Below are 461,373 nucleotides of genomic sequence, written 5' to 3' on the forward strand. Positions count from 1 at the left end.
TTGAACCTCATGATATTGCAGGTCTACACCACTTAAGTTTAAGATATCCTTAGTTTTTCTTAGCTCACTTATATGGAAAAGTGCATCTGAAGAAACTGAAGCAAGTAAAACCTTAGCTTTTATACTACTAAGAGCTTTTTCATAGGAACCATATTCTCTTCTTAAATCAAATAAATCCATCGCTCTAGTAATATATAAATAAGTATTTGCATCAAACCTATTTACGAGTTTATTCCCTTGGTAGTTTAGGTAACTATCTATTTCAAACTCTGCATCAAAGCCTTGATAAAAATCCCTTATATTACTTTTCGTTTTTCTACCGAATTTTTTATTCATTAAGTCTTTTGTTTGATAAGTCAGCATAGCAACCATTCTTGCTATTGATAAACCATTATAAGGAGCAGTGGTATCGTAGTAATTTCCATTATTCCAGTTAGGATCACACATAATTGATTTTCTCATGATATGATTTATACCTATAGATTCTGTGCTTAGGTTAAGAGGTGATGCTAAGTTTATAACTCCATCCATAAAATCAGGATAAGATACTGCCCACTGAAGCGTTTGCAATCCGCCCATGGAACCACCAACTACAGCTAAAATGTGATGTATGTTAAAATAATCAAGTATTTTCTTTTGAGCATTAACCATGTCTTTTATAGTGATGATTGGAAAAGTAGTTCCGTAAGGTTTACCTGTTTCAGGATTTATTGATGATGGGCCTGTTGATCCGCTGCATCCTCCTAAAACATTTGAACAAATCAAGAAATATTTATTAGTATCAAAGATTTTGCAAGGACCTACAAAGTCTTCCCACCAACCAGCAATATCATTTAAATCATGTCTAGCTGGATGTGAATCGCCAGTTAGAGCATGTGTTATAAATATACAGTTATTCTTATCCTCATTTAGCTTACCATAAGTTTCGAAGCATAGAGTTACTGGGCCAAAGTTTTTACCACTTTCAAGTAGAAAGTCTTTATTTTCAGCAAAGGTTAAATACTCTTTAAAACCCTCTTTCTTGTAACTAAATTTATTCAAGATATACACCTCCAAAATTTAAGAACTAGCACAAGTAGTAAGTATTAGGATAACTTTACACATTGGAACTATATATAGATAACCAAATATAGAGCTCGACTTATATGCCGGGATATATTAGCAATTCTTCTGCACTATAAATACTTTTAATTCGTCTAAGGCTCGAATTTGAGAAAAGCTAAGAAGCTTTGATAACTCGCTTACGCTCAGACAATCAAATCTTCTAATCTTTTCTCAAATTCTGCGCCAAGACTCATAAAAAAGTATTTAAATGTGCTTCAGAATTACTAATATATCCCTATGTATAAGTCTAAAATGAAATTGATTTATCTATATAGATACCCAAATTAGAAAGTCGACTTATTCGGAGAGACGTAATACCAATTTGAGGATAGATTTAAATATTTTTTAGTAGTCTTAGCGAAGGATTTATGAAAAACTTAGAATCTTAGATTGTCTGAGCGTCGGCGAGTTATCGAAGATTCTTAGTTTTTCGTAAATCCTGAGCTTTAGACTTCTTAAAAATATTTAACGTACCGAAAATTGGTATTATTTCTCGGAGGGTAAGTCTACTTTCGGTGTTGCTTATCTATAAAAAGGACAATTGGCAATATGTTTTTACCATTACTTTCATTTTAGGAGTAAACAATGCTAATTGCCAATTGCCTAATACACAGTATTAACTTATTAAAGTATTGAGGGCTAAATTTGATCTAATGCAGCAGAAAGATCCTCAATTAAATCATTAGCATCTTCGATACCAATAGAAATTCTTATAAGTTCAGGTCTAACTCCTGCCTGAATTAGTTGTTCTTCATTAAGCTGGGAGTGAGTTGTAGAGGCTGGATGAATTATTAATGATTTAGCATCTCCAACGTTAGCAAGGTGTGAAAATATTTCTACCCCTTCTATTATCTTTTTACCAGCATCAACTCCACCTTTTACTCCGAAGGTGAATATAGAACCAGCTCCTAGAGGAAGGTATTTTTTTGATAAATTGAAGTACTTATTTCCTTCTAGCTCTGGATAGCTAACCCATTCAATCTTAGGATGATTGTTTAAGAACTCTACAATTTTTCTAGTGTTATCAACATGTTTTTGTACTCTAAGTGATAGGGTTTCAAGGCCTAATATTAGTAAGAAGGAGTTAAATGGTGATATACAAGCGCCTAAGTCTCTTAAAAGGGATACTCTTAGTTTAGTGATGTAAGCAGCAGCACCAACAGCTTCTACAAATTTAAGGCCGTGATAGCTTTCATCAGGTTCTACAAGTCCAGGGAATTTTCCATTATCCCAGTTGAATTTTCCTGAGTCTACAACTATGCCGCCTATAGATGTACCGTGTCCTCCAATAAACTTTGTAAGAGAATGAACTACTATATCTGCACCAAATTCAATTGGTCTGCAAAGATAAGGTGATGCAAAAGTGTTATCTACTATTAGAGGAATTCCATGCTTATGTGCAATATCTGCAACGGCTTGGATATCAACAAGGTTTATCCCTGGATTTCCTATGGTTTCTATATATACTGCCTTTGTCTTTTCAGTTATAGCAGCCTCAAAGTTTTCAGGTTCATCTGGGTCTACAAGATTAACTTTAATTCCAAAGTTTTTAAAAGTGTGGGAAAATAAAGTATATGTTCCTCCATAAAGTGTAGCAGCAGCCACTATTTCATCTCCAGCACCTGCAATGTTTGTTATTGCATAAGTAATTGCGGCCATTCCTGACGCAGTAGCCACGGCACCAACTCCACCCTCAAGCTGAGAAACTCTTTCTTCTAATACAGCTGTGGTCGGGTTCGTTAACCTTGTATAGATATTTCCAACTTCTGAAAGACCAAATAAGTTAGCAGCATGTTCCACGCTATCAAAAACATAAGATGATGTTTGATAAATTGGAACCGCTCTTGATTTGCTGCTTGCATCTGGTGTATGTCCTCCATGTGCTTGAATAGTGTCAAATCTTAATTTTCTTGTCATAATAAATTCCTCCTTAAATAATTAAAGTTTAATATTTGAACGGAACTTCTATGTTGAGAATTCGATATAAGTTATTAGATTCTAATATTTGGTAAAATAAAAAACTTCTCGTGCAAATGAGACACAAGAAGTTTTAATCTTCATGCTTCTCATCTTTCAGGTTTTCACCTGCTGGAATTAGCACCGTTGAATATATATTCAGGTTGCCGGGCATCGTAGGGCCAGTCCCTCCGCCTCTCTGGATAAGAAGTTCCGTATTCGATTGAGATTATGATACCAAATATTAGAATATGATGTCAATACCCTAAAAAAAGTTTTTGAAATTATATTGAAATCAACTTGCATAGAAGTGCGGATAATTCTAAAGTTTCAGTCATAAAAGTTTTTTATACTACTTTCAGGCTAAGAATACCATGAGGAATAATATGGACTAGTGATTAATATAATTATTTTATATGTTCGACTATAAAAAAGTTCAAGGATTCTCTAATTACTTGAATTATAGTTATTTTAAGCGGTTTAAAAAATTTAATAAGCTAAGTAATTATATATTGACAAGCTTTTTAAAAAGTATTATGATTACATAAAATGTAATTGAATATAGTTTTCTTATCAAGAGTGGTGGAGGGACTGGCCCTATGAAACCCGACAACCGGCATTTTATTTTGAATGTATCGGTGTCAATTCCTGCAGAATAATGGTTATTCTGACAGATAAGAAGAACGGCCTAAGAATATTTGAGAGAATTTCTAGAGCTGCTTTTCTTATGGAAAAGCAGCTCTTTTAAATTATAGATAAAACAACACAAAGATAGACGTACACTCCGGGATATATTAGCGATTCTTCTGCACCATAAATACTTTTTAATTCGTCTAAAGCTTGGCTACAAGGAAAAGCCAAGAACTTCGATAAACTCGCTGTCGCTCAGACATATCGAAGTTCTAAGCTTTTCCTTGTAACCTCGCTAAGACTCACAAAAAAGTATTTAAATGTGCTTCAGAATCACTAATATATCCCTCTGTATAGGTCAAACTTCTAATTTGTATATCTATATAGATATCGCAATTCAAACTTTGACTTATGAATGTGCTAGAACCGAGTAAATTGAGGGAATTGTTTATGTTCATAAGTCTAGATTTGAAGTTGTTCATCTATATGAAGAGATTGAGAAAAAATGTATATTTATTGTATGATCGGAGGTAGTAAATGTTTATAAAAGATATATTGTCGAATAAGAAATTAACCTTATCATTTGAAATATTCCCACCTAAAAAGGATAAATCGTTAGATGGTATGTATAGAACTATTGAGGAGCTAAAAGAACTAAATCCAGATTTCATAAGTGTAACTTATGGAGCTGGGGGAAGTAGTAAGGATAGGACAATTAAGTTAGTTTCAGATATAAAAAATAAATTTGATATAGAATCAGTAGTCCACTTGACCTGTGTAACTTCTACGAGAGAGGAGATTAAAAGCATTTTAGGAGAACTTAAAAATAATAATATCAACAATGTTCTCGCTCTAAGAGGAGATATACCAAAAAAATTTATAGCAAAAGATAATTTAGATTATAAGAATTCTAAAGATTTAATCTGTGAATTGAAAGAAAGGAGAGATTTCTGTATATCTGCAGCGGTTTATCCAGAAGGACATTTAGAGTACAAAGACATAGATGGTGAAATAAAGCATCTTAAAGAAAAGGTGGACTGTGGAGCGGAAGTCTTAATTACTCAGCTTTTCTTTGATAATAATAAATTTTACGAATTCAAAGAAAAGCTATATAAGTATAATATTAATGTTCCTATTATTGTAGGTATCATGCCAGCTGTGGATAAAGCTTTAATAGACCGAATAGCATTGCTTTCGGGTGCAAATATACCTGATAAGATAAAGAGAATTATGTATAAATATGAAAATTCAAAGGAGGCTTTAGCTGAAGCAGGAATAGCTTATGCTACAGAACAAATATCAGATTTAGTTGCAAATGGTATTCAGGGAATACACTTATATTCAATGAATAAACCAGATATTGCGAGAAGAATTGTAAAAAATATAGAAGGTATTCGTAAAGCTGTAAATACAATCTAAAAAAACTTATAATAGACTTATTAGTATGGTGAGAGGATGTGCTTAAGGTGATATTAAAAAATTTATTTAAGAATAAGTTTATTTTCTTTGATGGAGCTATGGGAACTATGCTTCAACGAGAAGGACTTAAGGTAGGAGAATTACCAGAAACTCTTAATATAACTAATCCAGAGATTATATTTAAAATACATAAGCAGTATATAGATGCGGGATCAGATGTTATAATTACAAATACTTTTGGAGCAAATGAATTAAAGTATAGTAGTTCAAGTTATTCTGTAGAAGAAGTTATCACTGCTGGAATCAAGGTTTCTAGGAAAGCGGCAGGTGATAAGCTTGTAGCTCTTGACATTGGGCCAACAGGACAAATTATGGAGCCAACAGGGACCTTAAGTTTTGAAAGTGCTTATGAATTATTTAAGAAACAGGTTATTGTAGGAGAAAAAGCTGGAGCTGATTTAATTTTGATAGAAACAATGTCAGATTTGTATGAGGCAAAAGCGGCAATACTTGCAGCAAAAGAAAATAGTTCTCTTCCGGTATTTTGTACTATGACCTTCCAAGAAAACGGAAGAACATTAATGGGAACAGATCCAAAGACTATGGTATTTGTACTAGAGGGGCTTGGAGTAGATGCTATTGGAGTTAACTGCTCACTAGGGCCGAAGGAATTAATGCCTATAGTCGAGGAAATTCTTAAATATTCCTCAATCCCTGTAATGGTACAGCCAAATGCTGGACTTCCAAGATATGACGGTGAAAAGACTGTTTATGATATAACTCAAAAAGAATTCGCAGACTATATAAAGATTATGGCTAAAAGGGGTGTGCAAATCTTTGGAGGATGCTGCGGTACAGATCCTAATTATATTGAATTATCCATAAAAGCGCTAGCAGAGTTGACACCTGTAGAGGTCAAACCTAAAAACTATACTGCAATTTGTTCTGCTACTGAAACTTTAATTTTAGATGGTAAAGTAACAATCATAGGTGAAAGAATCAATCCTACTGGTAAGAAGAGATATAAACAAGAGTTAAAAGAAAAAAGTGTAAATTATATTCAAGAAGAAGCAATTAAACAGAAGGAAGAAGGAGCAGTTATATTAGGACTAAATGTAGGGCTTCCTGAAATAGATGAAAAAGAAATGATGATAAAAGCAGTAAAAGCAGTACAAAAGGTTGTACAGTTACCTATAGATATTGACAGTCCAACACCTTCAGTTTTAGAGGCTGGTGCCAGAGTTTATAATGGTAAGCCTATAATAAATTCAGTAAACGGAAAAGAAGAAAATATGAAAAAGGTATTTCCTATAGTTAAAAAGTATGGTGGTTGTGTTATTGCTCTTACTATTGATGAAAAAGGACTACCTGATAGCTTTGAAGAAAGAGTCAAAATAGCTGAAAAGATAATAGATACAGCTAAAACTTATGGAATAGACAAAAAAGATATAATTATTGATTGTCTTGCACTTACGGCTTCGGCGCAACAGAAAGATGTTTTAGAAACCATAAAGGCTATAAAGATTATAAAAGAAAAGTTTGAAGTTAATACTGTTCTTGGTGTGAGCAATGTATCTTATGGTATGCCGGAAAGAGGACTTTTAAATAGAACTTTCCTTACTATGGCACTTCAAGCAGGACTTACTATGCCAATTATAAATACTGCTGATGAAGGAATGAAATCGACTATCTATGCTTTTGAAGTTCTCGCAAATATAGATAGAGAAGGTAAGAATTATATTAGTAAATATGGTGTGAATGCTGTAGATAAAAATAAGGATAATTATATAAAAGAAAGTAACACCGCAGCAAAAAATTTAAAACAAATAATAATAGACGGGATGGAAGAAGAAGCAATTTTAAGTACAGAAAGATTATTAAGTACTAAAGAACCTATAGAAATAGTAAATTCATATATTATACCTGCACTAGATATTGTAGGAGAAATGTACGAAACTAAAGAAATTTTCCTTCCACAGCTTATACAATCTGCAGAAACAGTAAAAAAGTCATTCGAAGTTATAAAAAAGAGTATGTTGTCTAGTGGAGAAAGTAGTATAGAAAAAGGAAAGATAGTAGTTGCAACGGTTAAAGGAGATATACACGATATAGGGAAAAATATTGTAAAGGTATTGCTAGAAAACTACGGCTTTGAGGTTATAGATTTAGGTAAAGATGTGCCAATAGAGAAAGTAGTAGATGCGGTAAAAGAATATAATATTAAACTTGTAGGGTTAAGTGCTCTTATGACTACAACTGTAGCGAATATGAAAAAGACAATTGAAGCTTTAAGAAAAAATAATTTAGATTGTAAGGTTATGGTTGGAGGCGCAGTGCTCAATGAGGAATATGCAAAAATGATAGGCGCAGATTTCTATGCTAGAGATGCTAGAGATGCAGTTAAGATTGCTGAAGAAATTTTTAGCTAAAGCTATGAAATGCAGCTACTACATGATTTTTAGTCGACAGGTAATTGATCGGAGTTAAACCAAACGTGTAAGGGGCTGTTCACAGTTTTTATGTATTATAATACATAAAGATGTGAACTGTTCCATACTAATTAATAAAAATATTTATATGGAATATTTTTATTAATTAGTATAAAATAATATAATAATTGGGTTTTTTGGAGGTAGAAATGAAGGAGAAGATAAGTAAATTTGTTCCAGAAATAAAGGGAACTCTTAGAGATAAAATAATAGTTGTTCCGGAAGCAATAAGAGGTGCAAGTGGTATAAAGATTTTTGGTAAAAGATTAAAATCTTTTTTATTTACAACTGATGTTGCAGTTATAAAAAACACTAATGCCGATGCAATAATAGCTGTATACCCATTTACTCCACAACCTGTAATTACAGAAGCAATACTAGCTGCATCAGATGTACCTGTTTTTTGTGGCGTAGGCGGTGGACTTACTATGGGTAAGAGAGTAGTTAACCTAGCGCTAGATGCGGAGTTTAAGGGTGCAATGGGTGTTGTTGTAAATGCTCCAACTTCTAACGAGGTAGTATCAGCTGTGAGGGACACAATAGATATACCAATTGTGGTTACAGTGGTGTCGGAAAATGAAAATTTTGAAGAAAGAATAAAAGCAGGAGTTACCATATTTAATGTATCTGCCGGTAAAGAAACAGCACAAGTAGTAAGAAAAATAAGAGAAGCTTATCCTAATTTTCCCATAATGGCTACTGGTGGAAAGACAGAAGAGAGCGTAAAGGAAACAATTGAGGCGGGAGCTAATGCTATATCATATACGCCACCTACGACTGCAGAGTTGTTTAGGGAAATAATGATTAAACATAGAAATAATAAATAATAAGAAATTGAGAATGAGTAAATTTTAAGCATTCTCAATTTTTTTTATTCTTTTTTGTAATAAGTTATTGCATAATTATAATAATAGATGTATAATTATTACATGATAAAGATAAGGAGCTAAGGAGTTAAAAAATTGAAAGGTCGTGATTTTGTTGGATATGGTTGCAATAAAGAATACATTGCCTATCCTATTAAAGGGGAGTGTAATGACGGTTGAGCTAACAGTTATTACTCTAATTATGGGAACAATACTTGGGATTTTTCTAGCGCTTTTAAAGCTTTCTAAAAATAGAGCATTAAGATGGATTTCGAGTTTTTATACATGGATATTCAGGGGAACACCATTACTATTACAATTATTCTTTTTCTATTATGGACTACCCTTCATAGGAATTAAGCTAACACCTTTTGAAGCAGCTGTTATTGGACTAGGATTGAACTGTGCTGCATATATGGGGGAAATAATAAGAGGGGGAATACAATCCATTGATAAGGGGCAGTTTGAAGCATCAAAGGCTTTAGGTTTTACTTACACAGATACAATGAGAAGAATAATACTTCCTCAGACTTTTAAAGTTATAATACCACCTGTAGGAAATGAATTTATAGCAATGCTTAAGGATACTTCATTAGTGTCAACAATAGCTATGGTGGAACTTATGAGATCAGCACAGCAAATGTATGCTACAACTTTTAAACCTATCGAAGTGTTTTTAACAGCTGGCTTGTTGTATCTAGTAATGACAACCATATTTACAGGAGTATTCTCGCTATTTGAAAGAAAGTTATCAGTTTATTAATATATTCTAAGAAAAGGAGGAACAAGCTTATGGAAAGTGCAATTCAAAATAATTATATAGATTTTTCACCTAAGAGTTATATGATAGAGGCCACTAATTTAACCAAGAAATTTAATAATCTTACTGTATTTGAGAACTTAAATGTCAAAGTTAAAAAAGGGGAAGTTTTAGTTGTTATTGGCCCTTCAGGTTCAGGTAAAAGTACCTTTTTAAGATGTCTTAATCATTTGGAAGATATAGATGGTGGAAAGGTAGTTATTGAAGGGGAAGAATTAAATCCAAAGGATAAGAAGTCTATTAGAAGCATAACTACAAAGATGGGAATGGTTTTTCAAAATTTCAATTTGTTTCCACATATGACGTCTCTCCAAAATGTTTCAGAGGCACCAATCATTGTTAAGAAGGAAAATAAGTCTGCAGTTTTAGAAAGAGCAAAAAAGCTTTTAGCAAAGGTGGGGCTTGAAGATAAAGTTGATTATTATCCGTCCAAGCTTTCAGGTGGACAAAAGCAGAGGGTTGCTATAGCAAGAGCACTTGCCATGAACCCAGATATAATGCTCTTTGATGAACCTACATCAGCATTAGATCCTGAGCTTGTTGGAGAAGTTTTAAATGTAATGAAAGACCTTGCAAAAGAAGGCATGACCATGGTAGTTGTTACTCACGAAATGGGATTTGCAAAAGAAGTTGCAGATAGAGTTATATTTATGGATGGAGGAAAAATTGTAGAACAAGGAACTCCAGAACAGATATTTTCTCGTCCGAGAGAAGCGAGAACGAAAGCATTTTTGGAGAAGGTACTTTAGGAAGAAATATAGCACTTTAATGTGGGTGTGTGTTTAAATATGCATTTTTAGGGACTAAAATATTAAAAAAGTTGATAGTGGAAAAATATCAACTTAAAAAATTGGAGGGTTTATAAATGAAAGATAAAGTTGTTTTAGCATATTCAGGAGGACTAGACACATCAATAATAATTCCTTGGTTAAAGGAAAACTATGATCTTGATGTTATTGCAGTTTGCATAAATGTAGGCCAAGGAGATGACATGGAGGAAGTAAGGGAGAAGGCAATAAGAACGGGAGCTTCTAAAATATATGTTGAAGATTTAACTGAAGAGTTTGTAACTGATTATTTATTTAAAGGTATAAAAGCAGGAGCTTTGTATGAAGAGAAATATATGCTAGGAACTTCATATGCAAGACCACTAATGGCTAAGAGATTAGTAGAGATAGCACATGCTGAAGGAGCAACTTATATTGCTCATGGATGTACTGGAAAAGGAAATGATCAAGTACGTTTTGAGCTTGGAGTAGCAGCTTTTGATCCTACAATTAAAATAATTGCACCTTGGAGAATATGGGATATAGCTTCAAGAGAAGATGCTATAGATTATGCTAAGGCTAAAGGCGTAGATGTACCAGTAACTAAGGAAAAGATATATTCAAGAGATAGAAACCTATGGCACTTAAGTCATGAAGGTGGAGAGCTTGAAAAACCACAAAACGAGCATAAGCAAGATATGTATCTTATGACAACTCCTCCTGAAAAGGCAAAGGACGAAGTTACTTATGTAGAAGTATATTTTGAACAAGGAGTACCTAAAAAGTTAAATGGAGAGGACATAGCTCCAGTTGAACTTATAGAAGTTCTAAACAAAATAGGTGGAGAAAATGGAATAGGAATAATTGATATAATTGAAAATAGATTAGTTGGAATGAAATCAAGAGGAGTTTATGAGACTCCAGGTGGAACAATCCTTTATGCAGCACATAAAGAGCTTGAAAGATTAACTCTTGATAAGCAAACTTTCCACTTTAAACAAATGGTATCTCAAAAATACGGAGAATTAGTATATGAAGGACTATGGTTTACACCATTAAAAGAATCATTAGACGCTTTCGTAGATGTTACTCAGAAAAATGTAACTGGTTCAGTAAAATTAAAATTATATAAAGGTAATATAATGGTAGCTGGTGTAGATACACCATATGCTCTTTATGATGAAAGTATATCTTCCTTTGGTGCAAGTGCATACAGCCACAAAGATGCAGAAGGCTTTATAAATTTATTTGGTCTTCCATATAAGATTAAAGCTATGATGGAAAAGAATAAGGAAGTTTAATTATGAAACTTTGGGGTGGAAGATTTAAGAAGGCTGAAAATAAGCTTATGGAGGACTTTAATAGTTCTCTAAGCTTTGACAGAACTCTTTATTATGAAGATATACAAGGAAGCATAGCACATGTTAAGATGCTTACCAAGTGTAGCATTTTAACGAAGGAAGAATGTGAAACCATAATAAATGGACTAAACTCTATACTTTCGGATATAGAGAATGAAACTCTCTTAATCGAAGGAGATTATGAAGATATTCATAGCTTTATAGAAACTAATTTAATAGAAAGAATTGGTCAGGTAGGTAAAAAGCTTCATACAGCTAGAAGTAGAAATGACCAGGTAGCGGTAGATTTAAGGCTTTATGCCAAGAAAAAAGCTTTTGAGGTAGTGGATAATATAGAAATTCTTCAAGAAGTCATAGTAAAGCTTGGCGAAGAAAATAATTTCTTAATGCCAGGATATACTCATCTTCAAAGAGCACAGGTTGTGACTTTCAAACATCACATTATGGCTTATCACAACATGCTTGTAAGAGATAGAAAGAGAGTATTAAATGCTATTGTAATATTAGATGAAAGCCCGCTAGGTTGTTGTGCATTAGCAGGAACAACTTATAATACAGACAGGGATTTTACCGCTAAGGAGTTAGGTTTTAAAAAACCTGTAGATAACTTTTTAGATGGAGTAAGCGATAGAGACTATGTTATAGAATTACTGTCTTGTTTTTCAATAATAATGATGCATTTAAGTCGTTTAAGCGAAGAGTTGATTCTTTGGAGTACAAAGGAATTTGATTTTATTCAAATAGATGATGAGTTTTCAACAGGAAGCAGTATCATGCCTCAAAAGAAGAATCCGGATGCTGCAGAACTTATAAGAGGAAAAACGGGGAGAGTATACGGGGGACTCATGTCACTGCTGACGACAATGAAAGGCATTCCCCTTGCCTACAACAAGGATATGCAGGAAGATAAAGAACAGTTTTTTAACTCCTTAGACACCGTTTTAAGCTGTTTAAAGATAATGAGTGGTATGCTCTCCTCTCTAAAAGTTAAAAAAGAAAACACATTTAATGCTGTTAAAAAAGGATTTTTAAATGCTACAGAGGCTGCAGATTACCTAGTAAACAAAGGAATGCCATTTAGGGATGCACATAAAGTAATAGGGGAAATAGTACTTTATTGTGAAGATAAGAATAAGGCTATAGAAGATATTTCTTTAGAAGAATTAAAGGGATTTAGTGAACTCTTTGGAGAAGACGTATATGAGTTCATTGATTATAATAACACCTTAAGCAGAGGAATAAAGAAGGAACTTAAATAAAACGTAACTTCTATAAAAAAGAGGAGAACCATAAAAGGCTTTCCTCTTTTTTATCTTATAAACTAATACTATCTAACATCACCTGTATCTCTATGCCTATCTCTTCCAAAGAATGAAAGAGCATATAGACCAGCTATACCAACAAGAGCATATATAATTCTAGTAAGAGCTGTTCCAGTACCAAATAGTGAATCTACTAGATTAAAACGAAAGAATCCTATTAATCCCCAATTGATAGCTCCTATAACAACTAATAGTAATGATATTCCATCTAGTGCTCTCATATTAAACATCTCCTTTATTATTTTATACAAAACTATTATTTGCATATTTTAAAAAAATATAAGCAAAAAAATAAAAAGGGAAGCTTTTTCCCTTTTTACTTATTATTCACTAAAAATTGATGAAGGACATTACATATATATTAAAAATATATGATAAAAGTAATATATGTATTCTTAATTATTTGCAATGATAACTTAAGTTTTAATTTATAAAGGATTAATTTAAAAATTTAGCTTTGAGAATCTAGAATATTAATCTCTATATTTCTGTCAATAGGCTGGAATAAGGATATAAAAGTATCTGTTCTTTGAATACCTTCGATAGCTTGAATCTTTTTCATAAGCAGATTCTGAAGATCAGATATATTTTTACATATAACTTTAGCAAATATGGAGTATTCACCAGTAGTGTAGTGAAGTTCTACAATTTCCTTTACTAATCTTAGCTGTTCTAATGCGTCACCAAAGGTTTTAGCTCTATCAAGATAAATACCAATAAAACAACACACATCGTATCCAAGCTTTGAATTATCTATTATAAGTTTTGTTCCTTTTATTATTCCCATGTCTTCCATCTTTTTCATTCTTACATGGATAGTTCCGCCACTAACATGGCATTTTCTAGCTATTTCTAGAAACGGAGTTCTAGAATCCTTAATTAGAATATCTAATATTTGAAGATCTAAATCGTCTAAATCATTTAACTTTAAACCCATATTAATCACTCCTTAGCAATATTTAAAAAAATCAAGTACATATCTTAAGTAATAATTTACTAGTATTACACTGGTATTTTTTATCAAATTAATAAATAAAACGTTATCAGTGATATTAATTTTATCAAATGTTAATATAAATGACAACTTAATCATGAGATGTTAAGAAAAAATAATATTTCATTAAAGTAACTTTAAGTTAAAAAAGAAGTAGTTATATACTTTAGTAGAAAAATTAAATAGGTATGGTATATAATTTATAAGATAAGGATTGTTTTTTTAGGTATCCATTGGTTGTAAATTAGCGGTGTAAAAAAGGTATTGATATAAAAGAAAAAGTATATGATAATAGAGTTAATATACATAATTTAAGGGGGAACGATATTATGCCATTGTGGTTAACGGTAGTTTTACAAATTTTGTTTTTCGTTGTAATATTTTTAGTTGTTTATAATCAATTGAAAATCCGTGTTTTATCAAAGCTTCATCCAAATAAGTGGGTTATTTTAGCATTAGCTATAATATCATTTTTTTTACCAACAATGATAGCTTCTTATTATAAATATAATTTAAATGGCACTGTATGGCAGTATGTTCAATCTGCGGTATTTATAGTATTCTTCTTATGGTTTGTAGATCTAAGATCTGGAGCAATATATAAAACTACAAATGGAAGATCAAACTATGGAAAAAAAGATATTGCAATTAAACCAAAAGCTAAACCAAATAGAGTAAATAAAAAATAGAATTAGGCGCTATAGATAAGCAACACCGAAAGTAGACTTATCCTCCGAGACATAATACCAATTTTCGGTACGTTAAATATTTTTAAGAAGTCTAAAGCTCAGGATTTACGAAAAACTAAGAATCTTCGATAACTCGCTAACGCTCAGACAATCTAAGATTCTAAGTTTTTCATAAATCCTTCGCTAAGACTACTAAAAAATATTTAAATCTATCCTCAAATTGGTATTATTTCTCTCCGAATAAGTCTACTTTCTAATTTTGATATCTATAGATATATTTCTAAGCATCGGATGAAGTTTAAGCTCATCTGATGCTTAGAAATCATTATCCAAGGTTTAATCTCTATTTTGGGAAAAGATTGGGTAGTCCTTAGATAAGTTTTGACGGTACTTGTTTTAAAGTATAGATATGGAATTAAAAGCTTATGGTAGCTTTGAGTATGACAACGACTTCTAGTCGATATAATTATCAAAAAATGTCGATAAAAATCGAAAAATGTTTTTTTGACAAATATGTTGACTAATTATGTTAATAATGATATTATTATATTGTAAGCGAAGTCGAAATTTATCAATAAAGCCACTCATTTGGTAGAGCTTTAGATAAATGAGCTTTTTATTAATAAATATCCCCTATTTAAGCCGCATGCTCCCCCATGTTGGCTTTTTTTCTTTTTTGCTAAATATTCATATAAATACTGGTATTGTCCGGACTACAATAAGATATATTTTAAGTATATAATTAAAACATAGCTCGTAAAGCCTAAGAGTAGAATTATTATTTTACTTTTAGGTTTTCTATTTTTTGGTATAAATTTTGCTAATATTTATATAATCATAATAGAAAGTTTATACAGGGGGATGATTTTAATGCCATTAATGACAGGAGAACAATATGAAGAGAGTCTTCGTAAACTAAATTTAAAGGTCTACGCATTTGGAGAATTAATTGAAAATCCAGTAGATAATCCTATTATTCGCCCATCAATGAATTCTGTAAAAATGACTTATGACTTAGCTCAAATGCCGGAGCATGAGGATCTTATGACTACTACCTCAAATCTTACAGGAGAAAAAATTAATCGTTTCACTACAATTCACATGAGTTCAGATGACTTAGTAAAGAAGGTTAAAATGCAAAGATTATGTGGTCAAAAAACTGCTTCGTGTTTTCAAAGATGTGTTGGTATGGACGCATTTAATGCAGAATATAGTACTACATTTGAAGTGGACAAGGCTCACGGTACCAACTATCATGAAAGATTTAAAAACTTCATGGAATATGTTCAAGAAAATGACCTGACTGTTGATGGAGCTATGACTGACCCAAAAGGAGATAGAGGACTAGGTCCAAGCAAGCAGGCTGATCTAGATTTATATTTAAGAGTCGTTGAAAGAAGACCAGATGGTGTTGTAGTTAGAGGAGCTAAGGTTCATCAAACTGGAATATGTAATTCTCATGAGGTTTTAGTTATGCCAACTATTGCAATGAGACCAGAAGACAAGGATTTTGCTATATCTTTTGCTGTACCTACAGATTCTGAAGGTATATTTATGGTTCTAGGGCGTCAATCATGCGATACAAGAAAAGGTGAAGATGGCGCAGATATTGATGTGGGGAATAAGCAATTTGGAGGAGTAGAAGCCTTAACTATATTTGATAACGTATTTGTTCCAAATGAAAGAATATTCCTTGACGGAGAAACTGAGTTTGCAGGTATGTTAGTTGAAAGATTTGCAGGGTATCACCGCCAAAGTTATGGTGGATGTAAGGTTGGAGTTGGTGACGTCTTAATAGGAGCTACCGCTGTGGCGGCAGACTATAATGGGGCGAGCAAAGCATCACATGTTAAGGATAAAATTATAGAAATGACTCACCTTAATGAGACATTATATGCTTGTGGAATTGCATGTTCATCAGAAGGTTATAAAACTGAATCCGGAAATTACTTAATAGACCTATTACTTGCCAATGTTTGTAAGCAAAACGTTACAAGATTCCCGTATGAAATAGCAAGGCTTGCAGAGGATATAGCCGGTGGACTTATGGTAACTATGCCTTCAGAAAAAGACTTTAGAGACTCAAAGATAGGACCTTATGTTGAAAAATACTTAAGAGGAACTCAATCAGTTTCTACAGAAAACAGAATGAGAATATTAAGAGTTATAGAAAATTTAACTCTTGGAACAGCTGCGGTTGGATACAGAACAGAGTCAATGCATGGAGCAGGATCTCCTCAGGCACAAAGAATAATGATATCTAGACAAAGTAATTTAGCTCATAAAAAAGCACTAGCAAAAGACATAGCTAGAATAGAAGAATAAAGATTTTATTAAAAAAACATTAGTTACTTCACAAAGTGATTATGAAAAGGTTAAAAATGTAATTTCTAACTCAAATGTAGACATTACTTAATTACTTTGAGGAATTGAGATCAATATATCAAATTGTATAGAGTCATAAATACACAAAGTTATTTATATATTTATCATTAAAATAAGGTTTAGTTTGATGGGGGGAAGTAATATGGCAGTTATCAAAAGTGTAGAAGATGCTATTAAAGAAATCCAAGATGGTACGTCATTGATGATTGGAGGTTTTTTAGGAATTGGAGCACCAATAAAATTAATTGATACAATAGCAGAAGAGAATATAAGAGAATTAACAGTTATTAGTGTAGTAGGTGCTAACCCTTTAGGAAATTTTGACATAAGTAAATTGACAGCAAATAAGCAAATTAAAAAATTTATAGGGGCTCATATAGGGACAGACCCTCAGCTTGTAAAACAATATATTAATGGGGATATAGAAGTAGAGTTTAACCCTATGGGAACATGGATTGAAAGAATAAGAGCTGCTGGATCAGGTCTTGGTGGGGTCTTAACACCTACTGGTATTGGTACGGAAATGGAGGAAGGTAGGGAAAAAGTAATTGTAGACGGTAAAGAATTTTTATTATACTCACCACTAAAAGCAGATGTAGCTATTATTAAAGCCCACAGAGCGGATAAGACTGGAAATCTAGAGTATAGAGGGACATCACTAAATTCAAATCCTGTAATAGCTACTGCAGCAGACTTAGTTATAGCAGAAGTGGATGAAATAGTGGAAGTAGGAGAGATTGAATATAACCGTGTAGGGACACCAGGAATTTTTGTAGATATTATAGTAAAAGGTTATGGTATGGAGGAAAGAAAACAGATATTTGAAGATTTGTGGATAAGAGGCAAAAAGATTTAGGGAGGGTTAAAAGATGAATGATAGAGAAATTATAGCTAGAAGAATAGCAAAGGAATTCACTGATGGGATGGTTGTAAACTTAGGATTTGGGATGCCAACAGCATCAGCAAACTATATTCCTGAAGGAGTTAATGTAATACTTCAGACAGAAAATGGAGGACTAGTCTTTGGACCAAAACCTAAAAGAGGAGAATCAGATCCAGACTTAGGAAACTCAGGTGGAGAGCCAATAACAATGTTACAGGGTGCTGCAGCTTTTGATTTATCACTATCTTTCACTATAATAAGAGGCGGGCACGTAGATGCTACAGTCCTTGGAGCTTTAGAAGTAGACGAAAAAGGCAACATAGCAAACTGGAAAATACCAGGTAAATTTGTTCCTGGAATGGGTGGGGCTATGGATCTTTTGGTAGGTGCCAAAAAAGTAATAGTAGCTATGAACCATGCGGATAAGGATGGAAACTCAAAAATTTTAAAGAAATGTACATTACCTCTATCTGCATCGGGAGTAGTAAATTTAATTATAACAGAGAAAGCAGTTCTTCAGAAAACGGAAAAGGGTTTAGTTCTAAAGGAAGTAGCGCCAGGTATTACTGTAGATGAAGTAGTGAAATTCACTGAGGCCGAATTAATTATTCCAGAAAAGGTAGAAGTAATGTATTAACTAAAATAAAGTCCAACCAGTATCTAAATATACTTATTACTTGACATATATCAAAATAGACCTAGAAGAGTTAATCTTCTAGGTCTTAACAGTATCTAATAGTCTTGAATTTCATATGCAGTACTAGTCATCTTTTGACAATTCTCTGAACTAAAATCAGGCACTAGCCAATTTATTTCAGAAGCATGAAATATACCATCATTATGTTCTTCCTTTTCTAAATATTGATCTCTATTACTTGTAATTGTAACAACCTTTGGTGCTGAATATCTAACAGCTGCTGGTCCTTGTATGGTTTCACCATTTTCTTGTTGAAACTTTCTATCCTTCGGTACAAACAAACCTTGAAATTCCCCGTTTCTTGGAGTAGTTTTACCAGGATGTAAAATGTACCATGACTTATCGTAATTTCCGGAATCTGTTGCTCTTGTAGGACCGTATACTATAATATTTTCAGATGTAGAATTTGTAATTACAGCACCTTCACCATCGTTTTCTACTTGCTTATTATACTCTTGTTCAGTCATTACACCTTGATTATTCATCTTATGACCTCCTTATAGAATTATTATTTTATCCTACCTAAATAATTTCTCCATAATTCCAATAAGTAATACTATTTTTAAGATAAATTAAGTAGAAGTACAATTATGTTGTATACTTATTTTTCTCGACCTAATAAATAGGGAAAATACAATTTTATCTGCACTGAGCTTATGCGTGGAATTGTATTTAGTAAGAAACGCAGTATACTTTACAAATTGATATAATAATCATAAAAGTAATATATTTATATGGTTGGTGCTAATTGTATATAAAGTGATGTATGTCAAAAGTAGTGAAATTTATACTATATATTTTAGTGGAAAGGGGGAACTTTAAATGACTATTTTTCCATTTATTTGTTTAGGAATTGGCTTAATCTTAGGATTTCAAAAAATTACAAGTAAGTTTCTAAAAATAACAGATTTTATCATCAATGTAACTCTAATAGTTCTTATGATAACAATCGGGATAAATATAGGTGTGAATAATTTCATTATGCCGAGTATTGGTAATATTGGAATAAATTGCTTTATTATCGCTTTATCTGCAATTATACTTAGTGTTATTTTCACATTGATTGTGGAAAAGACAGTATTGCCTTTAGAGAAAATCAGAGAAAATTTAAATTCTAAAAACATTAGCTTAAGCAATGAGGTAAATATTTCGGAAGATGAAAAGAAAAAGATGACACCATTAGTTTTAATTATGCCGATCAGCATAGTTACAGGTGTGATATTAGGTTATTTTGCAATGCCAAAGGAAAAAACTTATCTACTTGAATATATTTTGACTGCATCATTAATTTTACTTTATATAGGGGTTGGAATAAGTTTGGGAAATAACCGTAAAGTATTTAAATATGTTAGGCTTTTAGGAGTGAGGATTATTTCTCTTTCACTGGCTATTTTTTAAGTAGTTTAGCAGGAGGATTTATAGCAGGGAGTATTCTGAACTTACCACCCGAGATTTCGGTAATGTCTTCCAGTGGTATGAGCTACTACAGTTTAACGGGAGCCTATATGGCAAAAACATATGGCATTGAAATAGGAACCTATGGATTTGTTAGTAATGTTATGCGAGAGTTTTTTACAGTTTTGCTACTTCTTTTATTAATTAAAATCAGTAAAGGAAGTCATATTGCTGGGGGAGCCGCAGGCAATATGAACACTATGCTAATGCCTATAACAAAGTTTGTCGGCCCAGAATTAGGCTTGGTTACATTAATAACTGGAGCAATTTTAACATTTGCTGTTCCATTTATACTTCCTATTTTATATAGAATTTTTCAGTAGATACCACATGTATTTGTATTGTGAGTTTTATAAGAAATTATAAATGTGAAAAACAAATAATGAAGCTATTATACAAAATATAGACATAACTTTTAATTAAATTTTTAATTATTCATCCTATTGAAAAATATTGAACTATTAATGCAATATTGATATAATACATTAAGTAAAGTTTATTATAGACTTGCTTTGATTGTTATAATTTTGGGATAATTTTATTTTTAAGTTAAAGATCAACTAATTCATTCATATCTTAAATATCTTTTAAAATAGGAGATTATGTATATGAAAGAATTTAGTATTAGCACAAAAGTTTATTTTGGAGAAGGCTCATTAGACAGACTAAGCGAAATTAAAAATAAAAGAGTATTAATTGTATGTGATAAATTTATGGAGACTTCAGGTATGGCTGCAAAAGTGCAAGGAAAGCTTGTTGATTGCGAAGTAGCTATATATAGTGATATCATACCTGATCCATCTGTAGAGGTTATTGCGAGTGGTATTCAAAAGTTAAAAGGTTGTAATGCTGAAATTATGATAGCTCTTGGTGGAGGCTCGTCAATTGATGGAGCTAAGGCAATAAGAGAATATGCAAAAAAAGTTACTGGAGGAGTTTCCTCTATAGAAGAGTTTTATGCTATACCTACTACAAGTGGTACAGGTTCAGAAGTAACAGAATATGCAGTAATTACAAATAAACAAGAAGGATTAAAATATGCTCTTGCAGATAAATCCCTTCTTCCAACAGTTGCCATTCTTGATCCTGAATTGGTAAAATCTGTTCCTAAGGCTATAACTGCTGATACAGGAATGGATGTAATAACGCATGCTATGGAGGCTTATGTTTCAAAGAATGCTACTGATTTTTCAGATGCTCTTGCAGAAAAAGCTTTTACTTTAGCTTTTAGATTCTTACCACAGGCTTATGCTGATGGAAATGACTTAGTAGCAAGAGAAAAGCTTCACAATGCATCTTGTCTTGCTGGTATAGCTTTTAACTCAGCGGGGCTTGGAATTACCCATAGTTTAGCTCATGCTGTAGGTGGTAAATTACACATTGCTCATGGAAGAAGTAATGCTATTATACTTCCTTATGTAATTGAATATAATGCTAATCTAAATAAAGGTGCTTTTAATGTTGAATATGGAGTAGCGGCTAAGAAATATCTAAGACTTGCAAAACTATTAAAGTTACATGCGCCAAATGTAAATATTGGAGTTAACAACCTAATTAGAAGCGTTATAGAGCTTCAAAAGACATTGATGATTCCGAGAACATTAAAAGAACAGGGCGCTGATATGGAGTTAGCTAAGGTATATAGAGAAGAAATTGTTAGTGCAGCTTATAAGGATATATGCACAATGGCGAACCCTAGAGAAGCAACAAATGAAGATTTGTTAAATATTTTAGATAAAGTTTTTGGATAAAATGATGTATTTTAAAACCGCTCATTAGTGAGTGGTTTTTTGTAATACAAAAGAATTGAGAAAAAAGTTTAAAATATAATGTAATTTAAAATATAACTAAAAAGGGAGAGTAGCTATGGCTAGTGAGTTATATTCAATAGGGAAAGTTGAAGAAATATGTAAGATAACAAAAAAAGCACTAAGATATTATGATAGAATGAACATACTATCGCCTGATAAAGTATGCAATGAGAATGGCTACAGATATTACAGTAAGGAAAACTTATTGTCTGTGCCAGTTATAAGGTATTATAAGCAGAGTGGGTTTAAATTGGAGGAAATGAGGGCTTTTTTAGAAGGGACAACCTATGATTTCGTCGATAAAAGCTTCAGAAAAAAGATTGATGAATTAGAAGAACTTGATAAGGAGATAAATTTAAAAATAAGATCAGTCAAAGATTGGCGTGATCTTATAGTTGAGGCACAGATGGTACTTGAAAATAATGTTTGTGATGTGGCAATAAAATATATAGATAACAAAAGGTTAATATTTTTAAATCAAGATTTTCAATATGATTATATGGATTCTATAATTAATATAGAGTTTAATAATTATATAGATAGTATAAATAATGCAGTAACAGGTCCTGTAATTATATGTTTCTCATCTTATAAGAACAAAATGAGTAGAAAATGCAATAAGATGAAGATAATGCAGCAGACCATTCTAAAGTGTAAAGAGGAAGAAACTGTTGAATATGGTGGCTGGATGGCAGCTTCTTGTTATCATATAGGAGCTCACGAAAACATTGATGAAACATATAAAAAGATAGAAGAGTGGACTAAAGAACATGGTTATATATGCTCGGAGGAATGTTATGAAAGATATGTAACAGATTATTGGACAACTAAAAACACTGATAGATTTGTAACAGAGGTTATGATTAAAATTAAGAGATAAAAGGCATAAGCGGTAAGTAATCATTATTCAAGATGATTATTTACCGCTTATGTTTTTTTGTTGACCTTATCTGATACCCTATAGAATATATTTACAATTGTTGGAGGAATAAATATTTTTTAACGAGCCTTCAATCTAAAATATATGTTATTAAACTGAAAACATTGACCGTAGGGGAAAGTATTCTAGAAAATATAATTTACATTGTGAAAAAAATGATGATATTGTGACCCCAAAATTTTTAACAATTACCTAATAAAGTATTTGTAATCGATTAAAAAACATAATATAACGCTGAATATAGCGCTGAATATAGCGATAAATGTAAAAAAATAGATTTTATTTGAATATTCTTGTGAAATATATATTGACCTTACCCCATAGGGAAGGGGATATAATTTAGTTGAAAGAAAAACAACTAAAAGATATAAATGAAAAGTTGTTTAATAATTTAACAATGAGATATCCCAAATCATAACAATCTTAAAACATTCCCATTACGAAGTTTTATTCAAAAACACAATCTAAAAAGTCATTAATTGTATAAGTGAAAGGGGTTCAATTTTATGGAGAAAGTTTCAAAGGCTATAGCCTCAGAAACGATCGTTGCAAAGAATAAGTTAAAAACTAATTTTCTCAAAAAAGGTATTTCAATCGCTCTTTTCTCAGGTCTTATGTACGGATTCTACTCAGCGTTTTTAACATTGGGAATGACAAAAGGAGTATGGGGCGACTGGTATGGTGCTAATGTAGCAGGTTTATCAGCAATTGTTGTAACATACGTATTAGGTGCTCTTGGTAGTGCTGTAAACGACACCTGTAGCGCGGTTTGGGCAATAGGCTATGCAACTTTCAAAGGCAAACTCGTAGATTTCTTTAGATGTCTTAAAACTAAGCCAGGTGCTGTAATGATATTAGCGGCCCTCATAGGCGGACCTATTTCAAGTACAGCTTATGTGGTAGCTTTACAAATGGCAGGTTCAATTGTTATTCCGATTACTGCTCTTTGTCCTGCTATTGGTGCTATTTTAGGAAGAATATTATTTAAGCAAAAGTTAAACAGACGTATGATGTTTGGTATTGGTATTTGTGTTTTATCTAGCTTTATGATCGGTAGTACTAGTATTGGTGGCGATGCTCCAAAGAGAATGCTCCTTGGAATTTGCATTGCATTCATAGCAGCTATTGGATGGGGATTTGAAGGTTGTGTAGCTGGATATGGTACATCTATGATTGACTCGGAAATTGGTATTACAATCCGTCAAGCGATATCTGGATTTTCAAATTTATTAATATTAGTACCTTTATTTGGTTTACTGCTTGGTGATGGAATTAAATTTTCAACTGACTTAACTATTCAGGCATTTACAAGTGGACCTGCAATGATATGGTTTGCATTAAGTGGTCTTTGCGCTTTCATCTCTTACATGAGCTGGTATAACGGTAACAGTATGTGTGGTGCTGCTCTTGGTATGGCATGTAATGGTACGTATTCTTTCTGGGGACCATTTTGCTGCTGGATAGTTCTTGGAGTAATAGGTGGTATGAAAGGATGGACTTTACCTACGGTTGTTTGGATTGCTGCTTTATTAATGATGTTTGGTATTCTCATAATAGCTATGAACCCAATGGATCTATTTATAAAGAAGGATGAAGCAGGCAACAAGATTGCTTAACTTTGCAATTTTAAAATACTTTACAAAAGTAACTAATATACAAAAGAATAGGTTAATTGAAAGGAGTTTTATTGTATGAAAGAAATTTCAACGTCAGTAAGTGCTAAGGCAATTGCTGCTAAGAAGAAATTATCAAGTGATTTCTTCAAAAAAGGTGTATCACTAGCTTTATTTTCAGGACTTACCTATGGGATGTATACAGCGTTGTTAACTATGGGTATGACTAAGGGGGTCTGGGGTGACTGGTATGGCGCTAACACAGCAGGGTTATCAGCATTTACAATAGCATACTTACTCGCAGCACTTGGTAATGCAATAAACGACACATGCAGTGCTGTTTGGGCAATCTTATATTCAGTAGTTAAAGGTAAATTTGGAGATTTCCTAAGATGTATCAACACCGCTCCAGGACGTATTATGATATTAGCAGCTCTTATCGGAGGACCTATAGCTGGTACAGCTTATGTTATAGCTCTTCAAATGGCTGGTTCAATAGTTGTTCCAATATCAGCTCTTTGTCCTGCTATTGCTGCCATATTAGGTAAGATCTTATTTAAGCAGAAATTAGATAAACGTATGGCTTTTGGTATTGCAATATGTGTATTTGCCAGCTTCTTGATTGGTAGTACAGGCTTTAGCGGTACTGCTTCAACAAAAACTCTTATTGGCTTTTTTATAGCTATTATTGCAGCTCTTGCATGGGGCTTTGAAGGTTGTGTAGCTGGATATGGTACAGCAATGATTGACTATGAAATTGGTATTTGTATTCGTCAAGTAACATCGGGTATAGCAAATCTATTCATCTTAGTTCCGGTTTTCTCAATTATGGCTGGTAAAATTGGCCTCTCTGTTAATCTTGCAATGCAAGCATTTACAAGTGGCCCTGCAATGATATGGTTTGCATTAAGTGGTCTTTTATCAGTTATTACATTTATGACATGGTATGCTGGAAACAGTATGTGTGGAGCAGGACTTGGTACTGCATGTAATGGTACATATTCATTCTTTGGACCATTATTCTGTCTATTGCTTTTAGGAGTGTATGGAGGCATGGGGGGATGGTCATTACCTTCAGTTGCTTGGATTGGAGCTGTAATAATGATGTTTGGTATCCTTACAATATCTATGAATCCACTTGATTTATTTAAAAGAAAAAAAGATATGGGAGGTTTAATGGATGAAGCCGCTTAATTATGCTATTTTAAAATACTTTACTACAGTTAAGGAAGCTTCTGCTGATAATGTTATAGAAGCATTAAAAGGAGAATATGGAAGCTTTAAAGCTTTACAAAAGAGTGCTGTAATCAATGCCTTAATGACAGCAGAAGCAAATGGGCTTATTGAAGAAACAAGATTTGAATTGGGTAAAGATGATGAATTAACTGTTTATTACCACGCTCATGAAGAGGGTGCTGCTACAATTAATAAATATATTAAAGATTAGTTTTTAACATAATTCACAATAAAAGTTACTTAAGGATTTTGTTGTAATAATATATTGACTTTCCCCTAAAGGGGAAGAGATATAATTAGCATACAGTAAGTGAGAAAATTACATGAAACAAACACATATAGCATAGTTGCTTAATTAATTTAAAACATATTAATCGAAAAATAGGAAGGAGAAAATATCGATGAGATATTATGGAAATGAGGCTTTAGGTCTTGTAGAAACAATAGGATTAGTTCCTGCACTTGAGGCTGCAGATAAAATGCTTAAAGCAGCTAACGTTGAACTGATTTCATATGAAAATGTTGGTTCGACTCTTGTAACTATAATGGTAAAAGGTGATGTGGGCGCAGTTAAATCTGCTGTAGAAGCAGGTGCAGAGGCAGCAGCTGCTGTTGGAACATTAACAGCACACAATGTTATGCCACGTCCTATTAGAGAAGTTGGAGATATTGTTTCAGTACACGATATTGATGCATAAATATAGAAAGGAAATGATACAAGTATGGCAAGATATGAAGCTTTAGGATTAATTGAAACTTTTGGTCTAGTTTTTGTTTTAGAAGCAGCAGATGCTATGTGCAAAGCAGCGGATGTTGAACTTATAGGATATGCAAACGTTGCTTCAGGATATATATCTGTATTAGTTCAAGGTGATGTTGGTGCTTGCAAAACAGCAGTAGAAGCTGGTGTTGCAGCAGTTAAAGCAATGGAGGGTGGAAACCTTTATAGTTCAATAGTTATTCCAAGACCACATCAGGATCTTGGAAAAATAATAAAACGTTATTCCATTACAAATCTTGTAACAGAATAAAAATATGAAATTTTTTCTAAAAAGGGAGAGAGAGAAATGAATATTATTGATAATGATTTACTCTCCATGCAAGAAGCGAGAATTCTTGTTGAAAATGCTCGTGAGGCACAAAATAAATTAGCAACCTTCCCACAAGAAAAACTTGATGAGATAGTTGAACGTATGGCCGAAGAAATTGAAAAACATTCAAAGGAACTTGCCAAGATGTCTAATGAAGAAACTGAATACGGAAAGTGGGAAGATAAATATATCAAAAACCGCTTTGCATGCAGATACCTGAAAGATAGACTAAAAGGCATGAGATGTGTAGGCATAATTGATGAAGATAATGTGAGAAACACAATGGATGTTGGAGTGCCAATGGGTGTCATCATAGCCTTTTGTCCATCCACTAGTCCTGTTTCTACAACTATATATAAAGCGCTGATTGCAATTAAATCAGGAAACGCAATTATATTTTCACCTCATCAAAGAGCTAAAAATACAATCGGTAAAACCATTGATATTTTGATTAGAGCTGCGGAGGGGGTAGGACTTCCAGAAGGTGCCCTTGCATATTTACATACAGTAACTCCAAGCGGTTCATTAGAGCTCATGAATCATAAAGATGCTTCACTTATAATGAATACGGGAGTTCCAGAAATGCTTGATGCAGCTTATAAATCTGGTAAACCAGTAATTTATGGCGGTAATGGAAATGGTCCAGCCTTTATAGAGCGTACAGCGGATATAAAGCAAGCCGTTAAAGATATTATTGATAGCAAGAATTTTGATTATGGAGTTGTATCCAGCGCAGAACAATCAATTGTCGTTGATAGTTGTGTTGCAGTCGAAGTAAAAGAAGAACTTCAAAAAAACGGTGCATACTTTATGACAGAAGAGGAAGCTGGAAAGTTGGCATCCATATTCTTGAATAAGGATGGAAGTGACAACTTAGAGATAATTGGTAAATCACCACAATTCTTGGCTAAGAATGCTGGCTTTAGTGTTTCTGAAGATACAAAGGTTCTCATCTCTAAGCAAAAGTTTGTTTACCCAAGAAACCCTTATTCAAGGGAAAAGCTTTGCCCAGTGCTAGCTTTCTATATAGAGGATGACTGGATGCATGCTTGTGAAAAGTGTATAGAATTGTTGCTTAGCGAGAGACAGGGACATACACTTGTTATACATTCGAAGGATGAGGAAGTTATTCGCCAATTTGCACTGAAAAAACCTGTTGGGAGAGTGCTTGTTAACACTCCAGGAACTTTTGGAAGCATGGGAGCAACTACAAATTTATTTCCATCAATGACCTTAGGCAGCGGTTCCGCAGGTGATGGAATGACTTCAGATAACGTTTCACCTATGAACTTAATATATGTACGTAAAGTTGGATATGGAGTTCGCAAGGTAGATGAACTTGATAAAACAATAAATAGTGAAGATAAATTAAATTCAAATGAAACAGATAACATTAAGTTATTGGAGAGCATTTTGAAGAAAGTTCTAGAAAACGTAAAATAAAAATCATATTTAAAATATGAAATATATTAAAGAATGCGAGGTAATAAATTGGATATTCATGAATTTTCAAATAAGTTTATGGAAGCTACTAAAAACATGTCCGATGAAGAACGTGATAGTTTAATGAAGATGTTTTCAAGTGTTTCTAAAGAAATAACAAAAGAAGAACCAGCTTGCACAGCTGCTATAGGTGACAACAATGGTCAAATTCCAGAGGGAATAACAGAACGTTTAGTTAAGTTAAAGGAAACTTACTTAAAACATGTTCCAACTATAACAACTCACCGTGCAAGAGCTATTACTAAGATAGCTAAGGAAAACCCTGGTATTCCTAAATCTGTTTTACGTGGTAAGTGTTTTAAACACTGCTGTGAAACTGCACCACTCGTGATTCAAGACAATGAACTTATTGTTGGAGCACCAAATGGTAAGCCTCGTGCAGGAGCATTTTCTCCCGATATAGCTTGGAGATGGATGGAAGCCGAAATTGATACAATAGGAAATCGTCCACAAGACCCATTCTATATCTCAGAAGAAGATAAGAGAATTATGCGTGAGGAGCTGTTCCCATATTGGCAAGGCAAATCCGTTGATGAATACTGTGAAGATCAGTATCGTGAAGCTGGAGTATGGGAACTTTCAGGAGAGTCCTTTGTTTCAGATTGTTCATATCACGCAGTAAATGGTGGAGGAGACTCTAACCCAGGATATGACGTTATATTAATGAAAAAAGGTATGCTTGACATAGTGAGAGAATCAGAAGAAAAATTAGCTAATCTTAATTATGAAAACCCAGGAGATATAGATAAAATCTATTTTTATAAATCATTAATCGATACTGCTGAAGGTGTTATGATATATGCTAAACGTATGTCAGACTATGCAGCTGAGCTTGCTGCAAAGGAAACTAACCCTAAGCGTAAAGCAGAACTTCAAAAGATTTCTGAAGTAAATGCTAGGGTTCCAGCACATAAACCAAGTACTTTCTGGGAAGCAATTCAAGCAGTTTGGACTATAGAATCATTACTTGTAGTTGAAGAAAATCAAACAGGGATGTCTATAGGACGTGTTGACCAATACATGTATCCATTCTATAAAGCTGATATTGAAGCTGGACGTATGACTGATTTTGAAGCATTTGAACTAGCAGGTTGTATGCTTGTAAAGATGTCTGAAATGATGTGGATAACAAGTGAAGGCGGTTCTAAATTCTTTGCTGGTTACCAACCATTCGTTAACATGTGTTTAGGTGGTGTTACTAGAGAAGGACGTGATGCTACAAACGAATTAACTTACCTTTTAATGGATGCAGTTCGTCATGTAAAAATATATCAACCATCTTTAGCATGTCGTATACATAAAGGCTCACCACAGAAATACCTTAAGAAGATAGTTGAAGTTATCCGTGCAGGTATGGGATTCCCAGCATGTCACTTTGATGATGTTCATATAAAAATGATGTTAGCTAAGGGGACTTCTATAGAAGATGCAAGAGATTACTGCTTAATGGGATGTGTTGAGCCACAGAAGTCAGGAAGATTATATCAATGGACTTCTACAGGATATACTCAATGGCCTATATGTATAGAACTTGTTCTTAACCATGGTGTACCACTATGGTATGGTAAGCAAGTATGCCCAGACATGGGGGATTTAAGTAAATTTAAAACTTACGAGCAGTTTGAAGCAGCTGTTAAAGAGCAAATTAAATACATTACTAAATGGACAAGTGTTGCTACAGTAATTTCTCAACGTGTTCACAGAGATCTTGCACCAAAACCACTTATGTCTATGATGTACGAAGGTTGCATGGAAAATGCTAGAGGAGTAGAAGCAGGCGGAGCTATGTATAATTTCGGACCTGGAGTAGTATGGAGTGGTCTTGCTACTTATACAGATTCTATGGCAGCTATAAAGAAATTAGTATTCGATGAGAAAAAATATACATTAGAAGAGATGAATGAAGCCTTAAAAGTTGATTTCGCTGGATATGAAAAACTAAGAAAAGATTGTTTAGAAGCACCTAAGTATGGTAACGATGATGATTACGCAGATTTAATTGCTGCTGATTTAATCAACTTTACTGAACAAGAGCACCGTAAATATAAGACATTATATTCAGTGCTTAGCCATGGTACTTTATCAATCTCAAACAATACTCCATTTGGACAGCTTACTGGGGCTACAGCAAACGGACGTAAAGCATGGACACCTTTATCAGATGGTATAAGTCCGACTCAAGGAGCAGATTATAAAGGACCTACTGCTATAATTAAATCTGTTTCTAAAATGAGTTGTGAAGATATGAATATAGGTATGGTTCATAACTTTAAGTTAATAGCTGGTCTTCTCGATACACCAGAAGGTGAACAGGGAATCATCACACTATTACGTAGTGCGTGTGCTCTTCAACTTGGAGAAATGCAATTTAACTATCTAGATAACAAAACTCTACTTGAGGCACAAAAGCATCCAGAACAATATCGTGATTTAATAGTTCGTGTTGCTGGATATAGTGCATTCTTTGTTGAGTTATGTAAAGATGTTCAAGATGAAATCATCAGCAGAACTGTACTTACACATTTCTAAGCAGATAAGCAGACATCCAAAATCTGTGATTTTGTGATGGTCGCTTACTCATTCGACTAAAAGGAGAAGGAGTTTCATCTAAATATATTAAAAATCAATGTGAATAAAATTGGAGAATGAAAAATATGAGTAATGGAAATTTAGGCATAATTGAACGAAAAGCGACGATTTTTAATATACAAAAATACAACATGTATGATGGAGATGGAGTAAGAACTCTAATATTTTTTCAGGGCTGCCCACTTCGCTGTAAATGGTGTGCAAATCCTGAAGGACTGATTAAAAAGAATAAAGTTATGTTTAAAAGTGATTTATGTATTGACTGCGGGGCTTGCGTTTCTGTATGCCCTGTAGGCATACACACTATGAATAGCAAAACTTTAAAGCATGAAGTTAATCGTGATATTGATTGTATTGGATGCGGTAAGTGTAAAAGTGCCTGCATTAAATCTGCTATATCAATAGTTGGAGAAGTAAAAACCATCTCTGAACTTTTAGAAATCGTAGAAGAAGATAGAACTTTTTATGAAGTTTCTGGTGGCGGAGTTACACTAGGTGGCGGAGAAGTTTTAATGCAGCCTGAAGCTGCAAGCAGTTTATTAATGGCATGTAAGCAAGCAGGGATAAATACTGCAATTGAAACTTGTGGTTACGCAAAACTGGAATCAGTACTTAAAGTCGCGGAGTTCACAGATTTATTCCTATTTGACATTAAGCATATTGATTCAGATAAACATTTTCAGTTTACAGGCGTTAGAAACGAACAGATTTTGGAAAACCTTAAAGAATTACTTCGCCGTAAATATAATGTGAAAATTCGTATGCCATTACTTAAAGGCGTAAATGATCAAAAAGAAGATATTGAAAAAACAATGGAGCTTTTGAAACCTTATAAAGATTATAGGAACTTTAAGGGAATTGATTTACTTCCATATCATAAAATGGGCGTAAATAAATATAAGCAATTGGGAATGGAATATCCTATAAAGGACGATCCAAGTTTGACTAATGAGGATTTAAACAGAATAGAAAAATGGATTAAACAGTACGATTTATCTGCAAAAGTAATTCGTCACTAAATAATTTTCAAATAGATAATTAAGATGGAAGGTAAGATTTATGGGAGATTTTTCTGATAGGAATATACAGCGTATCATACAAGAATCCGTTCCAGGAAAGCAGATTACTATAGCACATGTTATCGCATCGCCAATGCATGATATATATGAACGGCTTGGAATTGATGAAAAAGGAGCAATAGGTATTTTGACTCTTTCACCATATGAAACTGCTATTATTGCAGCAGATATTGCCACAAAGGCTTCTAATGTTGAAATTGGATTTCTTGATCGTTTCACAGGCTCCGTTGTAATAAATGGTGATGTTCAAAGCGTGGAAACAGCACTTTGTGCAGTAAATGATACGCTTAAAGATATGCTTGGATTTACTCCTGCTCCCATTACAAGAACATGAGAAAAAAGCGCATAATGGTAATTGGTCCTTCAAGGTGTGGTAAAACTACATTAGTTAACGCATTAAACGATTATGATGGTCCATTAAGGCGAACGCCAGATTTGATTTATGGTAAGAACACTATTGATGTTCCAGGCTCTTATATAGAAAATGCATGGATGTATAAACATATAATAGCAGCAGCTCAGGATGCATCCTATGTGCTTATACTGGTTGATCAGTCTAATTGCACTGAAATATACTCCCATGGGTTTGCAAAAGCTTTTAGATGTCCGGTAATTGGAGTTATAACAAAATGCGATCTGATGCCCGAAAATGAAGAAAAGTGTTTAAGGCAGCTAAAAAACATAGGAGTATTGAAACCATATTTTCATACTAGTTTTAAAGTGGGAACAGGAATTGATGCCTTAAAGAAGTATTTATCCAATAACTATCCGCTCTAATACTTCCATCCTTCAAGGTAGCAGTAAAGAGCGGCTACGTCCCTAGATAACGCCTTCTAATCTTCAGATGGGGTTAAAACCTTATATGAAGATAAGAATTCTGTTTATTTGAAAAAGGTAAGGAGTAAAGGTCGATGATCAGATTTATTACTGAAGAGTATTTGAGAGATTTATATAGAAAAGAACCTTTTAATACCTACAAGTTACAACAGGGACAACGTGTTACGCCTGGAGCGGCTCAATATTTATCTGATAAAAGAATAAAAATGATTAATGATGATTCAATAGAAAATGGAAAAAATCAGGTAAAGGCTGTAAAACAGGTAGAAACCATAAAACAAGAAGAAACTAATAATTTGGATTTAAATTCTAATTTGAAAAAGAAGCTTTGTTGTAAGTTGAAATCTATAGAGGCAACATTTCTTGTTACTAGCAGTGAAATATTAAGAGAAGATATTCTTTTGGCACAAAATATTATAAGTTTGGGTAGGAAAATATCAAATATAAGAAATGTTGTGGAAGGAAAAGGTACACTTGACCCTATTTACTGCAAAGAGTGTACTGGGATGAATTCGTTAAATTTCACAACTGAGCTTGAGGATTGCTTTGAAATAACAGAATTTCATATGCAGCTTAATAAAAGCGATGCAATATTGAAAATCCATGTACTGCGTTGTGCTTTAAGGGAGTTACACTTTGAAATAATTGATGCCTATAAAAATGATGATGACGACTTAAAAGATAGGATTACCAAGAATATTAATTCAATAATTAATTCGCTGTCTCAATTGATTTGTTCAGCAGTAGGAGGAAAACAATGTCAGAGGAAAGGTTAACTTTTGAATATTGTGATCAGATGGTTCAGAAGTTTGAAGAAGTTATAGAGAAACCAATTGTTAGCAACTCTTCTGTTTATTATACAGGTGTGGATCTGGGTACTGCATGTGTGGTACTAGCGGTTTTAGATGAAAACTATGAACCTGTTGCAGGTGCATACAGGTATGCAGATGTAGTGCGTGATGGTATGGTTGTTGACTATATTGGAGCAGTAAAGATTGTTAGAGAACTTAAACAGGAAATTGAGGCAAAACTTAATACTGAGCTTCTTTATGCGGCTGCTGCAATTCCACCTGGAACTGACGCCTTAGATTCTGGAGCAATTAAAAATGTAGTCCAAGCTGCAGGATTTGAACTTACATGTCTTTTAGATGAGCCTACTGCTGCTAATGCCGTACTTAAAATTGAAAATGGTGCGGTTGTAGATGTTGGTGGCGGAACAACAGGGATATCAATTTTAAAAGATGGAAAGGTTGTTCATGTTGTTGATGAACCTACAGGTGGTACTCATTTCTCATTAGTTATTTCAGGTGCATATAGAATGCCTTTCAAGGAGGCAGATATATTCAAAAGAGATAACAAGAATCATAAAGAAATTTTGCCAGTTCTCAAGCCAGTAGTTGAAAAGGTGGCATCAATTATTAATTATAATACCAAGAATTATGATGTGAAGGAAATTTCTTTAGTAGGTGGTACTTGTTGCTTGACAGGAATCGAAGAAATTATTGCAAAACAGACAGGAGTTTATACGCATAAACCTAAAAACCCTATGTTTGTCACACCACTTGGTATAGCATTAAGCTGCACTCAAGATATTATTGAGTAATGAGGAGAGTGTTTAAAAGTGGATTTTAGAATCATAAAATCACCTTCCCAAAGCACTAAAGATATTCTAAGAAGACGGATGGGCGGAAACTGTAAAACAGACTTAGATAGTAGTGATGCGATAGGACTTGTTCAAGGTAAGCTTATTGATATGATTTATGCTGCAGATATTGCTGAGAAGGCTGTTGGAGTCACCGTTGAAGACATTAGAGGAACATGCCCTCAGCATATGGTCCTAATTGGAATTTTTGGTGACACGGCATCAGTTGAATCTGCATTAGATGAGATTAAATTAAAAATGAAAGAGGTAAAGGCAATATGATAGCAGCAAGACTTATTGATAATGTATGGGCAACTAGAAAAGCAGAATCACTTAACGGACTTAAATTTATGCTTGCAGAGGAAATTGGTGGGACAGATGCAGGAAGAAGATTTATTGTTGCGGATAACATTGGGGCAGGTATTGGTGATAGGGTTATAGTTAGTACTGGATCCTCTGCTCGCAGAATGCTAGGAGATGACAATATTCCTGTGGATGCAGTTGTTATTGGAATGATTGATGAAGATTGCAATTTTGGTTAAAAAACAATTACCTTAAGAATAATAATAGGATTTTTAGACTTATATATGAATTGCAATATTATTTGAAAGGAAGTGATAAAATGAAAAGATTAATATGTGCAAAGGATATTGAGGCATTGATATTAAATGGTGAGAAAATATTTTACTTAGATGGAAGTGAGATAATTACACCATCTGCTCAAGATCTTGCAAAAAATAGCGGAATAATATTTACTACAGAAGCTCCTGTAGCTAAAGTGCAGCATTCAGTACAAAATTCAGTACAGTATTCAGAAGTTAAAAAGGCTCCAAGCATAGAGAATATGGATAGTGAAATGATGCTTAACTTATTTAGACAAATGATGGATAGAGGTCTTTTACAAGAAATGCTTAAATGCTTGCAGGCAAAAAATCTTCCATTTGAAGCAGAGAGCCATCCTAATGGACTTAAAGTTGTTAGAGGAAACACAGTAAAAATGGACGTATTTGACACTGGTAATCCAAATGCAAAAGTTTATTTCCAAGAGTTAATAAATAAAGAAGAATCAAAAATGAGTGCTGGATTTTTAGTTATCGAGAATTCAAAATTTGATTGGGAGTTAACCTATGAGGAGATTGACTTTGTTATTGAAGGAACCTTAACAGTTGAAATCGATGGAAAGACGTATGTAGCTTATCCTGGAGATGTGTTGTTTGTACCGTCAGGTTCTAAAGTAGTTTGGGGTTCCCCAGACAAAGCTAGGGTATTTTACACAACATATCCAGCAAACTGGGCGGATCTTTTATCCGATGACTAGGAGGATTGATCTATGCAAGCGCTTGGTTTAATAGAAACAAAAGGATTACTTGCAGCTGTTGAGGCAGCTGATACAATGGTGAAATCCGCAGATGTAAGTATTATTGAAAAGACCTATGTAGGTGGCGGTCTTGTTACAATTGCAGTTACAGGTGATGTAGGTGCAGTAAAAGCAGCTGTAGAAGCTGGGGTAGCAGCGGTTAAAAAACTTGATGAAGAATTTTTAGTTTCAGAGCATGTAATTCCACGTCCTCATGAGGAACTGAAAAATATAATTGGGCCTAATAATCCTGAAGATGATCAAGTATCTAATGAAGAAGTAGAAAATGAAGATACTGAGGATAGTGTAGAGGAAACAGAAAAGGCAGAAGTTATAGAAGTAAAAGCTGTTGAAGCAGAGAGCGTGGAAACAGAGGTTATAAAAGAAGAAGCTTTAGAAGAAGCAAAAGCTTTAGAAAAGACTGAAGAGAACTTTGAAAAAAATCAAGATGTTTTAGATTCAGGTAAGATACATAAGGTTAACTTAGAGAATCTGCGTAAAGATGATGTAGATATGCTAGTAAGCAAAAATGGTATAGAGAAAACAATTTCTATGTTATCTAAGTTAAAGGTTGTTAAACTTAGAAATCTAGCTCGTGAATACAAAGATTTTGTAATCACAGGTAGAGCAATTTCAAAGGCAGATAAAAATTTATTAATTGCTAAATTTAAGCTATATTATGAGAAAAATAGCTATTGTTAAGGCTAAGAAGGGAAGTATGAAATAATGGAAAACTTTGATAAAGATTTGCGCTCAATACAAGATGCTAGAAATCTTGCTAGACTTGGAAAAGTAGCAGCTGATAAAATTGCTGATTACACTGAAGAGCAAATCGATAAAATTTTACGTAATATGGTTAGAGTTGCAGAAGAAAATGCTGTTTGTTTAGCACAGATGGCAGTTGAAGAAACAGGTTTTGGTAAAGTTAACGATAAAACTTTCAAAAATCATTTAGCAGCTTCTATACTATATAATTCAATAAAAGATATGAAGACTATAGGTGTAATTAAAGAAGATTCTATAAATAAGCTTATAGAGATTGCTGAGCCAGTTGGTTTAGTTATGGGGATAGTTCCTTCAACAAACCCAACATCTACAGCTATTTTTAAAGCTATGATCGCTATTAAATCTCGTAATGCTATAGTGTTCTCACCACATCCATCTGCTGCAAAATGTACAGCTAAAGCAGTTCAATTAATGCATGATGCTGCTGTTGCAGCTGGTGCTCCAGAAAATGTTATAAGTGCAGTAAGTATTCCAACAATTGGAGCTACAAATGAATTAATGAAGTGCAAGGAAGTTTCTATAATAATAGCTACAGGTGGTCCGGGAATGGTTAAAGCTGCTTACAGCTCAGGAAAACCAGCTCTTGGTGTTGGTGCAGGAAACTCTCCAGCATACATCGAAAGAACTGCTGATGTAGAAAAAGCTGTTATAAACATTATGGCAAGTAAGACTTTCGATTATGGTACAATTTGTGCCTCAGAGCAATCAATAATCTGTGAAGAATGTAATGAAGCTAGAGTTATTGAAGAGTTCAAAAAACAAGGTGGATATTTTATGACGGCAGAAGAAACTGATAAAGTTTGCAAACTGTTATTCAAAAATGGACATGCTATGAATGCTAAGTTTGTTGGAAGAAGTCCACAAGTTATTGCTAGTGCTGCAGGAATTACAATTCCAGAAGGAACAAAAGTACTTATAGGAAGACAAAATGGAGTAGGCGAAGGTTACCCACTATCCTTTGAAAAACTTACAACAGTTCTTGGATTCTATACAGTAAAAGACTGGCATGAAGCATGTGAACTAAGTATTGAATTACTTCAAAATGGAATTGGTCATACAATGAGCATCCATACAGAAGATAGAGATATAGTTATGAAGTTTGCTAAGAAGCCAGCTTCACGTATTCTTGTTAATACTGCTGGAACCCAAGGTGGAACAGGTGTAACTACAGCACTTATTCCTTCATTCACTTTAGGATGCGGTACATGGGGAGGAAGCTCAGTATCTGAGAATGTTACTCCAGAGCACCTTGTAAACATTAAGAGAGTTGCTTATGGTATAAAAGATTGTACAACATTAGCAGTCGATGACCCAACTTTTAGTTGTGTAAAAGCTACCGAAAGTTGTGATGAAATTCAAAATGCATTTATGAACATGAGTCCAGCTCAAATTGCAGCGGCTGCAGCAGCTTTAAACAAAGCTAATGAATGTGCTGAAACTGCTAACACTTGCACTAGCAATGAAGGTGCAAAAAATGAAGGGCTTTTAGACTTAGTTAACCAAATAGTTGCTGCAATTAAGGGGGCAAACTGATGGATAACTTTGAATCAGTATTAAAGCTTTTGTTAGAAACAGTTAAAGCTAATGGAAAAACTGTAGTTCAAGAAAATTTATCTGAAATTCCGGTGGGCATTTCCAACAGACATGTTCATATTTCCCAAAAGGATTTAGAATGTTTATTTGGTAGAGACTATCAACTTGTGAAACTTAAAGATTTATCTCAACCTGGACAATATGCTTGCAATGAAGTTGTAACACTTTGTGGACCAAAGGGTGCAATTGAGAAAGTTAGAATTCTTGGACCTGTAAGAAGCAAGACTCAAGTTGAAGTATTAACTGGAGACTGCATCAAACTTGGAGCAGCGCCACATGTAAGACTATCAGGAGATTTGAGCAGAACACCTGGAATCACAATAGTTGGACCAAAAGGATCTGTTCAAATTGAAGAAGGATTAGTAGTTGCTCAAAGACATATTCACATGACACCTGAAGATGCTAAAAACTTAGGAGTTTGTGATGGAGATGTAGTATCAATAAAGTTTGATGACTTAAGAGGTGGAGTATATAGCAATGTAGCTATTAGAGCTAACGATGCTTCAAGTCTTGAATGTCATCTTGACATTGAAGAAGCTAATGCAATGGGCATTAACTCAAAATCAAAAATAGCAATAGTAAAATAAAAAATTAATGAAAATAAAAGTCTATAATTAAAAATTTAAATATAAAAATAAAAGATATTTAGGAGGATTTTAAAATGAAATATGATGCATTAGGAATGATAGAAACTAAAGGATTAGTAGGAGCAGTAGAGGCAGCTGACGCTATGGTTAAGGCAGCAAATGTATATTTAATAGGTAAAGAATATGTTGGAGGCGGACTTGTAACTGTTATGGTTAGAGGAGATGTTGGAGCTGTTAAAGCTGCTACAGATGCTGGTGCTGCAGCTGCACAACGTGTTGGAGAGTTAATATCAGTTCACGTTATCCCACGTCCACATTCAGAGGTTGAAGTAATTCTTCCATCAAATAAAGAAGCTGTAAAATAAGAGTTTAATTAAAGTGTAAAATGTGAGAACGCCGCTAAATCTGATTTAGCGGCGTTTTAATTTGTATGATGAATACTACAGGTAGAACCTATGTATTGATGTAAGTAGGGATTAGGATATTTTAGTAATTATGTAAAGTTTTTAGGATACTATAATTAAGATCAGAGAAAATAGAACACGGTTAACTTAGGATTCTCCAAAGAGAAGGTTTTCTATTAGATCAAAATTCGAATCAAAGATTATTGCTACCAATGACATTATAATAAGAAGAAACTGCCAGTGATTGGGTGATTAAGATCTCTTTATTAATAAAGTATGGACGAAAAAGTTCACAAATAGTCCTAATGTAGTTCAAATTTACTCCTTAAAATAAAAACATACCCAATGAGATATTAATGTAATAACCTAGTATATTTTAAGGAGGAAATTTTTTATGAAAAAATTAGGAAAACCAGCTAAATTTATTGGAATGTCTTTGGCAGCTCTTGCTATCGTAGCAGCAGTACCTACAATGGCAAGTGCTCATTGTGACACGATGGATGGCCCTCTTGTTTCAGATGCAAAGAAAGCACTTCAGAACAATAATGTTAATTATGTATTAAAATGGGTTCAGCCACAAAATGAAAAAGAAATAATGCAGGTATTTGAACAAGCTGAGGAAGCTGAGAAACTAAATACTGAAGCAAAGGATATTGCTGATAAGAAGTTCTTTGAGGAGCTAGTGAAAGTTCACAGAGAAGGAGAAGGTGCACCGTTTACAGGTGTGAAACCTTTAGGAACTCCTATTGATGAAAAAATAGCAGCAGCAGATAAAGCTATTGAAGTTGGAAATTTATCTCCATTAGAAGGAATGATGCCTGAAGAAAAAATGCCTGAATTAAAAGAAAGATTTGAAAAAGTAATGGCTTTAAAGAATTTTGATGTAAATAATGTTGATGCTGGAAGAGAATATATCGAAGCATATGTTAGTTTCTTCAAGTTTGCTGAAGGTGAAGAAGAAGGACATGCTGCTCATGGTGAAGCTAAAGAGGGTACACATGCTGAAGCTAAAGAAGGTGTACACGCAGAAGCTGGAGTAAGCCAAGAAGCTAGCAATCCCAAAACTGCTGATATGGGAACAATACCTTTTGTTGCTACCTCTGCAATAACAGGACTTGCAGTTCTTACTCTAGGATTAAAGAAAAAATCTAAATAAAGTGAAACTTGAATCGGATAAACATAACTGCATCAATTGCAGAAACCTATTCTAGTAGGATTTTTAAAACATAATCCGAATAGATACTACTATATTTTCCTTCCTCGATTTTCATTCGGGGAGGGTAATTTTTTTATAACTAATAATACACAATAGTAAGAGGTAAGGCTATGAATTTAAAATTAAAAGTTTTAAAAAAAATCATTTTCATTATACTACTTATAGTGTTTAGTTATTCTACTATTATGACGGGGTATAGATTGGTAGATAAATACCGTAACGATAAATTAAATAAAAGTATAACTACAATTTATAATGAAATCAAAGTAGATAAAAATGAGGATAAAGGGCAACAGTTTATGGAACCTCTTTTAAAAGTCAACAAAGATGCTGTAGGTTGGATTAATATAAACAATACTAAAATTAACTATCCTGTAGTTCAAGGTAAGAATAATGAGTATTACCTTGATCATAATTTTGAAAAAGAATCCAGCAATTATGGAAGTATTTTTGTAGATTACCGTAACAAGAATCTTGCAAATTTTATTAGCGGTGAAAAAAATATAGTTATATATGGTCATCATATGAAGGATGGAACCATGTTCGGTGATTTAAAGCTGTATAAAGATGAAAAATTCTTTAAGAACAATCAAATTATCAGCTTTAACATATTAGGTAAACAATATAAATGGCAGATTTTTTCTGCTTACGTAACAGGTACAGATTTTAACTATATAAAAACTAATTTTAAAGATGATGTTGAGTTCAATGAATTTATAAAAAGTATAAAAGAAAAGTCTTTGTATATGAATGATACAACTCCAAATTCAAAGGATGTAATTCTTACGATGTCAACATGTAGTTACGAGTTCGAAAATGCTAGATTTGTAATACATTTCAAATTAATTAAATAGATTGAAATTAATAACCGTAACATAAGTTACAGATGTTTTTATGAAATATGATATTATAGTAAAGATAACAGATGGAAATTGTTATGGCACGATACTATCATCATAGAAGGTTTCTAAGTCTAACTTTAGTGAAGCTAAAAATCTAAAAGCTGATAAGGTAAGGGTAATAATTTAAATGCTTCCTATTTAAGTTTTTCTCTTATGGAAATTAATTATATAAAGAGTAAAATATTTATTTAATCATGGAGGTTTTTATATGGAAAATAAAAAAGTTCTTGTTGTAGATGATGAAGAGAATGTATCGGAACTTCTTAAGTTATACTTAGAGGCTGAGGGTTTTGTAGTAGAGATAGCAGATGACGGGTTGAAAGCTCTAGAGTTAGCTAGGAAATTCAAACCAGATTTAATTATATTAGATATTATGCTTCCCTTTAAGGATGGATGGCAGGTGGCTAGGGAATTAAGAAAAGATATGGATACACCTATAATTATGCTTTCTGCAAAGGGAGAAGAATCAGATAAAATTCTTGGACTTAATTTGGGTGGTGATGATTATGTAACTAAGCCTTTTTCACCAGGAGAAGTAGCAGCAAGAGTTAAGGCTATTTTAAGAAGAGTGAGGAATGAAGAACAAGAAAAAGATATTTTAAAATTTTCACATCTTATAATTGACTTTTCTAAATATGAAATTATTGTTGATGGGGCAAAAATAGTAAGTACTCCAAAAGAAGTTGAAATGCTGTGGTTATTGGCAAGTAATGTGGGTAAAGTTTTTACAAGAGATCAGCTACTAAATAGAATTTGGGGTTATGATTATCTAGGTGATTCACGAACTGTTGATACTCATGTAAAAAGGTTGCGTCGAAAAATCGAAAAAGATCATCCATGCACCTATATACAAACAGTTTGGGGAGTAGGGTATAAATTTGAGGTGGTGAAAAATGAAGAAAAATCTATTTAGTAAACTTTTTTTAACTTATCTTTTATTAATATTACTTGCTATTGGAATAGTAAGTTCACTATTTTATATTTTCTTTAATAACTATTATTATGGAATTAGAGAACAACAACTTCTTACTCAAGGAAAAGAAATATCCCAAGTTGTAAGTACTAACATAAAAAATAAGGACTTTGCTCAAATGGATGAGACAATAAAGGTTTATAATAAAATGAATATTTCACGTATGTGGATTGTTAACAAAGAAGGAAATATTATTAGCGGCCCAAGTAAGGCTGATAACCCTGATAATGAATGTCCAGAAAGTGAACAGATAAGAAGAGCACTTAATGGAGAAGTAGTTACAAATCGTGGAAATATAACATATTCAGCTGATCCAGTACTTTCTGTAGCTTTGCCAATATATGTTGAAGGTAATATAGAAGGAGCGGCGTTTGTTTGTAATCCACTTTCAGACATTAATCACAGTATTTCTCAAGCTCTAAAAATTGTGATTCTTGCCGGTGTTATAGCTATTATTGTTTTAGCCTCAGTAAGTTTTTTTATATCGAGAAATATTACGAGACCTATTAAGGAAATAACAGAAATATCTTTGGAAATGGCTAAAGGTAATTTTACTCAAAGAGTTAAAGTTACTTCTAATGATGAAATAGGAAAGTTAGCTGAAACATTTAACTATATGACAGTAAAACTAGATAAAACCTTGAGAGATTTAGAACATGAAAAAGATAAAATGATTGAAATGGAAAGAATACAAAGAGAGTTTGTTGCAAATGCATCTCATGAACTTCGTACTCCTCTCACTTCTGTTAGAGGATATATTGAGGCAATTCTTGATGGAGTTATAAAAGAAAAAGAACAGGAAAAGAAATATCTCAGAATTGTTCTTAAAGAAACATTAAGGTTACACAGATTGGTAAATAGTCTTTTAGACTTATCTAGAATGGAAGCCGGACATGTTAAAATAAGCAAAAGAGAGTTGTCTATTGATGAAGTTATTCAAAGAACTGTCAATAGATTGAAACCATTAGCCGAGGAGAATAATATACTTTTAGAAACAGATAAATCAAAAGATTTACCTAAAGTAATAGGAGATGAAGATTTAATAGAACAAGTAATTATTAACTATGTTACCAATGCTGTAAGATTTACTCCCAAGGGAGGAAAAATATTGGTTAAATCAGATACAAGTGAGGATAAGGTTAATGTACATGTTATAGATACAGGTATAGGAATTTTTTCGGAGGAATTACCTAATGTTTGGAAAAGATTTTATAAGATCAATGATGCAAGACCTTTATCTAAAGAAGGGTCAGGTTTAGGACTATCTTTAGTAAAAGAAATAATGGAGCTTTTAGGAGGTAGAGCATGGGTGGAAAGTTTCCCTGGTAAAGGTTCTACTTTTAGTTTTAGTTTACCTGCTAAAGAAAGATAGCGGATGAAAAAGTTCACAAATAGTTCCTATGTAGTTCAAAATGAGTCTTTAAAATAAAAGTATACTTAATCAAACATAAAATTAAAACTTTGAGTTAATTATCAAATTATTTTTAAGGAGAGATTTGAAAAGGCAATGAGTTTAAAGAATTTTGATATAAATGATGTTGAGGCTAGAAGAGAATATATAGAAGCATATGTTAGTTACTTCAAGTTTGCTGAAGGTGAAGAAGAAGAACATGCTGTTGAATCAGGAGATACTACTGAAAGCAAACAATCAGTACAAAATGAAAACATATGGAAGGTTCAAGATCTAAAGGGACTTTTCCGTTAAATAAATAAATTTTAACAGCAGTATTTTGTTTAATCATATAATATTGGTTGAGCAAAATACTGCTATTATAATATAAAATTAAAGAAATAAAAGTAACAGATAAAACTAGTTAAATATAAAGATAAAGTAAAACTTGAATCAGATGGGGTTTTAAAATCCCATCTGATTCTTAGTTGAACGAATCCAGGGACGTAGCCGCTCTTTACTCCCTCTTTGGGAAAAGCAGAGAACCAAAATTTCTGATTTTGTGTGAATCGCTTTCACACAGTGTGAGGGAGAATTAGAGCGGGTAGTCATCGGATAAATTACGTAAAGGTCGTGTAAAACTGTGAATATAATAAAAAATGCGGGTGGTGACATGTATAGTGCAAAAAGTTTAGGTGAAACACGTGTAAGCTAAGTACCAAGGTTTTACTGTTCTAGAATAGTGAACTACATTACCATTTCTCCTAGTGGCAATGAGAAAAGCTGTAGTCATAATAATAGGCTTACTATTAAAATTGGTATATTCTATGCTGGCTTCGTCTGCTATACTTTGCAAAACTTCTAAATGTAAAAGTGGGTGTTGTTCGTATAAATAGGAATTATATAGCATTAAGTGTTTAATGTGGCTATTTTCTATTGCTAAGCTGAATTTTCACATAACTATATGCTTGTTTTTAGTACTACTTAATAGAACTTTGTTCTTTTAACAAAATTAAAAATGAAACTTGAAAAATAATAATAGAAAATATTATAAACCATTGAAAATAAAAATATTATTGTTATCTGAGTTATTATTGCACCTGGAATGTTTTTGCCAAAAACAGGTATACCTATACCATAGTTCATTATGCTTAAGGTAATTGTTAGCATGGCAGAACTTAGAAACCAAGTAACAGACTTCATTTTTGTATAATAGCTGCATACACCTAGTGAAACACCAACAATTCCATTAGTTAATAAAAAAAATAGTCCTTCATGTACACTTAAAAACATAATAAGCATACTGGATACAAAATATGATAAAACACCTGATTTGGGATTTATCCTTGAAACAATATAAATAGGTACTGCACTAAATACAGTTAGAAATACAAATACTTCAGAAAATAGAGCAGGTATTAATTGAAATAAAGCTGCTATTACTGCAAATAATGCTCCAGTTGCCATAGTCTTTGTATTTATCATAGTATTCCTCCAATAGTTTAGTCTACATAATGTAGTATTATTATATGACTTCAAACTATTGTCTGTTACAAATATTCATTTATATGTTCTAGTTTAATAAGGAATGAATGACCTATCTCAAAAATATAGTATTATGTGTATATTACTATCGACTCTCATTCTTTTACCATTCAGATATTCTTATAAAAGAGAATAATTGGTGCTAATAGAACATTTTTAGTCATATAGTTATAAAAGAATAGAATATAAAGGAGCGTAAAGTTAGTTGTTAGAAAAAGTTAAAGTTAGTTTACGGCCCATTGTTAGTAAGGTAAATTTACCTACTGTTTTGAAAACAGCTATGCTTCCGGGTGACCCAATGGAGAGATTATTTATTGCAACCCAAGTAGGAGAGATCTTTTACATTGGAAACGGAGTTGTAAGAACCTTTTTAGATATTCGTCCGCAAATTTTAAAACTAGGTTTTTCTGGTGGAAGATATGATGAACGTGGATTGATAGGGCTGGCGTTTCATCCTCAATTTAATTATAATGGTTTGTTTTATCTTCATTATTCAGTAGCTGGAACACAAGGGCCAGGTGCTCTTCCTAGTTCAGAAGTTTCAAGACAAGGTCTTCCTGAATTTTTTAAACCTAATCCCTGTGAACCTAGAACCTTAAACCAAAAGTGGATAAATAGAGAAGTTAATTATGATCATATTGATACTGTTGAAGAATGGATTTTGCAATCCACTGGTCAGCCTCAAAAACGGCGGACATTACTTAATTTAAGAAGACCATTTTTTAATCATAATGGTGTCAATAGCTTAAACTTTTCACCTGAAACAGGCAAGCTTGTTTTAACAACGGGAGATGGTGGATCAGGCTATGATCCTTTTAATTCAAGCCAGAATGATATGGAAATTGCCGGTAAAGTAATTGAAATTGATGTAGCTAAGGATACATTTATCAATAATCCGCCGGTAGTCACACGTTTTAATGAACTACCTGTACCTATTCAGGAAACGCTTACGGTAATTGCCAAAGGGGTTCGCAATATACCTGGAATTTCATTTCAAAGGTTTTATAACCAGTATATCAAGTATGTAGGAATTGTAGGACAGGATCTGGTAGAGTCAATTTTTTCATTCGTTCATTACAAACCGATACCGGTTACTCAGCTTATTCAAGCTTATTTAATGAAATCTGAACCTGACCAAGAAGGATTTATTAACTTTGGCTGGCGAGGGTGGGAAGGTGCTTTTCCTACCTCGATTATAAGGGGTTGCTCTGCAAATCCGACTCTGGATGAGGAAACACTTGCTTATTACAATGATGCAGTAAAAACTTCAACACAGCGTATTCCGCCTCTAATCAGCTATTTTCATAAAGATTCTAGGCCGGATAAGTTTGGAGGAACTGCACTTACAGGAGTGCAGTCATATATGGGGAATGGAATTTCTAATTTAACTGGAAGCGTTGTGTTTACCGATTTTGCACGTAATGAAGGATCTAAACCTCCAATTAGAGGGGTTTTAGCTTATACTAGGGTAAGGGCAGATTGTAAACTAAATGATTTTAGTGTTATTGAAACAGATTATAATTTTGGGTCTCAATCAGCTTATTATACTAGTTTGGGAACAAATCTGAATCAAACCAGACTATATTTAGGGGTTTATGGCTCTATGAATGTGACTGATTTTAACCAAGGTACTATATTTGAAATTGTTCCATGATTCATAACTATAAAATCAGACTTAATACCAGATAAATCCCTTTCCTGGATTTATTGAATCGAAATATAAAACAACTAACCGTCAAGGTTATGGAGAATACGTAAGTGATTCAAGCTACTATTTATAGAGATAAATGTTTAACATTTGATAAGGTATGTTTTAGAACAATTAGGCAACATGTTTAGGAAAATCATAAGGATGAAGTTTTTCGTTTTGTAAAAAGTGATAAAGGTAAAAGTATCTATAAAAATACATCTTATGAATACTGCCGTATTAAATAAAGGCATAATTTTACCCAACACCTAAAAAGGTGCTGGGTTTTTGAACAATCTAACTATTTATAACTTTAAAATTATAAATAGTGTTTTTAAATTTTGTTTGAATAAATATTCATTTTAGAGAACACAACTTATTTGTGCTGGGATATAAGTTACTTGTATTAGAACATAACTTAATTGACATAGAATACAACTTAATTGTATTTCTACTTAAACTTAGTGTAACGCTTATTTCTTTAGCTACACCCCGTAGTAGATCCGCAGTCTAAGCATACCATACAAGTTCCGTTCCTAACCATTCTAGTACTTGAGCAAGTAGAACAAGTAGAGCCATAAACTCTTTCTCCATCTACCTTTTTACTCTTAACTTCACCATCATTTAATTTTGAAGAATCAGCTGCAGCCTCATTTGCACTACCTACTGTATCTTCACCGTAATTTTCTGGCTTAACTTGACATCTTGAGTAGTCACCAAGCTCAATGTCAATTACCTTACTAATTAAATCAGATATAGAGGACACATATTTAATGTAAGGATGCTTTTGTACAAATCCATAAGGCTCATACTTTTGACCTCTTAACATTCTAGCTATATCCTGAGGTGCTACATGATACTGAAGCATTACAGAAATTGATTTAGAAAGTGAATTTAAAAGTCCTGTAATGATAGTACCTTCTCTATCAGTTGTTATATATATTTCTGATATCTCTCCACTTTGACGCCTGTTAACAGTAGTATATATCTTAACATCGTCAATTTGTGCTGGATGCGTTGTGCCTTGACGAATTCCTACAGGTTTATCACGTTTTGAATATTTCACTCCTTTTTGAAGCTCTTTAGCTTTTGCAAGAAGTTGTTGATAAGTTAGGTTTTCAAGCTTTGTGTCTGTAGTATCACTTAAGCTAGTATTTAAAGGCTGGGCTGCCTTTGATGAATCTCTATACAAAGTAATACCTTTTACTCCAAGCTTCCAAGAGGATAAAACTACATTCTTGAAATCATCTACAGTAGCAGTTTTAGGTAAGTTTACAGTTTTTGATATAGCTCCAGATATTAGTGGAGTTATAGCAGCCACCATAAGAACGTGACCCATTGCGTCGATATACCTCTCACCACTTCCGCAGCGATTTGAAGTATCAAATATAGGAAGATGTTCTTCTTTTAAATGGGGAGCACCCTCTATTTTACCATCTAAAATCTTTTCGTAACTAAATCCATTTTCAGTTACAGTTTCTTTTTCAACCACATAATTTAAAATATCCTCAATCTGTTCTTTAGAGTAACCAAGCCTCTTTAAAGCCATAGTGATAACAGGATTTATCATTGTCATAAATCCGCCACCGGAAAGTTTTTTATAAACAATATGACTGAAGAATGGTTCTATAGATGTAGCGCCGCAATCCATTGCGAAAGATATAGTTCCTGTTGGAGCAATAACGGAAACTTGAGAGTTTCTATATCCAAATTCTCCACCAGACTGAAGAGCCTTAATCCAACATTCTTTTAGGGAATCACTTATATATTCTAACCCCTCTTTGTTTAAGTTATCATGATTTACCTTTAGAGGTTCATAATTCAAGCCTTCAAACTTAGAATCGAAGTTATCTTCTCCTAATTCATTTAAGAGACTTAAGTTAACCCCAGAAGTTCTAGCATGATTTCTTATAACTCTCATCATATAAGGCTTATTTATTTCAAACTTTTCAAAAGAACCAACCTCTTTAGCCATTAATGAGGATACATAGTAAGAATAACCTGTAAGAGTACCAATTAAAGCAGCTGCTAAAGTTCTAGCTTCTTCTGAATCATAAGGATAACCCATAACCATAAATAGCGAAGCTATATTTGCAACTCCAAGTCCTGTTGCTCTAAACATGTATGTTTTTCTTGCAATATCTTCAGTAGGAAACTGACCCCAGTGTATTGAGGCTTCTAATATTAACTGGGTTAAACCTATAACGTGTAGGTATCCATCTATATCAAATTTATTATCATTAAAGTTATAAAATTTATATATATTAATAGAAGCTAAGTTACAAGAAGAGTCATCTAAAAATGCGTACTCTCCACAAGGATTTGTTGAATTAATTCTATTATAGTCTGCATTGTAAACTCCATCTTCACCTGCAGGACATGTGTGCCAAGCATTAAAGGTATCATCAAACTGCGGTGCTGGGTCAGCACAATTCCAAGCAGAGGAATTGAAAGCTTCCCATATATCAGAAACCTTAGCTGTTTTAGTTAACTTTGAATCAACTCTACCTTTTAGTTCTATTATATCATCATGATTCTTACTTAAGTTTTCTACTTTTTTCATAAAAAGATCTGATAATCTTATTGAGTTATTGCTATTTTGTCCTGAAACAGTTTCATAAGCTTCTCCATCAATATCCATGTCATAACCCATTTTTCCTAGAGCTCTTACCTTATTTTCTTCTTTAGCTTTCCAAGTTATAAAATCCATAATTTCAGGATGATCTACATCAAGACATACCATTTTTGCAGCTCTTCTCGTAGTACCACCAGACTTTATAGCACCAGCATTCCTATCCAAACCTTTTAAGAAGCTCATTAGACCAGAGGATACTCCACCACCAGAAAGCTTTTCTCCCTTTGCTCTTATGCGAGAGAAGTTAGTACCAGTACCGGAGCCACCCTTAAATAGCTTAGTTTCTGTTATGTATTGCTCTGATATTGAGTGAGATCCTAGAAGTTTATCTTCTATTGATAATATGAAACAAGCAGAAGCTTGAGTTCTTGAATAATTATCGTAACTTTCAACTATTTTACCTTGCTTTTCATCAAAGTAAAAATGCCCTTGCTTTGCTCCTTTTATACCATATGATTGAGAAAGACCTGTGTTAAACCACTGAGGAGAATTAGGTGCATACATTTGATTTAATAAAGTATAAACAGCTTCATCATAAAAAATAGAAGCTTCTTCCTCAGTTTTAATAATTCTTTCATCCTTAAGAGATTCGCACCAAAAGTTAACCATTCTATCTGCAACAGCTCTCATACTACTTTCATAACCAGTTCCACTCGGAACACCAGCTTTTCTAAAATATTTTGAAGCTATAATGTCACAAGCATTTTGTGAATAATGTTCTGGAAACTCTAAATCCTTCATATCAACTAATACTTTATCTGTTTTATGGTCTTTTAAAAACACATCAACCTTTTTCCACTTAAATAAATCAAAAACAGTTTTATTACTGTCTGTTTCCAAATCTTTTGTATAATACCTTTTAAATAAATTTTTTATAGAATCCAATATAAGTCTACCTCCTTGTATGTAAGTAATAGAAATAAACACTATATATAGTAGTGCTGTTAATTGTTACCCACTATATATAGGGTCTTTTTTATTATAAAGCACATTCAACATAAATTCAATGAGAACTATTTGCCTAAATTTTATTTTATCCAAATTTAACAGAAAACCTATCACCTAATACAAAGTTAAAGTATAGAATAATACTAGTAATCAATATTAGGTGGTTAAGATATGCCAATATTTAAGTTAGGTTCTAGAGGAACTGAGGTAATGAAGATACAGGCAACCTTAAAAAAAGTAGGATATAATCCGGGTATAATTGACGGCGTGTTTGGAAGCCAAACTGAAGAAGCTGTTAGACAATTTCAAAGAAACAATGGATTAACGGTTGATGGAATTGTAGGTGCTAATAGTTATAGAATTTTAGAGAGATTTATGCTAGGTTATGATGCTTATATTATAAAACCAGGTGATACCTTATATTCCATAGCTAGAAACTATTATACGCAGCCTTATAAAATTATAGTTGCAAACCCCGGTATTGAGCCTTTTGATCTGATTCCAGGAAGGAGTATTATAGTACCATATGGAGTTGATGTAGTGGATACAAATATAAACTATACTTATGACATTTTAAGAAGAGATTTAGAAGGTTTGAAGGCAAGGTATCCGTTTTTAACTATTGGCAATGCAGGGAAAAGCGTTCTTGGAAGAAATCTTTATTATGTAAAGCTTGGTACAGGACCAAATCAGGTTTTCTATAATGGTTCTCATCACGCACTAGAGTGGATTACAACTCCACTGCTTATGAAATTTATAGAGAATTTTGCTAAAGCATACACAGAAGGGCGAAGTATAAGAGGTTATAATATAGGTGATATATGGAGTAGAAGCAGTATATATATAATGCCTATGGTAAATCCCGATGGAATTGATTTAGTTCTCAATGGTTTAAAGAGAGATAACCCATATTATAATGATTTAATAAAATGGAATAAGGGTAGCACAGATTTTTCAAGAAACTGGGAAGCTAATAATAGAGGAGTCGACTTAAACCATAATTACAATGCAGGTTGGGAGCTTTCAAAGCAAGCGGAAGCCAGTTACGGTGTATTTGGACCAGGGCCAACAAGGTATTCTGGACCTTCGCCTGAATCAGAGCCTGAAACTAAAGCAGTGATTAACTTCACTAGAAGTCACAATTTTAGATTAGTACTTGCTTACCATAGTCAAGGAGAAGTTATTTACTGGCAATATGATGGAATAACTCCTCCAGAGTCTGAAAAAATAGGTAACTTATTCTCTCGAGTAAGTGGATATGTTTTATCACAGACTTCTGGAATAACATCTTATTCAGGATACAAGGATTGGTTTATTCAAGAATATAGAAGACCGGGATATACTATAGAGGTAGGCAGAGGAACAAATCCTCTTCCAATAAGCCAATTTAATAAGATATACAATGATAATGAAGAATTATTACTGCTAGCCTCTGTAATTTAGAACTTATCTATATTAAAGATTATTATAGGTGATGGGTTTTAAAGAGTTGTTTATTTAGAGTGATTAGATCATTAAAGATACTAAAAGAATAAAAAGCATATAAAGAGCTAGATAGAGTAAAATCTCAATCTAGCTCTTTACTATGTAAAATAAGCTTCAGAATATAGATTATGTATAATTATTCAGGGTGCCTTCAAAGAATACATGACATACTGACTACTAATATTATGACAGACACTTAGTTTTCTGTAGAAAGAAGCCCTAATATAGTAGATTTGTTATGAATAACTAATTCTTTGTGTCTATTAGAAGAAATCTCTCCAATAGATAAAGCGCCTTCCACAGAATACTTTAATTTATTTTGGATATTTGCAAGTTCTTCTTCAAAAAGGTTTTCCAAGAACATAGCACGAGAAATACAATTAAATAATAAAGGAGTATATTTTTCAGGTGCATTTGAGGCACATTTTGTGGCTATGTCTAGGGAGGAGCTTAGTAAAGAGTTTACATCACCTTTAAGTATATAAAGCTCTCTATCTTGGGGGATATCTGCTACGCAGACTATTTCATTATTTTCATTTAAAGAGATTGGATCCCTCACTACTAAATCAGTTTGTCCATTTTTAACAATACCAAAAGGATGATCTTTTGCATAAACAAAAAAATCTGATTTATAAAGTGTGATTTTTTCTTCATCTTCAATTACGTCTCTATAAACATCGAAGGCATTATAGCTATCAAGCTTAGATAGTATATTGTTTTTGGACTCGGTTATATAGAATGGTCCCTCAAGTTTATTCCAACCATGGCTTACTGCAAGTTTAACCGGTGATTTAATAATACATACGTATGAAACATCTTTAAATATACCATCCTTGGTAAATATACAAGGCCTTTGGATTAGATCATAGTACCCTGCACCACCGCCAATATAACTCACGTTATTTCCAAGTTTATTGTAAATTGTATCTGTTAAGTCTTTCATTTTACTTGATAAACCATCAACTAAAACCAGTGCAGTACAATTTTGCATAGTTTCAGGATTAAGTTTGAATCTCATTAAGAAAGGAAGAACAATGGATGAGTATAGAGGTTCATATTTTTGAACAATAAAACCCTCTTTCAAACTTTGGTTACCTACAAGAAGTCTTGAGTATATGCCACCAAAGAATTTTATGTCACCTTTATTTAGATAAGATATTAGTTCCTCAACATCTGATGAAGAATTTTCTGCAGTTAGTATCATTAATTCTTCATTGTCTTTTACATTTAGATCTTTAACATAAATCTTTAATTCGTTTAATGATTTTAAGTACAACTATGACCCCTCCAACACTTAACTTTTTAAGTCTATAAAATTAGCTTAAAGTATTAACTTAGTAATTATACCAATTATACTAAAGAGTTATCATAATTGATATATTATTTTGTAGAATAAAGGTTAAATTTAGCATAGTTTAGTTATAATTAAGACTAATTTTTATAAATAGTATAAGGCTTTTGCTAAAACTACCTTTATAAATAGTAGTAACTGTGGTAATAATAGTATATAATAAGGGACGGTAATTACTTATCGTAGTTAAATAGAAGGAGTGATAGATTCAATGATAAACATAGGAGAATTTAATATTCTAAAGGTAGTTAGAAATGCTGATTTCGGATATTATTTAGATGCTGGTACAGGAAGAACTGGGGATGATATACTCTTACCTAATAAAAGTGCATTAGACAGAGAACTATCTATTGGAGAAGAAGTTAAAGCTTTTATATATAGAGATTCAAAGGATAGAATAATAGCAACTTTAAAAGAACCTTTAGCAGAAGTTGGAGATGTGGCATACCTTAAAGTGGTTGAAAAGAGTAGGGTTGGTGTTTTTGTTAACTTTGGATTAGAAAGAGACGTGCTCATACCTTTTAAGGAGCAGCAATACGATTTAGAAGTTAACAATAGTTATTTATTCTACATATACTTAGATAAAACGGGGAGAATTGCTGGAACGACAAACATAGATAGATATTTAGATAATTTAGACCTTGAAGAGGAAGATGGAACTGAGAAAGAAAAGTACAGGATAGGAGATGAAGTTACTGGCATAGTATATGGTTTTCAAACTAATGGAAGTGCTATGATTGCTGTTGATAAGACCTATAGAGGAGTAATATTGCAGAACGAATACTTTTCTGATCTTAAAGAAGGAAATGAGTTAAACCTCACAATAAAAAAGATATATGAGGACGGAAAATTAGGGCTTACTCCAAGAAAGAGACCTGTAGATGAAAGATTGGCTCTTCAAGAAGAAATATTGGATTATTTAAAGAAAAATGGTGGTTTTATGCCTTTTAATGATAAGAGTTCTCCTGAAGATATAAAGAAAGTTTTTCATCAGAGCAAAAATTACTTCAAAAATGCATTAGGTGGATTAATGAAAAGAGGGCTTATCGTTCAGGATGAAGAGGGAACGAGATTAAAGTAATACTTGGCATAAGTTTACAAGGATATAAAGTTAGATAATAGAAAAAATAAATGTAATATACTTTCTGGAGGTGAGTCCATGAGAAAGAAGGTTGTTATATTTATTTTTTTTATAATAATATTTATTGAAGGGACTGCTTTTGCAGGATACAGTAGATATGAGGTTCACTTCATTGACACAGGTCAAAGTGATTGTATTTTAATAAAAAGTATTAGTAAGAATTATTTAATAGATACAGGAGCGCCATACTATACAAATAGTATTTTAGAATATCTAAGTTCAAATGGGGTAAATAATATAGAAGCGATTATCATTACACATTATCACGACGATCACTATGGTGGACTTCTCAGGATTGCTGAAAGTAAAAAGGTTAATACAGTGTTTATACCTACTCATTATAGCGAAATAAGATATGATTTATTTAAAACCTTAATGGAAAAAGGTATAAATGTAAAATATATAAATAAAGGATGGGTACTTAAACAAGGTAAGATTAAGTTAGAAGCTATAGCTCCTACTAGGGAAGATAGAAAAATAGAAAATAATAATTCAATAGTTCTACAAGGAAAGATAGATGGAATAAAGTATTTATTTGCAGCAGACTGTGAAAAACAAGAGGAAAAAGATATAATTAATGGTGGAGAGCTTGAACAGTGTGATATTCTAAAAATACCACATCATTCATTAAATACTAGCAGTACAGACGAGTTTTTAGAATCAGTGAAGCCTCAGGTTGCAATAGTCACTTGCAATGGAGTGGAAACTCCAGATGATAAAATAATAAAAAGGATAAGTAAAAAAGTAGAAGTACTCTTGAGAACAGATATTCATGGGAATATAATAGTTAAGAATGGATTTACTGTAGGAACAAAAAATAGAACCGTCGTGAAAATTAATGGAAAATAAGCTATAAATAATACAGAAAAGGTGTAACATTTTAGAAACTAGTATCTAAAATGCTACACCTTTTCTATATAAAAGCCAGACCTATTAACGATTTCTACCTCTAAGAAATACCTTAACAATTTCATTAAGAATTAAAGGAACAAGAGATAGTAGTATTACAAAAATCCAGTCGTTCAAGGTTAAGCGATAAACTTTAAACACTTCTGCAAGTGCTGGCACTGTTATAACTATATTTTGAAGCACTATTCCAAATACAATTGCACCAAGTAGCTTAGTATTTGTAAAAAGCCCTAATTGGAATATGGACTTTTTGGAGTGTCTCATATTAAGAGAGAAGAATAGTTGAGATACACTTAGTACTACAAAAGCCATAGTTTGAGCGTGCATTAGGGAGTTTGGATAAATTATAGTTCCAATGTGGAAAGCGCCCAAAGTTAAAAGTCCTATCAATAGACCATTTAGAATTAAAAATATACCAGAGCCACCAGCGAATAATCCTTCTTTAGGGTCACGAGGCTTTTGGTTCATTACATCAGGGTCACCAGGGTCGACGCCTAGAGCTAGTGCCGGCAAACTATCTGTTATTAGGTTAACCCAAAGTAAGTGTATTGGTCTTAAAGGAGCAGGCCAACCTAAGAGTATGCCGATAAATAGGGCAATAATTTCTCCTATATTACAGGATAATAAGAAAATTATGGACTTTTTAATGTTGTTATATATATTTCTGCCTTCTTTAATTGCTGCCACTATTGTTGAAAAGTTATCATCGGTTAAAATCATGTCTGATGCACCCTTAGCGACATCAGTCCCGGTGATTCCCATTGCCACACCAATGTCTGCAATTTTTAAAGAAGGAGCATCATTTACTCCATCACCAGTCATAGATACTATATTTCCTTTTTGTTTTAATGCTTTAACTATTTTAACTTTGTGCTCAGGAGATACTCTTGCAAAAACTCTCAGGTTTTCAATTCTACTTAAGAGTTCACCATCAGGCATTTTGTCAAGTTCTGCACCAAATATAGCTTGAGATTCATTGTCTGCTATTCCAAGTTCTTTAGCTATTGCAAAGGCAGTATTTTTATGATCACCTGTAATCATTACTGTTCTTATACCAGATTTTTTACACTCTGCTATAGAATCTTTAACATTTTCGCGAGGAGGGTCAATCATCCCCACAAGTCCTATGAAAGTCAAGTCTTTTTCTAAAGAGTCAATTTCAATATGTGGAGAGTTTAATGTCTTGTAAGCGCCTGCAAGTACTCTTAAAGCGTCATTTGACATTGAGTTTGAAGCTTTCATTATATTAGATTTCAATTCATCTGTTAAAGGTACTACTTTGCCATCGATATAAATATTTGTGCATAGTTTAATTAGGTTATCTACGGCTCCTTTGGTCATTACATAAAATTCATTATTATATTTATTTACAGTAGTCATAAGTTTTCTGTCAGAGTCAAAAGGTAGTTCATTTATCCTAGGGTGTAACTCAGACATATTATTTCTAAAAATGTTAAATTTTCCACCGGCTTCTAAAAGAGCAATTTCCGTTGGATCACCTGTTTTGGAAGTCTCAGAGTAAGTGGCATCGTTACATAGTACCATATTTTCTAGAAGAAGCTTGTGCACTGGATTATCTGACTTTAAGCTAGAAATTATATCTAGGCTATTGTCTGCGTAAAACTTAGTAACTGTCATTTTGTTTTGAGTCAAAGTACCAGTTTTATCGGAACAGATTATGTTTACAGCACCTAAGGTTTCTACTGCTGGAAGCTTTCTTACTATAGCATTTTCTTTTATCATTCTCTGAACGCCCATGGCAAGCACTATGGTAACTATAGCTGGAAGACCTTCTGGAATTGCAGCTACAGCTAAGCTTATGGCAGTTAAGAACATTTCAAATATATCCCTTTTTTGAAATAGAGCCACTAGAAACATAAGAGCACATATACCGAGTGCAATTATACCTAGTATTTTTCCGAGTTCAGCAAGTCTTTTTTGCAGTGGAGTTAGTTCTCTCTCTCCTGTATCTAGCATTTTTGCAATTTTACCTATTTGAGTATCCATACCAGTGCCAACTGCTATACCTACGCCTCTTCCATAAGTAGAAAGGGTAGATGCAAAAGCCATATTAATTTGGTCTCCAAGTGCAGTATCTTCTCCACTTAAAACTACATTTGCATCCTTATCTACAGGTACAGACTCACCAGTAAGGGCAGATTCTTCGATCTTTAAATTAGCAGTCTCTATAAGCCTTAGGTCACAAGGGATGTATCTTCCTGCATCAATTATTATTATGTCTCCTGGAACTAATTCTTCAGAATCAATTTCTTTAAGTTCACCATCTCTTCTAACAACAGCTTTAGGAGTAGAAAGTTTTTTTAGAGCATCAAGAGCTTTTTCTGCTTTGGATTCTTGAACTACACCTATAACTGCATTAATAATTATTACTAGCGCTATAATTATTGAGTCACTTATTTCTCCTAGAATACCAGAAACTACTGCAGCCGCTATAAGTATATAAATGAGTGGATCATTTAATTGTTCGATTATAAGCATGAAGAGGGATTTTTGCTTTTTTTCTGTTAACTTATTAAGCCCATACTTTTCAGTTCTTATTTTTACCTCTTCAGAAGTTAATCCATTCATAGGATCTGAACTTAGCTCTTGTATAACTTCTTGGACATTTTTTCTAAACCACATAACATCACCTCATTTATATTATTTGTATATATGTTTAAGATTATCAAAAAAAGACCTTTGCCCTATAAAAATAGAACAAAGGTCTTGCAATCTCTTTAAGAGAGAAAACTATCCGGGCATTAAGCCGGGATGACGAATAGTTTAAAGCTTATAGCTTTTGCTACTCCCCTTTACATTAATTGTATCACATGATAAAATAATCCACAATACAAAATTATTTATAATGCATAAAACAGTATAGATAAACTTATTTGACTTTGCTTATTAAATTATAAAAATTAGAAGTGTCATTTATTTTGTACATTATCAATTTCACTCTATCTATAAAATACTACTCCAATAACACCTGAAATAACTATTGTTAAAATAGGATGTACCTTTTTAGATAAAAGTATGCCTAATATAAAAACTCCGATAATAATGCTCTTTACATCATGATAAGATTCTTTTGCAAGAGACAAAAAAGCAGATATTATAAGTCCAATAAGTGCAGGACGCATTCCGAGTAATACTGCCTTCATAGCCTTGGATTCTTTAAATTTCATTATATAATGAGTGGCTATGGAGACAAGTATAAAAGAGAAAGTTACTACGCCAGTAGTACCAGCAACACTTCCTAAAAATCCTGATACCTTATATCCAACAAAAGTAGCAGAATTTATAGCTATAGGTCCAGGAGTCATTTGAGAAATACCTATTATATCTATGAATTCTTTATAGTTTATCCAGCGATGACTATTAACAATTTCATGTTCAATTAGAGGTAGCATAGCATAACCACCACCAAAGCTAAATGCACCAATTTTAAAGAATGACCAAAATATTTGGAGGATTGTGTGCATTTAATTCACCTTCTTTCTTAAAAATAGGTAACCATATATTCCTGACAAAATTATAACTAGTACCGGGTGAAGTTTTACAATACTAATAAGAATAACGGTTATAATTACGATTAGTAGATTTTTAATATTTTTATCTACAGATTTAGAAAGGCTTACCACTGCTATTAAAACTAGCATAGGTACAGCAGCTGCAATACCCTTAAATACTAAGTCAACATAATAATTAGTTCTAAACTGCATAAAAAAAGAAACTATAATAAGGATTATAAAGAATGAAGGAAGAATAGTGCCTAGTAAAGCTATAATGGCTCCAAGTGAACCACCTATTTTATAACCTATAAAGATAGATGTATTAACTGCAAGAGCACCAGGAAAGGATTGTGCTATAACTAAAATATCTAAAAATTCTTCATTCTCGATCCATTTTTGGTTATCAACAACTTCAGTTTGGATTAGCGGAATCATAGCATATCCACCACCAAAGGTAAATGCACCTATTTTAAAGAAACTTATGAACATGGAAAAAATTTTTTTCAAATCAATCACCTCAATTTGTTCAATTTATAGCCATGAATTAAGTGGTATAATTCATAACTTATTATAAATTATACCATATTAATTAAAAAATAAAGAAGACTGATATAGACATTCAGCCTTCTTTATTGAATCACTAGGTTTATATACGATTTTCTCTAGCTTGAATTGAACCTTTATAAAGTGTAAATTTAGCATCATATTCTTCTTTTTTTCTATAAAGCTCTTCCTCAAAAGATATGTTGTTTCCTAAAGTAGCACCATTAGATATATCCTGTTCTGTAGCGAATTCTTCGTTATACTTATTTTTATTTGTCTCTGAATTTTTCATTAGCAATCACCTCAGTATCTATAATGTACAAATAAGATAAAAAGTATAACAGTTATTTCTATACTCATAGAATAAAGATTGGCAAATTTGCCTCAAATTTAAAGGAGTATTAATTCTAAAACTGAGCAAACTTATATCATAAAGTTAAGTTATGAAAGCAACATCGTAATTTGACTTTACAAAATAGATTAAATGGATTAAATATTAAATGGATTAAAGGAGGAATATTATTATGTCAAATAGAAGCAATAGAGTATTAGTACCACAAGCTAAAGCAGGATTAGACAGGTTTAAAATGGAGTCAGCTAGAGAAGTTGGAGTAGACTTAAAAGAAGGATATAATGGAGATATAACTGCAAGAGAAGCTGGATCAGTAGGTGGTAACATGGTTAAGAAAATGATTGAAGCATATGAAAAAGGTTTAGTATAGCAGGTCATTAATTAATAGTAAGGCCAGATAGATTAAGTTCTATCTGGCTTTCGTCTTTATAGATAAACTAAAAGGCAAATTTCAGATATAATAGTAAATGTAAATAGTAAGTTTATTTAAGCTTCGATGGTTATTAGCCGAATATATTAAGTAGAAAAGTAATTAAAGTAGTATGGATGTCTATGTGTCGTCCTTTTGAGGGGTTAAGCAGTATAAACAAGTTCTCTTATGAAAATAGGATTGATGTATATATTAGATTAGTGGAGGTTATATCATGGAGATATCGAGAGTTAATAGAAGTTCTTCTGTTACTTCTGAAAAGAAGGGAGTGTCTGTTAAGAAGGATTTTTCTCAGAGTTTTAATTCACAAATGCAGAAAAAGTCCGAAGAACAACTTAAGGAGATGCTTGATAGCATTAAGAAAAAAGGAAATAGATTAGCTATAACTAAATCTTATGTTGATGTGAAGGCTTATAAAAAGATGATAAAGGAGTACCTTGAATCAGTTCTTCAATATATGTACGGAATAAAAAAAGATATAAGTTTTTGGCAGACTCAGTATTTTATAACTGTGGATACTATCGACCAAAAACTTGAGGAGTTAACTCAAATGTTAGTAAACGACCAAAAAGAAAATTTAAACGTAGCAGCTACAATTGATGATATATCAGGATTACTTGTGGATATTTATAAGTAACATATTAGGTAAGTTCTAAGTAATGCTTGAAATAAGTTTGATTGGATGACTAACTACCACTAATATCATATTTGGCAGTTAGTCATTGGATTTTTAATACAATTCTAGCTTAGAACTGGAAGGAGCATATTTATTAGCTTCCATATCTGAAGTCCATTTTATCTGAAGATCCTTCTACAGTTACGTTAACTTCTACTTCTAGCTGGCTTATTTTTAAAGGATCTTCAACTTTTTGTTTAGGATACTTTCTATTAAAATTCTCACCTATATCAAATATATCTAAGTCTTTTTTCTTATACTCTTCAAATATTCTTATACATTCCCTCTTTATGTTTGATTCAGCATTATTTTCTATCTCATTTTGTGTTTTCTTTTGAAATACAAGCTTTTTCTGAGCTTCACCTACGCTAACCTTTGTATTAATTATTTTCTTTATATGTATTTTTTCACCATCATAACTTAGTTCTGTGTTTGTTTTGCTTTTTAATATTTCAAGGGTTACAAATTTGTCGGGAGCGCTTGGATTGCTTACTTCTAATGTTCCACCTTTTATATTATCAATAAGGAAGTTATAACCTTCCCCTTGACGTCTATCTAGCGTACCTACTAGCTTAAAGTCTTTAATAATAGCTGCATCGGAGACTTCTATTTTATCTTCTGGTTGATCACTCTTCATAGCTAATGTAGTAATTACGGCAACATTATTGTGGGTGGCACTTCGATTTAAGAAATCATTGAGACTTAAAATTACGCCTCTAGATGAAGCTTTTATATTATAAATGAGATCGAAAACGAATAGTCCTACATAATCTTGCTCTTTTAACTTAGCATTAAGTAGTTTTTGAGGATCGCCTTTATAGACAGCAATACGTGCTCTTACCACGGTTTCTTGATCCCTATCAAAAAAATCTATAAAATCTTCTAACCCTTTTTCAGCAGCTTTTTGGGTAAATATAATTCCTCTATTTTGAGTATAGTTAAGCTTGTAACTCGAAGATAAGTTAAGATCTCTTGCTATTTCGAATATAGTCTTTCCTGTACCTTGGAATAAAACCCTATCTCCTTTGCCAGAGGCACCATTGCTACCTCTTGTTGGCTTAAAAGCCTCTACATAAAGTATAGGGTTACCGTTTCCGTCTATATCTATGATAACAGCAGTTACAAATATAACTTTATCTATGTCTTTATAATTAAAACATCCATTAAATAAAATCGTGCATATTATACTAAAACATAATATAGCTTTTCTCATTTTATATCATCCTTATTTAGAATATTCTTGGATATATCTTTTAGTTCTTTTCTTATGAATAGGTCCTTATACTTGAAGTCATTAGTTGTAGTAAGAGGCATAAAATAAGGATAACCACAACTATCTAGTGATGATAAATGAGCAATAAGTATAAAAAAGCTTGCAAAAAAACCCATTAACCCAAGAAGTGATGATAAGATTATGACCAAAAGAGTCCACAAGTACAGTGAAGAATAAAGTTTAGGAACTAAAAAGGAGGATATAGCTGAAAGTGCTACAACGATAACAGTACTTTGTGAAGCAAGTCCTGACCCAACAGCTGCATCTCCAAGTATTAAAGCACCAACTATACTCATTGCTTGACCTATCGGTTGAGGAAGTCTTATTCCAGCTTCCCTTAAAAGCTGAAAGAAAAAAAGCATCAATAAGACCTCTAATATTAAAGGAAAAGGAACATCTGCTCTTGAAGCCGCCAATCTAAATATGAACACTATTGGAATCAAGGCAAAATGGTATGCGTTTAATGCTATATAAAGACCAGGAAGCAACACTGCCAGGCAGAAAGAAATTAACCTTAGTATCCTAGTGGCATTAGTAAAATATCTATTCAAGTAATAATCGTCTGCCATTTGGAAGTTTTCTATAAAGAAATAAGGTACTGTTAGTACAAAGGGAGTTCCGTCTACCAGGATTGCAATTCTTCCTTCAAGTATTTTAGATGCAGCGATATCAGGTTTTTCAGTGTATCCTACAGTATCAAAAAGAGTTCCTCTAGATTTGATTTGTTCTTCTATATAGTTAGTATCTAGAATGAAGTCTATATCTATATCACTAAGTTTTTCCTTTACATGTTTAATTAGCCTTTCAGGAGCTGTATCTTTAATGTAAGCAATCATAACTATGGTATTAGATTTTCTACCAACGTTTAAATTCTCAATTGTTAAATTATGATTTTTTATTTTTCTTCGTATTAATGCGATATTATCTACAATTGCTTCATTAAATCCTTCTCTAGGGCCTTTTATTACCGCTTCAGTTATCGGTGTTGTTATGCTTCTTTTACTAAATCCTTTTGCCTCACAATAAATTGCACCATCTACAAAGTCAAAGAGAATAACTACATCTCCAGATAGAATATGGATAAGGGTTTCTTCTTTTTCTTTTATACTTTCAGCAGAAGCACTATATAGTACTTCTTTTTTTATAAGTTCTATATCCGGTTGTATGTCATCGCTCCTTATAAGAGGCTCAATTATATATTGGCTAACATATTTTGAATCACAAAGGTTATCAATAAAGAACATGTGTATAGTACCTTGGTTGCATAACAGTTGTCTATGCTTTAAGTCAACGCTTTGACTCAATCTTTCTTCAATATAATCAATATATTCATCCATAATTATCACCCTCTCCCTTAGTATCTGTTTTTTTTAGGATAACATTCATTATTATGCAAATAATATTAATGTTACAATATTTAGAAGGTGGGGTGGAGATTACCATATGGATAAACTAAGTCATAAACACTTATTCTTCATAATGTGTGCAGTTTCAATAGTATCATTAAAAACTTATCCAGGTATATTTATGAGGAATGCAGGAAGGGACAGTTCAGTTGCAGTTGCAATCTCCTCTTTAATCATAGTTATTTGTTTTTATCATATTATAAGAATATGGGTAAATAATAATTGCAGCACTTTGAGGCAGGTATTTGAAGAGGCATTAGGTAAGTTTTTAGGAAAGACTTTTTTGATTATATTTGCATTTATGATATTTTTAACTGTGATAGAATGTGCAGCAGTAGAAACTAGTGTTATACATACAAATTTATTTATTGAAAGTCCTCAGTGGTATATCTTATTCTTTATAGTTCTTCCTGGTCTCTATACTATAAAAAAGGGAAAAAATGCAGTTATAATAGTTATTATATTTTGCATGCTTATCTCAATCATAAATGGAATTAATTTGTATATATTAACGGCTCCATTTAAGAAATATAGACGGATGCTACCTTTATTTGAGAAGGGGATTGATTTTAACTTTTTTATTGCCATAATTGAATCTCTTGGGCTTTATGGTTCTTTAATAATATCGTTAGCTTATTTAAAATATATTAAGAGCACTAAAAGCTTAAAAAGGTGTGCGTTAGTGAGTATAATTTTTATAGTACAGATGATTATTGTATCGACAAATGGGATTATTACTACCTTTAGCATTGAAAGAGCTAACTCACTTTGGTATCCTAAGCTTATTCAAACTCAATTAATTTCCTATTTTGGATTTATAGCTAGCGGTGAATTTTACGTAATATTCCAAGTTTTGGCAGGATGGTTTGCAAAGTACATAGCAACTTTTTTTGCACTTATGGCTATTTTAGAAGAACTGAAAATAGATAAGTTGTTTAACATGAATATTTTACCTTATTCCATAACGGGACTGGTATATGTATTAGCTTTTGGGGCAAGTAGTAATTTGTTAAATACAATCAAACTACTAGGCATCTATAGTTATATAAGCCTTGTAGGATTTATAATAATACCACTAATAATTTTTAGTATATTTGCTATCAGAGCTAAAATAAAAAATAAAAAATTGAATGACAAATGTTAAAAGTTCACAAAATGTTATTAGAAAATAAACACTTATTACACAATTCTATTATATTATAAATATATAACACCATTACAAAGAGGTTTCATATAAAGTTCTCCCTTTTAAATAAAGCACTAGTTTCGAACTAGTGCTTTGCATTTATTACTGCCAAAGTTTTGGGCTTGCATCTGATGGCATTCTCCAGTCTCCTCTAGGGGAAAGACTTACAGTACCGACCTTTGGACCATCAGGAACAGCAGAACGTTTAAATTGTTGTGAGAAAAATCTTCTTATAAAGGTGTCTAACCATTTCTTAATTGTTTCTTCATCATAGTCATTTTTAAAAGCGTATTTAGCCAAAAATAATATTTTTTCAGGAGTTTCACTTTGTCGTACAAAATGATATAGGAAAAAGTCATGAAGTTCATAAGGTCCAACAATATCCTCGGTTTTTTGAGTAATATTACCTTCACTATCCTTTGGTAACAGTTCTGGACTTACAGGAGTATCAAGTATATCCAGTAATATTTCAGAAACATCTCCTTGAACCTCTTTTTGAGCTACGTATCGAACCAGGTATCTTACTAAGGTTTTAGGAATTGAGCAATTTACACTATACATTGACATATGGTCACCATTATAAGTACACCAACCCAGTGCAAGCTCTGATAAGTCACCAGTGCCTATTAATAGGCCACCTTCTTTATTGGCTATATCCATTAATATTTGCGTTCTTTCTCTAGCCTGAACATTTTCATAGGTTACATCATGTTTTTCTACAGGATGATTTATATCTTTAAAATGCTGAAGGCAAGCATCAACTATGCTAATTTCTCTAAATTCTGTGCCAAGGTGCTTACACAGGTTAACTGCATTATTATAAGTTCGGTCAGTGGTTCCAAAGCCAGGCATAGTAACAGTTATAATGTTTTCTCTTGGTATATTTAACATATCAAAGGTTTTTACAATAACTAAAAGTGCTAAAGTAGAATCCAGGCCACCAGAAATACCAATTACCGCCCTTTTGGCTCCTGTATGACTCATTCGTTTCGCAAGGGCTGCAGTTTGTATATGAAATATCTCTCTACAGCGGATTTCTCTTTGAGCTTTGTCAGAAGGTACAAAAGGATGTTTATCTATGTATCTATCAAAGTCTTTAATATCAGTGTTATCAAATTTAAAGGATATTTCTAGAGCTTCAAAAGGTATTAATTTAACACTATCTCTAAAGCTTACGTTTTTTAACCTCTGATTATTTAATCTACTTACATCCACGACAGAAGTTACAACTTCATTTTCTCTTTGAAATCTATCATTGTGAGTAAGAAGGGCTCCATTTTCTCCTATTAGAAGATCACCACTAAATACTAAGTCAGTAGAAGATTCGAAGACTCCAGAGGAAGCATATATATATGAAGATATACATCTAGCACTTTGAGAAGAAACTAAATCTTTTCTGTAGTCTGCCTTACTAACGATTTCGTTGGAAGCGGATAGATTTCCTATTATAGTAGCTCCAGCTAAGCTTAAGTAACTACTAGGAGGAATAACTACCCATAAATCCTCACAGATTTCAAAACCAAATTTAAAGATTCCGCTAGAAAAAATTAAATTAGTTCCAAAAGGAATACTGTCTTGGAAATATAAGTTCACTTTTTTGCTTACAATATCTATTCCTTCAGTAAACCATCTTTTTTCGTAAAACTCAGTATAATTTGGTATATAACTTTTAGGAACAATTCCAAGAATTTTTCCTTCAAAAATTATGTAGGCACAATTATAAAGAGAGTAATTATAGATAAGGGGAGCACCTACAGCTATAAGTAAATCTTTCCCTATAGAATAATTACATAACGATTCTATAGCTTCTGTAGATTTATCCAGTAAAAGCTTTTGAGTAAAAAGATCTGCACAAGTATACGAAGTAATACAAAGCTCAGGAAAAACTACAAGCTTAGCTCCTTGCTCTATGGAATTATCTATGCATTCTTTTATGTTTTTTACATTAAACTCTATGTCTGCTACATTTGTTATAGGACAGGCAGCAGCGACTCGGATAAAGCCGTTGTTTGACACGAAATCATCTCCTTATTATATGATGTACGCTGAAGTATCAGCAGAACCTTATCAAGATTATTCCAATATAATTATTGATTATAAATTATTAATTGTCAAATTATACATAAAGGAAATTAAAGTTCTTACACAAGTTATTGTTACATTTAGAACTTTCGCATATACATAGAATAAGTAGTGTTTATCCGATACCAAGAACTCTATTTATATTAACTTGATATGTTGCTTATGTTAGATATTTTGAGATTAAGAATATATAACTACTCCTAAGTTAGAGATAATGAATGATAGTTACTTTAAAAGTATAATAAGTAACGCAAAACAGTATTAAATAACTCTTTTCGACGTAAAATTAAACTTTATTAATTCTAAGACATGCTGTATTATTAATGTACAACTTAATTTAGTAAAAGATTTACAGTAATTATTACAGGGGAGAGTACATTATGGAATACTTAAAAAGCATATTGACTTCTATGCCATTTATAGTTGTAGGAGGAATCTTACTTATTATACTTACAGGATATATAATGATTAATTATAATGATGCTTATTGGGGAAACAAGGATAGTAATGGAAATTATAAAAAATAATAAGTTTTTGTAGTTAACTACATTGAAGGTACTAATATGATTTATTTAAAAGGGAGGGATATTATGACAGATTCTGTGGTTTTATGGTTAGTCATTGGAGCGATAGCTTTAGTAGTAGATATTGCAACAAGTTCTTTCTTGTTTGTTTGGTTTACTGTAGGAGCTATAGCAGCAATTATTGCTCAAATGCTGAATTATTCATTTATTACCCAAATCATAACTTTTGTATGTATAAGTGGGATATCAATGGCTGTAGGTTATCCAATAGTTAAAAGAACTATAAAAAGCTCAGTTAAAAGAACGCCAATTAGAGAAGAAACCTATATAGGGAAGATTCTAACTGTTGATGAGGATATAGTAAAAGAAGGAAAAGCAAAGGTTGATGGAGTTTACTGGCAAATATTGAATGTAGGAGAAACGATAGAAGAGGGAGATAGGGTTAAAATTATTGAGGTTAAGGGAAATAAAATAGTCATCACTAAGGAAAAACATAATTCTATGGAAGAAGATGGTGATTAGAAACAAATAACTGCTAAGTTAATCAGCATAGTATATGATTACATTAAATATTTAAAGGAGAGATTGATAATGGGAAAAATTTTTATGTTGGTAGTTTTAATAATTATAATTGTTACGTTTGTATCATCTATTAAAATTGTAAATACGGGGTATGTAAATATTGTTGAAAGATTTGGACAGTTTCACAGGGTGTTAGAACCAGGTTGGCATCTAATAATTCCTTTTGCTGACTTTGTTAGAAGAAAAGTTTCTACTAAGCAGCAAATACTGGATATTGAACCACAAAGTGTTATAACAAAGGATAACGTAAAGATATCAGTAGATAATGTTATATTCTATAAGGTTATGGCGCCAAGAGATGCTATATATAATATAGAAGATTATCAATCAGGTATAATTTATTCAGCTATAACAAATATGAGAAACATTGTAGGTAACATGAGCTTAGATGAGGTTTTATCAGGTAGAGATAAAATAAATTCAGAACTTTTAAGGGTAGTAGATGATATTACAGATGCTTATGGAATAAAGATTTTATCTGTTGAAATAAAGAATATAATTCCGCCAGGAGAAATTCAACAAGCTATGGAAAAACAAATGAGAGCTGAAAGAGATAAGAGAGCTACAATACTTCAAGCGGAAGGTCAAAAACAGAGCGAGATTGCTAGAGCTGAGGGTGAAAAACAGGCTAAGATTTTACAAGCTGAGGCAGAAAAAGAGGCTAATATAAGACGTGCAGAAGGATTAAAGGAGTCACAACTTCTGGAAGCTGAAGGTAAGGCGAGAGCTATAGAAGAAGTGGCAAAAGCACAAGCAAAAGCTATAGAGGTAGTGAATAAGTCTATTATAGATTCAGGTACAAATGAAACAGTTATAGCTTTAAAACAGGTAGAAGCTCTTCAAGAAATGGCTAAGAATCCTGCTAATAAGCTTATACTGCCAAATGAAATAGTGTCTTCTTTAGGAAGTATTTCAGCGGTAGCAGAAATGCTTAAAAGTAAAAAATAATGAAAAGGAGATTAAGTTGAGAAGGTGAAGTTCACTTAATTCCTATCAAAAATCTAAAAGACACTTTGGAATTAAAACCAGAGTGTCTTTTCTAAATTATAATTTTAGAGTAAAGGTGAAATATTAGTTTTGTTTTAAAACGCACAAGTTAATTTCTAGTATCAAAATAGTAATTAATTGCATATTGTATAGTGTATTTATTAAATAACATAGCTTATATACTAATTAATAATATTACATGGGAGGTAGAGTTATAATGACAGCAGGTTTAGTAACTGATAAAAAACCAAATGTTATAAGAATTACAAAGGAAATGTATCAGGATTTTTTTGTATTATCAGAGTTTTATAACGTTTCAGTAAATCAGCTAATAAGAAATATTGTTGGCGAAGATATAGTACTAAGTATTGAGTAGTAAAATATTCTTATTTATTAAAAATTAAAGAGTCATGAACCTGGAAAACAACTCATATTATATAAAGTATTAAGTTAAATATTGGGGGTATTATGCCAGGAGATATATCCAAACACACCAAGTTGAAGGTAGATGCACCTTATCCAGAACCAAAGGTGGAAGGAAAAAATATTTATAATGCAAACATCCTTCTTCAAGATTATGCTGGTACAGTTAGTGAATTTACAGCAGTTTCTCTCTACTCCTATCAACATTTTGTAAGTGATGATAGATATAAAGGATATGCTAAAGTAATAGGTCAAATTTCGATGGTAGAGATGAAGCATTTAGAACTCTTAGGTGAGACAATTAATCTTTTGGGAGTCAAGCCAGCATATGTAGATTCAGTTTGTCCTTGTGCTAGAGTTTGGAACGCGAGTTATGTAAACTTTACAGATAAAATTAAAGAAATGCTTTTAGAGGATATTAAGGCTGAGCAACAAGCAATAAACACTTATAAATATCATATAAGTTTAATTAAAGATAAGTACATTAAAAGGCTTTTAGAGAGAATCATACTAGATGAGCAATTGCATTTGAAAATATTTAAACAATTGTATCAAAAGTATAGCAAATAATATAAAGTTGTAGGGCTTCTATCAGTGTAGAAACCCTACAACTTTTATATTCAGGGTTTAAAAGTTTATTTGTTTTTATTTGGTAGATGTTTATCACAAAAGCAATTTATCATAAGAGCAAGTGCTCCAATAATAGTTACAAGTATCCACATTATTAATATTAGATGCCATCCGTATCTTTCAACAATAAACCCGGTTATATAAGTGAATAGACCTGCCGCTGCATACGTACAAAAATCTAAAAAACCCGCTATTGAGGACACCCTATTATATTTATCAAATTTCATAGGTATTGCTCCTACGAGCATTGTATGAGCACCATACATCATTGCCGAAGATAGCCCTAAAAATATTATTGAAGGAATAGGGGTTAGATGTCCTACTTTAACAAGAACCAAAAGAAGTATAATGGTCAATATAAAGAGCACAACAGTAGAGAGTTTTTCATTTAACTTTAATCCTTTATTTAAGTATCCGGCTAATATCATGCCAGCAAAATTCATAAAGGGTATGGCAATAATTAGCTTTGCTGTAGAGGTAATATTTAAGTTACAGGTTTCCATTATGAATGTTGGTCCCCAAAGAGCAATACTATCTTTTACAATACCTTGAGTAAAGCAGGCTATTATAACAAAATAAAGTTTTGTGCGTTTGAGGATTTCTATAAAGCTTAAATCTATATACTTAGTGCTATTTTCTAGTACTAATGGCGTGTCTTCATTAGGAGAAGGAAGGTCAATATCTTTTGGATGGTTTTTCATTTTTACAAGCCAAATAATAGAGAATAATACTAGACTTCCACCAGGAATCCAAAATGTCCACTGCCAACTTCCATAGAGAAGAATTTTACCTGAAAGTCCCCATGCCAGAAGATATCCTCCAACCATAGAAGTAGAAATTCCTATGGCCACTTGACTGTGTTCTTTTTTCGGGAACCAAAGAGATAAAGTTCTTATTATAGGCCCCCAAAGCATAGATTGAAAATACCCATTTAAAGACCAAATTAAAATCATTGTAAAAAGAGTGGTGGAAAATCCGAATAGAATATTTGATACTCCAGAAGCAAGTATGCCCATGAATATAAATACTTTTATATATACTTTATCTCCAATGTATCCATTTATAATTTGACCAATTCCATAAATCCCAAAAAACATACTTCCAATAATGCCTATTTGTTCTTTGGTGAAACTAAAAAAAGTTTGTATATCTGGGATAGCTACTGACAGGTTAACTCTACCGAAGTAAGTAATTGCATAAGCGAACCAACATAATAAAAAGGTTTTTACTTGCCATGTTTTAAGAAGTTTGTTATTCATACTAATCACCAATTCTTATTAATTATGAAGAATATAAGTTTTTATACCTTTAATAATTACTATTCAGTATATTAATCTAATATTAAGTGATTATTTTATAATATGAAGCTTACATAGAAAAGGTTATAGTAAATCAGAAATATATTATTAAATTTGAGTGCTTTATTTTAAGATATAAATAAAGATTAAGAAGAGAGTATCTATAGTTATAAAAGTTATTCTTTAGAAATATTTCTCTATGATGGAGTAATGATAACAATATTGTAGGTTAATATAAGAATTGTAGCTAAAATGTAACCTTTTGTAATTTTTTAGAGTAGCATTGAAGATTTATACCTGATAGAATAGAGTTATAGATAAGAACTCTAAGGGGATGGACAATATGAAAAGGAACAAAAAAGGTAAAAAAGGAATTATTAGAATTATACTAGGAATTATTATACTATTTTCTTTATCATCTGCTGCTGGATTCAAGTTTGCTAAGAAGTCAGATAAGAAGGTAAATATTGTTTCTACCGCAAATAAGCAACAAGAAACAAATGATAATGATAAGAATAAAATAGATAAAAATAAAGTAGAGGTATCTAACGATACTAATAAATCAGATAAATCAGAGGGTGAGGCAAAGGTTGCTTATTTAACTTTTGATGATGGGCCAACCACTACCATAACTCCAAAAATATTGGATGTATTAAAGAGCAATAATATTAAAGCTACTTTTTTTGTAGTTGGCAAAATGGCAGAAAGTAACCCTGAGTTGCTGATACGAGAAAAAAATGAAGGACATGTTATTGCTAACCACACATATTCACATAATTACAAATACCTTTATTCGTCACCAAATAATTTTATTCAAGACTTAAAAAAAGGAAATGAGGTTGTAACATCTATAGTAGGAGAGCATAATAAAACTCTAATAAGATTTCCAGGTGGATCTTTTGGTAGACAAGCCTATAAGAAGGCTGCTGAGAGTGAAGGTTATCACTATGTAGATTGGAATGCTTTAAGTGGGGACGCAGAAGTAGCATCAGCCACCGTAGATAGATTGATGTCAAGAATACACGAAACTGTTCAAGATCAAAAACATTTAGTTATTTTGATGCATGATGCTAGTGGCAAAGAAACTACGGTACAAGCATTGCCTCAAATAATAGAATATCTAAAATCAAAAGGATACGTGTTTAAAACATTGGAGTAATGTATATAGATAAACAACACCGAAAGTTAACTTATCCTACGAGACATAATACCTATTTTCAGTACGTTAAATATTTTTAAGTAGTCTAAAGCGAAGGATTAATGAAAAACCAAGAATCTTAGAAAACTCGCTACACTCAAACAATCTAAGATTCTAAGCTTTTCATAAATCCTTCGCTAAGACTACTAAAAAAATATTTAAATCTACCTTCAAATTGGTATTATGCCTCTTCGGATAAGTCAACTTTCTAGTTTGGTTATCTATATTCATGTTAAAGTGTGTTACTGATCTATGAAATATAAACCTTATATGTAGAAAAAGGAAAGTTAGAAGCTTATAAAGCCTATGACTTTCCTTTTTTTATATATAAGGTTTGTTTTTAAAACAGATATTTCATATTAGTATTTTTAGTGAAATTAAACTTGCAATATTTAGCAAAAATGAACAAGATAAAAACAATATAAAGTAATAATTTAGCATAAGCTGTATTACTATGAGGTAATTTTCAAAAAAATGAATGAAGTGAATCTGAAACAATTATTTTTCGCAAAATATAGTTACCGTTTACATGATAAGAAAGTATATTATATACCAGTAAAAAACAGAAAATACTGAAAGAATGGGTCGTATACTGTAAATATTAATCGTTATAAATAGAAGCAATTAAGAGAAAAATGAAGTAATCAATATATATGAAGTCTTAATTTTAATTTAACTTATGTTTTTGGTTAATTTTACTAAAATTATGATTAAAATGGTTGATTTTATAAATAAAATCTTTATAATTAGTTATATAGTTAAAAAAATATGGAATTAAATCCTAAAAATGGTTACATGAGGAGTGGTTGTAGGAATGCAAAATGGTAACTCGACAGTTGCATATTTTTCGATGGAATTTGGATTGAATTCAGATTTTAAAATCTATGCAGGAGGGCTAGGTATACTTGCTGGGGATTATTTAAAAGCTGCTAAAGAAAATAACTTACCTGTCATAGGAATTGGTATTAAGTGGAAACAAGGTTATGTTGAACAACACATCGATAAAGATGGAAGAATAGTTGATTCTTTTTATAATAATGACTACGATTTTTTACAAGACACTGGAGTTAAAGTAAATGTTAAAATAAGGGAAAGAGATGTTTGGTGCAAAGTATGGAAGGTTGATTGCTATGGAAACTCTGAACTCTATCTACTAGACACAGATTTGCCAGAGAACTCTGATAGATGGATAACTGGTCAATTATACGGTTGGTTTGAAGAGGAGAGAATTGCCCAGGAGATGGTGCTAGGAATAGGCGGGGTAAGAGCACTTAGAGCATTAAATAAAAATATAGATATTTTTCATTTTAACGAAGGTCATGCAGTCTTTGCTGGATTTGAGTTAATCAGAGAAAAAAAAGAAAGAGGATATAATCCATACGATGCATGGAATGAATCTAGAAATCAAATCGTATTTACAACTCATACACCTGTTATAGAAGGAAATGAACTTCATGGACTTAATATACTAGAATACATGGGTGCTTTTAATGGACTTGATAGGTATTTAGTTAGAGAAATAGGTGGAGATCCTTTCAATATGACCGCTGCCGGTCTTAGGTTGTCAAAAAAGTCCAATGCTGTTTCAGTTTTGCATGGTAGAATTGCAAATGATATGTGGAAATCTATTGATAGAAGAAGCGAAATAATAAGTATAACTAATGGTATCCATTTGGGGACCTGGGGAGATAAAAGATTGATTGAAGCTTGCAAAAGAGGAGAAGATTTATGGGATTATCATATTAATAATAAGCAAAAACTTATAGATTTCATATATGAGAAGAAGGGTATTAGACTAGATAAGGATAAATTGTTAATCGGATTTGCAAGAAGGGCAGCACCTTATAAAAGAGGAGATTTGATATTTTCTGATGAAGAAAAGATTGCGCCTTTGTTGAAAAATGGAGATGTACAGATAATAATATCTACGAAGGCACATCCTTTAGACTTTACTGGGAAAGAAATAATAAAGCATATTTTAAGCATAGAAAATAAGTACCCAAATTCAGTAGTATTTTTAGACAACTATAACATGGAAAAAGGGGCTCTACTAACAAGAGGAGTAGATGTATGGCTTAACAACCCAAGAGTAACTAAGGAAGCTTGTGGAACGTCAGGCATGAAAGCCGCAGTTAATGGCGTATTAAATTTAAGTACGTTAGACGGTTGGTGGCCAGAAGCCTGTTGGGACGAAGTAACTGGCTGGCAAATAGGCGGAGGTTTTGTTTCTGAAGATATAAAATTACAAGATAGACATGACGCTGATAGCCTTTATGATGTTCTCTTTAATAAAGTGGTAAAGACATATTATTCTGATCGTAAAAGATGGAATGAAATGATGTCTGCAAGTGTAAATGGAATAGTTGATAGATATTCTGCTGATAGAATGATTAAAGAATATTATGCAAAGCTTTATAGATAGGGTAACAAAAATCATATATAGTGAATACAATATTGAGGGTAAAGAGTGGGGAATAAACCTACTCTTTGTACCCATACTAAACTTGGTTTGACTACATAAAAACATGATTTTATATAATTAGGGGGATTAGACAATGAAAATACTCATGCTTTCATGGGAGTATCCACCAAAGAATGTAGGTGGATTATCTAACCATGTCTATTATTTATCGCATGCCTTAAGTAAAACCGGACATGAAGTGCATGTAATTACCTGTGAGGAAGGAACAGCTCCAGTACAAGAAAATGATAAGGGAGTATTCGTACACAGGGTTACTCCGTATAAGATAGATACAAATGATTTTACAAAGTGGGTTATGCAACTCAATTTTGCAATGGTTGAGGAAGCTGTAAGGCTTATTACGACTTGTGGCAAATTTGATATTATACATGCACATGATTGGTTATCAGCTTATAGTGCTAAAACACTAAAGTGGTCCTTTAGGATTCCAACTGTATCTACCATTCATGCTACTGAGCATGGTAGAAACGGTGGAGTAAGAACAGACATGCAAAGGTATATATCTTCAACTGAATGGCTTTTAACTTATGAATCTTGGAAAGTAGTGGCTTGTAGCAATTATATGAGACATCAGATAAGTGATGTATTCTCAGTACCTTGGGAAAAAATATGGGTAATTCCTAATGGAGTAGAGCCAGAAAACTTTAATTTTGATTTTGATAGTCAACCATTCAGAAGAAAATATGCTAGGGATGAAGAAAAAATAGTTTTTTATATAGGAAGACATGTATTTGAAAAAGGAATACATCTTCTTATAGAAGCTGCACCAGAAATAATTAGCAGATATAACAATACTAAATTTGTTATAGCGGGAACAGGCCCAATGACTGAAGAATTAAAAAACAGAGTAAGAAAGATGGGAATTGAAGAAAAAGTTTTATTTACCGGATATATGAGTGATGGGGACAGAGATAGATTGTATAAGGTTTCAAACGTGGCAGTATTCCCTTCACTTTATGAACCCTTCGGAATAGTAGCCTTAGAAGCTATGGCAGCAGGTTGTCCTGTAGTTGTTTCGGATACTGGTGGGCTAGGTGAAATTGTTCAACATGAGGAGAATGGCTTAAAGACTATAAATGGTTCTTCTCATAGTATAGTAGATAATATAATAAAGCTTTTATATGATAGTAATCTAGCAACGAATATTAAAAACAATGCGCTAAAGACTGTATACGAAAATTATACATGGGATAGGGTATCAGAATTAACAGTATCTATGTATAACTGGGTAAAAGAAGAGGCCAAAGGTACCGAATGGGAAGTAAAAATTGATGGACAATTAGAATCTGTTTCTGAGGTTATAAAGGACTCATTGGAAAATATAACTTTTAAAACTATAGAAACAAAAAATAATTTTTCAATTGACTATGTAACTGAAGCCGCAATGGGGATAAAAGATGCAGTTTCAAAGGCAACATTCGATAAAGAGGGGAAGTAAAAAGTCGACAATTCTATAATTGATATTATATAAAAAGCAGTTTAAAGAGGGGATGAGAGTTATGAAAGCAATAATAATGGCTGGGGGAGAAGGAACTAGATTAAGACCGCTTACTTGCAATATACCAAAACCGATGATGCCTATTATGGACAAGCCAGTTATGGAGTATGCTGTAGAACTTCTAAAGGAAAGTGGAATAAATGACATAGGCGTTACGCTTCAATATTTACCTGATGAAGTAATGCATTATTTTGGTGATGGAAAAGACTTTGGTGTAAATATGAGATATTTTATAGAAGAAACACCATTAGGTACTGCAGGTAGTGTTAAAAATGCTGAATGTTTTCTTGATGACACTTTCATAGTTATAAGTGGAGATGCTCTAACAGATATAGACTTATCCAAAGCAATTGATTTCCACAAGAAAAACAAGTCTATAGCTACATTGGTATTAAAAGAAGTAGCAGTACCACTTGAGTTTGGTGTAGTTGTAACAGATAATGATGGAAGAATTAAGGGCTTCCTTGAGAAACCAAGTTGGAGCGAAGTTTTTAGCGATAAGGTCAATACTGGGATATATATACTAGAGCCAGAAATATTTAATTATTTTGAACAGAATCAGAAATTTGACTTTAGCAATGATTTATTTCCATTGCTTTTAAATGATAAAAGGCCAATGTTTGGGTATGTGGCCGAAGGATATTGGTGTGATATTGGTAACATTGAGCAATATATAAGGTGTCATTTTGATATACTTAAGGAATTAGTAAAAGTAAAGGTAAAAGGGGAAAAGTATAAAGACGGTATATGGGTTGGACAAAATTGTGAAGTTAGCCCTGAAGCAGTAATATCATCACCTGTCTATATAGGAAGTGGCACAAAGATATATGAGGGAGCCAAAATTGGCCCTTATACCATATTAGGAAAAAATAATATAATATCAAACAGCGCTACTATTAAAAGAAGTGTTATTTTTGATAATTGTTATATAGGTGAGAATGCTCAGGTTAGAGGGGCTGTTCTTTGTAAAAAAGTTCAACTAGAAGCAAAGGTATCGGTGTTTGAAGAAGCCACAGTAGGGGATGATACTCTTGTTAAAGAAAGAGCATTAGTTAAACCGGGGATTAAAATATGGCCAAACAAAGTTATTGAAGCAAGTACTGTAGTAAAAGAAAATGTCATTTGGGGAGGAAAGCTTTCAAAATCTTTATTTGGTAAGATGGGTATAACTGGAGAAGTTAATGTAGATATATCTCCCGAATTCATATCAAAACTTGGTTCTGCATTCGGATCAACTTTAAAGTCAGATTCAAAGGTTGCATTAGCCTGTAGTGATAACGGAGCAGCTCAAATGTTTAAATACTCACTTGCTACTGGGCTTCAGTCAATGGGAGTAGAGGTTTTAGATTTAAAGAGAATGCCTAGGGCTATAACAAGACAGTCTACCATGTTCTTTGGCGCACAGGCTGGTATTCATGTTTCAGTAGATAGCGATGATGTTGAAAAAGTAAATATAGTATTTATGGATCAAAACGGTCTTGATATAGACAAGAATTTAGAGCGAAAAATAGAAAATAACTTCATTAGAGAAGACTTTAGAAGAGTTAAAACTGATTCATTTAAACAAATAACTCATATATACAATTGTTTGGATTACTATGAAAGACAACTCATAAATGCATTAGGCGTGCATAATATAAGAAGTCAGAAGTATAAAGTTGTTTTAAGTATTAAAAATCCTATGGTGTTAAGCATTGTTCAGAATTTGTTCCAGGAACTTAAGGTGAACATTAAGATTTATGGAGAATTTAATAATCTCTTAGGATTAAAGAAATCAGTAATTGAGAACAGTGCTAATTTGGGAATAAGGATTGACGATGAATGTGAAGAAGCTATTTTGATAGATGAAAAAGGAAATGTTATAAGAGATGAAATTTTTGATGCAATAAATGCACTTGTTATGTTAAAGTCTTCAAATATTAAGACTTTAGTTGTACCAGTAACTGCATCATCTACAATGGAACAAATAGCAGAAATGTGTGGATGTAAGTTTATAAGAACTAAAACTTCACAAAAATCTATACTTGATGCATATGTAAAAAATGAAACTAATGTAACTAGAAGAGAAATTGTTAATGCTTATTTAATGACACTAGATTGTGTAAGTGTATGTATGTTAACATTAAATCTAATGGCTGGGAATAATCTTCCACTCTCAAGTATCCTTGCACAAGTACCTAAATATTATATAACTAAAAAAGAAGTAAAATGCCCATGGAATATGAAGGGAAAATTGATGAGAAATCTAATAGAAGAAAATGATTCTAAGTCTGTAGATTTAATAGAAGGCGTAAAATTAAACTATGAAGATGGATGGGCATTAGTTTTACCTGATGCAGATGAACCAGTTTGTAGAGTTTATGCGGAATCAAAAGATTCAGATGAGTTAAGAAAACTTACTGATGGACTTCTTGAGAGAATCGAAATAATAACGGAGGAAGAAAAAAGTAGTATTTAAATTTGAGAAAGCAGAGCATAAATCAGGTGCTCTGCTTTTTTTTCTGTGTGGTGGTATAATATAAGAAAAGGGCTTAAAAAAGGAGAAATGACTATGGGGTTGAAGTTCATATTTGGAAGAGCAGGTAGTGGTAAGAGTTACTACTGTTTAAATAGCATCAAAAAGAAAATAGAAGAAGGATGCACGCACCCACTAATACTATTGGTACCTGAGCAGTTTTCTTTTCAGGCGGAAAAAAATCTTATAAGTATGGTTGGTGAAGCTGGGATGCTTAAGGCTCAAGTTTTGAGTTTTAAGAGGATGGCTCATGTTGTTTTTAATGAGGTTGGAGGACTTACTAGGAAGTATATAAATAATGCAGGTAAGAGTATGCTTATTCACAGAATAATGGAAGAGAATAAGGAGAAACTTACGGTCTTTGGCAAGGCCGCTAAAAAGCAGGGCTTTGTCACTACTGTGTCTGATATTATAACTGAATTCAAAAGACATAATATCACTATTGAAGACTTAAATAGTACTTTGGATAGAATAGAAAATGAGTATTTAAAAAATAAGGTTAAGGATATAACTTTAATTTTTTCAGAGTTTGAAAGAAGACTTCATGAAAGATATATCGATGAAGAAGATGAACTTAGTATGCTTATAGAAAAATTACATAAATCACATATATTTGATGAATCAGAAATTTGGATAGATGAATTTTCAAGCTTTACACCACAGCAATATGAAATTTTGAAAGAGCTTTTAGTTAAGGGAAAAAGAGTAAATATAACTCTATGCACCAATGAGATAGGTGAAGAAAGTACTATAGATAATACAGACTTATTTATGACTACTAAGGCCACAGAAAGAAAATTGTTAGAGATTATACAAAATAATAATATAAAATATGACAAACCACTAGCTTTAAAATGTAATCCTTGTTATAGATTTAAAGATAGCGAAGAACTTCAGCATTTAGAAAGACATTTATATTCCTATCCTTATAAAGCGTATAAGGGCGTGACCTCAGATATACATATTTCTAAGGCATTAAACAAGTATGTAGAGATAGAGGAAACCGCAAGGGACATAATTAGTATATGTAGAGATAAGGGATTTAGATTCAAGGATATTGCTGTTGTGAGTGGAGATTTAGAGAGCTATGAAAGCTTGGTTAGAGCTATATTTGCAGAGTATAATATACCGTATTTTATAGATAAAAAGAGAGAAATAGATAATAATCCAATTGTAGTTTTAATAGTGTCAGTGATAGAGATTCTAGCAAGGAGCTGGTCTTATGAGTCTGTGTTTAGATATTTAAAAACAGGTTTGTCAGGGGTAGACTCTGAACAGATAGATTCCTTGGAGAATTATGTAATTGCAAATGGTATTAGAGGCAACAAGTGGATTAATGAAGAACCTTGGAACTTTAGACTAAGCTATGGGTTTGAGGATGAAGAGTTATCGGAATATGAAAAAGAGTTATTAATTAGTATAAATGAGACAAGAAATAGAGTTAGAACTCCTATTATGAATTTAGCCTCTGTTATCAAGGGGAGAAAAAAAGGAAGACAAATGTGTGAAGGTTTATATAGCTTTTTGTGCGACATTGGTATTCCAGAAAGAATGGAAAAGTGGATAGATGAATTTAAAGAATTAGGAAACCTTGATAAGGCAAATGAATATAGTCAAATTTGGGATATTATAATAGAGGTATTAGATCAAATTGTAGAAGTTGTAGGTGATGAAATTCTAAGTGTAGATACATTTGCTAAGATACTTTCTACTGGATTTAAGGAGTATGAGGTTGGGGTAATTCCACCAGCGCTTGACCAGGTACTTGTGGGAAGTGTAACGAGGCTAAAAAGTCACGATGTAAGTGCACTTTATATAATTGGAAGTAATGATGGGGTTTTTCCAGCAATTATTCCGGAAGAAGGTATACTTACAGACACTGACAGGGAAAGCTTAAAAGAGCGTGGTATGGAGATTGCAAAAGATACAAAAAGTCGGGCTTTTGAGGAACAATTTTTGGTATATACTACACTAACTATAGTAAGTAAGTACCTAAGACTAAGTTATCCAATGGGAGATGAGGAAGGGAAAACGAGAAGACCCTCTATTGTAATATCAAAACTAAAGAAGATATTTCCGAGCTTAAAAGAAGAGAGTAATTTAACAGGAGTAAATGGAGAAGAGAAAAAACTAAAAGCCGTAACAGGTCCAAGAGCCACTTTTAGTGAGTTCATTGCTAGTATTAGAAAAAATGATGAGGGAAGTTATATAAGTCCTTTATGGCTTGATGTTTATAGGTGGTATAGAGATAGCAATGAATGGAATGAAAAACTTCAGACGGTGCTAAGTGGATTTGATTATACAAATGAAGCGGAAATTTCAGACACTCAAAGAGTTAGGAAGCTCTATGGCAAACATATGAATATAAGTGTTTCAAGACTTGAAAAATTTGTAGAGTGCCCTTTTGCATACTTTGTTCAATATGGTCTTAGAGCTAAAGAGAGAAAAGTATATAATTTGACATCACCAGATTTGGGAAGCTTTATGCATAACATTATTCAAAACTTTTCAATAAGATTGAAAGAAGAAAATTTAAATTGGAGAGATATAGATAAGCAGTGGTGTGAAGAGGAAGTATCAAAAATCATAGATGAAAGTTTAAGTAAAATACCAGGTTCTATACTTAATAGTTCGAAAAGATATGGTCACATAGCTAGCAACATAAAAAGAATACTTGCAAGATCAGTTTGGCTTATAACAGAACATGTAAAAAGAGGTGATTTCACACCAACTGGATATGAATTATCTTTTGGAAATTCAGGAGATTTTCCTCCAATATCTGTAAAACTTCATTCAGGAGAACAAGTAAGCCTCATAGGTAGAGTTGATAGAGTGGATGGTATGGAGGAGGAGAATGCCACATATTTGAGGATAATAGACTATAAATCTGGTGCCAAAGAATTTAAGCTATCAGATGTATACTATGGTTTTCAAATGCAGCTTTTAATATATTTAGATGCTATACTTACTGAACTCGAGAATAGAATGGATAAAGAAGCACTTCCAGGTGGCATTCTTTACTTTAAACTAGATGATCCAATTGTGAAAGTAAATGGAGAGCTGTCTGATGAACAAATAGAAAAAGAAATAATGAAAAAGTTAAAAATGAATGGCCTTTTGCTGGATGATCCAGAGGTTATAAAAAGTATGGATAAAGATATTGATAAGGCTTCAGATATTATTCCAGTAAAACTTAAAAAGGATGGCGAACTGTCAAAAGAATCTTCAGTTGCAACTTTAGAACAGTTTCAACTTTTAAGAAGGTATGTTAAGAATACTATCGCTAGTCTTTGTGAGGAAATTTTAGAAGGCAATATTAGCTTAAGTCCATGCAAGAGTAAAAACCGAGATTCATGTGAATATTGTGTTTATTCATCTATATGTCAATTCGATACTTCGATGAAAAACAATAAGTATAGGATCTTGAAAGATAAGAAAGAAGAAGAGATTTGGAGAGAAATACAAAATAAGGTGAAAGAGAATTATAATTAGTTTGTATTTAAATATTCATATTAAAATATAATATTTTTAATAAAAAAATTTAGCCTGTATTCTGTTGAGGGATACAGGCTAAATCATTAAAATAGGGTTTTAAGTACTAATAGTACTTAAAAAATTGGAGGTGATAGGGAAAATTAAGAAAAGCTATGTGGGGGTAATATATAACAAAATATTGAAACTTGCTAAGATAATTATTAGATATTTATAAGCTAAAGTATGGGCAAATTTGTATCAACTAGTGATTAAACTAGAATTTCTAATTTTAATACTCCTATATATTTATTATATGAAAAACATAATTTTGTGTGATTAAATTTTGAAAAAATTTACTAAGTTATATAGTATATTTAAACAGACTTATTTTAACATTTACTTGTTCTAATATAAGTCTGTTGTTTATTTATAAAAATAATAGATTAGAAACAAAATCTTAAATATTCCTAGTACTATGAGGGATATTTGAATGAAGAGTAGAATTAATATCAAAGATGATGTGTAATATTCTGGTAAATTAAGAATATATAATAATGATTAAATATAGGGGGGATTTTAATGAAAAAGAATATATTAAAGGTAATTGCAGCTTTAGCAATCACTGGTATGGTAAGTGCTTTTGCTGGATGCTCTAGTAGTACTGGTACAAGTTCTTCAGCTGGGGGTGGGGATAATGAAATAAAGATAGGTACTTTTGGACCATACACTGGTGATGCTGCCACTGACGGAACTCAAGCTAGAGATGGTGCTCTTCTTGCAGTAGAACAAATAAATAAAAATGGTGGAGTACTCGGAAAACAAATAAAATTAGTAACTATGGATGATCAAGCTAAGGCTCCAGAGGCAATGAATGTAGTTCAAAAGATGATACAACAAGAAAAGGTAACAGCTTTAGTTAGTGGATCTTATAGCACTCCAACTAAAACTGTAGCATCAGTAGTGCAGCAGGCTAAAATACCGATGGTAGTATCCTATGCAGTAAATCCAGCTATAACTCAAGGTGGAAATTATGTATTTAGGGCTATCTATGCAGGTCCAGCTCAAGGGGCTGCAATGGCAGAGTATGCAGTAAAAGAAAAGAATTTAAAGAAGATAGCAGTACTTAACGTAAATAATGACTATGGTAATACAAATGCAGAGGGATTTGTTAATCAGGTTAAAAAGCTTGGTGGAGAAATAGTTATTAGCAGAAATTTTGTAGATGGAACTAAGGATTTTAAAGCACTACTTACTGCAGTAAAAGAAAAGAGTCCAGAAGCGATATATATAGGCTCATATTATAATGAGGCTGCACAAATTTGCTCGCAGGCAAAACAATTAGGTATCACAGTTCCTATCTTAGGCGATGACGGATTTGACTCACCAAAGCTAACTGAACTTGGTGGAAAAAGTGTAGAAGGCGTAGTATTTACAACTCCATTCTTTAGAGAAGAACCAAGAGCAATGGTGCAAGATTTTATAAAGGCTTACAAAGAAAAATATAATAAAGAGCCAGATATGCTTTCAGCTCAATCTTATGACTCTGTGCTTGTATTAGCTGATGCTATAAAAAGAGCAAACAGTACAGATAAAGAGGCTATAAGAAAGGCCCTTTCAGAAACAAAAGGATTTGAAGGTGTTACAGGAAAGTTCTCTTTTGATGATAAAAATGAAGTTGTTAAGCCAGTTATAATAACTAAAGTTGAAAATGGTAAGTTTGTATTTGTAAAGAGTCAAGAGTATAGCAAGTAAGACAATATAAGGGTTTACTTCTAACAGTTAGTTTACACACCGGGATATATTGCTAATTCTTCTGCACTGTAAATACTTTTTAATGTGCGTCAGAATCAGCAATATATCCCTATATGTAAACTAACTGTTAGAATCAGAAACTTATGGAACAAAAGAGAGTGTAAATGGAATCGTTAAGAGTCAAGAATGAGTGGTGCTTATGTCAACTCTTAACTCATAATTCCTAACTCTTAACTATAAAAAGGGGGGATTTGATGTTTTTCCAGCAGCTTTTTAATGGGATAACTATAGGAAGTGTTTATGTGCTTATTGCTATAGGGCTTACTATGATTTATGGGGTTTTGGAGCTATTGCACTTTGCACATGGAGTTGTGTATATGGCTGGGGCTTTTGCGGCTATAAGTTGTATGACATTATTTCATACTAATATATTCGTAGCAATAATTACAGCGATGGTTGTTTCGGCATTTTTGGGATGGATAATCGAGTATTTTGCTTATAAACCAGTAAGAAATGCACCTAAGATTACAGCATTAATTAGTGGTATCGGTATGGCTATAGTTTTAGAAAATGTATATAGAATTAGTTATGGTTCTCAAACTAGAGCATTTCCACAAGAAGGAGTAACAGCTGTGCAGACTTTTAACCTTTCGAAGATAGTTTCAGTTACAAACTATCAGCTCTACATAATGTTAGTAGCGGCAGTGCTTGTTATCATTCTCCACTTATATCTAAAAAAGACTAAAACCGGAATGGCTATGAGGGCCGTATCTATGGATTTCGACGCTTCAAGCTTAATGGGCATAAATGTAAATAAAATCATATCATTTACCTTTATAATTGGATCTGCTTTGGCTGGAGTTGCTGGAACTTTGGTAGCACTTTATTTTAATGCTATTTATCCATCTATGGGTTCCATGCCTGGGATGAAGGCATTTGCTATTGTAGTACTTGGTGGCCTTGGAAGTATCCCGGGGACAATAATTGGAGGATTATTTCTTGGAATAGTAGAGTCTTTTGCAGATGGATATTTAGGTAACTTTATTGTAGGTAAAGATGCTTTTGCATTTATAATTCTAATTCTTGTACTTCTTATCAAACCATCAGGGCTATTTGGTAAGAAAATAGAGAAAGTGTAGGTGATACAGCATGGATATACTTAATTCTTATTTTATTAATATTTTAGTTGTAGCAGGTATATATGTAATTCTGTCTCTTGGATTAAACCTAACAATAGGTTTTGCTGGACAGGTTTCACTTGGGCATGCAGCCTTTTATGCTATAGGAGCTTATACTGCTGCAATTTTATCAGTAAAGTTTGGAATCTCCATATGGTTGACCCTACCGATAGCAGCACTAGTTACTTGGGTTATAGGCGCATTACTTGGATTACCGAGTCTAAGGGTAAAGGAGGATTTTTTAGCTGTAGTAACTATGGGTCTAGGTTTAATTATTCAATCGCTTATGCTTAATTTAAATATAACTGGCGGCCCTATGGGAATTGGTAATATAAAACCAGTATCATTATTCGGCCATAATTTTGGGGTGTTTGAGTTTTTTGTCTTTGAATTATTAGTTATAGTAATACTCACTTTCTCAATGAGAAGAATGATTAACTCTAGGTTTGGACGTGCCTTAGTTGCAATTAGAGAGGATGAAATAGTAGCAAATACTCTTGGTATTAATGCTACTAAGTATAAGGTGTTAGCTTTTGCCATTGGAGCTATGTACGCTGGAATTGCAGGTACACTTTTTGCACATTACTTCACATATGTAAGCCCTGATAGCTTCGGATTTATGGAATCTGCAATAATATTAAGTATGGTTGTAATAGGTGGGCTTGGAAGCATAAGAGGTTCAATAATTGGAGCTATAATTTTAAGTATAGCGCCAGAGCTTTTGAGAGATTTAAAGGACTATAGAATACTTATTTACGGCTTGCTGATGGTTTTAATGATGAGATTTAAACCACAAGGATTATTTGGAACTAGTTCAATATTAAAATTTAAAATTAAAAAGGATAGTGCTGATATTAGTAAGGAAGCTTAGGTTTGAATTATGAACTAAAAATTTGGAAGAAGTAAAATCCTAAAGTTCAATTTTTAATTCAGTTATGGGGGTGATTAAATGACCATATTAGAAACAAAAAAGGTTACAAAAACCTTTGGGGGTCTTTGTGCTGTATCTGAGGTGAATTTTCATATAGATGAAAAAGAAATTGTTGGGCTTATAGGACCAAATGGAGCAGGTAAAACTACTTTTTTTAATATTATTTCAGGATTATATACACCTACTTCTGGAGAAGTTTTCATTAATAATGAAAGAACTGACGGTATAAGATCTCATAAAATTGCCTATAAAGGTGTTTCTAGAACTTTTCAGAACATAAGACTTTTCGGCAATGTATCAGTTTTAGAAAATATAAAAATGGCACGTTATATAAGGTCAAAAGCTGGAGTATGGAGTTCTATTTTTAAACCGAGATGGGTTGTTAAGGAAGAAAAAGAGATTACTGAAAAAGGTATAGAACTTTTAAATTTTGTGGGACTTGAAAATTATAAGGATGAAGTAGCAAAAAATCTTTCCTATGGGAATCAGAGAAAACTTGAAATAGCAAGGGCTTTAGCAAGTGAACCAAAACTATTACTATTAGATGAACCGACTGCTGGAATGAATATGGAAGAAACTAATGCGATGATGAAATTAATTCATACTATAAGAGATATGGGTATTTCTGTATTAGTTATCGAGCATAATATGAGTCTAGTTATGAATGTTTCTGATAGGGTAGTAGTTTTAGATCACGGAGTGAAAATTGCAGATGGTAAGCCAGAAGAAGTATCAAGTAATCCACAGGTTATCGAGGCTTATCTTGGTAAGGAGGTGGATGAAAATGCTTTCAGTGCAGAATATTAAAACTTATTATGGAAATATTCAAGCATTAAAAGATATTTCCTTAGAAATTAGAGATGGAGAGATTGTAACTTTAATAGGTGGAAATGGGGCTGGAAAGACGACCACTTTAAAAACAATATCGGGGCTATTAAAACCTAGAAGTGGGAAGGTAATCTTTGATTCAAAGGATATTACAGGACTTCCAGCGCACAAAGTAGTATCTGAGTCAATTGTTTTAGTCCCAGAGGGAAGACGAGTTTTTTCTAAGCTTACTGTAGAAGAAAATTTACAGATAGGTGCTTATTCTAGAAGTGTAAAGAAGGACCAAATAATTAAAGAAACTAAAGATATTTATGATATATTCCCTAGACTTGAGGAAAGAAAAAAGCAATTTGCAGGAACTTTAAGCGGGGGGGAGCAGCAAATGCTTGCGATAGGCAGGGGGTTAATGGCAAAACCAAAGCTTTTGCTTTTAGATGAACCTTCCATGGGGGTTGCACCTATTGTAGTGAAAGAAATATTTCAGGTAATAAAAGATATAAATAGAAAACTAGGTACAACAATTTTTCTAGTAGAACAGAACGCAAAAATGGCACTAGCAATAGCTAATAGAGGTTATGTTTTAGAAACAGGAAGGGTTATACTTGGAGGAACAACAGAGGAGTTAAAGCTAAGCAATGAAGTAAAAAAGGCATATTTAGGATCGTAGTGTATAGATATGCCAACACAAAGCTAGACTTATACGCCGGTATATATTAGTAATTCCTCTGCACTATAAATACTTTTAATTCGTCTAAAGCTCGAATACAGAGAAAAGCTAAGAACTTTGACAAACTCGCTATCACTCAGACATGTCTAAAGTTCCAAGCTTTTTCCTGTATACTCGCTAAGACTCATAAAGAAGTATTTAAATGTGCTTCAGAATTACTAATATATACCTCTGTGTAAGTCTAAGTTGAAACTAGGCTGCCTACAGATTTTTAAGTATTAAAAACTGCTCATACTTAAGAGAGATTTAAGTATGAGCAGTTTTTTGCATGTTCTAGTAGAAAATCTATTCTTCGTTTTAATACCTTATAAACATCCTCGCACTCATCATTTATATCATAAACTAAATGTATGGTATCTTTAATTTTTGAGTGTTTTGCACAAACAATAGGAGAAACTGCTAGTGTATTAGAAGAACTAGCCAGGTCATAGGAAGTTGTAGCAAGCTGGACTAAAATAGTTAGTAATGGATTAATACTATAATTAAAGTATACAGATTCCCAAGGATCCATTTCTAACTTTGCCAGTTGTTCTCTGATATTATTGACATTTTGAAGTGTTGTTGAAGCTTTGTCAATAGCATCGCTAATATTCTGGTTAGAAGTATCTGAGGGATTATTTGTAGATGTAGAGCTATTATTTGATGTATTTGTTTGTGATAGTTGATTTTGAACAGCTTTTGCACTTTCGATTCCAGACAGAATAATAGTATTTATATTTTGAAGGTTAGCATTTGTATTACTAACATTGTTTTCATTATTAATATTTATATTATCATTAGAATTCGAAGCATTTTGATTTTCAGAACCCTGTGAAGAATCTTGTCTTTTATTGTTAGATTCATTAGGGTTAGTCGCTATAATATTATTTATATTTTGTATATTTTTTTTAGTATTATTGATGGTATTATTCATGTTGGTGTTGTTGCCACTATCCTTTTTACGATTATTTGATTCCAAGTTTTTTTTCATAGTACTCACCCTATTTATATATTTATATATTTATTTTATAACTTAATAGAAAATATGTTACAACAAAACGTATTATCCATTTAAATTAATAAAATTAAATAAAAATTTATAGTCAAAATGGCAGGAAGCATTTTTTACAAGCTTCTTGCCATTTTTAAATTGGATGCCAGTAAATAAAGCATAATTATTTATATCTTTCTGGGTAGCAAGCGTTAATATAGTCATTAAGTGGAGAGTCTTTAAAATAAAACTAGTGAGTTAGGGAGTAAAAGATTATGAAAGTAGTTATTGCACGAGATTCCTATAAAGGAAGTTTATCGGCAAAGGAAGTATCGGAAGTAATTGAAAAAGGTATTAAAAAAGTAGAAAAAATATTGATGTAATAAAAGTTCAAATGGCAGATGGTGGAGAAGGTATGATTGATAATCAAAATCTCTATGGAAAGACACCATTTGGCATAGCAGAAATTGCTTTAAAATACGAAGTTCCGGTGATTGCAATAGTAGGAGGGATTGGCAAGCAGAGATATTATATAGTAATGGGTTTACTAGTATTTTTTCTATAGTTGATAAACCAATGAAGTTAGAAGAGTCAATAAAGAACTGTGATATATTACTTCAAAATACTGCTGAACGAATTATGAGGATATTTAAGATTAAATTTTAGTGTTTTATTACAATGTTTTAATATATTGCTTACCAAGTCAAAAATAGGGGAGATTGATTATAACTTTCTCCTTTCTTTTCACTGCTTAGATATGACAAATTATAACATGAAATTTATTGAAATAACTTTAAAATAAGATTTTTGATTGTATAATGACATAAACTGAGTCAGGAGTGTCAGTATAACAAAATTAAAGTAATTATGAGAAAAAGTTAATATCATGTGTATAATTTAAAATATAAAAGCACATGATATTTGTGTAGTAAAAATAATAGTGATATCATAACACATGTTGCTGAGTGAGGCAGCAAAAAGTTGTTCAGGCAAAAAGTGTTGACAACTAGAAAGTGTATGTGTTATTATTACAGAGCTGTCAGGAATAAGAACTTAAGTAAAAAAATTAAAGAAGTTCTTGACATTGTAAAATATACATGATAAACTTTAAAAGTCGCTGAGTTGAGTGACATGATCCTTGAAAATTAAACAGAGTGAAAATAAGTTAAAACTTATTTTTAAATAAACCAGCAATTCTTTGAGTTACTTTAAAGTAACAAAACAGTAATGAGCAAGCAAACTTTTAAATTGAGAGTTTGATCCTGGCTCAGGACGAACGCTGGCGGCGTGCCTAACACATGCAAGTCGAGCGATGAAACCCTTCGGGGTGGATTAGCGGCGGACGGGTGAGTAACACGTGGGTAACCTGCCTCAAAGAGGGGGATAGCCTCCCGAAAGGGAGATTAATACCGCATAACATTGGTTTTTCGCATGAAGAACTAATTAAAGGAGTAATCCGCTTTGAGATGGACCCGCGGCGCATTAGCTAGTTGGTGAGGTAAAGGCTCACCAAGGCGACGATGCGTAGCCGACCTGAGAGGGTGATCGGCCACATTGGAACTGAGATACGGTCCAGACTCCTACGGGAGGCAGCAGTGGGGAATATTGCACAATGGGCGAAAGCCTGATGCAGCAACGCCGCGTGAGTGATGAAGGCCTTCGGGTTGTAAAGCTCTGTCTTTGGGGACGATAATGACGGTACCCAAGGAGGAAGCCACGGCTAACTACGTGCCAGCAGCCGCGGTAATACGTAGGTGGCAAGCGTTGTCCGGATTTACTGGGCGTAAAGGATGCGTAGGCGGATATTTAAGTGAGATGTGAAATTCCCGGGCTTAACTTGGGAGCTGCATTTCAAACTGGATATCTAGAGTGTGGGAGAGGAGAATGGAATTCCTAGTGTAGCGGTGAAATGCGTAGAGATTAGGAAGAACACCAGTGGCGAAGGCGATTCTCTGGACCATAACTGACGCTGAGGCATGAAAGCGTGGGTAGCAAACAGGATTAGATACCCTGGTAGTCCACGCCGTAAACGATGAGTACTAGGTGTAGGAGGGTCCAACCTTCTGTGCCGCAGTTAACACAATAAGTACTCCGCCTGGGAAGTACGATCGCAAGATTAAAACTCAAAGGAATTGACGGGGGCCCGCACAAGCAGCGGAGCATGTGGTTTAATTCGAAGCAACGCGAAGAACCTTACCTGGACTTGACATCCCCTGAATTACTCGTAATGGAGGAAGCCCTTCGGGGCAGGGAGACAGGTGGTGCATGGTTGTCGTCAGCTCGTGTCGTGAGATGTTAGGTTAAGTCCTGCAACGAGCGCAACCCTTATCATTAGTTGCTACCATTAAGTTGAGCACTCTAGTGAGACTGCCCGGGTTAACCGGGAGGAAGGTGGGGATGACGTCAAATCATCATGCCCCTTATGTCCAGGGCTACACACGTGCTACAATGGTGAGTACAATTAGATGCAAACCCGCGAGGGGGAGCCAAACTAAAAAACTCATCCCAGTTCGGATTGTAGGCTGAAACTCGCCTACATGAAGCTGGAGTTGCTAGTAATCGCGAATCAGAATGTCGCGGTGAATACGTTCCCGGGCCTTGTACACACCGCCCGTCACACCATGAGAGCTGGCAACACCCGAAGTCCGTGAGGTAACCGTAAGGAGCCAGCGGCCGAAGGTGGGGTCAGTGATTGGGGTGAAGTCGTAACAAGGTAGCCGTAGGAGAACCTGCGGCTGGATCACCTCCTTTCTAAGGAATAATAACTAGAAGCTTAGGTTTTTAGTTACATTGGAATTCTGGTTTACACTCTGTTTAATTTTGAGGGATTAAAACCTCAAATAAAGCTAACACTAAGGTGGTAGCAAAATGTTCTTTGAAAATTGCACAGTGATAAGCGTTGAATAATGAGAATTATTTGACATAAACAAAGTAAAGCTAAAGGTATATATACCTTTGTAGAATTATGATTTAAGGTCAAGCTACAAAGGGCGCATGGTGAATGCCTTGGCACCAGTAGCCGATGAAGGACGCGATAAGCTGCGATAAGCTTCGGGTAGGCGCAAATAGCCTGCGATCCGGAGATTTCCGAATGGGGCAACCCACATAGCTAACGCTATGTACTGTAAACTGAATTCATAGGTTTATAGAGGTAGACCCGGGGAACTGAAACATCTAAGTACCCGGAGGAAGAGAAAGAAAAATCGATTTCCTAAGTAGCGGCGAGCGAAAGGGAAAGAGCCCAAACCAGGAACTTGTTCCTGGGGTTGCGGACAGATCATTAAATACTGTGATTTCTTAATTGAAGAGAGCTGGAAGGCTCCGCCATAGAAGGTAACAGCCCTGTAGGTAAAAAGAATAACAGTCAGATCTGATCCAGAGTACCACGAGACACGTGAAACCTTGTGGGAAGCAGGGAGGACCACCTCCCAAGGCTAAATACTAACTGGTGACCGATAGTGAAGCAGTACCGTGAGGGAAAGGTGAAAAGAACCCCGGAAGGGGAGTGAAATAGAACCTGAAACCGTGTGTCCACAATCAGTCGAAGCAGTTTTACCTGCGACGACGTGCTTTTTGTAGAACGAGCCAGCGAGTTACGATGTGTAGCAAGGTTAAGTATTTAAGATACGTAGCCGAAGGGAAACCGAGTCTGAATAGGGCAAAAAGTTGCATGTCGTAGACCCGAAACCGGGTGACCTATCCATGGACAGGTTGAAGCGGAAGTAAAATTCCGTGGAGGACCGAACCACATTGGTGTTGAAAAACCATGGGATGAGCTGTGGATAGCGGAGAAATTCCAATCGAACTCGGAGATAGCTGGTTCTCCTCGAAATAGCTTTAGGGCTAGCGTTTTGAATGAGTAGTGGAGGTAGAGCACTGAATGGGCTAGGGGCTGACAACAGTTACTGAACCCTATCAAACTCCGAATGCCATATACTTGAATCAAAGCAGTCAGACTACGAATGATAAGATCCGTGGTCAAAAGGGAAACAGCCCAGACCATCAGCTAAGGTCCCAAAGTGTAAGTTAAGTGGAAAAGGATGTGGGATTTCTAAGACAACTAGGATGTTGGCTTAGAAGCAGCCACTCATTTAAAGAGTGCGTAATAGCTCACTAGTCGAGAGATCCTGCGCCGAAGATGTTCGGGGCTAAAACTTACCACCGAAGCTATGGATTCACCGTAAGGTGAGTGGTAGAGGAGCTTCCTGTATGGGTTGAAGTCGTACCGTAAGGAGCGGTGGACTGTACAGGAGTGAGTATGCTGGCATAAGTAGCGAGAAATAAGTGAGAATCTTATTGGTCGAAAACCTAAGGTTTCCTGAGGAAGGCTCGTCCGCTCAGGGTTAGTCGGGACCTAAGCCGAGGCCGAAAGGCGTAGGTGATGGACAATCGGTTGATATTCCGATACCACCAGTTTGCGTTATTACAAATGGGATGACGCAGGAGGATAAGATGTGCGCACTATTGGATGTGCGTCTAAGCACTTAGGCAGACTAGATAGGCAAATCCGTCTAGTTAATGCTGAGGTGTTACGGGGAGCCCTTTTGGGCGAAGTATCTGATTCCACGCTGCCAAGAAAAGTCTCTATGGAGTGAACTGGTGCCCGTACCGCAAACCGACACAGGTAGGTGAGGAGAGAATCCTAAGACCAGCGGAAGAATTGTTGTCAAGGAACTCGGCAAATTGACCCCGTAACTTCGGGAGAAGGGGTGCCACCGCAAGGTGGTCGCAGAGAATAGGCCCAAGCAACTGTTTAGCAAAAACACAGGTCTCTGCTAAAGCGAAAGCTGATGTATAGGGGCTGACGCCTGCCCGGTGCTGGAAGGTTAAGGGGAACACTTAGCGCAAGCGAAGGTGTGAACTTAAGCCCCAGTAAACGGCGGCCGTAACTATAACGGTCCTAAGGTAGCGAAATTCCTTGTCGGGTAAGTTCCGACCCGCACGAATGGCGTAATGACTTGGGCACTGTCTCGACAACAAATCCGGCGAAATTGTATTGCGAGTGAAGATGCTCGCTACCCGCGATTGGACGGAAAGACCCCGTAGAGCTTTACTGTAGCTTAGCATTGAGTCTCGGTATTGTCTGTACAGGATAGGTGGGAGACTGCGAAGCAGAGGCGTCAGCCTTTGTGGAGTCGTCCTTGGGATACCACCCTGACAGTACTGGGATTCTAACCGGTGGCCATGAATCTGGTCACGGGACATTGTTAGGTGGGCAGTTTGACTGGGGCGGTCGCCTCCTAAAAAGTAACGGAGGCGCCCAAAGGTTCCCTCAGAACGGTTGGAAATCGTTCGTAGAGTGCAAAGGCAGAAGGGAGCCTGACTGCGACACAAACAAGTGGAGCAGGGACGAAAGTCGGGCTTAGTGATCCGGTGGTACCTCGTGGGAGGGCCATCGCTCAACGGATAAAAGCTACCTCGGGGATAACAGGCTGATCTCCCCCAAGAGTCCACATCGACGGGGAGGTTTGGCACCTCGATGTCGGCTCGTCGCATCCTGGGGCTGAAGTAGGTCCCAAGGGTTGGGCTGTTCGCCCATTAAAGCGGCACGCGAGCTGGGTTCAGAACGTCGTGAGACAGTTCGGTCCCTATCCGTCGCGGGCGTAGGAAATTTGAGAGGAGCTGTCCTTAGTACGAGAGGACCGGGATGGACTGACCTCTGGTGCACCAGTTGTTCCGCCAGGAGCACAGCTGGGTAGCTATGTCGGGACGGGATAAACGCTGAAAGCATCTAAGCGTGAAGCCCACCTCAAGATAAGATTTCCCATAGCGTAAGCTAGTAAGACCCCTTGAAGAACACAAGGTTGATAGGTCAGAGGTGTAAGCATGGTAACATGTTCAGCTGACTGATACTAATAGGTCGAGGGCTTGACCTAAAAAATATCACTGTGCAATTTTGAAAGAATAATTCTTTCAATCTGGTAATTATGACGTAAAGGCTACACCCGTTCCCATTCCGAACACGAAGGTTAAGCTTTACAGTGCCGATGGTACTGCACGGGAGACTGTGTGGAAGAGTAGGTCGTTGCCAGGTCAAAATATTCCGCGATAGCTCAATGGTAGAGCACTCGGCTGTTAACCGAGTTGTTGGAGGTTCGAGCCCTCTTCGCGGAGCCATTTTTATTTTTGAATAATAAAATATGTTTATATAAAGGACTACTTTTAAATAAGTAGTCTTTTTTTATTTCTTTAAATATATTATTATTTAGTAAATGGTAATAATATATTTTGTGCGAAAATATAAATTGGAGGTTTTTGATTATGTCAAAGCTATTCTCAACAATCCAAATAAAGGACATGGAATTAAAAAATAGAATTGTAATGCCACCTATGTGTATGTATAGTGCTGATAGTGAAGGAAATCCCAACTCCTGGCATTTTGTACACTATGCCACAAGGGCTATTGGTGGGGTTGGATTAATAATATTGGAGGCAACTGGAATTGAACCCCGTGGAAGAATAACAGACAAGGATTTAGGAATATGGAGTGATTCTCATGTAGATGGCTTAAAGGAAATTGTAGATGAGGTTAAAAAGCATGGTGCAAAAATAGGAATACAACTAGGTCATGCAGGAAGAAAATGTGAAGCACCGTCAGAGCAAATAATTGCTCCAAGTGCTATAGCGTATAGTGATAACTATAGAGTTCCTGTCGAGATGACACAGGAAGATATAAAAACAGTAGTCAACGCATTCAAGAAAGGTGCTGAGAGAGCAGACTCTGCAGGATTTGATGTTATAGAGATACATGCAGCACATGGATACTTAATAAATGAATTTTTATCTCCACTTTCTAATAAAAGAAATGATGAATACGGCGGAAGTCTAGAGAATAGAGCAAAGTTCTTAATAGAGACAATTAGAGCTGTTAGAGAAGTTTGGCCTGAAGAAAAACCTTTGATAGTGAGAGTTTCTGCAGAAGATTACGTAGAAGAAGGAAATCATGACATGGATTTAGCTAAGATTATAAATTTAGTTAAAGATGAAGGTGTTGATTTAATAAATGTAAGTTCAGGAGCAGTAGTATCAACTAGAATAAATGTTTACCCAGGATACCAAATTAAATATGCGGAAACAATTAGACAAGAAACTAAAATACCTGTAATAGCAGGTGGACTAATTACAAGTGCAACAATGTGTGAGGAAATTTTACAGAATTATAGAGCTGACTTGGTGTTTTTAGGAAGGGAGCTTCTTAGAAATCCTTATTGGGCGCTAGAAGCATCTGAAGAGTTAGGGGATAAGGTTAACTGGCCTATTCAATATGAAAGAAGTAAAAAATAGACTGTAAGTAAACCCAATTGGCAATAATTAATGGAAATCTCTCAATTAATATGAGAGATTTCCAAGAATATTTGAAAAGTCTGTTCTAGTAGTTTTATTTATTTTTATACTTTTCTGCTAAATTTTTTTCGAAGATTTGTACAGCTGATTTAGTAAAATTACCTCCTATTGCACCACCTACAGTACCACATACTTTAGAAGGCATATCACCCCAATACCCACTTTTAGGTATAGGAATTCCCAATTCATTTGCAAGTTCTGTTTTCGTTTTAGCTGTTTCTTTTGCTACAATGGAAGTCTTACTTTCGAATTTATTATTCATATTATATTAGCCACCTCTCATAAATTAAGATTACGAATAAACTATTTAAAGAATAATATAATACATTAACTTAGGTTTCTAAACTTAAAGAAAGTTAACCTATATAAGTATTTTTCGTACTAGTACTATTTATATTCTATTATACTTTTTACAGTTTTTAATTAAGAATGAATTTAAGTAAGTGTTTTGATATATAGTAATTAAGTGTAAACTTTATTTTTTAAATAATAAATTTATAAAATAAAGCTATAATAATACTAAGTTAGAAAATGTAATAATGTAATAATGGAGGATTGGCATGAAACTATTACTGACAAACGACGATGGAATAGATGCTAAAGGCTTACATGCTTTAGCTAAAGAACTTGAAAAAGAGTATGAATTAGTTATTGCAGCCCCAAGCAACCAAAGAAGTGCTTGTGGACACTCAATAACTATTTATGAACCTCTTCTGGTTAAGGAGGTACAAATTGCTGGTATAAAATCAAAGGCATACAGCGTTAGTGGAACACCTGCAGATTGTGTAAGAGTAGGAATTGATAAATTAGCAGAAGGGAAAGTAGATATGGTGATATCAGGAGTAAATAATGGATTTAACTTAGGCATAGATGTTATTTACTCTGGAACTGTATCAGCTGCTATTGAGGCTGCAATTTACAAGATACCATCTATGGCTGTATCAACAGATGTGACAGAAGACTTTGAAGAGTATACTATATCGGCAAGATATGCATCAAAGGTATTATCTATAGCTAAAGATAAATATGATAAAGATGATGTGGTGTTAAATTTGAATGTTCCATTAATTCCTGAGGATAAAATAAAAGGAATTAGAGTTTGTAAGATAGGAAGCAAAATGTATGATAACTACTTTGTAGAAAAAATTGGAGAGAATAATGATAAAACTTATGAATTAAAAGGAACGATGAATGAATTAGATTATGAGGATACGGACATCTATTATATAAAGAGAGATTACGTTACCCTAACCCCATTACACTATGACTTAACTAATTTTAAGATATTAAATGATGTAAGTAAGATATTTAACACATGATTATAGAATATATTAGAAATTAGTTAAATACATATGATTAAATGAAAATAAAATGCTGTGTATTAGAAAAAATAATATACACTTAAGCAAATCGGTATTAGGATGTGGAGAATTTGAAAGAAAAGATTATTGTTGTAGGAAATGGTATAACATCAATAAGTGCGATAAAGGCAATTAGAGAGTTTGATAAAGATAGTGAAATTAAATTATTTGGTGATGAGAAGTTCTATCCCTATAATAGAATAAGATTATCAAAGGGATTGCTAGGAACATTAGAAGAAGATAAGCTACTTCTTCAGAAAAAAGACTGGTATAAGGAAAATAATATACACCTTTTAATAGATACAAAAGTTTCTTTAATAGATACTGAGAAAAGAGAAGTAGAGGTTTCAAGTGGGGAGAGATTTTCATATACAAAACTATTACTGGCCAATGGAGCAAGTAACTTTACTCCAGATATAAATGGAATTAATAAGAGTGGAGTATTTACTTTGAGAACGTTGCAAGATGCTAAAAATATAGTAGAAGCCGCTGGTGGAAGTAATAATGTACTTTGTATAGGTGGAGGAATTTTAGGCTTAGAGCTAGCTTGGGTTCTATCACAAGCAGGAAAAAAAGTAATTATTACAGAACTAGCTCCAAGGCTAATGCCAAGTCAATTAGATTTAAGAGCTTCAGAAATATTAGAAAAAGCAGTTAAAGCTAATGGTATAGAGATAATGCTTAGTAGCCAAGTTAGCGAAATATCTGTGAGAGAAGATGGCGTAGAAGGCGTTATTACAAACGAGGGAAAATTCTTGAACTGTGATATGGTGACTTACTCAATAGGAGTTAGACCTAATACTGATATAGTTAAACAAACAAATATTAAAATAAATAAGGGTATTGTGGTAAACGAAAAAATGGAGACTAGTGTGCAAGATATTTATGCTGCAGGAGATATAGCAGAAGTTGATGGTAGGGTATATGGACTGTGGAATATCGCAATCGGTCAGGGAATGACTGCAGGGTACAATATAGTAGGGAAAGAAACTAGGTATAAGTATGTAGCACCAGTAATAACAATGAGTGCATTTGGGGTTTCATTGTTTTCCATGGGAATTATAGATGAAAATGAGGATACAGATGTACTAGTAGAAGATAAAGAAGGTAACAACTATAGAAAGATTTTTATAAAAGATAATAAGATTATTGGAGCAATAGTAATTGGTGACACTAAAATCTCACCAATTTTAAAAAGAGCCATAGAAAATGAAGTTAATATAGGTGTCATTGATTATAAAAATGTATATATAGACGAGATTATTGAAACAATAAAAAATAGTAAGTGATGAACTACTAAGCTTCAAAATAGTTATGATTATCATCTAAATAATAAAAGCTTGATAGGAGGAGATTTAGTAATGACAGAAGTAAGACTTTGTGAAAATAATTTCTCACATGGAACAGAAATGTTAATTGATAGAATAAAAGAAGAGTTAGAGGATGTTAGCGTGGATGTGGAGCCATGTTTAGGATATTGTGGGGATTGTGCTACTGGTCCGTTTGCTTTGGTTAATGATGAACTTGTTAAGGCTGAAAGTGCAGAAGAATTATTTCATATGATTGAGGATATCGTAAATGAATAATTAAAAACATAACTAATATAAATTTAAAAACCTTATGTGCAATTTTTATTAATAAAATTCATATAAGGTTTTTAAATTTATTTAATCACCCACCCCCTTAATTTTAGATTTTTAAACGTATATAAAATATGTACTGGAAAACTACTGTCTATAATGAAAATTTAATTGTGGTTGAGAGGGGGATTTTATGTTAAGTAATGGACAGCTTTTAGATGGAAAATATGAAGTAATCAGAACGCTTGGGCAAGGTGGAATGAGTACTGTTTATTTATGTAAAAATAAAAGATTAGAAAATCTTTGGGCTATAAAAGAAGTGAAAAAGGAAATGAAGGGACAAATGGATTTTTTAGCAGAACCCAATATATTAAAAAATTTGAGTCATCCTGGTATTCCTCGAGTAGTTGATATATTTTATGAAGAAGACAATCTATATATAGTTGAAGATTATATTAATGGAGAAACACTTCAAGATTATATAAATAATTGTAATGTTAAGGAATCAGAGCAAATATGCAGAATTGCACTAAATATATGTGAGATTATAGAGTATTTGCATAGCTTTAATCCTCCAATAATATATAGAGATTTAAAACCATCTAATATTATGGTATCGCCTAATGGGAAAGTTGTTCTAATAGACTTTGGTATTTCTAGAGTATATAAGCATGGTGAAGAAAAAGATACTATATATATGGGATCAAAGGGATATGCTGCACCAGAACAGTATGGAACAGAGCAAACTTGTAGTCAAACAGATATATATGGTCTGGGTGCAGTGATGTATTTTATGGTGGTAGGAAAAGCACCATCTGCTATATTAGAGCCACTAAAAGATGCAAGTTATGATAGTGAAGTGAAAATTGGATTAAAGAGAATAATACAAAGATCTATGCAGATTGATATTAAAGATAGATATCCTTCAGTGAAAGAATTGAAGAATGACATACTCGAATTTTTAAATTGTAAAGATGATACAAAAACTTTAATTATGTCGGCGGAAGTAAACTACCCTAATACATTATTTAAAGATAATAATGTACAAAAAAATAGCATTTTAGGAAGAATGGTTGATAGCAAAAATCAACAGTTAAATAATAGAAGTCACGAATTTGAAACTAGAATGGTAAATGACTCTAAAATTAAAGATTTATATAAAACTGAAAATAAAGAGCAAAATATAGGAACAGATAATGTTAAAACAACAGAAGCTAATAATTTAGGTAGCATAAATTTTTATAAATTAAAATCAAATGATAGTGTTAATATAGAGAAAGATAGTGCTAGGAAGATAACAGATGATAAATTTAAAACTAATAAAATTGATGTAGATGGAATTAAAAAAATAATTGATAAAAGTCTAAAAGATAACAAAAATATAAAAGCGAATAAAAAAATATATATTAAGGTAAAAGAAAAGCTTAAAACTTGTGTTAATAAAAAGATAATAGTACCACTATGTATTATAGTTATTGTTGCATTAGGTTATCTTGTTACTGATCATGGAAGAAAAGAACAAATAATAAAGACTAATCAAACTACAGATAGTGGCGTCATAAATAACACTGAAACAGGTAGTGAAGATAAATCTGATGTAAAAAATGAGGATAATAGCAAGCTTGAGCAAACTGAAGAAGAAGGATCTAATGCTGATAAACCAGTGGAGAATAAGAATTCAATACAAAACAATGGGGACACTAATCAACCGTTGATACAAAATCAGAATTTAAAAGACAAAAAAGAAAGTAAAACCAAGGGGAATGGCAAAGGAAAGGGAAAGAATAAGGAGGATTAGAATAAGCAGCTATTTAAGTAAAATATACTATATAATATTTGGTCGTGAATAAGTAAATTAGGCTGTTAAAATAAATTTTAACAGCCTAAAGAATAATCTATCTTATTTCATAAAGTCAGGTTTTGGCATTATAAATAAATGAGGTTCTTGTAGATAGTCTTGAACTATCCTAAGTGCTTCTCCAAATCTTTGATAATGTACTACTTCTCTTTCTCTGAGGAATTTTAAAGGCTCTATAACATCTGGATCGTCAGCAAAATTTAAAAGATATTCATAGGTTGCTCTTGCTTTTTGCTCAGCAGCTAAATCCTCGGTCAAATCTACTATAGGATCTCCTTTTGATTGAATATATGCAGCAGTAAATGGCACGCCAGAAGCATTTACTGGGTAAATACCTTTACCGTGATCAGAATAGTAAGCATCTAATCCTGCTGCTTTAAGCTCTTCAAGGCTTAAGTCTCTTGTCAATTGATGAACCATTGATCCAACCATTTCCAAGTGTGCTAATTCTTCTGTACCAATGTCATTTAATGTTGCTATAGCCTGAGGAGTAACCATTGAAAATCTTTGACTAAGATATCTAAGTGATGCTGCTAGCTCCCCGTCAGGTCCACCATATTGTGTTATGATTATTTTTGCCATTTCTGCATTAGGGGTTTTAATTTTAACTGGATACTCTAATTTTTTTTCATACAACCACATATACTTTTTCTCCTCCCATTAAAGCTTAAAGTTAGCTTCATACTCCCAAGGCCATGGTTCATTTATCCATTGCCATGGATAAGAACTGCAGGAGCCATAAGATAAAGGTCCAAAACATCTCTCATAGTTCTGTTTTAGCATATTTGCTTGCATAACTAACGAGTTATACTTTGCAAGAGCATTACGGTCATTTGGATGAGTGTTGAGATATAAATGGAGGTCTATCATCATGAAGTCTACAGCAGTAATTTGTTTTAAAAGTTCTTTTTTGTTCATTTGATCATTCATAATATAGTACCTCCTCTATTTTTTGCAAACCGGGTTGTTTTTTTTCTCTTTTCCTTCATAAGGACTGTAAAGCTCAGGGAAAGCAGTTCCGTGTTTAAGAGCTTCAATAGGAGATAGCAGTGTACATAGTTGTTGATAAGGTACATATGCAGCTGCTAATCTAACATTTCTTATTACCATTTCTTGTGGAATACATTTTTCCTGTGGTGAGCAGTTATTATTAGCCATGTTTGAGCCTAATTTTGTGTCTTTTGCCATTGTTGAGTTTATCCTCCTTGTTTGTTGCTTACATAATTCCATCTTATGATTAGCTGTATAAAAATGTTACCTTATTATCATAAATTTTATTTCTTATTAATATATTAATAAGTTAAAGTATTTTAGTAGAGTGTGTTGAATCTTATGAGTTAATTAAGCAATATAATTCGAAAAGAAATGATAAGTTGAATATACAAACGTACTGATTAGTTATTTCTGAAGATGGTTATCTCTAGAGTATATAAATATGTGTAATATTATCAGTTTGTGATGGATATAGTTGAGAAACTTTGAAATATTATAGTATAATGTTTTAATAGAATAGTTATTAAAAACTTAAACACATATTTTTAATGAATTAGATTAGTTGTGCGAGAAAATATATATTATTTTATGGATGGGGTGATTTTCAATAGTATGGAAAAAAGTATAGACGTAATGTGTGGATGTGAAAAATGTACAGGTAAATATTGTGCAAGGAAGGTATCTATATTTTCAACACTGCAAGATGAGCAGCTAAAAGAAATTGCAGATATGGTTATTCATAGGAAATATAAAAAAGGGCAGACAATATTTTTTGAAGGAGATATTTCTGATAGGTTATTCATAGTCAATAAAGGGAAGCTTAAGATATTTAGATATACAAAGGAAGGTAAAGAGCAAATCTTATACATATTAACAGACGGAGATTTTATTGGTGATTTAAGTCTTCTGAAAAAAGGTAAACTTGAATTTAATGCTGAGGCTTTAGAGGATACTGCTATTTGCACTTTGTCTAAAGAAGACTTTGACAAGATATTAGCAGAAAACCCTGAGATAGCATTAAAAATATTAGAGGTAGTGCATGACAGGGTAGTTAACCTTGAAAACTTAGTTCAAAGGTTAAGTACAAAGGATGTAGAGTCAAGAATTATTGGAGTTCTTTTAAGTCTTGTAAATGATTTTGGAAAAGATGTTAATGGAGCTGTAGAACTAGAGCTACCATTAAGCAGGGAAGAGATAGGAAATTATTCAGGTCTTACAAGAGAGACTGTAAGTAGAACTTTAACGAGTATGCAAGATGCAGGACTAATAGGGCTGGTAGGTAATAAGAAAATTATTATAAAAGATATAGAGCACTTAAAAGACATGGCATAGAAATGCGTAATGTTTATACTCATGTAATGATAAGACATTTAATTGGTAGCCAAGGTCAATTTTAATTAAAAATATTAAAGTTTTTGTTAAGGTATTTGCTGGTAATCAGAATGAATCTATTTTTAGTATCTTAGCCGCATATTAAATAAACTTAGGACTATATATGTTTTTTATTAGAGAAAAAACACATATAGTCCTAAGTTTATTTATAAGTCACATTAAATTATTTAAGATTTACTTACTTAATACTAATTCTCCAATCGCCATTGCTGTCTCTATTGCTGCTTCCTTTGTTTCTTCTTCATCATAATAGTTTACTTTAAAAGGTAATTGAATATCGTTGGCACCAGTAGCTTTGACAATATAAGAAGTATCCACTAAAGTCATTCCACTTTGTTTTATATAATCATTAATAATTTCTACAGCTTCACCGCTCCATCCAAAGGAGCCGAAAGCTGACCCAAACTTACCTGACAAATCTAGAGTTATTAATTCTTTTAGAATATCTTCTATATTACCTATCATATCTCCATACTTTGTTGAGCTTCCTACAAGTATTGTATCTGCTTCTAGTGCTGATTGTTTAATACTATTTATGTCAGCATTTTTTGCATTGAATATATCACTCTTTATTCCAAGATTGTTAAAGCCATCTGCAAGATCTTTAGCAATCTTACCTGTATTTCCAGTCATAGAACTGAATAATATCAATGCTTTCTTACTTTGTGCATTAGGATCAATTTTGCTTAAGTCATCGTAAATATTAATATATTTTTGAACATCATTTCTTAATACAAATCCATGAGCAGGGGCTATCATCTGTATATCAAGGTCTTTTATTTTAGCTATCATGTCTCTTACATAAGCCCTATGAGGACTCATTATAAGTTTATAGTAAACAGTGAAATCTTCAGTAATATCTTCTTTTGCTAAATCATTGAAAAGTTCAAAGTTTGCAATATGAGTACTAAATATATCACAAGGGTATAGAATTTTATCTTCTACGCAGTAAGTTATCATAGTTTCTTCTGTATGAAGATAAGGAGTTTCAAAGAATTTTAATGTTTTTCCGCCAATATCTAAGCTGTCTCCATCTTTGATTACTAAATAATTTCTATTTTGAAGCTTAAACATTCCATTTAAAAACTTTCTTCCTTTTTCAGTAGTCACTATAGTTGCATTTTTAGCTTTATTTAATAATGCAGGAAGTGCTCCAGCATGATCTGGTTCTACGTGATTAATTACCACATAGTAAATTCTATCTAAATCTATTATTTGTTGAAGGTTTTTAGCGTATTCTCCACCGTACATTAAATCAACAGTATCTATTATAGTAGGCTTTTCTGTATCTAATAAATAAGAGTTATAAGTTGTTCCTTTTTCTAATATTAATCTATGAAAAGGAACCTTTCTATCATCAACTTTACCAACCCAATAAGTGTTTTCTGCAATTTTATTATTCATCATAATCAATCTCTCCTTCGTGTTTTGTTCAACGTTATGGCTTTATTATACGATCATTTATATCTATAGGCAGTGATTACAATCAATTTTAAATTTGATTATAATCACATAATGATTTTTAATACTTATGTATAATTAAGCCATGAAGTAAAACAATAAAATGAGAGTTAATAATGAAGTTTATTTAATTTTCAACTGTTAATTATATAATTCGATAAATGAAACACTAACACTAAATAGTTATAATGAAATGATAACAATAATTAAAAAAATAAAATTTTGGAGGAATAAATATGAAAAAGTTTATGTTTAAAAGTTCTGATAGTATAGGACATATTGCAGCGAGTTTTCCTAAATCTATGGAAGTATTCAAAGAATATAATATTGATTTCTGCTGTGGAGGAGATGTACCTTTAATAGAGGAAATAAAGGAACATAATTTAAGTGAAGAGGAAGTTATGAATAAGCTTGAGGAAGCTTATAATAAAGCTATGAGTATGGGAATTGAAGAAGTTGATTTTAACAAGTTATCCTATAGTGATTTAATAGATCATATAGTTAATGTTCACCATGCTTATTTGCAAAGAGAAATGCCTGGAATAGCAGAGTTAATAGCTAAGATACTCAGGGTTCATGGTGGAGGACACAGTGAACTAGCAGAAGTGCATAGACTATTCTCTAGTTTAAGAATGGAATTGGAACAACATACAATTAAAGAGGAAACTAGTGAATTTCCAACAATCAAAGAATATGAAAAAACTCATTCTAAAGAGTTATTAGATAAAATAGTTGCTGGAATTAAAAATTTAGAGGAGGAGCATGAAGGGGCTGGAGATATTCTAAAAGCGCTTAGAAAAGTTACAAATGGCTTTACAGTTCCTGAAGATGGTTGTAATACTTATAGATTAACTTACGATAAGTTAAAGGAATTAGAATCAGAAACCTTTGTGCATATTCATCTGGAAAATAATATTTTATTTCCAAGATTGGTAGAAGAAAAGAATAATAATTAAATTGCTGTCTTAAAAGCAAAATATATATAACTGCATTAGTGATATAAAAATAAGGCTTAACACTGAAATAAATTTTATTTCAGTGTTAAGCCTTTCATTTCGAAAGTTGCTGAAAAATATTTAATAAGAAACTGTTTTAATACAGCATCTTTTTTATTAATAAGAAGCATATTGTTGAGTTTAAGGTTCTGTGTTAAAATTTCATTGGGTAGCATCCTTTTGGAGCTGCACCTAATTGTTTATTAACTTTTTTAATATTAAAGGTAAAATTCTATGCCACACCAGTGGTTCTTTATCTTCTAAAATTTTTTCGAATAAAAACAATTCAGGTGCTTTCACATATTCTATTCATCCTATGTTTCCTTTTTCTAATAAGTTTACTACCTATAAGCATTTAAAAAACTGTTATTTTTCCGTTGAAGGTGATGAAAAATACCTTTGTGGGGATTATGAAAAAGTTTTAGGAGGTCTAAAATAATGAAAAATACAGTGGAGAGTTTTAAACAGGCAAAAACTAAAGGTAATAAGCTTACTATGCTTACTGCTTATGATTATTCAACAGCTAAGCTTATGGACAGCGCTGGTGTTAATGGCATATTGGTGGGAGATTCTTTAGCAATGGTCTGTCTAGGACAGGAAAATACATTAAGTGTAACTATGGAAGAAATGCTTCATCATACTCGTGCAGTAACTCGTGGGGTAGAAAGTGCTCTAGTAGTTGGTGATATGCCATTTATGTCCTATCAGACTTCTGTATATGATGCAGTTAAAAATGCAGGAAGATTTATAAAAGAGGCTCATGCTGATGCAATAAAACTTGAGGGTGGAGTTGCTGTTTATGAGCAAGTAAGGGCAATAGTTAATGCTCAAATTCCAGTTATGGGACACTTGGGGCTTACACCTCAATCTGTAAATATGTTTGGAGGATTCAAAGTTCAAGGTAAAGCGTTAGAAACTGCTAAGCAAATAATAGAAGATGCCAAGAGATTAGAGGATGCAGGAGCTTTTGCAATAGTACTAGAAGGAATACCTTCTGTTTTAGGAAAGATCGTTACAGAAGCAGTATCAATTCCAACTATCGGTATTGGAGCGGGTAAGGATTGCGATGGTCAAATACTTGTTTATCAAGATATGCTGGGAATGTTTTCAGACTTTACACCTAAGTTTGTAAAAAGATTTGCAAATATAGGAGATGTTATGAAGGAAGGTATAAAGGATTATATTAAAGAAGTAAATGAGGGTACTTTTCCTGCAAAAGAACAGAGCTTCAGCATGGATGAAGATGTGATAAGTAAGTTGTATTAGAAAATATCAATAGTAAGAAGGAATGTAAGATGATGAAAATTATTCATAGCACAAAAGAGTTGAAAAATTTTATAAGGACTTGGAAAATGGAAGGTTTTGAAATAGGGTTTGTACCAACTATGGGATATTTACATGAAGGTCATAAAAGTTTAATTGATAGGGCCTCTAGTGAAAATGATAAAGTTGTGGTTTCTATATTTGTAAATCCTACTCAATTTGGACCGAATGAAGATTTAGATAAATATCCGAGAGATCTTGAAGGAGATTCTAAATTATGTGAAATAGCTGGTGCTGATTTAATATTTAATCCTTCTGCTCAAGAGATGTATGGAACAGATTTTTCTACCTATGTAGATGTGGAAGGACTTACCGAAGGTTTATGTGGAGCTAAACGTGAAGGACACTTTAGAGGTGTATGCACTGTTGTTTCTAAGTTTTTTAACCTAGTTAATCCTACAAGAACTTATTTTGGTGAAAAAGATGCTCAACAGCTTGCTGTTATTAAAAGAATGGTAAAGGATTTAAACTTTGATATAGAAATAGTAGGCTGCCCAATTATAAGAGAAAAGGATGGACTTGCAAAAAGCTCGAGAAATACTTATCTTTCAGAGGAAGAAAGAAAAGCAGCACTTATTTTAAGTGCTAGCCTTAATAAAGCAAAATACGCTCTACAAGAAGGGGTTAAAGATATAGGTAAGCTAACAGAAATTATATCAGAAGAAATAAATAAAGAACCTTTGGCAAAAATAGATTATATAGAAATAGTGGATAGTGAGACTTTAAAACCAGTAACACATATTGAGGATTCCATACTTGTTGCTATAGCTGTGTATATAGGCAAAACAAGACTTATAGATAATTTTAGTTTTTCATAATTTAAAATCCAGCGATGCAGCTAAATTTTTTGCTAGGAACTTTAGAATTGATGATTATCAAAAAGATACAATAAAATAATTAATGAAACGTAACAATTGTTACCGATAAAATTGTCATATAATGTTATGATTTAACTATCAACTAACTAATTCAAATCTAACACGTACCAAAATAAGCTTCTTGATATTTATATCGAGGAGCTTATTTTGGTTTATTTATTCTTTAAATAAAATCTGTTTTAAAAATCATAGGATAAGTATTTAAGCTAATATTATTATATTTTATTGAAGTTACTAAATATGCTGTTTATTTTTCTAAGTGTATGTAATAAAGAAACTTCGAAACAAAGAATAAGGTTAGATCTAATCTTGTCTAAATGAAAAGTTTAGCTGTGGAATATATTACTAAAACAATTTTTAAAAAACTTCTAATTTGGTAACAAGGGTTACCGAATTAAGTTGAGTAATTTAGTAAGATATAAATGTAGAAACAAGATAGAACAAAAGACAATTTATAAATAAAAAACTTAATTTAGTTTATAAGTAAAATTAATTGAATAAAACTATTATATGGAGGTTATTTTAAATGAGTATGTTTTGTTATCAATGCCAGGAAGCAGCAGGCGGAAAAGGCTGTACTATAAAAGGTGTATGTGGAAAAACTGAAGATTTAGCAAAAGCACAAGATTTATTGATATATGTGTTAAAGGGAATATCAGTTTACAGCACAAAAGCAAGAGAATTAGGTGTAATTAATAAAGAAGTAGATAAGTTTGTAATGGAAAGTTTATTTGCAACTATAACAAATGCAAACTTTGATAAGAAAGTATTTACAGATAGAGTTAAAAAAGGTTTAGAGTTAAGAGAACAAGTAAAACAGCAATATGTAAATGCTGGTGGTAAACTTGCAGAAGCAAAAGAAAATACTTCATGGCTAAAGAGAATATTAGGTCTTGGTGGAGTAAAGAAGGAAGAAGATTTAAAATTACCAGAAGCAGCTACTTGGTTTGCTGATAATGTAAATGCTTTTGAAGAAAAAGCATCAAAAGTAGGTGTACTAGCTACTGAAAATGAAGATGTAAGATCTTTAAGAGAGCTTATAATGTATGGATTAAAGGGATTATCTGCATATATGAAGCATGCTAATCACTTAAATTACAATGATGAAAAAGTTCATGGTTTCATGCAAAAAGCATTAGCTGCAACTCTAGATGATAGTTTAACAGCAGATGATTTAGTAGCTTTAACTCTTGAAGCTGGTAAATTTGGAGTAGATGCTATGGCATTACTTGACAAAGCTAATACTCAAACTTATGGACACCCAGAAATAACAAAAGTAAACATAGGTGTTAGAAATAACCCAGGTATATTAATAAGTGGACACGACTTAAAGGATATGGAATGGTTACTTCAGCAAACAGAAGGAACTGGAGTAGATGTATACACTCACAGTGAGATGTTACCAGCGAACTACTATCCAGCATTCAAGAAGTATAAGCATTTTGCAGGAAACTACGGAAATGCTTGGTGGTTACAAGATAAAGAATTTGAAAGCTTCAATGGACCAATACTTATGACTACAAACTGTATTGTACCTCCAAAAGCTTCTTATAAGGATAGAATGTACACAACTGGTGTAACAGGAGTACCAGGAGTTAAGCATATACCAGATGGAAAGAATGGACAACCAAAAGATTTCTCAGCTATTATTGCAATGGCTAAGAAATGTAAGGCTCCAAAAGAAATAGAAAAAGGTGAAATAGTTGGAGGTTTTGCTCACAACCAAGTTCTAGCACTAGCTGACAAAGTTGTAGATGCTGTTAAGACTGGAGCTATAAAGAGATTCTTCGTTATGGCTGGTTGTGATGGAAGAATGAAGAGCAGAAACTACTATACAGATTTTGCGAAAGCTATTCCACAAGATACAGTTATTCTTACTGCAGGTTGTGCAAAATACAAATACAACAAGCTTGATTTAGGAGATATTGGAGGAATTCCAAGAGTATTAGACGCTGGACAATGTAACGACTCTTACTCATTAGTTGTAATAGCTCTTAAATTAAAAGAAGTATTTGGTTTAGACGATGTAAATAAGCTTCCTATATCATACAACATAGCATGGTATGAGCAGAAAGCTGTTATAGTATTATTAGCATTACTTCACTTAGGAGTAAAGAATATTCACTTAGGACCAACTCTACCAGCATTCCTATCTCCAAATGTTGCTAAGGTTTTAGTAGAAGCATTTGGAATTGGTGGAATAACAAATGTAGATGATGACATAAAAATGTTCATGGGACAATAATACTGATAACTGAATATCCTTACAAATATCCCCTCAATCATAAAAATAAGACTCTATCCATTTTAGGATAGAGTCTTATTTTTATTTAAATAATTAATTTATGCAATACTGAAGCTTTTCCCATACACTTCATAGGAATCTTGTACAAGGACTAGCGCATTATTATCTATACTACCAATAAGCTGTTTTAGTTTAATTAGATCTTTACTTGTTATAACGCACATTAAGATTACTTGTCTAGAATCAGAGTATCCACCTCTTGCTTCAAGTTTTGTTGTTCTTCCATTGAGTTCCGTTAAGAAAAGTGTATTAATTTCTTCGATTTTATCTGAGATAACTAATACTGATTTGGAATCCCTAAAGCCTTTAATGTAAATATCAATAACCCTGCCAATTAGATAAACTGTAGCAATTCCATACAGAGTCTTCTCTATCCCAAATACATAAAGTGCCACTAAAGTTATTGATGAATCTATAATAATTAAGACTTTTCCAACAGGTTTATGTATATATTTAGATATAATCTTCGCTATTGTATCAGTACCACCAAGGGAAGCTTGTTTACTTAAAAGCATGCCTATACCTATTCCTGTTGTAACGCCACCAAATAATGCGGATAATAATACATCATGGGTGAAGGGAGGAATATTACTAGTTAATTCAACAAATACCGGAACCAAAAAAGCCCCAAGCAATGTATTGAGAACAAATTTTTTGCCAAGAAAAACTAGGCCAAGTAGAAATATTGGTATATTTAAAATACTTAAAACAATTGATTTTTTAATGTGAAATATATTCTCAATTACAATTGATAATCCTGAAATCCCTCCAGGGATAATGTGATGAGGAGCAAAAAATACGTTTAAAGCAAAAGAAAACAAAAAAATCCCCAGAACAATGTTAAGTAAATCAAGTATCTTGTTTTTCATAGCCCTACCCCCTTTTTCATAATAAAAACCCCTCATCTAGATAAGATGAAAGGTTAGCCTTTTGGTATAATACAGCCTATTATACACTTTATTCTAAGCTTGTCAATGCTGTGTTAAATAAAATTTTGGTATACAATTTTAAACTTTACACAAAATAAGATTGGAGGTGTTTTAATTATGCAAATAAATTTAACACAAAAGGAAAGAACACTATTAGAGGATCAAAAAAGTCATGAGCAGCTTTGCGTAGATAAATATTCTAGCTATGCAAGTCAAGCTCAAGATCAACAACTAAAACAATTATTTACTAACCACGCATCAATAGAACAACAACACTTAAATACTATTAATCAATTACTAAGCGGTCAGGTTCCACAAATGAACTCACAGCAGGGTGGTAATCAAAATCAGCAACAAAATATGAACAGTAATGCTAATGTAGGGGCTGTAGGTATGAAGGGAGCATCTGATGCAGAGCTTTGTCAAGATATGTTAATGACGGAAAAATACGTTTCAGGAACTTATAATATTGCTATTTTTGAATTTAAAGACACTGAAGTACGCGATGTATTAAATCATCTACAAAAAGAAGAACAAAAACACGGTGAAGCAATATATAAGTATATGGAAAGTAAGGGAATGTATAAAGTTCAATAGTTATACATAGCAAAAGGTAGAAGGAAATAACTTCTACCTTTTTAAATTTATTAAGTATACGTATAAGAAGAGCATCTTGTAAACCTAGTATGTTACATATATATTTACTAATAAACTATGAATAAGTCAAAAGTAATAGGGTGTGGTTTACTTGACAGTAAAAAAGTAAAATAATATAATCAAAATATTACCAATTTAAAAAATGGTATTTTGGTATCTTATAGTGATTAATTATTTTAGTATAAATATTAAAAGATAGCAGAAGTTATGCTAATATAGATTGATTTTAAAAGGGGGAAATTTATTATGATCAAAATAGTATCAAGAAACACAATAAAAGAAGGTAAAAAAGAAGAGTTCCTGTTATTAGTAAAAGAGCTAGTAGAAAAAAGCTGTGCAGAAGAAGGTAATATATCATATGGTTTGTGGCAGGATACAAAGGATTGCAATGTTCTAACATTCATTGAAGAATGGAAAGATCAAGCTACTATAGATGTACATAATGCTACTGAACACTTTAAAAGAATAGTACCACAAATGCGTGAGTTAACAATACCTGAAGGTAAAGAATTGCGACTTTATACTCAAGTTCTTTAGTAGACGAAGATAAAAATTTAAACTTTATTGCAAAACAGTTTAAAATTTATTTTTGTAGCAAAATCACTGATGTTTATTTTAAATGGAGTCTTAATATATATTAGAAAAGTAAGCTACTTTCCTGGCTTACTTTTTTTATTTTAAAATAACATATGAGTTAAGAGTATATTATAAAGTATAATTTTTTTTTATATCAAAATAATACATCATATTCAAATCTATATAATACAAAAACAAGTCAAAATAGTCAAAAAAAACATGCTCATTTAGTAATAGAATTTAATCATAAACAAATAAACAAAGTCAATAAAACTTTATAAATAAATTGAGGGGGTCTTCTAAGTGAACGAAATTTTAAACAAAACTTACAATGTGGCTCAAAGTGAAAGAATAGAAAAATTAATCGAGGGTTTATATTCAGTAACTCCTGAAATCGAAGCACAAAGAGCAGTTTTAATAACTGAATCTTTTAAAGAAACTGAAGCTTATCCTATGGTTATTAGAAAAGCTAAGGCTTTAGAAAAAATATTAAGAGAAATGGATATCGTTATTCGTAAAGAAGAACTTATCGTAGGAAACTTAACTAAGAATCCAAGGGCAGCTTCAATATTTCCGGAATTCTCAAATAAGTGGCTTTTAGCTGAGTTTGAAACTTTAGCTAAGAGAAAAGGGGATGTATTCCTTATCAGCGAAGATGTAAAGGTAAAACTTCGTGAAGTATTTGAATACTGGAATGGAAGAACCACAAATGAGCTTGCTACAGAATACATGTTTGAAGAGACTAAAGAAGCAATGAATGCTGGTGTATTCACTGTTGGAAACTACTATTTTAATGGAGTAGGCCATATTTCTGTAGACTATGCTAAAGTGTTATCAAAAGGTTTTAATGGCATAATTGCTGAGGCAGAATGTGCAAAGGCTAAAGCAGACAAGGAAGATCCAAATTACATAAAGAAGGGTCACTTCCTTAATGCTGTAATTATAAGTGCAAAAGCTGCTATCAGCTTTGCTAAACGTTTTGCAGACTTAGCAAGAAAATTAGCTAGTGAAACCATCGATTCTCGTAGACGCGAAGAATTGTTACAAATAGCTCAAAATTGTGAATGGGTACCTGCAAATCCTGCTAGAACATTCCATGAAGCGTTACAATCATTTTGGTTTGTACAAGCTATTATTCAAATAGAATCTAACGGACATTCAATATCACCTATGCGTTTTGATCAATATATGTATCCTTATTTCAAGAAGGATGTAGCAAATGGTTTTGTTTCAGTGGAAAAAGCTCAAGAACTTCTTGATTGTCTATGGGTTAAATTTAATGATGTTAATAAAGTACGTGATGAAGGCTCAACTAAAGCTTTCGGCGGCTACCCAATGTTCCAAAACCTAATAGTAGGTGGACAAACTATAGAGGGAAAAGATGCAACAAATGAACTTTCATTTATGTGTCTCGAAGCTACTGCTCATACTAAATTGCCACAACCATCAATTTCAATAAGAGGATGGAATAAGACTCCTGATGAATTACTAATAAAGGCTGGTGAAGTAACTCGTCTAGGATTAGGTATGCCTGCTTATTATAATGATGAAGTTATTATTCCTTCATTAGCAAGTCGTGGAGTTACATTAGAGGATGCTAGAGATTATGGTATCATAGGTTGCGTTGAGCCTCAAAAAGGCGGAAAAACTGAAGGTTGGCATGATGCTGCATTCTTTAACATGGCAAAAGTGTTAGAGATAACTATTAATAACGGTATGGAAAAAGGAAAACAACTAGGATTAAGAACTGGTGAATTCACTTCCATTACATCGTTTGAACAATTTATGACTGCGTATAGAATGCAAATGGAACACTTTGTAAAGTTACTAATCAATGCCGATAATAGTGTAGATTTAGCACATGGAGAGAGAGCACCTCTACCATTCTTATCATCAATGGTAGATGATTGTATAGGGAGAGGAAAGTCACTTCAGGAAGGCGGAGCTCACTATAACTTTACAGGTCCACAGGGAGTTGGAGTTGCAAACGTAGCTGACTCATTAGCAGCTATTAAAAAACTTGTATTTGAAGAGAAAAAAGTAAGTCTACAGGATTTAAAAGATGCTCTTGATACTAACTTTGGTGAAACTAAAGAAGTAAGAAATCCTGTTGCTGAGATTGTGAATACTATAAGTGGAGTTAATGGAGTAGAAAACTTATCACGTGAAACTATTATGGCAGTAATTGAAAAGTTAATATTTGAAGAGAAGAAAATTTCATTAGATTCATTAAAGCCTAGCAAAGATGTTAATCTAGGAAGCTATGGAGATAAAGAGAGTCTTCGTCAAATGCTTTTAAATAGAGCACCTAAGTTTGGTAATGATATAGATGAAGTTGATGACTTGGCACGTGAAGCAGCATTAATTTACTGCAGCGAAGTTGAAAAATACAAGAACCCACGTAATGGTCAATTCCAACCTGGTCTTTATCCTGTTTCTGCAAACGTTCCAATGGGATCACAAACAGGGGCAACACCAGACGGAAGAAAAGCTGGAGAAGCACTAGCTGATGGTGTATCACCAGTTTCAGGAAGAGATGTTACAGGACCTACCGCAGCAGTTAACTCAGTTGCAAAAATAGATCATCATAAAGCTTCAAATGGTACATTATTTAATCAAAAGTTCCATCCATCAGCTTTAGAAGGTCAAACCGGTTTACAGAATTTATCTTCTTTAGTAAGAAGCTTCTTTGATCAAAAAGGTTTACACGTACAATTTAACGTAGTAAGTCGTGATACTCTGTTAAAGGCTCAAAAGAATCCTGATAAGTATAAAAATCTAGTAGTACGTGTAGCTGGATACAGTGCTCACTTTACATCATTAGACAAAACAATTCAAGATGATATAATACAAAGAACTGAACACGCTCTATAATAGATTAGAGTATAGTATTATATATTGAGGAAGAGTTATTTAACTACTTCCTCATTTTCAACTAAAATTATTATTTATAGCCAATTATATGTATAACTTAAGTAGTAAGGCTAAGGTTTACGTAAATTCTCAAGAAAGACACTAAGTGCGAATCACTTTATTACAGGAGGTAAAATTATGTTAAATAATCAAGTAAATTTAGATGCAAAAGGTGTTGTTTTTGATATACAAAGATTTTCTGTTCATGATGGTCCAGGAATTCGTACAATAGTTTTTTTAAAAGGATGTCCACTATCCTGTCGTTGGTGCAGTAACCCAGAATCACAGTGTACGGAACCTCAGGTAATGTTTATTCCACGTAACTGTGTAGGCTGTAAAAAATGCTATGAGGTTTGCAGTGTGGGAGCGATAGATTTTAATCTTCCATCTAGAGTTAATCAGGACAAATGTACTAAATGCGGTAAGTGTGTTGAAGTTTGCTATGCTGGAGCTTTAAACATGTCAGGAAGAGTAAGAACAGTACAAGATTTATTAACGGAATTAAAAAAGGATAATATATATTATAGACGCTCTGGGGGAGGAATCACCTTGTCAGGAGGGGAAGCGCTTGCACAGCCAGAGTTTGCTGGGGAGTTATTAAAAGCCTGCAAGAAAAATGGGTTGCACACAGCTATCGAAACCACAGCCTTCGCAACTCAAGGTGTTTTAGAAAGACTACTGCCTTGGCTTGACCTAGTTATGCTTGACATTAAACACATGGATTCAGATAAACACTTAGCATACATAGGACAACCAAATGATCTAATATTACAAAATGCAAAGCTAATATCACAATCTGGAGTTACTTTAATAATCAGAGTACCTGTTATTCCAGGAGTTAATAGTGATGAGGAAAATATCAAGGCCACAGCTAATTTTGCGAAAAATCTCGGAAATGTAAAAGAGATACATATCCTACCTTATCATCGTCTTGGACAAAATAAATATGAATACTTAGGATATGAATATGGCATGAAAGATATACAACCACCTACTAAGGATGAGATAAGTAATCTTAAAAAGGTAGTAGAAGAATACGGACTAGTATGTAAGGTTGGTGGCATCGACTAAATAGAGGCATTAAAATATATAGTGATATAAATTAAAAAACTAGCTTATAAAGAGGGATAGGTTAATAGCTCTGAAAGCACATTTAAATACTTTTTTATGATTCTTAGCGAGGATACAAGGAGAAGCTTAGAATTTTAGATTTGCTTGAGCAAAGTGAGTTTATCGAAGTTCTTAGCTTTTTCTTGTAACTGAGCTTTAGAATCATTAAAAGTATTTATAGTTAAGAAGAGTTATTAACATATCTCGGTGTGTAAGCTAGTTTTTATGGCTAAAACTCTATGTTTTAACTGTTTCCAGAGTAACTCATTTTAAATTTATAAGGTGATTGATTTTCATTCTTGAAAAACACTTTGCTAAAATACGCAACATCAGTATATCCTACTTCCATAGCAATTTGCGTTATAGATTTATCTGTTTTAACTAAAAGCTTCTTAGCGCTTTCAAGTCTTAAATTAGTAACATATTGAGTAAAAGTCACGCCCATTTTTTGTTTAAAGTATCTACTTAAATACTGAGGATTTAAGTGTACATAATCTGCAACAGTGTTTAAGTTTAGTTCTTGAGAATAGTTGTTATTTATATATTTCAGCGCAGTTTTTATAGTATTTTCAGATACTTCCTTAGACTTTAAATTAGATATTTTCATCGAATCAACTTTTTCTATGGATTTTAGAGCTTTGCTCACAGAAACCTTTAAGTCAACAGGTCTTACGGGTTTTAGAAGATAATCTATAACCCCATATTTTATAGCAGTTTGTGCGTAGTCAAATTCTCCATAGGCTGTCATTATAATTGTCTTTACATTTGGTAAAAAGCTAATAATTTCTTTTTGTGCATCCAAACCAGTTTTTTCTGGCATTTTTATGTCCATAAGAATTATGTCAGGCTTATGGATTTTAGCATTTAATATTGCTTCTTCACCATTTCTTGAATCTTCTTTAATGTCGATATTAAAGAACTCTCTTTGAAGTATTATTCTTAATGCTTTTCTTTCAAGAGGTTCATCCTCTACTATCATAAGTTTATACATTTTAATCACCTACTAATTCAAAATGTTATTTGATTTTAGGAATAAGAATAGATATCGTTGTACCAACCCCATGTTCACTTTCAATCTTGAGAGCATAACCTTTACCAAAATAATGTTTAAGTCTGCTAGAGGTATTTTGAATTCCTATGCCAAAACCACTATCGGACAAGTCTTGCACAGTGTTAAGCAGATTAAGAGTACCACTATCAATTCCTTTTCCGTTATCGGTTACCTCTATTAACATATCTTTTTCTGAAACAGAATATCCCTTTATGACTATATTCCCACCATCTTTTTTTGTTTCAAGGCCGTGAACAAGAGAATTTTCAACGATAGGTTGAAGTATCATAGTTGGAATTCTGCAATCCTTAAGTGATTCTTCTATGTGGATTTCATGAGTTATTCTATCGCTATATCTTAATGTTTGTATAAAAAGATATCTTTTTATATTTTCAACTTCTGCTTGAAGTTTAGGGAATTCTTCTGTGTTTCTTAAATTGTATCTTAATAAATCAGATAGATTGTATATTAGTTCTTCTGTTGTAGGGGCATCTTCTACTAAGGCCATTCTTGCTATTGTATTTAAAGTGTTAAATAAAAAGTGAGGATTGATTTGAGCTTGTATTGTCCTTAGTTGCATTTTTTTTGCTTGTTGTTCAAGCTTGATTTTTTCTTCGCTTTCTTTTAATAACTTTGCTTGAGTTAGAGTGTGAATACCCATCTGAGCTATATAGCTTGCAAGAAAGTTATAAAATTCTGTGCAATTTTGGAGATAATTACTTTCAACTATTGGTATACAATTTGCAGCTTCTTTTAATTCGTCTAGTGGAATTTCATATTCTTTTGAGATTTTTTCCAAGTCAATACAATCTTGAGTTTTTTGACCTTTCAACAAAACTTGTCCACCTAAAACAGAACCCAAATATATATCGTTTACTATAATTGGTGCAGCACAATCTATAAGTCCTGTATGACAATTGTATACTCTTGTTTTTTTATCTCGCATAGCAAGGAAGCCCGCCTGAGCATCACAGGAGATACAGTTCTTAAGCCCCTTTGAGGAGGAACGAATAAGCTTACAAAAAGGAGTGAAATTATTTTCATTACATACTGGCACACCATTGATATCTACAGTTATTGCAGAAAAGTGAACTATTTTTGCTAATTTATCTTGAATATCCCTCAATGTATTTATATCAATAATGTCACTGAATCTAAGATTTTTTAATGAGTTCATTTGAAAATCCTCCATGAAAAGAGATTTGGTAAATGTTTATATGATTTAAAAGCTTATTTATGTCAATTCCTAAACTATGAAAATTGTGCAAAATATTAAAATATATGAATGTTTATCAATAATTAAGTCAATTACATCTATTTTCAGAATCAAGTATTTGTGTTTTTCTTATCTAGATACATTGTTAATAGAATTATAATATATTGGCATACCCGTTTACAAGGGAATAATTAATGTGAAAATATAACTAATTCCTAATAAGTCGAAATAGTACAATATTTTCTTATATATATAATACAAAATAGAGTCGAATTTATCAAAAAAATTTTAACTATTTAGTAATAAAATTAAGGTACAAACTTGATTAAAAAAATATTTGAATATTATGGAGGTGCAATTTCATGGGACAAGAAGCATTAGGAATGATAGAAACTAAAGGATTAGTGGCTGCTGTAGAGGCTGCAGACTCAATGGTTAAAGCAGCAAATGTTGCTTTAATAGGATATGACAAAATAGGTTCGGGATTGGTAACAGTTATGGTGAGAGGCGATGTTGGAGCTGTTAAGGCTGCTACTGATGCTGGTGTAGCTTCAGCAAAAAGAGTAGGAGAAGTTATTTCAGTACATGTAATTCCAAGACCACATACAGATGTGGAAAAAATATTACCTTCATTGTCAAAATAAATTAGAGGTTTTGAGGTGGGATGATGGATCAAGCTATAATCAACATGGTTTTGGAAGAGCTTAAAAAGAAAATGAATATAGAAAGTTTAAATAGTGATTTATTAAGTGATGAGGCTGTAAGTACTGTGCAAAATGCAGAAAGTATTAAGCTAGAGCTACATGAAGAAAAGTTAGTAGAAAAAGAGGAAAAGAGGGGCGTTAACATGATAAATGATATACCTACAATAACTGAATATGTTGGAAGTGCTCTTGGGGATACAGTTGGACTAGTTATAGCTAACATAGATGGATATCTTCATGAAAAAATGAAATTAGACCCTAAATATCGCTCTTTAGGAATTGTAAGTGCAAGAACTGGAGCAGGCCCACATATTATGGCAGCAGACGAGGCTGTAAAAGCAACAAATACTGAAATTGTGTCAATAGAGCTTGCAAGAGATACTAAAGGAGGAGCAGGGCACGGATCACTTATAATCTTTGCTTCAGAGGATGTATCAGATGCAAGAAGAGCTGTTGAAGTAACATTAAAAGACGTAGAAAGAACTTTTGGTGATGTATATGGTTGTGATGCAGGCCATGTAGAGCTTCATTATACGGCTAGAGCAAGTCTTGCACTTGAAAAAGCATTTGGAGCACCACTTGGAAAGTCATTTGGAATAATCGTAGGAGCACCAGCAGCAGTAGGTTTAGTTATGGCAGATACAGCTATGAAAACCGCTAATGTAGACCTAGTAACTTATGCAAGTCCTAATGATGGTACTGCTCACTCAAATGAAATTATTATAACAATAACAGGGGATTCAGGTGCTGTTAGACAGTCAGTAATAGCAGCTAGAGAAGTAGGATTAGGGATATTAAAAGCTATGGGACAAAATCCAGTTTCAACTACAAAGCCTTATATTTAAAATACATTTAAGATATGGGCAGCGAAATCGTTTAGTAGGAATTATAGAATAAAAGGTTTAATTTAAATTTAAACATCCTTTTGTAACGAGATTTATAATAATTTAGTGAAAAAGGATGTTTTAAAATATATAATGCAAAAATAATTGTAGCATTAAGCTTGGTCTTTAGAGAAAGTTAAGTTTAGCTATGAAGTAGATAAAGGTGGTGTCGATAAAATGCAGGCACTTGGATTTATAGAAGTTATGGGAAAGATTGCAGCCATTGAAGCTGCGGACATATGCGTTAAATCTGCCAATGTCAAGTTAATTGGTTATGAACTTACAAATGGAGCTCTTGTAACGGTAAAGGTAATGGGGGACGTAGGAGCTGTGAAATCAGCAGTTGATGCTGCAAAGGCAAGTGTTGTTGTTCAAGGTAAATTGGTGGCTACTTTAGTTATTCCTAGACCAGCCAATGGGATTAGTTTTATGGTTGAATCTAAATACATTAAAGAAGTAGTATGTAAAGATGATATGGAGAGTAAGAAAGGTTCTGAAAAAGAGAAGCCTTACGAAAAAGCAGAAAATGATGAGCAAGTTATAGAGATTGTGGAAGCAAATAGCGAAGAGGTAAGGGATAACCAAAACTTGGAAGGTGGAACAAGTAGCACAAAAGAAGTTATTCAAGATATGAATAATAGTATTAAAGCGGTTGAAAATGCAAAAGAGATAAGCACTGTCATAGATATAAATAGTATTAAAAGTGATAAGGTTAGGGTTGAAGTTTCGAAGAATGGAGAAATCAATAATTCAGAGAGCGAATTAGTTGAAGAAAATCATCAGTTAACAGATAAGAAGGATATTAGCTGCAACCTATGTCATGATCCAAAATGCTTAAGGAAACGAGGACAACCTAAAAATTTATGTATTTATTATGAAGAAAAATCACAAACTCAATAGATTATCGAATGTATAAATTAAATAAAAAGTATGAAGGTGATGCAAGACATGAAATTAAGCGATGAGCTTGTTAAAGATATCGTATTGGAAGTAGTGAAAAAATCAGAGATTAAAGATAGAAGTTTATGTATACCAGCTGGTGTATCTAATAGGCACATCCATGTAACTCAAGAAGACTTGGAAATTCTATTTGGCACTGGATATAAACTTACAGTGAAAAAGGAATTAAGTCAACCAGGACAATTTGCAGCGGAAGAAACTGTATGTATTGCAGGTCCAAAGGGCTGCTTTACTAATGTAAGAATTCTTGGACCGGTAAGAAAGTACAGCCAAGTTGAGATATCTAAAACAGATGCCTTTTCTTTAGGAATAAAGGCACCAGTTAGAAACTCAGGAAATATAGCAGGGTCAGCTTCTTTATGCGTAATTGGACCAAAGGGAATGAAGGTGTTCAATGAAAATGTTATATGTGCAAAAAGACATATACACATAACAGAGAAACAAGCAGATGTGTTTGGAGTTAAAGATGAGGATCTAGTGGACGTGGAAACTATAGGAGAGAGAAAAGTTGTGTTCAATAATGTACTTATAAGAATAACTGGAAATTCTGATCTTGAAATGCATGTAGATACTGATGAGGCAAATGCAGCAGAATTAAAAAATGGAGATTTAGTCAGAATTACAGGTAAAAATAGGTGGTAGCTATGTTAGAGAGTGCAAATAAAACTATAAAGGATATGGAAGACAGAATTATAGATGAGAACCTAAACTTCAAAAACGGTAGAGATATCGTTGAAAAATTAACTGAAGATGATATAAAAGTTGGTGTAGATCTAGGAACATCTAATATAGTTATAACGGTTTTAGATAAAGAGGATAAACCAATAGCTTGTGCTTTGAAATCTGCTAGAGTAGTAAAGGATGGAATAGTAGTAGACTACATTGGTGCAGTAAATATTGTTAGGGAACTTAAAGAAAGGGTGGAGAAAAAGCTTAATTTACAGCTTAATTATGCAGCAACTGCGATACCACCGGGGATACTTAAAGGAAATGTTAAGGTTATTACAAATGTCGTTGAGGCATCAGGTTTTCAGGTTACTAATGTTATAGACGAACCAGAAGCAGCTGCTAAGGTCCTTAATATTAAAAATGGAGCGGTAGTTGATATTGGCGGCGGTACAACAGGTATATCAGTATTAGAAGATGGAAAAGTTGCCTTTTCGGCAGATGAACCAACAGGAGGGACTCATCTTACTCTTGTTACTGCAGGAAACTTCGGTATTCCATTTGAGAATGCCGAGAAATATAAAGTGGATCCAGATAACTATAATATGGTTTTTCCACTTGTTACACCAGTAATTGAAAAAATGGCGGACATAGCTTTAAGAAGTATAAATGGGTTTAAGGTAGAATGCATTTACCTAGTTGGAGGAACTTGCTGTCTTAAAGGATTAGAAAATGTTTTTCAGAAGTATACTTCAATAAAATCAATAAAGCCATATAATCCTTTACTTGTAACACCGATTGGAATTGCCATGAGTGATACCTAGAATGGGGTGTTAACATGAATATTGAAGAAATAATAAAAAGCATAATTAAAGAAATATTACCTTTAATTAATAAAAAAATATTAATTTTTATTAGTGGAGGAAAGGTTAATGCAGAAAGCACACTAAGGATGTTAGCAGAGTTCGAACTAATAGACTATAGCATAGTGATGTCCGAGGCAGCGAAGTTAGTTATTGACAAAGCTCTGGTTGAAAAGTTTAAAGGAAATATTATAGATTCTATGGATAAGTTAAAGGATGCCATAAACAGCTCAGAAATAATTTTAGCACCAATACTCACAAGAAATACCTTAAGTAAAGTCGCCCTTGGAATAGAGGATAACCTTGTTACAACTGGTATGGCGAGAGCAATAATGAAGAGTAAGGAAATTATTGCTGTGAGAGATAGCTATGATCCGAAAAATTCTGTTAACATTTCTGAAGGACTTTCAAGCAATTCAGCTTACAATTCAATGATTTTAAATTATGAAAACACATTAAACACTTTTGGTGTTAAATTTATTGAGGCTAATGAGTTTAGAGGAACCATGAAGCATAGACTATACAATTCATTTTCACAAATTTCTAGCGAAAAAGAAGTAAATGAGCTGTCTATACACACTGAAAGTAGAGCTGCTTTAAATAAGAACACTAAGAATGAGGTTATTTTAAATAAGTCTCAAGAGGAAAAAGTTATTTTTAATTCATCTATTTTAACAGTAAAAGATATTAATCAAATCTTAGATGATGATGTGATTGTGTTAAAAGAAGGTACAATAATTACTCCTCTTGCTAAAGATTATATTTACACTAATAAAATTAAAGTTCAATTTTGTTAGTATAATCAAGCTGGTTAAAAACCTAACCTAGTATTACATTTGTGTAGAAACAAACTATAGTATATTAAGTATGTTTAGTGACTATGAGCTTTAAATGTAATTTCAGGTATTGTTAATAGGTAACTGTAGTAAATGGTTTTAATGTTAACTTTAAAATATGGAGGTAAGACAATGCAAATGTTAGATAAAGACTTACAATCAGTACAAGAAGCTAGAAATCTTATTTTAAAATCCAAAAAAGCTCAAGAAGAGCTAAAGAGTTTTTCTCAAGAACAGATAGATAGAATAGTTAATGCGATGGTTGAAGCTGTAGAGAAAGAGGCAGTGAGACTTGCAAAAATGGCTAATGAGGAAACTGGATTTGGTAGATGGGAAGATAAAGTATTAAAAAATAAATTTGCAGCTAGTGTAGTATATAACTACATAAAAGATATGAAAACTGTTGGAATTATTAATGATGATAAGGAAAAAGGAATAATGGAAGTAGCTGTTCCAGTAGGGGTCATAGCAGGACTCATACCTTCAACAAACCCTACTTCAACTACAATTTATAAGGCCATAATAGCATTAAAAGCAGGAAACGGTATAGTATTCTCACCACACCCGACTGCTAAAAAATGTATTGTAGAAACAGCAGAAATATTAAGCAATGCCGCGGTAGAAGCAGGTGCACCAGAAGGAATAATTGGATGTATGACAATTCTTTCAATGGAAGGTACAAATGAATTAATGAGACATAATGATATTGCTCTAATACTAGCTACTGGTGGAGAAGCAATGGTTAAAGCTGCTTATAGTTCGGGAAATCCAGCAATTGGAGTTGGGCCAGGAAATGGACCAGCTTTTATTGAAAAATCTGCAGATATACAGCTTGCTGTTAAAAGAATAATTGATAGTAAAACCTTTGATAATGGTGTAATCTGTGCATCAGAACAATCAATAGTTGTAGAAGAGATCAGTAAAGAAAAGGTTATTACTGAACTAAAGAAACAGGGGGCGTATTTCTTAAACAAAGAAGAGTCAGATAAATTAGGTAAGTTTATTTTAAGAGGAAATGGAACAATGAACCCTCAAATAGTAGGAAAAAGCGTACAAGCATTAGCTGAATTATCAGGTTTAAATATTCCGGCTGGTACAAGAATTTTAATTTCTGAACAAACAACAGTAGGTAAGAATAATCCTTACTCAAGAGAAAAACTTACTCCAATACTTGCCTTCTATTCTGAAGAAAATTGGGAAAAGGCTTGTGATAGATGCATCGAGATACTGATGCTTGAAGGTAAAGGGCATACTCTTATAATTCACTCAAATAACGAAGAGATAATTAGAGAATTTGCTCTTAGAAAACCAGTATCAAGATTGCTTGTAAACACTCCAGGAGCACTTGGTGGAATTGGTGGAACAACTAATCTTGTACCTGCACTGACATTAGGTTGTGGAGCAGTAGGTGGAAGCGCAACTTCAGACAATGTTGGACCTATGAACTTATTGAATGTTAGAAGATTAGCTTATGGAGTTAGAGAGTTGGAAGACTTAAGAGGTGAAGAACCCAAAAAAGAAATAGAGAGTATATCAGAAAGTGATCTTGAAAATATTGTTAGAAGTCTTTTATTAAAATTAAATTCTTAAAGGAGCATTAAGATATGTTTTTAGCAAAAGTCGTTGGTAAAGTTGTATCTACTCAGAAAAATGAGAAACTCATAGGTGCTAAACTGCTAATTGTAAAAGAGATTGGAGAAAATGAAGAAATTATTGGAGCTGAGTCAGTAGTTGCTGTTGATACTGCAGGAGCGGGTATTGGAGATGTTGTTCTTGTGATAAAAGGAAGCTCAGCTAGTTCCGTATATGAAGAAAAAAGGATACCAACGGATGCTTCTATAGTAGGTATTGTAGATTCAGTAGAGATTGATGAAAGATATAAGAAATAATTATAATGACGACTTAAGAAGAGCTTATTAGCTAGGTGAACTATTTATTTTCACTGTACAGTTAAGTATTGGAGCAGTTAGTCATCGGATAAGAATAGTAACAGATCTGCTAATCAAATAAGCCTTATAGTCACAGTCTTTTAGAAAGAAGGTAAGGTACAAGATGAAGGTATTTAGCATTAAACCTAAGATTTGTTTTGATAAAGGATCACTGGAGTATTTAAGTACTTTAAAAGGTAAAAGAACATTCATTATAACAGACCCTTTTATGGTTAGGTCTGGATTAATAGACAGAGTAACAGAAATTTTACAAAAAAATAATATCCAATATGAAATGTTTTCAGAGATAAAACCTGATCCACCAGTGGAAACGATAGCATCAGGAGTAAGCAAAATGAAGGATTTTAAGCCTGATGCAGTAATTGCTATGGGAGGAGGGTCTTCAATAGATGCGGCTAAAAGTATTTTAGTATTTACTATTGAACTATTAAATAAAAATGAATGTAGGTACGATAGACCAATATTTATTGCTATTCCAACCACTAGTGGAACTGGTTCAGAAGTAACAGCATTTTCAGTAATTTCCATGGGAAATAGAAAATTTCCCTTAGTAGAAGATGATTTAATTCCTGATATCGCTATACTTGATGCAGACCTCGTTAAAACAGTGCCATCACAAATAACGGTTGATACGGCATTGGATGTTTTGACACATGCTATAGAAGCTTATATTTCACTAAATGCTTCGGATTGTACAGATGCTCTTGCTGAAAAATCTATTAAATTAGTATTTGATTATCTGCTAAGGGCATATAAAAATGGAGATGATTTAGTAGCTAGAGAAAAGCTGCATAATGCTTCTTGTATAGCAGGTATGGCATTTACTAATGCATCTCTTGGAATTAATCACAGCATGGCACATGCACTCGGAGGAAGCCTTCATATACCACATGGAAGAGCGAATGCAATTCTACTTACTAGTGTTATTAAGTATAATGCCAACTTAGAGTTAAAAGAAAAAACCGAAGCAGCAAAAAAGTATGCTGAGATATCTAGAATTTTAGGATTACCTTGTTCTTCAGTAGAAGAAGGCGTAAATAGTCTCATTTTTGCAATAAAGATATTAATGAAGGAAACTAATACTCCTATGAGCTTAAGAGAAGCAAATATAAACAAAATGGATTTAGTAAGTAATTTACAGAATATGATAGATGCTTCATTAAATGATAAATGTACTGCTACAAATCCAAGAATGCCTAACAAATTAGAATTGGCACAATTATTTGTAGAAGTCTATGAAGGATAAGAGTACTTAAATAATTAAAAAATATGAACTGAAGGCAAGTGGAGATTTAAATTGAATTCTAATAATCAACTTCAATGATTGCATCTATTATTGAAATTAATTATAAAACACCTTTATTAATGTTAGAAACTTAGAAATAATAATTTTATAAATATACTATAAGGGGGACTAAATAGTGAAGAACAATTTATTTGGTGAATGTATAGCTGAATTTATAGGTACGTTTATTTTGATATTTATCGGAACAGCAGTAGTAGCATCCTTAGTACTAGCAGGAGCAGATGTAACGTTTTGGGGGTTGTCTATTTGTTGGGGACTAGCTGTAACTATACCGATATTGGTAGTAGGATCTATATCAGGAGCTCATATAAATCCAGCAGTTACAATAGCTTTAACAATATGGAAGGGATTTGATAAAAAGAAGGTAGTTCCATATATTGTATCACAGTTTTTAGGAGCTTTTGCGGCAGCTGCTGTTGTCTATGGATTATATGGTAGTACAATAAAAGCATTTGAGAGTAGCAAAAATATCATTAGAGCATCTGATGCTGGATGGGCTTCAGCAGGAGTATTCAGTACTTTTCCAAGAGCAGGTTTATCAATGACCGGTGCCTTCATGGTAGAGGTATGTATAACAGCAATTCTAGTATTAGTTATTTTTGCAGTAACTGACGGAGATAATGCTAGTTGCCCTAAGGCTGGTATGCCAGCTATAGCAATAGGATTAACTGTTGCAATTTTAGGGGTATCTTTTGGACCTTTAACTGGCTTCGCAATGAATCCAGCTCGTGATTTTGGACCAAGAGTTTTAGCGGTACTTGCAGGATGGGGAACTTATGCCTTTGGACCTAATAACTATGGGCTTATTGTGCCAATATTTGCACCAATTATAGGCGGTATTATTGGTGGTGGTATTTATGAAAAGTTAGTTTCACCTTATTTACCTACAAAAGTACAGATTGAAGTTACAAAAAGTCAGAAAGTATAATAGAACACTTGAATTTAGGAATTCTATGTTGAGTTTTATATAGGAAAAAGCATGTAGTAAAAATTAAAGTTAACTACATGCTTTTGTATATCCAACATACTTATTGAATTAATATGACAAAATTATTTTATGAAAATGATATAAAATAAAAACCATAATTAAACAATATATTTGTATTTCATCGTAGATTACGTAAGAGTGTTCTAATTCTTTTAAAATAGTTTAAGTAAGAAGGATGTGTTATTGTGAATTTACTTGAAAAAATTAGGGAAGCAGGTATCATAGGTGCAGGTGGAGCAGGATTTCCTACTCATATTAAGTTAAATTGCAAGGTTGAGTATTTTATAATAAATGGACTAGAGTGTGAGCCGTTACTCCAATCAGACAAATATATAATGAGAAACAAGAGTGATGAAATAATACAAGCAATAGAAGAAATAGGAAAAGTTATTGAAGCAAAGCATATAATAATAGGCTTGAAAGAAGAATATCATGAAGAAATAAAAGCATTAAAGAGTTCTATAGATAAGTTTAATTCTAGAGTAAAGCTTCACTTAAGTAGAGTTTTCTATCCAGCAGGAGATGAACAAATTTTAGTTTATGAGGTTACAGGAAGAACAATACCACCAGGAGGAATTCCATTAAATGTTGGTGCAGTGGTATCAAACGCAGGTACTATACTTAATATATTCGAGGCTCTTGAAGATAAGCCAGTTACTTATAAGTTTGTTACAGTTATTGGAGAAGTAGCTAAACCTTCAATAATTAAGACACCTATTGGCACAAATGTTAAAGATATTTTAGAAGAGTGTGGTGGAGTAAGAATTGAAGATTACGTCATAATAATGGGTGGTCCTATGATGGGAAAGCAAATCTCAAAGAAGCAGATAGAAAGTAGGGTTATTACCAAAACTGATGGTGCGATTATTGTGATACCTGAAGAGCATTATTTAGCTGAAAGAGAAAAAACAACTATTGAGCATATGAAAAATCAAGCAAAATCAGCTTGCGTGCAATGTCGGTTTTGTACTGACATGTGTCCTAGAAACTTAATTGGACATCCTATAAATCCACATAAAATTATGAGAAGTATTTCTTTAGGTGAGTCAGATACTGAAGTACTAAAACAGGCAATAGTATGCTGTGAATGTGGTGTTTGTGAAATGTATGCCTGCCAAATGAAACTATCACCTAAGAGGATAAATGTATATTTAAAAGGGAAGTTAAGAGAACAGGGAATTAAGTGGGAAAATACAAAAAATACTTTCACTGCAGATATATTAAGGGAGTATAGAAAGATACCTACAGGTAGATTAATAGCAAGGCTGCAATTAGACAGATATAGGAAACAAAGATTGGAAGAGGGGCAGGAAGTAAATCCAATTGAAGTAAGAATTCCTTTAAGACAAGGAATCGGTGTTGGAGGAAATCCAGTTGTTAATGTTGGTGATACTGTAGAAAGGGGACAACTTATAGGCTTAGTAGAAGAAGGAAAAATGGGATCAAATGTCCATTCAAGCATTAGTGGTGTAATTTATGAAATAAATGATAGCATAGCGATAAAAAGCGTCTAGTGGAGGTGATAAAATGATAAGGAGTATAGGGTTAATAGAATTAAATAGTATAGCAAAAGGAATTGAGGTTGCAGATGCAATGATTAAGTCTGCGGAAGTAAATTTACTTTTAGCTAAAACGGTATGTCCTGGTAAATATATCATTTTAGTTACAGGGAATGTAGGTGCTGTACAAGCATCGATTAATCATGGAGTGGCTTCTGGTCAGCAGTATGTAGTGAATAGCCTACTTCTACCTAATGTTCATCCACAGGTAATTCCTGCAATTAATGCATCTAGTAATGTTGAAAAGCTCCGAGATATAGGAGTATTAGAATTTTTCAGTATTGCATCTGCCATTGTCGCTGCTGATGCTGCTGTAAAATCAGCAAATATAGATTTAATAGAAGTCAGATTAGGAGTAGGAATTGGAGGCAAAGCCTTTGTAACTCTTACTGGTGATGTGAGTTCAGTTAATAATGCCGTTACTGTAGGAGCGAATACTGCACTTGAAAGTGGAATGCTTGTAAATAAAGCTGTAATATCAGCTCCTAGTAAAGAATTGTTGCAGTATTTAATATAGATGGACAATTGATTGATATTTCAATACACAAATTTGTGTTATTGCAAATAGAATGACGAAGGAGGTTTGTGTGTAAGAATCTAGGAACATTAGAAAGGCAAATCCGTCTAGTAAATGCTGGGATGTGATAGAGAGAACTCATGGGTGAAGCTTCTGATTCCACGCTGTCAGGTAAGTGGCAAAAAGGCATTAAGTTCATACTTAGTGTCTTCTTTGTGTTACAATGGAAAAAGCGAGCAGGAACTCCAAATTCCTGAATCGTTAATATTTGTTAAGGGGAGTATTGTTATATGAAAAAAGTAATATTTGATTGTGATAATACTATGGGAGTGCCAGGTAAAGATGTGGATGACGGACTAGCACTTTTATATCTTCTTGGAAGAGATGATGTTGAGCTAAAAGGAGTAACAACAACTTATGGTAATAGTACTCTCGATGAGGTATTTGAAAATACGAAAAACATGTTTGACGTATTAAATATAAAAAATATACCTTTGCTAAAAGGTGCTGAATCGGTGGAGTATAGAAAAAGTGATGCGGCAGAATTTTTAGTAAATGAAGCAGCTGAGAATCTTGGAGAAATTACTTTACTAGCAACAGGATCACTTACTAATTTATATGGTGCATATGAGTTAGATAACAACTTTTTTAATAATCTAAAAAGCATTGTACTTATGGGAGGAATAACAAAGCCTCTTATAATAAACGGAGTAAATTTAGATGAACTGAATTTTTCTTGTGACCCTTTAGCTACATATAAAGTATTAAACTCTAGTTGTGATTTAACTATACTAACAGGACACACATGTCTTCAGGCTTTTTTTGGAGGAGAAGAGCTAGCTAGGCTAAGCCTAGAAAAAGGCAATCTAATATATGAATACATAACTAAAAATATAGAACCATGGTATGATTTTGTGGAGAAAAACTTTGGGGTTTGGGGGTTCTATAACTGGGATATTGTATCAGCAGTTTATGTTACAAATCCAGAACTGTTTGAGGATAAGCATGAATATGTAATTTCTAGTGAACAAGACTTAAGGAAAGGGTGCCTTAAAATTGATAAAACTAATGATAGTTCAGCAAAAATAAACATTCCAGTTAAGATAAAAAATAGAGAAAAATTTAATAACACTATATTTGAAGCCTGGCAGAGATTAAGATAACAAGTATAAACAGAATTCTTGGCTTTAGGTGGAGTTTTAACTCCATCTGAAGCTTAGAAGTCGTTATCCAGGGACGTAGCCGTTCTAATACTCCACCTTGGAGAAGGGGGAGTATTAGAACGGGTAGTCATCGGATAAATCGATTATATAGGGTTATGACTAGGAAATCTATCTCATATATGGTGTCTATAAGTAGAATTTGAAAGTACAAGTTTATAATTAGAGTATATTTAAATATTTATAATAATAATTTATAATGAAGCGTCCAACTATAAGTAATACTTATAGTTGGACGCTATTTATTTGTAATATGATATAATAATATAGGTTTTTACAAAAATCGATGTATAGTAATAGGGGGATAAAAGAATGAAAAAGATATTAGCCTTATTCATAGTTTTCATGCTATCTTTAAGTGCCTTTGGATGTAGTGCGAAGAATAAGACTACAACGGATAATATAATGAATAAAGACTGGGATACCATATTAAAGGATGCTAAAGGCTCAACAGTTAATTTTTATGGTTGGGGCGGAAGTGAAACAACGAATAAATGGATTGATGGATATTTAACTACAACGTTGAAGAATCAATATGATATAACACTTAAAAGAGTTCCTATGAATATTGAAGACATATTAAACAAGCTACTTGCTGATAAGCAAGCTAATAGTAAAAATGGGACTATAGATGTTGTGTGGATCAATGGTGAAAACTTTTATACTGCAAAGCAAGCAGAAATACTTTACGGACCTTTTGCAGAAAAACTCCCAAACTTTAATAAATACATGAACAAAGATTCAGTAGAAGTAAAGTCTGATTTTGGGTATTCAGTAGATGGATACGAAGTACCTTATGGAAAAGCACAATTCGTAATGGTGTATAATGGAGATAAGGTGTCAAAAACACCTTCGAGTGCAGAGGGATTATTACAGTTTGTAAAAGAAAATCCAGGTAAGTTTACATATCCTGCACCTCCTGATTTTACTGCAAGTGCTTTCGTAAGAAATGTTATATATGAGACTGTTGGATATGATAAAATAGCTAGTGCTAAGCCGGATAAAGAATCAGTAGAGAAAGTAATTCAACCAGCGATGGACTATTTAAAGCAGCTAAAGCCTTATCTATGGAATAATGGAAAGACTTATCCAGCTACCATAGCTCAACTAGATAACATGTACGCAGATAATCAGGTATTAATGACTATGTCTTACAATCCAAATTCAATCCCTGGTAAGGTGAAAAATGGTGAGTATCCAAAGGGAACAAAAAGCTTTATTTTTGATAAGGGAACTGTAGGAAATACTCATTTTCTAGCAATACCATTTAATTCTCCTAATAAAGCAGGAGCGATGGCGGTTATAAATGCAATAATTACTGTTGAAGCACAGGCAACAAAATATAATCCAGAAGGCTGGGGAGATTTACCGGTTTTAGATAACAGTAAACTTTCAGCAGATGAAAAGAAGAAATTTGAAGAAATTAAACTTGGCGAGGGAGTAATACCTCAGGAAAAGTTATTAAATCATAGAGTTCCTGAAGTACCATCACAATTAGTACCAATTATAGAAAAAATTTGGTCAGAGCAAATTCCTGGAGATAAATAAGAGTAAATTATATATAGGAAGTAATCTTGTTCGATGGCTAAACTACCGCTAAGTGGATGGATTCGTTCAATTAAAAATCAGGTGGGGTCTAAGCCTATCTGATTTTTATTTTCTTAATAAATATTAAAAGGAGAGGGTAGATAGTGAAAAGAGAAATTAAACCATATATATTACTCCTTCCTGCTGCAATTGTTTTATTAGGAATACTAACATCCGGTATAGTGATTGCTTTATCACAAAGTTTAGGCTATATGCCTATTATAGGGCTTAAAGAGATTACCCTTAAGTACTATGTTTCTATAATTACTGATAAGGGTTTCTTAGAATCTTTAAGATTTAGTTTAAAGATTTCATTATTTTCATCAATAATTGCAGTGATAGTTGGTGTAGCACTAGCCTACTCTATGCTTATTAATAAACATAAAAAAAGCATAGATAGATTACTGTATTTACTTCCTATAATAGTACCTCATATGGTCGCTGCTTTTTTGATGTTTAATATTTTGTCTCAAAGCGGGTTACTTCCAAGAATACTATATCAGCTTGGTGCATTAAAAGAACAGTCTTATTTTCCAAGTTTAATTTTTGATAGTTATGGGGTCGGAATAATAATATCTTATCTTTGGAAGGAAATACCTTTTGTAGCTATAGTAGTATACACGTTTATAAGCAATATAAATACAAGTCTTGAGGAAGTGGCCGTGAATTTAGGTGCTAATAGGAGGCAGTTTTTCTGGCATGTGATACTTCCATTATCATGGCCTTCAATTGTATCTTCATTTATTATTATATTTGCATTTTCATTTGGTGCATTTGAAGTTCCATACCTGCTTGGGCCGACTACTCCTAAAACTTTGCCGGTAAAAGCTTTTATAGAGTATTCAAATCCAGATATTTTTAACAGGCCATATGCTATGGCAATAAATATTGTGCTGGCACTTATGTCTATAATAATAGTATGGATTTATGATAAAACTCTTAGTTTAGTATGTAGGGATGTGTAGATGAAATTTATGAAAAAAAACCTTGTTTTTAATATCATTATATACTTAGCTGTTTTTCTAATTATACTTCCACTGGTTGTTTTGCTTTTATGGTGTTTTAGCAAAAGATGGCCTTGGCCTTATGTTTTACCAATTGAGTATAGTTTAAGGGGATTAGCTCATTTTTTAACCGGAACTAATAATTCATTTAAAGTACTCTTATATAGCATTTGTCTATCTTTTGTGGTTACTATAGTTACTTTAATTATAAGTGTGCCAGCTGCCCGGGCCTTAGGATTATATGAATTTAAAGGAAAAGGCTTTTTTAAATTACTTGTGCTTCTGCCTCTTATTATTTCACCAGTAGCTGTGGGAATTGGTATTCAGGTGTTTTTCATAAAAATTGGACTTGCTAATACTTTCCTAGGAGTAGTGTTAGTACATTTAATACCATGCTTACCTTATGGTATAAGGATACTTACTAATGTGTTTGAGATTATAGGGGAATCTATGGAGTTTCAAGCAAGGACTTTAGGAGCAAATAAAATACAAACCTTTTTTTATGTAACATTACCTTTAATATCGACTGGCTTAATATCTGCAGCGGGCTTAATATTTATAGTATCTTTTAGCCAGTATTTTTTAACCTTTATAGTAGGCGGAGGAAATATTGTAACACTTTCAATGGTTATGTTTCCATTTATTCAAAGTGGAGATAGAATGATAGCAGCTTGTTATAGTGTGATATTTATAGTTTCTACTTTAATACTTTTAGCTGTGATAGAGAAAAAGGTTAAAGCTTATTATTCCATAGAAAATCATTTTTACATTTAGATATGTTAATGTATAGATGTTAAGATAATATAGAAAGTAGAATAAGGTTGATATATCTAGATAACAAATTTGAACTATATTTAGGAGTGAATATATGACTAAGATACAACTAAAAAATATAAATAAGAATTTTAATGGTGTAAAAATATTAAATAATATAAGCTTTTCTATGGAGGATGGAGAAATAATATCACTACTTGGTCCCTCCGGTTGCGGAAAAAGTACTACATTAAAAATTATTGCAGGGCTTATGGAACCAGATGACGGAGATGTAATCCTAGATGGAATGTCAATTTTAAAGGTGCCTGCAGAAAAACGAAAGACAGTAATTGTTTTTCAGGATCATCTATTATTTCCTCATCTTACAATAGGGAATAATATTGGATTTGGATTAAAAATGGCTGGAATTGAAAAGTCTATTATAGAAGAGAAGGTTAAAGAAATAATAGATTTATTGGAGTTGCAAGGATTAGAAAAAAGATATCCTAAAGAGTTATCAGGAGGTCAAAAACAAAGAGTTGCATTAGGAAGAGCACTTGCTATTGAACCTAAGATTCTTTTACTAGATGAGCCTTTTTCAAATTTGGATATTAGATTAAGAGATGTAATGAGAGAATTAGTTTTAGATATACAAAAGAAACTTAAAATAACTACTATTTTAGTTACTCATGATAAAGAGGAAGCCTTAATGATGTCAGATAGAATCGCAGTAATGGTAAATGGATCAATAGCTCAGTTTGATAGGCCAGAAAATATTTATGAAAAACCTATCAATCCATTAGTTGCAGATTTTTTGGGAGAAAAAAATTATATAAAAGGTCTTTTAAACAATAGTATATTTGATTCTGAAGTCGGAAGGTTTCAATTAAATTATTCTTTTCAGGGAAATGGAAAACTCATGATAAAGCCAGAAGATATAAAGATCTTATCTAAAGCTAAGAGCCATAATAATGAGGATATTATGTTGCAAGAGGTACATTTAGATAATGAAGATAACTATAAACTAAGTGGTATTATAAGGAAGAAAAAGTACTTGGGTGATAAGGTCCATTATGTAGTAAATGTTGGAGATAAGGAATTAAAAGTAACATCTAATCAACAGGTAAAACTCAATGTGGATGATAAGGTAAGATTAAGTATAGATTTTTCAAAAGGTATCTTTTATCCCGAAACTAGTTACTAATAACTTATCTAATTTATAATTTAAAGATATTAAAACATTTTTGTATTTTTAAATTAGACTTTTTATTAATTTTAGTAAGAAATTTTTTATTGATGGTGAGAATATGGTATCGATAATAATTCCTGTTTTAAATGAAGAAAAAAATATTGAAAGAATTCTAACTCAATTTAATAAATTGAAGGGGAATAAGGAAATCATTATAGTAGATGGAGGCAGCAATGATAACACAAAAAAGATTGCAACTAGATTTTCTAAAGTGATTTCATGTGAAAGAGGCAGAGCGAATCAGATGAATAAAGGTGCAGAAGAAGCTAACGGAGATATATTATGGTTTATTCACTCAGATTCAATTGTCGCAGAGAATTCTATTAATGAAATTCAATTGGCTATAGATGAAGGGCATATTGGTGGAGGATTTTCACTGAAGTTTTACGACTATGATACTTTATTTATGAAGTATATTTCAACAACTTCAAACATAAGAGCCAAGTATTTTGGTCTGTATTTTGGGGATCAAGGGATTTTTGTTAGAAGAGATGTATTTGAAAGACTTAAGGGATATCCTAAACAAGAGATAATGGAAGACTGGGAGTTTTCTCTTGCAATGAAGAAGGTTGGCAAGCTTAAGCTTATAAACATCCCAATAAAGACTTCTGCTAGAAGATTTAAGACTGGTGGCCAATTAAGAACGCATCTTCTTATGCATAAAATTAAGTTGTTATATCTATTAGGAACTCCAACGGATAAGCTATGCAGGATTTATAGAGATATAAGATAGAACAAACTTAAGAAAATGTGCTTGATACTAAAAAATGCACAGTATTTAACTTTTAGATTATTAGGCTAGTAGATAGTCAAAGTAATTCGTAAAAAATAAGTATACATTTAAATATAGAAACATAATGACTAGAAATTTATTAGGGGGAGGAGGTAAAGCTATGAATGCGCTAATACTTATGACCAGAATTCCAATTGCAGGTAAGACTAAAACTCGATTAATGAAAATGCTTACAGGAGAAGAGTGTGCAGAAATACATATATGCTTCCTTTTAGATTTATTTAATATGTTTAGTGAACTTAGTGAAACAGTCGATATATATGTAACTTATACTCCAGAAAATTCTCTACATTTAATTAAGGACATACTGCCAAGATATACTGAAGCTTTTCCTCAAGAGGGAGATAATTTAGGAGATAGGATGAATAATGCAATAGTAAAGCTTTTAGATAAAGGTTATTCAAAGGTTGTATTAATTGGTTCAGATGTACCCTCCCTTCAGCCGGAAGATGTTAAGAATGCTTATAAAGTGTTAGATAATAATGATATTTGTTTTGGACCTACTAACGATGGTGGTTATTATCTAGTTGGCATGAAGAAAGAATGCAAAAAAATTTTTGGTAATAATTTGAAATGGGGAAACAAGTCTGTATTTGAATCCACTGTTTCGATAGCAAATGAGTTAGGGCTTATTGTAGGACTTACAACAAAACTTAATGATATAGATGAAAAAGAAGATATTGAAGATTTAATTAAGAAAATAAATAAAGGAGAATTTAAAGAAAAGTTATTACCTATTAATACAGTGAAATTCATACAAAAACTAGTTACTAATGATCTTCAAGCTTATATTAGGTAGTAAATTGATTCTAAAAATTCTGTGAAAGTGATTTGAAGTTTTTTACTTAGCAAGTTTATTTAGTGATAGACTTGTAGACCAGAAAAATTAATCATTAAATTAGGAAGTGTAATTTATGTTAAAAGATTTATTTGTTAATAAAATTGATGATTATATAAAATATAATAAATTAAATAGAGAATTAAACCTAGGAGATAATTTTGAGATAAACTTCTTGGCACAGGGAGAATATAATATTAACTTTACTATCGAAGGATCTAATAAGAAATATGTTTTTAGAGTAAATACTGGAAGCCAACTAAACTTAGAAAATCAAATTATATATGAGTATGAAGCTTTAAAGCAATTAGAGGTAAGTGAGGTAACACCAAAGGTTTATTATGTAGATGATACTAAAAAGTACATAGATTATGGTGTTTTAGTAATGGAGTTTCTTGAAGGTAAACCTTTAGAATATAATAAAGATTTGAGTTCTGCAGCGGAAATATTCTCGAAGATACATTCTATAGATACATCAGGAAACAACTTGAAAAACTTTATCATAGAAGAAAATATATTTTCGGCGCGAATAAATGAATCAAGGAGGCTTTTATCAGAGTTTTTTATTTCGTCAAAAGTATCTTTACAGCTTAAAGATTATTTTTATTCATTTATTGACTGGGCTGAAAGGAATAAGAGTTCAGAAAAGTATTTCTTAGAGAATAAGTGGCATGTTATTAACAATACGGAAGTAAATTCTCATAATTTTATTATAGGAAGGGAAAAGTCTTATCTTATAGATTGGGAAAAACCTGTGATAAGTGATCCATGTCAGGATTTAACTCAATTTTTATCTCCAACTACAACATTATGGAAGACTGATTATGTTTTAAGTAATAAAGAAAAAGAAGACTTCTTTAAAAACTATGTAAGTGGATTAAATATTAAGGACAATAGTATAATAGAAAGAGTAGAACTTTACACTCCATATCTTTATCTAAGAGCTTTGTCTTGGTGTGCATATGCATACTTAGAATACCAAAGAGAAGATAAGGAAATTAAAAATATGGATACATACAAAAAAATAAATCAATATTTGAATTTTGATTTTATGAGAAATTTATTAAAGAACTATTTTTAGTAAATAAACTATCAGCTTATTGAAGGGCACTTACTTTAATATTCTCTCACGTTTTGTGAAAACAATTTATATAAAAATATTTTAAATTTGGAGGGGCTATGGAGCGATTTACTTACTCAAAGGAATTAAATGATAAGGCTCAGGAGTTTTCAAATAGTTGCACTAGTTGTAGACAATGTGTTAGAGAATGCGAAATGCTTAGTAACTTTAAAATTGAGCCTAAAAAGTTCTTTAATACAGACCCAGGGCAAATAAATACTGATTCTAATATACCATTCTCATGTAATACCTGTGGAACTTGTACGAAGGTGTGCCCAAAGGGGTTAAGTATTGAAGGGCTATTTGTCAACATGAGAAGAGAACATATAAAAAATAATAATGGCAAGTCTCCAATGAGAGGTCATAAAAGTATAGAATTTCATCAGACTTTCAGCTTTTCACAAATATTTAATACAACAGTACCAGATACAAAGGCCGGATATACGAAAAGAGTATTTATACCAGGATGCAGTCTTGCCTCATATAGTCCAAATCTTGTAGGAAAAACATTAGAGTACTTGCAGGAGAAATTGCCAGGGACTGGAGCTATATTAAAATGTTGCGGTAAGCCAACGTTGTCACTTGGACAAGAGCAAAAGTTTCATGAAAGATATTCAGAACTTCAAGCAGAGATTGATAAGCTTGGCGTGGAAGAAGTTATAACTGCTTGCGAAAATTGTTACATTACAATGTCCAAGTTTAGTCCAAAGCAAAAGGTAAGGTCATTATGGACTGTTATTCCTGAAATAGGTCTATTAGATGAAATGAAAAACAAGGGTATTAATAGTGATATTATATTTGGAATACATGATGCCTGCCCTACAAGGAATAATTCTGATATACATGAAGGGGCAAGATGGATTATAAATGAATTAGGGTATAAAGTTAAAGAAACAGAATATTCTAGGGAAAATACTAGGTGCTGTGGCTTTGGTGGTATGGTTGTACCTGCAAATCCGGAACTTTCCCAAAAGGTGATAAAAAGAAGTGCAGAAAAATTAGAAGAAGATTATATAATAACATATTGTGCAAGCTGTAGAGAAGCGATGGCTATTGGTGGGAAGAAGGCTTTTCATATATTAGACTTGATGTTTAATAATACTTATAATATCACTTCAGAGACACCAGCATTAAATAAAAGCTTTATACAAAATTGGACAACAAGATATAAGTCCAAACAAGTTTTGAAAGGTAAAAGCACAAAATAATTTCCTTTTCAGGTATAGGAAATATTAGTAAATTCAATGTTTATAAAAGATGAAAATCACTTAATTACATGATTATGTAACTAAGCGATTTAAAAAATGTTAGTTTTTATGGAAAAAGGGATGTGCTTCCAAAAGACAGAACAAAGTTAACTGTAATATTTAGATTAGCAAAGTAATATTATTAGAAGTACGGAAGAATAAATACGTACTTTCTGTGTTTAAGGATACGTGTAATATAGTTGTTATTTTATTAATTAAGCAAAGCTTTTTTAGTAAAGATTATGAACATGTTATTAGTTAATTTAGTATTATTTAGGGGGAGGCAATATGAAAGTATTTAGATTGTTATATAATAGCTTCATATGGGGATTACTGATTTCTGTTTTAGCATTTCAGGGTGCATGGCTTGACATAAGGACTAATGAAGGTATTTTAATTCCAATAGTTATGATTTTATCTGTAGCTATTGGAGTATTACTAAGAAAAAAAGGAAAAATAAACTTTTTGGAGTTAAACATAAACGGTACTATTATAAATCTTTTAATATGTTCTATTATATCATTAGTAGTTTTAGGAATAGAAAGAGTACAGGTAGTTCCTGCATCTATTGTAGGGGAAGCTATGAAGGTAACTAATATAAGTTTTGATACTATAAACATAGTATTACTTCTTCTATTAATAGTCGGACTTATTCTATGTTTTTTTGAAAATTAACAGATACAGTGAAGACTTTTGCAATGGACTTTCTAATGTTATTTGCAGTAGTTGTATTGCTAAAAAAGTATGGAATGATAAGAAAGGTATAAAGAATAAAGTTAAACATATATAGGATATGATGAAACATGAAAAAATAGAGCTAATAATAAATGAATTAAAGAACATATAGTGTAAGTTAATTTAGACATATATGTTCTTTTTACTTTCTTTATTCAGTTCACTTGTTATTTTAATCAATTTTAGGTTGTAATATACAGTTTAGGATGAAAATGGGAACGATAAGTTTTTGTTATAGTTCGACAAATATCTATAGATTTTTCCTATTTGAAAGTAAACTAAATTTACCTTAAAATGAAGTGGGACAACTTATGGGGATTGGAAAATATAAAAATCTAACGGCTAAAAGGTTAGGCAAATCAACGCTTGCAGAATTCAGCAAGGGATCAATATTATATTTTAATAGGGAGGAATGGGTAATGAACTTTAAGAAAAAAGCAATTATTGCAGCAGTATTATGTGTGAGTATGATGGGATTTGTTGGATGTAGCTCTAAAAACACTGGAGGAGACTCAACTAGCTCTCAAAAACAGGAAGAGAAAGCAAAAGCACCTGATGAAGTAGCTGGCGTATCACTAAAAAATCCTATAAAAGTTGATAAAGAAGCTGGGACTGTAACTGTACTTAGTCAAGTAAATGGTAAGTATTTTACAGAGGCAACTCGTCACGCTTCAGTATTTAAGGATGGAAGTAATGGAGCTAAGTCTGTATTTACTGCTTATGCAGATCCAACTGCATTCTATAATGCACTTGTAGAGATAGGAGCTAAGCCAGGAAATAATATGACTCCTGATAACGCTACAACTACTAAAGTTGAAGGTACAGCACTTAATATGAAGGTTACCTGGAATGGTGCCGGCAAGGAATATGATGTTAATGAAGTTATTAAAGATAGCAATGGAAACAAAATCGCCTTCAAATTCGGAGGGAATTTAGACAGAGCTAAAGCTAAGAATACTGGATGTCTATCTTGTCTTGACAGTTGCCCAGTTGGTATAATATCTAACACTGCTTATAGTTATGGTGCAGTAGAAAAAACTAAAGAAGTTAAATTTACTGGAAATCAAGACATACTTCCAAAAGACGGAACTTATGTAGCTACAGTATATTCAATTGCAAAATAATTTAGTTTTAAGTTTTAGATTTATAGGGGGGTTATACAGAATAATTTAGGAGGTTAATTGATGAGAAAACTGAGATTGCTGTTTTACTATACTACTACAGGTATAGCACTAGGCTTTCTTATAAATATGTTACTGTTCTTTAGCGTAGCATATGAAATGATGATAGGGCTAGGGTTAGTAATGTATATTTTTACAGGCTTTGGACTTATGGTCGGTATTGCTAAGAAAAGACTAGATTGGAAGCATTCATTTTATATCATTGAATTGGCAGCTATACTGATAGCTTTATTGACAGGAAGACTACAACAATTCCTTTATATTACGAAAGAAACACTATTACTTACAAATCCTGTGTCACAGATACAGCCTGTTTTCATTGTATTTGCAATAATAGTGAATCTAATAAATTTATATATTATCCTTACTGTTAACAAATATCAGAAGGAATACACTAAGGAAGAAAGAAAAGCTTTAAAAGAAAAAGAATTAAAGTTAAAAGACTTGAGAGAACAGCTAGATGAAGAGCAAATTGCAGAAATTAAGAAAAATAGAAGAATAGGGAGAATCATTGCAATTGCTTCCATAGCAATTTTTATGGTTTGCTACTTTACCATTCCTTCTCTTTATAATGGCTTAAATAAAGCCTTTAGTACAATATCTAGGCTAGATACAGCAGTAGTAATTGAGTATTTGAGATCATATGGTAAATTAGCTATCGTAGTGTCATTTACTCTTATGGTTCTTCAATCAATTGCTGCACCAATTCCAGCTTTCTTAATTACCCTTTCAAATGCAGCTATATTTGGATGGTGGCAAGGAGCAATACTATCTTGGTCATCTGCTATGGCAGGAGCTGCACTATGCTTCTTTATAGCGAGAGTACTTGGTAGAGATGCTGTTGAAAAGCTTACCAGCAAAGGTGCAATGGAAAGTATAGATGTTTTCTTCGAAAGATACGGAAAGTTTGCAATACTAATCTGTAGACTTTTACCCTTTGTTTCCTTTGACTTTGTAAGTTATGCTGCAGGTCTTACTAATATGAGGTTTTGGGCATTCTTCATAGCAACAGGTTTAGGGCAATTACCAGCTACAATCGTGTATTCATACGTTGGAGGAACACTTACAGGTGGGGCTCAGAAATTATTTGTTGGATTATTAACACTATTTGCTTTATCAATAGTAATAGGTATTGCAAAGAAAGTATATAATGATAAGCGTAAAGGTAACAAAAAAGAAGAAATAAATGAACAACAAAAAAGAGACCTGATGTAATATACATCAGGTTTCTATTTTAAGAAAGGACATGGAATATATGTCAAAAAGAGTAAAACAGGTTCTTATTATTGTATTAGTAATAGCCTTTTTTCTAATCTATAAGACGTTTTTATCCAATATTACTGCACAATCCATTCGTGATTGGATAACTGGATTTGGCACACTAGCACCGATTGCATATATTCTCGTGTGGGTTATACTGCCAATATTTTTCTTTCCAGTTCCAATATTGGCATTGGCAGGAGGTCTTTCGTTTGGCCTTTGGACAGGCACGCTATACACTTTGATTGGTGCAGCGCTTAATAGTTCATTGATGTTTTGGTTGGCTAAGGTATTGGCAAGAGATATGGTAAATGAGTATCTTAAAGAGAAGATGCCAAAAAAATGGTGGGATAAGTTTATGAGAGCAGAAGGAAGAGAAAGCTTTCTAATTGTATTTATATGTAGGCTAATACCAGCAATGCCCTACAATGTAATTAACTATGCATCTGGACTCACTAATATCCCTTTTAGCAAATATACTATTGCCACAATTATAGGGATTTTGCCAGGGACAGTAATATTCCTAAATGTAGGGGATAAGATATTAGATATACACTCGCCAGAGTTTATAATGTCTATAGTACTAGTGATACTACTTACTTTAGGATCAATACTGTTAGGGAAGATGGTGTCTAAAAAGAAAGAAAATATAATGAAGAATGATAAAGGTAGCCAATCCTTTTGAATTGGCTAAACAACATTATAATATAAAAGGTAAGGATAAAATTGTAAGGACTATCTGAGAATGTATATATTGGGATGGACTAACAAAAAAATAGCACAGTTTTTTCAATCTGTGCTATTTTTTTATTTATACAATTTTAGTGTCTTTATCTTTTAAAAAGAAGGTTGCACATCCACTGATTATAAGTAGTACGCTTATTCCCTTTATCCATGCTGCTGTCTGATGACAATCCATTGGCTTCATGCAAACACCAATACTAAGTGGTGTATTCATAGGTACTAAGAAAAGTAATATACCGATTATAATGAAAGCGATTGGAAGATAAGTCTTTCTGTAATACAACTCTAATGCTAGTACTATAATTGCAATTGCAATTACCATAGCAGCTATACTTGTGTAGTGACATCTCATAGGCATTTTTTGGCCACTTTGAAGCACAACACTGCCGGCACAGACTGGGCTTATAAATTTAACAGAAATTAACAATAATGCCCCTAAAAAAGCGTTAAAAATATTGATGTATTTTTTCATTTTATGGCTCCTTATCTTTAGGTTCAAATAGATTATAACATGATAGATAATGCAATAGTTATAAATAATATTAATACACTTTTTAAGATAAATAAAAATTATTTATAGAATATAAATTAAACGTAGTTATAAAGAATGATAGACTGAATTTTAGGAGGTGCGATATTGAATATAAATAAGCTAGGTTTTTATAACGTTTTGAGGAGGAGAAATAAGGCTATACTAATAAGCCTACTTTCTGCAATAACCATTTGTGTTTTTGTAATAATATTTTCTCTATACTTTTCTTCTAACAAAGCTGTTGAAATAAGCGCTAACAGAATGGGGGCTGACATTGTAATTTTGCCTAATAATGCAAAAGGAGATGCAAAGGAGTTAATGTATACAGGTTCTCCAGTGATGGGCTTTATGGATAAAAAAGTTCTCAATGAGATACCAAAGGATAATATTGAAGAATATACTGCTCAGTTTTTTCTAAGAACGCTAACTGAATACGGATGTTGTACATTTGGAGAATCCTATAGAATACTTGGAATAGACTATGATTCAGACTTTCTTGTAAAGCCTTGGTTAGATAAAAACAACATAAAGGAGCTCAAAGACAAAGAAGTTATTTTAGGATATAAAGTAATGCCGGATGCAGAGAAAACTATAGATATTATGGGACAGGAATTTAAGCTTGCAGGAAATTTAATGCCTACTGGAACTACGCTAGACAATACGATTATAATGAACATGAATGAGACGATTAGACTATCTAATATGTTTTTTGATAAAGATGCAGGGGATTATTTTCTTAAGCAAAAGCCTAAAGAACTTATCTCAGCTGTAATGATTAAAGTGAAGGATGGCAAAAATGTTGACGATGTTGTAATGGAGATTAAAAAGTCAAAGATAGATGCACGGGTGATATCGCTAGATGCTGACAAGAAAGAGCTTAAAGCAAGTATTGGAAAAGTATCTAAAATACTTGCTATATTTGGCGGCGCTACACTTTTAATTACAATAATATCTTTATTCGGAATATTTAACGTTATGTCTCAGCAAAGAGAAAAAGAAATAGGCTATCTAAGAGCCATGGGATTTACCAAATCAGAACTCACAAAAATGTATATGATAGAGGTTATGTTAATTATAGTGTTTGGTGGAATAATAGGGAGTATAGCAGGTATTTTATTGAGTGGTACAATGCACAATATGGTAAATGAAATAGTATTGATGCCTCAAGGTTCATTTACGATCCTAGATAGGATAATACCTGGCTTTGTGGGAATAGGAATATCTATTATAATAGGGGTTGTGGTTTCTATTATACCTATTGCTAAAATTAATAAAAATGAACCAAAGGATGCATTTAGTTCTGGAGGTGTGAGATGAGTTCATTAATGGAGATAAAAAATATAGTAAAAAAATATAAAGATATGGAAGATATTTTTGCAGCAAAGGATGTGTCTATAAATATAAATGCAGGTGAATTCATTTTAATTAATGGAGAGTCAGGCGCTGGAAAATCAACTCTTTTGTATATAATGGGATTGATGCTAAGTCCAGATGAAGGAGAAGTATATTATAACGGAGAGCTTATAGACTTATCTAATGAAAGGATTTTAAACGAATATAGAAGAAAGAATATGGGATTTGTATTTCAAGAAACACAGCTGGTGGAAGCTCTTACTATATACGAGAACCTTTCTTTAATGAAGCGAATAAACTCTAGTGAGTTAGATATAGAAACTCTTCTGTGCGAATTTGGACTTGAGAGATTAAAGGACAGGCTACCAAATACATTAAGTGGAGGTCAAAGGCGAAGAGCCATGATATTAATGGCTATAATTAAAAATCCTGAGATTATATTCCTTGATGAACCTACTAATGATTTAGATGAGAAATGGTCGGAGAGGGTTTTAAATAATCTAAAGGAATTAAGTAATACAGGTACAGCGATTGTTATGGTAAGTCACGATGAACAATGTAGAAAATATGCAAATAGGGTATTGTGTATGAAGTCTGGTGTAATAAGTTAGAAAAACAGAGGGATTTCTATAACTATCTGAGGTTCTTATTTTTACAATTCCAAATGGGAACAAATAGAAAATACTTGAAAATGATTTTTTATAAGAGTAAAATTAAATTGTTATGTCTATATATGTTTGGGGGGCAAATAAATGGATAAATCAAAAGTATATTTTACAGATTTAAAAACGAAACCAGGTCTAAATTTACTAGACAAGCTTGAAAGATTAGTCAAAGCAGCTGGTATAGGATCTATAGATTTCAAAAATAAGTTTGTAGCAATAAAAATTCACTTTGGAGAACCAGGAAACTTAGCTTATATTAGACCAAATTATGCTGCAAAGATAGTAAAGGTAATCAAGGAATTAGGTGGAATTCCCTTTTTAACAGACTCTAATACACTTTATACTGGTAGAAGATCAAATGCAGTAGATCATTTGGACGCTGCCTTCGAAAATGGATTTAATCCACTATCAGTAGGTTGTAATGTTATAATCGCAGATGGTTTAAAGGGAACAGATTATAGAGAAATAGAAATTAACTCAAAGCACTGTAAAACTGCTAAAATTGGAACAGCTATTGCAGATGCGGATATAATTATATCTATGAATCATTTTAAAGGTCATGAAATGACGGGTTTTGGTGGAGCATTAAAGAATTTAGGAATGGGTTCTGGGTCAAGAGGAGGAAAGCTAGAAATGCATTCAGCTTCTCAGCCTAAAATTAAGAAGAAAAATTGCGTGTCTTGTGGACAATGTATAAAAGCTTGTTCCCAAAATGCAATAAGCTTAGATGCAGACAAAAAAGCAGACATAGATTATGATAAGTGCGTAGGATGTGGACAATGTGTTGCCATATGTCAATTTAATGCTGCACAGGTTATTTGGAATGAGTCTGCAGATACAGCAAATGAGAAAATTGCTGAATATACGTATGCAGTTATAAAAGATAAACCTAATTTCCATATTAGTTTTATTATGAATGTTTCTCCTAACTGTGATTGTTGGAACTCAAATGATATTGCTATTGTGCCTGATTTAGGAATGGCTGCATCCTTTGATCCAGTTGCACTTGATAAAGCTTGTGTGGATTTAGTAAATAAAGCTCCAATTATAAGCGGATCAGTACTTGAAGATACACATTATCATGATGGTAATGATAAGTTTAATCATATACACGTAAATACAAACTGGGAAACTGGTCTAAAACATGCTGAACAAATAGGAATCGGTACTGAAGAGTATGAACTAGTTGTAGTAAAGTAAATGTTTTAAGAAGGTTCTTAATATTGATATCCTAATTTTGTAATTACAAAGAAGAGTCTTTTTGCGAGGGCTCTTTTTTTGAATATATTAGTATTATTAGGGACAGGCAATCAATATAGTGTTAAACACATTTAAGGTAATAGCATGGTTTAAATTGTGTAAATCTCGTAGGGGGGAATATATGAGTATTACAAAGCGATATTATGGAACTACACCTAGTGGAACAAAGGTAGATATTTTTACTTTTAAAAATTCTAGGGGCATGGAAGCAGAGATAACAAATTACGGAGGAATAATTGTTTCTCTTTCAGTACCTGATAAACGAGGAAAAGTAGATGACGTGGTATTAGGGTACGATAAGTTAGAGAGTTATTTTAAGAAAGGGCTCTATTTTGGAGCACTTATAGGAAGATTCGCAAATAGAATTGAAAATGCCAATTTTGTACTTAATGGTATAGAGTATAAGTTGGCTAAAAATGACGGAGAAAATCACCTGCATGGTGGCCTGACAGGCTTTGATAAGAAAGTTTGGAAGGCTGAAATAGTAATTCAAGATGAAATAGAATATCTAGAGTTATCATATCTAAGTAAAGATAGTGAGGAAGGCTATCCAGGTAATCTTCAGGTAAAGGTTAGATATAGCCTTACAAATGATAATAGTATTAAAATCGACTATTTTGCAGTATCAGATAAAGATACGGTAATAAATCTTACAAATCATTCTTACTTTAATTTAGCTGGACATAATTCTGGTGACATATTAAATCATTTAGTCATGTTAAATGCTGATAGATTTACTGTAAATGATAAACATTTTATTCCAACAGGAGAAATAAAGTATGTAGCTGGAACACCTATGGATTTTACAAAGTTAACAGCAATAAGAGATAATATTTATAGTGATTATGAACAAATAATCTTTGCGAATGGTTTTGATCATAACTGGATAATTAATGTAAGCGGGAAGAGTTTTGAGAAAGCGGCAGAAGTATTTGAAGAAGAAAGTGGAAGAGCTATGGAAGTTTATACAACTAAACCTGGGATACAGTTTTATACTGGAAATTTTTTAGATGGTTCAGATATTGGCAAAGGTGGTACTGTATATAAAAAGAGAAGTGGGTTATGTCTTGAAACGCAGTATTTCCCTAATTCTATGAAACACAAAAACTTTACTTCTCCAATACTTAGAGTGGGAGAGGAGTATAGGCATACTACTATTTATAGGTTTTCTACTAGGTAAATAATTTTTCTAAATATATTAAAATGGATTAATATAAAAGCTTGAGGAGGACTTACATAGATGGGAAAAGCAAATAAAATAACTATTGTCGGTACTGGTGTTATTGGTTCCACAGTATCTTATACTTTGATGATAAAAGAACTTTCATCAGAAATAGTTTTGGTTAATAGAAACAAAGCAAGAGGTAAAGCTAAGGCTTATGACTTGGCTCACTGCACGCCTTTTACCAAGGAAGTAAATATTAGAAATGGTAATTTTGAAGATTCATTTGGTTCAGATATTGTAGTTATTACTGCTGGTACTCTACCTAAGGAAGATGGCACAAGGATGGATGTTCTCGCAAAGAACATTAATATATATAAAGATATAATTCCTGAAATCGTAAAATATAGTCCTGAGGCCGTTATTATAGTTGTAACAAACCCTATGGATATTATGACATATGTCGCATATAGACTTTCAGGGCTTCCTTCCTCGCGAGTAATAGGTTCTGGAACTGTGTTAGATAATATAAGATTTAAATATTTATTAGGTAAAAAATTAAATATTCAAGCATCAAATATCGAATCTGCAATAATAGGAGAGCATGGGGATTCGATGGTACCAGTATGGAGTTGTACAAAGTATTTAGGGATAGATATTCAAGAATATGTAAATAATCATGGGCTAATTCTGGACACTAGAACAAGAGAAGAAATTATAGAGGAAACAAGAAGAGCAGGATGGAACATTAGGCTTGGTAATGAACATAGTTGTTATGGAATATCTCTTTCTATTGTTAAGATTATAGAAAGTATTCTTGGATTCTCTAAGGAAGCGATATCTATTTCAACGCTTTTAAATAGTGAATACGGCATAAAGGATATATTTTTAAGTGTACCAGCCTTTCTAGGAAGAAAAGGAGTAACTAAAATAGAGACAATTAACTTGCGTACTGAAGAATTAAGGGAATTGATAAAATCTGCAGAGGTATTAAAAAAATATAAGAATGAAGCAGATGAATTATTGAAGGAACAATTATTGTAGGGTATTAATAAATATTTAAAAAATAGATGGGATTATGTTTTGCTTCTAATTTAATGGTTTATTATTAATAATAAACCATTTTGATATATTCTATTTTTAATTGAATAATATAAAAAACTATTAAAGATAGTTAATTTTTTAAAAAAATACAGAACACTATATCAGGCGTATCTATACGTGAAATAATCTGCTTTTTAGTGATACATGAAGAATGATTAATATAAACTAAGATAAACAGCTTATTTAATTAAATAACTGATATATAATCGTGATAAGATAACATTCGTCGCTTGATGAGCGGCAGATAAGTGAACAAAATTCAATAACTAAAAAGTTATTGACACTAAGTATTTGTTTGTGATATTATGTAAAAGCTGTCAAGAAAGATTGAAAATAAAAAACATTAAAAACATTCTTGACAAAGCAAAGTAGAAATGATAAGATATACAAGCAGTCGAGTTAAATCGACATGATCCTTGAAAATTAAACAGAGTGAAACACAAGATAAAACTTGTTTTTAAAATAAACCAGCAATTCTTTGAGTTACTTTTAAAGTAACAAAACAGTAATGAGCAAGCAAACTTTTAAATTGAGAGTTTGATCCTGGCTCAGGACGAACGCTGGCGGCGTGCCTAACACATGCAAGTCGAGCGATGAAACCCTTCGGGGTGGATTAGCGGCGGACGGGTGAGTAACACGTGGGTAACCTGCCTCAAAGAGGGGGATAGCCTCCCGAAAGGGAGATTAATACCGCATAACATTAGTTTTTCGCATGAAGAACTAATTAAAGGAGTAATCCGCTTTGAGATGGACCCGCGGCGCATTAGCTAGTTGGTGAGGTAAAGGCTCACCAAGGCGACGATGCGTAGCCGACCTGAGAGGGTGATCGGCCACATTGGAACTGAGATACGGTCCAGACTCCTACGGGAGGCAGCAGTGGGGAATATTGCACAATGGGCGAAAGCCTGATGCAGCAACGCCGCGTGAGTGATGAAGGCCTTCGGGTTGTAAAGCTCTGTCTTTGGGGACGATAATGACGGTACCCAAGGAGGAAGCCACGGCTAACTACGTGCCAGCAGCCGCGGTAATACGTAGGTGGCAAGCGTTGTCCGGATTTACTGGGCGTAAAGGATGCGTAGGCGGATATTTAAGTGAGATGTGAAATTCCCGGGCTTAACTTGGGAGCTGCATTTCAAACTGGATATCTAGAGTGTGGGAGAGGAGAATGGAATTCCTAGTGTAGCGGTGAAATGCGTAGAGATTAGGAAGAACACCAGTGGCGAAGGCGATTCTCTGGACCATAACTGACGCTGAGGCATGAAAGCGTGGGTAGCAAACAGGATTAGATACCCTGGTAGTCCACGCCGTAAACGATGAGTACTAGGTGTAGGGGGGTCCAACCCTCTGTGCCGCAGTTAACACAATAAGTACTCCGCCTGGGAAGTACGATCGCAAGATTAAAACTCAAAGGAATTGACGGGGGCCCGCACAAGCAGCGGAGCATGTGGTTTAATTCGAAGCAACGCGAAGAACCTTACCTGGACTTGACATCCCCTGAATTACTCGTAATGGAGGAAGCCCTTCGGGGCAGGGAGACAGGTGGTGCATGGTTGTCGTCAGCTCGTGTCGTGAGATGTTAGGTTAAGTCCTGCAACGAGCGCAACCCTTATCATTAGTTGCTACCATTAAGTTGAGCACTCTAGTGAGACTGCCCGGGTTAACCGGGAGGAAGGTGGGGATGACGTCAAATCATCATGCCCCTTATGTCCAGGGCTACACACGTGCTACAATGGTGAGTACAATTAGATGCAAACCCGCGAGGGGGAGCCAAACTAAAAAACTCATCCCAGTTCGGATTGTAGGCTGAAACTCGCCTACATGAAGCTGGAGTTGCTAGTAATCGCGAATCAGAATGTCGCGGTGAATACGTTCCCGGGCCTTGTACACACCGCCCGTCACACCATGAGAGCTGGCAACACCCGAAGTCCGTGAGGTAACCGTAAGGAGCCAGCGGCCGAAGGTGGGGTCAGTGATTGGGGTGAAGTCGTAACAAGGTAGCCGTAGGAGAACCTGCGGCTGGATCACCTCCTTTCTAAGGAATAATAACTAGAAACTTAGGTTTTTAGTTACATTGGAATTCTGGTTTACACTCTGTTTAATTTTGAGGGATCATTTTCCTGTTGACTCGATTAGAGTTAGCATGATAAGGTGTATCTCCAATATTGTTCTTTGAAAATTGCACAGTGATAAGCGTTAAATAATGAAAGTTATTTAACATAAACAAAGTAAAGCTAAAGGTATATATACCTTTGTAGAATTATGATTTAAGGTCAAGCTACAAAGGGCGCATGGTGAATGCCTTGGCACCAGTAGCCGATGAAGGACGCGATAAGCTGCGATAAGCTTCGGGTAGGCGCAAATAGCCTGCGATCCGGAGATTTCCGAATGGGGCAACCCACATAGCTAACGCTATGTACTGTAAACTGAATTCATAGGTTTATAGAGGTAGACCCGGGGAACTGAAACATCTAAGTACCCGGAGGAAGAGAAAGAAAAATCGATTTCCTAAGTAGCGGCGAGCGAAAGGGAAAGAGCCCAAACCAGGAACTTGTTCCTGGGGTTGCGGACAGATCATAAAAGGAAGTAGGAATTAATTGAAGAGAGCTGGAAGGCTCCGCCATAGAAGGTAACAGCCCTGTAGATGAAAATGAAAACTTCTAGATCTGATCCAGAGTACCACGAGACACGTGAAACCTTGTGGGAAGCAGGGAGGACCACCTCCCAAGGCTAAATACTAACTGGTGACCGATAGTGAAGCAGTACCGTGAGGGAAAGGTGAAAAGAACCCCGGAAGGGGAGTGAAATAGAACCTGAAACCGTGTGTCCACAATCAGTCGAAGCAGTTTTACCTGCGACGACGTGCTTTTTGTAGAACGAGCCAGCGAGTTACGATGTGTAGCAAGGTTAAGTATTTAAGATACGCAGCCGAAGGGAAACCGAGTCTGAATAGGGCAAAAAGTTGCATGTCGTAGACCCGAAACCGGGTGACCTATCCATGGACAGGTTGAAGCGGAAGTAAAATTCCGTGGAGGACCGAACCACATTGGTGTTGAAAAACCATGGGATGAGCTGTGGATAGCGGAGAAATTCCAATCGAACTCGGAGATAGCTGGTTCTCCTCGAAATAGCTTTAGGGCTAGCGTTTTGAATGAGTAGTGGAGGTAGAGCACTGAATGGGCTAGGGGCTGACAACAGTTACTGAACCCTATCAAACTCCGAATGCCATATACTTGAATCAAAGCAGTCAGACTACGAATGATAAGATCCGTGGTCAAAAGGGAAACAGCCCAGACCATCAGCTAAGGTCCCAAAGTGTAAGTTAAGTGGAAAAGGATGTGGGATTTCCAAGACAACTAGGATGTTGGCTTAGAAGCAGCCACTCATTTAAAGAGTGCGTAATAGCTCACTAGTCGAGAGATCCTGCGCCGAAGATGTTCGGGGCTAAAACTTACCACCGAAGCTATGGATTGATACGTAAGTATCAGTGGTAGAGGAGCTTCCTGTATGGGTTGAAGTCGTACCGTAAGGAGCGGTGGACTGTACAGGAGTGAGTATGCTGGCATAAGTAGCGAGAAATAAGTGAGAATCTTATTGGTCGAAAACCTAAGGTTTCCTGAGGAAGGCTCGTCCGCTCAGGGTTAGTCGGGACCTAAGCCGAGGCCGAAAGGCGTAGGTGATGGACAATCGGTTGATATTCCGATACCACCAGTTTGCGTTATTACAAATGGGATGACGCAGGAGGATAAGATGTGCGCACTATTGGATGTGCGTCTAAGCACTTAGGCAGACTAGATAGGCAAATCCGTCTAGTCAATGCTGAGGTGTTACGGGGAGCCCTTTTGGGCGAAGTATCTGATTCCACGCTGCCAAGAAAAGTCTCTATGGAGTGAACTGGTGCCCGTACCGCAAACCGACACAGGTAGGTGAGGAGAGAATCCTAAGACCAGCGGAAGAATTGTTGTCAAGGAACTCGGCAAATTGACCCCGTAACTTCGGGAGAAGGGGTGCCACCGCAAGGTGGTCGCAGAGAATAGGCCCAAGCAACTGTTTAGCAAAAACACAGGTCTCTGCTAAAGCGAAAGCTGATGTATAGGGGCTGACGCCTGCCCGGTGCTGGAAGGTTAAGGGGAACACTTAGCGCAAGCGAAGGTGTGAACTTAAGCCCCAGTAAACGGCGGCCGTAACTATAACGGTCCTAAGGTAGCGAAATTCCTTGTCGGGTAAGTTCCGACCCGCACGAATGGCGTAATGACTTGGGCACTGTCTCGACAACAAATCCGGCGAAATTGTATTGCGAGTGAAGATGCTCGCTACCCGCGATTGGACGGAAAGACCCCGTAGAGCTTTACTGCAGCTTAGCATTGAGTCTCGGTATTGTCTGTACAGGATAGGTGGGAGACTGCGAAGCAGAGGCGTCAGCCTTTGTGGAGTCGTCCTTGGGATACCACCCTGACAGTACTGGGATTCTAACCGGCGGCCATGAATCTGGTCACGGGACATTGTTAGGTGGGCAGTTTGACTGGGGCGGTCGCCTCCTAAAAAGTAACGGAGGCGCCCAAAGGTTCCCTCAGAACGGTTGGAAATCGTTCGTAGAGTGCAAAGGCAGAAGGGAGCCTGACTGCGACACAAACAAGTGGAGCAGGGACGAAAGTCGGGCTTAGTGATCCGGTGGTACCTCGTGGGAGGGCCATCGCTCAACGGATAAAAGCTACCTCGGGGATAACAGGCTGATCTCCCCCAAGAGTCCACATCGACGGGGAGGTTTGGCACCTCGATGTCGGCTCGTCGCATCCTGGGGCTGAAGTAGGTCCCAAGGGTTGGGCTGTTCGCCCATTAAAGCGGCACGCGAGCTGGGTTCAGAACGTCGTGAGACAGTTCGGTCCCTATCCGTCGCGGGCGTAGGAAATTTGAGAGGAGCTGTCCTTAGTACGAGAGGACCGGGATGGACTGACCTCTGGTGCACCAGTTGTTCCGCCAGGAGCACAGCTGGGTAGCTATGTCGGGACGGGATAAACGCTGAAAGCATCTAAGCGTGAAGCCCACCTCAAGATAAGATTTCCCATAGCGTAAGCTAGTAAGACCCCTTGAAGAACACAAGGTTGATAGGTCAGAGGTGTAAGCATGGTAACATGTTCAGCTGACTGATACTAATAGGTCGAGGGCTTGACCTAATATATCACTGTGCAATTTTGAGAGAACAACATATTAAAAAATAATAAAAATATGTTGACAAATTAAGTTTAGTATAGTATAATTCATAACTGTAATGAACTTGAGATATCTGGTGGTTATGACGTGAAGGTAACACCCGTTCCCATTCCGAACACGATGGTTAAGCTTCATAGTGCCGATGGTACTGCACGGGAGACTGTGTGGAAGAGTAGGTCGCTGCTAGGTAATTAGAAAAAACACTAAGTTAAAAACTTAGTGTTTTTTTATATTCTGTATTATTATTTAAATCACTGAACAATTCCTGTATTGATGCAAAGGGAATTTTTCTAAAAAATGTGTCATCAGGTAGTTTATTTATTTCTGGGTCTGAAATAAATATGTTTGTAAACTCTGTGATTGGATTTCTGTTTTCATCCTTAATTATATCTGTAATAACAACACCTCCACTAACATTATTAAGAGGAAGTGTTGTTATTACAAGAGGTCATATTACTTTTCGATATTCTCTTCTTTAGACTTTCCACCACCCAACCAACACTTATCACATCTCAAACAAATTACAGAGGAGTAATCATTACAGTGAATAGTCTTCTTTTCCTTAATAGGTCTGTTTCCTTTTATAAATTTTGTTATTAAATTTGTCCAATCCTTTTCTTTAGTATTGTCTTCAACTTTAGATAAATTTACATTACTCATAGGGACACCTTTCCTTAAAGTGAATTTTATATTTTATAAGAGCTAAATAGATTTTATTTTTATTATATATACTAATAATTCTATCAAAAATTATTAGTATATTCTATGATAATTATCACAAATTCAAACCTAATCCATTTTTAGGATTTGAACCAAATGATCTTGTAGCACTAAGTCATTAACGTTAATCACCGAGAATTAATTGCTACCATTCATAGAATTTTGGAAATCATGGGAACCCACTCCTTTATCTGAATTCGCTTTCATGTTTCTATTATGATAAAAAAGACTGTAAACAGCATACATCTTTGGACTTTGTCTACAGTCTTAACCACCTGTTATACAGGTGGTTAAGGGAAACTTTCATCGGGGTATTAAAAAACCTCCAAAACTGTTAGGATATGGAAGGTTTTCCGACCAACACATCAACAATTTAGGAGGTATAATTTTATGAAGAAGAACAATGAAAGTTTATCCGATGATTACCCGCTCTAATACTCCCTCTATAATCAAAAATTAAGTTTGATACTTACCTAAAGAAAGTAGGTAGCTTACATATTTACATGCGTTCTCTTATATAAAACTGGTATTGCCGCTGCTATAAGAATCATACCCATAAAAGCGGGTGCGGCATGGCCAAGTGATACATAGATTTGACCTCCAATGATAGGCCCAATCATTCTTGCTAAAGCCTGAATAGATTGACTACCTCCTTGAATCCTTCCTTGTTCACTAGAGTGGACAGACTTGGAGAGCATCCCATTGAATGAAGGGCCAAAGATAGAATCACCAAAACCAAATATAAACATTCCAACAATAAAAGGAGGATAGAATGAGAATAAAGCCGATGCTGCAATAAGACTGTAGCCTATAATCTCTGAAACCATTCCAAGAATTACTATCTGTTTATCACTAAGCTTTGTCAAAAGCTTTGGCATTATGAAACCTTGCGAAATGATGTCTTGGATGCCCATTATTGAAAACATAAGTCCGATTAGTGCAGGCTGAAAGCTGAAAGTATCTATTGTAAATTGTGAAAAAACTGCCTGTAAAGATCCGTTAGGTATCCAAAGTAAGAACCCTGACACAAGTAGTCTTTTTAAGCTTTTCATGGAAAGTATGCTTGCAAGCTGCGTAAATGGATTCAGTCTTACAAAAGTAATCTTTTCCAGTCTATTATTCTTGTCAAGGCTCTCAGGCATATATAGGATTCCATAAACAACATTTAATAAAGTTATTATTGCTCCAAAATACATGGGTACAGAATAACCAAACTTAGCTAGTAATCCGCCTAGAGTAGGGCCAATGACGGTGCCTACACCTACAACCGCACTCACCCATCCAAAGTATTTGGTTCGCTGTTCTGGAGGAATGATGTCTGCAAAATATGCGAAGATAGTGCTTATGGTGCCGCCTGTTATACCATCTATTATACGCCCAGCAAATAGTACCCATAGAGCTCCTCCTATGCCAAAAACTAAGTACCCGATTGCAGAACCCAAAAGGCATACTAAGAGTACTGGACGACGGCCATATCTGTCGCTCAAAGCTCCGAGTCCGGGAGCCGCAAAAAATACGCAAACTGCATAAACAGAGGTAAGCAGCGTAACAATTATAGCTTGATCTCCTGGATTGCTTATATAAGGCTGCACTAAGAAAGGGACGACAGGTGCTATGATAGTGAAGCCTATTCCACAAAGAAACACAGAGATAAGACCGAATATTAAAGCGTGTTTATCTACGGTTTGTTCTGTGTTCTGTACATTATGTGATCTAAATTTGAACATTTAAATTCTCCTCTCAAAAGTGATATTTTGTTTCCTTGTCAACAAAAGTATAATATCATTACTTTGTTTCCTTGTCAACAAAACAATACCGATAAAAATGCAGCCCCTTCTCAATAGAGTTGGACTGCTTGTAGTTTCATTTTCATTATTCAAATTTATCCGATGACTACCCGCTCTAATACGCTCTCTTATGAAAGCGTATTAGAGCGGCTACGTCCCTGGATAACGATTTCTAAGTGTCGAAGCCACTAAGAACTCTGTTTATTCCGACTTAATATCTACACCCAGCTTCTTTATTTCTGCATCCAAATGCCTACTATACTTTTCCACGAAGCTAAGCATACTGTCAAATTGCTCCTCAGTTACCTGCTCAAAAACGGCTTTATCCCGCTCCTGAAACTCTTTGTGCAGCTCATCATGGACTTTATAAATTCTTTGCCCTTTTTCAGTAAGCCGAAAATAGATTTCTTTCTTATTATCTGGCTTCTGATAGCTTTCAATGACACCCTTTTCTATGAGCTTCTTGGTGATTTTGCTTATGGCTCCCCTAGTCATATAAAGGGACTCTGCAAGTTTTGTCACGTTAGGATCTACATTTCTTCCAATGCATTCGATATAATGTACTTCAGAAGGCTTATAATCCTTAAGACTATCTTCCATCTTAAGCTTATTAAGCCAAGCCATCTTGTTAAATAGTTCCCTGAAAGCCATCATGACCTGTTCTTCTTTGTTCATATCCTGTCCTCCAATCCGTTGGTGCATTAACAATATTATATTAAGTTTTTGTTTCTATTTCAACAATATTTATCAACTACCTTGGTATAGGTGTCATGATATTAAACCTTTGATCTATGGTATCTTGTAGAGATAAAAATGTATACCACTTATTAATATCCCCATCTACCATTATCTTTGAAATATCCGGCTTTTCATTAGTTGTTGCCAGTTGATATAGTATCTTCTTTGGCATAGTAACAGTAACAGCTGCATCTTCTGCTAATTCGTTATTTAAATATCTAAATATTCCTCGTTTAACTTCTGTTGAAGCTATGTCTCCTCTATCTGGTATAACAAAATTAATTTTATAATCTAAATTCCCAGCTTTTAATCCATCTATTCGTATACTAAGTAAATACATAACATCTCCTAGAGGTAAATTGTCTAATACATCATCCGAAATAAAGGAGCCACTAATTGGAATAACTCCATAGCGTAATTCCTGAGCACCCATTAAATATTCGTTTCTCCAAGGACCTGACTCGGCAATATATGCCAATTGATCTAAAGCATCAGCACAAAGCAATTTTGCTTCCCTATTATTTGGGTTAGCATATATAACTTGTTTTGTAACCTCTGCAACCCATTGATATTCTCCGCTCATGAATGATTTTCGAGCTTTCTCTAAAACACAATCCTCGCCACCCATATATTCCATATATTTCTTTGCTGACTCTTCTGGAAATAATTTATTCAGATCAACTGGGTTTCCGTTATACCAGCCAAGATACCTCTGGTAAACTGCTTTTGCATTATGAATAACAGTTCCATAAAATTCACTATTGTACCATTCATCTGAAATACTATTAGGAAGTTTGACCATTCTTCCAACTTCTTCAATTGTATGTCCTTTATTGATTAACCTCAAAGTTTGGTCATTTATATATTGATATACATCCCTTTGTTTCTCCAAATATTCAATACAGGATTGATTTCCAAAGCGAGGCCAGTTGTGAACTCCAAATACTGAAGTTAGGGTGGCGCCCCACAAATCCATTGCTTTTTGAATACCCTTTGCCCAAGCTGCTGCATCCCTAACTTTGGCACCTCTTAAAGTTAATAAATTATGAAGGGTTGCATTACAATCCTCCGCAATACATAAAGAATGTTCACTTGGTATATATACAAACATTTCTGATGGGGCCTCAGTATCTAAAGCTAATTGAAACTCCATTTTGACCCCATCAACTACTTTTTCTACATATTGATCATTAATCTCATGAATGTTTTTTGTAAAAGTTACTGTTCCAATTGATGGACCTTTTCCAATGCCGTTATCTATCTGTCCTTTCTCACCTTTAGGTAATTCTACACCGTACATATATATACCACGTCGAGACATTGCAACACCTACATTTACATTCTCTTCTAAAGCAGAATTAATAAAATTTTTGGGTGCATAAATAATAATATCTTCTTTAGCAAAGTTATCAAGAACACCTAAAACTCCTCCATAATGATCTTCATGAGAATGGGTGATGATAATTGTACTAACAGGAATCTCTCCAAAATAATTATTAACAAACTGTATAGCCGCCTCTGCTGTTTCTTTTGAACCCAAACAATCAATTATAATCCAGCCAGTATTCCCTTTAATAAAGGTCATATTGGCAAAATCAAAACCTCTAACCTGATATATATTATCTGTAACCTTAAACAGTCCTGCATTTAAATTTAAGTTTCCTTGTATCCAAAGCTTTGGATTAACCGTATAAGGTATATAGTTATTTAGTAAAAAAGTATATTGTCTTAAATCCCATACAGGAATCAAAGAATTCTCACTTCTAATTACGGGCAAGTATGCATTAACAAGCATTCCCTCTTTGGCCAAGTTGTTTTCATTTTGTATTTTACTCCAGTCCATTTTTTTATATATCTCTTCGTTTATTAACGCAGTTCCATATGTGGCATTTTTTCTTAAATCACTAGCTGTCTCTTGATCTTTTTTATAATTGGAACTCATAATTAACCCTCCCGATCTTTACTACTTATAATAATTTATGACTATCTCCACGCGATTAGTACGTGAGAACATCTTAAAAAAGCGCCGTTACTTGGGGGACGGTTCATCGTTCCTAATTCTAATACTTTGACATAGTTAAGTCATTCTATTATTAATATCGAAGATTTACTCCCATAGAAATAAGCATTCGTAATTGATTTACTTGTTGTGGAGATAGATTGTCTATTTGATAAGATTTACTATTATCAGTTTTACACCAAAAAACAAAATGTTCACAATTATTTTGTAAAAGATCATAACTTTTTTCACCAAGTCTCTCCTTAGCCCTTTTTACTGATTCCTCTGGTGTAAGTTTTGGTGATCCATTCAAATCTAAAACAAAAAAACTCCCAGTTCTAAAATAAGGGGCTATATCCGTTTCTTGTATCATTGCATCTTCAACTTTTCCAGTAGTACTTATATAGTGAATTACCTTATTATTACCAATGTAAATGCCGTAATGGTCATATTTATAACCCATAAATTCATCGGATATACCAACTATGTCGCCATATTCTGCTTTTTTCTTAACTTTTGCTGGGGGACGAAGAGTGTCCTTTGTTACAATAAATGGTATATACTTTTTAGTATTTAGTTTATAATCTTCAAAATGGATTTCTGGAGAAATAGTTAAGTCATATTTTTTATCCGGAACAAATCCACCGACAGGAGGATTTATTATAATACTCTTTCTATCAGAACTTAAAAAAGTATAAACATCTATTAAGTTTTTTTCGTTATCTTCAACAGTAATACTTTTTATCGTAGTATCATCTAAGATTATAGGATGTTCAAAATTAATTTTAAACTCCATGTGTTGGGATACATTTATAGGTTTAGCAGTATTAAAATAACTTTTGTATAAAAAGTAGAAGCCTACTATAATTAGTGATAAAAATATAATTAATATAAATTTCTTCTTTTTCATAAAAAACATTATATACCTCAATCATTTATAGTTATTATAAAATCCAATAGTAGTTTATCACAAAATATAATTTAAAAACAACTGGAAGGCATCTATCTAATAATAAGTGGGAGAAGTATATTATAGAAAGCTGCAAAAGTGATGTATTGAAATTAATAACACAAATAAAGATCTTGTAGGGTGTGATTTCCTATCGACTTGAACTTGACAATGTTCATCAACTGAGTCTAGTGTATCAATATAAGAAACATTAATGTATTCGTAATAAGATTGAGTATAAGTGAGCTAAGTTAAATCAAATGGAATATTATTTAATAAAGTTTTTTACTAGAGATGATAAGATATTCCTTGTCGCTTGATGAGTGGCAAACATAGTGCTGGAGTGGCGGAACTGGCAGACGCACAGGACTTAAAATCCTGCGGGTGTTAAAACCCGTACCGGTTCGATTCCGGTCTTCAGCACCAAAAAATATCGCGGGATGGAGCAGTTGGTAGCTCGTCGGGCTCATAACCCGAAGGTCGTAGGTTCAAGTCCTGCTCCCGCAACCAAAATAATATTGACGATGATCAAAGTTGTATGATATTATGTAAAAGCTATCAACGACACCACATTATAATGTGTGATGTTACAGATAACTAAGTATAAATTACTAGTTGACGAGTTGAAGGAAACATGATAAGATATACAAGCAGTCGAGTTAAATCGACATGATCCTTGAAAATTAAACAGAGTGAAACACAAGATAAAACTTGTTTTTAAAATAAACCAGCAATTCTTTGAGTTACTTTAAAGTAACAAACAGTAATGAGTCACAAACTTTTAAATTGAGAGTTTGATCCTGGCTCAGGACGAACGCTGGCGGCGTGCCTAACACATGCAAGTCGAGCGATGAAACCTTTCGGGGTGGATTAGCGGCGGACGGGTGAGTAACACGTGGGTAACCTGCCTCAAAGAGGGGGATAGCCTCCCGAAAGGGAGATTAATACCGCATAACATTAGTTTTTCGCATGAAGAACTAATTAAAGGAGTAATCCGCTTTGAGATGGACCCGCGGCGCATTAGCTAGTTGGTGAGGTAAAGGCTCACCAAGGCGACGATGCGTAGCCGACCTGAGAGGGTGATCGGCCACATTGGAACTGAGATACGGTCCAGACTCCTACGGGAGGCAGCAGTGGGGAATATTGCACAATGGGCGAAAGCCTGATGCAGCAACGCCGCGTGAGTGATGAAGGCCTTCGGGTTGTAAAGCTCTGTCTTTGGGGACGATAATGACGGTACCCAAGGAGGAAGCCACGGCTAACTACGTGCCAGCAGCCGCGGTAATACGTAGGTGGCAAGCGTTGTCCGGATTTACTGGGCGTAAAGGATGCGTAGGCGGATATTTAAGTGAGATGTGAAATTCCCGGGCTTAACTTGGGAGCTGCATTTCAAACTGGATATCTAGAGTGTGGGAGAGGAGAATGGAATTCCTAGTGTAGCGGTGAAATGCGTAGAGATTAGGAAGAACACCAGTGGCGAAGGCGATTCTCTGGACCATAACTGACGCTGAGGCATGAAAGCGTGGGTAGCAAACAGGATTAGATACCCTGGTAGTCCACGCCGTAAACGATGAGTACTAGGTGTAGGGGGGTCCAACCCTCTGTGCCGCAGTTAACACAATAAGTACTCCGCCTGGGAAGTACGATCGCAAGATTAAAACTCAAAGGAATTGACGGGGGCCCGCACAAGCAGCGGAGCATGTGGTTTAATTCGAAGCAACGCGAAGAACCTTACCTGGACTTGACATCCCCTGAATTACTCGTAATGGAGGAAGCCCTTCGGGGCAGGGAGACAGGTGGTGCATGGTTGTCGTCAGCTCGTGTCGTGAGATGTTAGGTTAAGTCCTGCAACGAGCGCAACCCTTATCATTAGTTGCTACCATTAAGTTGAGCACTCTAGTGAGACTGCCCGGGTTAACCGGGAGGAAGGTGGGGATGACGTCAAATCATCATGCCCCTTATGTCCAGGGCTACACACGTGCTACAATGGTGAGTACAATTAGATGCAAACCCGCGAGGGGGAGCCAAACTAAAAAACTCATCCCAGTTCGGATTGTAGGCTGAAACTCGCCTACATGAAGCTGGAGTTGCTAGTAATCGCGAATCAGAATGTCGCGGTGAATACGTTCCCGGGCCTTGTACACACCGCCCGTCACACCATGAGAGCTGGCAACACCCGAAGTCCGTGAGGTAACCGTAAGGAGCCAGCGGCCGAAGGTGGGGTCAGTGATTGGGGTGAAGTCGTAACAAGGTAGCCGTAGGAGAACCTGCGGCTGGATCACCTCCTTTCTAAGGAATAATAACTAGAAACTTAGGTTTTTAGTTACATTGGAATTCTGGTTTACACTCTGTTTAATTTTGAGGGATCATTTTCCTGTTGACTCGATTAGAGTTAGCATGATAAGGTGTATCTCCAATATTGTTCTTTGAAAATTGCACAGTGATAAGCGTTAAATAATGAAAGTTATTTAACATAAACAAAGTAAAGCTAAAGGTATATATACCTTTGTAGAATTATGATTTAAGGTCAAGCTACAAAGGGCGCATGGTGAATGCCTTGGCACCAGTAGCCGATGAAGGACGCGATAAGCTGCGATAAGCTTCGGGTAGGCGCAAATAGCCTGCGATCCGGAGATTTCCGAATGGGGCAACCCACATAGCTAACGCTATGTACTGTAAACTGAATTCATAGGTTTATAGAGGTAGACCCGGGGAACTGAAACATCTAAGTACCCGGAGGAAGAGAAAGAAAAATCGATTTCCTAAGTAGCGGCGAGCGAAAGGGAAAGAGCCCAAACCAGGAACTTGTTCCTGGGGTTGCGGACAGATCATAAAAGGAAGTAGGAATTAATTGAAGAGAGCTGGAAGGCTCCGCCATAGAAGGTAACAGCCCTGTAGATGAAAATGAAAACTTCTAGATCTGATCCAGAGTACCACGAGACACGTGAAACCTTGTGGGAAGCAGGGAGGACCACCTCCCAAGGCTAAATACTAACTGGTGACCGATAGTGAAGCAGTACCGTGAGGGAAAGGTGAAAAGAACCCCGGAAGGGGAGTGAAATAGAACCTGAAACCGTGTGTCCACAATCAGTCGAAGCAGTTTTACCTGCGACGACGTGCTTTTTGTAGAACGAGCCAGCGAGTTACGATGTGTAGCAAGGTTAAGTATTTAAGATACGTAGCCGAAGGGAAACCGAGTCTGAATAGGGCAAAAAGTTGCATGTCGTAGACCCGAAACCGGGTGACCTATCCATGGACAGGTTGAAGCGGAAGTAAAATTCCGTGGAGGACCGAACCACATTGGTGTTGAAAAACCATGGGATGAGCTGTGGATAGCGGAGAAATTCCAATCGAACTCGGAGATAGCTGGTTCTCCTCGAAATAGCTTTAGGGCTAGCGTTTTGAATGAGTAGTGGAGGTAGAGCACTGAATGGGCTAGGGGCTGACAACAGTTACTGAACCCTATCAAACTCCGAATGCCATATACTTGAATCAAAGCAGTCAGACTACGAATGATAAGATCCGTGGTCAAAAGGGAAACAGCCCAGACCATCAGCTAAGGTCCCAAAGTGTAAGTTAAGTGGAAAAGGATGTGGGATTTCTAAGACAACTAGGATGTTGGCTTAGAAGCAGCCACTCATTTAAAGAGTGCGTAATAGCTCACTAGTCGAGAGATCCTGCGCCGAAGATGTTCGGGGCTAAAACTTACCACCGAAGCTATGGATTCACCGTAAGGTGAGTGGTAGAGGAGCTTCCTGTATGGGTTGAAGTCGTACCGTAAGGAGCGGTGGACTGTACAGGAGTGAGTATGCTGGCATAAGTAGCGAGAAATAAGTGAGAATCTTATTGGTCGAAAACCTAAGGTTTCCTGAGGAAGGCTCGTCCGCTCAGGGTTAGTCGGGACCTAAGCCGAGGCCGAAAGGCGTAGGTGATGGACAATCGGTTGATATTCCGATACCACCAGTTTGCGTTATTACAAATGGGATGACGCAGGAGGATAAGATGTGCGCACTATTGGATGTGCGTCTAAGCACTTAGGCAGACTAGATAGGCAAATCCGTCTAGTCAATGCTGAGGTGTTACGGGGAGCCCTTTTGGGCGAAGTATCTGATTCCACGCTGCCAAGAAAAGTCTCTATGGAGTGAACTGGTGCCCGTACCGCAAACCGACACAGGTAGGTGAGGAGAGAATCCTAAGACCAGCGGAAGAATTGTTGTCAAGGAACTCGGCAAATTGACCCCGTAACTTCGGGAGAAGGGGTGCCACCGCAAGGTGGTCGCAGAGAATAGGCCCAAGCAACTGTTTAGCAAAAACACAGGTCTCTGCTAAAGCGAAAGCTGATGTATAGGGGCTGACGCCTGCCCGGTGCTGGAAGGTTAAGGGGAACACTTAGCGCAAGCGAAGGTGTGAACTTAAGCCCCAGTAAACGGCGGCCGTAACTATAACGGTCCTAAGGTAGCGAAATTCCTTGTCGGGTAAGTTCCGACCCGCACGAATGGCGTAATGACTTGGGCACTGTCTCGACAACAAATCCGGCGAAATTGTATTGCGAGTGAAGATGCTCGCTACCCGCGATTGGACGGAAAGACCCCGTAGAGCTTTACTGTAGCTTAGCATTGAGTCTCGGTATTGTCTGTACAGGATAGGTGGGAGACTGCGAAGCAGAGGCGTCAGCCTTTGTGGAGTCGTCCTTGGGATACCACCCTGACAGTACTGGGATTCTAACCGGCGGCCATGAATCTGGTCACGGGACATTGTTAGGTGGGCAGTTTGACTGGGGCGGTCGCCTCCTAAAAAGTAACGGAGGCGCCCAAAGGTTCCCTCAGAACGGTTGGAAATCGTTCGTAGAGTGCAAAGGCAGAAGGGAGCCTGACTGCGACACAAACAAGTGGAGCAGGGACGAAAGTCGGGCTTAGTGATCCGGTGGTACCTCGTGGGAGGGCCATCGCTCAACGGATAAAAGCTACCTCGGGGATAACAGGCTGATCTCCCCCAAGAGTCCACATCGACGGGGAGGTTTGGCACCTCGATGTCGGCTCGTCGCATCCTGGGGCTGAAGTAGGTCCCAAGGGTTGGGCTGTTCGCCCATTAAAGCGGCACGCGAGCTGGGTTCAGAACGTCGTGAGACAGTTCGGTCCCTATCCGTCGCGGGCGTAGGAAATTTGAGAGGAGCTGTCCTTAGTACGAGAGGACCGGGATGGACTGACCTCTGGTGCACCAGTTGTTCCGCCAGGAGCACAGCTGGGTAGCTATGTCGGGACGGGATAAACGCTGAAAGCATCTAAGCGTGAAGCCCACCTCAAGATAAGATTTCCCATAGCGTAAGCTAGTAAGACCCCTTGAAGAACACAAGGTTGATAGGTCAGAGGTGTAAGCATGGTAACATGTTCAGCTGACTGATACTAATAGGTCGAGGGCTTGACCTAATATATCACTGTGCAATTTTGAGAGAACAATTCTTTCAAATAAAAAGTAACAATAAAAATTGATAGAAGCGAGCAGTTCAAGGAAAAGCTTGAGCGAGGAGCAGAGTTTACTTCAGTAAATGAGCACCACAGCGAAGGATTTGACGCAGAAATGCGAAGCTTATAGCAATTTTTGCGAATCTAGTGGTTATGACGTGAAGGCTACACCCGTTCCCATTCCGAACACGATGGTTAAGCTTCACAGTGCCGATGGTACTGCACGGGAGACTGTGTGGAAGAGTAGGTCGCTGCTAGGTAATATGGCCCCTTGGTCAAGCGGTCAAGACACCACCCTTTCACGGTGGTAACAGGGGTTCGATTCCCCTAGGGGTCACCAAAAACCTTGTAAACAATAATATGTTTATAAGGTTTTTTTATTTGCAAAAGTCTGTGTTAATAGTTGAGGTAGGTATTTCTAATTAAGTACCTATCTTGCTTCATTTTTAGGATATGTTTTAAAACCTTGTTGAAAATAGATATTTATTTAAAAAATTAGAACAGAAACATGTAAAAAGAGGTAAACATAAAGAAGGCATATATCATATTCGACATATTAATGCCCTACATATCAATTTAAAAAAATGGATGAAAAGGTTTAATAGTGTTGCGGCAAAATACATAAGCAACTATGTTAAATGGCTTAAATTATTTAATACAGAAGAAAAAATAATCAAGGCTAAAAATTTTATTATTTAAAGTAATATAACGAATTCCTATATCAAAGTAAAAGAGAGCCGGTATACATATAATGCGCTATATATTATGATTATTATGTTATAATAAACAAGTATAACTATCTACAATGATTAGATTAGACAAATAAAAATAAAATGAATTTAAGGTGAAAGAAATGATTATCATAATAACAATTGTAATATCTTTTTTGTGTGGTTCAATCCCAACAGGATATCTACTTACTAAAAAACTATGTAAAGTTGATATAAGAACTAAAGGTAGTGGAAATATAGGTTCAACAAATGTTAAAAGAATTGCAGGAACTAAGATATCTATTATTACTCAGATAATTGATATTTTAAAAGGAGTAATTCCTGTAGTTTTAGGGATGTATTTGGTTAAAACTATAAGTTTACCAATATCATCTAATACATTTATCGCTATTATTGCAATAGCAGTAGTTTTGGGACATGATTATACTCCATTTCTCAAATTTAATGGTGGCAAAGGTGTAAATACAACTCTTGGTGCATTTATTTTGGTTGCACCAGTTCCAACATTAATTGGTGTCGCAGTTCACTTTATATTGCGTCTATTTACGAGTATAGTTTCTGTTAGGTCAATTGCAATAGGAGTAACAATACCTATTATGTGTTTTATTATGAAATTCCCCATTTCAATAGTTGTTTCTACTACAATAGCCTGTGCTTTAATGATAGTTAGACACAAAGATAATCTAATAAGAATTATAAATAACGAAGAAAAATAATAGTTAAATTATATATACAATCATATTTTTATTCGTATTTCTTTTGAAACTAACGACTTCAGGTAGTTTTGATATGGGATAGATTATAGGATCAAATCATTAATTTTAATGTAACAATACTTTGTAAAATTTGAGTATTATAGATATATCATTAGAAATATTGTTAAAGTTATCATATAGTGATAGTGTAGATTCATAGCACCATAGAGATACTTTTACGGTGGTAGTGCAGATGAATTTAACATAGCTTTAAACTGATGATAAAGTTCAAATAGATATTTATATATTTATTCACATGATTATATGAAATATTCAAATTTTAATTATTAAAATATTATAAGGGGGATTTTAGCATGTTCTTTGTTTTAGTTTCTATAATATTATTGATTTTTCCTGTAATTATGATTCATATGATAAAGAGGGAGCGTAGAGGAATAAAAGATAAAGGAACCCCAGATATTAGTTCAAATGATTTTAATGATAGTACTTTACATGATTATAATTATAATATGTTAAGTAGTAGCTTCGACAGTGATAACAGCGGTTGTAACTATAATGATAGCTGTGAATGTAGTGATTGCGGTTGTGACAGTGGAAGCTGTGATTCAGGGGGAAGTTGTGATTAAAGAGTGATGATATAGAAAGGTATAGTAAAAAAACTCAACAATTTTGTTGAGTTTTTTTATTATTGGTGGCTCACCGGGGAATCGAACCCCGGACACCATGATTAAAAGTCATGTGCTCTACCGACTGAGCTAGTGAACCAAATGGCTGGGATAGCAGGATTCGAACCTACGAATACCAGAGTCAAAGTCTGGTGCCTTACCGCTTGGCGATATCCCAATATTTTTAGTGGTCGGGGTGACAGGGATTGAACCTGCGACCTCATGGTCCCAAACCACGCGCGCTCCCATCTGCGCCACACCCCGATACATGGTGCGTCTTAAGGGATTCGAACCCCTGGCACACGCCTTAGAAGGGCGTTGCTCTATCCAACTGAGCTAAAGACGCGTATAATGGAGCGGGTGAAGGGAATCGAACCCTCGTAACTAGCTTGGAAGGCTAGCACTCTACCATTGAGTTACACCCGCATATATAAATCTAGGAAACAAAATAAACATTCTCTAATCCTGTTTAATTGTTTTGTGTATAATTCCTTAACACAATTATATATTATAAGATAAGTGTAGTATTTTGTCAACTATTGTTTTAAAAATAATTTTTTAGCAATCATTGATAAATTTATGTTTTTTTTGATATAATAAATAACAATAATAAAAAGGGGGATTGTTTTATGCAATTTGTACTTACTGGTTATGATGGGAATGATGAGAGGGCACTTGAAAGAAGATTAGCGGCTCGTGAAAAGCACTTAAGTCTTGCTGAATCAATGGCTAATGAAGGAAAGCTTTTATATGCCACTGCACTAATCGATGAAAATGAAAAAATGGTAGGATCAGTTATGGTTATGGAGTTTCCTACAAGAGAGAAGCTTGACGAGTATCTAAAGAATGAACCATATGTTATAGGCAATGTGTGGGAGAAAATTGATATTAAACCTTGTAAGGTTGCTCCGATATTTGCAGGAATGCATAGGTAAGTAGAATAAGAGTTTATTAAGTTTTTAAAATGAATATTGATATAAATTATGAGAAGATGATCTTTTAGGTTGTCACCCTATAATTTATATCTTTTTAATTTTAAAAAGTATATCATTATGCCCTTTAAAAGTAAAAGGATATAAAGAAATAAAATGTGCATACAAAACATGTAACATAATATATATATTTAATAAAATAGAAAATAATTTAAGATTTGGACCAATAAGAAACTAATGAATTTTATAATATGATAATAAGTAGAGTACCATACTTTATTATTTTTGATTCCTAAGTATTTAAGCTAAAAAACTTACATAAAGCAATGATGAAAAACATTACTAATTTAGGTTAAATAATACCATTGATAACTTCCACTTTATAGTGTATCATAATAACTGTCAGGTAGATAAATGTACCTGATATTGAGAGTTTAAAATTAAATAATTTAACAAAAATGCGTTTATAGATTTTTTAGATACACTTATAACTCTAGTGTTATATTTGATAATATGGGGGCGTATTTGGTTTCGACGGGGGTATGTTGTATCTGGGAAGCGAGTCGAGGGAACCTGTGGACCCGCGTTAAAAAACTATGGGATTAAAGATAAACGCAAACGATAATTTTGCATTAGCAGCTTAGTCTGCTACGTTCTACCTTTGAGTACCGCGGCTTAGGATAGGGCGTCGACAGCGGTGAACCGAGTCCAGCAAAGCTTTGAGCTGGAAACGGAATTTATGAAGCTACTAAAATCAGAAGCCTGTCCTTAGGCGCCTGGTAGAGGGAATATTAAACTAAGGACTGCACTCGGAGATGCTCAGGTATTACGGCTTTCGGACAGGGGTTCGACACCCCTCGCCTCCACTCTACATAACAGTATTTTCAGCATGTAACAGCAACTTTAACAGTAATGAATTACAGTCCGATACGGAAGAAATTTTCTGTGTCCGAACTGTAATTTTTTTATTTTAGAGGTGTTGAAATGGCTAAAAGACTAATGTTAAACAACAGTTTCAGTCCGATAGGGGATGAAACAGAAATAAAAGCAACCTATTTTACAGTACAAGATTTCATGGATAAACAGAAGGATTTCTTAATATATAAGAGGTCGCAAAACCTTTCCCCACGCAGTTTATACGATTATGACAGATGTTTCCTGTACATGAATAACTATGTTAATGAAGTCTATTCGGATAAGTCAGTTCGATATGGTATAAACTTGATTAGAAGTTATATTTCGTTCATGTTGGAGAATGTCAGCCCCAATACTGTTAATATCCGTATTAGGTATTTAAAAGTATATTTGCAGTTCTTGGAGCAAGAAGGATATGTAAAGGATAGGATTAATGAGAGGGTTAAGAAGGTAAGGGAAGTTAGGAACGAAAAAGAACCCTTAACCAATTCAGATATAAAGGAGTTATTAAAAGTAATCAATATGAAGTCATACGCAGGATTAAGAGATTATACGCTAATACTTTTAATGCTGTCAGTAGGTACAAGAATAAACGAAACAATTAATATCAGAGTTAAGGACATCAATTTAAAAGATAAATTTATAATCATCAATGGCGAAACAGCAAAGAACAGAACACAGAGAGCAGTTCCATTGAATAGCAAGCTTATAGTCTATTTAAAGAAGCTTATAGAGATTTCAAATGATATAGGCAGTGAATATGTGTTTCTATCCAGCGTATCACATGATAGGATAAATTTAAGCCACATTAAAGGGCAGTTAATTGACTATGGCAAAAAGGCAGGATTAGACAAGAGCTCTTCCGCTCATAAACTACGACATACCGCAATAACTAATTTAATTAAGAATGGCAGTAATCCGCTTGATGTAAAGTCAATAGCAGGACATAGTTCTCTGGAAATTACAATGGGATATTACCACAATAATTTGCAAGACTTGCAGAAAGCAATGCAGAAGGATACTTTATCAGACTTGTAGAACACATGAGGGCAGTTTAACTACTGCTCTTTTTTACTGTTCAAGTTTTAATTTCATCAGAAAAAATTCTATAGGCAAAAGCAAGTATTATTAGATAGTGCTTCCAGTGGTGGGGGTACTGTCTTTTTATTATCATAACTGTCACCAAAAGTTTCAATTCACTGCAAATATTTTCTGTAGTCTTGTCCCAGCCATATTTCCCACATGTCACCGTTGTGGGGGTCATTCAGCATTCGAGGTATGGTTTTCATATTGCTGAAGTTACAGGAATATAATGCTGTTGTTAATTACTGTTAAAGTAATTGTAAACAAATGTATGAAATACAGCAGAATATGCTGGTATACCTTCTTCCATATGATGGGATAAGCCTGCTCGGATATAGTATCCGATAGCTGAAAATACAGAAAATGGTATATGTAAAAAATCGGATATCAAAGGAGTATCTATATTATATATAAGGGACTTCTGCAATATCCGAAATAATTACACTTTGTATCAACTACCTAACCAGTAGAGTAGCAGGAAGTCTACGAAGTACAGGAGGGCAGAGATTAAACTGCGCGCTACTGTTTTTTTATATATTTTATGGTAGAATATTATAGTATAAGTATTGAAAAGGTTAATTCGCATGTGTAAGATTATGCGAAATAGTGAAGTGTTTATATCAGAAGCAGGCACTTTAAATATTTCATTTTCATAAACTAACTAATGTAATATTATTTAAAGGTGATGAATGTGCGTTTTAGCCTAAAAGAAACCATGTATCTTCTTACAGGGTGGCTTACCTTATTTATTATTGGCACTGATTTATTTGTTACATCTCCTTTGTTACCATTTATTGCTAAAGAATATAAAATAACTCCTGCTGTTGCAGGGTGGATAGTTACCGTGTTTTCACTTATGTATGCTATTAGTGCGCCACTTTTTGGGTGGCTTTCAGATCACAAAGGCCGCCGTCTTTTCATTGTTTTTGGTTTATTATCGTTTTGCTTATCTAATTTTTTAACAGCTATTTCTTCTACATTCACCATGTTAATAATCAGTCGTATTTTTGCTGGTTTATCTGTTGCGTCTATAACCCCGTTAGTCTACGCAATTATTGGCGATATAGCATTACCTGAACGTAGGGGTACATGGCTTTCTGTAGTAGTATCTGGACATCTTATGGCTTTATGGGCAGGAGCACCTATCGGGACTCTGTTAGAACAATTTCTTGGGTGGCGTTCTGTTTTTATATCTTTAGCTATAATTGCTTTTTTTCTATCAATCTTAAACCTTAGGGTTTGGGCATCAATAAATAAAGCACATTTAGCAGAAAAATTGACAAAAGGCAGTCCAATAAAAATTATATTTGCAGTTAGTGCAACTACTTTTTGGGCCATTGCAATGTATGCTCTTTATGTATTTCTTGGAACAGGATTGGTTTTATATAATCATTTTTCTTCAGGTGAACTTACAACTTCAATTACTGCCTATGGTATGGGGGCTGTAATTGGTAGTTTATCCAGTGGGAGAGTTACTGATAGAATTGGTGCAAGAATGTTATCAATATTCAGTACAGCCATGCTTATCGGCATACTTGTACTATTAGGCATTTTCTTTTCATCAAGAACTTTGGTTTATTTTTTGTTGTTTTTGTGGGCACTTGTTGGATATTCCTCCTTTACTTCATATCAAGCTCGTTTAGCAGAAGAATTCCCAGAAACTCGTGGAATGGCACTTGCCTTAAACAACACAGCATTATATATTGGGATTACGCTTGGTTCTATGTTGGGAAGTTTTGTGATTGCAAAGTTTGGGTTTTATATCTTGCCATTTATCTGCAGTGGAATAGCATTAATCGGTAGTTTAATATGTTCCATAAGGAAATAAAATCGTAGTATAAACTATTTGAAAAGATTAAGTTGTATTTAAAGCTTCAAAATAGCACTTTATATCTCATTTTTTAAGACATATTATTCTTTTTAAACGAATTAAACAGTACAGCAAGCAGGGGGAGCAGTTATCCCCTGTCTTTTTCTGCACATCTTACTAATAATTATTGTATATGACAAAGTTCTTTTTTATGCTATCAGTGTTATTATATTTTATAAATGTTCATTCTTCCTTATTTACAACATATAGATAAGAGATATTGTTATTACTGTTATATATTCCTTTAAGGGAAAAAGCCTGCAAACCCTGATACTACTATATTCATTTTCAATTTTAGCACTTTTGTATATTAAAAAGAAGTAATTTCAGAAGTGTACAATGATAGCATGTTAGTCTTCTGTTAGGTTAACATAGTCTTTGCTGAAATATAATTCATTGTCCAGCCACATTTCCAGTAAGCTTCTCATTCTTTCGCTTGGAATGTATAGATAAATATATTGCTTATTTCTAATGGAACTTCTGAATATCCACTGTACTAACTCCGCAAGGGCTATCATATCACTGTCAGTTTCTATGCCATTATTGGTGAAGAAGTTCTTAATGTGGGGCAATTCAAATCTGTTCATCAAATACACTAATGATGTCTTATTGCTGTACATATTAGTAGCACGGCAGTTAAAAGCAACCCAGCCCTTGGTGTATCCCTTTCCTCCTAATTCCTTCTCAAGGTCACTGTGACATGTCCACATATTTTCATCTGATTTAGTTCTTGCTACATTTCTAAAGAAGTTATATGCGTTGGCTTTCAATTCTTCCTTAACTTCCTGTGAGTAATTAGGATTATATTTAGTGGCTATCTTTGACTTGCCTTCTATATCTGTTTTGGAAAGAGTATACCAGCCTTCTCCCACAATATTCATTTTACCTTCGTATATGACCAGTAGTTTCCTAATTTCTTCTGTTACTTGATTAGGATTATGTTCTGTAATCACACCATCTTCCACAGACTTCCTTTCATATTGCAATCCCATTAAATCGAAGTAATACTTCTGATAACTACCATCAAACATGTAAGTTAATAGATAGGTTTCCTCAAAAGCTTCAAACAGCGACTTGGGGAATGTCCACAGATAGAACTCTTTGCCATACTTGTAAATATTGTTAAACTGGCACTTCTGCTGTAGGTGGCGAAGTGTACGGCTCTTGTAATCTGTTTTTTTCCACTGTAGCCAGTTATTTTCTACAGCTAGAACCTTTGCTTCTGTAAGAATTTCTTCATCTTCTTCGCTAAACTCAAACTTTTCAACAACCTCTATTACTTCATCTAAAATAAGAGTGTAACTGTGTTTCCTTAATAGTTCTAATACTTCCAAATCAAACATTTGGAACAGTTTATGGGTAGTTGCTATGTTTTCTCTTGCACGAAGAAGCGTCTTTATTCCTTCAATCTTGCTTCCTTTGCTGTTTTTAGCTAGCGGTTGCTTAAAGTCCAGTTCTGGGAGTGATTGCTGTATGCGGTCTATTTCTGTTAGATAGGGGGCAATATAAATAAATGACTTGTGAAGATTATCCATCTCGCTTCTCATATACTGAATAGCCCATGTTGTTTTACCACTGCCCATAATGCTGTCAATTACTATTATATTTCTCATTTCCTCTGTTCCTCTCTTCCTTTGTGTTTTCGTTTATTATTTTATTTCCTACCTTGTGTGTTATCATAAATGATGAGTATTAAAAAGCTTATATATGACATGGTAAGTAACGGTAGATAGAGGTACTTAAATCCTTACCTATCGTGTTCTTAACACCCTTACATAATATATGTAGGCACTAAAAGGCGATTGTGACATGGGAATTACAGGCGGTGTAGAGGTGGATGTTAAGTTATGACAACATAGGGAAAGTTATTTTTGATTTGTATACGGTAGATAGGCAAGGTGATAGTATAAATGGGATATGTTACCCGTTGTAGGGGTGGGAGTAACTTTATCTTATTTGATGATTTTATATATAGTTTTGAAAGAATATATGGTGAATTGATATATGATAGTTCAAGCTAATTCTGATAACAAAATATGATAACTGCGGAGGTCACATAAACTCGTCAATACAATACTGTTATCAAATATTAAAAGATATGATAATGTGCCATCGAATGTTTTATCTGTAGACAATATTGTTCATAAATAATTGCAACACACTGTTATGAAAAAATTGGTAAAACACAGTACTATCAACTGGTTATCAATTTTTAAAAATATTATTAGTTGCGTTTTGTTTCATTATATTATTTTGTGGTAAAGGTAATAGGAAAATAAATAGTCTGTGGAAAACACCATGGAAATACAGTGTTAGGGGCAGGGACTTATTTTCTTGTTCCTTCTTTTTTACAACTGTACAAACGGAGATGACTGTAAATGTTTTCTGTCATGTACTTTCAACTTTCTGTATGGTAAAATAATAATAACAGGAAAAGACACAAAAACGGACGCTCCAAATAGGACTGTAGTAAATAAACTGTGAAACACACTGATAATACTGGGTTGAGGACGGTTATAACCTGCTTTCGGACAGGGGTTCGACACCCCTCGCCTCCACCATAAAATCCACGACAGAAATGTCGTGGATTTTTTTATAACTATTTTACCTCATCAATTGCTGATCTTAATCCGGAAATCATAAAAGGAAGGTAAGCGCTGGAACACATAACGTACCCAAAAAAATCCTTCTCTCAATGGTATCATCTGGGATATCATGACTATCTTTACTTACTCTTAACCTAACCATATCTTTTGGAATCTGAGAGTTTTTTCTTGATTAGATGAGATTTTTTCTGAAATATAAACATTTATAAGTTTAACAACTTCTCTTCCACATTTCATTTGAAGGTTAGTATCCTTCTAAGAACCGATTCGGGATACCATTTCGTCAGTATTTATTCTTTTTTCATCTTTATTTTCGCTATAATAGATTGAATTAAATAATAAACGTAATGGCTGGAACGAAACAATATCTTTAAATTATCATTTGAAACTGTGTAAAGTTAGATTATTGTTAGGTTCTTTAATTATATAAATATTTTTACCCAACCAAGGTTTCCTAGCAAGCATGTAAATTCAAAAACAAACAATATATTGATGAAAAAGAAAAGTCTAAAACATATAACCGAAGATAAAGCATTCATAAAATCAACTTATAGGTATATTCTCACAGAGCGACATATGGAATTTAAGTTTATTTATTGTTATAATAAAACTAACCTTCTCCTAACTTTTATTTTGATATACTAGGTGCATAGATTGCAATCTTACAAAATAAAAATTATAGCAGGAGGTTATATTATGAATATAACAAAAAAAATGAAAACAATCGGTTTTACTTCACTAGCAGCATTAATATTGGTAGCAGCAACGTCTACGGTATCATTTGCATCAACAGAATCTGATAAACCAGCTAAGACTTCAGCAGCAGTTACAACAGTTAAGCCTGACCAGATATTTATAAGCAAATCTGAAGACGGTATTAATATAAAAACAACTACAACAGATAAGATTGACAATGCTAATCTTAGCAAAGCTGAACCTGCAAAGGCTGATACAGATAAAGTAAAATAGTTTTGAGGCAGTAGCTATATTTGCTGCTGCTTCATTTTTTTATACTATGCAGAGGAGAGTACAACAAGATGAAATTACTTTTAGTTGAGGATGAAGAAGAGTTAGCCGCAATTATATCAAAAGGTTTGAAAAAAACTGGATATGCAATAGATAATGCTTACGATGGTGAAGAAGCAGTATATCTGTATGAAATCAATGAATATGATTTAATTATTCTAGACCTAAATCTGCCTAAGCTGGATGGATTAGAGGTTTTAAAAGTAATACGGGAAAAGGACATGAGTTCTAAAGTACTTATTTTATCTGCCCGTAGCGATATAGAAGATAGGGTAATAGGTTTAGATATGGGAGCCAATGATTATCTAATTAAACCATTTGACTATAAGGAACTAGAGGCAAGAATACGGATGCTTTTGAGAATGTCCTTTACACAAAAATCAACAGTGCTGATATGTGGAGATCTTAAAATAAACACAGTTTCCAAAACTGCTTACCTTGGTCAGTCCTCGCTGCTGTTAACAAAAAAAGAATATGAAATATTAGAGTATCTCTTTTTTAATAAAGATATGGTAATAAGCACAGAACAGTTTATAGAGCATGTATGGGATAGCGAAGCAGATTTATTTTCAAACTCTTTAAAGTATCATATCCACTCAATAAAGAAGAAAATGAATGAATTAGGATGTAATGTGGAGTATATAAAAAATATTAGGTCACAAGGTTATATTTTAATGGAGGATAATAATGAAGTTACTGAATAAGGTTTCTATTAGAATGAGAATCACCCTCTTAACAGGGGCAATATTATTTGCAATATCTGTGCTTTTAACATTATCTAGTATGTATAATGCTCGGAACAAATTTATATTGCCAAATGAAATTGCCATAACAAAAGATCCTAACACTGGCGAAGCAGAGTTGTTGCAAGCGGAAAAGAATAATACTATAAAATTCAAAGCAACTCCATCAGCTCAAGTGCTTCTAGCAAAAAAACAGTTTGATATTTGGAGTTATATATATTTAATCATTTTTTCCAGTATAGGAATGATAGCTACTTATATAATTACAGGGAAAGCTTTGAAACCTTTGCAGGAGTTAAATGATTCTATTATTAATATTACAGAACATAATCTTAAAGGTAGAATACCAACTTATATTGTTAAGGATGAAATCGGAAGCTTAGTAACTTCTTATAATGCAATGTTAGAAAGACTAAATGAATCTTTTTTAAGGCAAAAACGTTTTTCCTCCAGTGTATCACACGAACTAAAAACTCCACTTTCTATCATGAACGCTGGTATACAGGTTCTGCATCTTGATGTGGAACCTACAGTTGAAGAATATACGGAAACAATAGAAATGGTAGAACGCAATACAAAACGACTAATGAATATTGTAGAGGATTTATTTGTACTTACAAATGAAAGTTGCATAGATGTTGCGGATGAGATAGATTTAAAACAATTATTTTTACAGATAGAAACTGAATTACAGCCAATATGTAATGATAAAAATATCTACATTGTCCATGAGTTTGGATTTAGTACAATTGTAGGAAATAAAACCCTTATATATGGAGCATTTTTTAATTTGATTGAAAATGCTATGAAGTACAACATCACTAATGGAAAAGTTGAAATTAAGACATTGGTAGAGAATAATGTGAAAAAAATCATCATCTCTGATTCAGGTATTGGAATTCCAGCAGAAAATATTAATAAAATATTTGAGCCGTTTTATAGAGTTGATCCGTCAAGGTCGAGAAAGATTGCTGGAGCAGGATTAGGATTGTCCATAGTTAAATCAATCATTGAAAAACACGGATGGAAAATAGAACTAGAAAGTACAGTTGGAGTTGGTACATGCTTTGTGGTTTCACATCAACTTAAAAAGATATTTTAAAAGATTTTAAGAATGAGATAAGAAATGAAGTTAAGACTTTAGAACCAGATTTAAATCTTGATAATATACTCTAGGATAGCTATGACTGAAGTTTTTAAATCTAAAAGAAAACCATAAGTTTTCTAAGCAAAAATTTGAAACTGAATTATGATGCCGCTGTGATGACAATTTGTCGACGTTAATTAAAACTAAATGAGGTTAGATGATAATTATGATACCTGAATTTCATCACATATCAATTATTTATTCTGCATTCAAGCTGTACCTTATCTGCCCATGGCAAATATTTATCAAGCACATAAGAATTTGATGCAAAATTACTATTTGGCAGTCTTCGGAAGAGGTATTCAAGATATTTATATGCATCCAAATTATTAGCTGCTGCCGTATTCACAATGCTAAATATGATTGCTGATGCTTCTGCTCCCGCAGTTGAGTCTGAAAACAATGAGTTTTTTCGTGTAATTGCTACTGGCTTTATGGCAATCTCAGATAAGTTATTGGATAAGGGGATTCTTCCATAAAGCAAGAAATTGGTGAAATATTTTTTGTGATTTAGTGTATATTTCAAAGCTTTTTTTAAGTTTTCTTGATTAGTGAAAGTTTTTTCAGCCCATGCGAAAAAGGCATCCAATACAGGGAAACTTTGTATGAGTCTATTCCTTTTTCTTTCCACAGGCGATAACTCTTTCTATTTTCTTTCTAGTTTAAAAAGTTTATCACAATAAGCTCTTCCAATGGCTCCGCCTGATCCTGGAATTTCTTTTTTCTAGAGTCTAATGGAATAGCATCGATATAATATCGTCTTAGATGGCTGAAACAAAGGCAACGTATAATTCCTTCCACTTTTTCATATCCAGCATAGGCATCACTTACATGATAACATTGAAAACCTTCAAGGAATTTCTTTGCATGATCACCTGAGCGGGTTCTGGTATATTTGTATAAAATTATTGGAGGTCCTTCACAATTGCCACTTCGATGTATCCAAATGAAAGATCTGCTGGACGCCTTCTTGCCATTTTCGTGGTTCACCTGCCAGGTTGTCTCATCACTCATGATAATACTGCATTTTAAGAGTAGCTTGTGCATCTCATCATATAGTGGCTTTAGCCAATATTCAGAGCTACGAATCATCCAGTTTGCCATCATGTCTCTTTTAAGCCCAGCTCCCATTCTTTTAAAATCCTTTTCCTGCCGATATAGTGGTATTGACATTACATATTTTTGATACATTACCCATGCCACAATTGAAGACGAAGCAAAAGAGTGCGTAAGCACAGGTGCTGGCGCAGTAGCACAGTATATAGAATCATACGGATTAGTATCATTTTTACCACATTCGATACACTTATATACATATTGGACGTAGTCCTTCATTATCAGCTTTGCTGGGATATATTCCATTTCAGATCTTACTTTTTTCTTTCCTATTATCTCAAGTTCACTGCCACAGATTTTACACACAGCTTCTTCTTCATTAAGAACACATTCAACTACTTCATGTGGCAGCGATTTAATCAAGTTTTCCCTGTCACCTTTTTTCCTTATAGGTCTTTTATGTTCTTTGATATTTATAATTTTATTTTTAGCTTCATCTAGAATTTCATCAATTAGTTCACCAAAAAGAAAGCATTGTCCGTATATCTGAGGTGTTTTCTCACTTGATGCTCCAAAACGCTGTTTTGCTGCATGTAACACTGCTTGAGTTAGAACTTCTACATTATGCTCCAGAGATTGTACCTTTTCCTGCAGTTTTCTATTTTCATTTTCAAGTTCTTTAATTCGTTGATCTTTTTTCATCTGAATACTGCATTTTAAGGCTCCTTTCTGGTTAATATGACAATTATATTATACCAGAAAGGTGGCTATTTTCCTATCTTTTAGGAGATATTAAAAAATCATTTCCTCAGTATCAATACTTTCTTTATGTGCTTTTTTCTGATCAACCTGCAATCCTTCCAAAAGCCATTCAAGCTGGCGCTTTGTTATATCTCTTACTTCTCCTTGATTCTTTGGCCACTGAAATTTCATTTCATCAGAAAGAAATTTTGTAACCAAGATAAAACCATTTCCATCCCATCTTAAAGCTCTAAGCGAGCTATGTTTTTTATTACAAAATAAGAAGACACTTTTTCCGCAGTAAGGATCTAATTTAAACTTCAATGAAACTAATGCAGCAAGTCCATTTTGTTGTTTTTGGAAATCTGTTGCTCCAAGTGCAAGATATATATGTTCAGCCTCATTGGCTATATGGTGCATCATAGTCGCTGCAGAACTTTCATTAGTCCTGCTAAAGAATTTTCGTTGAAGTTGCTTGGAACTGTTATCTGTATGTTTTTGAAGAATACTTGAAAATCATCTGATTTGCCTGGATTTGGCTTTGGCTCAATTTTATCTAGAATGAATGAAAGCAACTAAATTGAATAAGCAAAGCATCTATGATACTTTTGGAGACAAATATGAGTTTTTTTTGAAAGCATTGCAAATGTATCGTGAAAGAACTCTGAATTCAAGTGAGGCTGCAATTAAAAAAGATTTGCAAAGTGGGAATTCAACGCTTGCAATATTAGCAAAAATGATTTCTCCATTAGGGCAACAAGAAGGACTTCCAAAAGGATGTCTGATTATAAATACTTCTTTAGAATTTAATAAAGAGGATATTCATGTTTTCCAAGAGGTTAATAAGATGTTTGAGGGTTTTGAAGAGCGTTTAGGTTATGTTGTACAGATTGGACAAGAAAGAGGGGAGATTACAAAGAAATTTTCACTGGAAGAAATAACAAAAATATTAGCTAATGCATTCAAGGGTGTTAAAGTTGCTGAAAGAATGGGTGATTCAGTATCTTCAATTGAACAGGTTGTAAATATTACTATTGATATGATCCGTTTATAATCGATTGGTGATTTTTTATAAAAAAATTAGATGAATAGTCAAAAATAAAAAATATTTATTTTTTTTACTCATATTAGACTAAACGGTCAAAAAAGATTGACTGATTTTTTTTATTCATATTAGACCGAAAGGTCTGGAGTGGAAATAAATTAAAAAATATTTTATTAGAAAGCATAAACAATAAAGTATTTAAAACAAGAGATATTGTTCGATTTATTGAAGAAATATGTAGGACAGGCAAATTATTAGCATTATGACTTTGTTGTATAACAATCAAATGCATTAAGAAATAAATGATAAATACAGGATTTATTTATACTATGAATGTTAAAGATGAGCAGATGAGGGAATTTGGAATTAATACTCATATACATTTTAATGAAAATATGCTTTCTATTGCTTTTGGGAAATGTGAATCATTTATGAGTTTCTATACACTTCAAGATGATGAGTATAATAAATTTCTTGTTGCTGCTGATGGTGAAACAAGAATTAAACGTAGAAAAGAAGAGTTTCTAAAGGATCTTGATAAAGTCTTTGAATTTGGAGTAAAGCTTGCAACTGAAAGTTAATTTTTATAATCATATATGCAAAAGAAATTAATATTAAATTAGTATTTGATTGAAGATAATATTATAAAATAAGGAGAAAAATAAAGTGAAAACATTATTTGATAAAACTAATATAAATGGAATAGAAATTAAAAATCGTTTTTTTCGTGCTGCAACATGGGAAGGAATGGCTGATGAGAAAGGGCATTTAACAGATAAATTAATAAAATTATATGAAGATTTAGCAAAAGGAGGTGCTGGTGTAATTATTACAGGTGGAGCTTATATCACAGAAAATTCAAAATCATTACCAAATCAAATTGGTATATATAATGATGAATTTATTGAAGAATACAAAAAGCTTACTACCATGATTCACAAGTACAGAAGCAAGATTTTTCTGGAATTTGCGTATGCTACATTAAATGGGCAACATTTAAAACCAACAGATATCTTAGTGGAAGATATTAAAACTATGGCAGCTGCTTATGGGAAAGCAGCAGAAAGAGCTGAAAAAGCTGGTTTTGATGGTGTTGAACTTCATGCTGCTCATGGCTTTTTTCTTAGTCAGTTTTTAAATTCTACTGAGAATAAAAGAACCGATGAATATGGTGGAAGTATAGAAAGTAACTCGAGAATTATTTTAGAAATATATGATGAAATAAGAAAAGTAACAAGTAAAAATTTTTCTGTAATAGTAAAAGTAAATGGTATCAATAAAAATGAGGATGATGATACTTTTGAAACTTGTAAATATGCATGTATTGAGCTTTCAAAAAGAGGAATAGATGCAATAGAAATAAGTGGTGGAAGAGATGAAACTGATTATGAGGAGTCAATTTACAGAGATTATGCAGCTAAAATCGCAGAAGAAGTAGAAGCACCTATAATTTTAGTTGGAAAAAATAGAAGTACTGAAGTTATGGATCAAATATTAAATACCACAAAAATTAATTATTTTTCGCTTTCCAGACCTTTTATAAGTCAACCAGATTTAGTGAATTTGCTGGAAAATAACTTAATAGATAAGCCTAAATGTATATCTTGTGATAAATGCATGCAAGAAGATAGAATCTCATGCATTTTTAATAGATAGATTTTTTAAAATAGGTTTAAAAACATTAGTGTTTTTTTCAATTCTACTTTGTTTACATTTAAAATTTAAAAATGAATAAAAAGCCAGGGATTGTGAAGGTGATGCTTCGAATCCACCATGGAACCAACGAAAATCTAAAATTTGGATTTTTGTGGGTTTTTCATTTTATAGATATAAATTCATTATAGAAACCAAGTTCTGCGTCTAGAAGTTTAGTTGAATATCGTCAATTTTTATTACGGAAGAATATTTTCAATTATTTAGTGCGATAACGCTATAGAATACTATGAGTTTTTTGTGTACACTCTCCTATTATATTTCAGTATTTATAAAGAAAACTCATATTTCAACTGAAATATAGTATAATATTTGTTAGAATGTAAAGGGAGCGTAGTTAGGAAAATATAAAGCTTCCAAAGGAATAATAGATGAGAAAATAAGGATATGACAATATAATTGAGAAATACTACAATAAATTTTACGAGAACAAAAGATTAACTATAAATTCTGCAATTATAAATTAACAATTATTTTTGCAATATATTATGAAGAAGGATAGAGAGAAAAAATGAAGATAGCAGTTACTACTACAAGAGATGCAGATGAGAGTTTAAATTATAAAGCAAAAGGTGTATCTAAAGATTTAAATATACCATATATAAAAAGAGATAATTTAAGTATCAAAAAAACAATTTTGAAGGATGGCTTTGACTATTTATTAGTGGTTGAAAGAGATAAGATTGTTATAAAGGGAGAAGATAGTACACTGTTCTGGCATCCTAATATGTCAGAACTTAAGATTAAATTAATAAGACAAGGCAATAAAGAAGCTATAATAGAGGCAACAAAATTAGAAGAAGGAAATAGTATATTAGATTGTACATTAGGTCTTGCAGGTGATTCTCTTGTCTTTTCAGCAGTTGTTGGAGAAAAGGGGTATGTAGTAGGGACGGAAGTTAATAAGTATATAGCTTATTTAAGTAAATGTGGATTAGAAAGCTATAATGATGTTGATGGTAAAGCTATAGATAATATAAAGGTCGTTAATGAATCATATGAAGATTATATTTTAAAGCAAAGTGATAATAGTTTTGATGTGGTATATTTTGATCCTATGTTCAAAGAACCAAATAGAAAGTCAGCATCAATAAATTCCTTTAGGGATTTTGCAGATCACAAGGGATTAACAAAAGAGATTTTAATGGAAGCACTTAGAGTATGTAAAAAAAGAGTTGTTATTAAAGAAAGACAAGGTTCTAATGAGTTTGAAAAGCTAGGAATAGAAAAATATTATGGTGGCAAAAAAAGCGGTGCAATTATTTATGGAGTAATTAAAAAAAATATATAAGAAGATTAGATATAAATGAGAAATAACTGACACTATGAATTGAATTGGAAATGTACATAGATAATTATATATGTCATATTGGTAGTGGATTTCAAAGATCACACTTCGCCTCCACCAATGAAACCCTCGACTAATTAATTAGTCGAGGGTTTTCTTATTGTTTAATGAATATCACCGGTTATCGGTGGTCATAATTTGGAAATTCTCTGGACCTCCGAGGTGTTAGAGGGGAAGGTCGTGAGCCTCTTGCTACTCACTAAATTTAGAGTAATTTAATCAGCTCTTCTAACTCTTCAGATAAAGTTTTTGCAATCGTAAAATCAGTATCTTTTAAAGCCAATTCTATTTTTGTTTCTACTAATTTTTTCTTTTGTTCAATTTCTAAATAGTCTTTGTCAAAATGACCAGCATAAATCATCTTTCTAAATTTTCGTATACTCATTTTTCTAACTGTCTTATCTTCAATGATTAAAACGAAATCCATACAGTTAACTATAGAATAGAAATCATGAGAAATCATTAAAATTGCACCGTTATAGTTTTCTATAGCTTTTTCCAGCGCCATTTGTGAATAGGTGTCTAAATGACTTGTGGGTTCATCAAGAAGCAACAGATTTGCTTTACTAGCAGAAACCTTAGCCAATTGAAGCATATTTTTTTCTCCACCAGATAAAGACACTATCTTTTGATTAATGACTTCTCCTTCAAACCCATAGTTTGAAATGTATGCTCTAATTTCCTCATAGGTTTTAAAACCAGCATCTAAAAACTCTTCAAGTATCGTATTGGACTCATTTAGTGTTTTGCCTTGAAGTTGAGATAAATAAGCCATTTTAACCTGTTCATTTATCTCGATAGAATCATGATTGTTTTCAAAGATTTCTCGTAGTAAAGTCGTTTTTCCAGTACCATTTGAACCGATAAGGGCTACTTTATCAGTAGATTTAATCTCAAAGTTAACATTTTCTAGAAGCATATCATCAAAGCTAGCACCGTAATCATTAACTTTTAAAACAATGGTTTCTTCCAATTCATTATTTGTAAATAAACTGATATTGGGCTGTTTAATATTTACAAATGGCGCTTTAATTCTACGCTTTTCTAATCTCTCTTGAATTTTAACTCTAGCATTTAGAGATTTCCCTTTAGCAGATTCAGCGTTTTCAGTTGCGATAATTCTTAGTTTTTTTATCAACTTCTCGTTTCTCTCAAGTTCTTCAGTATCAGCAGCAGCTAGTTCTTGTAACTCAATTTTAGTTTGAAGTAATGTGAAGTTATAATCTATATAGCTTCCATCAAACTCTTGGAGCTCCATGTTCTCAAGGTGCAGAATTTTGTTAAAACAATGATTCAATAGATATCTGCTGTGCGTAATAATTAACATTGTTCCCTTGTGTGAATTAATTAAGTTTTTAAGAGAATTAAGGTTTTCAAAGTCTAAAAACACATCGGGTTCATCCATAATCATTAAGTCTGGACGATTTAGCATTTCCTTAATTACTTGAATAAGCTTAAATTCCCCACCACTAAGTTCGGACACCATTAAATCTTTACACTTCATCAAGTTTGCAAGATTTAGGTTTTTATTAATGTTCTTCTCGAAATCGTCCCCATTAATTGCATCAAATGCATCTAAAGCTTGCTGGTACTTTTCTAGTAAAGAATCAATATCGGTGGATGTTTCCATTTCAGCACAAATAGATGTTATTTCATTTTGTAGTTTAATAAATTCTTCCCCTATATATTGGAAAACCGTAATTTCTTTTGTTTTGTCCAGTTGTAAGAATTGACTTACATACCCAATTCTACAATTTGGGTCTATCTCGAGCTTCCCATCAAACATATATTTTTCTGGATCCATAATTATATCTATCAATGTACTTTTTCCACTGCCATTTGTTCCTATAAAGGCACAATGCTCTCCATCTTCTAATGTAAATGAAATATTGTTAAATAGGTCCTTTTGCGGAAATGAGTAGGACAAGTTATCAACTTTTATCATATTATTACCTCTCTTTATCACTAAAAAAGAGCCTATAAAAATAAGCTCTTCAATATATTCTCTTATCATTTGCAATTTTACACTTGATTTTTATGCAGTAAAGATAATCTATTGAGTTTAACATTGATAGCATAACACTTTTTTCGACTAAGTTCAATCATTTCATATCAGAAACAAAAACTGTCCCAGTTTTTGTAAAGGGTCTGGTACCTGGAATGGGGTCACACCGGCCACCTAATTGTTTTTAGCCCATGTAAAAGAATACAATATAGGACATAAGTGGTCGCAGGAATCTTTAAAAATGCTTTTTCAAGCATATCTGTTATTTCAACAGTTGTAAGCTTACGTTCTTTCTGAGTCTCTATTATTTCTATTTTTAATTCAATAGAATATCTACCCATGAAAAAATGCACCTCCAAATATTAAATATGATTATATCATATGTCTAATATTTGGGGTGCACTTCATGAAGAATGTGTGATTCTTTCTATTTAATTAAACATAGGCTATATATAGCAGCAGTAGAATGAATAAAATTACAAAGTCTCCATGGAACACAGCTTCTTGTATTAATATGGTCATGCCTTGTGAAAAATATGACTGTAACCTTTTATAAACAGAAGAATTGTGATAACACTAGATAACAGGTCTGTTATGGGCTGTGCCAGCCAAAGTCCATCCTGGCCCATGGCTCTTGGTAGAAGAAATATGGCTAATGCCAGTATCACAGATTGCCTTGATATGCTTATAAATATCGCGGTTTTAGGTTTTCCTGTGAGCATCATAAAGCCAGAACCAAATGTAGGGATAGAAGCGAGCGGAAGAAGAACTACATATTTCTTTAAACCATTCACAGCAATATTTACTAGTTCAGAATTCTGGGTGAAAAGATTAACGGAGAATTTAGGAAACATCTCCGCTATCAGGGTTCCTAAAGTTAATATGGCAGCGCCGAATAGAATAGCCAGCCCAAGGGTTTTTATCGTCCTGGAATAGCTCTTTTTTGCATAATTATAGCCGATGATTGGTTGAAATCCCTGTGCTATTCCATAAACTGGCATTAAAAATAACGATGTAATAGAGTTGAGTACTGTCATGGCTCCAATTGCCAGTTCTCCTCCATATAGGTTTAAAGAATAATTGCTGACGATTTGTGCAATACTGATGGATAATTGATTGGAAAAGGGAACTAATCCGATTATTAGTATGGCCTTTATTGTCGATGGATACAATTTAAAATTCATCTTTTTAAGCACTAAAGTACGCTTCAATTTTATTAAATAGTATAGTCCAAGGATTACCGTAACAAATTGTGCAAAAACTGTAGCTATAGCGGCTCCCCTTATACCCATGTGGAATACATAAATAAAGACCACATCAAGTATTATATTCAAGATACATCCAGTAATTGTAATCATTGCTGAAAACATTGGGTTTCCGTCGGTTCTCACTATAAAAGGCATACAAAAGCCCAGCATATTGAATACAGTGCCAATCATGATGATTGTAATAAAATCCTTGGTATAGGATAATATTTGGCCGCGTATACCAAGTGAATATAATATCTGGTTTTGAAAAATCAGATATATTATAGTAATTGTAATCCCTAATACAATGGATAAGGTAATTGCATTTCCGGCTGAATTTTCTGCTTCTCCTTTTTTATCTTCACCTAATTTTATGGATATATTAGAGCTGGCACCAATTGATATAAGGGCAGACAGAGCTATTACTACCGTAGTTATAGGCATCGTAAGTCCAATTCCTGTTAGGGCTAAGGCTCCAACCACTGGTATATTTCCTATAAACATCCGGTCAACAACGATATAAAGCGAATTGACTAGTAAACTAAGTACTGTCGGAACGGAATACTGTATAAGTAATTTTCCAATGGGCTTTTTTTCAAGTTCTTGTATCTTGTTCATTTTTATTACCTCCAATAAACACATTAAAGACATCTAATATCTATAATATAATTGTGAAAACCCATGGAATATGGGCTAATACATAAGTGATTAATCTTCGTCTGCTACAAGGTCTGCTTTATTTTGGGCTATTTCATAAAGTTTTTTATCCTCCAGATAATTCTCCAGAACAGTCTCTGCCTGTGCCATTACTTTTTCAATCAAACACTTACTATCCTCATGTAAATTGCAATCAAATAAAGCGCCTGTTCCTTCTGTTGCTTTGATTACATCCATAAAGGAAATAGAATCCATTTTTTTACGCAAAATGTAACCGCCGTTTGTACCTGGAGTTGACTGAATTAAATTAGCTTTTACCAGCTGCGTTAAAATCTTTGAAAGATAGGTAACAGACACATTAAAGTGAGCCGCCAGTGTTAGTACGCTAATTTTTTCACTTTTACCATGTTCTATCATGTATACAATAGTATGTAGAGCATAGTTTGTTGCTTTTGAATATTTCAAACTAAAACCTCCTTAAAGGGCATTAAAGATATTGCATATCTGTAATTATATAAATTGCAGTTGATTTTGTCAATCCTATAAACTGATACATTTTTCACACAATAAAAAGCATCATAAGTGAATTATTTACCCACTTGTTGTCATAAAGTCAGAGATAGCCTGATGATTTAGTTGTAAGTAGCCGTTGTGGAAGAGCAATAGCAGCTTTTTATTATATGGTAAGTTGAGAAGGTATATGTTATACCTGTTACGGTGAACCGTAACATAAGTGATGAAGGTTTTTACTGGAATTATAAATTTATTGTAAATCACTAATTTTATCAAAACCTATGATTGATTACACTGCTTAAAAGTAATTCAAGATAAATTGTATCATAAATAAAGGAGTCTTTTAGAGTATCTAGCTAAAAACACCGTAATAATACATTTTATCTTTGATATTGGAGATATGTGTTGAAAAAGAAAGGCATTTCTGCCATTTTGCAATATATTAAATATTATTTTTGTATAAGATCTTTTAAGTTGTTTGTGGTTACTTCAAGTTTCTCGAGAATAAGTTGTTTGCTAATTTCATAAAATGTGCTTCTATTTTGTTTTTCTTTGTTTAATATTTCATATCGATTCATTAATTCTAGGTGTCTTGAAATAGCAGATCTATCTTGAGTAAAGTTCTTCGCAATTTCTGTAATATTTTTTCATGTGTTTCAAGAAATTTTAGTTAATGGCAGTGTGTATTTAGTAATGAATAATATAAATAGAAGCTTATTAATATAATTAAGGTAAATGTATTTTTAAGACTTAATGACAATACAGGTTTAGACCATAAAAGTTTCACGTAAATTTCTATACAAAAGTAAAGAGCCACAAGGTAGCTTTAATACTTTGTGGCATAAATACACAAGTAAAACTGATCACTTTTGGAACTATTCCCCAAAGGGTGGGCAAATGCTTTAAAATTATCTAAATTAGGCAACTTTTTAAGATCGCTTTATATGTTGTTGTCTTTTAGCGGCATCTTTCCAGTTGCAAGCTTATCAAATGGATAATTTGCCTCAAAATTTCTGTTAAGCACATTGGCGACAGATCGTTTACGTTCAGGTTGTTTAAAATATTTCCTTGGGTTTATAACAACTAAGTAGCCATTTTCCTTCATTAATCTGTATACACGTTTATGGTTAACTGAAATCTTGCAATCATTAAGCAATGCATGAGTCATTCTATCAACGCCATAACATCCCTTATGCTTTTTATACAGCATCTTAAATAATCATGTTTTCTTGTTTTCTTTTTGTTAAGACGTCTCTATTTTTTCTCTACCTATAGTAACTAGAACGTTTTATTTCGGAAACTATAAGTAGTGTATTCAATGGAAAATCCTTTCTTATACATTTCGATTACTTCGTAGTATGTTTTTTTATTTTCACCCATTTTTCAACCATCCCCCTTGGCATATTTTCTTTCTCATGACTACCTTTATGGGGATATTTCAAAAGGGGGCCAGTTTTAAGTATAAATCAACACTTCTTTTTTATACTCAAAATCTCATAGGTGTAGTATAAAACGAAATTATTAGTTACATCTATTTTTAAGTGATTGATTCGGAGTTTGAAGAAAATGCGGCAGAATCATTAAAAATGAAAATCCGAATAATGATCTTTGAAAATTGAATAATGCGGTGTAAAAAACAAAAGGAACTTACATTTATTGCAATAGTGATCTTCTGAAACCGTGTAAGTATGATATAATTGTTATTAGTTTAAGTAAAAATAGTAAATTTATGAGACTTATTAATTAGTCGAGTTTTGGGGGAGAATTATGATTTTAATTATGGCTTCAATAGCACTGGGATATTTAGGTCTTAGTATAGGAACTATGTTTGGGGCAGAAATGTTTATGTATTTATTCGGAATTGTAGGATTTTTAAGTCCTGGGTTATATGTTTTGGAACAAGTATATAAAGAAGTGAGAAAGACAAAGTAATACGGAATATTCTTATAGTGTTCATTAATCATAAATTAGAAATAATTGAACAATGGTAATTTATTATGAACTAAAGCATAAAATTTTGGGGGATATAAATATGAATACTTTTAAGAAAAACACTAAACTAATTTTGATAGTAGTTTTCATTATGATTTTCGAGTGGTATGGATTAAAACAGTATTACAATTATATACCAATAAGTGCACCAACACCTAAAATTATGTACAAAAATAAAGCAATTGTTTTGAAAAATGCAGATTTTAACTGGTTTGATAAAGATAATGGAGGAAACAGTAATATTTTTGGAGACTCAGCTGAAACATTAAAAGATTATAAACCAGTTGACGTTGGGCGTGGGGATTCACTTGAATATAGCTTTCCAAAAAAACCACCAAGGATTATCTTAATAACTATAACTAAGTGGGATGGCTCACAGTGGAAATTAGTAGATAGGTATTTTAGATTTTACAGTGCTAAAAAAGAAGACAGGATACTCAAACTTCCTGCAGAAAATGGAATTTATATTTATGAAATAGATGGAGAATGGGATGAAACTCATAATACAGCAAACATCTTTAAAATAAACGTTAGCTAAGCTAAAAATAATTGTAATAGTAATTATTCAGTTCGTAATGTTCTTATCTAACGTCATAACTATAAAACCGAATATTTTATTAAAACACCGCATTATTCAGAGTTGAATTTTGGGGTGTTTTTGCGTCGCATTTCAAATACTATACGACATAACTATGCTATCAGTGATACGGAAGAAAAACTCTGATGCAGCTTCCTATTATTTATATAGCATGTTGTAGAAATAAGTTATATGCAACAAAATCGTCTGCAATAAAAAATTAAAAATATATTTTAATAGTGAAACAATCTTTGGAGAAAAGAAAATGATATTTTTAATAAAGTAAGTGGCTAAATTGTTGAAAATGAGGGGCTTTATAGATTGAATAGAAAAAATAAATAATATGTGTTTCGAAGGGTGTGTTTGGCACAATAGGAACAGTAAGAGGTTCACTTTATAACATATTCTATGTTGAAGCCGAGAAGCAACTAAACATTTCAAAATTAAAGTCCTTAAAGATATATTTGGGCACCAGCTTAGCATGTTATGATCTGCCTTTAAGTTCTTGAAAATTTTTAAAAATTCAAGGAAAACTCATTGAGAGAATAAAAAGGAAGGTGTGCATGCTTTTGCACATATACTGTATAAAAAGTTCGCACTTAATTTCTATAAACAAAAATAAGTACGAATTTTTTTGTTTTTTTATATTTGAATTCTAGTAATCTTGGATAGCTTTCAATCGTCTAAAGCGCCTTTGAGCAAGTAGAAATTGATTTTTGCTAACATTAATTTTTAAATTTTCTTTTGTGAAATCTTAGAAATATGAATTTGGCACATATTTTGCTACTTTAATAAAGCATATGAATTAAACAAGCTTGTCGTTCATTAATAAATTTAAAGGAGGCTAAAATAGATGATTAAAGTTTTATCTAAGTTTTTCACAACTCTTGTGCAAAAATTTCTTCCTGACCCACTTGTTTTCGCGATGATTTTAACATTAATTATGTTTGTCTCAGGTATTATATTTACTCCTCATACTCCAATGCAAATGGTGGGATTTTGGGGTAAGAGTTTTTGGAACCTTTTAGGTTTTGGAATGCAAATGGCGCTAATTTTAGTTACAGGTAGTGCCTTGGCTAGTTCACCACCTGTTAAACGTATTTTACAAAAGATTGCAAGCTTGCCTAAAAAACCATCTCAGGCTGTTGTGCTTGTTACATTTGCTGCAGCAGTTGCTAATATTATTAACTGGGGATTTGGTTTAATTGTTGGTGCTTTACTTGCAAAAGAAGTTGCAAAAAAAGTACCTCGTACAGATTATAGATTATTGATTGCAAGTTCTTATATTGGTTTTATGACTTGGCATGGAGGATTATCTGGTTCAGTTCCACTTTTAGCGGCAACTAAAGGAAATCCAATGGAAAAGGCTATAGGATTGATTCCTCTAAGTCAAACTATTTTTGCTCGATATAATATCATTATAAATATCGCCTTGATACTTATACTACCTTTGATGACAAGAATGATGATGCCTAAAGACGAGGATGTTATAGAGATTGATCCAGCTTTATTAACTGAGGATGATGTTGCTGCTGTTAATGCTGTTGTAGAGGAAAAGACATTTGCTGTACGTGTTGAAAATAGTAAAGTTATTGCATGGTTAATTGGTATTCTCGGGTTTGTATATCTAGGATATTACTTTACACGTGGCGGTACAATGGATGTTAATACTGTAAATATGATTATGTTCTTTGCAGGTATAATTCTTCATGGTAGTCCTTTATCTTATATGAACGCTATAGCTAGCGGAGCAAAAGGGACAGCTGGTATAATGGTGCAATTTCCATTCTATGCTGGAATACAAGGCATGATGGATTTGTCAGGATTAGGTGGCTTGATTACCCAAGGTTTCGTTAGTATATCGAGTGTACACACATTCCCATTCTTAGCATTTTTAAGTTCAGGATTAATTAACTTCTTTGTTCCATCCGGTGGTGGACACTGGGTTGTACAGGGTCCATTCATAATGCCAGCCGCACATGCGCTTGGTGTAAATCCTGGAAAAGCAGCTATGGCAATTGCATATGGTGAAGCTTGGATGAATATGGCTCAACCATTCTGGGCATTACCAGCCCTAGCTATAGCAGGTCTTAAAGTTAGGGATATTATGGGATTCTGCGTAACAACCTTGATTGTAGGTCTTTTAATATTTGGTATCGGTTTAAGTTTCTTTTAACAAGTGTGAAAGTAATTATAATTTCTTAGTGAGTTAATAGAAGTATTTTTGGGAGATTATAAAATTAAATAGTTGATTTTGAAGTTCTTAATTGTGTTTCAAATAATATATCTTAGTTATTTTTAGATATAAAAACCACCCCATTAAGTAGATTTTATATAAATGTCTACTTAATGGGGTGATTTTATTATTAAGCTACAACGTTTTCCACTTGCTTGACATGAAACTGAATAAATATATAATTAGAAATAAGAGTATATTTGAAAAAATTGGAAAAAGATTATTAGGGGGGATTCTGATGCGGCTTTTTAGTATGCGTTTTAGGCTTATGATTATCCTTACACTTGCAGTGGCAGTGCCACTCATTGGAAGTGGATATATATTAATTCACCGTGCTGAAGAAGCTATGAATTCTGAGAAGGAGAGCAAGCTTTATGGAATAGCAAGAACGTTGGATGCCAGCATGATAGGGGATTTTGAATCCTTATTGCCAGCAGAGGCTAAGAATGCTTCTCATGACGAAAAGGTACGACTACTTAACCAAAAGTTATCAGGGGTTACTGAGAAATTTACTTCAGGAAATCCAGGAGTAGGAGCCGGGTATTATTCTAAAGATCTCGACTGTATTATTACTTATGGACCAAGTTCTGAGTATGGCTCAACTGTTGGACAAGCAATAAGTAAGGAGCATTTGGGGCGTGAAGTAATGGCAAAAGGGAGGCCTTTGACTGCACGCGGTAAGATGGTCAGAGGAAACATTTTAAATGCCATGGTTCCAATTATTCGTAATAATCGTGTCATCGGATACGTATGGGCTAACGAAATGACTAAAAGTATAGAGAGTCAGATAAACGCGATGGAATCTGTAATGTACATAGTGCTGGCTGTTGCTTTGGTGCTAGGGCTAAGTATCAGTTTGACTTTGGCAAACAGAGTTTCTAATTCTGTCCACGGTATTATTCAAGGACTATTGAGGTTACGTAGAAATTTAAGCCACCGATTACCAGAAATTGATGGGGAATTTGGAGAGATTGCTTTTGCTATTAATGGAATGGCTCAAAGCCTAATGAATACTCGTTCACATACAGAAATTATCATGGAGAGTATGGTAGATGGAATTATTACAATTGATAATGATAAAAAAGTAACTGCTATAAATAGTGCTGGCTATTGTATTATGGGATTAAATCAAGATGTGATTGGTATTAATTATACAAGCCTTTTTTCTGATAATGCTAAAGTGCTTGACATATTGTTAGAAACTTTGCATGCAGGTAAAAACTTTATTGGATATGAAGTAGAATTTACTCGTCCTGATGGTGTAACGGTTCCTATAAGTGTTAGTACTTCCATGCTACATAACAATCAGAGTATATTAGGTGTAGTTGTAGTCTTCAAAAATTTATCAGAACATAAGGCCTTTGAAGATTGTGTAAGGAGAGTGGATCGTCTTGCTGCAGTTGGGGAACTTGCTGCTGGTGTAGCACATGAAATACGTAATCCTTTATCAGCTATTTCAGGGAGTGTGCAAATCTTGGTGGATGAATTGCCAAAGGAGAATTCCTCACGAGTTTTCGGAGACATTGTATTAAAAGAAGTTGAACGACTTAATGGTGTCATTGAAGACCTCTTATATTTTGCTAAACCTTCAAAACACTACGTGACATCTATAAATCCCAACGAACTTGTGGAAAATGCGCTTCTTTTACTTTTACCGAGTTTAAAAAAAGAGATTGTTGTTTTAGAGAGACACTTTGATTCGTCAATTGGAATTATTTCTGTTGATACCCAGCTCATTAAACAAGTTCTGATTAATCTATTATTAAATGCGATACAAGCACTTCCTCAAGAAGGGGGAAAAATCACAGTTATGACACAGGAGGCGATTAAAGGTATTGAGATTATCATAAAAGACAATGGAAACGGTATTGATCAGGAAAGTTTACCTAAAATTTTTGATCCTTTTTTTACCACTAAGGATGCAGGAACGGGTCTAGGACTTGCTGTTAGTAACAAAATCATAGAAATTCACCATGGATACATTCGAGCTGAAAGTGCCGTTGGTGTTGGAAGTACATTTACAATCTACTTACCATATGAAAGTTTACCAAAGTAAGAAAGGGGGAAGGACAGTATGTCAGGAAATATCCGCATTTTAATAGCTGATGATGAGGCGAGCTTGAGATTGGTGCTTCAAACAGCAATAAGTAAGCTGGGATATGAAGTAGATACCGTTAAAAATGGAAAGGAGGCACTGTGTATAGCTCAGGAAAACTATTATGATGTTGCAATCCTTGATATCCGCATGCCAGAGATGGATGGATTGCAAGCATTTTATGAAATTCATAAAATCAAGCCTAATTTGCCAATTATTCTTATGACCGCATTCGGGAGTTCGGAAATTGCAGTTGATGCCATGAAACAGGGTGCCTATGACTATATATTAAAACCTTTTAATCTTGAAAAGGTAAAGATTATTGTAAATAGAGCTATTCGCATGCAACAATTGACTCGAGAAGTAGTATATCTTACGCAGGAAGTAAAAGAGATAACCATGACAGCAACGGCTCCAGGTAAAATTATTGGGGAAAGCTCTAAAATCCAAGAAGTATATAAAATCATTGGCCGAGTAGCGAATTCAAAGGCTACGGTATTATTAACAGGAGAAAGTGGAACAGGTAAAGGGATGGTCGCTAAGACTATTCATTATACAAGTGATCGACGAGAAAAGCCTTTTATTCAAGTGAATTGTGGTTCAATTCCAGAAGGCTTGTTAGAGAGCGAAATATTTGGGCATGAGAAGGGAGCATTTACAGGTGCTTTTTTTCAAAAGCCTGGAAAATTTGAACTAGCGGAAGGAGGGACACTTTTTCTAGATGAGATTACGGAGATGAGTCCAAATCTTCAGGTGAAACTTCTTCGAGTATTACAAGAAAAAGAATTTGAACGTGTTGGAGGTACAAAAACACTTCATACCAATGTACGTATTATTGCAGCAACGAACCGTGATCTTATTAAAGAAATATCTGAAAAGCGTTTTCGGAAGGATCTATATTATCGGCTTAATGTCGTTTCAGTATGTTTACCTCCGCTTTGCGAAAGAGGAGAGGATATTGTTTTACTAGCTGATTATTTTTTAAAACGTTTTTCAGAAGAAGTAGGACGAGAAGGTATGTTTTTTGCACCAGAGGTATTAGATATTTTTCGTAATTATTCTTGGCCAGGAAATATCAGAGAATTAGAAAATGCAGTTGAACATGCTATTATCATGAGCAGTACTCCTGTTATCTTGTCGGAGCATCTTCCACTTAGTATAAGAGTAGAACATGTGGAAGAAGATGATTTCGTTAATCAGAAAAATGGCTATTTCAAACCTTTACGAGAAATATTGTTGGAAGTTGAAAAACGCTACATCTCTGAAGCTATAGAACGAACAGGCGGAAATCATACACATGCTGCAAAACTCCTTAAGATTTCAAGAAGAGCACTTCTTTATAAGATTCACGAGAATAATCTCGGTTAAACTAGGCAAGTAAAACTGAGGCTCCCAAAGATTCATAGTTGCTTAAAAATAGATATTTTCCGCGATTCTTCCACCATAACTTCATATGTGGCGGAAGAATTATTTTACCGAAGAAATAATCAACACTATCTTGTTTTAACTTGTTAGTAACATGAGAATAGTCATCTCTTGACGGTTACTTTGGATAGATAATATTCCAGTAGAGCAGAATAATATATTTATTACTCCGGTCAAAAGTATCAACAATGTAGGAAATGTCGACATGTTTTTGTTTACATTGTTATACATATGTGCTAAAATTTAAGGCTATGTTAAAGAATAATGTTGAAAATTAAACTTTTTATTTACATACAAAACAATGCAATTGATATATAATTAAATTGGTTCATGTATGTTTTTTGAAGAAGAATATGTGAAAAAGTATAGCAAGAAGACTTAAATTAAGTCTTCAGTAGGATTAATTAGAGGAGGACATTTTATGAAAATCTCAAAGAAAGATGCGTTGATGTGGTTTGAATTTTTTTCAATATTGCCAGAGGATGAGGAACTAATGATAAAACAACAAGAAATCATATACGCTACCTTTGCGCAAATTGAGGCAGCGATTGACAATAGAAATGATACGTTAATGTCGGAAATTAGAGGTTTAAAAACTTTGGAGAATAGAACTTTTTTTGTGGGAAATGAAAGCAAATTCTCACAAGGATGTCGTTCTTGTCTAATGGGCACTGGGTTGGGTGCAATTAGGAAAACGAACAAATGTAACATAGAGTGTAAGTTCTGTTACAATTATGGACATCTAGAAGATATTCCTCCAGTTGGCGAAGGTATGTGGGAAATTGGAGGTACAAAATTTTATGAGAAGGATATTGATTTACTTCTTTCCATCCACCAGAAACCGACTGGCATTGCCTACGTTTATTTAGAGCCATTTATGGAAATTGAAAAATACTATTCGATGATAAAGAAATTTAGTGATGCTCAAGTTTATCAACATTTATACACAAATGGCATTTTGGCTACGGAAGAGACATTGAAAGCATTAGGTGAAGCCGGTCTTAACGAGATACGTTTCAATCTAGGTGCTTCTAATTGTTCAGACAGAGTGATTGAAAATATTAAAATAGCGAAAAAATATATTAAAAATGTAGGTATTGAAACTCCAATGACTCCTGAGTTTTTTGAAGCATTTTTTAAGAAAAAGCAAGCAATTTTCGAGACAAAACTTGATTTTATCAATTGTGCAGAGTTACATTTAAATGAGAATAACATAGACAATTATTATGGGGAAAACATGTATACTTCTAGACATGGATATATATCTCCAACTTGGAGTAGGGAATTAACTCTGAAATTCATGAAAATAGCCGATGAAGAAAACTGGGATTTAGCAGTTCATGATTGCTCAAACAATACAAAATTTGCAAGAGATTTAAATTTGAGTAGCAAAGAGGGTAAGTGGTTCGGAGCTAGTAATTATGCATGTGAGTTCTCTAAGGTTCCATACGGAGTATTTTTACCAATACTACGTGATGACAATTTCAAATTTTTAAGTGAAGAAGAATTACCTGACGGTTATAAACCAGGAGAAATGATTTTTTAGAGAGTTTTGTCAATTTGTTTTTAAGACAAAAATTTGCCGTCAATCCATAAAATATAATAAATTTTTTAAAGTTGTTAGAGTTTAGTGTTTTCAAGGTATATAAAGGTATAATATATTATAAAAAAATAAAGTATAATAATCTTAGATAATGAACACTAGATATGAAAGCCGTTGTTAAGATAAATGAATGATATCAGGGATTTAGAAACTTTTAATAATAAAAAACAAGGAATTACTACGAGTGAAAATGGATTAGTAGTAATTCCTTGTTTTTGTTGTAGAAACAAGCGAAATCACTATTTCCTTAACTATTTTCGTTAATAAACTAGAATAATAATAATTGAGTTATCATGTACAGCTTTATTTATTTGTATTAAAACAATTTGTTTTAATACAAATAAATAGTAGATAAACATCACAAGAGGAACCTTCGCTAAATATTTAATAGTTTTGATTTCCTAGTATTAGGAAATGTATTCAAGATTATGTTTACAGTATTAATGTATAATAGTTTAAAGAAGACTTATTCGCTTTAATGGTAATAGTGGAGAAGAGGGATAGAATGTTAAATAAAAGAGGTGAAAGTTATGAGTAAAATAGTGGAAATATGCTGTGGAAGTTATTATGATTGTATACAAGCTTATAAAGGAAAAGCCGATAGAGTAGAATTAAATAGCGCTTTGCATATGGGGGGATTAACACCTAGTATTGCTAGTCTTGTTTTGACGAAAAAAAATACAAATTTAAAGGTTATTTGCATGGCAAGGCCTAGAGGCGCTGGTTTTTGTTATGGGAAGGAAGATTATGAAACTCTATTATTGGATGTAAAAATTATGATGGAGCATGGAGCAGATGGAATCGCATTTGGGTGCTTAGATGATAAAGGTAATATCGATGTTTTTCAGACAAAAGAAGTGGCTGATATAGTTAAATCTTATGGTGAGGAAAAAGAAGTGGTATTTCATAGAGCATTTGATTGTGTTAATGATCCATATGAAGCAATAGAGACTTTAATTAGACTAGGTGTAGATCGTGTTTTAACTAGTGGTTTACAAGAAAAAGCTATTCAGGCATTGGATCTGTTAAAGAATTTACAGGAAGGGTATGGAGATAAAATTCAAATACTAGCAGGTAGCGGAATTAATGCTGGTAATGTTAAAGATATTATAGAGTCTACCGGTATTAATCAAGTTCATAGTTCTTGTAAAGAATGGTTAGAAGATAAAACTACAACTAAAAATCATGTTAGTTATGCATATAGTAATGATGCTTATGGTTACGATGTAGTGGATTCTAACCTAGTTAAGGAATTGGTAAACAAATGTAAAATTTAAATTAAAAAATGAGACCCTCGACTGTTATATCGAGGGTTTTCTTCTCTTTTTTGAATTTGTTACAGTATTATTAGAGGTGAACCATGCCACAAATGATTGAGTTTTTTATATTTAATATGTATTTTTTCATAAGGAGTAAGTCATAAAAGTTAATCCTTACTCTATAGCATATAAATTGTTAAGTATACAACAAAGTATTCTTTATGACCATAATATGTTTTTAAAGTTTAAAATATTTTAATAATTAAAGGTTGATGTTATCATTTACTCATGATAAACGATTACAAAGCTTAATATAAAGTAATGAAGGGAAGGTATTAAATATGAATTATTTTGAAGAGAGCTTAAAGCTTCATGAAGAAAATAAAGGTAAGATAAGTGTAGTGTCAAAAGTAAAGGTAGAAACAAGAGATGATTTAAGTCTTGCATACACTCCAGGTGTTGCGGAACCATGTAGAAAAATTCATGAGGATGAAGAAAACGTGTACAAGTATACTTCTAAAGGAAACATAGTAGCTGTAGTTACAGATGGATCAGCAGTACTTGGTCTAGGAAACATAGGACCAAAGGCTGGATTACCAGTTATGGAAGGAAAAGCAGTACTTTTTAAAGAATTTGCAAACGTTGACGCATTTCCTATATGCTTAGATACCCAAAATGTTGATGAGATTGTTAATGCTGTTAAACTTATAGCTCCTGGTTTTGGTGGAATTAATCTAGAAGATATAGGAGCACCTAGGTGCTTCGAAGTAGAGGAGAAACTAAAGAAAATTCTCGATATACCAGTGTTCCATGATGATCAACACGGTACAGCTATTGTAGTTATGGCAGGTCTTATAAATGCGCTAAAAATTGTTCGAAAGAAACTTGAAGATATAAAAGTTGTAGTAAATGGTGCTGGAGCAGCTGGAACAGCTATATCAAAGCTTTTAATTTCATCAGGAGTTAAAAATCTAATTGCTGTAGATAAAGTAGGAATTCTTTATAGAGGAATGGAAAAGATCGATGATGCAAAAACTGCCTTAGCAGAAATATCAAATCCAGACAATATAAAAGGAAGCTTAGCTGATGCACTAGTTGGAGCAGATGTATTCATAGGGGTTTCTGCTCCAGGAATATTAAAGCCTGAAATGGTAAAGACAATGAATAAAGATTCCATAGTATTTGCTATGGCAAACCCAACGCCTGAAATAATGCCTGAGGTTGCAAAGGCTGCAGGAGTAAAAGTTATTGGTACAGGACGTTCAGATTTCCCTAATCAAATTAATAATGTACTTGCTTTCCCAGGAATATTTAGAGGAGCATTAGATGTTAGGGCAAAAGAAATAAACGAAGAAATGAAAATTGCTGCAGCTTATGCAATAGCTAACAGTATAGGCGATGAAGAACTAAACGAGGACAATGTAATACCAAGCGCATTAGATAGAAAAATAGCAGCTAACGTAGCAGAATCTATTGCTAGGGCAGCTAGAGAAACTGGTGTAGCAAGATTATAATAACTATTCTAAGATGAGCAAAGTATAAAGGGTTAACTAAGAAAAAGTTAGCTAAGTAACTGCTTGCTGAATTCAGCAAGCGGTCAAAAGAAAAAATAAATGGAGGGATAAAAATGCAAATTCCTATTAAGAAGACGATAGATAAAATTCCAGGCGGTATGATGGTTGTTCCACTATTCTTAGGAGTATTAACTAATACATTTTTCCCACAGTTTTTAAAAATTGGTGGTTTTACAACAGGATTATTTGGGCCAGCCGCATCAACACCAATTTTGGCTTGTTTTATGTTCTTAATTGGTTCACAAATCCACTTTAAATTAGCACCAAAAGCATTAAAAAAGGGTGCACTATTAATTACAGGTAAATTTATAGTAGGTGCTGGTATTGGTATATTTGTAGGAAAGGTTTTTGGACCTGCTGGAGTATTAGGTTTATCACCACTAGCAATCCTTTCAGCTTTAACAAACTGTAATGGTGGATTATATGCATCACTTGCTTCACAATATGGTGATGAAACTGACGTAGGGGCATATGCTTTATTGTCTATAAAAGATGGTCCATTCTTTACACTAGTTGCATTAGGTGCATCAGGACTTGCTCAAGTTCCTTTTAAGGCACTTTTAGCAGTATTAATTCCAATAGTAATAGGAATGATTTTAGGAAATCTTGATGATGATATGAGAAAGTTCCTTGGAAGCAGTAAATTATTATTAATTCCATTCTTCTCATTCCCACTAGGAGCAGGAATGAACCTTGAAACTATAGTAAAAGCTGGAGGCCCTGGTATAATACTAGGAATAATAGCTGCCTTTACTGGAATAGGAGCTTATATACTTCTCAAGATATTTAAAGAAGAGCCTATAATTGGACTTGCAACAGGATCAACTGCAGGAAACGCTGTAGCAACACCAGCTGCTGTTGCAGCTGCAGACCCAGCATTAGCTGTTGTAGCAACAGTAGCTACTGCTCAAGTTGCAGCAGCATGTGTAGTATCTGCTATAATTTGCCCATTTATTGTTTCTTATGTATTTAAAATGATGAGAAATAGTAAGATGAAAAAATTAAACAAAGAAGCTATTGCATAACGAAAAAATAATTATTATAAATTTGATTAAGAAATATTTTATAATATTAAATTAAAGTTAATTTATGTATATTAGGTTTAGCATAAGCTTAAGGCTAAATAAAATGTATTAGATGGGTGTTAAATTAAACACGGAACAATGGAAGACAACAATGAAAGAAGTGCTATATAATAGGATTGAAGTATCTACTCCTATATTAATCCTTCTATCTGTATGTATGCTCTTCCATGATTTCGTGTTTTAAACTTTTTAATTATAAAATTTAAATTTACGCATATTAAGGTTGAGGTGGTGAATATGAAAAAGGCAATGAAGCTGCAAACAAAGATTACCCTATTAATTATCACAGTAGTGTTTGTTTCTATATCCATAATTATTTCTTTTGTCGTTTCATGGATGACTGGAAATATTGAAAGCAAGGCTAGAACTAATATTATGAATGTAGCTGAGATGGTAGCACATTCTAGAGAGATAGTAGATGCACTGGAGGCTAAGGATCCCAGCAGAAAGATTGGACCTTATGTTAATATACAACTTAAAAATTTAGAACAGATTGAGTATATAATTGTAGCGGATAGTGAGGGGGTAAGATATTCTCATCCCAACCCTGAAATGATAGGAAAAAAGTTTGTTGGAGGAGATCAGTATAGAGTAGTTCAAAAGGGAGAAACATATATTTCTGAAGCCACAGGGACCCTCGGAAAATCTTTGAGGGCTTTTACTCCAATATATGATGTGGAAGATAAGAGAGAAATAGGCTTTGTTTCTGTAGGTACACTTACTCACAGCATTGAAGCAGCTAAGCATACAGCTATTTTATATATAATTTTAATTGGTTTTGGTGGGCTTATAGTAGGTATAATAGGGGCGTTCTTACTGGCAAGTAACATAAAGAATACTTTGCTGGGACTTGAGCCTGAGGAAATAACAAAACTTTATAATGAAAAGATGGGAATTCTTGATGCTATTCATGAAGGGTTAATAGCTGTTGACCATAGAGGTAGAATTACTCTTATAAATGATTCAGCTTTAAATATATTACATTTTGGAAATAGTCTTAATGATGAGCAAATTATAGGCCAGAATGTAGAAGAGGTTATTCCCAATACTCGTTTGATTAATGTACTAGAAACAGGGGAATCTGAATTTGAAGAAGAGCAGAGGATAAATAATACCATAATAATGACTAATAGAGTTCCTATAATGAATAGAGGGAAGGTTGTAGGAGCTATTGCCAGCTTTAGGGATAAAACAGAGGTAACCAAAATGGCAGAAGAGCTCACTGGTATTAAAAAAATGACCTGGTCCTTAAGAGCTCAAAATCATGAATTTATGAATAAGCTTCATACCATAGCAGGACTTATACAACTGGAAGAATACGAGGAAGCTCTACAATTTATATCAGATGTAGCAAAAGTAAGAAGCAACATAAGTAATATTTTAACGGAAAATATAAAAGATGCTTCATTATCAGCTCTATTGCTGTCAAAGTATAATAAAGCTGAAGAGTGTAGGGTTAAGCTACAAATAGATGAAAATTCAAAGCTTACGAAGTTACCTCAGTACATGACTTCTGAAGAAATTGTATCAGTTGTAGGAAATTTAATAGAAAATTCTCTAGATGAAGTTAAGTATGATGGGTCTGGATTTATATATATAAAAATAGTTGAAAATGAGGATTTCTTAAGTATAAAAGTGAAAGATAACGGTGGTGGAATTCCATTAGAGCATAGAGAAAAAATATATGAGCAAGGGTTCTCAACAAAAGAAGGGCAGCGTGGACAGGGCATGTATATTATAAAGAAAATAATTGATGAGCTTAACGGCACAATAAACTTTGATGTGGATGAAGGTGTTCATTGGGATATAAATATACCAATGACAAAGAGGTAAAAGCACTAAATGGGCTTTTATGGGTAAAAGGAGGAATAAGCTTGATTGAAGTAATGATTGTTGAAGATGATCCTATGGTTAGGGAAATAAATTCCAAGTTTTTAAAAAGAATAGAAGGATTTACTTTGTATAAAGCAGTTTCTAATCTTGATGATGCAAAAAAATTTATATCTATTAAAAAGCCAGATTTAATATTACTTGATGTATATCTTCCTAAAGAAAATGGGATCGATTTCTTGAAGTGGATAAGGGGACAAGAGATAGATATAGATATTATTTTAATTACAGCAGATAAATCTATTGAAAGAGTACAGGAAGCTTTTAGAGGTGGAGCTGTAGATTATCTTATAAAGCCTTTTAGTTTTGAAAGATTTAAAGAATCACTTATTCAATTTAAGAGTAGGTATTATCAATTTAAAAAAAATGATGTAATTGAACAAAAAGACTTAGATAAGCTAGTATCTAGTTCAAATGTTTCTCAAAATGAAGATGATTTTGCCAAGGGGCTTAATAAATATACCTATAGAGCTATATGGGATGAAATGGAAAAGAGTAATTATGAGGATTTTACAGCAGAGGACCTAGCAGAAAAATTAGGGATAGCAAGAGTAACAGTTAGAAGATATCTTGAATATATGGAAAAAGAAAATAAAGTAGAAAAGCTAGTTGAATACGGTAAAGTAGGCAGACCCCAACATAAATACCACAAAATTTAATGCTATACATCTATAAAATGAATACTATTACTTTTATACAATAAAAAGCTCTTGATTTCAAGGGCTTTTAGTATTTTATTGGAAAATCAAAGTAGTGTAATATTTTAAAAATCATATATTTATAAGTAATATTAATAATAATTGTTTTAAGTAAAAACACTACAACATAAAATTAAACGTATGCTTCATTTATATAAAGTTTATTAATCTAAAAGTATTAATTTTAAATTTTTATTGTGATTATAAAGGGGATGGGTATCACGGAAAAAGAAGAAAATAAAAGAAATAAAATTACAATAGGTATTATAACTTCTCTTTGTACTTTACTTATTATATATTTTGGTATGACAATATACTTTATGAATCATTTTTATTTCGGCTCCGAAATTAACGGCGTTAATATTTCAGGTAAAACTGTAGAGGAAGTAAAAGAACAAATGACATCTGAACTACAGGCATATGTTTTGAATTTAAAAGGACGAGGTGGTAAAAGCGAAAAAATTAGAGCGATTGATATTGGTTTAAAGTATAATTCTGGTGGACAATACAAGAGTTTTAAAGATAGGCAGAATCCTTTTAAGTGGGCTTTAGTAATTTTTAATACAGAAGATTCTAAAATAACAGATGGAGTTTCATTTGATAGTAAACTGTTGAAAGAAAAGGTGAATAAACTCTCTTGTTTTGATAGTAGCAATATAATTGAACCTAAAAATCCTAGCTTCAAATATACAGAGAGCGGATATGTGATTGTAAGTGAAGTAAATGGAAACAAGGTAAATAAAGATATTCTATATGATTGCGTGGTAAAAGCAATACTTAAAAAAGAGACAATAATGGATTTAGAATCAAATGATTGTTATATACGCCCTAACTATACTGCAAATTCACCAAAAATTATTGGAATTAAAAATACTCTTAATAAGTATACGTCTTCAAAAGTTACTTATACTTTTGGGGAACTTAAGGAAACTATAGACGGTTTGATAATAAATAAATGGATTAATGTTAATCAAAATCTTGAGGTTGTAGTTGAGGAGGAAAAGGTAAAGAATTATATGAATACACTTTTTAATAAATATAACACAATTGGTAAGACAAGGAGCTTTGTTACAGCATCAAGAACTGCAATAAATATTAGTGGTGGTGATTATGGCTGGTCGATTAACACTGCTAAAGAAATACAAGATTTAATTTCAGTTATAAAAAAAGGACAAACTATAACCAAAGAACCAACATATATTAAAACAGCACTATCTTATGGTAATGATGATATTGGAAGTGTTTATGTAGAGATAGATATGACAAAACAACATTTGTGGTTTTATAAAAATGGTGTGCTTATAGTACAAGGTGATATTGTTACAGGTAATGTAAGTAGTAATCACTCAACACCTGGGGGAATCTATAGTTTGAAATATAAACAAAGAAACACTATCTTAAAAGGTCAAGACTACAGTGCTCCTGTTGATTTTTGGATGCCGTTTAATGGCGGAATTGGAATTCATGATGCAAGTTGGAGAAGTGAGTTTGGGGAAAATATATATAAGACAAATGGTTCACATGGTTGTATAAATTCACCATACTATTTAGCAAAAGCAATATATGATAATATTGAAGAAGGATATCCAGTTATTTGTTATTATTAGCTACTATATAGGGGGAGGAGGAAGCTTCGTAGTACTGGTGAATTTTATCCAACTAAAAACTAAAGGTGAAAGAGTTCTATTTAATGAGGTGGTAAATATAGAGCACATAGAAAGTAATAAGTTAACAAAGAATAGAAAGAAAAAGGTTATTCGCTTATATTATATAGGTGTGAGGAGTTTAGCAAATTACTTATTTAAATCTATATATTAACTAGAGGATGGTAAAAGAATGAAAGTTGATTTAAGCAAAATAGTTAATAATAAAAAAATTACAGCTCTAGAAGAGCAAGTACTCAAATATATAATTAATAATATTGACTCTGTTATGGATATTGGCGTCAGAGGCGTTGCAGCTGAAAACTACACCTCTACATCTACAATCATGAGGCTTTCAAAAAAACTAGGTTTTACCGGATTTATTGATATGATTTATAACATAGTTCCTCTAGTAGATAGCAGCAATACAGGAGTTACAGAAAAGTCAGAGGCATTAATAGGCACAGATATTAATTTTTTATCCAAGTATATAGAAGAAGACCACATAACAAGATTTGTAGAACTACTATCAAAAGGAACAGGAAAGTATATCTTTATTTATGCAAGAGGGTCTTCTAAAATAGCTGGAGAATATTTTAACAAAAAGCTGCTAGGCATAGGAATAAAAAGTATATTAATAGATTCTATAGGCAGTTTTGAAAATAATCTAGAAGATATGGAAATGCTAATAGTAATATCAAAATCTGGGGAAACTAAAGAGGTATTAGATAAGGTTCAAATAGCAAAGAAGAAAAATAAATTAGTTGTTTCTTTTACAAAGGAAGTTGATAATAGTGTTTCAGTTCTTTCTAATATTTCTTTTAAGATATTTGATATGCATAAACTAGATGACAGCAATTTATTACCTAACTCATTTTTTGCAAATATGATTATGTTTATGGAATACTTAATTTATAGATACTATGAAGAAACAAAAAAGGAAATAAAAGTAAATAAATAATCTAATTTGAGGAACCTGTTATCTTTTATGCTAACAGGTTTCTTCATGTTTGAAATCCATTTCGAAAAAGTGAAAACGTATATATAATAAAGCTGTAAAAGGAATTAAGTAATCAAAGCTGTAAAAAAATAAAGTAATTAAGAGGTGAAAATTATGAAGGATAAGATTATGAATGCCATGCAAAGATTCTCAAAAGCTATGTTTATTCCAGTATTAATACTTCCAATAGTAGGTATACTGATAGCATTTGGAAACATATTAACAAATGCTAAGTTAGCTCAATATGCACCATTTCTAAAAAATAACTTAATATTTGGATTTGGTAAAATACTTTCTGGATCATTAGTGCCTATACTAGCTAACCTTGGAATAATATTCTGTGTAGGTTTAGCAGTAGGACTTGCAAAAGAGAAAAAAGCAGAAGCTGGGTTTACATCGGTTTTAGTTTATTTTATATTCAATAATGCTATGAATATCTTTCTTAGTTTATCAGGTAAATTAGTTCCAGTTGATAAATTAAGAGGGTCTGGTCAGGCAGTGGTACTTGGAACGCAAGTTCTGGACATGGGAGTTTTCTTAGGAATAATTTTAGGTATAGTTGTAGCTTATTTTCATACAAGTACTGTAAAAAAGAATTTAATGGAGCTTTCCAGATATATGGAGGTTCAAGACTAGTATTCTTAATACTAATTCCGGTAGTTGTTGTATTAGCGGTTACACTTTCTTATGTTTGGCCAACAGTACAGCTCGGAATATCAAGCTTAGGATACTATATACAAAAGTCTGGTAACTTCGGAATATTTATGTATGGAATGTTAGAAAGACTTTTAATTCCAACAGGATTACATCACTTAGTTTATACTCCATTCCTATATACTCAGCTTGGAGGAATAGAAACCATAGGAGGAAAGGTTATAGAAGGAGCAAGAAACATTTACTTTGCGCAAATTGCAGATCCTTCAATCAAGGTATTATCTAGCACAGTTATATGGGATGCTAGAGGATTGTCAAAAATGTTTGGTCTAGTAGGAGCGTGTCTAGCACTTTATCATACAGCAGATGCTGATAAGAAAAAGAAAGCTAAAGCAATACTTATTCCAGCAGCAGTAACATCAATAATAGCGGGGGTAACAGAACCTATCGAGTTCTCATTCCTGTTCACAGCACCGATATTGTTTGGAGTACACGCAGTATTAAGCGGACTTGGAATGGTTGCTTTAAATATATTAAATGTAAGAGCAATAGGGCCTAACGGACTTATAGACTTCCTATTATATAACCTACCATTAGGTATAGCAAAAACAGGTTGGCCTATGTTTATTCTAGTAGGAATTGCACAGTTTGCAGTTTACTATGTAATATTTAGATTCTTAATAGTTAAACTTAATTTAAAGACTACTGGAAGGGAAGATAGTACTGAAGAAGTTAAACTTTACAGCAAAAATGATTATAAAAATAAAGCAGTAGCAGAAAAAGAAACAGAAACAAAAGCTTCAGGCAATGAAGCACTTGTAATAATAGAAGCATTAGGTGGAAAAGAAAATATTAAAAAAGTAGATAACTGTTATACAAGATTAAGATTGATTCTTGAAGATACATCAAAGGTTGATGAAAGCACATTAAAAGGAACAGGTGCAGCAGGAGTAATTAAAAAAGGTGAAAATGTTCAGGTGATTTACGGATTACAGGTAACTAGAATTAGATCTATGGTAGATGAAGCTTTAGGAATTGTAGGAGAATAGTTTTAATTTAGATAAAGTATTAGGGTAGTTGGGGAATAAAATAAATTGAAGGAAAGAGGTAATATATATGAAAAAACATTCTATTGTTATTGCAGGAGGAGGAAGTACTTTTACTCCAGGAATAGTTATGATGCTATTAGATAATGTACACCGTTTTCCGATTAGAAAATTAAAATTATATGATAATGATGGTGAGCGTCAAAGTGTTATTGGCGAAGCCTTAGAGATAGTATTAAAAGAAAATGCGCCGGATATTGAATTTTCTTATACTACAGATCCAGAAGAGGCATTTACTGATGTGGATTTCTGTATGGCTCATATTCGTGTAGGAAAATATGAAATGCGTGAGAAAGATGAAAAGATTCCTCTAAAGTATGGATTAGTTGGTCAGGAAACTTGCGGACCAGGAGGAATTGCTTACGGAATGAGAAGTATAGGCGGTATGTTAGAGTTAATAGACTTAATGGAAAAGTATTCACCAAACTGTTGGATGCTTAACTACTCTAATCCAGCTTCTATTGTTGCAGAAGCTTGCCGTAGATTAAAGCCAAATTCAAAGGTTTTAAATATCTGTGACATGCCAGTAGGAACACTTCGTCGTATGGCTGGTATTGTGGATATGGAGCCAAGTGATTTAGAAGTTAAATACTTTGGATTAAATCACTTTGGTTGGTGGACTAGCGTTAAGGATAAACAAGGAAATGATTTAACAGATAGAATCAAGAAATATGTTGCAGAAAATGGATACCTAACAGTAAAGGAAGTAGAAACTCAACACACTGATCCGAGCTGGCAGGAAACTCATAAAAAGGCAAAGGATTTATTAGCAGTAGATCCAAGATTCTTACCTAACACTTATTTAAAATACTACCTATATCCAGATTATGTTGTAGAGCATTCTAATGGAGAATATTCTAGGGCAAACGAAGTAATGGATGGAAGAGAGAAAAATGTATTTGAAGCAGCAAGAGCTATTGTAAAGAATAAAACAGCAAAAGGCGGGGAATTCCACATTGATGCTCATGCAACCTTTATAGTAGATTTAGCTAGAGCAATTGCTTACAATACTCACGAAAGAATGTTATGTATAGTAGAAAATAAGGGAGCAATTGCTAACTTTGATCCAACTGCTATGGTTGAAGTACCATGTATTGTTGGAAGTGATGGACCAGAACCTTTAGCACAAGGAGAGGTTCCACAATTCCAAAAGGGGTTAATGGAGCAGCAAGTGTCCGTAGAAAAATTAGTTGTTGAAGCATGGATAGAAAAGAGCTATCAAAAGCTATGGCAGGCACTTACTCTATCTAAAACTGTACCAAGTGCTAGAGTTGCTAAATTAGTATTAGACGATCTTATAGAAGCTAATAAAGGCTATTGGCCAGAATTGAAATAAATGTTTTAAATAGGAATTTTGCATATTAATGTTTAAATCCTATATTAGACGAGACAAAATAGATTATTAATAAAACAAGCTTCACTATCAAGTGGGGCTTGTTTCTATAGGAGGATATTATGACTATATTAGATAAGATAATTAAGAATAAAATAGTAGCTGTTATAAGAGGGAACAACAAAGAAGAAGCAGAGGCGATAATTAAGGCTGCCATCCATGGCGGCATAAAGATTATAGAAGTTACCTATACAAATAAGGATGCATCAGAGATTATTAAAGGCTTGGTGAACAAGTATGATGATGTAGTCATAGGTGCAGGAAGTGTTTTAAATATAGATACTGCAAAGGAAGCAATTCAAGCAGGAGCACAGTTTATAGTAGGACCTAACTTTCACAGTTCTATTAATAAATACTGTCAGGATAAAAAGGTAGACTACGTACCAGGATGCTTCACACCAACAGAAGTAGTAAATGCCCTAAATGAAGGTGTAGAACTTATAAAATTATTCCCTGGAGAGGTATTAGGTCCTAAATACATTAAAGCTATAAAAGCACCTATTAAGAATGTAAGGGTAATGGTAACTGGCGGAGTTAACTTGGAAAATATTGAAGAGTGGTTAAGCAGTGGAGCAGATGCTTTAGGAATAGGAAGTATACTTACTTCTGGCACGAATAATGAACATGAAAAAATCGCAGGTAAGGCAAGAAGATTCATGGGGAAAGTTGCAGGTGAGAGATAATGGGAAGGTTTCTTTCTATAGGTGAAATACTTGTAAGGTTTACTCCAAAGGCTTTTGACGTTTATGATAACAATAATGAGTTTGAATATTTCTTTGGGGGGTCAGAGGCTAATATAGCTTCTACACTTTCTTTCTGGGATATTGAAAGTTCAATACTATCTGCTCTTCCAGATAACACATTATCAGAAAATGTAAAAAGATATTTTAGAGGACTGGGAGTAGATGTAAGCAATATAGTAACAAAGGGAGAAAAGATAGGTTTATATTTTCTAGAAAGAAGTTCCGGAGTCAGAAACAGCAGTGTTATATATGATAGAAAGCACAGCAGCTTTTCAGAACTTAAAATTGAAGATATTGATATTTCTAAGGTTTTAGAAGGAGTAACTTGGCTTCATTTTAGTGGAATTACCCTAGCAGTAGGAGAAAACTCTAGAAATTTAGTTAGAGAAATAGTTAAAGAGGCTAAAAGGAAAAATATATTTATAAGTATAGATTTAAACTTCAGAAGTAAGATGTGTAGTGCAATAGATGCTAAAAAATATATGACAGAGCTTGCACCTTATGCTGATATGTGCTTTGGCATAGAGCCTATAATGGTTAACGAAGAAGACACAGAGATGTTTGATAGAGAAAATTCTACCAAAGAAGATATATTTGCAAGAATGAAGGAATTAAAAAGTGAATTTCAATTTAAATATATATTTCACACAGAGCGTACAAATGATAAGGAAGACAACAATAGCTATTATGCCTATGGTTTAGGAGAAAACCTTGAAGAGTCAATAAAAGCAACTACTAGAATGACTGAGAGAGTGGGAAGTGGAGATGCTTTTGTAGCTGGAGTAATCTATTCAGTAATGAAAGAGAAAACTTTAAAGGAAGCCTTAGATTTTGGAGTGGCATCGGCTACTCTAAAGTGCACAATAAAAGGTGACAGTATGGCAGTAGAACCTAGTGATGTAGAAAAAATAATATGCTCTAAAAATATTATAGATAGGTAGGAGAGAAAAATGTTACATTCTCAAAAGGTAAGAAAAATAGCTCCTGAAATGGATTCATTAAAAAGAGGTATGGGCTGGGATACTAAGGATCTAGAAAAAATACAAGTAATAGTTGAGAGTACTTATGGTAAAAGTCATCCAGGAAGTGCACATTTAGATGTAATAGTTAATGAAGCCATGTATGAATTAGACAGCCTAGGGGCAAAACCAGCAGATTATTATGCAACAGATGTCTGTGATGGTCAAGCTCAAGGTCATGATGGAATGAATTATTCCCTTGTATCTAGAGAGATAATTGCTAATATGATAGAAATACATGCAAATGCCACAGGCTTTGATGGAGGGGTATTTGTGGCAAGCTGTGATAAAGGCATGCCGGGAAACTTAGTTGCTATGTGCAGAGTTAACATACCTTCTGTAGTTGTTCCTGGTGGAATTATGAATGCTGGACCTAATCTTTTAACATTAAACCAAATAGGAACCTATAGTGCAATGCATAAAAGAGGGGAAATAACTAAGGAACAATATGAGTCTTATAAAGAAAACGCGTGTCCAAGCTGTGGAGCATGTTCGTTTATGGGAACAGCGGCTACCATGCAAGTAGTTAGTGAAGCCTTAGGCTTAGCACTTCCTGGTGCAGCGCTACTTCCATCTACTTCAGATATATTAAAGGTTTATGCTAGAAAGTCTTCAAAGGCCCTTATAAACCTAATAGAAAAGGGAATTAAGGTTTCGGATATAGTAAATAAAAAATCTATTGAGAATGTAATAATGGTTCATGCTGCTATTGGAGGTTCAACTAATGCATTACTTCATATACCAGCAATTGCGAAGGAATTAGGAATAGAAATTAATCCAGAAGACTTTGATAGAATTCATAGAGAAATTCCTTTTATACTAAATGTGAGACCTAGTGGACACTGGCCAGCTAACTATATATTTTATGCAGGTGGAGTGCCAGCTATAATGAATAAAATAAAGAAATATCTTCATTTAGATGTACTTACAGCAACAGGAAAGACCTTAGGAAAAAATCTAGAAGCTTTTGATGCCAAAGAAGTCTATGGAGAATACTTAAAATCAGCACCTAAGATGGACTACAGTGAAGTTATATACGATGCAGAAAACCCAATCAACAAAAGTGGAGCTGTGTCGGTATTAAAAGGTAATATAGCTCCAGAAGGCTGTGTAGTAAAACACTCAAGTCTTCCTGCTGGAATGAAAGATATAAAACTTAAAGTTAGAGCTTTTGACTCAGAGGAGGAAGCTTTTGAAGCAGTAATAAGTGGAAGCATTAAACCAGGAGATGCTATGATTATAAGATATGAGGGACCTAGAGGTTCTGGTATGCCTGAAATGTTCTATACAACAGAGGCAATAGCATCAGATGAAAAGTTAAATTCTACAGTAGCTTTAATAACTGACGGAAGATTCTCAGGAGCAACTAGAGGACCAGCAATAGGACACGTATCGCCAGAAGCAAGTAGTGGTGGTCCAATAGCCTTTGTTAAGGATGGAGATATAATTCATATAAATATAGAACATAGAGGTATAAATATTGTAGGAATAAATGGAGAAGAAAAAAACCTAGAAGAAGTTGCTTATATATTAAATGAAAGAAAAAAAGATTGGAAACCAAAGGCACCTAAATATGCAAAGGGAGTACTTGGACTGTATACAAGTATGGCAACCTCAGGTATGGAAGGTGGAGTTATAAAAATAAAATTATAGATTTATGTTGTTGTAAGGGCAATAAAGTTTACGAATTCTCCAAAATTTTGTAGATTTAGCTTACTATGTTTCACCTTTAACAGTGAAACCCTCGACAAGAATGCCGAGGGTTTTTCTTCTATACTCCTCATTGGATTACTCATTCATAAGTAGAAATAGAAGCATAAAATATATGCTACTTTGAATAAAATTCAGATATTTCGTCTAAGGGCTTTCTATTTTTAATTCTTGTATTATATTCTTTAGCATAACCCATAGAAATTATTAGCGTAACCATTTCATTTTTAGGTATATCTAAATGCTTTTTTATTTCTTTCTCGTTAAACCACCCCATCATACATGTACCCAAACCTTCTTCAGCGGCTTGAAGACAAAAATGCTCAGCTGCAATTCCTACATCTATAAGGTAATAAGGAATACTTGTAATCATTTGTCCTACCTTTGTTTTTAGATTTCCTTTGCTTGCAGTAACTACAACAAGAAGGGGAGCTTTTAAGGAAAATTTATTAAATGAAACTAATTCATTAAATGTTGATTTTGCAACTTTATCTCTTAGTTCTGGAGCATCAACAATAATAAACCTCCATGGCTGAGAATTGCAAGCAGAAGGAGACAGTCGAGCTGCCTCAAGGCAACGGTTTATTTTTTCTGTTTCAACAGGCTTATCAGAATATACACGAACACTCTGACGGGCTTTAGCTAATTCTAAAAAATTCATAGATGTACCTCACAATATTAAATATTTATCCGATGACTAACCGATCTAATACTTCCCCGCACTCTATGAAAGTGATTATCACCAAATCAAAGATATTGGTTCTCTACTTTTTCAAGAGTTGGAGCAAGGAGCGGATGTATCCATGGATAACGAATTTTTAGTATCAAATGGAGTTAACGATCCCTTTGATACTAAAAATTTTGTTTATATACTTATATTACGTTGTATTGCCAGAAAGTAAAATAAAAAAGTCTGATATTAGAGAAATATTATTTATATAAAATAGTTAATATATCAATTCAGCAAAGAAACTGAATCGGGTGTGTCTATATATTTAATATTGAGCATATATGAGGGATAGTAAGGATTATTAAGTTAACTTTAAATTGATGATGCTAAGACTAATAATATGTAAAGTAAAAGATGTTAAGATAACATTCGTCGCTTGATGAGCGGTAAATAAATGAACAAAATTCGATAACTAAAAAGTTGTTGACACTAAGTGTTTGTTTGTGATATTATGTAAAAGCTGTCAAGAAAGATTGAAAATAAAAAACATCAAAAAAATTCTTGACAAAGCAAAATAGAAATGATAAGATATGTGAGCAGTCGAGTTAAATCGACATGATCCTTGAAAATTAAACAGAGTGAAGATAAGTAAAACTTGTTTTAAATAAACCAGCAATTCTTTGAGTTACTTTTAAAGTAACAAAACAGTAATGAGCAAGCAAACTTTTAAATTGAGAGTTTGATCCTGGCTCAGGACGAACGCTGGCGGCGTGCCTAACACATGCAAGTCGAGCGATGAAACCCTTCGGGGTGGATTAGCGGCGGACGGGTGAGTAACACGTGGGTAACCTGCCTCAAAGAGGGGGATAGCCTCCCGAAAGGGAGATTAATACCGCATAACATTAGTTTTTCGCATGAAGAACTAATTAAAGGAGTAATCCGCTTTGAGATGGACCCGCGGCGCATTAGCTAGTTGGTGAGGTAAAGGCTCACCAAGGCGACGATGCGTAGCCGACCTGAGAGGGTGATCGGCCACATTGGAACTGAGATACGGTCCAGACTCCTACGGGAGGCAGCAGTGGGGAATATTGCACAATGGGCGAAAGCCTGATGCAGCAACGCCGCGTGAGTGATGAAGGCCTTCGGGTTGTAAAGCTCTGTCTTTGGGGACGATAATGACGGTACCCAAGGAGGAAGCCACGGCTAACTACGTGCCAGCAGCCGCGGTAATACGTAGGTGGCAAGCGTTGTCCGGATTTACTGGGCGTAAAGGATGCGTAGGCGGATATTTAAGTGAGATGTGAAATTCCCGGGCTTAACTTGGGAGCTGCATTTCAAACTGGATATCTAGAGTGTGGGAGAGGAGAATGGAATTCCTAGTGTAGCGGTGAAATGCGTAGAGATTAGGAAGAACACCAGTGGCGAAGGCGATTCTCTGGACCATAACTGACGCTGAGGCATGAAAGCGTGGGTAGCAAACAGGATTAGATACCCTGGTAGTCCACGCCGTAAACGATGAGTACTAGGTGTAGGGGGGTCCAACCCTCTGTGCCGCAGTTAACACAATAAGTACTCCGCCTGGGAAGTACGATCGCAAGATTAAAACTCAAAGGAATTGACGGGGGCCCGCACAAGCAGCGGAGCATGTGGTTTAATTCGAAGCAACGCGAAGAACCTTACCTGGACTTGACATCCCCTGAATTACTCGTAATGGAGGAAGCCCTTCGGGGCAGGGAGACAGGTGGTGCATGGTTGTCGTCAGCTCGTGTCGTGAGATGTTAGGTTAAGTCCTGCAACGAGCGCAACCCTTATCATTAGTTGCTACCATTAAGTTGAGCACTCTAGTGAGACTGCCCGGGTTAACCGGGAGGAAGGTGGGGATGACGTCAAATCATCATGCCCCTTATGTCCAGGGCTACACACGTGCTACAATGGTGAGTACAATTAGATGCAAACCCGCGAGGGGGAGCCAAACTAAAAAACTCATCCCAGTTCGGATTGTAGGCTGAAACTCGCCTACATGAAGCTGGAGTTGCTAGTAATCGCGAATCAGAATGTCGCGGTGAATACGTTCCCGGGCCTTGTACACACCGCCCGTCACACCATGAGAGCTGGCAACACCCGAAGTCCGTGAGGTAACCGTAAGGAGCCAGCGGCCGAAGGTGGGGTCAGTGATTGGGGTGAAGTCGTAACAAGGTAGCCGTAGGAGAACCTGCGGCTGGATCACCTCCTTTCTAAGGAATAATAACTAGAAACTTAGGTTTTTAGTTACATTGGAATTCTGGTTTACACTCTGTTTAATTTTGAGGGATCATTTTCCTGTTGACTCGATTAGAGTTAGCATGATAAGGTGTATCTCCAATATTGTTCTTTGAAAATTGCACAGTGATAAGCGTTAAATAATGAAAGTTATTTAACATAAACAAAGTAAAGCTAAAGGTATATATACCTTTGTAGAATTATGATTTAAGGTCAAGCTACAAAGGGCGCATGGTGAATGCCTTGGCACCAGTAGCCGATGAAGGACGCGATAAGCTGCGATAAGCTTCGGGTAGGCGCAAATAGCCTGCGATCCGGAGATTTCCGAATGGGGCAACCCACATAGCTAACGCTATGTACTGTAAACTGAATTCATAGGTTTATAGAGGTAGACCCGGGGAACTGAAACATCTAAGTACCCGGAGGAAGAGAAAGAAAAATCGATTTCCTAAGTAGCGGCGAGCGAAAGGGAAAGAGCCCAAACCAGGAACTTGTTCCTGGGGTTGCGGACAGATCATAAACGGAAGTAGGAATTAATCGAAGAGAGCTGGAAGGCTCCGCCATAGAAGGTAACAGCCCTGTAGATGAAAATGAAAACTTCTAGATCTGATCCAGAGTACCACGAGACACGTGAAACCTTGTGGGAAGCAGGGAGGACCACCTCCCAAGGCTAAATACTAACTGGTGACCGATAGTGAAGCAGTACCGTGAGGGAAAGGTGAAAAGAACCCCGGAAGGGGAGTGAAATAGAACCTGAAACCGTGTGTCCACAATCAGTCGAAGCAGTTTTACCTGCGACGACGTGCTTTTTGTAGAACGAGCCAGCGAGTTACGATGTGTAGCAAGGTTAAGTATTTAAGATACGTAGCCGAAGGGAAACCGAGTCTGAATAGGGCAAAAAGTTGCATGTCGTAGACCCGAAACCGGGTGACCTATCCATGGACAGGTTGAAGCGGAAGTAAAATTCCGTGGAGGACCGAACCACATTGGTGTTGAAAAACCATGGGATGAGCTGTGGATAGCGGAGAAATTCCAATCGAACTCGGAGATAGCTGGTTCTCCTCGAAATAGCTTTAGGGCTAGCGTTTTGAATGAGTAGTGGAGGTAGAGCACTGAATGGGCTAGGGGCTGACAACAGTTACTGAACCCTATCAAACTCCGAATGCCATATACTTGAATCAAAGCAGTCAGACTACGAATGATAAGATCCGTGGTCAAAAGGGAAACAGCCCAGACCATCAGCTAAGGTCCCAAAGTGTAAGTTAAGTGGAAAAGGATGTGGGATTTCTAAGACAACTAGGATGTTGGCTTAGAAGCAGCCACTCATTTAAAGAGTGCGTAATAGCTCACTAGTCGAGAGATCCTGCGCCGAAGATGTTCGGGGCTAAAACTTACCACCGAAGCTATGGATTCACCGTAAGGTGAGTGGTAGAGGAGCTTCCTGTATGGGTTGAAGTCGTACCGTAAGGAGCGGTGGACTGTACAGGAGTGAGTATGCTGGCATAAGTAGCGAGAAATAAGTGAGAATCTTATTGGTCGAAAACCTAAGGTTTCCTGAGGAAGGCTCGTCCGCTCAGGGTTAGTCGGGACCTAAGCCGAGGCCGAAAGGCGTAGGTGATGGACAATCGGTTGATATTCCGATACCACCAGTTTGCGTTATTACAAATGGGATGACGCAGGAGGATAAGATGTGCGCACTATTGGATGTGCGTCTAAGCACTTAGGCAGACTAGATAGGCAAATCCGTCTAGTTAATGCTGAGGTGTTACGGGGAGCCCTTTTGGGCGAAGTATCTGATTCCACGCTGCCAAGAAAAGTCTCTATGGAGTAAACTGGTGCCCGTACCGCAAACCGACACAGGTAGGTGAGGAGAGAATCCTAAGACCAGCGGAAGAATTGTTGTCAAGGAACTCGGCAAATTGACCCCGTAACTTCGGGAGAAGGGGTGCCACCGCAAGGTGGTCGCAGAGAATAGGCCCAAGCAACTGTTTAGCAAAAACACAGGTCTCTGCTAAAGCGAAAGCTGATGTATAGGGGCTGACGCCTGCCCGGTGCTGGAAGGTTAAGGGGAACACTTAGCGCAAGCGAAGGTGTGAACTTAAGCCCCAGTAAACGGCGGCCGTAACTATAACGGTCCTAAGGTAGCGAAATTCCTTGTCGGGTAAGTTCCGACCCGCACGAATGGCGTAATGACTTGGGCACTGTCTCGACAACAAATCCGGCGAAATTGTATTGCGAGTGAAGATGCTCGCTACCCGCGATTGGACGGAAAGACCCCGTAGAGCTTTACTGTAGCTTAGCATTGAGTCTCGGTATTGTCTGTACAGGATAGGTGGGAGACTGCGAAGCAGAGGCGTCAGCCTTTGTGGAGTCGTCCTTGGGATACCACCCTGACAGTACTGGGATTCTAACCGGCGGCCATGAATCTGGTCACGGGACATTGTTAGGTGGGCAGTTTGACTGGGGCGGTCGCCTCCTAAAAAGTAACGGAGGCGCCCAAAGGTTCCCTCAGAACGGTTGGAAATCGTTCGTAGAGTGCAAAGGCAGAAGGGAGCCTGACTGCGACACAAACAAGTGGAGCAGGGACGAAAGTCGGGCTTAGTGATCCGGTGGTACCTCGTGGGAGGGCCATCGCTCAACGGATAAAAGCTACCTCGGGGATAACAGGCTGATCTCCCCCAAGAGTCCACATCGACGGGGAGGTTTGGCACCTCGATGTCGGCTCGTCGCATCCTGGGGCTGAAGTAGGTCCCAAGGGTTGGGCTGTTCGCCCATTAAAGCGGCACGCGAGCTGGGTTCAGAACGTCGTGAGACAGTTCGGTCCCTATCCGTCGCGGGCGTAGGAAATTTGAGAGGAGCTGTCCTTAGTACGAGAGGACCGGGATGGACTGACCTCTGGTGCACCAGTTGTTCCGCCAGGAGCACAGCTGGGTAGCTATGTCGGGACGGGATAAACGCTGAAAGCATCTAAGCGTGAAGCCCACCTCAAGATAAGATTTCCCATAGCGTAAGCTAGTAAGACCCCTTGAAGAACACAAGGTTGATAGGTCAGAGGTGTAAGCATGGTAACATGTTCAGCTGACTGATACTAATAGGTCGAGGGCTTGACCTAATATATCACTGTGCAATTTTGAGAGAACATCTCAAATCTAGTGGTTATGACGTGAAGGCTACACCCGTTCCCATTCCGAACACGATGGTTAAGCTTCACAGTGCCGATGGTACTGCACGGGAGACTGTGTGGAAGAGTAGGTCGCTGCTAGGTAAGTAAAAAGGAACACTGAGTTTAATACTTAGTGTTCCTTTTTTTATCGAAATAACCGGATAACATACCAATTCTGAACAGGTCGGTTAAGCTTTACAGTGCTGATGATACTGAGCGGTAGGCTATGTGAAAGAGTAGGTAGATGCCAGGTAAGAAAAAATACTAAGCATTATGTTTAGTATTTTTTCTTATATAAGCTATTAAATATTTTATTATTAAAATCTTATTTTAATTTGTTCTCCTAACTGAGCAAAAGTATCTGCATATTTTTTATTAATACTTATGAAAATTTTTACTGCTAACTGTTCACTATAAATGTAAGAAATCACTCATTTTCAAAATAAATCTTAAGTGTTTTCCATGGAAGTTCAAAAGCAAACTGAAAGCTTTGTATTAAACCATCTCTTAATAAGTCATTATTTTCATCTAGTTTTAAAATTACTTTTTAAGTTTCGACAAATAGGAGAATAATAAATCAGTATATGATATAGTATTATAAGTAACTTACTTTTGTTAAGTAAGTATGGTAGAATATTGACAGGTGGTGAGTGAAGGTGGAAAAATATCATATGTGTCCCAAATTTGAAAACGCTTTTGAATTATTAGGAAAAAGGTGGACTGGACTAATAATAAGAACATTATTGAGTGGAGAAAAGCGATTTTCTGACATAGCAGATGCAATTCCTAATATGAGTGCTCGTATGCTTACGGAAAGATTTAAGGAACTAGAAAAGGAAGGAATTGTTGTTAGAAAAGTTTATCCGGAAACGCCTGTACGTATAGAGTATGAGCTTACAGAAAAAGGGTGTGAATTGCAGGCTGCAATGGATGAAATTCAAAAATGGGCAGGAAAATGGAGTTAACTAAGTATTTAACGCAACAGGGGAGAGATTAAATTGAAAAACTTATTTAGGTTAAATTCTTTAAGGAAAAAGATAATTGTAGGCTTTTTATTATTAACTTTGCTTAATATAACAGCCTCTTTAATTTATGAATTATTTACTACATACTCAAGGATAGAAGCAGATGCTTTAGATAAAACTTATGCATATGCTGAACATATTGAGAAAATTATATCGCCTATAGGAATATCAAATACAGAAAAACTACAAAACAAAATAGTGGAATTAAATAAAACTGAGTACAGTACAGTAGCTTATATAGGAGTATTAGATAATAATCTTAAGTACATAGCAAACACAGATAAGAAAAAAATAGGTACAGTATTTAGAACAGAAGAAACTGAAAATGCAGCTAAAACAAACAAGAATATAAGCTTTGTTTTTAAAGAGAATGATAACACAGAATATATTACTGTAGTGCCATTATATAGTGTAAAAATGGAAGCAGGTTCTGATGCTGTAAGTTCTGCTACTGCTAAAGTAGATGTTCAAGGAACGGTTATTGTAAGCATGAATGCTAATGCTATGATAGCGCGTAGAAATTTAGAATTATTAAAGCTAATAGGTATAGGACTTGTTTTATTTCTAATTTCATTAATTCTAGCAGGATTTATTTCTAAGACAATAACTAAACCAATTAAGGTAATAAGAAAACATCTAGATAAAATGTCTAAAGGAGATTTTACAGAAGGTATAGTTATAGACTCTAAAGATGAGATGTTTTATTTAGCTAATGATATAAACAGAACAAGTTTAGTTTTAAGAGGGATGATAACAGAAATAAAAACTACTGGTAATATTGTGGACAACTACTCCAAGGAACTTGCTTGTTTTACAAATAGTTTGGCGTCAGTAAGCGAAGAAATAGCGGGAGCTATGAGTAGTGCTGGAGAAAATACAACTCTTCAGAGTGTCAGGTTACATGAATCGGCAGAGTCAATTAATATATTTTCTGATAACCTCAATAGTATAAATTTAAAGGTGCAGAATATAGAAGAAAATAGTGTAAATATAAAAAGTGCTGCAAATCTAGGAAGTGAAACAATAGAAGAACTTATTAACTCTGTAAAAGAAGTTCAGAAAAGCTTTGGAATAGTTAGAAATAAAATAGAACAGCTTTCTAGCAGTGTTGGTCAGATACACTCTATAACTGAGACAATAAATAATATTGCTAAGCAAACTAATCTTTTATCACTTAATGCTTCTATAGAAGCTGCAAGAGCTGGGGAATCAGGTAGAGGCTTTGTAGTAGTAGCCCAAGAAGTGCAAAAGCTTGCAGAGCAAACACTTGAATCCTCAAGCAACATTTCTAAACTTGTTAAGCATATTATAGAGAGTACGGAAATGGTTTCAAATACTACTTCAGAGGCTATTAATAAGGTAGATACCCAAGAAGGCACAATTTCTAATACTATTACTGTGTTCAATAGTATAGTTAATGAAATTAATAAGATACTGCCTCAGATTGGAGAAGTTGCTTCAACTTTGGATTATACCATAACAATGAAAGATAATATTTTAAATAATGTAAACACGATTGCAACTATTTCAAAGGATATGTCTGCATCTACAGAAGAAGTGGTTGCATCAGTAGAACAACAAGCTGCCACTATGGGGGATTTATCTAGTTTGTCTGAAAAGATAAAAAGAACTTCTGATTCAATGATGAAGGGGATTGAGAAGTTTAGTATATAATGTTTAAATACTCAACTAGAAAAGCTCTCGATTTTAGGGTTAACCTAATTACGAGAGCTTTTCTAGTCGAGTAACACAAATTTAAGAATAATTGACAATTATTATCAATTAGGTATTGACTATAAGTAAAAAACAATGTATTATAATTACATAAAGTAACTAAGTCAATATAAGTTACAAAGTATAATAATATTAGTAATTAGCTAGGTTATAAAGTATTTAATATATAAGTACTAAAGTTAAAAGCATAAATAATCTAAAAAGATTATAGAAAGATAAAGGAGACGAGTAAAGATGTCAAAAATATTATATATTACAGTTAATCCAAAAATAGAGGGGCAATCTTATAGTTTATTATTAGGAAATACTTTTTTAGATGAATATAGAAATGTGAATTTGTAAATTAATTTTAATTTCTTTTGTAACGTGAGTTTGATAACTAGACTAAGTAGTTATTTATTAAAAAATAGGAGTGAAAAAAATGATTTCTTCAATATTTTTATGTCATGGTGGACCAACACTTGCAGTAGATAACAATGAATATACAGATTTTCTTAAAAACTTAGGAAAAAGACTAAATCCTAAAGCTATAGTTATTTTTACAGCACATTGGGAAAGTGAAGTTACAACAATTTCATCTATAGATGGAACTTATGATATGATTTATGATTTTTATGGTTTTCCGAAAGAATTATACTCTTTAAAATATCCTGCTAAAGGTTCTGTAGAAGTAGCTAATAAGCTTCAGTCTATGCTAATAAATAATGATATTGGATGTAAGCTAGATGAAAATAGAGGGCTAGACCATGGTGCTTGGGATATACTTCATTTAATGTATCCAAAGGCTGATATACCTGTTGTTCAAGTATCTATTAATCCTGATTTAGCAATGGAAAAACAATATGAAATTGGAAGAACTATTAAGGAACTTGGAAAAGAAGATATTTTAGTTATAGGAAGTGGTTCAACTGTCCATAATCTTGCCACAGTTAACTGGAATGCAGAGAAAACAGAAGCATGGGCAGTAGAGTTTGATAGATGGCTTATAGAAAAAGTAGAGAGTAATGATAAAGAAGCACTATTTAACTATAGACAGTTAGCGCCTCATGTAAAGCTAGCTATTCCACGTGAGGAACACATAGTTCCTATGTTTATAGCTATGGGAAGTGGCAATAAAGATAAACCAAAGCTTTTACACCAAAGTTATGAATTTGGAACTTTAAGTTATATATGCTTCGAATTTTAATATATACCCTTGTGAGGCTGAGCAAATATAGCTACGCAAGGGTATAATTTTGTTTATTTTTCTCAACACTTAGAATTTTCTTAACTGTTGATTCTTGATTCAATATACACTACAATGCCCAATTTAACAATATTTTTATACACAAACTATTTATTGGCATGGTTATTGCTTATAATAATGGCATAGATAAAAAGGCGGTGAATCTAATGATACAAATTATTCTAGCTAGTCATGGCGACTTGGCAAAGGGGATGAAAGATGCTTTACAAATGCTCATTGGAGATGTATCTATGGTTGAGGCTTTTTCATCTTACAGGGATGAGAATGTAAATGTTAGAGATGCAGTAGAGGAAATAATAGAAGAAAAATACACCAAAGATGATATCTTTATCTTAACAGATATTCTTGGTGGAAGCGTTAATAATGAAATGATGCCTTTAATGTAATTTTAAGATTGATGAAGAACAATTGAAAAAAGATTTAATATTTAATTTTTCTATAAAGAAAATAATTGAGCAGTTAACAATCTTAGATGTAAATATAGATAGCGCTTCAAATAAAACTAAAATTTAACACTTGATTTTGTTCTATTAATATAGTATTATAAATTTGTAAAACAAATATGAGTAAATAACTAGGAATACTATGAATTGCAATGATGAGAAGAGTACGTTATGAAAGATTTTCAGAGAGAAATCCCCTTGGGTGTAAGGGATTTTATATCTAAAGTAACAGAAGTGCATCTCTGAGCTCTGAATCGAAGTTTAGTAGACTTCAGCGGGTACGCCCGTTAAAGCGTTGAGGTATTATTGTACCGAAATTAGAGTTTTTATGTATTGTATTTGTACATAATAAACAGAGTGGAACCGCGGAATTATACTTCTGCCTCTGTAATAGAGGGAGGAGTTTTTTATTTTCTAAATTATAGATAGAAAAGCTGTCCTAAGATATTGATACTAAATGTGATATTGGTATGTTACTAAATTAAAGGAGGAACAAAAATGAAATTTGAATCATTATTAATACATGGCGGGATAGATGGAGATAAGCATACTGGTGCTGTGAATGTACCAATATATCAAACTTCTACATATAAACAGTCTGAACTAGGTGTACATAGTGGATATGAATACTCAAGAACTGGAAATCCTACAAGAGAAGCCCTAGAAAAATTAATTGCAGAATTAGAGGGTGGTTATGCAGGGTTTGCATTTGCATCTGGTATGGCTGCAACATCAACTGTTCTTATGCTTTTCAAAAGTGGTGATAAAATTCTAATGTCCAGCAATGTTTATGGTGGAAGTTTTAGAGTTATAGATAAAGTATTTAAGAATTTTAATTTAGAATATGAGCTTGTAGATACAAGCGATATTAAGTCAGTTGAAGATAAGATAACAGAAAATGTAAAAGCAATATTTATTGAAACCCCTACAAATCCTTTAATGAGTGTAACTGATATAAGTGAAATAACTAAGATATCTAAGAAACATGGAATATTAACAATTGTAGATAATACATTTATGACTCCATATCTTCAAAAACCAATAGAACTTGGAGCAGATATTGTAGTTCATAGTGCAACTAAATATCTAGGAGGCCATAGTGATTTGATTGCTGGACTAGCAGTAGTAAATACTAAGGAATTGGCAGAAAGGCTTCACTTTGTACAAAACTCTATTGGAGGGGTGTTAAATCCATTTGATTCATTTCTTCTTATAAGAGGAATAAAAACATTATCAGTGAGAATGGACAGACATATGGAAAATGCGGCTTATATTGCGGAGTTCCTTAAGGATCACCCAGCAATTGAGAGAATTTATTATCCAGGATTTGAGAATCATTCCGGTTATGAAATTCAAAAAAAGCAAGCAAGTGGAGTAGGTGCAATGATTTCTTTTGTATTAAAAGAAGGGTATGATGTAAATAAATTTTTCAAAAAATTGAAAGTTGTAACTCTAGCAGAAAGCTTAGGTGGAGTTGAGTCCTTAGTATGTCACCCGGCAACTATGACTCATGCCGCAATACCTTATGAAATGAGACAACAGCTGGGTATAGTTGATACCCTAATAAGATTGTCTGTTGGAATTGAAAACAAAATAGATTTAGCCAAAGATATAGAAAGTGCACTAAATAGTGCTAAATTAAGTTAAACATAAAAGTAGTGATAAATAGAAAAGTTACCTATGAAATTTAGTTAATAGAAATAAGGTTAAAAAGTATTATATAAATTTATAATGAAAATGGAGGTAATAAAGATGATAAAGAATAAAAGAATAAAAGCAATAATAGCAATGGGAATATTAGCAATGGTGGCATTCACAGGATGTTCATCAAAATCTTCTACAGAATCTCAAAAAACTGAAACAGCTAAAGTTATAAAAATAGGTATGTCAGGTGGATATTATCCTTATACATTTAAAGACAAGGATAATAATATAGCTGGTTTTGAAGTTGATGTATGGAATGAAATAGGTAAAAGAACTGGTTACAAGCCAGAGTTCGTAGCTGCATCTTTTAGTGGATTATTTGGAATGTTAGATACCGGTAAAGTCGATACTATAGCAAATGAGATAACTATAACTGATCAAAGAAAAGCTAAATACTTATTTACTACACCTTATGTATACTCTGGTGCTCAGCTAATGGTTAAAAAAGGTAATGACTCAATTAAAAGTCTTGAAGACCTAAAAGGAAAAAAAGTAGGAGTAAGTCTAGGAAGTAACTATGAGCAGATAATAAAAGATTTTGATAAAAATAAGGAAATAAAAGTTGTAACATATGATAACGATGGCGGAATGAGACAGGACGTTGTACTTGGAAGAGCTGATGCTATGATGGATGATAAAGTATCTGCACTTGCAGTAGTTCAAGAAAACAAACTTCCACTTCAGTTAGCCGGTAAGGATGTTCAACCATTGGAAAATGCATTTCCTTTTGTAAATAATGATGCTAACAAAGCAGTTGTGGAAAAAGTAAATAAAGCTCTTGAAGATATGAAAGCAGATGGAACTCTAGAAAAAATATCTAAGAAATGGGTTAACTTAGACATAACTAAAAAGTAATGTTAGGTGGTTATAGCAATGAAACCAGATTTTGATGTGGCTTATATGCTTCAAACTTTCCCGCTTCTTGGGAAATATATTTATTTGACTGTAAGCCTTGCAGTAATATCAATGTTTATAGGATTAATTATAGCATTAATTTTAGTTGCTATATCAACTTATGAAATAAAGCTGCTAAATCCTTTAGCAAAAATTTATATATCTTTCTTCAGAGGAACCCCATTATTAGTGCAGCTTTTCCTGTTGTATTATGGGTTACCTCAGATTATACCCATTTTTAAAAATCTAAATGCATATAGTGCTACCATAATTGGGCTTAGCATGAATGGATCAGCATACATGGTAGAAACCCTTCGTGGAGCTATTAGTTCCGTAGATAAAGGTCAAATGGAAGCAGCATTATCATTAGGATTAACACATTGGCAAGGAATGAAAAAAATAATACTACCACAAGCGGTTAGGGTAGCAATACCTTCTCTTGGAAATACTTTCATAGACTTGCTGAAGAGCTCTTCATTGGCATTTACGCTTGGAGTAGCTGAAATTTTAGCACAAGCTCAAATGTCTGCAGCAGCTACCTATAAGTTTTTTGAAAATTATGCAGCAGTTGCAATAATATACTGGCTAATAATAGTATTCTTTAACCATATACAAAGAATATTAGAAAAAAAGATGAACAATGGATATAGACATTAAATTTAGGCGAAGGAAAAGGATTGTCTACAATACAGATTTATGTGTTGTAGGCAATCCTTTTTTTGTTTTATTCAATTAATCAGTTACTCAGATTAATTGAATAAAACAATGCTGTAAATGGAACAATACGTGGGATACAAAAAATAGGAGGCGATTATATGGATAAACAAAGTATAGCGCTACATGAAGCGATGGAAGTGCATGAAATGCTTAACCTTAAAACTGTCTGTATGACTACATCTAAAATGATGGAAGGAGTTGTATTTGACCAAGAGCTAAAAGCATTGTTAGAGAAGGATGTACAACAATCTATAACAGCAATAAGTGATTTACAGAACCTATTGAAAAAGGCACCAAAAGTAGAGTGAGGGGAGAAAACAGATGATTAACGATTATTTAGAGATTAGAAATGCAGAAGGAATGCCTAAACTTGTTGATGCAACTATGGCTCTTAGTTTTTTGTTAAATGCAAAAAGTGGAGTAAGAAATTGTGCTCTTGCATTAGCTGAGGCTGCTACACCAGAAGTAAGAATAGTTTTAAGGAATCAGTTAGATAACGCAATCAATATGCATGAAGAGATATCTAATATGATGATAGAAAAAGGATGGTTCCATCCAAATAATTTAGATAAACAATTCCAAATGGATATGGAGTCATCTAAAACTGCATCTCAAATTGCTAGTTTAGATCTATTCCCTGGAGATACAAGTAGGATTGGTACTTTCGCAACACCAGAAAAATAATTTAGGAGGTAACAGAAATAATGAAAGCTGTAACATTTCAAGGTATAAAAAATGTGAAAGTTAAAGATGTTCAAGCACCTAAGATTCAAAAAGCAGATGATATTATAGTAAAGCTTACAAGTACTGCCATATGCGGATCAGATTTGCACTTAATTCATGATATGGTTCCTAATCTCCATCAAGACTATATTATAGGGCATGAACCTATGGGGATTGTTGAGGAAGTCGGACCAGAAGTTACAAAGGTAAAAAAGGGAGATAGGGTAATTGTACCTTTCAATGTAAGCTGTGGGGAATGTTTTTTTTGCAAGCATGACTTAACATGTATGTGTGACAACTCAAATCCTAATGGTGAAAATGGTGGATTTTTCGGTTACTCAGAAACCTTTGGAGGATATCCTGGAGGTCAAGCAGAATATATGAGAGTTCCTTATGGTAACTTTACTCCATTTCGTATTCCAGATGATTGTGAGGTAGAGGACGAAAAATTATTATTAATGTCAGATGCTATGGCCACTGCTTATTGGAGCGTAGAAAATGCTGGTGTAAAAAAGGGGAATACAGTAATTATACTTGGTTGTGGACCTATAGGACTTCTAGCACAAAAATTTGCTTGGATGCATGGTGCTGAAAGAGTTATAGCAGTTGATTATATAGATTATCGTTTAGAGCATGCAAAGAAATATAATAAAGTTGAAACAGTAAACTTTGAACAACATCAGAACACTGGTGAGTATTTAAGGGAAATTACTCGCGGTGGGGCTGATATTGTCATTGATTGTGTAGGAATGGATGGAAAGATGACACCACTAGAATTTTTAGGTTCTGGTGTAAAGCTTCAAAGTGGAGCGCTAGGGGCTTTTGTTATGGCTACACAAGCAGTTAGAAAAGGTGGAATGATACAGGTAACAGGAGTCTATGGAGGAAGATATAATGCTTTTCCATTTGGTGATATAATGAATCGCAATATTAATATAAGAACAGGGCAGGCTCCTGTAATTCCATATATGCCAAAGCTATATAATTTACTTGTAGAAGGAAAAGTTGATCCAAGCGATATTATTACACATAGACTGCCAATAGATAAGGCTGAATATGGCTATGAGGTTTTTGACACAAAAACTGATGGATGTATTAAAGTTATTCTTAAGCCATAAATATTAAGAAATACTTAGATGAAAAAGAAGGTTTACTTCACACAATAAAGATAAAGAATTTAGTGTAAAAACTATAAGTAGAGTTATAGATTAAAGTTTAGGAGATGATATTATGCATCAACAAGGAATTGCCCCACATGAAAGTATTGAGTTACATGAACTTTTAACATTTAAGAATGTTTGTCTTACAAAGGCGGTTGCTATGTCCGTATTAGTTTCTGATGATGAATTAAAATCAATTTTAAAGCAGAATGCTGCTTCAACGGAGCAACATATTAAAGAGTTAAGAGGATTTATAGAACAGTCAAATGTAGGTAAAATGAGTGGTTCAAAGAATATACAATCATAGATAAGTTATAGAAAGATGGTGAAATTATGAATGCAATAATTGAAAGCCTTACTGGAATGGATAAAATGAGTGATCAAGTTATCGCTACAGATTTTTTAATATCTGCTAAGAGCGGGATAATTAACTATGCAGCCGCAATAACTGAAACAAAATCGACAGAGGTAAAGGCGGTATTAAGAAGACAGTTAGAAGCTGCTATTTTAACTCATGAAACTATTACAAATTATATGATAAAAAAAGGATACTATAATCCCTATGATTTACAAGAACAATTTAAAGTGGATTTGAAGACAACTGATACAGCTTTAAAGCTTACAAAAGGTATGATGTAGAAGCGTGTGTATAACAAAGGAACATGATAGGCAATGAACTTACACTACTATATAATATCTGAGTAAGACTAGTAATTCAGTATAAAGGTTACTAGTTTTTTTATTTAGTAATATACGAACAAATACACTATATGAGAATTTTTACATCCAAATGATTGATAAAGTTGTAAAAAGGAGTTAGTTCTAAAAGTATAAAAATCAGCATATAATTTATTAAAAAAATACATCCCCCAATTTATTTTATAAATAGGTTGGGGGATGTTCTTTGGAGTGAATAAAAAGGGGGATTAACTTATGAAAGATACTGAACTTTTACAGAAAATATCTAATTCTTTGCAACAACTTTGTACAACTCATAAAATAAAAAGGATTGGGAAATTATCAATAGTTGTAGATAAAAATAGTGAGGTAAACTCTTCAAATTTATATGAATATCTTCGTGGATGTGATGCTGAGCTAGTAGGGGAGTGGACCAATATCATAGTTGAAAAAGAGAGCTTAGATAGTCAAGTTGCAATTCTTCATAGTATAGAAGAGGATAAGATTGAGGATTGAAATCTTTAATTATATGTTATTTAAAAATAGATAAAGGGCATCAGCATCCCTTTATCTATTTTTGAATAAAGTATTATAAATTTTTATAAATATATTCTCTGGTCCATGGCAATTTGTTATTTATGCCTTTAGTAAATAAGAATTGATGAAGATCAATATTACCACAATTAAAGGATGTCGCACAGGAATTTAAATATAATCTCCACATTCTTATAAAGGATTTATCTTTAGTTTTTTTTATTTCAGACAATGAATCTTCAAAATTCTTTGCCCAATGTTCTAAAGTTCTTCCGTAATGTCTTCTAAGACTTTTTACGTCGGTTAAATAAAGTCTGTTATCTGCCATATGAGAAGTCAATTCTCTAACTGATGGTAGATATCCTCCAGGGAAGATATATCTATCAATCCATGTGTTTGTTCCACCTTCACTTTCATTCATACCTGTTATGCAGTGGAGCATGGACAGTCCACCCTCGTTTAATAAATTATTTACCTTAGCAAAATATCCACTAAGGTGATCTTTTCCAACGTGTTCTAACATGCCAACACTGACTACTCTATCAAACTTTCTATTCTTTATTTCCTTATAGTCAATAAAATGAACTTCAACTAAGTTACCTAAATTTTCTTTTTTTATTTTTTCACTAACCTTGGTAAATTGGTCTGAACTTAGAGTTACACCCATAGCTTTTACCCCATATTTCTTGGCTGCATTAATGATCAATTCTCCCTATTTTCTATGTTGTTGATAGATAGGTGGCTGATTATAAGCTAATGTGTTTTACAGATACAATAAATTAACATAATAATTACAAAACCTTGTAATCATTAGTTTGTTATAGACAACCACTAATCTGTATTATCTATTTTTGTCAATAGTATTGACAAATTATCCAATTTTCATATAAAGCAAATGTAAATAGAGTATATAAGGAAAGTTAAACTACATCGGGTGTGTCATCATATAAAATATAAAGAAATAAGAAGAATAGTTTAGGATGCATGACTTACTTTGCATAAATTGATGTGATATTTATATTATAGATTAGTAAAAGATGTTAAGATAACATTCGTTGCTTAATGAGCAGCAAATAAATGAACAAAATTCGATAACTAAAAAGTTGTTGACACTAAGTATTTGTTTGTGATATTATGTAAAAGCTGTCAAGAAAGATTGAAAATAAAAAACATTAAAAATATTCTTGACAAAACAAAGTATAAATGATAAGATATACAAGCAGTCGAGTTAAATCGACATGATCCTTGAAAATTAAACAGAGTGAAACACAAGATAAAACTTGTTTTTAAAATAAACCAGCAATTCTTTGAGTTACTTTTAAAGTAACAAAATAGTAATGAGCAAGCAAACTTTTAAATTGAGAGTTTGATCCTGGCTCAGGACGAACGCTGGCGGCGTGCCTAACACATGCAAGTCGAGCGATGAAACCCTTCGGGGTGGATTAGCGGCGGACGGGTGAGTAACACGTGGGTAACCTGCCTCAAAGAGGGGGATAGCCTCCCGAAAGGGAGATTAATACCGCATAACATTAGTTTTTCGCATGAAGAACTAATTAAAGGAGTAATCCGCTTTGAGATGGACCCGCGGCGCATTAGCTAGTTGGTGAGGTAACAGCTCACCAAGGCGACGATGCGTAGCCGACCTGAGAGGGTGATCGGCCACATTGGAACTGAGATACGGTCCAGACTCCTACGGGAGGCAGCAGTGGGGAATATTGCACAATGGGCGAAAGCCTGATGCAGCAACGCCGCGTGAGTGATGAAGGCCTTCGGGTTGTAAAGCTCTGTCTTTGGGGACGATAATGACGGTACCCAAGGAGGAAGCCACGGCTAACTACGTGCCAGCAGCCGCGGTAATACGTAGGTGGCAAGCGTTGTCCGGATTTACTGGGCGTAAAGGATGCGTAGGCGGATATTTAAGTGAGATGTGAAATTCCCGGGCTTAACTTGGGAGCTGCATTTCAAACTGGATATCTAGAGTGTGGGAGAGGAGAATGGAATTCCTAGTGTAGCGGTGAAATGCGTAGAGATTAGGAAGAACACCAGTGGCGAAGGCGATTCTCTGGACCATAACTGACGCTGAGGCATGAAAGCGTGGGTAGCAAACAGGATTAGATACCCTGGTAGTCCACGCCGTAAACGATGAGTACTAGGTGTAGGGGGGTCCAACCCTCTGTGCCGCAGTTAACACAATAAGTACTCCGCCTGGGAAGTACGATCGCAAGATTAAAACTCAAAGGAATTGACGGGGGCCCGCACAAGCAGCGGAGCATGTGGTTTAATTCGAAGCAACGCGAAGAACCTTACCTGGACTTGACATCCCCTGAATTACTCGTAATGGAGGAAGCCCTTCGGGGCAGGGAGACAGGTGGTGCATGGTTGTCGTCAGCTCGTGTCGTGAGATGTTAGGTTAAGTCCTGCAACGAGCGCAACCCTTATCATTAGTTGCTACCATTAAGTTGAGCACTCTAGTGAGACTGCCCGGGTTAACCGGGAGGAAGGTGGGGATGACGTCAAATCATCATGCCCCTTATGTCCAGGGCTACACACGTGCTACAATGGTGAGTACAATTAGATGCAAACCCGCGAGGGGGAGCCAAACTAAAAAACTCATCCCAGTTCGGATTGTAGGCTGAAACTCGCCTACATGAAGCTGGAGTTGCTAGTAATCGCGAATCAGAATGTCGCGGTGAATACGTTCCCGGGCCTTGTACACACCGCCCGTCACACCATGAGAGCTGGCAACACCCGAAGTCCGTGAGGTAACCGTAAGGAGCCAGCGGCCGAAGGTGGGGTCAGTGATTGGGGTGAAGTCGTAACAAGGTAGCCGTAGGAGAACCTGCGGCTGGATCACCTCCTTTCTAAGGAATAATAACTAGAAGCTTAGGTTTTTAGTTACATTGGAATTCTGGTTTACACTCTGTTTAATTTTGAGGGATCATTTTCCTGTTGACTCGATAGAGTTAGCATGATAAGATGTATCTCCAATATTGTTCTTTGAAAATTGCACAGTGATAAGCGTTGAATAATGAAAGTTATTTAACATAAACAAAGTAAAGCTAAAGGTATATATACCTTTGTAGAATTATGATTTAAGGTCAAGCTACAAAGGGCGCATGGTGAATGCCTTGGCACCAGTAGCCGATGAAGGACGCGATAAGCTGCGATAAGCTTCGGGTAGGCGCAAATAGCCTGCGATCCGGAGATTTCCGAATGGGGCAACCCACATAGCTAACGCTATGTACTGTAAACTGAATTCATAGGTTTATAGAGGTATACCCGGGGAACTGAAACATCTAAGTACCCGGAGGAAGAGAAAGAAAAATCGATTTCCTAAGTAGCGGCGAGCGAAAGGGAAAGAGCCCAAACCAGGAACTTGTTCCTGGGGTTGCGGACAGATCATAAAATGCTGTGATTTCTTAATTGAAGAGAGCTGGAAGGCTCCGCCATAGAAGGTAACAGCCCTGTAGGTAAAAAGAATAACAGTCAGATCTGATCCAGAGTACCACGAGACACGTGAAACCTTGTGGGAAGCAGGGAGGACCACCTCCCAAGGCTAAATACTAACTGGTGACCGATAGTGAAGCAGTACCGTGAGGGAAAGGTGAAAAGAACCCCGGAAGGGGAGTGAAATAGAACCTGAAACCGTGTGTCCACAATCAGTCGAAGCAGTTTTACCTGCGACGACGTGCTTTTTGTAGAACGAGCCAGCGAGTTACGATGTGTAGCAAGGTTAAGTATTTAAGATACGTAGCCGAAGGGAAACCGAGTCTGAATAGGGCAAAAAGTTGCATGTCGTAGACCCGAAACCGGGTGACCTATCCATGGACAGGTTGAAGCGGAAGTAAAATTCCGTGGAGGACCGAACCACATTGGTGTTGAAAAACCATGGGATGAGCTGTGGATAGCGGAGAAATTCCAATCGAACTCGGAGATAGCTGGTTCTCCTCGAAATAGCTTTAGGGCTAGCGTTTTGAATGAGTAGTGGAGGTAGAGCACTGAATGGGCTAGGGGCTGACAACAGTTACTGAACCCTATCAAACTCCGAATGCCATATACTTGAATCAAAGCAGTCAGACTACGAATGATAAGATCCGTGGTCAAAAGGGAAACAGCCCAGACCATCAGCTAAGGTCCCAAAGTGTAAGTTAAGTGGAAAAGGATGTGGGATTTCTAAGACAACTAGGATGTTGGCTTAGAAGCAGCCACTCATTTAAAGAGTGCGTAATAGCTCACTAGTCGAGAGATCCTGCGCCGAAGATGTTCGGGGCTAAAACTTACCACCGAAGCTATGGATTCACCGTAAGGTGAGTGGTAGAGGAGCTTCCTGTATGGGTTGAAGTCGTACCGTAAGGAGCGGTGGACTGTACAGGAGTGAGTATGCTGGCATAAGTAGCGAGAAATAAGTGAGAATCTTATTGGTCGAAAACCTAAGGTTTCCTGAGGAAGGCTCGTCCGCTCAGGGTTAGTCGGGACCTAAGCCGAGGCCGAAAGGCGTAGGTGATGGACAATCGGTTGATATTCCGATACCACCAGTTTGCGTTATTACAAATGGGATGACGCAGGAGGATAAGATGTGCGCACTATTGGATGTGCGTCTAAGCACTTAGGCAGACTAGATAGGCAAATCCGTCTAGTTAATGCTGAGGTGTTACGGGGAGCCCTTTTGGGCGAAGTATCTGATTCCACGCTGCCAAGAAAAGTCTCTATGGAGTAAACTGGTGCCCGTACCGCAAACCGACACAGGTAGGTGAGGAGAGAATCCTAAGACCAGCGGAAGAATTGTTGTCAAGGAACTCGGCAAATTGACCCCGTAACTTCGGGAGAAGGGGTGCCACCGCAAGGTGGTCGCAGAGAATAGGCCCAAGCAACTGTTTAGCAAAAACACAGGTCTCTGCTAAAGCGAAAGCTGATGTATAGGGGCTGACGCCTGCCCGGTGCTGGAAGGTTAAGGGGAACACTTAGCTTCATGCGAAGGTGTGAACTTAAGCCCCAGTAAACGGCGGCCGTAACTATAACGGTCCTAAGGTAGCGAAATTCCTTGTCGGGTAAGTTCCGACCCGCACGAATGGCGTAATGACTTGGGCACTGTCTCGACAACAAATCCGGCGAAATTGTATTGCGAGTGAAGATGCTCGCTACCCGCGATTGGACGGAAAGACCCCGTAGAGCTTTACTGTAGCTTAGCATTGAGTCTCGGTATTGTCTGTACAGGATAGGTGGGAGACTGCGAAGCAGAGGCGTCAGCCTTTGTGGAGTCGTCCTTGGGATACCACCCTGACAGTACTGGGATTCTAACCGGTGGCCATGAATCTGGTCACGGGACATTGTTAGGTGGGCAGTTTGACTGGGGCGGTCGCCTCCTAAAAAGTAACGGAGGCGCCCAAAGGTTCCCTCAGAACGGTTGGAAATCGTTCGTAGAGTGCAAAGGCAGAAGGGAGCCTGACTGCGACACAAACAAGTGGAGCAGGGACGAAAGTCGGGCTTAGTGATCCGGTGGTACCTCGTGGGAGGGCCATCGCTCAACGGATAAAAGCTACCTCGGGGATAACAGGCTGATCTCCCCCAAGAGTCCACATCGACGGGGAGGTTTGGCACCTCGATGTCGGCTCGTCGCATCCTGGGGCTGAAGTAGGTCCCAAGGGTTGGGCTGTTCGCCCATTAAAGCGGCACGCGAGCTGGGTTCAGAACGTCGTGAGACAGTTCGGTCCCTATCCGTCGCGGGCGTAGGAAATTTGAGAGGAGCTGTCCTTAGTACGAGAGGACCGGGATGGACTGACCTCTGGTGCACCAGTTGTTCCGCCAGGAGCACAGCTGGGTAGCTATGTCGGGACGGGATAAACGCTGAAAGCATCTAAGCGTGAAGCCCACCTCAAGATAAGATTTCCCATAGCGTAAGCTAGTAAGACCCCTTGAAGAACACAAGGTTGATAGGTCAGAGGTGTAAGCATGGTAACATGTTCAGCTGACTGATACTAATAGGTCGAGGGCTTGACCTAATATATCACTGTGCAATTTTGAGAGAACAAAATTCTCTTAATAAATTAAATATAATCTGGTGATTATGACGTAAAGGCTACACCCGTTCCCATTCCGAACACGATGGTTAAGCTTTACAGTGCCGATGGTACTGCACGGGAGACTGTGTGGAAGAGTAGGTCGTTGCCAGGTTAAATATAAAAGACACTAAGTTTGATGCTTAGTGTCTTTTATATTTATGTCTGTAGTATTATTAAGATTAGAATTAACTTTTTAATGTAATGACTATGTTTTAATATAGTGTTGATATCATAACAATTTTTGAGGGAAGTTATTATACTTCCCTTAGTGCACATTTTAAGAAGATTATAGACCAAATCGATTATTTTTAACGTCCATATATGCTTCTTCAAAACTTTGATAAACTCTACTTGATAAATCAAAGTAATTTTCATCTATCACCTTCCTAAAAAACTGCCCCATCTGTGTTGTAGCTATTTTTCCAGTAATTAAAATAGGCATTGAAAATTTCCATGATTCAACTACCTTCTCTTTCTGCCTATGCGGGTATCTAATTATCCATCGACCTACTCGTAAAGCATGTTCATTTCCTGTCATCTTCCCTTGGTTCATCGCTTCTGCATCGTACCCCCAAAGATTTCCGAATGCAAAAGAGCAATCGGGACAATCAAGTGGTCCACCACCAAGTTCATTACCACAAGTTTTACACTTTACAATTTTCATTGCTGAATCAACGATTGTCCAGGAATGCTTATCTATTTCTTCAACTATTACTTCAGCAAGTAAATTTTCATCATCACTACCTAATAATATATTTTCTTTTTCTATTAACTCTTTCCAATCTAACAACCATAAATTTTCAATAATATTATAGCATTCTATGCAACTTATATAGTTTTGACCAACAGGTGCTCCACACATTTCACATACCTTAACCTCATTGGGTCGCTGATATATTCTTCCTCCTGATGGTCTTTTAGGAAAGTCTTTGTAAAATTCTTTCATAGGGTTCAACCTCTTTTCATCTGCAAAACTTATGACATAAGCCACTCTGTTATTATAAACTATTACGTTACGATATACTCAATACCTGCCTTCTTTCTTCATAATTATTATTTCGTAATATTGTACCTGTATATATTAAACATATATAGGTTCTCGCTTTTTAGAATCTATTACTCTTGTATAAGTATGAGATATATTGCATTAAGCCATGAAATTCTTCCTTTTGACCGCTTCTTTATCCTTTTCAAATAATTTGAGCCATCTGAATCAGTACATATAATTACTTGTGTATATGGAATAATATTCTTGTAAAATTTAACAATATTAGTTATAATAGTTTTATATAAATGACGTTCCTATATGGGAGAATAATATAAAGTATGTAAAAGGTGCCCGTAAGGGAGAATAGGGAATGAGGTAAAATCCTCAGCGGTCCCACCACTGTAAACGGTAGAGCTTTTATAATCCACTGGGTAACACTGGGAAGGAAAAAGTATCGTTAGCCCGTAAGCCAGGAGACCTGCCTTTTTCATTAATATAGCCTAGGGGTAAAAGGCTGTAGAAAGAGTGATGGTAAAATTCTTGAATACAAATATTGTATTCAAGAATTTTTTATTTTTTGTCAAATAATTTAATTAACGAGGTGGTAATTGTGAAAATAATTGAAAGACTTATAAGTCAAGATCATTCTGTAAAATACTTATTAGAGTTGAATGATGGAAATACTATTGAAACTTTATTTATGCAAGATCATGAACAAAAACTTACATACCACAGTACAGTATGCGTATCCTCTCAAGTGGGCTGCAGACAAGGGTGTTTTTTTTGTGCAACAGGGAAGCAGGGATTTGTACGAAATCTTGCGTCATTTGAAATAATTGGACAAGTAGATATTTGTATTGATTATTGTAAACAAATGAAACTGATTCCAATAGATGCGGTTGTTCTTGCGGGAATGGGTGAACCTTTTGTAAATTATGAAAATGTTAGGGAGGCGATAATTGGCATATATAATAAACACAAAATAAGTAATTTTGAAATTGCTACAGTAGGAGTAACGCCAAGAGTCTATAGACTGATTGATGATTTTAAAAATAGTCCAATTAATATAAGACTTAATGTATCTCTGCATGCGTCATCAGATGAAATACGTAAGAAGATTATGCCAATTAATCTAAAGTATGATATGAAGTCAATAATTGATGCAGCCGTTGAATATGCAGAAATATTTAAAACTAAGACAAGAATAAGGTATATGATATTTAAGGGTATAAATGATACCGATGCTGATGTAGCAAGACTAGAAGCTTTATTAAAGAGCAAACCACTAAAATTGATTATATCAGCATATAATGATAACAATATACAGGGACTAATTGCTCCTGAACAAAATGATGTAATTAATTTTTATAATAAACTTAAAGATAAAATAGATTGTGATATATTCCATAATTTTGGTGGTGATATCAAAGGAGGCTGTGGTCAGCTTAGGCAGGAAAAAGTGATAGAGCATGTATTAATATAAAAATTTAGAACTAGACATATTATAATACGATTAATAAACTTAATATAAGAAATAAATAATATCCGTATAAGTTTGCTTATATGGATATTATTTATTTCTTATTACAAATAGCAGTTTATGAAACAACATGGTAGAATGATACTTGTGTTTGATTGAATAAAAAGTGCTAATGATTAGAGTTTTTGGAGGTATCTTTATACAAGATATAGCTTCTTTGAGAAGCATGAATAAATATTCTTCTATTATTGCAAATAATGGGGTTATTGTTGAAGTTAGCCAATCTTTTGTTGATATGACTAAATATTCAATAGAGGATATGATAGATAAAAATGTTGTAGATGTATTTAGTGTATTAAGAATTGGCCCAAACACTGATTACGAGAGCTTTGATGAAAATAGTGAATATTTTTCTTAACTAAGTCTCTCGAAATCAGATTTGTTAACATTAAATTATTATAGGGAATAAAAGAAACAATGTATATCTTTTTAGAGAGAAGAAATTTTAACTTTGATGAGAAATTTCCCTTCGCCAGTAGGCTATGCTCAGATAACCATTATGGAGTTGGTATATTCAGCCTACCTGATATTACACTGCTTAAAGCTAATGAAACATTCATAAGTTTTTTTGATGAACCATACAATAGAAAGGAAAACTGCATTGGAAAGCGTGTTGATGAATTTGTAACGGGATTTAAAGGAAGCACTTCAGAAAAGATATGGAGAACTATCATCGAAACAGGGCAAACATATAACATAAATGAGTATATGTCTGATAGATTTGATAGGGGAATTACATACTGGAAGAGTACCATTACTCCCATATATGAAGATTGAAAACCACAATATTGTATTGAGATGACCACAGAGATAACTAACCAGGTTTTATATAGAAAAAAGATAGAAGAGCAGGCGGAAATTATTGAGAAGCAGAAAAGAGAACTAGAAATAGTTTTTTTAAAAATATTCTTTCAAATGCTATTAAATTCACATCAGAAGGTAAATTAATTACTATAAAAGGGGATATATGCATTAAAGTTAAGGATAACGGAATCAGTATACCTGAGGATAAAATAGGTGTTATATTTGAGAGGTTTGGACAAGTCAATAGCCCTTTATCAAGGCGGGCAGAAGGGGCTGATATTGGTCTGTCACTTGTTAAAAAACTTGTTGAAGCATTAGGTGGTAGTATATCAGTTAAAAGCAAGGAAGGTAAGGGTAGCACATTTATTATCTTGCTGCCAGACGAAAAGACCTCAGAAGAACATACTGAAAATAAAGAAGTGGGTTTATTAGATAATCGTCTTTTAGAAATAACGACAGTAGAGTTTTCTGATATCTATCTGTAATAGATTATTGGATAAAGCTATTTGAGATAACTGAGCTATCAATTCTCCACCCTCTACTATAGGAGGGAGATTGATAGCACTTGTCTATAGGTAGCAAATAGATTTTAATGAATTTGCTTTGGCTTAAGTATTAATTAAGCGACTTCTATTTTCTAGTTGGTGATTATTTCGCTTTGAAACAACGAAGATTTGTGACGAAAACTAATGCGGGTGTGTCCATATGTTTAACATTGAGAATTTATAATAAATATTGAGGATTATAAAGATAATCTTATATTATAAAGGATAAAGCTTGTAATGTATAAACCTATAGATGATAAGATAAGGTTCGTCACTTGATTAGTGACAAATAAATGAACGAAACTTAGGAATAAAGAACTTATTGATTTTAGTTGATTGTTCATTATATTATGTGAAATTTGTTAGTAAAGACCGAAGATAAAAAACATTAAAAATATTCTTGACAAAGCAAAGTAGAAATGATAAGATATACAAGTAGTCGAGTTAAATCGACATGATCCTTGAAAATTAAACAGAGTGAAACACAAGATAAAACTTGTTTTTAAATAAACCAGCAATTCTTTGAGTTACTTTAAAGTAACAAAACAGTAATGAGTCACAAACTTTTAAATTGAGAGTTTGATCCTGGCTCAGGACGAACGCTGGCGGCGTGCCTAACACATGCAAGTCGAGCGATGAAGCCCTTCGGGGCTGATTAGCGGCGGACGGGTGAGTAACACGTGGGTAACCTGCCTCAAAGAGGGGGATAGCCTCCCGAAAGGGAGATTAATACCGCATAACATTAGTTCTTTGCATGAAGGACTAATTAAAGGAGTAATCCGCTTTGAGATGGACCCGCGGCGCATTAGCTAGTTGGTGAGGTAAAGGCTCACCAAGGCGACGATGCGTAGCCGACCTGAGAGGGTGATCGGCCACATTGGAACTGAGATACGGTCCAGACTCCTACGGGAGGCAGCAGTGGGGAATATTGCACAATGGGCGAAAGCCTGATGCAGCAACGCCGCGTGAGTGATGAAGGCCTTCGGGTTGTAAAGCTCTGTCTTTGGGGACGATAATGACGGTACCCAAGGAGGAAGCCACGGCTAACTACGTGCCAGCAGCCGCGGTAATACGTAGGTGGCAAGCGTTGTCCGGATTTACTGGGCGTAAAGGATGCGTAGGCGGATATTTAAGTGAGATGTGAAATTCCTGGGCTTAACTTGGGAGCTGCATTTCAAACTGGATATCTAGAGTGTGGGAGAGGAGAATGGAATTCCTAGTGTAGCGGTGAAATGCGTAGAGATTAGGAAGAACACCAGTGGCGAAGGCGATTCTCTGGACCATAACTGACGCTGAGGCATGAAAGCGTGGGTAGCAAACAGGATTAGATACCCTGGTAGTCCACGCCGTAAACGATGAGTACTAGGTGTAGGGGGGTCCAACCCTCTGTGCCGCAGTTAACACAATAAGTACTCCGCCTGGGAAGTACGATCGCAAGATTAAAACTCAAAGGAATTGACGGGGGCCCGCACAAGCAGCGGAGCATGTGGTTTAATTCGAAGCAACGCGAAGAACCTTACCTGGACTTGACATCCCCTGAATTACTCGTAATGGAGGAAGCCCTTCGGGGCAGGGAGACAGGTGGTGCATGGTTGTCGTCAGCTCGTGTCGTGAGATGTTAGGTTAAGTCCTGCAACGAGCGCAACCCTTATCATTAGTTGCTACCATTAAGTTGAGCACTCTAGTGAGACTGCCCGGGTTAACCGGGAGGAAGGTGGGGATGACGTCAAATCATCATGCCCCTTATGTCCAGGGCTACACACGTGCTACAATGGTGAGTACAATTAGATGCAAACCCGTGAGGGGGAGCCAAACTAAAAAACTCATCCCAGTTCGGATTGTAGGCTGAAACTCGCCTACATGAAGCTGGAGTTGCTAGTAATCGCGAATCAGAATGTCGCGGTGAATACGTTCCCGGGCCTTGTACACACCGCCCGTCACACCATGAGAGCTGGCAACACCCGAAGTCCGTGAGGTAACCGTAAGGAGCCAGCGGCCGAAGGTGGGGTCAGTGATTGGGGTGAAGTCGTAACAAGGTAGCCGTAGGAGAACCTGCGGCTGGATCACCTCCTTTCTAAGGAATAATAACTAGAAACTTAGGTTTTTAGTTACATTGGAATTCTGGTTTACACTCTGTTTAATTTTGAGGGATCATTTTCCTGTTGACTCGGTAGAGTTGACATGATAAGATGTATCTCCAATATTGTTCTTTGAAAATTGCACAGTGATAAGCGTTGAATAATGAAAATTATTTAACATAAACAAAGTAAAGCTAAAGGTATATATACCTTTGTAGAATTATGATTTAAGGTCAAGCTACAAAGGGCGCATGGTGAATGCCTTGGCACCAGTAGCCGATGAAGGACGCGATAAGCTGCGATAAGCTTCGGGTAGGCGCAAATAGCCTGCGATCCGGAGATTTCCGAATGGGGCAACCCACATAGCTAACGCTATGTACTGTAAACTGAATTCATAGGTTTATAGAGGTAGACCCGGGGAACTGAAACATCTAAGTACCCGGAGGAAGAGAAAGAAAAATCGATTTCCTAAGTAGCGGCGAGCGAAAGGGAAAGAGCCCAAACCAGGAACTTGTTCCTGGGGTTGCGGACAGATCATAAACGGAAGTAGGAATTAATTGAAGAGAGCTGGAAGGCTCCGCCATAGAAGGTAACAGCCCTGTAGATGAAAATGAAAACTTCTAGATCTGATCCAGAGTACCACGAGACACGTGAAACCTTGTGGGAAGCAGGGAGGACCACCTCCCAAGGCTAAATACTAACTGGTGACCGATAGTGAAGCAGTACCGTGAGGGAAAGGTGAAAAGAACCCCGGAAGGGGAGTGAAATAGAACCTGAAACCGTGTGTCCACAATCAGTCGAAGCAGTTTTACCTGCGACGACGTGCTTTTTGTAGAACGAGCCAGCGAGTTACGATGTGTAGCAAGGTTAAGTATTTAAGATACGTAGCCGAAGGGAAACCGAGTCTGAATAGGGCAAAAAGTTGCATGTCGTAGACCCGAAACCGGGTGACCTATCCATGGACAGGTTGAAGCGGAAGTAAAATTCCGTGGAGGACCGAACCACATTGGTGTTGAAAAACCATGGGATGAGCTGTGGATAGCGGAGAAATTCCAATCGAACTCGGAGATAGCTGGTTCTCCTCGAAATAGCTTTAGGGCTAGCGTTTTGAATGAGTAGTGGAGGTAGAGCACTGAATGGGCTAGGGGCTGACAACAGTTACTGAACCCTATCAAACTCCGAATGCCATATACTTGAATCAAAGCAGTCAGACTACGAATGATAAGATCCGTGGTCAAAAGGGAAACAGCCCAGACCATCAGCTAAGGTCCCAAAGTGTAAGTTAAGTGGAAAAGGATGTGGGATTTCCAAGACAACTAGGATGTTGGCTTAGAAGCAGCCACTCATTTAAAGAGTGCGTAATAGCTCACTAGTCGAGAGATCCTGCGCCGAAGATGTTCGGGGCTAAAACTTACCACCGAAGCTATGGATTGATACGTAAGTATCAGTGGTAGAGGAGCTTCCTGTATGGGTTGAAGTCGTACCGTAAGGAGCGGTGGACTGTACAGGAGTGAGTATGCTGGCATAAGTAGCGAGAAATAAGTGAGAATCTTATTGGTCGAAAACCTAAGGTTTCCTGAGGAAGGCTCGTCCGCTCAGGGTTAGTCGGGACCTAAGCCGAGGCCGAAAGGCGTAGGTGATGGACAATCGGTTGATATTCCGATACCACCAGTTTGCGTTATTACAAATGGGATGACGCAGGAGGATAAGATGTGCGCACTATTGGATGTGCGTCTAAGCACTTAGGCAGACTAGATAGGCAAATCCGTCTAGTTAATGCTGAGGTGTTACGGGGAGCCCTTTTGGGCGAAGTATCTGATTCCACGCTGCCAAGAAAAGTCTCTATGGAGTAAACTGGTGCCCGTACCGCAAACCGACACAGGTAGGTGAGGAGAGAATCCTAAGACCAGCGGAAGAATTGTTGTCAAGGAACTCGGCAAATTGACCCCGTAACTTCGGGAGAAGGGGTGCCACCGCAAGGTGGTCGCAGAGAATAGGCCCAAGCAACTGTTTAGCAAAAACACAGGTCTCTGCTAAAGCGAAAGCTGATGTATAGGGGCTGACGCCTGCCCGGTGCTGGAAGGTTAAGGGGAACACTTAGCGCAAGCGAAGGTGTGAACTTAAGCCCCAGTAAACGGCGGCCGTAACTATAACGGTCCTAAGGTAGCGAAATTCCTTGTCGGGTAAGTTCCGACCCGCACGAATGGCGTAATGACTTGGGCACTGTCTCGACAACAAATCCGGCGAAATTGTATTGCGAGTGAAGATGCTCGCTACCCGCGATTGGACGGAAAGACCCCGTAGAGCTTTACTGTAGCTTAGCATTGAGTCTCGGTATTGTCTGTACAGGATAGGTGGGAGACTGCGAAGCAGAGGCGTCAGCCTTTGTGGAGTCGTCCTTGGGATACCACCCTGACAGTACTGGGATTCTAACCGGCGGCCATGAATCTGGTCACGGGACATTGTTAGGTGGGCAGTTTGACTGGGGCGGTCGCCTCCTAAAAAGTAACGGAGGCGCCCAAAGGTTCCCTCAGAACGGTTGGAAATCGTTCGTAGAGTGCAAAGGCAGAAGGGAGCCTGACTGCGACACAAACAAGTGGAGCAGGGACGAAAGTCGGGCTTAGTGATCCGGTGGTACCTCGTGGGAGGGCCATCGCTCAACGGATAAAAGCTACCTCGGGGATAACAGGCTGATCTCCCCCAAGAGTCCACATCGACGGGGAGGTTTGGCACCTCGATGTCGGCTCGTCGCATCCTGGGGCTGAAGTAGGTCCCAAGGGTTGGGCTGTTCGCCCATTAAAGCGGCACGCGAGCTGGGTTCAGAACGTCGTGAGACAGTTCGGTCCCTATCCGTCGCGGGCGTAGGAAATTTGAGAGGAGCTGTCCTTAGTACGAGAGGACCGGGATGGACTGACCTCTGGTGCACCAGTTGTTCCGCCAGGAGCACAGCTGGGTAGCTATGTCGGGACGGGATAAACGCTGAAAGCATCTAAGCGTGAAGCCCACCTCAAGATAAGATTTCCCATAGCGTAAGCTAGTAAGACCCCTTGAAGAACACAAGGTTGATAGGTCAGAGGTGTAAGCATGGTAACATGTTCAGCTGACTGATACTAATAGGTCGAGGGCTTGACCTAATATATCACTGTGCAATTTTGAGAGAACAATTCTTTCAAACAAAATGAAACTCACTCAGCGGAGCTGAGGAGTATTGATTTGTTACCAAAATCGGAGATTTTGACAAATCAACATCTAGTGGTTATGACGTGAAGGCTACACCCGTTCCCATTCCGAACACGATGGTTAAGCTTCACAGTGCCGATGGTACTGCACGGGAGACTGTGTGGAAGAGTAGGTCGCTGCTAGGTGATTAAAAAAATCGCTAAGTAATTTAATTACTTAGCGATTTTTTATTTTTTGTACGGCTAAATATAAAAAAGCTTAATGCAGATATAACGCTTGTGAAAATTTCACTATGATTAAAAATATAGGTAATTATATCTAAATTTGTACATCATAAAAGTAGAGCTTTGCTATTACAAAAAATAATAGATATCATTAATAATTTATATAATAAAAATTTAGATAATATCCTTTCAATGTAGAAGATAAGAGACTTCAGAATACTATCGAAATTTTTTATAAAAGCTATTAGTTATTTTTATAACAATATTAATCATGATTACAATATAATCATGTTTACAAATAAGCATGAATTATGGTAATATTTAATCAAATAGCGCTGTTAAATTATTTAAGTGTGTGAAAACCATGGTTTATTTGTAAATATATACATAAAGGGGTGGGATATAAGTGAAATTAGAAATTGGAAATTTTCATGTAAAAGATATCGTTTTTGGAGAGAAGACTTGCTATGAAAATGGAATTTTAATAATAAACAAGAAGGAAGCACTAGATTTTGTTTTGGAAGATGAACATATAACAGAAGCAGACTTGGTGATTGTTAAGCCAGGAGATAAAGTGCGTTTAGTACCAGTAAAAGAGGCCATAGAGCCAAGGGTAAAAGTAAACGGTAATACTTTGTTCCCAGGGGTAACTGGAGATGTTATTCCTGTAGGAGAAGGTAGAACTCACGCACTAAAAGATTGCAGTATCTTAGTAGTGGGCAAGCACTGGGGTGGGTTCCAAGATGGATTAATAGATATGAGTGGAGAAGGTGCAAAATATACTTACTATTCTCAATTAAAGAATATAGTGCTTGTAGGAGATACAGACGAAGACTTTGAAAAACATGAACAGCAAAAGAAAAATAAAGCATTAAGATGGGCAGGACATAAACTAGCTGAATATATAGGAAGCTGTGTTAAGGATTTAGAACCTGAGAATGTTGAAACTTTTGAGTTAGAACCAGTTACAAAGAGATCAAAAGAAGTTCAAGATTTACCATCCGTTGTATTTGTAATGCAGCCTCAATCTCAGATGGAAGAAATGGGATACAATGATTTAGTTTACGGATGGGATGCAAATCATATGGTTCCAACTTTTATGCATCCAAATGAAGTTTTGGATGGAGCAATGATTTCCGGAAGCTTTATGCCTTGCTCTTCAAAGTGGGCAACTTATGATTTTCAAAATAACCCAACTATTAAAAGGCTTTATGCTGAACATGGAAAAACACTTAACTTCTTAGGAGTTATAATGTCCAACCTTAATGTAGCATTAGAGCAAAAGAAGCGTTCAGCTTTATTTGTTGCTCAAATGGCAAAATCCTTAGGAGCAGATGGAGCTATTGTTGCAGAAGAAGGATATGGAAATCCTGACGCAGACTTTATAGCTTGCATAGTTGCACTAGAAGAGGCTGGAGTTAAAACTTGTGGTATTACAAATGAGTGCACTGGAAGAGATGGAGAATCTCAGCCATTAGTATCATTAGATGTAAAAGCAGATGCTATTGTATCAACCGGAAACGTTTCAGAGTTAATAGAATTACCTCCAATGGAAACAGTTATAGGAGAACTACAGTCATTAGCTAGAGATGGTTTGTCTGGTGGATGGGCAAACGATGAAATATTAGGGTCTTCAGTAAGAGAAGATGGTTCAATTATTATGGAAAACAACGCAATGTTCTGTGGAGATCAAGCTTGTGGATGGTCACCAAAAACAATGAAAGAGTTTTAAGGAGGTGCAGGTTAGATGAAAAAAGCAATATTATATATAAATCAATTCTTTGGACAAATAGGTGGAGAGGACAAAGCGGACTTTTCTCCAGAAATAAGAGAGGGTTTAGTTGGACCTGCTCTAGAATTAAGTAAACAGCTCAAGGATACGGAAGTTACTCATACAATAATTTGTGGAGATAACTTCATAGGTTCCAATGAAAAAGAAGCTGTAGAAACAATATTAGGGTTTTTAGAGGGAAAAGAGTTTGATATATTCTTCGCTGGTCCTGCATTCCAAGCTGGTAGATATGGAAATGCATGTGGAGTTATATGTAAAGCTGTAAAAGAAAAATTTAATGTACCAGTTATATCTTCTATGCATATCGAAAATCCTGGAGTAGAGATGTTCAAAAAAGATGTCTACATATTCAAAGGCGGAAATAATGCTGGAAGAATGAGAAAAGATATAAAGGCTATGGCTGACTTTGGAAATAAGATACTAGCAGGTGAAGAGCTTTTATCTGCAGAAGAAGAAGGATATTACGGAAGAGGAAAAAGACATCAGGTTTGGCTTCAATCAGGAAAACCAGCTGCTGATAGAGTAGTAGAAATGATGATAAAGAAATTAAATGGCGAAGAATTTGAAACCGAATTACCTATTCCTAAAATGGATAGAGTACCAATAGCACCAGCTATTAAAGATTTAAGTAAAGTAACTATAGCTTGCGTAACAACTGGTGGTATAGTTCCTGTGGACAACCCTGATAGAATCCAATCTGCTTCAGCAACAAGATGGGGTAGATATGATATATCAAATTTAGACAATTTAGAGGGTGGAGTATTCAAGACAATCCACGCAGGATTTGACCCTGCAGCAGCAGATGCAGATCCAGATGTAATAGTTCCATTAGATGCTTTAAGAGCATACGAAAAAGAGGGTAAGATAGGTAAGCTCCATGAGTACTTCTATTCCACAGTTGGAACTGGAACTACTCAAGGTGAGGCTGCTAGAATGGCAAGAGAAATTATTGTACATCTAAAAGAAGCAAATGTAGATGCAGTTGTACTAACTTCCACCTGAGGAACTTGTACACGTTGCGGTGCAACAATGGTAAAAGAAATCGAGAGAGCTGGATTCCCAGTTGTTCAAATGTGTAATTTAATTCCTGTAGCAACAACAGTAGGTTCAAATAGAATAGTTCCAACAATATCCATTCCGTACCCATTAGGAAATCCTGCAGATTCTAAAGAGGCACAATGGAAACTAAGATACCATAGAGTTGGGGTGGCTTTAGACTCTCTTGCAACTGATATTCAAGAGCAAACTGTTTTCAAAGTAAAAATCTAAAAATGGATTTATCCGATGACTACCCGCTCTAATACTCCCGCGCACTCTGTTAAAGCGAGAGTAAAGAACGACTACGTCCCTGGATAACGATTTCTAAGTGGCAAAGCCACTAAGAACTCTGTTTACCTCAATAGTAAGTAAATATTATTGAAATATTGAAAAAAAGAAGGTGCGGTATGAATAATATATATGATGTTATCATTTTAGGATCTGGACCAGCAGGACTTTCCGCTGGATTATATGCAGCAAGAGCAAGATTAAAAACTTTGATACTTGAAAGAACTAAAGTAGGAGGACAAATTGTAATTACAGACGAGGTAGCCAATTATCCTGGATCAGTAAGAGAAGCTACAGGTCCAAGCTTAATTGCTAGAATGGAAGAACAAGTTGAAGAGTTTGGTGCTGAAAGAAAAAAGGACAATATAAAAGAAGCAGATCTTAGTGGGAAAATTAAAGTATTAAGAGGAGATAGCGAAGAGTATAGGGCTAAAAGCATAATTATTGCCACAGGAGCAACACCTAGACGTATTGGATGCCCTGGAGAAAATGAGTTAATTGGCAAAGGAGTGTCTTATTGCGCAACTTGCGATGCAGACTTTTTTCAGGATTTAGAGGTTTTTGTAGTTGGTGGAGGAGATTCAGCTATTGAAGAGGCTATATACCTAACAAAGTTTGCAAGAAAAGTAACAATAGTTCACAGAAGAGATGAATTAAGAGCAGCAAAATCTATACAAGAAAAGGCTTTCAAAAATGAAAAAATCCATTTTATGTGGGATTCTGTTATCAGTGAGATAAAAGGTAATGGAATATTAGAATCAGTAGTTTTCAAAAACACTAAAACAGGTGAAACTCATGAGTATTTTGCGAGTGAAGATGATGGAACCTTTGGAGTATTTGTTTTTGTCGGTTATATTCCTATGAATAATTTATTTAAAGAAGAAATTACTTTAAGTGAAGCTGGATATATAATTACTAATGATAAGATGGAAACAAATATAGAAGGCGTATTTGCGGCAGGGGATATAAGAGAAAAACCTTTAAGACAGGTTGTTACAGCGGCAGCAGATGGAGCTATAGCTGCTGTACAAGCAGAAAAATATATAGAGAACAATTTTTAAGAATAAAACCTACTCTATAAATGAAAGGTGGCAGTCAATATGATAATTGTGGATAAGGATAGCTTTAGTCCCGAAGTGTTAGAAGCTGAAGGCTATGTGCTTGTAGATTATTTTGGAGATGGTTGTGTACCATGCCAAGCTTTATTGCCAGATGTAGAAGCATTAGCTGAAAAGTACCAAGATAAGGTGAAATTTTGCAAACTAAATACTACTAAGGCTAGAAGACTAGCAATTTCCCAAAGAGTACTTGGACTTCCAACAATCTCACTATATAAAAATGGAGAGAAAATTGAGGAAGTAGTAAAGGAAGATGCTGCAAAAGCAAGTATTGAGTCAATGATTATGAAACATATAAATCTTTAATTGAATTGAGGAGGAAAAGTTATGAGTTTATTAGAGGGAAAGAAAGTAATTGCAATAGGTGACAGGGATGGAATTCCAGGCCCAGCTATTGAAGAATGTGCTAAAAGCGCTAAAGCAGATGTTGTATTTGCTTCTACAGAATGTTTTGTTTGAACAGCCGCAGGTGCTATGGATCTGGAGATCCAACAAAGAGTAATTGATTTAACTTCAAAATACGGTGCTGAAAATGTGATCGTAATGCTAGGAGGAGCTGAGGCAGAGGCTTCAGGACTATCAGCAGAAACAGTAGCTTCAGGAGATCCGACTTTTGCAGGGCCGCTAGCAGGAATTGCATTAGGTCTTGGTGTATATCATGTAGTAGAACCAGAAGTTAAAGGTGAATTTGATCCAGCTGTTTATGACGAACAATGTGGAATGATGGAAATGGTTTTGGACATTGATGAAATTATTGGTGAGGTAAAGACTGTTAGAGATCAATATTCAAAGTATAACAAATAGACTGCACCAACTTTAATAACTTAAGAATGGCATGCAGAAATGCATGCCATTCTTAAGTATATTATAACTAAAAATAGTGAATGGAGGTTTTAAAATGAGTTTTCCAGTTATAAAGAAAGCATCTTATATTTTAGTAAATGCACCAGATATGGTAATACATAATGGTACTACACAAACTTTAGAAAGAGAGACTAACCCTGATTCAGAGTACTTAAAGGAGTTAAAAAATCATTTAAGAACATTTGATCAAGTTGTAGATTATGCTCCAAATCAAACATATATAGGAAATATGACTCCAGAAAAGCTCGGAGAATTAAAGAGACCTTGGTATAATGGTGTAATCGAAAATGCTAATAGATTTGGCAAATTTGGTGAAATAATGCCTCAAGATGAGTTCTACGGATTACTAAAAGTTTCAGACGTATTTGATTTAGTAATTCTTGAGAAATCATTCACAGCAGCAGTTAAAGAGAAGTTTGAAGAGCACCCCTTATTAAATACAAAGGTTGAGGGATTAAAAGAGGGAGAAGAGTTATCAGCAATTGAAACTTTAGTAGAAAATGGAGTAGCTGAAGGTTTGTATAATGCTGGAACTTTAGTAGGATGTATTAAAAGAGCACATGAATTTGATAGTAACTTATCATCACATATAATGGTAGAGAATTTAGTAGTTAAGGCATCTGGAGTACTAGCTCTAATGTACTTAATAAAAAGTTCAGGTATAGATGTAAATGAAGTTGGATATTTAATAGAATGCTCAGAAGAAGCAATAGGAGATATGAATCAAAGAGGCGGTGGAAACACTGCTAAAGCTTGTGGAGAAATAGCAGGAATCAAAGGAGCTACAGGAGTGGACATGAGAGGTTTCTGTGCAGGTCCAAGCCATGCTTTAATAAATGCTGCAGCACTTGTAAAAGCGGGAATACACAAGAATGTAATAGTGTTTGCTGGTGGAAGTACAGCTAAACTTGGAATGAACGGAAAAGATCACATAAAGAAAGGTTTATCAGCTCTTGAAGATTGCATTGGAGGCTTTGCAGTTCTAATTTCTGAAAATGATGGAGTAAGTCCAGTTTTAAGAACTGACGTAATTGGAAGACATACTATAGGACATGGAGCAGCACCACAAGCTGTTATAGAAGCCTTAGTATCAGAACCTTTAGCTAGAGTTGGAATGAAAATTACAGATGTAGATAAATTTGCTCCAGAAATGCAAACTCCAGATCTTACTGAGCCAGCAGGAGCAGGAGATGTTCCAACTCAGAACTATAAGATGATAGGAGCGCTTGCTGTTAAGAGTGGACAATTAGATAGAAAAGAGTTGCCAAACTTCGTAAAAGAACATGGATATCCTGGATATGCTCCAACTCAAGGACATATTCCATCAGGAGTTCCAATAGTAGGACATGGTGTAGACCACATAATGGATGGAACATTAAACAACTTCATGATAATAGGTAAAGGAAGTCTTTTCTTAGGAAGAATGACAAACCTATTTGACGGAGTATCTATACTTGTAGAGAAAAATACTGGAGCTACAGAAGAAGCTTCAGGAGTTTCAAAAGATGAAATTAAGAACATGATAGCTGAGGGTATGAAGAAGTTTGCAGAGGAAATTCTAAAATAAATTAAAGTGGACAGTTGACAGTAAAGGAAGGTTTTCCACCTTGTGTTGGAAAATAATTGATTTCTTGAAGGCTCGTTTTACCAAAGGTAAAACATTGCTGGTTTAATCTAAACCAGGCTTTAACTTAAACTTAATTTTACGAAAAGTAAAATTAAAGGTTAGTTTAGGGATTTTCGTAGCGTAGCGGAGAAAAATCAACCATAACTGTCAACTCTCAACTTAAAAGGGGTGATTTTTGTGGATGCAACTAAAAAGATAGTAGCAGAGGTTTTTAGTGAAATAGCAGAGGGAATAACGAGTGGAAGCTTCGGAAAAAGAGTTAAAATTGGGTTAACCACTTTTGGCTCAGAGCATGGCGCTCTAGAGATGGCAAAAGCTGCAGCACTTGCGAAGAGTAAATATGATGATTTTGATATAGTTTTAATTGGACCTAAGGTTGAAGGTGATTTTGAGGTTGTTGAAGTCAGCAATGCTGAAGAAGGACATAAAAAAATGGTAGAACTTTTAGATAACAAAGTAATTGATGGATGTGTAACTCAGCACTTCGATTTTCCAATAGGAGTTTCAACAGTGGGAAAGCTAATAGCTCCGGGTTTAGGAAAAGAATTAATAATTGCTACAACTACAGGAACAACAGCCACTCACAGAGTTGAGGGAATGATAAAAAATACAATAAATGGCATAGCTGTTGCGAAGGTATGTGGTATTAAAAATCCAAACGTTGGTATTTTAAATGTGGATGGCGCTAGAGGAGTTGAAAGAGCTCTCAAAGAGCTACAAAGCAGAGGATATAATTTTACTTTTAGTGAATCCCTAAGAGCAGATGGCGGTTCGGTTATGAGAGGTAATGATTTACTTGCAGGAACACCTGATGTTATGGTCTGCGATTCATTGACAGGGAATTTATTAATAAAGATATTTGCTTCATTTACAACAGGAGGTAACTATGAAACTGTTGGATATGGTTATGGTCCAGGTGTTGGAGAAGGTTATGACAAGATAATAAACATAGTATCTCGTGCTTCTGGTGCTCCGCTAATTTGTGAAGCTTTAAAGTATTGCGCTATTTCTGCAAAGAATAACTTAATACAGCTTGCTAATGATGAATATAAAAGTGCCAATGCTGCAGGATTAAAAGAGATAATAGGAAAAATACTTGAAAAAGATAAGCCAGCAGCTGCAGTAGAAGAAGTTAAAATGCCACCTAAAAAGGTAGTAACATACGGAATACCTGGAATTGATATTCTTGAGCTTGAAAATGCTTGTAGAGCACTTTGGAAGGAAGGTATATATTCTGAAAGTGGAATGGGATGTACTGGTCCAATAGTTTTGGTAAGTGAAGAGGAAAGTGAAAAGGCTGTCAATTTACTTATAAAGAATGGATTTAAGTAATACTAGTAAAATTTTTAGTTGAGAATTTACAGTGAGAAATGGCTTAGGCTAAACACTGTTAGTTCTCAACTATTTATTGCTATAGAAAATTAGATAAAAATTAGGGTTCGATGAGGTTTTAAATAATAATTCAAGGAGAGAAATGCAAGTGATAGAAGAGTTTAAAAAATATCTAATATATAAGGAACGGAAAAGCCCTAATACAACTAAAACATATTCTAGATGTATACAAGAATTTATTAACTGGTACTCTAATGATACAAATAAAGAACTTTTAAAATTGGATGGGGAAATAATTGATAGTTATAAGAATTATTTAATATCTGTAAAAAGGAAAAAAACGCAAACTATTAGAGTTGGAATCTGTGCATTGGCTATGTTTAATAGGTTTTTCTATTATAAAAATGCACCTAAAAATTATATTCAAAGTGAAAAATCTAAAAATATTGGGTAAATATATTTGTTGTATAAGTTGTACAAGAATTATATTTAAAGATGTCGAATTATTTTGATAATTGCAGAGGGGTATTATGGAAACAACTAAAGTTATTTCATCTCAAAAATCACCTAGGAAATATACAAGACGTAAAAACAAAAGTAAGATGACTCAATATGAGAAAGCAGTTGCTAAAATTTGCAGTGGACAAATAGAATGGCAAGATGCATTGAAAATAGAAGATATGAATGACTTATTAAACTTAGGATATCTTCCAGCGGAAACTGGTTATTGCATCATGCCCGATGGGACTGGTTTTGTCGCTAATATAACTAAGATGAAAAATGTTACTCCAGAAATGTTTGATTGGTGGTTTGCCTGGCATGGACTGAAACCTATAAGATTTAAAATGTGGAATAAAGAAGAACATTTTGATATTAAAACAACTAACATAGAACAAATACTAAATCCAAGTTTATCTCTAAAGGAGAAACTATGGGGAGTTACGCATACTATAACTAGAGATATAGGCTTTGGCCCAGAGAAAATCCATGTAGATTATATGTCTCAGGGAGAACTTGGATTTGATATAAATCGTTTTAGAGAACCTTACGTTTCATCAGTAATAGGAGGAAATACTGATTCTTCTGTTATGTGTCATTTTGTTCGTAGAATTGAAGATGGTATTGAAGTGCGTTCACGTTTTTGGATAGGATATCAAATTATAAATAAAGAACCAGTGAAGATATTGCCTGATGGAACTAGTATGCTTTCTAGAGCAGTTAAACGGTTAGCGCTTCATTGTATAAAGGATTATGAAAGTTTAGCGAAGATACTGCCTTTAATTTATTATGAAGAGCGAAATAAATGGAGATAATTTGGATTGTCTCAAAAGTAGTACATTTATGTATCGGTAATTATACGCAAATGTACTACCGATAAAATTAGAATACAGAATTTGAAGTCAAATAGCTTATAGTATAAAGGGGTAAACTGTACCCTATAAGATAGCACAGCCTCTTTTCTGTGTCTACCCTACAGGGTACAGTTTGCCCCTTTTAAATCATGCGGATTTACATCTAAATGAATCTATTATGTGACTTATGTAGCTTAATGTTTTTTCTGTAGCTTCTTCAATTGTATAGTCATATTGATTTTTTAGTACTTTATAAAGAATGCTATGATAAATTAATAAAATCATTTCATTAATTTGCTCTAAATCTTTTTCTTGTATAAAACCCTCATTAGCACATGCCTTTAGGATAGATAGATTTCTATCATAAATCTTTTCACCTAACAACATTGGAAGTAATTCTGATGACTGGTTACTTAGCCCATCAGAAAAAATATCAAAATAGTTTTTTATTGAGCTATTTGAAGGATTAGCTCTCTCTTCGAAAAAAAGATTGTAATAAGCTTTTGGATTAGCATAAGAATGATAACAAAAGTACTTCCATATACTCATAAAAGTATCTAAAGCGTTAGTACACTTTTTAACATAATTATGAAGATCATGAGCATAATCTTCTAAATACTTTATTGAACTAAAAAATATTAATTCATTTAGGGTGTTAAAGTAGTTGTAAATTGTAGCACTATTATATCCTGCTATATCAGAAACTTTTCTAATAGTTACAAAGTCAATGCTCTCTTCTTTTATTATTTTGTGAACTGCATCTATAAAATATTTCATCATTCGTTTCTTTTGAAAAGTTTTCTTGTCCATTTCCATTGAAATCACCATCTTGTCAAAATTTTCATTAACTAGTAAGCATAAATGATTATACCTTAAATCTATATTTTTTAAAAGAGCAGTTTTTCTATTATAAAAAATAATGGATAGTATTAATAATTTCTATAATATAAATTTTAAACACATACCCTAAACATTGAAAATAAGAGACTTTAATGAATTATTTGAATTTTTTATACAGCTTATTAGTTAATTTTATAACAATAATAAACATGATTATAAAGTAATCATGTTTACAAATAAGCATGAATTGTGATAATATTTAATCAAATAGCGCTGTTAAATTATTTAAGTGTGTGAAAACCATGGTTTATTTGTAAATATATACATAAAGGGGTGGAATATAGGTGAAATTAGAAATTGGAAATTTTCATGTAAAAGATATCGTTTTTGGAGAAAAGACTCGTTATGAAAATGGAATTTTAACAATAAACAAGAAGGAAGCACTAGATTTTGTTTTGGAAGATGAACATATAGCAGAAGCAGATTTATTAATTGTAAAACCAGGGGACAAGGTTCGTTTAGTGCCTGTAAAAGAGGCAATTGAGCCAAGAGTAAAGGTAAACGGCAACACTTTGTTTCCAGGAGTAACTGGAGATGTTGTTCCAGTAGGTGAAGGAAGAACACATGCTCTTAAAGATTGCAGCTTATTAGTTGTTGGAAAGCACTGGGGAGGCTTCCAAGACGGATTAATAGATATGAGCGGAGAAGGTGCAAAGTATACTTACTATTCTCAGTTAAAGAATATAGTACTTGTAGGAGATACAGACGAAGATTTTGAAAAGCATGAACAGCAAAAGAAAAATAAAGCATTAAGATGGGCAGGACATAAACTAGCTGAATATATAGGAAGCTGTGTTAAGGATTTAGAGCCTGAAGATGTTGAAACTTTTGAGTTAGAACCAGTTATAAAAAGATCAAAAGAAGTTCAAGATTTACCATCTGTTGTATTTGTAATGCAGCCTCAATCCCAGATGGAAGAAATGGGATACAATGATTTAGTTTACGGATGGGATGCAAATCATATGGTTCCAACTTTTATGCATCCAAATGAAGTTTTGGATGGAGCAGTGATTTCCGGAAGCTTTATGCCTTGTTCCTCAAAGTGGTCAACCTATGATTTTCAAAATAACCCAACTATTAAAAAACTTTATGCTGAGCATGGAAAGACACTTAACTTCTTAGGAGTAATTATGTCCAACCTTAACGTAGCATTAGAGCAAAAGAAACGTTCAGCTTTATTTGTTGCTCAAATGGCAAAATCCTTAGGAGCAGATGGAGCTATTGTTGCTGAAGAAGGATATGGAAATCCTGACGCAGACTTTATAGCTTGCATAGTTGCACTAGAAGAGGCAGGAGTTAAAACTTGCGGTATTACTAATGAATGTACAGGACGAGATGGAGAATCTCAGCCATTAGTATCGTTAGATGTAAAAGCAGATGCTATTGTATCAACTGGAAACGTTTCAGAGTTAATAGAGTTACCTCCAATGGAAACCGTTATAGGTGAACTACAGTCATTAGCTAGAGATGGTTTGTCTGGTGGATGGGCAAACGATGAAATATTAGGGTCTTCAGTAAGAGAAAATGGTTCAATTATTATGGAGAACAACGCAATGTTCTGTGGAGATCAAGCTTGTGGATGGTCACCAAAAACAATGAAAGAATTTTAAGGAGGTGCAGGTTAGATGAAAAAAGCAATTTTATATATAAATCAATTCTTTGGACAAATAGGTGGAGAGGATAAAGCAGATTTTTCTCCAGAAATAAGAGAGGGTTTAGTTGGACCTGCTTTAGAATTAAGCAAACAGCTTAAGGATGTAGAAGTTACTCATACAATTATTTGTGGAGATAACTTCATGGGATCCAATGAAAAAGAAGCAGTAGAGACAATATTAGGATTTTTAGAAGGTAAAGAGTTTGATATATTCTTTGCAGGCCCTGCTTTCCAAGCTGGAAGATATGGAAATGCATGTGGAGTTATATGTAAAGCTGTAAAAGAAAAGTTTAATGTACCAGTTATATCTTCTATGCATATAGAAAACCCGGGCGTTGAGATGTTTAAAAAAGACGTATATATCTTCAAAGGTGGAAATAATGCTGGAAGAATGAGAAAAGACATAAAGGTTATGGCTGACTTTGCAAATAAAATATTAAGCGGCGAAGAACTACTTTCAGCAGAGGAAGAAGGATATTACGGAAGAGGAAAAAGACATCAGGTTTGGCTTGAATCAGGTAAACCAGCTGCTGATAGAGTAGTGGAAATGATGATAAAGAAATTAAAGGGTGAAGAATTTGTAACAGAGCTGCCTATTCCTAAAATGGATAGAGTACCAATAGCGCCAGCTATTAAAGATTTAAGTAAAGCAACTATAGCTTGTGTAACATCTGGTGGTATAGTTCCTGTGGACAACCCTGATAGAATTCAATCTGCTTCAGCAACAAGATGGGGTAAATATGATATATCAAATTTAGACAATTTAGAGGGTGGAGTATTCAAGACAATCCACGCAGGATTTGACCCTGCAGCAGCAGATGCAGATCCAGATGTAATAGTTCCATTAGATGCTTTAAGAGCATACGAAAAAGAGGGTAAAATAGGTAAACTGCATGAGTACTTCTATTCTACAGTTGGAACAGGAACTACTCAAGGTGAGGCTGCTAGAATGGCAAGAGAAATTATTGTACAACTAAAAGAAGCAAATGTAGATGCAGTTGTATTAACCTCCACCTGAGGAACTTGTACACGTTGCGGTGCAACAATGGTAAAAGAAATTGAAAGAGCTGGATTCCCAGTCGTTCAAATGTGTAATTTAATTCCTGTAGCAACAACAGTAGGTTCAAATAGAATAGTTCCTACAATATCTATTCCTTACCCATTAGGAAATCCTGCAGATTCTAAAGAAGCACAATGGAAACTAAGATACCATAGAGTTGGTGTGGCTTTAGACTCGCTTGCAGCTGATATTCAAGAGCAAACTGTTTTTAAAGTAAAAATCTAAATCAGTTAAGCAGAGAGCCAAAATCTATGATTTTGTGCGAATCGCTTACTCATTCGACGAAAGGAGAAGGAGTTTCATATAACTAAATAGGCCTTGCCCAAATGGATGAGGCCTATTTAGATTAGTTTTGCGAAGGGGGAAAATTAATTATGTCAAATGAACAAAAATCAAAAGACCGCTCGGTTCTGTATGTTTCTGCAGGTATAGCTCTGGTATTCGTAGCATTTAGTATAATTCTGCCTTCTCAAATGGCTAAAGCAGCCAATGGCGTGTTATCATTTTTAACTACTAGTTTTGGTTGGTTATATCTTATATCAGTATTTGTCTTTACAATAGTTATATTTACTATTGCTCTCAGCCGCTTTGGTAGTATCAAGCTAGGGGCGGATGATGAAAAACCGGAATTTACAAATTTCCAGTGGTTTACTATGCTATTTGGAGGAGGAATGGGTATCGGAATGGTTTTCTGGTCAATTGCTGAACCGATGACTCATTATATGGCACCGCCTATAGGACAACCAGGGACTGAGCAAGCTATGCATGATGCCATGAGGATTGTATTTAATGATTTTGGTATTCATGTATGGATTATTTACGCGGTTTGCGGTTTAGCCCTGGCTTACTTCCAGTATAGAAAAGGTCTTCCTTGCTTAATCAGCTCAGCTTTTTATCCAATTCTTGGTGATCGCATTCGCGGACCTATTGGTAAAGCCATCGATGTATTAGCGGTATTTGCGACGATGTTTGGCGTAGCAACTAGCTTGGGACTGGGGGCTGGTCAGATTGCTACAGGAATACAATATATATGGGGAATTAAAGCGACGCCTGGTATTACTGCTATTATTATCGCAATCATGACAGCGATATTTACGCTTGCGACTGTATCCGGGCTGCATAAGGCGATGCAGGCTGTTGCTGACGTGAAGGTATGGCTTTCAATTGGATTTATGGTATTTATTTTCCTGTTTGGTGGAATGGTATTTATACTAAATATTTTTACTCACACGCTTGGTGATTATATTCAAAACTTTATGGGACAGAGTCTGTGGATGGGTAATATTGAATGGACTAAAGCCTGGCCGGTATTCTACAGAGCTTGGTATATTGCGTGGGCAGCATTTGTAGGTCAGTTCATAGCACGTGTTTCCAGAGGCCGTACTATTCGTGAATTCATACTTGCATCAGTATTCCTACCTTCCGGTTTCTGTCTTATATGGATTGCAATCTATGGGGGAGCTGCGTTTAATCTAGATGCATTGTCACAGGGTACCATTCAGGCAGCGGTTAAAACCGATGTTTCAACCGCTTTATTTGCAACGTTGCAGCATCTACCGCTCTATTTCATCACTGCGCCGCTAGCGCTTATCCTGATCATCGCGTCCTTTGCAGGAGCTGCTAATTCAGCTACGTATGTATTGAGCATGCTGACATCTGGAGGAGACCTAAATCCAAGTAAAAAACTGTGCGGGTTTTGGGGAATTGTTCAGGGAGCCGTTACTATAATGATTATTCTAGTAGGAGGCACTGCTGCGATAAAGACACTTCAGACCGCTTCTATTGCTGCTGCATTTCCATTCATGCTGATTATGCTCGTCATGTGCTATAGCATATACAAGGCTCTTCGGGAAGAGGAAGTTGAAGGAGAAATAGTAGTATCTAAAAATGGTGAACTAAAAGTAGATTTACCTCAATAGTTTCTGCTTAGGTATGTTATAGGAGGTAAGAAGTGAATAATGTCGTAGAACAATTTATAAAGCAATTTGTGAAAAACTATTCACAGATAAAAGGTATTCAGACAAAATGGAAAGAGCCTTTAGTAGCGTATGCAGATGCAGAAGATAAAATGTTTAACGAGCTTAAAAAGATAGTGAGTACTTCACATGCGCTACCTAAAGATTTTTTACTGGAAGCGAAAACTGTGGTGGCATATTTTATACCTTTTGATGATGCTATAGTTAAAAGCAATATAGACAGAAGAGAAAGTTCAAAAGAATGGGCCATAGCATATATAGAAACCAATCAACTAATATTAGATATCAATGCTTACATTAATAAAGAATTGAAAAGCCTAGGTTACAATTCTAGCATTATACCAGCAACACATAATTTCGATGAAGAAAAACTAATTAGTGATTGGTCTCATAGACATGTTGCTTTTATCGCTGGATTAGGTAACTTTGGGATAAATAATATGCTGATTACAGAAAAAGGATGTTGTGGGAGAGTTGGTAGTTTTGTAACGGATTTGAAGATAAATCCTACGAAAAGAGAAAACAGAGAGTATTGTCTATATAAACATATGAACCTATGTAAAAAATGTGTAGATAGATGTGTAAATAATGCTTTACAAGTTGAGAGTTTTGATAGACACAAGTGTTATGAAATGTGTTTGGACAATGCTAAAATCCATTCTAATATTGGTTTGTCGGATGTTTGTGGTAAATGTTTAGTCGATCTTCCTTGTTCTACTAAGAATCCGGTTAAACATAATTAGTTGATAAGAATAATTTCTAAATAAGATATTAGGGAGGATAAGCTTCACCTCTTTAATATCTTAATAATATTAAGTATTAAAAAACTTCCAACAATCTCATTATATAAAAATGGAGAAAAAATTGAGGAAGTAGTAAAGGAAGAGGCTACAAAGGAAAGTATTGATGCAATGATATCAAAATATATTTAAATATTAAAATATATTTTATATAAATAAAAGTTTAAAAAAGGAGGAGAAACAATAAGTCTATTCGAAGGTAAAAAAGTTATTATCGTTGGAGACAGAAATGGTATACCGGCTCCAGCAATAGCTCAATGTTTAGATGGAACAGGTGCAGAAATTGTATTTGCTTCAACAGAATGCTTTGTCTGAACAGCAGCAGTCCAGTTAGGCCTAGGCGTTTATCATGCAGTATAACCAGAATTTAAAGACACTGTTAATCCAGAAGTATATGATGAACAAATTGGAATGATGGAAATGGTTCTTGATGTAGATGGAATTATAGCAGAAATGTCTTCAATAAGAAACAAATTTTGTAAGTTTATTTAGGATGTAATTAAAAAAATAAATTGTTAATGTCACTCTAACCCAAATAATAATAAAAACCCTAATAAATGGATGATAGTACTATCATCCATTTATTGTAGTCTCAGAAGTGTGAAAATGAATTGTCCGGTAGTAAAGTGTGGAATATAATTTAGCTAAGTAGATATTAAATTTCATTTGTGTTTACGAGAAAAGCACTTTTTAAAAATAATTTTAGTGCTTTTCCTCAAAGTGAGAGTATTAGGGCGGCTATGTCCTCGAATAATGAGTTCTTTGCATCAGGTGGAGTTAAAACTCCATCTGATGCAAAGAACTCTGTTTATAAAAACATATGTGATAATGGTGATATGGAAAGGTTTCATATCATAAACTAATAATAGCTACTCTATTAAAATTAGGATCTGTTTAAGACTATAAAGATCAAACGCTTATTGGTACATTCTCATACATTATGTTGTGATACAAAGTTAAAAGGCTTCAAGGTTAGAACCCCTATATATCTGATTTGATATGGCGAAAACCGTTATATAGAGTTACAATCGTTGAAAAATACGTCTTAACTGGATTTGCCGGTATTAAATCAGTTTTTGTTATAATACGGATATGAGTATAGATAGAGGAGATAAAGGCAATGAATAACAAAGTTATTGAACTAATTATAGACTACGTAATGAATTGTAAAGAAAATAAAGGAACTGAATCAGATTGGAGAGAACCAGTTATTGGCTTTGCAGATGCTGATGATCCTATGTTTTTAGAGTTTAAAGAATTAATAAGTCCTTCTCACGCACCACCAATTGAGTTCATAACTGATGCTAAATCTATAATTGTATTCTTTCTTCCTTTTCAAGAAGAAATTATAAAGAGTAATATTGGTAATATTGAAAGTTCAAGAGCATGGGACATTGCAAATATTGAAACAAATAGTCTCATTATGGATATAAATAAATATTTGCATGATAAGATAACAGAAATGGGATATACTTCTACTATTTTACCACCTACTTATAATTATGATGCAGAAAAACTAGTTAGTGATTGGTCACATCGCCATGTAGGATATATTGCTGGCATCGGAACATTTGGGATAAACAATATGTTTATAACTGAAAAAGGATGCTGTGGTAGAATGGGAAGCATTATTACGAATATGCCTTTGATTGCTACTCAAAGAAAGAAACAAGAAAATTGTCTATATAAATACAATGGAACATGTAAAAAATGTGTTGAAAATTGTGTAGCTAGTGCAATCCCTACTGAAAATGGATATCCTTTTGTAAATAAAAAAAGATGTAACGAACAAATTTATAATGATAACATACCAGAGTATTCGATAGGTTTAGGAGATGCATGCGGTAAATGTATGTGTAATGTACCATGTTCTTTGAAAAATCCTGTGCGAAGTTAAAGTGCGATAGTTCTAAAATGGCACATCATTATTAAATATATTACAATATCAACATTACTCTTGAACATAACCAAAAATTAAAATGCGGGGTGTTACTAAATGATAAGAGAATCAAAAACTAATAACTCACGATTTTTATCTGTGGACTGTTTACGTGGACTTGTAATGGTAGTAATGGCACTGGATCATGTACGTGAATATTGGCACAAAACTTCCCTATCGACTACTGACATCGCTCACACGACCCTTGCACTATTCATGACTCGTTGGATTACAAACTTTTGTGCTCCTGTTTTTGTCTTTCTGGCTGGAGTAGGGGCTTCTTTATCACTTATCCGCGGAAAAACAAAGAAACAACTATCTAAATATCTTCTTACTCGTGGATTTATTCTAATACTACTGGAATTATTGTACTTATCGAAGATAATATCAATACCTATCAAGCTTCAAATGCCTATCTCTTCAAATATTATTATATTGGAAGTAATCTGGGTATTAGGTTGCTCTATGATTATTCTTGCGGGATTGATCTGGCTGCCGGATTATTTAATATTAATCTTTGGCGCTCTGACAGTTGTTGGCCACAATGCATTGGATGGCATAAAAATTACGAGCCCTATGAGCCTTAATTTTTTATGGAGCATTCTCCATGCCCAAAACCTAATCCCTCTTTCTCCTAAAACGGTTATATTAATATCTTATCCGTTGATACCTTGGGTTGGGGTAATGGCGCTGGGATATCTCTGCGGAAAATTATTTTTACACGAACAGACTGAGCGAAGTCGCATACTCATCCGTCTTGGTGTTATATTAACAGCTATTTTCATTATCCTAAGGGCACTAAATATATACGGTAATCCACAGCCTTGGACTGTTCAACAAAACGGAATCCTCACTGTATTGTCATTTTTGAACTGCCAGAAGTACCCACCATCACTGCTATTTTTACTCATGACATTAGGGCCAAGCATAATTATTCTTGGACTGCTTGAAAGAAAGACACCACATATATTAACCCCTATTATCCTTTTTGGAAGGGTCCCCCTTTTCTATTTCCTTGTTCATTTGCCGTATATTTGTCTTCTGTTACTTTTAAGTGGACTAGTTCGATTCGGCTTGTCGGCAAGTAACTTATTAGTAAGTGCTCAAACTTCTCATTTGTATATGGTTTATTTTATTTGGATTTTAGTAATGCTTTCTATGTATCCTATCTGTCGATGGTATGCGCATATCAAAAGAGAAAAAACTTGGACGTGGCTTAAGTATATTTAATGCATTATAGGGAAAAATTAGAACCAGACAACAAAATACAATTTTATAGTAAAATATTTTTAAAAAAAAGAATGGCTGCCAGCAACTACTATGTTGGCAGATTTTTTTATGAGGAAAAGCATTCGGTTTAAGCTGCTTTTATATTTTATTTTGATTATATTACTTCCTATAAGTACGTTAGGAATCTTAGGAAATATGATTTATAGTAGGCCTATCGAGAATGAAACTAATAAACATACCATTCGAATGATATAACCAGTTAATTTCAATGTAGAATTTTATATACGAGATATGGAAAATGCAATAGATTTTAAGAAAGCTTTTCCAGATAGATTTTTTGATATGGGAATAGCTGAAGGTAATATGATGTCAACAGCGGCTGGATTATCAACTTGTGGAAAAATACCTTTTGTAAGTCCCTTTGCTATATTTGCCACAGGAATAATGGTAGAAAAAGCATTAGAAGCTCATGATATTTTAGATAGAGAAGGAATAAAAGTAAGAGTTATAAATATTCACACTATAAAGCCTATAGATTCTGAAGTTATAATTAAAGCAGCTAGAGAAACTAGCGCTATTATTACTGCGGAGGAACACCGCATAATAGGAGGACTTGGTTCAGCAGTATGTGAAGTACTAAGTGAAAATCATCCCGTTCCAGTGTTTAGAGTTGGTATTAATGACAGCTTTGGTGAAAGTGGAAAACCAGAAGAACTATTGAAAGCATATGGTTTGACTACGAATGAACTAGTGGAAAAAGTTAAGGGGGCATTAGAGTTTAAATAATTATTTATGGATATTTGTTTTCGTTAAAATATGTTTGTATGGATACCTATTACAAGCTTGTCGTAGAATAGCCATGTGGTATAATTCAATCTATAGTAATTTAATACAGAGGTGGCAACATGGATAAAAAGTGGTTAAATGTAAAAAATGGAACAGATATTAGAGGAGTGGCAATTAGGAATGATGATAGAGAGGTAAATATTACAGATGAGATGATCTGCAGTATATCAAAAGCATTCGCAGTTTTGATATCTAGAAAGAAAAGCAAAAGCTTAAAGGAACTAAAAATATCTGTAGGTATTGACTCTAGAATAACTAGCAGAAAAATAAAAGAAATTTTAATAAAAGAAATTCAAAGTCTAGGGTGTTTTGTATACGATTGCGGAATATGTTCAACTCCTGCGATGTTTATGAGCACAGTTGTTGAAGGGCACCGCTTTGATGGTGCTGTAGAAATAACAGCAAGTCATCTTCCATATTACTACAATGGATTTAAGTTCTTTACAGATAAAGGTGGATTTGAAAGTAAAGATATTACTGAACTGCTTGAGATAGCAGAAAAAGGTGATTTTACGGAAAGTAATTGTGACGGTGAAATAACTAATCTCAATTTCTTAGATATATACAGTGACTTTTTAGTAAATAAAATAAGAGATGGTATAAATGATAGAAATGATAAGTTTAAACCATTAAAAGACTTTAAAATAGTAGTTGATGCTGGAAATGGAGTTGGAGGCTTTTTTGTAGAAAAAATCTTAAAACAGTTAGGTGCAGACACTTTTGGAAGTCAGTTTATTGAACCAGATGGAGCATTTCCAAACCATATACCAAATCCTGAGAATAAGGAAGCAATGGAATCAATCAAAAAGGCTACATTAAAAAATAGTGCTGATATAGGGATTATTTTCGATACTGATGTAGATAGAGCAGCTGTAGTTGACCATAAAGGGAATGAAATAAATAGAAATCTGTTAATTGCTTTAGCATCTGCTATTGTACTTGAAGAACATCCAGGTTCTGTAATAGTTACGGATTCCGTTACAAGTAATGGACTTAAAAAATTTATAGAAAGTCATGGAGGAATTCATCACAGATTTAAAAGAGGATATAAAAATGTTATTAATGAAGCTATAAGGCTTAATCAAGAAGGTAAGGAGTGTCACCTTGCTATTGAAACTTCTGGGCATGCTGCCTTAAAAGAAAATTATTTTTTAGATGATGGCGCATATTTAGTGGCTAAAATTCTCATAAAAATGGCTCAAATAAAAAATGAAAGTGGAAAAAACTTGTCAGATTTAATCTCTGATTTGGAAATACCATATGAAAGTGTAGAACATAGAATTAAAATTAGTTGTGAAGAGTTTAAAGATTATGGTTTGTCTATTCTAAAGGATTTAGAAGAACATATTAAAGAGATTGATGGTTGGAATATTGAGCCTAATAACTATGAAGGCATAAGGATAAATTGTAATAAAGAAAACGGTGATGGATGGTTTTTATTAAGATTATCTCTTCATGAACCTGTTATGGCACTAAATATAGAGTCAGATAAAGAAGGTGGCGTTGATTTTATAATGTCAAACTTAACTGAGTTTTTAAAGAAATACGATAAGTTAAATCTATAAATTTAATAGAGTAATATAGATAAATCAACACAAAGATAGACTTACACCCCAGGATATATTAGCAATTCTTCAGCATCATAAATACTTTTAATTCGTCTAAAGCTCGAATTCGAGAAAAGCTAAGAAGATTTGATAACTCGCTTACACTCAGACAATCAAATCTTCTAAACTTTTCTCAAATCCTTCGCTAAGACTCATGAAAAAGTATTTAAATGTGCTTCAGAATGACTAATATATCCCTATGTATAAGTCAAGTATGCAGTTGATTTATCTATATTTACGATATAAACTTTATAAGATATAATTTGCCAAAGTATCAAAGAGTGGTTGTAGAAAATGCTTTATAAATATAAATAAGTGAGATTGTAGAAAGGGGAATTTAAGTGAAATTAAGATGGGGAATTATAGGTTCAAGCGGCATAGCAGACGAATGTACTATACCAGGGTTGTTGAAGACTAATAACTCTAAAGTTATTGCTGTAATGAGTAGAAATATTGAAAAAGCCGAAAAAGTTAGAGAAAAGTATAATATAAAAAAGGTGTATTCGAACATAGATGATTTATTAAAGGATGAAGAAGTAGATGTAGTATATATTGCAACTCCTGTTTTTGATCATAAGAACAGTGTTATAGCAGCTGCAAAGGCCAGAAAACATATTTTTCTCGAAAAACCTATGGGTTTAAACCCTGAAGAGTGTGAGGAAATGATTAGAGCAGCTAATGAAAATGGTGTTAAATTAGGTATAGCTTTTATGATGAGATTTGGAGATCATCATAAAAAGGTTAAGAGCTTATTAAAAGAAGGATTAATCGGTGATATAGTTACTACAAGGATTCAGTATAGTTGGTGGTATCCAGATGCAAAGGTTTGGAGGTTGGATCCAAAGCTTAGTGGCGGTGGGACAGTAGTAGATTTAGGTAGTCATTGCATTGATTTAATACAATATTTATTAGGAAGAAAAATTAAAACAGTATCTGCAATGATAGGAACCAAAACTTTTCAATATGAAGTTGAAGATTCTGCTCAAATAATATATGAGATGGGAGACGGGACCTTTGGTAGCTTTAATTTTCATTTTAATATTCCAAACAGTATATCAAACAATACCTTAGAGATATACGGAACAAAAGGTTCTATAGTTTGCTATGATACTATCGGGAGAGAAGACGTAGGCAAGGTTGTTGTTAAGTTATCAGGAGAGAAGGGACTCACAGATTTTTCGGATTATTCATTAAGAGAGCTTCCACTAGAACCAGTTGATCGTTATACAAAAGAGATTGAAGCTTTTTCTAGTGCGATTATAAATGATGAGGAGTTACCTGTTACTGCTGAAGATGGATTGAATGTTGTAAAAATAGCTTCTGCAATTTATAAATCTGCCAATAATAGAACCTTATCAGGTTTAACTGAAGAAGAAGATCATGATATGGTAGTAACGGCTATTAGAAAATATTTAAAGGATAACTCAGTTGCAAGTTAATGAAAGAAGTTAGGATTTTATATCCTAACTTCTTTTGTGCTTAATTAAAGAATATTTATTTAAAAAACATTGTATTTTTATACTAATATGTTGTATAATTATGAATAAGAAAAATAAGCTTATAGCATATCTATGTAGTTGTATTATCATATAAACTGTAGATATTCAATAGTATTTATAAGATATTAATGAAAAAATGATGATATATTATGTGAATTTTAATACTAGAAAGGGGTATAAATATGAGAGCAATACTTGTACTGCAGGACGGCAGTTATTTTATAGGGAATTCTTTTGGTGCGCAGGGTGAGGCTTTCGGAGAAGTAGTTTTTAATACCTGTATGACAGGATACCAGGAGATTCTTACGGACCCATCCTACAATGGGCAAATGGTTACAATGACATATCCACTAGTTGGAAATTATGGATTCAATGAAATCGACAAAGAATCTATTAAACCACATGTTGAAGGTTTTATTGTCAAAGAAGGGTGTGATACTCCAAGTAATTGGAGATGCAAAATGGGGGCAGAGGAGTATCTTATAAATCACGGCATTGTAGGGATAAAGGATATTGATACAAGAGAACTTACAAAGCATATTAGAAGTTTCGGAAGTATGTTCGGAATAATCTCTACAGAATGCTTTGATATAGATATATTGGTTAGCACAATAAAAGAAAAGATATTAATAAAAAGAGACCTCGTGAAAGAGGTAAGCACTAAAGAGATATATAAAATTGAAGGTAAGGGCAAGAAAGTTGCTGTAGTAGATTTTGGTATTAAGCAGAATATCCTTAGATATCTAAAGAATAAAGAATGTGACATCTATGTTTTTCCATCTATTGCTTCTTCAGAGGATATTTTATCTATAAAACCCGATGGCATCCTTCTATCTAATGGACCAGGAGATCCTAAGGATCTTACTGATGCTGTAGAAAATATTAAGAAGCTTATTGGAATTAAGCCTATTATGGGAATTTGCCTTGGACACCAACTATTAGGAATCTCTCTTGGAGGAAAGACCTACAAGTTAAAGTTTGGTCATCATGGAGGGAATCATCCAGTAAAAGATTTGACAACAGGTAGAATATATATTACTTCACAAAATCACAATTATGCACTTGAAGAAGATTTTAATAAAGCGATTGAAACTACCCATATAAATGTTAATGATGGTACTGTTGAGGGATTTAGACATAAAGAATATCAAATCTTAAGTATACAATATCACCCAGAGGCCGCTCCTGGTCCACAAGACTCAGATTATGTTTTTGATGAATTTATGAAAATGATGGAGGTGAAGTCTAATGCCTAAAAGAGAAGATATAAAAAAGGTTATGGTCATAGGCTCAGGTCCTATTGTTATAGGTCAGGCTGCAGAGTTTGATTATTCAGGCACGCAGGCCTGCAGGTCGTTAAAAGAAGAGGGCGTAGAAGTTATTCTTATTAATAGTAACCCTGCTACTATTATGACTGATGGAGATATAGCAGATAAAGTATATATAGAACCTATCACATTAGATTTTGTAAAAAAGATTATTTATAAGGAAAGACCTGATGGAATACTACCATCCATTGGAGGACAAACAGCACTTAATATGGCAGTAGAACTAGCCGAGGATGGAATTTTAGAAGAATTAAATATAAAGCTTTTAGGAACATCATTGGAATCTATAAAAAGGGCAGAGGATAGAGAACTGTTCAAAGCAACTATGGAAGAAGTGGGAGAAAAGGTTCCAGTTAGTAGTATAGTAACAAGCTTAGAAGATGGAGTTGATTTTGCAAATAAAGTAGGCTTTCCTATTATCATTAGACCTGCTTATACCTTAGGAGGTACTGGTGGTGGAATAGCTAATAATTTAGAGGAATTTAAAGATATTGCTAGCCGTGGCTTGAAATTAAGCATGATACATCAGATACTCGTTGAACAAAGTGTTGCTGGTTGGAAAGAAATTGAATATGAGATTATGAGGGATAATGCAGATAACTGCATTATCATATGCAATATGGAAAATTTTGATCCTGTAGGTGTTCACACAGGGGATAGTATAGTTGTAGCACCTAGTCAAACTTTAAGTGACGTTGAGTATCAGATGCTTAGATCTGCATCTATAAAAATCATTCGTGCACTAAAAATTAATGGAGGCTGTAATATACAGTTTGCTTTAAATCCAAATAGCTTAGAGTATGTAGTTATAGAAGTAAATCCTAGAGTAAGTCGCTCAAGTGCATTAGCATCCAAGGCGACTGGATATCCGATTGCTAGGGTAACAGCAAAAATTGCAATGGGTTTAAACCTTGATGAAATAAAGAATTCTATCACACAAAATACCTATGCTTGTTTTGAACCAGCACTAGACTATGTGGTGACAAAAGTGCCAAGATGGCCTTTTGATAAATTTGGAGGAGCAAATCGTACACTGGGAACTCAGATGAAAGCTACTGGTGAAGTTATGGCAATAGGAAGAACCTTTGAAGAATCTCTTTTAAAAGCAATAGATTCTTTGGATGTAAAACTGGATTATCAGCTAGGATTAGAACTTTTTGAAGATAAGTCTATAGCTGAACTTATAGAGTTTATTAAGAATCCAAGTGATGAAAGAATATTTGCCATATCAAAAGCGCTTCAAAAGGGAGTTTCTGTAGAAGAAATAATTGAAGTAACTAAGATAGATTATTTCTTTATAAAGAAGCTTGAAAAAATAGCAATCCTAGCAGAAGAGATAAGAAATCATAATATTGATAGCATAGGATATGAGCTTATGCATAAAGCTAAAAAGATTGGTTTTGGAGACTCATATATTGGAAACTTACTTAACTCATCTACTGAGGAGGTAAGTAAAAAGAGAAAAGAGTTTAATCTATACCCTGCATACAAGATGGTAGATACCTGTGCTGGAGAATTTGAAGCAACTACACCATACTATTATTCTACTTACGAGGAAAAGAGTGATATTGAAGTAAGCAATAGAGAAAAAGTTATCGTAATAGGTTCTGGACCTATAAGGATAGGTCAAGGTATTGAGTTTGATTATTGCAGTGTTCATTCAGTACAAACTCTTAAGGAAAGAGGAATCGAAGCAATAATTATAAATAATAATCCAGAAACGGTAAGTACTGATTTTGATATTTCTGATGGACTGTATTTTGAACCGCTTACTAGTGAATGCGTATTAGATATTATTGAAAGAGAAAAGCCATCTGGAGTAATAGTGCAGTTTGGAGGACAGACTGCGATAAACCTTGCGGCTCCACTTGAGAAAGCTGACGTAAAGATTTTGGGAACTGATCTTGAAAGCATAGACATGGCGGAAGATAGAGATAAATTTCTTAAGTTGCTGGCAAATCTAGATATACCAGTTCCTAAAGGAAGTACTGCACATTGTATAGAGGATGCCTTGGAAATAGCAAATAAGATCAAATATCCAGTTTTAGTAAGACCTTCTTATGTATTAGGTGGAAGAGCTATGGAGATAGTTTACAACGATAAAGAATTGGAAGAGTATATGAAATTTGCAGTGGAAGCTTCAAAAGAACATCCAGTGCTTATAGACAAATATATAATGGGAAAAGAAGTAGAAGTGGATGGAATTTCAGATGGGAAAGGTGTTCTGATCCCTGGAATAATGGAGCATATAGAAAGAGCAGGAGTGCACTCAGGGGATAGCATGGCAGTATATCCTCCGATAAGCTTAAGTAAAGAGATTCAGGGAGTAATTGTAGATTATACTACAAGGCTTGCAAAAGCATTAAGAATAAAGGGCTTGTTTAATATTCAGTTTGTTATAGATGAAGATAATAAGGTGCATATAATAGAGGTAAATCCAAGAGCCAGCAGAACTGTGCCAATATTGACAAAGGTAACGGGCATTCCTATGGTTAAACTGGCTACTGATATTATTTTAGGTAATAACTTAGAAAATATGGGATATTCATCGGGACTTGCTGAAGAAAGTTCATTGGTAGCTGTAAAGGTTCCAGTATTTTCATTTTCGAAGCTTACTATGGTAGATACCTTCTTAGGTCCAGAAATGAAATCTACTGGTGAAGTAATGGGTGTAGATAAAAATGCAGGAAAGGCATTGTATAAAGCCCTCTTGGCTTCAGGTATTAAAGTTTCAAAGGAAGGAAATGTACTTCTATCTATAGCAGAAAGGGATAGAGACGAAAGTGTTCAGCTTTCAAAAAGACTTAAAAACTTAGGATATCAATTATTTGCAACAGAGAAGACTTATTCTTATCTAAAGGAAAGCGACATAGATGTTACTTTAATTCCAATGAAAGAAGTTGGTCAACGTATTAGGGATAATAAACTCCATATGATAATTAATACGCCTACAAAAGGGAAGGTAAGCTCGAGAGAGGGATTTTTATTAAGACGTACTGCTATGGAATATAATGTGCCATGCATAACGTCACTAGATACTATAAATGCAATTATAAAAGCTTTAAATAGCACAAAGGTAGAAAGTGAAGTAGCAATTTACTCTTTAGATCAATATTAGATGTATGAAAGGGGCGGGGGAAATGAAACATTTATTGAGTTTACACGATTTAAGTACGGATGAAATTTTAAGTATATTAGAACTTGCTAAAAAACTAAAATATGAACTTAAAAATGGTATAGAGCACAAAATATTAAAGGGTAAGACTTTAGGTATGATTTTTACTAAATCATCTACTAGAACTAGGGTTTCCTTTGAAGTTGGAATGATTCAGTTAGGAGGATATCCGTTATTTTTAAGTTCTCAAGATATACAGATTGGCAGGGGAGAAAGTATTGAAGACACGGCTAAAGTGCTTTCAAGATATGTAGATGGAATTATGATAAGAACCTATAAGCAAAGTGATGTTGAAGATCTTGCTAAGTATGGGGCTATACCTATAATAAACGGATTAACTGATCTTCTTCACCCATGTCAAATACTAGCAGATTTATTGACTATTTATGAGAGTAAGTCAAAGCTTAGTGGACTTAAGATTGCATACGTAGGAGACGGAAATAATATTGCACATTCTTTGCTTTACGGATGTAGTAAGGTTGGAATGGACATAGCCATTGCCACTCCTAAGGGATACGAATGTAATGATGTAGTAATTGAAAATGCAAAACAGGATGCTAAGCTAACGGGAGTAAATATAACAATTACAGAAGATCCTATGGAAGCGGTAAAGGATGCAGATATAGTATATACTGATACCTGGATAAGTATGGGCCAAGAAGAGGAAAAACAGAAAAGAATAGAGATATTCAAGCCTTATCAAGTTAATCAAGAACTCTTTTCCATGGCAAAAGAAGATGCGATTTTTCTTCATTGTCTTCCTGCTTATAGAGGCTATGAGGTAACTTCAGAAGTTATTGATGGACCACAGTCTCTTGTGTTTGAGGAAGCAGAAAATAGATTGCATGTTCAAAAAGCTGTAATGGCAATGCTAATGATGAATAACTAGGAATTAAATGTCTAAAAATAAGTATGAATAAAAAAGTCACTATGAAAGTTTGTTAAGTTATTACAGGCTTCGTAGTGATTTTTCAATTATTTGATTGGAGTAATGTACTTTATAAAGTATTATTTATAGAGTATTTCTATAAATAATGATAGAAATATCAAGTTCTCTTTTTAAAGGAAGAATTCATTACCTTGTAGAATATTTATAAAATAGATTAAAAGAGCTTTTTGGCTTAGATTGCAGACTGAATGCAAATATATTAAGATAATTAGTAACTTAATAGCCTACTGGAAAGCAACGTATTTTTGTAAGGATGTGGATTTATGAAAAAAGTAGTTAAAATTAAGGATGTTATAATCGGTGAAGGATTACCTAAAATATGCGTACCAATGGTAGGGGAAACAATTTTTCAGCTTGTGGAAGAAGCTAATTTTTTAAAAGGCCTTGATCTGGATGTTGTAGAATGGCGTGTAGATTTCTTTGAAGATGTGATGAATACAGATAAAGTTAAGAAAGCACTACAAGCAATTAGAGCGGTTTTAGCAGATAAGCCTATAGTATTTACTTTCCGTAGCGCTAAAGAAGGTGGACAGAAAGAAATTGGCACAGAAGCTTATGTGGAGTTAAATAAAGCAATAGCACAGACAAAGCTTGTTGAGGTTATTGATGTTGAATTATTTAATGATGAGAAGGTTGTAAAAGAATTGATTAGCGCAGCTCATGAAAGCGGTGTAGCAGTTATTATTTCTAACCATGATTTCCACAAGACACCAACAAAAGAAGAGATTATATGGAGATTACGTAAGGCTCAAGAATTAGGTGGAGACATCCCTAAAATAGCAGTAATGCCTACTTCTACAGAGGATGTGCTTACATTATTAGATGCAAGTCATATTATGAATGAAAAATATGTTGATCGTCCCATAATCACTATATCAATGGGTGGAAAGGGTGTTATAAGCAGATTATCTGGAGAGTTATTCGGTTCTGCGTTGACCTTTGGAACGGCTAAAAAGGCTTCTGCACCAGGACAGATTTCTATAGTAGATTTACGTAAAACTATCCAATTACTACATAGTAATATGTGACTAATATAAGATTTTGAAAAGTAACAACGTAATAATAGTTTCAAGTACAAGTAATATCACAAAGACACATCAGTAACATCTATTAAATATGTATATAAGGTTATATTGGTAAAGCGTAGTTCTATGTACAAGATATGTTATAGCAGGAATAAGAAAATTGTATCAGTAAAAAATAGATAGCAAGTTTATAAAAGTAATTTCTTATTATTTAAAACTCGAAATTCTTCAGTTATTGCTGAAGTTATTTTGAGTTTTACGTTTTTGATGGAAGTATAAAATAAATTTAATTAGTTAAAGTCTTAATTCTTTCAAAATGAGAACATATATAAGATTAATTGTGATAACCCAATAAATAGGATAATGTCGATATTAATGGTTAATATTGAAAAAAATAAAGGAATTTACATTTAAAAGTAGAATTAAATTGAATATAAGGTATAATAATTTGTTTAACTTAATAGGGAGGCAAGATGTTCAATATATTAATTGTAGAAGATGATAAATGGCAGAGGAATAGCTTAGCAAAAATGATTAAAGAGGATGGTGAAATTTATAAGGTATTTGAGTCAGCGAGTGTTAATGATGCACTAAAAATATCAGCAGAGAACAATATTGATTTATTTTATATAGATATAAATCTAGGAAATGAATCCGGATTGGATTTAGCATTAAAAATTAGAGAAATAAATAAGTATAAGTTAACTTGGATAGTCTTCATTACGACTCACATTAAACATATGCTAGAAGCATTTAAGGATGTTCATTGTTATGATTATATATTAAAGCCTTATAATAAAGAAAAGGTTAAAGAGATAACAAAACTACTTACTAATAGTACAAGCACTCAAAAGCTAAACAAATTTGAGCGAAAATCTGTAATATTTGACATTGAAGATGTGGCTATAAAGATATTCATAGATGAAATCATATTTATTGAAGTTTTTATAAGGACTTGCTATATATATATTAAAAGTTCAAAATTAACAGTAAAAAATATGTCTCTAAAAAAGATTATGGAGATAATTAATGATGATAGTTTCATCCAATCACATAGATCTTATGTTGTTAATATATCTCATATTAGAGAGATTAGAAAAAGCTTAACAAAAGGAGAGATATTTTTTTATGAATGTGAATATGTAGCGTTACTGGGGGAAAAGTTTAAGAAAAGTGTACTAAATAAATTTAGTAGGAGTGCTTTAAGCAGTGATTATAATAAGGGTGTAGCTTATGAGTAGTATTAATATGTTCTTTATTACATTTATGGAGGTTCTATCACTACTAACATTATGGAATAACCTTGGATTAAAGACTGATCATAAGTATTTAAAAATGTTAATAATAACTGTTGTAACCTCTATAGTAGTTATAATTACAAATAGAATAGACAATCTGTATATTGGATTTATAAATTTTTTCTTATTTAGTATGATGGTTAAAGTAATATTTAGAAAAGGTATTAAAGAACTACTTATCGAGTTTTCAGTTGTAGCAATTATAGGTATTCTAGTAGAATTATTAGTAATAGTTTTAGTAAATGACTTTGGATCTTCATTAAATGAAAATAGAGTTATTGCAAAAGATGTTATAGCAAATATATTATTATTGATTACATGTGCAATCTTATCAAGATTTCTACCGATTAAAAAGATTTATTATAGGTATAGAGAAGAATTTAGTAATATGATGTTTATTTCTATAAGTCTCATATTTTTAACACTAATTTCTAAAATAATTTGGGATTATAATAGAAGCATACTTTTGGATCACTTTATGATTTTTGCTATGCTCTTTATTTTGTTCATATTCCTAAATGTTATATTTACCATTAATGGAATTAAGCTAAGAGTAAAAACTAAAGAAATTGAAACATATAATAGATATATTCCTATTGTAAATAATATAATAGAAGAGGTTAAGAGAAAGCAGCATGATTTTAAAAATCAAATTAACACTATATATGGAATCACTCAGGTAACAGATGAAAAAGAATTAAAAAGTGAGCTTATGACTTATATTGAATCATTGAATAATTCTTTTTTAGACATGGATAGGCTGATAGATATAACGAATAAAGTAATAATAGGTACTATTTATAGTAAGCTATGCGAGGCCAAAACTAGGGGAATTAACTTCTGCTACGAAATTGGAGATAGAAATATTGACTATCCTATTAAAGATTACGAACTTTCGCAAATAATATGTAATCTAATAGATAACTCTTTTGAAGCAGTTGAAAGAAATGTTGGTTTTAATAAGAATGTTTATCTAAAACTAGGATATGAATCAAATAGAGCTTATTTAGAGATACGAAATGAGGGAGATCCTATAGATCCAAGTATTATAAATAAAATATTTAAAAAAGGATTTTCATCTAAAATAGGTAGTGGACATGGATATGGATTATATAATGTAAAACAAATAGTTGAATCTTACAATGGTAAAATTCAACTATCTTATGAAAATATATATGTAGTTTTTAAAATAGTGTTTTAGCCCGAGTATTAAATGTTTGTGTTTTAACGAATGAGGCTTTTAGGGGGAACCGGTTCACCCAGTAAAAGAAAAGAACCAGAGTTTGCTATTAGTCCAGCTGAAAATAATAAAAATACAGAGAATAAATTAAATATTGATTTTTTTGTTATTTTTTTCATAAGTATGTCCTCCTATGCTAATTATTTTTTATGTGAATCAATTGAATTGATTGCATACAAATAGTTAAAATACCACAGTTTAGAAGAAATATATCTTTAATATATAGTAATAGGATACAAGACCAAATTACAGTAGAGAAAGTAGAGATGATTTTTAAGTTTCGCTTTCTCTTTTTATTTATTATAGGTCTATTTACACTCGGCTTTGGTGAGCCAAATAATACTATGGCAATACAAGAAAATAAAATAATGCGATAGTATATTAGATTAATACTTATCATAAATTCTGGCATTAAACACGTTATAAGAAAGAACATAATGCTAGCTATTAGGCACTTAAAAGAACTATTCAAGTGGGTACCCCCAGCAAAAGTTCTAATTGAAAATAGTATTGCAAGTGAAAACAAAAATGGTTTTATCTTTCCCAATGTGCTAAAAATACTAATCAAGATAATTAACTTAAAGACTTCACCTATTATTGCTACAAGTGCATAGTGTATTTTTTCGGCATCATCACTACTGATAGAAGTATTGCTACAAATACTCGATGTAATATAGGTTGACCATTTATTAATCATGTTTGAAATCACCTTCCAAGTATTAATTTTATAGGATTTTTTTAGTAAAATAAATACAAGTTGCATGAAACTACCTTTTTTTTGCATGAAACGCCTAGTTAGTCAATATAGGTAGGTTGTGTCAGTAAAAATATTTATTTATATTATTTACTATCTTTTTTATATTAATTTAATGCAGTTAGCAGAGCATGTTCAATAACGAAAGATAGTATTATAATTTCTCCCTCCTTGCTATTATCTCTGTAAAAAGAATGGTTGAAGTAACTGTTATATCATTCTCTACAATGGGAATATTGAGAACCATTTTAATCACTTTAAAATTAGTTACAGTAAGAAGCATTTACGGATGTGATTCCCTCAAAATTGGATTTATCGGTTTTATTGGCTGCTCTAGGAATGGAAAAGGTTATGGCATAAATTTGCGGATTGAAGTAATATATTTTTTACTTAATTCAATAAAATTTCTAACAAGTGTCAAATATCTCTATTAGTAATTTTCTATCACTATTAGTAATCAAAAATTACTAATGGATTAATAATATTAAAAAGCTTTTAAACTCCAGTTATCAGAATTAAATTTTTGAATATATTTGTGTATCATTCTTCTAAGTAGCACTCCTAAGATAAGTGGGGTGCTACCATTGATAATATTCCTTTAAATTAAGCTGTTCTAATTTCCGCTTTATGCCTACCGAGAACAAAAAAACAATGAAATGATACAAGGTACCTATTACATAAATTATTGATTGATATAATCAGAATCAATGATGAAAGAAGCCAGGAAATTTAAGTTGGCTTTAATGATATTTTTACATACTGCCTTTTCTTATAGTTGATAGTAGATACGCTAGTTTTTTTATATATCTATTAAATTGAGGAAACCTATAAGATCAACACATTAGCAACATGGGGGTTACCTCAATTTATGTAAGGTCATTATTTATTGTTTTTATTAGATAACATGTGTATTAACCCAATAATAAATATTAATACACCAATTAGCATAAATGAGTATATAAACCCTGTTAATATAGGAAAAAATTCACCAGCTAAGCTTTTATTATAATATACTATCTTAATTGATTCATATCCTAAAGGTGCACTTAATAGTATTATAATAAATGATATAAAAAAATATTGAATATGTTTCTTCATGAATAGAACATCCTTTCCTCAGATAATTGACTTTTCATGTCTTGAAGAGTTAACTTAATAGATATAATAATCCTAATATAATATTATTTTAGCTTTTTAGCTAAAAGATTATATTGATATACAAGAATTTATAACTTGCAACTCTTAAAAGTAGCACTTCTGCAAACTCAGGTAGTAAAACACTTACATTTAGGGTTAAGTATTTTTTGCTTTTGAAATATCACGAATAACTTAGGACTAGATAGTATACGGATGGGATAAAAAAACGTCCTCTTCGGACGCTTTTAAAATAGTTTAGTTAAATCAAGTAGTATGATTTTTTATTATCGAATAATATATTTACCTTCTTGGTAGCAATATGCATATTTATTTGTAGCATATGAAAGGTTGAAATTTACAGTATCAGTTCCACCTATACCAATATTAGCTGCACCACCGACAGTAGTAGTTCCATCATTATAAAAAGTTCCATTCACAATCCAGAAAATTGTACCACCATCTTCTAAGTTGGCATAAACAGTTCCTCCAAATTCTTTAGACATTGTGCCATTATATCTATTCATTCCTACATTAACTATTTTATTTATTCCCCAAAAATGGGTGCTTTCACTTGTTTCACAATAAAATCTTACAGTAGGTTTATAAGCACCATTGTTATTGACATTATTTTTTCTTTCTTCATATAAAACACTCTCCTTGTAATTTTATTTTTAGAATTAATTTAATACCAATGGTTGTAATATCTATTTTATGCCATTTTCAATCAATTTCAATATAAAACACATAAAACAGAATAATTCGATCATGAAAAGAATACTTTTGCATACAAATTTTTTTCATGCTCATTTTTATCACTTTTATGCAATTTGTACTCTCAAGAGATTATAACTCTTAATCCCCGGAATTAGCTGGAATAATTGCCTGTCATTTATTATAATGTATAAAGCGATTGGAGGTAAGTTATGAAATGGAGAAGTTATAAAAAGAACTAAAAGAAGAAATATTAAGAGAAGTACAAGAAGTGGGAAATGTTTCATTAGTATCAAGAAGACATGGAATATCAAAATCATTTTGAGACAGCATCTTTTCTAAATAAACATGGTTTTCCTCACTCTTGTATCAAGTATTAGCCATAACATTAGTAAATTTTGAGATAGAGCATACTTCAATTCTTCTAAAGGAATAAATGTAATCTGATTAGACCTCTCACTAGATACGTCTACACCTACAATATATTCTCTTTCTACACTAATTTGGATATTACATCCCGACTTTAATTGAGAATTCCTTATATGGTCTTCTTTCATGTGCATAAAAGTGGTATCTTTATCAGTCTTTGAAAAACTATTTCGTTCGTCGAAGGTGCTATTATATTGATCGCACTTAGTTTGTTTTTCGATTATATCTTCGAAATTTTTAATAGATCTTTGAATTTTTCTCTATTCTTCTACTTGAGTAAGTATCATTCATATATGAACAAACTAATATTTTAAATAGAATCTTTGAAGATGCTGCTGGATTTCTACCTTGAATTGGGTATGCCTTTTGCTTTTATAAAGCAAAAATAGGTGTCCCAAATAGAAAGTAGCTTCTATTTTAAGATACCCATTTTTATTTTTTATAAAATGGTCTTTCAATGAATTTATCTGAAACAAATTTAAATGCAAACAGTGAAATAATCATAATATATTTAAGATCTTGGTTACTCAATTTTAAAATATAAATAGTTGCTATTGATAAAACTATAAAAAATATAGTTCGAACATTTAATATAAAATTGATTTTTTTATATTCGTTTTGACTTATTTTATTTGCTTTGAGTGATTTTAGCTTGTCTTCATCTAATAATAAACTTACAAAAAAATTATTATATTCTTGTTTTGAGAAATAATAAATACCTACTAAAGAGCAAGATATAACTATTACCAGTATAATAACTGCTACATAAAAAAACATAGCGACCTCCTTTTCGAGTTCGACAGAGGAACTTAGGAAATAATTGTCTAAGGTTATTTTTACAATATCCAACCCAAGTATTTTCTGAGTCTATTGTTAAAGGTTCTCCAAATAATGATATGGTAATTATTTCTCTCTAACCTATAGTAATATATCCAAAATCCTTCGTGAAAATGTAGTATATTTAACTTATTCATTTGTTTGTTGCAAAATACAAACAAAGCTTTTGGGAAAAGGTCCAATTTAAGTTAATTCTGTACAATGAGAACTAAGCATTCGATTTTTTATAATTATAATAATTCTTTATTTATTTGAGTCAATTATTATATCTCCATTATTATCATATTCTATATCTACCTTTATATAAGCCATATTTTTGTACCATTAGCATTAATGATTTCGCTTGACTTTCAATATTTCTTTTTTTCTCAATAATTTTTATTTCACTAATATCAGGATTTCCAATCAATCCAAAATAAATTGGAAGTGAAGTTTTTTCTATATTAGGGAAGTAGGTATGTGACATGCCAAATTTATCTAAAACAAATTTTATATCCCCTTGTACGCCACTATAAACAGTCTTGTACCCACTAATATCTTTTCTTACAACAGCAGTATACAGACCGTTACCACCAGAGGTATAACTAAACACTATGCTTCCTTTATCATTTTTCTCTTCATGAATAATACTTACTGTCTTTGAACCAGATGTATTTATTGCTTCTTCTATTGTTTTTGTATCGCCAATAAATTTGAAGGCTAAAAACAAAGAAACAAATATTAATACCAAAGAAATTAATATCACTTTCTTTTTCGTAAACTCTCTCCCCCTTCTAATTAATTCCATTTTACAATTATCTATTTATTGAATTATCCAGTTATTTAATTATATACCATATAAGTTTATATTTACAAATGGGTAACATAAACTATAAATAGTTTTCTTTCACTACTGTAAAACTATTTAGTTTTATGTCTGAATGAGTGGTATAACAAAACAGTACATTCAAAATCAAAATAGTAAAAAGGAATTTGGAATAAGAATGTCTCAAGGGTCTACTCTACACGAACTAGAAATTTTAATTTTTAATGAAATATTATTTACTAATCTTATTGCAGCTGTAGTTATAATTGTACCTTTTAAAGTCTTAGAGATTTATTTAAACAAATACCTAAGTAACAATATTGAGTTATCTTACTTATTAAGTTTTAGTTTCAAAGATTTAGTTGAGGTCTTCATATTGGTTTTAATTACTAGAATTTTAGCTGCAATTATTCCTATGAGACAAGTTATCAAATTAAATATAGTAGAACTACTTAGGGAGGGAAAATAATATGACTTTAATATCTTTAAAAAATATTATGAAAGTTTATGGTAAAGGTGGCGCTCAAGCTTATGCACTAAATGGAGTCAGTATAGATAGTAACGAAGGCGAGATGATTGCAATAATGGGTCCATCAGGCTCGGGAAAATCCACCATTTTAAATATTATTGGATGCATTGATACACCGTCTGAGAAGTAATATATCCCATATTTACTAATTAATAATTATTTAAAGTATAATCTTTTGAAGATTTGTATTATTAAATTAGTAACTGTATAATATAGTATATATAATGACTTATTAGAACACTGAAGGCTTTATAAATAATATAAAAATAGGAGTGATTAATTTGATTGATAAGATAAATGAGTTACTACAAAAATTTTCAATTTCTTCTTTATGTATTCCTATTGCTGGCGTTATAGCACTTTTCTCAGGAGATACGTTAGCAATCTCTGGGTTATTACAATTGGGATGGGAAAAGGCCATTGAAAAATAGTAATCAAAAATTACTAATAGATTAAGATTAATAATATGAAATAAAACTTTATACCATCGCACTAAACTTTTTTCTTAATTTTAATATTAAGTTTGGTATAACTCCCTAATTCAAAAAGATAGGCTTACCTGAGCACCGTATTATTCAGCGTTGAATTTTACGGTGCTTTTACATTGAAATATCTTAAATCTATCCAGTGCTTATGAAATTACTAATACTCAAACATCGCGGATTTATGATTAACTGATAATATAAGAAGAATCTGAAATTATCACATATCTATAATAATCTCAGTCAGTTGCTATATTACGAAACTTTTACATGAAGGTAATGTTGTCAGCAGAAAGAATAAAATCTACTAAATCCATATTTTTATTTTCAAGCAAAACATGTAATTCATATTTTCCATTTGTCTTATATAGTTCATCATAAAGCCACCGTGAGTTTTCTAGTAAAGAATCTTGCTTTATTATTTCATAGTTTTCAAATCGAATTTCATCTATATCCATAAAACCGCCGGAGTTATCAAATAATATGGACAAAGTCTTTTCTGTTTGGTTTATGTCTATAACTGTACAATCATGAAAGTTTATATTCTTAACTATATTCTCATCAAATAATTCTGATGCTTTTTTATAATATAGTTGATATTCTTTAGTTGTATCATTTACTAGTTTTTGATTATTATGACAGAATTGAGTTATAGCCTTTATTACTTGATTAGATGCCTTATCCAACGCATAAACACGAATATCTGCTATTTCCTTTAGTATTTCTTCTGGTAATATTTTTTTTATGCTCTCTTGATTATTCATGAATTTTTTATGAAATTGTTCTGATGCTTTTTTTCTATCAAACGGTTCGTATGGAGCATAGATTTCTTTCGTAACTTGATATTCGAGCTTATATGAGGCTATTCGTTCCCGTGAAATTAGCCACTCCGTCAATTTTTGATTGTATAATTGCTGAAAATATTCATCTGAAAAAGATTCTGCTGCTTCTGTTTCTTCTAAAAGCAAATGAGCACTGGTTTTTTGACATAGTTTATACCACTCTTTTGTAAAATAATTCATTATTTTCACTTTCTCCCTTCGAAAATAAAAATCAAAGATATACTCATCAGTTATTTTTTTTTATTCTTTATCTTTATTATGGTGCAGAAAAATTACTAGTACATCCCGGGGTGTAGGCCTAACTTTGGTGTTGCTTACCTATATAGATAAACAATACCGAAAGTTGACTTATCCTACGAAACATAATACCAATTTTAGGTACGTTAAATATTTTTAAGTAGTCTAAAGCTCAGAATTTATGAAAGACTAAGAATCTTTGATAACTCGCTGACGCTCAGACAATCTAAGATTCTAAGTCTTTCATAAATCCTTCGCTAAGACTACTAAAAAAATATTTAAATCTATCCTCAAATTGGTATTATGTCTCTCCGAATAAGTCAACTTTCTAGTTTGGATATCTATACGAAGTTGTAGTAACTATATATTGTGAAAACATTTAGGAACTAAAGCCTATCTAATCCTATAGAATTTTTTTTCTTGGTTAGCCTATATTTATGAGGGGATATTCCTTCATACTTTATAAAAACCTTAGTAAAATATGTGGCATCTATGTAGCCGATATCTAAAGATATTCTACTTATACTTTTATCTGTAGATAAAAGTAATCTCTTTGCTTCTTTTATACGAAGTTTTGATACATATTTTGTAAAATTTACCCCAGTATTATTTTTGAAATATCTACTAAAGTAGTGAGAATTTAGGTGAACATATTCTGATACTAATTCAAGATTTATGTTTTTATTAAAATTTTTACTTATATATTCTAGGGCTCTATGAATGGGTTCTTTGTTAGAAGGAATTTCTAAAGGTGTATGAAAGTTATTTTCATGCTCGTTCTTTAACGAAAAAAGAATCTTACTAATTGATTCATTTAGTTCATCTGGTTTTACTGGTTTTAAAATATAATCAATTGCCCCAAGCTTAACAGCATTTTGCGCAAAACTAAAGCTATCATAGGCTGTTAAAATTATAGTTTTTACATTAGGAAGAAACTTAATAATTGATTCTTGAGCTTTCAAGCCATCCAGTTCAGGCATTTTAATATCCATAATAATTATATTGGGCTTATATTTTTTAGCCAGTAAAATGGCTTCATTTCCTGTTTTAGCATCTTCAATTACTTCTAGATTCGGGAAACTTTTATTAAGCAAAAATCTTATGGTTTTGCGCTCGAAAGCTTCGTCATCAGAGATTAATATCTTGTACATTAATAAATACCTCCAAGATAAACTTTATTTAACAACAGGAATTTTAACATATATTGTTGTTCCAATATTTAGAGAGCTATCTATACTGATACCAAATTCATTACCAAAGTAATAGACTAACCTATCGTGAACAATTTTCATTCCAATGCCACCATTGCTAGAAGAGGAATTTATTCTATTTGATACCATATCCAATGTTTCTTTATCCATACCAATACCATCATCTGATATTTTTATTATAAGTTCGTTATCACACACTACTTGGCCAGTAATTTTAATTTTTACAGAACCATTTTTGGGCTCTAATCCATGTATAATAGAATTTTCAATAAGAGGTTGTAAAGTCATAGCTGGAATTTTGTACTTTAGTATTTCGTCTGAAATTTCTATGTCGTAGCTAAGTTTATCGCTGTATCTTACCGTTTGAATGAATAGATATTTACGTATACTTTCTAGTTCAACTCCAATTTCAACCATATCTTCTGAATGTATGAGACTATATCTTAGCATATCAGAAAGGGAGTATATAAGCTTAGCTGTATTATCACAATCTTCCATTAGTGCCATTCCAGCAATTGTATTTAAAGTATTGAACAAAAAATGAGGATTAATTTTTGACTGGAGAGACTTAATTTGTGAATCCTTGGCTAACTGTTGATATTTCATTTTCTCTTTTGTTTCTGTAAGTAAATCAAAATGAATTAAAGTTGAAATACCCATTTTGGCAATTAAGTTAGCAAAGAAAGAGAGGAAATCTATAGCATCTGTTATTTTATTATATTCAATAACATTTATCTCTTTTAGTGCGGCCTCAAGCTCATCAATATGTATATTTGTTTCACAGGAAAGCCTTTTTAAATTAATAGAAGTTTTATTTTTTCTGTCTTTAACCATTATCTGACCACAAACCATGGTGCCGAGATAGGTGTCATTTACAATGATTGGAGCTGATAGATCAGTAAGTCCAGCATGACATGTATATATTACTGGTCTTTTTAGCACAATAGCTTTTAGTCCACCTTCTGCATCGCAATTAATACACTTATTATATCCAATTTTAGAAGTTCTAATTAAATTACAGAATTTCGTAAAATTACTTGGTGCTGTTATAGGGTTACCAAGCTTATCAACAGTTACAGCAGAAAGATTTGTCATCTTGGAAAACTTATCTTGAATATTCTGGAGAGAATCTATATCTATAATTTTATCAAGGGTATAATGATTTAAATTACTCATAAAAACGCCCCCCCCGCAAATTAACAATTAAACTTAATAATATAGTAATTATTATACTTGTAAAGATTTTCAAAATCAATTAGTAACATATAGTATATGTATAAAAATTACAAAAATAGGTGGATAAATTACCATTTCAACAAGTTAATATAAGACAAAAACTGAATGAAATATTGCCGAAATATTCTGTTAAAATGATATACAATAATAATGTAAAAAAATTTTGGAGGTGTCTTTATGGGACAAGAAGCATTAGGAATGGTAGAGACAAAAGGATTGGTTGCTGCTATAGAGGCTGCAGACTCGATGGTAAAGGCTGCAAATGTTGCACTTATAGGGTATGAAAAAATAGGTTCAGGATTAGTTACTGTAATGGTTAGAGGAGATGTAGGAGCAGTAAAAGCTGCTACAGATGCCGGAGCTGCTTCAGCTAAGAGAGTTGGAGAAGTTGTATCTATACATGTAATTCCAAGACCACATACAGATGTAGAAAAAATATTACCTAAATTATCAGAATAGCAACTCTAAAGCAGGAAGCGATATTCAGATTCATCAAAAGGTTATGAATTAATGGAATACCATATTAAGGTTAAGGGGTAAAAGCCATGAATAATGAGATTATTGAAAAGGTTTTAACAGAAGTGAGAAAGAGGTTAAACTTACAAACTGTAGATAGTGAATTAATGGGTAAAATAATTCAATCGGTAGCTCAACAAGTGGTAGAAAAAGAGGCTACTGGTGTGAAAGAAGTTAATGAAATAAAAGAAAAAAATATTGTAATAGAAGAGAAGAGGGAGGTACAAGTTATGAGTGCACCATCAGCAATAACAGAATTCGTTGGAACTGGAAGAGGAGATACCGTTGGTTTAGTTATAGCTAATGTAGATTATTATCTTCATGAGAAAATGGGATTAGATAAAAAGTATCGTTCTATTGGAATAATTAGTGCAAGAGTAGGAGCAGGTCCCCAAATTATGGCTGCAGATGAAGCTGTAAAGGCTACTAATACTGAGGTTGTAAGTATAGAACTTGCAAGAGATACAAAGGGTGGGGCAGGACATGGTTCTTTAATTATCCTAGCCGCAGAAGATGTATCAGATGCTAGAAGAGCTGTAGAAGTAGCTCTAGCTCAACTAGATAGAACATTTGGAGATGTGTACGGATGTGATGCAGGACACCTTGAACTTCAATACACAGCAAGAGCAAGTTTGGCTCTAGAAAAAGCTTTTGGCGCTCCACTTGGAAAAGCTTTTGGAATAATTGTAGGGGCTCCTGCTGGAATCGGTGTAGTAATGGCAGATGCGGCTATGAAAACAGCAAATGTTGAAATGGTTACTTATGCAAGTCCTGGAGCTGGTACTGCTCATTCAAATGAAGTTATAATTACTATTACTGGAGATTCTGGTGCTGTTAGACAATCTGTAATAGCAGCTAGAGAAGTAGGCCTTTCTATTTTAAAGTCAATGGGACAAGATGCTAAGTCAGATACTCAACCATATATTTAACAGAGGGTGGTGTTACGGTGAAGAGATCTAAAAGATTTGAAATATTAGAAAATAGACCAGTTCATAATGATGGGTTTGTTAAGGAATGGCCAGAGGTCGGCTTGATAGCAATAGGAAGCCCTACTGATCCAGTACCAAGTGTTAAAGTTGAAAATGGCAAAATAGTAGAGATGGACGGAAAAAGGAGAGAAGATTTTGATTTTATAGATTCCTTTTTAGCTGATCATGCTATCAATATAGAAAATACAGAAAAAGCTATGGCTATAGACTCGGTTGCTATATCCAGAATGCTTGTAGATATAAATGTTTCAAGAGATGAAATTATAGAAATAACTACTTCTTTAACTGCTGCAAAGCTTGTAGAGGTAGTAGATAAGCTAAATGTAGTTGAAATGATGATGGCTCTTCAAAAGATGAGAGCAAGAAGAACTCCATCAAACCAATGCCACGTAACTAACGTACGCGATAACCCAGTTCAGATAGCAGCAGATGCAGCTGAATCAGCTCTTAGAGGGTTTGATGAAATGGAGACAACAGTAGGGGTAGTAAGATATGCTCCATTCAATGCACTTGGACTTTTAATAGGTGCACAAACTGGAAGGGGTGGAGTTTTAACACAGTGTGCTTTAGAAGAGGCTACAGAGCTTAAACTAGGTATGCTTGGATATACTTCTTATGCAGAAACAATATCAGTTTACGGAACCGAAAACGTATTTGTAGATGGAGATGATACTCCTTGGTCAAAATCCTTCTTAGCATCAGCTTATGCTTCAAGAGGTCTTAAAATGAGATTTACGTCTGGTACTGGTTCAGAAGTTCAAATGGGATATGCAGAAGGAAAATCAATGCTTTACTTGGAAACAAGATGCATAATGATAACGAAAGGTGCAGGAGTTCAAGGATTACAAAATGGTTCAGTTAGCTGTATAGGCGTTCCAGCTGCAGTGCCAGGAGGTATAAGAGCAGTGCTAGGTGAAAACCTTATAACAACAATGCTTGATCTAGAGGTTGCTTCTAGTAACGACCAAACATTTACTCACTCTGATATAAGAAGAACAGCAAGAACTATGATGCAGTTTTTACCAGGAACTGATTTTATATGTTCAGGATATAGTTCTACACCAAACTATGATAACATGTTTGCTGGTTCCAACTGGGATGCAGAAGACTATGATGATTGGTTAGTTCTTCAGAGAGACTTAAAAGTTGACGGCGGACTTAAACCTGTAAAAGAGGAAGATGTTATAGCAGTTAGAAATAAAGCTGCAAGAGTACTTCAAGCGGTATTTAAGGAATTAGGTCTACCTGCAATTACTGACGAGGAAGTTGAAGCTGCAACATATGCTCATGGTAGTAACGATATGCCACAGAGAAACGTAGTAGAAGACCTAAAGGCTGCTCAAGAGTTGTTAACTCGCGGTGTTACTGGTCTTGATATTGTTAAAGGATTGCATAAGGGTGGATTCCCAGAAATAGCAGAGAGAGTCCTGAACCTGTTAAAGCAAAGAGTGGCAGGAGATTATCTACATGCATCCGCTATACTTGACAGAGAGTTCAATGTTATAAGTGCTGTTAATGATCGTAACGATTACATGGGACCTGGTACAGGATATAGACTTGAAGGAAAGAGATGGGAAGAAATACAAAACATAACTCATGCTCTAGATCCTAATAAAATAAAGTAGGGGAGAGTGATTAGTGTATGGTTAACTCAGTGTCTAACGAGGAATTAATAGAATTAATAACTAAGCAAGTTTTACAGCAACTACAGGGTAATGTAGGCACGGATAATGCTAAAGTAAACAACTACGTTTCAAAAGTTGGTAAGATGAAACTTCAAGAAACAGGACAAGCTATAAGTGGAAAAAGAAGTGACGAGGTCGTTATAGCACTAGCACCTGCCTTTGGGCTTTACCAAACAGAAACAATAGTTGGAATATCACATGAGGATGTATTAAGAGAGGTTATGGCTGGGATTGAGGAAGAAGGGGTAACTGTAAGAATTATAAGAGTTTTACGTACTTCTGACGTAGGGTTTGTAGCCCTTGATGGTGCGAAGTTAAGTGGTTCAGGTGTTGGCATAGGTGTACAATCAAAAGGAACTACAGTTATACATCAAAGAGATTTAGCTCCATTAAGTAACCTTGAGTTATTTTCTCAGGCTCCATTAATTGATAAAGAAACATATAGAGCTATAGGAAAAAATGCTGCTAAATATGCTAAAGGTGAATCACCAAATCCGGTACCAATAAGAAATGATCAAATGGCTAGACCAAGATATCAAGCCAAGGCAGCTGTGCTTCATATAAAAGAAACAGAGCATGTAGTACAAAATGCTAAACCTATAGAATTAAAAGTAGTTTTCGAATAGGGGTGAATTTATGGATAATAACGCTTTAATAGAACAGATAGTTAGTCAGGTATTAAAGACAATAACAGTATCTCAGGACAAGCCTTTACAGGAAGTAAAGGCTACTAAATGTAAAGAAAAACTTAGTAAACAGGATTATCCTTTAGCACAAAAAAGAGAGGATCTTATAAAGACAAAGACAGGAAAAAGCTTAAAGGATATAAGAATAGAGAATGTTTTAAGTGGTGATATAACTGCAGATGATATAAAGATAACTCCAGAGGTTTTATTATATCAAGCTGAAATTGCAGAGTCTATAGGAAGAGTTCAATTTGCAAGAAATCTTAGAAGAGCCGCAGAGCTTACTGTAGTTCCAGATGAAAGAGTTCTTGAGATCTATAATGCATTAAGACCATATAGGTCTACAAAAGAAGAACTACTTGTTATAGCAGACGAGTTAGAAAGTAAGTATAATGCAAAAATAAATGCTACGCTTGTTAGAGAAGCAGCAGGAGTATACGAGAAGAGAGGCAGATTAAAAGTTTAGGTAGGTGATAGAAGTGAAGCTTGTGGCAGGAGTAGATATAGGAAACTCTACTACAGAGGTTGCAATAGCAGATTTTGAAGATAACCTAAAGTTTCTTACAAGTAGCATGGTCAAAACTACTGGAATTAAAGGAACTACAGATAACGTTGCAGGGGTTATTTTAGCACTGAAGGAAGCTTGCAATACTATACATGTGGCGATGGAGGAACTCGACTCCATATGTATTAATGAAGCGACACCAGTTATTGGTGATGTAGCTATGGAGACTATAACTGAGACTATAATAACCGAATCTACAATGATAGGCCACAACCCTGATACCCCTGGCGGTATAGGAGTTGGAAATGGAAGAACTATATTTCTTGATGAGCTTGAGCACATTCATAGTAATGAGGAAGTAATCTGCATAATTCCTAAATCAGTAGATTTTGAAACTGCAGCAAAGAAACTAAATGAAGGATTTAAAAAGAACATTCAAATTACTGGTGCAGTAGTACAAAGGGATGACGGAGTAATAATATCAAATAGACTTAATAAAAAAATACCTATCGTTGACGAAGTTGCATACATCGACAAGGTTCCCATGGGGATGCTTGCGGCAGTAGAGGTAGCAGTACCTGGAAGAACTATAAAAGTTCTATCTAATCCTTATGGACTTGCCACTGTCTTTAAACTTTCACCTGAAGAAACTAAACACATAATCCCAATTTCAAGGGCTCTTATTGGCAATAGGTCAGCTGTTGTCATAAGAACCCCTGAAGGGGATGTAAAAGAGAGAGTTATACCTGCTGGAAAACTAATACTTACAGGAACTAAGCAAAGTAAGGTAGCCATAGAAGAAGGCGCTAATTCGGTGATGGACAGTTTAAGTGAAATATGGCCCTTAAATGATGTTAGCGGAGAACCAGGTACTAATGTAGGTGGAATGATAGAGAGAGTAAGACAAGTTATGAGTGAACTTACCGGACAAAATGTGGAAGATATAAAGATACAGGATATATTAGCCGTGGACACATTTATACCACAGAAGGTTCAAGGGGGACTCGCGGAAGAGTTTGCCTTAGAGAATGCTGTAGCTCTTGCAGCTATGGTAAAAACAAGTAAGTTACCTATGGAGAATATAGCTAAAAAGCTTGAAAGTGAAACTAAAGTTAAGGTTTTGATAGGTGGGGTAGAGGCTAATATGGCGGTACTTGGAGCTTTAACCACTCCTGGAACAGATAAACCTCTTGTAATATTAGACATAGGAGGAGGTTCAACAGACTCAGCCTACATCGATAAAAGAGGAGATGTTAAAGCAATTCATCATGCAGGTGCAGGAGAAATGGTTACAATGCTTATAAAATCTGAACTAGGACTTGAGGACTATAATTTATCAGAAGATATAAAGAAATATCCTCTTGCTAAAGTGGAAAGCCTTTTCAATATAAGATATGAAGATGGAACTGTATGTTTCTTCCAACAACCTTTAGATTCAGGTTTATTTGCAAGAAACGTAGTGGTGAAAAATGATGAACTGCTCCCAATTCCTACAAAGCATCCTATAGAAAAAATAAAAATGGTTAGAAGAGAGGCAAAACGAAAGGTTTTTGTAACCAATACTATTAGGGCATTAAAAGGCATTGCACCTAATCATGATTTGAGATGTATTGACTTTGTGGTATTAGTTGGGGGATCTGCATTGGATTTTGAAATTCCTGAAATGATATCAGATGAGTTGTCGCATTATGGAGTTGTTTGTGGAGGAGGTAATATAAGAGGAGTTCAAGGGCCTAGAAATGCCGTTGCAACTGGACTTGTAATTTCTTACTACAATAGCTTAAGAGGTAATAAAATATGATAAGTATAAACTTAGAAACACCATGTATTTTTGTCATAGTAAACAACTACGAAGGGGCAATTCTAAAGGAACTTCTTGCAGGCATAGAAGAAGAGGGGATTCCATACAGCGTTAAAAAAGTAGAGTTTAATCAAGATACTGTACTTAGAGATTTACATGTAGCATCTATAGAGTCTAGGATAGGTATAGCAGTTGGGATTATAGGCAATAGAATAATACTGCAACATAATAAACTTAAAGAAGATAAGCCACTTATAGACGTAATGCTAACTTCTCAATATAGAGAAAAGGCAAGAATAGTAGGAGCCAACGCAGCAAGGCTGTATAAGGTAATGCCTCTTAAGAAATTAGACGAGGTTAGAGACGATTTAGAGGACAGCATTAGGGAAGCGGTAGTTTCTGTTTTGAGCCAGTTAAAAATTATATAAATTTTTAAGGGTAAGATGTAATACTAAAGATATTAATAATAAAATTAGTTTTAAGGAGGGGTTTTGATGAGTGGAGAAGCCCTCGGTGTTATTGAAGTTGTTGGAATGGCTGCAGCAATGGAGGCAGCAGATAGCTGTGTTAAATCAGCTAACGTAGAGCTAATCGGATACGAGTTAACAAAGGGGTCTGGTTTAGTAACTATTAAGATAAGAGGAAATGTAGGGGCAGTTAAGTCAGCTCTTGAAGCAGCGAAAGTTAGTGCATCTAGAATTAATAAGGTTTATGCATCTCTTATTATACCAAGACCGGCTGCCAATTTAGAAAAGTTTATTCAGTCTGATACTGCTGAAGGAAGTAATTCTGATAAAAATGAACGTGACTCAAAAGAGGACATAAAAAAAGATATAAATAAGGAACAATTTGAAGGCACAGTTGAAAATGGTATAAAAGAAGGTAACACCGGAGAAGTTGAAGAGAGTGTGAAAGAAGAATCTGAAGATAAAAAAATTTTTTACGTCATTGATCCTAATGAAAAACAACAAGATGGAGTAGGAAAAAGCCATGATGCAGAATTTCCACAGAATGATCATTCTTTAAATGAGCATGAAAATGAAGAAGAAAGTGAAGATATATGTAATATATGCCACGATTCAAACTGTTCAAGAAGAAAAGGACAACCAAGAAACTTATGTATTCACTATAAAAGGACTTGAAGGTGATATAAATGGTAGATATAAATGAAACTTTGATAAGAGATACAGTAATAGATATTGTGACAAAGGCTGAGGTGAAAAATAGAGAATTCTCAATACCTTTAGGCATATCTAACAGACATATTCATGTTACTCAAGAGGATTTAGAATGCCTATTTGGTAAGGGGTATGAACTTACAATAAAAAATAATGTAAAGCAGCCAGGACAATTTGCGGCTAATGAGACAGTAACTATTGCAGGACCTAAGAGTTCTTTCCAAAAGGTGAGAATTTTAGGTCCTGTAAGAAAATATAGCCAAATTGAAATATCAAGGACAGATGCTTTTACGCTAGGAATAAAACCCCCAGTTAGAAATTCTGGAGATCTTGAAGGTTCAGAAAGTCTTTCTGTTATTGGACCAAAGGGCATGGTTATCTTTAATAATAAAGTAATTTGTGCGAAGAGACATATTCATATGGCGGAAGAAGATGCAAAGCTTTATGGTGTAAAAGATGGAGAGTTAGTAAATGTAGAGACTGCTGGGGATAAGGGAGTAATATTTAAAAATGTTCTTATTAGGGTTAGTAATCAGTCAGAATTAGAATTTCACTTAGATACTGATGAGGCTAATGCGGCTGAGTTAAAGAATGATCAGCTTATTAGGATAATAAGTAAAAGCAGGTGATAGATATGCTGAAGAATACAGATGTAGAGGTTATTTCCATAGATGAAAAAGCTGAGGACATACTTAATAAGGCTAACGCTTTTATTAAGCAGATGGAGGATACGATTTCAAATTCAAATTCAAATAAAATAGATGATAAGGCAGAACTTAAAATAGGCGTGGATTTAGGTACATGTAATATTGTTATAACTGTACTAGATAAGGATAATATGCCGATAGCTGCAGAGCTATATCCTGCAAGTGTTGTTAAGGATGGTATAGTGGTTGAATATTTAAAGGCTGTGACAATAGTTAGGGAGTTAAAAAGTAAGTTAGAAAAAACTCTAAACAGGACCCTTGATTATGCTGCTACAGCAATACCTCCAGGGATAAATATAGGAATAGCTATGAGTAGCGTTAGGTAAGAGAGGTGAGTAAATGGATATTGAAGAGTTACTAAGACCTATAATTGCACAGATAATAAATATGATGAATAAGAGAGTGTTGTTATTTATATCCGGTGGAGCAGTAAACTTAAAGGAAATATTTACAACCTTATCTTCTATGAAAATGCTCCAATACGATATAGTAATGACAGATGCAGCAAAAAAAGTTATTCCGCAAGAGTATATTACTAACTTAAATTGTAAGTTAATAGATTGTAAAGTGGAAATGACCAAAGCTGTAAGAGAAGCTGACATAATATTAATCCCAGTAATGACAAGAAATACCCTAGCTAAGTGTGCTACAGGTATTCAAGATAATTTGGTTACTACGGGAATAGCTGAAGCTATTATGATGAATAAAGAGATAACTGCCGTTAACGATAGTTTCAATCCTCAAAACCCTAAGAATATATCTTTGGGTTTCAGCAAAAATCCTGCGTATAATAAGTTTGTTTTAGGTTACCAAGATAGCTTAATCAATTGGGGAGTTAAGTTCATCACTTCTAATGATTTAAAGAGAAGTATAAACGAAAAGTTCAGCATCTCAAATAATGTGATTGAAAGTAAGTGCCACGGAAACACATTTATTAATAGTACCAAGGTAGATGAAAGCAATATTTATAAGTTTGAATATTCAGGAAATAACAACGAAGAAATTAAAGATAATAATCTAAACACTGATAATAAAAAGGATATAAGTGCTGTGGTTGATAAAGTTAATATAAGTGAGAAAGTTTTATCTGGAATCCTTACTATAGAGGATATAATGAGAGTCACACAAAATTCAAAAGAAATTTCTATAAAAGAGGGTTCTTTGATAACTCCATTAGCAAAGGATTATATATATAATAAGAAGATTAACATTAAGTATTGTTAATTAAAAAAGGAGCGTCAATATGTTTTTAGCAAAAGTTGTTGGAAAAGTTGTGTCAACGCAAAAAGATCCAAAGTTTATAGGAAGTAAACTTTTAATAGTTAAACATATAAATGAAGATGAAAAAACTACAGGAGAGCCTATAATTGCTATAGACACGGTTGGAGCTGGAATTAGGGATGTTGTAATCGTAGTTACAGGAAGCGGTGCAAGGTATGTAGATATATCTGAAAAGGTAATACCTGCGGATGCTTCAATTATAGGCATTGTGGACTCTATTGAATGGAATGAAGGTTAGGTGGTGGTTAAATGAAAATATACACCAAGACCGGGGACAAGGGAAGTACTAGTCTTGTTGGTGGAGATAGAGCGGAAAAATATGATTTAAGAGTATGGTCCTATGGAAGTATAGATGAAGCAAACTCATCTATTGGGGTAGCGAGGGCTTATATTAAAGAAAAAGAGTTAGGAGAAAAGCTTCTAAATGTTCAAAGGACTCTTTTTGAAGTTGGTGCGGAACTTGCATCTGTAGGAACAGAATACTATAAGGAAAGAGTAAAGGATGAAGATATAACATTTCTTGAGAAAACTATAGATGAGTTAGAAGCAATTAGACCCTCTTATAATGGATTTATAGTACCTGGAGGAACTGTAGAATCAGCTCATCTTGATGTAGCAAGAACAGATGTAAGACGAGCTGAAAGATATATATCTGAACTTAAAAATTCTCATGAAGTTAGTAGTAATTTAATGAGATATACCAATAGGTTATCTGATGCTCTCTATGCAATAGCTAGATATTTTGACTATCAAGATATAATGAAAAAAGCTGAAGAAAATATAAAAAATCTCAAACAAAATGTTGAAATAGAGAAGGATTCGAAATTACAAGTTATGGATGGTAGAAACATAATTAGCAGGGAAGCAGCTGAATATATAACTAAAAAATGTATACAAAAGGCATATGAAATAGGAGTGCCTATGGTTATTTGTGTAACAGATTTTAGTGGCAATATTAAATTACTTGAGAGTATGGATGACTCTATTTTAATTAGTGTAGAAGTAGCTATGAAGAAGGCTTATACTTCAGCAGTGCTTGAAAATCCAACACATGAACTTCATCAATCTGCCTTACCAAGCGGAGAATTTTATGGACTTAATAATATGGAAAAGATAATTACCTTTGGAGGCGGATTTCCATTAAAGATTAATGGAAAAGTAATTGGTGCATTAGGTGTTAGTGGTGGTTCTGCTGAACAGGATATGCAGGTTGCAAGGCATGGAGTAGAGATTTTTGAGGAGGTATCTTTAAATGGAATTAGGAAGTAATGAATTATCATTTATAATAGAAAAAGTTTTAAAGGAGATGAGTCAAAGGGATATTAAGACAGAAGTTAGTGATGGAATATTTGATACTATGGATGAAGCTGTAGAAGCAGCTTATGAAGCACAGAAAAAGTATTCATCATACTCAATTGAAGAACGTGAAAAATTCATAGCCGCTATGAGAAAAGCAATACTAGATAACGCTATGAATATAGCAACTCTTTGTGTTAACGAATCGGGAATGGGGAGAATTGATCACAAGTATTTAAAATTAAAATTAACAGCAGAGAAAACACCAGGAACAGAAGTGTTAAAAACTAATGCCTACTCAGGTGACAAGGGACTTACACTTGTAGAGAATGGTGCTTTTGGTGTTATAGGATCAATTACACCGTCTACAAATCCAGCAGCTACAGTTGCTTGCAATAGTATAGGAATGCTTGCTGGGGGAAATGCTGTAGTATTGTCACCTCATCCAGGAGCATTTAATGCATCGTTAACTATGGTTAGAGAATTAAATAAAGCTATAAAGAATGCTGGCGGACCAAATAACTTAATTACTGCAGTTAAGAAGCCTTCATTAGAGAATACAAATATATTATTAAAACACAACAAAATAAGAATGATAGTTGCAACTGGCGGACCAGCTATAGTAACGATGGCTCTTTCATCAGGAAAGAAAGCAATAGGAGCTGGAGCAGGAAATCCACCAGTAGTAGTTGATGAAACTGCTGATATCAAAAAGGGTGCAAGAGACATAATTGCAGGATGCACATTCGACAATAACTTACCTTGTATAGCTGAAAAAGAGGCAATAGTAGTAGAAGCTGTTTACGAGGAATTAATAAGAGAAATGAAGAGTAATAGAGCAGTTTATGAATTAAATGATGAAGAGGCTGAGAAAGTAGCTAATTTGGTTTTAGTTCATAATAAAGAAAACAACACATATTCCCCAAATAAAAATTTTGTGGGAAAAGACGCTAAGTATATACTACAAAATATAGGAAAAAGTAATGTAGATGGAATTGAGTGTTTAATATACAGAACAGAAAATAGTCATCCATTTGTTCAAGAAGAGCTTATGATGCCTATTCTTCCTATAGTTAAGGCAAGGGATTTTGACGAGGCTCTAAAGCTTGCTGTCCAGGATGAGCATGGAAATAGACATACAGCTATTATGCATTCTAAGAATGTAGACAACCTTACTAGAATGGCTAGAGCAATAGATACTACAATATTTGTTAAGAATGCACCATCTTATGCTGGAATTGGTTTTGGTGGAGAGGGACATACAACATTTACTATAGCTGGACCTACTGGTGAGGGCCTAACTAATGCAGTTTCTTTCACTAGACAAAGAAGATGCACAATGGTTGAGTCTTTCAGAATAGTGTAGAGGACTAGATTCAAAACTTTAGTGGTACCGCTGGATGAAGTTATGGGATTTAAATTCCACACACTCTATAGTGTGAACGAAGAAGAGGAGGTGCAGTTGTGGAGCTATTAGAAAAGATTCGTGAAGCGGGAGTTATAGGAGCTGGTGGAGCTGGGTTTCCTACTCATGTTAAGTTAAATTGTAAGGTTGAATATTTTATAATAAATGGATTGGAATGTGAGCCCTTGCTCCAATCAGATAAGTATATGATGAGAACTAAGAGTGATGAAATAATACAGGCTGCAGAGGAAATCGGAAATGCAATTGGAGCAGAGCATATCGTGATAGGCTTAAAAAAGGAATATCAGGAAGAAATAAAGGCACTGAAGAATTCTATACAAAAATTTAATTCCAGGGCAAAGCTTCATTTAAGCGGGGTTTTTTATCCCGCAGGAGATGAGCAGATTTTAGTTTACGAAGTAACAGGAAGGACAATACCTCCAGGAGGAATTCCTTTAAATGTTGGGGCGGTAGTATCAAACTCTGGTACTATATTTAATGTTTTTGAGGCACTTCAAGATAAGGCAGTTACTTATAAATTTGTTACAGTCATAGGTGAAGTAGCTAGACCTTCAATTATAAAAGTACCTATAGGAACTTCTGTTAAGGAAGTTGTAGAAAAGTGCGGCGGAGCAACTACTAAAGACTACGTTATAATAATGGGTGGTCCTATGATGGGAAAGAAAATCTCAAAGGAACAGATGAAAAGTAGGGTTGTTACAAAAGCTGACGGTGCGATTATTATAATACCTGAGAATCACTACTTAGCTGAAAGAGAAAAAACTACTATTGAACATATGAAGAATCAAGCTAGATCAGCTTGTATTCAATGTCGATTTTGTACTGATATGTGTCCTAGAAATTTAATTGGGCATCCTCTAAACCCACATAAGATTATGAGAAGTATTGCCTTAAGCGATCTAGATAACGAAGTGTTAAAAGAAGCAATGATATGTTGCGAGTGCGGTGTTTGTGAAATGTTTGCTTGCCCTATGAAGTTATCTCCTAAGAGGATAAATGTTTATTTAAAAGGTAAGTTAAGGGAAAAAGGAGTAAAGTGGGAAAATAAAAAGAATATATTTACTGCTGATATAATGAGAGATTACAGGAAAATACCAACAGAGAGATTAATAGCTAGGCTACAGTTAGATAGATATAAGAAACAGAGATTGAAAGAAGGACAGGAGATAGAACCAACGGAGGTAAGGATTCCATTAAGACAAGGAATTGGTGCAGGTGCAAACCCAGTTATTAATACTGGTGATGTTGTGGAAAAGGGGCAAGTAATAGGTAGGGTAGAAGAAGGTAAAATGGGTTCAAACATACACGCTAGTATTAGTGGCATAGTTTCTGAAATAAGCGATAGTATAGCTATACAAGCTATATAAGCCGAGGTGGTGAAAATATGATAAGAACTATAGGGTTAATAGAATTAAATAGTATAGCAAAAGGAATTGAAGTTGCTGATGAAATGCTTAAATCTGCAGAAGTAAATTTACTTCTAGCAAAAACTGTTTGTCCAGGTAAATATATCATTTTGGTTACAGGTAACGTAGGTGCTGTGCAAGCAGCAATCAATCATGGAGAAGCTTCTGGGCAGCAATATGTAGTAAACAAGTTACTTTTGCCTAATGCTCATCCACAGCTAATTCCTGCAATTAATGCATCAACTAACGTAGAAAAGCTAAGAGATTTAGGAGTATTAGAATTTTTTAGTATTGCATCAGCTATTGTTGCCGCAGATGCTGCTGTTAAATCAGCAAATGTGGATTTGATAGAGGTTAGATTAGGAGTCGGAATCGGCGGTAAGGCATTTGTAACCCTTACTGGAGATATAAGTTCGGTTAATAATGCTGTAACAGTAGGAGCTAATACTGCAATTGAAAGTGGCATGTTAGTTAACAAAGCTGTAGTACCAGCTCCAAATAAGGAGTTGCTACAGTACTTATTATAGTGTAGAAATTATCACTGATTTATGAACAGCTAATAAAGAAGAGATAATTAAATTATTAAAAAGGCTTACGGTGGGTGAATAGATTACAGAGAATTACTCACCATAAGCTAAAAAAATGTTACAACAATATTATAACATAAAAGTAGCCAAATTTTGCAATTCTTTTGAGGTTGTAGAAGATAATGAGTTTACTGATATTATATTAAAATTATATAAAATTTCGAAAGAATTAGTATCCTAATAAAGTATATTTGGGAGGATTTATAAATGAAAAATAATATATTTGGCGAGTGTATCGCAGAAGTTTTAGGTACCTTTATTTTTATGTTCATAGGGACGGGAACTATAGCAAGAATATAGTGAGAGCATCTAATGAAGGTTGGGGATCAACAGTACTTGGGCCGAACAGCTATGGACTTATCGTACCAATATTTGCACCAGTTATAGGAGCGATTCTAGGCGGTGGAATATATGAGAAGTTAGTTGTACCTTATTTGTCAGGCATAATAAATTTAAAAATAGCTGCAAATAAATCAGATATCGTAATTTCTGATTAATTCAGTTTGTATTTTTACTAAATAGAGTTAAGAGATAAATGAAATAATATCTATTTTAATAAAGTATAAAATTAATACGAAGTGAAAAGATGAATTCTAAAGTTAGGTTAGGTTCATCTTTTTATTGTTGTGATAAAAAGGAATATGTTATAATTTATAAAGAGTTTTATAAATAAGGAGATTACAGAAGAAAAGTATCTGTATTATGCTAATTAATGAGTTAAGGTGTTGCTTTGTAGTAACACCTTATATTTAGTTTAGAATAATAAAATTTACTATTATTTGGAGGAAAATAATGAGCATAGCAAAGTTATTAAATATTAAATATCCAATTTTTCAAGGAGCAATGGCGCATATTGCTCTAGCAGATTTAACAGCTGCTGTATCAAATACTGGTGGATTAGGAATTATTGCAGCAGGTGGACTTAGCACAGAGAGGCTACGTGAAGAAATTCGTAAGTGTAAAAGCTTAACAGATAAGCCTTTTGGTGTAAATGTCATGCTAATGGCTCCAAATCGTGAGGAGATAGCTGAAGTGGTTATTGAAGAAGGAGTAAAAATCCTTACAACTGGAGCCGGTTCCCCTGCTCCCTTTATGAAAAAGTGGAAAGATGCTGGTATTATTGTTATTCCAGTAGTTCCATCCGTTAAAATTGCAAAGAAAATGGAAGCAATAGGAGCAGATGCTGTAGTAGCAGAAGGAACAGAATCTGGCGGGCATGTTGGAGAAACAACTACAATGGCTCTTGTACCACAAGTAGTAGATGCTGTTTCAATTCCTGTAATTGCTGCAGGAGGAATAGCGGATGGAAGAGGAATAGTAGCAGCTTTTGCATTAGGAGCTCAGGGAGTACAGGTAGGAACTCGTTTCTTGACTACAGTAGAGTGTCCTACTCACGAAAACTTTAAACAATCAATAATTAATGCTACTGATACCGACACACTTGTAACAGGCAAAAGTTTAGGTGCTCCTGTAAGAAGCATTAAAAATAATATGTCAATTAAATACTTAGAGTTAGAGAACAAAGGTGTATCAAGAGATGAACTAGAAGAATTAGCTCTAGGTTCTTTACGAAGGGCAGTTCTTGAAGGAGATGTTGAAAATGGTTCTGTAATGGCAGGACAAATTTCAGGGCTAATTTGCGAAATTAAAACAGTTGAAGAAGTTATTAATTCAATGTTTGCAGAAGCTGAAGAGGTTAGAAAAAAACTAAGTTCTTGTTCATTCGTATAATGTAGGAATTGATCAAAACGGCTGGGGTGCTATTGATAAACTAGTAATAGATAAAAATGGAGAGAATTTAATTTAAGAGAAAAAGCTATTTACTAAAATATAACCTCTGCAATACTTTATTTAAGTTAAGTATTGTAGAGGTTTATTATTTACTAAAATTAAAACTATCCTAAAGTTTATCTATTGCTACTTTTAGCCTTTCTAAAACTTCTTGTACTCTAACTCTTGGACATGCTATATTCATTCTTATATAGCCATCACCCTCAACTCCAAAACTATCGCCAGGGTTAAATGCAACTTTTACTTCCTCAATCATAAATCTAGATAATTGTTCCTTATTCATTCCAAGTTCGCTACAATCTATCCATACTAAATAAGTTCCTTCAACTCTATTAGGCTTAATTTTAGGTATATATATCTTGCAATAATCATTTACTAAGGATATATTACCTTCTAAGTATTCTAATAACTGTTCAAGCCATTCTTCTCCATGGTTATATGCTGCTTCAGTAGCAACAAGACTAAAGCAGTTGTTTCTTTTAATATCCATTACAGACCAAACACGATCAAATATTTGTTTTTCCTCCTCAGTAGGGAAAATTACAAAAGAAGCTTGTAGACCTGCAATATTAAAGGTTTTACTTGGTGACATACAGGTTATAGAGTTCTTAAAAAAGTCCTCTGAAATCATTCCAAAAGGAGTATGTTTATTACCTTTGAAAATTAAATCAGAATGTATTTCGTCGGAAACAACTCTTACACCATACGTTAAGCAAATCTTTCCAAGAGTTACTAACTCCTCCTTAGTCCATACACGACCAACAGGATTATGGGGACTACATAAGAGCAACATCTTTGCTCCTGATTTAGCCGCTTGTTCGAGGCTTTCATAGTCCATTACGTATTTTCCTTTATTGAGCTTTAATGGATTGAGTACCAATTCCCTATTGTTATTATTTACAACATCAAAGAATGGAGGGTAAACAGGAGGTTGAACTATTATCCTGTCCCCCGGTTTTGTAAAATGTTGAACTATTACATTTATAGATGGAATTACTAAAGGACTATGAGTGATATGGTTAATATCAACAATCCATCCGTGTCTTTTTTTTAACCAACCACTAATTGATTCATAATAGGAAGATGGCCTTGAAGTATACCCAAAGATTCCATGCCCTAATCTATTTTTCATAGCATTAATTATAGGTTCCGCGGTTTTAAAATCCATATCCGCAACCCACATAGGTATTAAATCTTCTTTTCCATATTTAAGTTTTAACTCATCATATTTTGCAGCAAAGCTATTTTTTCTATCTATAACTTCATCAAAATTATATTTCACTTTTAGCCCCCCAATCATATTATATTTTCATTTTTAAGTAACTAGTTTTATTCTGCCTGTAAATATATTACTCTACTTAAATAAGTACTATTTCAATATTAAGAATATGCTAATTTAATGGATTGCCAAATATTTATTGTAAATGTTTCTTATAATTCTAGAATCTAGAAAAGAGTTAATAGATGGTGAATAAAAGCTATGAACTGTAGATATTCGTAATAGAGATAAAAGTAATAAAAATACTTAAGGATTTATCTTAATGAGGGACTTGTTTTAATCAAAAAGTGGAGAGTTAGGAACCTTTAGCATTGAAAGGATTAATAGAATAATTATTGTAGGATATATAATATATAATGTGTATTATATGTTGCATATTTATGTTATATAGTGTATACTATACAATATGTGATATACAATATGTGATATTAGTATATCTTATATTGAGGTTATATATCTAAAATGTTTATATAGAGGGGCGTGCTATTAAATGGAAAGTAAAAAATATGTATATCTTTTTAACGAAGGAAATGCAAAGATGAAGAATTTGCTTGGGGGAAAAGGAGCAAATCTTGCTGAAATGATGAATTTAGGAATACCTGTTCCAGAGGGCTTTACATTGTCTACGGAAGCTTGCACAAAGTATTATGAAGACGGTAAAAGATTATCTGAAGATGTATTAAAGCAGGTTTACGAATCGCTTACTAAAATTGAAAAATTAACTGGTAAAAAGTTTGGCAGTGTAGATAATCCGTTGCTTGTTTCAGTAAGATCTGGAGCTAGAGTTTCAATGCCAGGAATGATGGATACTATATTAAACTTAGGACTAAATGATGAGACAGTAGAAGCTTTAACTAGATTGACTAATAATGAAAGATTTGCCTATGATTCATATAGAAGATTTATTCAAATGTTTTCTGATGTTGTTATGGGAATTGAAAAGAGAAAGTTTGAAGATATTCTAGATGAAGTAAAAGAACTTAAACGAGTTAAATTTGATAACGATTTAACTTCATCAGATTTAAAAGATGTTGTTAAGAAATATAAGTGCTTATATAAACAAGAAATGGGAAAGGATTTTCCACAGGATCCAAAGGATCAGTTATTAGAATCTATAACTGCTGTATTTAGATCATGGGATAATCCAAGAGCAATAATTTATAGAAGATTAAATGATATTCCGGAAGAATGGGGTACAGCAGTTAACGTTCAGTCAATGGTATTTGGTAATATGGGAGAAACCTCAGGAACAGGAGTTGCATTTACTAGAAATCCTGCCACAGGGGAAAAGCTTATATTTGGTGAATACTTAATAAATGCCCAAGGTGAAGACGTTGTTGCTGGCATAAGAACTCCTCAGACCATATCAAGATTACAAGAAGATTTACCAGAGTGCTATGAGCAATTCATGGAAATAGCAGAAAGATTAGAAAATCACTATAAAGATATGCAAGATATGGAGTTCACTATTGAGCAAGGTAAACTATATTTTCTACAAACAAGAAATGGTAAGAGAACAGCTCAAGCTGCATTGAAAATTGCAGTTGATTTAGTGGAGGAAGGGCTAATTACAAGAGATGAAGCAATACTAAAGGTTGATCCAAAACAGTTAGACTCACTTTTGCACCCCAATTTTGATTCTAAGGAACTAAAAAATACTGATATTATAGCAAAGGGATTACCAGCTTCACCAGGTGCTGCTTGTGGTAAAGTTTATTTTACAGCAGAATCAGCAAAGAAACATCACGAGCAAGGTGAAAAGGTAGTATTAGTAAGAATTGAGACATCTCCAGAAGATATAGAGGGAATGGTAGCAGCTGAAGGTATACTCACTGCAAGAGGAGGAATGACCTCTCATGCAGCAGTTGTTGCTAGAGGAATGGGAACTTGTTGTGTAGCTGGATGTGGTGATTTAAAAATAGATGAAGAAGCAAAGACTTTTATGTTAAGTGGAAAGATATATCATGAAGGAGATTATATATCATTAGACGGTAGCACAGGAAATGTTTATGGACAAGCAATTAAAACTGTTGAACCTGAAATAAGTGGACATTTTGGAACGCTTATGGGCTGGGCTGATGAAATAAGAGCATTAAAGGTAAGAACTAATGCAGATACACCAAGAGATGCTAAGCATGCTATTAAGTTTGGTGCAGAAGGTATAGGGCTTTGTAGAACTGAACATATGTTTTTTGATGAGGATAGAATACCAGCTGTTAGAGAGATGATAGTTTCAAAGACAGAATTACAAAGAAGAAAGGCTTTAGATAAATTGCTTCCAATGCAGAGAGAAGATTTTATCGGAATTTATGAGGCAATGGAAGGCAGACCGGTAAATATAAGGTTACTAGATCCACCTCTACATGAATTCTTACCACAAGCTGACGAGGATATAAAGGATCTAGCTAAAGAAATGGGATTAAGCTTTGAGGATTTAAAATCAACAATTGAATCTTTACATGAGTTCAATCCAATGATGGGACATAGAGGATGTCGTCTTCCTGTATCCTATCCTGAAATGGCGGAAATGCAGACTAGAGCTATTATAGAAGCTGCTATAGACGTTAAGAAAAGAAAGGGATACAATATAGTTCCAGAAATAATGATACCTCTTGTTGGAGAAGTAAAAGAGTTAAAATTTGTAAAAGATATAGTTGTTGCAACAGCTGAAGAGGTAATAGAAAAAGAGGGTATAGAGTTAAAGTATTTGGTAGGAACAATGATAGAGATACCTAGAGCAGCTCTCACAGCAGATGAGATAGCTAAAGAAGCTGAATTTTTCTCCTTTGGAACAAATGACTTGACTCAGATGACCTTTGGTTTCTCAAGAGATGATGCAGGTAAGTTCTTAAAGGATTACTATGATAAAAAAATATACGAGTTTGATCCATTCCAAAGATTAGATCAAAAAGGAGTAGGAAAGCTTGTTAAGATGGCTGTAGAACTTGGAAAGCAAACAAGACCAGGGATCCATCTTGGGATATGTGGGGAACATGGTGGAGATCCATCTTCTATTGAATTCTGTCACAATGTTGGATTAGATTATGTATCTTGTTCACCATTCAGGGTTCCGGTAGCAAGACTTGCTGCCGCACAAGCTCAGGTTAGAAATTCACGAAAATAAACAATGACTAATACAGAGCAGGTGTATTAGAATATGCTATATATCCTAATTAAAGTCATTGTGATTTTAGAATTATATTGATATAAAAAGGTATGCTAAGATTAAATTAGCATACCTTTCTTTATGTATAAAAACTACTCCAAGAAATTAGCATGCTTCTTTATGCAATCCTATTGAAAAAATCTTTACTATATATAAGTAATAGGAGAATGAGAAGATCTACTTCCCTCCTTTTAATCCAAGGTCTATTTTGTTTAAGTATTAAAGATAGATAAGCTTTACTTCCTTAGTAAAATTAAGATTTACTAAGGAAGTAAAGCTTAATTTGTATATTTACTTGTTTGTTAAAATAAAATGAATAATGTAGGTTATTATAAATTTGATTAAAATACAAAATATGTTATAATTAGGTATATTGTACAATAAGTTATTTAATAACTCATTACGCTGAAACTACTAAATAATTTAATAGATATCTTATAAATATATTTATACTAATAAACAAAATAAATCTGAAATTAGTGGAGATAACATTAATAAAATTTATGCATAGAATGGTATCGAGGGAGGGGTTTTATGGAGCAAGTTTACAATATTGTTTTTTGGGTTGGAGTTATATACACTGTAGTAACATTTTTGTTAGGAGGAGTATTTGGAATTATTCATCTCGGCGGTCATATAGACACACATATCGATACACATATAGATTCCCAAGGTTCAGGACATATGGTTAATGTTATGCCGCTAAAGCCTATAACTATAGTATCATTTATTACTGTATTTGGCGGAGTTGGAATTATGGGTAATTATTATAAGCTAAATAGTATGATTACCTTGGTGCTTGCGATAATGGTAGGTAGCATAGTCTCATTTATCTTATACAAATTTATAGTAGTACCTTTATATAAGGCGCAAAATACAAGTGCAGTTTATCAGGAAAAGCTTATAGGAATGAAAGCCCTAGTTATCTCGCCAATAATAAATGATGGATTTGGAGTAATATCATATGTAGTTAATGGAAGTAAATATAATGCTCCAGCACAGCATATAAATAAAAAGTCAGTATTACAAGGTGAAGAGGTAATTATATATGATATTAAAGATAATGTATTTTATGTTCAGCCTTTAAATGAGTAGGCGAAGTATATCATCTGCAAAATTAAAAAACAGCCATATATTAAAGAAAAAATAATAAATAATGAAAAGGGGAGAAGGTTATGCTGAATATGTCAACTTTTATGGTTCCAGGAATTATTGTTGGAGTAATTATATTGTTGATTCTTGGAGTATTTTCCATGTGGAAAAGGGTGCCTCAGGACAAGGCACTAGTTGTTACTGGTCTTAAAAAGAGAGTTATTACTGGTGGTGGTGGATTTGTAATGCCGCTACTTGAAAGAACAGACAAAATGTCATTAGAAAATATGGAGATTGAAATAAAAATTGACGGGGCATTAACAGGACAAGGAGTGGGAATTACTGCGGATGGAGTTGCAGTCGTAAAGGTAAAATCAGATACAGATTCAATTTTATCTGCTGCGGAACAATTTAATACATCACATGGAATGGAACATACTCTTCAAGTTATTGTTCACACAACCCAGAATGTTTTAGAGGGTAAGCTTAGAGAAATTGTATCTAAAATGACAGTAGAAGAGATATATAAGGATAGGGAAACTTTTGCATCTCATGTTCAGGAAGTAGCTGCTGTTGATCTTGCACAGATGGGACTAGAATTAAAGGTTTTGACTATAAAAGATATTTCAGATAAAAATGGATATTTAGAGGCTCTTGGTAAACCAAGAATTGCAGCAGTTAAAAGAGATGCTTTAATTGCAGAGGCAGAGGCGGCGAGGGAAACTAAAATTAAAACATCAGAAGCAGTTAGACTAGGGGAAGCAGGTAGAATTTTAGCAGAAACTCAAATTGCTGAATCAACAAAACAAAAGGAATTAAAGGTACAGGAATATAGAAAAGAACAAGAACAGGCAAAAGCTATATCTGATTTAGCCTATGAAATCGAATCTAACAAAGTTAAAAAAGAAGTTACCGAAACACAGATGCAGGTACAGATTACTAAAAAGTTAAAGGAAAAAGAACTTGCAGATGCTGAAGTTCAAGTAGAAATAACTAGAAAAGAAAAAGAGATAGAACTTGCTGAAAAGGAATCTATCAGAAAAGAAAGAGAGCTTGAAGCTACAGTCAAAAGACAGGCAGAAGCTGATAAATATAAACAGGTACAAACGGCAGATGCTGTTAAGTATAAGGAAGTTGCGGATGCAGAAGCAAGAGCAAAAGCTATTGAGTTGGAAGGTAAGGCTAAGGCAGAGGCTTTAAGACTTCAAGGTATGGCAGAAGTAGATATAATTAGAGAAAAGGGTAAAGCTGAAGCAGAGGCTATGATGAAAAAGGCAGAAGCATTTAAGCTATATAATGATGCAGCTATGACTCAGATGGTAATAGAAAAATTACCTGAGATTGCAAGAGCGATTTCGGAGCCATTGTCTAAAACAGAAAAAATCGTTATTGTTGATAATGGCACAGGAACAGGAGAGGGAAAGGGTGCTTCAAAGGTTACCGGATATGTTAATGATATTATTTCACAACTGCCTGAAACAGTAGAGGCGTTAACCGGCATAAAAATGGTAGATTTTTTTAATAAAGCTTTAGTAAACAAAGATGAAAAAAATAAAGCTGAAGAAGAAATTACAAAATAAACCTCAGGAACTTGAAATAAGATAGCAAGTTAGAAACATGCTAGCATACTAACTAATTATATTGAATACCTCAATTAAGAATATGCAAGGTTTTTGATTTTAGTGTTACAACTAGATTTGAAATCTTGCAATTTTTTATTATTAGACATTATTATTGCAACAACTTAGCCTATCGTGTCAATATAAGATATATATAGGTATTTGTAAAAAAAATGAGTATAAAACATCTAAGCCTGGGTAAATATAATATTGTTCAATATTAATTAAAGTTAAAGGTGATAAGATATTCCTTGTCGCTTGATGAGTGACAAACACAGAAAGATAGTTGTTCAATATAATATCGCGGGATGGAGCAGTTGGTAGCTCGTCGGGCTCATAACCCGAAGGTCGTAGGTTCAAGTCCTGCTCCCGCAACCAAAATTATATTGACAATGATAAAAGTTGTATGATATTATGTAAAAGCTGTCAACGACACCATATTATAATGTGTGATGTTATAGATAATTAAGTATAAATTACTAGTTGACGAGTTAAAGAAAACATGATAAGATATACAGGCAGTCGAGTTAAATCGACATGATCCTTGAAAATTAAACAGAGTGAAACACAAGATAAAACTTGTTTTTAAAATAAACCAGCAATTCTTTGGGTTACTTTTAAAGTAACAAAACAGTAATGAGCAAGCAAACTTTTAAATTGAGAGTTTGATCCTGGCTCAGGACGAACGCTGGCGGCGTGCCTAACACATGCAAGTCGAGCGATGAAATCCTTCGGGGTGGATTAGCGGCGGACGGGTGAGTAACACGTGGGTAACCTGCCTCAAAGAGGGGGATAGCCTCCCGAAAGGGAGATTAATACCGCATAACATTAGTTTTTCGCATGAAGAACTAATTAAAGGAGTAATCCGCTTTGAGATGGACCCGCGGCGCATTAGCTAGTTGGTGAGGTAAAGGCTCACCAAGGCGACGATGCGTAGCCGACCTGAGAGGGTGATCGGCCACATTGGAACTGAGATACGGTCCAGACTCCTACGGGAGGCAGCAGTGGGGAATATTGCACAATGGGCGAAAGCCTGATGCAGCAACGCCGCGTGAGTGATGAAGGCCTTCGGGTTGTAAAGCTCTGTCTTTGGGGACGATAATGACGGTACCCAAGGAGGAAGCCACGGCTAACTACGTGCCAGCAGCCGCGGTAATACGTAGGTGGCAAGCGTTGTCCGGATTTACTGGGCGTAAAGGATGCGTAGGCGGATATTTAAGTGAGATGTGAAATTCCCGGGCTTAACTTGGGAGCTGCATTTCAAACTGGATATCTAGAGTGTGGGAGAGGAGAATGGAATTCCTAGTGTAGCGGTGAAATGCGTAGAGATTAGGAAGAACACCAGTGGCGAAGGCGATTCTCTGGACCATAACTGACGCTGAGGCATGAAAGCGTGGGTAGCAAACAGGATTAGATACCCTGGTAGTCCACGCCGTAAACGATGAGTACTAGGTGTAGGGGGGTCCAACCCTCTGTGCCGCAGTTAACACAATAAGTACTCCGCCTGGGAAGTACGATCGCAAGATTAAAACTCAAAGGAATTGACGGGGGCCCGCACAAGCAGCGGAGCATGTGGTTTAATTCGAAGCAACGCGAAGAACCTTACCTGGACTTGACATCCCCTGAATTACTCGTAATGGAGGAAGCCCTTCGGGGCAGGGAGACAGGTGGTGCATGGTTGTCGTCAGCTCGTGTCGTGAGATGTTAGGTTAAGTCCTGCAACGAGCGCAACCCTTATCATTAGTTGCTACCATTAAGTTGAGCACTCTAGTGAGACTGCCCGGGTTAACCGGGAGGAAGGTGGGGATGACGTCAAATCATCATGCCCCTTATGTCCAGGGCTACACACGTGCTACAATGGTGAGTACAATTAGATGCAAACCCGCGAGGGGGAGCCAAACTAAAAAACTCATCCCAGTTCGGATTGTAGGCTGAAACTCGCCTACATGAAGCTGGAGTTGCTAGTAATCGCGAATCAGAATGTCGCGGTGAATACGTTCCCGGGCCTTGTACACACCGCCCGTCACACCATGAGAGCTGGCAACACCCGAAGTCCGTGAGGTAACCGTAAGGAGCCAGCGGCCGAAGGTGGGGTCAGTGATTGGGGTGAAGTCGTAACAAGGTAGCCGTAGGAGAACCTGCGGCTGGATCACCTCCTTTCTAAGGAATAATAACTAGAAACTTAGGTTTTTAGTTACATTGGAATTCTGGTTTACACTCTGTTTAATTTTGAGGGATTAAAACCTCAAATAAAGCTAACACTAAGGTGATAGCGAATTGTTCTTTGAAAATTGCACAGTGATAAGCGTTAAATAATGAAAGTTATTTAACATAAAAAAGTAAAGCTAAAGGTATGATTGTTTATATGAAAATATAAATAACAAACCTTTGTAGATTTATGAACTAAAACTAGAAAATTGATAGAAGCAAGCAGTTCAAGGAAGGACTCGAGTGAAGAGCGGAATTTACTTATGGTAAATGAGCATCTGAAAGAGAGGTCTGACGCAGAAATGCGAAGTTTATAGCAATTTTCGGTCAACTAGGTCAAGCTACAAAGGGCGCATGGTGAATGCCTTGGCACCAGTAGCCGATGAAGGACGCGATAAGCTGCGATAAGCTTCGGGTAGGCGCAAATAGCCTGCGATCCGGAGATTTCCGAATGGGGCAACCCACATAGCTAACGCTATGTACTGTAAACTGAATTCATAGGTTTATAGAGGTAGACCCGGGGAACTGAAACATCTAAGTACCCGGAGGAAGAGAAAGAAAAATCGATTTCCTAAGTAGCGGCGAGCGAAAGGGAAAGAGCCCAAACCAGGAACTTGTTCCTGGGGTTGCGGACAGATCATAAAAGGAAGTAGGAATTAATTGAAGAGAGCTGGAAGGCTCCGCCATAGAAGGTAACAGCCCTGTAGATGAAAATGAAAACTTCTAGATCTGATCCAGAGTACCACGAGACACGTGAAACCTTGTGGGAAGCAGGGAGGACCACCTCCCAAGGCTAAATACTAACTGGTGACCGATAGTGAAGCAGTACCGTGAGGGAAAGGTGAAAAGAACCCCGGAAGGGGAGTGAAATAGAACCTGAAACCGTGTGTCCACAATCAGTCGAAGCAGTTTTACCTGCGACGACGTGCTTTTTGTAGAACGAGCCAGCGAGTTACGATGTGTAGCAAGGTTAAGTATTTAAGATACGCAGCCGAAGGGAAACCGAGTCTGAATAGGGCAAAAAGTTGCATGTCGTAGACCCGAAACCGGGTGACCTATCCATGGACAGGTTGAAGCGGAAGTAAAATTCCGTGGAGGACCGAACCACATTGGTGTTGAAAAACCATGGGATGAGCTGTGGATAGCGGAGAAATTCCAATCGAACTCGGAGATAGCTGGTTCTCCTCGAAATAGCTTTAGGGCTAGCGTTTTGAATGAGTAGTGGAGGTAGAGCACTGAATGGGCTAGGGGCTGACAACAGTTACTGAACCCTATCAAACTCCGAATGCCATATACTTGAATCAAAGCAGTCAGACTACGAATGATAAGATCCGTGGTCAAAAGGGAAACAGCCCAGACCATCAGCTAAGGTCCCAAAGTGTAAGTTAAGTGGAAAAGGATGTGGGATTTCCAAGACAACTAGGATGTTGGCTTAGAAGCAGCCACTCATTTAAAGAGTGCGTAATAGCTCACTAGTCGAGAGATCCTGCGCCGAAGATGTTCGGGGCTAAAACTTACCACCGAAGCTATGGATTGATACGTAAGTATCAGTGGTAGAGGAGCTTCCTGTATGGGTTGAAGTCGTACCGTAAGGAGCGGTGGACTGTACAGGAGTGAGTATGCTGGCATAAGTAGCGAGAAATAAGTGAGAATCTTATTGGTCGAAAACCTAAGGTTTCCTGAGGAAGGCTCGTCCGCTCAGGGTTAGTCGGGACCTAAGCCGAGGCCGAAAGGCGTAGGTGATGGACAATCGGTTGATATTCCGATACCACCAGTTTGCGTTATTACAAATGGGATGACGCAGGAGGATAAGATGTGCGCACTATTGGATGTGCGTCTAAGCACTTAGGCAGACTAGATAGGCAAATCCGTCTAGTCAATGCTGAGGTGTTACGGGGAGCCCTTTTGGGCGAAGTATCTGATTCCACGCTGCCAAGAAAAGTCTCTATGGAGTGAACTGGTGCCCGTACCGCAAACCGACACAGGTAGGTGAGGAGAGAATCCTAAGACCAGCGGAAGAATTGTTGTCAAGGAACTCGGCAAATTGACCCCGTAACTTCGGGAGAAGGGGTGCCACCGCAAGGTGGTCGCAGAGAATAGGCCCAAGCAACTGTTTAGCAAAAACACAGGTCTCTGCTAAAGCGAAAGCTGATGTATAGGGGCTGACGCCTGCCCGGTGCTGGAAGGTTAAGGGGAACACTTAGCGCAAGCGAAGGTGTGAACTTAAGCCCCAGTAAACGGCGGCCGTAACTATAACGGTCCTAAGGTAGCGAAATTCCTTGTCGGGTAAGTTCCGACCCGCACGAATGGCGTAATGACTTGGGCACTGTCTCGACAACAAATCCGGCGAAATTGTATTGCGAGTGAAGATGCTCGCTACCCGCGATTGGACGGAAAGACCCCGTAGAGCTTTACTGTAGCTTAGCATTGAGTCTCGGTATTGTCTGTACAGGATAGGTGGGAGACTGCGAAGCAGAGGCGTCAGCCTTTGTGGAGTCGTCCTTGGGATACCACCCTGACAGTACTGGGATTCTAACCGGCGGCCATGAATCTGGTCACGGGACATTGTTAGGTGGGCAGTTTGACTGGGGCGGTCGCCTCCTAAAAAGTAACGGAGGCGCCCAAAGGTTCCCTCAGAACGGTTGGAAATCGTTCGTAGAGTGCAAAGGCAGAAGGGAGCCTGACTGCGACACAAACAAGTGGAGCAGGGACGAAAGTCGGGCTTAGTGATCCGGTGGTACCTCGTGGGAGGGCCATCGCTCAACGGATAAAAGCTACCTCGGGGATAACAGGCTGATCTCCCCCAAGAGTCCACATCGACGGGGAGGTTTGGCACCTCGATGTCGGCTCGTCGCATCCTGGGGCTGAAGTAGGTCCCAAGGGTTGGGCTGTTCGCCCATTAAAGCGGCACGCGAGCTGGGTTCAGAACGTCGTGAGACAGTTCGGTCCCTATCCGTCGCGGGCGTAGGAAATTTGAGAGGAGCTGTCCTTAGTACGAGAGGACCGGGATGGACTGACCTCTGGTGCACCAGTTGTTCCGCCAGGAGCACAGCTGGGTAGCTATGTCGGGACGGGATAAACGCTGAAAGCATCTAAGCGTGAAGCCCACCTCAAGATAAGATTTCCCATAGCGTAAGCTAGTAAGACCCCTTGAAGAACACAAGGTTGATAGGTCAGAGGTGTAAGCATGGTAACATGTTCAGCTGACTGATACTAATAGGTCGAGGGCTTGACCTAAAAAATATCACTGTGCAATTTTGAAAGAATAGTTCTTTCAAACAAAAAGTAATAATAAAAATTGATAGAAGCGAGCAGTTCAAGGAAAATCCTGAGGGAGGAGCGGAGTTTACTTATGTAAATGAGCACCGCGGCGAAGGATTTGACGCAGAAATGCGAAGCTTATAGCAATTTTTGCGAATCTGGTGATTATGACGTAAAGGTTACACCCGTTCCCATTCCGAACACGATGGTTAAGCTTTACAGTGCCGATGGTACTGCACGGGAGACTGTGTGGAAGAGTAGGTCGTCGCCAGATTAGTAACAGAAAACCATTAAGTTTAATACTTAGTGGTTTTTAATTATGTAAATAAATAAGTAACATATCCATTCTGAATTGATTTTTAGAGGAAAAATCAATGAATTAGTAATATAGACAGAGTCCTTTCAAAAGGAAAATCTAAATATAAGAGCTACCTTATAAATTAATACATTGAATATTAACTTTAGGAAGCGTACAAACAGGATTTTTTGCTGTTCTATCTGTTTTAGCAATTGTTTCTTGTATGGATATGACAAATGGCGGATTATATGCTGCAAGTTCGGCAGGTGCAGCTGTTGCAAATCCTGTTATAATAGCAAAAATGGCGCCTCAATTTGCACCTGTTGCAGCTCAAGCAACAGCATTGGTTGCTACAAGCGTAAGAGATATAGTTTTCTATAATAAAACTTATAATTGATCAGAGATAAATTTGAAAGAAGGTTGTTTTGGTATACTTTTCCACAAGGTGGACACAAGCCTTGTTGCATAGCTGATAAACCTATGGAAGTAAAAAAAGTTGTGGCAAAGATAAAATTGTAAAAACATATAAATTCAAAATTTTCAATTTATATGTTGATTATGTTTGATATATAATGTATAATAAAATTAAAAGAATAAAGTATAAATTTAATTACTGCTTGGTTTATTTAGATATTTCAAAATATCATCGTAAGCAAAGCCCAGTAAATGATAAATAATCATTTATTGGGCTTTTTTGTATTCTAAAAAATATAAAATAAGCTATTATACTCTATTAAAATTTAAGTATGCAACCGAACAAACACTATGAGTGAAGGGAGGAAAGCTATTGAAATAAATATGAGAAAATGTAGTGAATAGTGATAAAAAACATATAAAATCCAGTTCTAGTAGTTTTATATGTCAGAAGAGGAGTATAGTAGTTGACTCTTAAAAAGCAAAGTTAATAAATGGGGGGATAAAGTGTGATTACTAAGGGGTTTACTTATATAGCATTTTTAATTTTCTTTGCAAGTTTATTGGTTCTTGCAGAAAAAAAATCTAAGACAAAGCTTTTTAACTATTTGCCTGCAATCGTTCTCTTATATTTTACAGCAATGTTACTTTCAACCTTGGGGTTATGGGGAAATAGTGATGATATTACTCGAAGTTATAAAGCATTAAAGGATTGCTTACTTCCTGCTATGATATTTTTAATGCTCTTAAGATGTGATTTAAGAAAGATTATAAAGCTTGGACCTAAAATGTTGATAGGGTTCTTTTCAGCAACACTTAGCATAATGATAGGTTTTATAATTACCTATGCTTTATTTAAAAGATATTTTGAACCAGATACATGGAAAGCTTTTGCGGCACTTTCAGGAAGCTGGATAGGTGGAACAGGAAATATGGTTGCAATACAGGGAGCATTAAATATTCCTGATGCTAAACTTGGTTATACGTTACTTATGGATTCTGTAAATTATTCGATATGGGTTATGTTTTTACTGTGGATAGTATCCTTTTCACCTAAGTTTAATAAGTGGACAAAATCTGATACACGTTTGATTGATGAACTTGGTGGAATGCTTGGTAAGGAACATGACATTAAGAAAAGAGAAATCCAGTTCGTAGATATGATATTTCTCTTAGGATTAAGTTTGCTTGTGGCAGCTATATCTATGTTTTTAGGTGGATTACTTCCACAATCAACCTTCTTCCAAGGCGCTACTTGGTCTATATTAATTGTAACTGTCTTAGGAATTATTTTTGCTATGACACCAGTGGCAAAAATGCCGGGATCTATAGAACTTTCAAATGTAATGCTTTATACAATTGTTGCTTTAATAGCTTCAAGAGCAAATTTCTCTGATCTTGGAAAAGCTCCATTATATATATTTGCAGGATTTGTAATAATTGGGATACATGCTTTACTACTTTCTTGTGCTGCAAAAATATTTAAGCTTGATTTATTTACTTGCGGTGTTGCTAGTCTCGCTAATATAGGGGGAATTGCATCAGCTCCAGTTTTAGCGGCCGCTTATAGTGAAGCATTAGTACCTATAGGGGTTCTTATGGCACTTATGGGGTATATCGTTGGAACTGGCGGAGGTCTTATGGTTGGAAAGATATTGTCTATTTTATAGTAAAAGGGGAGAGTTAAATGAAAAGTTATAAACTCGCTACCGCTTTAGGAATCGTCATAACTCTGATGTCTAGTTCAAGTGTATTTGCAACTAATTCAGTTAATGTAAACACTTCATATAAGCAATTTAACTATAATATACCTAAAGTATCGCAAGAAATGCTATCTCAGTCGTTTTGGATTAATAATACTAAAAATGTAGATAAAATTTTAATGAGTGAAGAAGAAATAAAAAAATTCAATGCTGATAACATAGGTGTGGACAAACCAATAATTGACTTGGAAAATTATAAATCAACTTTTAGTAAGCAGGAATTAATAGATAAAATAACAAAGTTAAGTGCTACGCCAGAATCTGACAGATATGACAGTCAAGGAAATTCAATTACAAAGGATTACTATGATAACTTAAAAGCTAATCTTAATTTAGATAGTATTAATGAAAATAACCAAGTTAAATATGGAGTTACAGTAAGAAGAACTGCTATGAAGACATTCCCTACTTACGATGCTGTATTTAAATCTGGGGATACTTATGAATTTGATAGATTTATGGAAACAAGTGTATATCCTGTAGAACCTCTTATTATTCTAAGTACAAGTAAAGATGGAAAATGGTATTTTGCACAAATGTACAATTACCTAGCTTGGATACCTTCTAAAGATGTAGCAATTACATCTAAGAAAGATTTATTTGATTATGTTAATTATAATAAGTTCTTGGTTGTAACAGGGAAATATATTCATACAGATTATAATCCATTAAGTATGGATATTTCAGAGCTTCAGCTTGATATGGGAGTGAGAGTTCCACTTGCTAAAGAAAATGAAATTACTGATGACATCTATGGACAAAATCCTTCAGGAAATTATGTTGTAAAACTTCCAACAAGAGATGATAATGGCAATCTTATATTTAAGTATGGATTAATTCCAGTTGTAGAGGATGTAAATGTTGGATATCTCCCATATACAAAAAACAACATAATCTCAGAGGCATTTAAGCTTCAAGGACAGAGATATGGTTGGGGAGGAATGTTTAATGGTAGAGATTGTACTGCCTTCACAATGGATATATTCAGAACAATGGGGATAAAGCTTCAAAGAAATTCTGGAGAACAAGGAAAATTATCTGTTTCAAAATATTTTGATATGCCTAAAGAGATGACATTAAGTGATAGAAAAAGATTATTTGATACTTTAGAACCAGGTACTTGTTTATATATGAGTGGACACGCTATGTTATACTTAGGCAAGTATAAAGATGAATATTACATGATTCATGATTTCTCAGGATTTTATGAACCACAAGGAAATAACAATGTTAAATATTATAGATCACGCCAAGTATCAGTAACACCTTTAAGTATAGGTTTATCCGAGGATGGGAAACAAACCTACATGGAAGGGTTATATGGTGCAAGGGAATTTGTGCTAAATAAACATTAATTATATAATACTTATGGGGTGATTTAAATGTATAGCGAAGATACTATATTTATTATAGGTAACTCAAAAACTAATACTGACAATGCTATAACACATAGATTCAACTCATTTTTTATAGGATTTGTAGTGGAAGCTAAAACAGGCAGAATTGTTGATTTAAGTTGTTCCTCTACAATTAGAACAACAGATGAGTTTGTTAGAAGTCTATTTGTTGATAAAAATATAGCTGAGTATAGTGAAGAATTTGAACAGGAGATAAAGCGAAGGTATCATGGTTCTTCACAGAAAGCTATCATTGTGGCATATAAAGACGCTGTAAAGAAATATAAAGAAGTAAATGAAAAACATTTTTAGCTGCTTTATTCAGAGAATAATTACAATTCAGTAGTTATCAACATGAGTAAAACCCAGCAAAACAAAGGTTATTTGTTTTGCTGGGTCTTTTTTGAGGTAATGTATTTAATTAAAACTGAATAATGAATCTATTCTAGATATAGTTTTCGCTAGTAATTATAACAAGGTTAAGTTCAATTTAGTAGAGTGTATTAAAAGATTTCAAAATAAGATATATTCTTTATTTTAAGATATTAAGGGGGAAGTAAAATGAAAATTACTGATATAAAGATTGGATATATTTCAGTACCATTAAAAAAACCTTTTAAGACTGCACTTAGAACTGTTGAAAGTGTTAATGATGTAATAGTTAAAATTATTACGGATACAGGAGAAATTGGTTATGGAGAAGCTCCACCAACAGGAGTTATAACAGGGGATACCACTGGAGGCATCATTGGTGCTATTGAAGACCATATAAAAAAATCAATATTAGGCATGGAAATTGAGAATTTCGAAGAACTTATGAAAAAATTAGATAAATCTATTATTAAAAATACTAGCGCAAAGGCAGCAGTAGACATAGCACTATATGATCTATATGGAAAGTTATATAAGGCTCCTATATATAAGTTACTGGGAGGATATAGAAAAGAGATAATTACTGATATAACAATAAGTGTGAATGAGCCTGAAGAAATGGCAAGAGATAGTAAGGAAGCGGTAGAGCTAGGATACAATACTTTAAAGATTAAAGTAGGAAATGATTCAGTTAAAGACATTGAAAGAATGAAAGCTATAAGGAAAGCGGTTGGATATGATGTTAAGCTTAGAATAGATGCAAATCAGGGATGGGGTGCTAAAGAGGCTATATATACTTTGAGAAAAATGGAAGATGCAGGTTTAGATATTGAATTTGTAGAACAACCAGTTATAGCATATGATTTTGAAGGACTAAAGCTTGTAAGCGATAATGTTTCCATACCTGTACTTGCTGACGAAAGCGTATTTTCTCCTATGGATGCATTAAAGATTATGCAGATGAGAGCAGCGGATTTAGTGAATATAAAACTTATGAAAACAGGAGGTATTTACAACGCATTAAAAATTTGTTCTATGGCAGAAATTTATGGTGTAGAGTGCATGATAGGATGTATGCTTGAAGCTAAGGTTAGTGTCACTGCGGCAGTTCACTTAGCAGCAGCAAAAAGTATAATAACTAAAATTGACTTAGATGGCCCAGTTCTTTGCAGTGAAGATCCAGTTCTTGGAGGAGCTATTTTTGATAATTATAGAATAACATTAAATGATGAACCAGGCTTTGGATTTAAAGATATTAAAGGTGTAGTATATAAATAGCATAATACTATTAAATCATGTAATATTGAAGAATTTAGCCCCGTACTTTTAAAAAAGTACGGGGCTTTTGAATTGTCTGACTAAGCTTAATGCTTAGCGTTTCTCTATATTAAGACAAGTGTTTTATACTGTACAGTGTATCAAAGAATCTGTATCAAAATTTATAGCATGATACAGATTCTTTGAGAACTACTACAATAAAAGGGTTTTCAACCTTGGCATGGTTATTGCTAAATAATTTTATATAAAAACAAGTGTAAGGAGGAATTTATTTATGAAAGTTTTGATGGTTTGTTCAGGGGGAATGTCTAGTGCAATAGTAGTTAAAGCTATAAAAACTGAAGCTGACAAGCAAGGATTTCCACTAGAAATTAAAGCAGTAGGAACTTCTGAGTTTGAGGATGAAATTAAACTAGGATATGATATGGCACTAGTTGCACCTCAAGTAAAACATAGATTAGAAGTTTTCAAAGCACAAGCACAGGAACTCAATATACCTGTTGAGGTAATAGTTCCAATGGGATATACGCCAATAGGGGCGCCTAAAGTATTAGCTCAAATAAAAAAGCACTCAAAATAACTTAAAGGAGGATTTAAAATGAAATTCATATTTGAACTTTTAGAGAAATACCTTTTACCTCCTATGGCTAAAATGTCTGAACAAAGACATCTTAGAGCTATACGTGATGGTATCGTTTCAACTATACCTCTTATAATTGTAGGTAGTTTTTTCTTAGTTATTGCCTTTCCACCGGTGAATTCATGGGCCGTAGCAGTTAAGCCTTATATAGGCAAAATACTATATCCTTATAGATTATCGATGGGAATTATGGCCTTATATGCATCTTTTGGAATAGGGTATAATCTTGCAAAGTCTTATAAGCTAGATGCATTAGCAGGAGGAGGGTTGTCTTTAGCAGCTTTCTTATTAACAAGTTTACCTGTAGCTGTTAAAGAAAATGATTTAGGTTGGGTTTTACCTTTAGAGAATCTTGGTGGAGCAGGAATGTTCGTTGCTATATTGATGGCTATTTTTGCTGTAGAAATTTTAAGATTTACTAAAGAAAAAAACATAACTATTAAAATGCCAGAAGGAGTTCCAGAGTCTGTAGCAAACTCCTTTGCAGCATTAATACCAGCGGCAATTATTATAGTTGTACTATGGGTTGTTAGAGATTTATTAAATTTTGATATACAACAATTTATAATGAATATATTTAAACCACTTGTAGTAGCAGGAGATACATTAGGAGGAGTATTAGTTCCAACTTTCCTTATAACATTACTTTGGGCTTGTGGTATTCATGGAGACTCAATTGTTGGTACAGTAGCAAGGCCAATATGGCTTGTTTTATTAGATGAAAATACAAAAGCCTTAGCTGCAGGAACGCCATTACCGCATATAGCACCAGAACCGTTTTTTCAATGGTTTGTATGGATAGGAGGATCAGGTGCTACTATAGGATTAGTAATTTTAATGATGACATCTAAATCGCAATACTTAAAAGATATAGGCAGAGCATCTTTTATTCCAGGTATTTGTAATATAAATGAACCAGTAATATTTGGAGCTCCTATAATGTTAAACCCACTATTCCTTATACCATTTGTGGTAGGCCCGATAATAGAAGCAATAATAACTTATGCTGCTATGTACTTTAATATAGTAGCGAGGCCAGTTGTACCAGCACCATGGACTCTTCCAGCACCAATAGGCGCATATCTTGCTACAAAGGGAGATTGGAAGGCGATAGTTCTTGTTTTAATTAATATAGCAATAACAACAGTAATATATTATCCGTTCTTTAAAGCTTATGAGAAGAAATTGCTTGAAGAACAGAGTGTGAATACAGAAGAAAGTGATGCAATAAAAGCTTAAGAGATTTAGTGTAAAAGGGTATTAATTAATTGGAATTGAGAAAGAGAATTTAAAGTGATGGATGAGCTTTAACTAAATCTCTATTCTCAATCTCCTTTACAAATCCTTTTCTTATCGTAAAATCAAAAAATAAAAGTTGAGGGTGTTAGAATGAAAAAACTTAAAGTCGTCGTAATAGGAGGGGGAAGTAGTTATACCCCAGAAATAATTGATGGGTTTCTAAAAAGATCAATGGAGCTGCCAGTTAGTGAAATACACTTAGTGGATATAAAAGAAGGGGAAGAAAAATTAAATATAGTAGGTAACTTAGCAAAAAGAATGATAGAAAAAGCAGGCTTAAATACTAAGTTAATTATAACTTTAGACAGAAGAGAAGCATTAAAAAATGCAGATTTTGTAGTAACTCAATTTAGGGTTGGTGGATTAGATGCAAGGGCAAGGGATGAAAGATTTCCGTTGAAATATGGTGTGTTAGGTCAAGAAACTACAGGTCCAGGAGGATTTGCTAAAGCACTTAGAACCATACCTATAATGTTAGACATATGTAAAGATATAAAAGAATTATGTCCAGAGGCTTGGCTTATAAACTTTACTAACCCGTCAGGATTAGTTACGGACGCCATACTTAAATATACAGATGTAAAATGTATAGGTTTATGTAATGTACCTATACATATGACTATGGACGTAGCAAGTATGCTGGAAGTACCTTATAGAGATATTTTTATAGAGTTTGCAGGGTTAAACCACCTTGTATGGGGGAAAAAAGTCTGGTGTAAGGGAAAAGATGTAACTAATGAGGTTATTGAAAAGCTTCTTGATGGAGCAGTACTTAACATGAAAAATATATCCAATTTAAAATGGGATGGGGAGTTTTTAAGAGCATTAGGAATGCTTCCATGTCCATATCATAGATATTACTATATGACAGACAAGATGGTTCAAGAAGAAATAGAAGCTGCTAAGGATTGCACAAAGGGTACAAGAGCAGAGCAGGTAAAAGCTGTAGAAAAAACATTGTTTGAGCTTTATAAGTCCCCAGATCTTAATACAAAACCTAAAGAGTTAGAAAAAAGAGGAGGAGCTTACTATTCTGATGCAGCAGTATCATTAATAAGTGCTATCTATAATGATAAAAGAGAAGTTCATACAGTTAATACTTTAAATAATGGAGTAATTAAGGGAATTCCAGATAATTCTGTTATAGAAACAAATTGTATAATAGATAGTAAAGGAGCAACTCCACTCAGTCTAAAAGGAGATCTACCAATAGAAATAATGGGATTAATGCAATCGGTTAAAAGTTACGAGGTACTTGCTGTGGAAGCAGGAGTTAAAGGCGATAAAGAAAAAGCTCTATTAGCTCTTTCAAGCCATCCATTAGTACCATCTGTACAAGTGGCAAAAGAAATACTCAATGAATTATTAGAGATAAATAAAGAATATTTACCACAATTTAAATTAGATTAAGACTACAAGGTTAAAACTATAGTGAGTGTTGGAGGTTTTATTAATGGAAGAACAAATTTTTAGTATAATTTCACATGGTGGAGATGCAAGAGGTTACGCTTATGAAGCACTAAAAGCAGCAAAATTAGGAGACATGGAAAAAGCAGAAGAAAAATTAAAAAAGGCACAGGAAGAGTTGGACTTAGCGCACAATACTCAAACGAAGCTAATTCAAGAAGAACTAAACGGAGATTCACTTAAAATATCTCTTTTAATGATACATGCTCAAGACCAGCTTATGACAGCTATATCAGAAAAAAATTTAATTGAGCAGATGGTTGAGATGTATAGAGAGTTTAGAAAATAATTTAAGGTGAGTGAAATAATTATGAAATTATTTTATGGCATAGCTTTTATAGTTTTAATGCTGGTGGGTGTAAAAGTATCTAATATTTTAACAAAAAGGTTAAAATTAAATAGATGGATTTTAGCTGGTATAGCTCCATTAGTGATAATTATACCTACGTTAGCTTTTGATGCTACAAACCCTTGGGTATTAAATATACTAATTACTATATTCTCTATAATGTGTATAATGTTTTTTGAAATATCGAAAAAATCTATAGAACAAAAGCAAAAAATATTTAAAAAGAATAAAAATAATTAATATTGATTGATAGTTATAAATAATCCACTGTATTATTTATATAGAGCAATATAAATAAGGCGGTTATATGAAATGAAGAATGAAATAGTAGTATATGAAGCACTAAAAAAAATCTGTAGGGAACAGCTTAAAAACGAATCTATGATTCTTGGGATAAGCACAGAAAAATTAGCTTCTTACTTAAATATGCAAAGAGCTAATGTATCTAGAGAACTTAATAAATTAGTTGGTATAGGAAGTGTAAAAAAGAAAAAGGGAAAACCTGTATTTTACTATGTTGATATTGTTAAAAAAGATCATATATATGAGGAAAAGAGAGATGCTGCTTCTATCTTTGATACTATAATAGGAAAAGACGGAAGCTTAAAGAATCAAATAGCATTGGCTAAAGCTGCAATAGTATATCCACCGCATGGCCTTCATACTCTTATAGTTGGTGAGACTGGAGTAGGAAAATCATACTTTGCTAAATGTATGTTTAAATATTCACTAGAAACTGGAAGAGTAATAGAAAATGATAGATTTGCAGTTTTTAACTGTGCTGATTATGCAAATAACCCTCAACTATTAATATCTCATTTGTTTGGAGTAAAGAAAGGTACTTATACAGGAGCTACTGAAGATAGAGAGGGGATTATTGAAAAAGGAAGAAATGGAATATTATTTTTAGATGAGGTTCATAGGCTTCCCCCGGAAGGTCAAGAAATACTTTTTACATTGATAGATGAAGGAAAGTACATGCCTCTAGGAGGAACAGAGGAAATAAATATTGATGTAATGATTATAAGTGCTACTACAGAGAATATAGGGTCCACACTTTTAAAGACATTTACAAGAAGAATTCCAGTTACTATAACCCTTCCTGCTTTAAGAGAAAGAACTAGTAAGGAACGATTGGAATTAATACAAAGTTTTTTTAAGGATGAATCTAAGAGGATTTCTAAGAAAATCAACATTGAAGAAGATGTGTTTACTGCATTATTAAATTATGACTGTTTAAATAATATAGGACAACTAAAAAGTGACATACAAATAGCATCTGCTAAGGCATTCTTAAGAAGTATGTTTAATGAAGGAGATATTAAAATCAAGGTTGAAGATTTTTCGCATGAAGTTAAAGGTGGACTTTTAGCCTCAAAAAAAATAAATGCAAGGGAATTCAACTTAGCTTTTAATGATGAAGTGAAGGTTGATACTAACTACGATTTAGAAGATAAATATAGTGTTTCGCATAATATATATGAATTCATAGAAAAGAGGAGTAAATTACTAGCTGAAAAGGGATTAGAAAAGGAAGAAATAAAAAACAAACTTATTAGTGATGTAGAGGGGTTTATTAATACTTATATCCTTAATATCAGAGAAGAAAATGACAATGATGATATAAAAAGAATAGTAAACAATGAACTATATGAATTTTTAAAAAGCTTTATGCATCTAGCGGAATATAAACTTAGGAAGAAGATACCCAAAAACATATTTTTAGGGCTTTTGGTGCATATTGATACCTTCCTAGCTAGAATAAAAGAAAATAGAAGTGTTGAAAACACTAAAATAGATGAGATTAGAAAAAAATATCCAAAAGAATTTAAATTAGCCTTAAACTTGGCGTATAAACTGGAGGAAAAATACGAAATTACCATACCAATAGGAGAAATTGGCTTTATAACAATGTTTTTTGCAGCAGACACCAAAAAAACAAAGAGCAAGGTGGCGGTAATAGTTGTTATGCATGGTAATGCGACAGCTACTTCAATGGCGGAGGTTGCAAATCAGCTGCTTAATACTAATCATGTAGTAGGTTTTAATATGCCCTTATCTATGAAACCGGAGGAAGCATTACTTAAAATTCAGCAATTAGTTAAAGAAAAAGATGAAGGAAGAGGAACTGTAATTTTAGTAGATATGGGGTCATTAAAATTCTTTGGAAAAATTATAAAAGAAAATACAGGAATAAATGTTGAAACTATAGACATGATTACAACTGCAACAGTAATAGAGGCAGCCAGAAAGGCGATACTATATGAAAATGTTAACGAAATAGTTAAATGTGCAAGGGGAGAAAGTAGATATTTAGGCGATTTCATAGAAAAACAAGTTAGGAGGAATAAAAAAGTAATAGTTACTGCTTGTTCAACAGGTGAAGGAACCGCTCTAAAACTAAAGGAGTTTGCCTCCAGCAAGTTTGGAAAAGATCAATATGAAATAATAAACCTTAGTATTAAAGATAGAGAAGAATTTAATAATGCCATTGAAAATATAAGGAAAAACAATATCATCGAATATATTATAAGTGCCTTTGACCCACAGCTTGAAGGCATAAAGTATATTCCGATGGACAGATTTTTTAAAGAATACATTGGAGAAGACTTCGAAGAAAAGGCTAATGATGAAAATATGTTGAATATTATAAATGATGTTTATAGAGACCATCTTAATATAAGGAATTGTGATTTTATAGTAAAAAGATTTATAGAAATTATTTCAAATATGAAGTATTTTTATGGAATTCATGTTGATGAAGATAAGCTTATGGGACTTTTAATGCATTTTGGGTGCCTTTTAGAAAAACTAATAAACAAGGAAGAAACTAGAGATTGCAAAAACTTATCTCTAATTTTAGCTAGATATAATGATTTATTTGATGATTTGAAAATCGGAATTGAAGATATAGAAAAAGAGTTAGAAATTAAAATACCAGAGGGCGAACTAGCTAATATCATAGAAATATTGATAAATATATAGTATTTGTATTTAATAGGGAGGATCAAATGAAATATGTAATAGGTGTAGATGGTGGCGGTACCAAGACGGAAGCGGTAGCTTATAGCTTTGAAGGAAAAGAACTGCACAATATAACTACGGGATATGGAAACTTGGTAATGAACAAGGAGGTAGCTGTAAATAATATTATTGAAGCCATAAGTATCTGTATTGAGGCATTAAGAGAACATGAACTTATGGGAATTTATTTAGGACTTGCCGGTATAGAATCAGGAGAGAATAGAAAAACATTAGAGGATGCAGTGAAAAATAAATTTAACACATATATTGAGATTTATAATGATGCTGAGTTGGCTCTTTATGCATTACTTAAAGGAGAAGAAGGAATTTTAACTATTGCTGGCACTGGATCGATAAGCTTAGGTATTTTACAACAAAGAAAAGCAATATCAGGTGGCTGGGGACATCTTTTAGGAGATGAAGGAAGTGGTTATTATATAGCTATAAATGCGTATAAAAGAATGATATATGAGGAAGAGTTTGGAGTTAAAAAAAGCAGGTTAACAAATTCAATTTTAAAAGAATTGAATTTAGAGAAAATAAATGATATAAAAGGAATAATTTACAATAATACAAAAAATGAAATTGCTTCTATTACTCCATTGATAGTTAAACTAGCAGAACAAGAAGAGGATAATGCTTTGAAAATCCTCAAAGAGGCAGGAGAACAAATCGCATTGATGACAGAGAATGTAGCTAGAAAGCTTAAATGTGATGGAAAAGTTAAAATTGCATTAAAGGGAAGTATTATAACAAAAATTAAATTCGTGAGAGAAGCTTTTAATTCTCATTTAGCAAGTGTCATTAAAGATGTAGAAATTATAGATGAAGATATTTCTTCCTGTAAAGGTGCATATTATTTAGCAGCACAAAAGTGGGGAGTGTAACATCACGTCATAGAAGGGAGAAATTATGAAAAGATTAGGTATTTCGGTTTACCCAATGCATGCAAATATAGAGGATAACTTGAAGTATATAGAACTTGCAAGTAAATATGGTTTCAAAAGAATATTTACTTGCCTTTTATCTGTAGAGGGAGATAAGGAAAAGATTCTAAAAGAATTTAAAGAAACTATAGCCTTTGCTAATGAAAAAGGTATGGAAGTTATAGTAGATGTAAGTCCAAGGGTTTTTGGAGAGCTTAATATAAGCTACAGCGATTTGAGTTTTTTTAAGGAAATAGGAGCCTATGGAATAAGACTTGATATGGGATTTTCAGGTTTGGAAGAGTCCATAATGACTTTTAATACAGAGGGACTATTTATAGAACTTAACATGAGTAATGGAACAAAATATATAGAAAATATAATGAGCTATAAACCTGATCTAGATAAGATTTTAGGATGTCACAATTTCTACCCTCACAGATACACAGGTTTAAGTTATGAGCACTTTATAAAGTGTAGCAAGCAGTTTAAAGACTTAGGTATAAGAACTGCTGCATTTATATCCTCAAATATTGCAAATTTTGGACCGTGGCCTGTAAATGAGGGTTTATGCACTTTAGAGATGCATAGGGAAATGCCCATAGTACCACAGGCAAAACATCTATTTGTTACAAATTTTATTAATGATGTTATAATAGCAAATGCCTTTGCTTCAGAAGAAGAACTTAAGAATCTAAGTGAAATTGATAAGTATATACTTACATTAAATGTAGAGCTTGTAGAGGGAATTTCAGAAATTGAAAGAAAAATTGTACTAGATGAACTACATTTTAATAGAGGAGATCTTTCAGAATATCTTGTAAGATCAACTCAAAGTAGAGTTAAATATAAAGAACATAAATTTGTACCATTTAATACACCAGATATAAAAAGAGGAGATATTTTAATAGATACATCATTATATGGGCACTACGCAGGAGAACTTCAAATAGCACTAAAGGATATGGTGAACTCAGGAAAAACAAATGTAGTAGGAAAGATTGTAGAGGAAGAACAGTTTCTTATTGATTATATTGAAGGGTGGCAGAAGTTCAGGTTTACATTAAGTAAGAGAAAATAAATACTAATGTTAGAAATGTAGATAGTGTTAATATAGTGGAAATGATAAAAAATTGGTTCAACCAAGAAAGGTGTTAAGAATTCGTTAGAAAAGTGCACAGACTATATTTAAAAGGCTTTAGATAGCATAAAAGATATACGATACAGTATGAAAGCAACAATTGGGGATAATTAATCGCTCTGTATATTTTATAAATTCAGGGTGATTTTATATTTCTCCGATTACTCCCGCTCTAACACTCCCACGCACTCTGTGAAAGTGATTCACACAAAATATGAGATTTGGAATATCTGCTTGCACGGTGTGAAAGCGACTATCATCAAATCGGAGATTTGAGATATCTGCTTTTCTCCAATGAAGAGTAAAGATCGGATACGTACCTGGATAGCGAATTCTAATGTCTACATAAATAACAAAATAAAAAACAGCTTATAGGATTGATTTATTTTAATATAAAGTATTTTATTATTAAAGTTAAAACCAGTAAACTCAATCAGGTGTATCTATACATTAAATATGAAGGTATTAAGAGTATACTGGAGGATATGTTATTTAACTTATTCTTAAGGTGTAAGTATGCCATATTTAACAATGTTGAAGATGATAAGATATTCCTTGTCGCTTGATGAGTGACAAACACAGAAAGATAGTTGTTCAATATAATATCGCGGGATGGAGCAGTTGGTAGCTCGTCGGGCTCATAACCCGAAGGTCGTAGGTTCAAGTCCTGCTCCCGCAACCAAAATAATATTGACAATGATTAAAGTTGTATGATATTATATAAAAGCTGTCAACGACACCACATTATAATGTGTGATGTTATAGATAATTAAGTATAAATTACTAGTTGACGAGTTGAAGAAAACATGATAAGATATACAAGCAGTCGAGTTAAATCGACATGATCCTTGAAAATTAAACAGAGTGAAACACAAGATAAAACTTGTTTTTAAAATAAACCAGCAATTCTTTGAGTTACTTTAAAGTAACAAAACAGTAATGAGTAAGCAAACTTTTAAATTGAGAGTTTGATCCTGGCTCAGGACGAACGCTGGCGGCGTGCCTAACACATGCAAGTCGAGCGATGAAACCCTTCGGGGTGGATTAGCGGCGGACGGGTGAGTAACACGTGGGTAACCTGCCTCAAAGAGGGGGATAGCCTCCCGAAAGGGAGATTAATACCGCATAACATTAGTTTTTCGCATGAAGAACTAATTAAAGGAGTAATCCGCTTTGAGATGGACCCGCGGCGCATTAGCTAGTTGGTGAGGTAAATGCTCACCAAGGCGACGATGCGTAGCCGACCTGAGAGGGTGATCGGCCACATTGGAACTGAGATACGGTCCAGACTCCTACGGGAGGCAGCAGTGGGGAATATTGCACAATGGGCGAAAGCCTGATGCAGCAACGCCGCGTGAGTGATGAAGGCCTTCGGGTTGTAAAGCTCTGTCTTTGGGGACGATAATGACGGTACCCAAGGAGGAAGCCACGGCTAACTACGTGCCAGCAGCCGCGGTAATACGTAGGTGGCAAGCGTTGTCCGGATTTACTGGGCGTAAAGGATGCGTAGGCGGATATTTAAGTGAGATGTGAAATTCCCGGGCTTAACTTGGGAGCTGCATTTCAAACTGGATATCTAGAGTGTGGGAGAGGAGAATGGAATTCCTAGTGTAGCGGTGAAATGCGTAGAGATTAGGAAGAACACCAGTGGCGAAGGCGATTCTCTGGACCATAACTGACGCTGAGGCATGAAAGCGTGGGTAGCAAACAGGATTAGATACCCTGGTAGTCCACGCCGTAAACGATGAGTACTAGGTGTAGGGGGGTCCAACCCTCTGTGCCGCAGTTAACACAATAAGTACTCCGCCTGGGAAGTACGATCGCAAGATTAAAACTCAAAGGAATTGACGGGGGCCCGCACAAGCAGCGGAGCATGTGGTTTAATTCGAAGCAACGCGAAGAACCTTACCTGGACTTGACATCCCCTGAATTACTCGTAATGGAGGAAGCCCTTCGGGGCAGGGAGACAGGTGGTGCATGGTTGTCGTCAGCTCGTGTCGTGAGATGTTAGGTTAAGTCCTGCAACGAGCGCAACCCTTATCATTAGTTGCTACCATTAAGTTGAGCACTCTAGTGAGACTGCCCGGGTTAACCGGGAGGAAGGTGGGGATGACGTCAAATCATCATGCCCCTTATGTCCAGGGCTACACACGTGCTACAATGGTGAGTACAATTAGATGCAAACCCGCGAGGGGGAGCCAAACTAAAAAACTCATCCCAGTTCGGATTGTAGGCTGAAACTCGCCTACATGAAGCTGGAGTTGCTAGTAATCGCGAATCAGAATGTCGCGGTGAATACGTTCCCGGGCCTTGTACACACCGCCCGTCACACCATGAGAGCTGGCAACACCCGAAGTCCGTGAGGTAACCGTAAGGAGCCAGCGGCCGAAGGTGGGGTCAGTGATTGGGGTGAAGTCGTAACAAGGTAGCCGTAGGAGAACCTGCGGCTGGATCACCTCCTTTCTAAGGAATAATAACTAGAAGCTTAGGTTTTTAGTTACATTGGAATTCTGGTTTACACTCTGTTTAATTTTGAGGGATTAAAACCTCAAATAAAGCTAACACTAAGGTGGTAGCAAAATGTTCTTTGAAAATTGCACAGTGATAAGCGTTAAATAATGAAAGTTATTTAACATAATTAATAAAGCTAAAGGTATAGACTATTTATAAGAAATTATAAAATAGATAAACCTTTGTAGATTATAACTAAAAGTAGAAAATTGATAGTAACGAGCAGTTCTAGGAAAGGCTTGAGCGAGGAGCAGAGTTTACTGACTGGTAAATGAGCACCGCAGCGAAAGACTTGACGAAGAGATGCGAAGTTAATAGCAATTTTCGGTATAGGTCAAGCTACAAAGGGCGCATGGTGAATGCCTTGGCACCAGTAGCCGATGAAGGACGCGATAAGCTGCGATAAGCTTCGGGTAGGCGCAAATAGCCTGCGATCCGGAGATTTCCGAATGGGGCAACCCACATAGCTAACGCTATGTACTGTAAACTGAATTCATAGGTTTATAGAGGTAGACCCGGGGAACTGAAACATCTAAGTACCCGGAGGAAGAGAAAGAAAAATCGATTTCCTAAGTAGCGGCGAGCGAAAGGGAAAGAGCCCAAACCAGGAACTTGTTCCTGGGGTTGCGGACAGATCATAAAAGGAAGTAGGAATTAATTGAAGAGAGCTGGAAGGCTCCGCCATAGAAGGTAACAGCCCTGTAGATGAAAATGAAAACTTCTAGATCTGATCCAGAGTACCACGAGACACGTGAAACCTTGTGGGAAGCAGGGAGGACCACCTCCCAAGGCTAAATACTAACTGGTGACCGATAGTGAAGCAGTACCGTGAGGGAAAGGTGAAAAGAACCCCGGAAGGGGAGTGAAATAGAACCTGAAACCGTGTGTCCACAATCAGTCGAAGCAGTTTTACCTGCGACGACGTGCTTTTTGTAGAACGAGCCAGCGAGTTACGATGTGTAGCAAGGTTAAGTATTTAAGATACGCAGCCGAAGGGAAACCGAGTCTGAATAGGGCAAAAAGTTGCATGTCGTAGACCCGAAACCGGGTGACCTATCCATGGACAGGTTGAAGCGGAAGTAAAATTCCGTGGAGGACCGAACCACATTGGTGTTGAAAAACCATGGGATGAGCTGTGGATAGCGGAGAAATTCCAATCGAACTCGGAGATAGCTGGTTCTCCTCGAAATAGCTTTAGGGCTAGCGTTTTGAATGAGTAGTGGAGGTAGAGCACTGAATGGGCTAGGGGCTGACAACAGTTACTGAACCCTATCAAACTCCGAATGCCATATACTTGAATCAAAGCAGTCAGACTACGAATGATAAGATCCGTGGTCAAAAGGGAAACAGCCCAGACCATCAGCTAAGGTCCCAAAGTGTAAGTTAAGTGGAAAAGGATGTGGGATTTCCAAGACAACTAGGATGTTGGCTTAGAAGCAGCCACTCATTTAAAGAGTGCGTAATAGCTCACTAGTCGAGAGATCCTGCGCCGAAGATGTTCGGGGCTAAAACTTACCACCGAAGCTATGGATTGATACGTAAGTATCAGTGGTAGAGGAGCTTCCTGTATGGGTTGAAGTCGTACCGTAAGGAGCGGTGGACTGTACAGGAGTGAGTATGCTGGCATAAGTAGCGAGAAATAAGTGAGAATCTTATTGGTCGAAAACCTAAGGTTTCCTGAGGAAGGCTCGTCCGCTCAGGGTTAGTCGGGACCTAAGCCGAGGCCGAAAGGCGTAGGTGATGGACAATCGGTTGATATTCCGATACCACCAGTTTGCGTTATTACAAATGGGATGACGCAGGAGGATAAGATGTGCGCACTATTGGATGTGCGTCTAAGCACTTAGGCAGACTAGATAGGCAAATCCGTCTAGTCAATGCTGAGGTGTTACGGGGAGCCCTTTTGGGCGAAGTATCTGATTCCACGCTGCCAAGAAAAGTCTCTATGGAGTGAACTGGTGCCCGTACCGCAAACCGACACAGGTAGGTGAGGAGAGAATCCTAAGACCAGCGGAAGAATTGTTGTCAAGGAACTCGGCAAATTGACCCCGTAACTTCGGGAGAAGGGGTGCCACCGCAAGGTGGTCGCAGAGAATAGGCCCAAGCAACTGTTTAGCAAAAACACAGGTCTCTGCTAAAGCGAAAGCTGATGTATAGGGGCTGACGCCTGCCCGGTGCTGGAAGGTTAAGGGGAACACTTAGCGCAAGCGAAGGTGTGAACTTAAGCCCCAGTAAACGGCGGCCGTAACTATAACGGTCCTAAGGTAGCGAAATTCCTTGTCGGGTAAGTTCCGACCCGCACGAATGGCGTAATGACTTGGGCACTGTCTCGACAACAAATCCGGCGAAATTGTATTGCGAGTGAAGATGCTCGCTACCCGCGATTGGACGGAAAGACCCCGTAGAGCTTTACTGCAGCTTAGCATTGAGTCTCGGTATTGTCTGTACAGGATAGGTGGGAGACTGCGAAGCAGAGGCGTCAGCCTTTGTGGAGTCGTCCTTGGGATACCACCCTGACAGTACTGGGATTCTAACCGGCGGCCATGAATCTGGTCACGGGACATTGTTAGGTGGGCAGTTTGACTGGGGCGGTCGCCTCCTAAAAAGTAACGGAGGCGCCCAAAGGTTCCCTCAGAACGGTTGGAAATCGTTCGTAGAGTGCAAAGGCAGAAGGGAGCCTGACTGCGACACAAACAAGTGGAGCAGGGACGAAAGTCGGGCTTAGTGATCCGGTGGTACCTCGTGGGAGGGCCATCGCTCAACGGATAAAAGCTACCTCGGGGATAACAGGCTGATCTCCCCCAAGAGTCCACATCGACGGGGAGGTTTGGCACCTCGATGTCGGCTCGTCGCATCCTGGGGCTGAAGTAGGTCCCAAGGGTTGGGCTGTTCGCCCATTAAAGCGGCACGCGAGCTGGGTTCAGAACGTCGTGAGACAGTTCGGTCCCTATCCGTCGCGGGCGTAGGAAATTTGAGAGGAGCTGTCCTTAGTACGAGAGGACCGGGATGGACTGACCTCTGGTGCACCAGTTGTTCCGCCAGGAGCACAGCTGGGTAGCTATGTCGGGACGGGATAAACGCTGAAAGCATCTAAGCGTGAAGCCCACCTCAAGATAAGATTTCCCATAGCGTAAGCTAGTAAGACCCCTTGAAGAACACAAGGTTGATAGGTCAGAGGTGTAAGCATGGTAACATGTTCAGCTGACTGATACTAATAGGTCGAGGGCTTGACCTAAAACATCACTGTGCAATTTTGAGAGAATAATTCTTTCAAACAAAATGAAACTCACTCAGCGGAGCTGAGGAGTATTGATTTGTTACCAAAATCGGAGATTTTGACAAATCAACATCTAGTGGTTATGACGTGAAGGCTACACCCGTTCCCATTCCGAACACGATGGTTAAGCTTCACAGTGCCGATGGTACTGCACGGGAGACTGTGTGGAAGAGTAGGTCGCTGCTAGGTTAACGATAAAAAGACACTAAGTTTAAATACTTAGTGTCTTTTTGTCATTATATATTTTCTGTTATCTTTTTCACCAGGGGAAATTGTAGCAAGGGTAAAGGCTATTTTAAGAAGAGTTAAGAATGAAGGGACAGAAATGGATATTTTGAAATTTGATGTTAATGATGTTAAAGCCGGAAGAGAATATATTGAAGCTTATGTAAGTTTCTTTAAATTTGCTGAAAGAGAAGTTATTTAGTCATACAAAATTAAGAAACGAGAAATTAGAATATCACTCTATTCAGATTTTTGAATAGAACGGTATTCTAATTTTATAGGGCAGTGAACGTAGAAAGTATAACTTGAAATGCAGATGTTAAGATTAAAGGAAAACATTATGAATAAATATCTGTATTAGAAAAAGAAGATTAAACGAAGACTATATAATTTAAATTAGCAGCACTTTTGAAATTTTCTCATCATTGAGGTTTAATCAATGAATTAAATCTGTTATTTGTAAAATTACAAAAATCTATTTTTTGCAATAATTATGTTATAATAATACTCGTAAAATATAACTTGTAAAATATAAAAGGAGGTACGTCTTATGGATAAAAAGTTATCTAAAGATGCATATGGTGGCGTAGCTGGTAAAGATTATGTTCCTTACATTTCCAGTGGTTCTAAGTCTGGTGGAAACGTTGCCGTATTAATAATTGGTATTATTTTAGCTGTTTTATTCGCAGCATCTACTGCCTATTCAGGTATGAAATCAGGACTTACAGTTGCGGCTGGTATACCTGGTTCTATAATAGGTTCTGCATTTATAGCTGCATTTGCCAAACAAAAAGGTATTCTAGGCAAAAACTTAGTTCAAGGTATGGCAAGTGGTGGAGAATCAGTTGCAAGTGGTATTATATTCGTTTTACCTGCAATTCTTTTAATAGGTGCAAAAGTTTCTTTCTTAGAAGGTTTTGCAGTTGGTGTAGGTGGAGTTTTATTCGGTATAGGAATAGCTTCTCTTGTGCACAATTATTTAATGGTTGAAGAACACGGTAAATTAATGTACCCTGAGTCAATGGCTATATCTGAAACACTTGTTGCTTCAGAAGGTGCTGGAGATTCAATGAAGTACATGGGAATTGGTTTTGGAATAAGTGGTGTTATAACTGTTATAACTGGTTCTTTTTTAAATGTAACTAATAACGTTATAAGCTATGTAAACGAAACCTTCTACAAATGGAAACTAGAAGTCGAAGTTAACCCTCTATTATTAGGTATAGGATTCATAGTTGGTTTAGATGTTTCTTTAACTATGTTTGCTGGTTCTATATTATCTAACTTTGGTATTATGCCTTTAATAGGTTACTTCTCTGCTCTTGGAAAAGAAGGTGCATCAGTATGGAATAATCCTGATGTTGCTATAAACGCTATGCAAGTTAAGCATATAGCTGGAAGTTATGTAAAATATATCGGTGCTGGTATGATGCTTTCTGGTGGTTTAATAGGTGCTATAAAGCTTATACCTACTATAGTATCTTCTATAAAAGAAACTCTTAATGCTAAGTCTTCAGCTAGTGGTGAGAGTTCATCTGCTGGAAACGTAATATTACTTGGTGGTGTAGTAGTAGGTTTTATAGGTGGATTCCTAGCATCAGGTGGTAACATAGTAATGGCAATAGCTGCTTCTATTTTATCATTATTCTTATCACTACTATTTGTTATAGTTTCTGGTAGATTAACTGGTACTATAGGAACTTCAAACCTTCCTGTATCAGGTATGACTATAGCTTCTATAGTTCTTGTAACATTATTATTCGTTGTAATGGGATGGAAAAACCCTCAAAGCAACAAATCATTACTTTTATTTGGTACATTTATAGTTACTGCTATATCTGTAGCAGGTGGTTATTGTCAATCACAAAAGGTTACTTTCATAATCGGTGGAAACAAGAGCGAAATGCAAAAATACTTCGCTATAGCTGGTGTAGTTGGTGTTACAGTAGTTGTTGGTACTATATTATTACTTTCTAACCAACTTGCTATGACTGGCGATAACGTTCCATTTGCATTGCCTCAAGCTAACTTAATGTCAACATTAACTGCTGGTATTATGTCAGGTAAACTACCTTGGGTTATGATAATCGTTGGTGTTGTTATGGGAATAGTTTTATTTTTATTAAACCTTCCTATAATGACAATTGCCATAGGATTCTACCTACCAATATCAACAACTTCTATAATATTAGTAGGTGCATTAGTTCGCGTATTCGTTGAAAGAGCGGCTAAGTCTGAGCAAGATAAAGAAGTTAAGGTTTCTAACGGTATAAGCTTATCTTCAGGACTTGTTGCCGGTGGTTCTATAATAGGACTTGTTGGTATAATACTTCAAGTATTTAAAGTTATAAATGGAGAAGGTCCAAGTGGATTTGCTGCTACTAATGGAATGGCATTTATACTATTAATAGCTCTAGTAGTTGCTGTTGCAATACCTATATTAAATAGTAAGGTAAAAGATGCTAAATAATAACGAAGACGTTTTAAATATTGTATTTAAAATCTCTGATACTTTAGAATATGAAGTAGATAAAGACGATATTGTGACTATACTTGAAAAACAAGATCATAAAGTCCAAAAGTTCTTTAGAAAACTTAAATTCAGAATTCCAGAATATAAAAAAGTTTCTCTGGATGAATATGGAAGTTTCGTGTTTTTACAAATAGATGGCAAGAAGACTGTAAAAGATATCGGAGAAAATCTAGAAGTAAAGTATGGTGATAAAGCTCACCCACTTTATGAAAGATTATTGTTATTCTTAAACCATATCAACGTTAATTGTCAATACGTAGAAAAAGTAAATTTCTAATACAAAAGATGGCACTATATCATAGTTGATAGTTGCCATCTTTTTTTATTAGAAAGTTCGATATGCTAGGCATGACTAGACAAGAGCTTAGTGCTACTTGGATAAAAAAACAAAATTACTGTTAGTTAGCAATCTAATATGGATTTGAAAATTAATTTGTTGCTAGATTAATAATATGAAACCGCCGGGTTTAGTACTCGGTGGTTTTTACACGTCGGTTATCATATCACAATTATGCTAAAATTTTAATTACTAAACCTGTTAATGTTAGTGTAGGTATAACCATAATGAGTAATTTAATTGTAGAAATTTCCTTTATAACGAATGTTACATTGTGGTAAGATATATATTAGTGTTTGCATATAATAAATAATGGTCTTTAAATGAGGTGAAATAATGGTTTCAAATTTCTTAATAAAAAAGTTTGTAAGAGACTACTCGAATGTTAAAAATAAAAAAGTAAGAGAAAGATATGGATACCTTGGTGGCATAGTAGGTATGTTAATAAATATATTTCTCTTTGCTATTAAATTTACTATAGGAATGGTTGTAAATAGTATAGCTGTTACTGCGGACGCCTTTAATAACCTCTCAGATGTAGGCTCATCTCTTGTAACTATTTTTGGTTTTAAGTTATCTAGTAAACCTGCGGATAAAGAACATCCTTTTGGACATGGCAGAATTGAATATATTTCTGGGCTAATAGTAGCCTTTTTAGTTTTGTTAGTTGGCTTTGAGTTTGTAAAAAGTTCCTATGATAGAATTAAAAATCCTACCTCTGTAGAATTTTCTCTTGTGCCATTTATCCTATTATTGATTTCAATATTATTTAAAGTATGGCTTAGTAGATTTTATAAAAACGTAGGAGGCAAAATAAACTCATCTGCACTTCAGGCTTCTGGCGTGGATGCTCTTAGCGATGTAGTTTCTTCAGCAACGGTGGTATTTTCTCTTTTGCTTTCCAAATTTACGACATTTCCTATAGATGGATATATAGGTATGGTTGTCTCCGCTGTTATTCTTTATGCTGGATATAACTTAATAAAGGATACTTTAGATCCTCTACTTGGTTCTGCACCGGATAAGGAACTTGTAGAAGATATTCAAAAAATGCTTTTAAATTATGAATACATAGATGGAGTTCATGATTTACTAGTGCATAACTATGGTCCTGGAAGAATTATTGCATCTATTCATGCTGAAGTTCCTCTAAATATATCAATAGTTAAAATTCACGAAATTATAGATAGAGCAGAAAAAGAAATATCTGCTGCTCTTGATATTTACTTAGTAATACATATGGATCCTATTACTACAGATAATAAGGAGATATTAAATGCTAAAGATGAGCTCATGGAGGCACTCAAGAATGTTCCTATAGTGAAATCCTTTCATGACTTTAGGGTAGTAGGCGAAGGAGAAAACAAAAATATGATTTTTGACGTTGTAATTGATGTCGATCATGTGCTTACAAAAGAGGAGGAGCTTAAATTACAAAAGGATATAAATTCTCAGCTGAAAAAGCTACATCCAAATCATAATGCAATTATAACTGTAGATAAGGATTATTTAGGTATACACCCATAGCAAATTTGTGCAAGTCTTCACAAAGGAGTAAAACACTAAGGTAGAAAATAAAAATATCAAAGAAGAAAATAAAGCAGTAAATTTGCTTCATTTTCTTTTTTTATTTGAATTACAAAGTTATATTTCGGAAGAAAGAATTAAATAAATATAGTAAAATGTAATTGCAAAGGAACCATAAATATGGAGGAGATAACAATATGAATGGATTTTACTATGAAACAAAAATCGGCAAAATAGTAATTATTGAAAATGGTGAGGCTATTACACAGTTGTACTTTGGAGAAGTTTCTTCTCAAGATATAAACATGATTGAAACTTCTTTGCTGAAAAAAGCTAATGAACAGCTTCAGGAATATATTACTGGAAAAAGGAAGGTATTTGATTTGCCACTTGCACCACAAGGCACAGAATTTCAACAAAGAGTATGGGATTCATTGCAACAAATTCCTTATGGCGAAACCTACAGTTATAAAGATATAGCAAAAAATATCGGTAATATAAAAGCTTCACGTGCAGTAGGTATGGCAAATAATAAGAATCCAATACTTATTTTTATCCCTTGCCATCGTGTCATTGGCTCTAATGGTGATTTAGTTGGTTATGCAGGTGGTTTGAAAGTAAAAGAAAAACTTTTAGAAATGGAAAAACAAAATGCAGACAGTTAAAACCAAGTTATTTCAATATGGTACAAAGGAAATTACTTATTTAAAGAAAGTAGATAAAATACTGGGAGAAGCTATAGATAGGCTTGGCAGAGTGGAACGTGTTATCATACCTGACTTATTTCCAGCATTAATTTATGCAATCATAGGACAACAAATATCTGTAAAAGCTGTTAACACCATCTGGATTAGGATGCAGGAGCGTTTGGGTGAAATTATACCACAGAACATATCGAGAGTTTCTACACAGCAAATACAACAATGCGGAATAACAACTCGAAAAGCAGAATACATAAGGAGCATTGCAGATACGATATTAAAAGGTGACTTAAATTTGGAGGAGCTTCACAATTTATCAGATGAAGAGGTAATAAAACAGCTCTCATCCTTGAAAGGCATTGGAGTATGGACAGCGGAAATGCTTCTACTAAACTCAATGGAACGCTCTAACATTATAAGCTTTGGTGACATCGCAATTAGAAGAGGGATGATGAAGTTATATGGACTTTCCGAGCTTTCTAAAGAGCAATTTGATGAATATAAAAATAGATATTCACCTTACGGATCTGTTGCATCCATCTATATTTGGAGAATATCTTCAGAATAATTAAGTTAAATATGAATGAAAGATTAAAACCTTTCTCAAAAATATAGTATAAAACTAATGCTATTTTAGAATCTTTGTAGGATAGATTCTAAAATAGCATTTTTCTATTTAGCCTAAGGTATCTTAATATAGTTATTGGACAACGTTGTTAAAATAACATAGTATACTGTCAAATTTCCTCAAGGCCACTTCCGTCAAACCTAACTCGCACTAGACTACCACCACCAGTATCAAAATATATCCAACCAGGAACAACCCATAAATATCTAGCAACATGATCAGTAAGCTTAGTATTATCAGAGCCATCTAGTTTTACTTTGAATAATCCAATTTCTTCAGGAGTTCCACCAAACTCAGTAACAGTATAGTATATATAGTCATTATAGATATTTAAGCTGTATACGCCACCATCTTTGCGGGTAACAGGTAATAATAATGTGTCCTTTGTACCATCCTTTTTAATCTTATGAATACCTTCTATATTAGAGTAAAAAATCCAATCACCTATTGGTTGAAACCTTGGTAAAGATTTTTCAGTTATTGTTTTCACTACATTTCCGTCAGTACTAATCATTGAAAATTGAGGCTTTAATGGACTAGGTAAAATATAAGTATTCACATATATCCAACCATCCTTCACACAAAATGGATATCCAGTTTCTATTGAGTAAGGATCTTTTAAATTTAGAGAAATTTTCATTTCATTTGTACCATCTACTTTAATTTTCCACAGTTCGCCACCACCTGTGTCAGGAATATTTTTGATATAATAAATCCAATCACCATCTAACTGCATATTACGAGTATCGGAACTAGTTAGTTTTATTTTATTTGTGCCATCGATATTTGATTTATAAATACCATGTTCATTACCGAAAACTACAAGGTAATACATTGAATTACCTCTAATATTAACATCAACTGAAGCGACATTAGATAGTTTTGTGTTTGAAGAACCATTTTCCTTCATTCTATATAGAGCGTAATTATCATGTGGATTTTTATAGTAAATATATCCATTATTATAAGATATGGTTTTACCATTAATTGAGTTGCCAAGATAATCCTCTTCTCTTATAGATAGTTTCTGTATAGTCTCCTCAGGAACAACGCCAGTACCTCCAAATACAACAATATTTTTTGTAGTATTATCTAATTTAGATATACTGTAAAAGAGGTCTTTTGTCTTATTTACAGGTGTTTTGGGAGTAAGGATAATAAAAGAGGAATTTTTAGCGGCAACAGCTGCACCAGATAATGCATCTGGAAAATTCTCACCAGAAGCAGCGTAGACATTAGTATAATCATGTCCAGTAAAATAGTTTATAACATTAATATTTGTTTCATATCTATCCTCTCCTGAAATTCTTTCAGCTCCAGGAAATTTACTTAATAGATCATTACTGATAACACCAGTACCGCCTACTATGTAGGATTTAGTAATTTTTTTCTCTGTTAAAAAGGCCCTTGTTGTATCAGAAATTACATCCTTTGGTGATAATATAATAGGCATTGCTTTTCTTGCAGCTATAGGGGCAATGGATAATGCATCTGCAAAACCAAGGCCAGAGGTAACCACTATTTCAGTTCCCATATTAAAATTAGAGCTTATATAATTTGCAGCATTTATAGAGGTTTCATATCTATTGGCACCACTAAGTCTGGTAATATTTATATTTGGTAGTTTTCTTAAGCTATGTTCAGCGGCTTTTGAAACGCTGCCTTCTCCACCAATTATAAATATATTTGCTATTTTTGATTCTTTGATCTTATTAATAATTTCTCCGCTTATTTCAGATTTTGATGTTAGAAGAATAGGAGAATCTAGCTGTTTAGCTAAAGTAACTGAGCATAAGGCATCGGGAAAATCTTCTCCGCTAGCTAATACTAGATTTTGCGTTTCCTTCCAACTAGAATTTAAAATTTCTATACTGGTTTTATAACGATCATCTCCCGAAAGTCTAGTTATTTTAGGTGTAGTTGAAACATCTGTGCTGGTTAAAGACCAAACTGTTGTAAATATTAAAAAAACAGGTAATAGATAAATTATAACTTTTTTAAACCTTGCCATAAAAATACCTTCCTTAAACAAATATATAGATTTTAATAAAGCCTTTAATTCAATATTGAAGCTTATATATTATAATTACCTATAGATAAAAAAATATTATAAAAGGAAAGGGGCTATTTTTCGCTTAACCTCATCTATAAAAATTTATTATAGATAAGGTTTCTATTATTGGGAAAAATAATAGATTATTCAATTTGCTTACAAATTATTTAAAATTGTGCTATCATCAATGTGAGAAAAATATCAAATAATATAGATTTATAATATATGGAGAATATTATGGAAAAAGATGATGAATTAAAGTTTTTGCTAGAAATTAGGGCGTTTTATTACAACTTTTTAAAAAGTATATTCTTATCAGAGCCTACAAAGGATTTAATAAAATTAATTTTGGAAGAAAATATAGTACATAACTTACCTTTTAAGGAAGAAAAGGAATCAATAAGTAAAGGGGTAAACGATGTAAAAAATTTTTTCAATGAAAAGGATATTTTATCTGATGAGGACTTTGAGGATCTTCACTGGGATTATACAAGAATGTTTATAGGTCCCAATAAGTTGCCAGCGCCGCCATGGGAGTCTGCATATTTGAATGAACAAAAACTGTTATTTCAAGAACAAACTATGGAAGTAAGAATGCAGTATGTTGAACATTCATTTATCTCTCAAAATCATGGATACGAACCAGACGATCATATAGGGTTAGAATTAGATTTTATGAGTAAATTAAGCGAGAAATTATTAGAAAGTTATGAAAAATCCAACAAAGAAGGATGTATAAAGATTTTAGAGGATCAAGATAGCTTTCTTAATAATCACCTTTTAAAGTGGTGTGATATGTTTACAGAAGATATAGTTAATAATTCAAATACTGATTTCTACAAAGGAATGGCAAAAATTTTAATTGGATATTTGAATTTAGATAATGAAATTATAAAAAGTATAAAACTTTAGGGGTGAGACTTTATGCAAAACTTTATTGAAAAAATTGTTAATTACAAGATGAGTAGACGTAGTTTCTTAAAATGGAGCGCTGCTTCATCAGCGATTGTAATGCTAAATCCTTATAACAATAAGATAAAAGCATTAAGTGACAAGGATAGAGAAGTGCTAATGAAAAAAGAAGGTAAGTGGATAACAGCACCTTGTTGGCATAATTGTGGTGGTAGGTGTTTAGTTAAGGCTTATGTGGTAGATGGGGTAGTTCTTAGAACGAAGACTGACGACACCCATGAAGATAGTTATGATAATCCGCAACAGAGAGCTTGTGCTCGCGGAAGATCTCAGCTAAAGCAAGTTCTAGGGGCGGACAGGCTAAAATATCCAATGAAAAGAAAAAATTGGAGCCCTGGTGGAGGAAAAAAAGAACTAAGAGGAAAAGATCAATGGGTTAGAATATCTTGGGATGAAGCTCTTGATTCAGTATCTGGTGAGTTAAAAAGAGTAAAAGAGAAATATGGAAATAGTGCAATATATACAAATAACGGTGCAGAAGGTACCGGAGGGGAAAATCAAAGAATGTTGTCCTTGTTTGGAGGGGCTGTTGAAATGTTCGGCAGTAGATCTCGTGGAGCTTGGGCAAAGGCGATGGAACCGATACTAGGAGTAAATCAAAAAAATCACATAATGAACGATAGAATGGATTTGCTGAATGCAAAATTAATAGTTTTATGGGGTAACAATCCAGCATGGAATACAGCTAGTGCTAATTTAAGAAATCTAATTAGAGCTAAGGAGGCTGGAATAAAGTTTATCTGCATAGATCCTATTTATTCTACTACAGTATCACTTTTAGCTGATGAATATATACCAATAAGACCAGCTACAGATACTACCATGCTACTTGCTATTGCATATGTTTTACTTACTAATGACTCACCAGCTAAGCCTTTAATAGATTGGGATTTTCTACATAGATGTACTGTTGGTTTTGATGCAGAACATATGCCAGAAGGTGCTGATCCAAAGGAAAACTTTAGGGATTATGTTTTAGGAACTTATGATAGACAACCTAAGGATCCAAAATGGGCTTCAGCAATATGTGGAGTTTCAGAGGAGAAGATAACATCTTTTGCACTTGAATTAGGTTCTACTAAGCCAGCAACAGTACTATTTGGATGGAATATGGCACGAATTGAAAAGGGACAACAAGTATGTTTAGCACAGATGAGTGTTGGAGCTATGACAGGTAACATGGGAATAAAAGGTGGATGCTTCAGTGCAAGCGCCCAAGAGCCTTCAGCAAATGGTGGTCCTAGCCTTATAAAACCAGGAACTGATGGATTAGATGTTATAAAAAATCCATTAGAAAAAATTAAGTTATGTAAAAATGAGCATTGGAATGCTATATTAACTGGTAAATATACAGCAGGAAAAGATAAAAAAGAAAATATTGACATAAGGGTAATATATCATAGTCATAGTTCAACCTTAAATCAATCAAACAATATAAATAAAGGTATAAGAGCACATAGAAAAGTAGATTTTGCTATAACTCATCAATATGTTTTAAATCCTGATGCGGCTTATTCTGATATTGTTCTTCCAGTTACTACTGAATGGGAGAGATGTGGTACAGTACTTACTGGTAATAGGGAAATATTGATATGGGCAAGCAAAGTTATAGAGCCTTTGTTTGAAACAAAAGATGATATGTGGATTGCTAAAGAAATAGGTAAGAGATTAGGGATAGATCCTCAAAAAATAGAGCCTATTGATGCAAAACAAAGATTGTTTAACAAAGTAGCTGGTGCTGAGGTTATGAAACAAGATGGTTCAGGTTATGAAAAGCTAGTTACTATAACAGAAAAAGATTTGTATGAGCTCGGTGTTAAAGGTCAGGCTCAAAAAGGTAGAATAGGTATAATGGAATTTAAGGAAAATGGAATTTATCAGGTACAAAGAAAGAAAGATGATAAGTTTGTTTATATTCATAATAAAAAGTTTAGAGAAGACCCTATAAAAAACCCTCTTAAAACAAAGAGCGGAAAGATTGAGTTACACTGTCAGACCCTGGCGGATATTGTTACAAAAGCTGGTTGGAATAAGGGAAATCCTATTGCTAAATATGAATCACCAACAGAAGGATATGAATCTACTTATAGAGATTGGAAAAATAAAATAAAAGGCAAATATCCATTACAACTTTGCAGTATTCATGGACAAAGACAAACTCACTCAAACATGGGAAACGTTCCATGGCTTCGTGAGGCATTCTCTTGTGATTTAATGATGAATACAGCGGATGCTAAGGCAAGAGGCATTTCAAATAATGATACTGTTATAATCTTTAATGACCATGGGTCTGTTATAAGAAGAGTTTATGTAACTGAACGTATAATGCCGGGAGTTGTTGCATTGCCTCAAGGATCTTGGGTGGATATTGATAAATATGGTAATTGTATTGCAGGATCTGTAAACATGCTAACAGGGGATTATCCTTCAGGACCAGATATAGAGTCATATCAGGCTTGTATAGTGCAAGTATCAAGATATGGTACTCCACTTGAAGAAGATCATAAGTGGAAACAAAGAATAGTTTTTTAATAGTAGTTAAAATAGATTAATCACATGAAGGAGATATATTATGGGACAAAAAGGATTTTTCTTTAATATGCAACTTTGTATATCCTGTAAAGCTTGTCAAATAGCCTGTAAAGATAAAAATAACTTGGAAGTAGGTACTCTTTTTAGAGAAGTTAAGACATATGAGGGAGGAAAGTTCCCTAATCCATGGATGTATTTTATATCTATGGGCTGCAACCATTGTGCAAACCCTGCATGTGTAAAGGCTTGCCCTACAGGTGCATGTAATAAACGAGAAAAAGATGGAATAGTAGTAATCGACAAAGATAAGTGTGTAGGTTGTCAAAGATGTGTAAAAGCTTGCCCTTATGGTCAACCAAAGTTTTTAGGTAAAGATGTTAAAAAATCTGGCAAGTGTGATATGTGCGTTCAAGCACAAGAAAAGGGCTTAAAACCAGCTTGTGTTGCAGCTTGTGCCACAAGAGCCTTAGAAGTTGGTGAATTAGATGAACTAAAAAAGTACGATGGTGTAGCTGATGTGAATGGATTGCCAAGTTCAAAGCAAACCAATCCTTCGCTAGTAATAAAGCCTAAGAAATGTGCAATAAAATAATATTCAAGTACAAGCTTTTAGGCTAAAGAATATGAAAAATGATATAGTATTTGAAGTTAACATAGGAGGCCGCACATGATTTTGGAATATCTAGTTAAAAAACTATCGCCAAATCACAATGTAAGAATAATTAAAGATCATTGCATTTACTATAGAAATAGGTTTGATAGGTGTACCATATGTAGAGATGTATGTAAGGATAATGCGATAGTTTCAACAGAAGATGAAATAAAAATTGATAATGCAAAATGTAAACAGTGTGGCTTATGTAAGTCAAAATGTCCAAGCCAAGCTATAACTATAGATAACTTTGGAGAACTAGATTTATTAAAAAAGAGTAAGAAAAAGAATAGCATATATATTGGATGTAAAAAAACTTCAGACACTGTAGATTTTCATTTCAATTGTTTAAATGGACTGCATATAGAATATCTGGCAGCCTTTCTTATAATAAATAAAGATTGTGAGATATATTTTAACTTAAGTGAATGTAAAGATTGTTATTTAAATTTAAGTGATGGCCTAGAAAAAGAAGTAAACGCAGCGATTGAATTTTTAAAACGTCTAGGTATCACTCCTAGGGTTAGATTGGTTTATGAAAATACAACAGATATAGGTAGAGAAAAGGCTATAACAAGAAGAGAACTCTTTCAATTGTTTAGAGATGAATCTACTAATATTTTTCAGGATTTTGTAGTAAACGCTTCGGAAGAGTATTATGGAAAAGATAACTTTAATGAGAGAAAGCTTTTATTAGATGTTATCAGTGAGTTAAATAGTATATCCAAAGATATAGAATTAAATAACGATATATTTATAAGTTTTAAAGTCAATTCTAACTGTGACGGTTGTGGTTTTTGTGAAGGAATATGTCCTTATGATGCTTGGAGAATTACAGAGAATGAAGAAGTATTTAGTATAGAGCATAATCCTTCCAAGTGTAGGGGATGTAAACTTTGTAGTAATCTATGTTCTAATAAGAGTATAGAAGAAGATTATGTAAAAGCGTTTTATATGGATAATAAGTATATTGAAAAATTAAAAAAGAGAATATAAACGGAGGAATAGTTATGTTTAATGGTATAGGAATGTCAGAGTTAATTGTTATTTTGGTAATTGCACTTTTAATATTTGGACCGTCGAAGTTGCCTGAAATAGGAAAGAGTTTTGGTAAGGCTATAAGTGAATTTAAAAACCATGCAACTCGTATTTCAGATGATGTTGAAAAGGATAAAAAGGAAGTATAAATTATGTGGCAGATTGTGATGTACAATCTGCCTATTAAATGAGTTTTAAAAGTAAGTTGAAATTTATTTGGAGTAAGGAGGGGAATAATATATGTCTGAAGTAACAAAAACATCAGATGTTCAGTTAACGGTTATAGAACATCTGAATGAATTAAGAAAAAGAATACTTATAGTTATTATAGCAAATGTTATTACATCCGTTGCTAGCTATAGCAAAATAGAAATAATAATGAATTATATAATAAAACTGGCTAAGGATTTAAAGCTTATTTATGTTAGCCCTCCAGAATTATTTTTAGAATATGTTAAAGTATCTATATTTATAGGAGTTATTTGTGCATTACCTATTACTTTTTTTCAAATATGGAAGTTTATAAAACCTGGTTTAAAAAAGAGAGAACGAGTATATACCCTTTTTTCTTTATACATGAGTATTGTTTTCTTTATAATAGGAGGAGTTTTTGCATATTTTTTAGTTATTCCAATGGCAATAAAGTTTTTTATAGCAATATCCACACAATATGTGTCTCCGCTATTTTCAATTACTAATTATATAAGTTTTGTGCTAACCCTAGCAATATGCTTTGGAATTGTATTTGAATTACCTTTGATAATATTACTTTTAACAAGCTTGGGCTTAATAACTCCAAAATTTTTAAAGAAAAATAGAAAATATGCCATATTAATTATATTTATAATTGCAGCTATATTAACGCCACCAGATGTTGTAGAACAATTTTTAATGGCAGGTCCCATGTTATTGTTATATGAAATCAGTGTATTAATATCTTCTATAACATACAGAGTAAAGAAAAAATCTATTAAAGCTTAAATTTGTCTATTGACTATAAAATTCGACAAGAGTAAAATATATAGGACAAGATTGTTAAAATTCTAGATAAGTTTCATTATATAATAATCTTTATTAACAAAAGATTATTATAGGTTAGTAGTGAGGATTAATATTCTATAACTCAAAGATAAAGGGAACAGCGTTATATCTATGATATATCTCCCAATAAGATACTGATTAGATTGAGGTTTTATTATGTCTGATGAAAAGTTTGAAATACAGGAAAAGATAAGGAAACTGGTAGTTAAGATTGTAAAGCACTATAGAGGGAAGGGTCCAGAGGTTGTTAACGTTAAGGTAGAAGATGACCTGATAACCATACAAATAAAAGGTATTCTTTCCAATTTATCAGAAATTTTAGTTGAGGAAGGTGCTGTTGATATAGTAAGAGATTATTGGAAAGTTATGAAGCCTTACCTTGAAAAAGAGTTTTTAGATGAAGCTTATGATACAGTAGGCAAAAAGTTTGAGTATAGTTGGAAGATACATAACTTGGAAAATAACAACAGAACTATAGTTGTGACATTAAAGTTAATAAACCATGGTTCGATTGAAAAGAAAGATATTTAAGTATTTTAGCTTTTAATAAACCGGTACATAGGTGGAAAGAAGACACCTTTTGTACTGGTTTTTTGTTTTATCAATATATTTGTTTAAAATGATTTTTAATTAGTGTATAGGTATGTGCGCTATATACAAAGAGGAGTGAAAACTAAAATGGAAGAAAAAGTATTAACGGTATGTCCATACTGCGGTACTGGATGCAAGATGTATCTAGTTGTTGAAGATGGACAAATAGTAAGAGCAGAAGCAGCAGATGGAAGAACTAATGAAGGAAATTTGTGCTTAAAAGGGTATTATGGTTGGGATTTCCTAAATGATCCTCAAATCTTAACAGCTAGACTTAAAAAACCTATGATAAGAAAAAATGGAGAATTAGAAGAGGTTTCTTGGGATGAAGCTATTAGATTTGTTGCAGATAGATTAATGGCTATAAAAGAGAAATATGGTCCAGATGCAATCATGGGAACAGGTTCAGCAAGAGGACCTGGAAATGAGGCTAATTATGTAATGCAGAAGTTTATGAGAGCTGTAATTGGTACCAATAACATCGATCACTGTGCTAGAGTTTGACATGCTCCTTCAGTAGCCGGTCTGGCTTACTCATTAGGCAATGGTGCAATGTCTAACTCTATACCAGAGATAGAAGATACAGATTTATTATTAATATTTGGATACAATGGAGCAGATTCACACCCAATTGTTGCGAGAAGAATAATAAAAGCAAAGGAAAAAGGTGCTAAGGTTATTGTAGTTGATCCGAGAGTAACTGAATCAGTAAGAATCGCTGATTTATGGCTTCCTTTAAAGGGTGGAACAAACATGGCACTTGTTAATGCTTGTGGTAATGTTTTGATAAATGAAGGTCTTTATAACAAGAATTATGTAGAAAAATATGTAAAGGGTTTTGAGGAGTATAGAGCGAATATAGTAAAGTACACTCCAGAATATTCAGAAAAGATAACTGGAGTTAGTGCATCAGTTATTAGACAAGCTATGAGGGAATACGCTAAAGCTAAAAATGCTATGATTCTTTATGGAATGGGTGTTTGTCAATTTTCACAAGCTGTCGATGTAGTAAAAGGTTTGGCATCCTTAGCATTACTAACTGGTAATTTTGGAAGAGCTAATGTAGGAATAGGACCTGTACGTGGACAAAACAATGTGCAAGGAACTTGTGATATGGGAGTGCTTCCGAATGTGTTTCCAGGATATCAAGAGGTTACTGATGATAGAGCTAGAGAAAAGTTTGAGAAGGCGTGGGGAGTTAAGCTTCCAGGCAAACCAGGATATAAGCTAACAGAAGTTCCTCATCTAGCTTTGCATGAAGATAAAATTAAGGCTTACTATATATTTGGAGAAGATCCAGTTCAAAGTGATCCAAATTCAGCAGAAGTTAGGGAAGTTTTAGATAAATTAGACTTAGTAATAGTTCAAGATATATTTATGAATAAAACAGCTCTTCATGCAGATGTAATTTTACCTGCTACAGCATGGGGAGAGCACGAAGGAGTGTATTCTTCTGCAGATCGTGGTTTTCAGAGATTTAGAAAAGCTGTAGAACCAAAGGGGGATGTAAAGCCTGATTGGAAAATTATATGTGAAGTAGCTACTGCTATGGGATATCCAATGAATTATAAGAATACAGAAGAGATTTGGGATGAAATGAGAAGTCTTTGTCCAAGTTTTGCTGGTGCAAGTTATAAGAGAATTGATGAACTTGGAAGTATTCAATGGCCTTGTACCACTGAAAAACATAATGGAACACCTTATTTGTATGAAGGAAATAAATTCACTACTCCTAGTGGAAAAGGTCAATTATTTGCTTGTGAATGGAGAGCTCCTGGGGAGCTACCAGATGATGAATATCCACTAAGCTTATCTACTGTAAGGGAAGTTGGACATTATTCAGTAAGAACAATGACAGGAAATTGTCGTGCGCTTCAGCAGCTAGCCGATGAGCCAGGTTACATACAAATGAGTATAGAGGATGGTGAAAATCTTAAAATTGAGGATGGTGAATTAGTAAGGATAAGCTCACGTAGAGGAACAATAATAGCAAGGGCTTTAATTACAGAGAGAGTTAAAAAAGGCTCTACATATATGACGTATCAATGGTGGGTAGGGGCCTGTAATGAGCTCACAAGTGATCATGTAGATCCTATTACTAAAACTCCTGAATTCAAATATTGTGCAATTAAGGTTGAAAGAATAGAGGATCAACAGTGGGCGGAGCAATATGTTAAAGATGAGTATCATAAAATTAGAAAACAAATGAGGGTAAGGTTATAGATAAACTTAATCTATGATCAGTAAGAAGTTTCAAATTCAATGAGCGATAATGAGCGATATTGTTTGTTAAAGATTTAATAATTGGGGCATATAAATCATATAGGATGAATACAATTAGAATGCTTAGCTATACTAGTACAATAACAAAAAAATTGATAAAACTTAAAGTCAGGAGAGGATATAAGTGGAGGACTTATGTTTTGATAAGAAATATAAAACCCCAGTTGTTTCTATAGTTTCAACTAAATCAGGTACGGGAAAAACTACTTTAATTGAAGGAGTAATTAAGATTCTTAAAAGTAGAGGCTATACAGTAGGAGTTTTAAAACATGATGCACATAAATTCGAAATAGATAAAGAAGGAAAAGACAGCTATAGGTTTGGTAAGGCTGGAGCTGACAATGTTATTATTACATCTTCAGAAAAATTAGCTATGATTCAGGTGCTAAAAGAAGAAAAAACTATAGAGGAAACCATAAACCTTTTTGGTAGTTTGGATATTATACTCACTGAAGGGTTTAGGCAAAATAAGTTTCCTAAAATAGAGGTACATAGAAAAGGTGTAGACACTAATCTACTTTGTAAAAACTGTAATTATAATATATCCACTTTCATTGCGGTGGCTAGTGACGAAGTATTAGATATAAATATTCCAATTTTAAATTTAAATGATGTGGTTTCGGTGGCAGACTTTATAGAAAAAAAAATCATAAAACAACTAGGAACCAATCAGTGAAATGTAAACTTTTTAGAAGGAGATAAGCATTATGGATAAAACTATAGAATCTAAAGTGGTTAAGATAGATGAGCATACAATAAGTGAGTGTGATGAAGCATTAATTTGTGAATATCCGTTGACAATTTTTCTTAATAAAAAGAAGATAGCGACTCTCTTATGTAGCCCTGAAAATCTTAAGGCTATGACTTTAGGATTCTTAAGAACGGAAGGACTTATCATAAAAGCACAGGATGTAATCCACTTTAAATTGGATAAAGAAAGCGGGATAGTAGAGGTAGAGACAGAGAATAAGGATATTTCCTTCGAAAAGTTTTATTCTAAGAAAGTTGATTTGCAAAGTTTACAGAGTAATGACAGTACTAGTATTTTGAATTTTTTTGACTCTCTAAATTGCGAGCCAGTTGAAAGTAATACAATTCTGCACTCTGAAAGAGTTTATGAGTTCATGGATAAAAATCTTTCTTACTCTGAAATATTTAGAAAGACAGGAGGAGCACATTGTGTAGCTCTTTGTGATACAGAAGGAATAATGATCATTTGCGAAGATGTTGCACGTCATAATGCTTTAGATAAGGTTATTGGCGAATCGCTTATAAGAAATATTTCATTTAAAGATAAGATTATTATTATTAGTGGAAGAGTCTCCTTGGAGATGATTTTGAAGGCGGCTAAGATGCAAATACCAATTATTATTTCAAAATCAGCACCTACTAGTCTATCTGTGGCATTAGCTAGAAGATTAAATATTACTTTAGTTGGTTTTGTGAGGGGTAGAAGAATGAATATATATGCAAATAAGCATAGAATAAAGTATTAAATTTTATATTATGAAATTAAGAAAGGATGTAAAAAATGAAAATAACTCCTAATTCATTTGTTATAGCAAATTCAAATAAATGTATAGGATGCAAGTCCTGTGAAGTTGCCTGTTTTGCGGTTCATAACGATAATAATGATGTTGCTGCTACAGTTGGTACTGTTACCACACCTATAATACCAAGGTTATATGTTATTAGGGATGAAGAATATGCTATACCTATTCAATGCAGGCATTGTGAGGATGCTCCTTGTGCTAATGTATGTCCTGTAGGTGCGATTAAGCAAGAAAATAATTCTATTCTTATTGATGAAAAAGCTTGTATAGGTTGTAAGACTTGTTTGATGGCATGTCCTTTTGGAGCAATAGACTTATTGCCTGAATATGACAATGGAGAAGAAGTAACTCAAATTAACTTGAAAGAAGAAGGAGAAGATGGACTTAAGGAAACTGTAAAAAGCATAGCATATAAGTGTGATCTATGTAAAGAATCAGGAAAGCCTGCTTGTGTCAATGCATGTCCGAAAAAAGCTTTAACTTTAGTGAGTCCAATAAAAGAAAAGAAATCTCGTAATAAGGCTGCTGCATTAAGTCTTCTGCAGACAGTGAGAAGCTATAAATAGACAATATATAAAGGTGAAGAGAGGTAAGTTGAGTATGTCTATAAGTATAATTAATATAGATAAAGAATTATGTACAGGCTGTAGACGTTGCGCAGAAGTTTGTCCAGTTAATGCCATAGAAGGAGAAGAGGGAAAACCTCAAATAATAAACGCAGAACTTTGTGTAGTTTGTGGTCAATGTGTACAAACTTGTAGTGTATATGCTTCTAATTTTGATGAAGATATAACCCATAGAGATGTGAAATTAAGGGAGCGAGGAATGTTACCAAGCATTAGGGAGCCGATTTTTGCTGCTTATAATATGGGTCAAACTATATCAGTTAAAAAGGCATTAGCTAATCCAAATCTTTATAAGGTAGTACAATGTGCTCCAGCAGTAAGGGTTGCATTAGCAGAGGAATTTGGATTCCCACTGGGGACACTAACTCCAGGAAAAATGGCTGCAGCCCTTAGACGTTTAAATTTTAATAGAGTTTATGATACTAATTTTGCTGCAGATTTAACTATAATGGAAGAAGGCAGCGAATTAATAAAGAGAGTAACTGAGGGGAAAAAGTTACCTATGTTTACTTCTTGTTGTCCTGCTTGGGTAAAATTTGCAGAACAAGAATATCCAGAGCTGTTAGAGCATCTTTCAAGCTGTAAATCACCTCAGCAAATGGCCGGGGCAATATTCAAAACTTACGGAGCACAAATTGATGATATAGATCCTAGTCAAATTTTTAGTGTATCTGTTATGCCTTGTACTTGTAAACAATTTGAATGCGATAGGCCAGAAATGAGAGATAGTGGGAACAAAGATGTAGATGTAGCTATTACTACAAGGGAACTAGCTCAGCTGATTAAAGATGCTGGAATTGATTTTAAAAGCTTACCTGATGAAGAGTTTGACTTACCTTTAGGAAGTTATACTGGTGCTGGCACTATTTTTGGTGTTACTGGTGGAGTTATGGAAGCAGCTTTAAGAACAGGCTACGAATTGATTACTAAAGAAAGTATTCCAAATATAGAATTGAATTTTGTTAGAGGAGAGCAAGGGCTAAGAACAGCCGAAGTTCAAGTCGGAGAATTGAAATTAAAGGTTGCAGTTGTTTCTGGATTAAAAAATGTAGTTTCGGTGCTTGAAAACATAAAAAGTGGAAAATGTGATTTTCACTTTATAGAAGTGATGACATGTCCTCAAGGATGCATTAGCGGTGGTGGACAACCAAAACTTCTTTTAGAAGAATATAGAGAGCTTGCTTATAAACAGAGAAAAGCATCAGTTTACAACCATGACTCCAAGTTAGAAGTAAGAAAATCTCACGAAAACATTGCTATTAAAAAACTATATGATGAATTCTTAGGCGAACCATTAGGCCATAAATCTCATCATTTATTGCATACTGAATATGCATCTAGAAAGGAGCTAAAATAATGAATAGTTTTGTTGTTGCAGACCCTAATAAGTGTATTGGTTGCAGAACCTGTGAAATAGCATGTGTGGTAGCCCATTCTGATAAAAATATATTTACAGAGATAAACAGTGAAATTGATTTTTATCCACGTTTAAGTGTAATAAAGACAGCAGAAGTTAGTGCTCCTATTCAATGTAGGCACTGTGAAGATGCTCCTTGTGCTAATGTTTGCCCAAATGGTTCCATTATTAACAAAGATGGTGTCGTTTATATAGACAAAAAAACTTGTATGGGATGTAAAACTTGCCTTGTAGCATGCCCTCTTGGAGCAATTGAATTAGTCTCAGAGTACGAAAAAGGAGAGAAAGTATTACAGCAAGGATTAAAGATTATTGATTCCGGTAAGTTGTATTTCAAAGAGAGAATTGTAGCAAATAAATGTGATTTGTGCATAGACAGGGAGAAGGGACCAGCTTGTGTAGAGGTGTGCCCTACTGATGCTTTTCAAATAGTTAAATCTGATAATATTATAGATTCAATAAAGGAAAAAAGAAAAAAAAGGGCTCAAGAGTTATCAGGTATATCTAGTAAATAATTATATTTAGTATGGTTTAGCATTTTATTAGGAATGAGTTTAAACGTATAAGAAACTCTAGCAAGTTTGCTAGAGTTTTTACAATATTTATTACAGATATATCCAATTTTATGGAGTTAGCATTAGATAGTGTGCTATAATAAAATAAATTAATTTATGTCTTGGTAAATATATTATAAGAATTAAATTAATTATTATAAGAACTAAATATGTAGAAAAATGTATTGTTGTAGTAAAAATATTGTAAGTAATACAGTGGAGGAACGATATGATAGATTCATATGGAAGGAACATAAATTATTTAAGGATATCTATTACTGATTTATGTAATTTAAGATGTAGATATTGTATGCCTGAAAATGGAATAATGAAAATTAAACATAATGAGATTTTAAGATTAGAAGAAATGTATGAATTAGCAAAGAATTTCATAGCTTTAGGTGTTAATAAAATTAGAATAACCGGTGGAGAACCTTTAGTTAGAAATGGAATATTAGATCTTGTAGAAAATATAGCAAAATTGAAAGGTGTTAAAGATTTTGCTATGACTACAAATGGAACATTTCTTAAAAAATATGCAAAAGATTTGAAAAATGCAGGATTAAATAGAGTAAATATAAGTTTAGATACATTAGATGAAAAGAAATACTGCCATATAACAAATGGAGGACATCTTAAAGAAGTTCTAGAAGGTATTGAAGAAGCTAAGAGAGTAGGACTTACCCCTATAAAATTAAATGTAGTCCTAGTAGGCGGATTTAATGATAATGAAATAGAGAACTTTGTTAACTTGACTAAAGAGGATGAAATAGATGTTAGATTTATTGAATTAATGCCTATAGGACAAGCGCATAACTGGTCTTTAAATAAATTCGTATCAAATAAGATAGTGCTAGAGAAGGTAAGTGAATTGATAGAAGTTAAGCGAGAAGATATTTCGTCACCAGCTAGTTACTATAAACTTCCAGGTGGAAAGGGAAAAGTAGGCCTTATAAATCCTATTTCCTGTAAGTTTTGTAGTAATTGTAATAGAATTAGATTGACAGCAGATGGTAAGGTTAAACCTTGCTTACATTCAAATGATGAAATTGATTTATTAACTCCGCTAAGAAAAGGTGAGGATGTAAGTAAGATAATTGTTAACTTAATACGTAATAAGCCTAAAGAACACAACTTAGAAGATGGGAAATATATTAATAGAAATATGGTAACAATTGGTGGATAAAGTTATAAAGATACAACTAGAAAATTGACTTATCCTACGAAACATAATACCAATTTTCAGTGCGTTAAATATTTTTAAGTAATCTAAAGCTCAGAATTTATAAAAAACTAAGAATCTTCGATAACTCGCTTCACTCAAACAATCTAAGATTCTAAGTCTTTCATAAATCCTTCACTAAGACTACTAAAAAATATTTAAATCTATCCTCAAATTGGTATTATGTCTCTTCGAATAAGTCAACTTTCTAGATTATTTATCTATATACAAGAATAAATAAGAATTTTAATTTATAATATAGGAGGATTAGTTGAAATGAATAAAATTGGTAAAGTCGTAGCTATAAATATCAGTGAGAAAAAGGGTGTTATAAAGAAGCCTATAGAAGAAGGAGTGTTCATAGAAGAACATGGATTACAAGGGGATGCTCATGCAGGAAAGTGGCATAGACAAGTAAGTCTATTATCACAAGAAAGTATAGATAAGATGAAAAAATCAGGAATAATCGAGCTTTCAGCTGGAAAATTTGCTGAAAATATTACAACTGAAGGAATAGTACTTTATGAGCTTGCAGTAGGGACAAGACTAAAAATTGGTAATACTATTCAAGAGATAACTCAAATAGGAAAAGAGTGTCACATGGGTTGTGAAATAAGAAACCAAATTGGAGATTGTGTAATGCCAAGAGAAGGGATATTTACAAGGGTTATTCAAGGTGGAACTATAAAAGCAGGAGATGTTATAGAGGTTCTTTAATCTATAGCTTGAAGAAAGAGTAGTTATTAAAGTTAACTTACTCTTTTTTTATTTAATAAGTTTAATATAAGGAAACTGATTCTGGCGTGTCTATATAATGAATATGGAGGTACTAAGAGTATACTGGAGGATATGTTATTTAACTTATTCTTAAAGTATAAGTATGCTATATTTAATAATGTTGAAGATGATAAGATATTCCTTGTCGCTTGATGAGTGACAAACACAGAGAAACAGTTGTTTAATGTAATATCGCGGGATGGAGCAGTTGGTAGCTCGTCGGGCTCATAACCCGAAGGTCGTAGGTTCAAGTCCTGCTCCCGCAACCAAAATTATATTGACAATGATAAAAGTTGTATGATATTATGTAAAAGCTGTCAACGACACCATATTATAATGTGTGATGTTATAGATAATTAAGTATAAATTACTAGTTGACGAGTTAAAGAAAACATGATAAGATATACAAGCAGTCGAGTTAAATCGACATGATCCTTGAAAATTAAACAGAGTGAAACACAAGATAAAACTTGTTTTTAAAATAAACCAGCAATTCTTTGAGTTACTTTTAAAGTAACAAAACAGTAATGAGCAAGCAAACTTTTAAATTGAGAGTTTGATCCTGGCTCAGGACGAACGCTGGCGGCGTGCCTAACACATGCAAGTCGAGCGATGAAACCCTTCGGGGTGGATTAGCGGCGGACGGGTGAGTAACACGTGGGTAACCTGCCTCAAAGAGGGGGATAGCCTCCCGAAAGGGAGATTAATACCGCATAACATTAGTTTTTCGCATGAAGAACTAATTAAAGGAGTAATCCGCTTTGAGATGGACCCGCGGCGCATTAGCTAGTTGGTGAGGTAAAGGCTCACCAAGGCGACGATGCGTAGCCGACCTGAGAGGGTGATCGGCCACATTGGAACTGAGATACGGTCCAGACTCCTACGGGAGGCAGCAGTGGGGAATATTGCACAATGGGCGAAAGCCTGATGCAGCAACGCCGCGTGAGTGATGAAGGCCTTCGGGTTGTAAAGCTCTGTCTTTGGGGACGATAATGACGGTACCCAAGGAGGAAGCCACGGCTAACTACGTGCCAGCAGCCGCGGTAATACGTAGGTGGCAAGCGTTGTCCGGATTTACTGGGCGTAAAGGATGCGTAGGCGGATATTTAAGTGAGATGTGAAATTCCCGGGCTTAACTTGGGAGCTGCATTTCAAACTGGATATCTAGAGTGTGGGAGAGGAGAATGGAATTCCTAGTGTAGCGGTGAAATGCGTAGAGATTAGGAAGAACACCAGTGGCGAAGGCGATTCTCTGGACCATAACTGACGCTGAGGCATGAAAGCGTGGGTAGCAAACAGGATTAGATACCCTGGTAGTCCACGCCGTAAACGATGAGTACTAGGTGTAGGGGGGTCCAACCCTCTGTGCCGCAGTTAACACAATAAGTACTCCGCCTGGGAAGTACGATCGCAAGATTAAAACTCAAAGGAATTGACGGGGGCCCGCACAAGCAGCGGAGCATGTGGTTTAATTCGAAGCAACGCGAAGAACCTTACCTGGACTTGACATCCCCTGAATTACTCGTAATGGAGGAAGCCCTTCGGGGCAGGGAGACAGGTGGTGCATGGTTGTCGTCAGCTCGTGTCGTGAGATGTTAGGTTAAGTCCTGCAACGAGCGCAACCCTTATCATTAGTTGCTACCATTAAGTTGAGCACTCTAGTGAGACTGCCCGGGTTAACCGGGAGGAAGGTGGGGATGACGTCAAATCATCATGCCCCTTATGTCCAGGGCTACACACGTGCTACAATGGTGAGTACAATTAGATGCAAACCCGCGAGGGGGAGCCAAACTAAAAAACTCATCCCAGTTCGGATTGTAGGCTGAAACTCGCCTACATGAAGCTGGAGTTGCTAGTAATCGCGAATCAGAATGTCGCGGTGAATACGTTCCCGGGCCTTGTACACACCGCCCGTCACACCATGAGAGCTGGCAACACCCGAAGTCCGTGAGGTAACCGTAAGGAGCCAGCGGCCGAAGGTGGGGTCAGTGATTGGGGTGAAGTCGTAACAAGGTAGCCGTAGGAGAACCTGCGGCTGGATCACCTCCTTTCTAAGGAATAATAACTAGAAACTTAGGTTTTTAGTTACATTGGAATTCTGGTTTACACTCTGTTTAATTTTGAGGGATCATTTTCCTGTTGACTCGGTAGAGTTGACATGATAAGATGTATCTCCAATATTGTTCTTTGAAAATTGCACAGTGATAAGCGTTGAATAATGAAAATTATTTAACATAAACAAAGTAAAGCTAAAGGTATATATACCTTTGTAGAATTATGATTTAAGGTCAAGCTACAAAGGGCGCATGGTGAATGCCTTGGCACCAGTAGCCGATGAAGGACGCGATAAGCTGCGATAAGCTTCGGGTAGGCGCAAATAGCCTGCGATCCGGAGATTTCCGAATGGGGCAACCCACATAGCTAACGCTATGTACTGTAAACTGAATTCATAGGTTTATAGAGGTAGACCCGGGGAACTGAAACATCTAAGTACCCGGAGGAAGAGAAAGAAAAATCGATTTCCTAAGTAGCGGCGAGCGAAAGGGAAAGAGCCCAAACCAGGAACTTGTTCCTGGGGTTGCGGACAGATCATTAAATACTGTGATTTCTTAATTGAAGAGAGCTGGAAGGCTCCGCCATAGAAGGTAACAGCCCTGTAGGTAAAAAGAATAACAGTCAGATCTGATCCAGAGTACCACGAGACACGTGAAACCTTGTGGGAAGCAGGGAGGACCACCTCCCAAGGCTAAATACTAACTGGTGACCGATAGTGAAGCAGTACCGTGAGGGAAAGGTGAAAAGAACCCCGGAAGGGGAGTGAAATAGAACCTGAAACCGTGTGTCCACAATCAGTCGAAGCAGTTTTACCTGCGACGACGTGCTTTTTGTAGAACGAGCCAGCGAGTTACGATGTGTAGCAAGGTTAAGTATTTAAGATACGTAGCCGAAGGGAAACCGAGTCTGAATAGGGCAAAAAGTTGCATGTCGTAGACCCGAAACCGGGTGACCTATCCATGGACAGGTTGAAGCGGAAGTAAAATTCCGTGGAGGACCGAACCACATTGGTGTTGAAAAACCATGGGATGAGCTGTGGATAGCGGAGAAATTCCAATCGAACTCGGAGATAGCTGGTTCTCCTCGAAATAGCTTTAGGGCTAGCGTTTTGAATGAGTAGTGGAGGTAGAGCACTGAATGGGCTAGGGGCTGACAACAGTTACTGAACCCTATCAAACTCCGAATGCCATATACTTGAATCAAAGCAGTCAGACTACGAATGATAAGATCCGTGGTCAAAAGGGAAACAGCCCAGACCATCAGCTAAGGTCCCAAAGTGTAAGTTAAGTGGAAAAGGATGTGGGATTTCCAAGACAACTAGGATGTTGGCTTAGAAGCAGCCACTCATTTAAAGAGTGCGTAATAGCTCACTAGTCGAGAGATCCTGCGCCGAAGATGTTCGGGGCTAAAACTTACCACCGAAGCTATGGATTGATACGTAAGTATCAGTGGTAGAGGAGCTTCCTGTATGGGTTGAAGTCGTACCGTAAGGAGCGGTGGACTGTACAGGAGTGAGTATGCTGGCATAAGTAGCGAGAAATAAGTGAGAATCTTATTGGTCGAAAACCTAAGGTTTCCTGAGGAAGGCTCGTCCGCTCAGGGTTAGTCGGGACCTAAGCCGAGGCCGAAAGGCGTAGGTGATGGACAATCGGTTGATATTCCGATACCACCAGTTTGCGTTATTACAAATGGGATGACGCAGGAGGATAAGATGTGCGCACTATTGGATGTGCGTCTAAGCACTTAGGCAGACTAGATAGGCAAATCCGTCTAGTTAATGCTGAGGTGTTACGGGGAGCCCTTTTGGGCGAAGTATCTGATTCCACGCTGCCAAGAAAAGTCTCTATGGAGTAAACTGGTGCCCGTACCGCAAACCGACACAGGTAGGTGAGGAGAGAATCCTAAGACCAACGGAAGAATTGTTGTCAAGGAACTCGGCAAATTGACCCCGTAACTTCGGGAGAAGGGGTGCCACCGCAAGGTGGTCGCAGAGAATAGGCCCAAGCAACTGTTTAGCAAAAACACAGGTCTCTGCTAAAGCGAAAGCTGATGTATAGGGGCTGACGCCTGCCCGGTGCTGGAAGGTTAAGGGGAACACTTAGCTTCATGCGAAGGTGTGAACTTAAGCCCCAGTAAACGGCGGCCGTAACTATAACGGTCCTAAGGTAGCGAAATTCCTTGTCGGGTAAGTTCCGACCCGCACGAATGGCGTAATGACTTGGGCACTGTCTCGACAACAAATCCGGCGAAATTGTATTGCGAGTGAAGATGCTCGCTACCCGCGATTGGACGGAAAGACCCCGTAGAGCTTTACTGTAGCTTAGCATTGAGTCTCGGTATTGTCTGTACAGGATAGGTGGGAGACTGCGAAGCAGAGGCGTCAGCCTTTGTGGAGTCGTCCTTGGGATACCACCCTGACAGTACTGGGATTCTAACCGGTGGCCATGAATCTGGTCACGGGACATTGTTAGGTGGGCAGTTTGACTGGGGCGGTCGCCTCCTAAAAAGTAACGGAGGCGCCCAAAGGTTCCCTCAGAACGGTTGGAAATCGTTCGTAGAGTGCAAAGGCAGAAGGGAGCCTGACTGCGACACAAACAAGTGGAGCAGGGACGAAAGTCGGGCTTAGTGATCCGGTGGTACCTCGTGGGAGGGCCATCGCTCAACGGATAAAAGCTACCTCGGGGATAACAGGCTGATCTCCCCCAAGAGTCCACATCGACGGGGAGGTTTGGCACCTCGATGTCGGCTCGTCGCATCCTGGGGCTGAAGTAGGTCCCAAGGGTTGGGCTGTTCGCCCATTAAAGCGGCACGCGAGCTGGGTTCAGAACGTCGTGAGACAGTTCGGTCCCTATCCGTCGCGGGCGTAGGAAATTTGAGAGGAGCTGTCCTTAGTACGAGAGGACCGGGATGGACTGACCTCTGGTGCACCAGTTGTTCCGCCAGGAGCACAGCTGGGTAGCTATGTCGGGACGGGATAAACGCTGAAAGCATCTAAGCGTGAAGCCCACCTCAAGATAAGATTTCCCATAGCGTAAGCTAGTAAGACCCCTTGAAGAACACAAGGTTGATAGGTCAGAGGTGTAAGCATGGTAACATGTTCAGCTGACTGATACTAATAGGTCGAGGGCTTGACCTAATATATCACTGTGCAATTTTGAGAGAACATCTCAAAGCTATGCATAACTGAACATACCAAATCAAAGATTTGGAATGCCTAGTTATCTAGTGGTTATGACGTGAAGGTTACACCCGTTCCCATTCCGAACACGATGGTTAAGCTTCATAGTGCCGATGGTACTGCACGGGAGACTGTGTGGAAGAGTAGGTCGCTGCTAGGTAATATGGCCCCTTGGTCAAGCGGTCAAGACACCACCCTTTCACGGTGGTAACAGGGGTTCGATTCCCCTAGGGGTCACCAAAAACCTCGTAAACATTTTATGTTTACGAGGTTTTTTATTTTTATATATGAAACAGTACTAGGAATTATACTCCCACAGTTGAACCAGTGGGAGATGTGCTGATGATTGCTAACTAGAAAGATAATATAAATTTTAATGTCTTCTAAGTTGGGGTTTATCGCCATATTCTAGTTTATTATGACCTCTAAAGTTTTCGTCGGGGAACTTATAATTATCTCTATCTTCGGAAGGATAATTATTTCTATTAGAAGAAGTTTCATCCTTTATATTAGATTCATTAGAACTTTTATTTTCCATGGTATTATTACCCTGTGAGGTATTGCTTTCAGTTGACTTATTACTTTCGGCTTGGCTGAGGGCATCTTCTACTGCATCCATTATCCCATTACTTGTTCTCGTAGCGCCAGATATTGTATCAACATCTGTTGATTGGGAATCAATAATTTCTTTAGGTATTGTATCAAATGGTACTGAAGCATATCTAGGAGTTTCATTATCTGATACTATTTGGATATCAGTAATCTTATTGCTTTTAATTGTTACAGAAACCTTTAAATTTGGTCTATAACCTCGACCAACGCCAGTATAAGTTCCATCATTATATTTTTTCTGTGATTCATCGTTTGAATTACTATTGGATTGTGAAGCATTGGTACTTGTTGAAGAATTATTATTTGATGCTAGACCTATATTACTACCGATTATCCTGCTGCCCATTATATTAGAAATAGAATATAATACTATGAAAATAGTTATTACAGAAGCACTAGCAATCATTGGATTAACTTTTATATTTACAACTCGTGTTTGGGTATTACTTCTAGGGCAAGAACTTATGCATTTCATACAGTTTATACATTCTCCACTATTTACAATATCTACTTCGTAAAGTTTTATTCCCATAGAACAGTTATTTGTACATATTCTACATTTTCCACATTTATCTCTATATTTATATATTTTGAATATCCTAAGCCTTGAGGTTATATCAAAGATAGCACCAAGAGGACATAAATATCGGCAAAAGAACCTTTCAATGAACATTGAACCTATAGTTATTAGGAATAAAAATATAAAACCACCAGTATACTGAAAAATTGCTTCTTTAAATTCTGGCAACTGCGCAAAGGCATTCCATGGGCTGAAGGAATTAAATGAGTTATTGGACATTGTCCACATAACAACCATAATGAATAACAAAATTAGATACTTTATGTATTTAAGAGCTGAATCTAACTTTTCGTTAATTATAAATTTAAACTTAAATAACTTACTAGTTATCATGTAGATTAAGTCATTAAAAGTTCCAAAAGCGCAGATCCATCCACAAAAAAATCTTCCTGCTATTATAGTTAGGGGAAGGATAATAAGCAGTTCAATTAAATTGGAAAGTGCTAAACTAGAATTCAAGTTATGTCCTATAAGTTGTGAATATATTTGTCTAACTTCACTAAAGGCTAAGTTAAACAAACCTGGAAGTAGAAAAAGAAAAAGAATTTGTGTGATAAATCTAAATATCTGTAATTTAGATATTTTTTTAGTCATATTGATAAGCTCCTTTCTATTGTTACAGGGTATATCAATATATTACTCTCGGTTTGTTACAGTTCAATCACAACTTAATGTCGAATTTATAGATGTACTATTAACAGTTTGTGAAGCTGTCATCTTAGTAGATGTAACAAAAATATAAATAAAAGGAGAAGATGACTAAATGTCATTTCCTCCTTTTATTAGCTTTATACTTTAAATCCACTAGTTAGCTCACTTAATCTCTTAGCCATTTCGGAGAGACTTTCTGTAGTCCTTTCTATTTCTGTCATGGTACTAAGTTGTTCCTCAATACTTGAACTTATATTTTCTGTACCTGTTGCTATTTCACTTGAAGTAGCTGCTATACTATTTATAGCTTTTTCCATTTCCCTTGTGCCTTTGGCACTAGTTTCAGCAAATTTATCAATTTGTTCAATTTGTCCTACAATATCTTGTATGTTCTTAATTATATTTTGTATGATTTCACCAACCTCCGAGGCTTTTGTAACTCCATGGGAGACTTTCTCTTCAACTTGATTAACTGAACTTACAGCAGAAGCAGATTTTAGCTGATTTTCTTGAATCAAATCGGAGATTTGTTTAGCCGCTGAGTTGCTTTCATCTGCCAGTTTTCTTATTTCTTCAGCAACTACAGTAAAGCCCCTACCAGCTTCACCAGCACGTGCTGCTTCAATCGCTGCATTTAGCGCTAGTAGATTAGTTTGGGCAGATATCCCTGTTATTATTTGGATTATATCTCCAATTTTTTTCGAAGAATCATCTAGTTCATTTATCATAAGAGATACTTTTTGAGAGGAAGATGCAATATCCGTTATAGAGGAAACAATTTCAGCTATTTTAGATGCACCCTCTTTTGCTGCTTCTTCCGCCTTTTTACCATTATTAGTAGTATTCCTAGTAGCTACTGAGGTTGATTCAGAAAACCTTGTTGCTTCTGTAATATGCGCTGAAGTTTCTTCAGCAACAGCAGCTCCATCAGAGGTACCGGAAGCTATTTCTTCAATAGTACCTGATATTAGATCAAGAGATTGAGTAGTGGTTATCGTTGCTTTGTTTAACTCTTCGCTTGAAGAAGAAATTGTGTCAGCTGAAATAGATACTTCTTTAATAATTCTTTGGAGCTCGTTAACAAACGTATCAAAGCTAGAACTAAGTTCACCTATTTCATCCTTGCTTTCATATCTTATCCTCTGAGTTAAATCACCATTGCTTTGAGATATTTCTTGCAATTTTTTTGTGACTAATCTAACAGGATGAACAACAGCTTTTATTATAATGTTAACTAATATAAAAGTTAATATAGCACATATTGTAATAAGTGATATTAGTCCAATTAAAGTAGTTTTATAAACAGATTTGCTCTCATCATAAGTTTGCGTTGCTGCATCAACGTGTTTATTAATAATTTCCTTAAAGGACACAATCAAAGCAGATTTTGTATTATCTAGGTTTATCATATCTTCAGGTGGACCAGCTTGAATATTAGAAGTGTTCCCTTGTTCTTCTACTGTACCTACACCATTTTTATTTATAAAGGCATTGTTAGCAGTTTTAAACTTATCAAGGTTTTCAAATAAAGCCTTAAAATCAGCATCATTTTTATATTTGGATAACCTTTCTTCTACACTAGATATGCGAGAGGTGATGCTCTCTTGTATAGGTTTCTTTGAAACGTCATCAGTTGCATCCATTAACTTATTATCCATAGTTCTAATATACTCAATATCAGACTTTATATCCTCAAGATACACGATAGGTACTAGTCTATGATCATTTAACTCAATAATCATTGAGTTAACTCTAGAGAGCTGTTTGACTCCGACAGAGCCTATTACTATAAGAAAGATAAAAAAGCTGATTGCTAAAATACCAATCTTATGGGAAAGCTTAATATTTTTAAAAAAATTCATATAAAGACTCCTCCTAAACAGTAGTGTTTAATTATTGTTTACTATACTTGAAAACTAAAGTTGGTTTTCGTAAAAATAATCTAATTTTGTCTAATTATATTATACGATATTTATGTCACAGTTAAGTTACAATATTAAGTCTAAATCATAAATTTCTAACTTGTCCATTTTTTACATAGATATGATATTAAACAAAATTATAATTAAACTGTGGTTAAATTATAACAAATAGAGAATAGAATGAGCATATTGATTAGGTGATAGATTGAAATTTTTAACACTAATAAAATAAAACTAAGAATTAGATGTGAAAGCGTAATGGATTCTACAAAAGAAAATTATGAAATCATATTTATAAATAATGATAGTATGGATAAAACAAGAGATATAGTAGAAAATATATGTGAAAACAACAATCGAAAGAATTTCTGACGAAAGTAAACAAAGTGCTAATCATATTATTGAAAGTTTTATAAATAGGGAAAAGAGTGATGGAAAACATGAGATCAGGAGCTGATTTAAGTGGATATTTTTTTCGTGGAAAACTTAAGCAATTAAGTCGTTTTTCTATAGTAGGAATACTGAATACACTTATGGATTTTGCTGTGTTTACAATATGTCAAAGTTTGTTTGGAGTAAATTATGCTATAAGCCAGATAGCAGGGTACGGCTTTGGAATTGTAAATAGTTTTATACTTAATAAGAGTTGGACCTTTAGAGGCCAGAATGTTAATAAAAAAACAGCTTATGAATTAATACAATTTATCGGAATAAATTTAATTTCGCTTTCAATTACAATAATGACTATGAGAATTTTAGTAAATAGTTTTGCGATTAATGTATATGTATCAAAAATAATTGTTACTTTGATAGCTCAAGTATCTAATTTTTTAGGATATAAGCTATGGGTATTCAATTGAAAAACTGTATAAATAATAAATTCAATATACTATAATAACTCCATTACCAAACATAGTATTGCCTACCTTGTGAAAATTTTAATTGGTATAGTTGTTAGGAGAAGAATAGTTGCGTTATAATTATTTTACTACATAAAAAAAGGCCATTCTTAAGTTATAAACTTACTTAACTTAGAGATGGTCTTTACATATTTTTATGCGCATAAATATTCCTTTAATATAAAATTGATTTTATTAATTTGTGAATCTTGCCCAGAGTAAATTCTAAATACGAGTTTTTCGTCTATGAAACTTAATAGTTTTTTATTCCTGATATTTAACAAAAATATCTTCTCAAATAGTTGATTATAGTAAGAGATACCTATATCCCCATAATTAAATGATATTGGATTATAGCGACTAGGTATAAAAATAATACGTTTGTCTGTTACGGCGAAAACACATTCAATTCTTGAGCTATATGAAGCATCTGTTAAGATATCTGTAGATGAACGAGCTATATTGTATATAATTTCTCTTCCAAGCGGTAGACGAACAATCCCTTTTACTCCGTAAATAAATAATTCATTGAAGTCTTTGTAATCGTTTAAATTAATATCTTTGGTCATAGAGGAGATCATATATATCAGCTCCCTTAAAGGATTCTATCTATATTATAATTATAGTATTTTAGGATTAACTTGTCAATAAATATTCTGAATTTTCAAAAAAATTTAAAATTATTGAAACAAGAAGAAGTTTTTCTTCAGAATATCTCAATATATGGAATTATAATCTTTAAATTAGCTTAATTTCCCCTATGATATCGTATACAAATACTTGTAGATTTAATAATCTCAATGATATTGTTATTGAAAATTAGAAAAAATTGATATATAATGAATAAAGTTAGCAAACGAACAATATGCAAGAGAATAGTTTGCGTAAGTTTTGAAATCGAATATTATCAAGGGAGGCTTAAAATGAAAAAAACTACTTTATTTTGTCTAGTTATAGCAATACTTTTAACCGGTTGTGGTTCTTCTAATGTAACTGGTCAAAAAAATAATACACAAGCGACTAAGACTGTTCAGCAAAGTAATAATAACCAGTTTATAATGGGTGGAAAGATTGCAGCTGATGTACAAGCTGATATAACTTCAAAAATATCAGGTAAGGTTTCAGAAATAAACGTTGATTTAGGTTCAAAAGTAAATCAAGGTGATGTAATTATAAAATTGGATACACAAGATTTGCAAGCACAAGTGGATCAAGCGCAGGCAGCAGTAAATACAGCAAGAGCAAATTTAGCTAATGCTCAAAATAGTGTACGTCCTGAACAGATTGCATCAGCACAAGCTACTTTAAATAGTGCAGCTCAAAATTATGAAGTGACTAAAAAGAACTATGATCGTACAAAGGCGTTAGTTGATTCAGGGGCAGCAGCACAGCAGCAGCTTGATACAGCTGGGCAACAGCTTGCAGCAGCAGAAGCACAACAAAAAAATGCACAAGAGCAGCTAAATATGCTTAATAATGGGCCTACTAAATCTAGTATAGATGTTTATCAAGCACAGGTTAACCAAGCGGAAGCAGCTTTAAAGGTTGCACAGACAGCATTAAGTAATGCTACTATTACAGCACCTATTTCAGGGGTGGTAAATGCAAAGAATATCAATGTTGGAGAATTAGCTACGCCCGGTGCAAAGCTTGTATCAGTAGTTAATGCTAGTGCGCTATATGTAAATGCTTATGCTCCTTTAGATATTGTAAATCAGCTTAAAGAGGGACAAGATGTAGCTGTTAAGGTATCAGAAATCCCAGATAAGCAGTTCGATGGCAAAATAGCGGTTATAAATTCAAATGTTAATTCACAAAGCAGAGATGTTCTAGTTAAAGTAACTATATCAGATCCAGATTCGCTATTAAAACCTGGTATGTTCACAGAAATTGGATTAAAAAAATAAAGAGGTGATTTTAAGATGAAGGACAAGCGTAAAGGTTTAATAGTTGGAATATTAATAGTAATTGTAGTAGCGTTAGGTGGAATAGGATTTTACTATTGGTACGAAAATACTTATTATGTTTCAACTGAGGATGCAAGGGTGGGTGCAGATTTAGTTAGTGTTACTCCACAAATTTCTGGAAAACTGTTAGAGCTTAATGTTGAAGAAGGGGACACTGTTACAAAAAATCAGATATTAGCACGTCAGGAAATGACTAATCTTCCTGATTCAAGTATAAATCAATCCTTAGTAAGAGCGCCTATTAGTGGTGTTGTAGTTAAAAAACAAGGTACTATAGGGGAAGTGTGGTCAGCAAGTCAAAGCATAGCTACGCTTATAGATCCTAATAAACTTTATGTAAGTGCAAACATAGAAGAAACAAAACTTGGCAAAGTAAGAGTTGGACAAACTGTTGATATCACTATAGATCAATTTGGATCACAAAAGTTTACAGGAAAAGTTAAATCAGTAGGAGAAGCAGCAAACTCCGCATTATCATTGCTTTCATCATCAACTAGTGGTACTTTCACAAAAGTAGTTCAAAGAGTGCCGATAAAAATTCAACTTGATAAGTTTAACAATAAGATACTTCCAGGAACTAATGCAATTATTAAGATTCATGTTAAGTAATGAGGTGACGTATAGTGGAAAAAAATAATAATGAGTCACTGAATCCTTGGTTAGCAATGAGCGTGGTTATAATTGGTACATTTATGTCTATATTAAGCAGCAGTATAATTAATGTTGCTCTTCCTAAAATGATGGCTGTTTTTGGAGTATCATTAGATGATGTAAAATGGGTAATGACAGCCTATACATTAGCACTTGGGGCAATTATACCTTTAACAGGATACTTACAGGAAATATTTGGTGCGAAGAAGGTATACACTGTTGCATTAGCAATGTTTACTGTTGGGTCGGCATTATGTGGATTAGCGTGGAGTAATTCGAGTATGATAGCATTTCGTGTATTTCAAGCTATCGGTGGAGGCATGATGCAGCCTGTTGGAATGGCCATAATATATTCAATATTTCCTAGGGAAAAGATAGGACTTGCTCTTGGGGTCTACGGAATAGCAGCTATGGCAGCACCTGCAATAGGACCAACTTTAGGTGGATTAATTATCGAAAAGATGGATTGGAGACTTATTTTCACTGTTAACTTTCCGATAGGGGTAGTAGGTGTAATATTAGCTATTATCTTGTTAAAAGATGAACCAAGGAAACCATTTAAATCCTTTGATATAATAGGATTTTTATCTTCTACAATAGGTATAGTTAGTGTGCTATACGTTCTTGGAAAAGGTTCCTCAATTGATTGGAGTGATGTAAAATATCCTATGCTACTGACTTTAGGATGTTTAAGCCTTGTATTGTTCGTAGTGAACGAACTTACACATCCGGATCCACTATTAGACTTAAGAGTTCTCAAATTATTTGATTTTAGTATGAGTTTGATTATAACATCTGTTTTATCCATAGGGTTAATGGGAGGATCATATGTATTACCTTTGTTTCTACAAAATGTAAGAGGATATACAGCTATGGAAACAGGACTTATTATGCTGCCTCCCGCATTGGTTATGGGTGCCTTGATGCCTGTAAGTGGAACAATTTTTGATAAAGTGGGAGCAAAGCCAATAGTTATACCTGGGCTTATTATATTAGCAATATCTTCTTTTGACCTTTCAACAGCTATAAATATGAATTCAAGTAAGGAATCAATAATGCTTATTAATTGTGTAAGATCTGTAGGACTAGGCCTTGCTATGATGCCTATTAGCACTGCAGGAATGAATGCTGTAAAAGGAGAAATGATTGCAAAAGCTTCAGCTCTTAATAATACTATAAGGCAGATAGCTAGTTCGCTTGCCATAACCATAATGACAGTAATTATACAATCAAAAACAAACTATAATTATTCAAAATTAGCAGAGCAAATAACTAGTTACAATAAAGTATCTAGTGATACCATAGGTGCTCTAACAAAATTGTACATGCATGAGGGTTTGCCGCAGGGTACTGCTAAGGGGGTAGCGTTGTCTCAATTGACTAGAATGATTCAAGGACAGGCGTCTCTGGACGCTATGGCATATGCTATCGCAGTAACTGCTGCAATAGTAGTTGTATCTATATTTTTAACTTTATTTATGAGAAGTAGTAAAAATGTTAAAAAACAAAAACCTCAAAAACAGCCTAATGAGGGAGGGTCGATAGCTCTTGAGTGATGAAGCAAGAGAAATACAGCTTGAAAAAATTTTTAATATAAACAGAAGTATTCAGAAGAATCTTAGAGGCAGATTTGAAAAATTTGCAAAACAATATGGACTTACGTCACCTCAACTTGTCGTAATATTTAAGATATACGAGACGCCGGCCATAACTCTTCATGAATTAAGTAGTCACATGAGGTTAACGAAAAGTACAGTTTCAGGTATAGTAGATCGTTTAAATAAACAAGGTATTATAGTTAGAGAAATACCTAAAGATAACCGTAGAATTGTAAGTCTATCAATTTCTGAAGAGTTTAAAAAAAATAATGATATATATAGTATGAAGAAAAAATTTATAGATGACTTAGTACGTAATTCTACAAATAATAGTTGTATAGATATAGAAAAAATTATAGATGGGTTAGAGCAATTTAATTCACTTTTAAATGACACTGATTTTTAGTTAAAAGGATAAGGTATTAAAAGGGTAGTCTCAGATAAATATTAAAAGAAGTATGTGGTTTGGAGTAAAAGAAGTATAAATCATGTACTTCTTTTTATATTATATCTCTATTACTATATTAAGATTATATGATAACTTGTGGTTGAAATTGTACATTAATATATTCTAACATATAAAACTATAATAATTAATAAAATGAAGATTTTCGACATGAAAACATATACAAATGCCTATAAATCAAGTTAAATCATATAATGTTTTTGTTGAAATTTACAAAAAATTAATATATAATGAGGAATGCTGATAAGCGAACAATATGTGTAAGAATGGTTTGTATAAGAAAGAAGCTAAATGCAAGTATAGATAACACATAGAAGTTCTTTTATCATCTGAATAATCTAGTATATTAAGAATTGAATATTATAAAGGGAGGCTTAAAATGAAAAAAACTACTTTATTTTGTCTAGTTATAGCAATACTTTTAACCGGTTGTGGTTCTTCTAATGTAACTGGTCAAAAAAATAATACACAAGCGACTAAGACTGTTCAGCAAGGTAATAATAACCAGTTTATAATGGGTGGAAAAATTGCAGCTGATGTACAAGCTGATATAACTTCAAAAATATCAGGTAAGGTTTCAGAAATAAACGTTGATTTAGGTTCAAAAGTAAATCAAGGTGATGTAATTATAAAATTGGATGCACAAGATTTGCAAGCACAAGTGGATCAAGCGCAGGCAGCAGTAAATACAGCAAGGGCAAATTTAGCTAATGCTCAAAATAGTGTGCGTCCTGAACAGATTGCATCAGCACAAGCTACTTTAAATAGTGCAGCTCAAAATTATGAAGTGACTAAAAAGAACTATGATCGTACAAAGGCGTTAGTTGATTCAGGGGCAGCAGCACAGCAACAGCTTGATACAGCTTGGCAACAGCTTGCATCAGCAGAAGCGCAACAAAAAAATGCACAAGAGCAGCTAAATATGCTTAATAATGGACCTACTAAATCTAGTATAGATGTTTATCAAGCACAGGTTAACCAAGCGGAAGCAGCTTTAAAGGTTGCACAGACAGCATTAAGTAATACTACTATTACAGCACCTATTTCAGGGGTAGTAAATGCGAAGAATATCAATGTTGGAGAACTAGCAACAACTAGTACAAAACTTGTATCAATAGTTAATGCTAGTGCACTATATGTAAATGCTTATGCACCATTAGACGTTGTAAATCAGCTTAAAGATGGGCAAGATGTAGTTATTAAAGTATCAGAAATCCCAGATAAACAATTTGACGGTAAAATAGCGGTTATAAATTCAAATGTTAATTCACAAAGCAGAGATGTTCTAGTTAAAGTAACTATATCAGATTCAGATTCGCTGTTAAAACCTGGTATGTTCACAGAAATTGGATTAAAAAAATAAAGAAGGGGGTTTTAATATGAAGGAGAAGCGTAAGGGCCTAATTATTGGAATATTAATAGCAATCGTAGTAGCGTTAGGTGGAATAGGATTTTACTATTGGTACGAGAATACCTATTATGTTTCAACTGAGGATGCAAGAGTGAGTGCAGATTTAGTTAGTGTAACGCCACAAATTTCTGGAAAACTGTTAGAGCTTAATGTTGAAGAAGGGGACACTGTTACAAAAAATCAGATATTAGCACGTCAGGAAATGACTAATCTTCCTGATTCAAGTATAAATCAATCCTTAGTAAGAGCGCCTATTAGTGGTGTTGTAGTTAAAAAACAAGGTACTATAGGGGAAGTGTGGTCAGCAAGTCAAAGCATAGCTACGCTTATAGATCCTAATAAACTTTATGTAAGTGCAAACATAGAAGAAACAAAACTTGGCAAAGTAAGAGTTGGACAAACTGCTGATATCACTATAGATCAATTTGGATCACAAAAGTTTACAGGAAAAGTTAAATCAGTAGGAGAAGCAGCAAACTCTGCTTTATCACTACTTCCATCTTCAACTAGTGGTACTTTCACAAAAGTAGTTCAAAGAGTACCAATAAAAATTCAACTTGATAAGTTTAACAATAAGATACTACCAGGAACCAATGCAGTTGTTAAGATTCATGTTAAGTAACGGGGTGATGTTATAATGGAAGAGAAGAACGACAGCTTATTGAATAGTTGGTTAGCGTTAGGTGTAGTTATAATAGGTACTTTTATGTCCATACTAGATAGTAGTATAGTTAACATTGCTCTTCCTAAAATGATGGCCGTTTTTGGTGTACCACTAGATGATGCAAAATGGATATTAACTTCTTATACATTAGCACTTGGAGCAATCATACCATTAACAGGATATTTACAGGAGGTTTTTGGACCTAAAAGGATATACGTGTTTGCCTTGGCAATGTTTACATTAGGTTCATTACTATGTGGATTTGCTTGGAGCAATACAAGTATGATAGTATTTCGTATAGTTCAGGCTATCGGTGGTGGTATGATAATGCCAGTAGGAATGTCTATAATATATCAGATGTTTCCTAGGGAAAAAATTGGGCTTGCCCTTGGTTTCTGGGGAATAGCAGCTATGGCAGCTCCTGCTACTGGACCAACATTAGGTGGATACATTATTGAAAAAATGGACTGGAGACTTATATTTACGGTCAATGTTCCTATAGGAATAATTGGTGTAATATTGGCTGGTATTTTATTAAAAGGCACAGAGAAAAAGCCATTTAAGTCCTTTGATATAATAGGATTTTTATCCTCTACAATTGGTCTAGTTAGCGTACTATACGTTCTTGGAGAGGGTTCATCAATAGATTGGGGAAAAATCCAAAACCCAATTTTAATGACACTCGGTTGTTTAAGTCTCGTACTATTCGTAGTTAATGAACTTACACATCCAGAACCCTTATTAGATCTAAGAGTTCTCAAACTCTTTGATTTTAGTATAAGTTTAGTTATAACCTCTGTTTTAACCTTAGCTTTAATGGGTGGTGCATATGTATTGCCTCTATTTTTACAAAACATGAGAGGATATACTGCTATGCAAACAGGAATTATTATGTTGCCTTCTGCACTAGTTGTTGGGGTTATGATGCCCATAAGTGGCAGTCTTTTCGATAAATTTGGAGCAAAGCCAGTCGTTATACCTGGATTGATAATATTAGCTATAAGTTCTTATGATCTTTCAACGGCTATAAATATGAATTCAAGCAAAGAGGCAATAGTACTTATTAGCTGTTTAAGATCTGTAGGACTAGGGCTTGCTATGATGCCGATTAGTACTGTGGGTATGAATGCTGTAGCAACAGAGTTGGTTGGAAAAGCTTCAGCTCTTAACAATACTATAAGGCAGATAGCTGGTTCTCTCAGTATAACTATAATGACAACGCTTATACAATCAAAAACAGACTATAATTATTCAAAACTAGCGGAGCAAATAACTAGTTATAACGCAACATCTAATGAGACTGTAGGAATATTAACAAAATCATATATGCATGCTGGTTTGCCACAAGGATCAGCCAAAGGAATGGCGGTGTCTCAATTAACTAAAATGGTTCAAGGTCAAGCAGCGGTAGATGCAATGGCATATTCTGTTGTTGTAACTGCTGCTATAGTAGTTGTAGCTATACTTTTAACTTTACTTATGCGTGGTAGTAAAAAAGTAAAAAAACAAAATACTGAAGGAGGTAAAGTCGTCCTTGAATAATGAATTAGCAGAAAGGCAAGCAGAGAAAGTACTTAATGCATTTAGAAGTATTAAGAAAAATTTTAGAAACAGATTTGAAAAAATTGCAAAACAATATGGATTTACATCGCCTCAACTTGCTGTTATATTTCAGCTATATGAAACTCCATCAATAACTCTTTATGAGTTAAGTAATCACATGATGTTAACGAAAAGTACGGTTTCAGGTATAGTGGATCGTTTAACTAAGCAAGGTGTTGTAATTAGAGAAATACCTGAAGACAACCGCAGAATCGTAAACTTGTCAATTTCTGAAGAGTTTAAAAAAAATAATGATATTGGTAGTATAAAGAAGAAATTTATGACTGACTTAATATGCAATCCTGAAAGTGGTTATAATTCTGTAGATATAGAAAAAATTATAACTGGATTAGAGCAATTAAATTCACTTTTAAGTGATAGTGATTGTAAGTAAGTTTTATACTTTAAGATTTGAGATAAATACTTCAAAATTTATAAATTGTAAAATGAAATAATTGAGCAGCCTGTGTATTATTAAATCACAGGCTATTTTTTATGTTTCTATAAAGAGGATAAATCATATAGAGCTTCTTCTTTTACTTTTTCTAAGGAATGAATTTTTAATTAAGTTATAAAACTTTAACTTAATTGACATAGAATCGTAACAATTGAAGGGTAATATATGTATGTGAGGATATATTTAACATAGGGAACATTAATGAGAAGTAATATAGATTCATGCATTAAAGTTAACGTGGTGGTGATTGAAAATGTATTGTAGAAAAATAATGAGTAAAACTGAGAATATGATAAATGCAGCAAATAAGCTAAATATGTATAGAATGCCAATAAGTCAAACTTGGATTAGATTGATTATGGATAATATTACAATTAATGATAGATCTACAATAAAGTTTTCAACTATAACTATAGGTAAATTGATAGATAGTTTTATTAAATATTTATTATCAGAGGGAAAAGAATTTGATAAAATTATACTTACTTCTATTGCTTACGAAATTGCCTACAAAGATATTTCTTATGATTACTTTATGACAGCAATGAATTATTTTGAAGAAAGCTATATTAGTGTTTTATCTAAAAAAGTTCCTAGTGGCGATTTAATTGAGTATTTATTACAGATTAACAATCTATATGGTAAATTTATTACGTATATTTCAGAAGAATATTTTAATATTAAGGATACAACAGTAATTGCACTAGTTAAACTGGCAGAACTGAGAGATGATGTAACAGGAAATCACTTAGAAAGAACAAAAGAATATGCTAGTTTATTGGCAAAAAGCTTAAATTTAGACAATGAGTATGTAAAAAAAATTGAAAGAGCAAGTCTACTCCACGATATAGGCAAAGTCGGTATAAAAGATAGTATTTTGTTAAAGCCAGGAAAACTTACAAATGATGAATTTGAAGAAATAAAACAACATACCATTATTGGTGCTAGAACGATTTACGAAATAATTAAGTCTACAAATGTCGATTATGATTATTTAAACATGGCCATAAATATAGCGTTACATCATCATGAAAAATACGATGGCTCTGGTTATCCACACGGCCTAAAAAAAGAAGGAATTCCTTTAGAGGCTAGGATATTTGCACTAGCGGATGCTTATGATGTGATAGTTTCAAGACGTCCTTATAAGGACGCTTTACCCCATCAAGAAGCCGTAGAAAAAATAGTTTTTGACTCAGGAAAACATTTTGACCCTATTATAGTTAATACTTTTTTAAAAGTTCAAGATAATTTTAATGAAATCAATATTAGTCATAAAGAATCTATTAATTGATATGGTTTAGAAATACTGATTAAATATTTGTCTTTATGGATCAAAGTATTAGAAAATGCTACCTTTACAGGACTTCTAGTAACCCCTATATATTTTTGTAGAAATATATAGGGGTTACCTTTTTGATTTCATTAATATGTCACCATTAGAGCAATAACTTTTGTTGACTTATTGTGTGAAATTTATATTTTTTATAACATAATATAAGAATGAGATTTAAGTAAGTGAGAATTTAGAAGATCAAAGCAAAAATGCATATGTTAAATATACTTATTCAGACTATTTATGCCCATAGCTAATTTGAATATTAATTTCCCTATAGTAAGTATAAATAATATTGTAACTAATTTGTAACAAAAATATATTATAATAAGATTAACAATAGTTTTTTAGGAGGTATACTATGAATAACAAAAATATATTAGTAGTTGATGACGAACCATTGATAAGAAAACTTGTAACAGACTTTCTAAAAAAATCAGGATATACTACAATTGAGGCTGAGGATGGTCGAAAGGCGTTAGAGTTATTTTCTGAAGAAGATATAGATTTAATAATTCTTGATGTTATGCTTCCTGAATATGACGGTTGGACTGTGTGTAGAGAAATAAGAAAGAAGTCAAAGGTTCCTATAATAATGCTCACTGCAAGAGGAGAGGAATTTGATGAACTCTTTGGATTTGATATTGGAGCGGATGAGTATATTGCCAAACCTTTTAGTCCTAATATATTAATAGCAAGAGTAAATGCTGTACTTAGAAGGGCAGTCACAGTAGCAGACACTAATCTTAAAGAGTTCAATGGACTAACAATAGACCAGAGTGCACGTCAGGTTGTTATTGAAGGAACTACGGTTGAATTAAGTCCAAAGGAATATGAATTATTAAATTACCTTGTTGAGAATTATGGAAAAGCATTAAGCAGGGAGCAAATATTGGATAAGGTTTGGGGATATGATTACTATGGAGATCTAAGAACAGTAGACACTCATATAAATAGATTAAGAATAAAATTGAATTCAAAAAGTAATTATGTGCAAACTGTACGTGGTTATGGTTATAGATTTGAGGTTGAGAAATGATTAAATCAATAAGATCAAAGCTTTTTATTTCAATAACCTTTTTGCTTATATTCTTTATTTCTGTTTTGTGTATACTAAATAATTTATATCTTGAGCAGTATTATATAAATAAGAAGAAAAATACTCTTACAGAAAATGCAAAGAAGCTTGCGAGTATATATAGTGGAAATGCAAGAGATATACAGGATGAACTAGACAGAACTGCAAATATAACTGGTAGTAACATTGATATACGTGATAATGATGGAAAATTAGTTTATAGCTCTTCGCGTAGAGAACCAGATGAAAGAAATATGGTAGGTAGGATAGGTATAATAGGAATAGGTCGCATGGAGAAGTCGGAATTAAAATCTAAAATGGTGCCGCCACCAGATCTTCAACCAGATAACGGGGAAGTTAACAAATATGCTAAAGGTAAATATATCTTTGAAAACAGAAGAGATATGAAGATGAATATAGATTTTCTTACTCTTGTAACAAAATTAAACAATGGAGATATACTTTCAATAAGAGTTCCTTTAGTTTCAATAAAAGAAAGTGTAGATATTGCAAATAGATTCATAATCATTACAGGGATTATAATCATAATTTTAGGAAGTATTTGGGCATATATTTTTTCAAGAAGATTTACAAAGCCAATATTAGAGTTAAATAAAATTGCTAGGAATATGGCTAAATTTGAATTTGGTGAAAAATGTAAAATAGATAATAATGATGAAATTGGACAACTTGGTCAAAGCGTTAACTATTTATCTGATGAGCTAGATATGGCAATTACAGAATTGAATATAAAGAATAAAAAGCTTGAAGAAGATATTGAGAAAGAAAGAAAAATAGACGAGATGAGGAAAGAATTTGTTTCTAGTGTATCTCACGAGTTAAGAACTCCATTAGCTGTAATACAGGGGTATGCTGAGGGACTTATTAGTAATGTTGCTGAAAGTGAAGAAGATAGAAGGTTTTACTGCGATGTTATTATGAAAGAAACAGATAAAATGAATAAGTTAGTTAGAGATTTGCTCAATCTTTCTCAAATTGAATCAGGATATTTTCAAATTGAAAAGACTGAATTTAATTTAACATCCTTAATGGAATATGTACTTAATAAATATAAATCTACTTTTGAGGAAAAGAACATTGAAATACAGTTTGAACCTGGTGAAAGTGTTGCTGCTTATGGAGATATGGTGAGGATTGAGCAGGTACTTACAAATTACATTAATAATGCTATTAATCATATAAGTGGTGATAGAATTATTAAAATAGGAAAGACAATAAGTGGTAATAAAATAAGAGTAAGTGTATTTAATACTGGAAACCATATACCACAGGAGTTCCTCAATAAGATATGGAAGAGTTTTTATAAAGTTGATAAGGCCAGAACAAGAGCTTATGGTGGATATGGTCTGGGGCTTTCTATTGTAAAGGCCATTCAAGATTTACATCATAATTCTTATGGAGTAGAGAATATGGAGGATGGTGTGAGTTTTTGGTTTGAAGCTGATAGGGCTGAAGCAGAAATATCCTGAATCTAGTTTTATATAAAAAATATAACCTTAAACCATAATAATCTAAAGTAAGCACTATAGATGTCATTGAATTTTAATAACATCTATAGTGCTTACTTTAGATTATTGATTGAATTATGAATGCCAAAATATTATAAGAATTTTAGTTACTTCTTAGAACTTGATAGTCTATCCATCTCATCCGAGATATAAATAAGTTTTTGTAAGCTATCTTTAATACCTTCAATCGATGACTTTTGTTGCTCAGTAGCTTGCAAAGTAGAACTTGATGAATCAATAGTTTTGTCAAGGGAATGGTGTATCTTGTGTGTTAATTCTGTTACTTCTAAAGCTGTTTCTTTTGAATTTTGAGATAATTTTCGTATTTCCGTGGCAACCACACCAAAACCTCTTCCTGCATTTCCAGCTCTTGCAGCTTCTATTGCAGCGTTTAGACCAAGCATTTTAGTTTGATCAGCTATAGTTTTTATTGAATCTAATATTGTGTTTATCTGCAAAGATATATCCTTAACAACATTTATCTCTTTACCTAACATATATTGATTATTTGTAACATTCGATGAAGATGACGATAACTCTTCCATTGCCGATGATATTTGTGAAAAGTTTTCAGATAGAGTACGTGACATCGATTTGAGCATTAATTGCTCATAACCTATCTTTGAAAGTGAATTTGATACAATAAATAATACTTCTGCAGCAGCCTTCACATTTTTTTCGGTAGTTAACTTAACCTTATTTACTGCATCAACGTAGCTATCCGAGTTGATCCCTATTTCTTTTGCAGTTTTAATATAGTCTGCCTCCACAGGTGGTGAGGTTAATATCTGTCCACCTAAAATAGTGCCTATTTGCTTACCATCAATGAGAATTGGTGCTGCAAAATCAATTAATCCTGCATGGCACTTATATACGTAGGGCTTTCCGGTTCTTGCAGCTTCTTCTCCACCTTTTCTATGAGATTCAGAACATCTAGTAACGCCTACAGCAGTAGACTGTGTAAGATCCATACAAAAATTTGTGTAGGAGCTTGGCTTGGTTACGGGATTACCGTTAATATCCACAGTTACACTAGCAATATCCATGCTCTCAGCAAAGTTGTCCTGGAATTTTTGAAGCAAGTCGATATCTATTACGTCCTTTATTTGTAGTGAGCCTATATCAAAGTATTTCGTTACCGTTTTCATATTCATAATAAAATCCCCCATTATATTAATTTTGTATTATTACATATGTTTGAAGATTAGTTACAGCGATTATTGTTAACTGGACAAATTATTTTTAGTACGTAAATCTTATATGATATTTAATATAGGATTTAAATGCATGTTTTTAACATATAAGTTCAGTAAAACATACGTGTTAGAAGACTCTAAGAATATAGATATTTCGAATTAGGCCTTAATATAAAATTCTAAGTTCTAATTATAACAGAGTAGCTATTAAATATGTAAATTTCAATGTTTAAGAGCAACTAGTTCCCAATTCTTAAAGTAGAACTCTATATATTATATCAAGTTTAACTGTTATAATAAAGTATGAAAAGCTTGACATAGATTCACAATATGATTTCAATCAAGAGAAAGTATTTTGACTCTAGATTGTTTAGGAGTACATAAAATTAGAGGGAACTTTAATTTATAAATAATTATATATCTAAGATGAAAAATAGAATAGGAGTTGAATAGTATGATTAATTTTGGAATTATAGGTACCAACAAGATAACAGATCAATTTATAAAAGGTGCAAGTTTACTGAAAGATTTTAAACTAAATGCTGTTTATTCTAGAACAGAGGAAAGGGCAAAAAGCTTTGCAGAAAAATATGGTGTGAAAAATATATTTACTAATTTAGAAGAAATGTTAAAAAGTAATTGTATTGATGCAGTTTACATAGCAAGCCCTAATTCAATTCATGCGGAGCAAGCTATTATATGTTTAAAAAGTAAAAAGCATGTTCTTTGTGAAAAACCAATAGCATCTAATAAAGCTGAATTAAATTATATGATAGAGGCCGCCAGAAGTAATAATGTGTTACTCATGGAGGCTATGAAATCTACATTTTTACCAAACTTTAAGGCCGTAGAAGATAATCTTCATAAGCTAGGTAAAATAAGAAGATATTTCGCTAGTTACTGTCAATACTCTTCTAGATATGATCCATATAAGGAAGGAAAAACAGTAAACACCTTTGATCCTAAGTTTTCAAATGGTTCAATTATGGATATTGGAACTTATTGTATATATCCAGCAGTAAAGCTATTTGGTATGCCGCAGGACATAAAAGCATCAGCGCTAAAGTTGCCTTCTGGAGTGGATGGTGAAGGAAGTCTCATTCTTTCTTACGAGGATATGGATGCTGTTATAATGCATTCGAAGATAGCAGACTCACATATTCCTTGCGAAATTCAAGGTGAAGAGGGTAGTATGATAATTGATAAAATCAGCAACACAGAAACAGTAAAGATTGTATATAAAAATGGTGAGTGTGAGGAATTATCTGTACCACAATTAAAAGAAACAATGTATTATGAGGTAAAAGAATTTATAGAATTAATAAAAAACAATGAGAAAGAGTCTAAGGTAAATTCATATAGCCAATCATTAAGAGTTATTGAGATAATAGAAGAGGCTAGAAGACAGACTAGTGTAGTGTTCCCTGCAGATAATAAATCTATATAAACATATACAATTATTAATAAGCTGAAAATATTTTCAATTAGATTATATAATTTGAGTGATCCTAATGGATATAAGTATAATTTATCGAATTCAAATTAAAGAAAATCTTTAAAACAAATAAAAACATCTTCTGTAAAAAGGAGATGTTTTTATTTACTTGGGATAATTTTAACAAAAGTACTTGAAAAATGGTCTAAATGTATTATAATAGAAATATCGAATGAAATTGAGAATCATTTTCAATAATTAAATAAGTTTATAATTAATATATGTTTTTTAAATTAGTCCATATAGAGTCTTATGGATATTATGTTTAAGGAGTGAGAGTTATGTCAAAGTTAATAGGATTACATGAAGTGGAACTTAAAGCGAAGGTTAGAGTGGTACAGATAAACCCTGAAAGCAAAATGAGAAGAAGAATAATGGATATGGGGATAGTTAAAGGTACTGAGATTGTATTAGAGGGAAAAGCGCCTATGGGAGACCCTATAGAAATTAGAGTAAGGGGATATAATTTGAGTCTTAGAAAAAGTGAAGCTAAGGACGTTATTGTAGAAGTGATATAGGATTTTATAGACGAATTATAATTTCTCTGGTTACACAATTTGATGAAATAGGCTTAGACAACAATAATCTATATCAGAGAGGAGGGCTTTAGTATGAGCAGCGTGTGTATTCCTTTAAACTCCATCGGAATTGGTAGGTATGCGGAAGTAAACAACGTAGAGGGTGGAGAGCTTATGGGAAAAAAGCTCATGGAAATGGGAGTTAATAAAGGAGCAGTAATTGAAGTTGTTAGAAATGACGCAGGACCTTTAATTATAAAAGTCGGAGAAAGCCGTTTGGTATTAGGAAGAGGAATGGCACAAAAGGTTATGGTTAGGGAGGTTTAAAATTATTATTTTAAATATAGGAATATAGGGAGGACAAAATGAGTAAAGAATTAGTAATTGCTTTAGCTGGTAATCCTAATTGTGGTAAAACCAGTTTATTTAATGAGTTAACAGGTTCAAAACAGCATGTAGGTAACTGGTCTGGAGTTACAGTTGAAAAGAAGGAAGGAAAACTTAAATTTGGAGACAGAAATATAACAGTAGTAGATTTACCAGGAACTTATAGTCTTGGAGCTTATTCAGAAGATGAGGTAGTAGCGCGTAACTTTATACTGAAGGATAAACCTGATGTAGTGGTTAACGTAATTGATGCTAGTAATATCGAAAGAAACTTATACTTAACAATGCAGCTTTTAGAAACAGGAACTAAGGTGATTTTAGCACTTAATATGATGGATGAAGCTAAAAATAAGAAGATAGAGATAAATATAAATAAGTTGTCAAAGGAATTTAATGTACCTGTTGTTGCTACAGTAGCCACTAAAGGTGAAGGAATAAAAGAACTTATAAATGAGGCAGTAAAATTAGGTGATACAAAAGGAAATAATGTATATAAAATTGATTATGGTAAAGATGTACAAAAGGAAATTGAAATTTTAGAAGATGCAATTTCCGAGTGTGCAGCAACTTTAGAGTATCCAGCCGGATGGACAGCGATAAAGCTTTTAGAGAATGATGAGTATATAAAAAAATACATACAGGAAAAAGAGAATCTTAAAAACATAAGTAATAAAGCACAAAAAAGTGAAGAGAATTTAATAACAATAATAGGATATGAACCAGATACCTTCATAATAGATAAGAGATATGAAATAATAAGTGAAATAATACAAAAGACAGTTAAGAAAGAAGTAGTTAGAGTAGAAAGTGCATCTGATAAAATTGACAAGTGGGTTACACATAAGTGGTTTGGAATACCTATATTCGGAATAATAATGTTTACTATGTATCAAATAAGCATGACTTTCGGTAATGGATTCCTAGGTGGAAAAGTAGATGATGCTTTTAGTGCACTTGGCGAGTGGGCTGGAACAACTTTGACTAACATGGGTACACCGGAGTTACTGAAATCCTTTATAACAGATGGTATTATAGGTGGCCTTGGATCAGTACTAGTATTTATACCTATGATTTTTACTATGTATTTTGTTATAGCTATACTTGAAGATAGTGGTTACATGGCTAGAGCTGCCTATGTAATGGATAGATTTATGAGCTCTATTGGTCTTCATGGAAAAACAGCTATCTCTCTAATAATATCTGGTGGCTGTAATGTTGCGGGAATAATGTCTACGAGAACATTGGATAGTAGGAAAGATAGAATGGTGGCAATCCTTATAAATCCGTTTGTATCTTGCTCAGCTAGATTACCAGTTTATGCATTATTTGCGGGTGCTTTTTTCTCAGGTAAAAAACTAGGGATCTTTGATCAAGGTGGAATTGTAATATTCTCTCTATATGCCCTAGGAATTATAGTTGCAATATTAGTAGGTAAATTTTTCAGCGCGAAAGTATTTAAAGGAGAAGAATCTTATTTCATAATGGAATTACCTCCTTATCGTATACCAACAGCTAAAGGTATATTTATTCATATGTGGGAAAAATCACAACACTTTATAAAAAAGATGAGTACAATTATATTAGGATTAGTTATAATTGTTTGGGCACTTTCAAACTTACCAGCTGGAGTGGAGCCTGCAAGTAAAGATAGTTTAATTGGTATAGTAGGATCAGTTATTGCGCCAATATTTAAGCCAGCAGGTTTCGGAACATGGCAGGCAGCAGTATCACTTATAACTGGTATTGGTGCAAAAGAAGCAGTGGTAAGTACTTTAGGAACAGTATATGGAGTAGGCGATGGAGATCTTACATCAGTTATTCAACAGGCATTTACACCACTTACAGCGTTAGCTTTCATGGTAATGTCCCTTTTATATTGTCCTTGTGCAGCTACTATAGGAGCAATAAAAAGAGAAACAAACTCAAGCAAATGGGCGGTGGCGGCAACAGTATATACCTGTGTAATCGGTTGGATAGCAGGAGTTCTAGTATATCAAATAGGAAAACTCTTAGGATTTAGTTAATAAGGAATATTAGAAGGGAAAAGTCTACCTTTACACTGATAATGATTATCAATTTCAAGAAGTAGACTTTTTATAAAAGGGGGGCAAGGTTTTATGAGTATTTTACTTGTGGGAGGAGACAGGCTTGGTGGTATAACAGAAAAGTTAACTAAAAGTGGGTTTGAAAATATAGAACATATAAGCGGTAGAAAAAATAGTGATAAAAGAATAAAAATACCGCAAAAGACAGATCTAATATTAGTTTTAGTAGATTATGTAGGTCATAGTTTAACAGAATTTATTAAAAAAGAATCAAAACGAAATGGTATAAAAATTGCATTTTCTAAGCGTTCATGGGTATACATGGAGAAAGCTATACAGGAATGTGCTAAGTGGAATTAAAGAACTTAGAGGTTATAGAAAATATAAAATTTTCAATAAACATAACTATAAAAGGGTGTTGATAGAAATGATTAACGAATTCAATGATATCAATTATATTGGGGATAAATTAAGAGATGGAGGATACAAACTTACTAAGCAAAGGCTTTACATAATAAAGGTAATTTATAAAAATAACATGCATATGAATGCGGATGAAATATACAGCAAAGTAAAAGGAAATAATATAGGTCTCAGCACCGTATATAGAAATCTTATAATTTTGGAAAAAGTTGGTATTTTAAAAAAGATAAATATAACGAACACCAGTTACTATGAGTTAGATTTAACAGATAAGTATAAGTTTAATATTCATGCTAAATGTGTTAAATGCAATAAGATAGTAGACATAGAGGAAACGGAGATATCAGAAGAATACGGAAATCTTTTAAAAAGTCTAAAAATAAAGCATGAAATTTTTATTAAAAACACTAGTATTGTTATGTCTGGAGTATGTAAAGAATGTGAAACGAAACTTAAAATAAGTTAATAGGTTTTGGTCAGAGGTGAATTTATTGAGTTTATTAAACAAATTAATAGAGAAGATAATGTGCAGATTTAATGAAAAAAAAATACACAATGATTCTGCTGAAGATAAAAGTGAAGTTAATAATAGCAAAGCAATAGAAATTGCGGAGGGAGTTAAAATAGTTTCAAATAAAATTACAGATAATACTTCCTTTATAAAAGGTTTAATTAATGAGATAGAAGGTTCAGCAAATAATAATTTAAATATATCTGAAAGGTTAACAGAAGAAATGTCTACTGTATCAGCAAAGGGGGAAGAGATGTATTTTTCAATAAAAGAAATTGAGAAATCAACATCATTGATAGCTGAAAAAGTTCTAGAGACTTCTCAAAATACTGAAGTTGTTAGTAAAAAATCAAGTGAATTAAAGAATGAAGTTTTAAATTCTATTCAAAAGTCTAAATTTATGTTAGATAAGGTGAAATTAGAATTAAATGAAGCAATTGAAGGATCAAAAGAGGTAGAAAAAATATATGAGTTTTCAGAAGATATAATAAAAATAACAAAACAAACAAATCTTTTAGCATTAAATGCATCTATAGAAGCAGCCAGGGCAGGAGAAGCAGGAAAGGGCTTTACGGTAGTTGCAGGAGAGGTTAGAAAGTTAGCAGAAGAATCTGAGAAAATTGTAAAAAATATAAATGGAATAATAAACAATGTTAGCCTTTCAGTTAAAAGGCTAAATGAGTCCTCTTATGAAGTACTCAACTATTTAGCTGAAACCGTAAACAAAGATTATGATAAGATTATCAAAGTGTGTGAAGAGTACGCTAAAGATGCTGTGAATTTTAATGATGTAATGAATAATGTAAGCAATTCAACAGGAGAGATAAGTGTGTCTGTAGAAGAGTTGACTAACGTAATAAATGAGGTTTCCGGTACCATAAAGAAATCTTCAGATAACGTTACAGAAATGTCTTTTGATATTTTATCAACGGTGGACAAGGTATATGAAGTTAAAGAAAATATCGAGAAAAATACAAATGACGTTGAAAAATTACATTCTTTAATTAGAGAGTTTTAATAAAGAAAGGGTGTTTGGAAATGTTAATGAAAATATTAAGAAGATTAGCCCAAGGTGGAGCCTATTCAAATAAATCTGTAGCGAAAGAATTAGGAATAGATGAAAGTTTAGTGGAGCAAATGATACTACAGCTTGAGAAGCTAAAATACATAGAGAAGGATAGTATGAATAACTCTTCAGCAAGTTGTGAAAGTGGATGCGGAAGTTGTTCGTCAAAGAGCAGCTGTTGTAGTAGCAATAATATTGATATGAATATATGGAAGATTACCGAGAAAGGTAAAAAGGCTATAATAGGATAGTATTAGCAATATTATGCTGATTTGTAATAAAAATCATTATTAATTAAGAGTAATTAAAGTAATGGAGGATAGAGTTATGGGTAAAGACGAACTAAATAGTTTCGTAAACATTGTAAATAATTATAATAATATGGAATATTTATTTTCAACAATATTATGTAGTGCTGGTCCAACAATAGTAAGAGAAAAAGTATCCTCCTTGATTACTTTTAGTAGTGATAATCGTAATTTACAGAATACATGGGATCAATATAAAAATCAAATAGAAGAGATACTTAATATTAAGTTTTTTGAATTAAAGAAGAGTGAAAAAAATACTGTTGTTTTGTTTTATAATGAAGAAAAATTACATAGTGTCATAAGGGAAGAAAGAAACATACAATTTTTAAATAGATTCGGATATAATAAGGAAATGAGATTAGAAGAATGTTTAGTTCTTTTAAGCAAGCGTTTTGAAGATACTTGTCCGCATGAAATAGGAATCTTTCTGGGGTATCCCGTTGATGATGTGGCTTTCTTTATTGATTGTCCTAATGTAAAATGTAAGGCTATAGGATACTGGAAAGTTTATCACAATGTTGAAGAAGCAAAGAATATTTTTAGAAAATATGATCAAATAAAACACAGTATTATTAGGATGATTATAAAGGGAATTAAACCAACAGAAATATTAGGCAATAGTATTGGAAATTTCATATGTTATGCTAATTAAGAAATATTTTCTTTAAATAAATATAGAGATATCTTAATTAGTTAGGCTTGATAAATAATGAATATTAACATATTTTGATATATAGCAAGTACACACAGACGAGAACGTACATGTAAGAGAAATACTTAAGTATCTTATATGTACGTTTTTGTATTTTTTAATTAGAAGATTGACTATTATTAGTTTTTGTACTTTGTGTAGTATTATCATGGTTTCCTTGTCTATTATTTATGTTTTTAAAGTTACCTCTAACTTTTTCCATAACAGCATCAGCTTGAGTTTGGGTAATAGTACCATCAGCTACTAATTGACTTAAGGGATTTATCCTTTCGCCTTGACCATCATTTTTAGGGTTTTCTTGCGAATTATTTTGATCATTATTTTGTGATTTAGGAGCATTTTGTTTATTTCTCACAGGGCGGGTTGAAAGAGATTCTACAATTTTATCTGCCTGAACCTGTGTTATAGTTCCAGCCGTTACAAGTGACTGAATGCTCTCTTGTGTTTGTTTTTTCATATCTTCTTCAGTAGACTTAGTTCCATTTTTTGTACTCTTGTCTTGAGTTTCACTGCTTGTACTACTATTCTGAGTACTAGAGGTTTGAGATGTGCTGCTGGCATTTTTATTGTTTTGACAACCAGCAAAGAAAGTTACAGACATTACTACTGCGATTAAAGATAAAGTTGCTTTACTAAATAGGTTATGTTTTTTCATCTTTACACCTTCCTTATATAAATTAAGTTTTTATTGTAATATTTAACTATTTTTGTTGATTCTTCATTTTTAAATATTAAACTAATATTATTACAGAACTGTTACAATAATATAACAGAATGGATACATAATGTAAAAGTTAGAATTAATATCATTATTAGAATGCTTAAGACAAAGTTTATAATCATACGATAACTATATTTAAAATCTATATAATAGTCTTTATATCATTGAAATCAAGAAATTACTTTAATGAATAAAAAGAGGATCAATAGTATTCTAAGGTAAGACTATTAGTATAAAAATGAATAACTAGTGATTTAAGTTGAAAATTAAGTAAGTTTAATATATTATTAGTAAATATACATTATTGTCTGTAGCATAAAGGGGTGTTAGATATGGAAAGTAAAAATTTAAAAATTGTTGTAGCAGGAGACATATGCATAAATTCTCTACAATGGGTTACAGAACCGCAAGATACTAAAGGCTTAAATTGGCAAACACATCTAAATGTACATAGTGTTTTAAAGGCAGGAGAATCTTTACTTTTGGCAAAATTTGTAGCTTTAGCAACAGGAGTTTCTGTATACTCTCCTAAAATAGATGATAAAGAGTTAAACTTGTCAAAGGACTATCTTCGTTCCATCGCAGAGTTAAGCCTTTTTCCTATATCCAATGAGGGAAAGGATAATAATAAAGTATATAGGATAAAGCGATTTTTGGGATTTGCTGGCCCGTCATCTGATAATCCAAAATTATTGCCTATAATTAACGATGATGTTAATGCTGATATAGTTATAATAGATGATGAAAATAACGGTTTCAACTCTGATGAAAAGTTTTGGCCTTTAGCTTTAAAATCAACTGAGAAGTCTCCAATAATTTTATATAAGATGAATAACCCGAATGGATCTACTGAACTTTGGGAGCAACTAGAAAAGTTTCATGTTGAAAGAACTATAGTGATTATAAATGGTGATGATTTGCGTTCAAAGGGAGTTAACATCAGTAAAAGCCTTTCTTGGGAAAGAACTGCGCAGGATTTTGTGTGGCAAATTAATAATAATCCTAATCTTGCTTTTCTTGCAGGCTGTCATCATCTTATAGTACCTTTTGGGCTTGAAGGTGCCATCTACTATAGAAATGGTGGAGTAAATGAAGCTTATCTATACTTCATACCTTATGAATCTGAGGGAGGTTCTTTTAAGGATAATCAAGGGAAAATGTATGGGCTTACTTCATGTTTTGTTGCAGGGCTCACACGTAGCATTGCCTCTGAAAATCAGAATGAAGAAGAGCTTTCCTTATTAATAGGTGAAGGAATACGTGAGGGCATTGTTGCTGCTCAAAAATATTTTGTTAATGGTTTTGGAAAAGATATTGAGAACTTTGAATTCCCTAATCCTACAATTTTTACTGAAGAAGAAAATGATTTTATATATAGAGACTTAATTCAAGATGTTAGAATGCCGGACATAATTCATAAAGATAATAATTATTATTGGTATATTCTTAGTGATAAGAGTTCCACAAATTTAGCGGAAATAGCATATGATATTGTAAAAAATGGAGTGAAAAATGTACTTAACTCTATACCGATAGCTCAGTTTGGAAATTTACAGACTGTAGATAGAACAGAAATTGAAAGCTATAGAAGTATCAAAAATCTAATGTGGGAGTATATTTCTACTAAAAATACAGTTCGTCCTCTTTCTATAGCTGTATTTGGTACTCCGGGTTCTGGAAAATCTTTTGGTGTTACGGAAATAGCCGCAAGTATTGCCCCAGAATTAATAGAGAAGTTGAATTTTAATTTATCACAATTTAGGTCGCCATTAGATTTAATTAGCGCCTTTCATAAAGTAAGAGATTTTTCTTTAGAAGGTAAGATACCTCTAATATTTTTTGACGAATTTGACTCGGCTTTTGAAGGGAAATTAGGGTGGCTCAAATACTTTTTGGCACCCATGCAGGATGGTGCCTTTAGAGAAGGAGATTCTATTCATCCTATTGGAAAAGCCATTTTTGTATTTGCAGGTGGAACAAGTACTACTTTTAGAGAGTTTCATGGAGAAGATATAAAGGATGAGAATGAAAGGAAACAATTTCTTTTGGAATTTAAGGGAGCGAAAGGACCAGATTTTATAAGTCGATTAAGAGGATATGTAAATATTTTAGGACCGAATCAAACAAATGAGAAGGACCAATTATTTATAATCAGAAGAGCGATGCTATTACGTTCATTATTAGAACGTAAAGTACCTCACCTTATAAATGACAAGGGAGAAGCTAAAATTGATAACGGAGTACTAAGAGCACTCCTTAAAATTCGAAAATATAAGCATGAATCAAGATCTATGGAAGCTATATTAGAAATGAGTATGCTAATTAATGCGAAAATCTGGGAGCAATCTGATTTGCCTTCTAAAGAACAGTTGAAATTGCATGTAGATGAGGAACAATTTTTGCGCCATATGATGCATGATGCATTTTATAGTGAAAAAATTGAAAGTCTTGCAATAGCTATTCATGAAAAATATAGAATGCTTAGTGAAAATAGTAGAAACATCGATCCAGATTTCATAGTACCTTGGCAGGAGCTTAGCGAAGAACTTAAAAATTCTAACAGAGATCAGGCTATACATATTCCTAATTCTTTGCTGAAAATTAATTATGATATTATTTCTGTTAAGGAAAACCCTAAATTTGTAGAGTTTACAGAAAAAGAATTAGATATTTTAGCTGAAGATCAACATACTCGTTGGTATCGCCATAGGAAAAGGGCTGGTTGGAAGTACGGAGAAATTAAGGATAATAAGGGAAAGACTGATCCAGCACTTGTACCTTGGGATAACTTACCGGAAGAAAAGAGAGATAAGGTGTATCAAATGGTTAAGATTTGGCCAGAAATATTGGCAAAATCAAATTTTAAGTTGGATCGATTAAAGTTTTTAGGTAATTCTGAGATTGGTGAACGGCTTAAAATATAGTGGATTAATAGAAACAGGGCTAAATCCTAGGAAGTAAATCTTCTCTAGGATTTAGTCCTGTTTATGCAGAAATGATTTTAATGGAAATATATTAATCATTTCTTCATTTAGTATTAGAGATTCTCTAGGTGAAAATTTAATTTTTACTAATAATGATAATTTCCCTATGACAATAAAATCAGAATTTGACCGTACATTTCCACGCATAAAAAAGGCTAATTCTAACATTAGTTTAGAAAAATTAAAGTTTTTAATCGAACTTAATAATTCTTAGCAACATTCTTATATTTATTAATTTTAACTATATTTAAAAATGAAGTATTTGGAAAAATAATATTGTCACAAAGTTGTAACAATACTATATTATAATAACCTTAATAGTGGCTTTTCTAGGGATATAATATTAATAACGAGAATAAAAGAATAACTACTTTCAAAACTTAAAGTGGTTATATAAGGAATTGATAAATAAAAGTTAAGATGTCTTTAGAAGAAAATATAACCATGACATTGAAGATTATTGGAGGGTTTGGATATGAATAAGGTTCTTGCAATTATAAAAAAGCGAAGGGTTAAAATTCTAATAATAGCAGTTTTAGCAGTAGGGGTAGGAACAGGTGGATATTATATTTATAAGCAATATAATACCAGTAACAAAGTTGTTTCAACTGTTAAATTTAACACAGCAAAAGTAAGTAAAACTAACTTAAGTGTTACTGTACAAGCAACAGGAACAGTAGAGGGTATAGAACAAGTAAACTTATATTCAACTAATAGTGGTGTAATTGAGCAAATGAACTATGAGGATGGAAGCACTATAGAAAAAGGTGCTGTATTCTGTAAAATAAACAATGACAAGCAACAACAAGATATAGAAACAGCACAAAATAGCTTAAGCCAAAAGAATTTGGATTTGCAAAAATTAGAAAGACAATTAGATGATCTATATATAAAGGCACCTATAGATGGAAAAGTAAAGTCTGTATTTGTTGCATCAGGAGATGACATAGCTTCTGTAAAGCCAGCTTATGGAGGAATGGCTATAATAACTACAGGGGAAAATAATGAATTAGAGGTTGCAATTCCTTTTCCAAGCAATGGAAAGGTTGGGGGAGTATATATAGCAGCTGGAGATACTGTAAAGAAAGGTCAAAATATATTTAAACTTGATGATTCAGATATACAAAGTAGTATACAATCAAAAAAAATTGAAATTAAGCAGGCACAAAGTGATTTAAATAACAAATTAAAAACTATAGCGGACTCCACTATTACAAGTCCTATATCAGGAATCATATCTGGCTTGAATATAAAAAATGGAGATATAACTCCGGATGATAAAGCGATGGTTACAGTAATAGATGTATCAAAAATGAAAGTTGTAGTTCCAGTAGACGAGCTAGATATTGATAAAATTCAGATAGGCCAAAAAGCCAATATAAGTGTACAAAATATAAAGGATAAGACTTACGAAGGAGTTGTTGAAAAAATCTCTCAAAGTGGAAAAACTAGTAATAATGTTACAACTTTTGATGTGACAGTTTCTATAGATAATTCAGAAAGATTAAAAGTTGGAATGAATGCTGACGTCAGTATAGCAGTTGAAAGTAAGGAAAATGTACTAGCTGTTCCTATAGAAGCAGTAACAGAAAGAAATGGCAAAAAGTATGTTTTAGTTGAGGATAAGAGTAAAACTTCTACCAATAGAAGTCAACAGGGAACTAATAATAATTCAAGTAATAATTCTTCAACGACACCTTCTAAAAATGCAGGTGGTAATAGCTCGAATTCCTCCCAATCAGCTAGAAGAAACGTTGGTCAAGCAACTAGTCAAGATTCCTTAGGAGGAAAATTAGTAGAAGTACAAACAGGAATTAAAAATCAAACTATGATAGAAATAGTTAGTGGAATTACAGAAAATCAAGTGGTTATGATACAGCTTCCTCAAAGCACTTCATCATCAAATAAAAATCAAAATCAAAATCGTGGAGTCATGATGGGTCCTATGGGAAGATAGGTAAATAAAACTCAATTTGCTTGCGGGAGGTAGTAATGTGGATTTCGTAATAGAAATGGAGAATGTAAATAAAATATATAAAATGGGGAGTAGTGAATATAAGGCTTTAGAGGATGTAAATTTAACTATAAAAAAAGGTGAATTTGTATCTATAGTTGGGCCATCTGGAGCTGGTAAATCTACTTTGATGAATATAATAGGATGCTTAGATACTGCTACTTCGGGAAGATATATACTAGATGGAGAAGATACAAATTGCAGTGACAATAAATTAGCCGAGATAAGGAATAAAAAAATAGGGTTTATATTTCAGAATTACAATCTTTTGCCTAAGTTAAATGTAATTGAAAATGTGGAGTTACCTCTAATTTATCAAGGGTTGAGTAACAGAGTCGTTAAAAAGAGAGTTTTAGAATCCTTAGAGAGAGTAGGTTTATCTAGTCATATAAAACATAAACCACCGGAACTTTCTGGAGGCCAAAAGCAAAGAGTTGCAATTGCAAGAGCTCTTGCAACAGAACCAGAAATATTACTTGCAGACGAACCTACAGGAGCACTTGACAGTAAAACTGGAAAAGAAGTTATGGAAATGCTAAAACAATTAAATAGAGAGGGTAACACTATTGTGCTTATAACTCATGACCATGAAATTGCAGAGCAGGCTAAAAGAATAATAACTGTTAGGGATGGAAGGATTACATCAGATAGGATTAATAATATTTCAAGGGATGTTGCTGCAACATCTGATAAACGAGGTGAATCCTAATGAGATTTAGCAAATTATTAAAAATGGCAATTAGCTCTGTTCTAGCAAATAAAATGAGATCATTTCTTACTATGTTAGGAATAATAATTGGTATAGCATCAGTTATAGTTCTAGTAGGTATGGGTCAGGGAACAAAACAAAAGATTTCTTCCCAAATCGAAAGTCTGGGAACAAATCTTATAACTGTAAATATTATGGGGAGAAGAAATGTTACTATAACAAATGAAGAAATAGAAGCTTTAAAGAAAAAGCCAGGGGTAAAAGCTATAGCGCCATCTATTACTCAGCAAGGTGTAACTGTAAGAGCAAATAATGAATCTACATCTACTAGCATAGAGGCAAGCACTTCAAGTTATTCTTCAATAAGAAAGTTAAGTGTAAGTAGCGGTAGATTTATAAATGAAGATGATTTAGAAAATAGATATAGAGTAGCTGTGATTGGTGTTGATACAGCAAACAATCTTTTTAAGAGTACAAATGTAGTTGGAGAAAGTGTCAATATAAATGGAGCGGCATTCGTAATAGTAGGAGTACTTGAATCTCAAGGAAGCACTATGGCTGGCTCTGGAGATGATAGAATAATAATTCCTTTAACTACAGCACAAAGATTTTTTAAAAATACACAAATAAGAACCTTTTATGTAGAAGCTGAGAATAAAGATAAAGTATCAGAGGCTATCGGATATTTAACATTGTTTATGAACAATAAGTTCAATAATGACACAGACAGTTACAGAATATTTGACCAAAGTAGCCTTCTGCAAACTGCCAGTTCTGCTAGTGATAGTATGACAGGTATGCTGACGGGTATAGCAGCTATATCTCTTTTGGTAGGAGGTATAGGAATAATGAATATAATGCTTGTTTCTGTAATTGAGAGAACTAAAGAAATAGGTATAAGAAAGGCAATAGGTGCTAAGAGAAGAGTGATTTTAACACAATTCTTATTGGAATCAGCAGGTATCAGCAGTTTTGGAGGGATTTTAGGAGTAGCTTCGGGATATGGTGCTGCGTATATTGCAGAAAAATTATTTTCAACCACTGTTGTTATATCCAGTAATGTAGTCTTAGGAGCTTTCATTTTTTCAGTTCTTGTTGGAATAGTATTTGGAATGTATCCAGCAGATAAGGCCTCTAAATTAAGTCCGATTGAGGCTTTAAGATTTGAATAGCTATTAAAAGAATGTCTTGCATAAACTGCGAGACATTCTTTGTCTATTTTTTGAAATTTTATATAGCTAAGATTCGTAAAAAGTCTATTTCTAGTGATACTCAGGCTATAATTAAATATCATTAATAAAGTTTTCAACATGTTGTAGGGCAGCACCAACAGCTGTAGCCTCTAACTTATATTTACACACGTGCAGATATTTACCATCAATCTCGAATGTATTTCTTTTTGATACTAATTCTCTTAAATACTCAATATGATCGTCCATGTATGCTCCAGCATATCCACCAAGAATCACATTACAATCATAAAGCATTCTCAAATTATTAATAGTAAATGCTAAATGCGTAAGGTATTCTTCCCAAATAATTTTATGTGGTTCACTATTTAATCTTAAAAGCCTAAAAAATTCAGCAATGTTTCCATTAGTACTATCTGATAGAATTTTTGCTGAGCAATATGCATCAACACAGCCTTGTTGTCCACAGTAACAACTGCGGCCATTTAGGACAATTGTCATATGTCCGAATTCACCACTACGCTGATTTTCTCCTATGTATACTTTTTTATCTAATATGATAGATCCTCCCACGCTATTATTAAGTGAAAGATATACAATATTTTGTACATCTCTTTCGCCCCATAACTCTGCAAAGCCTGCAGCATTAGCATCATTACTCAGAATACATGGATATGGTATAAATTCGGAGAAACTTTTCACGCTACCTCCTTTAAAATCGATTACTGAAGCGTAAACCACTGTTTGTCTATCATCTGATAATATTGCAGGTAAAGCAATACCAACTCCTAAAATTTTGGCGTCTTCGATTTCAAACTCCTTGATGAAGTTATTTACAAAGTCGCCAATACCTTGAAAGTATTCTTTAGAATTTATAAATGGATACTGCATCCTTACATTTTTCACAACGTTTCCGCCTAAATCAATTAATACAATTCCGACGTGGTTTCGCGTAATATCTAATCCAATAGCATATTTTGCAACACTATTATATGCTATTGCTTTTGCTTTTCTTCCTCCTGTAGATTCGAATAGACCTGTTTCAATTACTAAGTCTCTTTCTTGTAACTCTTTAAGATTCTGTGTAACTGTAGGTAAACTCATTTTTAACCTATAAGCTATTTCTTGTATAGAGGTAGAATCCTGTTTGTACAAAAATCTATATATAGCATTTCGATTAATCTTTTTTATTTCAGTACTGTTAACTCTATTTGTCGTCAATTTCTAAAACACCAACTTTCATAAAAGTCTTTTAACAATGTATTTATAATAATAGAGTATTATATTTTGACTTATTTTGCAACTATTACAATAAAATCAATTAAAGGTAGATAAAATCTTAACAAGAGACTTTAGGAAATTCATATTGACTTCACCATTAAATAACAATATAATCTTATTAAAGGTATTTTATAAAAGTGTTGTATAAAATTCAAAAACTAAGTTGCTATATTTATAGTGTTTTAAATTAAAAAATTTTATAATTTAAATCTCATGATATAAAGTTCAATTAAAACCTAAAAATTAGCGTGAGAAATTTTAAAACAAGGAAATATTATGGAGGGGAGAAAATGAAAGAAAGTATTAAGCTAAGGGTATCTCAAATTGAAAAATCCTTTCCGGGAGTTAAGGCACTTGATAAGATTGATTTCACTGTTAAAAAAGGCACTGTTCATGTATTATGTGGAGAAAATGGTGCAGGAAAATCAACATTAATGAAGATAATTAATGGAATTTATCAACCGGATGGTGGACAAATTTATATTGATGAAAAACCTGTAAAAATAGGTAACCCTATACAAGCGAGAAATTTAGGTATTTCAATGATATTCCAGGAAATGAATTATGTTCCAGAGATGACGGTGGAAGAAAATATTTTCCTTGGAAATCTTCCAGTGAATAAATTTGGCAGTGTTAACTGGAAGGAAGTAAGACAGCGTACAGAAGAACTATTAAAGGCAGAAAATTTACCTTATGCCCCTACTACATTACTCAAAGATTTAACTGTATCTGACATTCAAATGCTAGAAATAATTAAAGCTATTTCTTATAATTCAGATATAATCATAATGGACGAGCCTACTTCTGCAATTACGCAGAAAGAAGTAGAAAACCTTTTCGTTAAGATAAGGGAACTAACAGCTAGGGGAGTATGCATTATTTACATATCTCATAAGTTAGATGAAATTTTCCAAATAGCAGATGAAATTACTGTATTTAGGGATGGAACGGTTGTAGAGAGTCATCCTAAAGAAGAGTTGGACATAGAAAAGGTAATAGCTTTGATGGTAGGACGTAAACTTACTAACACCTATCCAAAGGAGGAAGTTGAACTTGGAGAGGATATGTTAAAGGTTGAAAACTTGAACTCTACTAATGTATTTGAGAATATCAATTTTCACGCGAGAAAAGGTGAAATTATAGGCTTTGCAGGATTGATGGGGGCTGGACGTACTGAAGTTATGCGTGCTTTATTCGGTTTGGATACTAAAACATCAGGTGTTGTAAAAATTAGGGGCAAAGAGGTCAAAATTGAAAACGTTAGACAAAGTATTGATAATGGTATGGTAATGCTTTCTGAAGACAGACGAAGATATGGTATAATCCCTATGAGATCTGTTAAGGAAAATACAACACTATCTTATCTAAAAAAAGTTTTTTATAGTTTTAGGCATCATGAGAAGGTTGAACAAAATATTGTATCTAGTATGTTTAAAAGGATGAAAGTAAAAACACCAACACTGGAAACACCTATAGCATCTTTGAGTGGAGGTAATCAGCAGAAGGTACTTCTTGCTAAGTGGATGATAAGAAACCCAGATGTCTTAATCTTAGACGAGCCTACTCGCGGTATTGATGTAGGTGCTAAATTTGAAATTTATAAACTTATGACTGATTTGGCTAAGGAAGATAAGGCTGTTATAATGGTTTCCTCTGAACTTCCAGAACTTATAGGTATGTGTGATAGGATTTATGTAATGTCTAAAGGCAGAATTACAGGTGAGATAAACCGCGAAGATTTCTCTCAGGAGCTCATTATGAAATATGCTACTGGAAATTTAGTGTAGCATAGATCAAATTAAATGCGAGGTGAATTAACATGAAAACAGGAACTAATTTTTGGAGTATAGCAAAAAAGAAATATAGTATTTATATGGTTTTGGTAGCGCTGTTTATAGTTTGCTCAACGATAGATGATAACTTTTTATCAGCAAACAACTTAACAAACATTTCAAGACAATTGGCAGTAACAACTATTTTAGCATTTGGTGAAACTCTACTTATAATATGTGGAATGCTTGACTTGTCAGCTGGCTCTGTACTTGCACTATCAGGAGTATTTGCAGTATCTGCTTTTAAATCAACTGGGTCTTTAACAATAGCAATTATAGTTGGTATTCTTACAGGGGTTGTATGCAACCTAATAAATGTTATTATGATTAGTAATTTTAAGACCCCACCTTTTATCGCTACACTAGCAATGATGGCAGTGGCTCGTGGTGTTGCACTTTCTTTTACTAAAGGACAAAACATTCTTCAATTGGGAAAATTTACAGTACTAGGCCAAGGATCCATTGGTGTGATTCCTATTCCTATCATATTTTTAATAATAATTGGGATTTTTACATGGTATGTGTTAAACCATACTAGGTTTGGACGGTCTTTATATGCTGTTGGAGGCAATGAAGAAGCAGCAATTGCCTCAGGCATTAATGTTCATAAGATTAAATACACAGCTTTTATTATAAATGGTATTTTTGTAGGACTTGCTGGCGTGTTATTTATGTCGCGTGTAAATTCAGGTCTTCCAAATGGTGGAGTAAATTTCGAGTTTACTGCTCTTACAGCAGCAATAATCGGTGGAACAAGTTTTTCAGGTGGAATTGGTACTGCGGGGGGTACACTAGCTGGCGCATTTATTGTAGGTTTCCTAGATAATATTATGAATCTAACAAATGTAGATTCATATATGCAACAAATAGTTCGTGGTGCAATCATTGCGCTTGCAGTAATCTACGACATTTATACAAAGAATCGTAGAACAAAGAGTACATTAGGTAAAGTAGAAGATAAAGCTAAGGAAATAAAAACACCAGTAGATAGTAATAAGGAAAAATTAAATAGTTAAGTACGACTTCTTTACTAGCAACTGTATTAAACAGCTTTGCTGTTTAAAGTATAAATTAGGAAGGTGGAAATAATAAAATGAAAAAAAGATTATTAAGTGTACTAACAGCATTATCACTAGTCTTGGTAGTTGGATGTGGATCAACAAAGACATCAGAATCGGCTAAAAGTGACAAGAATAGTGGAGAGAAAACATACAAGGTTGCATATGTAGCACGTACTCAATCAGATTCATTTGCTGCTTGGCTTGCAAACGCTGTAAAAGATGAAGCAAAGAAATATCCAAATATTAAACTTGAGGTTCTTGATGGACAAGGTAGCGATGACAAAGAAAATTCAATAATCGAAAATGCTATAACAAGCAAATATGACTTAGTTATTGTACAGCCAAATAATGGAGAAGCTCAAAGACCTTATGTTGAAAAGGTTATCAAATCCAATATATTTGCTATTACAACAAATGCACGTATTTCTGGTATTAAAGGGGCATCTTCAGTTGATGCTAATCCTTATGAGCAAGCAGCAGTTAACGCACGTGAAGCTGTAAAACAAATTCCACAGAATGCAAAGGTAGTTGTATTAAATGGACCTTCAGGCAACTTCCATGCAGATGAAAGACGTAAGAGTTGGCAAAAAGAGTTCTTTGAAAAACGCCCTGATGTTAAAATCGTTGGCGAGCAAATTGCAAACTGGAATAAAGATGAAGCTATGAAATATATGGAAGACTGGGTACAATCTAATGACAAAATTGATGCTGTTATTTCTATGAATGATAACATGGCAGCAGGAGCAATTGAAGTTGTAAAAGACAATGCAAAATTCAAAAATATGCTTGTATATGGTGTTGACGGAACTGCAGAAGCTCTACTACTTATAAAAGAAGGTAAAATGACTTCTACATGTATGCAAAATGCTTATGAGTTATCTGAAAAGTTATTAGATACAAGTAATAAACTTCTAACAGGTAAGGAAAAGGAAGTTAACACAGACATAGGAAACCCACTAGTTAATAAGGATAATGTTGACCAATATATTGAAATATTAAAGAAATCTGGAGCAATTAAATAACAATTCTGATTAGAAGTCAGAAAGATTTAATTATATTGTAGTTTTACTTAAGGAATTAAGATGTGTAAGCATAGTATGTTTACACATCTTAAAAATTATATCTTAGTATTATGTAGGGAGGATTACTAAATGAAAAATAGAGCAGCATATATGACTGGTATTAATAAAATGGAAATAAGAGAAATTGAGGTTCCTGTAGCAAAAGAAAAACAAGTAATTGTAAAACTTGAGTATGTAGGAATATGTGGTTCTGACGTGCACTATTTAGAGCATGGGAAAATAGGAGATTTTATTGTTGATGGTGATTTTATTCTTGGACATGAATGTGCAGGTACTGTAGTTGAAATTGGTCCAGGTGTAGAGAATCTTAAAGTGGGAGACAAAGTAGCATTGGAGCCAGGTTGTACTTGTGGCCAATGTGAATTCTGTAAGAGTGGTAGATACAACCTTTGCCCTGATGTAGAATTTTTAGCTACACCGCCTTATCATGGCTGTCTGATGAATTATATAGCATTTCCAGAAAACATGGCATTTAAACTACCAGATAACATTTCCACAAAAGAGGGAGCTCTTGTAGAACCTTTAGCAGTTGGTATGCATGCGGCAAAGCAAGGTAATGTAAAACTTGGAGATTCAGTTGTTATACTTGGAGCAGGTTGTATTGGACTAGTAACACTTCTTGCATGCAAGGCTTTTGGAGCAACTGATATTACAGTTGTAGACGTTGTTTCAAAACGACTTGAGTATGCTAAAAAACTTGGAGCTACAACAATTATAAATGCAGCTGAAAAGGATGTTTTAGCTGAGATTGATAAACTAACAAATAAAAAAGGTGTTGATATAGTAATAGAGACTGCAGGTTCTGCTAAAACAATTGTACAGACTCCATATGTTATAAAAAATGGTGGATGTATAGTACTTGTTGGAATGGCACCTCAAGATATTATTGAGTACAACTTTGCAAAAATAATGGCTAAAGAGGCAGAAATTAAATCAGTATTCCGTTATAGAAATATTTATCCTCAAGCGATACAAGCAATTTCAAAGGGAATAATTGATGTATCTGGAATTGTTACTCATGAGTTTAATTTTGATGATGTTGCGAAGGCATTTGATTTCGTAAGCAACAATAAGCAAGAGGTAGTAAAAGCAGTTATAAAAATTGACTAAGCTATATATCTTTCATAGGTGCTTGTGAATTTTAAAACAAGGAGGCGTGTTCAATGAGATATCTACTAGGAATTGATTTAGGAACATCCGGGACAAAAACTGTTTTATTTGACATTGAAGGAAACTTAATTTGCTCAAAGACCATTGAATACCCATTATATCAGCCGGCAAATGGTTGGGCAGAACAAGATCCAACTGACTGGTGGAATGCTACTTGTAATGGTATTAAATACGTAATTACAAAGAGTAGTATTGATGCATCTGAAATTGCAGGTATAGGTCTTTCAGGCCAGATGCATGGTCTTGTAATGCTTGATAAAAATGGTGTAGTATTAAGAAACTCTATCATTTGGTGCGATCAGCGTACAGCAAAAGAGTGCCAACAAATGAACGAAACAGTTGGCGAAAAAAGACTTATTGAAATTACAGCTAATCCAGCCCTTACAGGATTTACTGCTTCTAAAATACTTTGGGTTCAGAATAATGAACCTGAATTATATGAAAGATGCGCCCATATCTTACTTCCAAAGGATTATATTAGGTACATGCTTACTGGAGAATTTGCTACAGAGATGTCAGATGCTTCTGGTATGCAGCTTATGGACGTATCAAGACGTTGTTGGTCTGATGAAATATTATACAAGTTTAATGTTGACAAGTCTATGTTAGGAAAATTATATGAATCACCAGATGTTACAGGAAAGATTCATAGAAAAGCAGCTGAAATGACTGGGCTTAAGGAAGGTACACTTGTTGTGGGAGGAGCAGCTGACAACTCTGCAGCAGCTGTTGGTACTGGTGTTGTAAGGTCAGGAAACGCATTCACTACCATTGGTACTTCTGGAGTAGTATATGCAATTTCCGATGACGTTTCTATTGATCTTAAAGGAAGAGTACATACACTTTGTAGTGCTGTACCAGGAAAGTGGACACTAATGAGCTGTACTTTAAGTGCAGGATTATCCTTGAAATGGTTAAGAGATACTTGCTGTAAAGAAGAAATGATTGAGGCTGAAAAACTAGGAATTGACCCATATATTGTAATGAATAAATTAGCGGAAAAAGTTGCACCAGGAGCAGGAGGACTAGTTTATTTACCTTACTTGATGGGAGAACGTTCTCCTCATCCAGATCCATATTGCAGAGGTACATTTTTCGGGTTATCTGCTTCACACGATCGCTCTAATATGATCCGTGCAGTTATGGAGGGAGTAGCATTCTCCCAACTTGAATGTGTAGATGTGTTTAGAGAAATGAAGGTAAATGTCGAAGATATGATAGCTTGTGGTGGTGGTGGAAAAAGTCATGTTTGGAGACAGATACTTTCGGATATGTATGGTTGTCCGGTCAGCACAATCAAAAATGATGAGGGACCTGCCTTTGGGGTAGCAATACTTGCAGGAGTAGGAGCAGGCATTTATGATTCTGTAGAAAGTGCTTGTGACAACTTGGTTCAGAAAAAAAGTATACAGTACCCAGATAGGTCTGCGGGAAAAGTATATGAAGAATACTATAAGCTTTATAAAAAATTATATACTGATTTACATGAAAGTTTTAGTTTTTTATCTAATCTGCCTAAATAACGATTAGTTAGATTAGATTGTAGATATAATACCACAAAGAAATTAAGAAAATGTTTATCTTGAATTATAGATAGTAGAAAAAGAAAGTGGGAAATATGGGTTTACTTATAAAAAAGTGCCTCGCTAAATAGACGTGATGTAAAAGAACGTGTCTGCTTAGCTAGGCACTCTTTTTGAAAAATATTATATTACATCTTGACTAATAGTCATAAGATGAATATAAGTAGTGTAGCATATTATAGTGCAATGTGTTATATTGTAGTCCGAGTAAAGTATATTTTCGAGTAGACTATATATTCTGTTACTATCAGAAATTATATTACTCTAATCACAATGAAAGAGACTTCCTTTCAATTTTGAAGTAAACAAAAATGTTAAAACAGTTATTTGCGTTCCTATATTGATAAGAGCTCGTGTAACATGAATCATTCAAATTTGCTATGAAGGATTGTATACCCATTCAAAAGATGAGATAAGATACTTATCCGTCTTCGCAAGACATGCTGCTTTAGCTATTAAGGACACAAGACTAATGGGGAGGTCAGCTTTGCTTCAAGAAAGTCATTATAGAATAAAAAACAACCTACAGTCAAGGCTATCTCATGTTTAATAGAGATAAAATATTGGGGTTATAAAACAATATTTAACAAATCCATGAATATAGGAATTCTTAAGGAATTGGTAAATTAAGTAGGTCTATATCTATTATATACAATTAATTTATCAAAACATTTAGTTAATGAATTGACAAACTAAAAACCAAAATGCTATAATAAGGACAAGATATGGAATACCATTCTATATATGGAATGATGAGGTGAATTGTTTGAACAAAGCAATTTTGAGAGGGTTAGAAATTTTAAAATTTGTTGGGGAAAGTGATGAACCTGTTACAATAGCTGAGCTAAGTAGACATCTAGATATCCCCAAAACCAGTGTGTTTAATATTGTAGGTGCACTTGTTGAAAAAAACTACTTATCAATAAAGGATAAAAAATTAAAAAGTTATGAACTAGGTATTGGAGCTCTTGAACTTGGAACATTATACATGAATAAAGCTGAATTGGTCAATATTTCAGATCCGGTTTTAAAGTGGTTAGTTGATAATGTTTCTGAGACTGTATTCTTAGCAGTAGCGAATAATGACGAGCTTATATATATAAACAAGAAAGAATCTAAGAATTCTTTAAGGACAACAGGTAATTTGGGATCTAGAAATCCACTGTATTCAACAAGTTTAGGTAAAGCCATTTTAGCTAGTTACAGTAAGGCTGAAGTAGATAGATACATTGAACATGTTAGGTTTCTTCCCAAAACAGAGAATACAATTATAGATAAAGAGGCTCTGTTAGAAGATTTAGAAAAGATTAAACAAAGAGGTTATTCTATATCAGATGAAGAAAATGAAAAGGGCATATACTGTATAGCTGCTCCTGTATATAATAGTAAAGGTAAAGCTATAGGTTCATTATGTATCTCAAGTTTAAAGATACAGGTAGATGATGAGCGTACAGAGATACATAAAGACTTTGTTATAAAAGCTGCTTTAGAAATTTCTCGAAAACTAGGTTATACAAAGGATAAGTTATATTAATTTATAAGATGGCACTAAAGGTCATCTTATAAATTAATATTCTAAATATGAAACGATGTTTCTAATATGGAACGAAAGGTTTTAAGTTTAAAGGAATTTATACATCAATGATTACTATTTTTAACGATGAGGGAGGGATTGATAAAAAGTCCGCAAGCCCTTTAGTTTAAAAGTTAATCTCTCGAAAATTAAGTTATACAAAGGATAGGTTATGTTAATTTATAAGATGATATTTAAGGTCATCTTATAAATTAATATTCTATATATGAAACGACATTCGTAATACGGAATGAAAGAGGAGGATTTTATGTTTAAGGGAATTTACACACCAATGATTACTATTTTTGATAATGAGGGAGAAATTGATAAAAAATCTGCAAGCGTTTTAGTTGAAAAGTTAATTTCTGATGGAGTGAATGGAATCGTTATCTTAGGTTCTATAGGAGAGTTTTATAACTTATCTCCAGATGAAAAAGCTGAATATATAAAATTTATAACTGAAACTGTTGCTGGAAGGACTAAAGTAATAGTTGGAACAAGCAGTAACAATATAAAAGAAGTTATAGAATTAAATAAATGCTCAAAGGAAGCAGGAGCAGATGCTGTATTAATTGTAACTCCATATTATTTTACTTTAAATGAACAGTATGTTTATGAGTATTATAGAACTATAGCAAAAAATACAGAATTGCCGATTTTACTTTATAATTTCCCAGCTAAGACTAATACAAATCTATCACCAGATTTAGTTTTAAAATTAGCAACTGAGTTTGAAAATATAGTTGGTATAAAAGATACTACTGATTCTATAAGTAATGTGAGAAAATTCGTTGATAAAATTAAGAGTGTTAGAAAAGATTTCTCTATACTTTCTGGATTTGATGAATATTTAATTCCTAACTTACAAGTAGGAGGAGATGGAATGATAGGGGGTCTATCTAATATAAAAGCTAAGATATTTACAGATACTTATAAAGCTTTTATGGATAAAGACTTTGAAAAAGTATCTATTTTACAAAATGATATAAACAAATTAATGAAAATTTATGATTTAGCAGATCCTTTTATAGTGGCAATGAAAGAAGCGGTAAGTATGACTCTAAACTTAGAATTCAATACATCTCTAAGAAACTACACTATTAAGGTTGATGAAACTGTTAAAAAGAGAATAATGGATACTATAAATTTAAAATAAAGAGAGGATGAGTTAGTTATGTCATTAAAATCGATTTTTGGTAAAGAAAAAGCATCTTTATACGAAATTCATACTCATGCGGAAGGACCAAAAGGTTCACTTCCACTTACTCCAGAATTGTTAAAAGATTCACCTAGCGGTAACATATTTGGGATGACTTTAAATGCTGGTATGGGATGGGAGCCATCTACACTTCTAGGTGGTGATGTGTTTATACTTAGTACTATGGGTGGAATTCGCGATAACGATGGTACTCCAATTGCTGTAGGACTACATACAGGCCACTTTGAATTGGGATTACAGATGAGAGCAGCAGCCGAAGAAGTAAAGAAACTAGGAGGAGTTCCTTATGCTGGATATGTGACAGACCCATGTGACGGACGTAGCCAAGGTACAACTGGTATGTTTGATTCACTTCCTTATCGTAATGATGCGGCAATGGTATTCCGTCGCATAATTCGTTCATTGCCAACACGTCGTGCAGTAGTGGGAGTGTCTGCTTGCGACAAAGGTTTGCCTGCTATGATGATAGCATTAGCATCTATGCATGATTCGCCAACTATTATTGTTCCTGGTGGGTCAACACTTAGAGCTAAAGAAGGGGAAGACGCAGGAACTATTCAAACTATAGGCGTTAGATATGCTAATGACCAGCTTTCATTTGAGGATGCTTGCCGACTAGGATGTAAAGCTTGTGCTTCTGCTGGTGGTGGATGTCAGTTTTTAGGAACAGCCGGCACTTCTCAAGTTATTGCTGAAGCATTAGGATTAGCATTACCTCACTCTGCGCTAGCACCTTCTGGGCAACCAATATGGGAAGAAGTGGCTAGACAGTCGGCTAAGGCTGCTTTAGATATGGCAAACAACGGAATAACTACAAAGGATATTATTACAAATAAAGCAATTGAGAATGCCATGGTAATTCATGCTGCTTTTGGAGGATCAACAAACTTACTTCTTCATATTCCAGCAATTGCACATGCTGCTAACTGTAGTATACCTACTGTAGAAGATTGGGCAAAAATTAATAAGAAAGTGCCTCGTTTAGTAAGTGTTCTTCCTATTGGACCGGTTAACTATCCAACAGCTAGTGCATTCCTAGCAGGAGGAGTTCCTGAAGTTATGCTTCATTTAAGAAAGCTTGGATTGTTGCATGAAGATGTTATGACAGTTACAGGAGAAACACTTGGAGCTAATCTTGACTGGTGGGAAAAATCTGAAAGACGTAAAAAATGCAGAGAGCGCTTAGTTGAAATTGATGGAGTAAATCCTGATGAAATTATCATGAATCCAACTCAGGCAAAAGAAAGAGGACTTACATCAACAGTAACTTTTCCTCTAGGAAACATTGCTCCTGAAGGTTCAGTTGTAAAATCAACAGCTATTGATAAATCTGTTATAGATAGTGACGGAGTATTTAGACATACTGGAAAAGCTAAAGTTTTCACTTCTGAAAAGGCAGCTATAAAAGCTCTTAAAGATATCGGGAAAATTAAGGCTGGCGACATAATGGTTGTAATGGGTGGAGGCCCACTTGGAACAGGTATGGAAGAGACATATCAGTTAACCTCTGCTTTAAAACAATTATCTTTTGGTAAGCAAGTTTCTTTAATTACAGACGCACGTTTTTCGGGTGTTTCTACAGGTGCATGCTTTGGCCATGTTGGACCTGAGGCGTTGGCAGGAGGTCCTTTAGGAAAATTGAGAGATGAAGACATTATTGAAATTATAGTTGATACTAATAAACTTGAAGGATCAATTAATTTCATTGGTACTGAAGATAACAAGCTTTCATATGAAAAAGCGGCTAAAGTATTAGAAGCACGTGAACCTAATCCAAGACTTAGACCTGACGAAGATCTTCCAGATGATACAAGATTATGGGCAGCACTTCAATCCATAAGTGGAGGAACTTGGGGTGGATGTGTATACGATGTAGATAAAATCATTGAAGTAATTGAAGCAGGTAAGAAAGCCTTATATTAATTAAAGAATGGTCTATGCGAGTTCGGTGGAAGTTTATGTGATGTTTCTAATCATGAAAGCATTGAAATTACTATGATTTTTCGCCGAGCTCGTGTTAACAATCATTTTAAGGTTTGTTAAAAAAGAAACAAGTTTCTGTTTATACATTACTAATGTAATTGAAAAGATATTTATTTATCGAATTAATAATAAATAATATATTTTAAGGAGTGTTTTATTATGAGTAGCGTAACGTATTTAGTTCTATGTCTATTTATTGCAATTGGCTTAATAGTATTTCTTATTATGAAAACAAAGTTAAGTGCATTTGTTGCTTTGACTATCTCTGGATTGACTCTTGGTATTTTAGCTGGTATGCCTTTTGATAAAATTGCTACATCCTTTCAGACAGGGATGGGGAATACATTAGGTTTCCTTGCAACTGTTTTGGGGCTTGGAACAATACTTGGAAAAATGCTTGAGGTTTCAGGTGGAGCACAGCGTCTTGCAAGAACATTAATTACAGCTTTTGGTGAAAAAAGAGCCCATTGGTCAATGATGCTAGTAGCCTTCATATGCGGTATTCCTGTATTCTTTCAAGTTGGTTTTGTTTTATTAATTCCAGTATTATTTAGTATTGCTAAACAAACAAAGATGTCATTAATTAAAGTAGGAATTCCTGTGGTAGCAGGTTTAGTAATAGTTCATGGTTTGGTACCTCCACATCCAGCTGCTTTAGCAATAGTTGGTACTCTTAAGGCTGATGTTGGAACAACTATTATATATTCATTACTTATAGGATTACCTGCCGCAATAATTGCAGGACCTGTTTTTGGTAATATAGTTTCAAAATACGTTAATACTAATCCTCCTGAACAACTTTTTAAGGACGAGCTTATATCAGATGAAAAATTACCTAAATTTACAACCACTCTAGTTACAATTCTCTTACCGATGATAATCATGGTCGTAAAAACTATTGCTGAATTAACAGCACCTAAAGGGGCTTCTTATCTGCCTGTAGTAGCATTTATTGGAAATCCAATCACAGCTCTTTTAATCTCTGTAGTTGTTTCATATTTTACTCTTGGTATTTTTAGGGGCATGAAAAAGGAAGATTTATTAAAAATAACTGATGGTTGTTTTGGACCAGTAGCTGGTATTTTGTTAGTTATAGGTGCTGGTGGAGCCTTTAATCAGGTTCTTCAAGACAGTGGAATAGGAAAGGCATTGGCAGGAGTTTTAACTAGTCTTCATATGAATCCTATAATTCTAGCATGGATAATTGCTCTAATAATGAGATTTGCAGTAGGCTCCACTACAGTTGCAATGGTGACTGCAGCTGGAATAATTCTACCAATTATGCCTAATTTCCCTGGACTTAATCCTTCATTACTATGTGTAGCTATTGGCGCAGGAGGGGTTGGGCTTTCACATGTAAACGACTCCGGATTCTGGATAGTTAAAGAATACTACGGAATGACAGTACAAGATACCTTTAAAACATGGACAGCGTGCACAACTATAGCTTCTGTCGTTGCAGCTATGGGAGCGTTACTATTTAGTATGTTTGTTTAATTATAGGATAAAGACTTATAATCCTTGTGTTGAATTCTGAATGTTCGGTATAAAAGAGGGAGTATATTGATATTTAAATTATAACCTCTTTCTTAAAATAATACAAAGTAGCTTTTATAGAAAAATGTTATTAGATTATGCGATAGGAGGGATGTATATGTGCAATCTAATTAAAGTATCAGATGGATCTGAAATATTTTCTAAATACAGAAATACTCCAATAGAGAAACTACTTAAGTACCATAATTTTGGATATACCATTGAAAAGCCCTCTAAAGCTGAAATTCTAGTAGGTATGTGTATGGATAATAGAAACCAGCTTAGAATCCCAAATAATTTTGCATACATTTTACGTACGGGTGGGGGAAACATGCGCTCTATTGAGTTTAAGATATCCTATGCCATTGCTATGGGAGAAGTAAAATGTGTTGCTTTAATAGGTCATAATAACTGTGGAATGACTAATCTAGTATCGAAAAAGAAGAAGTTTATAGAAGGAATGGTTAACAATGCAGGTTGGTCAGAGAAACAGGCAGAGGAGCATTTCATGAGTTTTGCTCCGATCTTTGAAATAGAGAATGAAATAGAGTTTTTGATAAGTGAAGCTAAAAGACTAAGAGAAAAATATCCTAAGATTCTTATTGCCCCTCTCTTCTATAGTGTAGAAGACCATTTTCTACATTTATTAGAGAACGATAAAGATATATTCTAATTTAAAAACTTAAAAAAACTACTAATATTTAAAGGAGAGTATTTATTATGAGTATTTATTATGTTCCACCAATCAATCTTTTAGGAAAAGATTGTCTTAAAGAAGCGAAAGGGCCAATCAAATCATTAGGAGCAAAAAAAGCATTTGTAGTTAGTGATAAGTTCCTTACTTCTAATGGAACCGTTAAAAAGGTTACTGATATGTTGGAAGAAATAGGAGTTTCATATGTTATTTATAATGATGTAAAGCCCAATCCAACTGTAAATAATGTAAATAATGGTTTGAAAGTTCTTAAAGAAGAAAACTGTGATATTGTTATTACAATTGGTGGGGGATCACCACAAGACTGTGGTAAGGCAATTTCTATCCTTGCTACAAATGGCGGAGTTACGAAGGATTACGAAGGAGTAAACAAGACAACTAAAAAATGTCTTCCTATAATCGCTATAACAACTACAGCAGGTACTTCTGCAGAAGTAACTATTAACTATGTTATTACAGACGAAGAACGTCATGTGAAAATGATTATGGTTGATGCTAATTCACTCGCTACTATGACTGTAAATGATCCAGAGTTAATGATAGGTAAGCCAGCTGGACTTACAGCTGCTACAGGTATGGATGCATTAACACATGCTATTGAGGCAGTAGTTGCAAAGGGGGCATATGATGTTACAGATTCTACAGCTTTATATGCTATCAAACAAATATTTGAGTTTTTACCAAGAGCTGTTAAGGACGGTAGTGATATAGAGGCTAGAGAGCAGATGTGTTATGCTTGTTTCTTAAATGGAATTGCTTTTAGCAATGCTGGTTTAGGTAATGTACATGCTATGGCTCATCAGCTAGGGGGATTATACGATTTGCCACATGGAGTATGTAATGCAATGCTTCTTCCTTATGTTGAAGAAGAAAATGCTAAGGAAGCTCCAGCTAAATTCCGTCCAATAGCAAAAGTTATAGGTATGAATGTAGAGGGTAAATCTGATAAAGAGTGTGTTGATTTTGTAATTGATAAGATTAAGGCTCTTTCTGAAGAGGTTGGCATTCCTAAGTCTTTGAAAGATGTAGGTGTAGATAACCCTGACTTTGAAAAGCTTGCTGAATTTGCTATGAAGGATGCTTGTGCAGGTGCTAATCCTGTGTTCTTTGATAAAGAAAATTTAATTAAGTTATTTAAAAAGATTGCTTAATTATAAATTTTTACTTCAAAGAGGGTATGAATTAAAGTAGAGATAGAAAGAGAAGTATCCTAAAGTTCTTTTGCAGACTATCTTTATAAAGAATAAGAGCATACTTTGTACTTATTAAAAGTAGGAAGAAGTAGAATTTAGAGTAGGTGTATATAATTCGTAAAAGTTATTTACACCTACTGTTGCCTATAAAGAAAGATTTTGTAAGAGATTTAAAGAAGAGAAGATAGGTGATGTAACTGAAATTATATAGGGGGAAATAAAACTTATTTATTAATAAAAAGGGGGAGATTGAATGAATTTCAGAAGTGAAAAAACCTTAAGAGGAATAGAAAATCAGTATTATAGAGCTACTATGAAATCCATGGGATTTTCAACTGATGATTTGCGCCGTCCAATTATCGGTATTGCTAATTCATGGACTGAGGGTGTGCCAGGGCACTTTAATTTACGTCAGGTGTCACAACGAGTGAGAGAGGGTATTTATCGTGCAGGAGGAACTCCTGTTGAGTTTGGAACGATTGCATGCTGTGATGGTATGGCACAGGGGCATGACGGGATGCATTTTATTTTACCTTCCCGCCAGATTATTTGCGATAGTATAGAGACTTTTGCAAAAGCACAGTTAGTAGATGCATTGGTGTTATTAGGGTCCTGTGATAAAATTGTGCCAGGTATGTTAATGGCAGCAGCCAGACTGGACATACCATGTATTCTTCTTCCAGGAGGTCCGATGGAAGGCGGTATTGTATTTGATGGTAGAAAGTCTGACCAAACCTCCAGTGCAGAAGCATTAGGAATGCTGAGCGCTGGAAAGATTACTGAAGACGAATATACTGTTTTAGAAAATTTAAGTTGTCCGAGCTGTGGTTCCTGTGCTTTTCTTGGCACAGCAAATACTATGTGTTGTCTATCAGAAGCTATGGGAATGACTTTACCGAATGGGGGGATGACTCCTGCAACTTCAGCTGATCGTTTAAGACTTGCAGAAGAAACCGGAATTAAAATCGTAGAATTAACTAAGAAAAAAACTACCGCACGTCAGATTATCACGGAGGATGCGATTCGCAATGCTATTAAGATTTGTCTAGCCATCAGCGGAAGCACCAATGCCGTTATGCATTTAACAGCAATTGCCTATGAAGCTGAACTTAATATAAATGTATTGAAGGAATTCGATAAATTAAGTCGTGAAACACCACAAGTGGCAAAAATTAATCCATCTAGTCAATATAATTGCATTGATTTTCACTATGCTGGTGGAGTACCACGTGTCATGAAGGTATTAAAGACAAAATTGGGCATGAATGCTATGACGGTTACAGGTGAGACAGTCGGAGAAAATATCAAGACTCATATCTACCAATATCCAGAAAATACGCGAATAATTCGCTCAGCAGAGGATCCTTTTGGATTTCAGGGAGGAGTAGCTGTATTAAGAGGAAATTTGGCTCCTGATACAGGAGTAACCAAACCAGGTGCTTTTGATAAGAGTCTTTATCATTTTACTGGAGAGGCGATTTGTTTTGATAGTGAAGAAGAGGCAGAAGAAGCAATACTGACCGGAAAAGTTAGAGATGGACATGTTGTGGTAATTCGTTATGAAGGACCAAAAGGAGGTCCTGGGATGAGAGAGATGTTTAAGGCTATGAAGTATCTTTATGGCCGTGGATTGGCTAAGACAACAGCCCTTATAACAGACGGAAGATTTTCAGGTACAAACAATGGTTGTTTTGTAGGACATATTTCTCCTGAAGCAGCAGAAGGTGGTCCGATTGCTATTGTAGAAGATGGAGATAAAATTGAAATCGATGTAGATAACCGTAGCCTAAAATTATTAGTTAGTGATAGCGAAATTGTAGAGAGAATGAAAGAATGGAAACGACCTGAACCTAAATTTAAAAGAGGTTATTTGGCACTTTATTCTAAGTTTGCAACATCAGGCTCCAATGGTGGAATATTGAAACTTGATTAAGGGTAATAATCCAATAGCGTCCGGGTTTCAATATTTTGCCATAATATTATCTGAAATGTTTCCAGAAGGGGGCTTCTTATATACCACTGACTTAAAAATTTTATCAAGACAATCTTCAAAAGAGTTTGATATGCCTAGTATACATGTTGGATAAATTGCAAGTTGGATAAATTGCAAGAAAGTGATATAGCTTCAAAAGTCATTAGAACTAAGCCTATGAAAACTGGAGAGATTGACGCAAGTAAATATGGGATGCTAATGCTAGTTATCAGTTATCCAATATTTGATGAAGATGATAATAGTGAGATAGTTGGTACTTTTGGAATTGTTATCCCGAAAAAATCTGCGGCACAATTACGGGAAGTATCTAATAATCTACAGAATGGACTGAATGGTATATCTTCTGCAATTCAGAAATTGACTGCTTCGGCAGATTAAATACACGCAAGCGAGTATGAACTTAACTCAAGTATAAAGGTAATATATAATTTATCTGAAAACATTAACCAAGTTTCTACATTCATAAAACAAGTTTCTGGACAGTCTAATATGTTAGGATTAAATGCTTCAATTGAGGCTGCTAGGGCAGGAGATGTAGGTCGTGGTTTTAGTGTTGTTGCTCAACAAATAAGAAAACTTTCCGAGCAACCAAAAATCACAGTTCTAAAGATAAAGGAGCTAACAGATTGTATAAAAGAAAAATTAGATATAACAAGTAAACGAAGTGAGATTGCCTTGGAATAGACTCAGGAGCAAGCTGCTGCTTCAGAAGAAATTACTGCTAGTATTGGAGGATTAGACGATTTGTCGGAGAGTTTAAATAAAATTGTTAAGAATATATAACGAAATTTATCTTATCTAACTCAAGTTTCACTTAGTAAATTTTAAAAAGCATGGGGCTGTCGCATTAGCATAAAAAAATATGCCAACGCGGCAGCGTTTTTCAAGTATTCTATACAAAAATTCATGATATTTTAAACCCAAATAAGTTCAATAATTAAAAAATGGCGCACTTTAATAAGCCTTTGATATTAAGGCTTTTTTGATTTATATGGCTTTTAAAATTAGGCACTCTTTTTAAGTGGAAAAAGATGTGTTCCAGTTCTATCTGACTGAATTTTATTATGTAGCTTATTTATATTATGTGCCATCGCTAACAGAATACTTTCTGCCAAAATATTCTTTTTACCTTTACTTAGATATCTACGAAATCCCATATCCTGTTTTATCTCTGCAAAAGAGCCTTCGGCTTGAATACTTCGATTCATTCTTAATTCGCAGCCTTCTTTACTGATAACTCTTTCAAGATTCTCTTTGCGAAGCATGTTAAACAGCTTTGAAGTCTCAAGATTTTTAACTCTTTTTTCTAATGGTATTTTGCAGTTATGCCCTTTTATACATTTGCTCTTATGCTGACAGTTACTGCAATCCTGAGAAGTGTAAATTGTTTTTTCACTTATATAACCAGTCTTACTTTTTCTTTTTACTATTTTATTTACTGTCAGCTTTTTATTATTTTTGCAAGTGTAATAATCACCCAGCTTGGTATAATCCATGTTTTCTATTCTACTTATATCATTTCTATATTTCCTTGTTTTCGATATTTCATAATTTGCAGGCTTAATATATGACAACTGTCCATTCTCTTTAATATAAACATAATTTTCCTCACTCTCATAACCTGCATCCGCAGCAATTTTAAAATACTTAAAATACAAGAAATTTTCCATGCTTCTTATAAATGGAATCAATGTTGTTGTGTCAGTAGGCTGATTGCCTACAGTAAGCCACACTATATATTCAGAATCTACTCCATGCTGAACATTGTAACCTGGTTTTAACTGGCCATTTTTCATTGCATCTTCTTTCATTCTCATAAAGGTTGCATCTTTATCTGTCTTAGAATAGCTATTACGGTTACCGCAGGTATGGATTTTCTGTGTATATTCTTTTAACTTACCAAGATATTCCTCGAGTTTTTCAATAGAACGTTGAATAGGAGTTTTTCTTTTACCACATCCATGTACAAATTCTATATTTTCTTCTTTTTTCAAGGCGTAAGGCTTCTTGCGTAGCTTTTTTACATGCTTTATCTTTACTTTGTTTTCGTATACAAGCTTTATTCCATACAGCCCTTCACATTCAGCTACGAAATTAGCTAGTTTAGTAAGTAATCTCTCTAAATTTTTTGAAACTGCTTTTTTCCAAACGAAAGTATACTTGTTAGCACATGCCTCTATCTTTGTACCATCAATGAATATAGCATCTCCTAATATTTCTCCAATCTCATAAAGAAAATTTGTCATTTCAGCCATAATTGTTTCTGAACAGGGAGCAAAGTGAAGACTACGAAACCTTGCAAAAGTAGAATGGTCTGGTACTGGCGAACCTTCTAAAAGGTACATGAAGTTTACATCTCTTCTGCAGGAGGTTTCCATTATTCTAGAAGAATAGTTGCGATTCATGTAAGAGTAAAGTACAATCTTCAGCATTTGACGAGGCGTAGCCTGACTTTTCCCTAATCGGGAATAAGTCGAATATAAATCTGTTAAATCCATCTCCTCTACAAACTGACTTAGCAAACGCACCGAATCATTATTGGGAATCATGTACTCAATATTTAGTGGAAGTTTTAATTGATAATTTCCACGATTTGAAGTATAATTTTTATGTAAATTAATGTATTTGGTCATATGTTAATTTTACCATAAGTCTTCCACTCTTCCGAGTGGGAGATTTATTTTTTTGTACAAAAAGCTGTCGCACTAATTATTTTAGTGCGACAGCCCCATGTTTTAATTCTATTAAGGTTTTATTCAACGGTTACGGACTTTGCTAAATTTCTTGGCTTATCAACGTCACAGCCCTTTTGCACAGCCATATAGTAGGCAACAAGCTGAAGTGGTATAACTGAAAGTACAGGTGATAAGATGTCTATAACTTTCGGTAAATAAAGTGCCGAATCTACGGTACTTTCTATGGATGTATTACCCTCAAATGCAAATCCAAGAACGTTAGCACCTCTAGTTTTAACTTCTTTGATATTACTCATCATTTTACTATATAAATCCTCTTGGGTTGCAAGAGCAACTACAACTGTTCCTTCTTCTATTAATGCGATTGTACCATGTTTTAATTCGCCACCTGCATAAGCTTCTGAGTGAATATATGATATTTCCTTAGTTTTTAAAGAGCCTTCCATTGCAACTGCGTAATCAATGCCCCTACCAAGGAAAAACATATCCTTATGCATATAGCTAGTTGATGCGAATCTCTGAAGTGCTTCCTTGTGTTTTAACACTTCCTCAACTTTTTCTGGAAGAGTAAGCATCTCATTTTTTAATTTTTCAATTTCTTCTGATGTTAATGTGTTTCTATGTTGTGCAAAATAAAGAGCAAGTACATACATTAAAATCAATTGAGTAGTGTATGCTTTTGTAGATGCAACAGCTATCTCTAATCCTGCCCAAGTATATAGAACATCATCTGCTTCTCTTGCAATTGAGCTCCCAACTACATTAGTTATAGCTAGAACTCTTGCCCCTTTAGCCTTGGATTCTCTCAATGCTGCAAGGGTGTCAGCAGTCTCGCCAGATTGACTAAGAGCAATCATTAATGTCTTTTCATTTATAATAGGATCTCTGTATCTAAATTCTGAAGCAATATCTACCTCTACTGGTATTCTAGCCAATTTCTCAATAACATATTTTCCTATAACGCCGGCATGATATGCAGTGCCGCAAGCTATTATATATATTCTATCAATATTTTCTATCTGTTCTTTTGTTATTTTTATGTTATCAAGAGTTATAGATTTTCCAGGAACAATCCTCGAAGTCATAGTATCCTTAATTGCTTTTGGCTGCTCATGGATTTCTTTTATCATAAAATGCTCATAACCGCCTTTTTCAGCTGCATCAGCATCCCAAGTTACACTGTGAAGTTCTTTATTTATTTCTTCACCTTCAGGAGAATAAATTTTTACACCTTCATTATTTAAAACTACAAATTCTTTATCATTTAAATAATAAACATCTCTTGTACGATTTAAAATTGCAGGAACGTCAGATGCGATAAAATATTCATCTTTACCGACTCCTACTATAAGAGGACTATCTTTTCTCACTGCTACTATTTTGTCAGGTTCATTAGATGATACTACTCCTAGTGCGTAGCTTCCTTCCATTTTTGAAACAGCTTTCATAACGGCATCAAGTAAATCACCATCATAAAAATGATTAATTAAATTTGGTATAACCTCTGTGTCTGTTTCTGAGTAAAATTTATATCCTTTTGAAACAAGCCATTCTCTCAAATGAAGGTAATTTTCTATTATTCCATTATGAACAACACTTATAGCACCATTGTCACTTGTATGAGGATGTGAATTTAAATCAGATGGTTCACCGTGAGTTGCCCATCTTGTATGGCCAACTCCAATTGTACCGTTAATTGGGTGGTCATTTAATTTATTTTCAAGATTTATAAGTCTTCCTTTGCATTTAGAAATTTCTATATTACCATTATTAATAACTGCTATGCCAGCTGAGTCATATCCTCTATACTCAAGCTTTGATAACCCCTCAATCAAAATTGATGATGCTTCCTTTCTTCCTATATAACCTACTATTCCGCACATAAATATCTTCCTTTCTTTCTTGTGTTTCAATTAAAACTTGACTCAAAAAAAGGAAAAATAATTGTTAATAGAGCAATGTGAAACTTGAATCAGATAGAGTATCAAATTCATCTGATCCTTAGTTATCAGATAAAGATCTTTAACAGCACCTGATTGATTTGTCCTAAGAATTACTTCGTAGCTTTGTCAATCGTTAACGGTAGTGCTTTAGCATCTTCAAAGAAATAACTAGTCAGTATGCTAGTATATTTTGCGTCATACTGCGTCGTCAGAACCCTTAGATAGGTTCGGCTATCTGCGGAACCTTCCTCCTTGTCTGACGCAAAATATCCGTCGCATCTTTGACCTGTTATTTCTTTGAAGATGCCTTATACCGTAGGGCATCCGCCGATTATCGATAAACCCTATCCTCGTCAACTCAAGTGAGACTCCAAATCTACGATTTGGTTAGTCGAACTTACTCAGACGCTAGTCTGAGTTTCATTTAAAAAATAAAATCTTTGATTTGGTTGCTGGAACTTACTCAGACCTCAGTCTGAGTGTCCTTATAAAATAAAATCTGCGATTTGGCTAGTCTCACTTAAGTTCTGGCGCTTTAATTTTAATGTATATACTTTAAATCCACCTCCAACAATATAAATATATTACTTTCTCTTATTTGAGTCATAACTTAATTATATTTTCACTAGTAGATACCCGTCAATATAAAGGGGGATGTATATACTTCAATATTGTCATATAGTTTAACTGCCAAGATTGAAGTGTTATCTGTTGCAAAAATATAAATTAGATATTTCAAACTTGTCACAAAATTGCATTGCCAACATTAAAGTACTGCATGTTGAAAAAACGTTTACTTTATCTTAAAGTATACTCATGAACACAAACCAAATCATCAAGACAAATTAAACCGAGGGGGGTACAAACAATGGAAATATCTAAAAACTCATCCAATGCTACCTTAAATAAAGGTGGTAGTAGTAAAGCTAAGTTGCAAAAGTTTGGTGGATTTCTTTCAGGTATGGTATTACCTAACATTGGAGCTTTTATTGCTTGGGGACTTATAACAGCATTTTTTATTCCCACTGGTTGGATGCCTAATGCAGCTTTTGAAAAACTAGTTGGTCCTATGATTACTTATTTACTTCCTATATTGATCGGTTATACAGGTGGTAAGCTTGTTTATGGAGTAAGAGGAAGCGTTGTTGGTGCGGTAGCAACAATGGGCGTTATTATAGGAGCATCAATACCTATGTTCCTTGGAGCAATGGTAATGGGTCCACTAGGTGGATATCTAATTAAAAAGTTTGACCAACTGATTGAAGGAAAAGTTCCAACTGGATTTGAAATGTTGGTAAACAACTTCTCAGCAGGAATTTTAGGTGGATTACTTACATTACTAGGATCATCTTTCATTGGTCCGGTTGTAAACGGTATATCCGTTGCTATTGGAAGTGCGGCTTTATTGATAACACAAAAGGGATTATTACCTCTTATAGCAATATTAGTTGAACCAGGTAAGATATTATTCTTAAATAATGCAATAAATCATGGCGTATTCTCTCCATTAGGTATTGAGCAAGTAAAAACTGCTGGAAAATCTATTTTCTTCTTAATTGAATCTAATCCAGGTCCAGGTTTAGGTTTATTATTAGCTTATATGTTATATGGTAAGGGAAATGCAAAGCAATCTGCATCAGGTGCTGCAATAATTCATTTCTTTGGTGGTATTCATGAAATATATTTCCCATATGTTCTAATGAATCCTATACTAATACTTGCTGTAATAGGCGGTGGAATGGCTGCTAATTTAACATTCGTAGTAACTAAAGCAGGACTTGTAGCACCACCTTCACCAGGTAGTATATTTGCAGAACTAGCAATGTGTCCAAAAGGTGGTTTTTTACCAGTTATAACTGGTATAGCAGTAGGTGCAGTAGTTTCATTCTTAATAGCATCAGTTATTCTTAAGAGAAGTAGTGTTGGTGCTGAGGATGATTCATTTGATAATGCTAAAAATTTAGTATCGGATTTAAAATCAGAAAGCAAAGGACTTAAAGTTGAAAAAATAGTAGAAAAGTCTATAGAAATTCCGAATTTAATAGTATTTGCATGCGATGCTGGTATGGGTTCATCTGCAATGGGAGAATCTATACTTAAGAAAAAGATAAAAGATGCAGGATTAAGCATAGTTGTAAAACATTCAGCAGTTAACGAAATTCCACAAGAAGCAGAGGTAGTATTTACTCAAGAAAGCCTTGCTGGAAGAGCTAGACAGGTTGTACCTAATGCAAAAATCATAACTATTAAAAACTTTCTTGATAACACTACTTACAATGAGTATATTGAATCTTTAAAAAAATAATAAAAATAAAATGAATGGCGGTGAAAATTATGATGGACTTAACTGCCAGGCAAAAGTTTGTTTTAAATACAATAATAGAGAAAGGTCCCTTGAGTATCAAGGACCTTTCTAAACAAATTGATGTAAGCAACCGTACAATATCAAGAGATATGTCGGTAATTAACAAATTTTTATCTGATAAAAATATAACTATAAGCGAAAATAATTTAGGTTTATATATAGAAGGTAAAAAAGAGAATATAAAAAGCGTTCAACAATTACTAGGAGGTATTCCTCTGCAATGGTTGTTATCACAGGAGCAAAGATTGTTACTTATAACGGCACAGCTGTTAGTAGCCCATGAGCCATATAAGTCTGCTTATTTTAGCTATCAGTTTAATGTTGTTGAGGGAAGCATAAGCCTGTATATGGATAAAATTGAACAATGGTTAAACATTCACAATCTCTCATTTAGCAGAAAAAGAGGCTATGGTATAGTGGTCGAAGGTTCAGAATGGAATAAAAGAAGCTCATTTGTTGAATTACTTTATGAGTATAAGCCAATTAGTGAATTACTTGCTTTTGTATATGGTAGTCAAAATGAGCCAACTATAAATGCTTTTTTTAAGACAATTTTTGGCGAAGAGCTAATAATGATTTCAAAAAATTTGCTTGCATTAATTAATAATCAAATAATAACAAGTGAGGATGACATAGCTTATTTTAGTTCTTTTATTCACATTTTGTTATCACTAAAAAAGACTAAACTTAGTTCTCCAATAGAACTTCCAGCATATTTAGTACAGGATATTTTAGTATCTAATGAATTTTCCTTTATTAAAGAGATTAAAGAGTATCTAGTTTCTTTAAGTATAAATCTCGTAGATAGCGAATTAGCCTATATAGCAATTCAGCTTATGGGAAACAAGTATATTTATAAGACTGACAGAAAGTTTAAAGAGTTAGGCGTTCCTATGGAAGATTTATCAACTGAAGTTGTATATGAAGTAGGTAAAAAATTAAATATGAAAATAGAATGTGATGAACAATTAATACTAGGCTTATCACAACATTTTAATCCAGCCTTGTACAGAATTAATATGGGTATACAGGTAAAGAATCCATTAGTGGATGAAATTAAACAATACTATGGAGATTTGTTTAAAGCTGTTGATTATGCTTGTAGATTAGTCTTTTCAAAATATAACATCACCATGTCACAAGATGAAATAGGATTTATAACCATGCATATAGGAGCAGCCATAGAAAGAAGCAATGCTTATAATAATAAGCTAACTGCTCTAGTAATTTGCCCTAATGGAGTTGGAACTGCTCGAATATTATCACACAAAATTAAAGCGTCAATACCAAGTATAGAATCAGTTACTATATCATCTTTCAAAGATTGGTCAGAAGGGGATAGTGAATACGATATAATCCTTTCAACGGTTAACATTGATCATAAAACAAGTAATAAAAATATAATAACAGTGTCACCATTTCTACAAAATGGAGATATAGATAAAATTAATAATTTTATTAATTCAAAGATTTTAGGTAGTAGTATAGTTAACAATATTACGCCATTACCAAAGGTTGAGATGTATGAGGACCCAATAACAGATGAATACAATGTAATTAATAATATATTGAAAAAAATACAACTTGAAACTTTTGATACTAATTCATTTAGTGAGCTAATTACATTAGTAACAGAAAATCTAGTTGATAATGAATTAATAGATGATAAAGAAGAAATTAAAAACTTGATACTTAAAAGAGAAGAATTAGGCAGTGTAGTTATTCCTAATTGTCATGTGGCATTGCTGCATACAAGATCTGATGCTGTCAAAAATCCTTGTGTAGGAGTATACAGATTAAAAGAGCATATGAAACTAAAAAGTAGTGGATTTGAAGATGAAAATGTAGATACATTCATAGTATTACTCGCACGAAAGAACGAATTTAGTTATGTTCTTGAACAAATGGGTAAGATAAGTATTTCTCTAATTGAGAAAAAAGATTTTACTGAAATATTGAGGCTTGGAGATATTAAAGATTTGCGAAATTCTATAATTAAGATATTAAATGAGGAGGAACCTTAAATGGAATTAACAGTTTTAAATGAAAAAAATATTGTATTAAATGTAGCAGCAGAAACAAAAACAGAAGCGATCGAGAGAGTTGGAAACCTGCTCGTACAAAATGGATATGTAGAAAAAGAATATATAGAAGGTATGAAAGGGAGAGAGGCTGATATTACAACGTATATCGGCAATGGTATAGCAATTCCCCATGGAATGAATGGATATGTTAAATATATCAAGAACTCAGGTATAGTAATAGCTCAATACCCTGGTGGGATAGATTTTGGCGAGGGAAATACTGCTTACCTTGTTATAGGAATTGCAGGAAAAAATGATGATCATATGAGTATACTTTCTAAAATCGCTATTGCATGCCAAGATGAAGAAAATGTAAAGAAGTTAATAGACTCAAAAGACAAGAAGGAAATAATAGATATTATTATGGAATGTGACAATGACTAAATAGAATATATGAAACATTTGCAATAAAATATTAGTAATGATTGGAGTGAAATTATGATTACAACAGTTACTCTTAACCCTGCTGTTGATAAGACAATAGAGATAGATAATTTCCGCGTAGGTAATGTAAATAGAATTTCATCCACTAGACTTGATGCCGGTGGTAAAGGTATAAATGTATCTAAGGTTATACAAAATTTAGGTGGAAGAAGTAGAGCAGTTGGAATACTTGCTGGAAACAATGGAGGTTTCATTAAAGAGTATCTAGATTCTATTAAAATAGAAAATGATTTTATATTTATAGATGGAGAAACAAGGGTAAATACAAAAGTTGTGGATAGAGTAAACCATACTAATACTGATATAAATGAAAGTGGACCTCTAGTATCTAGTGAAAATCTTGATAAATTATGCAGCAAGTTTTATGAAGGCATAGAAAAAAATTCAGTGTTAGTTTTCTCAGGTAGTATTCCACAAAATGTGGACAAAGATATATATAAGGCTTGGATTGAAAAAGCTAAGGATAAAGGCGTAAAGGCAATTTTAGATGCTGATGGTGAGTTGTTTAAGCAAGGCATTAAAGCAGGTCCATATCTTGTAAAACCTAATATTCATGAACTTGAAGGATTGTTTGGACAAAAAATTAATAGTATAGACGAAACAGTAAAGTTATCTAGAGGATTGCTTGATTACGGCATAGAGATTGTAGTGGTTTCCCTTGGAGAAGATGGAGCGCTATTTGTTAAAAAAGATTTAGCAATTCTAGCAAAGGGAATAAAAGTAGAGGTTAAAAGCACAGTTGGTGCTGGTGACTCAATGGTAGCAGCGCTTGCGCTGGCGATAGACAAGGGATACGACTTTGAGAAAGCAGTAAAACTTTCAGTAGCATGTGGCACTGCTAGCGTTATGACATCAGGAACACAAGCTGCAGACTTAAATACTATTATTGAATTTGAAAGTTTAGTTGAATTTGAATATATAAATTATTAAGGAAAATAGGAGGAATTTATAATGAAAACAAAAGCAGTAAGACTTTATGGAAAAAATGATTTAAGATTAGAAGAATTTGAATTACCTGAAATAAAAGATGATGAAATATTGGTACAAGTTATTACAGACAGTTTATGTATGTCCTCATATAAGGCTGCTATTCAAGGTGAAGACCACAAAAGAGTACCTAATGATGTAGCTGAAAATCCTATAATAATTGGACATGAATTCGCAGGAAATATAGTAAAGGTTGGTTCTAAGTGGAAGGATCAGTTTAAAGAGGGAGAAAAGTTTGCTATACAACCAGCTTTAAACTATAAAGGAAGCCAAGCATCACCAGGATACTCTTATCCTTACTTTGGTGGAGATGCTACTTATACTATAATACCTCAGGAAGTTATGGAACTTGGTTGCCTTTTACATTATAATGGTGAATCTTATTATGATGCATCCTTAGCAGAACCAATGTCTTGTATAATAGGAGCCTTCCATGCTAACTATCATACAACACCAGGAAAATATGAGTATAAGATGGGAATCAAAGAAGGCGGAAAGATGGCAGTTCTTGCAGGAACAGGCCCAATGGGACTTGGAGCAATAGAATATATGCTTAACTGTGATAGAAGACCATCATTACTTGTAGTAACAGATATAGACGATAAAAGAGTTGAAAGAGCAAAGGCTATATATGAAAAGGCAAAGAAAAACGGTGTTGAATTAGTATTTGTAAATACTAAAGGAATAGAAGATGTTCCTGCATACCTAAAAGAAATCACTGGTGGCACAGGTTATGATGATGTATATGTTTATGCTCCAGTAGAACCTTTGTTAGAGCAAGCTGATAAGATATTAGCTAGAGATGGATGTTTAAATTTCTTTGCAGGTCCAACAGACACGAATTTCTCAGCAAAGTTTAATTTTTACAATGTACACTATTCATCAACTCATATTGTTGGTACGAGCGGTGGAAACACAGATGATATGATTGAATCTCTAAAGATGACTGAAGCGAAGTTAATAAATCCTGCAGTTATGGTAACACACATTGGAGGACTTGATTCTGTAGCAAAAGCTACTTTAGACCTTCCAAAGATTCCAGGGGGAAAGAAACTTATATATACAACTATAGAGTTAGAACTCACAGCAATAGATGATTTTGAAGCAAAAGGTAAAACAAATCCTGTTTTTGCAAAATTAGATGAGATAGTAAAGAGAAATAATGGTTTATGGTGTGTAGAGGCGGAGAAATACTTGCTTTCAGAGTTAAGTAAATAATATAGCAAGGAAAAGAGGGCGAGATTTGTTCGCCTTTTTTCTTTGCTATACTATTTTTACTTTATAGAATATAGGTGTATAATATAAGCTTAATAGAAAGTTGAAAGGAGCAAATATATGAAATACACTATCGATGTACATACACATACTACAGCAAGTGGTCATGCTTATACTACACTATTAGAAAATGCAAAGCATGCAAGTGAAACAGGTATTGAGCTTTTAGGCACTGCAGACCATGGTCCAGCAATGCCTGGGTCACAACATTATTGGCATTTTGGAAATTTTAAAGTGCTGCCTAGGGAGATTTATGGAGTTACTATGCTTTATGGTTGTGAAGCTAATATTATTGATTATGAAGGAAATATAGACTTGCCAATGAAAATACAGGAAAATTTAGATTTTATGATAGCTAGTATCCATGATCCAGTAATGAAGGTAGATGTAGGTGCAGATTTGAATACTACTGCTTTCTTAAAGGCTATGAATAATCCTAATGTTCATATTATAGGACATGCAGGTAATCCTAAGTTTCCGATTTATGAAGAAGAATTAGTTAAAAAGGCAAAAGAAAAGAATATACTTATTGAGATAAATAATAGTTCATTTGTAAGATCAAGGATTGGAAGCGAAATGACTTGCACTAAAATAGCCCGTTTATGTAAAGAGCATAGAGTTAAGATAATATTGAATAGTGATGCACATTCATGCTTTCAAATAGGTGAGTTTGATGTTGCAGTTAAAATGCTCAAAAGTATAGATATGCCAGAAGAATTAATTATAAATAGAAGTAAGAAAGAATTAATAGACTTTCTAAAAGACAAGGGAAAACGCTTCTAATACTTGATTATTGTGGAGAGATATCATGAAAAATGAAAAAATTTATACACTAAGTGAAATTTCGATAAAAATTAGTAGCTTTGCAATACAAGCAATACTTTATGAGGTTGCTTGCTATCCATCACCAGGATTAGTATCACCAGTATCTAATGGCGCACATAAGGATATGAATTATTTTACTTTTATTGATAGTACATCGGTATTAAGTAAATATTTTGCTTTATTTGTACAAGAGGGATATACAGATAAGTCATATAAAGATGTTTTTAATAATATAAGAGCTATTGGGATAGAAGCAGAAAAAGATATGTTTATAAAAACAGGGGGAATAAATACACATAAAGGTATGTTATTTTTGATAGGTGTAGCTTGTGCAGCAGTTGGTAGAGCAATTTATGAAAAAAGGAATTTTAGAGAAGTACAAAATATTATAAAAGAGATGACAGCAGGTATAGTGGAGAAGGAACTCTTAGCTCTAAAATATAGCTCCAGCGTATCACATGGTGAAAAGCTATATTTAAAATATAGAAATGAGGGGATAAGAGGTGAAGTAGAGAAAGGAATTCCTACGGTTTTTCACTTTTCATTAGAGTTCTATAAACAAAATATAGATTTAGACATTAACGATAGATTAGTCCACACACTAATTGGAATAATGCAGATTTGCAATGATTCTACCATTATTCATAGGCATAACCCGCAGGTATTAGAGGAAGTAAAAGAAAAGGCAAAAAATATAATCACACTTGGAGGAATGAAAACTTCTTATGGCAGGGAGAAAATAAATAACTTATGTGAAGAATTTATAGAAAAAAACATAAGCCCTGGTGGAAGTGCTGACTTACTTGGAGTAACGGTGTTTTTGTATTTAGTAGAACAGTATATGAGCGGTGCCAACAGATAGATAAGAATTTCAAAAAAGAACGTAGATAGATTTGATTTATACAAATCTATCTACGTTCTTTATTCTATAAGTTTATTCATCTGAACTGCAATAGTTTTTAAATCATCCGCACTAGCTGTAATCTCTTCACTGGTTGAAGCGGTTTCATTAATGGATTTAGCGACAACTTTAAACTTATTTATAGTGTTTTCTATTGTTCCAATAATATCAGAATTGAAATCTACTACATTTTTAGTTTCATTCAACAAGGTATTCATTAAAGTGTCAACTTCTCTAATATTATTTCCAGATTCTTTTAATTTCTTTATCATATCTATTACATTATTTACTGTATAATCCAATAATTCATGTCCAGAAATTATTTTTTCGTTATTTTCTTTCATTAGTTCTTCTACTTCATATATTCTATCTTTAAATTCATTGATAATATTGCTAATATCATTTGATGATGATCTACTATGTTCTGCAAGCATTCTGACTTCTTCAGCTACCACTGCGAATCCTCGCCCTGCCTCACCAGCTCTGGCTGCTTCAATGCTTGCGTTTAATGCTAATAAGTTTGTTTGGTCTGCAATATTACTTATTACAGATAATATTTCATCCATTTGCTTTGATTTTTCTTCCAAAATATTTGTAGCATTAAAAGTAATTTTTATACTTTCAGCGATAGTGTTTATAATTCCTAGCACTTCTTTTAATGAACTTTCATTCGTATTGGATACATCTATTAAATTAGAGGAAGCATTTTCAATATCTTTCACCTTAAATGATATATTTTCATTTATACACGATAGGTCTTCTAGGACTTTCATGTTTTGATTAGATTTATCTAACATTTCATTTGAATTGCTACTGATATCTTGACTTGTGCTTGCAATTTCTTGCATAGACCTATTTTCTTCGTCTATAACAGAGGTTAATACATTACTAGAATCTAATAGAGTTTGTGCAAATTCAGAAATTTTATTAAATAATTCTGATATATTCTCATTTTTCTCTCTAAGCGATTTTTCATTAACCTCAATTTCTTTTAGCAACTTAGATGCCAAGAACGAAAGACTGAAAATACCAAAAGATACAAGAGTTATAACTAAAATCCTAATAACAAGCTCTCGTACAAAAACTTGTTTATCTGGTAAAAGCAATGGGTTTAAATTAAATACCAAAATTTGACACAAAACACCCAATATGATGGAAGATGTAACCATTTTAATATCCAGAAATAAAGCTGCTAATATTATAAAATAAAAAATAACTATCCATAATTCTTTTGATGGAATCATAAGTGTTATGTATGTATAATTCATACAAAAAAGTAACATTATAATTAATTTTATATTTCTTAAGCTTTTCTCCCATTGTCCTTCTTGCAATGAGACTTTATACATAATCCCAAATACTAACAATTCGAGTACTGCCAGGAATTCAAATCCAATCAAATAGCCCCACTTTATTTCAGTGTACATGCCAATATATTTCATAAATATAAACAACATACCGCCTAGGCATGTGCTTACAGAGTATATGGCTAGAATAAATTTTAATGTTTTTTTCTGATAATTAATTATAGTCCCAATTGAGTTTTTCACAAATTTCATCTCCCCCATCTATTTGTTATTAATAATTCTAATATATTAAAGCTTTGTATTCGGAACTTATTATTTAATATTGCAACAAAGCTAACATTATATGATTTTAATATATCTGAATAAAAGTTGACTTTGAAAAATCATATACAAAAAACTTTCAGTAAAAATAATCGTTGTTATCTAATGTAAGCATGTATCGAAGTATTGGGAATCAATTCTTATTTTATCATAATTATACTAAAAATGAAATTACTTAATATCAAATTATATACATTTATACTAAAAAGTTAATGAATGATATTATAAAATTAAATATGTAATTAAAATTATGATGTAGAATGAAATAGAATTAATTAGATAAAGTTAGATACTAATAGGTAATTTGTCTAGAATATGTTGTATGAATTGTAATAAAGTTGGTTATTATGGATTATTTTGCTATAATGATACTCATCATGAAGAAATAGCTAAAACAACTCATGGTATGTATAGAAATTTTAACCAAGTGGGGAAGGGAGACTAAAGTAAGTATTATGAATATAAAAGAAATTGACAAAGTTTTTAAAGAATTATACCAGATAACGTTACTTGAAAATATAGCCTTTCATAAAATTATAGATGGAGAACTGGAGCCTGTTCATATGTTAGAGACAGAAAAGTTAAGTTCTAAACAATGGAAAGAAGCTCATAGTAAACTCCACGTTAAGGTGATTGGAGATCCAGTGCTTGAAAGAGCGGTTAAAGGAGAAATAGTATATATAAATGATATTGCAAATGATATAAATTCATCTCCTGCTTTTAAATCTTTTGGCATAAAAAGCATAGCTGTATTTCCTTTATTTAGGGATAGCAAAGTATTTGGGATTATTGTCATTCCTGCTTTGAAGGAAAAGTTCAATTTTAGAGACGATATTATAGACAGATGTAAAAAACTAATTACAAATTTTAATAAAGACATTATTTAATTGCTAATATTATCTACTAGGAAAGGATGTTAAATAATGAAAATAAGTGAAATAATTTTAAGATATTTATATGATAATGGAGTGAAAACAATTTTTGGCATTCCTTCTGGTACTATAAGCCCAATAGTGGACAGCTTTAATGATTTTAACGAAATAGAATACATTATAACTAAAAACGAAGCAGCTGCTTCTTATTCAGCTTGTAAATCAGCCAAGGTCTCACAAAGGTTAGGTGTATGTCTTATATCAGGCTCAGTTGGGGTAGGGAATGCTATGAATGGTATAGCTGAAGCGACAGTATCTAAAGCCCCTGTACTGATAATTAGTGGACATGTAGCTAGGTGGCAGCAAGGGCTTGGAGCAATACAAGAGCCTATGGCCGAAAGATATTTAAGTGGATTTGCAAAGTATACAAAGTATATAGATAAAAGTGAAGATGTAATTAAAGAAATTAAAAAAGCTATAGAAATTGCTTATGAACATCCACGAGGGGCTGTGCATATCGGTGTTCCTATAGACGTACAAAAAGAAGAGTATAAAGGAATACCTTATGAAATAGCAGAGATTAAAAAAATAATTCCTGATCTTGAAAAATTGAGTGAGGCATCAACTTTAATAAATAAATCTAATACTGGGTTACTAATAGTAGGCGGCGGATGCAGAGGACTTGGAGATAAAGTTAAAAAATTAGCTGAAAGGTTAAATTGGAGAGTAGTTTCAACTATTTCTGGCAAATCCGTAGTAGAAGAAGAGTTCAGATTACATATGGGTTATTACGGATTTTCAGGTACATCACTTGCAGATAGATATATATCCAATGAAAATCTTGAGTGTGTTATAGCTTTAGGTACTAGACTTGGAGAATGTTCAACTCAAAATTTCAGTAAAGAAATTATTAAGAATAAATTAATACATATTGATGCAGATAAAGATGTTTTTAATAAAGCTTATAAAGCAGATGTAGCAGTTATTGCAGATCTAAGTGAAGCTTTAGATTATTTAATTGAAAATATAGAACAAAAGTTTATCAATAATGATGTTACCGAGCCGCTAAATGAACCCTATATTTGTAACCATAATGGGTTGTCTCTGAGATTACTTGCCGAAAAAGTAACTAATATACTTCCTAAAAACACATTTTATGCTAATGACATAGGAAGTTCTAAAATATTCAATTTAAACTTTATGCGGTTACCAAAAGAGGGTGACTTTGAGTGCAATGTTAACTATGCATGCATGGGAAGTTCAATAGGGGCTATGGGGATAAGTAGACTCGACCCTAATAGAACTGTAGCTGTATTTATTGGAGATGGTTCATTTTATATGAACGGTATGACTGAACTGTTAACGGCCAAAAAATATAATATGAAAATAGTATACTTTGTAGTTAATAATTCGGTACTAAGGTTTGTTAATGATGGACATAAAAGTATATTTGGAAGAAGTTTTGAAGAATTTTCTGATGAACCTATTAATATAGCAGAAACTGTTAAGTGTATGGGGATGAAATCTATAAGAATCATTGACAATTCAGAGATAGAATTATTAAAAGGTTTCTTAGTAGACGTAAATGGGCCTATAGTTGTAGAGTTAGTAACGGATTCATCAGAACCTATACCTACCAATAGGTTTAAAGATTTATCTAGGAAAAATTAAAACTAAATATTATTAATACAATATAATTTAAAATTAATTAAAAATCATTTTTTCAAGCGATTTCAGTTTGTAACCACATGGAGCTTGGAAAGATGATTTTTTTATTTTAAATATAGGACTGAATAATACAAAATACTAGCATTGGCAAATACAAAAGTAAAAAAATTTACGATGTGAGTAAAAAATAATTTTAGTTGATATTAATTATTAAGTAATATATAATATTATTAAGGTTAAATTATTGTCAAACGAAGGGAGTAATAAACTATGAAAGTAGCAGTTATAGGTTGTACCCATGCTGGTACAGCAGCAATTATAAATACAGCGAAGTTATACCCAGATGCTGAAATTACTGTATATGAAAGAAATGATAATATATCCTTTTTATCTTGTGGAATAGCATTATATGTAGGTGGAATAGTTAAGGATGTTCAAGGATTATTTTACTCTTCACCAGAAGAGTTGGGAAAATTAGGTGTAACTACTAAAATGAAACATGATGTATTAGCGGTAGATACAGATGGAAAGAAATTAAAAGTCAAAAACTTAGATACAAATGAAGAGTTTGAAGATAAATTTGATAAGTTAATAATAACTACTGGTTCATGGCCAATTGTTCCTCCAATCGAAGGAATAAACTTAGAAAATATACTTTTGTCTAAAAACTTCTATCATTCAAATACAATAATTGAAAAAGCAAAAAATGCTAAGAATATAGTAGTTGTTGGAGCTGGATATATAGGTGTTGAACTTGTAGAAGCTTTTGCAATGAATGGCAAGAAAGTTACATTGATTGATGCTGAAGAGCGTATTATGAATAAATATTTAGATAAAGAGTTCACAGATATAGCAGAAAAAGCATTTTTAGATCATGGTGTTAAATTAGCCTTAAGAGAAAAAGTTGTTAAATTTGAGGGTGAAGGTGGAAAAGTTTCAAAGGTTTCTACAGATAGAGGTTCTTATGAAGCGGATATGGTGATACTTTGTATTGGATTTAGACCAAATACAGAATTATTTAAAGGACAACTTGAAATGTTGCCAAACGGGGCTATTATAGTAGATGAATATATGCATACAAGTAAGGAAGGTATATTTGCAGCAGGTGATAGTGCTTCTGTAATATACAATCCAACAGGAAGACGTCAATATATGCCACTTGCTACAAATGCAGTTCGTATGGGAACTTTAGTTGCTAGAAACTTAGTAAGTAATACTACTAAGTACATGGGAACTCAAGGAACTTCTGGAATTAAGATCTATGAATATAATATAGCTTCTACCGGTCTTACTGAAGAGTCAGCTAAGAGAGAAGGAATTGAGGTTAAAACTGTTACAATCACAGATAATTATCGTCCAGAGTTTATGCCTACTTATGATGCTGTAACAGTAAAAGTAGTTTATGAGAGAGAATCTAGGGTGATACTAGGTGCGCAGATTTGTTCGAAGACAGACTTAACTCAATCTATAAACACATTATCAGTATGTATTCAAAATAGAATGACTGTGGATGAGTTAGCATTCGTTGACTTCTTCTTCCAGCCACACTTTAACAAACCATGGAACTTCTTGAATTTGGCGGGGTTAAATGCAGAATAGAGATCAGCAGTTTAGGCAGGGCAAGGTATTAATATACTCACATCTTCTGTATTGTTAACTGTTTTTAAGTGACTCTAAAGCTTGAAGGTACGTAAAAACAAGAACTTTTCAAACTCGCTGACGCTCAGACAATGAAAAGTTCTAAGTCTTTACGTACCTTATTCGCTAAGAGTCACTAAAAAACAGTTAAATATACGTCAGATATGAGTATATTAATACTATTCAGCATTAACTTACTTAAACTAAATTATGCATTTAAATAAATGAGATGCAGTAATACTTTGATATAATGTATAATTACCCCGTAAATGTGGAATATTTAAAGTGTTAAAATAATAAATTATTTATGAGGTGATTAATATGTCTGTTAAAAATGCAATGACAGCTGATTTTTTGCGTTCTGCTTATGGTGGAGAAAGTATGGCTCATATGAGGTATTTAGTTTGGGCAGACGCAGCAGATAGAGAGAAATTTCCTAATATAGGAAGGCTTTTTAGAGCGGTAGCCTATGCAGAGTGGGCTCATGCAAAAAATCATTTTACTGTACTTAAGGATCAAGTTGGAGATTATACAGTTCCAGCAGGTGCTGTATTTGGGCTTACAAATACAGTTGAAAACCTTCAAGGAGCAATAAATGGAGAACTTCACGAAATAGATCAGATGTATCCAGTATATTTAAATACTGCAAGATACCAAGAAGAGAAAGATGCAGAAAGGTCATTTCATTTTGCTGTTGAAGCAGAAAAACAACATGCTGAACTTTTCAAAAAAGCACAGGATTCTGCAAAGAATGGAAAAGATATTGGTGATGATAAATTCTATGTATGTCCAGTATGTGGGTATACAGTAATAGAAGATGACCTACCAGAAAAATGCCCTGTATGCGGAGCTAAGAAAGAGGTATTTAAGGATTTTTAAAATAAAATGCCATTAACTAAGAAAAAAGTTTTAGTTAATGGCATCATTTGTTTAGTTAGATTTTAAATTTGCTAATTATTTGTTCTAGTTTGTCTGCAATGTTATTAAGTTTTTCAGAAGTATTTGAAATACTGTTCATGGATTTTGACTGTTCATCCAGCGAAGCAGATATTTCTTCAGTAGCAGCTGCTGACTCCTCAGATATGGCAGATATTTCTTGGATGGAATTTATAACATCATTTTTATCAGTATTAACCTTTTCAATATTTAGAACTAATATTTCTACTTGTTCTAGAGTTCCTTTGATTGCTCTTTCTATAGATTGAAATGCTTTGTTTGATTCCTCAACCGCAATATTAGACTCTTTAACTGCAGCTTCACCTGCGTCCATGTTATTCTTAGCCGCGCTTATTTCTAATTGAATCTCACTTACGATAGTACTTATCTCTTTTGTTGAAATAGAGGTTTGTTCTGAAAGTTTTCTTATTTCATCAGCAACTACGGAAAAGCCCTTACCAGCTTCGCCAGCACGTGCTGCTTCTATAGCAGCGTTTAATGCTAATAAATTTGTTTGCTCTGCAATAGATTCAATAGCACTTACGATTTTTCCTATAGAATCTGATTTGTTTGATAAGTCATCTATATTATTAGCTATTTTTTGTGAAACCTTCATATTTACATTAAATTTATCTATAAGTCTTTCCATTGCATTAGTTCCAATAGCATTAGTATCTTTTACTTCATTAGATAGTTCCTTAACCTTCAGAGAACTTGCAACTGAGGTTGTTATTTCATTAGCAAGACCTTCTAGCTTTTCAGTGCCAAGTTGAGCAGAACTCGCTTGCTCCTGAGCACCTCTAGCTAATTCTTCAAGGGTTCTAGATACACTATCAATCGAAGCTGTGGTTTCCTCTGTAGATTTTGATAGGTTTTCTGAATATTGGAGCACTTCCTTAGAGTTATTCTTTAAAGTTTGTACAATTTCTACTAGTTCTTTCTTTAAATTTAAAACAGCTCTACTCATAACTCCAGTTTCATCTTTATTACTTAGCAATTTATCTGCTTGATTATCTGTATTAAAAGATAAATCGAGACCTGCCACTTTATTAATTGCTTCAGTAGAATATATAATAGGAGCGGATATCTTTTTACCTATATATAATGCGAATAAAGAGGATAAAACTACTCCAATTGCAATAATTAGGATTATTAAAATTAATAGTGAATCTATTTGTTTAAAAACTTCGTTTTCTGGTGCCATCATTAGTAACACCCATCCATTAGATAATTTAGAGTAGCTTAGGGCACTTTTACCTTCTGCTGAATCAAGATGATCAATTCCAGAAGTACCCTTCTTAATGTTATCACTTACGGACTTATAACTTTCATTATTTATCTTGGCTAGATTATCAGATTGCTTTAAAGTTTTATGGACTATATAGTCATGTTTATCATTTAGAAGAGCTGCATATCCTGTATCATATAGTTTTATGTTATTAATTCCTTCTCTATACTTTTGGAAATTTATATCAATACCTACTACACCAATTAATATGTTGTCTTTAAAAATAGGAGCCGTATAAGATATCATTTCCATTTTTAATTCATTGTTAGTGTAAGGATTACTCCATACACCTTTTTTTTGTTTTATAGGCTCATAGTACCATGCTAAATTTGCATTATCTGGTCTAAATTCACTTTTATCAGTTAGTTTATGTTCCATAAATTGACCGTTATTCGACATATCTACAAACCAACCACCGTATACATTTCCTGTTAGGTCAGGGTTTAAGATTACATATTCTCCCATCGTGCCCTTTTGGGATGTTATCAAATTTTTTATTAAAGGCTTGATAATAGATTCATAATCTGATGGATTAGTTTTTAGTTTTTCCGTATCTACTAAAGTTGTTATCATTGAACCTAAATCCCGAGCTGAATCTTGTACATTAATTATGGTCTTATCAAGTTCATTTGATTTTGCCTCAGCCATTGAGGTTATTTTGGCACTTACCTCTTCCTCAATTAACGTACTACTTCTTAGTATAGCTAGTCCACCTATTGCTGAAGATAGAATTACACAACATAAAATTATTGCTGTTATAATCTTTGTACTGATTTTCTTCATATTAGTTCCTCCACTATAAGTATTTTCCCGTACCGCTATGATATAAGTTCAAAAGACAAATATCACAACATTTATATATATATTTACATATTACTATATCGTTAACTGTTTGTTAATACTTAAATATATAGTAACTTGTTAGTAGTAATACATATAAGTATTAACACGAACGTTGACACATTGATACATTCTCTAATATTCGTTTTTTAAAAGTATATACAAAGTATAAGTGATTTTATATATGGAAATGTTCGTGAAGAATATTGACTTTAATGATAACATTTGTTACTATAGACAAGTGCGAAAAAGAGAAAAAAATATCGTAAAAAGTAAAATTAAACTACAGAGGAGATTAGTATGGAATCATTTTTTAGATTAAAAGAAAATGGAACTAACATAAGAACAGAAATATTAGCTGGAATAACTACCTTTATGACTATGGCGTACATATTAGTTGTAAATCCTAATATACTTTCCCAAGCAGGTATGAACTACGGTGCAGTATTTACGGCAACAGCGTTAGCAGCGATAGTTTCCACATTTTTAATGGGAGTATATGCAAAATTACCTTTTGCACAAGCACCAGGAATGGGACTTAATGCTTTTTTTGCTTATACTATAGTACTTGGCATGGGACATACATGGCAATTTGCATTAACTGCAGCATTTTTAGAAGGAATAATATTTATTTTACTTACAGTTTTCAATGTTCGTGAAGCTATAATTAACTCAATTCCATTAAATATTAAAAAAGCAATTTCAGTAGGAATAGGGCTTTTTATTGCTTTTATAGGATTAGAAAATGCTCAGATAGTAGTACATCCTAAATCAGGTACTATTGTTGCCTTAGGAAATGTTACTAGTGGAGTAGCATTACTAGCAGTTATAGGTATTGTAATAACCGGTGCATTACTTGCGAGAAACGTAAATGGAGCTTTATTAATAGGGATTATAATTACAACTATTGTAGGTATTCCTATGGGAATAACAAAGTTACCAGGGGCAGTTGTAAGTATGCCACCAAGTATTAGTTCTACATTTTTACAGTTTGAATGGAATCACATTTTTAGTATAGATATGCTTGTTTCTTTATTTACTTTATTGTTCATGGATATGTTTGATACAGTTGGAACTTTAGTTGGTGTTGCAACTAAGGCTGGAATGCTAGATGAGAAGGGAAATGTACCTAGGGCGAAAGAAGCTTTATTTTCAGATGCGGTTGGAACTACACTCGCAGCTTGTTTTGGAACGAGTACTGTATGTACATATGTAGAAAGTGCTTCAGGAGTTGCATCAGGTGGAAGAACTGGCCTTACAGCTGTATCTACAGCAGGGATGTTTGCAATAGCATTATTCTTATCACCACTATTTCTTATGATACCATCTGCAGCTACAGCACCTTCACTTATTTTAGTTGGACTATTTATGTTATCTCCTATAAAGGAAATAGATTTGGTTGATTTTACAGAAGCTATACCTGCTTTCTTTACTATAATAATGATGCCTTTGACTTTTAGTATTTCCGATGGAATTATATTTGGAATAGTTTCATACGTAGTTCTAAAGGTTTTAACAGGTAAAGCGAAGGAAATAACAACAGCTACTTATATAATAGCAATTTTATTTATACTAAAGTTCTTTATATAGAAATATATAATTTATAATTGAAAAGAGATATTTACTTTAAAGTAAATGTCTTTTTTTTATTTTTTTAATAATAGGTACACTTTTAATAGAATTTAGTATAGTAATAAGTAAGGGACAAAAAATAAGCACTAAATATTACATACAAAGACAGGGGGAATTGTATGGTGGATTATAGAAATATGTATGAATTAGATAAATTTAAATATTTAGGTCATGGAAAAAATGGTAAAGTATATTTAATGCCAGATGGAAAAGTGATAAAGATTTGTAAAACCGAAAGAGTATGTAGGGATGAATATGAAGTCTTGAAAGCTGCAGAAGGAAGTTCGTACTTTCCAAGGGTTTATGAGATTAATGGAAAAGCAATGGTTAGAGACTATGTCCAAGGTGAGAAGCTTCCTTTATATATAAAAAAACATGGGCTTAGTAGAAATTTAGCTATGAACTTAATTAATCTTATAGAAGAGTTTCAGAGAATTGGATTTGTAAGATTAGATATTAGGGGAGAGCATATTTACGTAAAAGAGGATGAATCTATAATGGTTATTGACCCAGCATCTCACATGATATGGAGGGAGAAATATCCTAGACTTATGATTAAAGAACTTAGAAGACAAAAGGTTTCTAAACAATTCTACCAAGTTCTAAAGGAGGAAAGACCAGATTTGTATAAGAAGTGGAAGAGATAGAGGGGAGATAACAGGTACTACAGTACATATAGGTACCCGTTATCTATTTCTATTTCAAGTATTTATGAATTATAGTATAAAGATCTTCATAATTTATAGGCTTAGATATATAATCATCCATCCCATATGCTAAGAATCGCTCCTTATCGCCAACCATGGCATAGGCTGTCATAGCTATAATTGGGATGTGAGATTCTTTAAGTTTTTCCTTACTTCTAATGATACTGGTAGTGTTTAATCCATTTAATTTAGGCATTTGAATATCCATTAAAATTAAATCTACTTTTCTTTTCTCAAGTATTTTCAATGCCTCAGTTCCATTGAAGGCATTTATATAGTTATAGCCTTTTTTGTGAAGCAATGTTGATACAAATTGTTGATTCACTTCATTATCATCAACAATTAAAATTGTTTTTGAAGCAATATATCCTGTTACCTCTACTGGTATTTTACTAGCAAAATTGTCCGAAGTATCATTTGGATATTGATTTCTTATATTGATTAAGTTAGCTCGATCGTCTTTTGTAATGCATTCATAGGTATTTCCTGGTAAGAATTCTGCTGTAAAATAGAAGCAACTTCCTTTATCTCTTTTACTAGCTACCCATATATCTCCATTCATCATAGTAACGAGATTTTTTGAGATAGCAAGTCCAAGGCCAGTTCCGCCATACTTCTTTGTATACGAATCATCCACTTGGCTGAAGGTTTTAAAAAGCTTATTCATTTTATCTTCAGGTATTCCTATACCTGTATCAGAAACGGAGAATTGAATCTTAATTTTTCCTTTAGGCCCTTCAATTCTTTTGGCACAAACTATTATATTGCCTCTTTCGGTAAATTTCAAAGCATTATTTAGCAAATTCATTAAAATTTGACTTAACCTTAATGGGTCACCAACTATATCAGTATCTGTAAGACTTGGATCTACAAAATATAATACTTGTATAAATTTTTCATTAGCAAGCACAGAAAAGTTCTTTACTATCTTATTTATTTTTTCTTCAAGATTAAAGGATTCCAATTCTAACTTAAATTTCCCAGATTCAATTTTAGCAATATCAAGTATATCGTTTATTATATCAAGTAGATGCTTGGAAGAGATTTTAACCATGTTCAAGTATTCTTGTTGTTCATCTGTGAGATTTGTCATTAAGGCTAAATCTGTCATTCCCATTATTCCGTTAATAGGGGTTCGTATCTCATGACTCATATTGGCTAAAAAGCTACTTTTAGCTCTACTAGCCTCTTCAGCTGCAAATTTTGCCTTATTTAGCTCTTCTTCTCGTTCTATTCTTTTAGTTATATCTCGTGAAATGGCACAAGCACCTATTATGCTTCCAATATGGTTTTTAACTGGAGAAACATTTATAGACAGAGATATCTCTATATTACTTTTATTTAATATCTTAATTTCAAAATTTTTAATTTCTTCACCAGATTTTATCTTTTCAAGTAATTCGGATACAAGTTTACCGTTATTATCTATATCAATAATAGAAAGATTTTTTTCCATTATTTCTTTTTCGGTGTATCCATAAATTTTTTCTGAGGCTTTGTTCCAACTTATTATCTTTCCGTCTAGATTTGTGGCTATTATAGAGTCTTCGGAAGAATCAACAATAGATGAAAGCTGAAGAGCTTTTTTTATACAATCAAGCTTTGCTAAACGATAATTTAGTATTAGAAGAATATTATCATCTATTTTTAGAAACTTTCCATAAAATCTCCAATCAATATTACTTATAGCAATTTCCTTGAAAAATTTGAAGGAAGACTCATCATTATTCTTAAATGAAATGAGTTCATCTTTAATAAACCATAGGGTATGGTTCCACTTTTCCCTTGGGATTTCTACTTTATTTGTTATGTATATTGTGTTAAACATAGCAACAGCGGAATCATTGTTATGGATGATAAAATCATTGCAATCTATAACAATAAAGGGGACCGATATACTTGATAAAATATCTAAATGTGCATGAAAGTTTTTTATGTTACTAGATGAATTTTTCATATTAAATCTAAAAATGGTGATGTTTCACCATTTTACTTTCACCCCTTTCATAGAGAAAAGAATAGATTGTTAAAGTATTCATTAACTTTTATACTTTAAGTATATTACTTTGTATAAGTTCATTCAATATGAAAAAGCAGTTTTCGTCTCAAACAAAAACTGCTCTAATAATACTTATTTTAGATCCTCTAACAACTGCTCTATTTTAGGAGTACAGCGTTTACCACAACAAGAACCAGAACCTGCACCTGTAGCTTTTCTAACTTCTTCTATAGTTTTGGCTCCGTTCATAATTGCTTTCTTCATGGTAGCTCTTGATATGCCTTTGCAAAGGCATACTTTTGTGAGTTTATCTAAAATTTCTGGTTTTATATTTTGCTCCATTATTTATCACTCCAAGTTTATTTTATTTCATTATCCATACATATAATGATTATTAATAAGTAATTATTATATGTATGAATAATTATATAACTTTCATGGGGATATGTAAACATTAATTTATTTATAATCAATAATCTCCTCTGCCTTGAGAATCAACTTTTAGCTTTACATTTACCTTTATATTGGATTTGGATATAACCTCATCCCAGTTAGCGCCTGTTCTTCTTCCATAAGTCGCAGCAGCAAATCTGCCAAGTTCTAGACAATCAACCTTATACTCTTTCTTCATTTTATCTAAAAATTCATTACACATTTCTTCAACCTTTACGGATAACTTCTCCTCAAAGTCTTTTTTCTGTTTTATATCATTAATAATATTTTTATATAACTCATTTGAAACTATGTCACCCTTTATGTCTAAATCAATAATAAAATTATATTTATCACCCTCCTTTATGCATTTAATTTTTCTTTTGGACTTGCCGTAGTATTCTATAAATTTTTTAGGGGCCTGTTGTATTCTAAGTATACCTTTAACATTATTTTCTCTTAGTAAGTTCATTATTCTGGAATCTTCTATGTTAACCATAGCCTTCATTTTGTCTTCCTTTAATACTGCTGTACCTGTAATTTTAAGTTCTTTTTCATTAGAATTTTCCTCTTTTTCTTTTAATTCCATGTAAGGTAACACCGTTGTTCTTCCTTCTGCACCTACTCTTACGTATAAATCCATTGCGTTATAGTTATCTGAAAAAAAATTATAATCTCTAGAATTTCTAACTAGACCTTCTATAAAATCAATAGAACTTGGATATCCAGGAATTTCGTATTGTATGTAGGGAAGAGTTTTGCCCTTACAAATGACAAAGTAGGATATATTACTTGTAATTGCGGTTTTATAATATAAATTTAGTGATGGCTTAATTCCGAGTCTAGCATACTCTTCACTTATTAAAAATGCTTTCTCTTGTCCCTGAACATCCTTTTTATTTGATTTTGTGTGTCTTTCTTGTCGTGTTTCTGATATAGTTGTTCCTGAACCAGTAATTATTTGATTTGAAGTCATATCATTTTCATAAAATACATAAATAACTCTGTGTATCTTATAAATAATCTGGGAAACTGTTTTTTCTATATCTGCTGCGAGACCATTCACAATAGTTACTTCTTCGGCAGACTTAGGCTCTAATCCACTTGCTACAAATGAAATCAATAATACAAAAATAATGGTTAGTAAAAAGTTTTTTTTTCTCAAGATTTATCATCCTTTTTAAAATATACTAGCAATGATATCAGTGATATATAAATAGTATTAAAAATTGTATATTTGAAAGCCATTAAGTCTATAAATTCCGCTCTTATGGTTTCGTTTGTTAATCTTAAACTCATCAAGAGGACTATGGGGTACATTAAAAAAACTATTTTTTTAAAACTAACTTTATTTAATATATCTTTTATTATAAAAACTGATGCATAATAATATGCTGAGGTTAATCTTAAAGCTACACTAGTCCATATAAATATAAATATAAGTCTAAAGTTATTTATAACTGGAAAAACGAAGCTTTCTGTTACTAAGGCGAAGGACCATATACCTTTAGGTATTATATCAGCCCCCAAATAATATATACTTATAAAAGTTACATAGGTATAAATAAAAGCTGTTATTGCTATAAAAGCAAAAATGGACTTTTTTAACTTTTTCGATTCATTAATATATGGATAGATTAAAAATATGGCTTCAATACCTCCATAAGAAAACATTGATTGTTTGGTACTTTTAAATAAATCAGATATATTTGCTTGAAAAATAGGAAGAAGATTTTCAAAGCTTCCTTTTCTTAAGGCTGCTAAAGAAGCTAAAATCACAAGAAACATCATGTAAGAGCCAAGTTCACTTACTTTACCAACTACTTTCAGACCTTTATGTACCGTATAAGCTATTGCTAAAAGAGAAATAGTCAAAACCTTTGAAGAGCTTAAAAAGGGTACAGCGTAAACTCTTACAATATTATTAAAACCAGCTATGGTTACCACTGTGTCAGAGAGAAAGAATGTTAAAAATATTGTATTTAAAATGGTTCCAATGAATCTTCCACAAAGTCTTTTGCTTAAGGTAAGTATTGTATCCTTTGGGTGTTTATTACTAACATAAACTGCTAAAATTCCAATATATAAAGGGTACAAAGCTCCTAGTAATGCTGGAATCCATGCATCTTGATAGGAATCTTTCACAAGAGAATCTGGGAGTCCTATAACACCTATTCCAATAGTAAATCCTAATAACAATAGTGTCACTTGATTTGGAGTTAAGAGATTATTTTTTTGGATATCCATCAATAGTCTCCCCTTCCTTGGTTATCTACTTTTACATTAACATTCACTTTTATATTAGAATCTGATACTATCTCATCCCAATCTACACCAGTATCTTTGCCATATTTTGCGGTAGCCACTCTTCCAAGATCTAAGAAATCTACTTTATATTGATTATTTATTTTATTTATAAATTCAATACACATGGTTTCTATGTTGCTTGCAAGAGTTTTTTCAAATTGATTCATTATCTTTGAATCTTTCATTATATTTTTATAAAGCTCATTCGAAACGATTTCTCCTTTAAAGTGTAGGTTAATAACGAAAGTGTATTTATCATTAATTTTAGAACAGGAAACCATTCTTTTTACCTTTGCGGAGTAATCTATGTATCTAGAGGAACTTTCCTGTATAGTAAGAATACCATTAGAATTATTAGTACTTAAGATATTTAATAATCTACTGTCTTTCATGTCTAGTTTAGCTATCATTTTGTCATGTTTGAATATACATTGCCCAGTAAGCTTAAGGCCTTCTCCCGTTATTTCAATATATGGAATCCTAACAGATCGACCCTCGGTATCCAAGGCTATAAATAAATCCATTATTTTTAAACGTTTAGGGAAAAAATTGTATTGATTAGCATTTTTAAGCATACCTTCTATATAATCTCCAGAGGAAGGATAGCCGCTTACCTTATAATTTATTACATCTAAAATGTTATCCTTACAAACTGCTACTAATGCTGTATCGTTAACAAAAGGAAGCTTAAAAAGCACATCTATAATAGTTCTTATCCCACACTTAGCATAAGTTTCGCTTATTAAATCTACTTTTTCAAGTCCAACTAGGAATTTTTTGTCTATCTTTAGCTGTCTTTCTTCTCTTGACTTAACTATACTGGTAGCTATTCCACTATATGTTTTACTGAAAACTTTATTGCGTTCACCAAAAGTATATACATTTAAGAATATCTTATAAGTTAAATTATTAGAATTCGGATTCTCTAAATCGTAGGCTACAATAGAAGGTATTGCTATATTTTCTATTGGTACAACACCGATTCCAACTATAGAGTAAATAAATAGTATTATAATAACAACAATTGTTATAATATTAGGTCTTTTCATAAACTTTTTCCTTCTTAATAAATATTAATAAAGCAATTAATGATGAATATAGCACAGTATATATGGTGATTAGAGGTAGAATGTACCCTGTGATATATTTTCTAGTCGCTTCACCATCATACATAAATGTTAAATATACGATAATAGGGTAAGAAATAAAAATAAGACTTTTTATTTCTACTTTTTTGATTGAATCCTTTAAAATAGTAACGAAAGCATAATAATCTACAGCAGCTGATTTTAAAGTAACAAGAATCCACAAAAATAATAGTATATATCTAAAGTTACTTATAAAAGTAAGTGTTAAGTTTTCCGCTACATATATTGAAGACCACCTAGTTTTCAGAATTATGTTATGACCAAGGTAGTAGATAGTCATAAATGTAATCCATGTATAGGAACCACAGATAATTAATACAGCCTTTAAAGAAGAGATTCTTAATTTACTTTTATCATTAATAAAAGGGTATATTAATAATACAATTTCTATGCATCCGTAAGAATAAGCAGAATTTATAGCACCCTTTAAAATATTAATTATTCCAGAATCTATTATTGGAAGTATGTTAAGTATGCTTCCAGTACCTACACTAGCCAAAGGCACAAGAGCAATTGAAGCAGAGGCGTAAAAAATACATTCACAGAGTCTACCCAAAACTTTTAGACCTTTATACGCAGCGTAAGCAGATGCAAGAACGAAAAGAGTTATAAATTTCATAGGTGTCAAAAAGCTTAGTATATAGGTTCTAAGGAAGTTACCAATACCAGAGACTGAGGAAGTTAAGTAAAATAAAAAGAACAAAGAAAATATTATATTTAAAATGCCTCCAAAGATGTTACCTAGATATCTTTTGCTCAGAACTAATATGTTATCATTAGGAAATCTCTTACTTAAGTAAGAAGCGATAAATACTATGTATAGCGGATAAATAACACCTAAAAATGCAGAAATCCAACCATCCTGTTTTGCAAATTTTACTACCTCATTTGGTAAACTAACTATACCTTCGTTAATAATAATACCAACAAGTAAATAGGTTACTTGATTTGGTGTTAATAAATTTCTAGAATTATTATTCATAGGTTCATTCATCTTTCTTCCATTTTGATCTAAAATCTGTTTGTCTTATAGAATCCTTATTTGGGATGGAGTCTGGCCGCTTGTTAAACTTCCAAAGAGGTGCTCTAATAAATACATCCTTCATATCATTTTTAGTTAGTTCAAAATATGGGGTGCCAAAGCTGTCTAATGAGCATAGATGTACTGTAATTATGAAAAAGCCCAGACCTATACCAAATATACCCAAAAAATTTGCTAAAACAAGCATAGGGAATCTTAAAAGTCTTACAGCAAGTGACATATCATAATTAGGAATTAAGAATGTAGATATTACGGAAATACCTATGATAAACAAAGTTGTAGGGCTCACAATTCTAGAACGAACAGCAGTATCACCTATTATAATACCGCCAACCACGCTTAAGGTCTGACCAATTTTACTTGGTAGTCTTAATCCACCTTCTCTTAAAAATTCAACTATTATTTCCATTGAGAGTATCTCCATAAATGGAGTTAAAGCTAGACCTATTCTTGATTGTATTATCGGAGTTATGAATTTTATAGGTATTAGCTCAGTATTAAATTTCATTAGAGTCAAATATGTAGAAGGAAGAGTTACCACTACAAAAACAGCTATAATCCTTAAAATTCTTACAAAAGAGGAGGCTAATGTTCTTTGATAGTAATCCTCCACCGCTTGAAAAAATTGTACTAGAACAGCAGGAGCTGTTACAACAGTTGGACTTCCTTCTAAAACTATAACTATACGACCTTCTAATAAGTCTGCAGTTGCTACATCAGGACGTTCTGTTACGCAAGTTTGAGGAAAAGGTGAGTAGGTATAGTCTTCTAGATACTGCTGTAGTGTTCCTACATCTGTTATCTTATCTACATCAATAGCTGTAATTCTCGTTCTTATTTTAGATACTACAGTATCATCAGCTAAATCTTGTATATATACAATAACTAAATCACTCTGAGTGCGTTTACCCAAGGTAAATTTCTCTGTCACTAAGTTTTTATCTCGTGCCTTTCGTGTAATTAGACTAATGTTTGTTTCAAGATTTTCAACAAAACTCTCACGAGGACCCCTTACTGAAGTCTCTGTTTGAGGTTCAGATATGTTTCTATATTCCCCACCAGCAGTATCTAGCACTATTGCCTCTAAGGTTCCATTTATTAGTATTGCGCTATAACCTCTTTTAATGAGATCTATTATTTTATAAGTATCAGTTTCAATTTTAGTGCCACTCATGAAAATATACCGCCTACAGAGATAATCTGCTATATTCTGTTTGCAATTTAAATCCTCTTCAGTATGAAGCATTAGTGGAGAAAGAATATCTCTATCTATAATATTTTTATCTACTAAATCATTGATATAAATAATAGCTGCATCCAAAGGTTGATTTCGCCCTATGAAAAAGTTTTTTACTGTTATAGAATTTAGTGATCCAAGTTCCTTTGTTATAAAATCAATATTCTTTTTTAAATCATTATTTTCCATGGCTATTATTCACATCCTTTAAATAAGTAATTTTTAGCAGCTTAAATTAAATGATTTGATTTTGAGTTATATTTCCTATTATCTAACACAAATATGTTTTATATACTAATTTTGTAATGTAAAGATTTTACTACAATTATATAATTTATAAATTAATAATGTTAACATTTTGTTCATAAAATTGACATTTTACTGTCACTGATGAGAGATAGAATAACTCTGAAATTAATAAAATAGGAACAGAAGGATACACTAATTACTGCCATAGTATTCTCATCTTTAGCATATGGGTATCAATGGAATTTAGTGATTAGGGTTAACTCTGAAAGAGAGGAGAATTTAAAATGTTAAACTTCAGAAAGATGGTGTTGCCAGCTTTACTAGCAACATCAATACTTGTACCAAGTGCAGTTTATGCAAGCTCAGTAAATGATGCTCAACCTACAGCTACAACAAAAATACAGGCTCACAAAGAGAACCATAAGAATCACAGGAATTTTAATAAGGAATTAAAAGATGTAGAAAAGTATGTTCCAGGTGCTGAAGAACAGATTAAGCAAGTAATCACTGAAAGAAGAGACCTTTGGAAGCAATTAAAAGAGTTAAAATTAAAGAAACTAGGAGTAGATACTTCTTTTATGAATGATTACAGGAAGATTATCCATGATACCCATGAAAAGGTAAAGAACGGACAGATGACTGAAGAGGATGCTAAAAAGTATCTTCATGAACAGAAGAAGAAATTTGAAACAGATCATGCTGCTGAACTTGCAAAATTAAAGAAAGTAAAAGAAGAGTATGCTGAAGCTCATGAAGATGAAATTAAGTCTGCAAAAAAGAGCATGAAACAAGATATGAAGAAAACAAAGGAAGCTCAAAAAGCTTTAAGAGAAGCAGTTAAGTTAGGAGATGCTGCTAAGGTTAAGGATGCATATAACAATTATTTAAATGTTTTAAAGGAATCGAACCAATTGCTTAAGAGTGAATTAAGTAAGCTTAGTAGTTAAGGTATCTCAAGGGATAGGCTACTAAAAAAACTTCACTTAAACGACAGAATGTGTTGCTAGTCATTCGGCACGTTAAATACTTTTAATAAGTCTAAAGCTTGAACTTTAAAAAAGCTAAGAACTTTCTATAACTCGCTACCGCTCAGACAATCGAAGTCTCTAAGCTTCTTATAAAGTTCTTCGCTAAGATCTATAAAAAGTATTTAAATGTGCTTTCATAACTAATAACACATCCAGTTGTGTAGATAAGTTTTTTCTAGTAGCCCTATATAATATTCCTTTAAAAAATTAAACTAAAAATGTTTTTTAATCACTCTACGTCATGGATTCTCCCAATTTCTTACTGTATCCAAATAGATGTTCCAGAAGGTATATTGTCATACATATATTTTGCATTTTCCAACGCAAGACGTATACAGCCATGAGATATGTTGTATCCAAGTCTTCCGTCTACTAAGTTGCCTTTCTTGTTATATAGTACACTATGAAATAAATAATTCCCACTTATCTGAGTATAATATTTACATATTAGACCATTGTCTGTAACAAATGACCCTCCTCTAGTTCCTACAGTAAAGTGTCCTCTTATAGTAGGAGTAGAAGCTGCGCCTACAGAACAACTAAAGGATTTTAATAATTTCCAGTTATTATTACTTCCAGTTAGAATTGAGACTGTGTGATTAGTGAGATTGGTATAGATGTAGTATTCGGTATTGCTCGGGCAATCTTTTGAATTAATAAAGTTTTCTATGGAATTATTAGAAGTATTTGTATCTGAGTTTTTCGATGTTGTAGAAGTTTTAGGTGGTTGCTTATAAAGATAAGGGTCCTTTGCAGGTGTTGAGTCTAGTAGTCTAAAGGTTTCTGGTCCAGCAACACCATCTGAAGATATTTTTACTTTTGTTTGAAAGTTTCTTACAGCAAAGTCTGTGCTTGTGCCAAATTCTCCATCTATAATAAGGTTGTATTTAAATTTATTTAGCTTAGATTGTAGTTCTTTAACTTTTTCCCCTTTGTCTCCAAGTTTTAGCACACTATCCTTAGGTTCATCTGAGTTTTGTGATGACTCATTATTTTTAGGTTGTATATTCTGAGAATCTTTATCTTTATTGTTTTTATCAGTTTCTTGAGGGGTTTGTGATTGAGATATAGAAGGTTGTTCTTTTGAATCAGTTGATATAGCATTGTTAGAACTACATCCAGAGAATAATAGAATAAGCATGAGTGATGTAACTAAAGGAACTGATTTTTTCATATTTACATCTCCATAATTTGTTCACTATTTTAGTATATTAAATAGTGGCAAAAAGGTGAAAAGTATGTCTTTTAGTAAATGTAAAAATGTTTTTCAAAATGATGTATAAAGAATAAACATTTTACAAATTTTATTAATTGTAAGTTAATATTATATTGACATATTTTTTAGTGAGTTTTTATAAAACTGATAAATAATTTAAACATAATAACTTCATAAATAAAAATAAGAGATGTAAATTAGTATGACTTTACATATGTTTGAAAAAACGTAAAATTACAAGTCTTGATTTTTATTTTACTTTATGATGAAATATAATCAGGCATAAATGATATAAATTGGTTTATATACATATGTAAACGAATTAGTGGTAAGGAAAGGATGATTATAATGTCAAGTAATGTACTAAAGGATTTAAAACCAGTAGAAGTATTTAAATACTTTGAGGAGCTTTCTCAAATTCCAAGAGGATCTGGAAATGAAAAAGCAATTAGTGATTATTTAGTAGCTTTTGCAAAAGAGCATAATTTACAAGTAATTCAAGATTCAGCTTTAAATGTTGTTATAAAGAAGAAAGCAACTCCAGGATATGAGAACAGACCAGCTGTTGTTATACAAGGTCATATGGACATGGTATGCGAAAAAAATGTAGATACTGTACATGATTTCACAAAGGATCCAATAAAGTTGAGAATTGTAGAGGACATGATTTACGCAACAGGAACAACTCTTGGAGCAGATAATGGAATTGCTGTTGCTATGGGACTTGCAATTTTAGCTTCTGATACTATTGAGCATCCAGCTTTAGAACTACTTGTTACATCTGAAGAAGAAACTGGAATGGGTGGAGCAGAAGCATTAGACCCTAAAAATGTAGATGGAAGACTATTAATAAACATAGATTCAGAAGAAGAAGGAACACTACTTGTAAGCTGTGCTGGAGGACTTACTGCTAAGACAACTGTAGCTGCAGTTTGGGAAGAAGCAGATAAAAATCTTGTACCAGTTGTAATTAGAATCAGAGGACTTAAAGGCGGTCACTCTGGAATGGAAATAAACAAGGGAAGAGGAAATTCAAATAAGTTAATGGGACGTATTCTTATAGACTTAGTTTCTTCATTTGATTTAAGAATTAGCGAAGTAAATGGTGGATCAAAACATAATGCAATCCCACGTGAAGCTGATGCTGTTTTATTGGTTAAAGCTGAAGATAAAGCTGCAATTGAAGGAAAAGTTGCTGAATGGGAAAATACATTAAAAAATGAGCTTAGAACACCAGATCCAGATTTAAGAGTAGAATTTGAAGTTTTAAGTCCAGCACCTGCTAAGGTGTTAGCAAAGGAAAGTGCTGATAGCTTAGTTAACTACTTATATTTAGTTCCAGATGGAATTAACTCAATGAGTATGGATATAGAAGGATTAGTAGAAAGTTCTATAAATCTAGGAGTAATAACAACTTCAGAGAGTGAAATAGAATTTATAAGTGCAGCAAGAAGTTCTGTAAAGAGCTTGAAGATGGAGTTATTCACAAGAGTATCTACTATTGCTAAACTTGTTGGTGCTAAAGTTGCTACAGAAGCAAATTATCCAGAGTGGGCATACAATCCTGATTCAAAAATCAGAAATGTTTTTGTTGATGTTTATGAGAAGAAGTATGGTAAGAAGCCTCATATAACAGCAATCCATGCAGGACTTGAGTGTGGTTTACTTGGAGAAAAATTTAGCGATATGGATATGATTTCATTTGGACCAAATCTTTATGATGTTCATACTCCAGATGAACACATGAGCATTTCATCTGTTTCAAGAATGTGGGATTACTTATTAGAAGTTTTAAAGAATGTAAAATAGAATTTTATTTCTAGAATGTTTTAAAAAATTCTTTGGGAATAACAAAAATAGGATTAAGAATATTGGCCAAAAATAGTATTTAAGTTATACTATTTTTGGCTAATATTTTTTAATCCTATTTTTGTTTTAAATTTAGAATTGTAATCCTACTCATTGAGAATAATAAAAAATATAAAGTTAATTACTAGACTACTTAAGAATAATATTATAGAACTTCGAAGCTTTCAAAGATTCTATTATAAAATTAAATATAGGTCTTTCCAAAAGTTGAATAGGAGAAATGTCTAACTTAGTAGTTAAAAGTAGTGAAACCCATGAATTAGGATTTACAACAGACTAGAGGATGAGCATGTAAAGGAGGTAGCAAGATATGAGAACTATAGAAGATGTCTTGGAGGTTGTAAGGGAGATAGATTGTAAGGATGACGAATTATACAACAAAATAAGAGCTGCTTATGAAGGATATGAATATGGAGGAAAATCAAAGGTTGTTATAGAAAGAAAAGAAAAGTACGATGAAATGGATTTTAAAGCTTATAGTACACATGTAGATGCAAAAAATGCACCTGAAATTATAACTGTTGTTAGAGAAGGGGTAGATGGATATGTTGCGACTGTGGTAGATGCTTATATACACTAAGTGAAATATAATTAATTGTGTGAAACATAAAGTGAGGCTTGAAGAACTCTGTTTACAGTACTAGGTAGAATATCGACTATTCCTAATAATCTACCTAGTAAGCCTTGTTTATATCTTTTGTGTCAATTTAGTTTTTAGTTGAAGAACTTATCCAGGCGCGTAGCAGTGCTTATCCACCACTTTGATAGAAGAGGGGGTGCTAGCAATGGTAGCGATCGGATAAATTAATTAGTTGAAAACATAAAAAAGTTTTATGAATTATGAATGGGGTGGGGGATATAAAAAACTTTATTAGGTTTGAAATAACTACAGAAGATAGAATGGGGATAACAGTTGAAATATTGCAAAAGGTTTATGAAGCAAAAATAGATCTCGTTTCAGTAGAAGTATTCCCAAAAAAAGTATGTATAAAAATTGAACATATAGACGAAGAAAAGAAACAATTATTAAGTAGTGAAATTAGTAGAATTAAAGATGTTATACAAGTTTACGAAATAGAACTTCTATATCATGAAGAAAATGAAAGAAGACTTCTTGCTGTCATGGATTCAGTGGATGAAGGTATTATAGCTATTGATAGAAATTTAAATATAGATATTTTCAATGACTATTGTGAGAAGGTGTTTCATTATAAAAAAGAAGAAGTTTTAGGAACCGATATAAGAAAATTGATAGGTGCAGAAGCACCAATAGTAAATCTAATAAAAAATGGAGATAAATATGATAATGTTGAATTTAGTATAAAAAACAAAAGAGGAGAAAGTCATTATATAACCACTGGAAGACCTATTAAGAATGATAATAACAAGACTATAGGAGCGGTTGCCTCAATTAAAGATATGGATAAGGCAATGGAGCTTGTCAATGTTATATCTTCAACTAAAGAAGGTGCATTTAAAGAAATAGTAGGTAATAGCGTGGTCATTGAAAGAGTTAAAAAATTAGTAACTACTGTTGCTAAAAGTAATTCAACAGTTTTACTAAGAGGGGAAAGTGGTACTGGTAAGGAACTTTTTGCTAAAGCCATTGGTAATTTAAGTGATAGAGATAGTAGAAAATTTATTGCAATAAACTGTGCAGCGCTTCCGGAAAATCTAATAGAAAGTGAATTGTTCGGCTATGAGAAAGGTAGTTTTACAGGTGCAATAAATAGTGGCAAAGATGGACTATTTAAAGAGGCTGATGGAGGTACTTTATTTTTAGATGAGATAGGAGAGATATCAATGTCTCTACAATCAAAGCTTTTAAGGGTGCTTCAAGAAGGAGTTATTAGAAAAATAGGAAGCAGCAAGGAAGAAAAAGTTGATGTAAGAATTATTGCAGCTACTAATAGAAATTTAGAAGAGATGATTGAAAAAAAACAATTCAGAGAGGATTTATATTATAGGTTAAATGTTATACCAATTTATATACCTTCCCTAAGAGAAAGGTTGGAGGATATACCAATATTAGTTAGGTATTTTGTAGATAAATTAAATAAAAAGGTAAATAAAGAAATAAAAGGGGTAGAGCTGGAGTTTATTAGCAAACTTATGGGATATGATTGGCCAGGCAATGTTAGGGAGCTGCAAAATGTCATCGAAAGATCCATGAACCTATGTGAAGGAAGATTGTTAGGTATTGAAAACTTAATTATTGATTTAAAATATAAAAATATAACATCTTATAAATCACATAGAGCAAATGAAATGGAGTTTATCATGGGAAATGAACTAAAATTAAAAGAAATAGTAGAGCTCTGTGAAAGACAAGCTATAATAAAAGCTTTAGAAAAAAATAAAAGTTTTAGAAAAACTGCAAAAATTCTTGGTGTTTCTCATACTACGATAATAAATAAAGCCACTAAGTATAACATAAAGTGTAAATAAAAAATTCCGTTTGTAAAATATACTTTACAGGTATGTATAGAATATGGTTAAAAATATTTCCAATATCTTATATTGTATTATAACTATATAAGATATATTAAATAAATTTTAAATAAAAAAAATAAAATTTAACTATAAATCCTTGATTTTCAGTATCAAAGATTGAAAGTAGTAAGAATACTTAATATTAATAATTACTGTTAAATTGTTTTGGCATATTTGTTGCTTATATATTTTATGTAAAAAACTATAATAGATTACATAGAAGTTGAGGGGGAAACAATAATGAATAAAGAATGTTTACAAGAAATGGGATTTGCAACAAAAGCTATACATGCAGGAACAAAAAAGGATCAATTTGGATCACTCGCTACACCAATTTATCAAACTTCTACTTTTATTTTTGATTCAGCAGAACAAGGTGGAAATAGATTTGCACTTAAAGAAGAAGGATATATATATTCAAGACTAGGAAATCCAACACTTTCAGTATTAGAAGAAAAACTAGCTATGCTTGAGGGTGCTGAAGCAGCAGCAGCTACAGCGTCAGGAATGGGAGCTATATCTTCAGCATTTTGGACAGCTTTAAAAGCAGGAGATCATGTAGTTGCTTCCAAAACGCTTTATGGATGTACTTATGCTTTCTTAAGTCACGGGTTAACAAGGTATGGAGTAGAAGTTACTTTTGTAGATGTAACTAATCCAGAGAATGTTAAAGAAGCTATGAAAGAAAATACAAAAGTAGTATATTTAGAAACACCAGCAAATCCTACACTTGGACTTTCAGACATAGAGGCTATATCTAAAATTGCTCACGAAAAAGAAGACTGTTTAGTTATAGTTGATAACACATTCTGTACACCATACCTTCAAAGACCAATAGAATTAGGTGCTGACGTGGTAGTTCACTCCGGAACTAAGTTCCTTAATGGACATGGAGATGTTGTTTCAGGCTTTGTAGTTGGTACAGTTGAGTTCATTACTCAAGTTAAGTTATTCGGAATAAAAGATATGACAGGATCATGTATGAGTCCTTTTGATGCTTATTTAATGATAAGAGGAATGAAAACATTAGAAATAAGAATGGAAAGACACTGCCAAAACGCTATGGCTGTAGCTGAATTCTTAGAAAAGCACCCAGCAGTTAAAAAAGTTTATTACCCAGGACTTAAGAGTTTTGAACAATATGAATTAGGTCAAAAACAAATGAAAGCAGCAGGAGCTGTAATTGCATTTGAGTTAAATGGTGGAGTAGAAGAAGGAAAGAAAGTTATGGACAATGTTCATGTATGTAGTCTAGCTGTAAGTTTAGGAGATTGTGAAACTTTAATTCAACATCCAGCTTCAATGACTCACTCACCTTATACTGCTGAAGAAAGAAAAGAAGCAGGAATAAGTGATGGATTAGTAAGACTTGCTGTAGGTCTTGAAAATGCTAATGATATAATAGCTGACTTAAATCAGGCTTTAGATTTAATAGTTAAGTAAAAGTTAAAAAGTAATAATAATTTAAAGTAGGCACTATCGATATTGTTGAATTCTAATAATATTGATAGTGCTATAATTATCTGCAATTAAATTAGAAATATAAGTTAGAAACATTAGCTTATCAATTTTAGTGAATATTCTATTTTAGTAATATAATTGATTAGTTCTGATAACTAGATTTTAGCAATTAAGAATGGTACGAAGTCGAAACACATCCTCATGAGAGTTTAATAAACACAACTATATAAAAATGAAGTTTGTAAAATTCAGAATAATAGTATATCATATATGTATGTGAAACTTTTACCAAACAGCTAGTTGGTTGATACGATAAACAACCGTTGTGATACTTTAATCTTCTTTTAGGTTACTTAGCATGTTCTAGAAGCGATTAACTAATAATTAAGTAGCCCTGGGGCTTCGTATGAATTAAGTTTTACTTCATAAAGTGAAACTTGAATCAGATGGGGTTTTAACCCCACCTGATTCTTAGTTGAACGAATCCCGGGACGTAGCCGCTCTTTACTCCCTCTTGGAGAAGGGGGAGTATTAGAGCGGGTAGTCATCGGATAAAAGTAGATTAAGTTATGAGGGGGAGAAAAATGATCTTTATTAAAAATGATAACACTAATCCAGCTATCAATCATGCAGTTGAAGAATATATGCGTAACAAATTTGCCGATGATTGTTTTATGCTTTGGAGAAATGAACCTTGTATTCTAATCGGTAAAAATCAAAATACTCTATCTGAAATAAACATTGATTATGTCAAAGAACATAATATACCAGTAGTTAGAAGAATGTCTGGCGGGGGAGCTATCTTTTGTGACTTTGGAATTGTACAGTTTACTTTTATTTCCTGTAATAATGAAAGTAAATTTACTGATTTTGCAAAATTTACTGATCCTATAATTCGTGGTTTAAAAAAGCTTGGAATAGAGGCAGAACTATCTGGAAGAAATGATTTAACCGTAGATGGAAAAAAGTTTTCGGGAAACGCTCAGTATAGTTGTGGCGACAAGACAGTACATCATGGAAGTATTTTATTTTCACCTGATATGACTAATTTAGTACAAGCATTGAAGGTAAGGCCTATAAAATTTGAAGGTAAGGCTGTTAAGTCTGTGTCTAGTAGGGTTACAAATTTGAAGGAATATCTTAAAAAACCTATGACTGTAATTGAATTTAAGGATTTTTTAACTAATTCTGTTATGAGTGAGTATGAAAATTCAAGTTTATATGAATTCACCGAGGAAGATTGGACGGAAATTAAAAAAATATCAGATGAAAAGTTTGCAACTTGGGAGTGGACTTATGGTAATTCACCTAAATTTAATTTTTCTAATGAAAAGAAATTTATTGGTGGAATAGTGCAAGTTAATACAAATGTACATAAAGGAATTATTAAGGAAATTAAGTTTTATGGAGATTTCTTTAGTAAATACGAAATAAAAGAGTTAGAGGAGGCTTTAACTAATATAAGATATGTGGAAGAAGAGATTAGAGAAGCCCTAAATAATATAGATATAGAAAAATATATGAGCAATATTAGCAGGGATAACCTACTACAATTAATTATTGGATCGAATTTATCCGATGACTACCCGCTCTAATACTCCCTCGCACGGTGTGAAAGCGACTATCAACAAATCGGAGATTTGGGATATCTGCTTTTCTGCAAGGGGGAGTAAAGAGCGGCTACGTCCCTGGATAACGATTTCTAAGCATCAGGTGGAGTTAAAACTCCATCTGATGCCAAGAACTCTGTTTATTGGGTTAACGGCTAAAACAAGGGGGAGAACTTAATGGTACAAAGAAAACCAGAATGGTTAAGGGTTAAAATTAGGGGAGGAGAAAATACAGGAACTGTTCAAGAAATATTAAGTAAACATTCTCTTAACACAGTTTGTAGAGAGGCAAATTGCCCTAATAGAGGAGAATGTTTTAATAAAGGTACAGCTACATTTATGATATTAGGGAAAAACTGCACTCGTAATTGTACATTTTGCAACGTCACAAAGGAAAAACCAGAGCTTGTAGATAAAAATGAGCCTTTCAACGTAGCACAGGCTGTAGACAAATTAAACCTAAAGCACACGGTTATAACCTCAGTAACTAGAGATGACCTTCAAGATGGTGGTGCAAAGCATTTTGCCGAAGTAGTGGAAGAAATAAAAAAATTAAATAAGAATGTAACTATAGAAGTTCTAATTCCGGATTTTAAAGGTGAGGAGAGTCCGCTTAGAACTGTGGTAGAGTCAAAGCCTAATATAATAAATCATAATGTTGAAACGGCACCTTCTTTATATAGCAGGGTCAGACCTATGGCAGTATATCATCGTTCCCTAGAGCTTTTAGCTAACGTAAAGAAGCTGGATAAGTCTATCTTAACTAAATCTGGATTTATGGTTGGACTTGGTGAAACTGAAGAGGATGTAGTTGGAATCCTTAAAGATTTGAGGAAAATAGAGTGTGACATTATTACCATAGGACAATATTTGGCACCTTCATCAAAACATCATCCTGTTATAGAATATGTGCATCCCGATATATTTAAAAGGTATGAAGAAATAGCCAAGGAGATGGGGTTTAAGCATATTTTTTCTGCACCACTAGTAAGAAGTTCTTATTATGCAGAAAAAGTATTTCAGGAAAGTAATAGCTGAAAAGTAATGACGAAGAGTTAATAAGGTTGCTTGATAGAATTAACAATTTTTATAGTTTCAATATGATACTAAAAATACAATTTCTCAAAATG

368 protein-coding genes, 13 tRNA genes, 27 rRNA genes, 1 other RNA gene, 11 pseudogenes, 3 riboswitches and 1 other annotated feature (1 of these 424 cut by a window edge) are annotated in these 461,373 nt (G+C 33.9%); of the genes and pseudogenes, 338 read left to right on the plus strand and 82 right to left on the minus strand.

From position 1 onward, the window contains the following. Nucleotides 1–1,041 carry the 5' portion of a homoserine O-acetyltransferase MetX gene (metX, locus tag AC0N0V_RS02010; protein ID WP_474461884.1) on the minus strand. Its footprint begins 141 nt before the window's first position, so the window shows 1,041 of its 1,182 coding nt (coding positions 1–1,041); it begins with the start codon at nucleotides 1,039–1,041; its stop codon lies off the left edge, out of view. 702 nt (nucleotides 1,042–1,743) lie between these two features. Next, the gene (locus tag AC0N0V_RS02015) at nucleotides 1,744–3,021 is read right to left on the minus strand and encodes an O-acetylhomoserine aminocarboxypropyltransferase/cysteine synthase family protein (protein WP_474461885.1); all 1,278 of its coding nucleotides are present in this window, start codon (nucleotides 3,019–3,021) and stop codon (nucleotides 1,744–1,746) included. 146 nt (nucleotides 3,022–3,167) lie between these two features. After that, a riboswitch (SAM riboswitch) is annotated at nucleotides 3,168–3,270 on the minus strand. 357 nt (nucleotides 3,271–3,627) lie between these two features. Beyond that, nucleotides 3,628–3,741: riboswitch (SAM riboswitch) on the plus strand. Nucleotides 3,742–4,227: 486 nt separating this feature from the next. Here AC0N0V_RS02015 and metF point away from each other — a divergent pair. From metF to argH, 7 genes are all read left to right on the plus strand, one after another. Then, nucleotides 4,228–5,109 (plus strand): methylenetetrahydrofolate reductase [NAD(P)H], encoded by an 882-nt coding sequence (metF, locus tag AC0N0V_RS02020; protein ID WP_474461886.1) that lies wholly within the window; start codon nucleotides 4,228–4,230, stop codon nucleotides 5,107–5,109. A 47-nt stretch (nucleotides 5,110–5,156) separates the two neighbouring features. Next, nucleotides 5,157–7,538 carry a homocysteine S-methyltransferase family protein gene (locus tag AC0N0V_RS02025; RefSeq protein ID WP_474461887.1) on the plus strand — a complete coding sequence of 794 codons (2,382 nt, stop codon included), beginning with the start codon at nucleotides 5,157–5,159 and terminating at the stop codon, nucleotides 7,536–7,538. A 209-nt stretch (nucleotides 7,539–7,747) separates the two neighbouring features. Next, on the plus strand, nucleotides 7,748–8,425 hold the full coding sequence (locus AC0N0V_RS02030) for a hydrolase (RefSeq protein WP_474461888.1): 678 nt from the start codon (nucleotides 7,748–7,750) through the stop codon (nucleotides 8,423–8,425). A 154-nt stretch (nucleotides 8,426–8,579) separates the two neighbouring features. Further along, entirely contained in the window at nucleotides 8,580–9,227 is a 648-nt protein-coding gene (gene ehuC, locus AC0N0V_RS02035; protein WP_474464405.1) for an ectoine/hydroxyectoine ABC transporter permease subunit EhuC, read from the plus strand. A gap of 29 nt (nucleotides 9,228–9,256) precedes the next feature. Further along, nucleotides 9,257–10,033 (plus strand): amino acid ABC transporter ATP-binding protein, encoded by a 777-nt coding sequence (locus AC0N0V_RS02040; protein ID WP_474461889.1) that lies wholly within the window; start codon nucleotides 9,257–9,259, stop codon nucleotides 10,031–10,033. Between the two features lie 116 nt (nucleotides 10,034–10,149). Beyond that, nucleotides 10,150–11,352, plus strand: coding sequence for an argininosuccinate synthase (locus AC0N0V_RS02045; protein ID WP_474461890.1), 1,203 nt, complete (start codon nucleotides 10,150–10,152; stop codon nucleotides 11,350–11,352). Between the two features lie 2 nt (nucleotides 11,353–11,354). Further along, nucleotides 11,355–12,671, plus strand: coding sequence for an argininosuccinate lyase (gene argH / locus AC0N0V_RS02050; protein WP_474461891.1), 1,317 nt, complete (start codon nucleotides 11,355–11,357; stop codon nucleotides 12,669–12,671). Between the two features lie 68 nt (nucleotides 12,672–12,739). Here the strand turns inward: argH and AC0N0V_RS02055 are convergent, their stop codons facing one another. Together AC0N0V_RS02055 and AC0N0V_RS02060 are read right to left on the minus strand one after the other, a co-directional pair. Beyond that, a complete protein-coding gene (locus AC0N0V_RS02055; protein WP_474461892.1) occupies nucleotides 12,740–12,955 on the minus strand; it encodes a DUF378 domain-containing protein in 216 nt (71 codons plus the stop codon). Nucleotides 12,956–13,185: 230 nt separating this feature from the next. Continuing rightward, a complete protein-coding gene (locus AC0N0V_RS02060; protein ID WP_474461893.1) occupies nucleotides 13,186–13,671 on the minus strand; it encodes an Lrp/AsnC ligand binding domain-containing protein in 486 nt (161 codons plus the stop codon). Nucleotides 13,672–14,057: 386 nt separating this feature from the next. Between AC0N0V_RS02060 and AC0N0V_RS02065 the strand changes: the two genes are divergently transcribed. The 4 genes from AC0N0V_RS02065 (at nucleotide 14,058) to AC0N0V_RS02080 (ending at nucleotide 18,322) form a co-directional block, all read left to right on the plus strand. Continuing rightward, entirely contained in the window at nucleotides 14,058–14,417 is a 360-nt protein-coding gene (locus AC0N0V_RS02065; protein WP_474461894.1) for a hypothetical protein, read from the plus strand. 870 nt (nucleotides 14,418–15,287) lie between these two features. Then, the gene (locus AC0N0V_RS02070) at nucleotides 15,288–16,742 is read left to right on the plus strand and encodes a 4-hydroxyphenylacetate 3-hydroxylase family protein (RefSeq protein ID WP_474461895.1); all 1,455 of its coding nucleotides are present in this window, start codon (nucleotides 15,288–15,290) and stop codon (nucleotides 16,740–16,742) included. Nucleotides 16,743–16,944: 202 nt separating this feature from the next. After that, the gene (locus tag AC0N0V_RS02075) at nucleotides 16,945–17,658 is read left to right on the plus strand and encodes a CoA transferase subunit A (RefSeq protein ID WP_474461896.1); all 714 of its coding nucleotides are present in this window, start codon (nucleotides 16,945–16,947) and stop codon (nucleotides 17,656–17,658) included. Nucleotides 17,659–17,671: 13 nt separating this feature from the next. Further along, entirely contained in the window at nucleotides 17,672–18,322 is a 651-nt protein-coding gene (locus tag AC0N0V_RS02080; RefSeq protein WP_474461897.1) for a 3-oxoacid CoA-transferase subunit B, read from the plus strand. 95 nt (nucleotides 18,323–18,417) lie between these two features. On the opposite strand, the gene AC0N0V_RS02085 is transcribed toward AC0N0V_RS02080, so the two are convergent. Beyond that, nucleotides 18,418–18,867 (minus strand): hypothetical protein, encoded by a 450-nt coding sequence (locus AC0N0V_RS02085; RefSeq protein WP_474461898.1) that lies wholly within the window; start codon nucleotides 18,865–18,867, stop codon nucleotides 18,418–18,420. A gap of 337 nt (nucleotides 18,868–19,204) precedes the next feature. Here AC0N0V_RS02085 and AC0N0V_RS02090 point away from each other — a divergent pair. The 27 genes and pseudogenes from AC0N0V_RS02090 (at nucleotide 19,205) to AC0N0V_RS02220 (ending at nucleotide 43,701) form a co-directional block, all read left to right on the plus strand. Next, nucleotides 19,205–20,160: pseudogene (locus AC0N0V_RS02090) on the plus strand (LysO family transporter). Nucleotides 20,161–20,445: 285 nt separating this feature from the next. Then, nucleotides 20,446–21,588: a 1-propanol dehydrogenase PduQ gene (locus AC0N0V_RS02095; RefSeq protein ID WP_474461899.1), complete on the plus strand. Its 1,143-nt coding sequence runs from the start codon at nucleotides 20,446–20,448 to the stop codon at nucleotides 21,586–21,588. A 115-nt stretch (nucleotides 21,589–21,703) separates the two neighbouring features. Continuing rightward, nucleotides 21,704–22,528: a MerR family transcriptional regulator gene (locus tag AC0N0V_RS02100; protein WP_474461900.1), complete on the plus strand. Its 825-nt coding sequence runs from the start codon at nucleotides 21,704–21,706 to the stop codon at nucleotides 22,526–22,528. A gap of 566 nt (nucleotides 22,529–23,094) precedes the next feature. Next, nucleotides 23,095–24,204, plus strand: coding sequence for a hypothetical protein (locus AC0N0V_RS02105; protein ID WP_474461902.1), 1,110 nt, complete (start codon nucleotides 23,095–23,097; stop codon nucleotides 24,202–24,204). Nucleotides 24,205–24,279: 75 nt separating this feature from the next. After that, nucleotides 24,280–25,395 (plus strand): hypothetical protein, encoded by a 1,116-nt coding sequence (locus AC0N0V_RS02110; RefSeq protein ID WP_474461903.1) that lies wholly within the window; start codon nucleotides 24,280–24,282, stop codon nucleotides 25,393–25,395. Continuing rightward, on the plus strand, nucleotides 25,382–25,648 hold the full coding sequence (locus tag AC0N0V_RS02115; RefSeq protein ID WP_474461904.1) for a hypothetical protein: 267 nt from the start codon (nucleotides 25,382–25,384) through the stop codon (nucleotides 25,646–25,648). Before AC0N0V_RS02110 ends, AC0N0V_RS02115 begins: the two co-directional genes overlap by 14 nt. 190 nt (nucleotides 25,649–25,838) lie before the next feature. Next, nucleotides 25,839–26,135 (plus strand): BMC domain-containing protein, encoded by a 297-nt coding sequence (locus tag AC0N0V_RS02120; RefSeq protein WP_261671931.1) that lies wholly within the window; start codon nucleotides 25,839–25,841, stop codon nucleotides 26,133–26,135. A gap of 24 nt (nucleotides 26,136–26,159) precedes the next feature. Beyond that, nucleotides 26,160–26,468, plus strand: a complete 309-nt coding sequence (locus tag AC0N0V_RS02125; RefSeq protein ID WP_261671930.1) for a BMC domain-containing protein — start codon at nucleotides 26,160–26,162, stop codon at nucleotides 26,466–26,468. A 36-nt stretch (nucleotides 26,469–26,504) separates the two neighbouring features. Continuing rightward, nucleotides 26,505–27,971: an aldehyde dehydrogenase family protein gene (locus AC0N0V_RS02130; RefSeq protein WP_474461905.1), complete on the plus strand. Its 1,467-nt coding sequence runs from the start codon at nucleotides 26,505–26,507 to the stop codon at nucleotides 27,969–27,971. A gap of 48 nt (nucleotides 27,972–28,019) precedes the next feature. Continuing rightward, nucleotides 28,020–30,560, plus strand: coding sequence for a choline trimethylamine-lyase (gene cutC / locus AC0N0V_RS02135; RefSeq protein WP_474461906.1), 2,541 nt, complete (start codon nucleotides 28,020–28,022; stop codon nucleotides 30,558–30,560). Nucleotides 30,561–30,685: 125 nt separating this feature from the next. Then, nucleotides 30,686–31,639: a choline TMA-lyase-activating enzyme gene (gene cutD / locus AC0N0V_RS02140; protein ID WP_474461907.1), complete on the plus strand. Its 954-nt coding sequence runs from the start codon at nucleotides 30,686–30,688 to the stop codon at nucleotides 31,637–31,639. A gap of 40 nt (nucleotides 31,640–31,679) precedes the next feature. After that, complete coding sequence (locus tag AC0N0V_RS02145; protein WP_474461908.1) at nucleotides 31,680–32,033, plus strand: BMC domain-containing protein; 354 nt, start codon at nucleotides 31,680–31,682, stop codon at nucleotides 32,031–32,033. Further along, entirely contained in the window at nucleotides 32,030–32,476 is a 447-nt protein-coding gene (locus AC0N0V_RS02150; RefSeq protein ID WP_474461909.1) for a EutP/PduV family microcompartment system protein, read from the plus strand. The genes AC0N0V_RS02145 and AC0N0V_RS02150 overlap by 4 nt, the downstream gene beginning before the upstream one ends. 134 nt (nucleotides 32,477–32,610) lie before the next feature. Then, entirely contained in the window at nucleotides 32,611–33,312 is a 702-nt protein-coding gene (locus tag AC0N0V_RS02155) for a cobalamin adenosyltransferase (RefSeq protein ID WP_474461910.1), read from the plus strand. Continuing rightward, entirely contained in the window at nucleotides 33,294–34,139 is an 846-nt protein-coding gene (gene eutJ, locus AC0N0V_RS02160; RefSeq protein ID WP_474461912.1) for an ethanolamine utilization protein EutJ, read from the plus strand. Before AC0N0V_RS02155 ends, eutJ (AC0N0V_RS02160) begins: the two co-directional genes overlap by 19 nt. An 18-nt stretch (nucleotides 34,140–34,157) precedes the next feature. Beyond that, nucleotides 34,158–34,460: a BMC domain-containing protein gene (locus AC0N0V_RS02165; RefSeq protein WP_474461913.1), complete on the plus strand. Its 303-nt coding sequence runs from the start codon at nucleotides 34,158–34,160 to the stop codon at nucleotides 34,458–34,460. Beyond that, on the plus strand, nucleotides 34,457–34,720 hold the full coding sequence (locus AC0N0V_RS02170) for a EutN/CcmL family microcompartment protein (protein WP_474461914.1): 264 nt from the start codon (nucleotides 34,457–34,459) through the stop codon (nucleotides 34,718–34,720). Before AC0N0V_RS02165 ends, AC0N0V_RS02170 begins: the two co-directional genes overlap by 4 nt. A gap of 80 nt (nucleotides 34,721–34,800) precedes the next feature. Beyond that, nucleotides 34,801–35,496: a cupin domain-containing protein gene (locus AC0N0V_RS02175; protein ID WP_474461915.1), complete on the plus strand. Its 696-nt coding sequence runs from the start codon at nucleotides 34,801–34,803 to the stop codon at nucleotides 35,494–35,496. Between the two features lie 12 nt (nucleotides 35,497–35,508). Then, complete coding sequence (locus AC0N0V_RS02180) at nucleotides 35,509–36,237, plus strand: BMC domain-containing protein (protein ID WP_474461916.1); 729 nt, start codon at nucleotides 35,509–35,511, stop codon at nucleotides 36,235–36,237. Between the two features lie 24 nt (nucleotides 36,238–36,261). Then, nucleotides 36,262–37,854, plus strand: coding sequence for an acetaldehyde dehydrogenase (acetylating) (locus AC0N0V_RS02185; RefSeq protein ID WP_474461917.1), 1,593 nt, complete (start codon nucleotides 36,262–36,264; stop codon nucleotides 37,852–37,854). Beyond that, complete coding sequence (locus tag AC0N0V_RS02190) at nucleotides 37,854–38,501, plus strand: phosphate propanoyltransferase (RefSeq protein WP_474461918.1); 648 nt, start codon at nucleotides 37,854–37,856, stop codon at nucleotides 38,499–38,501. Before AC0N0V_RS02185 ends, AC0N0V_RS02190 begins: the two co-directional genes overlap by 1 nt. 74 nt (nucleotides 38,502–38,575) lie before the next feature. Beyond that, complete coding sequence (eutM, locus tag AC0N0V_RS02195) at nucleotides 38,576–38,866, plus strand: ethanolamine utilization microcompartment protein EutM (protein ID WP_474461919.1); 291 nt, start codon at nucleotides 38,576–38,578, stop codon at nucleotides 38,864–38,866. 433 nt (nucleotides 38,867–39,299) lie between these two features. Continuing rightward, nucleotides 39,300–40,061 carry a DUF6448 family protein gene (locus tag AC0N0V_RS02200; RefSeq protein WP_474461920.1) on the plus strand — a complete coding sequence of 254 codons (762 nt, stop codon included), beginning with the start codon at nucleotides 39,300–39,302 and terminating at the stop codon, nucleotides 40,059–40,061. A 170-nt stretch (nucleotides 40,062–40,231) separates the two neighbouring features. After that, nucleotides 40,232–40,975 (plus strand): class B sortase, encoded by a 744-nt coding sequence (srtB, locus tag AC0N0V_RS02205; RefSeq protein WP_474461921.1) that lies wholly within the window; start codon nucleotides 40,232–40,234, stop codon nucleotides 40,973–40,975. A gap of 256 nt (nucleotides 40,976–41,231) precedes the next feature. Next, nucleotides 41,232–41,936 (plus strand): response regulator transcription factor, encoded by a 705-nt coding sequence (locus AC0N0V_RS02210; protein ID WP_474461922.1) that lies wholly within the window; start codon nucleotides 41,232–41,234, stop codon nucleotides 41,934–41,936. Next, nucleotides 41,917–43,368: a sensor histidine kinase gene (locus AC0N0V_RS02215; RefSeq protein WP_474461924.1), complete on the plus strand. Its 1,452-nt coding sequence runs from the start codon at nucleotides 41,917–41,919 to the stop codon at nucleotides 43,366–43,368. Before AC0N0V_RS02210 ends, AC0N0V_RS02215 begins: the two co-directional genes overlap by 20 nt. A 108-nt stretch (nucleotides 43,369–43,476) precedes the next feature. Beyond that, nucleotides 43,477–43,701, plus strand: coding sequence for a DUF6448 family protein (locus tag AC0N0V_RS02220; protein WP_474464407.1), 225 nt, complete (start codon nucleotides 43,477–43,479; stop codon nucleotides 43,699–43,701). Between the two features lie 669 nt (nucleotides 43,702–44,370). Here AC0N0V_RS02220 and AC0N0V_RS02225 read toward each other — a convergent pair. Beyond that, complete coding sequence (locus AC0N0V_RS02225; protein WP_474461925.1) at nucleotides 44,371–44,871, minus strand: YybS family protein; 501 nt, start codon at nucleotides 44,869–44,871, stop codon at nucleotides 44,371–44,373. Nucleotides 44,872–45,136: 265 nt separating this feature from the next. Here AC0N0V_RS02225 and AC0N0V_RS02230 point away from each other — a divergent pair, with 265 nt between their 5' ends. After that, on the plus strand, nucleotides 45,137–46,585 hold the full coding sequence (locus AC0N0V_RS02230) for a PQQ-dependent sugar dehydrogenase (RefSeq protein WP_474461926.1): 1,449 nt from the start codon (nucleotides 45,137–45,139) through the stop codon (nucleotides 46,583–46,585). Between the two features lie 514 nt (nucleotides 46,586–47,099). Here AC0N0V_RS02230 and AC0N0V_RS02235 read toward each other — a convergent pair. Beyond that, nucleotides 47,100–50,138, minus strand: coding sequence for a vitamin B12-dependent ribonucleotide reductase (locus AC0N0V_RS02235; protein ID WP_474461927.1), 3,039 nt, complete (start codon nucleotides 50,136–50,138; stop codon nucleotides 47,100–47,102). A gap of 234 nt (nucleotides 50,139–50,372) precedes the next feature. Between AC0N0V_RS02235 and AC0N0V_RS02240 the strand changes: the two genes are divergently transcribed. Beyond that, nucleotides 50,373–51,644, plus strand: a complete 1,272-nt coding sequence (locus tag AC0N0V_RS02240) for a M14 family zinc carboxypeptidase (protein WP_474461928.1) — start codon at nucleotides 50,373–50,375, stop codon at nucleotides 51,642–51,644. 238 nt (nucleotides 51,645–51,882) lie between these two features. On the opposite strand, the gene AC0N0V_RS02245 is transcribed toward AC0N0V_RS02240, so the two are convergent. Continuing rightward, nucleotides 51,883–52,962 carry an FIST signal transduction protein gene (locus AC0N0V_RS02245; RefSeq protein WP_474461929.1) on the minus strand — a complete coding sequence of 360 codons (1,080 nt, stop codon included), beginning with the start codon at nucleotides 52,960–52,962 and terminating at the stop codon, nucleotides 51,883–51,885. A gap of 286 nt (nucleotides 52,963–53,248) precedes the next feature. Between AC0N0V_RS02245 and AC0N0V_RS02250 the strand changes: the two genes are divergently transcribed. Then, a complete protein-coding gene (locus AC0N0V_RS02250; RefSeq protein ID WP_474461930.1) occupies nucleotides 53,249–54,118 on the plus strand; it encodes a CvfB family protein in 870 nt (289 codons plus the stop codon). A gap of 78 nt (nucleotides 54,119–54,196) precedes the next feature. Then, the gene (locus AC0N0V_RS02255) at nucleotides 54,197–55,027 is read left to right on the plus strand and encodes a ComEC/Rec2 family competence protein (protein ID WP_474461931.1); all 831 of its coding nucleotides are present in this window, start codon (nucleotides 54,197–54,199) and stop codon (nucleotides 55,025–55,027) included. A gap of 84 nt (nucleotides 55,028–55,111) precedes the next feature. On the opposite strand, the gene AC0N0V_RS02260 is transcribed toward AC0N0V_RS02255, so the two are convergent. The 4 genes from AC0N0V_RS02260 to AC0N0V_RS02275 form a co-directional block, all read right to left on the minus strand. After that, nucleotides 55,112–57,730 carry a calcium-translocating P-type ATPase, SERCA-type gene (locus tag AC0N0V_RS02260; RefSeq protein WP_474461932.1) on the minus strand — a complete coding sequence of 873 codons (2,619 nt, stop codon included), beginning with the start codon at nucleotides 57,728–57,730 and terminating at the stop codon, nucleotides 55,112–55,114. A gap of 317 nt (nucleotides 57,731–58,047) precedes the next feature. Continuing rightward, nucleotides 58,048–58,572, minus strand: a complete 525-nt coding sequence (locus tag AC0N0V_RS02265; RefSeq protein ID WP_474461933.1) for a chromate transporter — start codon at nucleotides 58,570–58,572, stop codon at nucleotides 58,048–58,050. Then, nucleotides 58,573–59,091, minus strand: coding sequence for a chromate transporter (locus AC0N0V_RS02270; protein ID WP_474464409.1), 519 nt, complete (start codon nucleotides 59,089–59,091; stop codon nucleotides 58,573–58,575). Between the two features lie 157 nt (nucleotides 59,092–59,248). Further along, nucleotides 59,249–59,437, minus strand: a complete 189-nt coding sequence (locus AC0N0V_RS02275; RefSeq protein WP_474461934.1) for a hypothetical protein — start codon at nucleotides 59,435–59,437, stop codon at nucleotides 59,249–59,251. Between the two features lie 232 nt (nucleotides 59,438–59,669). Between AC0N0V_RS02275 and AC0N0V_RS02280 the strand changes: the two genes are divergently transcribed. Beyond that, complete coding sequence (locus tag AC0N0V_RS02280) at nucleotides 59,670–59,867, plus strand: small, acid-soluble spore protein, alpha/beta type (RefSeq protein ID WP_474461935.1); 198 nt, start codon at nucleotides 59,670–59,672, stop codon at nucleotides 59,865–59,867. Between the two features lie 274 nt (nucleotides 59,868–60,141). Continuing rightward, a complete protein-coding gene (locus AC0N0V_RS02285; RefSeq protein ID WP_474461936.1) occupies nucleotides 60,142–60,564 on the plus strand; it encodes a YaaR family protein in 423 nt (140 codons plus the stop codon). A 133-nt stretch (nucleotides 60,565–60,697) separates the two neighbouring features. On the opposite strand, the gene AC0N0V_RS02290 is transcribed toward AC0N0V_RS02285, so the two are convergent. Both AC0N0V_RS02290 and AC0N0V_RS02295 read right to left on the minus strand, forming a co-directional pair. Further along, nucleotides 60,698–61,816 carry a Ger(x)C family spore germination protein gene (locus tag AC0N0V_RS02290; protein WP_474461937.1) on the minus strand — a complete coding sequence of 373 codons (1,119 nt, stop codon included), beginning with the start codon at nucleotides 61,814–61,816 and terminating at the stop codon, nucleotides 60,698–60,700. After that, complete coding sequence (locus tag AC0N0V_RS02295; protein ID WP_474461939.1) at nucleotides 61,813–63,213, minus strand: spore germination protein; 1,401 nt, start codon at nucleotides 63,211–63,213, stop codon at nucleotides 61,813–61,815. The genes AC0N0V_RS02290 and AC0N0V_RS02295 overlap by 4 nt, the downstream gene beginning before the upstream one ends. 106 nt (nucleotides 63,214–63,319) lie before the next feature. Between AC0N0V_RS02295 and AC0N0V_RS02300 the strand changes: the two genes are divergently transcribed. Further along, entirely contained in the window at nucleotides 63,320–64,426 is a 1,107-nt protein-coding gene (locus AC0N0V_RS02300) for an endospore germination permease (RefSeq protein ID WP_474461940.1), read from the plus strand. A 144-nt stretch (nucleotides 64,427–64,570) separates the two neighbouring features. Here the strand turns inward: AC0N0V_RS02300 and AC0N0V_RS02305 are convergent, their stop codons facing one another. After that, nucleotides 64,571–66,484, minus strand: coding sequence for an NAD(+) synthase (locus tag AC0N0V_RS02305; protein ID WP_474461941.1), 1,914 nt, complete (start codon nucleotides 66,482–66,484; stop codon nucleotides 64,571–64,573). 446 nt (nucleotides 66,485–66,930) lie between these two features. Between AC0N0V_RS02305 and AC0N0V_RS02310 the strand changes: the two genes are divergently transcribed. From AC0N0V_RS02310 to AC0N0V_RS02330, 5 genes are all read left to right on the plus strand, one after another. Next, complete coding sequence (locus tag AC0N0V_RS02310; protein ID WP_474461942.1) at nucleotides 66,931–67,077, plus strand: hypothetical protein; 147 nt, start codon at nucleotides 66,931–66,933, stop codon at nucleotides 67,075–67,077. Between the two features lie 63 nt (nucleotides 67,078–67,140). Then, nucleotides 67,141–67,596: an NfeD family protein gene (locus tag AC0N0V_RS02315; protein ID WP_474461943.1), complete on the plus strand. Its 456-nt coding sequence runs from the start codon at nucleotides 67,141–67,143 to the stop codon at nucleotides 67,594–67,596. A gap of 69 nt (nucleotides 67,597–67,665) precedes the next feature. Next, on the plus strand, nucleotides 67,666–68,604 hold the full coding sequence (locus tag AC0N0V_RS02320) for an SPFH domain-containing protein (protein WP_474461944.1): 939 nt from the start codon (nucleotides 67,666–67,668) through the stop codon (nucleotides 68,602–68,604). Between the two features lie 256 nt (nucleotides 68,605–68,860). Further along, nucleotides 68,861–69,019 (plus strand): hypothetical protein, encoded by a 159-nt coding sequence (locus AC0N0V_RS02325; RefSeq protein WP_474461945.1) that lies wholly within the window; start codon nucleotides 68,861–68,863, stop codon nucleotides 69,017–69,019. Between the two features lie 92 nt (nucleotides 69,020–69,111). Then, the gene (locus AC0N0V_RS02330) at nucleotides 69,112–69,636 is read left to right on the plus strand and encodes a ferritin-like domain-containing protein (protein WP_474461946.1); all 525 of its coding nucleotides are present in this window, start codon (nucleotides 69,112–69,114) and stop codon (nucleotides 69,634–69,636) included. Nucleotides 69,637–69,701: 65 nt separating this feature from the next. Here AC0N0V_RS02330 and AC0N0V_RS02335 read toward each other — a convergent pair whose 3' ends face one another. After that, nucleotides 69,702–70,955 (minus strand): MFS transporter, encoded by a 1,254-nt coding sequence (locus tag AC0N0V_RS02335; RefSeq protein WP_474461947.1) that lies wholly within the window; start codon nucleotides 70,953–70,955, stop codon nucleotides 69,702–69,704. Between the two features lie 382 nt (nucleotides 70,956–71,337). Between AC0N0V_RS02335 and AC0N0V_RS02340 the strand changes: the two genes are divergently transcribed. The 10 genes from AC0N0V_RS02340 to AC0N0V_RS02385 all read left to right on the plus strand — a co-directional run bounded on the left by AC0N0V_RS02340 (nucleotide 71,338) and on the right by AC0N0V_RS02385 (nucleotide 87,517). Next, nucleotides 71,338–72,153, plus strand: a complete 816-nt coding sequence (locus AC0N0V_RS02340) for a polysaccharide deacetylase family protein (RefSeq protein WP_474461949.1) — start codon at nucleotides 71,338–71,340, stop codon at nucleotides 72,151–72,153. A gap of 853 nt (nucleotides 72,154–73,006) precedes the next feature. Further along, nucleotides 73,007–74,614: an alpha-glucan family phosphorylase gene (gene glgP, locus AC0N0V_RS02345; protein WP_474461950.1), complete on the plus strand. Its 1,608-nt coding sequence runs from the start codon at nucleotides 73,007–73,009 to the stop codon at nucleotides 74,612–74,614. A gap of 133 nt (nucleotides 74,615–74,747) precedes the next feature. Then, entirely contained in the window at nucleotides 74,748–76,112 is a 1,365-nt protein-coding gene (locus tag AC0N0V_RS02350) for a glycosyltransferase family 4 protein (protein ID WP_474461951.1), read from the plus strand. Between the two features lie 61 nt (nucleotides 76,113–76,173). Next, nucleotides 76,174–78,630, plus strand: a complete 2,457-nt coding sequence (locus AC0N0V_RS02355) for a sugar phosphate nucleotidyltransferase (protein WP_474461952.1) — start codon at nucleotides 76,174–76,176, stop codon at nucleotides 78,628–78,630. 93 nt (nucleotides 78,631–78,723) lie between these two features. Then, nucleotides 78,724–82,179 (plus strand): helicase-exonuclease AddAB subunit AddB, encoded by a 3,456-nt coding sequence (gene addB / locus AC0N0V_RS02360; protein WP_474464412.1) that lies wholly within the window; start codon nucleotides 78,724–78,726, stop codon nucleotides 82,177–82,179. Nucleotides 82,180–82,740: 561 nt separating this feature from the next. Further along, nucleotides 82,741–83,913, plus strand: a complete 1,173-nt coding sequence (locus tag AC0N0V_RS02365) for an ABC transporter substrate-binding protein (RefSeq protein ID WP_474461953.1) — start codon at nucleotides 82,741–82,743, stop codon at nucleotides 83,911–83,913. A 254-nt stretch (nucleotides 83,914–84,167) separates the two neighbouring features. Next, nucleotides 84,168–85,052 (plus strand): branched-chain amino acid ABC transporter permease, encoded by an 885-nt coding sequence (locus AC0N0V_RS02370; protein ID WP_474461954.1) that lies wholly within the window; start codon nucleotides 84,168–84,170, stop codon nucleotides 85,050–85,052. A gap of 10 nt (nucleotides 85,053–85,062) precedes the next feature. Then, on the plus strand, nucleotides 85,063–85,962 hold the full coding sequence (locus AC0N0V_RS02375) for a branched-chain amino acid ABC transporter permease (protein WP_474461955.1): 900 nt from the start codon (nucleotides 85,063–85,065) through the stop codon (nucleotides 85,960–85,962). A 78-nt stretch (nucleotides 85,963–86,040) separates the two neighbouring features. After that, nucleotides 86,041–86,829, plus strand: a complete 789-nt coding sequence (locus AC0N0V_RS02380) for an ABC transporter ATP-binding protein (protein ID WP_474461956.1) — start codon at nucleotides 86,041–86,043, stop codon at nucleotides 86,827–86,829. Further along, on the plus strand, nucleotides 86,807–87,517 hold the full coding sequence (locus tag AC0N0V_RS02385; protein WP_474461957.1) for an ABC transporter ATP-binding protein: 711 nt from the start codon (nucleotides 86,807–86,809) through the stop codon (nucleotides 87,515–87,517). The genes AC0N0V_RS02380 and AC0N0V_RS02385 overlap by 23 nt, the downstream gene beginning before the upstream one ends. Before the next feature lie 295 nt (nucleotides 87,518–87,812). Here AC0N0V_RS02385 and AC0N0V_RS02390 read toward each other — a convergent pair whose 3' ends face one another. After that, nucleotides 87,813–88,547, minus strand: coding sequence for a hypothetical protein (locus tag AC0N0V_RS02390; RefSeq protein WP_474461958.1), 735 nt, complete (start codon nucleotides 88,545–88,547; stop codon nucleotides 87,813–87,815). Between the two features lie 275 nt (nucleotides 88,548–88,822). Here AC0N0V_RS02390 and AC0N0V_RS02395 point away from each other — a divergent pair, with 275 nt between their 5' ends. The 7 genes and pseudogenes from AC0N0V_RS02395 (at nucleotide 88,823) to namA (ending at nucleotide 95,831) form a co-directional block, all read left to right on the plus strand. Beyond that, entirely contained in the window at nucleotides 88,823–88,930 is a 108-nt protein-coding gene (locus tag AC0N0V_RS02395; RefSeq protein ID WP_474461959.1) for a glycerate kinase, read from the plus strand. A 32-nt stretch (nucleotides 88,931–88,962) separates the two neighbouring features. Continuing rightward, nucleotides 88,963–89,213, plus strand: a pseudogene (locus tag AC0N0V_RS02400) (glycerate kinase). Nucleotides 89,214–89,791: 578 nt separating this feature from the next. Next, nucleotides 89,792–91,298, plus strand: a 16S ribosomal RNA gene (locus AC0N0V_RS02405). Between the two features lie 223 nt (nucleotides 91,299–91,521). Beyond that, nucleotides 91,522–94,423 (plus strand): 23S ribosomal RNA (locus tag AC0N0V_RS02410). A 41-nt stretch (nucleotides 94,424–94,464) separates the two neighbouring features. After that, nucleotides 94,465–94,581: ribosomal RNA gene (gene rrf, locus AC0N0V_RS02415) — 5S ribosomal RNA — on the plus strand. The 16S, 23S and 5S rRNA genes sit together here with 1 tRNA gene alongside, the layout of an rRNA operon. An 8-nt stretch (nucleotides 94,582–94,589) precedes the next feature. Further along, nucleotides 94,590–94,664 (plus strand) — tRNA-Asn (locus AC0N0V_RS02420). Nucleotides 94,665–94,808: 144 nt separating this feature from the next. Further along, nucleotides 94,809–95,831, plus strand: coding sequence for an NADPH dehydrogenase NamA (gene namA, locus AC0N0V_RS02425; protein WP_474461960.1), 1,023 nt, complete (start codon nucleotides 94,809–94,811; stop codon nucleotides 95,829–95,831). 94 nt (nucleotides 95,832–95,925) lie between these two features. On the opposite strand, the gene AC0N0V_RS02430 is transcribed toward namA, so the two are convergent. Continuing rightward, a complete protein-coding gene (locus AC0N0V_RS02430) occupies nucleotides 95,926–96,153 on the minus strand; it encodes a small, acid-soluble spore protein, alpha/beta type (protein ID WP_474461961.1) in 228 nt (75 codons plus the stop codon). A gap of 298 nt (nucleotides 96,154–96,451) precedes the next feature. On the opposite strand from AC0N0V_RS02430, the gene surE reads away from it, so the two are divergent. From surE to AC0N0V_RS02450, 4 genes are all read left to right on the plus strand, one after another. Continuing rightward, complete coding sequence (gene surE, locus AC0N0V_RS02435) at nucleotides 96,452–97,210, plus strand: 5'/3'-nucleotidase SurE (RefSeq protein ID WP_474461962.1); 759 nt, start codon at nucleotides 96,452–96,454, stop codon at nucleotides 97,208–97,210. Between the two features lie 113 nt (nucleotides 97,211–97,323). Beyond that, on the plus strand, nucleotides 97,324–98,541 hold the full coding sequence (locus AC0N0V_RS02440; RefSeq protein ID WP_474461963.1) for an NAD(P)/FAD-dependent oxidoreductase: 1,218 nt from the start codon (nucleotides 97,324–97,326) through the stop codon (nucleotides 98,539–98,541). Nucleotides 98,542–98,613: 72 nt separating this feature from the next. Further along, on the plus strand, nucleotides 98,614–98,838 hold the full coding sequence (locus AC0N0V_RS02445; RefSeq protein WP_474461964.1) for a YuzB family protein: 225 nt from the start codon (nucleotides 98,614–98,616) through the stop codon (nucleotides 98,836–98,838). Between the two features lie 187 nt (nucleotides 98,839–99,025). Continuing rightward, nucleotides 99,026–100,630 carry a serine/threonine-protein kinase gene (locus tag AC0N0V_RS02450; RefSeq protein WP_474461965.1) on the plus strand — a complete coding sequence of 535 codons (1,605 nt, stop codon included), beginning with the start codon at nucleotides 99,026–99,028 and terminating at the stop codon, nucleotides 100,628–100,630. Nucleotides 100,631–100,732: 102 nt separating this feature from the next. Here AC0N0V_RS02450 and AC0N0V_RS02455 read toward each other — a convergent pair whose 3' ends face one another. From AC0N0V_RS02455 to AC0N0V_RS02465, 3 genes are read right to left on the minus strand one after another with little or no spacing between them, the layout of a single operon-like run. Continuing rightward, entirely contained in the window at nucleotides 100,733–101,332 is a 600-nt protein-coding gene (locus tag AC0N0V_RS02455; RefSeq protein ID WP_474461966.1) for a manganese catalase family protein, read from the minus strand. 18 nt (nucleotides 101,333–101,350) lie between these two features. Continuing rightward, nucleotides 101,351–101,620 carry a spore coat protein CotJB gene (locus AC0N0V_RS02460; RefSeq protein ID WP_474461967.1) on the minus strand — a complete coding sequence of 90 codons (270 nt, stop codon included), beginning with the start codon at nucleotides 101,618–101,620 and terminating at the stop codon, nucleotides 101,351–101,353. 15 nt (nucleotides 101,621–101,635) lie between these two features. Further along, on the minus strand, nucleotides 101,636–101,878 hold the full coding sequence (locus tag AC0N0V_RS02465; RefSeq protein ID WP_474461968.1) for a spore coat associated protein CotJA: 243 nt from the start codon (nucleotides 101,876–101,878) through the stop codon (nucleotides 101,636–101,638). Between the two features lie 417 nt (nucleotides 101,879–102,295). Between AC0N0V_RS02465 and AC0N0V_RS02470 the strand changes: the two genes are divergently transcribed. Next, nucleotides 102,296–103,015, plus strand: a complete 720-nt coding sequence (locus tag AC0N0V_RS02470; protein WP_474461969.1) for a Crp/Fnr family transcriptional regulator — start codon at nucleotides 102,296–102,298, stop codon at nucleotides 103,013–103,015. Nucleotides 103,016–103,249: 234 nt separating this feature from the next. Here the strand turns inward: AC0N0V_RS02470 and AC0N0V_RS02475 are convergent, their stop codons facing one another. Beyond that, nucleotides 103,250–104,485: an FprA family A-type flavoprotein gene (locus AC0N0V_RS02475; RefSeq protein ID WP_474464414.1), complete on the minus strand. Its 1,236-nt coding sequence runs from the start codon at nucleotides 104,483–104,485 to the stop codon at nucleotides 103,250–103,252. Nucleotides 104,486–104,772: 287 nt separating this feature from the next. Between AC0N0V_RS02475 and ric the strand changes: the two genes are divergently transcribed. From ric to hcp, 5 genes are all read left to right on the plus strand, one after another. Continuing rightward, nucleotides 104,773–105,492, plus strand: coding sequence for an iron-sulfur cluster repair di-iron protein (ric, locus tag AC0N0V_RS02480; RefSeq protein WP_474461970.1), 720 nt, complete (start codon nucleotides 104,773–104,775; stop codon nucleotides 105,490–105,492). A 235-nt stretch (nucleotides 105,493–105,727) separates the two neighbouring features. Next, the gene (locus AC0N0V_RS02485) at nucleotides 105,728–105,970 is read left to right on the plus strand and encodes a hypothetical protein (protein ID WP_474461971.1); all 243 of its coding nucleotides are present in this window, start codon (nucleotides 105,728–105,730) and stop codon (nucleotides 105,968–105,970) included. Beyond that, nucleotides 105,970–106,797, plus strand: coding sequence for a 3-methyl-2-oxobutanoate hydroxymethyltransferase (gene panB, locus AC0N0V_RS02490; protein WP_474461972.1), 828 nt, complete (start codon nucleotides 105,970–105,972; stop codon nucleotides 106,795–106,797). Before AC0N0V_RS02485 ends, panB begins: the two co-directional genes overlap by 1 nt. A 32-nt stretch (nucleotides 106,798–106,829) precedes the next feature. Beyond that, nucleotides 106,830–107,672, plus strand: a complete 843-nt coding sequence (gene panC, locus AC0N0V_RS02495) for a pantoate--beta-alanine ligase (protein ID WP_474464416.1) — start codon at nucleotides 106,830–106,832, stop codon at nucleotides 107,670–107,672. A 586-nt stretch (nucleotides 107,673–108,258) separates the two neighbouring features. Then, the gene (gene hcp / locus AC0N0V_RS02500; protein ID WP_474461973.1) at nucleotides 108,259–109,977 is read left to right on the plus strand and encodes a hydroxylamine reductase; all 1,719 of its coding nucleotides are present in this window, start codon (nucleotides 108,259–108,261) and stop codon (nucleotides 109,975–109,977) included. 98 nt (nucleotides 109,978–110,075) lie between these two features. On the opposite strand, the gene AC0N0V_RS02505 is transcribed toward hcp, so the two are convergent. Beyond that, nucleotides 110,076–110,906, minus strand: a complete 831-nt coding sequence (locus AC0N0V_RS02505; protein WP_474461974.1) for a YitT family protein — start codon at nucleotides 110,904–110,906, stop codon at nucleotides 110,076–110,078. A 177-nt stretch (nucleotides 110,907–111,083) separates the two neighbouring features. Between AC0N0V_RS02505 and AC0N0V_RS02510 the strand changes: the two genes are divergently transcribed. The 4 genes from AC0N0V_RS02510 (at nucleotide 111,084) to AC0N0V_RS02525 (ending at nucleotide 116,183) form a co-directional block, all read left to right on the plus strand. Then, nucleotides 111,084–111,563, plus strand: coding sequence for a spore coat protein (locus tag AC0N0V_RS02510; RefSeq protein ID WP_474461975.1), 480 nt, complete (start codon nucleotides 111,084–111,086; stop codon nucleotides 111,561–111,563). A gap of 306 nt (nucleotides 111,564–111,869) precedes the next feature. After that, entirely contained in the window at nucleotides 111,870–112,160 is a 291-nt protein-coding gene (locus AC0N0V_RS02515; RefSeq protein WP_474461976.1) for a putative quinol monooxygenase, read from the plus strand. A gap of 342 nt (nucleotides 112,161–112,502) precedes the next feature. After that, a complete protein-coding gene (locus AC0N0V_RS02520; RefSeq protein WP_474461977.1) occupies nucleotides 112,503–115,073 on the plus strand; it encodes a glycyl radical protein in 2,571 nt (856 codons plus the stop codon). Nucleotides 115,074–115,250: 177 nt separating this feature from the next. Further along, nucleotides 115,251–116,183, plus strand: a complete 933-nt coding sequence (locus AC0N0V_RS02525) for a glycyl-radical enzyme activating protein (protein ID WP_474461978.1) — start codon at nucleotides 115,251–115,253, stop codon at nucleotides 116,181–116,183. A gap of 283 nt (nucleotides 116,184–116,466) precedes the next feature. On the opposite strand, the gene AC0N0V_RS02530 is transcribed toward AC0N0V_RS02525, so the two are convergent. Beyond that, nucleotides 116,467–117,213 carry a response regulator transcription factor gene (locus AC0N0V_RS02530; RefSeq protein ID WP_474461979.1) on the minus strand — a complete coding sequence of 249 codons (747 nt, stop codon included), beginning with the start codon at nucleotides 117,211–117,213 and terminating at the stop codon, nucleotides 116,467–116,469. 25 nt (nucleotides 117,214–117,238) lie between these two features. Then, nucleotides 117,239–118,450 carry a sensor histidine kinase gene (locus tag AC0N0V_RS02535; protein WP_474461980.1) on the minus strand — a complete coding sequence of 404 codons (1,212 nt, stop codon included), beginning with the start codon at nucleotides 118,448–118,450 and terminating at the stop codon, nucleotides 117,239–117,241. Nucleotides 118,451–118,851: 401 nt separating this feature from the next. On the opposite strand from AC0N0V_RS02535, the gene pduA reads away from it, so the two are divergent. The 25 genes from pduA (at nucleotide 118,852) to AC0N0V_RS02660 (ending at nucleotide 143,393) form a co-directional block, all read left to right on the plus strand. Next, nucleotides 118,852–119,133, plus strand: a complete 282-nt coding sequence (pduA, locus tag AC0N0V_RS02540) for a propanediol utilization microcompartment protein PduA (protein WP_066626175.1) — start codon at nucleotides 118,852–118,854, stop codon at nucleotides 119,131–119,133. A 44-nt stretch (nucleotides 119,134–119,177) separates the two neighbouring features. Beyond that, on the plus strand, nucleotides 119,178–120,038 hold the full coding sequence (pduB, locus tag AC0N0V_RS02545; RefSeq protein WP_474464417.1) for a propanediol utilization microcompartment protein PduB: 861 nt from the start codon (nucleotides 119,178–119,180) through the stop codon (nucleotides 120,036–120,038). A 216-nt stretch (nucleotides 120,039–120,254) separates the two neighbouring features. Next, nucleotides 120,255–120,977, plus strand: coding sequence for a BMC domain-containing protein (locus tag AC0N0V_RS02550; protein WP_474461981.1), 723 nt, complete (start codon nucleotides 120,255–120,257; stop codon nucleotides 120,975–120,977). A 48-nt stretch (nucleotides 120,978–121,025) separates the two neighbouring features. Beyond that, nucleotides 121,026–121,679 (plus strand): phosphate propanoyltransferase, encoded by a 654-nt coding sequence (locus tag AC0N0V_RS02555; protein WP_474461982.1) that lies wholly within the window; start codon nucleotides 121,026–121,028, stop codon nucleotides 121,677–121,679. Nucleotides 121,680–121,681: 2 nt separating this feature from the next. Beyond that, entirely contained in the window at nucleotides 121,682–122,527 is an 846-nt protein-coding gene (gene eutJ / locus AC0N0V_RS02560; protein WP_474461984.1) for an ethanolamine utilization protein EutJ, read from the plus strand. Nucleotides 122,528–122,541: 14 nt separating this feature from the next. Then, nucleotides 122,542–123,363, plus strand: coding sequence for a flavoprotein (locus AC0N0V_RS02565; RefSeq protein ID WP_474461985.1), 822 nt, complete (start codon nucleotides 122,542–122,544; stop codon nucleotides 123,361–123,363). A gap of 171 nt (nucleotides 123,364–123,534) precedes the next feature. Next, nucleotides 123,535–124,992 (plus strand): acetaldehyde dehydrogenase (acetylating), encoded by a 1,458-nt coding sequence (locus AC0N0V_RS02570; protein WP_474461986.1) that lies wholly within the window; start codon nucleotides 123,535–123,537, stop codon nucleotides 124,990–124,992. A gap of 14 nt (nucleotides 124,993–125,006) precedes the next feature. Further along, nucleotides 125,007–125,291, plus strand: a complete 285-nt coding sequence (locus AC0N0V_RS02575) for a EutN/CcmL family microcompartment protein (protein WP_474461987.1) — start codon at nucleotides 125,007–125,009, stop codon at nucleotides 125,289–125,291. A gap of 163 nt (nucleotides 125,292–125,454) precedes the next feature. Next, the gene (locus AC0N0V_RS02580; RefSeq protein ID WP_474461988.1) at nucleotides 125,455–126,597 is read left to right on the plus strand and encodes a 1-propanol dehydrogenase PduQ; all 1,143 of its coding nucleotides are present in this window, start codon (nucleotides 125,455–125,457) and stop codon (nucleotides 126,595–126,597) included. Between the two features lie 175 nt (nucleotides 126,598–126,772). Beyond that, nucleotides 126,773–127,585 (plus strand): MIP/aquaporin family protein, encoded by an 813-nt coding sequence (locus AC0N0V_RS02585; RefSeq protein ID WP_474461990.1) that lies wholly within the window; start codon nucleotides 126,773–126,775, stop codon nucleotides 127,583–127,585. Nucleotides 127,586–127,830: 245 nt separating this feature from the next. Then, complete coding sequence (locus tag AC0N0V_RS02590; protein ID WP_474461991.1) at nucleotides 127,831–129,159, plus strand: 4Fe-4S dicluster domain-containing protein; 1,329 nt, start codon at nucleotides 127,831–127,833, stop codon at nucleotides 129,157–129,159. 13 nt (nucleotides 129,160–129,172) lie between these two features. Next, nucleotides 129,173–129,721, plus strand: coding sequence for a BMC domain-containing protein (locus AC0N0V_RS02595; RefSeq protein ID WP_474461993.1), 549 nt, complete (start codon nucleotides 129,173–129,175; stop codon nucleotides 129,719–129,721). A 290-nt stretch (nucleotides 129,722–130,011) separates the two neighbouring features. Continuing rightward, nucleotides 130,012–130,884 (plus strand): nucleoside hydrolase, encoded by an 873-nt coding sequence (locus AC0N0V_RS02600; RefSeq protein ID WP_474461994.1) that lies wholly within the window; start codon nucleotides 130,012–130,014, stop codon nucleotides 130,882–130,884. Nucleotides 130,885–131,253: 369 nt separating this feature from the next. Further along, the gene (locus AC0N0V_RS02605; RefSeq protein ID WP_474461995.1) at nucleotides 131,254–132,489 is read left to right on the plus strand and encodes an ABC transporter substrate-binding protein; all 1,236 of its coding nucleotides are present in this window, start codon (nucleotides 131,254–131,256) and stop codon (nucleotides 132,487–132,489) included. Between the two features lie 143 nt (nucleotides 132,490–132,632). Continuing rightward, nucleotides 132,633–133,493 (plus strand): ABC transporter permease, encoded by an 861-nt coding sequence (locus tag AC0N0V_RS02610; protein WP_474461996.1) that lies wholly within the window; start codon nucleotides 132,633–132,635, stop codon nucleotides 133,491–133,493. A gap of 9 nt (nucleotides 133,494–133,502) precedes the next feature. Continuing rightward, the gene (locus AC0N0V_RS02615; protein WP_474461997.1) at nucleotides 133,503–134,306 is read left to right on the plus strand and encodes an ABC transporter permease; all 804 of its coding nucleotides are present in this window, start codon (nucleotides 133,503–133,505) and stop codon (nucleotides 134,304–134,306) included. 94 nt (nucleotides 134,307–134,400) lie between these two features. Then, nucleotides 134,401–135,489, plus strand: a complete 1,089-nt coding sequence (locus AC0N0V_RS02620; protein WP_474461998.1) for an ABC transporter ATP-binding protein — start codon at nucleotides 134,401–134,403, stop codon at nucleotides 135,487–135,489. 103 nt (nucleotides 135,490–135,592) lie between these two features. Beyond that, a complete protein-coding gene (locus AC0N0V_RS02625; protein WP_474461999.1) occupies nucleotides 135,593–136,267 on the plus strand; it encodes a TIGR04283 family arsenosugar biosynthesis glycosyltransferase in 675 nt (224 codons plus the stop codon). A gap of 160 nt (nucleotides 136,268–136,427) precedes the next feature. Further along, on the plus strand, nucleotides 136,428–137,126 hold the full coding sequence (locus AC0N0V_RS02630; protein ID WP_474462001.1) for a TIGR04282 family arsenosugar biosynthesis glycosyltransferase: 699 nt from the start codon (nucleotides 136,428–136,430) through the stop codon (nucleotides 137,124–137,126). A gap of 115 nt (nucleotides 137,127–137,241) precedes the next feature. Next, on the plus strand, nucleotides 137,242–138,246 hold the full coding sequence (locus tag AC0N0V_RS02635; protein ID WP_474462003.1) for a phosphotransferase: 1,005 nt from the start codon (nucleotides 137,242–137,244) through the stop codon (nucleotides 138,244–138,246). A gap of 98 nt (nucleotides 138,247–138,344) precedes the next feature. Next, nucleotides 138,345–139,493 carry a heterodisulfide reductase-related iron-sulfur binding cluster gene (locus AC0N0V_RS02640; protein ID WP_474462004.1) on the plus strand — a complete coding sequence of 383 codons (1,149 nt, stop codon included), beginning with the start codon at nucleotides 138,345–138,347 and terminating at the stop codon, nucleotides 139,491–139,493. A gap of 327 nt (nucleotides 139,494–139,820) precedes the next feature. Continuing rightward, complete coding sequence (locus AC0N0V_RS02645; RefSeq protein ID WP_474462005.1) at nucleotides 139,821–140,207, plus strand: hypothetical protein; 387 nt, start codon at nucleotides 139,821–139,823, stop codon at nucleotides 140,205–140,207. Nucleotides 140,208–140,578: 371 nt separating this feature from the next. Further along, nucleotides 140,579–141,391, plus strand: coding sequence for a YdjY domain-containing protein (locus tag AC0N0V_RS02650; RefSeq protein WP_474462006.1), 813 nt, complete (start codon nucleotides 140,579–140,581; stop codon nucleotides 141,389–141,391). 594 nt (nucleotides 141,392–141,985) lie between these two features. After that, nucleotides 141,986–142,663 (plus strand): TVP38/TMEM64 family protein, encoded by a 678-nt coding sequence (locus AC0N0V_RS02655; RefSeq protein ID WP_474464419.1) that lies wholly within the window; start codon nucleotides 141,986–141,988, stop codon nucleotides 142,661–142,663. A gap of 40 nt (nucleotides 142,664–142,703) precedes the next feature. After that, entirely contained in the window at nucleotides 142,704–143,393 is a 690-nt protein-coding gene (locus tag AC0N0V_RS02660) for a TVP38/TMEM64 family protein (protein ID WP_474462007.1), read from the plus strand. A 126-nt stretch (nucleotides 143,394–143,519) separates the two neighbouring features. Here AC0N0V_RS02660 and AC0N0V_RS02665 read toward each other — a convergent pair whose 3' ends face one another. Next, complete coding sequence (locus AC0N0V_RS02665) at nucleotides 143,520–143,924, minus strand: DUF4418 family protein (RefSeq protein ID WP_474462008.1); 405 nt, start codon at nucleotides 143,922–143,924, stop codon at nucleotides 143,520–143,522. Nucleotides 143,925–144,089: 165 nt separating this feature from the next. Here AC0N0V_RS02665 and AC0N0V_RS02670 point away from each other — a divergent pair, with 165 nt between their 5' ends. The 8 genes from AC0N0V_RS02670 to rrf (AC0N0V_RS02705) all read left to right on the plus strand — a co-directional run bounded on the left by AC0N0V_RS02670 (nucleotide 144,090) and on the right by rrf (AC0N0V_RS02705) (nucleotide 154,925). Then, a complete protein-coding gene (locus AC0N0V_RS02670) occupies nucleotides 144,090–145,301 on the plus strand; it encodes an ABC transporter permease (RefSeq protein ID WP_474462009.1) in 1,212 nt (403 codons plus the stop codon). After that, nucleotides 145,298–145,948: an ABC transporter ATP-binding protein gene (locus AC0N0V_RS02675; RefSeq protein ID WP_474462010.1), complete on the plus strand. Its 651-nt coding sequence runs from the start codon at nucleotides 145,298–145,300 to the stop codon at nucleotides 145,946–145,948. Before AC0N0V_RS02670 ends, AC0N0V_RS02675 begins: the two co-directional genes overlap by 4 nt. Before the next feature lie 141 nt (nucleotides 145,949–146,089). Beyond that, entirely contained in the window at nucleotides 146,090–147,202 is a 1,113-nt protein-coding gene (locus AC0N0V_RS02680) for a DUF362 domain-containing protein (RefSeq protein ID WP_474462012.1), read from the plus strand. A 181-nt stretch (nucleotides 147,203–147,383) separates the two neighbouring features. After that, complete coding sequence (locus tag AC0N0V_RS02685) at nucleotides 147,384–148,442, plus strand: aldose epimerase family protein (protein WP_474462013.1); 1,059 nt, start codon at nucleotides 147,384–147,386, stop codon at nucleotides 148,440–148,442. Nucleotides 148,443–148,502: 60 nt separating this feature from the next. Further along, nucleotides 148,503–149,468, plus strand: coding sequence for an L-lactate dehydrogenase (locus AC0N0V_RS02690; protein ID WP_474462014.1), 966 nt, complete (start codon nucleotides 148,503–148,505; stop codon nucleotides 149,466–149,468). Between the two features lie 585 nt (nucleotides 149,469–150,053). Beyond that, a 16S ribosomal RNA gene (locus AC0N0V_RS02695) occupies nucleotides 150,054–151,560 on the plus strand. A gap of 236 nt (nucleotides 151,561–151,796) precedes the next feature. Continuing rightward, nucleotides 151,797–154,699 (plus strand): 23S ribosomal RNA (locus AC0N0V_RS02700). A 109-nt stretch (nucleotides 154,700–154,808) separates the two neighbouring features. Beyond that, nucleotides 154,809–154,925 (plus strand): 5S ribosomal RNA (rrf, locus tag AC0N0V_RS02705). 264 nt (nucleotides 154,926–155,189) lie between these two features. Here rrf (AC0N0V_RS02705) and AC0N0V_RS02710 read toward each other — a convergent pair. The 5 genes from AC0N0V_RS02710 to AC0N0V_RS02730 form a co-directional block, all read right to left on the minus strand. Next, nucleotides 155,190–155,396: a hypothetical protein gene (locus AC0N0V_RS02710; protein ID WP_474462015.1), complete on the minus strand. Its 207-nt coding sequence runs from the start codon at nucleotides 155,394–155,396 to the stop codon at nucleotides 155,190–155,192. Nucleotides 155,397–155,947: 551 nt separating this feature from the next. Further along, complete coding sequence (locus AC0N0V_RS02715) at nucleotides 155,948–157,183, minus strand: MFS transporter (protein WP_474462016.1); 1,236 nt, start codon at nucleotides 157,181–157,183, stop codon at nucleotides 155,948–155,950. Between the two features lie 261 nt (nucleotides 157,184–157,444). Then, nucleotides 157,445–157,918: a MarR family transcriptional regulator gene (locus tag AC0N0V_RS02720; RefSeq protein ID WP_474462017.1), complete on the minus strand. Its 474-nt coding sequence runs from the start codon at nucleotides 157,916–157,918 to the stop codon at nucleotides 157,445–157,447. Nucleotides 157,919–157,994: 76 nt separating this feature from the next. Continuing rightward, entirely contained in the window at nucleotides 157,995–159,923 is a 1,929-nt protein-coding gene (locus AC0N0V_RS02725) for an alkyl/aryl-sulfatase (RefSeq protein WP_474462018.1), read from the minus strand. A gap of 151 nt (nucleotides 159,924–160,074) precedes the next feature. Further along, nucleotides 160,075–160,890, minus strand: coding sequence for a lecithin retinol acyltransferase family protein (locus AC0N0V_RS02730; RefSeq protein ID WP_474462019.1), 816 nt, complete (start codon nucleotides 160,888–160,890; stop codon nucleotides 160,075–160,077). A gap of 376 nt (nucleotides 160,891–161,266) precedes the next feature. Here AC0N0V_RS02730 and AC0N0V_RS02735 point away from each other — a divergent pair. From AC0N0V_RS02735 to AC0N0V_RS02775, 9 genes and pseudogenes are all read left to right on the plus strand, one after another. Then, a tRNA-Leu gene (locus tag AC0N0V_RS02735) sits at nucleotides 161,267–161,355 on the plus strand. Nucleotides 161,356–161,363: 8 nt separating this feature from the next. Further along, a tRNA-Met gene (locus AC0N0V_RS02740) sits at nucleotides 161,364–161,439 on the plus strand. Nucleotides 161,440–161,711: 272 nt separating this feature from the next. Continuing rightward, nucleotides 161,712–163,218 (plus strand): 16S ribosomal RNA (locus AC0N0V_RS02745). Between the two features lie 236 nt (nucleotides 163,219–163,454). Beyond that, nucleotides 163,455–166,355: ribosomal RNA gene (locus AC0N0V_RS02750) — 23S ribosomal RNA — on the plus strand. A 179-nt stretch (nucleotides 166,356–166,534) separates the two neighbouring features. Beyond that, nucleotides 166,535–166,651: ribosomal RNA gene (gene rrf, locus AC0N0V_RS02755) — 5S ribosomal RNA — on the plus strand. 5 nt (nucleotides 166,652–166,656) lie between these two features. Then, nucleotides 166,657–166,731, plus strand: a tRNA-Glu gene (locus AC0N0V_RS02760). Nucleotides 166,732–166,886: 155 nt separating this feature from the next. Then, a pseudogene (locus AC0N0V_RS02765) lies at nucleotides 166,887–167,087 on the plus strand (IS1595 family transposase); the annotation flags it as partial. A gap of 157 nt (nucleotides 167,088–167,244) precedes the next feature. Continuing rightward, nucleotides 167,245–167,838 carry a glycerol-3-phosphate 1-O-acyltransferase PlsY gene (gene plsY, locus AC0N0V_RS02770; protein WP_474462020.1) on the plus strand — a complete coding sequence of 198 codons (594 nt, stop codon included), beginning with the start codon at nucleotides 167,245–167,247 and terminating at the stop codon, nucleotides 167,836–167,838. Between the two features lie 353 nt (nucleotides 167,839–168,191). Then, the gene (locus AC0N0V_RS02775; protein WP_474462021.1) at nucleotides 168,192–168,464 is read left to right on the plus strand and encodes a hypothetical protein; all 273 of its coding nucleotides are present in this window, start codon (nucleotides 168,192–168,194) and stop codon (nucleotides 168,462–168,464) included. Nucleotides 168,465–168,527: 63 nt separating this feature from the next. Here AC0N0V_RS02775 and AC0N0V_RS02780 read toward each other — a convergent pair. The 5 genes from AC0N0V_RS02780 to AC0N0V_RS02800 all read right to left on the minus strand — a co-directional run bounded on the left by AC0N0V_RS02780 (nucleotide 168,528) and on the right by AC0N0V_RS02800 (nucleotide 168,929). Then, nucleotides 168,528–168,603: transfer RNA gene (locus AC0N0V_RS02780), tRNA-Lys, on the minus strand. A 3-nt stretch (nucleotides 168,604–168,606) separates the two neighbouring features. Continuing rightward, nucleotides 168,607–168,681, minus strand: a tRNA-Gln gene (locus AC0N0V_RS02785). Between the two features lie 10 nt (nucleotides 168,682–168,691). After that, nucleotides 168,692–168,767: transfer RNA gene (locus AC0N0V_RS02790), tRNA-Pro, on the minus strand. Between the two features lie 5 nt (nucleotides 168,768–168,772). Beyond that, nucleotides 168,773–168,849: transfer RNA gene (locus AC0N0V_RS02795), tRNA-Arg, on the minus strand. A 6-nt stretch (nucleotides 168,850–168,855) separates the two neighbouring features. Next, nucleotides 168,856–168,929, minus strand: a tRNA-Gly gene (locus tag AC0N0V_RS02800). Nucleotides 168,930–169,132: 203 nt separating this feature from the next. Here AC0N0V_RS02800 and AC0N0V_RS02805 point away from each other — a divergent pair. From AC0N0V_RS02805 to AC0N0V_RS02820, 4 genes are all read left to right on the plus strand, one after another. Beyond that, on the plus strand, nucleotides 169,133–169,438 hold the full coding sequence (locus AC0N0V_RS02805; protein ID WP_474462022.1) for a YciI family protein: 306 nt from the start codon (nucleotides 169,133–169,135) through the stop codon (nucleotides 169,436–169,438). 512 nt (nucleotides 169,439–169,950) lie between these two features. Further along, nucleotides 169,951–170,304: a transfer-messenger RNA gene (gene ssrA, locus AC0N0V_RS02810) on the plus strand. A 115-nt stretch (nucleotides 170,305–170,419) separates the two neighbouring features. After that, entirely contained in the window at nucleotides 170,420–171,388 is a 969-nt protein-coding gene (locus AC0N0V_RS02815; protein WP_474462023.1) for a tyrosine-type recombinase/integrase, read from the plus strand. 730 nt (nucleotides 171,389–172,118) lie between these two features. Further along, entirely contained in the window at nucleotides 172,119–173,261 is a 1,143-nt protein-coding gene (locus AC0N0V_RS02820; RefSeq protein ID WP_474464420.1) for an MFS transporter, read from the plus strand. 392 nt (nucleotides 173,262–173,653) lie between these two features. Here the strand turns inward: AC0N0V_RS02820 and AC0N0V_RS02825 are convergent, their stop codons facing one another. Both AC0N0V_RS02825 and AC0N0V_RS02830 read right to left on the minus strand, forming a co-directional pair. Then, on the minus strand, nucleotides 173,654–174,850 hold the full coding sequence (locus AC0N0V_RS02825; RefSeq protein WP_474462024.1) for a hypothetical protein: 1,197 nt from the start codon (nucleotides 174,848–174,850) through the stop codon (nucleotides 173,654–173,656). 1,215 nt (nucleotides 174,851–176,065) lie between these two features. Continuing rightward, a pseudogene (locus AC0N0V_RS02830) lies at nucleotides 176,066–176,275 on the minus strand (hypothetical protein); the annotation flags it as partial. A gap of 330 nt (nucleotides 176,276–176,605) precedes the next feature. Between AC0N0V_RS02830 and AC0N0V_RS02835 the strand changes: the two are divergent. The 3 genes from AC0N0V_RS02835 (at nucleotide 176,606) to AC0N0V_RS02845 (ending at nucleotide 178,780) form a co-directional block, all read left to right on the plus strand. Beyond that, nucleotides 176,606–176,878, plus strand: a complete 273-nt coding sequence (locus AC0N0V_RS02835; RefSeq protein WP_474462025.1) for a hypothetical protein — start codon at nucleotides 176,606–176,608, stop codon at nucleotides 176,876–176,878. A gap of 68 nt (nucleotides 176,879–176,946) precedes the next feature. After that, entirely contained in the window at nucleotides 176,947–177,639 is a 693-nt protein-coding gene (locus AC0N0V_RS02840; RefSeq protein ID WP_474462026.1) for a response regulator transcription factor, read from the plus strand. After that, nucleotides 177,623–178,780: a sensor histidine kinase gene (locus tag AC0N0V_RS02845; RefSeq protein ID WP_474462027.1), complete on the plus strand. Its 1,158-nt coding sequence runs from the start codon at nucleotides 177,623–177,625 to the stop codon at nucleotides 178,778–178,780. Before AC0N0V_RS02840 ends, AC0N0V_RS02845 begins: the two co-directional genes overlap by 17 nt. A gap of 235 nt (nucleotides 178,781–179,015) precedes the next feature. Here the strand turns inward: AC0N0V_RS02845 and tnpC are convergent. Beyond that, nucleotides 179,016–180,583, minus strand: a pseudogene (gene tnpC, locus AC0N0V_RS02850) (IS66 family transposase). Nucleotides 180,584–180,673: 90 nt separating this feature from the next. Beyond that, on the minus strand, nucleotides 180,674–181,045 hold the full coding sequence (gene tnpB / locus AC0N0V_RS02855) for an IS66 family insertion sequence element accessory protein TnpB (protein WP_474462028.1): 372 nt from the start codon (nucleotides 181,043–181,045) through the stop codon (nucleotides 180,674–180,676). 142 nt (nucleotides 181,046–181,187) lie between these two features. Between tnpB and AC0N0V_RS02860 the strand changes: the two genes are divergently transcribed. From AC0N0V_RS02860 to AC0N0V_RS02875, 4 genes are all read left to right on the plus strand, one after another. Then, nucleotides 181,188–181,676, plus strand: coding sequence for a TetR family transcriptional regulator C-terminal domain-containing protein (locus AC0N0V_RS02860; protein ID WP_474462029.1), 489 nt, complete (start codon nucleotides 181,188–181,190; stop codon nucleotides 181,674–181,676). Nucleotides 181,677–181,969: 293 nt separating this feature from the next. Beyond that, a complete protein-coding gene (locus AC0N0V_RS02865; protein WP_474462030.1) occupies nucleotides 181,970–182,248 on the plus strand; it encodes a hypothetical protein in 279 nt (92 codons plus the stop codon). An 85-nt stretch (nucleotides 182,249–182,333) separates the two neighbouring features. Further along, nucleotides 182,334–183,323: an NADH:flavin oxidoreductase gene (locus tag AC0N0V_RS02870; protein ID WP_474462031.1), complete on the plus strand. Its 990-nt coding sequence runs from the start codon at nucleotides 182,334–182,336 to the stop codon at nucleotides 183,321–183,323. 568 nt (nucleotides 183,324–183,891) lie between these two features. Continuing rightward, the gene (locus AC0N0V_RS02875) at nucleotides 183,892–184,671 is read left to right on the plus strand and encodes a class I SAM-dependent methyltransferase (RefSeq protein WP_474462032.1); all 780 of its coding nucleotides are present in this window, start codon (nucleotides 183,892–183,894) and stop codon (nucleotides 184,669–184,671) included. 262 nt (nucleotides 184,672–184,933) lie between these two features. Here the strand turns inward: AC0N0V_RS02875 and AC0N0V_RS02880 are convergent, their stop codons facing one another. The 5 genes from AC0N0V_RS02880 to AC0N0V_RS02900 form a co-directional block, all read right to left on the minus strand. After that, complete coding sequence (locus AC0N0V_RS02880; protein ID WP_474462033.1) at nucleotides 184,934–186,673, minus strand: ABC-F family ATP-binding cassette domain-containing protein; 1,740 nt, start codon at nucleotides 186,671–186,673, stop codon at nucleotides 184,934–184,936. A gap of 221 nt (nucleotides 186,674–186,894) precedes the next feature. Beyond that, entirely contained in the window at nucleotides 186,895–187,074 is a 180-nt protein-coding gene (locus AC0N0V_RS02885) for a hypothetical protein (RefSeq protein WP_474462034.1), read from the minus strand. Nucleotides 187,075–187,251: 177 nt separating this feature from the next. Further along, nucleotides 187,252–188,598, minus strand: a complete 1,347-nt coding sequence (locus tag AC0N0V_RS02890) for an MATE family efflux transporter (protein WP_474462035.1) — start codon at nucleotides 188,596–188,598, stop codon at nucleotides 187,252–187,254. Nucleotides 188,599–188,688: 90 nt separating this feature from the next. Further along, entirely contained in the window at nucleotides 188,689–189,102 is a 414-nt protein-coding gene (locus tag AC0N0V_RS02895; protein ID WP_474462036.1) for an RrF2 family transcriptional regulator, read from the minus strand. A 988-nt stretch (nucleotides 189,103–190,090) separates the two neighbouring features. Beyond that, the gene (locus AC0N0V_RS02900; RefSeq protein WP_474462037.1) at nucleotides 190,091–190,360 is read right to left on the minus strand and encodes an IS3 family transposase; all 270 of its coding nucleotides are present in this window, start codon (nucleotides 190,358–190,360) and stop codon (nucleotides 190,091–190,093) included. Between the two features lie 557 nt (nucleotides 190,361–190,917). Here AC0N0V_RS02900 and AC0N0V_RS02905 point away from each other — a divergent pair. The 18 genes and pseudogenes from AC0N0V_RS02905 (at nucleotide 190,918) to ilvD (AC0N0V_RS02990) (ending at nucleotide 214,795) form a co-directional block, all read left to right on the plus strand. After that, a complete protein-coding gene (locus AC0N0V_RS02905) occupies nucleotides 190,918–191,082 on the plus strand; it encodes a hypothetical protein (protein ID WP_474460606.1) in 165 nt (54 codons plus the stop codon). 100 nt (nucleotides 191,083–191,182) lie between these two features. Continuing rightward, nucleotides 191,183–191,680 carry a hypothetical protein gene (locus tag AC0N0V_RS02910; protein ID WP_474460605.1) on the plus strand — a complete coding sequence of 166 codons (498 nt, stop codon included), beginning with the start codon at nucleotides 191,183–191,185 and terminating at the stop codon, nucleotides 191,678–191,680. An 892-nt stretch (nucleotides 191,681–192,572) separates the two neighbouring features. Then, nucleotides 192,573–193,895 carry a TIGR00366 family protein gene (locus tag AC0N0V_RS02915; protein WP_474462038.1) on the plus strand — a complete coding sequence of 441 codons (1,323 nt, stop codon included), beginning with the start codon at nucleotides 192,573–192,575 and terminating at the stop codon, nucleotides 193,893–193,895. Nucleotides 193,896–194,115: 220 nt separating this feature from the next. Next, nucleotides 194,116–196,011: a two-component system sensor histidine kinase AtoS gene (atoS, locus tag AC0N0V_RS02920; protein WP_474462039.1), complete on the plus strand. Its 1,896-nt coding sequence runs from the start codon at nucleotides 194,116–194,118 to the stop codon at nucleotides 196,009–196,011. A gap of 18 nt (nucleotides 196,012–196,029) precedes the next feature. Then, nucleotides 196,030–197,418, plus strand: coding sequence for a sigma-54-dependent transcriptional regulator (locus tag AC0N0V_RS02925; RefSeq protein WP_474462040.1), 1,389 nt, complete (start codon nucleotides 196,030–196,032; stop codon nucleotides 197,416–197,418). Between the two features lie 478 nt (nucleotides 197,419–197,896). Then, nucleotides 197,897–199,021, plus strand: coding sequence for a radical SAM protein (locus AC0N0V_RS02930; protein ID WP_474462041.1), 1,125 nt, complete (start codon nucleotides 197,897–197,899; stop codon nucleotides 199,019–199,021). A 587-nt stretch (nucleotides 199,022–199,608) separates the two neighbouring features. Beyond that, complete coding sequence (locus AC0N0V_RS02935) at nucleotides 199,609–200,355, plus strand: copper homeostasis protein CutC (protein ID WP_474462042.1); 747 nt, start codon at nucleotides 199,609–199,611, stop codon at nucleotides 200,353–200,355. A gap of 323 nt (nucleotides 200,356–200,678) precedes the next feature. Continuing rightward, a complete protein-coding gene (locus tag AC0N0V_RS02940) occupies nucleotides 200,679–201,851 on the plus strand; it encodes an NAD(P)-dependent malic enzyme (RefSeq protein WP_474462043.1) in 1,173 nt (390 codons plus the stop codon). Between the two features lie 113 nt (nucleotides 201,852–201,964). Then, nucleotides 201,965–202,936 carry a 2-keto-3-deoxygluconate permease gene (locus AC0N0V_RS02945; protein ID WP_474462044.1) on the plus strand — a complete coding sequence of 324 codons (972 nt, stop codon included), beginning with the start codon at nucleotides 201,965–201,967 and terminating at the stop codon, nucleotides 202,934–202,936. Between the two features lie 297 nt (nucleotides 202,937–203,233). Beyond that, nucleotides 203,234–204,829, plus strand: a complete 1,596-nt coding sequence (locus tag AC0N0V_RS02950; protein ID WP_474462046.1) for an ATP-binding protein — start codon at nucleotides 203,234–203,236, stop codon at nucleotides 204,827–204,829. A 41-nt stretch (nucleotides 204,830–204,870) separates the two neighbouring features. Further along, a complete protein-coding gene (locus tag AC0N0V_RS02955; RefSeq protein ID WP_474464421.1) occupies nucleotides 204,871–205,545 on the plus strand; it encodes a response regulator in 675 nt (224 codons plus the stop codon). A 251-nt stretch (nucleotides 205,546–205,796) separates the two neighbouring features. After that, on the plus strand, nucleotides 205,797–207,191 hold the full coding sequence (locus AC0N0V_RS02960; protein ID WP_474462047.1) for a L,D-transpeptidase family protein: 1,395 nt from the start codon (nucleotides 205,797–205,799) through the stop codon (nucleotides 207,189–207,191). Nucleotides 207,192–207,420: 229 nt separating this feature from the next. Beyond that, the gene (locus tag AC0N0V_RS02965) at nucleotides 207,421–208,188 is read left to right on the plus strand and encodes a MurR/RpiR family transcriptional regulator (protein WP_474462048.1); all 768 of its coding nucleotides are present in this window, start codon (nucleotides 207,421–207,423) and stop codon (nucleotides 208,186–208,188) included. Nucleotides 208,189–208,341: 153 nt separating this feature from the next. Continuing rightward, nucleotides 208,342–209,930, plus strand: a pseudogene (locus AC0N0V_RS02970) (PTS transporter subunit EIIC). A 67-nt stretch (nucleotides 209,931–209,997) separates the two neighbouring features. Next, a complete protein-coding gene (locus AC0N0V_RS02975) occupies nucleotides 209,998–211,323 on the plus strand; it encodes a 6-phospho-alpha-glucosidase (protein WP_474462049.1) in 1,326 nt (441 codons plus the stop codon). Between the two features lie 119 nt (nucleotides 211,324–211,442). Further along, nucleotides 211,443–212,063 carry a bifunctional 2-keto-4-hydroxyglutarate aldolase/2-keto-3-deoxy-6-phosphogluconate aldolase gene (locus AC0N0V_RS02980; RefSeq protein WP_474462050.1) on the plus strand — a complete coding sequence of 207 codons (621 nt, stop codon included), beginning with the start codon at nucleotides 211,443–211,445 and terminating at the stop codon, nucleotides 212,061–212,063. Next, nucleotides 212,063–213,064, plus strand: coding sequence for a sugar kinase (locus AC0N0V_RS02985; RefSeq protein ID WP_474462051.1), 1,002 nt, complete (start codon nucleotides 212,063–212,065; stop codon nucleotides 213,062–213,064). The genes AC0N0V_RS02980 and AC0N0V_RS02985 overlap by 1 nt, the downstream gene beginning before the upstream one ends. 9 nt (nucleotides 213,065–213,073) lie before the next feature. Continuing rightward, nucleotides 213,074–214,795: a dihydroxy-acid dehydratase gene (gene ilvD, locus AC0N0V_RS02990; RefSeq protein ID WP_474462052.1), complete on the plus strand. Its 1,722-nt coding sequence runs from the start codon at nucleotides 213,074–213,076 to the stop codon at nucleotides 214,793–214,795. A gap of 175 nt (nucleotides 214,796–214,970) precedes the next feature. Here ilvD (AC0N0V_RS02990) and AC0N0V_RS02995 read toward each other — a convergent pair whose 3' ends face one another. Further along, nucleotides 214,971–215,513, minus strand: a complete 543-nt coding sequence (locus AC0N0V_RS02995) for a nitroreductase family protein (protein WP_474462053.1) — start codon at nucleotides 215,511–215,513, stop codon at nucleotides 214,971–214,973. A gap of 736 nt (nucleotides 215,514–216,249) precedes the next feature. On the opposite strand from AC0N0V_RS02995, the gene AC0N0V_RS03000 reads away from it, so the two are divergent. The 3 genes from AC0N0V_RS03000 (at nucleotide 216,250) to rrf (AC0N0V_RS03010) (ending at nucleotide 221,046) form a co-directional block, all read left to right on the plus strand. Further along, nucleotides 216,250–217,756, plus strand: a 16S ribosomal RNA gene (locus AC0N0V_RS03000). A 236-nt stretch (nucleotides 217,757–217,992) separates the two neighbouring features. After that, a 23S ribosomal RNA gene (locus tag AC0N0V_RS03005) occupies nucleotides 217,993–220,893 on the plus strand. Nucleotides 220,894–220,929: 36 nt separating this feature from the next. Further along, nucleotides 220,930–221,046 (plus strand): 5S ribosomal RNA (rrf, locus tag AC0N0V_RS03010). A gap of 325 nt (nucleotides 221,047–221,371) precedes the next feature. Here rrf (AC0N0V_RS03010) and AC0N0V_RS03015 read toward each other — a convergent pair. Next, on the minus strand, nucleotides 221,372–221,485 hold the full coding sequence (locus AC0N0V_RS03015; RefSeq protein ID WP_474464422.1) for a nucleotidyltransferase substrate binding protein: 114 nt from the start codon (nucleotides 221,483–221,485) through the stop codon (nucleotides 221,372–221,374). A 115-nt stretch (nucleotides 221,486–221,600) separates the two neighbouring features. Between AC0N0V_RS03015 and AC0N0V_RS03020 the strand changes: the two genes are divergently transcribed. The 13 genes from AC0N0V_RS03020 (at nucleotide 221,601) to AC0N0V_RS03080 (ending at nucleotide 231,784) form a co-directional block, all read left to right on the plus strand. Further along, complete coding sequence (locus AC0N0V_RS03020) at nucleotides 221,601–221,909, plus strand: winged helix-turn-helix transcriptional regulator (RefSeq protein ID WP_474462054.1); 309 nt, start codon at nucleotides 221,601–221,603, stop codon at nucleotides 221,907–221,909. Nucleotides 221,910–221,942: 33 nt separating this feature from the next. Next, complete coding sequence (locus AC0N0V_RS03025) at nucleotides 221,943–223,643, plus strand: methyl-accepting chemotaxis protein (protein WP_474462055.1); 1,701 nt, start codon at nucleotides 221,943–221,945, stop codon at nucleotides 223,641–223,643. Nucleotides 223,644–224,124: 481 nt separating this feature from the next. Continuing rightward, nucleotides 224,125–224,889: a DODA-type extradiol aromatic ring-opening family dioxygenase gene (locus tag AC0N0V_RS03030; RefSeq protein WP_474462057.1), complete on the plus strand. Its 765-nt coding sequence runs from the start codon at nucleotides 224,125–224,127 to the stop codon at nucleotides 224,887–224,889. Between the two features lie 206 nt (nucleotides 224,890–225,095). Then, the gene (locus AC0N0V_RS03035) at nucleotides 225,096–225,335 is read left to right on the plus strand and encodes a PTS sugar transporter subunit IIA (RefSeq protein ID WP_474462058.1); all 240 of its coding nucleotides are present in this window, start codon (nucleotides 225,096–225,098) and stop codon (nucleotides 225,333–225,335) included. Between the two features lie 200 nt (nucleotides 225,336–225,535). Further along, nucleotides 225,536–225,782: a binding site (T-box leader), on the plus strand. Between the two features lie 108 nt (nucleotides 225,783–225,890). Continuing rightward, entirely contained in the window at nucleotides 225,891–227,039 is a 1,149-nt protein-coding gene (locus tag AC0N0V_RS03040) for a trans-sulfuration enzyme family protein (protein ID WP_474462059.1), read from the plus strand. 105 nt (nucleotides 227,040–227,144) lie between these two features. After that, nucleotides 227,145–227,951, plus strand: a complete 807-nt coding sequence (locus AC0N0V_RS03045; RefSeq protein WP_474462061.1) for an amino acid ABC transporter substrate-binding protein — start codon at nucleotides 227,145–227,147, stop codon at nucleotides 227,949–227,951. Nucleotides 227,952–227,969: 18 nt separating this feature from the next. Continuing rightward, nucleotides 227,970–228,647, plus strand: a complete 678-nt coding sequence (locus tag AC0N0V_RS03050) for an amino acid ABC transporter permease (RefSeq protein ID WP_474462062.1) — start codon at nucleotides 227,970–227,972, stop codon at nucleotides 228,645–228,647. Between the two features lie 158 nt (nucleotides 228,648–228,805). Beyond that, the gene (locus AC0N0V_RS03055; RefSeq protein WP_474462063.1) at nucleotides 228,806–229,015 is read left to right on the plus strand and encodes a spore coat protein; all 210 of its coding nucleotides are present in this window, start codon (nucleotides 228,806–228,808) and stop codon (nucleotides 229,013–229,015) included. 13 nt (nucleotides 229,016–229,028) lie between these two features. Beyond that, complete coding sequence (locus AC0N0V_RS03060; RefSeq protein WP_474462064.1) at nucleotides 229,029–229,391, plus strand: spore coat protein; 363 nt, start codon at nucleotides 229,029–229,031, stop codon at nucleotides 229,389–229,391. Nucleotides 229,392–229,411: 20 nt separating this feature from the next. Next, nucleotides 229,412–230,548: a zinc-dependent alcohol dehydrogenase gene (locus tag AC0N0V_RS03065; protein WP_474462065.1), complete on the plus strand. Its 1,137-nt coding sequence runs from the start codon at nucleotides 229,412–229,414 to the stop codon at nucleotides 230,546–230,548. Nucleotides 230,549–230,660: 112 nt separating this feature from the next. Then, a complete protein-coding gene (locus AC0N0V_RS03070; RefSeq protein WP_474462066.1) occupies nucleotides 230,661–230,897 on the plus strand; it encodes a spore coat protein in 237 nt (78 codons plus the stop codon). 26 nt (nucleotides 230,898–230,923) lie between these two features. Next, nucleotides 230,924–231,229 (plus strand): spore coat protein, encoded by a 306-nt coding sequence (locus tag AC0N0V_RS03075; RefSeq protein ID WP_474462067.1) that lies wholly within the window; start codon nucleotides 230,924–230,926, stop codon nucleotides 231,227–231,229. Between the two features lie 294 nt (nucleotides 231,230–231,523). Then, the gene (locus tag AC0N0V_RS03080) at nucleotides 231,524–231,784 is read left to right on the plus strand and encodes a hypothetical protein (protein ID WP_474462068.1); all 261 of its coding nucleotides are present in this window, start codon (nucleotides 231,524–231,526) and stop codon (nucleotides 231,782–231,784) included. Nucleotides 231,785–231,857: 73 nt separating this feature from the next. On the opposite strand, the pseudogene AC0N0V_RS03085 reads toward AC0N0V_RS03080, so the two are convergent. Then, a pseudogene (locus AC0N0V_RS03085) lies at nucleotides 231,858–232,514 on the minus strand (class I SAM-dependent methyltransferase); the annotation flags it as partial. Nucleotides 232,515–233,156: 642 nt separating this feature from the next. Here AC0N0V_RS03085 and AC0N0V_RS03090 point away from each other — a divergent pair. From AC0N0V_RS03090 to rrf (AC0N0V_RS03100), 3 genes are all read left to right on the plus strand, one after another. After that, nucleotides 233,157–234,663 (plus strand): 16S ribosomal RNA (locus AC0N0V_RS03090). Between the two features lie 235 nt (nucleotides 234,664–234,898). Next, nucleotides 234,899–237,801: ribosomal RNA gene (locus tag AC0N0V_RS03095) — 23S ribosomal RNA — on the plus strand. A 55-nt stretch (nucleotides 237,802–237,856) separates the two neighbouring features. After that, nucleotides 237,857–237,973: ribosomal RNA gene (rrf, locus tag AC0N0V_RS03100) — 5S ribosomal RNA — on the plus strand. Between the two features lie 174 nt (nucleotides 237,974–238,147). On the opposite strand, the gene AC0N0V_RS03105 is transcribed toward rrf (AC0N0V_RS03100), so the two are convergent. Then, a complete protein-coding gene (locus tag AC0N0V_RS03105; RefSeq protein WP_474462069.1) occupies nucleotides 238,148–238,807 on the minus strand; it encodes a hypothetical protein in 660 nt (219 codons plus the stop codon). Between the two features lie 370 nt (nucleotides 238,808–239,177). Further along, nucleotides 239,178–239,349: riboswitch (cobalamin riboswitch) on the plus strand. Nucleotides 239,350–239,459: 110 nt separating this feature from the next. Between AC0N0V_RS03105 and AC0N0V_RS03110 the strand changes: the two genes are divergently transcribed. The 16 genes from AC0N0V_RS03110 to AC0N0V_RS03185 all read left to right on the plus strand — a co-directional run bounded on the left by AC0N0V_RS03110 (nucleotide 239,460) and on the right by AC0N0V_RS03185 (nucleotide 256,592). Next, a complete protein-coding gene (locus AC0N0V_RS03110; protein ID WP_474462070.1) occupies nucleotides 239,460–240,332 on the plus strand; it encodes a radical SAM protein in 873 nt (290 codons plus the stop codon). Between the two features lie 169 nt (nucleotides 240,333–240,501). Continuing rightward, nucleotides 240,502–240,747: a hypothetical protein gene (locus AC0N0V_RS03115; protein ID WP_474462071.1), complete on the plus strand. Its 246-nt coding sequence runs from the start codon at nucleotides 240,502–240,504 to the stop codon at nucleotides 240,745–240,747. Between the two features lie 59 nt (nucleotides 240,748–240,806). Continuing rightward, the gene (locus tag AC0N0V_RS03120) at nucleotides 240,807–241,166 is read left to right on the plus strand and encodes a hypothetical protein (RefSeq protein WP_474462072.1); all 360 of its coding nucleotides are present in this window, start codon (nucleotides 240,807–240,809) and stop codon (nucleotides 241,164–241,166) included. Nucleotides 241,167–241,342: 176 nt separating this feature from the next. Beyond that, nucleotides 241,343–241,678, plus strand: a complete 336-nt coding sequence (locus tag AC0N0V_RS03125; protein ID WP_474464423.1) for an ATP-binding protein — start codon at nucleotides 241,343–241,345, stop codon at nucleotides 241,676–241,678. Between the two features lie 627 nt (nucleotides 241,679–242,305). Continuing rightward, nucleotides 242,306–243,812, plus strand: a 16S ribosomal RNA gene (locus AC0N0V_RS03130). Between the two features lie 235 nt (nucleotides 243,813–244,047). Continuing rightward, nucleotides 244,048–246,950, plus strand: a 23S ribosomal RNA gene (locus tag AC0N0V_RS03135). Between the two features lie 114 nt (nucleotides 246,951–247,064). Continuing rightward, a 5S ribosomal RNA gene (rrf, locus tag AC0N0V_RS03140) occupies nucleotides 247,065–247,181 on the plus strand. A 445-nt stretch (nucleotides 247,182–247,626) separates the two neighbouring features. Continuing rightward, a complete protein-coding gene (locus tag AC0N0V_RS03145; RefSeq protein WP_474462073.1) occupies nucleotides 247,627–248,952 on the plus strand; it encodes a glycine/sarcosine/betaine reductase component B subunit in 1,326 nt (441 codons plus the stop codon). Nucleotides 248,953–248,967: 15 nt separating this feature from the next. After that, nucleotides 248,968–250,281, plus strand: a complete 1,314-nt coding sequence (gene grdH / locus AC0N0V_RS03150; RefSeq protein WP_474462074.1) for a betaine reductase selenoprotein B — start codon at nucleotides 248,968–248,970, stop codon at nucleotides 250,279–250,281. Between the two features lie 176 nt (nucleotides 250,282–250,457). After that, nucleotides 250,458–251,399, plus strand: a complete 942-nt coding sequence (gene trxB, locus AC0N0V_RS03155) for a thioredoxin-disulfide reductase (protein ID WP_474462075.1) — start codon at nucleotides 250,458–250,460, stop codon at nucleotides 251,397–251,399. A gap of 39 nt (nucleotides 251,400–251,438) precedes the next feature. Then, nucleotides 251,439–251,762 carry a thioredoxin TrxA gene (gene trxA / locus AC0N0V_RS03160; protein ID WP_474462076.1) on the plus strand — a complete coding sequence of 108 codons (324 nt, stop codon included), beginning with the start codon at nucleotides 251,439–251,441 and terminating at the stop codon, nucleotides 251,760–251,762. A gap of 21 nt (nucleotides 251,763–251,783) precedes the next feature. Further along, nucleotides 251,784–252,260 carry a glycine/sarcosine/betaine reductase complex selenoprotein A gene (gene grdA, locus AC0N0V_RS03165; protein ID WP_474462077.1) on the plus strand — a complete coding sequence of 159 codons (477 nt, stop codon included), beginning with the start codon at nucleotides 251,784–251,786 and terminating at the stop codon, nucleotides 252,258–252,260. A gap of 94 nt (nucleotides 252,261–252,354) precedes the next feature. Continuing rightward, on the plus strand, nucleotides 252,355–253,887 hold the full coding sequence (gene grdC / locus AC0N0V_RS03170) for a glycine/sarcosine/betaine reductase complex component C subunit beta (RefSeq protein WP_474462078.1): 1,533 nt from the start codon (nucleotides 252,355–252,357) through the stop codon (nucleotides 253,885–253,887). Nucleotides 253,888–254,124: 237 nt separating this feature from the next. Further along, nucleotides 254,125–255,279, plus strand: a complete 1,155-nt coding sequence (grdD, locus tag AC0N0V_RS03175; protein ID WP_474462079.1) for a glycine/sarcosine/betaine reductase complex component C subunit alpha — start codon at nucleotides 254,125–254,127, stop codon at nucleotides 255,277–255,279. Between the two features lie 148 nt (nucleotides 255,280–255,427). Beyond that, nucleotides 255,428–255,733, plus strand: a complete 306-nt coding sequence (locus AC0N0V_RS03180; RefSeq protein WP_474462080.1) for a phage integrase N-terminal SAM-like domain-containing protein — start codon at nucleotides 255,428–255,430, stop codon at nucleotides 255,731–255,733. 76 nt (nucleotides 255,734–255,809) lie between these two features. Then, entirely contained in the window at nucleotides 255,810–256,592 is a 783-nt protein-coding gene (locus AC0N0V_RS03185) for a DAPG hydrolase family protein (RefSeq protein ID WP_474462081.1), read from the plus strand. A 186-nt stretch (nucleotides 256,593–256,778) separates the two neighbouring features. Here AC0N0V_RS03185 and AC0N0V_RS03190 read toward each other — a convergent pair whose 3' ends face one another. Continuing rightward, the gene (locus tag AC0N0V_RS03190) at nucleotides 256,779–257,447 is read right to left on the minus strand and encodes a TetR/AcrR family transcriptional regulator (RefSeq protein WP_474462082.1); all 669 of its coding nucleotides are present in this window, start codon (nucleotides 257,445–257,447) and stop codon (nucleotides 256,779–256,781) included. Between the two features lie 368 nt (nucleotides 257,448–257,815). On the opposite strand from AC0N0V_RS03190, the gene AC0N0V_RS03195 reads away from it, so the two are divergent. From AC0N0V_RS03195 to AC0N0V_RS03280, 18 genes and pseudogenes are all read left to right on the plus strand, one after another. Next, nucleotides 257,816–259,141, plus strand: coding sequence for a glycine/sarcosine/betaine reductase component B subunit (locus tag AC0N0V_RS03195; RefSeq protein ID WP_474462085.1), 1,326 nt, complete (start codon nucleotides 257,816–257,818; stop codon nucleotides 259,139–259,141). Between the two features lie 15 nt (nucleotides 259,142–259,156). Next, nucleotides 259,157–260,470, plus strand: a complete 1,314-nt coding sequence (grdH, locus tag AC0N0V_RS03200; RefSeq protein ID WP_474462086.1) for a betaine reductase selenoprotein B — start codon at nucleotides 259,157–259,159, stop codon at nucleotides 260,468–260,470. A gap of 149 nt (nucleotides 260,471–260,619) precedes the next feature. After that, nucleotides 260,620–262,164 (plus strand): glycine betaine uptake BCCT transporter, encoded by a 1,545-nt coding sequence (locus AC0N0V_RS03205; RefSeq protein ID WP_474462087.1) that lies wholly within the window; start codon nucleotides 260,620–260,622, stop codon nucleotides 262,162–262,164. A gap of 32 nt (nucleotides 262,165–262,196) precedes the next feature. Continuing rightward, nucleotides 262,197–262,964, plus strand: coding sequence for an epoxyqueuosine reductase (locus tag AC0N0V_RS03210; RefSeq protein ID WP_474462088.1), 768 nt, complete (start codon nucleotides 262,197–262,199; stop codon nucleotides 262,962–262,964). An 84-nt stretch (nucleotides 262,965–263,048) separates the two neighbouring features. Beyond that, nucleotides 263,049–263,153, plus strand: a pseudogene (locus tag AC0N0V_RS03215) (thioredoxin); the annotation flags it as partial. 51 nt (nucleotides 263,154–263,204) lie between these two features. Continuing rightward, nucleotides 263,205–263,513, plus strand: a pseudogene (locus tag AC0N0V_RS03220) (hypothetical protein). 176 nt (nucleotides 263,514–263,689) lie between these two features. Beyond that, nucleotides 263,690–263,884 carry a hypothetical protein gene (locus AC0N0V_RS03225; protein ID WP_474462090.1) on the plus strand — a complete coding sequence of 65 codons (195 nt, stop codon included), beginning with the start codon at nucleotides 263,690–263,692 and terminating at the stop codon, nucleotides 263,882–263,884. A gap of 257 nt (nucleotides 263,885–264,141) precedes the next feature. Next, the gene (locus AC0N0V_RS03230) at nucleotides 264,142–264,918 is read left to right on the plus strand and encodes an epoxyqueuosine reductase (protein WP_474462091.1); all 777 of its coding nucleotides are present in this window, start codon (nucleotides 264,142–264,144) and stop codon (nucleotides 264,916–264,918) included. Nucleotides 264,919–265,017: 99 nt separating this feature from the next. Then, a complete protein-coding gene (locus tag AC0N0V_RS03235) occupies nucleotides 265,018–266,190 on the plus strand; it encodes an acetyltransferase domain-containing protein (protein ID WP_474462092.1) in 1,173 nt (390 codons plus the stop codon). Nucleotides 266,191–266,496: 306 nt separating this feature from the next. Then, nucleotides 266,497–266,976 (plus strand): annotated as a pseudogene (locus AC0N0V_RS03240) (transketolase family protein); the annotation flags it as partial. 119 nt (nucleotides 266,977–267,095) lie between these two features. Next, nucleotides 267,096–268,601, plus strand: coding sequence for a phosphohexomutase domain-containing protein (locus AC0N0V_RS03245; RefSeq protein WP_474462093.1), 1,506 nt, complete (start codon nucleotides 267,096–267,098; stop codon nucleotides 268,599–268,601). A 383-nt stretch (nucleotides 268,602–268,984) separates the two neighbouring features. Beyond that, nucleotides 268,985–270,082, plus strand: a complete 1,098-nt coding sequence (locus AC0N0V_RS03250) for a Gfo/Idh/MocA family protein (protein WP_474462094.1) — start codon at nucleotides 268,985–268,987, stop codon at nucleotides 270,080–270,082. A gap of 242 nt (nucleotides 270,083–270,324) precedes the next feature. Beyond that, on the plus strand, nucleotides 270,325–271,398 hold the full coding sequence (gene carA, locus AC0N0V_RS03255) for a glutamine-hydrolyzing carbamoyl-phosphate synthase small subunit (RefSeq protein WP_474462095.1): 1,074 nt from the start codon (nucleotides 270,325–270,327) through the stop codon (nucleotides 271,396–271,398). Then, a complete protein-coding gene (gene carB, locus AC0N0V_RS03260; protein ID WP_474462097.1) occupies nucleotides 271,391–274,588 on the plus strand; it encodes a carbamoyl-phosphate synthase large subunit in 3,198 nt (1,065 codons plus the stop codon). Before carA ends, carB begins: the two co-directional genes overlap by 8 nt. 22 nt (nucleotides 274,589–274,610) lie before the next feature. Further along, a complete protein-coding gene (gene argF / locus AC0N0V_RS03265) occupies nucleotides 274,611–275,534 on the plus strand; it encodes an ornithine carbamoyltransferase (RefSeq protein WP_474462098.1) in 924 nt (307 codons plus the stop codon). A 323-nt stretch (nucleotides 275,535–275,857) separates the two neighbouring features. Continuing rightward, nucleotides 275,858–276,622 (plus strand): type I 3-dehydroquinate dehydratase, encoded by a 765-nt coding sequence (gene aroD, locus AC0N0V_RS03270; RefSeq protein ID WP_474462099.1) that lies wholly within the window; start codon nucleotides 275,858–275,860, stop codon nucleotides 276,620–276,622. 470 nt (nucleotides 276,623–277,092) lie between these two features. Beyond that, the gene (locus tag AC0N0V_RS03275; RefSeq protein WP_474462101.1) at nucleotides 277,093–277,860 is read left to right on the plus strand and encodes a LytR/AlgR family response regulator transcription factor; all 768 of its coding nucleotides are present in this window, start codon (nucleotides 277,093–277,095) and stop codon (nucleotides 277,858–277,860) included. After that, nucleotides 277,853–279,118, plus strand: coding sequence for a sensor histidine kinase (locus AC0N0V_RS03280; protein WP_474462102.1), 1,266 nt, complete (start codon nucleotides 277,853–277,855; stop codon nucleotides 279,116–279,118). The genes AC0N0V_RS03275 and AC0N0V_RS03280 overlap by 8 nt, the downstream gene beginning before the upstream one ends. Before the next feature lie 23 nt (nucleotides 279,119–279,141). Here the strand turns inward: AC0N0V_RS03280 and AC0N0V_RS03285 are convergent, their stop codons facing one another. From AC0N0V_RS03285 to AC0N0V_RS03325, 9 genes and pseudogenes are all read right to left on the minus strand, one after another. Further along, nucleotides 279,142–279,276, minus strand: coding sequence for an AgrD family cyclic lactone autoinducer peptide (locus tag AC0N0V_RS03285; protein WP_474462103.1), 135 nt, complete (start codon nucleotides 279,274–279,276; stop codon nucleotides 279,142–279,144). Nucleotides 279,277–279,293: 17 nt separating this feature from the next. Beyond that, on the minus strand, nucleotides 279,294–279,941 hold the full coding sequence (locus AC0N0V_RS03290) for an accessory gene regulator ArgB-like protein (protein ID WP_474462104.1): 648 nt from the start codon (nucleotides 279,939–279,941) through the stop codon (nucleotides 279,294–279,296). Nucleotides 279,942–280,790: 849 nt separating this feature from the next. Beyond that, nucleotides 280,791–281,009, minus strand: a complete 219-nt coding sequence (locus AC0N0V_RS03295) for a hypothetical protein (RefSeq protein WP_474462105.1) — start codon at nucleotides 281,007–281,009, stop codon at nucleotides 280,791–280,793. Nucleotides 281,010–281,332: 323 nt separating this feature from the next. Next, a complete protein-coding gene (locus AC0N0V_RS03300) occupies nucleotides 281,333–281,572 on the minus strand; it encodes a hypothetical protein (RefSeq protein ID WP_474462106.1) in 240 nt (79 codons plus the stop codon). A gap of 559 nt (nucleotides 281,573–282,131) precedes the next feature. Beyond that, nucleotides 282,132–282,445: pseudogene (locus tag AC0N0V_RS03305) on the minus strand (IS1182-like element ISCpe5 family transposase); the annotation flags it as partial. Further along, nucleotides 282,426–282,542, minus strand: coding sequence for a hypothetical protein (locus AC0N0V_RS03310; protein ID WP_474464425.1), 117 nt, complete (start codon nucleotides 282,540–282,542; stop codon nucleotides 282,426–282,428). The pseudogene AC0N0V_RS03305 and the gene AC0N0V_RS03310, both read right to left, overlap by 20 nt. A gap of 78 nt (nucleotides 282,543–282,620) precedes the next feature. Then, entirely contained in the window at nucleotides 282,621–282,965 is a 345-nt protein-coding gene (locus AC0N0V_RS03315; protein WP_474462107.1) for a hypothetical protein, read from the minus strand. A 59-nt stretch (nucleotides 282,966–283,024) separates the two neighbouring features. Next, nucleotides 283,025–283,162, minus strand: coding sequence for a hypothetical protein (locus AC0N0V_RS03320; RefSeq protein WP_474462108.1), 138 nt, complete (start codon nucleotides 283,160–283,162; stop codon nucleotides 283,025–283,027). A 143-nt stretch (nucleotides 283,163–283,305) separates the two neighbouring features. Beyond that, a complete protein-coding gene (locus tag AC0N0V_RS03325; RefSeq protein ID WP_474462109.1) occupies nucleotides 283,306–283,812 on the minus strand; it encodes a hypothetical protein in 507 nt (168 codons plus the stop codon). Nucleotides 283,813–283,945: 133 nt separating this feature from the next. Here AC0N0V_RS03325 and AC0N0V_RS03330 point away from each other — a divergent pair, with 133 nt between their 5' ends. The 3 genes from AC0N0V_RS03330 (at nucleotide 283,946) to AC0N0V_RS03340 (ending at nucleotide 284,790) form a co-directional block, all read left to right on the plus strand. Beyond that, entirely contained in the window at nucleotides 283,946–284,299 is a 354-nt protein-coding gene (locus AC0N0V_RS03330) for an FtsX-like permease family protein (protein ID WP_474462110.1), read from the plus strand. A gap of 1 nt (nucleotide 284,300) precedes the next feature. After that, nucleotides 284,301–284,489: an ATP-binding cassette domain-containing protein gene (locus AC0N0V_RS03335; protein WP_474462111.1), complete on the plus strand. Its 189-nt coding sequence runs from the start codon at nucleotides 284,301–284,303 to the stop codon at nucleotides 284,487–284,489. A 151-nt stretch (nucleotides 284,490–284,640) separates the two neighbouring features. Continuing rightward, entirely contained in the window at nucleotides 284,641–284,790 is a 150-nt protein-coding gene (locus AC0N0V_RS03340; protein WP_474462112.1) for a hypothetical protein, read from the plus strand. 317 nt (nucleotides 284,791–285,107) lie between these two features. Here the strand turns inward: AC0N0V_RS03340 and AC0N0V_RS03345 are convergent, their stop codons facing one another. The 3 genes from AC0N0V_RS03345 to AC0N0V_RS03355 form a co-directional block, all read right to left on the minus strand. After that, on the minus strand, nucleotides 285,108–285,863 hold the full coding sequence (locus AC0N0V_RS03345; protein ID WP_474462113.1) for a DUF4085 family protein: 756 nt from the start codon (nucleotides 285,861–285,863) through the stop codon (nucleotides 285,108–285,110). Between the two features lie 443 nt (nucleotides 285,864–286,306). After that, nucleotides 286,307–287,071, minus strand: a complete 765-nt coding sequence (locus AC0N0V_RS03350) for a response regulator transcription factor (RefSeq protein WP_474462114.1) — start codon at nucleotides 287,069–287,071, stop codon at nucleotides 286,307–286,309. Between the two features lie 24 nt (nucleotides 287,072–287,095). Next, nucleotides 287,096–288,307, minus strand: a complete 1,212-nt coding sequence (locus tag AC0N0V_RS03355) for a sensor histidine kinase (protein WP_474462115.1) — start codon at nucleotides 288,305–288,307, stop codon at nucleotides 287,096–287,098. Between the two features lie 237 nt (nucleotides 288,308–288,544). Here AC0N0V_RS03355 and eutM (AC0N0V_RS03360) point away from each other — a divergent pair, with 237 nt between their 5' ends. From eutM (AC0N0V_RS03360) to AC0N0V_RS03445, 18 genes are all read left to right on the plus strand, one after another. Next, on the plus strand, nucleotides 288,545–288,826 hold the full coding sequence (gene eutM, locus AC0N0V_RS03360) for an ethanolamine utilization microcompartment protein EutM (protein ID WP_474462116.1): 282 nt from the start codon (nucleotides 288,545–288,547) through the stop codon (nucleotides 288,824–288,826). 164 nt (nucleotides 288,827–288,990) lie between these two features. After that, nucleotides 288,991–289,812: a propanediol utilization microcompartment protein PduB gene (gene pduB / locus AC0N0V_RS03365; protein ID WP_474464426.1), complete on the plus strand. Its 822-nt coding sequence runs from the start codon at nucleotides 288,991–288,993 to the stop codon at nucleotides 289,810–289,812. Nucleotides 289,813–289,829: 17 nt separating this feature from the next. Continuing rightward, on the plus strand, nucleotides 289,830–291,497 hold the full coding sequence (locus tag AC0N0V_RS03370; RefSeq protein WP_474462117.1) for a propanediol/glycerol family dehydratase large subunit: 1,668 nt from the start codon (nucleotides 289,830–289,832) through the stop codon (nucleotides 291,495–291,497). Nucleotides 291,498–291,514: 17 nt separating this feature from the next. Continuing rightward, nucleotides 291,515–292,183: a propanediol/glycerol family dehydratase medium subunit gene (locus AC0N0V_RS03375; RefSeq protein ID WP_474462118.1), complete on the plus strand. Its 669-nt coding sequence runs from the start codon at nucleotides 291,515–291,517 to the stop codon at nucleotides 292,181–292,183. Nucleotides 292,184–292,193: 10 nt separating this feature from the next. After that, nucleotides 292,194–292,709, plus strand: a complete 516-nt coding sequence (locus AC0N0V_RS03380; protein ID WP_474462119.1) for a diol dehydratase small subunit — start codon at nucleotides 292,194–292,196, stop codon at nucleotides 292,707–292,709. A 13-nt stretch (nucleotides 292,710–292,722) separates the two neighbouring features. Next, nucleotides 292,723–294,549 carry a diol dehydratase reactivase subunit alpha gene (locus AC0N0V_RS03385; RefSeq protein WP_474464428.1) on the plus strand — a complete coding sequence of 609 codons (1,827 nt, stop codon included), beginning with the start codon at nucleotides 292,723–292,725 and terminating at the stop codon, nucleotides 294,547–294,549. Next, complete coding sequence (locus AC0N0V_RS03390; protein WP_474462120.1) at nucleotides 294,546–294,977, plus strand: glycerol dehydratase reactivase beta/small subunit family protein; 432 nt, start codon at nucleotides 294,546–294,548, stop codon at nucleotides 294,975–294,977. Before AC0N0V_RS03385 ends, AC0N0V_RS03390 begins: the two co-directional genes overlap by 4 nt. A gap of 66 nt (nucleotides 294,978–295,043) precedes the next feature. Next, nucleotides 295,044–295,691 carry a BMC domain-containing protein gene (locus AC0N0V_RS03395; RefSeq protein WP_474462121.1) on the plus strand — a complete coding sequence of 216 codons (648 nt, stop codon included), beginning with the start codon at nucleotides 295,044–295,046 and terminating at the stop codon, nucleotides 295,689–295,691. An 11-nt stretch (nucleotides 295,692–295,702) separates the two neighbouring features. Continuing rightward, nucleotides 295,703–296,356 carry a phosphate propanoyltransferase gene (locus AC0N0V_RS03400; RefSeq protein WP_474462122.1) on the plus strand — a complete coding sequence of 218 codons (654 nt, stop codon included), beginning with the start codon at nucleotides 295,703–295,705 and terminating at the stop codon, nucleotides 296,354–296,356. Between the two features lie 5 nt (nucleotides 296,357–296,361). After that, the gene (locus AC0N0V_RS03405; protein WP_474462123.1) at nucleotides 296,362–296,760 is read left to right on the plus strand and encodes a hypothetical protein; all 399 of its coding nucleotides are present in this window, start codon (nucleotides 296,362–296,364) and stop codon (nucleotides 296,758–296,760) included. Nucleotides 296,761–296,773: 13 nt separating this feature from the next. Then, entirely contained in the window at nucleotides 296,774–297,658 is an 885-nt protein-coding gene (locus tag AC0N0V_RS03410; RefSeq protein ID WP_474462124.1) for a flavoprotein, read from the plus strand. A gap of 19 nt (nucleotides 297,659–297,677) precedes the next feature. Then, a complete protein-coding gene (locus tag AC0N0V_RS03415) occupies nucleotides 297,678–297,953 on the plus strand; it encodes a EutN/CcmL family microcompartment protein (RefSeq protein ID WP_474462125.1) in 276 nt (91 codons plus the stop codon). Nucleotides 297,954–297,964: 11 nt separating this feature from the next. Continuing rightward, on the plus strand, nucleotides 297,965–298,984 hold the full coding sequence (locus tag AC0N0V_RS03420; protein ID WP_474462127.1) for a cob(I)yrinic acid a,c-diamide adenosyltransferase: 1,020 nt from the start codon (nucleotides 297,965–297,967) through the stop codon (nucleotides 298,982–298,984). Beyond that, the gene (locus AC0N0V_RS03425; RefSeq protein WP_474462128.1) at nucleotides 298,968–300,377 is read left to right on the plus strand and encodes an aldehyde dehydrogenase family protein; all 1,410 of its coding nucleotides are present in this window, start codon (nucleotides 298,968–298,970) and stop codon (nucleotides 300,375–300,377) included. Before AC0N0V_RS03420 ends, AC0N0V_RS03425 begins: the two co-directional genes overlap by 17 nt. A gap of 98 nt (nucleotides 300,378–300,475) precedes the next feature. Then, entirely contained in the window at nucleotides 300,476–301,804 is a 1,329-nt protein-coding gene (locus AC0N0V_RS03430) for a 4Fe-4S dicluster domain-containing protein (protein ID WP_474462129.1), read from the plus strand. Between the two features lie 17 nt (nucleotides 301,805–301,821). Then, the gene (locus AC0N0V_RS03435) at nucleotides 301,822–302,370 is read left to right on the plus strand and encodes a BMC domain-containing protein (RefSeq protein WP_474462131.1); all 549 of its coding nucleotides are present in this window, start codon (nucleotides 301,822–301,824) and stop codon (nucleotides 302,368–302,370) included. Between the two features lie 359 nt (nucleotides 302,371–302,729). Next, nucleotides 302,730–302,927 carry a hypothetical protein gene (locus tag AC0N0V_RS03440; RefSeq protein ID WP_474462132.1) on the plus strand — a complete coding sequence of 66 codons (198 nt, stop codon included), beginning with the start codon at nucleotides 302,730–302,732 and terminating at the stop codon, nucleotides 302,925–302,927. Nucleotides 302,928–303,222: 295 nt separating this feature from the next. Continuing rightward, nucleotides 303,223–304,161 carry a DUF561 domain-containing protein gene (locus AC0N0V_RS03445; protein WP_474462133.1) on the plus strand — a complete coding sequence of 313 codons (939 nt, stop codon included), beginning with the start codon at nucleotides 303,223–303,225 and terminating at the stop codon, nucleotides 304,159–304,161. Nucleotides 304,162–304,330: 169 nt separating this feature from the next. Here the strand turns inward: AC0N0V_RS03445 and AC0N0V_RS03450 are convergent, their stop codons facing one another. Further along, the gene (locus AC0N0V_RS03450) at nucleotides 304,331–305,503 is read right to left on the minus strand and encodes a MalY/PatB family protein (RefSeq protein WP_474462135.1); all 1,173 of its coding nucleotides are present in this window, start codon (nucleotides 305,501–305,503) and stop codon (nucleotides 304,331–304,333) included. A 487-nt stretch (nucleotides 305,504–305,990) separates the two neighbouring features. On the opposite strand from AC0N0V_RS03450, the gene ppdK reads away from it, so the two are divergent. The 30 genes from ppdK (at nucleotide 305,991) to AC0N0V_RS03600 (ending at nucleotide 342,893) form a co-directional block, all read left to right on the plus strand. Then, nucleotides 305,991–308,624, plus strand: a complete 2,634-nt coding sequence (ppdK, locus tag AC0N0V_RS03455; RefSeq protein ID WP_474462136.1) for a pyruvate, phosphate dikinase — start codon at nucleotides 305,991–305,993, stop codon at nucleotides 308,622–308,624. A 576-nt stretch (nucleotides 308,625–309,200) separates the two neighbouring features. After that, nucleotides 309,201–309,761 carry an NfeD family membrane protein gene (locus tag AC0N0V_RS03460; protein ID WP_474462137.1) on the plus strand — a complete coding sequence of 187 codons (561 nt, stop codon included), beginning with the start codon at nucleotides 309,201–309,203 and terminating at the stop codon, nucleotides 309,759–309,761. 89 nt (nucleotides 309,762–309,850) lie between these two features. Beyond that, complete coding sequence (locus AC0N0V_RS03465) at nucleotides 309,851–311,338, plus strand: flotillin family protein (protein ID WP_474464429.1); 1,488 nt, start codon at nucleotides 309,851–309,853, stop codon at nucleotides 311,336–311,338. A gap of 341 nt (nucleotides 311,339–311,679) precedes the next feature. Then, nucleotides 311,680–311,755: transfer RNA gene (locus tag AC0N0V_RS03470), tRNA-Met, on the plus strand. A gap of 275 nt (nucleotides 311,756–312,030) precedes the next feature. Continuing rightward, a 16S ribosomal RNA gene (locus AC0N0V_RS03475) occupies nucleotides 312,031–313,537 on the plus strand. 382 nt (nucleotides 313,538–313,919) lie between these two features. Continuing rightward, nucleotides 313,920–316,822 (plus strand): 23S ribosomal RNA (locus AC0N0V_RS03480). Nucleotides 316,823–317,003: 181 nt separating this feature from the next. Next, nucleotides 317,004–317,120, plus strand: a 5S ribosomal RNA gene (gene rrf, locus AC0N0V_RS03485). A gap of 247 nt (nucleotides 317,121–317,367) precedes the next feature. Beyond that, nucleotides 317,368–317,541, plus strand: a complete 174-nt coding sequence (locus AC0N0V_RS03490) for a 2-keto-3-deoxygluconate permease (protein ID WP_474462138.1) — start codon at nucleotides 317,368–317,370, stop codon at nucleotides 317,539–317,541. Continuing rightward, complete coding sequence (locus tag AC0N0V_RS03495) at nucleotides 317,538–317,663, plus strand: hypothetical protein (RefSeq protein ID WP_474462139.1); 126 nt, start codon at nucleotides 317,538–317,540, stop codon at nucleotides 317,661–317,663. Before AC0N0V_RS03490 ends, AC0N0V_RS03495 begins: the two co-directional genes overlap by 4 nt. 404 nt (nucleotides 317,664–318,067) lie before the next feature. Next, nucleotides 318,068–319,228 (plus strand): DUF819 family protein, encoded by a 1,161-nt coding sequence (locus tag AC0N0V_RS03500; RefSeq protein WP_474462140.1) that lies wholly within the window; start codon nucleotides 318,068–318,070, stop codon nucleotides 319,226–319,228. 17 nt (nucleotides 319,229–319,245) lie between these two features. After that, a complete protein-coding gene (locus AC0N0V_RS03505) occupies nucleotides 319,246–320,676 on the plus strand; it encodes an SH3 domain-containing protein (protein ID WP_474462142.1) in 1,431 nt (476 codons plus the stop codon). 27 nt (nucleotides 320,677–320,703) lie between these two features. Next, nucleotides 320,704–321,030 carry a DUF3870 domain-containing protein gene (locus tag AC0N0V_RS03510; RefSeq protein ID WP_474462144.1) on the plus strand — a complete coding sequence of 109 codons (327 nt, stop codon included), beginning with the start codon at nucleotides 320,704–320,706 and terminating at the stop codon, nucleotides 321,028–321,030. A 249-nt stretch (nucleotides 321,031–321,279) separates the two neighbouring features. Next, nucleotides 321,280–322,368, plus strand: a complete 1,089-nt coding sequence (locus AC0N0V_RS03515; RefSeq protein ID WP_474462145.1) for a dipeptide epimerase — start codon at nucleotides 321,280–321,282, stop codon at nucleotides 322,366–322,368. A gap of 274 nt (nucleotides 322,369–322,642) precedes the next feature. Then, on the plus strand, nucleotides 322,643–322,948 hold the full coding sequence (locus AC0N0V_RS03520; protein WP_474462146.1) for a PTS sugar transporter subunit IIB: 306 nt from the start codon (nucleotides 322,643–322,645) through the stop codon (nucleotides 322,946–322,948). Between the two features lie 18 nt (nucleotides 322,949–322,966). Next, a complete protein-coding gene (locus tag AC0N0V_RS03525; RefSeq protein ID WP_474462147.1) occupies nucleotides 322,967–324,247 on the plus strand; it encodes a PTS sugar transporter subunit IIC in 1,281 nt (426 codons plus the stop codon). Nucleotides 324,248–324,397: 150 nt separating this feature from the next. After that, nucleotides 324,398–325,717, plus strand: coding sequence for a 6-phospho-beta-glucosidase (locus AC0N0V_RS03530; RefSeq protein ID WP_474462148.1), 1,320 nt, complete (start codon nucleotides 324,398–324,400; stop codon nucleotides 325,715–325,717). Between the two features lie 43 nt (nucleotides 325,718–325,760). Beyond that, nucleotides 325,761–326,063 (plus strand): PTS sugar transporter subunit IIA, encoded by a 303-nt coding sequence (locus tag AC0N0V_RS03535; protein WP_474462149.1) that lies wholly within the window; start codon nucleotides 325,761–325,763, stop codon nucleotides 326,061–326,063. Nucleotides 326,064–326,084: 21 nt separating this feature from the next. Next, on the plus strand, nucleotides 326,085–326,363 hold the full coding sequence (locus AC0N0V_RS03540) for a hypothetical protein (RefSeq protein WP_474462150.1): 279 nt from the start codon (nucleotides 326,085–326,087) through the stop codon (nucleotides 326,361–326,363). A 72-nt stretch (nucleotides 326,364–326,435) separates the two neighbouring features. Beyond that, complete coding sequence (locus AC0N0V_RS03545) at nucleotides 326,436–329,108, plus strand: sigma-54-dependent transcriptional regulator (RefSeq protein WP_474462152.1); 2,673 nt, start codon at nucleotides 326,436–326,438, stop codon at nucleotides 329,106–329,108. 26 nt (nucleotides 329,109–329,134) lie between these two features. After that, a complete protein-coding gene (locus AC0N0V_RS03550) occupies nucleotides 329,135–330,034 on the plus strand; it encodes a BadF/BadG/BcrA/BcrD ATPase family protein (protein WP_474462153.1) in 900 nt (299 codons plus the stop codon). 25 nt (nucleotides 330,035–330,059) lie between these two features. Then, nucleotides 330,060–331,154: a DUF871 domain-containing protein gene (locus tag AC0N0V_RS03555; protein WP_474462154.1), complete on the plus strand. Its 1,095-nt coding sequence runs from the start codon at nucleotides 330,060–330,062 to the stop codon at nucleotides 331,152–331,154. Nucleotides 331,155–331,820: 666 nt separating this feature from the next. Next, nucleotides 331,821–331,896: transfer RNA gene (locus AC0N0V_RS03560), tRNA-Met, on the plus strand. Nucleotides 331,897–332,170: 274 nt separating this feature from the next. After that, nucleotides 332,171–333,677, plus strand: a 16S ribosomal RNA gene (locus AC0N0V_RS03565). A 380-nt stretch (nucleotides 333,678–334,057) separates the two neighbouring features. Next, nucleotides 334,058–336,960: ribosomal RNA gene (locus AC0N0V_RS03570) — 23S ribosomal RNA — on the plus strand. 114 nt (nucleotides 336,961–337,074) lie between these two features. Then, nucleotides 337,075–337,191 (plus strand): 5S ribosomal RNA (rrf, locus tag AC0N0V_RS03575). Between the two features lie 586 nt (nucleotides 337,192–337,777). Further along, nucleotides 337,778–339,697 (plus strand): OPT family oligopeptide transporter, encoded by a 1,920-nt coding sequence (locus tag AC0N0V_RS03580; protein WP_474462155.1) that lies wholly within the window; start codon nucleotides 337,778–337,780, stop codon nucleotides 339,695–339,697. Beyond that, the gene (locus AC0N0V_RS03585; protein WP_474462157.1) at nucleotides 339,687–340,037 is read left to right on the plus strand and encodes a PqqD family protein; all 351 of its coding nucleotides are present in this window, start codon (nucleotides 339,687–339,689) and stop codon (nucleotides 340,035–340,037) included. Before AC0N0V_RS03580 ends, AC0N0V_RS03585 begins: the two co-directional genes overlap by 11 nt. Before the next feature lie 396 nt (nucleotides 340,038–340,433). Further along, a complete protein-coding gene (locus AC0N0V_RS03590) occupies nucleotides 340,434–341,624 on the plus strand; it encodes a cation diffusion facilitator family transporter (protein ID WP_474462158.1) in 1,191 nt (396 codons plus the stop codon). 197 nt (nucleotides 341,625–341,821) lie between these two features. Further along, nucleotides 341,822–342,289: a methylated-DNA--[protein]-cysteine S-methyltransferase gene (locus tag AC0N0V_RS03595; protein WP_474462159.1), complete on the plus strand. Its 468-nt coding sequence runs from the start codon at nucleotides 341,822–341,824 to the stop codon at nucleotides 342,287–342,289. After that, nucleotides 342,276–342,893, plus strand: a complete 618-nt coding sequence (locus tag AC0N0V_RS03600) for a DNA-3-methyladenine glycosylase family protein (protein WP_474462160.1) — start codon at nucleotides 342,276–342,278, stop codon at nucleotides 342,891–342,893. Before AC0N0V_RS03595 ends, AC0N0V_RS03600 begins: the two co-directional genes overlap by 14 nt. A 169-nt stretch (nucleotides 342,894–343,062) precedes the next feature. On the opposite strand, the gene AC0N0V_RS03605 is transcribed toward AC0N0V_RS03600, so the two are convergent. Continuing rightward, a complete protein-coding gene (locus AC0N0V_RS03605; protein WP_474462161.1) occupies nucleotides 343,063–344,964 on the minus strand; it encodes a cell wall-binding repeat-containing protein in 1,902 nt (633 codons plus the stop codon). 279 nt (nucleotides 344,965–345,243) lie between these two features. Here AC0N0V_RS03605 and AC0N0V_RS03610 point away from each other — a divergent pair, with 279 nt between their 5' ends. From AC0N0V_RS03610 to AC0N0V_RS03705, 20 genes are all read left to right on the plus strand, one after another. Then, nucleotides 345,244–345,918, plus strand: a complete 675-nt coding sequence (locus AC0N0V_RS03610; protein ID WP_474462162.1) for a TorD/DmsD family molecular chaperone — start codon at nucleotides 345,244–345,246, stop codon at nucleotides 345,916–345,918. Between the two features lie 12 nt (nucleotides 345,919–345,930). Next, complete coding sequence (locus AC0N0V_RS03615) at nucleotides 345,931–348,510, plus strand: molybdopterin-dependent oxidoreductase (protein ID WP_474462163.1); 2,580 nt, start codon at nucleotides 345,931–345,933, stop codon at nucleotides 348,508–348,510. Between the two features lie 40 nt (nucleotides 348,511–348,550). Then, complete coding sequence (locus AC0N0V_RS03620) at nucleotides 348,551–349,102, plus strand: 4Fe-4S dicluster domain-containing protein (RefSeq protein ID WP_474462164.1); 552 nt, start codon at nucleotides 348,551–348,553, stop codon at nucleotides 349,100–349,102. Between the two features lie 75 nt (nucleotides 349,103–349,177). Then, nucleotides 349,178–350,158, plus strand: a complete 981-nt coding sequence (locus AC0N0V_RS03625) for a 4Fe-4S binding protein (protein WP_474462165.1) — start codon at nucleotides 349,178–349,180, stop codon at nucleotides 350,156–350,158. Between the two features lie 14 nt (nucleotides 350,159–350,172). Further along, nucleotides 350,173–350,349 (plus strand): twin-arginine translocase TatA/TatE family subunit, encoded by a 177-nt coding sequence (locus AC0N0V_RS03630; RefSeq protein WP_474462166.1) that lies wholly within the window; start codon nucleotides 350,173–350,175, stop codon nucleotides 350,347–350,349. A gap of 91 nt (nucleotides 350,350–350,440) precedes the next feature. After that, nucleotides 350,441–351,181, plus strand: a complete 741-nt coding sequence (gene tatC / locus AC0N0V_RS03635) for a twin-arginine translocase subunit TatC (RefSeq protein ID WP_474462167.1) — start codon at nucleotides 350,441–350,443, stop codon at nucleotides 351,179–351,181. A gap of 216 nt (nucleotides 351,182–351,397) precedes the next feature. After that, on the plus strand, nucleotides 351,398–351,772 hold the full coding sequence (locus AC0N0V_RS03640; RefSeq protein WP_474462168.1) for a Na-translocating system protein MpsC family protein: 375 nt from the start codon (nucleotides 351,398–351,400) through the stop codon (nucleotides 351,770–351,772). A 147-nt stretch (nucleotides 351,773–351,919) separates the two neighbouring features. Further along, nucleotides 351,920–354,055: a formate dehydrogenase subunit alpha gene (fdhF, locus tag AC0N0V_RS03645; protein WP_474462169.1), complete on the plus strand. Its 2,136-nt coding sequence runs from the start codon at nucleotides 351,920–351,922 to the stop codon at nucleotides 354,053–354,055. 184 nt (nucleotides 354,056–354,239) lie between these two features. Beyond that, complete coding sequence (mobB, locus tag AC0N0V_RS03650) at nucleotides 354,240–354,791, plus strand: molybdopterin-guanine dinucleotide biosynthesis protein B (protein WP_474462170.1); 552 nt, start codon at nucleotides 354,240–354,242, stop codon at nucleotides 354,789–354,791. 31 nt (nucleotides 354,792–354,822) lie between these two features. After that, on the plus strand, nucleotides 354,823–355,611 hold the full coding sequence (fdhD, locus tag AC0N0V_RS03655; protein ID WP_474462171.1) for a formate dehydrogenase accessory sulfurtransferase FdhD: 789 nt from the start codon (nucleotides 354,823–354,825) through the stop codon (nucleotides 355,609–355,611). A 35-nt stretch (nucleotides 355,612–355,646) separates the two neighbouring features. Then, nucleotides 355,647–356,234 carry a 4Fe-4S dicluster domain-containing protein gene (locus AC0N0V_RS03660; protein ID WP_474462172.1) on the plus strand — a complete coding sequence of 196 codons (588 nt, stop codon included), beginning with the start codon at nucleotides 355,647–355,649 and terminating at the stop codon, nucleotides 356,232–356,234. 34 nt (nucleotides 356,235–356,268) lie between these two features. Continuing rightward, nucleotides 356,269–357,651: a [FeFe] hydrogenase, group A gene (locus tag AC0N0V_RS03665; RefSeq protein WP_474462173.1), complete on the plus strand. Its 1,383-nt coding sequence runs from the start codon at nucleotides 356,269–356,271 to the stop codon at nucleotides 357,649–357,651. Then, the gene (locus AC0N0V_RS03670) at nucleotides 357,651–358,226 is read left to right on the plus strand and encodes a 4Fe-4S dicluster domain-containing protein (RefSeq protein ID WP_474462174.1); all 576 of its coding nucleotides are present in this window, start codon (nucleotides 357,651–357,653) and stop codon (nucleotides 358,224–358,226) included. The genes AC0N0V_RS03665 and AC0N0V_RS03670 overlap by 1 nt, the downstream gene beginning before the upstream one ends. Before the next feature lie 268 nt (nucleotides 358,227–358,494). After that, nucleotides 358,495–359,451 (plus strand): GTP 3',8-cyclase MoaA, encoded by a 957-nt coding sequence (gene moaA / locus AC0N0V_RS03675; RefSeq protein ID WP_474462175.1) that lies wholly within the window; start codon nucleotides 358,495–358,497, stop codon nucleotides 359,449–359,451. Between the two features lie 321 nt (nucleotides 359,452–359,772). Beyond that, on the plus strand, nucleotides 359,773–360,204 hold the full coding sequence (locus AC0N0V_RS03680) for an MOSC domain-containing protein (protein ID WP_474464430.1): 432 nt from the start codon (nucleotides 359,773–359,775) through the stop codon (nucleotides 360,202–360,204). A gap of 253 nt (nucleotides 360,205–360,457) precedes the next feature. Then, a tRNA-Met gene (locus AC0N0V_RS03685) sits at nucleotides 360,458–360,533 on the plus strand. Between the two features lie 275 nt (nucleotides 360,534–360,808). After that, a 16S ribosomal RNA gene (locus AC0N0V_RS03690) occupies nucleotides 360,809–362,315 on the plus strand. Between the two features lie 235 nt (nucleotides 362,316–362,550). Next, nucleotides 362,551–365,455, plus strand: a 23S ribosomal RNA gene (locus tag AC0N0V_RS03695). An 85-nt stretch (nucleotides 365,456–365,540) separates the two neighbouring features. Then, nucleotides 365,541–365,657 (plus strand): 5S ribosomal RNA (gene rrf / locus AC0N0V_RS03700). Between the two features lie 5 nt (nucleotides 365,658–365,662). Continuing rightward, nucleotides 365,663–365,737 (plus strand) — tRNA-Glu (locus AC0N0V_RS03705). A gap of 133 nt (nucleotides 365,738–365,870) precedes the next feature. Here AC0N0V_RS03705 and AC0N0V_RS03710 read toward each other — a convergent pair. Both AC0N0V_RS03710 and AC0N0V_RS03715 read right to left on the minus strand, forming a co-directional pair. Next, entirely contained in the window at nucleotides 365,871–367,283 is a 1,413-nt protein-coding gene (locus AC0N0V_RS03710) for an FMN-binding protein (protein WP_474462176.1), read from the minus strand. 194 nt (nucleotides 367,284–367,477) lie between these two features. Then, a complete protein-coding gene (locus AC0N0V_RS03715; RefSeq protein WP_474462177.1) occupies nucleotides 367,478–369,202 on the minus strand; it encodes a methyl-accepting chemotaxis protein in 1,725 nt (574 codons plus the stop codon). Nucleotides 369,203–369,502: 300 nt separating this feature from the next. On the opposite strand from AC0N0V_RS03715, the gene AC0N0V_RS03720 reads away from it, so the two are divergent. Then, nucleotides 369,503–369,634 carry a glycosyltransferase gene (locus AC0N0V_RS03720; RefSeq protein WP_474464431.1) on the plus strand — a complete coding sequence of 44 codons (132 nt, stop codon included), beginning with the start codon at nucleotides 369,503–369,505 and terminating at the stop codon, nucleotides 369,632–369,634. Between the two features lie 68 nt (nucleotides 369,635–369,702). Further along, the gene (locus AC0N0V_RS03725; RefSeq protein WP_474464434.1) at nucleotides 369,703–370,122 is read left to right on the plus strand and encodes a GtrA family protein; all 420 of its coding nucleotides are present in this window, start codon (nucleotides 369,703–369,705) and stop codon (nucleotides 370,120–370,122) included. A gap of 194 nt (nucleotides 370,123–370,316) precedes the next feature. Here AC0N0V_RS03725 and AC0N0V_RS03730 read toward each other — a convergent pair whose 3' ends face one another. Further along, the gene (locus AC0N0V_RS03730; protein WP_474462178.1) at nucleotides 370,317–370,730 is read right to left on the minus strand and encodes a hypothetical protein; all 414 of its coding nucleotides are present in this window, start codon (nucleotides 370,728–370,730) and stop codon (nucleotides 370,317–370,319) included. Between the two features lie 354 nt (nucleotides 370,731–371,084). Here AC0N0V_RS03730 and AC0N0V_RS03735 point away from each other — a divergent pair, with 354 nt between their 5' ends. The 11 genes from AC0N0V_RS03735 (at nucleotide 371,085) to AC0N0V_RS03785 (ending at nucleotide 382,881) form a co-directional block, all read left to right on the plus strand. Continuing rightward, entirely contained in the window at nucleotides 371,085–372,068 is a 984-nt protein-coding gene (locus AC0N0V_RS03735; RefSeq protein ID WP_474462179.1) for an efflux RND transporter periplasmic adaptor subunit, read from the plus strand. A 15-nt stretch (nucleotides 372,069–372,083) separates the two neighbouring features. Continuing rightward, entirely contained in the window at nucleotides 372,084–372,737 is a 654-nt protein-coding gene (locus AC0N0V_RS03740) for an HlyD family secretion protein (RefSeq protein ID WP_474462180.1), read from the plus strand. A 14-nt stretch (nucleotides 372,738–372,751) separates the two neighbouring features. Next, nucleotides 372,752–374,335, plus strand: a complete 1,584-nt coding sequence (locus AC0N0V_RS03745) for a DHA2 family efflux MFS transporter permease subunit (protein ID WP_474462182.1) — start codon at nucleotides 372,752–372,754, stop codon at nucleotides 374,333–374,335. After that, nucleotides 374,328–374,783, plus strand: coding sequence for a MarR family winged helix-turn-helix transcriptional regulator (locus AC0N0V_RS03750; RefSeq protein ID WP_474462183.1), 456 nt, complete (start codon nucleotides 374,328–374,330; stop codon nucleotides 374,781–374,783). The genes AC0N0V_RS03745 and AC0N0V_RS03750 overlap by 8 nt, the downstream gene beginning before the upstream one ends. Before the next feature lie 439 nt (nucleotides 374,784–375,222). Next, the gene (locus AC0N0V_RS03755) at nucleotides 375,223–376,206 is read left to right on the plus strand and encodes an HlyD family secretion protein (RefSeq protein WP_474462185.1); all 984 of its coding nucleotides are present in this window, start codon (nucleotides 375,223–375,225) and stop codon (nucleotides 376,204–376,206) included. A 16-nt stretch (nucleotides 376,207–376,222) separates the two neighbouring features. After that, entirely contained in the window at nucleotides 376,223–376,876 is a 654-nt protein-coding gene (locus AC0N0V_RS03760) for an HlyD family secretion protein (RefSeq protein ID WP_474462187.1), read from the plus strand. A 15-nt stretch (nucleotides 376,877–376,891) separates the two neighbouring features. After that, entirely contained in the window at nucleotides 376,892–378,460 is a 1,569-nt protein-coding gene (locus AC0N0V_RS03765) for a DHA2 family efflux MFS transporter permease subunit (RefSeq protein WP_474462189.1), read from the plus strand. Continuing rightward, nucleotides 378,453–378,914 (plus strand): MarR family winged helix-turn-helix transcriptional regulator, encoded by a 462-nt coding sequence (locus AC0N0V_RS03770; protein WP_474462190.1) that lies wholly within the window; start codon nucleotides 378,453–378,455, stop codon nucleotides 378,912–378,914. The genes AC0N0V_RS03765 and AC0N0V_RS03770 overlap by 8 nt, the downstream gene beginning before the upstream one ends. A 316-nt stretch (nucleotides 378,915–379,230) precedes the next feature. Continuing rightward, entirely contained in the window at nucleotides 379,231–380,271 is a 1,041-nt protein-coding gene (locus tag AC0N0V_RS03775; RefSeq protein WP_474462192.1) for an HD-GYP domain-containing protein, read from the plus strand. A 403-nt stretch (nucleotides 380,272–380,674) separates the two neighbouring features. Next, a complete protein-coding gene (locus AC0N0V_RS03780) occupies nucleotides 380,675–381,352 on the plus strand; it encodes a response regulator transcription factor (RefSeq protein ID WP_474462194.1) in 678 nt (225 codons plus the stop codon). Beyond that, a complete protein-coding gene (locus AC0N0V_RS03785) occupies nucleotides 381,349–382,881 on the plus strand; it encodes a HAMP domain-containing sensor histidine kinase (RefSeq protein WP_474462195.1) in 1,533 nt (510 codons plus the stop codon). Before AC0N0V_RS03780 ends, AC0N0V_RS03785 begins: the two co-directional genes overlap by 4 nt. A gap of 146 nt (nucleotides 382,882–383,027) precedes the next feature. Here the strand turns inward: AC0N0V_RS03785 and AC0N0V_RS03790 are convergent, their stop codons facing one another. Next, nucleotides 383,028–384,074: a PocR ligand-binding domain-containing protein gene (locus tag AC0N0V_RS03790; protein ID WP_474462197.1), complete on the minus strand. Its 1,047-nt coding sequence runs from the start codon at nucleotides 384,072–384,074 to the stop codon at nucleotides 383,028–383,030. Between the two features lie 496 nt (nucleotides 384,075–384,570). Between AC0N0V_RS03790 and AC0N0V_RS03795 the strand changes: the two genes are divergently transcribed. The 9 genes from AC0N0V_RS03795 (at nucleotide 384,571) to AC0N0V_RS03835 (ending at nucleotide 391,524) form a co-directional block, all read left to right on the plus strand. Beyond that, nucleotides 384,571–385,563: a Gfo/Idh/MocA family protein gene (locus AC0N0V_RS03795; RefSeq protein WP_474462198.1), complete on the plus strand. Its 993-nt coding sequence runs from the start codon at nucleotides 384,571–384,573 to the stop codon at nucleotides 385,561–385,563. Between the two features lie 329 nt (nucleotides 385,564–385,892). Further along, nucleotides 385,893–386,129 carry a FeoA family protein gene (locus tag AC0N0V_RS03800; protein WP_474462200.1) on the plus strand — a complete coding sequence of 79 codons (237 nt, stop codon included), beginning with the start codon at nucleotides 385,893–385,895 and terminating at the stop codon, nucleotides 386,127–386,129. Between the two features lie 93 nt (nucleotides 386,130–386,222). Continuing rightward, a complete protein-coding gene (locus tag AC0N0V_RS03805; protein ID WP_474462201.1) occupies nucleotides 386,223–386,456 on the plus strand; it encodes a FeoA family protein in 234 nt (77 codons plus the stop codon). Between the two features lie 38 nt (nucleotides 386,457–386,494). Next, a complete protein-coding gene (gene feoB, locus AC0N0V_RS03810) occupies nucleotides 386,495–388,540 on the plus strand; it encodes a ferrous iron transport protein B (protein WP_474462203.1) in 2,046 nt (681 codons plus the stop codon). A 93-nt stretch (nucleotides 388,541–388,633) separates the two neighbouring features. Beyond that, nucleotides 388,634–388,921: a DUF2325 domain-containing protein gene (locus tag AC0N0V_RS03815; protein WP_474462205.1), complete on the plus strand. Its 288-nt coding sequence runs from the start codon at nucleotides 388,634–388,636 to the stop codon at nucleotides 388,919–388,921. A 67-nt stretch (nucleotides 388,922–388,988) separates the two neighbouring features. Beyond that, the gene (locus tag AC0N0V_RS03820) at nucleotides 388,989–389,450 is read left to right on the plus strand and encodes a Fur family transcriptional regulator (RefSeq protein ID WP_474462207.1); all 462 of its coding nucleotides are present in this window, start codon (nucleotides 388,989–388,991) and stop codon (nucleotides 389,448–389,450) included. Between the two features lie 25 nt (nucleotides 389,451–389,475). After that, complete coding sequence (locus AC0N0V_RS03825; protein WP_474462209.1) at nucleotides 389,476–390,513, plus strand: methyl-accepting chemotaxis protein; 1,038 nt, start codon at nucleotides 389,476–389,478, stop codon at nucleotides 390,511–390,513. A gap of 20 nt (nucleotides 390,514–390,533) precedes the next feature. Further along, nucleotides 390,534–390,812: a transcriptional regulator gene (locus AC0N0V_RS03830; protein WP_474462211.1), complete on the plus strand. Its 279-nt coding sequence runs from the start codon at nucleotides 390,534–390,536 to the stop codon at nucleotides 390,810–390,812. A 76-nt stretch (nucleotides 390,813–390,888) separates the two neighbouring features. Next, the gene (locus tag AC0N0V_RS03835; RefSeq protein ID WP_474462213.1) at nucleotides 390,889–391,524 is read left to right on the plus strand and encodes a DUF3793 family protein; all 636 of its coding nucleotides are present in this window, start codon (nucleotides 390,889–390,891) and stop codon (nucleotides 391,522–391,524) included. Nucleotides 391,525–391,681: 157 nt separating this feature from the next. On the opposite strand, the gene AC0N0V_RS03840 is transcribed toward AC0N0V_RS03835, so the two are convergent. Further along, nucleotides 391,682–392,239: a hypothetical protein gene (locus tag AC0N0V_RS03840; protein WP_474462215.1), complete on the minus strand. Its 558-nt coding sequence runs from the start codon at nucleotides 392,237–392,239 to the stop codon at nucleotides 391,682–391,684. A 398-nt stretch (nucleotides 392,240–392,637) separates the two neighbouring features. Here AC0N0V_RS03840 and AC0N0V_RS03845 point away from each other — a divergent pair, with 398 nt between their 5' ends. From AC0N0V_RS03845 to AC0N0V_RS03860, 4 genes are all read left to right on the plus strand, one after another. Continuing rightward, nucleotides 392,638–395,229 (plus strand): RyR domain-containing protein, encoded by a 2,592-nt coding sequence (locus AC0N0V_RS03845; RefSeq protein ID WP_474462217.1) that lies wholly within the window; start codon nucleotides 392,638–392,640, stop codon nucleotides 395,227–395,229. A gap of 535 nt (nucleotides 395,230–395,764) precedes the next feature. Continuing rightward, the gene (locus tag AC0N0V_RS03850; protein WP_474462219.1) at nucleotides 395,765–397,246 is read left to right on the plus strand and encodes an efflux RND transporter periplasmic adaptor subunit; all 1,482 of its coding nucleotides are present in this window, start codon (nucleotides 395,765–395,767) and stop codon (nucleotides 397,244–397,246) included. A 55-nt stretch (nucleotides 397,247–397,301) separates the two neighbouring features. Continuing rightward, nucleotides 397,302–398,012, plus strand: a complete 711-nt coding sequence (locus AC0N0V_RS03855) for an ABC transporter ATP-binding protein (protein ID WP_474464435.1) — start codon at nucleotides 397,302–397,304, stop codon at nucleotides 398,010–398,012. Continuing rightward, the gene (locus tag AC0N0V_RS03860; RefSeq protein ID WP_474462221.1) at nucleotides 398,012–399,184 is read left to right on the plus strand and encodes an ABC transporter permease; all 1,173 of its coding nucleotides are present in this window, start codon (nucleotides 398,012–398,014) and stop codon (nucleotides 399,182–399,184) included. The genes AC0N0V_RS03855 and AC0N0V_RS03860 overlap by 1 nt, the downstream gene beginning before the upstream one ends. A 111-nt stretch (nucleotides 399,185–399,295) precedes the next feature. Here AC0N0V_RS03860 and AC0N0V_RS03865 read toward each other — a convergent pair whose 3' ends face one another. After that, nucleotides 399,296–400,423 (minus strand): ROK family transcriptional regulator, encoded by a 1,128-nt coding sequence (locus AC0N0V_RS03865; RefSeq protein ID WP_474462222.1) that lies wholly within the window; start codon nucleotides 400,421–400,423, stop codon nucleotides 399,296–399,298. A gap of 350 nt (nucleotides 400,424–400,773) precedes the next feature. Between AC0N0V_RS03865 and AC0N0V_RS03870 the strand changes: the two genes are divergently transcribed. From AC0N0V_RS03870 to AC0N0V_RS03940, 15 genes are all read left to right on the plus strand, one after another. Beyond that, on the plus strand, nucleotides 400,774–402,270 hold the full coding sequence (locus AC0N0V_RS03870) for a sugar ABC transporter ATP-binding protein (RefSeq protein WP_474462223.1): 1,497 nt from the start codon (nucleotides 400,774–400,776) through the stop codon (nucleotides 402,268–402,270). 32 nt (nucleotides 402,271–402,302) lie between these two features. Further along, entirely contained in the window at nucleotides 402,303–403,331 is a 1,029-nt protein-coding gene (locus AC0N0V_RS03875) for an ABC transporter permease (RefSeq protein ID WP_474462224.1), read from the plus strand. A gap of 77 nt (nucleotides 403,332–403,408) precedes the next feature. Continuing rightward, a complete protein-coding gene (locus AC0N0V_RS03880; protein ID WP_474462225.1) occupies nucleotides 403,409–404,398 on the plus strand; it encodes a sugar ABC transporter substrate-binding protein in 990 nt (329 codons plus the stop codon). Nucleotides 404,399–404,527: 129 nt separating this feature from the next. Next, complete coding sequence (locus tag AC0N0V_RS03885; protein WP_474462226.1) at nucleotides 404,528–405,568, plus strand: NAD(P)-dependent alcohol dehydrogenase; 1,041 nt, start codon at nucleotides 404,528–404,530, stop codon at nucleotides 405,566–405,568. 53 nt (nucleotides 405,569–405,621) lie between these two features. Further along, nucleotides 405,622–407,151, plus strand: a complete 1,530-nt coding sequence (xylB, locus tag AC0N0V_RS03890; protein WP_474462227.1) for a xylulokinase — start codon at nucleotides 405,622–405,624, stop codon at nucleotides 407,149–407,151. Nucleotides 407,152–407,968: 817 nt separating this feature from the next. Next, a complete protein-coding gene (locus AC0N0V_RS03895) occupies nucleotides 407,969–408,745 on the plus strand; it encodes an IclR family transcriptional regulator (RefSeq protein ID WP_474462229.1) in 777 nt (258 codons plus the stop codon). 307 nt (nucleotides 408,746–409,052) lie between these two features. Continuing rightward, a complete protein-coding gene (locus AC0N0V_RS03900) occupies nucleotides 409,053–409,940 on the plus strand; it encodes a dihydrodipicolinate synthase family protein (RefSeq protein WP_474462230.1) in 888 nt (295 codons plus the stop codon). An 18-nt stretch (nucleotides 409,941–409,958) separates the two neighbouring features. Then, nucleotides 409,959–411,926 (plus strand): YjhG/YagF family D-xylonate dehydratase, encoded by a 1,968-nt coding sequence (locus AC0N0V_RS03905; protein ID WP_474462231.1) that lies wholly within the window; start codon nucleotides 409,959–409,961, stop codon nucleotides 411,924–411,926. A 219-nt stretch (nucleotides 411,927–412,145) separates the two neighbouring features. Continuing rightward, on the plus strand, nucleotides 412,146–413,483 hold the full coding sequence (locus tag AC0N0V_RS03910; RefSeq protein WP_474462232.1) for a GntP family permease: 1,338 nt from the start codon (nucleotides 412,146–412,148) through the stop codon (nucleotides 413,481–413,483). 157 nt (nucleotides 413,484–413,640) lie between these two features. Next, entirely contained in the window at nucleotides 413,641–414,195 is a 555-nt protein-coding gene (locus AC0N0V_RS03915; protein ID WP_474462233.1) for a carbonic anhydrase, read from the plus strand. A 47-nt stretch (nucleotides 414,196–414,242) separates the two neighbouring features. Continuing rightward, a complete protein-coding gene (locus AC0N0V_RS03920) occupies nucleotides 414,243–415,388 on the plus strand; it encodes an iron-containing alcohol dehydrogenase (protein WP_474462234.1) in 1,146 nt (381 codons plus the stop codon). Nucleotides 415,389–415,683: 295 nt separating this feature from the next. Beyond that, nucleotides 415,684–417,363, plus strand: a complete 1,680-nt coding sequence (gene ilvD, locus AC0N0V_RS03925) for a dihydroxy-acid dehydratase (RefSeq protein ID WP_474462235.1) — start codon at nucleotides 415,684–415,686, stop codon at nucleotides 417,361–417,363. After that, complete coding sequence (locus tag AC0N0V_RS03930) at nucleotides 417,356–417,517, plus strand: hypothetical protein (protein WP_474462236.1); 162 nt, start codon at nucleotides 417,356–417,358, stop codon at nucleotides 417,515–417,517. The genes ilvD (AC0N0V_RS03925) and AC0N0V_RS03930 overlap by 8 nt, the downstream gene beginning before the upstream one ends. 8 nt (nucleotides 417,518–417,525) lie before the next feature. Further along, complete coding sequence (locus AC0N0V_RS03935; protein ID WP_474462237.1) at nucleotides 417,526–417,801, plus strand: hypothetical protein; 276 nt, start codon at nucleotides 417,526–417,528, stop codon at nucleotides 417,799–417,801. Nucleotides 417,802–417,834: 33 nt separating this feature from the next. After that, a complete protein-coding gene (locus AC0N0V_RS03940) occupies nucleotides 417,835–418,107 on the plus strand; it encodes a methyl-accepting chemotaxis protein (protein WP_474464437.1) in 273 nt (90 codons plus the stop codon). A gap of 320 nt (nucleotides 418,108–418,427) precedes the next feature. Here the strand turns inward: AC0N0V_RS03940 and AC0N0V_RS03945 are convergent, their stop codons facing one another. Next, nucleotides 418,428–420,056 (minus strand): IS1182 family transposase, encoded by a 1,629-nt coding sequence (locus tag AC0N0V_RS03945; RefSeq protein ID WP_474462238.1) that lies wholly within the window; start codon nucleotides 420,054–420,056, stop codon nucleotides 418,428–418,430. Between the two features lie 119 nt (nucleotides 420,057–420,175). Then, the gene (gene glmS / locus AC0N0V_RS03950) at nucleotides 420,176–422,002 is read right to left on the minus strand and encodes a glutamine--fructose-6-phosphate transaminase (isomerizing) (protein WP_474462239.1); all 1,827 of its coding nucleotides are present in this window, start codon (nucleotides 422,000–422,002) and stop codon (nucleotides 420,176–420,178) included. 928 nt (nucleotides 422,003–422,930) lie between these two features. On the opposite strand from glmS, the gene AC0N0V_RS03955 reads away from it, so the two are divergent. From AC0N0V_RS03955 to citG, 7 genes are all read left to right on the plus strand, one after another. Then, a complete protein-coding gene (locus tag AC0N0V_RS03955; protein ID WP_474462240.1) occupies nucleotides 422,931–424,367 on the plus strand; it encodes a PTS mannitol transporter subunit IIBC in 1,437 nt (478 codons plus the stop codon). Nucleotides 424,368–424,396: 29 nt separating this feature from the next. After that, on the plus strand, nucleotides 424,397–426,451 hold the full coding sequence (locus tag AC0N0V_RS03960) for a BglG family transcription antiterminator (RefSeq protein ID WP_474462241.1): 2,055 nt from the start codon (nucleotides 424,397–424,399) through the stop codon (nucleotides 426,449–426,451). After that, the gene (locus tag AC0N0V_RS03965) at nucleotides 426,452–426,895 is read left to right on the plus strand and encodes a PTS mannitol transporter subunit IIA (protein WP_474462242.1); all 444 of its coding nucleotides are present in this window, start codon (nucleotides 426,452–426,454) and stop codon (nucleotides 426,893–426,895) included. Nucleotides 426,896–426,949: 54 nt separating this feature from the next. Then, complete coding sequence (gene pfkB, locus AC0N0V_RS03970) at nucleotides 426,950–427,885, plus strand: 1-phosphofructokinase (protein WP_474462244.1); 936 nt, start codon at nucleotides 426,950–426,952, stop codon at nucleotides 427,883–427,885. A gap of 21 nt (nucleotides 427,886–427,906) precedes the next feature. Then, a complete protein-coding gene (locus tag AC0N0V_RS03975) occupies nucleotides 427,907–429,160 on the plus strand; it encodes a zinc-binding dehydrogenase (RefSeq protein ID WP_474462245.1) in 1,254 nt (417 codons plus the stop codon). 117 nt (nucleotides 429,161–429,277) lie between these two features. After that, on the plus strand, nucleotides 429,278–430,000 hold the full coding sequence (locus AC0N0V_RS03980) for a phosphatase (protein ID WP_474462247.1): 723 nt from the start codon (nucleotides 429,278–429,280) through the stop codon (nucleotides 429,998–430,000). Between the two features lie 25 nt (nucleotides 430,001–430,025). Further along, nucleotides 430,026–430,904, plus strand: coding sequence for a triphosphoribosyl-dephospho-CoA synthase CitG (gene citG / locus AC0N0V_RS03985; RefSeq protein WP_474462249.1), 879 nt, complete (start codon nucleotides 430,026–430,028; stop codon nucleotides 430,902–430,904). A 59-nt stretch (nucleotides 430,905–430,963) separates the two neighbouring features. On the opposite strand, the gene AC0N0V_RS03990 is transcribed toward citG, so the two are convergent. Beyond that, nucleotides 430,964–432,493 carry a methyl-accepting chemotaxis protein gene (locus tag AC0N0V_RS03990; protein WP_474462252.1) on the minus strand — a complete coding sequence of 510 codons (1,530 nt, stop codon included), beginning with the start codon at nucleotides 432,491–432,493 and terminating at the stop codon, nucleotides 430,964–430,966. Between the two features lie 400 nt (nucleotides 432,494–432,893). Here AC0N0V_RS03990 and AC0N0V_RS03995 point away from each other — a divergent pair, with 400 nt between their 5' ends. The 5 genes from AC0N0V_RS03995 (at nucleotide 432,894) to AC0N0V_RS04015 (ending at nucleotide 437,628) form a co-directional block, all read left to right on the plus strand. Next, nucleotides 432,894–433,016 carry a hypothetical protein gene (locus AC0N0V_RS03995; protein ID WP_474462253.1) on the plus strand — a complete coding sequence of 41 codons (123 nt, stop codon included), beginning with the start codon at nucleotides 432,894–432,896 and terminating at the stop codon, nucleotides 433,014–433,016. Nucleotides 433,017–433,026: 10 nt separating this feature from the next. Next, the gene (locus AC0N0V_RS04000; protein WP_474462254.1) at nucleotides 433,027–433,458 is read left to right on the plus strand and encodes a GAF domain-containing protein; all 432 of its coding nucleotides are present in this window, start codon (nucleotides 433,027–433,029) and stop codon (nucleotides 433,456–433,458) included. 36 nt (nucleotides 433,459–433,494) lie between these two features. Next, a complete protein-coding gene (locus AC0N0V_RS04005) occupies nucleotides 433,495–435,114 on the plus strand; it encodes a thiamine pyrophosphate-binding protein (protein WP_474462255.1) in 1,620 nt (539 codons plus the stop codon). A 267-nt stretch (nucleotides 435,115–435,381) separates the two neighbouring features. After that, the gene (locus AC0N0V_RS04010; RefSeq protein WP_474462256.1) at nucleotides 435,382–436,710 is read left to right on the plus strand and encodes an FAD-dependent oxidoreductase; all 1,329 of its coding nucleotides are present in this window, start codon (nucleotides 435,382–435,384) and stop codon (nucleotides 436,708–436,710) included. A 360-nt stretch (nucleotides 436,711–437,070) separates the two neighbouring features. Beyond that, nucleotides 437,071–437,628: a rubrerythrin family protein gene (locus tag AC0N0V_RS04015; protein WP_474462257.1), complete on the plus strand. Its 558-nt coding sequence runs from the start codon at nucleotides 437,071–437,073 to the stop codon at nucleotides 437,626–437,628. A 55-nt stretch (nucleotides 437,629–437,683) separates the two neighbouring features. Here the strand turns inward: AC0N0V_RS04015 and AC0N0V_RS04020 are convergent, their stop codons facing one another. Further along, on the minus strand, nucleotides 437,684–439,756 hold the full coding sequence (locus AC0N0V_RS04020; protein ID WP_474462259.1) for a methyl-accepting chemotaxis protein: 2,073 nt from the start codon (nucleotides 439,754–439,756) through the stop codon (nucleotides 437,684–437,686). Between the two features lie 357 nt (nucleotides 439,757–440,113). Here AC0N0V_RS04020 and AC0N0V_RS04025 point away from each other — a divergent pair, with 357 nt between their 5' ends. Then, a complete protein-coding gene (locus tag AC0N0V_RS04025) occupies nucleotides 440,114–441,403 on the plus strand; it encodes an NCS2 family permease (protein ID WP_474462260.1) in 1,290 nt (429 codons plus the stop codon). Between the two features lie 161 nt (nucleotides 441,404–441,564). Further along, nucleotides 441,565–442,092 carry a serine/threonine protein kinase gene (locus AC0N0V_RS04030; RefSeq protein WP_474462261.1) on the plus strand — a complete coding sequence of 176 codons (528 nt, stop codon included), beginning with the start codon at nucleotides 441,565–441,567 and terminating at the stop codon, nucleotides 442,090–442,092. Between the two features lie 49 nt (nucleotides 442,093–442,141). On the opposite strand, the gene AC0N0V_RS04035 is transcribed toward AC0N0V_RS04030, so the two are convergent. From AC0N0V_RS04035 to AC0N0V_RS04065, 7 genes are all read right to left on the minus strand, one after another. Then, nucleotides 442,142–444,109: a PAS domain-containing hybrid sensor histidine kinase/response regulator gene (locus AC0N0V_RS04035; protein WP_474462262.1), complete on the minus strand. Its 1,968-nt coding sequence runs from the start codon at nucleotides 444,107–444,109 to the stop codon at nucleotides 442,142–442,144. Nucleotides 444,110–444,283: 174 nt separating this feature from the next. Beyond that, complete coding sequence (locus tag AC0N0V_RS04040; protein WP_474462263.1) at nucleotides 444,284–444,493, minus strand: (2Fe-2S)-binding protein; 210 nt, start codon at nucleotides 444,491–444,493, stop codon at nucleotides 444,284–444,286. Between the two features lie 127 nt (nucleotides 444,494–444,620). Beyond that, nucleotides 444,621–445,748: a Ger(x)C family spore germination C-terminal domain-containing protein gene (locus tag AC0N0V_RS04045; RefSeq protein ID WP_474462264.1), complete on the minus strand. Its 1,128-nt coding sequence runs from the start codon at nucleotides 445,746–445,748 to the stop codon at nucleotides 444,621–444,623. After that, complete coding sequence (locus AC0N0V_RS04050) at nucleotides 445,745–446,830, minus strand: GerAB/ArcD/ProY family transporter (RefSeq protein WP_474462265.1); 1,086 nt, start codon at nucleotides 446,828–446,830, stop codon at nucleotides 445,745–445,747. Before AC0N0V_RS04050 ends, AC0N0V_RS04045 begins: the two co-directional genes overlap by 4 nt. Continuing rightward, nucleotides 446,830–447,939, minus strand: a complete 1,110-nt coding sequence (locus AC0N0V_RS04055; protein WP_474462266.1) for a Ger(x)C family spore germination protein — start codon at nucleotides 447,937–447,939, stop codon at nucleotides 446,830–446,832. Before AC0N0V_RS04055 ends, AC0N0V_RS04050 begins: the two co-directional genes overlap by 1 nt. After that, nucleotides 447,926–449,020, minus strand: a complete 1,095-nt coding sequence (locus AC0N0V_RS04060; protein ID WP_474462267.1) for a GerAB/ArcD/ProY family transporter — start codon at nucleotides 449,018–449,020, stop codon at nucleotides 447,926–447,928. Before AC0N0V_RS04060 ends, AC0N0V_RS04055 begins: the two co-directional genes overlap by 14 nt. A 4-nt stretch (nucleotides 449,021–449,024) precedes the next feature. Further along, on the minus strand, nucleotides 449,025–450,506 hold the full coding sequence (locus AC0N0V_RS04065) for a spore germination protein (RefSeq protein ID WP_474462268.1): 1,482 nt from the start codon (nucleotides 450,504–450,506) through the stop codon (nucleotides 449,025–449,027). Nucleotides 450,507–450,850: 344 nt separating this feature from the next. On the opposite strand from AC0N0V_RS04065, the gene AC0N0V_RS04070 reads away from it, so the two are divergent. Further along, a complete protein-coding gene (locus AC0N0V_RS04070) occupies nucleotides 450,851–451,513 on the plus strand; it encodes a hypothetical protein (protein ID WP_474462269.1) in 663 nt (220 codons plus the stop codon). 340 nt (nucleotides 451,514–451,853) lie between these two features. Here AC0N0V_RS04070 and AC0N0V_RS04075 read toward each other — a convergent pair whose 3' ends face one another. Beyond that, the gene (locus AC0N0V_RS04075) at nucleotides 451,854–452,768 is read right to left on the minus strand and encodes a peptidoglycan-binding protein (RefSeq protein WP_474462270.1); all 915 of its coding nucleotides are present in this window, start codon (nucleotides 452,766–452,768) and stop codon (nucleotides 451,854–451,856) included. A gap of 390 nt (nucleotides 452,769–453,158) precedes the next feature. Here AC0N0V_RS04075 and AC0N0V_RS04080 point away from each other — a divergent pair, with 390 nt between their 5' ends. The 6 genes from AC0N0V_RS04080 (at nucleotide 453,159) to lipA (ending at nucleotide 461,281) form a co-directional block, all read left to right on the plus strand. Next, on the plus strand, nucleotides 453,159–454,619 hold the full coding sequence (locus AC0N0V_RS04080; RefSeq protein ID WP_474462271.1) for an aminoacyl-histidine dipeptidase: 1,461 nt from the start codon (nucleotides 453,159–453,161) through the stop codon (nucleotides 454,617–454,619). A 370-nt stretch (nucleotides 454,620–454,989) separates the two neighbouring features. Further along, nucleotides 454,990–455,259 carry a hypothetical protein gene (locus tag AC0N0V_RS04085; protein WP_474462272.1) on the plus strand — a complete coding sequence of 90 codons (270 nt, stop codon included), beginning with the start codon at nucleotides 454,990–454,992 and terminating at the stop codon, nucleotides 455,257–455,259. A gap of 260 nt (nucleotides 455,260–455,519) precedes the next feature. Next, the gene (locus AC0N0V_RS04090; RefSeq protein ID WP_474462273.1) at nucleotides 455,520–457,127 is read left to right on the plus strand and encodes a sigma 54-interacting transcriptional regulator; all 1,608 of its coding nucleotides are present in this window, start codon (nucleotides 455,520–455,522) and stop codon (nucleotides 457,125–457,127) included. A gap of 285 nt (nucleotides 457,128–457,412) precedes the next feature. After that, on the plus strand, nucleotides 457,413–458,615 hold the full coding sequence (gene megL / locus AC0N0V_RS04095; RefSeq protein ID WP_474462274.1) for a methionine gamma-lyase: 1,203 nt from the start codon (nucleotides 457,413–457,415) through the stop codon (nucleotides 458,613–458,615). A 602-nt stretch (nucleotides 458,616–459,217) separates the two neighbouring features. Beyond that, nucleotides 459,218–460,228: a lipoate--protein ligase gene (locus AC0N0V_RS04100; RefSeq protein ID WP_474462275.1), complete on the plus strand. Its 1,011-nt coding sequence runs from the start codon at nucleotides 459,218–459,220 to the stop codon at nucleotides 460,226–460,228. 192 nt (nucleotides 460,229–460,420) lie between these two features. Then, nucleotides 460,421–461,281 carry a lipoyl synthase gene (lipA, locus tag AC0N0V_RS04105; RefSeq protein WP_474462276.1) on the plus strand — a complete coding sequence of 287 codons (861 nt, stop codon included), beginning with the start codon at nucleotides 460,421–460,423 and terminating at the stop codon, nucleotides 461,279–461,281. Nucleotides 461,282–461,373 lie beyond the last annotated feature (92 nt).

It is taken from the genome of Clostridium sp. CS1-1 (genome assembly GCF_056135525.1).

Excerpts from the sequence above, each read along its gene's own strand:
- AC0N0V_RS03630 (WP_474462166.1), top strand. The coding sequence starts at position 350,173 with ATGTTTAATGGTATAGGAATGTCAGAGTTAATTGTTATTTTGGTAATT.
- AC0N0V_RS02325 (WP_474461945.1), top strand. The coding sequence starts at position 68,861 with ATGACAGCAGGTTTAGTAACTGATAAAAAACCAAATGTTATAAGAATT.
- AC0N0V_RS03245 (WP_474462093.1), top strand. The coding sequence starts at position 267,096 with ATGGATAAAAAGTGGTTAAATGTAAAAAATGGAACAGATATTAGAGGA.
- AC0N0V_RS03740 (WP_474462180.1), top strand. The coding sequence starts at position 372,084 with ATGAAGGACAAGCGTAAAGGTTTAATAGTTGGAATATTAATAGTAATT.
- AC0N0V_RS02905 (WP_474460606.1), top strand. The coding sequence starts at position 190,918 with ATGATTTTAATTATGGCTTCAATAGCACTGGGATATTTAGGTCTTAGT.
- AC0N0V_RS02070 (WP_474461895.1), top strand. The coding sequence starts at position 15,288 with ATGCCATTAATGACAGGAGAACAATATGAAGAGAGTCTTCGTAAACTA.
- AC0N0V_RS03335 (WP_474462111.1), top strand. The coding sequence starts at position 284,301 with ATGACTTTAATATCTTTAAAAAATATTATGAAAGTTTATGGTAAAGGT.
- AC0N0V_RS03520 (WP_474462146.1), top strand. The coding sequence starts at position 322,643 with ATGAAAGTTTTGATGGTTTGTTCAGGGGGAATGTCTAGTGCAATAGTA.
- AC0N0V_RS03045 (WP_474462061.1), top strand. The coding sequence starts at position 227,145 with ATGATAAAGAATAAAAGAATAAAAGCAATAATAGCAATGGGAATATTA.
- AC0N0V_RS02100 (WP_474461900.1), top strand. The coding sequence starts at position 21,704 with ATGGCTAGTGAGTTATATTCAATAGGGAAAGTTGAAGAAATATGTAAG.
- AC0N0V_RS04070 (WP_474462269.1), top strand. The coding sequence starts at position 450,851 with ATGTTAAACTTCAGAAAGATGGTGTTGCCAGCTTTACTAGCAACATCA.
- AC0N0V_RS02690 (WP_474462014.1), top strand. The coding sequence starts at position 148,503 with ATGGGAAAAGCAAATAAAATAACTATTGTCGGTACTGGTGTTATTGGT.
- AC0N0V_RS03610 (WP_474462162.1), top strand. The coding sequence starts at position 345,244 with ATGGAAAAAGATGATGAATTAAAGTTTTTGCTAGAAATTAGGGCGTTT.
- AC0N0V_RS03670 (WP_474462174.1), top strand. The coding sequence starts at position 357,651 with ATGAATAGTTTTGTTGTTGCAGACCCTAATAAGTGTATTGGTTGCAGA.
- AC0N0V_RS02240 (WP_474461928.1), top strand. The coding sequence starts at position 50,373 with ATGCCAATATTTAAGTTAGGTTCTAGAGGAACTGAGGTAATGAAGATA.
- AC0N0V_RS02890 (WP_474462035.1), bottom strand. The coding sequence starts at position 188,598 with ATGAACAAGATACAAGAACTTGAAAAAAAGCCCATTGGAAAATTACTT.
- AC0N0V_RS03625 (WP_474462165.1), top strand. The coding sequence starts at position 349,178 with ATGATTTTGGAATATCTAGTTAAAAAACTATCGCCAAATCACAATGTA.
- AC0N0V_RS03840 (WP_474462215.1), bottom strand. The coding sequence starts at position 392,239 with ATGAAAAAACATAACCTATTTAGTAAAGCAACTTTATCTTTAATCGCA.
- AC0N0V_RS03540 (WP_474462150.1), top strand. The coding sequence starts at position 326,085 with ATGAAATTATTTTATGGCATAGCTTTTATAGTTTTAATGCTGGTGGGT.
- AC0N0V_RS03600 (WP_474462160.1), top strand. The coding sequence starts at position 342,276 with ATGCAGACAGTTAAAACCAAGTTATTTCAATATGGTACAAAGGAAATT.
- AC0N0V_RS04035 (WP_474462262.1), bottom strand. The coding sequence starts at position 444,109 with ATGAAAAATTCATCTAGTAACATAAAAAACTTTCATGCACATTTAGAT.
- AC0N0V_RS02660 (WP_474462007.1), top strand. The coding sequence starts at position 142,704 with ATGTCAAAAAGAGTAAAACAGGTTCTTATTATTGTATTAGTAATAGCC.
- AC0N0V_RS02680 (WP_474462012.1), top strand. The coding sequence starts at position 146,090 with ATGGATAAATCAAAAGTATATTTTACAGATTTAAAAACGAAACCAGGT.
- AC0N0V_RS03960 (WP_474462241.1), top strand. The coding sequence starts at position 424,397 with ATGATGGACTTAACTGCCAGGCAAAAGTTTGTTTTAAATACAATAATA.
- plsY (WP_474462020.1), top strand. The coding sequence starts at position 167,245 with ATGATTATCATAATAACAATTGTAATATCTTTTTTGTGTGGTTCAATC.
- AC0N0V_RS02645 (WP_474462005.1), top strand. The coding sequence starts at position 139,821 with ATGAAAGTATTTAGATTGTTATATAATAGCTTCATATGGGGATTACTG.
- pduA (WP_066626175.1), top strand. The coding sequence starts at position 118,852 with ATGGGACAAGAAGCATTAGGAATGATAGAAACTAAAGGATTAGTGGCT.
- AC0N0V_RS02945 (WP_474462044.1), top strand. The coding sequence starts at position 201,965 with ATGCAAATTCCTATTAAGAAGACGATAGATAAAATTCCAGGCGGTATG.
- AC0N0V_RS03280 (WP_474462102.1), top strand. The coding sequence starts at position 277,853 with ATGAGTAGTATTAATATGTTCTTTATTACATTTATGGAGGTTCTATCA.
- AC0N0V_RS02975 (WP_474462049.1), top strand. The coding sequence starts at position 209,998 with ATGAAAAAACATTCTATTGTTATTGCAGGAGGAGGAAGTACTTTTACT.
- AC0N0V_RS03295 (WP_474462105.1), bottom strand. The coding sequence starts at position 281,009 with ATGAAGAAACATATTCAATATTTTTTTATATCATTTATTATAATACTA.
- AC0N0V_RS02265 (WP_474461933.1), bottom strand. The coding sequence starts at position 58,572 with ATGCACACAATCCTCCAAATATTTTGGTCATTCTTTAAAATTGGTGCA.
- AC0N0V_RS04005 (WP_474462255.1), top strand. The coding sequence starts at position 433,495 with ATGAAAATAAGTGAAATAATTTTAAGATATTTATATGATAATGGAGTG.
- AC0N0V_RS02270 (WP_474464409.1), bottom strand. The coding sequence starts at position 59,091 with ATGTTCATAAGTTTCTTTAAAATAGGTGCATTTACCTTTGGTGGTGGA.
- AC0N0V_RS02115 (WP_474461904.1), top strand. The coding sequence starts at position 25,382 with ATGAAGCCGCTTAATTATGCTATTTTAAAATACTTTACTACAGTTAAG.
- AC0N0V_RS03815 (WP_474462205.1), top strand. The coding sequence starts at position 388,634 with ATGAGTATTTTACTTGTGGGAGGAGACAGGCTTGGTGGTATAACAGAA.
- AC0N0V_RS03355 (WP_474462115.1), bottom strand. The coding sequence starts at position 288,307 with ATGAGTAATTTAAATCATTATACCCTTGATAAAATTATAGATATAGAT.
- AC0N0V_RS02250 (WP_474461930.1), top strand. The coding sequence starts at position 53,249 with ATGATAAACATAGGAGAATTTAATATTCTAAAGGTAGTTAGAAATGCT.
- AC0N0V_RS02455 (WP_474461966.1), bottom strand. The coding sequence starts at position 101,332 with ATGTGGTTGTATGAAAAAAAATTAGAGTATCCAGTTAAAATTAAAACC.
- trxB (WP_474462075.1), top strand. The coding sequence starts at position 250,458 with ATGAATAATATATATGATGTTATCATTTTAGGATCTGGACCAGCAGGA.
- pduB (WP_474464417.1), top strand. The coding sequence starts at position 119,178 with ATGGTTTTGGAAGAGCTTAAAAAGAAAATGAATATAGAAAGTTTAAAT.
- AC0N0V_RS03040 (WP_474462059.1), top strand. The coding sequence starts at position 225,891 with ATGAAATTTGAATCATTATTAATACATGGCGGGATAGATGGAGATAAG.
- AC0N0V_RS03235 (WP_474462092.1), top strand. The coding sequence starts at position 265,018 with ATGATAAGAGAATCAAAAACTAATAACTCACGATTTTTATCTGTGGAC.
- srtB (WP_474461921.1), top strand. The coding sequence starts at position 40,232 with ATGAATTTAAAATTAAAAGTTTTAAAAAAAATCATTTTCATTATACTA.
- eutM (WP_474461919.1), top strand. The coding sequence starts at position 38,576 with ATGAAATATGATGCATTAGGAATGATAGAAACTAAAGGATTAGTAGGA.
- citG (WP_474462249.1), top strand. The coding sequence starts at position 430,026 with ATGAAAAATGAAAAAATTTATACACTAAGTGAAATTTCGATAAAAATT.
- AC0N0V_RS03505 (WP_474462142.1), top strand. The coding sequence starts at position 319,246 with ATGAAAAGTTATAAACTCGCTACCGCTTTAGGAATCGTCATAACTCTG.
- AC0N0V_RS04020 (WP_474462259.1), bottom strand. The coding sequence starts at position 439,756 with ATGAAGAAAATCAGTACAAAGATTATAACAGCAATAATTTTATGTTGT.
- AC0N0V_RS02315 (WP_474461943.1), top strand. The coding sequence starts at position 67,141 with ATGACAGATTCTGTGGTTTTATGGTTAGTCATTGGAGCGATAGCTTTA.
- AC0N0V_RS02825 (WP_474462024.1), bottom strand. The coding sequence starts at position 174,850 with ATGAGAAGCGAGATGGATAATCTTCACAAGTCATTTATTTATATTGCC.
- tnpB (WP_474462028.1), bottom strand. The coding sequence starts at position 181,045 with ATGATGCACCATATAGCCAATGAGGCTGAACATATATATCTTGCACTT.
- AC0N0V_RS04040 (WP_474462263.1), bottom strand. The coding sequence starts at position 444,493 with ATGGAGCAAAATATAAAACCAGAAATTTTAGATAAACTCACAAAAGTA.
- AC0N0V_RS02210 (WP_474461922.1), top strand. The coding sequence starts at position 41,232 with ATGGAAAATAAAAAAGTTCTTGTTGTAGATGATGAAGAGAATGTATCG.
- AC0N0V_RS02655 (WP_474464419.1), top strand. The coding sequence starts at position 141,986 with ATGGTTTGCTACTTTACCATTCCTTCTCTTTATAATGGCTTAAATAAA.
- AC0N0V_RS03580 (WP_474462155.1), top strand. The coding sequence starts at position 337,778 with ATGGATAAAAAGTTATCTAAAGATGCATATGGTGGCGTAGCTGGTAAA.
- AC0N0V_RS02380 (WP_474461956.1), top strand. The coding sequence starts at position 86,041 with ATGACCATATTAGAAACAAAAAAGGTTACAAAAACCTTTGGGGGTCTT.
- AC0N0V_RS03060 (WP_474462064.1), top strand. The coding sequence starts at position 229,029 with ATGATTAACGATTATTTAGAGATTAGAAATGCAGAAGGAATGCCTAAA.
- AC0N0V_RS03800 (WP_474462200.1), top strand. The coding sequence starts at position 385,893 with ATGTCAAAGTTAATAGGATTACATGAAGTGGAACTTAAAGCGAAGGTT.
- AC0N0V_RS03830 (WP_474462211.1), top strand. The coding sequence starts at position 390,534 with ATGTTAATGAAAATATTAAGAAGATTAGCCCAAGGTGGAGCCTATTCA.
- AC0N0V_RS03465 (WP_474464429.1), top strand. The coding sequence starts at position 309,851 with ATGTCAACTTTTATGGTTCCAGGAATTATTGTTGGAGTAATTATATTG.
- AC0N0V_RS02335 (WP_474461947.1), bottom strand. The coding sequence starts at position 70,955 with ATGAATAACAAACTTCTTAAAACATGGCAAGTAAAAACCTTTTTATTA.
- ilvD (WP_474462052.1), top strand. The coding sequence starts at position 213,074 with ATGTTACATTCTCAAAAGGTAAGAAAAATAGCTCCTGAAATGGATTCA.
- AC0N0V_RS02200 (WP_474461920.1), top strand. The coding sequence starts at position 39,300 with ATGAAAAAATTAGGAAAACCAGCTAAATTTATTGGAATGTCTTTGGCA.
- AC0N0V_RS04010 (WP_474462256.1), top strand. The coding sequence starts at position 435,382 with ATGAAAGTAGCAGTTATAGGTTGTACCCATGCTGGTACAGCAGCAATT.
- AC0N0V_RS02275 (WP_474461934.1), bottom strand. The coding sequence starts at position 59,437 with ATGAAAAATTCAGAGACAAATAAAAATAAGTATAACGAAGAATTCGCT.
- AC0N0V_RS03320 (WP_474462108.1), bottom strand. The coding sequence starts at position 283,162 with ATGAATAAGTTAAATATACTACATTTTCACGAAGGATTTTGGATATAT.
- AC0N0V_RS02650 (WP_474462006.1), top strand. The coding sequence starts at position 140,579 with ATGGGGATTGGAAAATATAAAAATCTAACGGCTAAAAGGTTAGGCAAA.
- AC0N0V_RS03790 (WP_474462197.1), bottom strand. The coding sequence starts at position 384,074 with ATGAATATGAAAACGGTAACGAAATACTTTGATATAGGCTCACTACAA.
- AC0N0V_RS03205 (WP_474462087.1), top strand. The coding sequence starts at position 260,620 with ATGTCAAATGAACAAAAATCAAAAGACCGCTCGGTTCTGTATGTTTCT.
- fdhD (WP_474462171.1), top strand. The coding sequence starts at position 354,823 with ATGGATAAAACTATAGAATCTAAAGTGGTTAAGATAGATGAGCATACA.
- AC0N0V_RS02580 (WP_474461988.1), top strand. The coding sequence starts at position 125,455 with ATGAAGGTATTTAGCATTAAACCTAAGATTTGTTTTGATAAAGGATCA.
- AC0N0V_RS03980 (WP_474462247.1), top strand. The coding sequence starts at position 429,278 with ATGAAATACACTATCGATGTACATACACATACTACAGCAAGTGGTCAT.
- AC0N0V_RS02630 (WP_474462001.1), top strand. The coding sequence starts at position 136,428 with ATGAATGCGCTAATACTTATGACCAGAATTCCAATTGCAGGTAAGACT.
- AC0N0V_RS03535 (WP_474462149.1), top strand. The coding sequence starts at position 325,761 with ATGGAAGAACAAATTTTTAGTATAATTTCACATGGTGGAGATGCAAGA.
- AC0N0V_RS03030 (WP_474462057.1), top strand. The coding sequence starts at position 224,125 with ATGATTTCTTCAATATTTTTATGTCATGGTGGACCAACACTTGCAGTA.
- AC0N0V_RS02395 (WP_474461959.1), top strand. The coding sequence starts at position 88,823 with ATGAAAGTAGTTATTGCACGAGATTCCTATAAAGGAAGTTTATCGGCA.
- AC0N0V_RS03845 (WP_474462217.1), top strand. The coding sequence starts at position 392,638 with ATGGAAAGTAAAAATTTAAAAATTGTTGTAGCAGGAGACATATGCATA.
- AC0N0V_RS03730 (WP_474462178.1), bottom strand. The coding sequence starts at position 370,730 with ATGACCAAAGATATTAATTTAAACGATTACAAAGACTTCAATGAATTA.
- AC0N0V_RS02185 (WP_474461917.1), top strand. The coding sequence starts at position 36,262 with ATGGAAAACTTTGATAAAGATTTGCGCTCAATACAAGATGCTAGAAAT.
- AC0N0V_RS03530 (WP_474462148.1), top strand. The coding sequence starts at position 324,398 with ATGAAAAAACTTAAAGTCGTCGTAATAGGAGGGGGAAGTAGTTATACC.
- pduB (WP_474464426.1), top strand. The coding sequence starts at position 288,991 with ATGGGTAAAATAATTCAATCGGTAGCTCAACAAGTGGTAGAAAAAGAG.
- cutD (WP_474461907.1), top strand. The coding sequence starts at position 30,686 with ATGAGTAATGGAAATTTAGGCATAATTGAACGAAAAGCGACGATTTTT.
- AC0N0V_RS02995 (WP_474462053.1), bottom strand. The coding sequence starts at position 215,513 with ATGAATTTTTTAGAATTAGCTAAAGCCCGTCAGAGTGTTCGTGTATAT.
- AC0N0V_RS02980 (WP_474462050.1), top strand. The coding sequence starts at position 211,443 with ATGACTATATTAGATAAGATAATTAAGAATAAAATAGTAGCTGTTATA.
- namA (WP_474461960.1), top strand. The coding sequence starts at position 94,809 with ATGTCAAAGCTATTCTCAACAATCCAAATAAAGGACATGGAATTAAAA.
- AC0N0V_RS02130 (WP_474461905.1), top strand. The coding sequence starts at position 26,505 with ATGAATATTATTGATAATGATTTACTCTCCATGCAAGAAGCGAGAATT.
- AC0N0V_RS03395 (WP_474462121.1), top strand. The coding sequence starts at position 295,044 with ATGAGTGGAGAAGCCCTCGGTGTTATTGAAGTTGTTGGAATGGCTGCA.
- AC0N0V_RS02180 (WP_474461916.1), top strand. The coding sequence starts at position 35,509 with ATGCAAGCGCTTGGTTTAATAGAAACAAAAGGATTACTTGCAGCTGTT.
- AC0N0V_RS03545 (WP_474462152.1), top strand. The coding sequence starts at position 326,436 with ATGAAGAATGAAATAGTAGTATATGAAGCACTAAAAAAAATCTGTAGG.
- tatC (WP_474462167.1), top strand. The coding sequence starts at position 350,441 with ATGTCTGAAGTAACAAAAACATCAGATGTTCAGTTAACGGTTATAGAA.
- AC0N0V_RS02085 (WP_474461898.1), bottom strand. The coding sequence starts at position 18,867 with ATGAATAATCAAGGTGTAATGACTGAACAAGAGTATAATAAGCAAGTA.
- AC0N0V_RS03780 (WP_474462194.1), top strand. The coding sequence starts at position 380,675 with ATGAATAACAAAAATATATTAGTAGTTGATGACGAACCATTGATAAGA.
- AC0N0V_RS03330 (WP_474462110.1), top strand. The coding sequence starts at position 283,946 with ATGAGTGGTATAACAAAACAGTACATTCAAAATCAAAATAGTAAAAAG.
- xylB (WP_474462227.1), top strand. The coding sequence starts at position 405,622 with ATGAGATATCTACTAGGAATTGATTTAGGAACATCCGGGACAAAAACT.
- AC0N0V_RS03185 (WP_474462081.1), top strand. The coding sequence starts at position 255,810 with ATGGAAACAACTAAAGTTATTTCATCTCAAAAATCACCTAGGAAATAT.
- AC0N0V_RS03860 (WP_474462221.1), top strand. The coding sequence starts at position 398,012 with ATGAGATTTAGCAAATTATTAAAAATGGCAATTAGCTCTGTTCTAGCA.
- AC0N0V_RS02860 (WP_474462029.1), top strand. The coding sequence starts at position 181,188 with ATGAAAGCAACTAAATTGAATAAGCAAAGCATCTATGATACTTTTGGA.
- AC0N0V_RS02065 (WP_474461894.1), top strand. The coding sequence starts at position 14,058 with ATGCCATTGTGGTTAACGGTAGTTTTACAAATTTTGTTTTTCGTTGTA.
- AC0N0V_RS02145 (WP_474461908.1), top strand. The coding sequence starts at position 31,680 with ATGGGAGATTTTTCTGATAGGAATATACAGCGTATCATACAAGAATCC.
- AC0N0V_RS02915 (WP_474462038.1), top strand. The coding sequence starts at position 192,573 with ATGATTAAAGTTTTATCTAAGTTTTTCACAACTCTTGTGCAAAAATTT.
- AC0N0V_RS03640 (WP_474462168.1), top strand. The coding sequence starts at position 351,398 with ATGTCTGATGAAAAGTTTGAAATACAGGAAAAGATAAGGAAACTGGTA.
- AC0N0V_RS03105 (WP_474462069.1), bottom strand. The coding sequence starts at position 238,807 with ATGAAAGAATTTTACAAAGACTTTCCTAAAAGACCATCAGGAGGAAGA.
- AC0N0V_RS03550 (WP_474462153.1), top strand. The coding sequence starts at position 329,135 with ATGAAATATGTAATAGGTGTAGATGGTGGCGGTACCAAGACGGAAGCG.
- surE (WP_474461962.1), top strand. The coding sequence starts at position 96,452 with ATGAAACTATTACTGACAAACGACGATGGAATAGATGCTAAAGGCTTA.
- AC0N0V_RS03760 (WP_474462187.1), top strand. The coding sequence starts at position 376,223 with ATGAAGGAGAAGCGTAAGGGCCTAATTATTGGAATATTAATAGCAATC.
- ric (WP_474461970.1), top strand. The coding sequence starts at position 104,773 with ATGAAAAAGTTTATGTTTAAAAGTTCTGATAGTATAGGACATATTGCA.
- AC0N0V_RS03050 (WP_474462062.1), top strand. The coding sequence starts at position 227,970 with ATGAAACCAGATTTTGATGTGGCTTATATGCTTCAAACTTTCCCGCTT.
- carB (WP_474462097.1), top strand. The coding sequence starts at position 271,391 with ATGCCTAAAAGAGAAGATATAAAAAAGGTTATGGTCATAGGCTCAGGT.
- AC0N0V_RS03755 (WP_474462185.1), top strand. The coding sequence starts at position 375,223 with ATGAAAAAAACTACTTTATTTTGTCTAGTTATAGCAATACTTTTAACC.
- AC0N0V_RS02820 (WP_474464420.1), top strand. The coding sequence starts at position 172,119 with ATGAATGTGCGTTTTAGCCTAAAAGAAACCATGTATCTTCTTACAGGG.
- moaA (WP_474462175.1), top strand. The coding sequence starts at position 358,495 with ATGATAGATTCATATGGAAGGAACATAAATTATTTAAGGATATCTATT.
- AC0N0V_RS03875 (WP_474462224.1), top strand. The coding sequence starts at position 402,303 with ATGAAAACAGGAACTAATTTTTGGAGTATAGCAAAAAAGAAATATAGT.
- AC0N0V_RS02775 (WP_474462021.1), top strand. The coding sequence starts at position 168,192 with ATGTTCTTTGTTTTAGTTTCTATAATATTATTGATTTTTCCTGTAATT.
- AC0N0V_RS02615 (WP_474461997.1), top strand. The coding sequence starts at position 133,503 with ATGAAAAAAAACCTTGTTTTTAATATCATTATATACTTAGCTGTTTTT.
- eutJ (WP_474461984.1), top strand. The coding sequence starts at position 121,682 with ATGTTAGAGAGTGCAAATAAAACTATAAAGGATATGGAAGACAGAATT.
- AC0N0V_RS02030 (WP_474461888.1), top strand. The coding sequence starts at position 7,748 with ATGAAGGAGAAGATAAGTAAATTTGTTCCAGAAATAAAGGGAACTCTT.
- AC0N0V_RS02925 (WP_474462040.1), top strand. The coding sequence starts at position 196,030 with ATGTCAGGAAATATCCGCATTTTAATAGCTGATGATGAGGCGAGCTTG.
- AC0N0V_RS03055 (WP_474462063.1), top strand. The coding sequence starts at position 228,806 with ATGGATAAACAAAGTATAGCGCTACATGAAGCGATGGAAGTGCATGAA.
- AC0N0V_RS02015 (WP_474461885.1), bottom strand. The coding sequence starts at position 3,021 with ATGACAAGAAAATTAAGATTTGACACTATTCAAGCACATGGAGGACAT.
- glgP (WP_474461950.1), top strand. The coding sequence starts at position 73,007 with ATGCAAAATGGTAACTCGACAGTTGCATATTTTTCGATGGAATTTGGA.
- AC0N0V_RS02300 (WP_474461940.1), top strand. The coding sequence starts at position 63,320 with ATGGATAAACTAAGTCATAAACACTTATTCTTCATAATGTGTGCAGTT.
- AC0N0V_RS02525 (WP_474461978.1), top strand. The coding sequence starts at position 115,251 with ATGTTAAATAATCAAGTAAATTTAGATGCAAAAGGTGTTGTTTTTGAT.
- ilvD (WP_474462235.1), top strand. The coding sequence starts at position 415,684 with ATGAATTTCAGAAGTGAAAAAACCTTAAGAGGAATAGAAAATCAGTAT.
- AC0N0V_RS03375 (WP_474462118.1), top strand. The coding sequence starts at position 291,515 with ATGGTTAACTCAGTGTCTAACGAGGAATTAATAGAATTAATAACTAAG.
- AC0N0V_RS02885 (WP_474462034.1), bottom strand. The coding sequence starts at position 187,074 with ATGGGTAGATATTCTATTGAATTAAAAATAGAAATAATAGAGACTCAG.
- AC0N0V_RS04030 (WP_474462261.1), top strand. The coding sequence starts at position 441,565 with ATGGTGGATTATAGAAATATGTATGAATTAGATAAATTTAAATATTTA.
- AC0N0V_RS02280 (WP_474461935.1), top strand. The coding sequence starts at position 59,670 with ATGTCAAATAGAAGCAATAGAGTATTAGTACCACAAGCTAAAGCAGGA.
- feoB (WP_474462203.1), top strand. The coding sequence starts at position 386,495 with ATGAGTAAAGAATTAGTAATTGCTTTAGCTGGTAATCCTAATTGTGGT.
- AC0N0V_RS02215 (WP_474461924.1), top strand. The coding sequence starts at position 41,917 with ATGAAGAAAAATCTATTTAGTAAACTTTTTTTAACTTATCTTTTATTA.
- AC0N0V_RS02675 (WP_474462010.1), top strand. The coding sequence starts at position 145,298 with ATGAGTTCATTAATGGAGATAAAAAATATAGTAAAAAAATATAAAGAT.
- AC0N0V_RS02170 (WP_474461914.1), top strand. The coding sequence starts at position 34,457 with ATGATAGCAGCAAGACTTATTGATAATGTATGGGCAACTAGAAAAGCA.
- AC0N0V_RS02900 (WP_474462037.1), bottom strand. The coding sequence starts at position 190,360 with ATGCTGTATAAAAAGCATAAGGGATGTTATGGCGTTGATAGAATGACT.
- AC0N0V_RS03820 (WP_474462207.1), top strand. The coding sequence starts at position 388,989 with ATGATTAACGAATTCAATGATATCAATTATATTGGGGATAAATTAAGA.
- AC0N0V_RS03075 (WP_474462067.1), top strand. The coding sequence starts at position 230,924 with ATGAATGCAATAATTGAAAGCCTTACTGGAATGGATAAAATGAGTGAT.
- AC0N0V_RS03615 (WP_474462163.1), top strand. The coding sequence starts at position 345,931 with ATGCAAAACTTTATTGAAAAAATTGTTAATTACAAGATGAGTAGACGT.
- AC0N0V_RS03490 (WP_474462138.1), top strand. The coding sequence starts at position 317,368 with ATGGATATGACAAATGGCGGATTATATGCTGCAAGTTCGGCAGGTGCA.
- AC0N0V_RS02375 (WP_474461955.1), top strand. The coding sequence starts at position 85,063 with ATGGATATACTTAATTCTTATTTTATTAATATTTTAGTTGTAGCAGGT.
- AC0N0V_RS02045 (WP_474461890.1), top strand. The coding sequence starts at position 10,150 with ATGAAAGATAAAGTTGTTTTAGCATATTCAGGAGGACTAGACACATCA.
- AC0N0V_RS02965 (WP_474462048.1), top strand. The coding sequence starts at position 207,421 with ATGAAAGTTGATTTAAGCAAAATAGTTAATAATAAAAAAATTACAGCT.
- AC0N0V_RS02730 (WP_474462019.1), bottom strand. The coding sequence starts at position 160,890 with ATGAAAAAGAAGAAATTTATATTAATTATATTTTTATCACTAATTATA.
- AC0N0V_RS03390 (WP_474462120.1), top strand. The coding sequence starts at position 294,546 with ATGATAAGTATAAACTTAGAAACACCATGTATTTTTGTCATAGTAAAC.
- AC0N0V_RS03710 (WP_474462176.1), bottom strand. The coding sequence starts at position 367,283 with ATGACTAAAAAAATATCTAAATTACAGATATTTAGATTTATCACACAA.
- addB (WP_474464412.1), top strand. The coding sequence starts at position 78,724 with ATGGGGTTGAAGTTCATATTTGGAAGAGCAGGTAGTGGTAAGAGTTAC.
- AC0N0V_RS02225 (WP_474461925.1), bottom strand. The coding sequence starts at position 44,871 with ATGATAAATACAAAGACTATGGCAACTGGAGCATTATTTGCAGTAATA.
- AC0N0V_RS03555 (WP_474462154.1), top strand. The coding sequence starts at position 330,060 with ATGAAAAGATTAGGTATTTCGGTTTACCCAATGCATGCAAATATAGAG.
- eutM (WP_474462116.1), top strand. The coding sequence starts at position 288,545 with ATGGGACAAGAAGCATTAGGAATGGTAGAGACAAAAGGATTGGTTGCT.
- AC0N0V_RS02285 (WP_474461936.1), top strand. The coding sequence starts at position 60,142 with ATGGAGATATCGAGAGTTAATAGAAGTTCTTCTGTTACTTCTGAAAAG.
- AC0N0V_RS03795 (WP_474462198.1), top strand. The coding sequence starts at position 384,571 with ATGATTAATTTTGGAATTATAGGTACCAACAAGATAACAGATCAATTT.
- AC0N0V_RS04050 (WP_474462265.1), bottom strand. The coding sequence starts at position 446,830 with ATGGATATCCAAAAAAATAATCTCTTAACTCCAAATCAAGTGACACTA.
- AC0N0V_RS02075 (WP_474461896.1), top strand. The coding sequence starts at position 16,945 with ATGGCAGTTATCAAAAGTGTAGAAGATGCTATTAAAGAAATCCAAGAT.
- AC0N0V_RS03835 (WP_474462213.1), top strand. The coding sequence starts at position 390,889 with ATGGGTAAAGACGAACTAAATAGTTTCGTAAACATTGTAAATAATTAT.
- AC0N0V_RS02155 (WP_474461910.1), top strand. The coding sequence starts at position 32,611 with ATGATCAGATTTATTACTGAAGAGTATTTGAGAGATTTATATAGAAAA.
- AC0N0V_RS03775 (WP_474462192.1), top strand. The coding sequence starts at position 379,231 with ATGTATTGTAGAAAAATAATGAGTAAAACTGAGAATATGATAAATGCA.
- AC0N0V_RS02460 (WP_474461967.1), bottom strand. The coding sequence starts at position 101,620 with ATGAATGATCAAATGAACAAAAAAGAACTTTTAAAACAAATTACTGCT.
- AC0N0V_RS02880 (WP_474462033.1), bottom strand. The coding sequence starts at position 186,673 with ATGATAAAAGTTGATAACTTGTCCTACTCATTTCCGCAAAAGGACCTA.
- AC0N0V_RS02930 (WP_474462041.1), top strand. The coding sequence starts at position 197,897 with ATGAAAATCTCAAAGAAAGATGCGTTGATGTGGTTTGAATTTTTTTCA.
- AC0N0V_RS02665 (WP_474462008.1), bottom strand. The coding sequence starts at position 143,924 with ATGAAAAAATACATCAATATTTTTAACGCTTTTTTAGGGGCATTATTG.
- AC0N0V_RS02355 (WP_474461952.1), top strand. The coding sequence starts at position 76,174 with ATGAAAGCAATAATAATGGCTGGGGGAGAAGGAACTAGATTAAGACCG.
- AC0N0V_RS02840 (WP_474462026.1), top strand. The coding sequence starts at position 176,947 with ATGAAATTACTTTTAGTTGAGGATGAAGAAGAGTTAGCCGCAATTATA.
- AC0N0V_RS02620 (WP_474461998.1), top strand. The coding sequence starts at position 134,401 with ATGACTAAGATACAACTAAAAAATATAAATAAGAATTTTAATGGTGTA.
- AC0N0V_RS02105 (WP_474461902.1), top strand. The coding sequence starts at position 23,095 with ATGGAGAAAGTTTCAAAGGCTATAGCCTCAGAAACGATCGTTGCAAAG.
- atoS (WP_474462039.1), top strand. The coding sequence starts at position 194,116 with ATGAAACTGAATAAATATATAATTAGAAATAAGAGTATATTTGAAAAA.
- AC0N0V_RS04090 (WP_474462273.1), top strand. The coding sequence starts at position 455,520 with ATGAATGGGGTGGGGGATATAAAAAACTTTATTAGGTTTGAAATAACT.
- AC0N0V_RS03290 (WP_474462104.1), bottom strand. The coding sequence starts at position 279,941 with ATGCAAAAAAAAGGTAGTTTCATGCAACTTGTATTTATTTTACTAAAA.
- AC0N0V_RS02150 (WP_474461909.1), top strand. The coding sequence starts at position 32,030 with ATGAGAAAAAAGCGCATAATGGTAATTGGTCCTTCAAGGTGTGGTAAA.
- AC0N0V_RS03285 (WP_474462103.1), bottom strand. The coding sequence starts at position 279,276 with ATGAAAAAAATAACAAAAAAATCAATATTTAATTTATTCTCTGTATTT.
- grdC (WP_474462078.1), top strand. The coding sequence starts at position 252,355 with ATGAGTTTTCCAGTTATAAAGAAAGCATCTTATATTTTAGTAAATGCA.
- AC0N0V_RS02640 (WP_474462004.1), top strand. The coding sequence starts at position 138,345 with ATGGAGCGATTTACTTACTCAAAGGAATTAAATGATAAGGCTCAGGAG.
- AC0N0V_RS03735 (WP_474462179.1), top strand. The coding sequence starts at position 371,085 with ATGAAAAAAACTACTTTATTTTGTCTAGTTATAGCAATACTTTTAACC.
- AC0N0V_RS03975 (WP_474462245.1), top strand. The coding sequence starts at position 427,907 with ATGAAAACAAAAGCAGTAAGACTTTATGGAAAAAATGATTTAAGATTA.
- AC0N0V_RS03945 (WP_474462238.1), bottom strand. The coding sequence starts at position 420,056 with ATGACCAAATACATTAATTTACATAAAAATTATACTTCAAATCGTGGA.
- AC0N0V_RS03445 (WP_474462133.1), top strand. The coding sequence starts at position 303,223 with ATGAGCATAGCAAAGTTATTAAATATTAAATATCCAATTTTTCAAGGA.
- AC0N0V_RS03725 (WP_474464434.1), top strand. The coding sequence starts at position 369,703 with ATGAGATCAGGAGCTGATTTAAGTGGATATTTTTTTCGTGGAAAACTT.
- AC0N0V_RS03230 (WP_474462091.1), top strand. The coding sequence starts at position 264,142 with ATGAATAACAAAGTTATTGAACTAATTATAGACTACGTAATGAATTGT.
- AC0N0V_RS02430 (WP_474461961.1), bottom strand. The coding sequence starts at position 96,153 with ATGAATAATAAATTCGAAAGTAAGACTTCCATTGTAGCAAAAGAAACA.
- AC0N0V_RS03410 (WP_474462124.1), top strand. The coding sequence starts at position 296,774 with ATGGATATTGAAGAGTTACTAAGACCTATAATTGCACAGATAATAAAT.
- AC0N0V_RS02310 (WP_474461942.1), top strand. The coding sequence starts at position 66,931 with ATGGAATACTTAAAAAGCATATTGACTTCTATGCCATTTATAGTTGTA.
- AC0N0V_RS02550 (WP_474461981.1), top strand. The coding sequence starts at position 120,255 with ATGCAGGCACTTGGATTTATAGAAGTTATGGGAAAGATTGCAGCCATT.
- AC0N0V_RS03885 (WP_474462226.1), top strand. The coding sequence starts at position 404,528 with ATGAAAAATAGAGCAGCATATATGACTGGTATTAATAAAATGGAAATA.
- AC0N0V_RS03855 (WP_474464435.1), top strand. The coding sequence starts at position 397,302 with ATGGAGAATGTAAATAAAATATATAAAATGGGGAGTAGTGAATATAAG.
- AC0N0V_RS02385 (WP_474461957.1), top strand. The coding sequence starts at position 86,807 with ATGCTTTCAGTGCAGAATATTAAAACTTATTATGGAAATATTCAAGCA.
- AC0N0V_RS03065 (WP_474462065.1), top strand. The coding sequence starts at position 229,412 with ATGAAAGCTGTAACATTTCAAGGTATAAAAAATGTGAAAGTTAAAGAT.
- AC0N0V_RS03510 (WP_474462144.1), top strand. The coding sequence starts at position 320,704 with ATGTATAGCGAAGATACTATATTTATTATAGGTAACTCAAAAACTAAT.
- AC0N0V_RS02320 (WP_474461944.1), top strand. The coding sequence starts at position 67,666 with ATGGGAAAAATTTTTATGTTGGTAGTTTTAATAATTATAATTGTTACG.
- AC0N0V_RS02535 (WP_474461980.1), bottom strand. The coding sequence starts at position 118,450 with ATGAACTCATTAAAAAATCTTAGATTCAGTGACATTATTGATATAAAT.
- AC0N0V_RS03350 (WP_474462114.1), bottom strand. The coding sequence starts at position 287,071 with ATGTACAAGATATTAATCTCTGATGACGAAGCTTTCGAGCGCAAAACC.
- AC0N0V_RS03275 (WP_474462101.1), top strand. The coding sequence starts at position 277,093 with ATGTTCAATATATTAATTGTAGAAGATGATAAATGGCAGAGGAATAGC.
- aroD (WP_474462099.1), top strand. The coding sequence starts at position 275,858 with ATGAAAAAAGTAGTTAAAATTAAGGATGTTATAATCGGTGAAGGATTA.
- AC0N0V_RS02575 (WP_474461987.1), top strand. The coding sequence starts at position 125,007 with ATGTTTTTAGCAAAAGTCGTTGGTAAAGTTGTATCTACTCAGAAAAAT.
- AC0N0V_RS03345 (WP_474462113.1), bottom strand. The coding sequence starts at position 285,863 with ATGAATTATTTTACAAAAGAGTGGTATAAACTATGTCAAAAAACCAGT.
- AC0N0V_RS02095 (WP_474461899.1), top strand. The coding sequence starts at position 20,446 with ATGAAAGAATTTAGTATTAGCACAAAAGTTTATTTTGGAGAAGGCTCA.
- AC0N0V_RS02175 (WP_474461915.1), top strand. The coding sequence starts at position 34,801 with ATGAAAAGATTAATATGTGCAAAGGATATTGAGGCATTGATATTAAAT.
- AC0N0V_RS03525 (WP_474462147.1), top strand. The coding sequence starts at position 322,967 with ATGAAATTCATATTTGAACTTTTAGAGAAATACCTTTTACCTCCTATG.
- AC0N0V_RS02040 (WP_474461889.1), top strand. The coding sequence starts at position 9,257 with ATGGAAAGTGCAATTCAAAATAATTATATAGATTTTTCACCTAAGAGT.
- AC0N0V_RS02530 (WP_474461979.1), bottom strand. The coding sequence starts at position 117,213 with ATGTATAAACTTATGATAGTAGAGGATGAACCTCTTGAAAGAAAAGCA.
- AC0N0V_RS02510 (WP_474461975.1), top strand. The coding sequence starts at position 111,084 with ATGCAAATAAATTTAACACAAAAGGAAAGAACACTATTAGAGGATCAA.
- AC0N0V_RS03420 (WP_474462127.1), top strand. The coding sequence starts at position 297,965 with ATGAAAATATACACCAAGACCGGGGACAAGGGAAGTACTAGTCTTGTT.
- AC0N0V_RS03595 (WP_474462159.1), top strand. The coding sequence starts at position 341,822 with ATGAATGGATTTTACTATGAAACAAAAATCGGCAAAATAGTAATTATT.
- AC0N0V_RS02125 (WP_261671930.1), top strand. The coding sequence starts at position 26,160 with ATGGCAAGATATGAAGCTTTAGGATTAATTGAAACTTTTGGTCTAGTT.
- AC0N0V_RS03035 (WP_474462058.1), top strand. The coding sequence starts at position 225,096 with ATGATACAAATTATTCTAGCTAGTCATGGCGACTTGGCAAAGGGGATG.
- ppdK (WP_474462136.1), top strand. The coding sequence starts at position 305,991 with ATGGAAAGTAAAAAATATGTATATCTTTTTAACGAAGGAAATGCAAAG.
- eutJ (WP_474461912.1), top strand. The coding sequence starts at position 33,294 with ATGTCAGAGGAAAGGTTAACTTTTGAATATTGTGATCAGATGGTTCAG.
- carA (WP_474462095.1), top strand. The coding sequence starts at position 270,325 with ATGAGAGCAATACTTGTACTGCAGGACGGCAGTTATTTTATAGGGAAT.
- megL (WP_474462274.1), top strand. The coding sequence starts at position 457,413 with ATGAATAAAGAATGTTTACAAGAAATGGGATTTGCAACAAAAGCTATA.
- AC0N0V_RS02365 (WP_474461953.1), top strand. The coding sequence starts at position 82,741 with ATGAAAAAGAATATATTAAAGGTAATTGCAGCTTTAGCAATCACTGGT.
- AC0N0V_RS02715 (WP_474462016.1), bottom strand. The coding sequence starts at position 157,183 with ATGTTCAAATTTAGATCACATAATGTACAGAACACAGAACAAACCGTA.
- AC0N0V_RS03120 (WP_474462072.1), top strand. The coding sequence starts at position 240,807 with ATGTATATCTTTTTAGAGAGAAGAAATTTTAACTTTGATGAGAAATTT.
- AC0N0V_RS02190 (WP_474461918.1), top strand. The coding sequence starts at position 37,854 with ATGGATAACTTTGAATCAGTATTAAAGCTTTTGTTAGAAACAGTTAAA.
- AC0N0V_RS02985 (WP_474462051.1), top strand. The coding sequence starts at position 212,063 with ATGGGAAGGTTTCTTTCTATAGGTGAAATACTTGTAAGGTTTACTCCA.
- AC0N0V_RS04000 (WP_474462254.1), top strand. The coding sequence starts at position 433,027 with ATGAATATAAAAGAAATTGACAAAGTTTTTAAAGAATTATACCAGATA.
- AC0N0V_RS03115 (WP_474462071.1), top strand. The coding sequence starts at position 240,502 with ATGATTAGAGTTTTTGGAGGTATCTTTATACAAGATATAGCTTCTTTG.
- AC0N0V_RS02625 (WP_474461999.1), top strand. The coding sequence starts at position 135,593 with ATGGTATCGATAATAATTCCTGTTTTAAATGAAGAAAAAAATATTGAA.
- AC0N0V_RS02445 (WP_474461964.1), top strand. The coding sequence starts at position 98,614 with ATGACAGAAGTAAGACTTTGTGAAAATAATTTCTCACATGGAACAGAA.
- AC0N0V_RS04075 (WP_474462270.1), bottom strand. The coding sequence starts at position 452,768 with ATGAAAAAATCAGTTCCTTTAGTTACATCACTCATGCTTATTCTATTA.
- AC0N0V_RS02960 (WP_474462047.1), top strand. The coding sequence starts at position 205,797 with ATGGGTATCACGGAAAAAGAAGAAAATAAAAGAAATAAAATTACAATA.
- metF (WP_474461886.1), top strand. The coding sequence starts at position 4,228 with ATGTTTATAAAAGATATATTGTCGAATAAGAAATTAACCTTATCATTT.
- AC0N0V_RS03190 (WP_474462082.1), bottom strand. The coding sequence starts at position 257,447 with ATGGAAATGGACAAGAAAACTTTTCAAAAGAAACGAATGATGAAATAT.
- AC0N0V_RS02685 (WP_474462013.1), top strand. The coding sequence starts at position 147,384 with ATGAGTATTACAAAGCGATATTATGGAACTACACCTAGTGGAACAAAG.
- AC0N0V_RS02515 (WP_474461976.1), top strand. The coding sequence starts at position 111,870 with ATGATCAAAATAGTATCAAGAAACACAATAAAAGAAGGTAAAAAAGAA.
- AC0N0V_RS02845 (WP_474462027.1), top strand. The coding sequence starts at position 177,623 with ATGAAGTTACTGAATAAGGTTTCTATTAGAATGAGAATCACCCTCTTA.
- AC0N0V_RS03910 (WP_474462232.1), top strand. The coding sequence starts at position 412,146 with ATGAGTAGCGTAACGTATTTAGTTCTATGTCTATTTATTGCAATTGGC.
- AC0N0V_RS02725 (WP_474462018.1), bottom strand. The coding sequence starts at position 159,923 with ATGAGTTCCAATTATAAAAAAGATCAAGAGACAGCTAGTGATTTAAGA.
- AC0N0V_RS02295 (WP_474461939.1), bottom strand. The coding sequence starts at position 63,213 with ATGGATGAATATATTGATTATATTGAAGAAAGATTGAGTCAAAGCGTT.
- AC0N0V_RS02330 (WP_474461946.1), top strand. The coding sequence starts at position 69,112 with ATGCCAGGAGATATATCCAAACACACCAAGTTGAAGGTAGATGCACCT.
- AC0N0V_RS03460 (WP_474462137.1), top strand. The coding sequence starts at position 309,201 with ATGGAGCAAGTTTACAATATTGTTTTTTGGGTTGGAGTTATATACACT.
- AC0N0V_RS02805 (WP_474462022.1), top strand. The coding sequence starts at position 169,133 with ATGCAATTTGTACTTACTGGTTATGATGGGAATGATGAGAGGGCACTT.
- argF (WP_474462098.1), top strand. The coding sequence starts at position 274,611 with ATGAAACATTTATTGAGTTTACACGATTTAAGTACGGATGAAATTTTA.
- AC0N0V_RS03920 (WP_474462234.1), top strand. The coding sequence starts at position 414,243 with ATGAGTATTTATTATGTTCCACCAATCAATCTTTTAGGAAAAGATTGT.
- AC0N0V_RS04080 (WP_474462271.1), top strand. The coding sequence starts at position 453,159 with ATGTCAAGTAATGTACTAAAGGATTTAAAACCAGTAGAAGTATTTAAA.
- AC0N0V_RS02255 (WP_474461931.1), top strand. The coding sequence starts at position 54,197 with ATGAGAAAGAAGGTTGTTATATTTATTTTTTTTATAATAATATTTATT.
- hcp (WP_474461973.1), top strand. The coding sequence starts at position 108,259 with ATGAGTATGTTTTGTTATCAATGCCAGGAAGCAGCAGGCGGAAAAGGC.
- AC0N0V_RS02505 (WP_474461974.1), bottom strand. The coding sequence starts at position 110,906 with ATGAAAAACAAGATACTTGATTTACTTAACATTGTTCTGGGGATTTTT.
- AC0N0V_RS04065 (WP_474462268.1), bottom strand. The coding sequence starts at position 450,506 with ATGGAAAATAATGATTTAAAAAAGAATATTGATTTTATAACAAAGGAA.
- AC0N0V_RS02055 (WP_474461892.1), bottom strand. The coding sequence starts at position 12,955 with ATGAGAGCACTAGATGGAATATCATTACTATTAGTTGTTATAGGAGCT.
- AC0N0V_RS02110 (WP_474461903.1), top strand. The coding sequence starts at position 24,280 with ATGAAAGAAATTTCAACGTCAGTAAGTGCTAAGGCAATTGCTGCTAAG.
- AC0N0V_RS03765 (WP_474462189.1), top strand. The coding sequence starts at position 376,892 with ATGGAAGAGAAGAACGACAGCTTATTGAATAGTTGGTTAGCGTTAGGT.
- AC0N0V_RS02835 (WP_474462025.1), top strand. The coding sequence starts at position 176,606 with ATGAATATAACAAAAAAAATGAAAACAATCGGTTTTACTTCACTAGCA.
- AC0N0V_RS02450 (WP_474461965.1), top strand. The coding sequence starts at position 99,026 with ATGTTAAGTAATGGACAGCTTTTAGATGGAAAATATGAAGTAATCAGA.
- AC0N0V_RS04025 (WP_474462260.1), top strand. The coding sequence starts at position 440,114 with ATGGAATCATTTTTTAGATTAAAAGAAAATGGAACTAACATAAGAACA.
- AC0N0V_RS02570 (WP_474461986.1), top strand. The coding sequence starts at position 123,535 with ATGCAAATGTTAGATAAAGACTTACAATCAGTACAAGAAGCTAGAAAT.
- glmS (WP_474462239.1), bottom strand. The coding sequence starts at position 422,002 with ATGTGCGGAATAGTAGGTTATATAGGAAGAAAGGAAGCATCATCAATT.
- AC0N0V_RS03585 (WP_474462157.1), top strand. The coding sequence starts at position 339,687 with ATGCTAAATAATAACGAAGACGTTTTAAATATTGTATTTAAAATCTCT.
- AC0N0V_RS03325 (WP_474462109.1), bottom strand. The coding sequence starts at position 283,812 with ATGGAATTAATTAGAAGGGGGAGAGAGTTTACGAAAAAGAAAGTGATA.
- AC0N0V_RS03405 (WP_474462123.1), top strand. The coding sequence starts at position 296,362 with ATGCTGAAGAATACAGATGTAGAGGTTATTTCCATAGATGAAAAAGCT.
- AC0N0V_RS02950 (WP_474462046.1), top strand. The coding sequence starts at position 203,234 with ATGAAAAAGGCAATGAAGCTGCAAACAAAGATTACCCTATTAATTATC.
- AC0N0V_RS03070 (WP_474462066.1), top strand. The coding sequence starts at position 230,661 with ATGCATCAACAAGGAATTGCCCCACATGAAAGTATTGAGTTACATGAA.
- AC0N0V_RS03995 (WP_474462253.1), top strand. The coding sequence starts at position 432,894 with ATGAATTGTAATAAAGTTGGTTATTATGGATTATTTTGCTATAATGAT.
- AC0N0V_RS03515 (WP_474462145.1), top strand. The coding sequence starts at position 321,280 with ATGAAAATTACTGATATAAAGATTGGATATATTTCAGTACCATTAAAA.
- AC0N0V_RS02260 (WP_474461932.1), bottom strand. The coding sequence starts at position 57,730 with ATGTGGTTTAGAAAAAATGTCCAAGAAGTTATACAAGAGCTAAGTTCA.
- AC0N0V_RS02470 (WP_474461969.1), top strand. The coding sequence starts at position 102,296 with ATGGAAAAAAGTATAGACGTAATGTGTGGATGTGAAAAATGTACAGGT.
- AC0N0V_RS02080 (WP_474461897.1), top strand. The coding sequence starts at position 17,672 with ATGAATGATAGAGAAATTATAGCTAGAAGAATAGCAAAGGAATTCACT.
- AC0N0V_RS03665 (WP_474462173.1), top strand. The coding sequence starts at position 356,269 with ATGTCTATAAGTATAATTAATATAGATAAAGAATTATGTACAGGCTGT.
- AC0N0V_RS02635 (WP_474462003.1), top strand. The coding sequence starts at position 137,242 with ATGTTAAAAGATTTATTTGTTAATAAAATTGATGATTATATAAAATAT.
- AC0N0V_RS03955 (WP_474462240.1), top strand. The coding sequence starts at position 422,931 with ATGGAAATATCTAAAAACTCATCCAATGCTACCTTAAATAAAGGTGGT.
- AC0N0V_RS03785 (WP_474462195.1), top strand. The coding sequence starts at position 381,349 with ATGATTAAATCAATAAGATCAAAGCTTTTTATTTCAATAACCTTTTTG.
- AC0N0V_RS03915 (WP_474462233.1), top strand. The coding sequence starts at position 413,641 with ATGTGCAATCTAATTAAAGTATCAGATGGATCTGAAATATTTTCTAAA.
- AC0N0V_RS03905 (WP_474462231.1), top strand. The coding sequence starts at position 409,959 with ATGTCATTAAAATCGATTTTTGGTAAAGAAAAAGCATCTTTATACGAA.
- AC0N0V_RS03605 (WP_474462161.1), bottom strand. The coding sequence starts at position 344,964 with ATGGCAAGGTTTAAAAAAGTTATAATTTATCTATTACCTGTTTTTTTA.
- AC0N0V_RS03715 (WP_474462177.1), bottom strand. The coding sequence starts at position 369,202 with ATGAATTTTTTTAAAAATATTAAGCTTTCCCATAAGATTGGTATTTTA.
- AC0N0V_RS04060 (WP_474462267.1), bottom strand. The coding sequence starts at position 449,020 with ATGAATAATAATTCTAGAAATTTATTAACACCAAATCAAGTAACCTAT.
- AC0N0V_RS03870 (WP_474462223.1), top strand. The coding sequence starts at position 400,774 with ATGAAAGAAAGTATTAAGCTAAGGGTATCTCAAATTGAAAAATCCTTT.
- AC0N0V_RS02600 (WP_474461994.1), top strand. The coding sequence starts at position 130,012 with ATGAAAAAAGTAATATTTGATTGTGATAATACTATGGGAGTGCCAGGT.
- AC0N0V_RS03425 (WP_474462128.1), top strand. The coding sequence starts at position 298,968 with ATGGAATTAGGAAGTAATGAATTATCATTTATAATAGAAAAAGTTTTA.
- AC0N0V_RS02605 (WP_474461995.1), top strand. The coding sequence starts at position 131,254 with ATGAAAAAGATATTAGCCTTATTCATAGTTTTCATGCTATCTTTAAGT.
- panB (WP_474461972.1), top strand. The coding sequence starts at position 105,970 with ATGAAAAATACAGTGGAGAGTTTTAAACAGGCAAAAACTAAAGGTAAT.
- AC0N0V_RS02555 (WP_474461982.1), top strand. The coding sequence starts at position 121,026 with ATGAAATTAAGCGATGAGCTTGTTAAAGATATCGTATTGGAAGTAGTG.
- AC0N0V_RS02910 (WP_474460605.1), top strand. The coding sequence starts at position 191,183 with ATGAATACTTTTAAGAAAAACACTAAACTAATTTTGATAGTAGTTTTC.
- lipA (WP_474462276.1), top strand. The coding sequence starts at position 460,421 with ATGGTACAAAGAAAACCAGAATGGTTAAGGGTTAAAATTAGGGGAGGA.
- AC0N0V_RS03850 (WP_474462219.1), top strand. The coding sequence starts at position 395,765 with ATGAATAAGGTTCTTGCAATTATAAAAAAGCGAAGGGTTAAAATTCTA.
- AC0N0V_RS03080 (WP_474462068.1), top strand. The coding sequence starts at position 231,524 with ATGAAAGATACTGAACTTTTACAGAAAATATCTAATTCTTTGCAACAA.
- AC0N0V_RS02865 (WP_474462030.1), top strand. The coding sequence starts at position 181,970 with ATGATAAATACAGGATTTATTTATACTATGAATGTTAAAGATGAGCAG.
- argH (WP_474461891.1), top strand. The coding sequence starts at position 11,355 with ATGAAACTTTGGGGTGGAAGATTTAAGAAGGCTGAAAATAAGCTTATG.
- AC0N0V_RS02060 (WP_474461893.1), bottom strand. The coding sequence starts at position 13,671 with ATGGGTTTAAAGTTAAATGATTTAGACGATTTAGATCTTCAAATATTA.
- AC0N0V_RS04015 (WP_474462257.1), top strand. The coding sequence starts at position 437,071 with ATGTCTGTTAAAAATGCAATGACAGCTGATTTTTTGCGTTCTGCTTAT.
- AC0N0V_RS02350 (WP_474461951.1), top strand. The coding sequence starts at position 74,748 with ATGAAAATACTCATGCTTTCATGGGAGTATCCACCAAAGAATGTAGGT.
- AC0N0V_RS03805 (WP_474462201.1), top strand. The coding sequence starts at position 386,223 with ATGAGCAGCGTGTGTATTCCTTTAAACTCCATCGGAATTGGTAGGTAT.
- pfkB (WP_474462244.1), top strand. The coding sequence starts at position 426,950 with ATGATTACAACAGTTACTCTTAACCCTGCTGTTGATAAGACAATAGAG.
- AC0N0V_RS03620 (WP_474462164.1), top strand. The coding sequence starts at position 348,551 with ATGGGACAAAAAGGATTTTTCTTTAATATGCAACTTTGTATATCCTGT.
- AC0N0V_RS03660 (WP_474462172.1), top strand. The coding sequence starts at position 355,647 with ATGAAAATAACTCCTAATTCATTTGTTATAGCAAATTCAAATAAATGT.
- AC0N0V_RS03415 (WP_474462125.1), top strand. The coding sequence starts at position 297,678 with ATGTTTTTAGCAAAAGTTGTTGGAAAAGTTGTGTCAACGCAAAAAGAT.
- AC0N0V_RS02595 (WP_474461993.1), top strand. The coding sequence starts at position 129,173 with ATGATAAGGAGTATAGGGTTAATAGAATTAAATAGTATAGCAAAAGGA.
- AC0N0V_RS02290 (WP_474461937.1), bottom strand. The coding sequence starts at position 61,816 with ATGAGAAAAGCTATATTATGTTTTAGTATAATATGCACGATTTTATTT.
- AC0N0V_RS02710 (WP_474462015.1), bottom strand. The coding sequence starts at position 155,396 with ATGAGTAATGTAAATTTATCTAAAGTTGAAGACAATACTAAAGAAAAG.
- AC0N0V_RS02390 (WP_474461958.1), bottom strand. The coding sequence starts at position 88,547 with ATGAAAAAAAACTTGGAATCAAATAATCGTAAAAAGGATAGTGGCAAC.
- AC0N0V_RS02340 (WP_474461949.1), top strand. The coding sequence starts at position 71,338 with ATGAAAAGGAACAAAAAAGGTAAAAAAGGAATTATTAGAATTATACTA.
- AC0N0V_RS03435 (WP_474462131.1), top strand. The coding sequence starts at position 301,822 with ATGATAAGAACTATAGGGTTAATAGAATTAAATAGTATAGCAAAAGGA.
- AC0N0V_RS03965 (WP_474462242.1), top strand. The coding sequence starts at position 426,452 with ATGGAATTAACAGTTTTAAATGAAAAAAATATTGTATTAAATGTAGCA.
- AC0N0V_RS02565 (WP_474461985.1), top strand. The coding sequence starts at position 122,542 with ATGAATATTGAAGAAATAATAAAAAGCATAATTAAAGAAATATTACCT.
- AC0N0V_RS03315 (WP_474462107.1), bottom strand. The coding sequence starts at position 282,965 with ATGTTTTTTTATGTAGCAGTTATTATACTGGTAATAGTTATATCTTGC.
- AC0N0V_RS02370 (WP_474461954.1), top strand. The coding sequence starts at position 84,168 with ATGTTTTTCCAGCAGCTTTTTAATGGGATAACTATAGGAAGTGTTTAT.
- AC0N0V_RS03300 (WP_474462106.1), bottom strand. The coding sequence starts at position 281,572 with ATGAATAGATATAATGGCACAATGTCTAAAGAATTTGGAGGAACTGTT.
- AC0N0V_RS02120 (WP_261671931.1), top strand. The coding sequence starts at position 25,839 with ATGAGATATTATGGAAATGAGGCTTTAGGTCTTGTAGAAACAATAGGA.
- AC0N0V_RS02875 (WP_474462032.1), top strand. The coding sequence starts at position 183,892 with ATGAAGATAGCAGTTACTACTACAAGAGATGCAGATGAGAGTTTAAAT.
- AC0N0V_RS02940 (WP_474462043.1), top strand. The coding sequence starts at position 200,679 with ATGAATTATTTTGAAGAGAGCTTAAAGCTTCATGAAGAAAATAAAGGT.
- AC0N0V_RS02720 (WP_474462017.1), bottom strand. The coding sequence starts at position 157,918 with ATGAACAAAGAAGAACAGGTCATGATGGCTTTCAGGGAACTATTTAAC.
- AC0N0V_RS03900 (WP_474462230.1), top strand. The coding sequence starts at position 409,053 with ATGTTTAAGGGAATTTACACACCAATGATTACTATTTTTGATAATGAG.
- AC0N0V_RS03590 (WP_474462158.1), top strand. The coding sequence starts at position 340,434 with ATGGTTTCAAATTTCTTAATAAAAAAGTTTGTAAGAGACTACTCGAAT.
- AC0N0V_RS04100 (WP_474462275.1), top strand. The coding sequence starts at position 459,218 with ATGATCTTTATTAAAAATGATAACACTAATCCAGCTATCAATCATGCA.
- trxA (WP_474462076.1), top strand. The coding sequence starts at position 251,439 with ATGATAATTGTGGATAAGGATAGCTTTAGTCCCGAAGTGTTAGAAGCT.
- AC0N0V_RS03380 (WP_474462119.1), top strand. The coding sequence starts at position 292,194 with ATGGATAATAACGCTTTAATAGAACAGATAGTTAGTCAGGTATTAAAG.
- AC0N0V_RS04055 (WP_474462266.1), bottom strand. The coding sequence starts at position 447,939 with ATGAAAAGACCTAATATTATAACAATTGTTGTTATTATAATACTATTT.
- AC0N0V_RS02935 (WP_474462042.1), top strand. The coding sequence starts at position 199,609 with ATGAGTAAAATAGTGGAAATATGCTGTGGAAGTTATTATGATTGTATA.
- AC0N0V_RS02465 (WP_474461968.1), bottom strand. The coding sequence starts at position 101,878 with ATGGCAAAAGACACAAAATTAGGCTCAAACATGGCTAATAATAACTGC.
- panC (WP_474464416.1), top strand. The coding sequence starts at position 106,830 with ATGAAAATTATTCATAGCACAAAAGAGTTGAAAAATTTTATAAGGACT.
- AC0N0V_RS02815 (WP_474462023.1), top strand. The coding sequence starts at position 170,420 with ATGGCTAAAAGACTAATGTTAAACAACAGTTTCAGTCCGATAGGGGAT.
- AC0N0V_RS03400 (WP_474462122.1), top strand. The coding sequence starts at position 295,703 with ATGGTAGATATAAATGAAACTTTGATAAGAGATACAGTAATAGATATT.
- AC0N0V_RS03880 (WP_474462225.1), top strand. The coding sequence starts at position 403,409 with ATGAAAAAAAGATTATTAAGTGTACTAACAGCATTATCACTAGTCTTG.
- AC0N0V_RS04085 (WP_474462272.1), top strand. The coding sequence starts at position 454,990 with ATGAGAACTATAGAAGATGTCTTGGAGGTTGTAAGGGAGATAGATTGT.